The sequence below is a fragment of the Pedobacter sp. Leaf170 genome, from assembly GCF_920984665.1.
In the GTDB taxonomy this organism is placed as follows: Bacteria; Bacteroidota; Bacteroidia; order Sphingobacteriales; family Sphingobacteriaceae; genus Pedobacter.
In genome coordinates, this window is sequence record NZ_CAKLBP010000005.1 from 1 (window position 1) to 400,243 (window position 400,243).

Here is a 400,243-nt window from a genome sequence, read left to right on the forward strand (position 1 = left end):
AATCTGGGATTCCGTAAACTTGATTCTTTTCATATTGCCAATTAAAATTAATAGTTTTTCTAATAGCCTCGCTGCGCTCGGTCTAGAATTCTACTTTTAAATGGTCTGAATTTTGGGAAGTGCACAGGTGGAGCCGCAAATAGATCTGCACAAGCCGTTGAATTTGCTAGAAATATGACGTATACGGAATTTAGAAACGCTCCATATTTACCAAATGATGCCGCAGTAATTCAGTATTTTAAAATACAGCTTAATCTCTATACGATGACCCACATGGGGACTGCGGGAACGAACGGAACTGGAAGCCCTAATATAGTATTCCGAAATGAAGAAAGAAGTGATTGGACAAATCCGAATGATTGTTAAATTTAATTTTAAAAAAAGTTTTCTAACTTTTTTGCTACTATTACCCGTAACTATGTCATATAGCCAAATCGAATCAAAATATAATTTTAAGTTAGATAAATTAATTTTTCAAAAAGAAACTTTGCTTCAACTTATTCATAAACAATTTAATTATTACGAATTTAATTGGGAAGAAAGATTCGAGCTAAATAATGAATTCTCTATATATAAGATAAACCGTCGGGCAACTTCAACTATTGAAAATTATTCTTTGTTTGGTTATGCAGTAGAACATTTGTATGGATATACTAACGGTAATGCTAGTGAATTTGCTATTTATTTAATGGTCAAATTGGATGTATTTTTGCTTAACAAAATTGTTTCGGAATTAGGAAATCCTGAAGGAATTGAATCTAAAATTAATTCTTTAGATGACCATAACATTTTGTTCTGGAGTAAGGAACGTTTTCAGGTCTTAATGACTAAACGTGATTTTGGTAATAATAAAAATAAATGGGGAATTATCATCTCGAATTTGTCTTATAAAGCATTAATTAGGGATGAATTAGGAATAAGGTAGGTATTAATTAGGAAATTTTATTTGACATTTTAAGTTTAATCATGCTTACGTAATTCATTGAAAGGTAATAAATTAATGATTTTTAAATCGTTTGTTTCGTGTTTTATATTTACGTTTATAATCAAAGTAGGCTTTTCGCAAGAAAGGGCGAAGACCTGTATTTATATTTTATGGCAGATTCTTCAAAGAGGATTTATAAGAATGTGACTAAAGAACACGATATATTTACCTATTCATATATCTCCAGTGATGGAAAAAGAGAACTTATTTTCTACTTCTAATTGTAAATAAATTCTCATTATGAAAAATGTAATTCTAACTATATCCTTAAGCTTTTTAATTATCGCCTGCAAAACGCAAAAGCCTCTTGCCAAAATGGATGAGGGAAAAATTAATATATCCGGAGAAACTTATCTGATAAAAAAACCAGATCATAAACGTACTCAACTCGTAAATACATCAAATAAATTTTCCAAAGTAAGATTTTATGCTCCAAATTTACCCCAAGATATAAAAATAAACAGCTATATTAAATTTGATAAAAAGATAGTGACCCAAATATGTGCTAAATATATCCCACTTAGTATACTAGAACAGTTACCGAAAGGTTTTAATGATTTTTTATTTATTGGCTTTAAAATGAATGAAAATGGAAGTCCTATTGAGATAGAATTTCTGATGAAAAATACCTCGCTACTAACTCTAAGTCAATTAAAAGAAATAGAAGAAGAGTTAAAAGCTGGAAAATTTAAAGTTGTTATACAACCTGAGATAAAACAGTTTTTAAAAGGTATTAATTATTTCGAAGTAGATATTCCGGTTCTATACTCTGATATGCTTAAATCAAAACAAGAGAAATTTTAAGAGTAGAGGTAACTGCAATGATTTATAAATTAGTTTTGGCATTCTGTCTTCTTTATTTAAACTTAAATGCTCAAAAACGAGAAAAAAAAGATTTGTATCTCTATTTTAAAGTTGATTCTTCAAAAGTGATTTATAAGAAATATTTAAAAATCGGTGAAACTAAAAGATTAGATAAGAAAATAGATCGCTCAGAAACGAAGCATGACATTTACACTTATTCATATATTTCCAGTGATGTAAAAAGAGACCTTATTTATGACCTTTTTGCTAGTATAAATAAGAATAATTTTTGTATTACTGATAGTAGCATTCTTAAGAAGAAAAGAGTTTTACCCTATCAAAATTTAGAAAAAATTAAGGGGTTAATCAGTGACGAGTGGAATCAGAAAAATTTTAAATATAAACGTGTTTTTATTGTAGAAAAACTTGCAGAAAATCAGTTTAAATCTACTCAGGTTCAGCTATATTTTCCTTTTACCTCTCATGGCTTTAGAACCAGAGATGTTGGCTCAAAAGAAACAATAGTACAGCCATAAAATTATATTTTTTATTTAATCGTTTTTATCAGTTTCTGAATACTACTTAAATCATTCATTTCAAAATTTAAGGTATTAGGGGAGAATTTTTGATAGATGATTTGATTATCCCGACTGTCGTAAATGCTAATTATTTTATCACTACCACGTTGTGTATAAATCACATATTTGATTGGTGTGCTCTTATCTAAAATCAAAGTATCTAATTCTTTAGATGTGGCAAACTTTAATTTATATGTATATGGCTCTTGTATTGTATTTGCATCATAATTACTCACAGCGCCAGGAATTTTAATTGTGCTAAAAGCTTGTTTAATGTATTCCGGAACATAAAGTGTTTGATTTGCCAGTTGCGGTAATCTAACCTTATTGTAAAACTCTAATTCAAGTACTCTATTTGTGGGCGAATTTAATCCGTCATTTATTTGTTTTAAATAACCTGCCAATATTCCTGACGACCAATTATAAAAGTTAGATTGATTAAAAAGCTGACCTAATAATTTTGATTTCTTTGCCTTCTTCGAACCTGATTGCTCATCCATCGAGTTTACCTGCAAATTTGTATAAACATCTGCAAATAGGGTAACTGTGGCTAATACCGATTCTTCTTTCTCTTTTGCTTTTTTGCCAGGAGTAGCCAGCTTCAAAACATAAACTACATTAGCTTTACTTGTATTCTCAAATTCTTCGCTATAGGCATCAAAATAAAAAAAAGAATAATTTGCAAGCGTATCATATTTAGCTAAATCTTCTGGTTTTATGATTTTGTATGGGGTAATCGTCCAGCTTTTTTTTATAGCAGCATCAAATTTTTCTAGTTCCGTGTAGTCTTTGTATTGAAGTGTAAAAAGCGTTGTAGTTTTTTTAAATGCCTCAAATTTTTCTGGTGGGATTGATTCTTTTCCAAAGTAGGATACTTGCGCAGAGCTAATTCCGTAGCATAAAGTGAATAAAAAAAACAGCTGAATTTTTCTTAAGTGTAGCATAGGGTATTTTTTCATTTGTGTAGAATCAATTATAAGAATCTTTTGACAAATATTTTCAATTTTCCTATTGCATTAACAAAATACATTCATTAGCTTTGTTATGCAAGCATAATAAATTGAATAAATGAAACAACAGCAAACTATAGATTACCATGTTAAGTTTGCATGGCAAAACATGTTTAATAAGTATAACCAAATGGCATCAAGCTTTGGGATTACCCAGGCAATTGGCTACATGCTTATAAACATTAATGATGATGAAGGTACTGCTGTTTCAAACCTTGCCGGCTTGCTTGGGGTTAAAGCAACAAGCCTTTCTCGAATGCTGAATAACATGGAAGAAGCTAAGCTTATTTACCGCGAAACTTCAGTAGGAGATAAGCGTTCGGTAAAGGTTTTTTTAACTGATTTTGGAAAAGAAAAGAAACAACTGGCCAAAGGCGTTGTACGGAAATTTAACGAATATTTAGATGAGCACTTTACTAAAAAGGAAAAGGAAACGTTCATCAATCTATTAATAAAACTTAATGATATTACGGTAGCATATACTGTTGATTAAATATATTTTCTGATGAAAAGAAGCATAAATAAAGTTGCTGTTTTAGGTTCGGGTATTATGGGCTCACGCATTGCTTGCCACTTTGCTAACATTGGCGTAGAGGTTTTGCTTTTAGATATTGCCCCAAAAGATTTATTACCAGAAGAGGAAGCAAAAGGCTTAACGCTCGATAAACCAGCAGTAAAAAATCGGATTGTAAATACTGCTTTGCAAACCGCTGTAAAAACAAATCCATCTCCGGTTTATTCTAAAAAGGTTTTGAACAAAATTAAAACCGGAAATTTTGATGATGACATGTCTAAAATTGCAGGCTTTGATTGGGTTATCGAAGTGGTGGTTGAAAACCTTGACATTAAGAAAAAGGTTTTCGAGCAAGTTGAGCAATTCCGCAAACCAGGTACTTTAATCACATCTAATACTTCTGGTATTCCGATTCACTTGATGGCTGAAGGTAGAAGCGATGATTTTAAAGCGCATTTCTGTGGAACACATTTTTTTAATCCGCCCCGTTACTTAAAATTATTGGAGATTATTCCAACGCCTCATACCAAGCCAGAAATTGTTGATTTCTTAATGCATTACGGCGACAAGTTTTTAGGTAAAACTACTGTTTTATGTAAAGATACACCTGCATTTATTGCCAACCGTGTTGGGGTTTATTCTATAATGGCTTTGCTACATTTAGTAGAGAAACTGGATTTGACCGTTGAAGAGGTTGATAAATTTACGGGTCCGGCTTTAGGCAGACCAAAATCGGCTACCTTCCGTACTTCGGATGTGGTGGGTTTAGATACTATGATTAAGGTTGCGAAAGGACTTTATGATAATTGCCCTGACGATAAAGCACATGATTTATTCAAACTTCCAGCCTACGTGCAAAAAATGGAAGAAAATAAGTGGTTGGGCGATAAAACCAAGCAAGGTTTCTATAAAAAAACCAAAACGGCTGATGGCAAAACCGAAATTTTAGCCCTTGATTTAAAAACGCTTGAATATAAACCTCAGCAAAAGGTAAAATCGGCTACGCTAGAGATGACCAAGCCTGTAGAAAATCTTCGCGAACGCATGAAGATTTTTGCTAAGGGAAAAGATAAAGCCGGCGAATTATTCCGCCATTCTTCTTTCGGTTTATTTGAATACGTTTCGGATAGAATTCCTGAAATTTCTGATGAATTGTATCGCATTGATGATGCCATGCGAGCTGGTTTTGGTTGGGAATTAGGTCCGTTTGAACTTTGGGATGCGGTTGGCGTTAAAGAAGCGCTCGAAGGAATGGAGCAATATGGAAATAAAGCTGCGGCTTGGGTTCACGAAATGCTTGATGCCGGGCATACTTCATTCTACAAAGTGGAGGCAGGCGTTAAGAAGTATTACGATATTCCATCAAAATCTTATAAAGCCTTACCAGGAACTGATGAATTTATCATTTTAGATAACATCCGAGAAAATAAAACGCTTTGGAAAAACTCTGGCGTATCGATTATTGATTTAGGCGATGGCATTCTGAATGTAGAATTTCATACTAAAATGAATACCATCGGTGGCGATGTAATCTCCGGAATTAATAAAGCCATTGATATGGCAGAGAAAGATTATCGCGGTTTGGTGATAGGTAACGATGGCGCAAATTTTTCTGCCGGGGCAAATGTCGGGATGATTTTTATGATGGCGGTAGAGCAGGAATGGGATGAGTTGAATATGGCCATCAGAATGTTTCAAAATACATCTATGCGCATTCGTTACTCCTCAATTCCGGTTGTTGTAGCGCCTCATAATTTAACATTAGGTGGTGGCTGTGAGTTCAGTTTACATGCAGACCATGTTCAGTTATCGGCAGAAACATATATGGGTTTGGTAGAATTTGGCGTAGGTGTAATTCCTGGCGGCGGCGGAACAAAAGAATTTGCTTTACGTGCATCTGATGAATTTAAAGACGACCAGATTGTTCAAAATGCTTTGAAGGAACGTTTCTTAACCATTGGAATGGCTAAAGTTTCAACATCTGGTTACGAAGCTTATGAGTTAGGTTATCTGCAAAAAGATAAATTTTCTATCTCGATGAACCGCAACCGTTTATTAGCTGATGCAAAAGCTAAAGCGATTGAATTAGCCGATGCTGGTTATACAAAACCTGTTCAACGAACTGATATAAAAGTTTTGGGTAAACAAGGTTTAGGAATTGTATACGCCGGTGCAAATAGCATGTATGCTGGGCATTTTATTTCCGAGCATGATAAAAAAATCTCTGAAAAATTAGGCTACGTTATGTGTGGCGGCGATTTATCAGCCCCGACAGAAGTGAGCGAACAATATTTGCTGGATTTAGAAAGAGAAGCATTTTTATCTCTAGCAGGGGAAAGGAAGAGTTTGGAGCGAATTCAAAGCATCATTACAAAAGGAAAACCATTAAGGAATTAGATTGAGTATCGAGATATGAGTATCAAGTATCAAGATTGGAGTTTGTCTAGTCGTCTCGTCATTGCGAGGCACGAAGCAATCTTTAGGGATGGGCTTTTTAAAGAGTTAAAAATGCTGAGGGGTATCCTCCTTTGGAAGAAGCAGGGTAGGATTTTTGTTTAAACCAAACCTAAATTCTCTAAACCCGATAGAAGTGGAAATACTTTTTGGTAGTTATAGCAAAAAAGATTGCTACGTAGTTCCTCTTCGCCTACCTACTGCAGGCAGGCAATGACGAAAATGGGCAGAATGACAGAAGTTTACAAAAGATTGAAATGCTTAGCCTGCTTGCGGTAGGCAGGCGGGACTATCCTAACCAATGAAATGCAGGTTTTGCTTTTCTAATGATTAATAAATAAAAATAGAATACTGGCGATTTCAAATTTGAGCCCTGTCTTGATACTTGATACTCGCTATTTAATACTAATAAAAATGGAAGCATACATTATAGCCGGATATCGTACAGCAGTGGGCAAAGCGCCACGTGGCGTATTTCGTTTTACAAGAGCTGATGATTTGGCTGCAGAAGTGATAAGAGCTTTGGTGGCATCGGTTCCGAATTTAGATAAAGAACAGATTGACGATGTAATTGTAGGTAATGCAACTCCGGAGGCAGAGCAGGGTTTAAACATTGCCCGAATGATTTCGCTGATGGGACTGGATACGGATAAAGTTCCGGGCGTTACGGTAAACCGTTATTGTGCATCTGGTTTAGATACCATAGCAACTGCGGTTGCTAAAATTAAAGCTGGTATGGCCGATTGTATTATTGCGGGTGGGGTTGAGGTTATGAGTGGAATGCCTTTTGGTGGTTGGAAATTGGTTCCAAACGCAGAAGTTGCAAAAAACAATCCGGATTGGTATTGGGGCATGGGTTTAACTGCCGAAGCGGTTGCCAAAGAATATAATGTAAGTAGAGAAGACCAGGATGCTTTCTCGTTGAAATCTCACGAAAAGGCTATTCATGCCATAAAAAATGGCCATTTGAAAGATGGCGTTTTGCCAATTACCATTAACGAAAATTATTTAGATGAGAACCTGAAAAAGAAAACACGTTCTTACGTGGTAGATACAGATGAAGGCCCGCGGGCAGATACAACTTTAGAGAAACTGGCGAAGTTAAAACCTGTTTTTGATGCGGTTGGAAGTGTTACGGCTGGTAATTCATCGCAAACATCTGACGGAGCAGCATTCGTTTTGGTAGTTTCTGAAAAGAAAATGAAAGAACTAGATGCCGAACCTATTGCAAGATTAGTGAGTTATGGTGTTGCTGGTGTGCCACCAAGAATTATGGGTATTGGTCCGATTGAGGCGATTCCGAAAGCATTAAAACAAGCAGGTTTAAAGCAAGATGATATTGATTTAATAGAATTGAACGAAGCTTTTGCTTCACAATCTTTAGCCATTATCAGAACTTTGGATTTAAACCCTGATGTAATTAATGTAAATGGTGGAGCGATTGCTTTAGGTCACCCGCTGGGTTGTACCGGAGCCAAGCTTTCGGTGCAAATGCTAAATGAATTAAAGAGACAAAATAAAAAGTATGGAATGGTTACTATGTGCGTAGGTACAGGACAAGGTGCAGCAGGGATTTTTGAGATGTTTTAGACGATTTGGGGAATGAGTATTGCGTATTGAGAGAAATCATACAGTCAAATTCTTAACAAATGCATAATATTAAAGACTTAAAAATATGGAGTAGAGCAATTGATTTAGCTATACGAATTTATGGTGTTTCTGGTAAATTTCCTGCTGATGAACGATTTGGTTTAATATCTCAAATTCGACGGTGCGCAATTTCAATTCCTTCAAATATATCGGAAGGAGCAGGCAGAAATACAAAGGGAGAGTTTAAGCAATTCTTAGGAATTGCGAATGGCTCTTGTTACGAACTTCAAACGCAAATAGTAATTGCCCAAAAACTGGGGTTTATCAATGATGTAGATGGTAGTAATATTTTAGATGATATAGATACTCTTCAAAAAATGAATTATAAGCTTCAATCGGCACTAATACAGAAATAATTAACACTGCGAAATGTGATTGAAAAATCGACTCAATACGCATTACGCAATTCACAATACTAAACTATGAGCAACACAATTAAAGGCGGCGAATTCTTAATTAAAGAAACTGCTTACCAGGATGTATTCATTCCTGAAGAATTTGATGAAGAGCAACAAATGATTGCGCAAACTTGTCGCGATTTTTTAGCAGCTGAGGTTTATCCGAATTTAGATAAAATTGATAAACAGGAAGACCCTGATTTAATGCCTACACTATTAACCAAAGCTGGCGAATTGGGTATTCTTGGTGTTTCAGTGCCCGAAGAATACGGCGGTTTCGGTAAAAACTTTAACACTTCAATGCTGGTTGCCGATGTGGTTGGCGCCGGACACTCATTTGCAGTAGCACTTTCTGCTCATACCGGAATTGGTACTTTGCCAATTCTATACTATGGCAATGATGAGCAAAAGGCGAAATATATTCCAAAATTAGGCTCTGGTGAATGGAAAGCGGCTTATTGTTTAACTGAGCCAAATTCGGGTTCTGATGCAAATTCTGGAAAAACTAAAGCAAAATTGAGCGATGATGGTAAACATTACATCATCAACGGACAAAAAATGTGGATTACCAATGGTGGTTTTGCTGATATTTTTATTGTTTTCGCAAAAATTGATGATGATAAAAACTTAACCGCTTTTATTGTAGAGAAAGATTTTGGTGGCATTACCATGAATCCGGAAGAACATAAAATGGGTATCAAAGGCTCATCAACTCGTCAGGTTTTCTTTAACGATTGCCAGGTTCCTGTTGAGAATATGTTAAGCGATAGAGAAAATGGATTCAAAATCGCGGTAAACATTTTAAACATTGGTCGTATAAAATTATCTGCAGCAGCAATTGGTGCTTCAAAAGCTACGCTTAGCACAGCGATAAATTATTCAAATGAGCGGATTCAATTCGACAGACCAATTTCAAAATATGGTGCAATTCGTTTCAAAATTGCAGAAATGGCTTCGAAACTTTACGCTGTTGATGCTGCAAATTATCGTGCGGGTCAAAATATTGATGACACTTACGAACAATTGGTTGCCGGTGGAATGGAATCGGGCAAAGCCCGATTAAAATCGGTAGAACAATTCGCAGTTGAATGCGCCATTTTAAAAGTTTGGGGTTCTGAAGCTTTAGATTATACGGTTGATGAAGGTGTTCAGATTTATGGAGGAATGGGTTTCAGTGCAGATGCACCTATGGATAGAGCATACCGTGATGCCCGCATTAATAGAATTTTTGAAGGTACGAACGAAATCAATCGTCTGCTTACGGTAGATATGATGTTGAAACGTGCTATGAAAGGCGAACTGGATTTAATGACGCCTGCAACTGCTGTTGCGACTGAATTAATGAGCATTCCTGATTTTGGTGAAGAAGACACAACTTTATTTGCCGCAGAGAAAAAAGTTTTAGCCAATTTGAAAAAAGCTACCTTAATGGTTGCCGGTTCCGCGGTTCAAAAGTTGATGATGACGCTAAGTAAAGAGCAGGAAATTTTGATGAACATTGCAGATATGGCAAGTTATGTTTACGTATTAGAATCAGCTTTGCTAAGAACAGAAAAATTGGTTTCTATAAAAGGAGAAGATGCTTGCGCCGGACAGTTAGATTTGCTTAGAATTTACATGGTTGAGGCAGTTGACGGTATTGCCAAAGCCGGTAAAGAAGCACTTTGGGCTTTTGCCGAAGGCGATGAACAACGCATGATGTTGGTAGGTTTACGTCGTTTTACAAAAGTGGAACCATTTAACGTAAAAGAAGCTCGACAAAGAGTTGCTCAGCAGTTGATAGAAGCAAATAAATATATTTTTTAAAAGCTTAAAGCATTGTGCTGAAAGCCTAAAGCTGAGCTCCCGAGCATTCAGCTTTAGGCTTTTTGCTTATAGAGTGTTAAATTTGGTTAAAAATTGTCGCAACCATATTAAAAGCTTATTTTTGCGAACTATGCTTAAGCTAAAACATTTTTTCTTAATGGTTTGCATTGCAGGATGCTTTGCGGCCTGCAAAAAAACAGACGTGGGTGAAGTTTACGATCCACTTCCACAATTTAAAGCTGATACCACTGCAATTAGAGCATTTACCAAAACAAACAATATTGTGGTACAAAAGGATGAAAGTACAGGCGTGTTTTATCAGATTATTGCGGCGGGTACTGGTACCTATGTGTATACAACATCAAGTATTATAACTGTTGATTACACCGGGAAACTGCTTAACGGAACTGTTTTTGATAATTCTAATGGTACACCAAGAGAGTTTACATTAAGCCGCTTAATACCAGGATGGCAAATTGCTATACCAAAAATTCAGAAAGGTGGGCAGATTAGGTTTTTTGTTCCATCTTATTTTGGCTATGGAAATGTTGCGCAAGGCTCTATTCCTGCAAATTCTATACTTGATTTTACCGTTACCCTTAATAATGTAGCCAATTAATGAAGTATAAATTTTTAAAAATTACTGCATTCTGCTTTCTTTTTATTTCGGTTTTATTTACAGCTTGTAAAAAGGATGAAGATGCTGAAAAGCAGATGACTGAATTTATACAAAAGAATAAAATACAAGCAACTAAGCACCCTTCAGGATTATATTATCAAATTATAAAACCCGGAATAGGTTCTTCAACTTATCCATCAGGGACTAAAATAACCATCAAATACGAAGGCAGATTGTTAGATGGAACTGTGATAGATGATGGTGGAAAAATTGAAAATACTTTTGTGCTTGCGCAATTGATAGAGGGTTGGAGAATTGGAATACCTTTAATACAAAAGGGCGGAGAAATAAGATTAATAATACCCTCAGAACTTGCCTACGGCAGTGAGGCAACTGGTCCGGTACCGGCAAATTCGGTTTTGGATTTCACAATACAATTAATAAACGTACAATAAATTAATGAAGAACTTTACAAAAATCAACCTTATGCTAGTTCTACTTGCAGCTGTAATATTTACATCTTGCAAGAAAAATGAAGAATCAATTCAGGTTGTAGATGATGCTGCAATACAAACGTACATCAAACAGAATAATTTAACCATGACCAAGGATGTTACAGGATATTATTATAATATTACAGCACTCGGAAATGGTGTTGAGTTAAAAAATCCTGATTCTATTTTTTATTCCTATACATTCAAAACATTATCCGGAACAGTATTAAATCAATCAGACAAAATCGCTATTCCCGGTACATTTCTTGGTTATTCGGATAGGTTTGTTATTAATGGTAGCCCTTACACCTTAACACCAGTACGCGAAGTTTTATCTAAGCTAAAAAGAGGAGGTAAAGCAAATGTTATCATTCCTTCTAACCTTGCTTTTGGGAGAAATGGAATTGCGGCTTTAGGTATAGAATCTAATGAAAATATTTTAGTTGAACTTGGAATTTATACTCAAGCTAAAAGACACGAATTGGATGATTACCTAATAGATACTTTTTTAGCCGCAAATTCTTTAACTGCTATTAAAGATCCATCTAGAGTAAGATACATTGTTACTCAACAAGGTACAGGTACAGACCCAATATCAAATAATAGTACAATATCTGTAAATTATACAGGTAGATTTTTAAACGGAACCAGTTTTGATAAAACTGATGGCACTCCATTATCTTTTGAATTGTTAAGCACAATTGCAGGATGGCAAATTCTTAAGAATTTTAAAGCAGGAACGAAAGTTAGAATATTCGTTCCTTCGGATTTAGGTTATGGAACTTCAGGCAGTTCAACCGGAACTATTCCACCTAATACCAATTTAGATTTTGATATCGAAATCGTAAGCGTTAAGAATTAAGTGCTTCCTTAAAAACTTTAAGCACTCTATCTCGTGCAAATGTATGCTCAACCATTGGTTGGGCATATTTTTTTGTTCCATATTCTGGTACCCACTTCTTTACATATTCAAATTTTGGGTCGAATCTTTTGGCCTGTAATTCGGGGTTAAAAACCCTAAAATATGGTGCTGCATCATTTCCCGATCCTGCCGCCCATTGCCAGCCACCAACATTACTTGCCATTTCATAATCAAGTAATTTCTCAGCAAAATATGCTTCGCCCCAGCGCCAATCTATTAGTAAATGTTTCGAAAGAAAACTTGCAACAACCATTCTAACCCGGTTGTGCATCCATCCGGTTTCGTTCAATTGGCGCATTCCCGCATCTACTAATGGGTAACCAGTTTCACCCTTACACCAAATTTTAAATTCTTCTTCATTATTTCTCCATTTAATTTTATCGTATTGCTTTTTAAATGAATCGAAACCTGCATAAGGAAAATGCCACAAAATCATCATATAAAACTCCCGCCACGCCAATTCTGATAACCAAACATTGGATTTCGCTTCAATTGCATCAGCTACTGCTTTTCTAATGCTTAAAGTGCCGAAACGCAAATGCAAGCCTATGTGTGTTGTGCCTTCTATTGCAGGGAAGTCTCGATTTTTTGCGTAATTATCCAGTTTATCTTTAAAGCTTAATGGCGGGAATTTTAAATCACTTTTTTCAAAGCCCATTTCATTAAGTGTAGGTAGCGCAAAATGTGATGTTTGGTAAAGGTTTTTAAAGTATTTTTTTGTGGGATAACTTTTATAATAAAAATCTTCAAGCTTTGCCAGCCATTGTTTATAATAAGGAGTAAATACAGTGTATGGGGTTTTATCAGCTTTTAAAATCTCGCCTTTTTCAAAAATCACTTGGTCTTTATAGGTTTTAAAGGCGATTTCTTCGCTTGCAAAGAACTCCGCAATAGCATCATCTCGTTCTTTAGCATAAGGCTCGTAATCGTGGTTTGTGTAAACTTCCTTTACCTCAAATTCCTTTAAAACCTTTGGCCAGATTTTTTCGGGTTTACCATATTCTATTAAAATATCAGATTTGTTAGACTGAAGTTTACGCTTTATATCTTCTAATGTTTGAAAAATGAACGTTACCCTTGCATCATTTTTTGGAAGCTTATCTAAAATATTCTTATCAAATATGAAAAGTAAAAGTACCGGGTTTTTACTTTTTAAAGCATTATACAGGGCTGCATTATCTTCTAATCTCAAATCACGGCGTAACCAGCAAATGTTAACAGTTTTCTTCATCTTAATAAGTTGGATTTTTAATCGTCAAATTTAGCCTTTATAGATGTTTTTTAAAGCATCCTGTATTTGGGTAAATTTAAAAATATATCCCGCATCTAAAAGTTTTTGTGCAGATGTATTGTTGCTCATTAAAATGGCATCAGCTCTTTCGCCCATTATTATTTCTAAGGCTTTTTTTGGTACATTAATTGGCCAAACTGGTCTGCCGAGCTCTTTAGCAATTGCTTTAGTTAATCCTTTATTGGTTACGGGGAATGGTGCGCAAGCATTATAACTTCCTGCCATTTTAATGTTTTCTAGTGCCTCAAGATATATCCCAGTCATATCATCAATATGGAGCCAGGGTACCCATTGTTTTCCGGTTCCAATAGCTGCGCCAGCAAATAGTTTTACTGGCAAGGCAAGTGGCGGCAATGCTCCGCCATCTTTAGCAAGCACAATTCCGGTTCTAATTTTAACAACTCTTAAGCTATGTTTTTTTCCTTCATCAACAGAATTTTCCCATAATTGGCAACAATCTGCTAAAAATCCAAAACCATTCGGACTATCTTCTGTCAAAATTTCATCTCCGCAATCGCCATAATAACCAACTGCCGATGCAGAAATGAAAGTTTTAATTTGATGATTTTTATTTTCTGCAATCGCTTTGTAAAGTAGTGCTGTAGATTTTACTCTACTATCAATGATTTGCTGCTTCCGCTCTGCCGTCCATTTTTTGTCTACAACGCCCTCTCCAGCTAAGTGAATTATGGCATCAACGCCATCCAGGCAACGGCTGTCTATTTCTTGTTTATAAACATCCCACTGGTATGCATTTGCTTCTTTTTCAGGCTTGCGAGATAAAGTATTTACTTCGTAATTTTTACTCAAAAGTAGTTTCTTCAAAGAAGAACCTACCAGACCAGTTGCTCCGGTTATCAGAATTTTTTTTGCCATCTTTTAACAACACTAAAGATACAAAACGGTTTTTTAGATTACATCCACTTTTAGCTTATGGTAATTAGTTATTCATTTTCTCTCATTCGTCATTCCCGCGTATGCGGGAATCTTAAAGCTAAAGAAGGATAATCTAATACATTAAAATTTCCTATTAAATAGGGAATGACGTGTTGTTTGCAAATATTTTGATTATTAAATCTACAATCCAGCAATTACTTTATTTTTTGGTGATTTTACCGAATAACTCAATTTTATAATTTTAGTTTCGTTTGGTGCAAGTTTAAAATTCCAATTTAAAATTCCGGTATCTTTATTTACTTCAGCGCCGCTGTTTTCTAATAATTCTACTTCAACATCACTTTGTGTTGATAGCGGATATTGGTCTTTTAGTGATAGCTCAACAGATTCCTTTTTAGTGTTTCTAACCTTAATTAGATAGGTAAAAAGTTGTTTTTTATTACTTCCAATAAATTTTGTGCTGCTAAAATCTTCTTGCTTTTCTTTTGTGATGATGATTTTTTTGTCTTTACCCATACTTAAGCTTAGTGTATCTAAAATATTATTTGGGTTGATAAAAGACTTGCCGGTATATGTGCCTTCGAAAATGATATTTGCGTTGCCAGCTTGCAGATTCAATTTTTCCCAGTCGAGCACATCTGCTAGCAAATAAGCATCATTACTTATACGTGGGGCAGCATAATATTTATATTTTGCAGGTACATTATACTCTTTAAAAGAAACCGTATGTGGCTTATTGTCGCTATTTATATCATAAGGAATATCAATATCGAAAGTTACGCCAAGCTGGGTTTCATTTACTGATGTGTAATTGTTTATTGTTGAAACCGAAGCGGCTACATTTTGTCTTTTTTCTGCTTTACCATAGCCAATCATCAGGGTTTCATTAAGCTTGTTTTCATCTGCCAAAGGCGATGCCACACCTCTTATTTTTATACCTTGAACCTGACTAGCTAATGATTGTTGTTTTGGTAAAAAGGCTGAAACAAACCAAGGATTTAAAATTGGTGCAGTAATATTATAATTTGGGTTGCCTGTTGATAAAGAAAGCTTTACCTTTTTCCAATCTAAACCAGTGCTTTGAGTAATTGCACCTTTGTAAACTATAGCTAATGGGCTTGTTGTGTTGGTTGCCTTGATATCATAACTTGCTAACCAGGTTGCACTTGGGGTTACATAACTAACATTATAAATTGCATTAGTACTTTCCTTTGCCATTAATTGCAGAACCAATTGCCCCAATTGCTGGTTTGGATTATTCCTCAATTCAGCCAATTGTTGTTGCAAAGCGTTTAATTTTTTGGTTTGCCTTTCTTCTGTTGCTGATATTGATACAATCGCGTTGCGAACTTCTGCACTTTTTGTTCGATAATAATCTGCAAGTTTAATAAGTTCGGCAACATTTGTTCCGGTATTTGTACCGCCCGATTTTCTATTTTCATCCAATAAAATCAAAGTTTGTTCTTCAATGGTTTTAGCATTTTTTGTTTTCGATAATTCTGCATTAACGATTCTGATGCTATCATTCAATAGCTTTATTTCAGGATTAGCAGCATCGGTGTTTAAAAAATCGCGGTTAAACTGAACAGCTAAAATGGTTACCCCGGTTGATACCTCAACTTGAATGGAGTTTTCATTAACACGGCCCGAAATATTATTAATTACAATTTCGGATGTGCCTGCCGGAAGATTGATTTTTCCGGTATGCAAAAGTTGGGCGCCATTATTATAAACGGTTACCTGCTCTAACGATGCTTTACTTTTTATTTGTTGTTGTGCAAAAACACTTAGTGGGAATAATAGCGCAATTAAAATTCGTTTCATTTTGATTTGTGTTGGGTTAAAATTTTACAAATGATGCATTGAATGTTTATTTTCCACAAGGCAATTTAATTTTGTAGGTGATTTGTAAAGAATTCTTAAGGGTTTTGATGCGTAGAAAAAATAAGATAAATTTGTGGTTAAGCTCTTCATCACAACTTCTACAATAAGCATGTCTAAAAAAATTCTAGTCTGGTTTAGAAATGATCTTCGACTTCACGATAACGAGATGTTGGTAGAAGCAATTGCTAAATCTGATTCAATTTTACCTGTTTACATTTTCGATTCTCGTTCCTTTGGAGAAACCAAATACGGTACGCTAAAAACCGGAAGTATCAGAGCGCAATTTATTTTGGAAAGTGTTGCCGCATTAAGAAATTCACTTAAGCAAATAGGCGGCAACCTACTTGTAGCTCAAGGTAAACCTGAAGATATTATTCCTGCTTTGGTTCAGGAATATGAAATAAATGAAGTTTATCATCACCGTGAGGTGGCTGAAGAGGAAACAAAAATTTCGAGCGAATTAGAAAACGGATTGTGGAAACTCAGGATAAATTTGAAACATTTTATTGGGCATACGCTATACAATAAAGAAGATTTACCTTTTCCAATAAAGGATATTCCGGATGCATTTAATCAATTTAAAAAGAAAATTGAGAGAGATGCAATTATAAAGCCTTGTTTTGCGGCTCCAGATAGAGTTAATGTTGCCGAAGTTATTGATTGGGGTAATATTCCAACGATTACTGATTTTGATTTAAGTACGCCAAAGAAAGATACTCGGTCTGATTTTGAATATATTGGAGGTGAGGCTGAAGGAATTGCTAATTTGCAAAAGGTTACAATTGCGATGCAACAAGCCGCCACTTCAAAAAATTTGATATTGGCATCTAAACTTTCTGCCTGGTTGGCAATGGGTTGTTTATCACCAAGAAAAGTTTATTGGGAGATTAAAAAAATGGAAAGCATGCCTAATACTAAGGCAATGTTTAATCATATTTTACTGGGCTTATTGTGGAGAGATTACTTTCGCTTTATGTTTAAAAAGTATGGGAATAATTTTTTTAAACCTAATGGTTTCGGTAGTCAAGGTATTGTTGATGAGGTAAATACTGCTGAAAATCTTAATAATTGGAAAAACGGACAAACAGGTTTTGCCATTGTTGATGCAGTAATGACAGAGCTTAATCAAACAGGTTATATTTCAAATGTAGCCCGCCAAACTGCTGCACTTTATTTAATTAATAATTTAGAAGTTAGCTGGGTTTTAGGCGCTGCATATTTTGAAGAAAAACTGATAGATTATAATCCGGCAAGCAATTGGGGTAATTGGGCAAATATGGCTGGTGTTGGTAACGACCAAAAATCTAAAAGTGTTTTCGATTTCGATAAGAATCTTAAAAATTTAGATCCTAAAGGCAATTATGCGCTTACCTGGGCATCATAGGTAATAATAGATTTATTGATTTTTGACTGATTGAATATGCGATCATTACATTTGCAAATTCAAAAATCACTAATTTTTTAATTAAAAATCCATTCATTTATCCATAATGATTCTATTCTCTAATAAATCTCATTTTAATCGAGTTTTTTTCCAATAATGTTAGGTAAAATTCTAATTTTGTAATGCTTATAGTAAACATTTAATAATGGGTAGTTTATCATATCTTAGCGGCGAAAACGCCGAATATATAGATTCTTTATATCAGTCGTATCAGCAAGATCCTGAATCAGTTGAGTTTGGTTGGCAGAAATTTTTTGAAGGTTTTGATTTTGGAAGAGGTTCCGAAGCACCTTCCGTTACTGCCGAAACTCCAGAACATTTTTTAAAAGAGGTTAGTGTTTTAAATTTGATTGATGGTTACAGAAGCCGCGGTCACTTATTTACACACACAAACCCTGTTCGCGAAAGACGCAAACATCAGCCAACGCTAGACCTTTCTAACTTCGGACTTTCAGATGCAGATTTGGAAACCGTTTTTAACTCTGGTGTTGAAATTGGTATTGGCGCAGCAAAACTGAAAGATATTGTAGCTTTCTTAAAACAAACTTACACAAGCTCTATTGGAGCAGAGTTTAAGTTTTTACGTACACCAGAAGTTTTGAACTGGATTCAAGGCAAAATGGAAAGTGCTCGTAATACACCTAACTTTTCTATGGAGGAGAAAAAACGAATCCTTCGTAAATTAAATGAAGCGGTAAGTTTTGAAAATTTCTTAGGCACAAAATTTTTAGGTCAAAAACGTTTCTCTTTAGAAGGAGCGGAAGCTTTAATTCCGGCATTAGATTCAGTTATTGAAAAAGGTGCAGATTTAGGAATTGAAGAGTTTGTAATTGGTATGGCGCATCGCGGTCGTTTGAACGTGCTGGCCAATATTATGCAAAAAACCTACAAAGATATTTTTACCGAATTTGAAGGTAAAAGTTACAACCCTGATACACCTTTTGGTGGCGATGTAAAATATCACTTAGGTTATTCTACTGATGTAGCAACACTTTCAGGTAAAAGTGTTCACTTAAGTCTTTGCCCAAACCCTTCGCATTTAGAAACTGTTGATGGTGTGGTTGAAGGAATGAGCCGTTCGAAAATTGATTTTAAATATGGTGGCGATAACAGTCGTTTGGCTCCAATTTTAATTCATGGTGATGCTTCAGTTGCTGGTCAGGGCATTGTTTACGAAGTAATTCAAATGGCTGGTTTAGATGGTTACAAAACTGGTGGTACCATCCACTTGGTAATTAATAACCAAATTGGTTTTACAACAAATTATAAAGATGCTCGTACAAGTACTTATTGTACAGATATCGCTAAAGTAACTTTGTCGCCGGTTTTCCATGTTAATGGTGATGATCCTGAAGCTTTAGTTTATGCGATAAACTTGGCCATGGAATATCGTCAGAAATATAAAAACGACGTTTTCATTGATATTTTATGTTACCGTCGTTTCGGTCACAATGAGTCTGATGAACCTAAATTTACGCAGCCTTTATTGTACAAAACAATCGAAAAACACCCTAATCCACGGGAAATTTATATAGAGCAATTAACTAAAGAAGGTAAGTTAGAAGCTGGTTTGGCAAAAGAATTGGAAAAAGATTTCCGCGGAATTTTGCAAGAGCGTTTAAACGAGGCTAAAGAGTTTGTTGCAGGAGAAACTGAAGTAAAATTTGGTGGTGCATGGGCAGATTTGCGTATGGCTACGCCAAAAGATTTCGAAAAATCGCCAGTAACGGCTGTTAAAAAAGCTACTTTATTAGAAATTGGTAAGCGTATTACCACATTGCCATCAAACAAAAAGTTCTTCAAAAAAATTGAAAAATTATTTGCTGAACGTACAAAAATGGTTAACGAAACCAAAGTTTTTGATTGGGCAATGGGCGAACAATTGGCTTATGGTACTTTGTTATCAGAAGGCAAACGTGTTCGTTTAAGTGGCCAGGATGTTGAACGTGGTACATTCTCTCATCGCCATGCGGTATTAACTTTAGAAGATAGCGAGGAAGAATATGTACCATTAGCAAATATTTCAGACCAACAAGCTCCATTTGATATTTATAATTCACATTTATCAGAGTACGGTGTTTTAGGTTTTGAATATGGTTATGCAATGGCTAACCCAAATGCATTAACCATTTGGGAAGCGCAGTTTGGAGATTTCTTTAACGGAGCACAAATTGTAATCGACCAATATGTTGCCAGTGCAGAAACAAAATGGCAACGCGAAAACGGTTTGGTAATGTTATTGCCACATGGTTACGAAGGTCAGGGACCGGAGCATTCATCGGCTCGTATTGAGCGTTTTATGGAGCTTTGTGCAGATTACAATATGCAGGTAGTTAATTGTACTACGCCTGCAAACTTCTTCCACGTTTTACGTCGCCAGTTTAAACGCGATTTCCGTAAACCTTTGGTTGTGTTTTCTCCTAAAAGTTTATTGCGTCATCCGGCATGTGTTTCTAAATTAGATGAATTTACAGAGGGTGGCTTTAAAGAAGTGATAGACGATGTGAATGTTAAAGCTGCTGATGTTACCCGTGTAGTTTTCTGTAGCGGAAAAATTTACTACGAATTGTTTGAAAAACAACAGGCTGATAAGGTTAAACATGTTGCTGTTGTACGTGTTGAGCAATTATACCCAACACCGGTTGACCAAATGGAAGCAATTAAAGCAAAATATAAAAATGCAGACGAGATTTTCTGGGTACAGGAAGAACCAGAAAACATGGGCGCATGGCCATATTTATTCCGCAAATTATATAAAACTGGTTTAAAAGGTATTGATGTAATTTCTAGAAAAGAAAGCAGCAGCACAGCTACTGGTTTTGCTAAACAACATGCAAACCAGCAAGCTTATATTTTAGCTAAAGCTTTAGAACTTCCTGTTAAAAAAGAAGAAGTTAAAGAAGCCACTAAAAAGGCAAGTAAAAAAATGGCAGAAGCCGATTAAAAAATTCCAATAACCAAATTTCAATTCTCAAATTGCAATGTTTGATAATTGATTATGGAAATTGATGATTCAAAAATTGGTCATTATATAAAATTAGAGACATATATTAAACATTATGAGTTTAGAGATAAAAGTTCCACCAGTTGGTGAGTCGATAACTGAAGTTGTTTTATCACAGTGGTTAAAACAAGACGGCGACGTTGTTGAAATGGATGAAGTTATTGCTGAATTAGAATCAGATAAAGCGACATTCGAATTAACAGCTGAACAGGCTGGAACTTTAAGAACCATAGCTGCAGAAGGTGATACCCTGGCTATTGGCGCAGTAGTTTGTAAAATTGAAGATGGCGGTGCGGCTCCTGCTAAAGCTGATGCTCCAAAAGCAGAAGAAAAGGCAGTTGTTGCAGAAGATAAAACATCGGCTCCTGTTGCAGAAAAATCATCTGGCGAAAGCTATGCTGCCGGAACTCCATCACCTGCAGCTGGAAAAATTCTTGCTGAAAAAGGTATTGATGCTGGTGCTGTAAAAGGAACTGGTGTTGATGGTCGTATTACCAAGGATGATGCTGTTAAAGCGGAAGCTGGTAAAAAGGCAGAGGCGCCTAAAGTAAATGCAGCTCCTGCTGCTGCGGCTCCTGCTGGCGCACGTTCTGAGCGTCGTGAGAAAATGTCGCCATTACGTAAAACGGTTGCAAAACGTTTAGTTTCGGTAAAAAATGAAACGGCAATGTTAACTACATTTAATGAGGTTAACATGAAGCCGATTATGGATTTACGCGGAAAATATAAAGATTCTTTTAAAGAAAAATTTGGCGTTGGTTTAGGTTTTATGAGTTTCTTTACCAAAGCGGTAACAGAGGCTTTAAAAGATTTCCCTGCGGTAAATGCTCGTATAGATGGCGAAGAAATTGTTTACAATAACTTTGCTGATGTTTCTATCGCGGTTTCAGCGCCAAAAGGTTTAGTGGTTCCGGTTATTCGTAATGCAGAAAGCATGAGTTTGGCAGAAATTGAAAAATCTGTTATGGCTTTAGCTTTAAAAGCTCGTGATGGTAAATTAACTATAGAAGAGATGACTGGTGGAACTTTTACAATTACCAACGGTGGCGTATTTGGTTCGATGATGTCTACTCCGATTATTAACGCACCACAATCGGCTATTTTAGGTATGCACAATATTATTGAGCGTCCAATTGCTGAAAAAGGAGAAGTTGTAATTCGTCCGATGATGTACGTTGCATTATCGTATGACCATAGAATTATCGATGGACGTGAGTCGGTTGGTTTCTTGGTTCGCGTTAAACAGCTATTAGAAGACCCAGCAAGATTATTATTAGGCGTTTAGCTATTATCCTAAAGGGAACTTTACATATTTAAAGCCTCAACTTTTTAGTTGAGGCTTTTTTTTGTTTGTAAAAGGTAAATTCGTGCCTCGAGAGGACGGAATATTGGGCACAAAAAAAGCTTTGCAGTTATGCAAAGCTTTTTGTTTTATATAGATAGATGAATGTTGTTCTATATGATTACAAAATCAAAATCAATAATAAAATGATGATGATGATAGCACCAACTGAAAGATAAACACCACCAGAAACTGCACGTGCCTGACCTTTTAATTCTTTCAATTCGCTACGAAGTGCTTTACGTTCAGCTCTTGTTAAATTAGATTTATCCATGTCTCTAATTTCTTCAACACGGGTTTTAATTTTCTCTAATTGTAAAGCTTGTTCTGCCGTTAATTCAGTAGGGTTTTTTGCTCTTTTATCTGCGGCTTGAGCAGAATTAAAACTAATTGCCAAAGAAAAAACAAGGGCTAAGGTGTAAATGAATTTTTTCATAATTTATAAGTTTTTTAATGTTACAATGATACATAAACAAAAAACCTACCAAAATGTGTTGGTAGGTTATCAAAAAATAATAAAAAAAATTAAAAATCTTATTTTATTTCAAAAACTGCATTAACTGTAAAGTTTAATTTAATCTTTTTAAAGTCAATCTCCGGTGCACCACTTGCATCAGCCATTTCAGTTTTCATCATATAATTTCTGTAAACTGGTTGCATAACATTATCGCCACCATCTTGTATATCAATTACTGCACCTAATTTATCGCCAAGCGCCGCAACCATATAAGCTGCTTTTTCTCTTGCCGCTAAAAGCGCTTTAATTTTAAGGTCTTTTTTTAAGCTTTCAATTTTCGAATAATCATAGCTCTCTATGTTGGTGCTTGCAATACCTTTCGCATCTATAGCTTCAATAATCGAATTAAATTTATTTAAATCGCTAACTTTTAAACGGTATTGTTTGCTGGCTAAAAAATCAGGATTTTTCTTTTTTTCTGTTGCATAATTCCAACTGCTTAAATCACTTACCATTAAATTTTCTTTTGCAATTCCGGCTTTTTGTACCGCTGCATAAAGTTGTTTTTCCAATTCAGTAATTTCAACTTTTTTCTTTCCGTTTAAATATTCTTTTAGCGAAATACCAATGTAAATAATATCTGGAGTTACTTCTGTTTCTGCCGAACCGCTAACATTAATTTTTCTTCTTAAATCTGCTTGCTGCGCTTTAACTGTTGATAAACCTATCAATGTAACTAATGCAATTGCTATTAACTTTTTCATAATTCTGTTTTTTCTTTGTGTGTACTGTAATGATGTAAGCGCATAGCAAATTCCACACCGAGATTTAAATTTTTTTTTTGATTTTGGAAATGTACGGTTCTTTCTTTCATGGCAAATGTAGCCCTGCTATCGTTTCAAGCCGCACCCGAAAAAAATCGGGATGCGGGCTTTTACTCCTATCAGGTTTATTTACAGCAGATTGTATAGCTATGTAAAGCAATTTAACAAAAAGGTAAGTTACAGACCGTAGAGACATTATTATTTGTGCATTTTTTATTTGCAAATGAACTACAGTTTTTGAAAAATAAACCAGACAGAGCTAAATAGCCCGGAATGAAAGCGCAGCGAAATGAGGACTATAAGCGATGGCGGGACTGAAATAGCCAAAGCCAACAGGAACCTGCTTTTTTAAAATTTTAAAAAAAAGTTTTGATATCTCTTTAAAAGAAAAAAATGCGCCAGGTTTTATGCTTAAATAGACGGAATTATATATGTTTATAAAACCTTGCGCAGCAGAATTTTCTGCAGGTTGGAGATGGATTTACAATCTTAAAAATGTAAATCGAAAATTAAATTAAACTTTAGAAACTCTAACCGCAGTTGGACCTTTTTGACCCATTTCTACTTCAAAAGTAACTTTATCGCCCTCTTTAATTTGAGTTGTTAAACCATTAACGTGAACAAAAATACTGTCTTGAGTTTCTGTATTTTTGATGAAACCATAACCTTTACTATCGTTAAAGAATGTTACCGTACCTTTTTTAATCGGATTTTCATCAATAATATCTTCTTGTCTTGAAATACCAATCTGAATATCTTCAGTATTAATAACTTTCATTTTTTTAGGATCTGGTGGCGTAGAAGAAATGTTTCCATTTTCATCAACATAAGCCATCATATCTTCGAGCGCTAAACCTTTTTTTGCATTAGCCTGACGCTCTTCTTTTTTCTCTTGTTTGTCTTTTTGTTTTTTTAGTCGTTTTTTTTCGTTCTCTTTTTTACTATAAGTTGCCTGAGATTTAGCCATATTTTATTAATTATTTTGTTGTTAGAAAGGTGAGTGGAATGTAGAATTATACAAATATAGCATTACTTAAGCAGAAAAACTATTGTACAGGTACAGGGTTTTGTAATTATTGGGCAGATGACCACTCCGTTTTAGTAATTTCGTAAACGAAATTCCATTTTTTTGGTTCGCCATAATAAGCAACCTCTATTTCGCTAACTTTTTTAGCGCCAAGTTTCTCTGTAGCCTTCTGCGAACGGAAATTGGTTGCTCCAATATGTAAAATTATTTTATCTACAAATTTAAAGGCATGGTTAAACATTAAGGTTTTTAAAGCTCGATTGTGCTTTTTACCCCAAAAATCTCTACCAATGAAGGTATAACCAACCGCAACCGATTTATTGATTTCATCTAATTCATAAAACCTCGAACTGCCAACAACTTTGCCGCTTTGCTTTTCGTAAACGATAAAAGCACCACCAGATTCCATGGCGCCTTTAAAAAAGTTTTCAAAAACCGGGCGTTGGTAGCGGTTTTGATTCGGATGCTGCTCCCAAAGTAATGGGTCGTTTGCTACTTCGTAAAGTTTTTCAAAATCTGTGGCCCGCAAAGGCACAACGCTTAACAAGTCATCTTCTAAAATAGGTTGTAACTCAAAGTTCATAATTTAAGGAAATTAAAAACGGCTGGTTTATTCGCCAGCCGTTTAATATTTATAAGAGAAATTGTTTTAGATTTTTAATCTACTAAACCTTCAATTTTAACAACTTCGTTGGCATCTTTTTGATAATCAACTTTATCAACTTCAAAACCGAATAAGCTTAAGAAATCAGAACGGTAACCAGGTAAATCGCCAATTGCAGGTAAAGTTTCTGTTGTTGCTTCTTCCCAAAGTTTTGCAACTTTAGCCTGAACATCCTCACGCATTTCCCAATCATCAATTCTAATTCTTCCTTTTTCATCTACAGGAACTTCGCCACCTTTATACAATCTATCGGCAAATAAACGCTGAATTTGCTCAATGGTACCTTCATGTATGCCTTCCTCTTTCATTATTTTGTATAATAATGAAATGTAAAGTGGTATAACCGGAATAGCAGAACTTGCTTGCGTAACTAAAGCTTTGTTAACAGAAACGTATGCTTTTCCGTTAAGGTCTTTAAGTTTATCGCTGATTGTAAAAGCAGTTGCTTCTAAATCATCTTTAGCACGTCCAATGGTTCCTTTACGGTAAACTGGTTCGGTTAAAGCCGGGCCAATGTAAGAATAAGCCACTGTTGTTGCGCCTTCAGCCAATAGATTTTCTGCTTTTAAAGCATCAATCCACATGGCCCAATCTTCGCCACCCATAACGGCAACAGTATTTTCAATATCCTCATCAGTAGCAGGCTCGATAGAAATCTCGGTTACATTGCCTGTATGAAAGTCAACTGTTTTGTTTGTATATGTGCCACCGATTGGTTTTAACGTAGAACGATGCAGAACATCGGTGTTAGGGTTTTTTCTAACTGGCGAAGCCAAACTATAAATCACTAAATCTATCTGACCTAAATCAGCTTTGATTAAATCGATGGTTTTTTGCTTAATCTCATTTGAGAAAGCATCGCCATTAATACTTTTAGCATATAAACCAGCTGCATGCGCTTCTTTTTCGAAGGCTGCACTATTGTACCAACCTGGCGAAGCCGTTTTACCTTCAGATGGAGCTTTTTCGAAGAATACGCCAATTGTTGCTGCATTTGAGCCATAAGCCGCAGTAATTCTTGATGCTAAACCAAATCCGGTTGATGCACCGATTACCAAAACTTTGTTAGGACCGTTTACTTCGCCTTTTGATTTAACATATTCAATTTGGTTCTTTACGTTTTGTGCGCATCCATCTGGGTGAGCAGTTAAACAGATAAAGCCCCTCATTCTTGGTTCAATAATCATTGTTTTTTGATTTTATGTTTTTGTATTATTTTTCGGAAAATGATTACAATTGCCGAAATCTTTAACGAAGATAAATTTTTAATCGCTTAACGCTAAATGAAATTTAAATAAACCTAAATCTGTAAGCGATAAAATCTTGCTCCAATATTAAATTAAAGTTAAGTTTAGCGCTTAATATAAATTTTCTAATTTAGCGCAACACAGATAAAACCGTATACCTTTTATGAAAAAGCCACTATTGCTTGCCATAGTTTTGCTAATGGTTGTTGGCAAGCTTTCTGCCCAAACGCAAAACCAAAATACCGGTTGGTTCATGTTTGTAAACAATACAAAGTTTAATGAAAAATGGGGTTTGCAATTTGATTTTCAAGTTCGCTCTGCAGATAAATGGGATCATGTTAGAAACACGCTTGTTAGACCAGCGCTACAATATTTCATCAACAAAAACAGTAATGTTGCCTTAGGTTATTTATGGCAAACTACACAGATGTTTCCGGCAGGTAGCGATGCCGCAGTTTCATTAAATGAACACCGTATATTTGAGCAATACATTTACAATCACAAAATTAAATCTGTTTTTGCAAGCCATCGTGTAAGGTTGGAGCAGCGGTTTATTGGTAGAACTGGCAACGAAGAATTGTTTTCGCAACGCTTTAGATACTTTTTCAGGTTAATTCAGCCTCTGCAAAAAACAGAAGAAACTTTTACAAAAGGTGCGTTTGTGGCGTTGCAGAATGAGGTTTTCTTAAACCTTCAAAATAAGGATGAATTAAATGGGTACGTATTTGACCAAAACAGAACCTATTTAGCACTGGGCTACCGTTTCTCCAAAAAGTTTGATATTGAAGCGGGTTACATGAACCAGGCTTCAAAAGGTAGAATCAATAATACAGTAAATAACATTGTTCAACTGGCTTTATACACCAAGTTCTAATCTGATTTTAATGATTTAAAGTCATATTTTATATCCGAACTGTTACAATATGTTAAATCACTTGTAATATTTCGAGGTTTTTGCTCAATTTGCCGAGTGAAAAAGTTCTCCGTATTATTTTTAGCGCTCTTGTTTGGTAAGCGTATGCAGGCACAAGAGCTAAGGCCTTCATCTGTTAGCAATACACCAATTTCAAAAAGCCTGTTTAATCCGGAGCACAGAAGGAATTTTTCTCGCAAGGGCGATTTTTATTTTCATTGGGGCTACAACAGTTCCTGGTATGGCAAAAGCGATATCCGTTTTGAAGGGCCAAATTACGATTTTACGCTTAGCGATGTAACCGCCCGAGATAGGCAATCGAAATTAAGTTGGAGTTATTTAAATCCCAGTTTGATAACTGTTCCTCAATATAACATTAGAGCAGGGTATTTCATTAAAGATAATTACAGTATTTCCATTGGTTGGGACCACATGAAATACGTGGTTGATATTCCTCAAACGGTTGCCATAAATGGGTATATTGGTTCGAATATTTCGCATGATAATGCACCAACAGGTAGTTTGGCAGGTACTTATAATGGGCAAATTATAAACGTTAAAGAAAGTATGTTAACCTACGAACATACTGATGGCTTTAATTATGCAAATATAGAAGTAGAACGCTATGATGATATTTGGGTTGCCCCGAGTGGAAATACTTCTTTAACATTAGAAACCGGTTTAGGTGGCGGTTTATTGGTTCCACGTTCTGATGTTCGTTTATTCGGGCAAGGCCGAAATAACCACTTTAGCATTTCTGGCTACGGTGTTTCTGCAAAAATTGGATTAAAGTTTTACGTTTGGAAACACATTTATCTGCAGAACACAACGAAAGTTGGCGCTACAAATTTAACCAATGTACATACCACAGGGTGGGATGAATTAGATAAAGCAAGCCAAAAAATTAATTACCTGGAAAATATGTGGGTAATTGGTTTTCAGTTTTAAGCATTTTTTTTTTGTAAAAAAAACGCCCTGTTGTTTAATCAGAGCGTTTTGATATAATTTATAACTGGTTATATTTTTCTAACTCGGCCAGAACCTACAATGGTTTTATCTACGTGTGCATTACCCGAATAATTTACACTCCCCGAACCGCTAATTACGGCTCTAATGTTTTCTTCGGCATTAATATTAACTGTACCAGAACCACTAATTGTTGAAGTTAAATCATTTACAGAGAAGCTTTTGCCAGCGAAGCTACCAGAGCTGCTGATTACAATTTTAGCTCTGTCAGAACTTCCGGTAATATTCAAAGAGCCTGAGCCACTAATTACACCGTTATAATTATCTACATCGGCATTAGCTTTAATGCTACCAGAACCGCTCAAAGTTGTCGTTAATTCATTCGTAGAGATTTTTCCCTTAACTTCTAAACTTCCAGAACCGCTCATGGTTAAGCTCTTGATAGATTTTGCAGTAATATAAGCTGTAATTTTTTTATCCTCATATTTTTTAGACCAGCTTGTTACACTATTCTCTGGACGAATAATTAGAATATTGCCTTTAACTTCGGTAATGATGGTTGTAATGGCTTCAGCATCACCTTCAAAACGGCAGCTTTCTGTATTGCCTAAAGTTATAATCACATTTATTGGTCCGGCGGATGCAATTCCGCTAAAGTTTCTTACATCCCTATCATCAGATTTTTTAGATGTTGAAATGGTGATTTCAGTTTTTGCGAATGTGTTTAAACTAGTTGCTGTTATTAAGGCAGCAAATGCAAGGGCGAATATTTTTTTCATAATTGAGGTTTAAGTTTTTTATTCCATCGATTTAATGGATTTTCTTAATAAGACGATCCTTTTTGCTAAAAGTTGCACCAGCTTAAATCTTTTTGTTTATCTGGCTGATAAATTATTTATCCTTTTTTTGTTTTGATGTAAAAAAGCGGATCGTTTTTAAAATTATCAGCATTTACGCTACTATCAACTTTTATGGTTTTCCAATCGTTTGATGGCTTAATTAAAGTATAAATTCCATTTTTTAAAGTTACCCTAACAGGCATGTCAAATCCTTTAACATCTGTTATCCAACGGTAAGAAAGTACATTGTTGTTAATTTTATATTCTAAAACCGGAATATTAGTGTGGCGTAGGTATTGGTCAAAAATCTTTGCCAGCTTCAATCCACTTTGTTTAGAGATGTAATTTTCAATTTCAGCCGTTGTAACCGTTTTGTGGTAAAAAGTTTTATTCAATCCACGCAAAATTTGCCTGAATTTTTCATCGTTATTTATCAACTGGCGGATGGTGTGAATTAAATTTGCACCTTTTGGGTACATATCTCCAGAACCTTCTTTGTTAACACCATAAGAGCCAATAACCGGAACATCATTTTTGATTATTTTTTGTAAACCGATGGCATATTCATTTGCTGCGGTTTTATTTTCTGTACATTCTGTAAATAAAACCTCCGAATAATTTGTAAAACCCTCGTGTACCCACATATCAGCTATATCTTTTGAGGTAATGTTATTCCCAAACCATTCGTGTCCGCTTTCGTGGATGGTGATGAAATCCCACTTTAGTCCATGTCCGGTGCCGCTTAAATCTCTGCCTAAGTATCCTTTTTCAAATTGATTGCCGTAGGCAACTGCGCTTTGATGTTCCATACCTAAGTGCGGCGCCTGTACAAGTTTATAGCCGTCTTTATACCAGGGATAAGGTCCGAACCAATTCTCAAAGCATTTTAGCATTGGTTTTACATCTGCATCCCAATGTGGACGGGCTTTGGCGCTATCGGTTTTTAAAGCCCAGTAATCGATACTTAACTTTCCGTTTTCACCGTCAAAACTGTCCGTCCAATGTGAGTATTTGCCAATGTAAAAACTTACATCGTAGTTGTTAATTGGATTGCTTACCAGCCAATTGTATTGCTTGTAGCCATCTGGTTTATCTACGGTGTTTAATAATCTTCCGTTAGAAATTTCTTGTAAATCTTTTGGAACGCTGATGCTGATTTTCATGCTGTCCACTTCATCGCTTTGGTGATCTTTGTTGGGCCACCAAACACTTGCACCTAAGCCCTGGCAAGCTACAGATACAAATGGATTGCCGTCAGCATCTTTTTTAAAAATGAAGCCTCCATCCCAAGGAGCCTTTTTTGCTACACGAGGATTGCCTGAATAAAACACGGTAAATTTTTCTTTGCTGCCTTTTTTAATCGCCTTAGGAAAAGTTATAAATACAGCATTATATTCTCGTGTAAAACTCAGGTCTGTTCCGTTAAAAGCTACCCGCTCAACTTTTAAATTCGAGAATAAATCAAATTGAAGTTTAGTAAAATCCTGCGTAGCAGTAAATGCAAATTCATTACTACCCGAAACGGATTTTTGGTCGATATCTATTTTAACATCCAAATGGTAAAAATTAATATCATAACAAGTTCTAAGCGGTGTTAATGTGCCGCGTAAACTATCTGCTCTAGAATTTTCCTGGTTTTTGCCAAGCATTTGTGCTTTTACGCTGGATAGGCATAAAGCGAAGGCAATTATTGTGATTATTTTTTTCATTATGTTTATTCTACATCATGACGAGGCACGAAGCAATTTCGCAAACAAATTAAAACCCATTAAGATTGGATTGCTTCGTGCCTTGCAATGACGACCGTTTTAGTGATTAATTTGTACCTATATTCTATTTCAAAACCGATACCGAAATGTACGAGCTATTAGAAGTATCGTGAAAAATTTTATGTGTGGCTTTCTGGAAATCAGAAGGCTCAGCCTCGTAAATGTTCATAAATTTTTGTGGGTTTCTATCTGCCAAGGGGAACCATGAATTCTGAATTTGTATCATAATTTTATGTCCTTTTTTAAAAGTGTGTGCCACATCTGGTAAGGCGTAATTAACCTTTGTAATTTGGCCGGGTACAAAGGCTTCAGGTTTTTCAAAGCTATTGCGATATTTTCCCCTCAAAATTTCACCTCTAACCAACATTTCATAACCGCCCATCATAATGTTTTTTGGGTTAGGGATTGGATTTGGTTCATTTTCAGGATAAACATCAATTAACTTTACTACATAATCAGCATCTGTTCCGGTTGTAGAAACAACAAGATTTGCTAAAACCGGACCGGTTAGAGTAATGTCCTCATTTAAAGCATCGGTTTGATATACTTTTACATCTGGCCTGCGAGCTGCAAAACGCTGGTCATCAATCATATATTCTCTTGTGCGTTTTGCTTGTATGCCATCCTGATAAGGAACCGGATTATTAGGGTCGCTTACATATTCGTCCCAACTATCGGTTCTGCCTACTTTTTCAAAAGCCAGTTTTCCATTAGGGTGTAAATAAAGGTTTTTCGTTTCAACCTCTTGCGGTGGCCAGCTTGTAAATTGCTTCCACTCATTGCTTCCGGTAACAAAAATATTAGCTTCAGCTGCTTTAAAGTCACCTTCTCCTTTTAAGTAATGTTTAAAGAAAGGCAGTTCAAATTGTTGCTGGTAATCAATGCTTGTCTTCTTTTCGAATTTAATATCGCCAAAAGAAGAGCCATCACTACGTACCCAACCACCATGAAACCAAGGGCCTGCAACCAAAATATTATTTGTATTTGGATTTTGCTTTTCGATGGCTTTGTAAGTTGCAAAGGTTCCGTATGCGTCTTCGGCATCAAAGAAACCACCTACAACCATAACTGCAGGTTTTACATTTTTTAAATGAGGCAGAATATACCTTGCTTTCCAAAATGTATCCAGATTTGGATGCTTTACCAAGTCATTCCAGAACTTAATGCTATCTGCAAAATATTTATCTTTTAAATTTTTAACCGATCCTGCTTCCAAATAAAAACGGTAATTATCCTGGATAGGAAACTGAAAACTTTTTGGGCCTTTATCTGGTGTGATTGGTTTTGGGCGAGGAACCCCAAAGCTGCTCATAAAGCTAAAAGCATCCATTACAAACAAAGTTCCGCCGTGATGAAAATCATCTCCAATAAACCAATCGGTTACTGGTGCTTGTGGTGAAACGGCTTTTAGTGCCGGGTGTGCATTGGGTAAGGAGGTTGTAGAATAAAAACCTGGATAAGAAATGCCATAAATACCTGCATTTCCATTGTTGTTTTTGATGTTTTTTACCAGCCAGTCAATCGTATCGTAAGTATCGGTACTTTCATCAATATCTTTCTTGCCCTTTTTTAATGTCTGCGGACGAATATCCTCAAAAGTACCCTCGCTCATCCATTTTCCTCTTACATCCTGATAAACGAAGATAAAGCCTTCACGCATCATTGCAGGAAAATTTCCTAAACTCAGTTTATATTTATCTTCACCATAAGGTGCTACTGTGTAAGGCGTTCTGTTTATTAAAAAGGGATATTTTTTGGTTTGATTTTTGGGTATGTAAATCGAAGTAAAAAGCTTAACCCCATCACGCATAGGTATTTGTCGCTCTATTTTTGTGTAGTTCGCAATAACATAAGCAGAATCGCTCTGTTGAGCCATTATGGAATTAGAAAGCAGCAAGCAAACGATAAAAGATAAAATTTTTGTAAGGTTCATTTAACAGTTGATTTTTTAGGAATAATTTTTAAATATAGAGATTAGCCGAATAATTTGGAAAAAGCCATGGTAAAAGGTTTGTTAAATGCCCGCTGCTAAACCGTCATTCCATTATCAGAATTTAGTTAAATTAATTTAAGTCATAATCTTTTGTAGATTTTCATCGTCATATAAATAATTGAATAAAACACCATAAAATGAAAAGGTTATTAAGTAAAGGATTGGTTGCTTTTGCTGTAGCAGCAATTGTTGCAACTTTTAGTGTAGAAAGTGCTTCGGCCCAACGGCCAAGTAGGGGCGGGAGTGCAGGCGGAGGAGGTTTTTCCGGTGGAGGCCGTTCCGGTAGTGTAAGTCCATCAAGAGGTGGTGGCTTTTCCCGTCAACCATCTATGCAAGCGCCATCAAATAATAGAATTTCTCAGGCTCCAAATCGTGGTAATTATAGCTATGGTGGCAGGCCAGAGCGACCAGGTTATCGTTTAAACAATGGTTACAGAAATGGGTATAATTATCGCCCGGGCTATCGTTTTAGCCCCGGTTACCGCTTTTACGGTCGCCCAAATTATGGATATTACAATTTTTACAGGCCCTTCATCGGTTTCCGTTTAAATGTATTACCATTTGGTTATTACCCGTTTTTTTATGGTCAAAACCAATATTATTATTCTGGCGGATTATTTTATCGTCAATATGAAAATAATTATCAGGTAGTTACGCCACCAGTTGGTGCCGAAGTTCCAAACTTGCCTGAGGATGCTAATTTGGTAACGATTGATGGTGTTGATTATTACGAATTGAAAGGCGTTTACTACACTCAAAGCACTAATAAAGATGGTAAAACTGTGTATGTTGTAGCCGGTAAAGATGGCGTTCTAAATACAACCGATGGGCCGGTGGTTACACATCAAATTGGAGATATCATCTCGGTTTTACCAGATGGATGCAGAGAAGTTATTATTAAAAATGATAAATATTTTGTTTCTCCTGATGATGTTTATTACGAAGAGGTTATTGATGGTAATAAAACCAGCTACCGTGTAATTGGGAAGTTGGATTAATTAATGATGACGGTTTATAAGCTGTATCAGAATTGATTTTTATAGTTAAATGAATAATATTTCGATTGACGTCATGCTCAGCTTGACTGGGCATCGTAATGCATATTATATTGTACATTGTTGTGCTTTAAGATTCCCGCCTTCGCGGGAATGACGAAACTTCTAAAATTACTTCTTTAAAATCTATCAATTTCTGTTTTTGATACAGCTTCTTTTTATTTAGCTAAAAACTATATTTTTGCTTCAAAACAAAATCTTTTGAGAATATTATCAGCTAAAATCTCCCTCCTTTATATTATTTTAATCGGGCTTTTAACTTCTTGCTCAACTAATCGTTACGCAACCGAAAAGAATAAAGAAACTTCTATTTCAGCGCTTAAGTTTTTAGATGATTATGCTTTACCTGTTGATGCGCAATTTAAAGGAACTGCAGTTGGTGGTTTATCGGGCATAGACTATGATGCAAAAAATAACCGTTATTTCTTCATTAGTGATGATCCAAGTCAATTCAGCCCTGCCCGGATTTACACAGGCAATATCAAAATCCAGAATAATAAAATTGATACTGTAGAAATAAATGGAATTATTCCCATTCATCAGGAAGATGGGCAAGAATATCCAAAATATGGAACGGTAAAAAATCTTAAAGCAGATGGCGAATCGGTTCGTTTTAATCCTATTAATAATCAATTGATTTGGAGCAACGAAGGCGAAAGGTTATTTAAAAATGGAGACTCACTAATTATTCAGCCTGCTTTAACATTTATTTCTTCTGATGGAAAATTTTTAGATACCATTCCGTTGCCAAAAGGTTTTTATTTTACCAAAGGCGCAAATGGACCACGTAAAAATGCGCTTTTTGAAGGCTTAACTTTTGCCGATAATTACAAAACACTTTATGCAAGTTTAGAAGAACCATTGTATCAGGATGGGAAACCGGCTTCGTTTGGTTTTGGTGGCGCAATAACCCGAATTTTAAAGTTCGATACGAAAACAAAAAAGAATACGGCCCAATATGCTTACAATTTAGGCGAATTACCGATAGAGCCAACCGTTCAAAGTGATTGGAATGTGAATGGAATTTCCGAAATTCTGGCGGTAAATGACCATATTTTACTGGTAATGGAAAGGGCCTGGGCAAAAGGGCACGACGACCATACGTACATCAAGTTGTATCTGGTAGATTTGAATAGTGCAGAAAATGTGATAAAAAATGAATCGTTCGTAAAAAATCCACCCAAAATCTTAAAAAAGAAACTTCTATTTGATTTTGATACCATAGATAAACACATTGATAATTTTGAAGGTGTAACTTTTGGACCAAATTTACCGAACGGACATAAAACTTTAATTTTCTGCGTAGACAATAACTTTTCCAAAATTCAAACTCAGCAATTTTTCCTGTTTGAGGTGCTGCCTTAATGGCTATTGTTGCAGCTTAGTCTAATTATTTTTCCTCTCTTTTAAAATGCAGTATTCAGCTTTTTAATGTTATAGCTTTTGCTATTACTTGCCATGGGCAAACACATTATTGTAAACTTGCCGGTTTAGGCTAAAAACTCCATTCTCAAAACGCATAAGGCTTTGTGCTTGCGCCTTTTTTCCCTACCTTTGGGCAATCAAAATTTTAAAGAAATTATGCAATACGATGTCGTTGTTATCGGTTCAGGGCCGGGTGGTTATGTGGGTGCAATCCGTTGTGCTCAATTAGGTTTAAAAACTGCCGTTATTGAAAAATACAAAACTTTTGGAGGTACTTGCTTAAACGTAGGCTGTATCCCATCTAAAGCTTTGTTAGATTCTTCAGAGCATTACCATAACGCTGCTCATACTTTTACAACTCACGGTATCAACCTAAAAGATTTAAAAGTTGATATGAAACAAATGATCGCCCGTAAAGATGACGTTGTTTCTCAAAATACTGCTGGTATCACTTATTTATTCAAAAAAAATAAAATCGATACTTACGAAGGCTTAGGTTCTTTTGTTGATAAGAACACCGTTTTAATCACTAAAGAAGATGGTTCTACCGAAACCTTAACGGCTAAAAACGTAATTATTGCTACAGGTTCTAAACCTACAGCTTTACCGTTTTTACCAATCGATAAAAAACGCATCATTACTTCAACTGAAGCTTTAAACATCAAAGAGGTTCCAAAAACAATGGTTGTAATTGGTGGTGGGGTTATCGGTTTAGAGTTGGGTTCAGTTTATGCTCGTTTGGGCACTAAAGTTTCTGTTGTAGAGTTTTTACCATCTATCATTAGTACAATGGATGCGGGTTTAGGCAAAGAACTTCAACGTGTGTTAAAGAAATCTTTAGGCATGGAATTTTACATGGGACACAAAGTTACGGGCGCTACCACAAAAGGTAAAGTTGTTACAGTAACTGCCGAAACTCCAAAAGGCGAAAGCATTTCTTTAGAGGCAGATTATTGCATCGTTGCGGTTGGCCGTACTGCATATACAGAAGGTTTAGGTTTAGATAAAATCGGCATTACAATTGAAGAACGTGGCAAAAAAATCCCTGTAAATGAGCATTTAGAAACTTCAGTTAAAGGTGTTTATGCCATTGGCGATGTAATTACCGGTGCAATGTTGGCGCACAAGGCAGAAGATGAAGGAACTTATGTTGCAGAAACCATTGCCGGACAAAAACCTCACATTAATTACAACTTAATTCCGGGTGTTGTGTACACTTGGCCTGAGGTTGCTTCAGTTGGTTTAACAGAAGAACAGTTGAAAGAAAAAGGCACAAAATATAAAGCAGGTTCGTTCCCATTTAAAGCCAGCGGACGTGCAAAAGCGAGCATGGATACCGATGGTTTTATTAAAGTTTTAGCTGATGCTGCAACTGATGAAGTTTTAGGTGTACACATGATTGGTCCACGTGCTGCGGATATGATTGCTGAAGCAGTTATTGCAATGGAATTCCGTGCATCTGCCGAAGATATTGCCCGTACTTGCCATGCGCATCCAACTTATACAGAAGCATTAAAAGAAGCTGCCTTAGCTGCAACTGATAACAGAGCTATACATATTTAATAAAGTACTGATACGCCTTGGTTTGTGTTTTCGCAAGCCAAAAGTAATAGCCGATAAGAAATTATCGGCTTTTTTATTTTTGTTATTTAGAATTTAAACCACTCATTGCCCTCTGCTTTAGCAAATGGTTAAAAATATTCTGGGCATGCCCCAATCCCGAAGAAATATTGGGTAAGGGTTGGGCTCTCCGTTCCTATTCACGATAAATCTGGAGATTTCCACTGCTATCCCTTGTTCAAAACCCAAAGCCAAATTGTGCTTTTGCCTATCCTGTTTGTAATTTCATGCACTCTGCTTCAGCTTACGGTAAAAGTGTTTATCATTCCTTAACCAAAAGATAACATTGTAAGTCTATAAAACAGCAAGTTGCGAATTTATTTTTGCGGTTTAGATAAGTAAAATAAACCATGAACTGTAAAAAACTTTTTGTAGCCTTAATGCTGGCTGCAATGGCATTAACTGCCTGCAAAAAAACTTCAGACCCAATTGAAGAAAAAGAGCCAATTGTTGCCGAAGATATATCAAGCTTTAAAGAAACTGCCTCAATTGATTTAGGTGGAGAAACATCAGCAGAAATCTCTGCCTACGACCCATCTACCAAAAAACTATTTGTAGTAAGTAACGAAGGTGGTGCTAAAGTTGAAGTTGTAGACTTAACGAATTATCCAACGGTAGCTAAAACAAGAACTTTAACATTTGCCAGCAATGCCGGTATAAATAGTGTTGCTGTTAGCAATGGTTTATTGGCAATAGCTTTGGATGGTGCAGACAAGCAAGGTAATGGCGACATAGTGGTTTTAAAAACATCAGATTTATCAGAAATTAAAAAAATAACAGTTGGTGCAATGCCAGATATGGTTACATTTAGTCCGGATGGAAATTATATTTTATCTGCCAATGAAGGTGAGCCAAACGACGCTTACACAGTTGACCCGAATGGAAGCATTTCAATTATCAATATCAAAGATAACTACTCAGTTAAAACTTTAGATTTTTCTTCATTCGAATCGCAAAAGGCGGCTTTGGTGGCTGGTGGTTTCAGAATTTACGGACCAAAAGCAACGTTTGCTCAGGACATTGAACCCGAATATATTGCCATAAGTGCTGACTCTAAAAAAGCATACGTTACGCTACAGGAAAATAATGGAGTTGCAGAAGTTGATATTATATCCGGAACAATTACCAAGATTAATCCATTAGGTACAAGAGACATCAGCCTTGCTGAAAATGCTTTTGATGTAAGTGATTTAGATAATAAAATAGCACTGGGAACCTGGCCAATAAAGGCTTTTTATCTGCCAGATGCGATTTCATATTTTACTACAGAAGGAAACAACTATTTGGCTTTAGCGAATGAAGGTGATACCAGAGCCTGGAAAGGTTATGATGAGGAAGCAAGAGTGAAGAGTTTAAAGCTGGACCCGACAAAATTCCCAACCGCAGCAACGCTTCAGTTGGATGGGAATCTTGGCAGATTAACCGTTACAAAAGCTTATGGAGATACAGATGGTGATGGTGATTACGATGAGTTATATGCAACAGGTGGAAGAAGTATGAGTATAATAAATGCAAATACTGGTGCATTGATTGCAAATGTGGGTAAAGATTTAGAGCAACGTGTTATTGATGCAGGTAAATATGATGATACACGTTCTGATAATAAGGGTGTAGAAGTTGAAGGCGTAACTGTAGCACAGGTTAACGGCAAAACTTTAGCCTTTATTGGTTTGGAACGGGCAGATATGATTGCAGTTTATGATGTTACAACACCAACAGCACCAAAATTTGTACAATTATTTGCTTCTGGCGATGCACCCGAAGGTTTATTATTTGTTAAACCGAAAGATAGCCCGAATGGCAGGAGTTTATTAGTTGTAGCAAGTGAAGGCGATGGAACAGTAAAGTTTTTTCAGCCGAATAAAATATAAAATTTTCATAGTTAAACTAAAAACCCGCCGAGTAGCGGGTTTTTTAGTTTAATAATTATTTATAAATGTTAAAAACATCTTTCTATTACCGTTTGATTTAATGATCTTTGTCATCAAAATTACCCATCATTATTAATATCGAGTTTTGGAAGAGTTGAACTTAAATCAGGAAGTACATAATCAAACAGATAATAAACCTGTTCAGCAAAATACTCCAAATCGAATTCGCTTAGCAGTATCATTGTTTTATTTCGGACAGGGGATTGCTTTCGCTTCTTGGGCAAGCCGTATTCCTGATATTAAATACACTTTAAATTTATCAGATGGTGCTTTGGGTAGTATTTTATTGGCACTGCCGCTTGGTCAGCTGGTTACCATGCCAATTTCTGGCAGGTTAGTTACCAAATACGGAAGTAAAAAAATATTAACCATTAATGCACCGCTTTACGTTATTGCGCTGTCAAATTTGGGGCTTGCAACTGCACCATGGCATTTGGCGGTCTTCTTATTTCTATTTGGGGTAATTGGTAATATGTGCAATATTGCCGTTAATACACAAGGTTCAGAAGCAGAAAAATTATTCGGTCGCCCAATAATGACTTCATTTCACGGTGCCTGGAGTATTGCCGGCTTTACCGGAGCGTTGGTGGGCTTGTTGATGGTAAATTTACATATTGCGCCTTACCATCATTTTTGGATAATCACCATATTAATCTGGCTAAATATATTTTTAAATTATAAATATCTGGTTCCGGGTAAAGGCTCGAAAAGCGAGCGTAAGCCTAAATTATTTACCATGCCCGAAGGCTCACTATTGCAACTTGGAATTATAGGTTTTTGTAGTATGGCAACTGAAGGCGCTATGTTTGATTGGAGCGGCGTTTATTTTAAAGAAATTGTTAAGGCACCAACTTCGTTAGTGATTCTTGGCTATGCATCTTTTATGATTATGATGGCTACAGGACGTTTTGTTGGTGATAAAATTATCGAAAAACTTGGGCGAAAAAGAACAATACAAATCAGCGGGCTAATTATTTCTTCCGGGATGTTTTTATCGGTTTTTCTACCTTATGTTATCCCTGCAACTATTGGTTTTATGTTGGTTGGAATTGGCGTTTCAAGTATTGTTCCAACAGTTTATAGCGTTGCCGGGAAAAACGGAAAGGTTTCGCCGGGTATAGCAATTGCAATGGTTTCTAGCGTAAGTTATTTAGGTTTCTTGATGGGGCCACCATTAATTGGCTACATCTCGGCGCTTTCGAGTTTGCAATATTCTTATGCTGTAATTGGTATTTTCGGCTTATTGGTAAGTTTTATCGTAGGCAAAATCAGAGCGATGGTTTAATAGGCATTACTCTTTCTTCTTTATCATATTGTGTTCTTTTAAAGCGGCTATTGCGATTTCGATTAATCGCAGATTTTCCTCTATGTGGCCGTGTTGCACTTCAACATTTATGTACGGAATATTATTTAATTGGGCATAAACCGAAAGCGAGCCATCATTTTCTCCGTATTTAGATTGAAGGATAACATTTACGTTTGCCTTTTTCAAACTGTTAAACAATTTTAAATCGGTAACATAAAGTAAATCATCACCATCCATTTCTGCATTCAGATAAACTGAATCTGCGGTGCTTGATAAATCGTAACCCGGTAAATAAGATGAAATTCCGAAACCACCATCAGCATTATTGTGTAAGGTTAAAATATAACCGGTTTCTTTAGGATTATAAAAATCGAGGATTTTTTTACCAGCGTCGTTTAAAGCTTTTTCAACTTCGTTTGAACTAAAGGCATCTTTTTTTAATCTGGTATTTATGCCTCGTTCTGTATAGATGGCATTCGGATCTATACGATATTCATCATCCATGTAAATGAAATTATAATCTCTTACACCGCCGTATTGACTATCGATTAGTTCTCCGCCGTTCCACCTAATGTAATCAAATCCAGCTTTAACACCAGTATCTTCATTATCGTGCACCACCAAAAATTTAATTCCGTTCGGCTTGTAAGTATATTTTACCAGATCGATTTTTATGTCGTAAAGCTGAAACGATGAAGAATCCATTGTCATGGCTTCAAAAACTGGGGGATGTTGAGCGGAAACGAATATGGCGATATTTAATAGTATTGCGCTAAGGATGATTTTAAGCATAAGCTAATATACAAACTGAAATAATATTTTGTTTGGCGTTTGGCATTATTGCACTGCATTAGGTTATTAAACGGGATGCAAGCGATATCCTTTTAAAATTGCAAAAACGATGTCCGTCCAGGCAATTAGGGAAAGCATTTGTAACCAATTAAACGCCTGACTGCCGTAGGTAGAGATTTCTCGTTCCTCGGAATGACAGGTTTTTTAAAAGATTTAGCGTACAGCCCGACTATGCAAAGCAATGGAACACTAAAGTACCTTTCCAAAAAAAAGAGCTGCCCTTTGGGAAGGCAGCTCTGGGTGATTGTTAATCTGGATGTTTATTAGTGGTCTAAATCTGCATCGTATTCCAATACGTCTTTATGGTCGTATGGTTCTACAAGCAATTCATCAATAGTTTTTACTTTTTTGTTGAAACCGAATCTATCTAACATTCTGTCGAAAACCAGATAAACCACAGGTACAACAATTAAGGTTAAGAATAGCGAACTGGTTAAACCGCCAACGATAACCCAGGCTAAACCATTTTTCCATTCGGCACCGGCACCGCTTGCTAATGCAATTGGAAGCATACCAAAAATCATGGCGATGGTTGTCATCAAAATCGGACGTAAACGGGCGTGGTTAGCTAATATTAAGGCATCAATTGTTGATTTTCCTTCGGCTTTCATGTGGTTCGTAAAATCGACCAGGATAATCGCATTCTTCGCTACCAATCCCATCAACATAATAAAACCTAAAATGGTGAAAATACCTAATGAGTTGTTGGTTAAGGCTAAGGCCAATAAAGCACCAATTAAAGCCAATGGAAGCGAAAACATTACAACCAATGGATAGATAAAACTATCGTACAAGGCTACCATAATAAAGTAAACCAGGATGATTGAAGCCAATAATGCGATACCCAAAGTACCGAAACCTTCAGCCTGATTTTCTTCATCTCCAGCCCAAGTATAACTTACGCCAACTGGTGCTTTTAATTTACCATTTTCTTGTAACTCGATTAATTTAGCTTTAAAATCTGCTACGATTGTTCCTGTTGGGCGACCGATGGATTGTGCCTGAACAGATACTGATGTAGATTTATTTAAACGCTCTAACTGACTTGGGCCTGAACCTTCGGTAATGTTAGCAAATTGAGAGAGTTTAATTTGCGCACCTTTATCGTTTATAAAAATCAGGTTACGTACATCATCAATATCTTTTCTGTTAAAATCCTGATATTGAATATTGATATCGTATTCATACTCGCCTTTTCTATATTTACCATCTGTATTACCGGCAAAGGCTGTTTGCATGGTAGAACCAACTGTTGCAAGTGTTAAACCCACGGCCGACATTTTATCTCTATCAACCTGAACGTTAATTTCCGGTGTTCCTTTTTCTACAGAAAGTTTAATCTCAGTAGCACCCGGAATAGTTGCTAAAACACCTTTGGCACCTTCGGCATATTTTAAGGCACTATCTAAGTTTGAGCCCATTACCACTAAACTAATCGGTGCATTTTCTGCAATACCCAAAATACTGATTGGTACAGTTTTAACTTTCGCCCCAACCAATACTTTAGCTAAAGCACGACTCATCTTCGTAGCAAATACATCAGATGACATGCCTTCGCGTTCTTTACGCTCAACTAATTTTACGTTAATTTCCGATTTGTAAGCAGTTGCCTGTGTACCACCAAAGTCTCCACTGGCTTGACCAACAGTTGTAATTAACTGCGTAATTTCTGGCTGTTTATCTAAGTAAGCTTCTGCTTTTTGCGTGTAGAAGTTTGTTTGTTCTAAAGGTGCATCTTTTGGTAATTCAATTTGTACCAAAAATTCTCCTTTATCTGATTTAGGGAAAAACTCTGAACCAATAAAACCAGCACCTAATAAACCACATGAGCCTAAGAATAAAACAAAAACCATAATTAAGGTTAATGCTTTATGGCGTAACGACCAGTTTAGGATGTTTGTAATCCAAATTGTGAATTTTTTAAGTTGCTTTTCGAACCATAAAATGAAGCGGCCAAACATGTTTTTACCTTCAATATGTTCTAACTTACCATATCTAGAGAAAAGTAAAGGAACAATTGTGAATGAAGCCACCAATGATAGTAAAGTTGCTATGATTACAACCACACAAAACTGGCGCAAAATGTTCGAAACTAAACCAGAACTAATTGCGATAGGGAAGAACACAACTACAATTACCATGGTAATGGATACAACGGTAAAACCGATTTCTCTTGTCGCATCAGATGCCGCTCTAACCTTGTTTTTACCCATCTCCATGTGTCGCTGGATATTTTCCAATACCACAATTGCATCATCTACCAAAATACCCACCACAAGTGATAAACCAAGTAACGACATTAAGTTTAATGTATAACCAAAAAGGCTAATACCAATAAAGGTTGCAATTAACGATGCCGGAATGGAAACCATTACAATTAAGGCATTACGTAAACTGTGCAAGAAGAAAAGCATTACAAATGCTACCAATACAACGGCAAGCATTAAATCGTGAATTACAGCATCAGCAGATTCTAATGTAAAAATCGAACTATCGTTTACAATTTTGATATCAAGTTTATTGCCGGCATATTCTGTTTTAAGCTTAGCGATGATGGCATGTACACCCTCACTAACTTTTACCGCATTCGCATCACTTTGTTTAATAATTTGAATTGCAATTGATGATTGACGGTTGATACGAGCTAGTTTAACCGTTTCCTTTTTCGAATCCTGAACATCAGCAACATCGCCTAAACGAATCTGAGCGCCTTCTTTTGAAGTAGTGATAACTAAGTTTCTTAACTCATCAATACTTCTGTATTTACCAGATAAACGAATTAAAACGTCTTGATTAAGTGTTTTAACACTTCCGGTAGGGAAATCTAAATTTGAGCTTAAAATCATTTGCTGCACCTGAGGGACAGAAAGATTATAGCCTTGTAGTTTTGCTGCATCTAAAGAAACCTGAATTTCTCTTTCAGAACCACCAACTAAATTAACCTGTGCAATACCACTTACCCTCGAGATTACCGGGGCAATCCTTTGGTCGATTAAATCGTAAAAAGTAACATCATCCATATTAGCCGAAGCTGTCATGGTAATTACCGGTAAATCATCTAATGAAAACTTACTTAAAGACGGTGTTTTAACATCATCAGGTAAATTAGAAAGGATTGCATTTACTTTACGCTGTGCATCGTTTAAAGATATATCGATGTTTGCAGCATCAGTTAATGTAATGGTTACAACGGATAAACTTTCATAAGAAACTGCGTTAAGTTTCTTAATATTTTCCATTGATGATACGGCATCCTCAATTTTTTTGGTCACCGTGTTTTCAACCTCAGCCGGCGATGCACCAGGGTAAATGGTTGATATAGATACTACGTTGTTTGAGAATTTTGGAAGTAATTCATAACCCAACGAAAAGTAACTTAACAGCCCCAATAAAGTAAGTGCGGTGAACACCACAATTACCAGCGAGGGCCTTTTTATAGAAATGTCTGTTATCTTCATTTTGTTTTTTTAATGCCTTTTAGTAATACTTAAAGACTTATAACTTAAAACTTTCGACTTAATACTTACTTTACAATGCTTACAGCAGTGCCTTCAGCTAAGTTGATTTGTCCGCTGGTAATTACCGTTTCGCCTTCGGTTAATCCACTAATAACTTCTACGTTATCGCCTAAAATTCTACCAGTTACCACTTTTCTGATTTTTGAAGTATTTGTAGCTTTATCATAAATAAAAAGTTGGTTACTACTTACACTACCCACAAATGAGGTACGCGGTACAAGAATACTAGGCGCCTGTTTAGGGAAGTTGAATACAGCAGTTCCATACATACCCGCTCTTAAGCTATTTTTTGTGTTGTTTGATACTTCAATTTCAATCGGGAAGTTTAAAGTAGCATCGGCTTTTGGTGCGATAAAGGTAATTTTGCCACTAAATTTTTCATCCGGAAAAACTGTTGATTTGATATCGATATTATCGCCAATTTTTAAACTCGCAACCTGCGATTCGTTTACATTAACTTTTAATTTAAGTTTAGATACATCAACAATTTCGAACAATTGAGTTCCTTGTGCAGTTACAAAAGCACCAACTTCAATATAACGTTTGTTAATAATTCCGTTTATCGGCGATTTAATGTTTGCATCACTTAACTTTCTTTGAGAAGCTTGTAAACGCAATTTTGCATTTCTGGTTGCTAGTTTAGCCTGATCTAACTGTTGCTGTGTAACACCACCAGTTTCGTAAGAGCTTTGATATCTGGCTTCATCTCTTTTTGCATTATCATAAGATGCTTGTGCTGTTTCTCTATCCGTATTTATGATTTCTGCATCTATACGTGCTAAAACCTGTCCTTTACCAACTCTTGCACCTTCATCAACATAAATTGCAGATACCCGGCCAGCATTTTCTGATAAAAAGTTTAATTCTTGTTTTGGAACAAAGTTTCCGTTGGCTACAAAATCCAAATCAACCACTTTTTTCTCTACAGTAGCAACACGAACGGCAACAGCACCACCACCTTCGGCAATGAAAGCAGTTTTAGCTTCGTTCTTCTTTTTATTGTTGCTTAAAACATAAGCTATTGCACCTAAGGCGACAACAACTACGATTATTATGGTAATTATCCTTTTCATTTTTTCTATTGTACTAGCGATTTAATATTTCCGTTTGATTTTACTAATTGTATTTCGGCTACTTTATAATTTAATAGCGCTTGAGTATAACTGTTTTGTGCCTCTGTTAATGCGTTCTCTGTGTCGATTAAATCAGTTAGAGTAGCTAAACCGTTATTGTAGTTGTTTTGAGTGCTTTTGTAAATTTCCTGCGCTAAATTTGCATTTTTACGTTGCGAGTTAATTGTGTTCAGGTTATTACGTAATTGGATTTTCGCATTCTCATAAGCCAGGTTCAACGAGTTTGTAGATTCTTTTCTGTCTTCTTGTGCTTTTCTGATATTTACATCTGCCTGGCGAACTTTTGAACGTGTTAAAAAGCCATTAAAGATTGGCACTTTTAAGCTTAGGCCAACAGCCGATGAACCAAAACCAATTGCTGTAGCATTTGTGTTTAAGAAATCAAAACCATTGCTTTGACTTGAATAGGTATAATTTCCTGTTAATGATAAAGTAGGATAGTACTCTGCTACGTATGCTTTACGCTGTAGCGATAAAAGTTTATCCTGGTTATCTAGAAGCTTAACTTCAGTTCTGTTTGATAGGTCAACAGAATCAGTAAGTACTGGTAATTGTGTAACTTCGGTCAATTCTGTTGCTGGTAAGCTAATCGGATTTGATACAGGCATACCCATTGAGAATTTCAATTGATTTTCCAATTGAGTAATTCCATTGATAACCTGCTCACGTTGTGTATTCAAATTCGTTAGGTTTACGTTTATCCGATCAACATCAATCTTTCTTGCCAACCCGTTTTTGTATTGATTGCCAACAATTTTCTCTATAACCTTAACATTTTTAATGTTTGTGTCGATTACATTTAATTGCTGTCTGTTTACTAAAACCTGATAGTAATTATTTGCCACTAACTCAATAATTTGCTCTTCAGTTAATTGAGAGGTTAGTGCATAATACTCTTCGCTAGATTTTGCTGCTTGTAAACCAGTAAAAACCTGTTGATTGAATATTTGCTGCGACAATTGAACACCTGCACTCGAATTCCATTTCTGTCCAAATTTTAGGGTTTGTAATTGTCCGCCGAAATCGACAACCTGTTGGCCAATTATTGGGTTATAAGTTAAACCTGCAGTGCCTGAAACTGTAGGTAAAGCCTGTGCCCTAACTTCTTCCACTTTATATCTACCGCCTTCAATATCCAGTTTCGATTTACGAACTTTATTATTGTTCTGCAGCGCATAAGTTAGCGCATCTTTTAAGGTAATCCGTTGCTGTGCAGCCAACAGATTTGGTAAAGTAATGCCAAATACAAGCAGAAGCATTAATTTTACCATTTTTATTCTAAGCATAATATATTGATTTTTGTTTTTGGGTTCTGTTTATTATTTTTTGTTTATCTGTTTTTTAGTTATTTTTCAAAAGCTTTGCTTTTTATTTGTTTACTCACACCTTAATCCTCTGGTAAAAATAATTGAAAGATCTTTTTGCTTTTGAGTCATTTTGTTCAGTATTTTCTTATCCGGAACGATATCCTTACCGGTTTGAATCACGCACATGGTTGTTAATCCCATCAGGCTTTCTAAATAAAGCTCAGCTATGTGATTTGAATCTTCATGCTCTATTTCACCCTTTGCTTTAGCATGTGTAAATAGCTCAGCAAAAAAGTTTAATTCAATCTCTTTTAATGCATTAAGTTTTGATTTTATAGCTTCATCATTAAGCAAATCTGGCACACCTTCTGCAATTTTTAACATATAGTATTTTTGAAAAAAGGTGTTTCTAACGTCTATGGTATTCATCAGGTTGGCTTCTAAGCTTTGCTCAGCGCTCCGTTTCTTTTGCATAGCTTCAAAAAATTCGTTAAAAATCTTCTCAATTACACCAAGTATTAAATGCTTTTTATCTGGGAAATAATAATAAAGGGATGGTTTTGAAACCGCTAAATCGTCGGCAATATCATTCATCGTAGTTTTGTTGATGCCAAAATGGCTAAACCGCTTTATAGCACCCTCAATAATTTGTTCCCTTTTTTTATCGGCTACAATCATTTTACTTTTCTACTTTCTGACTTTTTTAATATAATGGTCAAAAGTATATCTAAAATTTCAATTCTTAATCAATCGATTAAAAAAGCTTCGATAAGCTTACATTTTTGTGACAATATTGAGCTTGGTTATTGGTTTATATTGCGTTGTAAATAATTTAATCTACTGATGCAGTTTTTGTTAAATATTCTAATTGTTTGTGCAACTGTTGTGTTTATGGAATGCTTTTCCTGGCTTTTGCATAAATATCTATTTCACGGACCGCTATGGTTTATGCATAAAAGCCATCACACACCTTCAAAATCTAACTTTGAATGGAATGACATATTTGCTTTAATTTTTGCATTTGCTTCACTCTATCTTATGTATGTAGATAGGCAAAACCTGGGTTATAAATTTGCGATTGGAGTAGGGATTAGTGTTTACGGGTTAATTTATTTCGTGGTTCACGATTGGTTTGTACACCAGCGAATTAAAGCTTTTAAATCAAAAAATGGCTATCTAACCAGAATCAGAAAAGCACATAAAATTCACCACAAAAATATGGGTAAAGAAAAAGGGAAAGCGTTTGGATTGCTGTATGTAAAGAAAAGTATTTTAACTAAAAACCCTGTAGATTAGCTTTAATCACCCACAGATTATAGTTCTATCTATTATTTCTTACTTTTGTCGGCATAACAAAATCGCTATGCTTCAAATACAACAAAACATTTCACTTAAACCTTATAATACTTTTGGTATAGATGTAAAGGCAGATTATTTTGCCGAGATATTTGAAGTGGCTGATTTAAAAACTCTTTTTGAAAACGATATAACCAGAACGCAAAAAATACTTGTTATTGGTGGAGGCAGTAATATGCTTTTCACGAAAGATTTTGAGGGTTTAATTATCAAAATAAGCATTATGGGTATCCAATCTACTACCAATAATGAACAGGTTTTTGTTACTGCCGGAGGTGGTGTAGTGTGGAACGATTTTGTTAATTATTGTGTGGCGCACAATTTTGCTGGCGTAGAAAATTTAAGTCTTATACCTGGTACAGTTGGTGCTTCACCCATACAAAATATTGGCGCTTACGGTGTAGAATTAAAAGATGTTTTTTATAGTTGTGAAGCATTTGAAATTAGTACAGGCAATATCAAAACCTTTAATTATAACGATTGCCATTTCGGTTATAGAGAAAGCATATTTAAAGGCGAATTAAAAGGCCGGTTCATCATCACATCAGTTACCTTTAAATTAAAAACTGAGGCTGCTGTAAATACATCTTACGGTGCAATAGAAGCTGAGCTAAAAAACAGAGGGATTGAAAATCCTGGCATAGCCGATGTTTCTGCTGCGGTATCGCATATTCGAGTAAGTAAACTGCCCGATCCTTCAACTATTGGTAATGCCGGTAGTTTCTTTAAAAATCCGGTGATAGAGAAGTACGAGTTTGCAGACATTGTTGCAAAAACACCCGATGTTGTTCATTACCCAACGGCTGATGGTAAAATAAAACTCGCCGCCGGCTGGCTTATTGAGCAATGCGGATGGAAAGGTAAAGTTGTCGGAGAAACTGGTACCTGGAAAAACCAAGCCCTTGTTTTAGTTAATCATGGAAAGGCCACAGGTGCAGAGGTGTATAGTTTCTCCGAACAAATAATAGACAGTGTAAAGTCTACTTTTGGAGTCACTTTAGAGCGTGAAGTAAATATACTGTGACGAAAACGTGCCTGGGCTTGTAAAATATAGATTGGCACCGTGCCAAAAAAAGTTGGTACTAAGTTTGTTTGGTTTAGGTAGAAAATAGAGAACAATTTTTTGTTTTTTTTTAATCGTACCTAAAGCTAAAAATCATGACAAAGTTTGAATTCAATCATCTAGTTAACCTCCATTCAGTATCCCTAAGATCTTACGCTTTAAACTTTACTAAAGATGCTGAAGACGCAAATGATTTAGTACAAGATACCATGCTAAAAGCAATAACTTATTACAACAAGTTTAAAGAAGGTACTAATTTAAAAGGATGGTTATTTACCATCATGAAAAATACATTTATCAATAACTACCGTCGTACGGTTAAAACAAATACTTTAATTACACAAAGTGAAGATATTTCTTCAGCAAATCTTTCTTACAGCGCAACTAAAAATCAAGCCGAAAGTAAATTTGTAATGAGCGATATTGATAAAGCGCTTGCTACGCTTCCACAAGAGTATTATGTGCCTTTTATCCGTTACTTCGAAGGGTTTAAATATCACGAAATTGCAGATATGTTAAATATTCCAATCGGAACCGTTAAAACACGTATCCATGTAGCAAGAGGAATTCTTAAGAAATACCTTAAAACATATTCAAAAGAAATAGCTATCGAAGAAATGGCTTAAAAATACATCCACTTTAAAACATGAAAGCTCAGATTTTATCTGGGCTTTTTTTATTAGTGTATTTTTTAAATAAATTATTTGAAGCGCAATTGCATTAGGTTTTCGGTTACATCAGTCCCGCTATCATTGCAAGTCCGCTCCCGATGAAAAAAATCGGGATGCGGGCTTTCCATCCTATCGGGGCTATTTAACTTAGCAATATGCATTTTGGTTAAATGTTGCCGTGCAAAAGAAAGCTATGTGTTACAAAACCTTTGTAAAAGCAAAAGGCCGGGAATAAATCCTGGCCTTTTTGCTTATCATATATTTGGTTAGTTGATTCTTATGTTTTATTTCAACAATTTGCCTTCTCTCTAATTTCGAAACAAATGCAAACCTTTATAACTTATGCGTTTTAAGATTGTTTAGCACTGTTTTTGTTTTGTGGTTATAAAGATAAGGGAAATTTTAAATTTGTCAAGCTTTTTTCAACTTTTTTATTATTTCTTTTGCAACAACCTCTCCCGAGATAATTGCAGGTGGCACACCAGGCCCTGGAACGGTTAATTGCCCGGTATATAATAAATTCGTTACATTACTCTTCATTTTTGGTTTTAAGAATGCTGTCTGTTTCAAAGTGTTAGCTAAACCATAAGCATTTCCTTTAAATGCGTGGTAATCATTTTCGAAATCTGTCATTGCGTAGCTCCTTTTAAATAAAACACTATCGCTAATATCATTTCCGGTTAAATCTTTAAACCGATTAACCAATAGATTAAAGTATTCTTCCCTTTTGGTTTCACTATCTTTCAAACCGGGTGCAATCGGAATCAAAAAGAAAAGATTCTCACAGCCATCCGGCGCAACGCTTAAGTCGGTAACAGATGGGCAACAGGCATAAAATAATGGTTTCGAAGGCCATTTAGCATCAGTGTAAATTTCTTCAGCATGCTCATCAAAATTTTCATCAAAAAATAAATTATGATGTAGAACATTGGTGAGCTTTTTATTTAAGCCAATGTAAAATAGCAGGCAGGAAGGTGCCATGGTCCTTTTATCCCAATAATTTTCGTTATATTTTCTGTATGGCTTATCTAATAAATGTTGTTCAATATGATTGTAATCGGCATTGCCAACAACAAAGTCGGTTTCTATACTACCTCTTTTGGTAATTATTCGGTCAACCTTATTATTCTTTACTTCAATCTTAGTTACCTCATTATCAAATTCAAATTTTACACCCTGCGCTACGGCAATTTGCTGCATAGCCTCTACAATTTTGTGCATGCCACCCAATGGGTACCAGGTGCCTAAAATTAAATCGGCATAGTTCATTAAACTATACAGTGCTGGTGTGTTTTGTGGTGTTGCACCTAAAAACAATACCGGAAATTCTAATAATTTTCTGAGCTTTTCATTTTTAAATAATTTGTGCACATGGCTTCTCATATTCCCAATTAATTGGAGTTTGATACCACTTACAGCCAGGCGTGGGTCGAAATATTCCATCACACTGTGGGATGGTTTATACACATATTCGGTCATGCCAACTTCGTATTTATATTTAGCCTGATTTAAGAAAGTGCTTAAATTTTTAGTGCTGCCTGGTTCTAATTCTTCAAAAAGTTCAAATAACTCTTTTTCAGTTGCTGGTACGTCTATAGTATCATTAGCGCCAAAATAAATTCGATAGGATGGGGCAAGGCGCTTTAAATCATAAAAATCAGAGGTAGTTTTGCCAAAAAGGCTATAAAAATTTTCAAAAACATCAGGCATCCAATACCAGCTTGGTCCCATGTCAAATAAAAAACCATCTTTGCTCCATGTTCTGGCTCTTCCACCAGCCATTTCGTTTTTTTCGATAACAGTAACATCACAACCATTTTTAGCCAATATTGCCGCTGCAGATAATCCTGCAAAACCGGCACCAATAACGGTTATTTTCGCTTTTTTATTCATGATGTAAATAAAGCAATTTTTAGGCAATTTGTTTTTTACGAAATTGCCAAAGGTTTTGCCTTAATTAATATTATCTCTTGTAGCTTTTATTACCTTTGCTTTACACATGAATAAATTTGGCTTCTTACTCTTTCTATTGTCTTTGTTTGCGCAAATCTCTAAAGCACAATTATCTAATAAAGAGATAGCTATATTAAAAGTTGATTTAGTTAAGGCTGTAGATAATACAAGTCTTACAGATTCTCTTTTAAAAAGATTAAATGCATTATCAAACAAAAATGCATTGTTAACTGGTTATACCGCTACGTTGGAAGCCTTAAAAGCTAAACATGCATGGAATCCATACAATAAAATTAAGTTTGTAAAGCGCTCATTATCAACTATGCAAAAAGCTATCAACATGGATAAAGAAAACATGGAAATTAGATTTATGCGCTTTTCTATCGAGCATTTTACACCTGGCTTTTTAGGTTTTAGTAAAGATTTAGATGAAGACAGGAAAGAGATTGTAAAGCATTATCAAAACAATAATTTCGGTTTGGCTGATGATCAACTCATAAAAAACGTGGCTAAATTTATGATTGAAAGCAAACGTTGCACGGCTGCGGAAATAAAGATTTTTAAAAAATACATTTAATGAAGTTTATATATCTGCTGATTAATATTGGTGTAATCTTATTTCCACTTTTACTTTCGTTTGATAAGAAAGTACACTTCTTTAGCAAATGGAAATTTGTTATTCCTGCTATTTTAATTACCGGAGTGGTTTTTTTAATATGGGATTTACTTTTTGTTAAGCTAAATGTTTGGTCATTTAATCCTGATTATATTGTTGGTATTAAATTTTTTGGATTGCCTTTAGAAGAAATTTTATTTTTTTTAACAGTGCCTTATGCCTGTATTTTTATTTATGAATGCCTAAATGTTTATTTCCCTAAAAATGATTTGCAGCGGTATAGTTTGGCACTCAGCAATTTATTTCTAGGTGTTTGTATTGCAATTTTATTTTTTGGTTACAGTAAATGGTACACGGTAATTAACTTCGGTTTTTTGTTTGTGGTGCTTTTTTATGTTGAGTACGTAAATGGAAAACTTCGGTTTATGTACAAATTTTACCGAGCTTACCTGGTTTCATTACTTCCGTTTTATATTGTTAATGGATTTTTAACGGCTATTCCGGTTGTAATTTATAACAACAATGAAACTTTAAATATGCGTGTTGGAACCATACCTTTCGAAGATCATTTCTATTTGATGAGTCTTTTGTTGATGAATGTATTTCTTTACGAGTTTTTTAAAAGTAAAGTAGTGCTTAAAAAAATCGATTAATTTTTTGAAAATGAAAAGACTGTGGTTCTTTGATTCTTTAGTCCTGCTTTACATTACTCCCGATGAAAAGTCTGCATTCATTTCAATTAGGTTTAAGAACAGTGGCTTGCGATTTGCAACCGAACAAATGGAATGCTGTTTTAACTAACTAACCCCGGTTGCAGCGATACCCCGCAGCGAGTTTTTTACGAGCGAAGCCTGCCTGCCGGACAGGCAGGCGTATAAGCGAAAAACGTGATCAAACTTTAATTTTTGTATAAATTTGCGCTTCAAAACATATATAAATGGAATTACCGGCTTACACAAAATCTCAATTAGCCTTACGTAATGGGCAAGATAAGCCAGAAATTTGGGTTGCCTACAAGGGTATTATTTATGATGTAACGGATAGCCGGTTGTGGCGTAATGGTAAGCATTACGAACATTGGGCGGGGCAAGATTTAACTGATGAATTGGCCGATGCACCACACACAGAAGCCGTTTTTGAAAAATTTACGCCTATTGCCAGAATGATTTAAAAGGTAGCCGCATATTCTAAGATTTTTAATTAGGTGGCTTTAAATTACAGGGCTTAAAGATTGGGCGAAAATAGAAAAGCCACAGATTAACAGATGAATAAAATCTGTTAATCCGTGGCCAGAAATAATAATTGAAGCTTTTATGCTTCTATTGAAAATGCGCTTAAGTTTACAAACTCTTGAATTCTAGCTGAAACATCTTCATCGGTTAGGTTTAACAATTTTTCTGTTCCGAATTTTTCTACACAGAATGAAGCCAAAGCAGAACCATAAATAATGGCATTTTTCATGTTATTGAAGTTAACGCTTCCAACTTTTGCCAAATAACCGATAAAACCACCGGCAAATGTATCGCCTGCGCCAGTTGGATCGAAAACTTCGGCAAGAGGTAAAGCAGGTGCAGAAAAAATCTGATCTTCGTGGAACAACAAGGCTCCATGCTCGCCTTTTTTAATAATTAAATATTTCGGACCCATTGCCAGAATTTTCTTCGCAGCTTTAACTAAAGAATATTCTCCAGATAGCTGACGAGCCTCAGCATCGTTAATGGTTAAAACATCCACTAGTTTAATGGTTTCCAATAAATCGTCCATCATAATGTCCATCCAGAAATTCATGGTATCCATTACAATAAGTTTTGGGCGATTTTTAAGGCGTTTGATAACGGTTTGTTGCACTTGTGGCGTTAGATTGCCTAACATCAAATATTCGCAGTCCTGGTAGCTTTCAGGGATAATTGGGTCGAAGTTTTCTAATACATTAAGTTCTGTAATTAATGTATCACGACTATTCATATCGTTATGGTACTTACCCGACCAAAAGAAGGATTTTTCGCCGGCTTTAATTTGTAAGCCTTCAGTATCAATTCCGTGTTTGGTAAAAGTTTCAATGTCTGATTTTGGGAAATCATCTCCAACAACAGCAACAATTTTTGCTTTATTGTAAAAGTAAGAAGCAGCTAAACTTGCGTAGGTTGCAGCTCCACCAACTATTTTATCTGTTTTTCCAAAAGGAGTTTCAATAGCATCAAAAGCTACAGTACCTATGATTATCAGGCTCATATATTTTAATTTGAATTTTTTTAAAAATTTTTCACTGCAAATATTGCATAAATAATTTAAAAGCCCTAATATTGCATTCCCAAAACGAACAAGGGTTTGCAAGCTACAAAGCATAACAAGCCCAGTTTTAGGAAAAAACCAGCACTCCTTCTTAGCTCAGCTGGTTAGAGCATCTGACTGTTAATCAGAGGGTCGCTGGTTCGAGCCCAGCAGAGGGAGCAAAATCCTCACAGTAATGTGGGGATTTTTTATGATAAAATTGTCAAATGATTTTGGCTAAAAAAATTTAAACCAGAATAATCTTCCTTCTTAGCTCAGCTGGTTAGAGCATCTGACTGTTAATCAGAGGGTCGCTGGTTCGAGCCCAGCAGAGGGAGCTTGATAAATCAAGCTAAACCCCACTCCGTCCGAGTGGGGTTTTTTGCTAAGCATATTTTTTCAAATACTTCAACTTTTTGCTTACTTGCTTTAGCCAGACTCTAGTCATTAGCTCATGCCCAGCAACCGTAGGATGGATTCCGTCCCAAATCCAATAGGCTGGAGGTACTGATTTTGGAGCATTTTTAAACGCAAGCTGAAAATCGACTAATATTGCATTGAATTCTATTGCAAGTTTTCTGATTATGGAACTTAATTTTTCAACAAGCGTTTCGTAGTCATTTAATCGCTTTTGTACCTTTCCTACGGCGGCAATAAACGGTAAACAAAGCACTAATATTAGGTTTGGATTTTGAGCAATGGATTGACTGATGATTTTTCTATATGTATCTTCAAACGCCTGAAAATCTTCGGGTTTGGTAACTGGTTCTGATAACATTTTAGCAACATCATTAATACCTACGAGTATGCTAAGCAAATCGGGTTTAAAGTTTAAGCAATCTGTTTCCCATCTGGCTTCTAATTGAGAAACCCGATTTCCACTAATACCTTTGTTGTAAAAAATTAAATCTGCCGAAGGAAAATCTGCACCCCAACGGCTGGCAATAGAAAATGCATAACCATGCCCCATAATGTGATTGGGGTCTGTATCCCTACCATGCTTTCCATCTGTTATAGAATCTCCCTGGAACAAAACTGTTAGCCCTTTAGGTTCTAAATATTGCTCTTCAGGTTTTATTTCTAAAGCCTGTAAACCTGCAGGCAATCCAGCGGCAATACCAGCCAATGCTGTAGAACGTAAAAATGAGCGGCGTGATCGTTTTTCAGTCATTTTTGATTTAAATTTTTCTAAATCGAATATAGTTTCAATTCTATCATTTAAATAATCTTTTATCAACAATCCGGTAAACCATTAATAGAAAAGCCAAGTGTAAACAAAAGAAATTAATACTAATAAATGTTTTTATTGCTCAGCATTCTGGGTTGCACATAAATACAATAATTTCAAATATTTGCGGAAAATTTTTCCATAAATTACCCGATTTTCTACAAGTTAATTAGATTATTATGTGTGATAAAATAAATATAAAATGTATTTTTAAAATTACAAATAGACATTTTATTGCATAAAATTAGCTGAAAGACGATTTTATAAGTGTGTGCATAAATATCTTCAATTGTAATAGCCTTTTGTTTAAATGATTGATTACTAATGGCTTTAAAATTGCAATTATTTGGTTGCTTGTGGATTGTTAATCAGCGAAAACAGATAATGCAAAAATTTAAAAATATTACTTTAACACTTATTATTGGTACGCTTTTCTTTTGTGCTTACGGTCAGAGTGGTATTGGTACAAAAGCGCCTGTTGCAAGTGCAATTCTAGAATTAAATTCTACAAATAAAGGTTTTAAAGGTCCTGGCATTGCCCTGCAAAGCCGGCTTGATCAAAGTTTGACTCCCGAAAGAGGATTGATCGTTTATAATACTGCAACAGCTGGCGTTAGTCCAGATAATGTTTATGGTAACAGATATTATTTTTGGAATGGTAGTGAATGGGTTTCTTTACCAGGATTAACAGCTGTAGAAGAACTCATCACACCCAGGGTTTTTTATGCAAAATCTGTTGTTACACAAACATTTGCTTTTACCAATGATACTCAAGTTTTACCGCTTAGCTTCGAAACTGTAGATTTAAATACTGCCAATATCATTACACCTAACCTTGCAGGTACAGCTTTTCGTATAAATAAAACGGGTTTGTATGAGCTCTCATCATTTATGAGTTATAATCCAAACGGTTCAAATGATAGAGCTTTGCAAAACTTAATTATTCAGAAAGGAACGAGCGCAACTGGTCCCTGGGTTGCAGTTGCGGGCTCACGTGGAAATTGGGGTCAAGGTTCGGTTTCAGATTTTAAAACAGTTATTATTCCTATCATGGCAGTCAGGTTAAATGATGGTGAATTCATCCGTGTAATAACGGCTTGTCCATATCCAACCGGTGGTTCTGCTCAAGGTTTAGGTACAATAAGTATTACAACCAACACGCCGGTAGCCAAATCTTTAAATGTTAGGTTAATTGATTTTACATTATAATATGAAGAAATTAAAATCCTTTCCAATTTATGTTTTTTCAATATTTTCTGCCATATATGGTCAGGAGTTAAAAGCACAGGGTACGGGAATAGGAACAAAAACACCGCATGCATCCACTATATTAGAAGTCAGTTCTTCATTAAAGAACGGTGGCGTTTTAGTGCCAAAAGTTAACCTTAAAGCAGGAGATGATATTTTAACCATTCCTAATCCGGCAATAGGTTTAATGGTTTATAATACTAATACTGCAGGCATAAAGCCTAATAATGTAGAAGCCGACCATCATTATTTTTGGAATGGAAGCAGTTGGATAGATATTGCCGACATTAATACAATAAAGAAATTATTATTGCCTCAGGTATTTTTTTGTCAGGAACCAGTAGAACAAGAATTAACAAGTGCAAATCTGACCGCTATAAATGGGGGTTCGGATGTTGTAGTAACCTTTAATAATATTTATGTTCTTACAAATAATGGTGGTAATGTAAGCTTAAATAATAATCGATTTACCATTAATAATACAGGTGAATACGAAATATCTGGTTACATTAATTACAATCCGCATATAAATAATAATGCAAACTCAAATACTAATTTACTGTATAAAATTCAACGCTCTACAAATGGTGGCACGAACTGGGTAACTGTGGCGCAAACCACCTTAGTTTGGGGTAAAGATACAGGTGGTTTTTCGAGAACATTAATTTCTCCACCATCAATTATCCACCTTGATAAAAATGATGTAATCCAACTGGTAATAAGTAAAACATTTGGTAGCAATCATCAATCACCTGCTACCATAAGTGTTCCCGGAGGATTAAATTTTTCAAAAAACATAAGAATATTTAAGCTTGACTAATATGAAACTTATGATGAAGAATTTTATGCTGATACTGCCAATGGTTATGTTCTGCTTAATAACAAAAAACCTTTCGGCGCAATCTACAGGTGTACAAACACGAACGCCAAAATCATCAGCTTTATTAGATATGGATGTTTCAAATTTAGCAGATGGTGCAAAGAAAGGATTTTTAATGAGCCGGGTTAGCCTTACCAGAACTAATTTGGCTGCTCCGGTTAATCTGCCGGTTAGCGGTTTATGGGTTTTTAATACCAATACTACAACAGGTTTAAACGCGGTGAAGGGTAATAATGTTTACATGTGGAACGGTAGCGCATGGGAACCATATTCTTCAACATTAGAGATACAAACAAGAATTTCTCCTGATGATTTTTTTATGAAATCTCCAACAGATTTTCTAATGTCGGGTGTAGCATTAACAGGCTTTAACACAGGGCTTTTGGTGCCAGTGCCTTGGGAAGCAGGTAGTGTGGCTATTTCTAATCCAACTTATGTAACATTAGATGCTAACCTGGAAAGTTTTACCATAAATACGTCAGGGTATTATGAGATTTCAGGATTTTTAAATTATAATCCAAAAATTAATGATAACAATAGTAAAACGGCCCTATGTTCGATATTACAAATTAACAAATTGGGTGTTTGGACAGATAGAATTGGAATAAACTCTACTTTTGAAGAAATGGCGACCAATACGGTGCAAACGATTACGATTCCGTTTGATATTATAAAACTGGATGCCGGAGACAAATTTAGAATTGTAATTACCAAACCCATAATTGGAGGAAATGTTAACCACACTTCTACGGCTGGAATAACATCAATAGTTGGAGATTTAAGGAAATCTTTCAGAATTACTTATATCAATCAATAATAATAGCGAGCACTGTTTTTTGTGAGAAGTAAGATAGGCGCAAATATTTAATTGCGCCTTTTCTTTTTAGAAGCTTACAAATTTTACGCCCAAGCTCAACCACCTTGATGGAAGTGGAATTGCACCAATTTCAGTATATGTGGTATCAAATATATTCTGAGCATCTAAGAAAACGGTAAATTTTTTAATCGACTGGCTTAACCGAATATCGTTTATCCAATAAGATGGTCCGGCCATTCTTTGATTAAATCTTGTAGCCAACAAAACAGCGAAATTTACATAGCGAAAATCAACTGTGTTTGTAACCTGGTGTTTTAAGGAAGATATTAAATATTTATATGCCAGTTGCGAATTAAGGTTTTTAAAATCTGAATCCAGATACGAATAACCTAAATTGATATTAACTTTTGATTTATCTGCGATAGCAAAATTGTAATTTGCTCTGAAGTTTAAACCTGAGGTCTGTAAATCGCCAATATTATTGCTCTGCCAAGGTTCGGTTGTTACGGTACGTGTCCAATCGATAAATTTATCTATAGTTCTGTAAAAGTAGTTAGCGTTGAAATTAAAATTTCCTTTGTCGATTTTTATGCCTAACTCTGCCTGTAAAGCATTTTCTGGAGTTAAATTTTCATTGCCAATATTTCCTGGGCGTTGGTTCAAATATAAATCGGTAAAAGATGGATTTCTTTGACTTGTACCAATGTTTGTTACTAATTTAATGCCGGTGGAGATTTCGTAACTTGCATCCAAGCCTGGATAAATTTGCCATTTATAATCAGAATTATAGTTGAGATAAGTACCGATATTCACATTTAGTTTTTCAAGTAATTGAGTTCTGTACTGCGCATAAACGCCTAAATTATCTCTATCACGCTTGCCAATGCTGGTAGAATTGATATCATCCTTTCTGGCTTCTGCCCCAAAACCAAATTCACCCGATGAAATTTTATAGGTTGTATTTAATTCAGCAGAAAATGAATTGCTAAAATGCCTGCTTCGACCAGAATTTAGGTTTGTAGGACCAAAATAACGATAATCATCAAAATTATATCGATAGCTTAAACGTGGCATTAGTGTCCATCTTTCTGAAAGCTTATGTTTTGATTGTAAGGATGCTAACGTAGTCTGAACTTGTTCATCAGAATTTTTATCACCCGGACTAGCATAAAATCCATTCGCTCCAAAACCACTTTTAACATATCCAAAAAGCGCATCAATGGTGTTGGATTCATCAATTTGGAAATTTCCTAGATAAAGCAATTTATTGTTTTCAAATCCCGTATTAAATCGATAGCCATTACCTTTATCATGCGAAGCAAAAAGCGAGTGCTGATGTTTCTCTTTGCTTAGCATCCCGCCAACCTGTACACCTCCACCAACAAAAGTTTTGCCGTTTCCTTCTGTATTCTTCTCGAAATTGGAGCCTGCGTAAGTAGAAAATAAAACGCCAGAAGTTGCAGGTTTTTTGGTGATGATATTGATTGCACCGGTTAAACTGTTAATGCCATAAATTCTCGCAGCAGGACCACGAATAATTTCTATACGCTCAATAGCCTCTACCGGTATAGGCAGGTTAAGCATGTTGTGTGCGGTTTGCATATCAATAATCTTCGTTCCGTTTAAAAGCAACACAGTTTGCTCAAAACTCCCTCCATCAATACTAATATCCGCTTGCCCGCCAAAAGCACCTCTTTGCCTGATATCTATTCCGTTGGCATATTGTAACACCTCCTGAATGGTTCTGGCCGGTAGTTTGGCAATAGTTGCATTGTCGATTATGTAAACGTTTCGGTTTTGTTTTGATATTGGCGTATTGAAACGATTTTCATTGATCACAACATCGTTCATATTTATTATACTGTCCTTTTTGCTTTGAGCAAATAAGTTGATGGCTAAAATGGTAAAAAGGAAAGTTAAGTATAGTTGCTTCATTTTCTAAATGTTTTTGCAAAAGTAGTATCTTGCCGTACCATTAAAGTATACCAGTTTTAATAAAATGGATAGTCCGGTTCAAATTCCTTTCAAAAGTTTTATTCAGCTTAAGCCGAATGATGATATTGCAGTGTATCTACAAATTGTTTTCGAGTTTATTAAGGCGATACAAACCGGTTTATTGCCCGAGGGCACCAAATTGCCGGGGACTCGTATACTTTGCAAACTTTTAGGTATTAACCGAAATACCTTGATTAAAGCCTTTACCGACTTACAATTACAAGGTTTTATAGAGATTTCTCCAAATAAGGGCACATTTATTTTATCGAACCAGAAGCAAAAAAATGATTTAAAACCGCATCAAAACGCGAATACAGAATCTAACTTTGATTTTAAACGGTCACTGATTTTAGAAGACCCAATAGAAACAAGTAATTTGCCTTACCAGCTAAATGATGGATTACCAGATTTAAGGTTAATGCAAACAGATGTTTTGGCAAGGCTGTATGTGTCAAAATTAAAGAAGAAAAAAAGTGCAACCGATTGGAAGCAGCTTCAATCTATATCTCATGATGAATTTAAAAATCACTTTGCAAATTTTTTAAATGTTACCCGAGGTTTAAGAATTTCGACTTCGAACATACTTACCACAAGCAGCCACGAAGTAAGCTTGTATTTGGTTAGCAAACTTTTAATATCCGAAGGTGATAACGTTATTATTGGTTCGCCAGGTTACTACGGCTCAAACATGACTTTATTAGATTTTGGTGCAAACATTATAACCATACCGGTTGATGATGAAGGGCTAAGCACCAAACATCTTAAGAAAGTTTGTGAAGAAAACAACATCAGGGCGTTATACCTAACATCAAACTACCATTATCCAACATCAAATTGTTTAAGCGCAAAGCGAAGACTTGAAATTTTAGAATTGGCTAAATTTTATAGTTTCGTAATTATTGAGGATGACTATGACTTTGATTTTCATTACGATAATAATCCGGTATTGCCTTTATCTGCATTTAATCCAAACGCAAATGTGGTATATATTGGCTCTTTTGCCAGAAGCCTGCCATCTGGTTTTGGCTATGGTTTTATTACTGCACCAACCGAATTTATTACAGAACTGGAAAAGCATCAAAGAATTTTGGAGCCTGGAATTGATGTGATTAAAGAACAGGTTTTAACGCATTTTATACAAGATGGAGAAGTTCATCGCCTTGCGAAAAAAAACAAAAAAATATACAAGGAGCGCAGAGATGACTTTGTTAATTTATTGAAAGAAGAACTTAGAGGCAAAATAAAATTCGCAATTCCTGCCCGAGGCTTAGCCATTTGGGTAGAATGGCTGGATGACTTCAGCCTGATTAAATTTAAAAATTTTTGCGCTTCAGAAGGTTTATTTCTACCCAAAACCATTCTGTATCAAAGCAAAAACCTTCGCGGCATGCGTTTAGGTTTTGGTCATTTAAATAAAGCTGAAATGCAATTGGTGGTAGAAATTTTAAGTAAATCGCTGCAAAAGGTTATGTTATAATAACAGATTCTTTGTCTTTCTGAAGAGCGTATTAATACTTATCTTTGATTAAACGCCAGATTTTTGGAGTTTATTAAAAACAACAAAATGAAAATACTAAAACAAATTAGCGTGCTTGCACTGTTCGTGTTAACAGTGGGCGCTGCAAATGCACAATCTGCAGCAGAAGATGTTGTAAAAGATTGGGAAAGAGCAAAAGCTTACACAAAAGAATATTTAGATGCAATGCCAGAAGCTTCTTACAGCTTAAAACCAACACCTCAAATGCGTTCTTTTGCAGAGCAGTTTCTTCACTTAGCTGATGCGAATTATGCTTTTGCTTCAACGGCAACTGGAGAAAAAAGCCCGGTGGCAATGGGAGCTTTAGAAAAAGGAACAGATAAATCGAAAGCAACGGTAACCAAAGATGTACTGGCAAGCTATGATTTTGTAATAGCCAGTGCTAAAAAATTAACTGCTGCCCAAATGAGCGAAATGATTAAGCTTTTTGGAAGATTTGATTTAACCAAAAAACAAGCATTAGATAAAGCCTTTGAGCACCAAACTCACCATAGAGGACAAGCTACAGTTTACATTAGATTGGCTCGTGCAACACCTCCACAAGAAAAATTATTTTAATAAATTTATCAAGATTTTAAATAAAAAGGGCATTCATAACCAAGGATGCCCTTTTATTGGAGTGGCAAACTGAAACCAACATTAGAGCCCTTTCCAACTACGCTATTTGCCCATATTTTTCCACCATGCCTTTGAATAATTTCGGCACTTAAATATAATCCAATTCCAAATCCCGAAATTGTACTGGTTTGTTTGCCTTCTACCCAGTAAAAGCGGTCGAAAAGATTTGGTAAGTTTTCTGGCTTAATGCCCATACCATAATCCTTTACCAAAACTTCTGCGTTATTGTTATTTATATTGCAAAAAACCTCAATATTTTTGTTATTCGGAGAGTACTTTATTGCATTTGAAAGGAGGTTTGTAATTACATTGCCTATTTTATCTCTATCTGCCTTCACTTTTACAGAAACAGATGTTTGCAACGCAATGTTATAGTTTGAAGAAGTTAATAAAAGTTCAGATATTATTTCCTCAACCAATAAATTCAATTCAAATTCATTCTTTTCTAAATGGATTTTTCCAGATTCTAAACGAGATAAATTTAGGAAACCATTAATCATGGTATTCATTTTTTTTATCTGCTGCCCGGCTTTATCCAAAGCATTTATGGTATGGCTCTCTGTATTATTAATATTTATTTTTTGAAGAAGTTGTATATATGCGCCTAATGATGTTAATGGCGTTTTCAACTCGTGGCTTACCATGCCAATAAAATCATTTTTTCGCTGTTCGTCTTTTTTCTGCTCGGTAATATCCATAATAATACCAGTAAAAGATGAACTTTCTGTATTCGCACCTTCAGTTAAATTACCTACAGTACGTAGCCACCTTATCTTTTGGTCGTTAAATGTTCTTATAGTGAATGATAAATCAAATTCTTCAGGATGAGTTAGGGCACTTTTTATTGCACTTTCTGCAGCTGGTTTAAAATCATCCGTAATCTGATGTAAACAATCGGCTAGCGTAACCTTATCCTGCGGATGAAATCCAAACAGTTCCTTAAATCGAGCGGAAGAAATAAGCACTCGTGAATGGACATCTATGCTCCAACTGCCAAAATTTGCAGCCTCAATCGCCATTCTAAGTATTTGTTCAGATTGTTCTAGCTGCTTCCGCGATAAAATGAGGTCTTCATTTATATCAGTAAGCATCTGATTGGTTGTAATTATCTGTTTATTCGTTACCGACAGCTCTTCGTTTGCAGTAGCAAGTTCATCATTCAATTTTCTAACTAGCTTGGCGGCCATTACCTGCTCGGTAACATCTACTGCAATATCAATAATCCCTGTTATTTTACCATTTTCTATCAATGGAGTGTAGGTAAAATTGTAAAAACCTGTTTGTATTTTGCCATTGCGTTTAAGTTGTAGGGCGGTTTCGTTCCCTGTCAGCGTTTTCCCGGTGGTATAAACTTGCCTTAATAGCTCGTAGGGTGGTTGTCCTGCTAATTCAGGAATAGCTTCCAACAAAGGTTTTCCTGCAATTTCAGCCTTTTTATCTAAGAGCTCCAACATTTTAGGATTTACCGCATCAATGGTTAAATCATTTCCCTTAAAAACAATAATGGCAACTGCAGCCTGCTCAACTAAGGTCTTTATTTTTCTTTCACTTTCTTCTATAATTGTATTAGCCTTAACCTGCTCTGTAATATCGTGTAGTACCAGCATCATTGAAGTAGCATTTTCTTCATTTTCTAAGGGATGGTAAGCCATTTCATAATAACCCTGAACCATCTGGCCTGCACGCTCAAAAAATATTTTTATTTCAGGGATATGCTTGCTCACCCGCTCCTCAAAAAATTCCTTTAATAATTGTGGTAGAACTTGCTTTTTAAGTTCTGGTATGGCTTCCATTATCGGTTTTCCAATAATTGAATCCTCTTTACCTAGCAAAGCCAACATTTTATTATTTACACTTTCCAGAACCATATCTTCCCCTTTGATTAGGGCAATTGCTACAGGGGCATCTTTTAATAAAGCCAGCGCTTTTTTCTCGCTTGTATCCAAACGGATATTTTCTCCAAGAAGGTTTGTATTAGAATAACCAAGCTGTTGGTTTTCTGTTGCAAGTTCAAAATTTGATATCGAAAGTTCTTGATTGGAGCTGGTTAATATTTTGTTATCAGAATTAAAACGTTCGTTTAGTTTATTAAGCTCCTCATTAGTTGATTGGTATTCTTCATTAATTGCAATTAGCTCATTGGTAAGTTCTTGTTCACGTACAGATTTTTCGTAAACTAACTGCTCCGCTATTAATCTTTCACTTACTTCGATTGCGGTATGTAATATGCCATAAATTTTACCCGTATTATCAAATAATGGTTTATATTCAAAATCAAAATAAAATAACTGGAGTTTTTCTGCAATGCGAAGTTCTGCAGGCATATCTCGATGTATAATCGTTTTACCGGTTTCCCACACATCTTTTAACATGGTACTAAAGGGTTGTCCTTTCAGTTCTGGTACAGCTTCATCTAATGTTAAACCGATAATACTTTTATCTTTTCCCCACAGATTTAACATTGCCTGATTTGCAAATTCGATTACAATCGAGCTTCCGGTGTATATGGCCGTCGCATACTTTGAATGAAATAGAATATTTTGAATATCCTCATTAGATAATCTGTTTTCAGCTGACATAAACCATCGATAATACTAACAAATATATTTAAAAGGCTTTTTGTTTTTTGTATTATCAATATTCTAGCTTAGCCGTTTTGGGAATAGTTAAGCGTTACATAGAAGGCAATGTTTTTGGTTGGCAAATTTACCTCAAAACATCAATCGCTATAATAATTTCTGATAGCAAAAAAATCTTAATCCCGGTCTTTTAGCCAGACTAATTTCACCACTAAAACTATAGCCTAATTTCGGAAATAAAGTGTTTGTAGCTTGGTTTTGGTTATTGGTATCTACCCGAAGAATTTTTATATTTTTTGTATTGGCAACTATTTCTGCTTGTTGCATTAAGGCTTTCGCAATACCTTTTCCATGAATATCCGGGTTAACCGCCAATCTATGGGTAACAATAGCTTGCTCTGTAATATCCCAACCCGCATCTGCATATTCGGGGTCTTGGTCTGTTGTTATAGCTGAAACGCCAGCAATCTTTTCATCTAAAACAGCAACCCAAAGCTGTCCAATTTCAATGTCTGCTTCGAAAACGGCTGGGTTTGGATAGTCATCATCCCATTGGAAATTACCTGTGGCTCGCATAAGCGGAACAACTTTTTTTACCAATTGCATAATTGCAGAAACATCTTCTTTGCGTGCTAACCTTATCTCCATATAGCAAAGATATAAGAATGGATTTTTTTACTGCCAATGAAACTTCAGAATTACTTCAAATTTGAATTATAGTTTTGAATAAAATCATCCGTATATGAAAAAGATTGCCTCGGCATTTTTAAGTTTATTTTTAATTCCTTTAGCCATATTTTCGCAGAATTTTAGTCCCGATACTGTTACAAGTAAATGGAGCAGTTCTGATATCGTACCTAAACAAAAATTTAAGGCAGTTTCTTTTATTGCTCCTGCAGTGCTTATAGGCTATGGTTTTGCTGCGGTTTATGATAATGGTGCGTTAAAACAGCTTGATGTAAGTACCAAAGGTGAACTTCAGGAAGACCATCCATTATTTGCAGCTCATGTAGATGATTATTTGCAGTTTGCGCCAATGCTTTCTGTTTATGCACTAAATTTATCGGGCGTAAAAGGTGAGCATAATCTTTTCGATGCTTCTATGTTGTACCTAACTTCTGCGGCAATTATGGGTGTATCAACACATTTTGTAAAACAAGGTGTTGGCAGAATGCGGCCAAATGATAACGGAAATAATTCCTTCCCTTCCGGACATACAGCTTCTGCATTTATGGCAGCAGAGTTTCTACATCAGGAGTATAAAAATAAAAACCCATGGATTAGTTATGCAGGTTATTTTGTAGCTGCAGCCACCGGAACCTTAAGAATGTATAACAATAAACATTGGTTTAGCGATGTAGTAGGGGGTGCAGGTTTTGGCATTGCAGCCACTAAAATATCTTATTTGGTTTACCCATACATTAAGCATGTTTTTTCTGCAAAGGGAGATAAAAATTTAGCCATATTGCCAATGTATGGTAGTGGGATTAAAGGTTTTGCATTAGTTAAAAGATTTTAAAATTGCTAAAGTGATGCTCTGTGGCGTGCGCCCCATTTTTCCAAATCTAAAATAATCGGTTTTAGTTCGTAACCAATTTCGGTAAGTTCATATTCTACTTTTGGAGGCACCTGAGCGTAAACCTTACGTGTGATAATTTTATTTTCTTCTAATTTTCTAAGCTGTAAGGTTAGCATTCTTTCGGTAATGTTGGGTAACAATTTTTTTAATTCTCCAAATCGAAGCTTACCATTCAATAACCAGGAGCAAATTACCAAAGCCCATTGTCCGCCGATTAAATTTATAGCATAAACTTCAGCACACTCTTCGCCTAAGGCTTGCTTATTTGCAAAGTTGGTAGAGGTTTCTTTGATTTCAGACATTACTTACATTTTTGATAGTACATTACAATTGGTTGCTAATATACAAATTCAATAGTGTTGCCCCTACATTTGGAAAAAATTAAGAAACATGAAAATTTTAGTAATTGTAACCCATCCAGATTTAGAAAAATCTTTAATAAATAAAAGATGGGTTGCTGAATTGGAAAAGCATCCAGAACGTTATACCATACATAATTTGCATCAACAATATCCTGATGGAGTAATTGATGTTTTAAGAGAGCAGGAACTAGTAGAAAAATATGGTAAAATTGTATTTCAGTTCCCGGTTTATTGGTTTAGTTGCCCCGCATTACTTAAAAAATGGTTTGATGAGGTTTTGATACACGGTTGGGCTTATGGAAGTAAAAGCGGTTATAAAGTATCTGGCAAGAAAATCGCTTTAGCAATGACGGTTGGCGTGGAAGAAATAGAATACAATGCTGGTGAAAAATATAAATATACGCTTGCAGAATTAACCCGGCCTTTTGAACTCTCTTTTGAATACGTTAAAGCAGATTATCAACCTTTTTTTGCTTATTACGGCATAGAATTAAATTCCTCCACAGAACACATTGAAAAAAGTGTGCAGCCATATCTGGCATTTTTAGACACTTTATAGAGGAATGGCAGAGCTAAATTTTGTTTAAAGAAATTTTACTTTTTTTGCATCATCATTAACGGATTTAATGCGATGGTGGTTATCCAGCAACATTAAATCCGTTTAGGTAAATCTTTCTTAAACAAATAACAACAGGCGTTTTTTGCTACATTGAAAACCTTGTGCTTTGATTAAATAGCTTCTTTCGGATCAAAATCTATCATCCATTCTATACCATATTTATCTCTAAACATTGCAAAATACGTTCCCCAAGGACTATCGCCTATTGGCATTTCAATATGTCCGCCGGCAGAAAGCCCATTAAACAATTTATCTGCTTCCTCTTTACTTTCTGTTTGGATAGTAATTTTACTCCTGTTTTCGTTTTCGTTGGTTTTGCCTAAAATTTCGGGAACATCATTGCCTAGCAACACACTACCTGTCCCTATTGGCAAAGCGATGTGCATAATTTTATTTTCTTCTTTTTCAGAAACCGGAAACTCATCGTTTGCCAAATCTTTAAAACGGATAACTTTCGAAAAATCTCCGCCGAAGGCTGATTTATAAAATGTAAATGCTTCTTCGGCATTGCCGTTAAAGTTGATGTGGGGATTAATTATTGCCATGTTGAATTAGTTTTTATTGTTTATGATTTACTGCTAAAATGCTATTAAGTGCTGTTTTTCTTTAGTGCCTTTTTTAGATAATTAACGTTAATTGAGCACCAAATAATAATTATTATAAAGGTTACTGAACGTGATAGTTGCAACCTGCCCGATGTGAAATAACCAATACAAATAAATATTATTGGTATGATGATAGATAAAATCAAAAGTGCAGCATAGATATTTAAACTAGATTTTAGTTGCTTATCTGTTTTGTTCTCGTATAATTTCTCCAGCATAATACTATTCAGCTTATTCGCCGTGGAAACTTAGTGATATCCATAAAGAAAATTTCCCAGGTATGGCCATCAAAATCTTCGATAGTTCTTTGTTGCATAAAACCATAATCCCTCATTTCATTAGGCTCAGTTCCGCCGGCAGTTAACCCAGCATCTACAATTTTACTTACTTCATCAAGGCTTGCAACAGATAGAGAAAAAAGTCCGGCCAAACCAGATTTTGTATCAGCAATAGGTTTTGTAGCGAAGCTTGAAAATTTTTCGTGGCTAAGCAGCATTACAAAAATGTTATCGCTCCACATCATACATTTACCCGAATCGTCAGAAAATTGAGGATTATTTGTAAAACCCAATGCGGTGTAAAAATCTAAAGATTTTTGAAGGTCTTTAACCGGAAAATTAATAAATATCTGGTTGTTCATTTTGGATAGATATGTTTAATTATTTTTTCTTCTTAAAGTTATAAATAATGAGCTGTATATAAAACATTGATTTTGTAGCCTTGCAATGTTTTGTTTTGGTTTAGCTTTTCAGTTTTAGTTTCATCATAATATCTGTTTGCTCATCATCACCGAGTTTAAATATATGCTTATCAAACTCAACAAAGCCATTCTTTTTATAAAAACTTATGGCCCTTTTATTTTCTTCCCACACACCTAACCAAACATAATCTGCTCTTTTATTTTTGGCGATTTCTATAGCCTTATCGTAAAGTATTTGTCCAACTTTTTTGCCATGAAATGCTTTCAAAACATAAATCCTTTCTATTTCAAGCGCTTTGTTGTCTTTTAATTCTGTTTGCGATTGGCCGAAGTTGAGTTTTAAATAACCAATAATTTTGCTCCCTATTTTTGCAAAAAAGAATTCAGCATTTTCATCATGTAACTCAGCATTTATCTTTTCAACAGAAAAACTACTTTCCAGGTAATTAGTCATATTTTCTTCAGAATTACTGTCTGAAAATGTTTCATAAAATGTTTGTCGGCCAATTTCTCTTAATTGGTCAATGTCATTCAAACTAGTTTTTTCGATAGTGATATTATCCATTTCTATGTTAGTATTTTCTTGCCTGATTTGGTCTGCAAGTTTTTTGGGTGCCACTTCACAATAAGCTGTTTTTAAGGCATCAACAAATAATTCTGATTTCACCTTATCCATTTCAATAATTGTCCAGCCTTGCTTTCCCCATTTGTTATTAACAGGGTAAATAATTGTTTTATCTGGTGAAGAAAAAACATCCTGGTCAATTTCTGATAACTTTATAGAAGCCCTTTTTTCTGATGAATCGTAAGTTGCGAAGATTTTATTTTTCACTCTAAAAGAAGTTTTATCAAAATGAGGTTCTTCTGTTGTTTCCGGGAAAGATAAAGCCAATTTTCTAAACGTATCAATTGAAACCATGTATTATACAAGTTTTAGTGATTCTTTTTATATAAAGATAGTGAAATCCATTCTCAGGGATTTTTGTCTATATGTCAGGTATTTAAGTCTACGCTTTTTGTAAAAATCTTATTTTTGTGATTTGTTCCCCAATCTTTTAAAGCATAAATAATTGGTGTTAAGGTATCGGCGTAAGGTTCTAGTTTATAACATATTTTTACAGGATAATCATCAATAACTATTCTTTTTATAAGTTGATGCTGCTCCAAATTTCTCAATTCTTTAGCTAAAACTTTTGGTGTTAAGCCTGCAATACTTTCTTGAATATCTGTGAATCTTTCATTGCCTACACCAACTGAAATAATTATTGGCAATTTCCATTTTCCATTAATCACATCAAGCGCATCTCTAACAGGCTTTACTGTGTCTAAACAACTGCAATGATTTTTACTTTTCGCCATAATAAATATTTTCTACTTTCTTTTGGGAAAGCGCTATACAAAGGAAAGTATATATAAGTAAATTTGCAAAGTAATTTATGATAAGTTAAGTTGGATGAAAATTGATAAACAAATGTTGATTGGTTTGCACCTTGGCAACGGTTATGGCTCTCAATCGGGAGCTTGGCGTTTTCCAGGTGTCGACCCTAAAAGTTACACTAGTTTCGATGCAAGGGTAAAACAGGCACAGGCAGCAGAACGAGGTAAGTTTCAGTTTCTATTTTTGCCCGATGGGCCTGGCGCTGTTATGGCAGATATTGATACAGATGCACCTGCATTTAACCTCGATGTTATGCTTACACTTGCGGCTGTGGCCCGAGAAACAAAGTATATTGGCTTGGTTGCTACTGGTTCTACTACTTTTAATGAGCCCTTCAACTTAGCCAGACAATTTAAAGCTCTCGACGTGATGAGCCATGGTCGTGCAGGTTGGAATGCAATAACCTCTAGCGGAGAAGATGTTGCAGCTAATTACGGGAGAAAAATTCCTTCGAGTGCAGACCGATATGGACGAGCTCATGAAGTGGTACAGCTCATTCAGGCGCTTTGGGGAAGTTGGGGAAAAGATGCTTGGGTACACAATCAGCAAAGTGGCCAATTTGCAAAAAAAGATCAGATTGCACCTATTAATTTACAGGGTAAATTTGTGAGTTCAAGCGGCCCGCTTTATATTCCACCATCTGAACAGGGGCAACCTATTATTTTTCACGCCGGAGGAAGCCCAAATGCACATCGATTAGCAGGGCGTTTTGCCAATGTAGTTATTGGTTCGGCATTTACAATTGAAGATGCAAAAGACCAGCGAAATACTTTTAAACGAGCTGCAGAAAGTTTTGGTCGTGACCCTGACGAAATTAAATACATTCCAGGTTTGATGACCACTATCGCGAAAGACAGACGTGCTGCACTCGACCGCCGTATTCGGTTAAGTGGAGATTTTTTGTTACAAAGAATTGGTTATTTGCAACAAATGTTGGGTGTTCCACTTAATGCCTTAAGGTTTAACGAACCAATTTCAAAATCTTTGTTGGATATTGCCCGACCTTCATATTACGACCCACGGTCTGCTAACGCTTTAAAAATTGCCAGAGAAGGTTGGAGTATTCGTGATATTTTGGCGCATGGTGTTATCGATTATCATCCCGTAATTGTAGGCCCGGGAATTGAAGCCGCAAACCATATGCAAGAGTGGTTTGAAACAGGTGCAGCCGATGGTTTTTGGATCTCGCCTGATGTTAATGCCGATGGAATTGGTGCTTTTGTGGACGAAGTTGTTCCCATTTTACAAGAACGTAAACTTTTTCACCAAGATTACGAAGGCAAAACTTTGCGAGAGCACCTTGGTGCACCCAATCAATACGGATTGACCCACGAGTTTAAAATTTAAAATAATAAAAATATATAATATGAAAATAGGAATAATTGGAACCGGTAATATCGGAAGTGCATTAGCAGGATATTTAATAAACTTAGGTCATGAAGTTACTATTGCAAATTCTAGAGGACCTGAAACACTTGTCGAAATTGCAGCAAAAACAGGTGCAACCCCAGTAACCGTTGAACTAGCCGCAAGTGCAAAAGACCTTGTTATTATTGCCATACCACAAAAAGCATTGGTTAAATTACCTATTACTATTCTATGTATTTCAGAAGCTATTATTGTAGATGCAGGAAATTACTATCCATCTCGTGATGGTGAAATAGCAGATATAAAAAACGGATTGACAGATAGTGAATGGACAGCCAAAGTAATTGGTCATCCTGTAATTAAGGCTTTTAATAATATTGTTGCTCCAAGTTTGTCTTCAAAAGCTGTTGCTGCCGGCAGTCCAAATAGAATTGCATTGTCGGTTGCCGGAGATAAGGAAGAGCACAAACAAGTTGTTAAAAATTTAATTAATGAAATTGGTTTTGATGCAATTGATGGTGGATTGCTATCTGATTCGTGGAGGCAACAGCCCGGTGAACCTGCATATTGTCAGGATTTAAATAAGGAACAATTAAAAACGACATTACAAAAAGCAGATATTACAACACATTCCGAAAACCTTGCTAAAGCAGATGAGATGGCACGTCCTTATTTTTAGATAATAGAGGTTTCAAATATGTGAAAGCAGAAGTTTGAAAAATTGTCTGCCTTCACATTGCCATTAAACAATTTTTAATGATTTAATCAAACCATTTTCAAATTCATAATGATAAGTTAATATAATCGGACTACCCGGAAATATTCCTGATACCTCGGATTTTAGCGTTTGTTGTGTTTCAGAATATTCAAGAGGTTTCATTGTTGCTTGATATTCTTTATTTGCTTTTGCTATCCAATTTTCTATTTCTTTCCGTCCGTTGTGCGTTTTACCTTCATCAAAAACTACGGCTGTTTCTGTAAAACACTTTGCATACGCAACGCTATCAAAGCTATTCTGCGTTTTTACTAATTCTGTTAATACTTTTGGTAAATTCATATCTGTTTAATTTTTGGTTATTAAATTGTTGGCACCGTGCCGCCATCTATTACAAAATTTGTCCCAGTTAAATAATTAGCTCTTGGTGAAACCAAAAAACCGACCAATTCTGCTACTTCTTCTGCTTCGGCAGGCCTGCCAAAAGGTATTCCGCCTAAAGCATCCATTACGCCTTGTTGTGCTTCTTCTATGCTGCTGTTTGCATTTCGTGCAATTTCACCCAACCAGGCTTTTGAGGCATTTGTATTAATCCATCCCGGCGAAACAGTTAGCACCCGAATACCTTTGGGGGTTACTTCGTTAGATAAACTTTTGCTATAATTTATTAAGGCTGCTTTTGAAGCAGCATAAGGAAGTGTAGAGTCGTATAACGGTAGTTTGCCTTGAATAGAGGCGATGTGGATAATTACTCCACTTTTTTGTTCAATCATTTGTGGCAAAAATCCTCTATCCAATCTAATGGGTGCTAGTAAATTAGCTTGTAGCATTGATTCCCAATCTTCATCGCTTAATGCAGCAAAGCCTCCGGCAGGAGTTACAGACGAACCCAGGTTATTAACCAAAATATCTAGCCTGTGGTAAGACGAAAGTATATCACTAATTACTTTTTGTGCATCGGTAGTCTTGCTCAAATCTGCAGGAATGAAATGCATGTTTCCGTCGTGTTTTTCTGGTGGGTTTCGGGCAGTAATAATAACCGTTGCGCCAGCTTGTAAAAGCCTCTCGGCAATTGCTCTACCTGCACCTTTTGTACCACCGGTTACCAAGGCAATTTTGCCCGACAACTCATTATTGAAATTAAAATGTTGTTCCATTGTATAATTGTTTAGGTCAAAATTCAGACTTATGTGTAGTTATTACAAGTACGGAATTACGATTCGGATAGGGATAAATTTTTCTCCTATTGCACATTTTGGAACATTGATTTAATTTTGCCTTATGTATGAAAGGAAAATTATACCGAACCTTAATTGTGGTTTAGATTTGATTGGTGAAGTGTTGTACGGAAAATGGAAAATCCGCTTATTATGGTTTATTAACCAAGGCCATCAACGTCCGAGTGAATTACAGCGGAAAATTCCAGATGCAACAAGGCGTGTATTGAATATTCAACTGAAAGAATTAGAAGACCATGAATTGATTACCAAGAAAATTTACCCGGTAGTACCGCCAAAGGTAGAATATAGTTTAACTGATTTTGGCAAAACACTGATTCCTGTAATTGCAGCAATAGGAGAGTGGGGAGATAAAAATGAGGCACATTTACGTACCGTTATACTAAAACGGTTGACAATCGAAAGTTAGTGGTGTGAGAGTTAGGTATTTCTTGTGGATGGTGATAATACCAAATAAAGGAGATATTCAAGTGAGTCTGTTTAATTATTGCTTTTGCTTAATTGGTCAATAAATTTCAAAATCACTTTAGTTTGTTTGTCTTCCGATTTTGTAGAAGCAATTTTCCCCAAAATTTCCTTTTGATCTTCATCATGCAATTTTTCAAAGGCTTTTAGAACTCCTGCTTCTTTGAAGGTTTCCAAAATTTCTTTTTCTGTTACTTTTTCTTGGTTTGAAAGTAGATAAAGCGTAACAGTAACAATGTCGCCACCTTTTTTATTGATTGCTTTTCGTATTTCGCCATTTATAGAAAGCATTTTGTCTTCGCCCTTTATTGGTGCAAGATTTCTTGCTTCAATTTTATAATTATCAACGAAACCTGAAACTTTTATGTCGCCCCATTTTCCATCAATATTTTTTGAATTTCGAATACGCAAATGGTATGTCCAAGCACCTTTTCCGTGTTCGTAGATTAGTTCAAGCTTTTCGTCTTTTATAATGTAGTCCATTTGTAATAGGGTTATCTTTTAGCCTTTCCGCTAACGTTTTGGGGCTTTGCGATGGTGGGGCAATCGAAGCACAAATCTTCAATTTTGTACTAAAGTTCAATCGAAGAAATACTGTTGAACTTTGCAGTTTCGCCCCACTATTGCAAAACCCTTGTTATCTGTAGTGCTTTATTAGGTTTTCAATATTCGTTATTCTTAATTCATAATACATACAATCATATTTTGCTTCTTTAAGCCAATTTTTGAAGGATTGCAAACTGTCAAAAGAGATTATTTTATCAGTCTTTTTTACCTTTAATTCGCAATTTGTATTTTTGAAAAAATTAATTATTGGTAATAATTTGCTATTTGCATAACCAACTGCAGAAGCACAGTTATATGACAAGGCATTTTCTATTTCTTCGATTTCATTAATTGTTAGAATTTTTTCAAAAACTTTTTCATCTCCATTCATAAGCAATTGAATTTACTATTTGGTTCACGGCTTTTTGGTCAAAATTGGTATTTTTTTTTAAAAATTGTCTTGAGTTTTCAGCTCCTTTTTTTAAATCAGTAAAATTCCATAATTCATATTGTGAAGCCTCTTTATATACTTTTGAAAAAAACTCTTTCTCAATTTCTGTAATATTTGAATTGTCCATAATAGATTTGTAAAATGTCCACGGTTTTTCCCAATCAGAAAAATTGTTAATTATTTGCGTTAGGTTCTTCATAGCATTACAGATAACTTCTAAATTTACGCATTGCGTTTATCCGAATTTAATAACATTCGTAAATCTAAAATAGAAAATACTATTTATTCGTGAAATTTTCTCTACTCAAACCATCTTAAATCGTGTTTTCCTTCAAACCAGCTATTTCGGCTTTGCGAATGTTTAAAGCTTAGAAAATTATAGCAGACCCATTGTTTCCGCTACTTTGCAGGCCTCGAAAGCATTGGTTACGTTTAGTTTGTTGAAAATATTTTGCCTGTGCCGGTTTATGGTATTAATGCTTAAAGAAAGTTTTTCGGCAATTTCCTTACTTCTATAACCGAGTTTAATCAGCTGTAAAATTCCCCTTTCTCTTTCTGTAATAATATATTTAATCTTTTGCTCATCATGTTCAATTACCTTCCCGGTAAGTGTATTAATTATAACAGCCTGCGGAATGGTGAATTCCAAATGTTCATTAATCAGGTTATACAAACAAAGTGCGAGCCATACGCTGCCATCATCATTGCTGCCTAAGTAAACCAAACGATGTTGTAGCAAAATGTATTTTCCCCCGGTATTTTTGATTCTCAATCGCGTAACAACCTGGTAATTTGTTCGTTCGTTAATATTGATTTCACTTAAAATTTTAAAAAACTGAAACTCCATCTGATATTTTTTCAAGAGGTCTTCAGGGTGAACCCGGTTTAAAAGTTCATCCTCCCAAATAGATTTAATTTCAGATTCTTTATTCGTTAGGCCAATATTATCTGCAATGCCGCTATAATATAGGTAACTGTTTCTTGCCTTTAAATCGCTGAGTACGCTAATGCAGTTTTCGAGCTTGCAATACATTTGCGCAATAGATTTCGCCGAGCTTAATTGCGCATCCGTAGTTAAATCATTCTGAAAAGTCTGCGAAAAAAGTTTGATATCAAGGTGCGCTCTCATCTTAGGTTTGTTGTGGTTATTTTTTACCATTGAATATTTTTTCGATGATGAATAACTTTGCGAACATACTAAAGTAGACTGTTGGTTTTAGTAATTCCAGCATCAAATATCAGATATGAAAAAAATATTTTTAGCATTGGGTTTAGTTTTTGGCTTATCAGAACTTAAAGCGCAAACGCTTGAAAAAATGCAATGGTTTAATGAACCTGCAAAATGGCAAATAAAAGATAACAGCCTGATTATGCAGGTAACTCCACAAAGTGATTACTGGCGTATTGCTCACTACGGTTTCACTGTAGATGATGCGCCATTTTATTTTGCAAACTATGGTGGCGAGTTTGAAGCCAAAGTAAAGTTAACAGGTGCTTACAAAGCCCGTTTCGACCAGATGGGTTTAATGATAAGAACCGACCATAAAAACTACATTAAAACAGGTGTAGAATTTGTTGACAGAAAGTTTAATGTAAGTACTGTGGTTACGCATGAAAAAAGCGATTGGAGTGTACTAACGCTCGATAAAGTGCCGGCATTTATTTGGATAAAAGTTGTACGCAGATTAGATGCGGTAGAAATTTTTTATTCGCTTGATGATAAAAATTACATCCTTACACGTAATGCGCCTTTGCAAGATAATGCACCTGTGCAAGTGGGTTTAATGGCTGCAAGTCCGGATGGTGCAGGCTTTGAAGCTAAATTTGAAAATTTTTCGGTTAAACATTTACCAGATCAACGCAGATTGGAATGGCTAAAAAATCATCAATAAAGCCTTATATTATTAGTTCTGTTGGTATGTTTACGGTTGATAATGAATAGCTGCGGGTGCGGTAAATTTTGAAACGCCAATAGTTAAATAGCTCAAATATTCTAACGAAAGTATTAAAGCGCCAGATAAATATGGCTCGTAATTTTTAGGTTTTACAATGTTTAATATGTTTCGTTTACTAAAAAAGTGTTCGTCGCAAAATAAGTTAAACAGGTGAAACCGTTTTTCTAAATCTTTACCCGCTAAAATAAAGGCAGCAGTTTCTCCAGTTGGTATAAAACCATCGTAATTCTTATCCTTTAAGCCACCAAACTCAGTATAGTTTTTGTCGTATAAAGAGTTTTTACTTAAAAATACATCAAAAATTTCTGGCCTGATGTGTGGTGCCAAAGCTAAGAGTAAAACAATTCTTTCCTGTACGCTAACATTATCCCTTTTAAGCACTTCAGCGTAGAAAGATTCTCCATCACTAATATCGGGCGGTTCAATATCGTAGATGCTTTCTATATTATGGTCTAAATCGAAAAAGGTTTTTATACTGATGTCTATAACTTGCTGAAGCCAGTTCAGTTCTTTTTCTAATGCCTCTGCATTTTTTTTGACCATTAATTTCATCGTACAAAAAATTATTGAAACGTTAAGATAACGTTTTTTTTATTACAATGAATATTATTTTTATAGTTAAATAGTTGGTTTATTGTTTGTTATTTGGCGCTGTGGAAAGACCTTAAATCCTAAAATTCAAATTCTAATTGATTATCTTTTTCTCCATCAACAATTAAATCATCGTAAAACCTCGAAACTGTAATGCCCAATAACCTTACTTTGGCAAATCCAATTTCAGCCTCATTTAATAAATTGATGGCTTCGCTGTAAATGATTTCTGCACTATAAACCGGGGCAGCAAAAGAGCGACTTCTTGTAATCTGTTTAAAATCTTCGAATTTGATTTTAAGAGTAATTGTTTTTCCTTTCAGTTGTTTTTGCTCTAATCTCCGGGCAACTGTACTGCTAATTTGATTTAAAAGACTATGCATAACAGATGCCTCGTTGGTATCATTTGCCAATGTATCTTCGGCACCAACAGATTTTGTTTCGCGGTGGGCTTGCACCGGCCGTTCATCTATACCCCGCACAATTTTGTAATAGAATTTTCCGGTTTTACCGAATTGTGCTACCATTTGCTGCTCCGTAAGTTTTTTTAAGTCGGCACCGGTATTTAGTTGCATGGCTTTCATGCGTGCTGCAGTAACCTTACCCACACCAAAAAATTTTTCTACGGGTAGCTTTTCCATAAAAGCTTTAATTTTTGATGGACCGATAAAAGTTAAACCGTCAGGTTTGTTCATATCTGATGCAATTTTGGCTACAAATTTATTTATCGAAACGCCAGCAGAGGCCGTAAGATTTAACTCGTTTTTGATGGCATCTTTTATAGATTGCGCAATATCAATGGCAGAGCCGATAGCCAATTTATCTTCAGTAACATCTAAATAAGCTTCATCTAAAGAAAGTGGCTCAATTATATCTGTATAACGGCTAAAAATTTCCCTTATACTTTTAGAAACGGCAACATAAGCATCAAACCTCGGATATACAAAAATCGCTGTCGGACAGAGTTGATAGGCCTTACTGCAAGACATGGCCGAGCGAATTCCAAACTGCCGGGCCTCGTAACTGGCCGTAGCTACAACGCCTCTGCTATCGGGCTTGCCGCCAACAACCAAAGGTTTGCCGCGGTATTCTGGAAAATCACGCTGTTCTACAGATGCATAAAATGCATCCATATCAACATGGATAATTTTTCTGAAATTTTGTTTGCTTTCCTCCGGCATTTACATGCTAAAATCGGGTTTTTAACTTTATAAATTGAGGAGATTATTTTTCTTTACAAAATATAGCAGTAGTTCATCGATATATGAAGTAACAAGTTACGATTAAGTTAAATGCTTTGAAGAACTTTATTTAATGATGATATGATATGAACGACTAATTGGCTATTCGCCCACACATTACAAATCGGTTGCTGTTTTTTGAATTTGAGAATGTTTTGAAATTGGACTATAGAAGATGTTTATAATTATCTATTAAGCATCAAATGAAGGATAAAGAATGTAAATCTAAGTCAATAGTAATCCTACTTTGTTTAATAGAGCATCCATTTCAAATGGTTTTTCCATGAAATCATTTGCGCCGGCATCCAATGCCGATTGCCTGATGTCGCGGCTTGCAGATATCATTAAAACCGGGATTTTGCTAAAAACTGGGTCGTTTTTAAGCTGCTTGCAAATATCCCTTCCATCGTGCCCACTCATCCATATATCTAAAAGAATTAAATCAGGTCCTTTTTTTACTAATTCTAAAACTGCGCCGCCGTCATAAGTGAAATCAACTTCATAGCCCATTACTTCTAATATCATTGATACTGCATCTACAATGCCCTCATCATCATCTGCAATAAGAATTTTTTTAGTTTCCATTAAATGTTTTCAAGTAAGCGTTCTGCTTGGTTTCAGCCAAAAGCCGATAATTTCTCACAGTATAAATACCTGATTTATATATTTTGTTTTAATTAATAAATATTTTTTTGCTATTGGCAAATTTCCTTCTCAAATGTATAAGTTGGATTACACTTTTAAAGCAAGTTGTGGTTTTTTTGATTTTATTAAATTAAGCGTATTAGTACGATAATATTTTATATTTACAGCATAATTTTACAATGATAAGGTTTGTAAACCAAAATGGATAGTATTAATATAAAGAAACTAGCTAAAGCATTAAATTTATCTACATCTACTATTTCGAGAGCATTTAGAGATAATAGCGATATTAATGCAACTACCAAAGCACTAATATTGGAAAAAGCTAAGGAATTAAACTATCAACCAAACCATTACGCCAGTAATCTTCGTGAGCAGAAAAGTAAAACCATTGCCGTAATTGTTCCCGAGCTGGCAAATAATTATTTCTCGCAAGCCATACATGGAATTGAACGTGTAGCCCGTGAAAATGGTTACCACATTTTAATTTACGTTACCGACGATGATTTTAAAAAGGAAGTAAATTTTATAATGCACCTGCACAACGGCAGGGCAGATGGAATTATTATGTCGGTTTCTGGTGAGGCTAACGACCATAACTATCTAAATAAATTTGGTGCGAAACGTTTGCCTTTGGTTTTTTTCGATAGGATTTATGAAGATATTGAAACGCCTCGGGTAATTACAAATGATTATAACAGTAGTTTTTTGGCTACCGAGCACTTAATAGAGCAAGGTTGTAAACGAATTGCTTACCTGGTTGTAAATAAGAGTTTATCAATTGGTAAAACCCGTATGCAAGGTTATATAGATGCGCTTTCTAAACACGATTTGAAGTTTGATGAGCAATTGATTGTGGATTGCAGCAACAGTTATGAAGAAAATAGCATCATCATCAAAAATGCTTTAACAGAGCTAAAGCCTGATGGCGTTTTTACATCTGTTGAGCGTTTGGCTTTTGCAAGTTATTACGCGTGTTATGATTTAAATATTTCGATACCCGATGATTTAAAAATAATCAGTTTTTCGAGTTTGGAAATCGCACCACTTTTAAATCCATCCTTAACAACAATTACACAACCTGCTACCGAAATTGGTATGGAAGCAGCCAAAATGCTGTTCAAAATTTTAGATAAAAACAGTAACGAAAACTGCTCATTAGAAGTGGTTTTAGAATCTAAAATAATCATGCGGAATTCTACCTCAAATTCGCCTCAAAAACACTAAAAAAACTACCTGTTTTTAGCCCTCATTTTTGATAAAAAAAATCTTCACTTAGTGTATTTTACGCAGAATTTCGCTTCATCATCGGGAACGTTCCCGATAAATATTCCGAATTGCGCTTGAAAAAGTCGGGAACGTTCCCGAAAAACAGGTAAAAAATCACTTAGTGTAAAAATTACACACAAAATTTATTTTTAACATTTTTAAATTATTGTAAATCAATGTTTTAATTTATTAATCATTTGATTTGAGTAAGATAAAAAAATGGAAAAGCTCAGGTTTTTTAGCCAGAAATTAATTTGAGAAGAGCTGCTCAAATATATTTTTTAAATAAATTTTGAATTATGATTTAGTGCTGTAAATTAGTCGGGTGTGTAAATCACAATAATATTTAACCAAATTTTTATACTTAAAAGAGCTTCGAATATGAAAGTATTTTACCTGTTAAAACAGGGGCTTTTGATGCTGTTAGTTTTATCAGCATTAATCGTAAAGGCACAAACCGGATCAATTTCTGGTAAGGTGCTTGATGAAACCGGACAACCATTGCCTGGTGCTTCTATTTTAGTTAAAGGAACTACAAGAAGTACATCAACAGATGCAGATGGTAATTTCAAACTGTCGGGTTTAACAGCAGGTTCCCTAACTTTATCTGTAAGTTTTGTAGGTTACCAAACTATGGATAAAGCTGTAAGTGCTGCAGCAAATACAACTGTTAGTTTTCAGTTGGTGCCCGATGCACAAAAATTAAATGAAGTAGTTGTTATTGGTTATGGTACTGCCGAAAAGAAAAATTTAACTGGGGCAATCACTTCAGTAAGTGCAAAAGATTTTCAGAAAGGTACTATTACAACACCAGAGCAATTAATTCAAGGAAAAGTTGCGGGTGTTAACATCACATCAAATGGCGGTGCCCCAGGTTCGGGTAGCGTAATCAGGATTCGTGGTGGTGCATCTTTAAATGCAAGTAACGATCCGTTGGTTGTTATCGATGGAGTTCCTTTTAGTGGTAATGGAATAGGTAATGCACCAAGTCCTTTATCATTGGTTAACCCTAATGATATTGAAAATATCACAACCCTGAAAGATGCAAATGCTACTGCAATTTACGGTTCAAGAGCATCAAATGGTGTGGTATTGATTACCACTAAAAAAGGTGGTTCTGGTGCGCCTGTTATTAACTTTAACACAAACAATTCAATCGGTACGGTGGCTAAAAAAGTAGATGTATTATCTGCAGATGAAGTTCGTGCTTATGTAAATGCAAATGGTAGTGCTGCTCAAAAAGCATTATTGGGTACTGCAAATACAGATTGGCAAGATGAAATTTACAGAACGGCATTTACAACTGATAATAACCTGAGTATTGCAGGCTCATTTAAAGGTGTTCCTTATCGTGTTTCTGCTGGTTATTTAGATCAAGAAGGTGTTGTTATCAAAAGTGATTTAAAAAGAGCAACCGGTGGTTTAACCATTTCGCCTAAATTCTTTACCGACCATTTAAAAATTGATTTAAGTTTAAAAGGTGCTTTAACAGAATCGCAGTTTCCAAATGATGCTGCTATTAGTAATGCAATTCAATTCGATCCAACTAAACCTGTTTATGCAGCAAATCAATTTGGTGGTTATTATGAATGGATTAACGGAGCAGTTCCAAATCCAAATGCGCCTCGCAACCCTTTGGCTTTAATCGAATTACAAGATAATCAAGGTAGAGCAGCCAGAAGTTTTGGTAATGCTAGGTTCGATTATTCGTTCCACTTTTTACCGGAGTTACACGCTAACTTAAACTTAGGTTATGATGTATCTAAAGGTTATGGATACACCAGAGTACCGATTTTTGCTGCTCAAAGTGCTTCGACACAAGGCTCTTATTCAAACAGAAAAAATATAGAGCGTAATACATTCTCAGAGTTTTACTTAAACTATTCGAAAAATGTAGAAAGCATTAAAAGTAAGTTTGATGTAACAGCAGGTTATGGCTATTACGATATTGCGCAAACAAACTTTAACTATAACTCTTACAGAGGTACTGGCGAGTTATTAACCACTCCTGTATTTCCTTTCTCAGTAGAGCAAAATAAATTGCTTTCTTATTATGGTCGTTTTAACTATACTTTTGATGATAAATATATCTTAAATGGTACCATGAGGGCAGATGCTTCTTCGAAATTCGCTGAAGATAATCGTTGGGGATATTTCCCATCGGTTGGTTTTACCTGGAGAATTATTGGTGAAGATTTCTTAAAAGATAGCAAAGTAGTTTCTGATATGAAACTAAGATTAAGTTATGGTCAAACTGGTAATAAAGATGGTATTGGTAATTATGAATATCTATCGAGATATTATGCTAACACCAATAATGGTCAATATCAGGTTGGAAATACCTTTTACAATTATTATAGCCCGGCTGGATATGATCCTGATTTGAAATGGGAATCTACAACAACATACAATGCAGGTTTGGATTATGGTTTCTTTAAAGGAAGAGTTTACGGTAGTTTAGATGCCTATTACAAAAAAACTAAAGATCTTTTAAGCGTTGTAAACATCCCGGTAGGTACAAACTTTACAAACTTATTAACTACAAATGTTGGTAATATGGAAGTTAAAGGTGCAGAGGCAAGTTTAAACATTATTGCTATTCAAAGCGATAACGTAACCTGGGATTTCGGCTTTAATGCTGCGTATAACAAAAGAAAAATCACCAACTTAACTTTAAATCCTGATCCGGGTTCTAAAGTTAGCGCAGGAGACATTACAGGTGGTACAGGTGTAACACTTAAATATCATGCAGTAAACCAAATGCCAGGTGCTTATTTTGTTTACAAACAAGTTTACAATGCTAACGGAGTTCCATTAGAAGGTGTTTACGCAGATTTAAACTCTGATGGTGTAATTAACACAAGCGATCAATATTTCTATAAATCACCAGATCCGAATTTTACTTTCGGTTTCAATACTTCGTTTACTTTTAAAAAATGGAGTTTCAATACAGTGCTAAGAGCAAACATCGGAAATTATATTTACGATAACGTTTCTTCTAACTTCGGTATCAGAAACAATGTTTTAAGTACACAAGGAATATTAAACAATTCTGGCAGAGATATTTACAATACAAATTTCCAAACCAGCCAATACTTAAGTGATTACTACATTAAAAACGCTTCGTTTTTGAAAATGGATAACGTTGGTTTATCATATAATTTCGGTAAACTTTCTCCTAATGGAAATACTACAATGCGTATCTCGGCAAACTGCCAGAATGTGTTTGTCGTATCTGAGTATAAAGGTATAGACCCAGAGTCGGTTTCAGGTATTGATTACAATTTATACCCTAGACCAAGAACATTCACTCTAGGTTTAAATGTTGGTTTTTAAATAAAAGATAAAGATGAAAAATTCATTTAAAATATTATTAGCATCGGGCGTTTTACTGCTTTCTTTAAATTCTTGTAAGAAAGATGCTTTAAATTTAAAGCCGACTAATGATGCAACTGCTGATGTTGTTTATGCAACGCCTGCAGGTTATAAAAATAGTTTGGTAAAATTATATGCTACATACTCGTTAACTAGTCCATCAGGTTCGGATGCTAGTGATGTAGGTGGTTTAAATGCTGGTTTCGCAGATTTTTTAAGGTTGTTCTGGACTTCGCAAGAGTTAACAACTGATGAAGCCATTTGCGCATGGGGCGATACAGGCATTCCTGAATTAGATTATTCTACACCAAGTGTTGATAATCAGTTTTTAAGAGGTTTGTATTCGAGAAGTATTTTACAAATTACATTTGTAAACGAGTTTCTTCGCGAAAGTACACCAGAGAAATTAGCGAGTCGCAACATTAGCGGTGCTGATGCTACAGCGATTGCTAAATACCGTTCAGAAGCACGTTTTTTACGGGCATATCAATATTGGGTATTAATGGATGCTTTTGGTAATCCACCTTTTGTTACTGAAAATGATGCAATTGGTAAAGTTGCGCCTCAGCAAATTCAAAGAGCTGCTTTATTTAATTATGTAGAGTCTGAGTTAAAAGCAATTGAAGCAGAATTACCTGAGCCACGCAGCGAATATGGTCGTGCTGACAAAGGTGCTGCCTGGGCATTGCTTGCGAGAATTTACTTAAATGCTCAAGTATATTCAGGAACAGCTAAATACACAGAAGCCATTACTTATGCTAGTAAAGTAATAAATGCAGGTTACAAGTTGAAACAAAATTACATGGATTTATTCAGAACGGATAATAATGTAAATAACTTAGAAACCATTTTAAGCATTAATTATGATGGGGTTAATGGTACCAACTACGGAGGTACAACTTTCTTAATTAACGCAGGTATTAACGGCGATATGAATCCAGCATCTTATGGTGTGCCAAATGGTGGTTGGGGTGGTAACAGAACCCGTGCTAATTTGCCTGCTTTATTCCCCGATGCTAATGGTACTTTAGATAAACGTGGTGCTTTCTTTGGTTCAAAAAATGGTATTGATGATATTGGCGTATTTACAGATGGTTTACGTGTTACTAAATTTAAAAACGTAAGTTCAACTGGTGTAACGCCTCCATCATTAAATGGAACATTCAGTTCGTTAGATTTTCCAATTTTCCGTTTAGCTGAGCAATATCTTATTTACGGCGAAGCGGTAATGCGTGGTGGTACCGGTGGTTCAACGGCACAGGCCTTAAATTATGTAAATGAATTACGTACCCGTGCTTATGGAAACGCTTCTGGAAATGTTACGGCATTATCTACAGATTTTTTCCTGGATGAACGTGGTCGTGAATTATACTGGGAAGGTCACCGCCGTACAGATTTAGTGCGTTACGGAAAATACACAGATGGAAGTTATTTATGGCAATTTAAAGGTGGCGTAAAAGCTGGTACAGCATTGCCTGCATATCGCAATTTATATCCGCTGCCAACAGCAGATTTAATTGCTAATCCAAATCTGAAACAAAATACTGGTTATTAATCTCAATCATTCAAAAGATATGAAATCAATTTTCTTAAAATCCTTAGCATTAAGCTTAATCGCTGTATCGCTATGGTCTTGTAAAAAGGATGAAACTAGAGCAGTTGCTACATCAGGTAATGGTGGTGCTTTGCAAGCTTCTGCTACCAATGTAGTATTAGATAAATCAAAACTAACTACAACAGTTGTAACATTTAGCTTAACTGAAGCGAATTTCGGTTATCCGGCAGCAGTTACCAATACCTTACAAATGGCTGCAAAGGGCACTAATTTTGCTGCTCCAAAAGAGGTGTTAATGGATGCAAAAGTTGCTTCTAAAGCTTACAACGGGTTAGATTTTAATAACCTATTACTTGCTTTAGGTATTCCTACCACAACAAATACAGATGTAGAATTCAGAATAAAATCTTCTATTTCTGCAACTGCGGCACCGGTTTACAGTAATGTTGTAACCATAAACACTAAACCTTTCCCATTAACTTCCTGGATTTATGTACCAGGTAATTATCAGGGATGGAATCCTGCAAGTGCAGATAGTTTGGTATCAGTTACCGGTAATGGCGTTTATTCTGGCGTAATTAAATTTGATGGACAGAACTTCAAAATAACACCTGCAAAAAAATGGGATGTTGCTTATGGAAATGCTGGCGGTGGTAAATTAAGTACTTCTGGAGGTGATATCAGTTCTGTTTCTGCAGGATTTAAATTACTTACCGTTGATTTAAACACTTTGGTTTACACTATTGCTGATGCAGATTACTGGTCGATTATTGGAAACGCCATTCCTGGAAGCAACTGGTCTGTAGATACAGATTTAAAAGCTACTAACGATGGTAACAATACATGGACAGCTACTGTAGCATTAACTGCTGGTGAGTTCAAATTCAGAAAAAATCACGATTGGGGAACAAGCATCGGTAACGGTGGTGGCAATATTGTTATTGCAGCTCCTGGTAACTACAAGCTTGTGCTAACGGTTAGTGCCGATGGTAAAGGCGGTACTTACACAGTAACAAAATTATAATTATCAATCCCCTGCAATTTAATTTGCAGGGGATTACTGTTAATTTCCTAAAGCATTTAATATGTTCAGTTCCATTTTACCTAAGGAAACTAATCTTGTTTCAAATTTAAATGCTCAATCTAATTTTCTGGTAACACTGCATCAATCAGTTTCATGCGTGTTCAACAATACTAGAATGAAAAACTCTTTAATATTATTGATAGTACTGTTTTTAAGCACAAATCTTTTTGCTCAAAAATTAGAACGCATTGAGCCGATGTTTTGGTTCTCGGGGATGAAAAACCCTAAATTACAATTGCTTGTTCATGGCGAAAATATCGCTGCAAGTAGCATAAGCCTATCTTATCCGGGTGTAAAACTGGTTAAGATTAACAAAGTTGAAAATCCTAATTACCTTTTTGTCGATTTAGAAGTTTCTGCATCAGCAAAACCGGGTAAATTTCCTATAAATTTTTCTGCCAAAGGCGAAAAACTATTTTCCTATACCTACGAATTAAAAAATCGTGATAAAAGTGCAAACCGCATTCAAGGCGTAACACAAAAAGATTTTATTTACTTATTGATGCCAGACCGTTTTTCGAATGGCGATAAAAGTAATGATGTTGTGCAAGGTTTAGCTGAAACTGCATTAAACCGCGATAGTATGTATTATCGCCATGGCGGCGATTTGCAAGGCGTAATTAATCATTTAGATTATTTAAAAGATTTAGGCATTACAACCGTGTGGATGACCCCCGAAATCGAAAATGATATGGAAAAAGCTTCGTATCATGGTTACGCTGCAACAGACCATTATAAAATAGATCCTCGCTACGGAACAAACGAATTATTTAAAAAGTACGTAGAAACTGCTCATGCCAAAGGCATGAAAGTTATTAAAGATATTGTGCACAATCATATTGGCACCGGACATTGGTTTTTCAAAGATTTACCGATGAAGAATTGGGTGCATCAATGGCCAAAATATACACAAACAAGCTATCGCGACCAAACCGTTATGGATACACATGCTTCTGAAGCAGACCGTAAAAGAATGTTAGATGGTTGGTTTGTACCATCAATGCCAGATTTAAATCAAAACAATCCTTACGTACAAAATTACCTGACGCAAAATCACATCTGGTGGATTGAATATGCAGGAATTGATGGATTGCGTTTAGATACTTATCCATATAACGACCCTGAGTACATGGCAGATTGGGCATTAAAACTAAAAGCTGAATTTCCAAACTTATCTGTATTTGGCGAAACTTTCGTTTCTGGTGTGGCTAATCAAGCATACTTTACTGGCGGCAATACAGTAAATCGTGGTTTTGATACACATTTGCCCGGTATTACCGATATGGCAGTGAAAGAAGGTATTTATGAAGCGCTTAATGGTAAAAACGGCTGGACTGATGGTATTAACCGTTTATATGATGTTGTTGCTCACGATTTCCTTTACAAAGACCCAACATTAAACTGTATTGCTTTGGATAATCATGATATGAGTAGATTTTACTCCGTGGTTAATGAAGATTTTGATAAATATAAAATGGGTATGGCACTTCTGCTAACCATGCGTGGCATCCCGCAAATGTATTACGGAACAGAAATTTTGATGAAAAATTTCTCTAATCCAGATGGTTTGGTGCGTTCTGATTTTCCTGGCGGATGGGAGGGTGATAAAAAGGATAAATTCATCTCCAATGGCAGAACCAATAAAGAAAATGAAGCCTTTAACTATGTTAAAACACTGGCTAACTATCGCAAAAATAGCATGGCTCTGCAAAGTGGTAAATTAATGCAATTTGTTCCGGAGGATGATATTTATGTATATTTTCGTTATAACAATACAGCGAAAGGGACTGTAATGGTTATCTCGAATAATACGGAAAAGGAAAAAACATTAGCTACTGAGAGATTTGCAGAACGTATATCAGGAATATCTACAGCTAAAAACATTATAACCAACCAATCTGTATCAATTAAAGAAATTAAAGTACCTGCAAAAACAACTTTGGTTTTAGAATTAAATTAGTCATTCATTGCCGTTGACTTCAGTCAACGGAATTTAAAAATTACAATGCAACAAACATCTCACATTTCACCTATTACATCACCCATCAAAGCCTGTCTATTCGATTTAGATGGCGTTTTGGTTGATACAGCAGTTTACCATTACAAAGCCTGGAAGCGCCTGGCAAATACCATGGGTTTTGATTTTACTGAAGAACAAAATGAGCAATTGAAAGGGGTAAGTCGCGTTGAAAGCTTAAACAAGATTTTGGCCTGGGGCAAGGTAGAAAAAAGCGATGCAGAGAAAGATGAACTGGCAACTTTAAAAAACAGTTGGTATGTTGATATGATTACCAAAATGACACCATCCGAGGTTTTGCCTGGAACTGTCGATTTTTTAACCGAAATTCATAAAGCAGGTTATAAATTAGCTCTAGGTTCGGCAAGTAAAAATTCAGGAATCATTTTAGAGAGAACAAATCTTGCACATTTCTTTGATGAAATTGTAGATGGTAACATGGTGACTAAATCAAAGCCCGACCCCGAAGTTTTTTTAAAAGGAGCCGAACTTTTAGGTTTCAAACCTGAGGAGTGTGTGGTTTTCGAAGATGCGGTTGCAGGTGTAGAAGCCGCAAAATGTGGCGGTATGAAAGCCATTGGTATTGGCGAAAAAAGTGTACTTACAGATGCAGATGTGGTGGTAAGTGGATTAGATAAATTAACGGTTAAAGATTTAGAAGAATTATAAAAGTATCAGGTATAAAGTAGCAAGTATCAAGTCAGGGTTAACTAAAAATATCCAGTCTCTTGCTTTCTGAAATACACTACTAAAGTTGATATTATAAAGATTATGAAATTAAGGTTTAGGTTAAGTCTTGCTACTTAATACTAACTACTTGATACTAGAATATGAAGAATTACATTAAGGCAGATGAGTGGAACATTATCGAAGAAGGCTTTGATCCACATTTAAATAAAATTTCGGAAAGTATTTTCAGTTTGGGTAATGGCCGAATGGGCCAGCGTGCCAATTTTGAAGAAACTTACACTGGCGAAACTTTGCCTGGAAACTACGTTGCAGGTGTTTACTATCCTGATAAAACCCGTGTTGGATGGTGGAAAAACGGTTATCCTGAATATTTTGCAAAAGTTTTAAATGCGGCAAACTGGGTAGGTATTGAAGTAAAATTAGATGATGAAATTCTGGATTTAGCTACTGCTGAAGTTAGTGATTTTAAACGTGTGCTAAATATGCATGCGGGTGTTTTAGAACGTACATTCACTGCAAAATTAAAAAGTGGCAAAACGGTAAAAGTTAAAGCTAGTCGTTTTTGCAGCATAGCTGATGATGAAGTTGGCGCCATCCGCTACAGCATCACAGCATTAGATTTTGATGGTAAACTAACTTTAACACCGTTTATTGATGGCGATGTTAAAAATCAGGATAGCAACTACGATGAAAAATTCTGGGATATGGTTTCTGATGAAATCACAGGAACAGAAGCTTACATTAAATTAAGAACAAAGAAAACAGAGTTTGAGGTTTGCACCGGAAGCAATATCGAATTGTTCAAAAATGCTGAGAAAGTTACTATCAATCCAGAAGCAGTTCGTAAAGAAAAATTTGTCGGACAAACTTTTTCTGTTGATGTGAAATCGAACGATGAAATTACTTTAGTTAAAATTGCAGCTAATTTATCTTCAGAAAATTACCCAAAAGAAGCACTGCTAAAAGAAGCTAAATCAGTTATCGCGAAAGCAACGGATAAAGGTTTTGATACCTTATTGCAAGAGCAAAGCCAGGCTTGGGCGAGCAAATGGGAAGAAAGTGATATCGTAATTGAAGGTGATGTTTCGGCTCAGCAAGCAATCCGTTTCAATATTTTTCAGTTATTTCAAACCTATACAGGTAAAGACGACAGACTGAATATTGGTCCGAAAGGTTTTACCGGCGAGAAATATGGTGGTTCTACATATTGGGATACCGAAGCATATTGTGTGCCTTTTTACTTAGCTACTGCTCCGCAGGAAGTAAGTAAAAACTTATTAATTTATCGCCACAAACAGCTTGGAAAAGCCATTGAAAACGCAGCTAAATTAGGCTTTTCAGATGGTGCTGCATTGTACCCAATGGTTACCATGAATGGCGAAGAATGCCACAATGAATGGGAAATTACCTTTGAGGAAATTCACCGCAATGGTGCTATTGCTTTTGCCATTTACAATTACATTCGTTATACTGGCGATGAAAGTTATTTATCAGAATATGGTTTGGAGGTTTTAATTGCCATAGCCCGTTTTTGGAAACAACGTGTAAACTGGAGCGGCGAAAAGCAAAAATATGTTATGTTGGGTGTAACTGGTCCGAATGAGTACGAAAACAACGTAAACAACAACTGGTACACCAATTTATTGGCAACATGGTGCATGAAATATGCAACTGAAGCGGCCGAAATTGTAAAAAATCAACAACCAGAAAAATATACAAGCTTGTTAAAAAGCTTAAATTTTGATGATAAAGAATTTGCTGATTGGGCAGATATCATCGAAAAAATGTACTACCCTGAAGATAAAGAACAAGGTATTTTCTTACAGCAAGATGGTTATTTGGATAAAGAGCAAACTTTGGTAAAAGATTTACCTGCAAGCCAAAGACCAATTAATCAGAAATGGAGTTGGGATAGAATTTTGCGTTCGCCATTTATTAAACAAGCAGATGTTTTACAGGGAATATACTTCTTTGAAGAAGATTATGATTTGGAAACCATCAGAAGGAACTTCGATTTTTATGAACCTCGCACTGTTCACGAAAGTTCTTTATCGCCTTGCGTACACAGTATTTTAGCCGCTAAATTAAGTGATGAAGCCCGTGCTTACGAATTTTACTTACGCACAGCCCGTTTGGATTTAGATGATTACAATAACGATACGGAAGATGGTTTGCACATCACCTCTATGGCTGGAACCTGGATGAGTGTTGTGGAAGGATTTGCCGGCATGCGTGTTCGCGATGGCAAATTACAGTTTAATCCTTTCTTGCCAAAACAATGGAAATCGTTCTCGTTTACCATTGGTTTCAGAGGTGCAACTTTAAAGGTTAACATTACAGAAAACGGTATCAACATTAAAAACAATAATGATGTTGAGTTGGAAATTGTAATTAAAAACCACAGTTATAAGTTATCCGGCAACGCCGAAATTGAAGTTAATAACACAGCGTTGGTATGATGAAGGTTGATGGTTTAGAGGTTGAGTGTATAAGGTTTAAACCTCAACCCTTAATAAGTGCAAAGCGTTTTTCGGTTCTAAGCTCATCTCCATTTGAATGGGCTTCGGGTAAGATTTTAGCGTTTTTCATTATCTTTACCATTCTATCTCAATCATCCTTTTCACAAAAAAAGAGTAGAAAAATGAACGATAAACAAATCGTTATATATCAATTGTTACCAAGATTATTCGGAAATAAAAATACTACAAACATCCCTTATGGTACTATAGAGCAAAACGGTTCTGGAAAATTTAATGATATTACCGATAAGGCATTGGATGGCATTAAAGAGTTGCATGCAAATTATGTTTGGTACACCGGTGTAATTGCTCATGCTAGCTTAACTGATTATTCAGCTTATGGAATTAAGGTTGATGATGCCGATGTTGTAAAAGGCAGAGCAGGTTCGCCTTATGCTATTCGCGATTATTATGATGTAAATCCTGATTTAGCGGTTGACGTTAAAAACCGAATGAATGAGTTTGAGGCCTTACTTAAAAGAACTCACGCTAAAAACTTAAAAGTAATTATCGATTTCGTTCCAAATCATGTTGCCAGAAGCTATCATTCTTATGCAAAGCCAAAAAATGTAATTGATTTTGGTGCAAAGGATGATGTTACTAAAGGTTTCAGCACGGCGAACGACTTTTATTATATTCCTGGTAAGCCTTTGGTAGTGCCAACCAACGGGCAAAAAACGCCATTAACTGTTTTGCAGGATGGTAAATTTGATGAAAACCCAGCAAAAGTTACCGGTAATGACGCTTTCACTGCATCGCCAAGATATGACGATTGGTATGAAACCATCAAATTGAATTATGGTGTAGATTATCAAAATGGCAGAAAAGAACACTTCGATCCCATTCCACCGGTGTGGAATAAAATGCGTGATATTTTAGTTTTTTGGGCTAAGAAAGGTGTTGATGGTTTCCGTTGTGATATGGCCGAAATGGTTCCGATTGCTTTTTGGAATTGGGTTATTCCGCAGGTTAAACAAATTAATTCAAACATCATTTTCTTAGGCGAAGCTTATAATCCGCAGGTTTACAAACAATATTTGGAGCAAGGTAAATTCGATTATTTGTATGATAAAGTTGGTTTGTACGATGGCTTGAAACGATTAATTAGAAACGAACCGAATGCAGATGTTGCCGCTATCCGTTATGTATGGCAGAAAGAAAGCGCTGGTTTTGGCAAAAATATGTTGCGCTTTTTAGAAAATCACGATGAAGAACGGATCGCATCAGCAGGATTTGCCGGCAAGGCCGAACTGGCTTTACCTGCAATGGTAGTTTCTGCAACTTTAGGTTCTGGTCCGGTTATGCTTTATTTCGGACAAGAAGTTGGCGAGCCCGGAAAAGGTGCTGAAGGTTTTGGTGGCGATGATAACCGTACTACAATATTTGATTATTGGGGCGTTCCAAATCATCAGAAATGGATGAATGGAGGCTTATTTGATGGTCACAAATTAAATGCTTCGCAACAAAAATTACGGGCATATTATCAACAGCTTTTAAAGGTTACCACACAAAGTGATGCTGTTTTAAATGGCGAAATTTATGATGTGTCTCAATCTGGTAATATGAACAACCGCATGTATGCATTTATTCGCTATTCGGGAAAGCAGCGTTTGTTGGTTGTGGTAAATTTTGATAGAAACCAAACTTTAGAAGCTAATATTGAAATTCCTGACTATGTTTTGAAAGTGAAACATTCATCTCCGGTTACGGATTTATTAACTGATAGAAAATTAAATATTCCGGCAGGAACGAGTATTCCGGTAAAGCTTGAGCCTGTATCGGCACAAGTGATAGAATTTTAAACCAAAAAGCCCAAAGAACGCAAAGATTTTCGCAAAGATTCAAAAGAACAAGCAAGCAGTTTTGCATTCTTCACATCTTTTCACTTTGCATCCTTTGCGGTTAAACAAAACCAGATATAATGAGCTTAAAAACAATATTCGAAAACCCGAAATTAACGCTTGCACAAATCATTAACATGAGTGTTGGTTTTTTCGGAATTCAGTTCGGTTGGGATTTGCAGCGTGCCAACATGGGTCGTATTTACGAAAACCTAGGCGCCAATCCAGACCAGGTACCTTTATTGTTTTTGGCAGCACCTTTAACCGGCCTGCTGGTTCAACCGGTTATAGGTTATTTAAGCGACAGAACCTGGCATCCAAAATGGGGTAGAAGAAGACCATATTTTATGATTGGAGCAATTGTAAGTAGTATTGCTTTAATTTTTATGCCACACAGTAGCGCCTTATGGATGGCTGCTGGTTTGCTTTGGATTTTAGATGTTTTTGGCAATATTGCCATGGAACCTTTCCGTGCTTTTGTTACCGATAAATTACCCGATAGTCAGGTTAATCGTGGTTTTATTATGCAAAGCATGATGATTGGTTTGGGCGGAAGTATTGCATCGGCCTTGCCCTGGTTAATGAATAATGTTTTCGATTTACAAAACACTGCAGAAAAAGGAAACATTCCTGATAATGTTAAATTCTCTTTTTACATCGGCGCATTTTTCTTTTTCGCAGCGGTACTTTGGACGGTTTTTACCACAAAAGAATATCCACCACGCGAAGAAGAACTTACAACGCATAACAATAAAGGCTTTGCAAATGGCGTAAATGAAATTTTTAGCGCTTTAAAAAATATGCCGAAACGCATGCAGGTGGTTTCGTTAGTGCAGTTTTTTACCTGGCCAGGATTATTTTTAATGTGGTTTTATTACACAACTGCTGTTGCCGTAAATGTTTTTGGCGGTAAAGATGCAGCCGACCCGATTTATGCGCAAGGAGCCGATTTCGGAAGTTTAACCTTAGCTTACTATAGCGTAATTACCTTCCTATTCGCTTTGGTTTTACCAAAAATTGCCGATGCTTTAGGCAGGAAAACAACCCATGCATTGTGCTTGCTTTGTGGCGCAATAGGCTTAATCAGCGTAGCCTGGGTACACGATAAAAATATGCTTTATGTATGTATGACAGGTGTGGGCATTGCATGGGCAAGTATTCTTTCTATGCCTTATGCCATGTTAAGCGGTTCATTGCCAAAAGATAAAATTGGAATTTACATGGGTATTTTCAACTTTTTTATCGTGTTACCAGAAATTATTGCATCATTAGGTTTTGGCTGGTTAATGCGTAATGTACTTAATAATGATAGACTTTTAGCCGTTCAGCTAGGTGGAGGATTAATGATTCTCGCTGCTGTGATTTGCTATGTGTTCATCAGAGAACCAAAAAAGACCGATGAAGCTTTAGCTGCAGAATTGGCAATTGAAGAAAATAGATCAGTATAAATAACATTTCGCCATTGCGAGGCACGAAGCAATCTATTTAGTCAGAGAGATTGCTTCGTGCCTCGCAATGACGACCTCCTCCATAAAATTCCCTAACCAAATGAAAAAAATAATCTACCTGCTGTTAATTGTAACGGCATTCAATACGTCCTGCAAAAAATCTTCAACAGATGGCGGCACGGAAACACAAACACCACAACAGCCTTCAACAGATTTACCTGCTGGCGCAAAAGATGGCGTTGCGTTTATCAATAATGGCACATCGGCTATCGTAACACTATTTGCACCGGGTAAAACTTCAGTTTCTTTAATTGGAGAATTTAATGATTGGTCTGCAACTGCTGCTGCAATGAAAAAAACTGCCGATGGCAATACCTGGTGGATTCAAATTGATAACCTAAATCCAAATACAGAATATGCCTATCAGTTTTTTATTGATGGAAAATTAAAAGTAGCCGACCCTTACAGCGAAAAAATACTCGACCCGGATAACGATAAATTTATTTCAGCAAGTGTTTATCCAAATTTAAAAAGTTACCCTACCGGAAAAACAACCGGTAATGTGAGTGTAATGCAAGCAAATCAACCTGTTTACAACTGGAAAAATAATAATTTCGCCCGTCCGGATAAAAACAATCTCGTTATTTATGAAATGCTGATTCGCGATTTCACCACCGAACATAGTTATGCCTCAACATTAAAAAAATTAGATTATCTGGTAAACATGGGGATTAATGCAATCGAATTGATGCCAGTAAATGAGTTTGAAGGAAATTTGAGTTGGGGCTACAATCCATCTTTTTATTTTGCAGCCGATAAATATTATGGTACCAAAACAGCTTTACAAAATTTTATTGATGAGTGTCATGGTAAAGGAATCGCAGTGATTTTGGATATGGTTTTAAACCATTCATTTGGTCAGTCGCCTATGGTGCAAATGTATTTTGATGGTGCTAAACCAACTGCAAATAACCCTTGGTTTAATGTTGACGCCAAACACCCTTTTAATGTTGGCTACGATTTTAATCATGAAAATGCGGCAACCAAAAAGTTTTCGAAAGATGTGATGAAATTTTGGATGCAGCAATATAAAATCGATGGTTTTCGCTTCGATTTATCCAAGGGTTTCACACAAACTCAATCTACTGATGATGCAGTTTTTAGAAAATATGATGCCGGGAGAGTGGCTACCTGGAAAGATTATAACAGTTACATTAAAAGTATCGACCCAAATAATTTTTATGTTATTTTAGAACATTTTGCAGAAGAATCTGAAGAAAAAGTATTAGCTGAGGATGGTATGATGCTTTGGAACAATTTGAACTATAACATGAATGAAGCCACAATGGGCTGGTTAGGAAGTTCTGATTTCTCTTATGGTTTTTACGCCAAACATGGTTTTAGCAAAGCTGATGGATTGATAACTTACATAGAAAGCCATGATGAAGAGCGATTGAACTTTAAAAATATCACTTACGGAAACGCATCAGGAAATTACACGATTAATGGAAATCTAGCAACATCACTAAAACGCCAGGAAATGGCTGCGGCATTTTTATTCGCCACACCCGGACCGAAAATGGTATGGCAGTTTGGAGAACTTGGCTATGATGTAAATATCGACTTTAACGGTAGGACCGGAGAAAAACCTATTAAATGGGAATATTTAAATGAGCCAAATCGTAAAGCTTTATATGATGTATATGCTAAATTAATCAAGCTAAAAAGAAATAACTCCATCTTCAATGCGACCAATTCAACTTATAATTTAACCAGTGGGATTAAATATATTAAATTAACTGATGCTTCAAATACAGTGATTGTTGTTGGTAACTTTGATGTTGTAAGCCAAAATGCAAACATAGATTTTGGCGCATCAGGAAACTGGATTGATGCTTTTGGTGGAAGCATAAATTTAACATCCAACACCTATAATGCAACTTTAGCGCCTGGCGAATACCACGTTTTTAGCAAAGTAGCCTTAAAATAGATATCAATATCAGAAAAGTTAAACAACTATATTTTAACGGTTCTGCCAAAAGCAGAACCGTTTTTTTATTGGTAACATTTTCAATGTTTCTTTGAATTGCAAAAGCTTAGTTTGATATTTATAAACCAAACCAAACTTTTAAATGAAATTCAAAATTATACTGTCAGTATGCTTGCTTAGCAGCTATTTTGCAGGTGCACAGCAAACGCCAAAAAGAACTCCGGCTAAAGAAACCACTACAACATCGCAGGTTACCATTAAAGAAGAGCCAAAACCTGTGGGTAATGAAAGAGCAATTAAAGTAGAAAGTACTGTGGTAACCAACCACAGTGTTACTATTGGCGGCAAATCTGTTCCGTACAAAGTAACCACAGGAACTTTACCCGTGTGGGATGAAGATGGAAAGGCAATTGCAGGTTTGTTTTATACATACTACGAAAGAAGTGATGTTCAAAACCGAGATAAAAGACCTTTAGTGATTTCATTTAATGGTGGTCCGGGTTCTGCTTCTGTTTGGATGCATATTGCTTATACTGGTCCGGTGGTTTTAAATATTGATGATGAAGGTTATCCGGTACAACCCTACGGTTATAAAGAAAATCCTTATTCTATTTTAGATGTGGCCGATATTGTTTACATCGACCCTGTAAATACCGGTTACTCAAGAGCGGTGAGCAAAGATATTCCGGGTAGTAAATTTTTTGGCGTAAGGGCTGATATTAAATATTTAGCCGAATGGATTAACACCTTTGTAACCAGAAATAACCGTTGGGCATCGCCTAAATTTTTAATTGGCGAAAGTTATGGTACTACACGTGTTTCCGGACTTGCTTTAGAACTTCAGAACAATCAATGGATGTATTTAAATGGCGTAGTTTTAGTTTCGCCGACCGAACTAGGCATTGAACGCGGCGGACCAGTTGAGGCGGCTCTGCGTTTGCCTTATTTTGCGGCTACTGCATGGTACCACAAAGCTTTGCCTGCAGATTTACAATCGAAAGATTTAACGGCAATGCTGCCCGAAGTAGAGCAGTTTACAATTAACGAAGTTATTCCGGCAATTTCTCAGGGTGCAATGTTAGGCGCCGAAAAGAAAAAATCAATAGCAGCTAAAATGGCTCGCTACTCAGGTATTTCTGAAAAGGTTTTTATCGATTATAATCTCGATGTGCCAACCAATTTCTTTTGGAAAGAACTTTTAAGAGATAAAGGTTTCACCGTTGGTCGTTTAGATTCTCGCTACAAAGGCGTTGATAAAATGGCTGCAGGCGATGGTCCGGATTATAATGCCGAACTAACTTCATGGTTACATTCGTTTACGCCTGCTATAAATATGTACCTCAGAAATGAGCTGAATTACAAAACCGATTTAAAGTATAATATGTTTGGCTCTGTGTACCCATGGGATAATTCTGGCGATAAAACCGGAGATAACTTACGCCAGGCAATGGCCCAGAATCCTTTTCTACATTTGTTGGTTCAATCGGGTTATTACGATGGCGCCTGCGATTATTTTAATGCAAAATATAGCATGTGGCAATTAGATGCTGCGGGCAAACTGCAAGATAGGATGAGCTGGGAAGGTTACCGTAGCGGGCACATGATGTACCTGCGAAAAGATGATTTAAAAACCTCAAACGAACATGTTCGCGAGTTTATAAAGAAGGCATTGCCAAAGGCAGGCGAGGCGGCTAAATTTTAGATCAGGATTTTTAAGGATTAATGGATTTTCAGGATCATATAGATTAAAATTAAATCTGCGAAAATCTGAGAGAAAATCTATTAAAATAATTTGAAGCGCAAAAACAGTACAACTATTAATCGTTCGTCCTGCTTTGCGCTTCAATCTTTTTGTCATTGTTACACTTAGTCTGTCCGCTACTGCACCAAAAAGTATTTCCGCTGCAATCAGGGCTATTTTACATAGGCTTTTGAAAGTAAAACCTCTCATAGTTGTAAAGACTTTTGTAATCTAAACCTGATTGTACGAATCCCGATTCTTCATCGGGAGCAGGGAAAGCAGGACAGAACCTAAGTATTTGGCAGTGCAATTGCTTTTCAAAAAATTATTTAAATTGAAGCGCTTTTGCTTCTTCTAAATAAATTATGAGTGTTAATAAAACACTAACTATCGCAAACTAAAAATAAATACTTATTTTTGCTGTCCAATTATGCAGCAAATAAAAACATCATTCGATTTTGAGAAACCTATTGCCGATTTAGTTCAGCAGATAGAAAAGGTTAAACAAGTTGCCGAAAAGACTAAGGTAGATATGTCTGCCACTTTAGATGAACTTGATGGCAAATTAGATGAAACCACAAATAATCTATATAAAAATTTAACCGGCTGGAATAAGGTTCAAATGAGCCGTCATCCGGATAGGCCTCAAACCCTGGATTATATCAATATGATTTGCGATGATTTTATCGAACTTCATGGCGATAGAACCGTTAAAGACGATAAAGCAATTATAGGTGGTTTTGCAACAATTAACGGACAAACCGTAATGGTTATTGGGCACCAAAAAGGTAAAAATACTAAAGAGCGCCAGTTTCGTAATTTTGGTATGGCCAACCCTGAAGGTTATCGCAAAGCTTTACGTTTAATGCGTTTGGCAGAAAAGTTTAACAAACCTGTTATTTCTTTTATCGATACGATGGGTGCTTACCCTGGTTTAGAGGCAGAAGAACGTGGTCAAGGTGAAGCCATAGCAAGAAACTTACTTGAAATGTCTATTTTAAGAGTGCCGATAATTTGCGTTGTAGTAGGCGAAGGTGCATCTGGTGGTGCTTTAGGTATTGGTATTGGCGATAAAGTTTACATGTTAGAGCATACCTGGTATTCGGTTATTTCTCCTGAATCTTGCTCATCTATTTTATGGAGAAGCTGGGATTTTAAAGAGAAAGCTGCCGAATGTCTTAAATTAACATCTGATGATATGTTTGGTAATAAACTTATCGATGGAATTATTCCTGAACCTTTGGGTGGTGCACATCAAGACCCTGAATTGATGGGACAAACGCTTAAAGATTATCTTTTAAAAGATTTAGCCGCTTTGGGAAAAATTAAAACAGATAAACTTATTGAACAAAGAATAAATAAGTTCTGCGAAATGGGACTTGTAAACGAATAAAATTTAATCTTCTTTAAATTAAACCTGCTTAAATTAAGTAGGTTTTTTTGTGGCTTAGACTTATGAAGTTTTTCGGGCGGTTTTTTCAAACCTCCTCGTCATGCTGAATTTTTCATTTTGGTTTATTGTTATTTGAATTGTATTCAAGAGGGCTTCTCCGTTTATTTCCATATCCTAGAGCGTTAAAGACTAAGTTAGACTTACCAAATTTATCTCTGCATTTGTTTATAAACTTCGTAACTCATGCATCGTAAAAGTAAGCTGTTTCAAAAGGGTTTGTTTTATATTATTATAGAACTCTTCCTTACATTATCGTCATTCCCGCGAAGGTGGGAATCTTAAAGCGTAATAATATATAATATGCATTACGATGCCTAGTCGAGCTGAGCATGACGAAAAAACAAAACAAATTTTATCACCTTTATCGATTTCTATCTGTTAGTGGGTCTCAACGAATCTTATAAAAACAAAAAGCAGTTACAAATTAATGCAACTGCTTTAAAATTTTTGAAATTTATAGAACCTTACTCGGTTGGTTGCTGACCGAAATATCTGCTAAATCTTCCTTCTAAAGCGGTAAACTGACGCTCTAATTGTGCGCTAACTTTAGTTTGCCCTAATGCTTTAGAAGTTTTAACCATCTTATCTAAATAATATAAGCCAGTTTGGATATTCTGCATACCGGTAAGGTTAGATTTTGAATCAGAAACATCGGCTAAATAAGTTAATTCTTTAGTGATGTAATCGCCCGATTTCATTAAAATATCGTTAGCCCTTACATTTTCGCCTAGCTTATATAAATTTTCGGCCATGTAATACTTTACCACAACAGTACGAATGCCGTAGAACTTATCTGGCATTACTTCAAAATATTTGTTTACTACTTTTTTAGCTTCATCAACTTTGCCTTCTTTAATTAAGCTTCCGGCTAAACTGCTGAAAACGTTTGTGAAAATGAAAGTATCATCAGATGATTGTGGATCTAAGTATTTGGCTGTTTTCATATTGCCCCACTTAAATTTTTCCATTACATTTTTGTAAAGTACCGGTGTATTTAATAGTTCTGCTCTTTCATCACCAGATGTAGTATCTGCTTTTAAAGGCAGTAATCTCAATGCTAAACCTTCATTGTACAAATATTTATCTAAGCCATTGTATTGCTCAGAAGGTACAGTTGAAGCAAAATAAATCGGGCGTTTCCAGTTGTTATGTGCTAAAATATCGAACATAGCTAAAGTGCCTTTGGTTACATAGCCTTTGTTAAACTTCCACTCCATAGCAGGCGTAATTTTATCTGCTTCGGCTGCAGGCACAGTTCCTGTGCTAATCACTTCCTGTGGGTTTATGGTTAATTTGAAATTCTTTGTTGGTAAGAAGTTTGATTTTGTTCCATCCTGCATGGCAACTTTATCATCAGCACTATCAGATAGCAATAAATCTACTACATTTTTAAGCTCAACACTACCAGCAATTTTGTAATCATCATAAGGCATCACATCGCGTTCGCCTTGTACAAACTGCGATTCTTTCATCGAAATTGGTAACGGCTCTGAATCGTTTTGCTTTTGTTTCATGCCGTTAATGTACCAATCGGTATCAAACAAGCTTAAATTTACAATACGCACATCCGGACGAACTTTCTCAACTTCCTGAATGTACCAAAGTGGATAAGTATCGTTATCACCATAGGTGAAAATAATGGCGTTTGGCGCACAAGACTGCAAATAATCGTAAGCAATATCGTGTGCAACAAGTTTAGTGGAACGATCGTGATCATCCCAACCTTGCTGAGCCATAATAATTGGCGCTGCAAATAAGCCGATAACTGTTGCTGCGATGGCTCCGGTTGCTGGTGTTAGCTTTTTGAAAAGCCATTCCTTTAAGGCGAGTACGCCCAAACCTATCCAAATGGCAAAGGCATAAAATGAGCCTACATAAGCATAATCACGCTCACGAGGTTCTAAAGGCTTTTGATTTAAGTACAAAACGATTGCAATACCCGTAAAGAAGAATAATAAACCAACTACACCTGCATCTTTTTGATTACGTTGGAAATGCCAAACGGCGCCTAATAAGCCAATTATCAATGGTAAAAAGAAAAATCTGTTGTAAGCTTTATTATCAACTGTTGATGGCGGCAAATTCGTTTGGTTACCATGCCAAATTGCATCAATAGGTTTTACGCCACTTAAAGAAGTGCCTTCAAAACCACTTCCCTGGCCTTGCTCATCATTCTGGCGGCCAATAAAATTCCAGCCAAAATAACGTAAGTACATATAGCCAATTTGATAGCTGAATAAGAAACCAACATTATCTATGGTATTTGGTTTTTTGTTTGGATCTAGATGCATCCATTCTTTGTAGAAATCAGCATGGCGTTGGTCATCACTGTACATTCGTGGTAAAAATGTATTATCGCTGTATTGATAATCAGTTTTTTGACCAGCAGATTCATATTTCTCAGCGCCTTTTCTGTAAATCGTTTTGCCTTGCTCTACACCAATACGTTCAGAGTTGTAGTTTGGTCCAAAAACCAATGGCCTGTCGCCGTATTGTTCACGGTTTAGGTAGCTTAAAAATGAGAAAGCATCTTTAGGAGCACTGTTATTTAAGTTCGGGTCTGCTTTTGCTCTGATAATAATCATTGCGAAAGAAGCATAACCAAATATGATTAAAACTGTAGAAATCAACCCTAGGTTTAAAAGCTTTTTTTGATGTTGAATAGAATATCTTATACCCCAAACCAATAAGCCAATAACAATTAATGCAAAAAATAATACACCGGTTCCAAAGCCTAAACCTAATGTATTTACAAAGAATAAATCAAAGTATGCACCGAAAGAAACTAAGTATTGGATAATACCGTATTGAATTATACCTAATATTAAAATCCCAACAAATAAAGTTTTTATAATGCCTGATGTAGTAACTTTTTCAGCTCTTTTGAAGTAATAAATAAATGCAATTGCAGGGACAGTTAATAAGTTTAATAAGTGGATACCTATTGATAAACCCATTATGTAAGCAATAAAAAGTAACCATCTGTCTGCTCTAGGCTCATCTGCATGAGACTCCCATTTTAAAATGCCCCAAAATACAATTGCGGTAAATAATGATGATTGCGCATAAACCTCAGATTCTACAGCTGAAAACCAGAAACTATCAGAAAAAGTATAAGCTAATGCACCCACAATACCGGCACCCATAATGCTATATAGGTTTGCCGTAGAAACTTCTTCGCCAGCTTTTACCAGCGTTTTCTTTGCTAAAGCTGTAATGGTCCAGAATAGAAATAGGATAGTTGCAGCACTTGCTATTGCTGAGCCAATATTCATCCAATAAGCTACCTTAGTTAAATCGCCGAAAGCAAAAACGCCAAAAAATCTTTGAATCATTAAAAATAATGGCGCACCTGGTTGGTGAACAACTTGCATTTTTAATGCCGAAGCGATAAACTCACCGCAATCCCAGAAACTAACAGAAGGCTCTAAGGTTAAAACGTAAGTTATTGTCGCAATTAAAAAGCAGATCCAGCCTACTATATTATTTACTTTTGAATAATTCATTGGTTTTTGATAATGGATAATTAAATGTTACTGTGCATAAAAATGCTGCCGAAATTAATTAATATAGTCGATAAATGAGGAAATTCTCTTATTGTTTTTACATATTTTAACGGTTTAACAATTTGTTTGGTTCTAAATTCGACTACGGCGGTAATTATAAACAACAAAACCCATCCGCTCTATTTAGGAAAAGATGGGTTTTATTTTGTTAACATCTTTTGCTTATCCAGTAAAATACGGTGCAAATCTGTTAACTAATTGGTTATATTGTTTTTCCAACTTATTGCTTAAATCTTCCTGATTATAGTTGTGCGCAAGTTTTACCATTTCACCAAGGTAAGTTAAATAGCTTTGAATCTCCCTTTGGTTAGTTAGTTTATTCTTACTTTCAGAAACATCTGCAAGGTAATTCAACTCCCTTGTCATGTAATCTGCAGATTTCTTAATAAAAGCATTCGCCCGGTTTAAATCATTTAGGCGATATAAATTTTGGGTAAAATAAAACGAACTCAATACATGGCGCATGCTGTAAAACTTAGCTGGCATCACCTCATAATATTTCTCTATAACTTTTTTGCTTTCAGTAATTTTGTTCTCTGTAATTAACTCGCCAATTATTCCATTAAACATATTTGTAAACATGGCTACATCATCGGCTGATTGTCTATCTAAATGGTTTGCATTTTTAATGTTGCCCCACTTATAAGTATTTAACATGTTATTTAAGTAAGGTTTTACATTTACCTGCTCATAAATTTCGGTTTTTGAAGTATCTGGATTTAACGGAAGCAATCTTAAATTTAATCCCTCGGTATATAAATACCTGTCTAAACCGATATACTGTTCATCGGGCATAGCATTAGTGAAATAAATTGGCCTTTTCCAATCGTTATGCGTTAAAATATCCAATAGCGCAAGGTTGCCTTTCGTAATATATTGGTCTTTGTAAGTCCATTCCATACTAGCTGCAATTTTACCGGCATCTTCCACAGGCACCGTTCCGGTATCTAAAACATCTTTTTTATTTACCGTAATTTTAAAGTTTTTAGTCGGAAGAATATTTGCTTTTGAACCATCCTGCAAGGTGACTTTATCTTCATCATTATCAGATAATAACACTTCTAATATTTGTTTTAGCTCGATGTTTTGAGCAATTTTAAAATCCTGATAGTACATCACTTCTCTTGTGCCTTCGGCATATTGTTCGGGCTTCATTGTAATTGGTAAAGCTGCAGATTCATTTTGCTTTTTGCGCAAGCCATCTATAGTCCAATCAAAATTTAACAAACTTAAATTTACAACTCTTACATCGGGGCGAATGTGCTCAACCTCTTGTGCATACCAAACCGGAAAGGTATCATTATCACCATAGGTGAATAAAATGGCATTTGGAGCGCAAGATTTTAAATAATTTGCCGAAATGTCTTTTGCCAGATAACTATCCGAACGGTTGTGGTCATCCCATCCTTGGCTCGCCATAATTACTGGTGCCGCTATTAAGCAAATTGCCGATGCGAATATCGCAGCTTTTCTTGGCTTAAGTTTCTTGAATATCCATTCCTTTAAGCCGATAACACTTAAACCAATCCAAATGGTAAAGGCATAAAATGAACCTACATAGGCATAATCTCGCTCGCGGGGCTCGATAGGAACAGAGTTTAGGTATAAAACAATGGCTACACCTGTAAAGAAAAATAGCAATCCAATAACGCCTGCATGCTTTTGATTTCGTTTAAAGTGCCAGGTTGCACCAATCAAGCCTAAAATCAATGGCAAAAAGAAAAACCTGTTATATGCCTTATTATCTACAATTGATGGAGGTAGATTTTTCTGATTACCTAAACGAATCGCATCAACTGGTTTAACGCCGCTTAGCCAACCGCCACCATTTTCACCAAGCTGGCCATCAATGTTATTTTGCCTTCCAACAAAATTCCACATAAAATACCTCATGTACATGTGCCCGGCCTGAAACGAGAACATGTACTTCAGGTTATCCATTAAGGTTGGTATATGTGTATCATCAAAACCCATCCAGTTTTTATAGAAATTAATGTGTTCAGCTTTGTCGCTGTACATTCTTGGTATTGGCGTAGTTTTTTCAAAAATGTATTTGGAGTTGCTACCAGCTGATTCATATTTGCCGTTATTTCCTTTTCGATAAAGTTTTTCGGTTTCCTTTAAATCGACTTTTTGTGTATTATAATTTTCTCCAAATAGCAATGGTCTGCCGCCGTATTGCGCTCTGTTTACATATTTAAGGAAGGAGAATGCATTATCGGGGTTAGTATTATTAAGGTTTGGTTTGGCCTGTGCTCTAATAATTAATAAGGAAAATGAGCTATATCCGAAAATTAAAAGAACTGTGGATATCAAAGCAAGATTTAAAACCTTTTTATTGTTTTTTATAGAATATCTGATGGCAGCAAGTAATCCACCAATTAATAAAAATGCAAAAAACAGAACTCCTGAGCCAAAACCTAATCCCATTTTATTTACAAAAAATAAATCAAAATTAGCTGCTGTTAAAACCATATATTGAATTATCCCATATTGAACAAAAGCTAGAATTAAAATGGAAACAGCAAAAGTTTTTAGAATCCCTTTAGTGTTTGGATTTGGGTTTTTACGGAAATAATAAACAAATATCACCGCAGGGATAACCAGTAAATTTAATAAATGTACACCGATTGATAAACCGATGATGTATGCAACAAATGCAAGCCATCTATCTGCCCGAGGTTCTTCGGCTTTAGCTTCCCACTTTAGGATGCCCCAGAGTGCCACAGCTGTACATAGCGAAGACATGGCGTAAACTTCTGCTTCTACTGCCGAAAACCAAAAACTATCAGAAAAAGTATAGGCTAATGCTCCGGTTAAACCTGCACCAACAATGGTTATGATTTCTGAAAAGCTTATAACCTTATTGTTCTTAATAAGTATTCGTTTCGCTAATGCCGTAATTGTCCAAAACAGAAACATAATAGTGGCAGCACTTGCAAGTGCCGATGCAACGTTCATAAAATAGGCAACCTTGCTATTATCACCAAAGGATAGGGTTGAAAATAACTTTTGAATCATAGAAACTAGTGGTGCTCCGGGTTGATGAACCACTTCTAAACGGAAGGCTGAAGCAATAAATTCGCCGCAATCCCAAAAACTTACTGAAGAATCTAGCGTTAAAATGTAGGTAGTTGCGGCAATAAAAAAGCACAGCCAGCCCATCAAGTTGTTAATTCTGGAATAATTCATAGTTGGATTATTGGTTGATATTAAATTAGTTATAGGTTTTTAACCTAAAAAGTCGGGTTTTAAATAAAAATGTTGCACGCACAGCGAATATTTTTTTGAAAAAATAAAAGATGAAGAAAAATGATTTTTTTTGAAAACACTCTTGCATAATTAAAATATGCTTCCTACATTTGCATTCCCAATCGGGGAGTTAAGTTCTCGATTAGTAGTTTGTCCGATAGTATAAGGGTAGTACGACAGTTTTTGGTACTGTTTGTCTTGGTTCGAATCCAGGTCGGACAACAAAATTTAGCATCGGATCGTGTAAATCAAAATACATGATCCGATTTTTTTTAACCGTAAACTACACGGATCATGCCATTGCAGTTTAACCCGGTAAAACTATTTTCCGGAACAGGTTCAAGAGGACTATCACTAAAAATTGCTGAAAGTTACGGCAAACCACTTGGTGAAGTAAGCATTCACAAATTCAGTGATGGCGAATTCCAACCTTCTTTCGATGAGTCAATCCGCGGTTGCGATGTGTTTTTAATCCAATCTACTTGTCAGCCAAGCGATAACTTAATGGAGCTTTTATTGATGGTTGATGCAGCTAAAAGAGCATCGGCGCATTATATAACTGCAGTTGTTCCATATTATGGTTTAGCTCGTCAGGATAGAAAGGATAAACCACGTGTAGCAATTGGTGCTAAATTGGTTGCAAATTTATTAAAGTCGGCAGGTATTCACCGCATCATGACGATGGATTTACATGCAGCACAGATACAGGGTTTCTTTGATATTCCGGTAGATCACTTAGATGGCTCGGTTATTTTCGTTCCTTATATCAAAAGCTTAAATCTGCCAAACTTAACCATTGCATCGCCAGATATGGGCGGTTCTTACAGGGCCCGTACTTTTGCAAAGTTTTTTAATGCTGAAGTAGTTATTTGCGATAAACGCCGTAAACGTGCCAATGAAATCGAATCAATGTCGATTATTGGTGATGTAACCGGACAAGATGTCGTATTAATTGATGATATCTGTGACACTGCAGGAACATTATCAAAAGCAGCAGCTTTGATTATGGAAAATGGCGCAGCAAGTGTGAGAGCAGTTTGTACGCATGCCGTTTTATCTGGTAAGGCTGTAGAAACAATAGAAAACTCAGTTTTAGCTGAGCTAATAGTAACAGATACCATTCCTTTAAGACAGGAAAGTGAAAAAATTAGAGTGCTGAGCACAGCTAGTTTATTTGCAAGGGCAATAGCTAATGTAAACGAGCATGGTTCAATCAGCGACTTATTTAAGGTGTAAATTGGGTTGAAGGTTAAAGGTATGGGGTTTTAGGCTTAAGGTCTTGTAACTTTTTACTGATGAACAAAAATATACACATAAGGTATAAGGTTTAGGGTCTTATAACTTTTTAACAAAGAACAAAATTATAAGTAGGAGGTGAAAGGTTATTACGAAGGTCTTAATACTTGATACTTAATACTTAAATACTAATAAATAAATATAATAAAAATGAAAACAATCGCTATTAGCGGTTCTCCAAGAGAGAACGTAGGGAAACGCGATGCTAAGGAACTTCGTTACGAAGGTAAGGTTCCTGCAGTATTGTATGGTGGTAAAGAGCAACAACACTTAGCAGTGGTAATTGCTGATTTAAAAAGTGTTATCTACACGCCAGAAGTAAATTTCGTTGAAATTGATGTTAACGGTACAAAAACTAAGGCTATCGTAAAAGATACTCAGTATCATCCATTAACTGACATTTTAATGCACATCGATTTTCTTCAATTATTTGATGATAAAGAAATCGTTATGGAAATTCCTGTTAAATTAACCGGTACTTCTCCAGGTGTTAAAATGGGTGGTAAGTTAATTCAGAAATTACGTAAACTTCGCGTTAAAGCTTTACCAGCTAACATGCCACAAAATGTTGAAGTTAGTTTAGAGAAATTAGAAGTTGGTAGTTTATTCCGTGTTCGCGATTTAAAAGGTCAAGATTACGCAATTACGAACACTCCTGAAGATACTATCGTGTCTGTTGCAATGTCTAGAGCATTAAAACAAGCAGAAACTGAAGCTGCAAAAGGTAAAAAATAATCACAATTTCTTGATTATGAAGAAGAGCCCGAATTTATTCGGGCTTTTTTGGCATCATGATTTTTAGAATTAAAGGATTTCAGGATGAAGGTTTTCAATTTTGCCAATCAACATCTCCATCATACCTCCTCCATCATCCATTTCACATTCTACATTTCCCATCCTCCATCTCTATTTTCCATCTTTCCTTTTCCATTAAAATCTTTGGTCTTTCCGTATTAAGATATAAATTTGCGGCATGAAATATCTTATTGTTGGCTTAGGTAATATTGGTCCGGAGTATGCACATACACGCCATAACATTGGTTTTGATATTGCCGATGAGCTTGTAAAAGGTTTGGGCGGAAGTTTTGACAACATTCGTTTAGCGTATTATGCCGAAGTTAGCTTTAAGGGTAAAAAACTGCACGTAATTAAGCCAACAACTTTCATGAATTTAAGCGGCAAGGCCGTTAATTATTGGATGAAAGAATTAAAAATAGCTCCAGAAAATGTACTGGTAATTGTTGATGATTTAGCAATTCCGTTAGGTAAACTACGGTTAAAATTGCAAGGTAGTAGCGCCGGACATAATGGTTTAAAAAGCATAGAGGAAGTTTGTGGCGGGCAGAACTATGCTCGTTTGCGATTTGGTATCGGAAGCGATTACCCAAAGGGTAGACAAGTAGATTTCGTTTTGGGTTTGTTTGATAAAGACGAGCAGTTGGAGCTACCAGCGCTTATTGATAAAAGTGTAGATTTAATTAAAAGCTTTGTAACCGTTGGGCCAGCACACACCATGACGGCTTTCAACAAATAACATTCAAAAAATTGCCTGCTCCATGGTTTGTGTCTTCACAGATTATTTAATGTTAAAGTTGATTATCCTATTTCTATCTGTGATGACACAGGCCGAAGGAAAGTTTTCTATCTTTTTTTGAAGCGCAAGGCTTTGTAATCCTTTGGTTATTTCAGTCCCGCTTTTGCTGCGCCGATGAAACCTGTGAAATAAGCAAGCATACTTTATAAATTGAAAAACAATGCCTAAATCGGCTTCGCGTCAATCGGGGCTATTTTATATTATTTTATGCTTTTGGGTTGGTTTTTTACAAAGCCATTGTTAATAAACCCGGGGGCAGCGATATACTTTTTGTTGCAAAAGCTTAAATTTTGCACAACGTTAACAAAAAGATAAAGCGAACAACGGGACTAATGTAGCACATCCGCTTACCTTTAATTTTCTAATTTTATTTATTGAGCGCATGAATACCTTTTGAGCTTTAAATAATTAAACAGCAACATTATTATTGCAATTTGCCGACACTCATTATAGGTTAAAATCGGCTACATTTGCGGTAACAACAATACAAAAATAATGAAGATAGGAATTGTTTGCTATCCCACTTTCGGTGGCAGCGGCGTGGTTGCAACAGAACTTGGTAAAGCACTTGCAAGTGAAGGACACCAGGTTCATTTTATTACTTACAGTCAGCCTGCAAGGCTGGATTTTTTCTCTTCAAATTTATTTTATCACGAAGTTTCGGTAAGAGATTATCCTCTGTTTGATTATGCGCCTTACGAATCTGCGTTGGCGAGTAAGCTGGTAGATGTTGTTCGTTTTGAACAGTTAGATGTTCTGCATGTTCATTATGCAATTCCGCATGCTTCTGCAGCGTTTATGGCGAAGCAAATTTTAGCGAGTTACGGCATCCATATTCCTGTTGTTACTACTTTACACGGTACAGATATTACTTTAGTGGGCAAAGACCCAACCTACAAACCTGTAGTTACTTTTTCTATAAACCAAAGTGATGGTGTTACCACGGTTTCTCAGGATTTGAAAGATGATACTTACAAGCATTTTGAGATTACGAAAGACATAAAAGTTATTCCGAATTTCATAGATTTTAGTCGTTTTAGTTTGCAGGCGAAAGACCATTTTAAGAAGGCGATTGCACCAAACAACGAGCGTATCTTAATTCATACCTCCAATTTCCGTAAGGTAAAGAGAACATCTGATGTAATACGGATTTTCGAAAAGGTTTTGGCAGTAATTCCATCTAAACTTTTAATGGTTGGCGATGGCCCGGAACGGGTTTACGACGAGCAACTTTGCCGTACTTTAAACATATCAGACCATGTTCGCTTTTTGGGTAAGCAAGATGCGGTTGAAGAAATTTTATCGGTATCTGATTTATTTTTAATGCCTTCTGAATCAGAAAGTTTTGGCTTGGCGGCTTTAGAGGCAATGGCTTGTAAAGTTCCGGCGATAACATCGAATGCTGGTGGTTTGCCTGAGCTAAATATTGATGACTTTTGTGGTTACATGTGCGATGTTGGCGATGTGGAAGATATGGCAAATAAGGCCATTACCATTTTAAGCAACGATGAAACCCTGAAATATTTTAAAGAAAACGCATACACAAGAGCTAAAGATTTCGATTTAAAGAAGATTTTACCCGAGTATATTGAATTTTACAAAGAGATTGTAGAAAATTCGCTTCAGGCAAATGGCAATTAGTTTTACGTATAATAGTGATGTAATTCAAAGCTTTGCTATCTCATCTTGTTATTTTTAACAATACTTAAGAAAAAAATAATTATCAAAACAAAACTTTCTCAAAATCAAATCATTATAAATCGTACCTTTGCGGCAAATGAAAAAAATAGTTGATTATAGAAAGCTTTTAAACGTGGATAAAACAGCTGAGCTAGCCTTGCTTAAAACTGTTTATCGTACCATGATGAAAGAGTGTCACCCTGATAAGTTTCAGGTAGAAGAAGAAAGACTGGCAGCCGAAGCCAGAAGTAAAGACATTATAGAAGCGTATCATTTTTTAGTGAGCATAGCTCCTGAAACTTGTGCGCAAAATATCGAAACGTATACCAATACAATTACCAACTCAAACATTTTAGATTTTGAGTACAAGCAGTCTGTATTAAATGTTCAGTTTTTTGATGGAAGTGTATATGAGTATTTTGATGTGCCAAGAGCAATTTACATCAAGCTTGTAAATGCCGATTCTCCTGGGCGTTTTGCTCGCCGCCATATTTGTAGTTCATATCCATATCGCAACGTTACAAAGGTTGCAGAACCAGCATAATAAAAAAGCTTCTTGAATTTAATCAAGAAGCTTTTTTTATAAAGTTCGGTGGTAAATTTTAAGTTTTCTGTAACTAAAAAGGTTTTCCTTACGTTTCTGAACTTTTAGTATACTCTTGCACCGAACTTCCATTCTTTAATTTACTCAAATACCAAACAAACAGGCGCACCAACTTCAATGCGCTTACCGCTATCTGTTAATTTTCCTGTGATGGTATTGCGTTTAAAGATTACAACATCGTTTGTATATTGATGTGCTACGAGTAAAAACTTCCCGCTTGGATCTATTGAAAAATTTCTTGGTCCTTTGCCCAAAGTGCTTACAGTTTCAACAGATCTTAATATGCCGGTAGGTAAAATAGAGAAAACAGAAATTGCATTTGCATCGCCGCGATTGGTTTGATAGAGAAATTTTCCATCGGCAGACACATGAATGTCGGCGCCATCAATTTTGCCGGTAAATGATTTATCGGTTGTGCCGATTTCCTGTATTTTTTTCAGACTCCCGTTGCTGTAAAAGTAGCCGGTAATACTTCCATTAAATTCATGCGCTAAATAGGCAAATTTTCCATTTGGCGTAAATGTAATATGTCGTGGTCCGGTGCCTGCATTTGTAGGTAAAACGCTTTTTAGAGATAAAACTGTATTCTTGTTGTTAGGGCTGTATGCGTATGTGTAAATTCTATCCTCACCTAAATCATTACAAATTAAAAATTTGCCATCTGGTGTAAACTTAACCATGTGTACATGCGCACTCTCTTGTCTGCCTTTAGGGTCGATGCTTTTTCCGGTATGTTTAATAACCTGAACAGCTTCAGTTATTGAGCCATCGGCTTTTCTTTTAAAAACGGCCAATGTACCGCCCGAATAATTGGCCACAATTACATTCTGTTTATTAACGGTAATGTAGCATGGATCGGCACCTTCACTGCTCACTTTGTTTATAAAAGTTAATTTTCCGGTAACTCCATTATATTTGAAAGCACTTACAGTACTTTTTTCACCGCTTTCATTAACCACATAAGCAAATTTTTTATCGGCTGAGAGGGCTAAATAACTTGGGTTAGCCACATCTTTAGTAATGGCCTTTAGTTTTGTATTTCCTGTTAGGGTATTAAAGTTATAGGTGTAAATGCCTTCACTTTTACCCGTATTGGTGTAAGTGCCTATAATTAGATTATGATTCGGTTTTTGCGCTAATGCTATGGTATTAATCAAAAGGGATAAAATTAATATGCTGTATATTTTCATGGGATTTCCTGTTTTGGATTATAACAAATATGAGAAAAAATAAACCTAACAAAAAAGGCAACCTTTCGATTGCCTTTTGTTTTATTTTATCAAGTGTTTAATTTGAATCAATTCATGCTCTTCTAAGTATCTCCATCTGCCTCTTGGTAAATCTTTTTTAGTCAAGTTGCCATAAACAACACGGTCTAATTTCTCTACCGAGTAACCTAAATGTTCAAAAATACGGCGAACAATTCGGTTTTTACCACTATGAATTTGTATACCAATTTCCTTTTTGGTTCCACCTGTAACGTAAGAGATATTGTCAGGTTTGATTAAACCATCTTCAAGCTCTAAACCAAAAGCAATTTTGTTTAAATCACCTTGTGATAAAGCTTTGTTTAACTCAACATTGTAAATTTTGGTAATGCCATTTTTAGGATGCGATAATTTATCAGCTAAATCACCATCGTTGGTCATTAAAATTAAGCCGGTAGTGTTGCGATCTAATCTTCCAACTGGGTAAATACGCTCGCGACTAGCTTTATCAACTAATTGCATAACGGTACGGCGTTCCTGCGGATCATCAGTTGTTGTGATGTAATCTTTAGGTTTGTTTAATAAAACGTAAACCTTTTTCTCACGTTTTAAAAGTTCTCCGTTGTAACGTACTAAATCTTTCGCTGGGTCTACTTTGTGACCTAACTCTGTAACCGCTTCGCCGTTAACGGTAATAATGCCTGCAGCAATTAATTCATCGGCTTTACGGCGAGAACAAATGCCTGCATTTGAAATATATCTGTTTAGGCGAATTAAGCCTTTATCTTCATTTGTTTTTCTGCCTTGTTGTATTACTGTTCTTTCTTCGCGATTGAATTCAGTATCTCTAGGCTTAAGCTCTTCGCGATCTCTAAAAGGTCTGCTATCTGCACCAGTTCTTGGTTTTACATCTCTAGAGCTTCCAGCACTTGGTTTGAAATCGTCGCCTTTTCCACCTCTTGATTTAAAATCTTTATATCCGCCTTCTCTAGGTTTGAAGTCTCTGTCGCCAGTTCTCGGTTTAAAATTTCTCGAATCTCCATCCTTAGATTTGAAATCGCGTTCTCCTTTAGGTTTGTAATCTCTTGCTCCATCTTTAGATTTGAAATCTCTGTCTCCGGTTCTTGGTTTGTAATCTCTTGAACTTCCTTCTCTTGGTTTAAAGCTACGTCCTTCTGGTTTGGCATCTTTAGATTTGAATTCGCGATCGCCAAATTTGAAACCTTTTGGTTCTTCGTCTCTCGATTTAAAGTCGCGATCGCTTCTTGGTTTGAAATCTCTTTTATCGCCAAATGATTTTGATTTGAAATCTTTGTTGCCAGCGCTTCTAGGTTTGAAGCCTTCTTTTGAATCGGATGATTTTTTGAATTTACTGTCTTTATCTTCAGTTCTTCTTCTGTCAGAGCTTCCTGTACTGCTTCTGCTTTCTGTTTTCCGGCTGCCCGTTTTGGACTTGTCATCCCGACTGTTCCTGTTGTTTTTATTTATCATGATACGCTATTAACCGCACCTAAAATGCGGGCTGCAAATTTAGGCAAAATTGGTGAACAATACAATTTTGAGCAGCGGAAAATTTTGATAAAAAAATAGCCTCTAAAATAGGAAAAATGCCCCAAAAATCAAAATTCAAAACCCACGTTTAAAGCACTTTAAAGCTCGATTTCGGAAGGTATTTCTGCAAGTGCTTGATAATCTGATCATTATTTTTTACCTTTGCCAACGTTTTTTATAAGTTCACCAAAAAAAGGAGGAAGATGTTAAAGAAACACATAGTACCATTTTTGATAGTGTCTGCACTATTTATTATGGCAAAAGTGTTCGCTTACCAAATGCCCTTAGCACAAAAAAGTCTTTTAAAAGAAGAAAAATTAAACACTACAATACCCCAAAAAGAGGAGCCAAAGAAAGTTAAGGCAGAGCCGAAATCTTTAATGGCCCGTTTAAATTTTGCCGATGAAACATTGCCTTTAGGCGATAAAAAAGTTGAGCGAAAAATGAAAAAAATCCTTGCGGCACATACATTCGATAATACACAAACACATCGATTACAACGCAAGGCAGCTGAATGGTTCCCAATTATAGAACCCATTTTGGCAGCTTACGGAATTCCTGAAGATTTTAAATACCTGGCACTGGTAGAATCAGGAATGCAAGCTGGCGTTTCGCCCAAAGGTGCTGCTGGTGTTTGGCAATTTATGCCAGGTACAGCCCGCAGTTATGGTTTAAAAGTTAATGGGAGCAAAGATGAGCGTTATAATTTACGCAAATCTACCGTTGCAGCCTGCAAATACATAAAAGAAATGTATAGAGGTTTAGAAAGCTGGACATTGGTTGCTGCGGCATATAATGTTGGCGATGGACGCCTACGCAGGCAGATCAATAATCAAAATCAAGACAATTACTACAAAATGAAACTGAACCGTGAAACCGGTGGTTACGTTTACAAAGTGATTTCGATGAAACAGATTATTGAACACCCGGCACGTTATGGTTACGAAAAACCTAAAGAATTATTGGCTTATAACGCCGATTAATAATAAAAGACAAGCATTTGGTAAACGTCCTGAATTTTTTCAGGACGTTTTTTTTTTAGGGAATTTATCGTATCAATTGTAATTGATAAGCTAAAGATGAATTTTTACTGTTTAAATAATCTGCTAATCTGTGGCTATATATTTGGTCAAATATTATCTTTGAAATCATAGCGATAATTAATGTATAAACTGCAAGTAGAAAAAATTGTGTCCCAACCCGGCGATAACATCACTATACAACTTAAACCAGTTGAAAATGATTATCCCAAATATCTGGCTGGGCAGTTTATATCTTTAATCTTCCAAGGTAAACATGGAGAAATCAGACGTTCGTATTCTTTTAATAGTTCGCCTGATGTTAATGAACCAATTGCCATCACTGTTAAGCGGGTAGAAAATGGAGAAATCTCAAGACTTTTACACCATAAAATCGGCGTTGGCGATACTTTGATTGCGCAAGAACCTCAAGGTTTATTCAGTTATGTAACTCAAAGCGAATTAGAACGTGATGTTTTTCTTTTCGCCGCTGGAGTAGGCATCACGCCATTATTCTCCATATTGAAAACGGCACTTGTAACTGAGCAGAAATCAAAAATCACACTTATTTACAGCAATCGTTCTTTAGAAGATACTTTATTTTACAATGAGATAAGCGAATGGCAGGCAAAGTATCCCGATAGGTTAAAGGTTATCTGGATTTTTAGCAACAGCAAAAATTTAATGACGGCCAGGCTAAATAAGTTTTATATTGATAAACTGCTGAAAGAAAATTTGATTTTCGATAAAGAAAGTGCACTTTTTTACACTTGCGGACCAATAATTTACATGGATTTATGCCGGATTACTTTGTTAGGGATGGGTTTTGATATTAGCCAGATAAAACGTGAAACTTTTGTTTTACCCGAAGATGAAGTTGATGAGGACGACAACAGTGAAAAAATTGTAGATAAGAATACTTATTCGGTTATTTTAAATTTTAAAGGTGCAGTGCATCATTTGGATATTCCCTGGCCAAAAAGAATTTTGGATGTAGCGCTTGAATATAAAATAAAACTTCCATATAGTTGCAGAGGTGGGGTTTGTAGCACTTGTGTTGCAAATTGTACAGCGGGGCATGTGCGTATGGATTACAACGAAGTTCTAACAGACGATGAATTGGAACGTGGTAGAGTTTTGGTATGCACCGGGCATCCAACCGAAAACGGAACAACAATTACCTGGGATTAAACAAGACCTGTTAGCATTCTATCTATTTATTAGTCAAATGGTTCTGTATTTTTGAGCCAATAAAGGCAAATAATAAGCCTATAAAAATAGCACACAGTAAAACTATTCCCGGTGCCAGTTCATCATTCGGCGATGTATTATTGAGGATTATTAATTTGAACATTGTTAAGAAGGTAATTGCACCTAGAATAAAACCCCCAATTTTGCCTATCAAATTTTTCATAACTAATTATTTTATATACAAATATAATAAAGTGCTTTGTAAAACAAAGTGAAATAATAATTTATTTTATCTTTGGCAATTTGCTGTTTAAGAATTGGTTTATTTTGTAATAACGACTATTATTCTGTTATGGTTCTGAAGGTAAGGTTAACCCTTGGTTTGGATATTTTTTTGGTTGGCGGCAACCTATGTAACCAATGGGTTTGTGTTGTACCTTTCATTACCAAAAGGCTTCCGTGTTCTAAAACCATTTCCACTTTTTCGCCGCTTTGTTTGTGTTTAAAGGCAAATTTTCTTTCTGCTCCAAAACTTAAAGAGGCTATGGCTCCGTTTTTCTTTAAATCTGTTTCGCCATCGCTGTGCCACGCCATGCCTTCATTACCATCATGGTATAAATTAAGTAAGCAAGAGTTATAGGTTTCGCCCGATTCTTTTTCAGCAAGCATTTTAAGTTCGAGTAATTCATCGGTCCAGGGTAAAGCGTGTTTTGTAGTGTTTGAGTAGGTATATTCGAAGGGTTTCTCGCCATACCATGCAACTTTTCTTTTGGTCATGATTTTCTTCCCGAAAATTACGGCCTCATCATTTTTCCATTCTATGTTATCTAAAAGTTTAGCGAGATAAACATCGGCTTCATTATCGCTTAATAATTTACCATAGTAATTAACTGTACCATCATTAGGAAGCCAGTTTTTTGAAGTGTTAATAATATCGGCGAAAAGTTTCATCAGCTCAAATGTACCTTATAAAACGAATCAATTAATAACCGCATTTATTTTTGCCCAAAGTTCGTTATCAAAACCTGAAACGGCAAAATTTGGATTGCTCGGATTTGATGCGTTACCCATTCTGATGATAACCATTTTTTTGCCTGGGATAACATAAATGCGTTGGTCGTTTGCCCCCATAGCCGCATACATATCTGCCGGAGCATTAGGCACTAATGAGCCATTAAAAACGGTTTGTTCACCCGGTATCATAAACTTAGCTTTGCCATTTAACCACCATAAATAACCATAAGATGGATTAATACTTTGTGAAGTGCTGATGCTTTGGTTGAAATAGTTTTCGTTGATGATTTGTTCATCCTTCCATTTGCCTTTATTTAAAGCCAAAAGCCCAAATCGAGCCATGCTTCTTGCGCTACTGTGGTAAATGGTGAATATTGTTCCGAAATTCCAAAAACCATCCATGCCGATTTTATTTTTCAGTTTTTCGTTAAAGTATATTTCAAAATCTTTATTGCTGGCTTTGGCAACCACATCGGTTAATTTCTGAAAAACATTACTATAAGCCCATCTTGTACCCGCATCTGCAACATAGGTTAGGTTGGGTTTTATCACAAACTGTTTGGTATCATCGTTACCGGTAGTCATAGTAAGCAAATTTCTTACGGTGATTAAATTTTCCTTATCAGATGGCATGATGGTCCATCCCGAGCCTAAATAATCTGAGGCCTTATTATTGATGTTTAAAAGATTTTCTTGCTGTGCGATGCCAGTAGTGGCAGATACTAACGTCTTACCTGCGCTATTCCATTCCCATTCGGTTGTGGCATTATGTCCATTAAAATATTCTTCCATCACAATTCTGCCGTTTACCAGTATCATAAACGATTTGGAATTTTTTTGAGCTAGAAAAGATTTTAAATCTGCGATAGCAGCCGAATTCCAGCCCAGTTGGGATGGGGTAGTGGTTTCCCAGGTAGTTGAAGAATTAGCAGGAAAATAAATGCCATTATCTGGATTGGTTGGTGTTGGCTCGCTGCTTTTTTTGCAGCTCACAGATAGTGTTGCTAATAAGAACAATAGGTGCAGACTTTTCATAACGTTGGTTTTAAACTTTGACTTGTTTTTTTATGAAAGTTTAATCACAGGAAATCTTTTAATATGTGTTGATGAATGATTAAATATTGCATTCTCCCTTATTATTCAAAGAACAAAACCGTTCCTTACTTAACAACGTTTATTGGTTAATGAACAAATCGTTACTGCTGCTTACAATTATCATCTTTCCTTCATTGCTTTTTGCACAGACCAATGCTAACGATTCTTTGCAACTTAAACGGGAATTGGCAAATAAATCTTTCGTGAATCTTTATAAAGAAAATGCCGATTTAGCTTACACTTCTCCAGGTGGAGAAATTGGAGCACCTAGCAAATATGTAATCAACGGAAGGTTAACAACAACCTATATGTTACTGGGCAGTTATAAATCGCCGATCGCTTTCTCCGTAATTCCAGATTTTACCGTTCGGGTGCGCAATGAATTTTCTGCTGCTGTTAGAACACCAAGTTACCGATTGGGTGGTGCTTTGTTTGCCCGCCTAAATTTACAGCCCGATAATTATAAGTACGTAGAACTGGCCTTTACGCATCATTCTAACGGACAAGACCAGGATGCAAGAAACCCGGATGGAAGTATAAATACCTTCAACGGAAATTTTAACGCTAATTATTTAACGTTTTCTTATCGGTTTGGGCATTTATTAAAATCTGCCGAAGGCGATGCCAAATATTACACGCTAAACCATAGAGTAGGTTTTCAAACTCACAAACTTTTTAGGTACGAGCCGGTTTTGGATGATGGCTTCGGTTTTACCAGATTGTTGTACAACTTTTCATTTAGAAGATATGATGAAATCGAACGAAAATCGCTAATGCAGAACAACAAAAACAGCGAAAAAGAATCCTGGAGATTAAACGCAGAACTTTCTTACGCGGTTAACAACATCCCAGGTAAAAATATTGCCAATATACAAAAGCGACTAAATGCAGAAATTAACTTCAACTATAGTTTTCCTTTTATGCATAATGTGTTTTTAATGGCTGCAGTTGGTTATTATGGCGAAGATAATTACAATATTTATTTTCAGGATAAGTATGCGTATATGCGTTTTGGGTTATCGTCGGGGTTTTTAAGAAATAGGGGAAGGGAGTAACTAATGATAATAAACAAGTTATATCGAAAATTTTAGATTACATTAAAGATAGTGGTATTAAACCATTTTTTTCTTCATAATAATCTGTAGCGCTACTGTACTTGTAATATTGAGCTTCGGTTACCAAACCTGCTTTAACCGGATTTTCATGTAAATAATTTAATCTATCCTCTATCATTTTATTGGAAGATAATTCTACCGGATGATTGTCTTGTTGCCAAAACTGATAAATTTTGTTGTTACTATTTTTTTCTCCGGCTCGTCTAAACATCCACAACATCCAGTTTTTTCTACTTTCCTCAACAGTATTTTCTATGCTTGCAATAATCATCTTACTTGTATATTTCTTCATATCTCTGGTAATGTTAACAAGCTCACAACCACCTTGGGCACTAGCAATTAAATGGATATGATTACTCATAATTACCCAAGCATGCAAATTCAATCCTTTTTCTGCCACACAGAATTTTAAACTTTCTACAACAATTTCTTTATAACATTCTCTGCTAAAAACATCAATCCAATTTATCACAGCGAATGTTATGAAATGAGGAATGCTACTATCTCCAAACTTATATCTTGTTCCCATTTTTCATTACTTAATTGTCTACCGCAGGTTTAAATTATAAAAAGCAGGCAATTCTAAAGATAGCTTTTATTCCTATAAGTTGTTTGGGTGATTTTTTTTTTTCGTTTATCGTTGAATTCTGGTTTATTGTTCCGGAGGGTCACTTAAATCTTTTATTAAAACTAGGTCTTTGACCGAAAGCATGCACTGCCTTTCTATTAGTGCTTTATTTACAGACAAAGTCTTTGGTTGTATTGTAAATTAAAGTGACCGCTCAAAAAGCGAACGCTTAAACTGGATGGGATCTATCGCTAAATTGCTGGTTTAAGTGTTCCGGAGGGTCACTTAAATCTTTTATAAAAACTAGGTCTTCGACCGAAAGCATGCACTGCCTTTCTGATAGTGCTATCTCCAGACAAACTCTTCGTTGTATTGTAAATTTAAGTGACCGCTGAAAAAGCCAACACTTAAATTAGTGGGGTTAACCAAACTTTTTTACCTTCTTAAATTCGCTTATTATAAGCTCTGCATCATGTGGCGCTAGAAATTTCGCTATGGTAGTTTTTAATTCTGGAAGGTGTTCTTTCATGTATATATCAAATTGTTCTCGCTGTTCATCAGTTAGTACTGATAAGAGTGCTTTAAAACGATATTCTTGATATGTTTGTTCTGCTTTCTTTGCTTCTTTTGGTGTCATAATTCTTTTTTTTAAATACTAAATAACCATAGAATTTTAATGGTTATTTCTGGTTTAAGTGTTCCGCAGGTTCACTCAAATATTTTACTAAACTAAGGTCTCCGACCGAAACTTAGCACTATCCATCCTATTTGTAACTGCTATATTTTCAGACAATTCTTCGTTTGCATATAAATTTAAGTGACCGCTGAAAAAGCGAACACTTAAACTAGAGTGAGGTACGTGACTCCTATATCTCTAATTCTGAGTTTTCTAATTCCTTAAATCTATTTTTGTCGGTAGGTTTAACGTCAATTGTTTTATAGTATTTTTCCTCAATAGAATTAAAGTCCACTAATGTCAAATATTCATCTATTGAATTTCTGTCAATCATTATTTTTCCGCTACCAGCCCAATGTCTGTCGGCACCATTCTTCTTAACTCCAGAAACCCAGTATGCCTCACCACTTTCAATGTCGTAGTGATTTCCACCTCCACTTGGTGTTCCCATTTTTTTTAAAGCTTTGTTGTCAAAATATACTGTCTTTCCAGATTTTGAAAATTCTACCATGCCAATCCAAGCAGGTCCATTGTCTTAATAACCTGTCTTTAATTCTATAAACATTATTTTAGATTTCATAGATTTGAATGTTGTCCGGAGTAATGATTAATAACTTGTATGTATCCACTCATCGCCACACAAAGCCACAAAAAAGCAGGATCAGCAAAAAGAGAGTGGCGTAAAATTTATTAATCTAAAACTAATAAATTTAAAATAAGCCTCAAACATTTAATCCGCTTCGCGAAACCAAAAACAAAAAAATACAAAACCCTTAGCGGTGCTTAATGTTTGTAGATAAAGCCTTTCAAAATGTCTGCATCGTTGTTAAAAAGCTTACAAATAATTATGACAATTAATCCTTAATACAGATTGGATTACACTTTCATTTTGATAAAATTTTTAGCAATTTTGCCGATTGGAATTTTGCCTTTTTTGAGGTCTTGATATTCCCAACTTTTTTAAAAAATATGAGCAATAAATCTATCGACCTTGGCGAGCAAAAAGATGTAGAAGTTTACGGAGCAAGGGTACATAATTTAAAAAATATCGATGTTAGTTTCCCTCGAAACCAGATGGTTGTGATTACCGGTTTGAGTGGCAGCGGTAAATCTTCTTTGGCTTTTGATACTATTTACGCCGAAGGACAACGCCGTTACATGGAAACTTTCAGTGCTTACAGTCGCCAGTTTATGGGCGGCATGGAACGCCCCGATGTGGATAAGGTTTCAGGCCTGAGTCCGGTTATTGCCATAGAACAAAAAACCACCAGTAAAAACCCACGCTCTACGGTGGGTACCATTACCGAGATTTACGATTTTATGCGTTTGCTTTATGCTCGTGTTGCAGATGCTTACTCGTACAATACCGGCGAGAAAATGGAGCGCATGAGCGAAGACCAGATTCTGCTAAATATTTATAAAAAGTTTGATGGTGTTGCGGTAAATATTCTGGCTCCTGTAGTTAAGGGTAGAAAAGGACATTACAGGGAGTTATTTGAGCAAATCCGTAAGCAGGGTTATACCAAAGTGCGTGTTGATGGCGAAATTAAAGACATTACAGCTAAAATGCAGGTGGATAGGTATAAAATCCACGATATTGAAGTTGTAATCGATAGGCTAATCATCGATGAAAAAGATAAAAAACGCTTATTAGATTCGCTTCAAATTGCCATGAAAATGGGTAAGGGCGTAATTAAAATCAGCGATAAGGATAATAATGTGGCGCATTTCAGTAAATTTTTAATGTGCCCAACCACCGGAATTTCTTATGATGAACCTCAACCTAACAGTTTTTCATTCAACTCACCTTATGGTGCGTGTGAGCGTTGCGATGGTTTAGGTTATATTTTCGTGGTGGATAAAGATTCGGTTATGCCGAACCCCAAATTGAGCATTTTGAATGGTGGTTTAGCACCTTTAGGCGAATACCGCGATACCTGGATGTTTCAGGTTTTAAAGGCCTTGTCTAAAAAGTATAATTTCTCTCTATCTACACCGATTGAAAAGTTGAGTGACGAGATTATAAATATCATTTTAAATGGTGCAAGCGATTTAATTAAGGTTGAAGTTGAGTACAACAAGTGGAACGTTCAAAATTATAACATCACTTTCGATGGGATAATTAAAATGCTCGAAGAGCAGAATGAAAAAAGGAGCGAGGCTGCAGTTGATGATATGGAAGCTTTTAGAAAACTTAAAACCTGCCCTGAATGTAATGGCGCAAGGTTAAAGAAAGAAAGTTTGCATTTTAAAGTTGATGGTAAGAATATTTTCGATTTATCATCAATGGATATAAGCAATTTGTTCAAGTGGTTCGAAAACGTAGATGAACGACTTTCAGAGCGTCAGAATATTATTGCTAAAGAAATTTTAAAGGAGATTAAAGCCCGTATCGGTTTCTTAACTGATGTTGGTTTAACTTATTTAACTTTAGATAGAACGGCTCGTACACTTTCGGGTGGCGAGGCACAGCGTATTCGTTTGGCTACGCAAATTGGTTCTCAACTGATGAATGTAATGTACATTCTGGATGAGCCAAGTATCGGTTTGCACCAAAGGGATAACGAACGTTTAATTAATGCCTTGAAAAATCTTCGTGATTTGGGTAATACCGTTCTTGTTGTGGAGCACGATAAGGATATGATTTTGGAAGCCGACTGGGTAATTGATGTTGGTCCGGGTGCGGGTATTCATGGCGGTACCGTTGTTGCAGAAGGTACAGCAAAGCAGATTTTAAAATCGAATACGCTTACGGCGCAATATTTAAACGGTAAGAAAAATATCGAAGTACCAAAGGTAAGGCGTAAAGGTAACGGACATAAACTATCCATTATTAAAGCGCATGGCCATAATTTAAAAGATGTTTCTGTTGATTTTCCGCTTGGGAAATTTATTGCTGTAACGGGTGTCTCGGGCAGTGGAAAATCAAGTTTAATAACCGAAACTTTATATCCGATTTTAAATCATCATTTCTTTAGGGCTAAAAAAACACCTTTGCCTTACGAGAAAATTACCGGTTTAAAGGAAATTGATAAAGTTATTGAAATAGATCAGGCTCCGATTGGCAGAACGCCACGTTCAAATCCATCAACTTACACTGGTGTTTTTTCTGATATCAGAAACTTGTTTGTTCAATTGCCAGAAGCTAAAATTCGGGGCTATAAACCTGGTCGTTTTTCTTTCAATGTAAAAGGTGGAAGATGCGAAACTTGTCAGGGTGGCGGTATGAAGGTTATTGAAATGAATTTCTTACCAGATGTTCAGGTGCCTTGCGAAGAATGTGGCGGTAAAAGGTATAATCGTGAAACTCTGGAAGTTCGCTACCGTGGAAAATCAATCAGCGATGTGTTGGATATGAGCATCGAAGATGCATGTATCTATTTTGAGCACATTCCAAACATCTACCGTAAGATAAAAACATTAAAGGATGTTGGACTGGGTTACATCACTTTGGGTCAATCTTCAGTTACTTTATCGGGTGGCGAAGCGCAAAGAGTGAAGCTGGCTACGGAATTATCAAAAAAGGATACTGGTAAAACCTTCTATATTTTGGATGAACCAACAACCGGTTTGCACTTTGAAGATATTAATGTGCTTTTAGGTGTATTACAAGAATTGGTAGAAAAAGGTAATACGATTCTAGTTATCGAGCACAATTTAGATGTGGTTAAAGTTGCCGATTGGGTAATTGATTTAGGGGAGGAAGGTGGCGCCGGGGGCGGTCGGATTTTATTTGAAGGTACACCTGAAGGCTTAATTCAAAATCCAATTAGTTTAACCGGAAAATTTCTTAAAAAGGAAATGGGACTTTAGTTGGATTTGTTCAATTGTTTAATTGAGAATTAACCAAATTCCCGTCCTTGCGAAATCGATTTTTCATCGATTGAAGCAATCTCCCTCTTGATATTTTTTTAGAGATTGCTTCGTGCCTCGCAAAGACGAACTCAATAATTTTTTGGAATACTAACTTTCGGTCTAGAACTACGCTCAGACTAACAGCTGAAAATGAAATTTGATAGTTGATGAATTGGCTATTGAGCTTTGGTTAATTGGTTATTGCTAAATTGTTTAATTGAGAATTAACCAAATTCCCGTCCTTGCGAAATCGGTTTTTCATCGATTGAAGCAATCTCCCTCTTGATATTTTTTTTAGATATTGCTTCGTGCCTTGCAAAGACGAACTCAATAATTTTTTGGAATACTAACTTTCGGTCTAGAACTACACCCAGACTGACAACCGAAAAATTAAATCTGATAGTTGATGAGTTTCCGTCATTGCGAAATCGGTTTTTCATCGATTGAAGCAATCTCCCTCTTGATATTTTTTTTAGAGATTGCTTCGTGCCTCGCAAAGACGAACTCAATAATTTTTTGGAATACTAACTTTCGGTCTTGAACTACGCCCAGACTAGCAACTGAAAATGAAATCTGATAGTAGATGAGTTTCCGTCATTGCGAAATCGGTTTTTCATCGATTGAAGCAACCTCCCTCTTGATAATTTTTTTAGAGATTGCTTCGTGCCTCGCAAAGACGAACTCAATAAGTTTTTTGGAATAATGACTTTCGGTCTAGAACTACGCTCAGACTAACAGCTGAAAATTAAATCTGATAGTTGATGAGTTTCCGTCATTGCGAAATCGGTTTTTCATCGATTGAAGCAATCTCCCTCTTGATAATTTTTTTAGAGATTGCTTCGTGCCTCGCAAAGACGAACTCAATAATTTTTTGGAATACTAACTTTCGGTCTAGAACTACGCTCAGACTAACAGCTGAAAATGAAATTTGATAGTTGATGAGTTTCCGTCATTGCGAGGAGGCACGACGAAGCAATCTCTTAAACGATAAACTTCTTATTTTTTAATCGATCCCAACACACCCAATACAAATCCAATTATCCCTGATAAAAAAAGATAAGAAACGGGAACCATTATCGCCCTGAAGATGGCCGCTTTTTTAGAATTTCCATAACCAGAAAAAAACTGGCTGTAAAACCAAACGGTATAAATCATTCCGCCTAAGCCAACAAAGATGTAGTAGATGTAGAATAAAGTTGTTGGATTGGCATAAAATATAGTCAGGATTGAAAACATCAAGCCGATAATTAATTCGCCAGCAGTTTTGTAAGAGTTTAAAACTAAATGCTCACTGTAATTTAACTTCGCTTTTCTGAACCAAAAGGAGGTAAATAACGAATAAAGCGGTATTAAAATTAGTATAACAACTTTAGGATACTTAGTAGAGAACTTGTCAATCGTGTTCATGGTATCTTTAATATTCTGCGGCATTATATCAACCAAACGAAGTTGTTGGTAGGGTGCTAAAAGGCCGGCAATAGCCAAAATCAAAACAATTAAGGTTACAAAATTAAATAACCTGGCTCGCTTACCCTGAATAAATTCCCTCACACTGTTTCCAGGTCTGGTAAAAAGCTCCTTAATGGTATACAATACGCCTTTATCAACATGCCAAACACCATGTACAAAATCATGTTCAACAAAGTGTTTTAAAGAATACCGGTGCGTGCTTATTTTTTGTCCGCAGTTAGCACAGTAATTTTTAATTACCTCGCTATCGCAATTTAAGCAGTTGTGATGATGGGTTGGAGCGGTAGAGTTCACTAGTTAATTTGTCTTGATTTTATTTCAGTTTTTATTTGGCTAAACCTGAGCATGATTGGTAATAAGGTAATCATGCTTGCAGGTAAAACGGCAATCAGACCGAAATTCTTTTTTTGGATGGCTACGTATAAAACCACGGTAAAAGCCAAAAGTAAAACCAACCCAAAGCCAATGGCCACGCCTTTTAATAAATTTCTTTGTTTAATTAGCGATTCGAGGCTTAATTCTGATAGATTACTTTTCATGAATAGGTTTGGTTTAATAGCCCTAATTTAATAAAATTCGATAATATTCCTATCTAATCTAAAAAATGATAAGCAAAATTCCTTTTTGGGAATTTAAACAGGCACAAAAAAAGCGCAACCTTTTACAATTGCGCTTTCAAATAATATTAAGCTTGCGGTTCCAGATATTGCGCATAGCAATAACCTTCTTCGCCATCTTTAGTGCGTACTAACCACCATAAATCGTTGCTACGATTAACCAAAGTGATGATTTCATCATGCGCAGCTTTACCAACAATTGGCTGATCGGTACCTGGTCCTTTACGGATGTTAAGGTTACTGCTTTGAGTAATTACTTTTGCATGTGTTACGGCTACATCAATAGCTACATTTACGTTTAAAACTAAATCGCCAGATGCAAAATTTGGGTCGATTTGATTATAAATTTCCCATAGATTGTCTTTTGTTGCTCCATCCGGTGCAGTACCATCAACATACAAAATTCCATCTTGTTCGCGTACTGCTAAATCCGAAATTCCGGCAGCAGTTGCTGCATCAGTTAATGCTTTATATTTTTCTTGTAAGGCCATGATTCGGATTATTTAACGGTTAATTTATTGTCGATTTTTTTAGGTTTTAATGCACTTAAATGTTGCATTAATGTAATTAGAGATGCTTTTTTAATCTCTCCTGTTAAAAGAACAACGCCATCTTTAACCTCGGCTTTAACCGTTGGAAAATCTTTTGTAGCATCAGCAACGTTCTTAATTAAAACGGTATCTTCTGCAATAACAACAGGCGCTACAGTTTTAATTGTTAGGTTGTTAATAACCGATTTAACGCCTTCTTCTGCTTTAGCAATTTCTTCTGCTTTGGCTTTCTCTGCCTCATCAGCAACTTCGCCCGTAAGCGTAACATCGCCTTTTGCTACCGCAACAGTAATTCCTGCAGCTTCTTTAGCTTGCACTGCAGACTGAATATCTGCGTCTTTTGGTTTACACCCAGCGAAAAATAGCGTAACCGCTAAAACCGCACTCAATAAAAATTTAGTTGTTTTCATGCTTCTGTATAATTGTTTAAAAATTTTAAATGTAAAATCAGTTTATTTTGGGATAACTGATTTCAAGCTTAAACAGGAATGATTTGAATTAACGAATATATGAAATGAGTTTAAAAGCCAATAAAAGCTGAAAGATTTATTTATTCACAAAAGTTAAATACATCAACCTGAACTCTATTTTTAAATACAGCATTTAAATTAAATTGTTTGGGATGGCTTGAAGAAATATATTTTGGGCATATTTGCCAACCTTTTTGTAATCTAGGTTATGCCCAATCTTTAAATGGGTGTTTTGTTAAGTTAGAGTTGTAATATTTTTTATCATGAGTAACTTCTTCGGCTACCCATTCAGGAATTTCAAATTGTTCATCTTCCGATAAAAGCTCAATTTCTGCAACGACTAATCCGTTGTTGTCGCCTGCAAAAACATCAATTTCCCAAAGTTTTCCTTTGTAAGTAATTTCATATCTGATCTTTTCTAACTCAGCTTCTGAAAAGTTATCTAGTAATTCTTTGGCTTCTGCTAACGGAATTTCATATTCATACTCTAGTCTTGATGCTCCAACAGAAATTCCTTTTATGGTTAACCAACCCGTATGGTCTGCTATTCTTACTCGAATGGTTTTGTTCGGATCAGTTAAAATATAGCCTTGCCGTAGTAATTTTCCAACAGGTTTTTGTATCGCTAACCAGGCTGAAGCGTTTATCAGAAATTTTCTCTCGATTTCTTTACCCATTATCTGGCTCTTTTCTGCAAATCTGTAATTGGTAAACTAATTAATCTTCCAACAACTTGTTTGCCTTTGTAAGAAATGATACGTAGCATGCTAGCATCTTTTGGAGGCGTAATAGCCGCTGTATATTTTGGATAAAAGCGATCGGGTGTAGAGTTATCGAAACTATAATAAATATCAAGGCCATCAATCTCTGGCGTTAGCTCTATCATTAATTGCTTATCAGGCGTTCTTCTTACGGTAATCGATGGATCGTAAATTGCTGCAGAATATTTGGTTTCTGCTAAATCCAAACGCTCAAAATGTTGCTCGGTTCTATCAACAAAATTTGTCCAGTTTTTCTTTTCAATTGGGCTCCAAACAGATTCTGAAATGGCAAATGCTCTTGGCCAAATCATATATTGAACCTGGCGGAAGTTGAAAATTTGCTCCGTCCATAAGTTGGCTTGTGCACCAATAATGTATTTCGGGTCGGCACTTGCCGGAATTGGGTTAAACTGGTAAGTTTTGTTTAAACGTAAAGATGCATATACCTTTGGTTCGGTAATCACATCGGCCTGCATATAATCGAGGTAAGCAAAATCTGTCGGACTCATAACCACATTATGTTTGTTTTTAGAAGCTTCTATACCGTATTTTAATCCTCTCCAACTCATAACTGAAGCAGTAGGCGATACACCACCTTCTAAAATTTCATCCCAACCCATAAATTTTTTGCCTTTTGAGACTACGATTTGTTCAACACGTTTTTCAAAATAAGCCTGCACCTGTGGAATGGTCTTTAAGCCTTCGCGTTGCATAAGTTGCTTAACCTGGTCGTTTTTCTCCCAGAAATTATGCGGAGCTTCATCTCCACCCATGTGAATGTATTCGAAAGGGAAAAGTTTTGCTACCTGCGTAATCACGGTATCTAAAAAAACGTATACTTTTTCATTTGCAGGGCAAAGCGTATTATCTACCAAAGCCAAAGGCGGTGCGCCACGACTCCAGTCCATAATTTTTTCACCAGAACGTACTTTGTAATTTACAGCATCTGCTGTGCAGGATAATTCCGGATACGATGCAATGGCTGCTAAACTATGTCCGGGAACATCAATTTCGGGCAAAATATTTACAAAGCGTTCTTGAGCATATTGTACAATTTCTTTAATGTCTTCCTGCGTATAAAAACCACCGTAGGAACGAGGCTCATCAGCCGTTGGCGGCGTAAAATCGCCAAAAGTTCCAACTTTTTTTACACTCCATGCGCCAACTTCTGTTAGTTTTGGTAAGCCTTTAATTTCTATTCTCCAGCCTTCATCATCGGTTAAATGTAGGTGCAGCAAATTAAATTTGTAGCGAACCATATCATCAACAAAGCGTTTTACCTCATCTTTAGTAAAGAAATGGCGGGCAACATCAAACATTAAACCTCGCCAGCCAAGTTTAGGATAATCGATAACATCAACACATGGTGCCTGCCATTTTATATTCTTTACCACTTCTTTACTTTCAATCTCAGCCGGAAATAATTGAACCAACGATTGAACGCCCCAGAAAATCCCGGCAGGTTTATTTGCAGTAATTACAATTTGAGTTGGATTAACATTCAATTTGTAACCCTCATTTCCGAGTTGTGTATCATCTTGTGTATTCAGAATTAATTTAATGGTTGGATGCGCTGCACTGTTCGCTGTGCTAACAAATTTGCCCGTTGCGGTTGTTATTCTATCCGACAGAAAAGCTATGGATTGTTTTAAATCGCCGCTTTTTTGCGCCTGAATTACAATATTTTCGGGTAAAGTAAATGTTCCTGATTTCTTCATCAATGAAACCGGTTGAGGGATTATTGCAATTGGTGTTTGCATTGCAACAGCTTCTCCATCGCCACTTTCGGTTTCATTTATAATGGATTGTGCATAAACACCTATCGTGGAAATGCAAAAGGAAACAATCAGAAACAGCTTTCTCATTAAATATATTATTGTTGATTAATTGAAAATTATTAATCGGCAATTTAATAAAAAAAGATTTAGAACTGGTTTTGAATTAAGCTACTATCACGCAGATTGTTTTTACAAAAAATGCATATAAATATTAGTTCAACCGCAAAGAACACAAAGTCTTTCGCAAAGAAAAAGAAGATTTAGTCGTTAAACATATAACTTTGTCTTTTTTTTCTAAGTTTTGCGTGTAAATCAAACCTGTTTCACTATCGCATTAATAAAAGCATTGTGTAAATTTTTGCTAAAAGGACTTTGCTTATCTTTCAACCTTTCAGGATGCCATTGTACAAAAAGTAAGAATGATTTTCCTTCGGGATGTAAACGTTCCATTGCTTCTGCAACGCCATCAATAGTTATGGCACTTACAACAAAATCTTTGGCTATTCTATCGGTGCTTTGGTGGTGGTTACTGTTTACTAAACCTTTATCGGTATTCACAATCTGGCTTAACCAGGAAGATGGATTTACAATAATTTCGTGGTATCTGTCGCTTTTATCAGGCATTTTAGCATGGTCAAATTTCCCCCACGTAGCGATATCAGGGATTAAGTTGCCACCGAAAAATACATTGCCAACCTGCATGCCTCTGCAAATGCCTAAAACCGGAATTGAATTTTCTTCTGTATAAGCTAAAACTTTAAATTCAAATTCGTCGCGTTGCTCATCAATATCATCTTCATGGCAATAAGGATAATATTCAGGCTGATTATAATATCGTGGATGAACATCTTCGCCTCCGGTTAATACAATGCCATCGCATTTTTTTATATCATCAAAGTTATTAAGTTTATAGCCAAGCTGAATAACTTCAACGCGTTCATCATAACTTAAAACCCAATCGCGATAGATTTCGAATTTACTGCAATCTGTAACACCTATAACAATTTTATCGGGCATAAAACTTATTTTAATGATAATAACAATGACCTAAAATAAAGGTAATCTTACTGAATGGCAATTAATCATTTGTAAGCTCGCCACGTAACGATTTTTCCATCAGCCTTTTGCTTTCTTCAATTGGCAAACCTAAGCCCATTACAAACATTAGCTTGGTAACGGTAGCTTCAAAAGTTAAATCGAAGCCACTTAAAATACCCATTTGCTGTAAATCTCTGCTGGTTTCGTAGCGGCCCAATTGTACAGAGCCCTTTTTACATTGAGAGATGTCGATAATAATTTTTCCGCTATCAATAGCATGCTTCAAGCTATCTAAAAACCATTTTGCGGTTGTTGTATTGCCAGAACCAAAGGTTTCTAAAATAATGGCATCAACTTTCGATTCGGTTATAGCCTGCACGGCCTGAATGGTAATGCCAGGATAAAGTTTTAAAACCCCAATATTTGAATTAAAATTAGTTCGAAGATTTAAAGGCCCTTCTGGTGCTTTCAAAATGTAATTGGTGTGGAATTGTAGATGTACCCCTGCTTCTGCTAAGAGTGAATAATTTGGAGAACGGAATGCCTCAAATTTCTCAATATTATATTTTATGGAGCGGTTTCCTCTGAAAAGTTGTGCATCAAAATAAATGCAAACTTCGGGCACCAGTGCTTTACCATCTTCTTTTGTTGCTGCAATTTCTAAAGCGGTTATTAAATTTTCTTTTGCATCGGTACGGATTTGCCCAATTGGAAGTTGAGAACCGGTTAAAACCACGGGTTTACCCAAATTTTCTAACATGAAACTTAAAGCTGAGGCCGTAAAAGCCATCGTATCAGATCCATGGAGAATTACAAAACCATCGTAATTATCGTAATTGCTGTAAACAAGTTCTGCAAGTGTTTTCCAGATTTCAGGGTCCATGTTGGATGAATCCAAAACCGGATCAAATGAGTGTACATCTAATTGATAATTTAAACGATTAAGTTCCGGAACGTTATTTTTAATCTGTTCAAAATCGAATGGAATTAACATTCCGTTAACCGGATCATTCACCATACCAATGGTTCCACCGGTATAGATTATCAAAATTTTTGTCATTTGGTTTGTATTGGTTGCTCCCCGCAAAAGAACGCAAAAGATTTGTATTTCGCAGATTAGTTTTGAATCAATTAATAAATAAAGGCTGCTGTACTAATCAACTGTATACTACTCAAAATACAGGCTTTCTCCATCATGCTGTCTTCTTTAAAAGGGCAGGGGAATGGTTTCTTCTTTCTATTGCTAGAGTTCTACACACCAAAAATTTTTTTAGAATTTTCTGTGGTGATACTTGCTATTTCCGCTACAGATACATTGTAAATATCTGCAAGTTTCTGCGCCACATATATTAAATAACTGCTTTCGTTCGGTTTGCCTCTAAACGGAACCGGAGCCAGGTAAGGTGAATCGGTTTCGAGCACTAAATTATCTAAAGGAACATTTGCCAAAACCACATCTAAACCCGCTTTTTTATACGTTACCACACCGCCAATTCCTAAGTAAAAATTTAGATTAATCGCTTGCTTAGCTTGCTCCTCACTTCCAGTAAAGCAATGGAAAATCCCTCTCAATTTGTCATCTTTTTCGGCTTCTAAAACTTCAAAAACCTCATCAAAAGCTTCTCTACAATGTATTACAATTGGTAAACCTAAGTTTTTTGCCCAATTAATTTGTTTGCGAAAGGCGTCTTGCTGAATACTTAGAGTGGTTTTGTCCCAATATAAATCTATACCGATTTCGCCAATTGCATAAATTTTTCTGCCCTCAATGCTATTGTAAATCTCTGTAAGCTGCGCTTCGTAATCATCCTTCACATCGCAGGGGTGCAGGCCTGCCATTGCAAAACAATTTTCAGGGTATTTTTCTACCAAATCATCAATCATTTTAATCGAAGCCACATCTACATTTGGCAAAAACAATCGGTTAACATTGTTCTCAAAGCAACGCTCCATTAACTGGGCTTGTTTTTCAGTGTCTTGTTCGTAATATAAATGGGTATGTGTATCGGTAAAAATCATACGGCAAAGGTAATGATTTAACGAATGGGCTAGCTTTTTGAATGGTGTTATTTTTTAGAAAATGAGTGCTTCGGCGCTTTTGGCGGCTTGCAGCCCTGCTTTCCGTTGCTCCTGATGAAAAATCGGGATTCACTGCAATCAGGTTTAAGAACAGCGGTTTTTGCAAGAATAGCAGATTCTCAATACAAAATTTGCTATAGTTTTTTGTTGATACTTATTGCCGTTGGTTTCAACCAACGGTTAAAAGAATGCCGCAAATCAACCCCAAACCTTCTTTAAACAAGAAGGGAAGTTTCCATCAAAGGTATAACCGTTGGATGTCAGTCTGAGCTTGTCGAAGACCTGTGCAATATTTGAAACAACAAAGCGTCCTTCGACAGGCTCAGGATGACAACTCACTATATTTGCATTACGTCAACTTACATTTTTCTTAACCCCGACATACGCGGAAATACTTTTGTCCTTTTAACTTACAAAGTCTTCGCTCGAAGATGCTTGTTAGACTTTGTAAGTTTTGCAAAAGATTGCCTGCCTGCGGTAGGCATGAAGCATTGGCGGGACAGGTTTTGCCAGAAACGAATAACTGTTGCGCTTCAAAAAAACAAAGCTCAAAAATTTAAATCCTGCTAATCTGTTAACGCAAGAAGTCTGTATTTGAAGATATTTATTAGACTATGTAAGTTTTGCAAAAAATAAAAGCCTCAGAATCATAAATCCTGAGGCTTAAAAAATATTTTGTTTTACTTATTGTGCCGGAGCAGCTTGCGGTTGTGCAGCAACTGGTGCACCAGCCACGCCTTTTTTAATGCCTTTAATTTCGATATCAAAAACTAATGGCGTAAATGGGTTGATTGGACCACCACCATTTTCACCATAACCTAATTTAGAAGGAATGATGATTTTGATTTTACCACCAACACCAATTAATTGAACACCTTCTACAAAACCTGGTGCCAATTGGTTTAATACCAACGGACGAGCAGTATATTGTGCCATTGGAGAATGGATTCCAGCTTCTTTTGCAATTTTTTCGTTTGATGTATCGAAAACGTTTATTTTACCATCACCTTTTTTGTTAGTGAATTGACCGGTATAATCAACAATAGCTGTATCTGTTAAGCCAGCTCTTTCAGCATTACCTGGTTTTTCGATGATGTATTTTAAACCTGATGCTGTAGTTTTAACATCTAATTTATTCTCATCAATGTATTTTTTGATTTTAGCATCTTCGTTAGTTTTATTTTTCTCGATTAATGCTTTGTATTCCGTTTCAAAAAAGTCTCTTTTCTTTTTCTCGAAAGTAGAATCTGCTTCGTTAGCCGCTTTATGTAAAACCTTTTCTATTTTAACTGTAAAAGTTGCATAGTTTGATTTTAATCCAGCTGGTTTTGGTTGGCCAGAATATTTAGCCATCGAATCTAAGTTTAATTTGAAAGATGCGCTATCGCCTTCGCCTAACATTTTTAAAGCCGAAACTAAATCGCCTTTAAACATAGATTTGTTTATCGGGAAAAATGCCGGACGCTCGTTATCGTAAGTGTTTACTAAAGTAGAATCTGCATTTGTACTACTTTCAACGGTTTGAATACCATTTAATTTAACAAAATCGCCTTCTTTGATTTTCTCTTTGCCTTCATCTTTTAAGATTTTGTATTGCAAATCGCCTTCGCCTTTTTTGTAATTGTTACATGCAGCTAAACCCATTGTTGCTGCAATTAGAATAATAATTCCTTTTTTCATTATTTTATTGAATTGTTTTTGGTCATGAAATTAGCTTTGTAATTTCATTATTATTTATATTTCTGTTTTAAATTTAAGCGATTAACTGACTTTTATATTCTGGTAAAATTGATTTAAATTCATCAATAACCTCAGCCAGTGATTTATCTGATGCGCCTCCGGCAGCATTTCTATGCCCGCCACCGTTAAAGTATTTTTTACATATTTCGTTTGCAGGAAAATCGCCGGTAGAACGTAAAGATAGTTTTACTTTATCTGTTCTTTCTACGATTAATGCTGCCAAACGGATTCCGTTGATGGATAATGCATAATTTACCACACCTTCTGTATCGCCTGTTGTGCTATGATATTGTGCAAGTTCTTCTTTCGTAACTGTGATAATTGCCGTGTTAAATTCGTGAAAAACCTCCAGTTTGTTTGATAAGCAGTAACCTAAAAATCTTAAACGGTCTTCGCTTGCATTATCATATACCAATTGGTGTATTTTATAATGTTCGGCACCCAAATCAATTAAATTAGCACCAATGCGGTAAACATTTGAAGTGGCTAAAGGAAAGCGGAACGATGCAGAATCTGTCATTATACCCGTGTATAAACAGGTTGCAACATCTTTATTAATGCCATCGCTATCGTTAAGCTGGTTTGCAATAAAATCATAAACCAATTGTGCTGCTGCACAGGCGTTAATATCCCAATGGCGATAATCATCAAAATCTTCAGGCTCAAGGTGATGGTCAATCATCACTTTTTTAGCTTCCGAAGCTCTAACTAATTCGCCAAGTTCGTTTATTCTGCTTAAGGTGTTAAAATCAAGGCAGAAAATTAAAGCAGCTTCTTCAACCAGTTTTGCTGCCTTTTCACGGTCATCTGTAAAAATTAAAACTTCTGCATTATTAGGCATCCAATGTAAAAACGTTGGGTAATCTGTAGGAGTAATCACTGTTACATGATGTCCTTTTTGAATAAGATAGCCATATAAACCTAGCGATGAGCCCATTGCATCACCATCAGGTTTATGATGTGTAGTGATAACAATTTTCTTTGGCGAAGCCAGAATGGATTTTAATTCTGTTAATGTAAGCATAATTTTTGCGCTGCAAAGCTAATTAAATTTAGTATTAGTTAAGCTGTTATTTAACGGTTTATTGCTTATTGTTTGTTACATCATCAGAAATTTTAAGAACATTGAGCAAACTGATTTGTTAAATTGTTTGTTTATTTGCCGAAAGAGATGGTAATAAGGCTTTTTCTTTCGTCAATAATAACGTACTTTTGCACAAAATTGATAACAAAGCACAATGAGCACTAACAGAACTTTTACAATGATTAAGCCAGATGCAGTTGCAAATGGCCATATCGGATCTATTTTAAACGACATTACAAATGCTGGTTTTAAAATCATTGCATTAAAATATACTAAATTAACTGATGAAACTGCTGGTCAGTTTTATGCTGTGCATGCAGAGCGTCCTTTTTATAAGGATTTAGTAAGCTTCATGTCTTCAGGTCCTATTGTTGCCGCTATTTTAGAAAAGGATAACGCAATTGAAGATTTCAGAAAATTAATCGGTGCTACTAACCCGGCAGAAGCTGCAGAAGGTACTATCCGCCAGAAATATGCTAAATCAATTGATGCTAATGCAGTTCACGGTTCAGATTCTGACGAGAATGCAGAAATTGAAGGCAACTTCTTCTTCAAGGCAGACGAGCGTTTCTAAGCAGATTACTTTTAAGATAAAACATAAAAACCCCGAAATTTTTCGGGGTTTTTATGTTTTTAAGTTTTGTATCTTTCGCCGTTAAAACATTATTAAATAGATAAGTCTATCATGATTTGCACAAAACACTTCAGGAGCTCATGATTACTGAGTGATAAGAACTAATGGAACCGAACAATCATAGAAGATTGACTAAATTATGCTAGTTTCATCACCTTCAAAAAACAAATTATATACAGATGAAAAAAATTTTCTTAACGGTACTTATATCAGGTATCGCTATCACATCATTTGCGCAAACTAAAAAACCAGTAGCTAAAAAACCGGCTACGGCAACTAAAACTAACGCAAGTGCAAAACCATCGGTTGGTATGGTATCTTTAAAATCATCATTAGATTCTACAAGTTATGCTTTCGGTACATCAATCGGTGCCAGTTTAAAAACAACGGGTTTATCTACCTTAAATTACGATGTTTTACTAAAAGGTTTAAAAGATGCTTTTACGGATGGTAAAGTTATTTTAGATCAGCAACAAGCTCAACAAGCAATCTCAAATGCTTTAAATAACGCCAACAAAGGAAAGTTTGCCGGTAAAATATCAGAAGGAAAAGCTTTTTTAGAACAAAATAAAAAACGTACTGGTGTGCAAACAACCGCGAGCGGTTTGCAATACGAAGTTTTAAGAGCTGGAAACGGTATAAAACCTTCGGCCACTGATTCTGTGTTGGTAAATTATAAAGGAACTCTTTTAGATGGAAAACAATTCGACAGTTCTTATGATAGAGGCGAGCCAATTACCTTTACTTTAAACCAGGTAATTAAAGGCTGGACTGAAGGTTTACAGTTAATGCCGGCAGGTTCAAAGTTTAAATTCTTTGTTCCATACAACTTAGCTTATGGCGAACGTGGTTATGGCCCTGATATACCACCATACAGCACCTTAATTTTCGAAATAGAATTATTAAAAATTAACGGTAAATAGGCTTTAAATAAAACATTCTTTCTTGTTTTATGTTAAATAAATCAAATTAACATTGACATGAAAAGAACATTGCCTTTAGTACTCATTGCATTTTTATGCACCACCTTAGCTAGTTGCGAATTGGCTCAAGGTGTATTCAAAGCCGGCGTTTGGTCGGGAATTATTATTGTTGTAATTGTCGTTGCGCTTATTATCTGGATTCTTTCGAAAGTTTTTGGTGGTAGGGGATAAGGCAATAAAAAATACGGTGCAAGGTTAGTAGCCTTGCATCTTTTTTTTACAAAAAAACCATCTCTGTAATAACCTGGCTGCCTGCATGGGCATTTAGTTTTTGAATAATTCCATCTCTAACCAAAACCAATTCATTTTTTATAACAGATGATTCTATCCTGATGAATAATTTTTTATCGTGGATGTAAATTTGTTTAGTTCTGTTAGCTATGGCTGTTCCCATAATCTCCGGCCAGATGGCAAGAATAGAAGTTTCATCAAATTTACGGCGTAAACGATATACGTCAAGCATTTTGCTTACCGCATCTTTCATGGTTATATCATTCGGTTTACGCATTTTTAATCTGTCCGTTATCTACTTCAAACAAAGTTACATCAACTTCTATCTTTTTAAAAATAGATTTTACTCTTTCTATCCCGGTATCGGTAATAAAAATTTGACCGAAATCCTGATGTGAAACCATTTGCATTAATTTCTGCACACGGTTGTCATCAAGTTTATCAAAAATATCATCTAATAAAAGTAAGGGCTTAAAGCCTTTTTTTTCTGCCAGATAAGCATACTGTGCAAGCTTTAAAGCAATTAAAAATGATTTTTGCTGACCTTGAGAACCAAATTTTTTGAGCGGCATTTCATGTATGCTAAACACTAGTTCATCCTTATGTATGCCAGTCGTTGTTCTCTCTAAAACCCTGTCTTTTTCAACAGATTTTTTCAGTAATTCTTCAAAAGGTGTTTCCTTTAATTGAGATTGATAATTTAAATCAACCAATTCATTATTATCCGTTAGGTAAATATAGTATTGATTAAAAAGCGGAATAAAACCATCCATAAATGCTTTACGCGTGGCGAAGATTTTATTTCCGGCCAAAACCAATTGCTCATCCATAATTTCGAGCAAAGTTGGGTCGTAGCGCTTCGTTATGGCAATTTGTTTAAGCATCGCATTGCGATTTGCCAAAATTCTATTATATGCAATCAGTTGGTCGAGATAATGTGAGTCTGTTTGCGAGATAACATTATCAATAAATTTCCGGCGCTCTTCGCTGCCTTCCATAATCAGGTTTACATCATAAGGCGAAACCATTACCACCGGAAATAAGCCAATATGATCTGCAAGTTTATCGTATTCTTTTTTATTTCTTTTAAACTGCTTTTTCTGACTTCTTTTTACGCCACAGCTAATTTTTTCATTTCTTTCTTTTCGGTCAAAGTCGCCCTGAATCATAAAAATATCAGCTCCTGTTTTAATTTGTTGTCCATCAATTGGATTAAAATAGCTTTTACACAAACAGAGGTAGTGGATAGCATCGAGCATATTTGTTTTGCCAGAGCCATTATTGCCGGTAAACACGTTAACCGTTTCAGAAAAACTGATTCCGGCATCGCTGTAATTTTTAAAATTAAGAAGGGTAATGTTCTTTAACCACATAAATATGGCGCAATTTACCTAATTTTTAACCTGTAAATGTTAATATTAAAAATAAAGCTTACATTCATCCGAAGGAAATTATTATGATAGCTATAAAAATGTTAGAAGGAAATGTTCTCTGGTCATACGATTACGAACTAAATGATAAAAAAAGGTTTGGTTGGTTAAAAAAAATCGTTGGATTGTTTTCCTTTATAAAGCCAATGCACACACATGAGGGTAACATTTTATTAGCGTCAAATGGCCTTTTTATTTCTGGTGATGAACGTTTGGAGCTTCAGCTCTCTCAAATCGAAGAAATTTATATGGGGTTCGATGATGTGTTTCCAGCATCAGCAGTAAAAAACTTCGGGGCATTTTGGCAACCTATTCGCATCAAATCTTACCTGAGCTATTCAGAAAGCCAAACCATTTATCTGGTTATTAATTACAATGGCATTTCTACTGATAATAAAACCTGGTTTAATACATTAATAGCGATGCTACAACGATAAAAATCTAATATCCACAAATTCAGTGTACCTAAATAACTACATTTTAATCAAATACTTATAAATAAAGGTTGTTACTTTGATTGAAAAACGTATTTTTGCAATCTTAAATTTTTTAAACAAACATGTCTACAACAGATAATCAGACAACTCAACCTATTAGAAAGGGTTCTTTTTTACAGGAAAACAATAAAAGCTTGCTATTTATAGCTGGCGCTGTAGTGGTTTTAATCGGTGTGTATTTTTGGTACCAAAACGTTTACTTAAAAGATCGTGCTGAAGAAGCTGCAAGTAAAATGTTTAAAGCAGAGCAATTAATCGGTGTTGATTCTTTATCAAACAGAGCGATTAAAGGTGAAGGCGGTTATCCTGGTTTAGAACAAGTTGCTAAAGATTACGATAATACAAAATCAGCTAACTTAGCTAACTTATATTTAGGCGGTATTTATTTGCGCAAAGGCGAATACAAACAAGCTATTGATGCATTGAGTAAATATAGCGCTACTGGTAGTCCGGTTGCAGATCCACTTGCTTTAGGTTTATTAGGTGATGCTTACAGCGAACTAAAAGACTACAAACAAGCTTCTACTTATTATAAAAAAGCTGCAGATAAAGCAAGTAAATTTACTTCACCAATGTTTTTAAAGAAATTAGGTTTGGTAAACGAAAACTTAAAAGATTTTAAAGCTGCTGCCGAAGCTTACAATAAAATTAAAACACAATATCCTGAAAGTCAAGAAGCTCAATTGATTGATGCATACATTGCCAGAGCTGAAGAGCAGGTTAAATAGACATCAAAAAAATATTTTGAAAAGATCATCGAAAGATGGTCTTTTTTTTTGCTTTAACATTTGGTCTATCCAATCGCATTAAAGTAAAACTTGTGCAATTATGATGGACATCACTTTGGTTATAATTAATTAGCGTTATTTTTGTTTCATCAGAATTGATGCGCTTTATATTTGGCTCGTACATTCAAACACTAATTTTTTAGTGTAATTGCAGAAAAACATGAAGATAGAACAGATTTACACAGGTTGTTTAGCAGAAGCCGCATATTATATCGAGAGTAATGGTGAGGCGGCAATAATTGATCCTTTGAGAGAAGTTTCAACATATTTAAAGAAGGCTGAAAAAGCTGGCGCAACCATCAAATATATCTTTGAAACTCATTTTCATGCAGATTTTGTTTCTGGTCACGTAGATTTAGCAGAGAAATCTGGTGCGGAGATTATTTATGGCCCTACGGCAAAAACCGAATTTAAATCACACATTGCCAAAGATGGCGAGCAGTTTAAAATTGGCAATATAACGATTACAGCCTTACACACGCCCGGGCATACACTCGAATCTACAACTTATCTCTTAACTGATGAGAAGGGAAAAGACCATTGTATTTTTACTGGTGATACACTTTTTATAGGTGATGTTGGTCGCCCGGATTTAGCACAAAAAGGTAATTTAACGATGGAAGATTTGGCAGGCATGCTTTACGATTCCTTAAATGATAAAATTAAGCCTTTGGCGGATGATGTAATCGTTTATCCGGCTCATGGTGCAGGTTCTGCCTGTGGTAAAAGCATGAGTAAAGAAACTTTTGATAGTTTAGGTCATCAAAAGGAAGTAAATTATGCTTTGAAGGCACAAACGAAAGATCAGTTTATACAAGAAGTTACAGATGGTATTATGCCGCCACCACAATACTTCGCTAAAAATGCTGCCATAAATAAAGGTTCTGTAGAAAGTATTGATGATGTTTTTGAGAAAGGTCTTAATCCTTTAACGCCGCAGGCTTTTGAAGATCTGGCAAATCAAACCGGCGCTTTAATTTTAGATACCCGCGACCCGCAGGTTTTTGCGAAAGGATTTATTCCGAATTCGATAAATATTGGTTTGAACGGACAGTTTGCGCCTTGGGTTGGTGCCTTAATTACCGATTTACAACAACCAATTTTATTGGTTACCGATGAAGGAAAAGAAGAAGAAACGATTACCCGTTTAACCCGTGTAGGTTACGATAATACAATAGGTTACCTTGAAAATGGATTCGAAAACTGGATTTCTACCGGTAAGGAAATAGATAACATTGAAACGATTTCTGCTGATGCTTTTGAGGAAGCTGTAAATCAAAAAGAAATTACAGCTTTAGATGTACGTAAGCCGGGCGAGTATGAATCAGAGCATTTGGAGTTTACATTAAGCAGGCCATTAGATTTTATTGATGATTGGATGGGCGAAATTGATTCAAAATCTACTTATTATATCCATTGTGCTGGTGGTTACCGTTCTATAATTGCCGCGTCAATTTTAAAATCTCGTGGTGTAGAAAATGTAATTGATATTGCCGGAGGTTATGGTGCGATTAAGAATACCGGGTTAAAAAGAACAGATTTTGCTTGCCCAAGTAAGGCAATGAAAGTTTGATTAATTTGAACCATCTAAGACACCTAAGAAAATCTAAGTCTAAAAGTCTTATTTGGTCAATAATATTTATTAGGGCAATGAAAGTTTAATGCTATCGCCATTGCGAGGCACGAAGCAATCTCACTAGTCGATAAAACTTAAATGAAGAACCAATCTCTTTACGATATCATCATCATTGGTGCCGGACCAATCGGTATGGCTTGCGCAATTGAAGCGCAAAAAGCAAATTTATCTTATCTGATTGTAGAAAAAGGTGCATTGGTGAATAGCTTGTTCAACTATCCGGTTTTTATGACATTCTTTTCCACCTCTCAAAAACTGGAAATTGGTGGTGTTCCTTTTGTAACGATAAGCCCTAAGCCAAATAGAAATGAAGCGGTAGAGTATTACCGTCGCGTAGCCGAAAAATTCAACCTGAACATAAATTTATTTGAAAGGGTAAATCAGGTTAAAAAAGAGGCTGATGGCATTTTTACAATCAATACTTCAAAAACAAGTTACACGGCTAAAAATGTAGTTGTTGCAACCGGGTTTTACGATGTTCCATTGCTTTTAAATGTTCCCGGCGAGGATTTACCAAAAGTTACACATTATTATAAAGACCCGCATTTGTATTCATTTCAGAACGTAGTTGTTGTTGGAGCAAATAATTCTGGCGTTGATGCAGCACTTGAAACTTACCGAAAAGGCGCAAAAGTAACGGTTATTATTAGAGGTAATGAACTTGGTCCGCATGTAAAATATTGGGTTCGCCCTGATATCGAGAACAGAATTAAAGAAGGGGAAATAACAGCGATTTTTAATTCAGAATTACTCGAGATTAGAGAAGGAGAAGTTGATATTAAAACTTCAGAAGGCATTAAAACCATTCCAAATGATTTTGTTATCGCCATGACGGGTTATCAGCCTGATTTTTCAATGTTAAGAAAATTTGGAATCGATTTACCTGAAAGTTTATGCCCGGCTTACAATGAACAAACGATGGAAACCAATGTTAAAGGGCTTTATTTAGCTGGTGTAGTTTGCGGAGGTATGGATACGCACAAGCTATTTATCGAAAATTCTCGTATTCATGCGGAGATGATTGTCAAGAATATTGTAAGGTAGGTTTACCTTTTTCATCATTGCGAGTCACGAAGCAATCTCGTATAATGATGTTTTGTCAAAAATAGATTGCTTCATGCCTAGCAATGACGATTTTTTCAATGTCACTGCACTTTCAAAACATCCTTTGTAAAACCATCAATTGCTGCTTCTACTGCTGGTAAATCTTTTGAAGTTAAGTAACTTCCTAAGACATGATTGCCAGCGTTTGGAATAGCTACTTTACGTTTAAGTGAAGCTGCTGTTCCAAGTTCATCAAACATTTTTAGCATTGCATCTACCCGAACGACTGGATCTTGTTCCAAATCATTTTTGTAATAATAAACCATTAAAACAGGCTGTTTTACCTTTTCGAAAACCTTTTTAAGCATGGTTGTTTCTACAAACTCTTGCAATTCTACCAAAGATTCTATTCTATAATTGGTGTACCAATATTTTTTATATTCTGCCGTTCTTCCATCAACTACACGCTCATCGCTGCCTAAAACACGCCTTGCAATTTGTAAACCCCATGGGTCGTTTAGCATCTAGGCGTTTCTGTCATTAATGGCAACATTCGGCGAAAGCAAAATCAGGCTGTTAATTTCAGGGTAGGTTGCTGCAAGTTTTAATGCTGCAGTACCGCCAGTTGAGGTGCCAATTAATATTACTTTTTTACCCAATTTATTACCAATGGCGAGTGCTTCTTTGCTGGTGTTCCATAAACCTTCTGCTGTAAAATGTTGTAATGGTGCAATGGTATCAATTCCATGGTCGGCTAACCGAGATAGATAAAGGTTTGCTTTTAATTTTTTAGCCAGGTTTAAATGCACCGGATTTCCTTCTATTTTGGATGCTGAAAAACCGTGTAAATACACAATCGCATATTCAGTTTGATTATGACTGCTATCTGCCCAGATAATTTCTGCTTGGTTACCTGGCTTTATTTTGTGTTTGCCTTCGCCGGTAGCTACATAATTTTCAAGCTCGTTTAGTTCCGGAACTTTTATGGGGCTTGCTGAATATATAGGTTTTTTAGGCTTTGGTCCTGCGAAATATGCCACAACCAAAATTGCCGATAAGCTTAACAAAATTTTATAGCGCTTTTTCATTCAGATGATATTTGCTTTTTAAAATTTAGATTTAACTACAGCTGCGGTAACCATTAACTGCCCAACGTGGCGCATGGTATGTTCTGCAGCATGAAATAGCAAACCAATAACGGTTGATGGCAAACTTGCTCTTCCAATTCCACGATAATCGCCTAAAGTTTTTTCGTCTGTATCCTTTAACTGTTTCAAAGCCAAATCAACTTGAGTATTAAATCTGGTATCCAAATCATTTACTTTATAGCCTACGGCTGAATCTTTGCCTTCTTCATACAATTGTTCAAATTGAAAATCGGTTAGCTTTTCTGCTCTTGCATAAGTAAAAAACCTATCAAGCGCGCCACTTAAATGTTGAAGATGAAAACCTACGGAAGCCATGTTTGCTGGTCGCTGCCATAGTAATTCTACAGGAAATTGATGCATATACTCATTAATTTCTTCTCTGGCTTGCAGCAATGCATGTGCTATTGGCTGCAATACGGTTATATATTCTGGTGATGGACCTCTTTGCCAAACTTCGAGCTGTTGCGACATTTTATTAAATTAGTATCTATTTAAAGGTAAAATATTTAATGAATATGTTAAGCAGCTACTTGGTTTTTATGGCATCTTTATGAGGAAACTTTGTGCCTAAACCTGACAATAGCGGCAGCCCCGAGTTTTTTTTACGAGGGCTACAGCGAATGGCAGGGCTGATGTTTACGAAGAATTACCGGAACGTTCATTTTCAATAAACCTTTTAAATTTAAGCTAATATTTAATTTTAAATCTTTAAAGATGTTCTATTTATACAATTTTGCTATTTTTGCGCTCCCGATAAGGTTTTAATACTTGTTGGAACATTTTAATAAATAAAATTGATATGAGTAGAGCAATAATAAAAACCGAAAAAGGTGATATGACTGTTGAGTTCTTTGAAAAAGATGCTCCGAAAGCAGTAGAAAACTTTAAGAAATTAGCAAAAGAAGGTTTTTACGATGGAGTAACTTTTCACCGTGTAATTCCTAATTTTATGGTACAAACAGGTTGCCCAAATTCTAAAGATGGTGCAACAGGAATGCCGGGTACAGGTGGCCCGGGTTATAAAATTGACTGTGAATTAGATGGTGAAAACCAATATCACGACCGTGGTGTATTATCTATGGCGCATGCAGGTAGAAATACAGGTGGTTCGCAATTTTTTATCTGCCATAGCAGAGCAAATACTGCACACCTAGACCGTAACCACACGGTGTTTGGTAAAGCTGTTGAAAATGTTGATCTTGTTGATGATATCCGTCAGGGTGATAAAATTTTAACTGTAGAAATAATTGAAGATTAAATCGCGTTATGCGTTTGGCGATAAGCGATTACCGCAAAACCCCAACCGCTAAGCGCTAAACAAATATATTATGAACTTAAGAGGAATAGTTGCCGTTTCGGGCAGACCAGGTTTGTACAAATTAGTTGGACAAAATAAAGTTGGTTATATTTTAGAAAGCCTTGATGAACAAAAATTAAAGGTTGTTGCAAATATTACAAATACAAAACTTGCTTCGCTTGAAGATATTACCGTTTACGGTGAAGAACAAGAAATTAAGCTTGTAGATGTTTTTGCGAAAATCAGCGAAAAAGGAACAACACCTGATACAAAATCGGATACGAAAGTGTTACGTGCGTATTTTAACGAGGTTGCGCCAGGACATGATGAAGAAAAGGTTTATGCTTCAGACATGAAGAAAATCATCGGTTGGTATAACTTATTAAAAGATATGCCTTTATTTACTGAAGACGCTCCAGAAACGCCAGGTACGCCAGCGGAGGTAAAACTATCGGAAGAAAAGGCTGCTGCAGATAAAAAACAAAAGGCTACAGGTGCAAAAGCTTCGAATGCGAAAGCAACAACTAAAACATCTGCTCCGGCTAAAAAAGCTAACATGACAAGTAAAAAAGGAGTATAATCTGCTTTTACTTATCTTTTTTAAACACAGAAGCCATTGCAATTTGCAATGGCTTCTGTGTTTAATAGATTTTTAGAAAAAGTACCATAAAATAGCAACTATCACTGCAGAGATAGCCAGACTAATCCATAAAACTTTATCGCTTCCTGATTGCCTGCTTTTAAATTTATATTGTCTTTTATATTTATCCAGTAACATAATCTCTTTTATTTAAATGATGTGTTTATTGTTATGATTCCACAAGCTAAGGTTAAATTTTTTAATTATTAAGCATGATGATAAGGCTCTCCTTTTAAAATGCTAAATCCCCTGTAAAGTTGCTCAACAAAGAATAAACGAATCATTTGATGAGAAAAAGTCATATCGGATAAGGAGATTAATCCATTTGCTCTTTTGTAAATACTATCATCAAAACCATAAGGTCCGCCGATTATAAATATTAAATGCTGAACGCTTCCAACCATCTGTTTATTTAAATATGCAGAAAACTGTACAGAAGAATACTTTTTACCAGTTTCATCCAACAAAATAACAACATCGCCATTGCTAATTTGTTTGTGTAGCAGTTCTGCCTCCTTTGTTTTTTGTTGTGCTTCTGAAAGGTTTTTTACATTCTTAACATCGGGTATGGCAACAAAATTAAAATTAATGTAGTGCTTTAAACGATTGATGTATTTATCAATGCCTTCGATTAAATATTTATCTTCAGTTTTGCCAATTGCTAAAAGCGTAATCTTCATTTAATAATTTTCTATCTTTAGAATTTTTGGAGATTCAAATATAATGTTAAAAACGCAAGCACAGATAATTTTTGGTTACAGCCAGCATATAGAACTGGTTACCGCTACGATAGAAAACACAAAAAAGCGGATAGAAAACTTTTCGTATTTAAGAATTGCTTTATTTTTTATTGAGGTTGCACTATTCGTTTTGCTGTTAAATTCTGCTGATGATATTGGGCGAACAATAATTCAAATTGGATTGGTAATACCGATTGCGGTTTTTGCTTTTGTTGTAAAAAAACAAAGCAAGCTGGATAATGAAATTTCTTATCAGAAACAACTGCTATGGGTGTATCAGAATGAGTGGAATCTGTTAAACGGTATAAAAAATGGTTATGATGACGGCGCCGAATACGAATCAGAAATTCATCCTTACACCTCTGATTTAGATATTTTTGGAAAAGCATCTTTATACGCATTAATCAACAGGTGTTATACCAAAAAGGGGAAGGCGCTGCTGGCGAAAAATCTTAAAGAAAGTGTACAAGCATCTTTTATTATATCCAGACAAGAAGCTGTAAAAGAGGTTTTAACTTGTATTGATGATACCTTTGATTTTAGGGCAAATCTGCATGGTTTCGATGCCGAAAAAATTGAGCGTATAAAAGCACAACTCGATAAGGAACTGGCAGCGCAACTCGAATTTATCAGAAATGGAGCATTAAAGATCTACGTAAAAATAGCTCCTTTTATATCCTTCGGGATACTTGCTGTTGCAATATTTTTTGGTGGAATTTTTTGGAATTTGTTAACGGTTTATTTATTGGCGAACATTGCTTTTGTCGTTTCAAAAGGCTCGAAAATAAACAAGGTGTATTATAGTTTTAGCGGTGGTTCAAATCTTTTAAATGGTTATGCAAAAGCCATAAGCTGGACAGAAAAACATAGTTGGAACACTATTTACATTCAATCTTTATTTGCTATTGATAAACCAGTAAGCGAAGAAATTAAGAAGCTTTCGAAAATTATTCAGGAATTTGATGCAAGGCTGAATATTGTAGTGAGCACAGCGCTTAATGCTTTTTTGCTGTGGGATTTAAAATGTTGTATTAAACTTAATGAGTGGCATCAAAATTCATCAAAAGATGTTGTGGCTGCATTAAACCAATTAGGTGATTTTGAAGAGCTGATAGCTCTGGCAACCCTTGCATACAATCAACCTGAATGGGTTTTCCCTAAAATAAAAAATGATTTTACTTTACAAGCTGAAGAAATCGGACATCCGCTGATTCCTGAAAACATCAGGGTACGTAATAATTATAATATAGAAAGCACTCCCACGGTTGATGTTGTAACTGGCTCGAACATGGCTGGAAAAAGTACATTTTTAAGAACAGTAGGTATTAATGCAGTATTGGCTTATACGGGTGCGCCAGTGTGTGCCAAAGAAATGAACCTTTCGGTTTTTAAGTTGAATACTTTTATGCGAATTAAAGATTCGTTAAATGAAAGTACATCAACTTTTAAGGCCGAGTTAAATCGTTTGAAAATGATTTTGGATAATGTATCAAAATCAAGAGATACTTTTGTTTTAATTGATGAGATGTTGCGTGGAACCAATAGTCGCGATAAATATTTAGGCTCAAAGGTTTTTATTGAAAAGTTGATTGCCGAACAAACACCGGCATTATTTGCCACTCATGATTTGCAACTGGCTGATATGATAAACGAACATCCAGAAACATTAAGAAATTTCCACTTCGACATTCAAATACAAGATGGCGAGATGAAATTTGATTATAAATTAAAGCAAGGGCCATGCTCTACTTTTAATGCAGCAATTTTACTAAAAGAAATAGGCTTGAGTTTGGAATAATTACCGCAATAGCATTACTGAACCCGAATATTTTACGTTTTCATTTTTTAGCGTAGTGCCAAGAATCAGATAATAATAAATTCCAACAGGCAAATCATTGCCTTTAAAAACGCCTTTCCAATTGTCGTAAATGTTCTCGCTTAAAAAAACAACGCTCCCGTATCTGTTAAATATCTGAAGTTTATATCGCTTCAGGTTGGTTATCCCAACTATGAATTCATCATTAATTCCATCGCCATTTGGGGTAAAAGAATTTGGTGTAAAAATCGAACTCTCTTTTTTCACTAATAAATCGCCTAAAATAATACTGTTAAAGCAACCATTTTTAGAGAAAGCAGTAAGCTTTATTTTAAACAATCCATCGGTTTTAAATGTATGTAAAGGATTGGTTTCTGTTGATGTAAAGCCATCGCCAAATTCCCATTCATAAAAATCTGCATCTGTAGATTTATTAACAAAATTTATTGGTGCAGGAACAGAATATTTGCCATTAAAACCGGGTTCAGTATAAAAATTGGCAACTGGTATTTTTGCAATAGGTGGAATAACAATACTCGCAATAGTCGGAATACAACTGCCTGATGTAAGCGAAACGCTATATGTACCTGCCTGATTTAAATTTGTAATGGGTATTTCAATAGCATTTGTAGTGGCTTTAAAATTATCAGGGCCAGTCCATTCGTAAACAATGCCGGTTAAAATAGGAACAGATAGTTTTATAACATCGCCTATGCAAAACAATGGTTGATTAATGGCTATTACCGGTGTTTCAGGTTTTACCTCAACCGTTAAATCAACACTTTTCGTTGCTATACAGCCGTTCGGCGTTTCTATTGTTAAAGTTATCGTTCTTAAGCCAGGCGTTAGGTAGGTTATGATTTTTCCATCATTCAGGGTGTTTGTATTGCTCCCAACTCCATTCCCGAAATCCCAACTTACTTTAGTATAATTTTTTGAAGCATTTACGAGTGTAAAACTCTGGTTTGCTTCGCATTTATTATTGGTAACAATAGAAAAATCTGCCTCAGGTTTTAAATCTACTGATAAAATTTCTAAACTATTTTCAGGACTAACGCAGTCGCCCACTTGTATAAGTAGTTTGTATGTTCCTATCACTTCAGGTCCGGTTACCGGTATGGTTGGGTTTCTTTCTGGAGATGAAAAGTTATTAGGGCCAGACCAATGGTACGTTGCTAACTTTACAGCCGGGGTAGAAAGCTGAAGCACTTCGCCCTGGCATAGATTTACACTTGAAGCTGTTGCTAATGGTTTATCAGGCGTTTTAGCTACGATGAAGCTTTGGGTTGTTATCACATTACAACCGTTGGAGCCCATAGCTTCTAATACAACAACCTTTTCACCAGGTGTGCTGTAACTTATTTTAAAAGGACCTTTTTCTGTAGAGGATGTCATACTTGCGCCTTCGCCAAACGACCATTTTAAGGAAGTATAATTTTCAGACTTACTTTCAAAAACATATGCTTGAGCATCGGTGCAAGGACTCAATTTTTCGAATAGTATTTCTGAAGTAGGGCCAGCGAAATCTGCCGTGCCATCAAATTCTATGGTAAATCCATTATTCCCGCTCGAGAAATTATCGATTAAAAGTGCATAAGTATTGCCTTCAACTAAATCAACATATTTAACAAAACCATTTTGGGATGTATTTGGGCAACCAGAGCTTTCTGTTAAGTCCGTTTCCGTCATGCTTAACCCGGTTTTATAGTAACTTGGCGTACAAGTTACGCCACTCCCCGCGGCACATCGGATAGCATTAAGTAAATTAATTTTGCTGCAATCGCCATCAATGCCCAAATCATAAAAAACCCAGTCAATATCATTCGTAGTTACAGATGGTGTGATTACAAAAGTTAAAGTTCCAGCTTTTGAAGCTTTAAATAAATACCAGGAAGAATTGGATTCTCTACCTAAACAAGTTCCTTCAGATTCTGTGTTATTTTTGCCGGCACCTGTAACATTTAATTGAGTAAACGATTCTTTTGAACATAATATTGATGCCGATATACAATCCTGCCCTGCTTTTATCGGTGGAAAATAATTATCTACACATAATTTAAATGTCCCGGTATTATCATTTACAGCGCTCACTCTGATGTAATATTCCTGCCCAATTGTTAATGAACCTTTGTAAAGAGAAGTAACATTGTTTGAGCTAAAACTCGTTCCTATCATTTCAGATATTGAAGTGCTATTGGCTTCAAATGTGTAAAGCGCTACAAGTGGAGCTACCATGGTATTGGTACTTGCGGCATTAACTTTACCCGTAACGGATATGTTTACATCGTATTTTGATGCTGTAAATTTAAACCAAACGTCTTTACCTGTGGCAAGCCAACCCATAGGCTTTGCATAAGTGGTGGTTTGGGTGGCCTCTAAATTATTATATGTTGCATCGTCTGTGCAAAACGCTGATGTATTCGTAATTTTTATAGCATCTGCAATTTCATCATTTGCAGGTGGTGCAAGTTTTGCCCATGTTTGATATGAACAAAGCAACATAAATAAAGAGAGAAGTAGAAAGCGCATAAAGTAAATCTATAAAAAAATCCTTTTAGGTAATTAAGATAGTTAATGATTTATTAATATTAAACTTTCATCTTTATAGAAGCGATTTAGAAATGATAAGAGCTTCTGATTTTGGTAACGACTTTTTATGGGGCGTGGCAACTGCTGCAGCACAAATAGAAGGTACATCTGATATGTATGGCAAAGGTGCTTCGATTTGGGATACCTTTTCTGCAAAGAATGGTAAAATTAAAAATGGACATAAAATAAATGTAACCTGCGATTTTTACCACCGTTTTAGAGAAGACATTGCACTTGTTAAAATTTTAGGCTTCAAAGTTTTTAGGTTCTCCATCGCGTGGTCCAGAATTTTGCCTTTAGGCAGGGGAGATATAAATCAGGAAGGCATTAGGTTTTATCATAATGTAATTGATGAATGTTTGGAAAACGACATAATACCATACATTACTTTATACCATTGGGATTTACCGCAAGCGCTGGAAGACGAAGGCGGCTGGACCAGCTTTAGCATTAATGCTGCCTTTAATACTTTTATAAGTATTTGCGCAGTTGAATATGGCGATAAAGTTAAAAACTGGCTGGTTATAAACGAGCCATTCGGTTTTACATCACTTGGCTATATGTTGGGTATACATGCGCCAGGTAAAACTGGTCTGGGCAATTTCTTTTCTGCCGTTCATCATACAGCTTTGGCGCAAGCCGATGGTGGTAAAATACTACGAGCTGAGGTAAATAAAGCCCATATTGGTACCACATTTTCTTGCTCAGAAATTTTACCATTTACGCAAAGCGATAACGACAATCTGGCTGCCAATAGAATAGACTCTTTAATGAACAGATTATTTCTTGAGCCCATTTTGGGTTTGGGCTTTCCGACTGCAAATTGGGATGTTTTAGAGAAGTTTCAAATTGAATATGGAACCTGGCGACATACAGACAGGTATAAATTCGACTTTGATTATATTGGCTTACAAAACTATTTTCCGTTAACGGTGAAATATAATGCTTTTATTCCGGTTATACAGGCATGGGAAGTTAAAGCCAAGAGCAGAAAAAAACCTCATACGGCAATGGGCTGGGAAATTAACGCTGACAGTTTTTATAATATTATTATGAAGTTTGCAGCTTACCCGGGTGTAAAAAATATAATGATTACCGAAAATGGTGCGGCGTACCATGATAAAATTATTGATGGCAAAGTTATCGATAATGAACGCATCGAATATTTTAAATTATACCTTAATGCTTTGCTAAAAGCTAAGAATGATGGTGCTCCAATTTCTGGTTATATGGCCTGGACCTTAATGGATAACTTTGAATGGGCTGAAGGTTTTAACGCAAGATTTGGCCTGATATATAATGATTTTAAAACGCAGGAACGAACGATTAAAGAATCTGGTTATTGGTGGCAGGAGTTTTTAAGATTGTAAAGGTGTCTTTTGATTGCTAAACCCGGTAGCAGCGGTAATACTTTTTGTTGCAGATTTTTAACAAGCTCGAACTGACATTCGCAAAAAGATTTTAGCGGATAACGGGAGTATCGGAACCTAAGCAGTACTGAAAATGCTTTTAAAATAAAAAATCCCATTTCGATTTTACTCAAAATGGGATTTAACTATTCTAAACTTATAAATTCGGTTTCCCGGGTGTAGCGATTAGTTACCTGCTTTTGCAGCAGCTTCGGCTCTGATAATGTTTAATGCACCACCGGCTTTAAACCAATCAATTTGTTGCGCATTGTAACTATGGTTAACCGGAAATTGTTCCTGCGTGCCATCTAAATGATGTAAAACCAATGTTAGTGGTTTGTCTGGCGTAAATTCTGTTAAGCCTAAAATATCAATGGTATCACCTTCTAAAATTTTGTCGTAATCATCTTTATCGGCAAAGGTTAACCCAAGCATGCCTTGTTTTTTCAGATTGGTTTCGTGGATACGGGCAAAAGATTTTACCAATACCGCACGTACACCCAAATGACGAGGCTCCATAGCGGCATGTTCACGAGATGAACCTTCGCCATAGTTTTCATCGCCAACCACGATAGAACCTAAACCAGCCGCTTTATAATCACGTTGGGTTGCCGGAACCGGACCATATTCGCCGGTTAAGTCATTTTTAACGTTATCAGTTTTATCGTTGAAGTAATTTACCGCACCAATTAACATGTTGTTTGAAATATTATCTAAGTGACCACGGAATTTTAACCACGGACCAGCCATAGAAATATGATCGGTTGTACATTTACCTTTAGCTTTGATTAAAAGTTTTAAGCCTTTTAAGTCTGTACCTTCCCAAGGCGTAAAAGGATCTAATAACTGTAAACGATGAGAGGTTGGAGAAACCAAAACCTCAACTTTAGAGCCATCAGCCGCTGGTGCCTGAAAACCTGCATCTTCTACCGCAAAACCTTTTGTAGGCAATTCTAATCCGGTAGGAGGGTCGAGTTTTACTTGTTCGCCTTTATCGTTTGTTAAAGTATCTGTTAATGGATTGAAACCTAAATTACCGGAAATTGCAATGGCAGCAACCATTTCTGGCGAAGCTACGAATGCGTAGGTGTTTGGATTTCCGTCGGCACGTTTAGCAAAGTTTCTGTTAAACGAGTGTACAATTGTATTTTTTTCTGCTTTTTCTGCACCAGTTCTATCCCACATGCCAATACATGGTCCGCAGGCATTGGTAAAAATTGTAGCATTTAAATCTTCGAAAGTTTTTAAGTAGCCATCTCTATCTGCAGTGTAACGCACTTGCTCTGAACCCGGATTTATACCAAACTCTGCTTTAGTTGCCAAGCCTTTTGAAATTGCCTGGTTTGCAATTGATGCTGCTCTTGATAAATCTTCGTAAGAAGAATTGGTACAAGAACCAATTAAGCCCCATTCTACTTTTAAAGGCCAGCCATTTTTCTCTGCTTCTGTTTTCATTTGAGAAACCGGAGTAGCTAAATCTGGTGTAAACGGACCGTTTAAATATGGTTCTAATGTATCTAAATCAATTTCGATAACCTGATCGAAATAACGTTCCGGGTCAGCATAAACCTCAGCGTCGCCGGTTAAATATTCTGCAATTTTGTTTGCTTCATCAGCAACATCATTTCTGTTTGTAGCACGTAAATAGCGTTCCATGCTCTCATCATAACCAAAAGTTGATGTAGTTGCGCCGATTTCAGCACCCATATTACAAATGGTTCCTTTACCGGTGCAGCTCATAGAGGTAGCGCCATCGCCAAAATATTCTACAATTGCACCTGTACCACCTTTTACTGTTAAAATACCTGCAACTTTAAGAATAACATCTTTAGCAGCTGTCCAACCGTTTAATTTTCCGGTTAACTTAACACCAATAAGTTTAGGGAATTTTAGTTCCCAAGGTAGGCCAGCCATAACATCGCAAGCATCAGCACCACCCACACCAATTGCAACCATACCCAAACCGCCGGCATTTACCGTGTGTGAGTCGGTACCAATCATCATCCCACCCGGGAATGCGTAATTTTCTAAAACAACCTGGTGAATGATACCAGCGCCGGGTTTCCAGAAACCAATACCATATTTGTTTGAAACAGATGATAGGAAATCAAAAACTTCAGCACTCTCTGTTTTAGCATGCGGTAAATCTATAGAAGCACCTTCTTTAGCGGTAATTAAGTGATCGCAATGAACTGTAGAAGGCACGGCAACTTTTGGTCTGCCTGCCTGCATAAACTGCAGTAAAGCCATCTGAGCGGTTGCGTCTTGCATCGCTACACGGTCTGGAGCGAAATCAACATAATCAGATCCGCGAGAAAATGCTTTTTTAGGTTCTTCGGCCCAAAGGTGAGCATATAATATCTTTTCTGATAATGTTAAAGGTCTGCCGACAACTTTACGGGCTGCTTCTACGCGGCCAGGAAAGTTTGCATAAACCTTTTTAATCATGTCTATATCAAAAGCCATATTTTATTTTTTTAAATGATGTTGAATAAGGTTACTTTCTAAAGTAAACAATTTTAAATAGACTTATTTTTGAAATTTGTCATAATTCGCTATTTAAAATCATTCTATGAAAATATTTATAAATGAAAAGGCTATCTGATACCTCGGATAGCCTTTTCAATTGATTAACAAATGATATGTTTTTTTGTTCTTATTGTTTTGTAGAAATTGGGGTAAACTTGGTTAAGTTGATGCCTTCTACAGCCATTTTATATTCTTCTATACTTGGAATACGACCCAAAATAGCAGATAAAACAACAACAGGCGTTGAAGCCAGTAACGATTCTCCTTTTTTGCCATCTCTATCTTCTACTACACGCCCTTGAAACAAACGTGTTGATGTAGCCATTACAGTATCACCTTTGGCTGCTTTTTCCTGGTTACCCATACACAGGTTACAACCAGGGCGCTCTAAGTACATAATGTTTTCGTATTCGGTACGGGCAGCACTTTTTGGTAAAGCATCGCTAAATTCAAAACCCGAATATTTTTGTAAATATTCCCAATCGCCTTCGGCTTTTAGTTCATCAATAATGTTATAAGTAGGAGCGGCCACAACAAGCGGTGCTTTAAATGATACACTACCGGTTTGGTTTTCAACGTTTTTCAACATTTGAGAAACAATTTTCAGGTCGTCTTTGTGTACCATACAAGAACCAACAAAACCTAAATCAACTTTTTTATCGCCATCGTAAAAAGTTAAATCTCTGATGGTATCGTGTGTGTAGCGTTTAGAAACATCCGCATTATTTACATCCGGATCTGCAATCATTGGCTCGTTAATGATGTCTAAATCGATAACTACTTCAGCATAATATTTTGCGTTATCATCAGGCATTAAAGCTGGTTTAATGCCAGTTTTAATTTCTTCGATACGTTTGTTTGCTTTATTGATTAAACCTTGAAGAACCTGGTTATGGTTGTCCATACCTTTATCAATCATTATCTGAATGCGGTTTTTCGCAATTTCTAACGACTGAATTAATGTATCATCCTGAGAAATACAGATAGAGGCTTTTGCCTTCATCTCTGCGGTCCAATCTGTAAATGTAAATGCCTGGTCGGCTAATAAAGTGCCAATATGTACTTCAATAATGCGGCCCTGGAATACGTTCTCACCATCAAACTGCTGTAACATTTGCAGTTGTGTAGCATGAACAACATCACGAAAATCCATGTGTGCTTGCATTTCGCCCTTGAAAGTAACTTTTACAGATTCAGGAATTGGCATGGAAGCTTCGCCTGTGGCTAATGCTAAAGCCACAGTTCCAGAATCTGCTCCGAAAGCTACACCTTTAGACATACGCGTGTGCGAGTCACCACCAATGATGATTGCCCATTCATCAATCGTAATATCATTAAGCACTTTGTGGATTACATCCGTCATTGCATGATATTCGCCTTTCGGGTCGCGAGCGGTAATTACACCAAACTCGTTCATAAATTTCATTAATTTAGGGATATTGGCCTGTGCTTTTTTATCCCAAACTGAAGCAGTGTGGCAACCAGATTGATATGCACCATCCACAATTGGAGAGATAACTGTGGCTGCCATGGCCTCTAACTCCTGGGCAGTCATTAAACCGGTAGTATCCTGAGAGCCTACAATGTTTACTTCAACACGAACGTCTGAACCGGCATGTAACACTTTACCTTGCGTTAAACCAACAGCATTTCTATTAAAGATTTTTTCTACAGCGGTTAAACCCTGGCCTTCGATAGACACTTCTTTTGCAGGAGCATAAACTAAAGGCGCTTCAACACCTAAAACTCTGGCAGCAAAAGTTTGGATTTTTTTACCAAACACGATGGCATAAGATCCACCAGCTTTTATAAATTCCAATTTTTGTGGAGTTAAAGCCTTTGAAATATCAATAAGCTCCTGCTCGCCATTGTATAATTTTTTTGTTCTCGTGTTAATGGTCAGAACCGTACCGGTTTCAACTGAATAAACTTCTTCTAAAATAGGTTCGTTATTTTCATTACGGATAACGTTTCCGTTCTCATCCGTTTTCTTAACCCAATTTTTAAGGTCGATACCAATACCGCCAGTAACATCAACAGTTGTTAAAAAAATTGGCGAAATACCATTTGTACCACCAACAATTGGCGCAATATTTACAAATGGAACATAAGGGCTTGAGCGTTTTCCTGTCCAAAGTGCAACGTTATTTACACCCGACATACGAGAAGAACCAACACCCATTGTACCTTTTTCTGCTACAAGCATCACACTTTTATCTGGATGCTGAGCTTGTAAAGCCTTAATTTGTGCCTGAGCTTCTGGTGTAATCATACATTTACCATGTAACTCGCGGTCAGAACGGGAGTGCGCCTGATTACCAGGAGATAATAAATCGGTAGAAATATCGCCAATACCGGCAATAAAGGTTACCACTTTAATTTCCTCAGCAATTTCTGGAAGCTTGGTGAAAAATTCGGCTTTCGCATAACTTTCTAATATTTCTTTCGCAATTTCATTACCATTAGTGTATGCTTCCTTCAAACGGTCGGTATCTGCATCGTATAGGTAAACCTGTGTCTTTAACACTTCTGCAGCTTTTTTAGCCTTATCGCCATTATCTGCTAAAGCGATATCCAATAAAACTTTGATAGACGGACCGCCTTTCATGTGCGATAGCAATTCGAAAGCGAAATCAGGCGTGATTTCCGGAACAACAGCTCCACCTAAAATAATTTCTTTTAAAAATTCGGCTTTTACGCCAGCTGCACCAGTTGTACCCGGCAAGGTATTGTATATGAAAAAATTAACAGCATCTGCTCTGTTAAAGTTGTTTACATTTTTGATTTGGTCAATTATTTCACTTAATAATTCGGCACTATCAATTGGTTTAGGGTGAAGACCTTGGGTTTTTCTATCTTCAATCTCCTGGATATAATCGTTATAAATACTCATCTTATATATTTTATTCCTTTCGCTTTAAGCGATGCAAAAAATGCAAACAGCCCTAGCTTAGAATTATTTTTTTGTGAATTAATTTGTGTTGGTTAGCCAAAAAATACTGTTTTTGGAATTAGAGCAAAAATAGCAAAAACAACCTTTAAACGCAAATAAGGCAGGCGATTAAATAATGAAAATTGTATAATATGATATCACTTTAACGAAGAAGGTTTAACGATAATTTTGCTTTAAAAAAATCATGGTTCTAAATAACTGAAATTAATGCGTTGCCATTTTTTCTAAGCGGAGAGCTGTTCATTTACGAACAGTTATGTTTAATTATGAACGTATGGAATTCAGGTTTATCTTTAAAATTCCATCTACAATCCAATAATGAGGCATTGCCACAAATGGCACAGCAATGGCTAAAAACTACAACGTTGAAAAAGTGAAACCTCTATCAGCGAAATAACTTAAAACCTTGGGTAATGCATATTCTAATCTGTCAAAAGCTTTTAAACTATCGTGAAATACAATTATAGATCCGTTTTGAGTATGTTTAATTACATTTTGATAGCATTTTTCTGGGGGAAGTTTGATGTCAAAATCGCCACTTAAAACATCCCACATCACAATTTCAAGATTTGCGATTTGCGATTTGAGATTTGCGATTTGACTTTTCTTAATCCTCCCGTAAGGTGGGCGAAAAAGATTTGTTTGCGTTAAAGTCTGGCATTTTAAGGCATTTTGAATGTAGGTTTCATCGTTGGTAATCCATCCTTTTAGGTGATTAAAAGTGTGGTTTCCGATAGCATGGCCATCGTTTTTTACACGTTGAAAAACTTCGGGATGCTTTGAAATATTATCACCAATACAAAAGAATGTCGCTTTTGCATTAAATGCTTTTAAAGTTTTTAATACAAAATCTGTAACATTGGGTATAGGTCCATCGTCAAAGGTTAAATAAATAACTTTTTCCTTTCGGGATTTATTCCATAATAATGATGGATAATACCATTTAAGCAGAAGCGGCGATTTCACAAGGTACATTGCTTTCAAAGGTAATAATTGCCTTGATAGATTGAAATTATTAAAGTTGTTTATATAGATTTGAAAAACTAATTATGAAGATGTTTACCACAAATAAATTAATTACCGGTTCTGCATTATTGTTAGCCTTAAGTTTCAGCCAGGCAGTTAAAGCTCAAGAAGTTATTACAATAGAACAAGCTGTTGACAGGACGCTGAAAAATAACCTGAATATTAAACAAGCTGCCTTTAGCGCTTCTATTAGCGAAGAAAATTTAACTCAATCAAAAAATGCATTGTTGCCAACTGTAAATGGAAGTGTTAACCAATCGTTGCAGTGGGGTAGGAGTCAGCAGGTTTCGGGTTTATTTGAAAATACACAAAACTACAACCTAAATCCTAATATCAATGCAAATGTTTCGCTTTTTGGTGGTGGTACAAAAATCAATCAGATAAAACAGAATAAATTTTTATTAGATGCCAGTAAAACTAATGTAGATAAGGTTAAAAATGATTTGATTTTGCAGGTTGTTACGGCGTATCTTCAGGTTTTAAATAACCAAGACCAGGTTAAAGCCACACAACAACAATTAGAGGTTGCAAATGCTACATTAAAACGCGAACAGATTTTATTAGATGCTGGCAGCAAAACAATTGCAGATATTTCTTTGGCTAAATCTCAAGCGGCCACTGCAGAATTAAATTTAACTAATGCAGAAAATCAATTGGCGGTGTCGTATTTAACATTGGGCCAGTTAATGGAAATTCAGCCACCAATGACTTTTAAGGTTCAGCCTCCGTTGGTTAACGAGGTGGATAATGTAAAAACATCTTACGTACCTGATGATATTTACAAACAGGCAATGGAAAGTTTTCCTGATATTAAATTGGCTATTGATTATAAAAAGGCTGCAGAAAAAGCCATTGATGTTGCAAAAGGCAGCTATTTTCCTCAAATTACTTTCGGTGGAGGTTTAGGCTCTGCATATTATTATCAGTTTAACGCCAGTCAGTTCCGTTCAAATTCGGGCTTAACAGATCAGTTGGCAGATAACTTTGGTAAGTTTATAAATATGGGTATTCAAGTTCCTATTTTTAATGGCTTTTCAACTCGTTCAAATGTTCGTAGAGCAAAAATTACTTTAATGCAGCGCCAAACTGATGAGGCTTTAGCAAAAAATAATTTAATTAAAGTAATTAACCAGGCTGTTGTAGATTTAACGGCTGCAAAAAGCAGATATGCATCTACTCAAAATGCTTTTCTTGCTCAAAAAGATGCATTTTATGCCGTTGATTTACGCTATGAACAAGGTTTAGTAAATTCTTTAGATTACAGTACTGCTCAAACGAACAGAAATAGAGCCGAAATTGATTTTATTTTAGCTAAATATGATTTAATTTTTAGAGCTAAAGTAATTGATTATTATTTAGGCAAGCAAATCACGTTTTAACGCATAAACACTACAATTTTAAATACAAACAAACGAAATACAATAAATTATTATGAAACTTAAACACATTCTAATTACCATTGGCGTTATCCTGGTTGTTTTAATCGGATTAAAGCTTGCTGGCGTTATTGGCGGCAGTAAGGCCGAGAAAATAACTACAGATAAAGCGGCAGAAAGAACGGTTGTAGAAACCGTAACAGCGAGCGGTAAAATTCAACCTGAAACCGAAGTTAAGCTGAGTTCGGAAGTTTCTGGTGAGGTTGTAGAGCTAAAGGTTAAGGAAGGTGATATTGTTAAAGCCGGCCAGTTACTTTGTAAAGTACGTCCGGATGTTTTACAATCGGGTTATGAAAGAACTGTAGCTTCCTTCAATGCTCAAAAAGCGAGTGTAGCAGCGGCACAACAACAGCTTATTCAAAACCAGGCAAATTTTGCCAATGCAGAGGCTACTTATAAACGTAATGTAGAATTGTTTAATAAGAAAGTAATTTCTGCTTCTGAGTTTGATGCAGCAAAAGCTGCTTATTTAACAGCAAAAGCAAACTTAGCAAGTGCCAAAGAAAATGTTGTTGGTGCTAAATTTACATTAGAACAAACCGGTGCAAATGTTAAAGAAGCTGGTGCAAACCTTGCTAAAACTACAATTTACGCACCTGTAGATGGTGTGGTTTCTAAACTTTCAATAGAGCTTGGCGACCGTATTTTAGGAACATCGCAAATGGCAGGTACAGAAATTATGCGTATTTCTAATTTATCATCAATGGAAGTAAATGTTGATGTAAACGAAAATGATATTACCCGTGTAAAAGTTGGCGATAAAGCATCGATTGAAGTAGATGCCTTCTCTGATAAAAAATTTAGAGGTGAGGTTACTGAAATTGCAAGTTCTTCAACCGCAGTTGGAACAACAACTTCTACTTCTGTAGATCAGGTAACTAACTTCTCTGTAAAAATCAGAATTACTGAAGAATTATCTGGCAAACAACAATCAATTTTCCGTCCGGGTATGTCTGCTACGGTTGATATTGAAAGCGAATCATTAAAAGGTTTATCAGTGCCAATTCAGGCTGTATTTACCGATAATAAAAATAAATCTGGCGATAGCGGAGATGCAAATAATCAGGAGAATAGCGATAAACAAAAATCTAAACTGACGGATAAAACCGTTAAGCAATTCGTTTATGTTTACGATGCAGCCAGCAAAAAAGTTAAACAAACAGAAGTTACTACAGGTATTCAAAACGACCAGTTTATCATTGTTAAATCAGGTGTAAAAAATGGTCAGGAGATTGTTACCGGTCCTTATTCTGCTATTCAGGGTAAACTAAAAGACGGAATGGTTGTAGAAAAGACATCTAAAGACCAACTATTTAACAAAGAAGGTAAAAAATAGATTTTTTAGTTTGAAAGGTTTAAGGCCTAAGGTTTAGATTGCGTACATGCATCTACACCTTAGGCCTTTTATTTTTTTTTGCCTTAATATTTGCCATTAATAGTAACTTGCAGCCTTAAGGTGTAAGATTTAGGATTTAAAGCATTTGCTTTTAAACTAAGCCTTACACCTTTTACCTTTAATTTTTTTTAAACAGATGTTACCAAAAATAGCCATGATAGGTGGTGGAAGCTGGGCTACCGCCATAGTAAAAATGCTTTCAGATAATTTAACCGAAAAAGAAATTTTTTGGTGGATGCGTAATAATGATGCTATTGATAACATTAAAAAATTTAAACACAATCCGCATTACCTAAGTTCGGTGGAGATTAAGCTACCCGCCGATAACATTTCATCAGATATTAAGTGCATAGTTAAGGCCGCTGATTTTATTATTTTAAACGTGCCGGCTGCATTTTTAAAAGATTCTTTGGTAGATATTACCGCTGATGATTTAAAAGGCAAAAAAATTGTTTCGGCAATTAAAGGTATTGTGCCCGAAGATAACCTGATTATTGGTGAATTTTTGCATCAGAAATACAACGTTTCTTACGATGATATTTTAGTGGTAAGCGGCCCATGCCATGCAGAAGAAGTTGCTTTTGAAAAACTTTCTTACCTTACAATTGCCTGTACAGATATTGATAACGCCTTAACTTTTGCTTCATTTTTAAATACACGCTACATAAAAACCAACGTGTCCGACGATATTTTCGGGACCGAATATGCTGCGGTTTTAAAAAATATTTACGCCGTAGCCAGTGGTATTTGCCACGGAATTGGCTATGGAGATAACTTTCAGGCGGTTTTAATTAGTAACGCTATTCGAGAAATTAAGCGTTTTGTAGATGCCGTTCATCCTATCGACCGCGATATAAAAGAATCGGCCTATTTGGGCGATTTATTGGTTACCGCTTACTCGCAGTTTAGCCGAAACAGAACTTTTGGTAACATGGTTGGTAAAGGCTACACTGTTAAATCTGCACAGTTGGAAATGAATATGATTGCCGAAGGCTATTACGCTGCAAAATGTATGCACATCAAAAACAACGATTACAATGTAGATATGCCAATTTGTAAAGCCGTACACAGCATTTTGTACGAGAACCGTTCGCCTGCCGTAGAAATGAAACTATTGGCAGAAAAGCTTAATTAACCTTTCGTTTTTTGCAGAGATTTTGTTTTTAGCCCCGGGCAAAGCGGCATCCCTGTAGCGCAGCGAAAGGATATAGCAAAGCACGGGAAGATACGCTGAAAAGAATTACAGGTTTTGCGCTTCAAATATTTGTAAAGCAATTTCAAGGCTTATGGGTTACTGTTGTCCTACTTTCCGCTAATATCTATTTCATGAATGTCAGCTTTTATCCTGGCGTTTGTACTTCGAAATAGGATAACGCTGCAATTAGGTTTATTTAACGTACAACTCTGCTGTATGGCAAAACAAAACCACCAATCGCTTGTTATAATATCCAAATAAAATTAAATGGTTATGAAAAAGAAATTAGCAATAGGATTATTTACGCTTGCATTATTTGGAGGTTTAACCTTTAGTGCGCAGGCACAAGAGAAAAAAACTGAGGTTGGTAAAGCTTTAGACAAAACTGGTAAAGCAATTGGTAAAGGCGCAAAATCTGTAGGCAATAAAACTGCTGAGGTAGCTGTAAAAAGCGAAGCAAAAGTAACAGATAAAACCTGGAAAGGCAGAATGGCTCCAGATGGTTCGAATGTTTACATTAACTCGAAAAACGAAAAATACTACGTTAACGCTAAAGGTGCAAAAATTTGGTTAAAACCTAGCCAGATTAAAATCAGACCATAATACAGCTAAAAGAAAACAAAAAAAACCGATATTAATTATCGGTTTTTTTGTTTTAGCTATTTAAAAGGTTATTAAACAATCGTTCCGTATAAATCGAAATCTTCAGCTCTATCTATTTTAACATTCACAAAGCTGCCGTTTGCAGCGTAACCTGTGCTTGCATCAATTAACACTTCGTTATCAACTTCAGGCGAATCAAATTCTGTTCTGCCTACAAAGAAATCGCCTTCTTTTTTATCAATTAATACCTTAAAAGTTTGGCCAACTTTTTCCTGATTTATTTCGAAGGAAATGCCTTGCTGAATTTCCATAATGTCATCAACACGTTGTTGTTTTACTTCATCCGGAACATCATCAATTAAGGTGTGTGCATGTGTTTTTTCTTCGTGAGAATAAGTAAAACAGCCTAAACGGTCAAATTTAGTTTCTTCTACCCAAGCAGCCATTTCTTCAAAATCGTACTGAGTTTCGCCAGGATAACCACATATTAAAGTGGTACGCATGGCAATATTTGGAACCTTATCTCTTATTTGGTTTACTAAATCGATGGTTTTTTGTTTTGTAGTGCCTCTGCGCATCGATTTTAGCATATTATCAGTAATGTGCTGCAATGGCATATCAAGATACTTGCAAATGTTATCACGCTCATTCATGGCATCTAAAATCTCCATAGGGAAACCAGATGGATAAGCGTATTGCAAACGAATCCATTCTATACCCTGAACATCAGATAAACGACGCATTAATTCATCGAGCTTACGAACGCCGTATAAGTCTAAGCCGTAATAGGTTAAATCCTGAGCAATCAGAATTAGTTCTTTGGTGCCGTTTTTAGCTAAAATTTTCGCTTCGTTAACCAATTCTTCCATTGGTTTACTCATGTGCTTACCACGCATAAGCGGTATAGCGCAGAATGAGCACGGACGGTTACAGCCTTCTGCAATTTTAAAATATGCATAGTGAGAAGGTGTAGTTAATAAGCGTTCGCCAATTAGCTCGTGCTTGTAATTGGCACCAAGCTCATGTAAAATGTTTTGTAAATCGTTTGTGCCAAAGAAAGCATCAACATTCGTAATTTCTGATTCTAACTCTGGTTTATAGCGTTCTGATAAGCAACCTGTAACTACAACTTTCCCAATTTTGCCGGCTTCTTTAAGTTCACTAAACTGCAAAATCGTGTCGATAGATTCTTGTTTTGCGTTATCGATAAACCCACAAGTGTTGATAACAACGATATCATCTTTGCCCATCTTATCAGATTCGTGCATAACATTTAGGTTATTGCCACGTAACTGTCCCATCAATACTTCTGAATCGTAAATATTTTTAGAACAACCCAACGTAATCACATTGATTTTAGGTTGTTTAACTGCGGGTTTACTTTTTGCTAATTTGGTATTCATCTTTTACACTTAATCTTTACTAATTATGTTCGCTACTCGTCATTGCGAGGCACGAAGCAATCTTTTAAATACTCTACGAGATTGCTTCGTGCCTCGAAATAACGGATGTATTATTACTTGAACAAGCTATTCACAAATTCTTTCTTATCAAAGAGCTGTAAATCGCCAATTTTTTCGCCTACACCAATGTATTTAACAGGTATTTTAAACTGATCGGAAATACCAATTACAACACCACCTTTAGCTGTACCATCTAATTTTGTTATGGCTAAAGCATTAACATCAGTTGCTTCGGTAAATTGTTTACATTGTTCAAATGCATTCTGACCAGTAGAAGCATCTAAAACCAATAAAATTTCATGCGGAGCATTTGGCACAACTTTTTGCATTACCTGCTTAATTTTACCCAGCTCATTCATTAAGCCAATTTTATTATGTAAACGGCCAGCGGTATCTATAATTACAACATCTTCATTATTGGCAACTGCAGATTGCAGTGTATCGAAAGCTACAGAAGCCGGGTCAGAACCCATGGCTTGCGCTACAACACGCACACCAACTCTTTCGCCCCAAAGTTTAATCTGATCTACTGCAGCAGCTCGAAATGTATCTGCAGCACCTAAAACAACTTTTAAATTAGCTTCTTTCAACTTATGTGCAAGTTTGCCGATGGTAGTCGTTTTACCCACACCATTAACGCCTACAACCATAATTACATAAGGCTTATGGTCGCCATATTCAAACTGACGAAAATCGTTACTATTGTTTTCTGATAACAATAATTGAATTTCATCGCGAAGTAAATAATTAAGCTCAGATGTAGAAAGGTACTTATCGCGGGCAACGCGTTCTTCAATTCTACCAATAATCTTTAAGGTGGTTTTAACGCCAACATCAGACGTTACTAAAACTTCCTCTAGATTATCGAGCACTTCATCATCAACAGAAGATTTACCTGCAACAGCTTTAGTTATTTTATTGAAAAAACCATCTTTGGTTTTTTCTAAACCTTTGTCTAAAGCTTCCTGAGCTTCAGGTGCAGTTTCTTTCTTTTTGAAAAAATCGAATAAACCCATATTAAAATTTTATATAACAAAAAAAGCCCTTCCGGTTAAAACGGAACGGCCTTTAATATTTTTATCAATATTAAAAAATATTAACCTTATTTAGATGCAATAGCATCTTTTACGTGTTCGTTGTGTACGATAAGTTCTTTGAATGAATAAGCACCAGTTTTTGGTGATTTAACCATTGTAATAACTTTCGAATATTCTTTACCTGTACCTGTTTTAAGGGTTGCAACTACTTTCTTTGCCATGTTCTTATAATTTTAATTATTGAGTTAGAGAATGCTTAAATGAAAGAATAAAAAATTCAGTCAATCAATCAATCTTTCAATCAATTATTTTATCTCTTTATGTACGGTTACTTTTCTCAATACCGGGTTGAATTTTTTCAATTCTAAACGCTCAGTAGTGTTTTTACGGTTTTTGGTAGAAATATATCTAGACATACCCGGCATGCCACTTTCTTTATGCTCAGTACATTCTAAAATAACCTGAACTCTGTTACCTTTTTTTGCCATTTTAATATAAATTGTAAACTGTTAATCTCAACAGTTAATGTTTTTTACAAAAATCCTTTTTTAACGAAACGGTTAATTGCTTCGTTGATACCCACTTTGTTGATGGTTTTAATCGCTGAAGTAGAAACTTTCAACGTAATCCAACGGTCTTCTTCAGGGATATAAAATTTCTGAAGTTTCAAATTAGGATAAAATTTGCGCTTAGTTTTAACGTTTGAGTGTGAAACGTTATTACCTACCATTGCCTTTTTTCCTGTTAAATCACAAACTCTTGACATGACTTGTAAATATAGTTGTTAAATATCGTCCGCTTAATTTTTTTAAGAGTGTGCAAATATCTGAATAATAATTGAAAACAGCAAGAGAGTGGCTAAAATTTTTCATATATTTTTTTAATCCATCCAAGCAATCTATTTTGATACGATTTCGGCATTTATCGTTATTATAAATTCAGTAAATTAGCCGATACTAACAAATATATAAACAGCGGCATGCAAATTACATCCTTTAAACAATACGAAGAAGATTATAAAAAGAGCGTAGAAAACCCCGAACAATTTTGGGGCGAAGTTGCACAAAATTTTCAATGGCGAAAACCCTGGTATAAAGTGCTTTCGTGGAATTTTCAGGAACCGAATATTAAATGGTTTGAAGGCGCAAAATTAAATATCACGGAAAATTGTTTAGATAGGCACTTAGCAACCAATGGTGATAAACCTGCTATAATTTGGGAACCAAATAATCCCGAAGAAGAATCTGTAACCTATACCTATAAAATGTTGCACGAACGCGTATGCCGTTTTGCGAATGTTTTAAAAAGAAACGGTGCCAAAAAAGGCGACCGAATTTGTATTTATATGCCAATGGTACCTGAGTTGGCTATTGCTGTTTTGGCTTGTGCCAGAATTGGTGCGGTACACTCCGTAATTTTTGGTGGCTTTTCTGCTAAATCTATCGCCGATAGAATTAATGATTCGCAATGTAAGCTGGTAATTACCGCCGATGGCGCTTATAGAGGGAATAAGCAGATTCCGCTTAAAGATGTTATTGATGATGCTTTAATCGGCTGTCCAACGGTAGAAAAATGTATCGTTTTAACGCATGTGCGTACACCGGTTTCTATGCTTAAAGGTAGAGATGTTTGGTGGGAAGATGAGGTTAAACACGTAAATGATGTTTGCGAGGCAGAAGAAATGGATGCTGAAGATATGTTGTTCATACTTTATACATCAGGTTCTACCGGTAAGCCTAAAGGTGTAGTGCATACTTGCGGCGGATATATGGTTTACGCCGGATACACATTTACCAACGTTTTTAATTACCAGCCAAATGAAGTTTATTTTTGCACCGCTGATATTGGTTGGATTACAGGCCATTCTTACATTGTTTATGGTCCGCTATCTCAAGGCGCAACCTCTGTTTTGTTCGAAGGCATACCAACCTATCCAAGTCCATCTCGCTTTTGGGATATTGTAGAAAAACACAAAGTGAATACATTATATACCGCTCCAACCGCTATTCGCTCATTAATGAGTTTTGGTGAAGAGCCTTTGAATGGAAAAGATTTAAGCTCAATAAGAGTTTTAGGTTCGGTTGGTGAGCCAATTAATGAAGAAGCCTGGCATTGGTTTGATGAAAAAATAGGAAAAAGCAAAGCGCCAATTGTTGATACCTGGTGGCAAACGGAAACCGGTGGAATTATGATTTCACCTATTGCAACCGTTACGCCAACCAAACCAAGTTATGCAACTTTACCTTTGCCAGGGATTCAGCCGATTCTTGTTGATGAAAATGGAAAGGAAATTGAAGGTAATGATGTAAGCGGAAATCTCTGTATTAAATTTCCTTGGCCGGGAATGCTCAGAACTACCTATGGCGACCATGAGCGTTGCAAGCAAACCTATTTTTCTACTTACGAGAATCTTTATTTTACTGGTGATGGCTGTTTACGTGATAAGGATGGTTATTATAGAATAACGGGTAGGGTAGATGATGTTTTAAACGTATCAGGACATAGAATAGGAACAGCCGAAGTTGAAAATGCAATTAATATGCATGCTGGTGTTGTAGAAAGCGCTGTTGTTGGCTATCCACATGATGTAAAAGGTCAGGGTATTTATGCTTTTGTTATCAACCCTGAAATGCATGGAGAAGCAGAATTAACTAAAAAAGATATTCTGCAAACCGTAACTCGTGTTATTGGTGCTATTGCCAAACCTGATAAAATATTGTTCGTTTCAGGTTTACCTAAAACACGTTCAGGAAAAATTATGCGACGTATATTACGTAAAATAGCCGAAGGCGATACTTCAAATTTAGGCGATACCTCAACGCTTTTAGATCCGGCTGTTGTAGAGGAAATTATCGAAGCTTCAAAGAATTTGAAATAGATTTGAGTTTTTGTTTTTACTCTTTTTTGCTATACTTAACTTGTTGATCATAAGGTATCTTACTCAAAAATAAATTAGCAACTAAATCAAAAACTATGAAAGCAAACAAAATTAAAAATCTATTTTATTTCTTAATGCTATTAGTAATTATCTCATGTAAAAAGGATAATAATAACATAGAAGTGATTGATGAAAATAAGGATGTACTGATGTACATAAAAAGTTTAGGTTATTCTGAGTCGTCAATTAATGATGTTGGAAATGAGTATGTTGTGCAGGGTGATATATCGTTTCCAAAAACATGAAAATACCCGAAAATAAAAGCTTAAAAGTAGAAGCCCCAATAATTTTACAAGATAAGTTAATGAGTACTGGCCCAAATGCTGGTAGTTCAAAAATTAGTCAATCGTATACAGGATACTTGGTTAGTTCAACTAATCGTTTGAATTTTAGGATTTCAATAGATCCATCAATAGCCGCGTTTACAAATGAAATAAATGATGCAATATCTATTTGGAATGGTGTTCCAGAATCTGGTATATCTTTTAGCATTGTTAGTAGCGGGACATTCGATATTGTAATTGTAAATCAAGCAATTAATGGTTATGGCTTGGCACGCATACCTCTTAATGGAAATGCTGGTAATTTAGTTAGGATTAACACGCAAAACATAATAAATGATGGCTTGAATCCTAATCAAATGTCAACAGTAATCGCTCATGAATTAGGACATTCAATTGGTTTTAGGCATACAGACTGGGAGGGAGTGGAATCATTTAGTGGGACAGATGATGTTGGCAAGCCAGGCGATGCTCTAGATGTACCTAATGCAGCTGGCACAGATGTGGGCTCTATCATGAATATGGGTGCAAATAATATTCTTCCAAATGGGTTATCGACTAAAGATATTCTTGCACTAGTAAATCTTTATCCATTAGGAACTCCGAAGATAAATGGAACAGGAATCTTAAGAGCGAATAAAACCTATACCTTTACTACCACATATGTTTGGCCAAATTCTGTAATTGATTGGAGTATAAATGGTAAACCTGCTAGCATTTCATTCGCCAATGGTCAAGGTACAGGAACTTTAACAGTAAATGTTAATAATAATGTTGGTGAATATTCTGAAGATTTAGAGCTACTTGCTAAAATGACTAGTAATAATAGAAACTATATAATTTTGTCAAAATATATTATATTACAAGGAAGTAAGTGTAAATAATTTTATAGATAAAAAACACAAATGCCAAGCGTTTAGATTGGCATTTTTTGTTTTAATTGGATTTATTGATATCCAGGGTTTTGAACTAAATTTTTATTAGAATCCATACTTGTTGCAGTAACCTTTGTTGCAGCACTTCCTAATTTTATATAGGAATCACTTGGAAAATCCTGACCTTCTATATTACTGTACTTAGCTGTAGATTTTTGATAACTCGTACTTAAAACAGCATCAAACTTACTTCTCTCCCCAAAATTTGTAGCATAAGTAAGGTAGTTATTCGTGTTGGTATTGATTACAAAAGTAGAAATATTCTGGCCATCACCATTTGCTGTTCCTGTATTTCTGAAAGTTAATGAACCATAATAATTTTCTTCGTTTTGATTTAAATTATCAATTGAGAAATCAGTACTGAATTTTAAACCCTTTATAATGTTAACATTTGCAAATGCCTTACCAATTGTGCGATAAACGGTTGACTTGTAAAAGGCACTGTCAATACCAATAAACGGATTGTAATAAACTGGATAATTTGATGCTGCACCAGGTAAAGTACCACTTACTAATCCTGAACGGGGGGTCTATAAATGGAGTAATTGTTGATAAAGCAACTGCTTGTTAAGGACTAGAAAAAGCGTTATCGTTAGAAAGTAAAATGTTTAGTCTGCAATTAATATTGGCATTTTTATAAATTTTTAAACAAAGCTTTAATTAGTTGGTTATTAAGATAAGTACATTATTTAATAACCTATAAATATTTAAAGAAATGGATAAGTTAGAATTAAAAGGAAAGTGGAACGAGATAAAAGGCAAAGTAAAACAAGCTTATGCCGAATTAACAGATGATGATTTGAAGCATGAAGAAGGGCAAGATGATGAATTGTTAGGTAAGCTTCAACAAAAAACCGGCAAAGGAAGAGACGAACTTGTAAAGTGGATTAATTCTTTGTAGAATTAAGCTCAAATTTATTAAGCAGGCAACTAAAATTAGTTGCCTGTTTTTGTTTAGTGTTATGAGTAGTTAATATTTTCTTTAAATTTATTGCGCATCCTTTAAAATTTCTCCAACAATAAATTTTAGCTTTTATGAGTAAGGTGTGGCGTAGGCTCTTTATAATTTTCTTTTTTAGTGCATGCTCCTTTATTTATGTTAATGGTAATCCACCAGGCATACCTTTTTATTATCAGCAATTAGATAATCGTAATGGATTATCTAACAGTTCTATTAACAGTATTTTTGAAGATAAAGACCAACTAATATGGATCGGTACCTGGGATGGTTTGAACAGATACGATGGAACAAAGTTTACTGTTTATAACCATAACATCGGCAGGGCCGAGAATAGCATTGGCAGTAATGTTATTCAGTCTATTAATGAAGATAACCAAAAAAATATCTGGATAAACACCATAGGAGGTATTTCTCGCTACAACAAACTTAATGGCAAATTTTACAGATACTTTTACAAGAATACGGTTAACCAAAAGGTTAGAGAAAATGAATATCAGTTAATTATTAATCATCAAGGTGCTGTTTTTTGTTATGCTGCTAATGGTGATTTAAGCCTGTACAACGCTAATACTGATAAGTTCGAACTTTATCACCATTTTTCTTCTGGTGATGGTATTGTTAAAATGGCTTTCGCTAATCAAAAATTATACTATATCAATAAAAAAGGCGAACTAATTGTTGGCAAATTAAATTCTGATAGGCTTAGTGTTACACAAAAGTTCAGTTTAAAAGGTGGTATTAATAATTTTTTTCTTGTCGATAATCAACTTATTTATTCAACTAATAAAGACGAACATTTTTTGGTTAGAGGCGATGGTGTTAAACATCAATTAAACATCGCACCTAAAAAAATCAAGGCAATAGCAAGTTATCAAAATAATTACGTTGTGGCTTGGGAGAACCAGGGTTTATCCATTTATGATAAAGAATTTAAAACATCCACTTTTCTTAAGAAAGAGTCTAATCAATTAGAAAACCTAAAAATTACGGCAATAAAAGTTAGTCAGGGCAAAACTTTATGGCTTGGTACCGATGGAAATGGATTGATTCAAATTTATCCAAAAGAAAATTTATTTGGCATAGTTAGTAAGTTAAATGACAACGCTGTAAATAAACCTATCAGAGCTTTTGAAGAGATAAATGGCGATTTGTGGGTAGGAACGAAAGGTAATGGTGTATTAATTTTTAAAGATTTTTGGGACAACAGAAAGGATCTTGTTTCAAAAAAAATTGACGTAAATAATGGTCTAGAAAATAATTCTGTTTTTGCAATTAAGCGTGGTGCCGATAAGCTTATATACATGGGTACTGATGGTGTAGGCGTATCCGTTTATGACGAACAATTGAAAACCATACTTAGATGGAAAGACATAAAAGGTTCATCAAAACTTCCGGATTTTAAATCGGTTTACACGATAATTCAAGATAAAGATAGTTCGGTATGGATAGGTACAAGTGGTTATGGTTTAATTCATCTAAAGCTGCAAAGAAATATTGATGGAGCTCTTTCAGTTTCTAAATTCAAGCAGTATGCCTCGTCTGGAGTAGAGAAAAATGGCCCTGTAAATGATATTATTTATGCCCTTGCACAAGGCAAAAATAACCAGCTTTGGATAGCCTGCAGATATGGTGGTTTAAGTGTACTTGATAAAAAAACTGGTCTTTTTAAAACTTACAAAGCCCTTGGTTATGAAGGAAGTTTATCGCATAGCGATGTATTATCTTTATTTTATGACAGCAAAAATACTTTATGGATTGGTACCAGTTACGGCTTAAATTACTTAAGCCAATCAGAATCGGGAAGGGAAAAGCCCAAATTTGTAAAAATAACCACCGAAACGGGTTTACCCAATAATACAATACATGCCATTCAGGAAGATAATGTTGGCAACATTTGGTTAAGCACAAGTAAAGGATTGGCTAAATTAAATCCGCTAAACAAAAGCATTGCTAATTATCAGCATAGCGATGGTTTACAAAGCAACGAATTTAGTGATGGAGCAGTTTTTAAATCGAATACAGGGAATTTGTTATTTGGAGGCATTTATGGTTTCAATTACTTTATTCCACGAAATATTGTAGAAAATAAAAAGCAGCCGAATCTAGTAATTTCAGATTTGCAGATGGGCGGCGTTAAATTCGAAAACAATCAATATGTTATTATTAAAGCCAGAGCCGAAAGCCCTAAAACATTCACATTAGATAGAAAGAATAATTTCTTTCAGTTTTCATTTAATGCGCTAAACTACTTTAATGCATCAAAAAATGAATTCGCCTACAAACTTGAAGGACTAGACCAAACCTGGCGATATACGGGTACAAATGGAGAAATAGCTTATTATAATATTCCGGCAGGTAATTATAAGTTAATGGTGCGTTGGAGTAATGGTGAAGGCATTTGGACACAAGATATTATTGCCTTAAACATTGAAGTGAAACAATATTTTTGGCTTACACTTCCGGCGTATGCAGCTTATTTATTGCTTTTAATTATTGGTGGTTATGCCTTTCATCTTTACAGAAAAAATAAATTAGAGATGAAGTTTAAACTGGAGAGAGCATCCTTATTCAGGCAAAAGGATGAGGAAGTTCATCGCCAAAGGATTAACTTTTTTACAAATATTGCCCATGAAATACAAACGCCCTTAACCTTAATAATGGGTTCGGTAGAGCATGTTATGCAAAAACAAAATGAAGTAGAGAAACCTAAGGATAAAAACTTCTTTTTGTCCCTCGTTCATCAGCACACAGCAAGGCTAACGTATTTGGTGCAGCAATTATTAGAATTTAGAAGGGCAGAAGCTGGCTATCTGAAAAGTAACGAAGATTATTTTGACATCACAAAATTATTAAACGGTTTATCGCAATTGTTTATTCCAATCGCTGAAAAAAATAAGCAAGAATTTACCAGAGAAATTCAACAATCAATAGCAGGTTTTATTGATAAAGATAAATTTGAGAAAGTGCTTTTTAACCTGCTATCTAATGCCTTTAAACATGCCGGTATAAATGAAACCATAATATTTAATGCTAACTATGATGAAAAAGCAAATGAGCTGGAAATAACTGTGGCAAACTCTGGCTGTAAACTTAAAGAAAGCGATTTGCAAAGTATTTTTGAGGAATTTAAAGTTGGCGAAGAGGCGCAGTTTGAGAAGTTTAATTCTGGTATTGGTTTGGCTTTTACTAAAGAGCTAATTTCTATAATGGATGGTAGTATTGATGTCTCTTTAAAACAAAATTGGATTACATTTAGCTTCAAACTGAAGTTAAAGCAGGTTATTGGTGGAAAGGAAAATGAAGTTGTGGCATCGGCTCCATCCTATCTTTTCGAATCTATTTTAAAACCTTATGGCGATGAAATTACATCAACAGTAGAACAAAATAATAAAGCAGCATTAATTGACAATTTGAAGCAAAAGGCTGAACATACCGTTTTGGTTGTGGAAGACGATACGGCTTTGAGGTTTCTGATAAAAAACATTTTAAGCGAACATTACATCGTTTACGAAGCCGAAAATGGATTAAAGGCATTAGAGTTTCTTAAAAAAAACTCACCAGACTTAATAGTAAGTGATGTTATGATGCCAGAAATGGACGGTTTAGAACTTTGTAAGTTTGTGAAAACCGCACCTGCAACCTGCCACATTCCATTTATAATACTATCTGCCAAAGGCACTGAAGAACATAAAACTGAAGGTTATGAAACAGGCGCCGATGCCTATATTCCGAAACCATTTCATGTTAATTATTTACAGATGCGGGTTCGCAAATTATTAGATTACCGTGAGCGCATGAACAATTTGATTAAAGATGGCAACATCAATAATCAGTTTGTAGATGTTGATTTAGAGCAAAGCGATAAGGAGTTTTTAAATGCACTTGTTAAAGCTGTTGAAGATAACCTGGCAGAATCTGATTTGGATGCTGCAAAACTTGAAGCTGCTTTGTGCATTAGTAAAATGCAACTTTACCGCAAGCTGAAAACCTTAGCCGGGATGACACCATCTGAATTTATAAAAAGAATACGCCTGAAACATGCTGCGGTATTGCTCCAAAATTCATCGCTAAACGTATCCGAAATATTTTATAAAACGGGTTTCAATAATAAATCTTATTTCTTTAGAGAGTTTAAAAAGATATACCATTTTGCTCCTAATGATTATCGCCAAAAACAGCACGAAGGAATTTTAGATAAAGAAGCATTATAAGCAAAAAAGGACCTTTTTTACACTTGTTTGCAACAATAGTGAACTAAAATGTTATTATAGTGTACTACTGTTGCATAGCTGCTGAGCTATATTTGTGTACTAATCAAATATAAATCAGATGAAAAAAAACAGACGTATTTATGCATTGTTGGCTTTCTTGTTTTTAGTTGTAACGGGTTTTTCAAGCTATGCTCAAACTAAAGTAACAGGAAAAGTTACCGATGAATCTAATCAGCCTTTACCGGGTGTTGTAGTGGCTCAAACCAATACTCAAAACAAAACCACAACAAACGAAGATGGCGTATATGTGCTCACGCTACAGGCGGGTGGCTCACAAACCTTAACATTTAATTACATAGGTTATAATGCTGTTACGCTAAATGCAGCCGGAGGTAATTTAAGCGTTTCGTTAAAGCCATCTGCTCAATCTTTAGATGATGTGGTGGTTGTAGGTTATACCTCTCAAAAGAAAGCTTCAATTACTGGTGCTGTTGCTACAGTTAATATGAGTGATTTGCAAAAAACCAGGATACCTGATGTTGCTCAAGCATTGCAAGGTCAAGTGGCTGGTGTTTTTGTTGCTGCAAACACAGGTGCACCCGGCGATGGTATTAAACTGAGAATTAGAGGTGAAGGAACCTTAGGCAATAATGACGTTTTATATGTTATTGATGGTGTGCCTACGCGGGATATTTCTTTTCTAAATCAAAGCGATGTAAAATCGATGACGGTTCTGAAAGATGCTGCAGCCGGTGCAATTTACGGTTCAAGAGCTGCTAACGGCGTTGTAATTATTACCACCATAAGTGGCACAAAGGGTAAAGCAAATCTTAATATAGAGTATTTTAATGGCTTTTATCAGGCAACCAATTTGCCGAAAATGTTAAATGCCGACCAATACTTAACAATTAAAGATAGAGCCTGGCATAATACATTAGGTAATGCCGCAAACGCAGTTAGTCCGTACCAGGCAGCAAGAAGCAGAACTGATCTGGCCGATACAGACTGGCTGGGCGAATTATTCGAAACGGGTAAATCTACTAATTTGCAAGCCGCTGTTAACGGAGGTTCTGAAAATGTACAGTATTTAATTTCAACAGGTTATTTTAAACAGGATGGTATTGTGGTGCAAAATCATGATGGCTATGAGCGTTTTAACTTCAGGTCGAACGTAAATGCTAACGTAACCGACAGATTTAAAGTTGGCACAAATCTTCAGTTAAGTTTTGCCAAGCAAGATAAATTATCATCAAGCGGCGATGTTCCCGGCGTAATTCGTCATGCACTATTGCGTCCGCCGGTTTTAGGTGTTTATAAAAACGTAAACGATCCAACCTACTCTGCGGCTAATCCTTTTACTGATTTGCCTTTTTACACGGGTAATAATAACGGTTGGGATAAGAATTTTGAGTTCAGTTCTAATCCAATTGCCATTGTAAATTTTACAAATGATAAAAGAAAAACGTTTCAAACATTTGGAAACCTTTATGGTGAATACGCCTTTTTAAGTGATAAATCTTTAACCTTCCGTTCAAGTGTAGGTGTTGATATCAGTTTTTCTCACAATAAAAATTTCGCTCAAAATTATGGTGATGATAATGATAATAACCCTGATGAACTTTATCCTGGAAAGGGCAGAAATAATAAGCCAAACAATTTGGATGAAAACAGGGGAGAAGTAATGAATTTTACCTTCACCAACACCTTAAATTATGTAAAAACCTTTGCCGAAAAACATAGTGTAAACTTTTTACTTGGTGCCGAAAGTATTTCAAGTAAATCATCGGCAATTGGTGGCAGCAGGCAAAACTTCAATAAAAGCACATCAGGATTTCAATATTTAGATTATGGAAGCCTAAGCAATATCTATAATTCAGGTTCTGCAAGCCAGTTTAACCTGGTTTCATTTTTCAGTAGTGCTTCTTATAACTATGATGGAAAATATTTTGCAACGGCAACCTTAAGGGCAGATGGTTCATCTCGTTTTGGTCCTAGTAATAAATGGGGTTATTTTCCATCAGTTTCTGCCGGCTGGATGCTTTCTCAGGAAAATTTCTTAAAAGATGTTCAATGGATTTCAGAATTTAAACTGAGAGGAAGTTGGGGGCAAGCAGGTAACCAGGAAATCCCTAATAACACCTATCAAACTTTAGTTTCAGAATCGGGTGGTATTGTAAACGTTGTACGTTATGGTAACCCAGATGTAAAATGGGAAACTACAACACAAACCAACTTTGGAATTGATTTCGGTATCTTAAAGAACAAGCTATCTTTCACAGCTGATTATTTCAACAAAAAAACAGATGATATTCTGTTAACCGTGGGTTTGCCGGCAGTATCGGTTGGAGTAATTGATAGAACCTATGTAAATGCAGGTGAGGTTACAAATAAAGGTTTTGAGTTTGGTTTAAACTTCCAAAACCGCGACAAAGCTTTTAAATACAATATCAATGCAAATGTTGCAACTTTAACTAATCGCGTAAATAAATTGCAAGAGTTTGTTAAAAATATTATCGACGACCAAACGCATACAAAAACTGAAGTTGGCCAGCCAATTAGCTCATATTTTGGTTTAGCCTTTGATGGAATTTACCAAACACCGGCAGAAGTAAGTAGTCATTTATTTTCGAATGCAAATGGCGCCTTGCCAGGCGATATTAAATTTAAAGATTTAAATGGCGATGGACAAATCAATGCTGATGACAGAACATTTATTGGCAACCCAATACCAAAAGTTACTTACGGATTTGCCTTTTCTTCGTCATTTAAAAAATTCGATTTTTCATTCTTGCTTCAAGGTGTTCAAGGTGTAGATCGTTATAACGACTTAAAGCAGATTATAAACTTTGATAGCAGACCTTTTAACTCCATGACTTCGGTTTTAGATAGCTGGAATGGTCCGGGAACAAGTAATACTTTGCCTCGTGTAACCTTTAATAATAATGGTGGTGGTAATGTATCAAGTGTTTTTGTTGAAGATGCTTCATATTTAAGACTAAAAAATATAGAAATAGGCTACACTTTTGATATTAAAAACATTGGTGTTAAAAATGTTCGCTTTTATGCATCTGGTCAGAATTTGTTCACCATTACCGATTATACAGGTTTAGATCCAGAGTCGACCTCGTTAATAGATAAAGGAACTTATCCTCAATCAAAAGCATTTATCCTTGGTTTAAAAATTAATTTGTAAACCTTTTATTAAAAATATCATGAAAAAAATATTATATATAAGTGCAGTAATAGGTTTAGCTACATTTACAAGCTGTAAAAAACAACTTACTACAGAAGCTGTGGGCTTAACTACACTAGAGCAGGTTAATGCTACGCCAACTTTGGGTACAGTAGAAAACTCTGTAAATTCTTCATATCAACTGTTATCAAACCGATTAAACATTTTAGCGCAATGGGATTGGGCAAACGGTTTGGTTTTTCAAAACGATTTGGTATTACAGGATATCGCATCAGATGATTTGGAGAAAAAATGGAATCCAGATGGCGACCAACCCTGGATGGATGACATAAACAATTTTACATTTACATCTACAAATGGTGGTCCGAATGGTTTATGGAAATATGATTATGAAGGCATTAAGCGCCTTAATATCGCAATTGAATTGTTAACTAAACCAGATATCGAGGCAATTACAGGCATCACGGCAGCCCGCAAAAATCAATTATTAGGCGAAGCTTATTTCTTACGTTCATATTATTATTTCTCGCTGGTTACAAATTTTGGCGATGTACCATTAATTCTAAAACCTGTAAGCACTTATCAAGAGGCTTTTGAAGTAGCTGTTAAAGCCGATAAAAATGCGGTATGGGATAAGATTAAATCAGATTTAACGCTGGCGAAAGGTTTGTTGCCAAATGCCAAATACAGTTCTGCAACCGAAAGGTGGAGAGCAAATAAAGGTTCGGCAATAGCTTTGCTGGCTAAAAGTGCCTTGTATACAGAAAAATGGGCTGATGTTGTGACAAATGTAAACGAGCTTCAAGCCTTGGGTTTTTATAGTTTGAATGCCAATTATTTTGACAGTTTTAACCAAACGAAAGAATTTGCAGAGAACGAAGTTATTTTTTGTTATGACCATCAAAGCAACCAGAATCCTTTAAAAGGAAATGGTATTTGTGCGCCTTTAGGTTGGGGTTTCTTTGCGCCAAGTACTGATTTCTTAAATGCTTTTGAAGCAAATGATCCAAGAAAACTTTATACGGTTGATGCTCCAAATCAAAATGTAAATAAGTTATTAGGTAGTACAAATGGCTCAAACAAAGGCAATGATGATGCGGCAAATAATAAAATTTACATCCGCTACGCTGATGTTTTATTATGGAAAGCTGAGGCACAAAATGAATTAGGGCAATATGCCGATGCAGTATCAATCATCAATCAGATTAGAACCAGAGCAAGAACAAGCGCCAGCGCAGCGGGAGTGTTGCCTCCAGCGGGTACTTTACCAAATCGTTCTGCATCAACCAATAAAGAAGAAATTAAAAACTGGTTGATTTCTGAGCGCAGGGTAGAACTTGGTTTCGAATCGCAACGAATGTTAGATTTAAAACGCTGGAAAATCGCTAAAACTGTTATGACATCCAAAGGCAAAAATTTTCAGGATAAACATTATCTATACCCAATTCCACAAGGAGAAGTTGATGCTTCTGCAGGAACATTAAAACAAAATCCTGGTTATTAATAGAAACTGGCAGTAATTAAATTTACTGCCAGTTAACTTCCAAATTGTTCTAATAGCCATTTCGGCTAAAATTTATCCAAAACATATATGACAGATGCTGCTGAGAGATTTTCTCAAAACCCAATATTATCTCCAAAAGATTTAACTCCAAGCGTAGAAGGGTTAGAAATTGCATGTTTATTAAATCCGGGTGTATTTACTTTTCAAAACAAAACCTGGTTATTAATTAGAGTTGCCGAAAGACCCAAGCAAAAACCCGGTGTAATTTCATTTCCGGTTTTAAAAGAAGGTGGAATCGAAATTATAGAAATTTTGGAAAGCGACCCTGAATTAATTGCTACTGACCCTCGGGTTATCAATTATAAAGGTGCCGATTATTTAACAACTTTATCGCATTTAAGATTGGTTTGCAGTGATGATGGCATAAATTTTTATCAACCTGAAGGTTATCCATTGTTACATGGCGAAGGTGCTGCTGAATCTTTCGGTATAGAGGATTGCAGGGTTGCAGAAATCGAAGGGACTTATTACCTCACCTTTACTTCAGTTTCTGAAAATGGTGTTGGTGTGGGTATGCGTACTACTAAAGATTGGAAAACATTTGAGAGGCATGGCATGATTATCCCACCACACAATAAAGATTGCGCCATTTTTGAGGAGAAAATTAACGGCAAATTTTATGCTTTACATCGCCCAAGCAGTGTAGATTTAGGCGGTAATTATATTTGGATTGCCGAATCGCCAGATGGTATTCATTGGGGGAATCACAAATGCATCATCAAAACCCGAAAACACCATTGGGATAGTAAACGTGTTGGTGCTGGTGCTGCGCCAATAAAAACCGACAAAGGTTGGTTGGAAATTTATCATGGGGCAAATGCCGAGCATCAGTATTGTTTAGGTGCATTTTTAATGGATTTGAATGATCCTTCAAAAGTAATCGCCCAAACTGAAGAGCCAATTATGAAGCCGATTGCTGAGTATGAATTATCTGGCTTTTTTGGTCAGGTGGTTTTTACAAATGGCCACACTGTTAACGGCGATGAATTAACCATTTACTATGGCGCAGCCGATGAATTTGTTTGTGGTGCGAAATTCTCTATTCAAAACATTTTAGCTCAATTAAAATCATGCGATCAGAAATAGCTCATTTTAAAAGTCAATCCTATAATTTTAAGGTACTAACTCTAACCAATTTAATTTATAGCATTGTATTGCCTGTTATAGATATTTTTGTAGCAGCCTACGTTATGCGTAGTTCAAACGATCCGGTAAAAGTGGTTGTTTATCAATTAACCATTTACACGGGTATTCCAATTACGTTTTTAATAAACGGTTACTTATTACGTACTTTTTCTATCAAAACTTTATATTCTTTAGGGATGATGCTAAGTGGAATTTCTATGATGGTTATGATGTCTTTAACCACTTTAGATACCGTTGGAATTGGTGTTGCCGGATTAATTATGGGCATGTCTTTCGGGTTTTATTGGGCAAATAGGGATTTTTTAGCTTTGGCCATGACCAATGATGAGAATAGAAATTACTATTATGGCTTAGAAACATTCTTCTACACCATTATTGCAATCATAATACCTTTTTCTATTGGCGCATTCATAGAGTATCAATCTGCAATAAGTGGTAACGCACAATTAGCCTATCGCATTGTTACAGGCTTTGTGGTATTTATCACAATTTTGGCTTCGATAATGTGTTTCAGAGGTAATTTTACAAATCCAACTGAAAAAAAGTTCGTCTATTTTAAGTTTGACCCTTATTGGTACAAGTTGTTAAGATTAGCCAGTTTAAAAGGTTTAGTACAAGGGTTTTTAGTAACCGCACCAGCAATGTTAATTATGTTATTAGTGGGTAAAGAAGGTGCCTTGGGCACAGCTCAATCTGTGGGCGCCATTATTGCAGCATTTGTAATGTATATAATTGGTCGAAAAACTGCCCCAAAACACCGGGTTTATGTATTTGGAGCTGGATTGCTAATATTTGCTATTGCAGCAATCATTAACGGCATTTTATACAACAGTACAGGAGTTATCATATTTATGCTTTTACTTTTGCTGGCAAAACCTTTGTTAGATATTGCTTATTACCCGATTCAATATAGTGTTATTGATATTTTAACCAAGAAAGAAAAACGCAGCGAATTTGCCTACATATTAAATCACGAAGCTGGATTGTATATTGGCCGTTTGGTTGGCGCCGGAACATTTTTAGTATTGGCTTATAGTTTTTCTGTAGAAATTGCCCTTCGTTATGCCATTGTAATTGTTGCTGTTTTGCAACTGGCCTCGTTTTGGGTAGCCAAGGATATCATTAAGCAGGGCAAAATAGAAAATATAGATGACGCTCCAATTTTGAGTAACGAAGAGCCAACGCTTGTTGCTCCTATCACTCACTAGTAAAGAATTTTTTTATGAGGATTACAAAAATACTTTTAGCTCTATTAATATTAGCTGTTTCGAATATTGTTTATGCCCAGGTTAAGCAGGTATCGCTAAATCGGGTTGATGAAATGGCCGATGTTCCACAGCCTTTAAAAATTATTGACTGGAGGCTGATGGCGCAAAATTTTGATAAAACCATTTATGATTTCAACGCTAAGGGCGAATATTGGCCTATGGTTTGGATGGATAGTACCAACAAAAATTTTGAACAGCCGGTTATGGGTATTTACACTGCCGTAGGCGATGTTCGCCAGGGTAAGCAGAATAATAAAGGTATGTTTCATGAAGCTTTGGCTAACATGGGAGCGGTAATGGGCGCCACTTTAATCGGAATAGATAAAAGCAAGCAGAACAATATGAATTATGTTGCCATGCTGAAAAACTATTTTAATCGTGATACCAAATGGAATATTATGATGAACAATACTGCTCCCGAGGTTGCACTTTTAGGAGGAGGTTATGGCAGAGACTGGTGGTATGATGTTTATCCGAATGTTTTATTTTATGCCATTTGCGAGCAATATCCAAAGCAAAAGGATTTTGATTGGATTGCAAAAAGTATAGCAGAAAAATTTTTTAAAGCCGATTCAATTTTAAAGGGAGATTATAATTATTCGTATTTTGATTATGCCCAAATGAAGCCGATGAAAAACCAGATTTGCGCACAGCAAGATGCAGCTGCCGGGCATGCATGGGTTCTATATTCTGCTTATAAAAAATTTGGCGATAAACGTTATTTAAAAGGTGCCATAAGCGCTATGACGGCTCTTGAAAATAATAAAATAAATCCCACTTACGAATTGTTAATGCCTTTTGGAGCTTATTTAGCTGCAAGAATGAATGTAGAGCAAGGAACAAAATTTGATGTTCAAAAATTAATGAACTGGACATTTGACGGAACTGCAGTATGCCGCGAAGGTTGGGGTGTTTTAACTGGAAACTGGAATGGTTACGATATTTCTGGCGTTGTTGGTAGTACTGTAGACCACGGTGGTTATGGTTTTTTAATGAATACATTTGATGCCGCCTGGCCGCTGGTGCCAACAGTACGTTATAATACAGCTTACGCAAATGCAATTGGTAAATGGATGTTAAACGCGGTTAATGCTTCAAGGTTTTTTTACCCTCAATATATGCCGGCAGATAGACAAACCATACCTCAGTTTGAATCGGTTACCAAAGGAGTTATTGCTTACGAAGGTTTTGCCAAAGTTTCTACTTTTGATACACTTTACACAGATAAAAAAGGTCCGGTTGCACAGGGTGATGGACCGAAATGGGTACCAGGAAAAAATCCTGAAGTATCGCAATTTAGTGTTTATGGCAGCGGGCATGTTGGTATTTTCGGCGCCATTGTAGAGAAAACCAATGTTGACGGAATTTTGAAATTAGATGTGCTTGCCACCGATTTTTATAAAAACAAAGCTTATCCATCTTATTTGATTTATAACCCTTACAAAGACGGCAAAGCGATAAACTATAAAACGAAAGGCAAAACAAAGGTTGATTTATATGATGCGGTAAACCAAAAATTTATTGCTAAAAATGTACTGTCTTCTAATCAATTAAAGCTAAATGGTATGCGTTCTGTTTTGATTGTTGAAGTACCAACGGGTAGCAAAATTACAAAAGCGAAAAATCATTTATTGGCTAATGGTGTTGTTATCGATTATCAGAAAAAATAGCTTTAAAGCAATTTAGCTTTATGTTTTTGAAAGATGAACTTTTGTTTGTAAACACGACAGCAGCGGCAGCCCCGAGTTTTCACGAGGGCTATAGCGAATGGCGGGGCTAAGGTTTCCGATAGATTACTGCACACTCATTTTCTAATTATAGTTTGTAGTAAAAATCATAAAGAATATTTACAAAAAAAGCGTTCCGAAATTAATCGGAACGCTTTTTTTAGTTTAAATATTGCAAATCTAATATCCAAAAATCTGTTCTAATGTTAAGGTTGTAACCTTGCCAAATTTCTGCATATCCTCAAGTTTCACTTTTTTATCAGATGCAACAATTAAATAGCTGTAAGGCTTATTTGCTATTTTTTGGTCGTGGAAACCTTTAATATCTGCAAAGGTTATTGGTTTCAAACCTTTGTATAAATCAATTCTTGAATCGTAATCGTAGCCTAATTTTTTGTCGGCAAAATAGTAGGCAAAAATACCATCTTTAGTTATTCTTGTGGTTTCGAGCGAAGAAAGCACGTTTGATTTTGCACCATCGAACGATTTATCACTTTGTGGCAAAACATTTAATAATTCATTCATTCCGTTAACGGCATCCGTCATTTTATCGGCCTGGCTACCAACATAAGCAATCATGCTATATTGTCTGTCGGCTTTATCTGGCATTTGGTAAAGCGCATAAGTAGAATATGCCAATGCTTTCGATTCTCTGATGGTTTGGAATACGATAGAACCCATTCCGCCACCAAAATAATTGTTAAAAACCTCAATATTTGGGCGGTCAGTTTTATTGTAAACTCCAGTGTTTCTTAACCAGCGAATTTCTGATTGTACCATATCATAGTTAGCAAAATAGACTTTGTTGCTATCCTGAACGGTATAATTATAAACCTTTGCAGGTGCAGCCGGCGTAAATTCTTTAGCTAAAAGATGTTCTTTTTTAATATCGGCAGTAATTGCATTAACGTCTTTTGGACCGTAATACGTAATAACATGCTCATAATTGGTTAAGTTTTTCAGCAAATAAATTAAATCTTCGGCTTTCATGTTTTTAACATCATCGTTAGAGAGCACGTTATTATATGGATTTACCGCACCATATTGTGCATAAGAAGTTAAACCAACCATTATCTGGCCTTTATTTAATTTATTATTTTCGCGATTTTTAAGAATGGTATTTTTTAAATCTGCTAAAGCTTTTTCATCAGGTTTTACATTTGCAAGAATGTGTTCAACAAGGCTTACTGCTTTATCAAAATTTTCTTGTAAGCCACTAATGTTTAGGGTTGTATTTTCGGTACCAACGTTTAAGCTGTAGGTGCAAGCAATATCATAAAAAGCCTTACTAATTTCTTCTGCAGTATATTTATCAGTTCCTAAAAACGGTAAATAGCTTGCAGCATAAGGTAATAACTTATAATTGTTAGAGCCGTGGTTAAATCTGTAAGTCATTCTGAAAATAGAATTATCGGTATTTTTAGTTGTTAAAACCTCTGCAATACCTACTTTGCCGGCAACAATATCTTTTTTATAATCTAAAAACTTTGGCTCTAATGGCTTAACCGGAGATTCGATTACGCTTTTAACAAATGGAGATGTTAAATTGCCATTTGCATTAATTGGCGTAATGGTTGGCTTTTCTACTTTAACTATGTTTTTCTCTTCACCTTTATGTTTGAAACCGATAACATAATTATCTTTAAAGTAAGTGTTGGCAAAAGCAACCACCTGCGCTTTAGTAATTTTAGCAGTTTCTTCTATGTCTGCTAAGCTTTTATCCCATTTTGTGCCTCTGTTTAAAATAAACTCGTTTGATAGATATTCGGCTCTGCTATTATTGCTATCAAAAGCTTGTAAGAAGCTAAATTTCTGGTTTGCAACTATCGCTTTAATCAAGCCATCATCAAACTTGCCTTGTTTTAAAAGCTCAATTTGCTCTAATAATAATTTCGAAGCTTGCTCTAAACTTTGGCCCTGACGCGGTTGTGCAGATAAATTGAACACACCGTAATCTTTCATTTGCTGATAGCTTGCACTCGCTCTTTGTGTTTTTTGTTGCTTGTTTAGGTTGATATCTATTAAACCTGCTTTGCCATTAAATAAAATGCTTTTTATTAAATTAAGCATTAAGCTGTTTTGTGTGTTTTCGGCGTAGCCGCGATAATAAATTTCAGCCATCTCTGCACTCGGACCATAAACATCAACTTTCTGTATTTTTGTTAAAGGTTTTTCAGGAGCCGGATTGTATAAGGTTACAGGTTTGGAAACCATGTAGCTAAATGCCTTATCCACTTTTTTAATCATTTCATCTGGGTTGAAATCACCGGTGAAAATGGCAGCCATATTATTCGGCACATAATATTTGTTGTAGTAATTTCTTATTTCTACTAACGATGGGTTTTTTAAATGCTCAATAGTACCAATTGTAGTTTGCTGACCATAGTTATGCGTAGGGAAAAGCAATTCCATCATCGCTTCATCAAGCTTGTTTGGGTCGCTATCTAAACCACGGTTTTTTTCCTCGTAAACCGCTTCAAGCTCTGTATGGAAAATACGGAAAATTGGTTTGCGGAAACGCTCACTTTGAATGGCCAAAAATTTATCAACTGCGTTTGATGGAAAATCTTCGTTATAAACGGTTTCCTCGTACCAGGTATGGGCATTTGATGAGTTACCACCAATACCAGAAATCATTTTATCGTATTCATTCGCGATAGAAAAATTTGATGCTTCGCCAGAAGTTTTATCAATTTCTTTATAAATTTCTTTACGTTGAGCTGGGTCTGTAGTTTTGTTATACTTTTCGTACAGCGCATCAATTTTATCCAACAAAGGCTTTTCTTTAGCCCAGTTGTTTGTGCCAAATTTATCAGTTCCTTTAAACAAAAGGTGCTCTAAATAATGCGCTAAACCTGTTGCGTTTTTCGGGTCGGTGTTGCTACCCGCCCTAACGCTCATTCTCCATTGAATATTTGGTTCTTTATTATTGGGAGAAAGAATTACGGTTAAACCATTTTTAAGGGTGTAAAATCTCGAATTCGATGGGTCGTTGGTTACATATTTATACGTGTAACCGCCTCCAGTTGCTGTTTTCCACAGATAAGTTTGTGCTTTTACAAACGAACCTGTTACTAAAAAGCAAGCAAGCGTAAATAGTTTGAATTTCATTTATTTGATTTTGGTTTATGATAACGATTTTCGCAATTCTATTGCTCTAATGGATGATTAAAATTCTAAATCGTAGGGTTAATAAGTTACTTTACCAAATATAAATGGATTATTGTATCGAATGAAATGCTTTTGAAATAATTAAAAGAAAAGGTCAAATAACTCATCAATATAATAATCAGCTTTACTACTGCTTAAATTTATAATCTGTATTTTTACAGCATGACAAAGCAAAACACTAAACCCAATATTTTAGTTGTAAATGATGATGGCATTACCGCTTTAGGCATTAAAAACCTAATGGAAGTGATGCAGGAATTAGGAAACGTAGTTGTTGTAGCGCCTGATAGTCCGCAGAGTGGAATGGGCCACGCCATTACAATTGGCAAACCCATTCGTTTTGATAAAGTAGAACTTTACCCGGGCGTAGAAATGTACAAGTGCAGCGGTACACCGGTAGATTGTGTAAAGCTTGCCGTTAATAAAATTTTTAAAGGTAAAAAACCAGATTTGTGTGTTTCTGGAATCAATCATGGCTTAAACAATTCCATAAACGTTCTTTACTCAGGCACAATGTCTGCCGCGGTAGAAGGTGCCATCGAAAAAATTCCTTCAATTGGTTTTTCTTTAGATAATTTTGCAGCCGATGCCGATTTTAGTTTCACAAAAAAGTATATCAAAAACATTTGCGAGCAGGTTTTGGCAAATGGTTTACCCGAAGGCATATTGCTAAATGTTAATTTCCCTAAAGGTGATGGCTTAAAAGGCATTAAAATTTGCCGCCAGGCAAATGCAAAATGGATGGAAGAGTTTGATGAGCGGAAAGACCCTTACAACAGACCATATTATTGGTTAACGGGGGTTTTCGAGAATTTTGATAAAGGCGAAGATACCGATGTTTGGGCATTGGAAAACGGTTACGTTTCAGTTGTTCCGGTTCAATTTGATTTAACTGCTCACCATGCCATACAAATGCTTAACAGCTGGAATTTTAGTGCTAAAACCCAAACATATTCTAACGAAAAGGCGAGTAAAGTTTCTGCACCCGATGGAATTAATTTAGGCTAAATAATGAACAGTAGCTTAGCAAAAATTAAAAATTCTGTTTGGATAGGGTTAGGAATTGGCTTGCTTTCGCCGGCGATATTGTGCGCATTTGCCTGGTTTATCATTAACCATGTTGCATATTTAAGCAAGGCCGATTTATTGTACATCGGCGCAATTGCCTTTAACGCATATTTAATGCAATATTTTTTTAAGTACAATAAAGAAAACATTGGCAGAGGCATACTTGCAGCAACTTTTGTATGTGCATTTATTTTCTTTGCTTACAAAGTAGCTTAGTGAAAGATAAATAATTTGAAAATAAACGTTAGTAGTTTTTAGCTTTAAGCAGTCCCACTTTTCCTGCCCGTCCGGCAGGCGGGCGCTTTAATCTTTTTGTTTTCGTTACTGCCTTTAATAGCTGTCATCCTATGCTTGTAGAAGGACAATATCTAAGGCGCTTCTACAAGTTCCGCGTGACAGAGCAACAAAAAGTATTTCCGCTGCAATCGGGTTTAAAAACAAAAGCTTGCTCTGGCAAAATGTGAGCGCTGCATTTTTTAGGTTTGGGTTTTGTGCACAAACTGTTGTACCCAAACCCGATAGAAAAAATAGCCCGCAATCCCGATTCTTCATCGGGAGCGGCTATAAGTGATAGCGGGACTAAACTGAACGATGAAAACTGTACCAATCGTTTTCAAAAAAAGGCTTTAAAATAAAAAAAAAACGCACAACTTAAAAATAAATGAAATACTACTTAGTTGCTGGAGAAGCATCGGGCGATTTACACGGAGCCAACTTAATGAAAGCTTTAAAGGCCGAAGATAAGGAAGCTGTTTTTAGGTATTTTGGCGGCGATAAAATGCAGGCAGAAGGCGGTGAATTAATAAAACATTATGCCGAAATGGCTTTTATGGGCTTTACAGAGGTTTTACTAAATCTGCAAACTATTTTTAAAAACTTAAAAAATTGTAAAAATGATATATCTGCATGGAAGCCCGATGTTTTAATCTTAATTGATTTTCCGGGCTTTAACCTTAAAATTGCTGAGTTTGCTAAAAAACAAGGCATTAAAGTTTGTTACTACATTTCGCCTAAAATTTGGGCGTGGAACCAAAAACGGGTATTAAAAATTAAACGAGATGTAGACCACATGTTCTGTATTTTGCCTTTCGAAGTAGATTTTTACAAGGAATGGGGCATGGATGTAGATTATGTTGGCAACCCGCTTTTGGATGAGAAAGCGCAGTTTAAGGCAGACCCAACCTTTAGCGCAAATTATAATTTCGGTGATGATAAAATTATTGCATTGCTGCCCGGAAGCAGAAAGCAGGAAATAGAACGTTTATTGCCAGAAATGCTAAGTGTTACCAGTCAATTTCCTAACTATGCGTTTGCCATTGCTGCAGCGCCTACTTTTACCGAAGATTATTACCAACAGTTTATCGCCGGCAAAAATGTAAAACTTATTTTTAATAATACTTATAATTTGCTGTTTCATGCGCATGCAGCCTTAGTTGCATCGGGTACGGCAACTTTAGAAACTGCTTTGTTTAAAGTGCCACAAGTTGTGGTTTATAAAGGCGGTGCCATATCAATTGCTATTGCCCGTATGCTGGTAAAAATTAAATTTATCTCTCTGGTTAATTTAATTGTTAACAAAAAGATAGTTACAGAACTTATTCAGGAAGATTGCAATACAGCAAAAATTAGTGAGGAACTGAATTTAATCATTTCGGGAGAAGGGCGTAAAACAATGCTGAATGAATATGAACAGCTGCTTAATTTAATGGGTACACCGGGCGCTTCAGAAAAAACGGCTGCATTAATTGTTAGATATTCAAAGCTTTAGTATAAAAACCAATTGGTTTATGAGCCTGGTTTTTCACTGTTTTTGGTGCCATTATAACGATTTAGCAAAACTCATGTTTTTTATTTAGTTTTGAGCCACCATCAACTATTTACGATTCGAGAATGAAAGCCCTTTCTATAAAAGACATTGCTGTAAAAGCCAATGTATCTATAACAACAGTTTCCTTTATTATTAACGGAAAGGCAAAAGAAAAATCTATTAGTGAAGCTGTAATCGAAAAGGTTGAAAAAATTATAGAAGAAAGTGGTTATAAACCAAATCAAATTGCCAGAAGCCTAAGAACCGGTAATTCAAACATTATAGGTTTAATTGTTGAAGACATTTCGAACTCGTTTTTTGCTAAAATTGCTCGCCTGATAGAAGATAAGGCATATAAAAGAGGTTACAAAATTATATACTCCAGCACAGAAAATAACATTGGTAAAGCGCAAGAGTTAATTAATTTGTTTAAAACCCGAAAAGTTGATGCTTACATCATTTCGCCAATTAAGGGCTTAGAAGAAGACGTTCAGGCTTTGCTCAATGAAGATAAACCGGTAATATTTTTCGATAGAAATTTACCCGAGTTAAAAACAAATTATGTTGGTGCCGATCATTTTAACGCTTCTTACCAATCGGTAGAAAGTTTTATTAAAGAAGGCCGAAAAAATATTGCACTCGTTACAACCGATATTGATGTGCAACAAATTACCGAACGTTTTGAGGGTTACAAGAAAGCGTTAGTAGATAACAAATTTGATTATAAAGAAGAGCTAGTTGTAAAAATTCATTTTAATCAGGATGAAGAAGCAACTATAAAAGAAATAAAGACCCTGCTAGAAAACCAAACTTTGGATGCCGTTTTATTTGCAACCAATTATTTAGCCATAAGTGGATTGAAGGCATTGAAGCAATTAAATAAAAAGATTGGTGCTGATTTATCGGTTATTGCATATGATGACCATGAAGCATTTGAGTTGCACACTCCAGGCATCTCAACCGTACAACAGCCCTTAGAGGAAATTGCAGAAACAGTTATAAAGCTGATTTTAAGTCAGCTTTCTTCAAAATCAAAATTACCTGAAGAACAAATTATTCTGCCCACCAAGCTTATCATTCGAGATTAAATTCAAACTCTTCATTTGGTTTTAGTGTAACGTTTATTTTACAACTAAATCGTTTTATTATTTAGAAAAAAATTTCTACTATTGATGTAGTAAAACGATTTACCATAACCAAGTATTTATGAGACTTTCGCAGAACCCTAACTGTATGTCAAATATTCTTTTTTTTTACTGGACGGACTTTTCTAATGGAGCCAATACTATATATGCTGTAACGGAACATATAATCTAAAACAAACGCTCTACAATAAAATATCAGATAGATTAAAGTTTGCTATTGTGTATGGTAGTGCACAACGGATGTAAACAATAATAACAGAAAACATAACTAATCAATTTAAAATTTAACAAAACCGCTAATGAAAATTAATTTACTCAAAATTACGGGGCTATCTGCAGCAATTGTATTGCTTAATAGTCCTGCGTTTTCAATGAATTCGGAGTGGGGAGGTGCGAGAGGATTCTTGAATACGAACTTGCTCAGCAATTCTGTGCTAAAGCAAAACGTTATTACCGGAACGGTAGTAGACGACAAGGGACAGCCTGTACCCGGTGTTGGTGTAAGAAACCAAACAACAGGCAAAACTGCTGTTACAGATGCAAATGGTAAATTTGTTATCGAAGCTTCAACTGGTCAGGTGGTTCGTATATCGTACATTGGTTACGATACTCAAAACATTACCGTTGGTTCTTCATCAACAGTTAGCGTAAAATTAGTTCCTGCTACCGATACATTAGATGATGTAACTGTAGTTGGTATTGGTTATGGTACATTGCCTCAAAAAGAAGTTTCTTCTGCTATTACTCACGTAACCGCTGATGAGTTTAGGCAAAGTGGTTCTAGAAATGCTTTAGACTTAATTCAAGGTAAAGTTGCAGGTTTAAGCTTAACACGTACAAGTGGATCTAACCCAAACAGTGGTGTTAGTGTGCAATTGCGTGGTGTGGTATCTGTAACTGGTAGTCAATCGCCATTATTCGTTATTGATGGTATTCCTGGTGGTAACCCTGATTTATTGCAACAAGATGATATCGAATCAATTGATGTATTAAAAGATGGTTCTGCTGCTGCAATTTATGGCTCTACTGCAAATGCTGGTGTTATCTTAATCACAACGAAAAAAGGTAAATCTGGTCCGCCGCAGTTTAACTACAATGGCTATGCAAGGGTTGAGGTTTATAATCCATGGTTAGAATTTTTAACACCTGCAGAATATAAAGCTAAAGTTGCATCTGGAGAAATTAAACAACAAAACTTTGGTAGCGAAACTGATTTTGTTGGGGATTTGATCAACAAAAAAAATATCTCTAATAACCATAACTTTAACATGAGTGGCGGTACAGATAAAACGAGCTATAGAGCAAGTTTTAACTACCGTGATTTACAAGGTATTGCTAAACAAAATAGCAGAGAAGAATATACCTTAAGATTTAACATTAATCAAACAGGTTTAAATGATCGTTTAAGAGTTTCTGCAAACTTGGTAACTAACTTTAACAAAGCCAATTTATTAGGTGGCGGTGGTTGGGAAAGTGAGCAAACTAAAAACCCTACATTATCAAACTTTAATCCTGATGGAAGCTACCGTTTTGATTTAACAAGTACTAATGAATATGCTCGCCTATTCCAGGAAACTTCTTATCGTAAACAACAAACATCATCTGCTGATGTTAAAGTTGATTTAGATATTATCGATGGATTAAAAGCTTCTGTGTTTGGTTCGGTACAAAGAGATAACGGTTTTGACGGCGCTTATCGTGCAAGAACCAGTGAAAACTCGGTAGAAAATACAGATTTTCCAGGTGGTGGTTATGCAGGTAAGTCTGACTTCCTAAATCAAAGCTGGGCATTTGAACCAACATTAAACTACAATAAAGTTATTGCTTCTAAACATAGTATTAGTGCATTATTAGGTTACAGTTATCGTTATGGCATGAGTGAAGGCTTATCAGCTAGTAACCGTGGTTTCATCAATGATTTATTTCACGAAGATAACTTAGGCCAAGGATCGGCTTTAGGTCTTGGTAAAGCATCAGTAGGTAGTAGTAAAAGTGATAATACTTTAATTGCGTTTTTTGGTCGTTTAAACTATGTATTTGATGGTAAATACATCTTAACTGGTACTTTAAGAAGAGAGGGTTCATCACGTTTCGGAGATAACAACAAATGGGGTAATTTCCCGGCAGTTTCCGGAGCATGGAATATTTCTCAGGAAAATTTCATGAAAGATGTTACCTGGGTTAATAACTTAAAATTAAGAGTTGGTTATGGTGAAACTGGTAACAGTGGTTTCTCTAACAATGCCTCGAGGGTAACCTTAGGCGGTGGTGGCCGTTACTTGTATCCAGATGGTCAGTATTTAGAAACTTATGGTCCAAGTCGTAACCCAAATCCAAATTTGAAATGGGAAACCAAAATTGAAACCAACATTGGTATCGATTTCAGCTTACTAAAAAATCGTTTAACTGGTCAAATCGATTTATTTAATCGTAAAACGAAAGATTTGTTAGATACTTATACTTCTCCTCAACCTCCATTTATTCAAAGTTCTATCTATACAAACGTAGGTACAATTTCATCTAAAGGTATTGAGATTGCATTAAGCTATGCTGCGGTTGCTCAAAAGGATTTCAGCTGGGATATTGATGCAACAGCTAGTACATTAAGAAATAATTTGGATGCATACTCAAACGATGAGTACAAAATCACATTTAAAACTTTCGGTGGTATTGGTGGGGCAGGCGCTTTAGGTGATGCAATTGTAACTTATGAAGGCGGTCGTTTAGGTGAATTCTGGGGTAAAAAGTTTGCAGGCTTCACTCCTGATGGCAAATGGTTGTTTTACAATAGAAACGGTCAGGCCGTTCCAAACGCTCAAATCAACAATTCTAGAGATAAAAACGTAACTGATTTGCAATTGATTGGTAACGCAATACCTAAATACTATGCTTCATTAAATAACAATTTTAGATACAAACAATTTGATTTACGCGTATTCTTAAGAGGTAAATTCGATTATGATATCTTAAATAGAAATGCGCTTTCTTACGCAAATAAAACTTGGTCTGGTAACTTGTTAACAAGCACTTTTGATAAATACAGCCAAATTAACGATACCTACATGTATTCTGATTATTATTTAGAAAGAGGTAGCTACGTTAAATTGGATGAGGTAACATTAGGATATAACTTCAAGTTTAAGACTAAGCTTATCAGAAACATGCGTATTTATGCAACAGGTCAAAACTTAGCAACAATTACTGGTTATACAGGTAGTGATCCTGATTTTATTAATGACAATGGCTTAGGTCCAAGTGTTGATAATAGTGGCTCTTACCCAAGTACACGTTCGTTCCTTTTCGGATTAAATGTTGGATTTTAAAGATTAAAATAAAATGAAAAATAAATCAATCATATATAGCGTACTTGCCGGGGTATTATGCCTCACAAATGCATGTACTAAATTAGATGAAAATGCATACAATGAGTTGTTAACAGATAATTTCTATAACAACAGAACTGAGGTTTTATCAGCAGTTTTACGTCCATATACACATGCTAATGCATGGGTTACACCATCTGGTCAAGATAGCTGGTGGCGTATGGCAGAGCTTTCAGGAGATCAATTAGCATGGCCAACCAAAGGTCGCCATGGTGAAGATGGAGGTAAATGGAAAAGATTTCATTACCATACCTGGACTACTGACGAAGGTGGATTTAACAGTGCATGGTCTTTAATGTTCTGGGGTATGGGCTTATGTAACGACCCAATCGAGAACATCGAGAAACGCGATATCGCAGCTATGGGTATTTCTCAGGCAGAAAAAGATGCATTTGTTGCAGAATTAAAAATGCTTAGAGCATTCCATTATCTTAAATTGATGGATTTGTTCGGAAATATTCCAATCGTAACTCAGGTTGGTATACCTGCTAAACCTGAAACCAAGTCTCGTAAAGAAGTTTTTAACTTTATTGAGTCTGAGATTAAAGCTAACATCGATAAAACTCCAAAATTATCGCGTAGCCAATTGGGTCGTATTTCTCAGGCAGCTGGCTATGCTATGCTTGTAGAATTATATTTAAACGCTGAAGTTTGGACGGGAACAGCTCGTTGGGATGATTGTATTGCTGCAGCTAATAAATTAATTGCTGGCGATGGTGGTGCTCAAAATGGTACTATGGCTTTAGATCCCAACATTACAGATCCGTTTAAAACAACTAATGATTTATCCAAAGAGGTTATTTTCTCTATTGCATATAACTACAGTGTTGCAAACTTCCAGCCATCATGGCCGTCAGAATTTTATCATTTCAAACAGCAACAAATTTATGGTGGCGGTAGAAATGGTAATGATGGTATCGTTGTTATTCCGGGTGTTTTCACAACTTACGAAGATGCGGATTTAAGAAAACGTGAATGGTTATTAGAAGGTACAATGTATCAGTTTACAAATCCTACAGCTCCGGTTTTAGCTTCAGAAGAATATAATGGTTTACCATTAGTTTTTGTAGATAACATCCGTAAAAATAAATCGAACTCTACAGTTTCGAATATGAGTGAAGGTGAAGAAAACTCTGGCGTACGTTTCAATAAATATAAATTAGGAAACCAATTTGCCGGCCCAGGTGGAATACCTGCAATTGATGCTAACTATAACAACGGTGACTGGAATATCTATCGTTTAACCATGATTTATTTTGCTAAAGCAGAAGCAATTATGCGTAAAAATGGTGGGGTTGCAAATGCAGAAGCGGTACAGTTAATTAACGACTGTAAAAAGCGTGCTTATACGGCTGCTAATTGGGCTACCAGAGCTTACACGCCTGCAACATTAACTATGGATGAACTTTTAGCTGAAAGAGGTAGAGAATTTATCTTCGAAGGTATGAGAAGAGATGATTTAATCCGTTTCGGTAAATTTACCACTAATGCTTGGTGGGATCATACGCCAACAGCGGCTACTAAGGCATTATATCCAATCCCTCAAAGACAGAGAGAATTAAACACAAATTTAACTCAAAACCCAGGCTATTAATAGTCTACCTAAGAAAAGGTGCTCACGTTTGAGCACCTTTTTTTTGTCAAAAATTTAACCAAACATTTTGTAACTCATATATTACAGCTGTATATTAAAATATTAACCATTTTTTGTTAATATTGAAACTACTAAAACGTTTTACTTTATTGTCAAATAATTACATTTAAGCCAAGAAAATTATAGTCTAAAAGACCTATAAATGTATAATCTATCAATTATTTTACCTATTTAATTCATTTGAACTAGCCAAATTCTATCATGCATAAATCCTGTAATATTTTTCGATGCGTATGTGGTTGTTCTATTGATTCAACAATAAGCAAATAAGCGCAAATAAATTACCATCACATGAAATTTAGGTTTTTCATATTTGTATTTGTATGTCTGTATGCTAGTCAGCTCTTGGCCCAGAAGAAAGATTTGGTGCAATATGTTAATACCCTTCAAGGCACAAACTCTAAACACGAATTAACTCGTGGCAATACATATCCAACCACGGCTTTACCATTTGGTATGCATACCTGGACACCCCAAACCGGTAAAAATGGTGATGGCTGGAAATATCAATATTTTAAAGAAGCAATAAGAGGTTTTCAGCAAGCTCACCAGTGTAGTTCATGGACACGCGATTATGCTGTTTTTTCCCTAATGCCAATGATTGACAATTTGGTTGTGGATGAAAATAAGCGTGAAGCTAAATTTAGCCACAATAACGAAATCGCGAAGCCAAATTATTATAAAGTTAAATTCGATAACCAGATTACTACAGAAATTTCACCATCCGAGCGTGGTGCACACCTTCGTTTTTCTTATCCCAAAGGGAAAAAAAGTTTTCTGGTTTTAGATGGATATATCCGTACCAGCGGTGTAAAAATTTATCCTAAAGAAAATAAAATAACCGGGTACGTAAGTAATGGGCAGGGTTTTAATAAAGATTGGAAAAGTTACTTTGTAATACAGTTTGATAAAAAAATTAAAAATTTTGGCACCTGGGATAATAAGAAAAATACAATTAATACTGATTCTACTTCTTCAGAAGGATCTGGTAAAGGTGCATACGTAGAATTCGAAGCCGGAGCAATTGTTCAGGTAAAAACGGCTTCATCATACATCAGTTTGGCTCAGGCAGAACTTAATCTTAAAAGAGAATTATCTGTTGATAAAACTTTGGAAGCAACCAAAGCAAATGCTGCAGCTGTGTGGAATAAATCATTAGGCAAAATTTTAGTCGAAGGTGGTTCTAAGGCAGATATGGAGACTTTTTATTCATGTTTCTTTAGGGCAAGTTTATTTTCTAGAAAATTTTATGAAATAAATGAAGCTGGAAAACCTTATTATTTTAGTCCATATGATGGTAAAGTTCATGATGGCTACATGTTTACCGATACCGGTTTTTGGGATACCTTCAGGGCACAATTTCCGTTAAATACTTTGATACAACCAGAAATGAATGGCCAATACATGCAAGCTATGATTGATGCTTATAAACAATGTGGTTGGTTACCTTCGTGGTCTTTCCCTAGTGAGGCCGGAAGTATGATTGGCAACCATGCTATTTCGCTCTTTGCTGATGCCTGGGCCAAAGGAATCAGAACTTTTAATCCGGAAGAAGCATTAAAAGCATATCTGCACGAGGCTACAAATAAGGGGCCGTGGGGGCCGGCAAATGGCCGCGATGGATGGAAAGAATATTATGAACTTGGCTACGTTCCTTATCCAAAATACAGAGAAGCAACTGCAAAAACCTTGGAGTATGCCTACGACGATTATTGTGCTTACCAACTGGCCAAAATGATAGGCAATAAGTTTTACATGGATATTTTTGAGCGACAAATGTTTAATTATAAAAATGTTTACGACCCAGCCACCCGGTTTATGAGAGGTAAAGATGCTTCTGGTAAATGGTCGCCAAACTTTGATCCTATTGAATGGGGAGGGCCTTTTACCGAAGGTAATGCATGGCATTGGCAATGGTCTGTTTTTCAGGATACTAAAGGCTTAATTAACCTGATGGGTGGCAATAAAAACTTTGTTGCTAAACTTGATTCTGTTTTTTCAGAACCTAATAAAGTTAAAGTTGGTACTTATGGCGGTATGATTCATGAAATGACAGAGATGGTTATGGCTAATTTGGGTCAGTACGCCCATGGCAACCAACCCATTCAGCACATGGTTTATTTGTATAATTATGCAAACGAACCCTGGAAAGCACAATACCATGCCCGAAATGTAATGGCAAAGCTTTACGATGCTACAGAAAATGGTTATCCTGGTGATGAAGATCAAGGTCAAACCTCATCGTGGTATGTATTAAGCGCAATGGGTCTTTATAGCGTAACACCTGGTTCAGCAGAATATGTTATCGGAAGCCCTATGTTTAAAAAAATTACTATTAATTTAGGCAACTCAAAAAAGTTCATCATCGAAGCTCCGGCTAACGATAATAAAAACATTTATATTCAATCTGCAACCTTAAACGGAAATAGTTACACCCGAAATTTTTTATCACACAGTGATATTACAAAAGGTGGTGTTTTTAAACTCGAAATGGGCAACAAACCGAATTTAAATAGAGGATTAAACGAAGAAGATAAACCTTTTTCGTTAAGTAAATAAATAAAATGCTATTGAAAGCAAAGCATTTTTACAGGGTGTAAATTTTTAAGAAAGATAAAGACAGAATGGAAAAACCTGTTGCATTAGGTGTAGATATAGGCGGCTCGCACATTACAGCGGCATTAGTAGATTTAGAAACCAGGACAATTATTCGTGATTCCATTCATAGAAGTGCGGTTGATTCTCAGGAAAGCAAAGAAATAATATTAACAGCCTGGTGTGATGTTATCACCAAAGCGTTTAAAAAAATAACAGTACAAAATAAACTTGTAGGTATAGCCATGCCGGGTCCTTTTGATTATGAAAACGGTATATCCTTAATTAAGGATCAGGATAAATTTAAGGCACTTTATGGGGTAAACATTAAGCAAGAACTTTCTGCAAGATTAAATATTTTACCAGAAAACATTCATTTTATAAACGATGCAGCAGGCTTTTTGCAGGGTGAGGTATTCGGTGGTGCCGCTCGTGGAAATGCAAATGTTATTGGTTTAACTTTAGGTACAGGTTTGGGCTCTTCTTATGCCGTAGGTGGCTTTGCTCAGGATGCTGATTTATGGAATTCACCATTTTTAAACGGAATTGCCGAAGATTATCTTTCTACCCGATGGTTTGTAAAACGATACAACCAGTTAAGTAATAATACTGTTGCAGGTGTTAAAGAACTGGTTAAATTAACAGCCACAGACCATGCTGCAACTCGTGTATTTATGGAGTTTGGATACAATTTGGCGCAATTTTTAGTGCCGGTAATAAAAAAATATAAATCTGATATGGTAATTATCGGAGGCAATATCTCCGGTGCATTTAGTTCCTTTTCTCCAGAATTAATCGCAACTTTAAATGGTAATGATGTGCATGCAACAATTAAGGTTACGAAACTAAAAGAAAACGCAGCTTTAATAGGTGCAGCAAGTTGTTGCGATGTTAATTTTCATAATGAAATGGTTGAGGTAATAGAACACAAAAAAATTCATCATTAAAAGCTCAGGCTTTTTTTTATTAAAAGTAGTAAAACCATTTAGTAATAATAAAAATGATTATAAGAGCTTTCATTAGCCTCAATTCTTGCAAACATTTCAATGCTTTAAATATTAAATTATTGACCTTTTTTATTGTCGTTTTTTTTGCAGATGTGCAAAATACGATAGCTCAAAAAACAGCCAATAATATTTTTTATGTTGATGCTAAAATTGGTAGTGTTGGTTTAATTTTAGAGCCAACCAGACCAGCCATTCATTTACCAAACAGTATGTTAAGAACCTTCCCGGTTCGTGCTGATCAAATTGATGACCAGATAGCTTATTTTCCGCTAACAATTTCATCACACAGGCAAAACTGGCTTTTCGGCTTGATGCCTTTTACTGGTAAAGTAGATGCGCAAAGCTGGAATCAAAAATTTACTTACGACAACGAAAAAATAACGCCCGATTTTTACAGTGCTGTTTTAGAAGACAACGGAACAACCATAAATTTTGCTCCTTCTGCAAAAGCTGGTTTTTTCAAATTTAATTTTGCCGGTAAAACCGATAATTACCTTCGCCTTAATATTCTGAATTCTGGTGAAATTAATCTCGATGGTAAAACAAAAATTAGTGGTGTAGAGGAATTTCAAGGTATGAAAGCTTATTTCTATGCCGAAACGAATGCACCTGTCGAAATTATTTATCAGGATGGTCAGGCGAAAAAGAGAAGTTTACTGAAAGTGTTGAATGGTGTTCAAAATGTTTCTTTTAAGTATGGTATTTCTTTTATCAGTATAGAGCAGGCAAAAGAAAACTTATCTAAAGAAATTTCTGATTGGGATATTCTTAAACTTCGCTCAAAGGCCACAAACGTTTGGAACAAAGTACTTAACCAAATCAATGTTGATGGTGGTACTGATGCTCAAAAACGTGTTTTCTATACTTCATTATATCGCTCTTACGAAAGAATGGTTGATATTAATGAATACGGAAAATATTATAGCGCTTACGATAAGAAAATACATATATCTGATAAGCCTTTCTTTGTAGATAACTGGCTTTGGGATACCTATATTGCTTTAGAGCCGCTGCAAACGATTTTAAATCCTAAAATTGAAGGTGAAAAAATTCAATCTTATGTTCAAATGTATGAGCAAAGTGGATGGATGCCTTCTTTTGCATTGGTTTTTGGCGATAATCCTTGCATGACAGGAAACCATGCTGCAGCATGGTTTTTAGATTCTTACAATAAGGGTGTCAAGAACTTCGATTTAGAAAAAGCTTACGAAGGCATCAGAAAGAACTCTCTCGAAGCGACATTGCTTCCATGGCGTAATGGTCCGGCAACCTCATTAGATAGTTTTTACAGCCGAAAAGGTTATATGCCTGCGCTTAAAACCGGCGAAAAGGAATTTGTAAAAGAGGTACATGGCTTCGAAAAAAGACAGAGTGTTTCGGTAACCTTAGAAAATAGTTTTGATGACTGGTGTATAGCGCAGTTTGCAAAAGATATGGGTAAAACCAACGACTATAAATTATTTTTAAAAAGGGCCGAAAACTATAAAAATGTTTACAGGGCAGATAAAGGTTTTGTTTGGCCAAAGGATGCCGATGGTAATTGGATAGAACCATTTGATCCTAAATTTTCTGGTGGACAAGGCGGAAGAGAGTATTTTACAGAAAATAATGCTTACACATATAATTGGGATGTTAAACATGATTTAAGTGGCCTATTTACCTTAATGGGTGGCCCTGCTAAAGCAGAGCAGAAACTAGATGATTTGTTTAGAGCAAGTTTAGGTCGTAGTAAATACAATTTATGGTTTACTTTTCCTGATGCTACGGGTTTAGTTGGCCAGTTTGTAATGGGTAACGAGCCAAGCTTCCACATTCCTTACATCTACAATTACACTGGTTCGCCTTGGAAAACCCAAAAAAGAATCAGAATGCTTATGGATACCTGGTATACCGATAATTTATTCGGCATTCCGGGCGATGAAGATGGTGGTGGCATGACGGCTTTTGTTGTATTTTCTATGATGGGATTTTTTCCGGTTACGCCTGGAGTTCCGGTATATAGTATTGGTAGCCCTGTTTTTAATAACATCACCATTAAGTTGGATAATGGTAAAACTTTTACGCTAAATGCTAAAAATAATTCGGCGGAGAACAAATACATTCAAAGCGCTACATTAAATGGTAAAGCTTTAAACCGGTCGTGGTTTACACATGATGAATTAGCAACTGGCGGAACGCTAAGTTTGGTAATGGGAAATATGCCAAACAAAACATGGGGAACTAAGGATTTGCCTCAATCATCATTAAAATTATAATTTTTACGATCCATGAAATACCAATATAAAGGCTTCCTGTTAATCATTATTGCCCTGCTTAGCTTTAATATATCAAACGCTCAGGATGTTAATCTGATTAAACGTCAGCAAGATTTTGTCGATTTGCGCTTTGGTATGTTCATCCATTACAATATTCCAACTTATATGGATCAGGATTGGGCAGATCCCGAGGCATCACCTTCTATTTTCAATCCTAAAAAATTAAATTCCGACCAATGGGCAAAAGCAGCAAAATCTGCCAATATGAGCTATGGCTGTTTAACAACCAAACACCATAGTGGTTTTGCTATTTGGGACACCAAAACAACTGATTACAGCGTAATGAGCAGCCCATACAAAAAGGATGTTGTAAAATCTTATACAGAATCTTTCCGCAAAGCGGGATTAAAAGTAATGCTCTATTATTCTATTTTAGATACACATCATAAAATCAGACCAGGGCTAATTACACCTGAAAAGATTGATTTTATCAAAGCTCAGATCCGCGAACTGCTCACAAATTATGGTAAAATAGATGCTTTAATAATTGATGGCTGGGATGCACCTTGGTCTAGAATATCTTATGATGATATACCTTTCGAAGAAATTTACACTTTAATTAAATCTATCCAGCCAGAATGTTTAGTTATGGATTTAAACGCTGCAAAATATCCGGCAGAAGCCTTATACTACACAGACATTAAATCTTATGAACAAGGCGCTGGTCAGCATATTCAAAAAGAAAGCAATAAGCTGCCTGCATTGTCTTGCCTGCCAATAAATACAGCATGGTTCTGGAAAACAGATTTCCCGAAGGTTGGTACTAAAACTGCTGATGTTTTGGTAGAAAATATGATAAAGCCATTAAACGCTGCATATTGCAATTTTATACTTAATGTGGCGCCAAATCGTGATGGTTTGATTGATGATAATGCTTTATCAACATTAAAGGAAATTGGAAGCAAGTGGAAAAACGAAGGGCCTTTACCTCCGCTTCCAAAAAACGAATATCCAATAATTTCATCCAATTTAGCTAAAAAGCAAGCATCAAACTCCAGCTGGAGCGATGACATGAATATTATGGATTTCGCCAACGATGATAGCTTCTCTACCACGTGGGTGTCTAACCCAACGGTAAAAGCTCCATGGTATGAAATTACCTTTGATAGAGATAAATCTTTTAATACCATCGTAATCGCCGAGAAAAAACCCAATATAAAAGCATATAGATTAGAGTATAATGAAAACGGTATCTGGAAACTTTTGCTTTCAGGCTCAGATGTTTCAAGAATAAAAATTCATCGCTTTAATAGGGTTTGGGGTAAAAAAGTTAGAATGCTGATTGATAAATTTGATAAGCAAGTAGAACTTGCAGAGTTTCAGGTTTACAACGAAAGAAGATAAGAAAACACATAAACTGAATAATAAAAATGAAAAAATTATTTATCGCCTTATTAAGCTTTGCAGCTACTGGAAGTTTCGCACAGCAGGTAGGCAAAATTAGCGATCCGGTTGAGTGGATAAACCCATTGATGGGTTCTCAATCTAAACCTAGTTTATCAAATGGTAATACGTATCCTGCGGTAGGTGTGCCTTGGGGCATGAATATGTGGACACCACAAACCGGTAAAATGGGCGATGGTTGGGCATATACCTATGATGCAGATAAAATTCGCGGATTTAAACAAACACATCAGCCTTCTCCATGGATGAATGATTACGGTGCTTTTTCAATTATGCCTGTTACAGGAAAATTAAAATTTAGCGATGATGAACGTGCAAGTTGGTTTAGCCATAAAGCGGAGGTTGCAAAACCATACTACTATAGCGTTTATTTAGCAGATGCTGATGTTACCACCGAAATTACACCTACAGAAAGAGCAGCTCAATTCAGATTTACTTTCCCTAAAACGGATAGTTCTTTTGTAGTAGTTGATGCGCAAAACAAAGGTTCTTACATCAAAATTTTTCCTAAAGAGCGTAAAATTATCGGTTATACAAGCAAGTATGCCCGTGGTCCGCTGCCTAAAAACTTTAAAAACTATTTTGTAATTTATTTTGATAAAGATTTCAGCATAGCTAAAACCTGGAGTGGGAAGCAATTAAATAACGATTTGGAGCTAACAAGCGACCATACTGGCGCTGTTATAGGTTTTAAAACAGCTAAAGGCGAAAAAGTTAATGCGAAAACAGCATCTTCTTTCATCAGCTTTGAGCAGGCAGAACTTAACCTTAAAAGAGAGCTAGCCAGCGATAATTTCGATGCAACGAAAAATAAAGCCAAAGCAACCTGGAATAAAACCTTAAGTAAAATTGCAGTTGAAGGTGGAACTATCGACCAAATGCGTACTTTTTACTCGTGTTTGTATCGTACGCTATTCTTCCCGAATAAATTATATGAATTGGATGCTCAAAACAAAATTGTACACTGGAGCCCATACACAGGTGAAACCAAACCAGGCTACATGTTCGCTGGAACAGGCTTTTGGGATACTTTCAGAGCTTTATATCCATTCCTAAATCTTGTTTATCCATCAATAAATAAAGAAATGCAGGAAGGTTTGATAAACGATTACAAAGAAGGTGGCTGGTTGCCGGAATGGAGCAGTCCTGGTTACGCAAATATCATGGTAGGTAATAATTCTGCTTCTGTGGTGTCTGATGCTTATATAAAAGGTTTACGTGGTTACGATATCCAAACGTTATGGGAAGCTGTAAAACATGGTGCTAATAACGAAGGCCCAATGGAAGCAGTTGGCCGTGATGGGGTTAAATATTATAACGAATTAGGCTACGTTCCATTTGATGTGAAGAAGAATGAAAATGCTGCCAAAACTTTAGAATATTCTTATGATGATTTTACAATCTATCAATTAGGCAGAGCTTTAAATAAACCTGCATCGGAGATTGAAATCTATAAGAAAAGAGCAATGAATTACAAAAATCTTTTCGATCCGGCTTCCGGTTTAATGCGTGGAAAAAATCAGGATGGTACTTTTCAAACACCATTTAGCCCGTTTAAATGGGGTGGTGCTTTTACCGAAGGTAACAGCTGGCATTATACCTGGTCTGTTTTTCAAGATATTGATGGTTTAGCAAAGCTGATGGGTGGGCATGATAAGTTTGTAACAAAATTAGATTCTGTTTTCTCTATGCCGCCGGTTTTTGATGAAAGTGCTTACGGCGGTGTAATACACGAAATCCGTGAAATGCAAATTGCAAATATGGGCCAATATGCACATGGTAATCAGCCAATTCAACACATGATTTACCTTTACAACTATGGTGGCGCACCTTATAAAACACAATATTGGGTTCGCGAAACAATGGATAGAATGTATAAAGCTACACCAGATGGTTATTGTGGCGATGAAGACAACGGCCAAACATCTGCCTGGTATGTATTCTCTGCAATGGGTTTTTATCCGGTAACACCGGCAACAGATCAGTATGTTTTAGGAGCACCTTTATTTAAAAAGATAACTTTAACATTAGAGAACGGAAAAACTGTTGTTATAAATGCACCGGCAAATAGTGCCGATAACCGTTATGTACAATCTTTACAGATGAATGGTAAACCATATTCTAAGAACTGGATTAGCCATAGCGGACTACAGAATGGAGCAGTGTTAAATTTTGGTATGTCTGCAACGCCAAACAAAACCAGAGGTTCAAATCCTGTAGATTTTCCTTATTCATTATCAACAGAAAAATAATAAAAAGTGGTTAATAAACTAGTGATATAAAACCTAACTAGTTTCTAAATTGCGATAAATTAAAATTTAACTAATAATTAACTAATAAACACACATTATGAAGATTAGCGTCTTAAAAGCAGGATCGACAGCATTATTTTTGCTGGTTGGTACATGCCTGGCGTTTGGCCAGCAGCCAAATATTCCGCTTACAGATCTTTCAGCATTTAAAGAACCGGGTAACTCCTGGTCTCTGGTTAGTGATGTAACTGTAGACATGAATGTTGAAAATGCCATAAAAGGTACAAAAGGTACTGGCATATTATTAAATACATCATTGCCAAAAAAGCCTGGTTTCGATTTAAAAACCATTAAGGAATATGGCAGTATGATTTTGGAATTAGATTATCTATTGGCTAAAGGTGCTAATTCTGGCATTTATATTCAAGATAATTATGAGATACAATTAGAAGATTCGTGGACAGTTAAAAATCCACTTTCATCAAATAACGGTGGTCTTTATGAGCGTTGGGATAATGATAAGCCAGAAGGTGAAAAGGGTTTCGGAGGTATTGCACCACGCCAAAATGCAAGTAAAGCACCAGGTTTGTGGCAACATATAAAAATCGTTTTTCAGGCACCAAAATTTGATGCAGCTGGAAAGAAAACTGAAAATGCAAGGTTATTAAGTGTTGATTTAAACGGAGTAACCATTCATGAAAATGTTGAACTTAATGGCGCAACAAGAGGCGGTTTTGGTACAGAAAGAACAATGGGACCAATTCGTTTTCAAGGCGACCATGGTTCTGTAGCTTTCCGTAATATTACAGTTTCAGATTTGCCAGCTATGGCTACACAAAATGCTCGCCGTGGTGGCGGTGGTGGCGACCCGATTTATGTTGATGCGCCAACAAATACAATGATTCGTAGTTTTGTTGATGTATTACCGGGTGTTCGTTCGGTACATGCAATTTCAGTTGGTGGCCCACAACAAACAGCTTACAGCTACGATTTGGATAATGGAACATTGTTGCATGGATGGCATGGTGGTTTCTTAGATGCAACCCCAATGTGGGATGGTCGTGGAAATGGAACCTCTCGTCCTTTAGGCAGCGTAACGCGTTTTACATCAAAACCAGTTTTGGCCATTTCAAAATTAGCAACACCAGAAAGCGCCTGGACAACCGATACCGCAGGTACCGGATTTCGTACTAAAGGTTATGTTATGGATAATCAGGAACGCCCTGAATTTAAGTACAATATATACGAAAATAAAGTTACAGATGCTATAAAAGTTATGGAAAACGGCCAAGGTTTAAGCCGTGAGGTAACGTTAGAGCAGCCATCAAAAGATCTTTATCTCCTTTTAGGTGAGGTAAAAGATATTAACGAAGTTTCTAAAGGTTTATATCTGGTTGATGATAAAGCTTACTATTTGCAATTTCCAAATGGCGAAAAACCAATTGTTAGAGATGCGAACGGCAAAAAACAACTGATTATTCCTATCGGAAGCAAATTAAATTATTCTATATTATTTTAATCTGAAAAACGATGAGATATACATTTAAAACACTTGCAACATTAGCTTTGGGCTTAAGTTTCTCAACGCTGTTTGCTCAGGAAACACCAAAGGAAGAAGATTTTTTCAGAATAAATAAAGTAAGAGTGCCCGAAGGGCCAATTTTAGAAGTTGGTGGTTTGGTTACTTTGCCAAATGGCGATTTAGGAATTTCTACCCGTAGAGGTGAAGTTTATATTGTTGAAAATCCAACCAGTACGAAACCATATTTCCGCAAATTTGCCAGCGGCTTACACGAAATATTAGGTTTAGCTTACAAAAATGGAGCGCTTTATGTTGCTCAACGTGGCGAATTAACCAAATTGGTTGATAAGAACATGGATGGCAAAGCCGATGTTTACGAAACGGTTTACGCATGGCCTTTAAGTGGTCACTACCACGAATATAGCTTTGGTCCGAAAATAGCTCAGGATGGAACATTTTTAGTTACTGCAAACGTAGCTTTTGGCGATGAAGAATGGTGGAGAGGCGAAAGCCGGGTACCAATGCGTGGTTGGGCAATGAATATTACCGAAGATGGTAAAATGACACCTTATGCAGCGGGCTTCCGTTCGCCGGCAGGTATTGGTATGATAGATAATCAATTCTATTATACTGAAAACCAAGGCGATTGGGTTGGTTCTGGTGGTTTGTGGAAGGTAAATAAAGGCGATTTTATGGGGCATCCTGCAAGTTTAAGATGGGCAGGCAGATCTGATTCACCAGTTAAATTAACTTCAGAATTTTTTTATTCTAGTATTGATGAGCGTAGAATTAAAAATGAGCAAGGACGATACATCAAGCCAGAAAATCGTGTAAATGAAACTTTTAAAACGCTTTTCGATATGAAGAAGGTTTTTCCGGAGTTAAAGTTACCTTCGGTTTGGTTGCCTTACGGAATTTTAGGTATTTCATCGGCTGAGCCAGTAAAAATCCCTGAAAATACTTTCGGACCTTTTGCCGGTCAAATTTTGGTGGGCGATCAAGGCATGAGTATCATCTCGAGAATTTTCCTTGAAACCGTTAAAGGCGAAGAACAAGGTGCTGCTTTCTTATTCAGAAAAGGCTTCCGTTCTGGCGTTTTAAGGTTAGCTTGGGGAACTGATGGTTCATTGTTTGTTGGTGAAACAAATCGTGGATGGGGTTCTGCTGGTGATGCAAACGAAGGCTTAGAGCGTTTGGTTTACAACAATAAAGTGCCTTTCGAAATGAAGGCTGTACGTTCGATGCCCGATGGTTTTGAAGTAGAATTTACTAAACCAGTTGATCGTAAATCAGCAGAAGATTTAGCATCTTATGCAGCAGAAAGCTTTATTTATAAATATCATCCGGTTTATGGTTCGCCTCCGGTAAATACCGAAACATTAAAAATAAACGGCGTTAAGGTATCAGAAGATGGTATGAAAGTTAGATTAATCATTCCAAACCTTCGCCAATATTATATCCATACTTTAACGTTAGATGGTGTTCGTGATAAAGAAGGTTTTTATTCGTTGGTACATCCGGTGGCTTATTATACTTTAAACCAAATTGCTGATGGTGAAAAACTATCAATGACCGGGGTAAGTACAAAAAACTCTGAAAATGGTCCAAAAGCATCGGCTACGCCGGTGAAAAAAGCAGCTAGCCCTAAAGCGGGTACGGGTGCTAAACCAGAAGCTAAAGGTGCAACCAGCACAACACCGTTAACTACGGCTGCGGTAAAGGCGCCAACTTTTAAAGAAGTTGAAGGCTTATTAACCAGAAGAACTTGTACAGCATGCCATAACACAACCAAAAGACAAATCGGTCCGGCGTTTGTGGAAATTGCAAAACGTAAATATTCTCCAGAAAAAATTGTTCAGTTAATTCACAATCCACAACCGCAAAACTGGCCGGGTTACTCAACAGAGATGCCGCCAATGCCTCAGGTTACCAAAGCCGAAGGTTTAAAAATTGCAGCCTGGATTAATTCTTTGGATAAATAAGATAGTTAGTTAAGTTTGGTAAACGGTTGGTGGAAACGCCAGCCGTTTTTTGGTTTAAGAGCTATTAGTAAATTTTAGCTCGTTAAAATTAATGTGTTACCAAAGCCAGCAAATCGATTTTAATTTTTGTAATGGACCGAAAAAAGAAATGGAGATTCCGCTTATGCAGAATCCCCATCATCTAAATTAACGCTCTCATATACATTAACGCTGTAATTAGATTTTATTGCATCAGGTTTTATTTTTTTTTCACATAGTGATGTCGGATAATTCTTCTTTAGCGGTTCTATAGATTTGCATATAATAAATTGATTAATTTTACGACATGAATCCGATTAATAAAGAACTGCAAAACGCCGAAAAACTAGCTGCTGCGATTGAAGCAGTTAAATTTATTAAGGATGGGGACATTGTTGGCTTAGGTACGGGCAGCACTGCAACCTTTGCAATTAACGAGTTGGCTAAGCGGATTAAAGGTGGCTTAAAGATAAAAGCTGCAGCAAGCTCCCTCGCAACAGAAGAGTTGGCGGTTAAAGCTGGTATCGAAATTTTAAAATTGGAAACGCTGGGCGTTATCGATATCAGCATTGATGGTGCAGATGAATTTACAGAATCACTAGATTTAATTAAGGGCGGCGGCGGAGCATTATTTCGCGAAAAGATTATCGCATCTTTAAGTAAAAATGCCATCATTATTACCGATTCATCTAAAAAAGTTGCCAAACTTGGTGCTTTTACCGTTCCTGTTGAAGTAGTTCCTTTAGCCTATAAATATGTTGTAAATAAAATTGAACAAATGGGTGGTAGAGCTTTAATCAGACTAAAAGGAGATAAAAACTTTATTACCGATAACGGGAACTACATAATTGATGCTGATTTCGGCTTGATTAACGAACCTGAAACACTTGCTTTTCAACTAAATCAGATTGACGGTGTATTAGCCCATGGCATATTTATAGGTTTAACGGCTAAAGTGATTATGGCAAAGAGAAACGAAATCATAACCTATTCCTAAATACATTTTCACCGAGGTTTTTCAAATCTAAAACCTTATCAAAAATTTTTACCGACTAATTTATTTCACTCACCGACTATTCCTGTTTACTCGTAGAAAAGCCATTTCTCTGCATCAGTTTTCGAGCTACTTTTGATATATAAAAACAAAGGTCATGGAAAATTTAACCAACAAAAATCACTCAGATAAACAATTAGGATTTGGTGTTTTAATTATCGTAATAGGTGCTGTACTTCTTTTAAGAAATAGCGGCATAGATGTTCCACATTGGGTTTTAAGTTGGCACACCATTATGCTTGGTGCTGGTTTATGGATTGGATACCGCAAAAATTTTCAAGGTAGTGGCTGGTTGGCGTTTACCTTAATCGGAGGTTTCTTTACACTACGTGACATTACTTTTTTCGATTTTGAAATGTCAAAAATTTCAATCGCATTAGTTTTAATTGGTCTTGGGCTGTGGGTTATTTTAAAACCCAAACAATACAAACCTTTAAATAATTTTCAAAATTCTGCAGAGCAGCAAAATTTTAAAAACTAAAATTCTTAACTCCATCATATATAAAAGAAGGAACACCATATAAAAGTGTTCCTTTTTCTTTTTGTAAGAATTTATGGTGATGTGATATTTTGATTTAAAAAAGAAACGGGGATACCACCTAAGCAGTATCCCCGTCATCTAAATTAACGCTCTCGGTAATATAAACGCTCAAATATTTATTTATTGTGTAATAATTAATTTTTTTTAAAAATTATTTTGTAAAGCTGCTGATGGCTAACAAAAAACTAATCAATTAGTTGTTTAATAGTAAAATACACTTCAAATATTATTAACTTAGGCTGTTTAAATTTTAACCAAACAGAACACCCTTATATTATTCATGAAAAAAAGTATTTTATTAATGTTTGTTATGTTGATGTTTACAACTGCATCTTTTTCTCAAAATGTAGTTGCGCTTTTCAACAATGCAAATAATTTCTTTCAATTAATGGAAGAACAAAAGTTTACAGATGCCTATAGTCTTTTTGATGATACGGTAAAAACGAAAATTTCGGAAGAGAATTTAAAAAAACTTTGGACGGATTTGCATACTTCTTTAGGTAAATCAGAATCAATTGATGCAGTTCAAAGTAAAGTTCAAGGTCAGTTTTTTGCTGTAACCGTAGAAGGCAAATTTGAAAGAGGCACGCAAGATTTTATATTGGGTTTTAATAAAGCTCAAAAAATTGTCGGCTTTTTTCTGGTTCCAAAAGTAAATTCTCCTAAATACCTGTCGCCTGCATACGCCGATACTACTTTATATACAGAGAAAACTGCTTATATTACTACTCCCGGGCATCAGCTTGCTGCAGTAATTACTGTTCCAAAAAATGCAAAGAATTTCCCACTTGTTGTATTTGTTCATGGTTCAGGTTCTTATGATATGGATGAAACCGTAGGCCCTAATAAGCCCTTTAAAGATTTGGCAGCCGGTTTTGCAGCGCAAGGAATTGCATCCATCAGATATGTTAAAAGAACATTAATATATGCCAACGAATTTCAGAAAGCTTTTACTGTAAAAGAAGAAGTTTTGGATGATGCAAACCAAGCGTTGTTAATGGCGAAAACTGTTCCTGGTGTAGATTTAAAAGGCATATATTTATTTGGACACAGTTTAGGCGGAATGCTTGCCCCTAGAATTGCTGCTTCTTTTCCAGATTTAAGTGGCGTTATTATGGCTGCTGCACCTGCACGTAAGCTTACCGATTTAATTATCGACCAGAACAAGTATTTGTTTAGTAAAATGAATGATACCACTCAAAAATCAAAAGAACAGTTTGATAAGTTGATTGCAGAGTTTTCTAAAAGTAAAATAACACAGGCCGGCACCATGAAACCCGATTCTGTTATTTTAGGTTTACCTGTTTCTTACTGGGTAGATTTGAATAATTATGACCAGGTTGCAGCGGCAAAAAACATTACCAAACCACGTATTTTAGTATTGCAGGGCGGTAACGATTATCAGGTTACAGAAGAGGATTTTAATCTTTGGAAAACGAATTTGGCAGGAAAACAAAATGTAGAATTTAAGTTTTATCCCGGTATTAATCACTTGTTAAGTCAGCAGCTTGAAAAAGGTACGGGAACACAATACCAAACTTTTTCGAGTGTTTCGGCAACGCTGATTAATGATATTATAGCCTGGATAAAGATTAAGTAAGGTTTTAAGATATTTAAAGTAAATGCTCAATCGGAATAAGATTGAGCATTTTTTTTTAGCAATTATTTTTGAGCGTAATTGCAAATGCCATCTTATCAATTGCAGAAAACAATATCTTAATTTTTCGGGTTGTTAATAAAGATATATTTAGCCGATACATGGAAAAAAAGAAGATAACATTAAAAGGTATTTGGGGCGTACTTAAAGCATCATTCACCGGGTTTGGAGATCATAAGGTTACAAAGTTAAGCGGTTCACTTGCCTACTATACTGTGTTTTCTATGGCACCGCTTTTGGTGGTTATCATTTCACTTTGTGGTATCTTTTTAGGCAGAGAGGCTGCAGAAGGACAAATTTATCGCCAATTGGATGATTTTTTAGGAAAAGATACCGCCTATCAATTGCAGCAAATTGTTAAAACAGCCTACTTAAATGGAAAAAGCACCATTGCATTTACTGTTGGTTTAGCCACTTTATTAGTTGGTGCAACAACGGTTTTTGGCGATATACAGGATTCTATCAATACCATCTGGGGTTTAAAGCCAAAACCTAAAAGAGGCTGGTTGAAATTATTGCAAAATAGATTTTTATCTTTTTCTGTAATTATAAGTCTGGGCTTTGTTTTGTTGGTATCTTTAGCGGTAACATCTGTATTAGATGCTTTTAGTAGTCGTTTACAAGCTCGTTTTGAAGATATTTCTGTTGTTGTATTTTACATTCTTAATCAGATAATTACACTTTCCGTTATTTCATTAATCTTTGGAGTAATTTTTAAAGTGCTTCCTGATGCTGTAATTAAATGGCGTGATGTTATTTTAGGGTCTATTGTTACTGCAATACTGTTTATGATAGGTAAATTTGCCATTTCAGTTTATATAGGTAAAAGTAATGTTGGCAGTACTTACGGTGCTGCAGGCTCATTAGTTATTCTCCTGTTATGGACATACTATTCGTCCATCATTTTATACTTTGGTGCTGAGTTTACCAAAGCCTATGCTATTGCTTATGGTTCAGAAATTCATCCATCGCATTATGCAGTAACTACTAAAGAAATTGAGGTAGAAACCGAAGGTAATTCAATTCAGGATAATCATCCGGAATTGAAAAAACAGATTACAGAAGAATAAGGATTTATTCGCCCCAGGCAGTAATTATCAATTTTCTGGCACCACCATAATTTCTGTGTTCACCAAGATATATCCCTTGCCATGTACCAAGGGCAAGCCTTCCGTTTCTAATTGGAATGGTTACTGATGTGCCCAGCATAGCCGCTTTTAAGTGTGCAGGCATATCGTCAGAACCTTCGTAATCATGCTTGTAGTTTGGATCGTTTTCTGGAGCAGTTTTATTAAAGAACATCTCAAAATCTACTCTAACAGTTGGATCTGCATTTTCATTTATCGTTAACGATGCAGAGGTATGTTGGATAAAAACCTGACAGATTCCTATATTGATTTGATTGATTTGAGCTAAGGCCGCAACCACTTCTTCGGTTATGATGTGAAAACCACGTCTCCTTTCTCTTAATGTTAATGCCTCCTGAAAAATTTTCATCTTTATTTTTTTATCCAACCAATTTGTTCATCATCATGGCTTATTAAATGATAGTTTTCAAAGTTACCTAATACATTAACAAGCGTAGATTCTTTTAAAATTAATTTTACAAGTGCCGAGCTATCTGGCTTATCGTAAACTGTAGTTTGAAAAGCTTTTAATTTTATTTTCAGTAAAGGCTTTTCAACTTTAGCAATAGCATTATACTCAATAAATCCCGTACCGCCATCTGCCAGTTCTGCTTTTACCCATTTAGCGTTTGCCGCACTAACTGTTAAAATTGTACCACTTTGCAGTTTTGCGTAGCTTTCGTCTTTTTTTTCTGTTGAATGATGCAAGAATACATTTTGGGCTGTTCTAAAGGTTTTATTGAGATTTACGAGCGGGCTGGCAATATTATCAGGTTGCTGAATATACGGGTTAATAAATGGTAAAGGATTTATCGCGCCACCGCGTGTGTAAAACCCAAAATGCAGGTGAGGCGCTGTAGTTTTTGCATTTCCGGTATTGCCCATTAACCCTAAAGTATCGCCCTTTTTTACTTGTTGTCCTGCATTTACGAGTTGCTCATCAAGATGGGCGTAATATAAAGTGTAATCTTTATTTGCGGGCCTGAACCAAACCACCCTGCCACCTAAATTATTTTCATTTACACGTTCAACCGTTCCATCATTAGTAGCAATAACCGGGCTTCTAAACTTCCCGAAAATATCTACACCTTCATGTTTTCTGGTATTTGCATCTCTACCATCGCCAAAAAAACTTTTTACACTATTTAATCCGCTATGCGTTGGGAAACCTTGCGATGGTCCGGAAGTTATCTCCAAACGGTATTCTACACTTTGCAGCAGCTCTGGCTGTAATCGGATTAAGAAAGTTCCTTCATCTTCAACATCAAACAAAATATTGCTATTTAGCGTATCTGCAGAAGCCACCAACTTCATATTTTCTGTATTCATCTGCCATACATCTAAATAAATTGATGCGCCTGTAGCGGGTTTTTTAATAATTGATATGGTTAATTTCTGTCCTTTAAGGGCTTTAAATTTATAGGCTGCGGCATTTGCCTTTTCTGCAGAAAAATATCCTGCCTCTTTAAAAGGGATGGTAATGTTTAATGCTTTATCTAAACTTAAAGTTGCGGAGGTAAGCCACAAAGCACCCATGGCAGTCTTATCTAAGCCTGCAGAAATTAATTTTCGCTGGTATTGCTCGTGTGCTGAGGCAGGTTTGAAAATGCTAACGGAGCCAGATTTACATGCGTTTAAAAAGCTCGCTAAACAAAAGCTGCAAATAAGTATGGTTAAACGTAAAGGATGATTCATGTTGGGTGTTTAAAAAGATAACAACGCTAAGCAGGTAGGGTTTGCTTTACACCATATTATAATGAAAAATGTGCTACGAAAAAGATAATCGTTATGGCGACAGTAATTTTTTTCCAATAATTTTACGATTAATTCCATTAATCCCTTTGGGTTAAATATATTTGTGGAGGTAGGGCAATAAGCCTATTAGCTAATCAAATTATAAAATCGATAAAATGAATAAATTCGAAAGCCGTTACGCTCAGAGTCCAAATGAAGTTAAACAAATGGATACTATCGCTTTGCGGGAAAATTTTTTAATTGAAAATGTTTTTGAGCCAAACCAGGTAAATCTTACTTTATCTCATTTCGACCGATATATTGTTGGTGGCGCAATGCCTGTTGATAAAACAATAGATTTACCAAATCCAGACGATTTAAAAGCGAATTATTTTTTAGAACGTAGAGAAATTGGTATGATAAACGTTGGTGGAAAGGCTATCGTAACAGCCGATGGTGTACAGTTTGAATTAGCATACAAGGAAGCACTATACATTAGTAAAGGCACAAAAGAAGTTAGTTTTGCATCAGCAAATGCTGCAGAGCCAGCCAAATTATACATCAATTCTGCACCGGCACATCATGCTTATCCAACAAAAAAAATAAGCAAAGCTGATGCTGAAATTGTAGAATTAGGTACGCCTGAAACTGCAAATCACAGAATTATAAATAAACTTTTGGTAAATAGTGTATTGCAAACTTGCCAATTGCAAATGGGTATGACCGAGCTGAAATCGGGCAGTGTATGGAACACAATGCCTGCACATACACACGATAGAAGGATGGAAGCTTATTTCTATTTTGAAGTACCACAAGGGCAAAGTGTTTGTCATTTTATGGGGCAGCCACAAGAAACACGTCATATCTGGATGCAAAACGACCAGGCTGTAATTTCTCCAAATTGGTCTATTCACTCTGGTGCAGGAACCAGCAACTATACTTTTATTTGGGGCATGGCTGGCGAAAATTTAGATTACGGCGATATGGACCATTGTGCAATAAACGATTTAAAATAATTCGAAACGCTAAAAAATAAATAAAAATGGTATCAAACCTATTTAATTTAACAGGTAAAACTGCACTGGTAACAGGCTGCAAACGCGGTATTGGAAAAGCCATGGCGCTGGCCTTGGCCGAAGCTGGAGCAGATATTATTGGCGTTTCTGCTAATCTTGAAAATTCTGGAAGCGCTATTGAACGAGAAGTTACGGCCTTAGGCAGAAAATTTTTTGCTTACCAATGTGATTTCAGTAAAAGAGAAGCTACTTTAAGTTTTGCTGCAAAAGTTAAGTCAGAACATCCAGTTATCGATATTTTAGTCAATAATGCGGGTACAATATTACGTAAACCAATTGCCGAACATCCGGATGAATATTGGGATGAAGTAATTGCTGTAAACCAAACTGCACCATTTATTTTAACAAGAGAAATTGGTCGGGATATGGTTGCACGTGGTAGCGGTAAAGTAATTTTTACTGCATCATTATTATCTTTTCAAGGTGGCATTACCGTTCCGGGCTATGCAGCAAGTAAAGGCGCAATCGCATCTTTAACCAAAGCATTTTCTAATGAATGGGCAAATAAAGGGGTAAATGTAAATGCTATTGCACCAGGTTATATAGCAACAGATAATACATCAGCTTTAAGAGAAGATGAAGATAGAAGCACGTCTATTCTATCCCGAATCCCAGCTGCAAGATGGGGAACACCAGACGATTTTAAAGGCCCAACCTTGTTCCTTGCATCAAATGCAAGTGATTATGTTCATGGGACTATCTTGACGGTTGATGGCGGCTGGATGGGTAGATAGTATTGAGATTTGGGTATTGGGTACTGCGATTTGGGTATTGAGTATTGAGTATTGCGATTTGGGTATTGAGTATTGAGTATTGAGTATTGCGATTTGGGTATTGCGATTTGGGTATTGAGTATTGAGTATTGCGATTTGAGAATTGAGTATTGAGATTTTAATATTGCGATTTGCTTATTGAGCATAAAAAAGTCCGAAGTTTTTTACACTTCGGACTTTTTTGTATGCTAAATCTTCTGACTTTGGTCTATAGACTTATAAAAACCTATGAATACAAATTGTAAATCTCTTTAATATCCTTCAAAATCGCATCAAAATCAATTTTTAAATCAATTAATCGACCTGTGTGGATATCGAAAACCCAACCTTGTACGGTTAATCCTCTTAACGTTATTGCTTCTTGTACAGCAGCCGTTTTTAGCAAATTAACGCATTGTTCTTGTACATTAAGCTCAACTAATCTGTTGTATCTAACGCCTTCGTCTTCAATTTTATTTAACTCATCCCTGTGGGTACGGTATACATCGCGGATATTACGTAACCAAGGGTTCAAAATACCCATGTCTGCTGGCTGCATTGCCGCTTTTACACCACCACAATTGTAGTGCCCACAAACAACAATGTGTTTCACTTTTAAATGGCGAACAGCATAATTTAATACTGTCATCACGCTCAAATCCACATTATTAACCAAGTTGGCAATATTTCTATGGATGAAGGCTTGACCAGGCTGTATGCCCATCAAATCTTCTGCGGTAACTCTACTATCAGAGCAGCCGATATATAAAAACTCAGGCGTCTGTCCTTTGGCTAATTCAGTAAAATAATCAGGGTTATTTGCTAATTTACGGCCAATCCACTCTTCGTTATTTTTAAAAACTTCTTCTACTTTCATTCTTCTAATATTTTTTATGATACAATATGTTAGTAAGGATGTTATTTTTTATAAAACTATAAAAAGATTTTTTCTTTTCGGTTAACTCTCCCCACTATATTTTCATTCTATTTTTTTAAACAAGGCTGATGCTTAAATGTTGAGATAATTTTATTTAAATTAATTTCTCTAATAGTGTTTTAATCTCAGTTGTGTTTAAAGTAGCATTAATCTTAATTTGCTTTAATGTTCGGTTTAGGCTCCTCACCGAAATACCCAGATAAGCTGCCATATCTTCCTTAGAAATTTCTAAATCGGCCTCCGTTTGTAGTTTTAAAAGCTTAGCTAATCCATATTCTAAAGTATATAATTGCTGAAAAGATGCCCGGCTACTTGTTTGCATAATGCGGGTTGAAAGCGCTTGTAACAGTATTTTCGTAAAGTTAACATTGGTATCTATTAACGATAAAAAATAATGATGAGGAATAACAAATGCGGATATTTTGCTAATGGTTTCTACATTACACAGGCAATCTATTTTTTTTAAAGCTTCAAGTTCGCCAACAACTTCACCTTTTCCTAAAAACTCAATAATGAAATCCTTGCCGTTTTCTTCGGTAATAAAACATTTGGTAATGCCATCTTTAATAATGTAAATATTATTGATTTTATCGCCTTGCACAATTAATTTATATCCGGCAGGAAAATCTTTTAACATGATGTTTTTTTGTGTTTCTGCTGTATTTAATAGCGATTCGGCAAATGATAAAAATGTAGGATTGGTTCGTAGCATATTTCCATCAGGACAAATGTCCTTTATTTTATTGGTGCGTTGGTTTAAATTTGAGCAACTAATTTAAGCATAACCATGAATAATAATATTACTGTAATTGCTTTTGACGCGGATGATACGCTTTGGGTAAATGAGCCCTATTTCCGTGAAGCGGAATCACAATTTGCCAGTTTGCTCGAAGATTTTTTACCTCACCATAGCATAGTTGCAGAATTATATAAAACCGAAATAGCAAATTTACCCCTTTATGGATATGGTATTAAAGGCTTTATGCTGAGTATGATTGAAACCATATTGCGGATTACAGAAGGTAATGTTAACCCTGAAGTTATTCGCAGAGCGATACAACTAGGGCAGCAGATGCTGAATAAACCTGTAGAATTATTAGATGGTGTTGAGGAAGTTTTAAAGGCTTTGCATGGTAAATATAAATTGGTAGTAGCCACAAAAGGCGATTTGCTGGATCAGCAGAGAAAACTCACCAAATCAGGCCTCGATCACTACTTTCATCATATCGAGATTATGAGCGATAAGCAGTCAAAGGATTATCAAAAGCTTTTGAAGCATTTAGATTGCAAACCCGAAGAATTTTTAATGCTCGGAAACTCTTTAAAATCGGATGTATTGCCTGTTTTAGAAATTGGAGGAAGCGCCGTTCACATTCCTTATCACACCACCTGGGTACACGAGCATATAGAACACACAATAGAACATGATAATTTTTACGAGATGGAAAGCCTATCTGATGTTTTAAAGAAATTAATGTATGAAAGAGAAAATTGACATAAGAAGCTGGATTAGAAAAGATCATTTCAGTTTTTTTAACCGTTTTGAAGAACCATTTTTTGGAGTAACCGTAGATGTAGATTGTACGGAAACCTACCATGAAGCAAAAAATATGGAGGTATCTTTCTTTCTGTTATACTTGCACAAATCTTTAGTTGCAGCAAACCGCGTAGAAAATTTTAGATACAGAATTAACGGAGATGAGGTTTGGAAGTATGATGAAATCTTTGCATCCGCCACCATAAACCGCCCAAATGGGACTTTTGGCTTTGGGTATATAAATTTCCATGCAGATTTTTACAAATTCCATGACGGCGCTATTAAAGAAATTGAAAAAGTTGAAAATACAACAGGACTCATTCCTTCATCAGCTGGAGATAATGTAATTCACTTTTCTGCATTACCCTGGTTAAATTTTAAATCACTATCTCATGCCCGTAGTTTTTCTCATCAGGATAGCTGTCCGAAAATTTCTTTTGGAAAGGTGAGGGATGAAAGCGGAAGGAAAATAATGCCAGTTTCTATCCATGTTCACCATGCTTTGGTAGATGGTTTCCACGTATCTCAGTTTGTTGATATTTACCAAAGCCTGTTAAATACAGTTGAGTTAACGCCAGATTAATTTTTATTTAATATGTAGCAACTAATTTAGTTGCATGTTCTCGTTTGTTGTTATTGTTCCAATTTATATCCTCGCCATTATTGCAATGTGTTTTATGGATTCTGTATTTAAAGCTTTGATGTTTTTAGTCATGCTTTTAATACTTACTTTTTTAATGTTTTTATTCATTAATCACCCACTACCTTCGGCGCTTTTTGTATGTTGCATTATTGCATTGTTCGCTTTCCGGTTTAAAGATTAAATTTCGTTTGCTTTAGAGAAACTAATTGTTATTTTTGCTCACCTGATTTATACAACGGGGGATTAGCTCATTTGGCTAGAGCGCTTCGCTGGCAGTGAAGAGGTGATCGGTTCGAATCCGATATTCTCCACCAAAACGCATAACGATTTAATTTTAAATGGTTATGCGTTTTTCTTGTTCCATTACTTGCCAAAATTGGACTCATGAATAGCGAATAATGAAATTAACATGGTTTCATAATTTCAAAAAAAATTGCTAGTTCAGCTAAACGCAGTCTAAGAGGTGTACTGGTTATACAAATTTCTGCAAACAGCCATTCTCCAAAATAAATTTAAAAATTATACAATTTTGCTGTAAGGTTTGCTAAAATCTTCCGACTAAGTGAAGATAATATCTTAAATTGAATGACATGAACACTGCAACCCAGCTACTTGCGCCAAACCTCTGGGTTAAAAATTATTCTGATTATCTATATGGTTTTGCCTTATCCAGGATTAATGACCACCAACAAGCCATGGACCTTGTACAGGATACATTTTTGGCTGCCTTGCAAAAAGTGGATGGATTTGAGGGTAAGAGTACCGAAAAAACATGGCTTACCGCCATCTTAAAATATAAGATTATTGATGTGTACCGTAAAAAGTCTGCTGGTTTAAGAAAGGTTGAGCAGATTAACGAAATAGAACAGCTTAATTTTTTTGACAGCAATGATGGACACTGGAATAATGCTCATCGTCCTGCAGATTTCATTAATAGCACAGATCCACTTGCTGAAAAGGAATTTGAGAAAATTATGGGTCAGTGTCTTAAAAAACTGCCCACATTATGGTTCGCTGTATTTACCCTAAAACACGTAGAGGACGAGCTAACCGAAAAGATTTGTAGTGGATTGGACATTACACCAGCAAATTTTTGGGTGGTAATGCATTGAGCAAAACTAAATTTGAGAAGTTGTTTACAAAAAAACTGGTTGTAATAATTATAGAGATGAATAAACTAAAAGCGATAGCCTACAACTGCAAACAAGCCACATTCTTGATTGAGAAGAAACAGCTGATGCCCCTTTCTTTGAGAGAGAAAATGGAGCTGAAAATCCATCTTACAGGATGCGTTGTGTGCAAACTTTATGAGCAACAAAGTATTTTTATTACAAAGCTGACAAGGCATATTTTTATCAACAGTGATAATACAGATTATAAACTATCTGATGATTTTAAAAAACAACTGCAAAAAACAATAGAAAGAGAGCTTGATAAAAAATAATTTTAAAAATTTCAGCATACGTTGTAAGGTATTGGCATTCTAACCTACCAAAGAGGAAAAACTTGTATAGTTTAACTCAATTACATCGAAATGAACAAAGTCATTTTATTATTACTGGCACTTTCAGTGAGTACCATTCATGCAACATTTGCGCAAAACGCTAGCGAGCGTAAAAAGGAATTTAATATTGATAAGTCTACTTTAGCTATTGATGGCTATGATCCCGTAGCTTATTTTTCTTCAGGAACCGCTATTGAAGGTAAAAAAGAACTAACGTTAGCTCACAATGGCGTCACCTATCGGTTTTCTACCATTCAGAACAAAGATTTTTTTAAGGCAAATCCTGCCAAATACGAACCACAATATGGCGGATGGTGTGCCTTCGCTATGGGCGAAACCGGAGAAAAGGTTGAAATAGATCCCGAAACATTCAAAATTCTTGATGGAAAGCTCTATCTGTTTTACAACAAATTCTTTAACAATACCAAAAAGAGTTGGAACAAGAATGAAAGGAGCCTTAAGGCAAAAGCAGACGCAAACTGGGCCAAATTCTTAAAATAAATAAATTCCTATTTAAAAATTCTCATTATGAAACGTACTTTATTTGTCGCCGCATTTGCTTTATTAACATTTTTCAATGCTAATGCGCAAAAATCAGAAATATTCGCCCCAGCTGGTAAAGCCATTAAGGGTTATGATCCTGTAGCATTTTTTACCCAATCAAAAGCCATTAAGGGTGCTGATTCACTCTCCTATCAGTGGAAGGAGGCAATCTGGCTTTTTTCAAGTATGGAAAACCAAAATGCCATTAAGGCAAATCCAGAAAAGTATGCTCCTCAATATGGTGGATACTGTGCGTATGGTTGTTCAGAAGACCATAAGGCGCCAACACAAACGGATACCTGGACTATAGTAAACGACAAACTTTATTTCAATTACAATGGCAAGGTAAAGGAGATGTGGATGAAAGATCAGAAGCAGCGGATCGAATCTGCAGACGAGAAATGGCCGGCAATCAAAAATAAAAACTAATGAGAAAACTGATTTTTGCCCTTTTATTGTTATCGGGTGATGTGCTATTTGCACAGGATACTACCAAAATTGCCGTAACAACTGGTGTAGGCTTGATTAGCATGCCTGGTTCATTATCAAAAGTGCTAAAGCCTTCAATTACTTTTAATTCGGGTATTGAGCTGAAGTTAAAAAAGAACTGGTTTTTGCAGGGAGATGTGAGCCTAAATTCTATCGGTTACAATCAAATTATTCGTGATAATGCTAATAACTATCTGTTTGAAGACGCTAACAGTTCCTTATTTCAGATTGGTGTTAGCGGCGGTTATTCCATTAAATTTTTGCCTTCTAAATTTAGCTTGGACTTATATGCGGGGCCTGGATTTCAACGCTTTGGTGAACCAAGGGTAACCAACAATACATCTGCTTTGGTAACCAGGCAAAATATTGTTTTTAATAACACTGTTTTTGGAAAAGTTGGGAGTAGGCTGTCTTACATGACAAAGTCGTCACTGCTGCAAACTATTTATGTTGAGGCTACCTATTTTACTTCACCGCTACATGTACAAACATACCGTTTGCAAGGATTTACCTATTGTGTAGGCACCAGGTTTAGTTTAATGTAATCTAATTTATTTTATGAAAACTAAAAAAATAATATTTTGGATTCTTCGCCTTTTTGTTGCAGTAATCCTCTTACAAACCCTTTATTTCAAATTTACAGCCTCGGCAGAATCTGTATTCATTTTCAGTAAACTCGGTATAGAACATTGGGGAAGAATTGGGACGGGAATAATCGAATTGATTGCCTCCATCTTAATTCTAATTCCCAGAAAAACTATTTATGGTGCATGCCTGGCAATGGGCACAATGGGTGGCGCTATCTTTTCGCACTTTACCAAACTTGGTATTGTAGTAGCGAATGATGGTGGAGAGCTGTTCATTTTAGCATGTGCGGTATTTCTTGTCAGTACCTTTTTGGTATATGTTAACAGAAACCAGTTATCTAACTCATTTGTACGATTATGAAGTTACAGCAGTCAATAGAAAGCCTTTTTGCACAGCTTGGAAAAGTATTGGAAGAACTAAGTACAGAGGAGTTTACCTGTGCCATTGATGTGCTTTCCAATTCGAGTATCGGTCAGCATACCCGTCATATAATAGAGTTTTTTATCGAATTGAATAATGGCTACGATAAGGGAATTGTTGATTACGACCAGCGTAAAAGGAGCCATAGCATCGAATCAGATAATAATTATGCGCTTGAGCAGTTACACTTTATTGCTTCAAATCTGTCTAAGCCTAATAAAAATTTAATATTGAAAGCAGATTTCGAGTGTTCAGATTGTTTGATAGAAGAAATTTCGGATACTGACATTGCCACAAATTACTTTCGTGAACTAATGTACAATCTGGAGCATACCGTACATCACATGGCACTTATCAGGATTGGAATAAAGGAAGTTTCAACTATAGAACTACCAGCACAGTTTGGCGTCGCTTTTTCTACTTTAAAATTTAAGGCAATATGTGCACAGTAAGCTATATTCCAACAGCTGACGGATTTTTTCTTACTTCAAACAGGGACGAAAAGAAAACAAGGTCAAAGGCAATTTATCCGGCTGCTTACGATAATGGAAATTATAAAGTTATCTATCCGAAAGATCCAGATGGAAAAGGAACATGGATAGCAATCAACACAAATGGAGTTGCTGCGGTGCTACTGAACGGCGCCTTCATTAAGCATAAAAGTGAGCCTGTATACCAAAAAAGCAGAGGACTGGTACTGATGGATGTGATTAATACAGAGCATACCACCGCCGCATTGACGGATATGAATTTAGAAGGAATTGAACCTTTTACGCTCATTGTCTGCAGCCGCCAATCATTAACGGAGCTTCGATGGGATGGCGTGATAAAGCATGTTAAAAGCCTTAACCCGCAAATGGCAGCTATATGGTCTTCAGTTACGCTTTATGAACAAGATATTTCAAGAAAAAAGACAGTTTGGTTCGAAGAATGGCGATCAACGAAGCCATTTCCACTACAAAATGAAATTATTGATTTTCATCATTTTTCAGGAAAAGAGAGCAGTGAAGGGCTGATTATAAACCGGGAAATGGTAAAAACAGTTAGTATAACCTGCTTAGCATTAACTAAAGAAAAATTGTCGATGACCTATAACGATTTGCAAAGTGAAACAACTCATAATATTACGGAAGTTTTATATTAAGCTCACGAATTGGGAGTACTGGCCTATGGAGGTGATTTACCTTCCCATTTTTGGCTATTGGATTTATTTGGGTATTAAGGCGAAATCATTGTTCTTTTTTAGTGCTTCCAATCCAAAAATCGAAAATGCGGGTTTTGCCATGGAACGTAAAAGTTTGATCTATCAAACCCTGCCCAAAGGCAGCTATCCAAGTACCGTATTTGCTAAAGTTGGTACAAGCGAAGATGAATTAATGGAATTGATGAAAAATGGGGAACTTCAATTTCCTGTTATCGCGAAGCCAGATGTTGGACAGAGAGGAATACAGGTTAAGCTAATTACTAACAAAGAAGAATTGGCTACCTATTCCAACCAGATATTTACAGATTTCCTTCTGCAAGAATACATTAACTATCCAAATGAAGCCGGTATTTTTTACTACCGAATACCAGGAGAAAAAACAGGAAAAATTTCTGGTGTAGTTGGTAAAGAATTTATGGAAGTTATTGGTGATGGTGTATCTACCATCCGCGATCTTGTTATTAAAATCGACCGTTACCTGTTTCAACTTAATGAATTAACAGATGTAATGGGAGAGTCTATTCATCATATACTTAAAGTTGGAGAAAGCCGAGTGCTTAATCCTTATGGCAACCATTGCAGGGGAGCTTTATTTTTGGATTTAAGCCACCGCATAAATACCAAGTTAATGATGGCCATTGACAAATTTTGTATGCAAATTCCAGAATTTTATTTCGGTCGTTTGGATATCAAATACAACACATGGGAAGAGCTTTGCGAAGGAAAGAATTTTGTGGTTATCGAACTGAATGGTGCAGGCAGTGAACCAACGCATATATATGACCCCAAACACTCGATCTGGTTTGCATGGAAAGAACTCATCAGGCATTGGAACATTCTTTACCAAATTAGTATGGTAAACAAAAAAAATAACAAACTTACACTAATGGGGTATGCAGAAGGAATGGAGTTGATTAGGAAAAACAGTGAGTATGTTAAATTAATTGCATAGTTGTGAAATACCTAAAAATATTTTCCGCCGGTTTGTTCATTAGTCTTATAGGGTCTATCCCGGTAGGAACGCTAAACTTAAGCGTTGTTGGATTAATTTTGAAACATCGTGTTGCAGATGCAATTGCTTTTGGAATAGGGGCAATAGTAATGGAAATGTTAATAGTATGGTTTGCCATCCTCATTTTAGATAAACTGGGCAAACTTAAAAAAGTGCTGACTTTTCTTAACCTAGTTATGTGTGTTGTGCTGTTTGTTCTGGCAATTTCAAGTTTCATTGCAGCATTTCAAATGGAGAAACTGAAAGATGTTATCCCATTCAGCAGCCATTATCCATTTTGGGCTGGAATCTTATTGAGTTTTTTAAACCCACTGCATCTTCCTTTTTGGATGGGCTGGACAGCTGTGCTGAGAAACAAAAATGTATTTGTTAAAAGTAGATTCGGTTATTGTGTATATATCTTTTCTATTGCTTTAGGAACAAGCACTTCATTTGCGCTTTATGGCTTTACGGGTAACCTGTTCATAGATTTCTTTGAAGCCAATCAATATATTCTTAATTGGATTGTTGGCTTTACGCTAATACTTACCGCCTCAATCCAAACTTACAAGTTGTTTAAGCAAGTTTTTACGCCTAAAAAAACAATCACCATAATTTAAAAGAGTATGAAAAATTCGATTTTTTTATTGATAATTTTATTGCTGTTTTGCGGCTGTAAAAAAGAAAATACGCCAACTGAGGTTTTGGATGAAAAGGTAAGCGCTGCAGCTTTTGTTAAGGCAGGTGGAAACTTTACAAACGGACCTTACGGTATGGTTACTGGGTTGGCCAAAGTATACATGGAAGCAGAAGTGCTAAAGTTGGCTTTTGAAGATTTCTCTAGCACTAATGGTCCAGATTTGAAAGTGTATTTAAGTAAGGATATCAACCCTGTTGATTTTATTTATCTTGGCGATCTTAAATCAGTAAGCGGAAATCAACTTTACACAATACCTGCTGGTACAATTGCCAAAGACTATAAATATGCTTTGGTTTATTGTCAACGTTATAAACATCTATTTGGGTCGGCCGAACTGAAATTTTAATTTTCTACACAAGGATAAAATGAACTGATAACATAATGATCATAGATAAATATTTTAAATAGGCTATTCTTGTTTAAATGCTATTTTTTGATTATTATTTTTAAAAAAAAATGCCTCCATATTGTGTATAACTTTTTGGAGGCAGTGCATTCCTTTGGAATGGCCTTTTGCTATGCATTTAACTTAATGATGGCAAATTTTTACCATGTACAGCTAGTCTCAACTATTTCAAGGTTACATCCAGATAAACCGAATGCCTGCCATAAGTATTGTAAAAGGGTTTAAAAACCACATCGTCGATGGTAAAATTTAGTTCTTTTGGGTTGCCTTTTATGCTTTTACCTATATCGTTTGCGTTAAAAGTTATTTTGCGCCAATCTTTTCTGGCTTCGGGCTCCTGAGCTGCAAGCAAAATGGGACCATAAAATAAACTTGCAATATTTTGCTGGTCCATCACCGGGTCTAAATGAAAGGTAAACGGCATTTTTAATTCAATGGTATCTCCATCTTTCCAACTGCGGTTAAGTGCGAGGTAAGAACCAGGTGTTACATTTACCTTTTGTGCAACTCCGTTTATTTTTACCAGAAAACCTTTGGTAGCCCATCCCGGTACACGAACATGAATTTCAAATTTTCCATTGCCTCTTACTGTTAATTTCGTTTGGTCTTCTTTTGGAAAATCTGTCGTTTGCTCAATGCGTACTTTTTGCTCAGTCCAATCCAACACGGATGGGATGTAGAGGTTTACATAAAGTGCTTTGTTATCTTTGCTTTTAAAGTAAATTGAATTTTGGAGTTTTGTGCTACTCTCAATAGCGGTACCGTTACAACACGTAAAACCGGTCATGTCTTCATTTCCAAACTGTTTTACAGAACCTGGTCTTAGTGGTACATGGTAGGTATTTGCAGGACTATTTTCTGCTACAGATGCCAAAATGTGATTATATAAACCACGTTCGTAATAGTCCATTAATTCGGTTCGCTGGTCGTACATAAATAAATCACTTGTTAACTTAAGCATATTATAAGTGGCGCAAGTTTCATTTTGTCCGCCTTCAGAAAAACCATTTTCATAAAGTGTTGAGGGTTGGGCTACAAAGCACTCGGCATTGGCCGGATTGCGTGCACCCGCTACACCACCAATGCTATACATGTAATCGCTAATCATTTTATGCCAAAAATTATCAGCTATGTTATAATATTCAGGATTTTTAGAAGCCTGATACATCTCTATACTCCCAACAATTTGAGGGATGTGCTGGTTAGCATGAAGGCCGCGGAAAAGATCAACATTTTTTGCCAGGCCATGTGTATGGGATGCATCACCATAAAAAACTTTGATATTATCGAACAGTTGTGCAGTTTTTAAATATTCTGTCTTCTTGGTGATTTTATAAAGTCTGGCCATTGATTCATTCATACCTCCATATTCGCCGGCTATGTAAGTATTCCACATTTTAATAAGCGTTTCCTGAGGCAGGTTATTTAATCTTGCAAATACCCAATCGCCCATGTTTGTGGCAATTGCCAATGCTTTTTTATTTCCACTTACTTCGTAAACATCTATTAAGCCTGCCAAAATTTTGTGTAATGTGTAATAGGGGGCCCATACCTGATTTTTCTGACCGCCGTATTTAGCACCTTTTTCCAGCATAATAAATTGGTCTGGCGGATAAGCACTAATAAAACCGGTTCCCCAATTCCAATAATCGTTGCGTATACTTCCGGTAGCTAAATCAGAATCAAAATCAGCTTTGCCGGCTCCAACCGGTACTTTTGTTGGGTCGGCGTTAAAAGTTCCGCCTGCTTTTTGAGGCTTTCCGGAGCGCTGCGATAAATCGTATAGAGTATTCACCATATAGTTCATTTTATCAGCAAAATTTTGATGTAATGTCTTATCATATCCTGTCCCGGCATAAGCCTGAGCAATTGCAGAAAGGTAATGTCCGGTAGCATGACCTCGTAACTTAGTATCTTCTGTATCCCAAACGCCTAAGGGCTTTGTTCCCGAAGGTTGCTTTTGTCCAAAGGCATGTCTAAACATATATAAAAACGAGTTTGGATCAGTTTTAGAAAGCCTTTTAATAAATTTATCTCTGTTTTCTATAAATTTTGTTTGATTGCCATCAGCATCTGTTTTTAACGAAACCTGATTAAGTTTAAAACCAGATAGTTTCTGCTCAGGAGCGATTTTTGATGAGGACGGTTCAATAATTACTGTGGCTTTTGGTTTGAAACTGGTGCCAGGGATATCGCCTGTTACACTATAAGTTCCTGGTTTTAAAACTGAAGAATTATCTGTTGGTGCTGGCCAGATAACCCTCACTTTTGGTCCGATAGTATTGTTTTTATAAACTGCATCAATAAAGGCTGGTAACCGTGGTAACGAGCCAACGGCAGTTTTTATGGTAATATCAGGCACACTTACTAAAGATCCATTGTAAAATTGAGGAAGATTGGCTGCAAATTTCGGGAGATCGTCTTCAGGCTTGGTATTGGTATTTACCAGACCATTGCCACCTCTATCTGCGTTTTTAAAAATGCCTGCAACTTGTTTGCTGTTTAAAGCTACCCGGTAAATTCTAAAGTCATGTAAATTGGCATTAAGGTGTGGATTTCCTTGAACAAAAGATTTGCCGATATAAAGTCTGTTTTTATCTTTCGATTGTGGCGAGGCAAATATTTCAGATAAATCTGATATTGCATGAGCCACTTCCCCTGATGGCTTTCCGTTTATGTAAGTAATTAAAGTTTTTGAAGGAATATCAATCACCACGGCTAAATGAACCCACTTATTCAGCTCTATTGGAGATGATATAGCATTTATTTGATTCTTGGCAGAAACAATGGTTGCGGTTAAACCTTCAGGCTGGTTGCTTCGGGCGTTAAGCATGTAAAAGTGCTTGCTGTTATTCACACCAAAGTCAAACACAGCTTGATTTGCCTGATTTGAACGTAGAAAAACCCATCCCGATAGGCTTATCGACTCCATCTCCTTTAAAACAGCATCTGGTAAATTAATAAAAGAATTAGCTTCACCAGAAAGTGAAAGCACTTTTCCAAAACGCGTATCGTTAACAAATTTTACCTCGTTAGATAGCGATGTTCCATGTAGATTATTTCTCGACCAATCTTTTAAATTGCCATCAAAAATGTATCGGGCGCTTAATCCGGTTTCTCCAATACCATCTAATATTTGGTCGCCACTTTGCGCAAAGGCAGTATTAAAAAACGAAAAAAGTGCAAATACAAAAGTTGCTAACCAATGTATTCTGCTTCTGATTTTTGATGTTGCTATTTTGCTCATTTTTTTATTAATTGATAGATATCTAAGTAGTTTTAAAACGAAGAAATTTACAGATATGCTGTATGGAAAATTTTATGCCATTCGTTTAGAAAGATAAAGCTATAAAGAACATTGAGCTCAACATGCATCCTTTTTAGCTGATAACCGCAAGATATTAACAAATTACATTTGTTGATTACAGGGATTATGTAAAAGTTATCAGCCTGAATTTAACTGCTTTTAGTAGATTAAATTTTAAATAACTTACATCTGGCAAATGGTTTACTGATGATTTTTTAAAATGAAATAATTCAAGTTTCAGATTTAAATTTAACCGTATCCCGTAATTACCATTTTAAACTGACCATAATTAAGCAGATTATTTACTGATTTTGCCTAAATCTGCTTCTCATGTCAACCTTCGTTTATTATAATATATTTTTGGTTATATAAAATTGAATATTGGTTATCCAAAAATAATGATGAATATACATACCGGTGTGCCAAAGGCATATTTACTTACCTTTTTAATAATCGTATCAGTTTTTGCTTCCATGGCGCAATCTCCGTGGGTTAATCTTTCAAAAAAACCATCAACATTAAATTTATCTGATGGTTTTGTAGAATTTGATGCTGGCGCCTTTAATTTAAGATTGGTAAAATCATCACAAACTGTTGCCGGCTTAAAGCCAAAAAATGTAAAAGATTTCGATTTTGTTCCAAGTGATAGTTTAAAAGTTAGAAGTTCTGATGGCCTTTACCATTTGGGCGATATCAATTTAAGAATTCGCAATGTTGGTACTGAATCGTGGAAAAGCTATAGTACAGCAACCAGGCGAATGCCTGTTAATGCCATTGCGGTTAAAGGAAAGGTTTTAGCTGCCGCAGATTTATCATCAACGCTGCCCTCAGATATTCCTTTACAGATTATCCGCTCTTGGGAAATGGTTAACGGGAAACTTTCGCTAAAGTTTACGCTAAAAAATAAAACCAATACCAATATCGAAATTGGAGCATTGGGTATTCCGATGATTTTTGATAACATTTTAGAAGGAAGAACATTAGAACAAACGCATGCTAAAAATGTATTTTACGATCCATACATTGGTAACGATGCCGGCTATTTGCAGGTAACCCGATTAAGCGGTCAAGCACCATCGTTAATTGTTGCGCCATTGGGCAAAGCTCCTTTCGAGGCTTACAACCCTTTAAATGATGATAAAACACCAAGAGGAATTGCTTTTGAAGGATTTTACGAGTGGATGATACACAGCAAAGCTTATGCAGAAAACGAATGGAAAACAGCTGAACCATGGAACAACCCTACTTCAATAATCATTAAGCCGGGCGAAGTTAAAACTTACGCCTTACAGTTTATTTTATCCGGCAAAGCCGAAGAAACAGAAAACACCTTAATTGAAAATAAAAAACCTGTAGCGATATCGGTTCCGGGTTATGTGCTAGCCCAAAATGTTGATTCAAAATTATTCATCAATTACCCTAAAAAAATTAAATCAATTAATTGTTACCCCGAAGGCGCTTTAACTTTTAATGCCTTGCCATTAACAAAGGGTGGTTGGAAAAATTATGAAGTAAAAGGTAAAATTTGGGGTAGGGCAAAATTGACTGTAACCTATGATGATGGTTTGGAACAAACGATTAATTATAAAATTATTGCACCAGAAAGTGAAGTTATTGCCAGTTATGGGAATTTCCTGACCACAAAACAGTGGTTTAATCAGCCTGATAATATTTTTCATCGTTCTCCATCGGTTATAACTTATGATTACGAAAAGCAGCAACAAGTGGCGCAAGATAACCGGGCCTGGATTGCAGGCTTAAGTGATGAAGGTGGGGCAGGTTCATGGCTTGGCGCCATTATGAAGCAATTGGTGCAGCCGGAGAAGACGGAGATAGACAAGCTTCAAAAATTTGTAGATACGGTAATGTTTGGCAGAATACAAATAAAGGACGGACCAAATAAGTATGGTGTTAGAAAGAGTCTTTTTTACTATGCGCCAGATTCATTGCCAAAAAATACTTATGCTAAGGATATTAATTTTAAAACCTGGTCGGCTTGGCCTAAAAAAGAAGCAGATAACCTGGGTAGATCATACAACTACCCACATGTTGCTGCGGCACACTGGATGTTGTATCGCCTGGCTAGAAATTATAAAGGTTTGGTAGCACAATCTACCTGGAAACAACACTTAATTGATGCGGCACAAACGGGTATGGCGATGGTAACTATTGCGCCTTATTATGCGCAGTTTGGGCAAATGGAAGGAACCGTTTTTTATCTGATTTTGAGAGATTTAAAAAATGAAGGTCTGTCGCAACAGGCAACCGAACTTGAAACCGCAATGCGAAACCGTGCTAACCATTGGCGTACTTTACAATATCCTTTTGGTAGCGAAATGCCTTGGGATTCTACCGGGCAGGAAGAAGTTTATGTGTGGTCTAATTATTTTGGTTATGATGATAAAGCAAAAGTTACACTAGATGCGATTTTGGCTTATATGCCTGTTTTACCTCATTGGGCTTACAATGGAAATGCCCGCCGCTATTGGGATTTCCTCTATGGCGGGAAATTACAACGTGTAGAACGTATGATTCATCATTACGGATCGGCATTGAATGCGATTCCGGTGTTGATGGATTACAGAAAAACCCCCGATAATTTCTACTTACTTCGCACCGGTTACGGTGGTTTGATGGGTTCCATTTCTAACATTACCAAAGATGGATTTGCACCTGCAGCTTTTCATGCTTATCCTTCTACATTAAAAAATGATGGTATTACAGGCGATTATGGGTCAGGATTTTTTGGGTACGCAGTTAATACTTCATCTTATATATTAAAACACAAAGAATTTGGCTGGCTGGCTTTCGGCGGTAATTTACAAACCAAAGGTGATGTGGTAAACGTAACATTAACTACTGCCGCAAAATCTGCAGTCTACCTTGCACCAATAGGCTTGTGGGTAACTTTAGATGCTGGTAAAATAGAATCGGTAACGTTCAATATTTCCAATGGTGATGTTTTGTTAAAACTGCAAAAAGCAGATGATTTTACGCCCGAGGCTGTACTCAGAATTGATCAACCAGCCAAACCAACAGGAACTGGCGTTTACCAAATAAAAACATCGGGTAAACCAGATCGTGGCGCTTTGGTAATTCAGCTTTCGCCAAATGGTACTACAGATGTGATAATTAAGAAATAGGATAGTATAAACTTTTTAGAAGCCTCGCACACTAAAATGCCCCCAACAAGTTAAACACTTATTTGGGGGCATTTTTGTGAATGGAGAAACCAAGTTTAGTGTAAGTTATGCAAAAAATAATCAGCTGCTAAATCCTTATTTTATAAGTAGTTAACTTAAAAACGAATGGTGTTAGCTAATTGTAAATATTCTGTTAATATTCGGTTACAAGTAGCTAAGATCATCTTAAGGCATTCATTTAATGGAAGTTAAATTTGAATTGAACAAACAAACTAATTAAGATGATTACTAAATTAAAATCTGCTTTAACCGTTATTGTTGTTTTTTGTTTGATGTTGGCTTCGGCCTCTGCACAAACAGAAATGTTAAACGGTAAAGTAAATGATCAATCGGGTATGGCTATACCTGGTATTTCGGTTAAAATTAAAGGTAGCAACAGCGGAACTTCCACCAATAGCGAAGGAAGGTTTACGCTGAAAACATCGAATCCGGCCACCTTTATTTTTAGTGGTATTGGCTATCAAACTAAAGAGGTAGCCTACACAGGTCAAAATAATATTACTGTTGTTTTGATGGATGACCAAAAAGACCTGAACGAGATTGTGGTTACGGCCTTAGGCGTAAAACGTGAAAAACGAAATTTAACTTATAGTTCTCAGGAAGTTAAAGGCGACCAGCTTACGCAAACCAAAGAACCCAATTTGGTAAATGCTTTAGCAGGTAAAGTTTCGGGGGTGCAAATTACCAGTTCATCTGGTACACCTGGTAGCTCATCAAGAATTGTGATTCGGGGTGCCAATTCGCTTTATGGAAATAATGAAGCTTTAATGGTTGTTGATGGTATTCCGGTAAATAATGATGAAACCGGTAACTTAAATTCTGGGCCTGGTACCAATCGTATTGCCGATTTAGATCCGAATATTATTGAAAGCATTAACGTTTTAAAAGGTGGTGCAGCAACCGCATTATATGGTTCTGATGGTGCAAAAGGTGTAATTATCATCACCACAAAAGCCGGCGCATTAAATAAAAAACCAAGCATAAATTTAACCTCTTCCTTTTCTTTTGAAAATCCGCTGATTCCTGAAATTCAAAATAAATATTCTTTGGGCTCTAACGGGGTATATTTTGATGGTGAAACCAGAAAAACAAGTACTTCGTGGGGCGCCAGAATGGATACCTTAAAAATTAACGGACAGCCTGCACAAGTTTATGATCAATCTGATTTGTTCTTTAAAACAGGTAAAACCTACACCAACTCGATTGCTTTAAACGGCGGCGGAACGTATAGTTCTTATTATTTATCGTACACAAACCTTACACAAGAGGGAACAGTTCCATCAACTTCATTTGATAGAAATACCGTTTTTGGAAAATTTTCTACACAGGTTGTAAAAGATTTAAATATTACTTTCTCTTTAAATTATGCCAACACTAAAAATAACAGGCAACCAGAAGGTTATGCTTTAGAGAGCCCGGTATGGACTATCTTTTCTGCACCGGTGTCTTATGATTTGCGTCCATCTACCAACCCTGATGGCACTCAGCGCCTTTATCGTTTCTCGAGAAATAATCCATATTGGGTTTTGGATAACATCAAAAACACTTCGATTGTGAACCGATTTTTACCAACTTTTAATGCGGAATACAAGGTATTGCCTTGGCTAACAGTTATAGAGCGTTTTGGTGCTGATGTTTATGTAGAACAAGGTAAGTATATAGAATCTTTAGGTTCTGTTTCTAACCCAAACGGTAGAATTGTTAATAATAATACCAACTTCAGACAGTACAATAATGATTTAATTGTGAGTGCCTCTAAAACAGTTGGCGATTTTAATTTAGATGCTATTTTAGGAAATAACCTTATCTCTACCTACAGTCAAAATTCTTATGCAAATGGTTTGGGGATTACCGTTCCCGATTTCAATAATATCAGTAGTGCTTCTACAGTTAAATTTAGCGAAAATAGCTACCTCACCAGAAAGATAGGCTTCTACCTTCAATCTAATATCGATTATAAAAGGTTTATTATTTTATCCTTAACAGGAAGATACGATGGTACTTCGGTATTAGCCAAAGGGAATAGTTTTTATCCTTATGGTTCGGCTGCTACAAGTTTCATCTTTTCTAATTTCTTTTCTAAAGGATTATCTGATGTAATGAATTTCGGTAAATTAAGATTATCGTACAGTACAGTTGGAAATGCTAGTATTGGTCCATACAGTTTACTTACACCTTACGAATCGCAAACCATCAGAAATATTGCTTTTCCTTTTCAAGGGCAATCTGGTTTCTTAATTAGCGGTACATTAAGCGACCCAACTTTGAAAAATGAAAGAATTAATGAGTTTGAGGTAGGTTTAGAAACAGGTTTTTTCAAAAATCGTTTAAGCCTTGAAGTAACTTATTTCGATAAGAAAACTACAAGCGGCATTATTCCATTTGTTGCGCTGGCACCATCTACGGGTTATAACTCTACCAGCGTTAACTCTGCATCTATGCGCAATAGGGGTATAGAAGTATTATTAAATGCTAACCCGGTTAAAACAGAAAATTTTAACTGGGATTTAACATTCAACTTTAGCAGAATCAGAAACAAAGTATTATCCATTTACAAAGATTTAAATCAGGTAGGCAACGGTTTCACCTTTATCTTTTTAAATCAGCCGTATGGCGTTATTTATGGAACAAAATATGCCCGAAATGCTGAAGGAAAATTATTAATTGGTGATGATGGTTTGCCATTTCAGGCAGATGAGCAAGGGATTATTGGTAATATCAATCCAGATTTTATGGCTGGAATTGTCAATAATTTTAAGTACAAACAGTTTAGCTTCAGCTTTGCTTTTGATATGAAGAAAGGCGGCGACATTCAAAACAACGTAGATGGATATGGCTATTTTTACGGAACGCCAAAAGTTACTGAAGACCGCGATCCAAGAGTTGTAGAAGGGGTAAATGTAAATACAGGACAGCCGAATAACGTATCAGTTACCGGCCAGGCTTACTATCAGCGTGCCAATAGTGTTTTAGAATCTGTTATCCAGGATGGTACTTATGTAAAATTACGTAATGCAAGTATTGGTTATAGTTTTAAGCCAGATTGGATTAAAAAAACTGGTTTTAAAAACATATCACTAAATGTTACGGGTAGAAATTTATGGATCTATGCTCCACATTTTACCGGAGGCGACCCAGAGGTAAGTTCATTTGGTTCTTCAAATGGTTCACAGGGAATTTATTCTTTCTCTACACCAACTTCCAGATCCATCGATTTTACATTGAAGTTAACATTATAATCAATTATCAATTAGAAAGAAAAATTATGAAAAAGATATATTTTGTTATCGCAGTTTTATACATGGTATCACTTACCTCGTGTAAAAAATATATTGATGTAAATACAGATCCAAACAGGCCGATAGATGTAAAGGAATCTTTGATTTTGCCACCTGTTCAAATGCTGATATCTCAGAATATCAATGCTTCAGGAGACGCCAGCCTTAGTATTATTCTGCAACAATACCTTCAGGTTATTGCCTTAAATCAGGTTGCACCAAATCAGGGTACATACCTCATGTACAATGTAGATATGGATGGCGACTGGAACAATGTTTACGTTAGAACTTTAAATAATCTAATCTTATTAAACAAAAAAGCATCGGCAAATGGCAACACTAAATATGGCGCTATTGCTAAAATACTTACCGCTTATTGTTTGGGTTATGCTACAGATGCATGGGGCGATATTCCTTACAGCCAGGCTTTCAAAGGCACAGAAAATACTACGCCGGTTTATGATACACAACAGCAAATTTATGCTCAAATACAGCAGTTATTGGATCAGGGTATTGAAGATGCCAATAAAAACGCTGGTTTAAGCCCTGGTGCTGATGATTTTATGTATGCTGGTGATATGGCTAAATGGAAAAAGCTGGCTTATACGCTAAAAGCGAGATATTACATGCATTTAAGCAAAGCGCCTGGTTCAACAGCTGCTGCGCAAGCTCAATTGGTGTTAACGGCATTAAATAATGGTATGCAAAGTAATGCAGATGATTGTAAAGTTGCTTTTAGTGGTGCTGCTGGTGCAGAAAACCCTTGGCAACAGAACTTTTTACCGGCCAGTACATTGGTGCTTGCCAATACATTTGTAGAAGGATTTAAAACGAGAAACGATCCACGTTTGAGCAAAATGATTGCTCCAGCTGTTCAAACCGGCTTATATACCGGACGCGAAATTGGTTTAGATGAAATTGGAAGTCTGCAATCTTACTCCATTCCTGCTTCTTTTTATGCCGGCGCAAATGCAAATAATTATTTGGTAAATTATACAGAAGCATTATTTTTAAAAGCAGAAGCTACAAATATTATTTCTGGAGCTGCAGCAGCACAACCCATTTATCAAGATGCTGTTAGAAAACACATGGAAAAACTTGGGGTAGCAACTGCAGAAGTTAATACCTATTTGACGGCTAGAGGAACTTTGAGTAGCTCTAATGCATTAAGATTAATTATGGAAGAGAAAGCAATTTCAAACTTTTTAAATGCAGAAAATTTTACCGATTGGCGTCGTACAGGCTTTCCGGTGATTACAAAAGTTAAAAATGCAATAAGTGAAATCCCGAGAAGGGTTTTGTATCCTAACTCTGAGATTACGGCTAACCCGCAACCTCAGCAGAGAGCCAAAACTACCGACCGCTTATGGTGGGATGCTAATTAATTTTAAAAATTAAATGTAAAAGCTTTTATATAATCCTTCAGAGTATTATGATTCGTTTAATCCTTTTTTCCTGTCTTGCCCTTTTGAATATCAGTTTATATGCTCAAGAAACGAATAAATATACATTGGCAGATACATTAAGAGGCAGTTTAGCGCCTGAACGTACCTGGTGGGATGTTCAGCGCTATGAACTGGCTTTTACACCCGATTTTAATGGTAAAAGCATAGCTGGTAATAACGAAATTGTTTATAAAGTTGTAAAAGAAAATGATGGTAAACTGCGTATGCAGATTGATTTGCAGGAACCGCTTTTAATCGACAGTATTTTATACAATAACAAAGTTAAGCTTCAATTTGAACATTCAGGCTCCGTGTGGTATGCAAGAGTTCCTGCACAAAAAACAGCAGCAATAAACCGGGTAAAAATTTATTACCACGGCTTGGTACATCAGGCTAAACGGGCGCCATGGGATGGTGGCTTTATTTTTACAACCGATTCGCTTTCCAGGCCTTGGATGACGGTTGCTTGCCAGGGATTGGGTGCTTCAGTTTGGTATCCCAATAAAGATCATCAAAGTGATGAACCGGATTTAGGCGCATCTTTAACAATGACCATACCCGATACACTTGTTGGTATTGGTAATGGAAGATTGGTTTTTAAAAAGGACAACAACAACGGTACGGTAACCTACAAGTATAATGTGGTTAATCCGATTAGTAATTACTGCCTTATTCCTTACATTGGTAAATATGTCAACTTTAAAGAAACTTATTCGGGCGAAAAAGGCAAGCTTGATTTGAATTATTGGGTGCTGGATTATAACCTTAAGAAAGCAAAAACCTATATGCCAGATCAGGTACACAAAATGTTAAAAAGCTTTGAGTATTGGTTTGGGCCTTATCCATTTTACGAAGATGGATACCAGTTAATCGACGCATCGCATACCGGTATGGAACATCAATCAGCGGTATCTTACGGAAATAAATACAAATTTGGCTATTTAGGGCGAGATGTTTCTGGCAACGGTTGGGGACTAAAATATGATTTTATCATTATACATGAGAGTGGGCACGAATGGTTTGGAAATAATATTACAACCAAAGATTTGGCCGACATGTGGGTACACGAAGGCTTTACCAATTACAGCGAAACCTTATTTATTGATTATAATTTTGGTATCCAGGCTGGGAATGAGTACAACTACGGAATAAGAAAAGGGATTAGAAATGATAAACCGATTATTCCAGTTTATGGCGTAAATGCCCAAGGCAGTGGAGATATGTATCCAAAAGGTGGAAATATGCTGCATGCCATCAGGCATAGCCTTAATAACGATGATTTGTTCAGGTCTATCCTGCGGGGATTAAATAAAAATTTTTATCATAAAACTGTTACCAGCGCACAGGTAGAGTTATACATTTCCAAGCTTGCAGGCTATTCTTATGCTAAAGTTTTTGACCAGTATTTAAGAACCACTCAAATTCCTGTTTTTGAGTATTCTATTAAAAATGGTGTGGTTAAATATCGTTACACCAACTGTGTAGAAGGGTTTAATTTACCTCTGGTACTTAAAAAAGATGGCGTTCAACCCTTAAAAATTATACCGGGCAAAAATTGGAAACAAACTAAACTTGGTTTAAAGCAATCGGCTTTATTTGAAAAATCAGCAATCGAATTTATGTATTATCTGCAGGCAAAAGCACAATAAAAACCTACAAACTTAAAAAGGTATATTTACAGTTGGTATCGGTTAAAATAAAATAATTGTGCGCTGTGCCTATAGCATAACTTTGAAACAATCTTGAGATAGATGAGAAACATCTTTAACAAATCGGGATCAAAAAATCAATCAAAAAGAAAATTATTATTAATAAAAGAATTAAAAAATGGCAATAAATTGGACAGGGGTTTTTCCGGCGGTAACAACCAAATTTACAGCAAACGATGAATTAGATTTTGCAGCATTTGATTTAAATATCGAAGCGCAACTGGAAGCAGGTGCTAAGGGGATTATCCTGGGTGGTTCTCTTGGAGAGGCTAGCGTATTAACGGATGAGGAGAAATTTGGCCTGCTATCACATACTTTAGAAGTTGTAAATGGTCGCGTGCCGGTGTTATTAAACATTGCAGAGTCAACTACTAAAAAAGCAATCGAGGCTGCTAAAAAGGCAGAATCTCTTGGGGCGCAAGGTTTAATGTTATTGCCGCCAATGCGCTATTATGCATCGGCAGATGAAACTTTAGCTTTCTTTGGTGCCATTGCAGAATCAACAGATTTACCAATTATGATTTACAATAATCCGGTAGATTACAAAATTGAGGTTACTTTAGATATGTTTGAAGCATTAGCGAAATATCCAAACGTTCAGGCGATAAAAGAATCTACCAGAGATGTTTCAAACGTAACACGATTGATAAACAGATTTGGTGATCGATTTAAGATATTTACAGGCGTAGATCCGCTTGCAATGGAAAGTATTGTAATGGGTGCACATGGATGGGTTGCAGGTTTGGTAGATGCTTTTCCAAGAGAAACGGTAGCTATTTTCAATCTGATAAAAGAAAACCGAATCAGCGAAGCGTTAACAATTTATCGTTGGTTTTTACCTGTATTAGAGTTAGATATTCACCCAAAATTAGTTCAGTACATTAAATTAGCCGAGGTTGCAACAGGTTTAGGCACCGAAGCGGTAAGAGCACCCCGCTTAGCACTTGTAGGCGAAGAAAGAACTAAAGTATTGAAAATTATCAATGATGCCTTAGCTGTTCGTCCGGAACTTCCTGCTGGCAGCTGGGGTAAATAAAACTAAATATGATTGGAAAAAATATTGTTGCGAGCGCATACAAAGATAGTCACGAAACTCCGCTCCAAGCGATAAATCCTGCAACAGGCTTATCGCTTGAGGGCGATTTTTTTAAGGCAAACCAAACAGATGTTGAAGATGCTTTAGTAGCCGCTACAGCCGCATTTGAAACTTTTAGAAACATCCATAAGGATAAAAAGGCAGCTTTTTTAAATGCTATTGCTGATGAAATTTCTGCTATTGCTGAGGTTTTAGTGCCTCGTGCATCTGCAGAAAGTGGTTTGCCAATTGCCAGATTGCAAGGCGAACTGGGCAGAACAACCGGTCAGTTAAAACTTTTTGCCAACTTAGTTGCAGAAGGTTCCTGGGTTGATGCGGTGATTGATACCGCCATGCCCGAAAGGCAACCTTTGCCTCGCCCGGATATTCGTAAAATGCTTGTGCCTATTGGTCCGGTTGTTGTTTTTGGCGCCAGTAATTTTCCATTAGCGTTTTCTGTAGCTGGTGGCGATACGGCTTCAGCCTTAGCGTCTGGTTGCCCTGTAATTGTAAAAGCTCATCCTGCTCATTACGGCACTAGCGCACTTGTTGGTGCAGCCATTATTAAAGCCATAGAGAAAACAGGCATGCCAAAAGGATTATTCTCACTGCTTTTTGATGATGGTTATGCTATTGGTTCTGCGCTTGTATTGCATCCTTTAACTAAGGCCGTAACTTTTACTGGCTCTTACAATGGAGGCATGGCATTGGTTAAATTGGCTCAGGAACGTAAAGAACCTATCCCGCTCTTCGCTGAAATGGGTAGTATAAATCCAATTGTTTTATTACCGGAGGCGATAAATACACAAGCTGAAGAATTGGCGAAGAAATATGCTGCATCTATTACTTTAGGTGCTGGTCAGTTTTGTACTAATCCAGGTTTAATGCTGGCCATATCATCGCCAGAATTAGAAAATTTTAAGCAGGTATTGGCTGCAGAAATATCTAAAGTTCCTTCTGCTACCATGTTAACTCCTGGTATTGCTAACAATTACATTAAACTTTCAACAGCAGTGCATGCAGAAGATGGCGTCGAACTTCTTTCTGCATCAACGGTAAAAAATGCAGAATTGCAAAACCAGTCTGAAGCGAAAGTAGCACAAGTATCTGCCGCGAAGTTTATCGAAAATCCAAAGCTCCACGAAGAAATTTTTGGCCCTTACTCGCTTTTGGTTGTAGCAAATAATGTTGCAGAGCTAGAACAGGTTATTGCGGTATTAAATGGACAATTAACAGTTACCATCATGGCGGCGGCTGATGAAATTCGCCAATACCAATCACTTATTCATCTGTTAACAAATAAAACCGGGCGTATTATTTTAAACGGTGTGCCAACAGGTGTAGAGGTTTGTGCTGCTATGCAACACGGTGGGCCATTTCCTGCCACCAACGACAGTAGGTTTACTTCGGTAGGTTCATCCGCAATTCATCGTTTTGTGCGGCCGCTTGCTTATCAGGATTGGCAACAGGAATTTCTGCCAGAAGAATTGAAAGACAGTAATCCCCTTGAGATATTTAGAATGGTAAACCAGCAATTAACAAAGTAATATGAATAAAACCTTCTTTTGTGTAGATGCGCATACATGCGGTAACCCGGTAAGATTAGTGGCCGGCGGTGGGCCACAATTATTAGGGGCTAATATGAGTGAAAAGCGTCAGCACTTTTTAAAGGAATATGATTGGATTAGAACTGGTTTAATGTTCGAGCCGCGTGGTCACGATATGATGTCAGGAAGTATTTTGTATCCACCACACGATCCGGCAAATGATGTTGCTGTTCTGTTTATCGAAACCAGCGGTTGTTTGCCCATGTGTGGTCATGGCACCATTGGTACCATCACTATTGCCGTAGAAGAAGGCTTAATTCAACCAAAGGTTCCGGGTGTAATTCGTATGGAAGCGCCTGCAGGACTTGTAGAAATTTCTTACAAGCAGGAAGGAAAAAAAGTAAAATCTGTAAAGCTAAAAAATGTGGCTTCTTATCTTGCTGCTGAGGGATTGGAAATTGACTGCCCTGATTTAGGAACATTAACTTTTGATGTAGCTTATGGTGGAAATTTCTATGCGATTATTGATCCGCAAAGCAATTTCCCCGGTTTGGAAAATTATACTGCATCTCAATTAATAACCTGGAGCCAAACCATACGTAAGCGTATCAATGAGCAATATACTTTTGTTCACCCGCAAGACGAAACGATTAATGGCTGTAGCCATGTTTTATGGACTGGTAAAACTTTAGACCCGAACTCTACCGCTAGAAATGCAGTTTTTTATGGTGATAAAGCCATTGACAGGTCGCCTTGTGGTACCGGAACATCTGCCCGTATGGCACAATGGTATGCAAAAGGTAAGCTTAAAGTTGGTGAAGATTTTATACATGAAAGTTTTATCGGGAGCAAATTTACGGGTAAAGTAGAAGCTGAAGTTGAATTAAATGGTTTTAAGGCTATTATTCCAAGTGTAGAGGGATGGGCAAAGGTTTATGGATATAACACGATTAAAATAGATACGGAAGATGATCCTTATGCTTATGGATTTCAGGTCATCTAATCAGATCTTAAAATAAAGAAATAAATGTCGAAAGTAGTGATAATAGGAGGAGGAATTGTTGGACTAAGTTCGGCATACTATCTCCAGAAGAAAGGATTTAAGGTTACAGTTTTAGATAAGGGAGATATTACTGATAATTGCTCATTTGGAAATGCCGGAATGATTGTACCCAGTCACTTTATTCCTTTGGCGGCTCCCGGTATGATCAGTCAGGGTATCCGCTGGATGTTCAATAGTAAAAGTCCGTTTTATGTACGTCCATCGCTAAACCCAAATCTTATCGGCTGGGGATTAAAGTTTATGAAACATGCCAATGAAAAGCATTTGGCTTATTCGGCAGAACCTTTGAGAGATTTATCACTATTGAGCAAGAAACTATATGAGGATTTATCAAATGAGCCCGGTTTTGATTTCGAATTAAAAAATAACGGAATTTTAGCTTTCTATAAAACTGAAAAAGCAGCAGAAGAGGAGGCGCATTTAGCTGATAAGGCAAAAACACTTGGTTTGGATATGGCTATTCTATCTGCAGCAGAATGTAAAGCATTACAACCAGATTTAAACTTGGATGTGTTAGGTGCGGTGCATTATCGCTGCGATGCACATCTTTATCCCGGAAAGTTAATGAATGGGTTGTTGCAATACCTTAAAGCTAATGGTGTAGATATTGTATACGGAAAAGAAGTTGATAAGATTGAAACCGAAGGCGATAAAATTACAAAGGTTTTTGCAGGCAATAACGAATGGGCTGCTGATCAGTTTGTGTTAGCAACAGGCTCTTGGTCGCCGGCTGTGGCTAAAATGGCCGACTTAAAAATTTCGCTTATGCCCGGCAAAGGTTATTCTTTTATGGAAAATGAGCCGCTAAACCGGATGACTATTCCAGCTTTACTGTGTGAGGCAAGAGTGGCTATTACCCCAATGAATGGAAAGATTCGTTATGGGGGTACAATGGAATTGGATAAGATTAACGAAAGGATAAATATGCAGCGTGTTAAGGGAATTGTAGAATCTATACCCAAATATTTTCCTGATTTAAAACCTGCTATCCCCGAAGCGAAAAATATTTGGTATGGTTTCAGGCCATCTTCTCCTGATGGTTTACCTTACATTGGTCGCAGTGAAAAAAGAAAGAATTTGATAATCGCTACCGGACATGGTATGATGGGCTTAAGCTTGGGTCCGGCAACCGGTTTATTGGTTAGTCAAATTGCTGCGGAGGAAAAAACTGAGATGAATACGCTCGCTTTCCAGGCAGAGCGGAATTAAATGCCGCGAAAACTATTAGTGTAGTAAATATTTCTTAAATAATATTCCTGTCTCTATTATATAAACCCGTAATCTTAATTGATTTGCGGGTTTTTTTGCTATTTAAATTGTTTTGGACATTTTTTTTAATTGTTTTGAGAGTTTTTTTTGTCGCAAGTTTCTGTAAATAACTTATTTTTCTGTCATTTAGCTCCATCAAGGTTATATCCACGGTGCATCAAAGCAAAAAGCCGCATTTTTCTTTAAAGAATTACCCTTGTTTAATGGGCAGCTAAAACTGAATATTGTCGAATACCAGCAGGATTTTAACCGTATTTGTGTTTTATTGTGTTTTTTGAGTTAATATCCTTATTTTCAGTCTGTGGATCAACTAACCACCAAACAAGATGAAAGTATTACCATTTACAATGCTTGTCCCAGATGACAAGAGTGTGATTTCGGAGCATATTCAGCTCCCGCATTTTTATCAATACCTTCACAGGCATGATGAATGGCAGATTACCTACATCGAAAAAGGTGAGGGAACGCTTATTGCAGGTAATGATATGCACAGTTTCAGAGCGGGAGATGTATTTGTAATTGGTGCTAAATTGCCTCATTTGTTTAAAAGCAATCCTGAATATTTTGCCGGTCAGGAAAAGTCTGTTTCAGCATGCTCTATTTATTTTAATCCTTCCGGAATTCTGGCTTGCTTATTTGCACTGCCAGAAATGAAATTAGCCAGCACTTATCTATCAAAAAATAAACACGGATTTAAAATTGCAGCCGGCTATACTCGTCAAATTTCAGCGAAGATGTTTGATGTTCACGAATCTTCAGGTCAGGATACACTTTTTGCATTCTTAAGTTTACTTACCGGTTTACAACAGCTGGGTGATAATATAGAGCCACTTTGCTCGGATTTATATTCTTCTAATTTTTCTGAGAATGAAGGTATGCGCTTAAGTAAAATCATCAGTTTCATTACCGAAAATTACAATAATCACATTACACTTGAGGATGTTGCAAATGCAGCATTTATGACACCTCAGGCATTTTGCAGATACTTTAAAAAGCATACAGGGCATACCTTCGTAACTTTTTTAAACGAAGTAAGAATTAACGATGCTTGCAAAAGTCTTCTTTCCGGTGATAAGGCCGATTGTATATCAGGCGTAGCCTATAAAGTAGGGTTTAACAGTATTACTAATTTCAATCGTGTTTTTAAAAGCATTATTGGCCAATCACCAAGAGCATATATTGATACCTACAATAGTGTAAGCAGGGTAACTTATGTAAGTGCATAGAATTTAAATAACAATAAATTTCACCTTAAAATGCCGAAGCTATCTTATTGATGGAGGCATTTGCTATTCCTTTTTTTTCACAATCATGTTAAAAAAAAATATAAAAAATACCCTGTTTGCATGCTGCATTTTGCTTGTTTCGGTTCAGGTAAAAGCCCAAACATCTAACTCAGAACTTTTTGAGCAAACCAGTGAAATGGGCACTATGATTCGGGGATATCAAAGCGATATTGATGCATTAAATGATTATTATAATCCATATTCGCAGGGTGGCTACTATAATTGGCCAATCCGTTCTTTTAACAGTCCCGATCAACGCAAACGCCTTACCGAGATTAATAACGACTACCTGAAAAAACTCAGTGCAGCAAAATTTGAATCATTTAGTATTCATGGAAAAGTTGATTACGTTTTGCTAAAGCGTGAAATTGAAAGTGCGCTTTTTAAACTTAATGCAGAGCAAAAAGATTATAAATCCGTAATAAAATATTTCCCTTTTGCCGATACGATTTATGGGCTTGAAAAGCTGAGAAAACGTGGCGTTTATCTGGAAGGCTCGGTTTTGGCTGCTCAGATTAATATACTTGCCAAGCAAATTGATACAGCTTGCATCTCTATAAAAAAAGCGAGCTTAAACTCAAGCGATTTAAAAACCGCAGCTGATGTTGCTACTGGTTTGAAATCACGGCTAACAAGTTTTTATCAGTTTTATAATAATTACGAGCCGGGTTTTAGCTGGTGGGTGCCTAAACCTTATCACGAGGCTGATTCTGCTTTAACGAAATATGCGGCGGTATTTACAAATAGCCTGGATTCGATTGCCAATTTAAAGGTTGATAAATTAAATATTAAAGGCACGCCAATTGGCCGGGCAGAATTAATCAGGCAGTTAAAGGAAGAATTTATTCCATACACACCAGAACAACTTATAGAGCTTGCCGAGAAAGAATTTGCCTACTGCGATGAAGAACTTTTAAAAGCTTCTGCAGCAATGGGTTTTGGTAAAAACTGGAAAGCTGCACAAGAGAAAATCAAAAATAGCTATGTGCCCTTAGGCAGGCAGGCAGAATTGATTGTGAAGTTGCAGGATGATGCCCTGCGCTTTATTAAGGCTAATGATTTAATCGATATTCCGCCACTTGCCGAAGAGACCTGGGGAATGGTTATGATGTCGGAAGAAAGGCAATTGGTTAATCCATTTTTTACAGGCGGCAGAGAAATTAGTATCAGTTATCCAACGGCTAGTATGCAAGAGGATGATAAACTAATGAGTATGCGAGGCAATAATCCTTATTTCTCCCGCGGAACCGTTCAGCATGAACTATTGCCTGGTCATCATTACCAATATTACATGAATAGCCGTTATAAAGGTTATCGCGATATGTTTAAAACGCCTTTTAGTGTAGAAGGCTGGCCACTGTATTGGGAGCTTTTGCTGTACGAAAAAGGCTTTGCCAAAACACCTGAAGAAAAAATGGGCATGCTTTTTTGGAGAATGCATCGTTGTGCCCGCATTTTATTTTCACTCAACTTCCACCTCGGGAAATGGAATCCGAAGCAATGTGTAGATTTTTTGGTAGATAGAGTTGGCCATGAAAAGGCAAATGCAGAAGGCGAAGTTAGGCGTTCTTTTAAAGGAGATTACAGTCCATTATACCAAGTGGCCTATCTTACAGGCGGTTTGCAACTATATGCTTTAAAAAAGGAGTTGGTAGATGGTAGAAAAATGTCTTTCAAAGAATTTCATGATAAAATTATTAAGCAAAACCTCATCCCGATCGAACTAATTAGAGCAACGCTGATTAATCAACCCATAACCAGAGATTTTACAACCAGCTGGAAATTTTACCAGCCTGCCCGCTAATTATTTTATTCTTTCTCAACTGAAAACTAAACCATCAATGAAACAAGAAACCACAGAATTTAAGCCTACCTTAAAATTAATGGATGCCACCATGCTGGTTGCAGGTAGTATGATTGGCTCAGGAATTTTTATTGTAAGTGCCGATATTACCCGAAATGTAGGCAGTTCGGGATGGTTATTGGTGGTTTGGTTAATTACCGGCTTTATGACATTAACGGCCGCATTAAGTTACGGGGAACTGAGCGCTATGTTTCCAAAAGCCGGCGGACAATACATTTATTTGAAAGAGGCCTACAATCCTTTAGTAAGCTTTCTGTATGGCTGGAGCTTTTTTACAGTGATACAAACCGCTACCATTGCAGCGGTGGGTGTGGCTTTTGCGAAGTTTACCGCCTACCTCGTGCCCGCACTAAGCGAAGATTTAGTTGCAGTAGATTTAGGATTTCTCACCATATCACCGGCGCAGCTGCTTGCCATAGGCGTAATTGTATTGCTTACCTACGTAAATAGCAGGGGCGTAAGCGCAGGTAAAACCATACAAACCACTTTTACCGTAGCTAAGTTATTAAGCTTGTTTGGGTTAATTGTTTTTGGTTTGTTTTTTCTTGATCAGGATATATGGAAAGCCAACTGGAATAATATGTGGACGCTCGGTTCGCTTTCGGCAGATGGAAACATTACAACCTATACTACATTTGCAGCATTTGGCGCAATTGCGGCTGCGATGGTAGGCTCTATTTTTAGCAGTGATTCATGGCACAATGTAACTTTTATTGCCGGAGAAATCAAAAATCCGGCTCGTAATATCGGCTTGAGTTTAGCCCTTGGCACCATCATCGTTACCGTACTCTATATTCTTACTAACGTGATGTACACGGGTGTACTAAGCCTGCATGATATAGCTTATGCAGATAAAGATCGTGTAGCAGTTGCAGCAGCAAATGGCATTTTTGGCACCGTTGGTACCATTACTATTGCAGTGATGATCATGGTATCTACCTTCGGATGCAATAACGGATTAATTATGGCCGGAGCCAGAGTATATTATTCTATGGGTAAAGATGGACTGTTCTTTAAAAAAGTAACCGAACTTAATAAAAATGCTGTGCCAGGGTTTGGTTTATGGATTCAGTGCATTTTTGCTAGTCTTTGGTGCTTAAGTGGTAAATATGGAGACTTGCTGGATATGATCTCTTTTGTTGTGGTTGGTTTTTACATGTTAACCATATTCGGGATTTTCATTCTCCGCAAAAAAAGACCAAACGCAGAACGACCATACAAGGCATTTGGTTATCCGGTATTACCCATTATTTACATACTTATGGGTTTATCTTTCTGCATTTTACTTATCATATTTAAGCCAAAATTTACATGGCCGGGTCTCATTATCACTTTAGCTGGTATTCCAGTTTATTATTTAATCAGGCGATTTAATCCTGATAAGTAAAATCAGCAGGTTAAGGCATTGATATTATCCTCTTTTATATTCACAGCTTAATACAGCTACAATGAAATTTAAACTCCGGTTTCAAAAATTGATTACCATAACGCTTCTACATTTTTGCTGTGCAACTGTTTATGCCCAGTTGCAGTATGCACCCACAGCTAAAGATATTGCCGAGGCTTACAGCAGAGCCAATAAATTGGATACGCTTTTGCGCAACATTCCTACTAATAACGAAATTGTTCCGGTGTGGTTAAAAAATGGGACGGCTTTTTGGTACAAGAAAAATCTGCCTAACAAAAACTGGGAATATTTTTATGTTGATGCGGAGACCGGAAAAAGAACATCGGCTTTTGATGCCGAAAGGTTAGCCCAAAATATCGAAAAAACTACCGAAAGAAAAACATCCGCTTTGCGTTTACCTGATTTATATTTTGCGGATGCAAACCAATTAAAACTTAAAATAAAAAACCAATGGTATGTAATCAATTTAACCGATTACAGTGTAAACACTACTGCCGATTCGACTGTATTTCGCTATAATGCTAAAACCCCACTGCAGCAAAAGCATTCTCGCTGGGAGTGGAATCCATCAATAAGTAAATCGCCAGATGGCAAAAACGAAATCGAAATTCGCGGCGGTAATGTGGTGCTTATTAATTTAGCTTCAAAACAAGAAACCGTTTTAAGTACCGATGGAACAGCAGATAAACCTTTTGGTAATTTTGAATGGTCGCCTGATGGAAAATCAATCATCGCTTACAAAATCAATCCGAAGGAAACTAAAAAAGTCTACTATGTATTAAGCTCTGTACCAGGAACCACACGAGGAGAATTAAAATCCAGAGAATATGCACAGCCCGGAGATGATTTTACATCGTACCAGCCTTATGTTTTTAATGTTGCCAGCAAAAAAGCAACAAAAGTTGATGTGGAACCAATCGATTTTTTCGGTCCGCAGCCGTTACATTGGCGCAATAACAGCAACCGCTATTACACTTATGAAAAGGCCGACCGCGGCCACCAGCGTTTTCGGGTAATTGAGGTTGATGTAGAAACCGGAAAAACCAGAAACATCATTGACGAAAAAACCAAAACATTTATTTACGAAAGCAGAATTTACACGCGTTACTTGCCTAAAACTAATGAAATCATCTGGACAAGCGAACAAGATGGTTGGCGTCATTTGTATTTGGTAAACGGGATAACAGGCAAACAACAACTTATTACTAAAGGCAATTGGGTTGTGCGTGATATTGACAGCGTTGATGTAGTGAAAAGGCAGGTTTGGTTCCGAGCAAGTGGAATAAATGCTGATGAAGACCCATATTTTATCCATTATTATAGAATTGGTTTTGATGGGAAAGGTTTGATAAACTTAACGCCCGAGAAAGGCAACCACAGCCTTACTTTTTCTCCAGATAGAAAATATTATGTTGATACTTATTCGCAGGTAAACATTGCACCGATAAGCAAATTAAAGTTAACCATTAATGGGAAACAAATACAAGAACTGGAGCATGGCGAATTAGCACCTTTTCTAAAAACCGGCGTTAAGTTGCCCGAAGTTTTTGTGGCAAAAGGCAGAGATGCTAAAACGGATATTTGGGGCGTAATTTGTTTTCCATCAAATATAGACCCAGCAAAGAAATATCCCATTATAGAAAATATTTATGCCGGACCACAAGATAGTTTTGTGCCCAAAAATTTTCTGCCCGCAAGCGAAATGCAAAGTATGGCAGAGCTGGGTTTTATTGTAGTGCAAATTGATGGCATGGGCACAGCCAATCGGTCAAAAGCTTTTCATGATGTTTGTTGGCACAATTTAGCCGATGCAGGTTTTGAAGACCGAATTTTGTGGATGAAGGCGATGGCTGCTAAATATCCTAATGCAGATATTAACAAAATTGGAGTTTACGGTACATCCGCTGGCGGACAAAACTCTACAGGCGCTTTACTGTTTCATCCCGAATTTTATAAAGCTGCAGTTTCTGCATGTGGTTGTCATGATAATCGAATTGATAAACAATGGTGGAATGAGCAATGGATGGGCTATCCGGTTGGGCCGCATTATGCCGAACAATCAAACATTACCAATGCTTCAAAACTTCAGGGCGATTTATTTTTGATTGTCGGCGAAGCCGATGAGAATGTTCCGCCAGAATCTACTTATCGTTTAGCTGATGCCTTGATTAAATCAAACAAGGATTTTGATATTCTGAGCATTCCAGGTATGGGGCATAGCGATGGTGGCGTGTACGGCAGGCGACGCAAAAGAGACTTCTTTATCAAACACTTGCTAAATGCAGAAACACCAAAAGTAAATTTAGTGGCACCAGTAAAGTAATTTACAATACGATTTTTTTAGCAAAACTTTCTGATTTTGTAAATCGGAATCATTGCCAATCAACATGGAAAAGATTTACAACAGCTTACTCATTTTTTTTCTTTTGGGATTATCTGGTTCAGCCTTAAGGGCACAAACCTCGTACTTAGCTAAAGGAAATGGTAACCCTATTATTCCAGGTTACTTTGCTGATCCTACGGTAAAGAAATTTGGAGATACCTATTATATATATGCCACAACAGATGGTAATGGAGGCGGTTTTGGGCCATCACAAGTATGGACTTCAAAAGACTTTGTAAATTGGACTTTGCAAGATATGAACTGGCCAACTACGCATCATTACTGGGCACCTGATGCTACTTTGGGTCCGGATGGGAAATACTACCTCTACTACTGTCAGCCCGTAGAAATATTTGGTGCATCATCAAAAACACCGGTTGGGCCATGGACACCACTCTTGGCCCCGGGTAAACCAATTGTTCCAAATTTTTTAGTGCCCAATGTAATTACTTTAGATGGGCAGACTTTTAAAGATGACGATGGAAAATATTATATGTATTGGGGTACGTGGGGTATTTATCCCAACCATGGCTGCGGTGTTGGTTTACTAAATAACGACATGAAATCATTTTCAAAATTAGCGCAGATTCCAAATACTGATGCTAAAGATTTTTTTGAAGCACCATTTGTTTTTAAGCGAAAAGGCATATACTACTTAACTTATTCTTCAGGTTATTGTGAGGATAGTACTTACAGGGTACAATACGCTACCGCTACCAATTCGATGGGGCCTTTTAAATACGCTTTAGATAATCCAATTTTAGCAACAAATAGCGATGGAACAGTTCATGGTCCTGGGCATCAATCGGTTTTACAGCAGGGCGATGATTTTTATTTGATTTATCACCGGCACAATAATCCGCATAATGATGGTGGTTACCATAGGCAAGTTGCCGCTGATAAAATCATTTTTGATGAAAAAGGCAATATTTTGAGACTGATACCAACACATGCAGGTATTGGTTATCTGGCTAAAAATGAAAATCCCCACCCAAACTTAGCTTTAGGGAAAAAAGCTTCTGCATCTTCATTTTACGATAAAGATTTTAAGGTAGATTTTGCCTTTGATAACAATAATGGCACCTTATGGAAAGCTAAAAATAATGTCGGTTCTGCATGGATTCAAGTCGATTTGGGCAAAACTCAACAGGTTAAAAGTGTACACACCCAATTTGAATATGCTACATGGTACTATCAATATAAAATAGAATACTCGCTTGGTGGTAAAATCTGGAAACTATACGCAGATAAGAGCAAAAATACCCAACATGGTAGTCCGATGATTGATTTTGGAAATGTTAAAGCCCGATACCTTCGCACCACTATTTTACATACAGAATACCCGGGTTTAAACAAGGGAATATGGAACATACAGGTTTTTGATAATCCGGCTTATAAACCGATGATGAATACCAAAATTAAACCTTGGAAATCTTTAAAAGGATTCGACTCGAAAGGATTGCTTATTGATTTAACATTAAGCCAGTTGAGGGTAGGTACAACAGCATCGACTGTTCTTAATAAAGGCAAATTAGCTGGTAAATTTTCTGCCGAAGGCGTAAATAAACCTATTGCTGCAATGATAGCCGGAAAGAAAGCCTTAGTTTTTTCAGGTAGAGAACGAATGACTTCATCGGTTACAGCACCTTTATCTCTACTTGGAAACAGTAGTTACAGCGTAAGTATGTGGGTGCTCAATCCTGACATAGAAAAAGAGGAAACTATTGTAACCTGGACACCAAAAGGTGGAGACAACTTAACCAATGTGGCGATAGGTTATGGCAATGGAAAAAATACTGGTGCTGCCATTCATTCCGGTTGGGCTGATTTGGGGTATAAACAATTGCCAAAATCGAAGCAGTGGCACTTGGTTACCATGGTTTTTGATGGAACAATGGAGCATATTTATGTAGATGGAAAATTAGATAGGGCAGAAAGAAGAATGCTTTTTATCAATAAACTAACCAGGTTTTTGATTGGCGGCAACGCCGATGGAACGGCAGGTTTCTCTGGTGCACTGGCCTCACTAAAAATTTACGACCGGCCGCTAACCGAAGAGGAGATATCTGCCAGTTTTACTAAAGGTTTAAGTAATAATACAACAGTTTATGCAACTGCGAAAAACCTCGATTATGGAAAGGCAGATACCTGGGAAAATGACGGCGCTGCCTTAGGTAAATTAGAAATAAAAGGAAAGGCAGAAGTTGCTGATGTTGCCGGGAAAATAGCACTTGTTTTAGAGAACAATTCCAAACTGATTCTTGGAAAAGAAATTGGCCGGGCGCTTAATTTTTCAAAACCATTTACAGCCATCTTCTCTATTTTAGCTTCAAAAGGAACAATAAATAATTTTTATTTTGGGGATGGAAATAAGGCTGTACAAATAGCTGGAGATGGAAAATGGCAGCAAGTAATTTGCAGTTATGTTTCTGGTAAATTAAATGTTTACGTCAATGGCAAGCTGTCGGGCAATCCGTTCGTGGTAAATCGACAAAAAAATCCCTCTGTTTTACTTGAATCTTTTGGTGGCAACCCTGTTCATCTAACTGCAATTTCATCGATTGTTATTTATAATGATGCCTTTAACCAGGATGCATGTTTAAAAGAATTCGATTTTTGGAAAAAAACTTTGAATACCACTGATTTAAATGCTGTGTTTGCTTTAAAGCCATCGGCAGTTACGCCAAATATGGTTTATATGGAAGCGCAAAAATCTCTATTGCCAGGAGCTGTATTAGAATATCTTTTTAATGATGAAAAAGATAAAAAGCAGAAGCAATGGCAACAATCGGCAACCTATATTGATTTTACTGCCTTGCCACAGCAAACCTATAGCTACACGGTTAAAGCAAGAGATAATTTTGGGAATGTAACTAAAAGTTCCTTGCCCTACACTGTAACAACAGATTCTTCACGGTTTCTGGTTAAAAAACAATTTGGAACAGCTCAATCCATTCCTGCTGCAAATGATGTTTTGAAAGGAACATCATGGGATGGCTTTATGGGCAATGCGGATACATTAACGCAGCAAAACGGCATCTTAAAAATGATCTCAAAGAACACATTTTGGGATGGATCTGCAAGATTAGGTCCTTTCGTTTATCACAATGTGAAAGGAGATTTTGTTGCAGAGGTAACCTTGGCTGATATGCTGGGATGGACGCAAAAAAAAGCTTACGGCGCAAACGAAGCCGGAATTATGGTTAAAGCTACCGGAAGCAATACACAACTGCTTCAAAATGGCATAATGCCGGGTTGGGGTGTGGGTAATATCGTTACCGATTTAAATTCAAGCGGACGCAAGCAAACCAATAACCTTTCGGGTTGGACTTTTTTTAAAAAACTTCAAATTCAAAAGATAGGAAATACGTTTTATCTGCGTGGTAGCAACGATGGTAAAGACTGGAAAAACCTTCCGGGTAGTCCGGTGAGAAGAGATGATTTGACCAATATAGATTTACAGGTCGGGGTTTATCACGCTACTTATGGCGAAAATTTTGGCTATGGTGCTTTTAGCAATTTTCAAATTATTCAGCAGAAGTAAATACGATAAAATATCTCTTTTAGGTTTAATTACGGCTTTTTAATCTTCATTAGAAATAACTGGTAATTTAATAATGAAAACACTGTTTACAATTGTTCGCCCCGCCAGTGCAGCATTTTATCCTTTTACATTTTTACTTTTAAACGCAGAAGTTTTTTGTGCTGTTTCACTACTTTTGATCCATAATTTTTCATCATCTATATAAAAATACCATATCAATGTTCGATAAAAATATATATGCCGCGAGGAGAAAAGCTTTAGCTCAAGAATTAAAATCTGGTCTGCTTCTTTTTTTAGGAAACGAAGAAAGCCCATTTAATTATACCGACAATACCTATAGTTTTAGGCAGGATAGTACATTTCTCTATTTTTTTGGAATAGCTCAGGCTGGATTGGCTGCCATTATCGATATCGATGAGAACCGGACAATCATTTTTGGAAATGAAATGAGTATTGATGATTTGGTATGGATGGGAAGGCAGCAAACGCTTCAGGATAAAGCATATAATATTGGTGTGGAGCATGTTTTTCCAGCTAATCAATTGGCAGATTACATAAAAAATGCTCTTCATAAAAATAGAGCCGTTCACTTCCTGCCGCCATACCGGGCAGAGAATAAAATCAAGCTTGCAGATTTATTTAACATCGGAGTTGCGAATTTAAAACAAGCAGCATCTATTCCCTTCATCAAAGCGGTTGCTGCACAACGGTCGGTTAAATCAGTAGAAGAAATTATTGAAATTGAAAAGGCGGTAAACCACACCATTGATATGCATTTATTGGCTATGCGTAGTGCCAAACCGGGGATGATAGAGGAAGAAATTGCAGCAATCATTCATGGTGAAGCACTTAAAACGGGTGGCAATATTGCCTATCCAATAATTTTAAGTGTACATGGAGAAATTCTGCACAATCATTATCATGGTAATACTATGATGGAAGGGCAAATGGTGTTAAATGATTCGGGTATGGAAACGGCTTTTGGATACTGCGGAGATTTAACCAGAACTTTTCCGGTAGGGAAAAAATTTGATAACAGGCAGCGGGAAGTTTATGAGATAGTGCAGCAGGCACTACAAAATGCAGAAGCTGTTTTAGCACCAGGTAAAAATTTTATTGATGTACATTTTGAAGCCTGCAGAACCCTTGCACAAGGAATGAAAGATTTGGGACTGATGAAAGGTGATGTAAATGAAGTGGTTGCTGCGGGCGCACATGCGCTTTTTTTTCAATGCGGTACCGGGCACATGATGGGCTTAGATGTGCATGATATGGAAGACCTGGGTGAGGAATATATAGGCTATGATGAAACATTGAAAAAGGAAAAAACGCTTTTTGGATTAAAATCATTGAGACTAGGAAAGGCGCTTGAGCCGGGTTACGTACTTACTGTTGAGCCAGGGATTTACATGATTCCGGATTTAATTGATTTATGGAAATCTGAGAAAAGATTTGAATCCTTTATCAATTATGATGCGGTAGAGAAATTTAAAGATTTTAGCGGCATCAGATTAGAAAATAATTACAGCATTACAACAGATGGTTATCAATTGCTGGGTAAACCTTTAGCTATTGATGCTGATGAGGTTGAAGCAATAAGAGGCCAGGCTTATTAAATTTTTATGACTTACCAGGATAAATTAATGGCCATTAGGGCAGAAATGCTGAAAAATGGTATTGATGCTTACATTATTCCATCATCCGATTCGCACATGAGTGAATATGTGCCTGATTATTATAGATGCATTTATTTTGCTTCTGGTTTTACCGGATCTGCCGGAACATTAGTGATTACGGCAAATTTTGCAGGCTTATGGGCAGATTTTCGTTACTTTGAACAAGCCAACCAGCAATTAGAGGGTAGTGGGTATGAGCTGGTAAAATTAAAAATTCAACATACACCTGAATATATTGACTGGCTTTGTTCGAGGCTACCTTTAAATTCAACAGTTGCATTCGATTATCAATTAATGTCGATGGCGCTGGGAGCGGAGATTAAAACTTCTTTAGGTGCAAGGCAAATTCAGATAAAGGATGCTGACCTGCTTTTAAATATTTGGCAGAGTAGGCCGCCACTGCCAACAGACCAAGCATATCTATTGCCTGAAAAAGATTGCGGGCAGACTTTTGAAAGCAAAATTATGAATTTGCGGATTGAAATGCAGAAAAACAGAGCCGAAGTTCACGTCATATCGAGCTTGGATGATTTGGCATGGCTTTTCAATATCCGTGGTAAAGATGTAAGCTTTAATCCGGTTGTACTTTGTTATGCAATGGTTTCACTGAAAGAGGTCACGCTTTATATCCAAAAGGAGAAACTGACTGATAAAGACACAATACTGCTAACCAAACGCCATATTACAATCAAAGCCTATGAGCAAATTGCTGCCGATGTTTCGCAACTGAAAAACTGTTCGATATTATTAGATGGCAAACGAACCTGTTATCAGTTTATCAATTTGTTGTCGCCCTCCCTGCAAATTATTCAAGAAATAAATCCTGCGGTGTTTTTAAAATCAATTAAAAACGAGGTTGAAATTGAAAATACAAGATTGGCCATTATTCAGGATGGGATAGCATTAACCCGTTTTTTTAAATGGCTGGAAGAGAATATCGGGATAAACCGGATTACAGAAATATCAGCATCCGAAAAAATTAAATCTTTTCGCGAAGGCGGAAAAAGCTTTGCAGGTTTAAGTTTTGCCACTATTGCAGGCTATGGCCCTCATGCAGCCTTGCCTCATTATTGTCCTGATGAAGAGCGTGATAGTGAACTCAAGCCGGAAGGTCTTTTTCTATTGGATTCGGGCGGGCATTATTTTTACGGTACAACCGATGTTACCCGCACGGTGCCACTCGGCATTACCACTGATGAAGAAAAAAGAGATTATACCTTAGTGCTTTCTGCCATGATATTGGGCTCGGCTGCTAAATTTCCACAGGGTACAAGAGGTTATCAAATCGATGGGATTGTTCGTCAGCAAATGTGGCAAAAGGGAATTAATTATGGTCATGGTACCGGTCACGGTGTTGGTTATTATTTAAATGTTCACGAAGGACCGCAAAATATCGGGCCATCAAATGCTGCTATAGCTGTAGATTTAGGTATGATTACGTCTATCGAACCCGGTATTTACCGACCAGGTAAACATGGTGTCAGGATAGAAAATCTGGTGTTAACCGTAGCACATCAGAATACTTTTTTTGGTTCATTTTTGCAATTTGAAACACTTACGCTAGCCTATATCGATACTTCAATAGTTATTTCCGAACTATTAACGGCTGAACAGATTAGTTGGCTAAACACATACAATGCGATGGTTTACGAAAAATTGAAAGCTGAATTAAGTGAAGATGAACGGTTATGGCTAGCAAAGAAATGTAAGCCAATTTAAAAGCCAGTTTTGGTTAAGCGGTCATCTTCTAAGGGAATAGAGCAAACTTTGCGCTGGCTTAGATGGCTATTGGATTTCATGCTTTCTATAATCTTTTAATTTTTTTTGTCGAATAGATTTGTTGATGCAAAAAAGGATGACCAAATTAGCCTCAAACAAATCAAAGCCCTAATATATGATGCGTCTTTACAAAAGTAGTTTGGTAACATTGGCGCATGCCAAAATTGTTTTATCTATCTTTTTGCTAATAATATTTTGTAGCGATGCATTTGCGCAGAATACGGGTTTCAAAGTTATTCCTAAAGAAATCAGCGAGATATCTGGTTTGTATGTTGCAAACAGCAATCTCATTTACGTGCATAATGATAGTGGCGATACATCACGATTCTTCGCTATGGATGCTAAAGGCAATTTAATATCTACAATATATTTTAAAGGAGATGTTTCAAATAAACATTTAGGTGTAACGGATTGCGAAGACATAGCCGCTGGTCCCGGGCCTGTAAAGAATCAAAACTACATTTACCTTGGAGATATTGGCGATAATAGCAGTAACCGTCCTTACATTACCGTTTACCGATTTTTAGAGCCAGGCAAGCTTTCAAACAAGCGGCAAATTAAAAGTGAAGCTGTTCATCTTAAGTATCCCAATGGTGCTCAAGATGCCGAAACTTTAATGATTGACCCGATTTCGAAAGAATTAATAATTGTTTCTAAGCGTCAAGATACAGTTGGAATGTTCTCCGCATCAATTGCTTTTAAAGACGGAGATACCATTACTATGAAAAAAGAAGGAAACCTTTTTCTACCTGGCAAAGGGATGTGGAAGTACGTTGTTTCTGGCGATATATCTCGTGATGGGCGACAGATTATCTTAAAAACTTATACAAATGTTTACTATTGGTTGAGAAATGGCCGTGAATCTATCTCTCAAACTTTGCATAGGCCGCCAACAAAACTTCCCTATATCCTGGAGCCTCAAGGTGAAGCAGTCGGATTTACACCAGATGGAAAATTTTATTATTCTATAAGTGAAGGAAAAAATGCAGCTATCTATCGATATAATATCCCAGTTATCCCCGCTAAAACCTTAAAATAAGCGTTGCTACACATCGTTTTATTAAATTTTACAACGATTTCTAATCCTTAAGAAATGATTTGAATGGATGATTTTTAAAAAAATTAAGCGGTATGCTTTTCTTTTCCGACAATACCCAGATGTGTAAAATTAAAACCGCTATTAAATTTTAATCCATAGCCCATAACACGGTCCAGGCTACTGTGTCCAAGCATTACAAGGCCTGCTAATTCCATGTAAGGTATTTTAAAAATCATACCTGAAAATGCCACAACAATTGCCACAAGTTGATGATGGAACAAGTTGTAGGTAAAAGCCCCTATCTTATTATTTAAAAGGTATCCTAACATACCCAAGTCTGGGATTAAGAAGATAGGAATCCAAACCCACCATGCAAAATGTATTGGTAAATTATTGATTAGTAGAACTGAAATTAAAAATGGAACGATGGCTTCTGCCTGAAGGAGTTTTTTCATTGTCTTTTGATTAATAATCAAATTTCATGAATTTTAAACCACCCAAACGTTAACAAAAGATAATAAAATTTAGCGCTCTTTTTTGCTGATTATTCTTGCCCGGATGCGGCTAAGGCTTACCGGAGTTATACCTAAATAATTTGCGATGAGGTGTTGCGGTATGCGTTCAATTATTTTCATTTTATTTCCATGTAATAGTTGCAAATAACGCTCCTCGGGTGAATGTATTAGAAGTGAAGTCATACGCTCCTCTAACCCTAAAACAAGGTATTCAGCCAGCACTCTGCCAAACCTTTCCCACAACTGAGATTTATCGTAGAGCGAAAGGAGTACGCTATACGGGAAAGTGATAAGGCTACAATCGGTTAGTGCTTCAATTGTTAATCGAGAAGGTTGGCCGGTTAGTGCGCTAAAGTATGAGCCAACCAAGTGATTTTCGAAGTAAAAATAGGTTGTTTTTTCTTCACCATCATGAGTATAATAATGCCTCATATTACCATTGAGGATAAAACCGATTTGTTGTTCTCTTTTACCTTCGGTTATCCAAAATCCGCCTTTATCTAGGTGTCGGTAGCTTAAATGCGGAACTAAGAGTTCCCAATCCTTATCGGAGAGTTTTACAAATAGATTAATGGCATTTCTGAGCATTGCCACATGTTTTGCATCCATTACACTAATTTAAATATTATGTTGAGAAAAGCATCCCACCAAAAACATTTTCTGAAGGTGCTGCGATAAATGAAATCAGGCTTGACCGACTATGATTTTAATTGTAAATACGATATTACATTAGAACATTGCATTACATAAAATTAATACCTAAGTTTATGCAACCGTTTGCATAAATTAGATAAATTTAAAATAATGTATTTATTAGGCATAGATATTGGCACATCATCAGTTAAAGTTTCCGTAGTTGATGTTGCAAGTCAACAAACTATTGCATCAGTATCTTACCCAGAAACTGAAGCGGCTATTCATTCGCTGAAGCCTGGCTGGGCCGAACAATCTCCATCAGATTGGTGGACATTTACTCAAAAGGCGATTTTATTGCTAAGTGAGTCTGAAAAAATCGATACAAAGAAGATTGATGCTATAGGTATAGCTTACCAAATGCATGGTTTGGTGATAGTTGATAAAAATCAAAATGTGCTTAGAGATAGTATCATCTGGTGTGATAGTCGGGCTGTTGATATTGGGAATGATGCATTTGTTCATTTAGGAGAAACCCTGTGTTTAGAAAATTTGCTGAATTCTCCAGGAAATTTTACTGCTTCAAAACTGGCCTGGGTTAAAGCAAATGAACCAGAAATTTATGCTCAGATTGATAAGGTAATGCTGCCGGGAGATTATATTGCCATGCAGCTAACAGGAGAAATTACAACCAGTATCTCGGCACTGTCTGAAGGAATTTTTTGGGATTTTAAGCAAAATAATTTGTCGCAAGATCTTCTAAATTATTATGGAATTGATGAGCAATTAATTGCTGAACAGCGACCATTGTTCTCTATCCACGGTTATCTGAAAGAAAATATAGCCAGCCATTTGGGTTTAAAACACGGCATTCCTGTTAGTTATAAGGCAGGCGACCAGCCAAATAATGCACTCTCCTTAAATGTTTTAAAGCCGGGTGAAGTTGCTGCAACCGCTGGTACATCGGGTGTTATATATGGTGTGAGTAGTGATTTAACCTATGATAGAAAATCTCGGGTAAACACTTTTGCGCATGTTACCTACACTCCCGAAAATCCTAATACCGGTGTTTTGCTTTGCATAAATGGAACGGGTAGCATGTATCGTTGGGCCAAATACAATTTTGCACCGCATTTAAGCTACCCTGAAATAAATGAGCTTTCTGCTAAAGCACCAATTGGTAGTAACGGATTAAAAGTTTTACCCTTTGGCAATGGTGCAGAACGGATGCTGGGTAATAAATATACTGGGGGGCAGTTAATCGGAATCGACTTAAACAAACATACACTGGCAGATATTTTCAGGGCTGTTCAGGAAGGTATTGCATTCGCATTTCGCTATGGATTAGATATTATGCGGGAAAATGGAATGCAACCAAAAGTAATCAGGGCCGGCCGGGCAAATTTATTCTTAAGCGATGTATTTGCTCAAACCTTTGTAGATGTAACCGGTATTCGGCTGGAGCTCTACGAAAATGATGGAAGTGTAGGGGCAGCAATTGGAGCAGGCATTGGTGCGGGCATATTCAAATCCCCAGAAGAAGCATTTTCTCAACATAAAATGATTGGTCATCTTGAGCCTAAAAATAGCCTTGATTACGAGGGCATTTATAAAGAGTGGAAACAAGTATTGATTAATCAACTAAATAATCTCAAATAATAAAAACAAAGCGATGAATAAAGTAGTAACAGGCGAAAACGAATTTTTTAAAGGAATTAACCAAATCCAATTCGAGGGTTTGGAAAGTAATAATCCATTGGCGTTTAGATGGTATAATGCCGACAGCGTTGTGGGTGGTAAAACCATGAAAGAACATTTCAAATTTGCCTGCTCGTATTGGCACTCTTTTAATGGAAACGGAGCTGATCCATTTGGTGGGGCAACTCATATTTTCCCATGGGATGAAAAAAAAGACGCCATAGAAAGAGCTAAAGATAAGATGGATGCAGCATTTGAATTTATTACAAAAATGCAATTACCATATTATTGTTTTCATGATGTAGATGTTGTAGACTACGTGAATGACGTGGCAGAAAACGAACGCAGACTACAAACGCTGGTTGAATATGCTAAGCAAAAGCAATCTGAAAGTGGTGTAAAATTACTTTGGGGCACGGCTAATCTATTCAGTCATAGGCGCTACATGAATGGCGCTTCTACCAACCCTGATTTTCATGTTTTGGCTCATGGCGCTGCTCAGGTAAAATTCGCTCTCGATGCTACCATCGCTTTGGGCGGAGAAAATTACGTTTTTTGGGGCGGCCGTGAAGGTTACATGAGTTTGCTTAACACAAATATGAAACGAGAGCAGGAGCATTTAGCAAAATTTCTGCATACCGCTAAAGATTATGCCCGCAAACAAGGTTTCAATGGAACGTTTTTTATAGAACCAAAGCCTTGCGAACCATCAAAACACCAGTATGATTATGATGCTGCTACAGTAAAAGGTTTTCTGCAGCAGTACGATTTATTAAACGACTTTAAATTAAACCTGGAAGTTAACCACGCAACTTTAGCAGGGCATACTTTTCAGCACGAATTACAAGTTGCGGTTGACAGCGGCTTATTAGGCTCAATTGATGCCAATCGTGGCGATTATCAGAACGGTTGGGATACAGATCAATTTCCTAATGACATTAATGAATTAACAGAGGCCATGTTAATTATTTTAGAAGGCGGTGGCCTGCAAGGCGGCGGTGTAAACTTCGATGCTAAAATCAGAAGGAATTCTACAGACCTAGCCGATTTGTTTTATGCACACGTTGGCGGTATGGATATTTTTGCTCGTGCTCTGCTAACGGCTGATGCCATTCTTCAAAAGTCAGACTACAAAAAAATCAGGGCCGAACGTTACGCTTCTTTTGATAATGGAAAAGGTGCTGAGTTTGAAAATGGCAAACTCACATTAGAAGATTTAACAAAATATGCAGCTGAAAATGGAGAACCTGAAGTACGCAGCGGCAAGCAGGAATATCTGGAAAATCTAATCAATAGATATATTTAGGCTGAAAATTCAATAATTGTAGAAAAGCCCCTGCAAATATATGCTGTTGGCAGGGGTGTCTATTTAATTTATTTTATAATTGTTGCAGCTTATGGTTTTTCTTTTATTTGTAAACTCATCCTCCTAAATAGTGAAAAAAACAACAATATATGATATCGCTCAGGCGCTTAATGTAACAGTCTCAACCGTTTCAAGGGCTTTAAGTGGTTCTACATTAATTAGCAAGGCAACAACTGATGCAGTTTTGAAAGCAGCCAAGCAAATGAATTATACGCCGAATAAGCTTGCTTCTGCACTTAAATCAGGAAAAACATTCATTGTCGGAATAATTGTTCCATCGGTAGAAGCACACTATTTTGCCTCTATCATACATAGTATTGAGGAAGTACTAAAGGAGGACGGCTATCGAATTATCTTGTTTCAAACCAAAGAATCTGTCGAGAATGAAATAAAAGGCGTTAAAACATTACTCGAAGCTCAGGTTGATGGTATTATGGCGTCAATGTCGCTGGAGACAGATGATGTAAGCCATTTTCACGAAATTATAAACCAAAATAAACCTTTGGTGCTTTTTGATCGAATAAATAAACCGATAGAGGTTCCAACGATTTCTTTAGATGATTTTCAGGCGGGTTATCTCGCAACGGTGCATTTGATAAAAAACGGCTACAACAAAATAGCCTTTATAACAACTTCACGCCAGATAAGAATTTTTAGTGAGCGTTTACGTGGCTACACAGCAGCCATGAATGAAAACAGTTTATCAATTATGGAGGATTACATAATCTTTGGTGGCCTCTCTGTAGAAGATGGACGCCTGGGCGCTGAAAAACTGATGAAATGTGAAGAAATTCCCGATGCTGTTATTGCAGCCGACGACTTCACAGCATTGGGTGTAATTAAAGAACTGAAAAGAATCGGTAAAACTCCGCCACAAATTGGGGTAATCGGGTTTGCTGATGAAGGATTTTCTGAACACATAACGCCTGGTCTTTCAAGCATCGATCAACATCCCTCAAAAATGGGATTGCTCTGTGCAGAAATGTTTTTAAAGATGGTCAAACAAAAAAATGTCTATCAAAATGTTAGACATATCGTAATGGAACCAACTGTTATAGAGCGCACATCAACTAATCGTAAATATTAATCAGCTGTTGATTAGAGAGTATTAGCGTGCCTATTTAAAAATAGTAAATTAAGAATTATCCGTTCAAATACCCATTTTAATATTGTTTGATATAATCATTACATTTACAAATAGCCCAAAGTAATTCTACAAGGCAGCAAAAAAAAAATAACCAAATAAAGCACAATTCCAAGTATCGGATATGGCCCGCATTTTTAATTTCTTCCTTTCATCTATACTTCTTTTCCTGTTGTCTTTTCAGGCTACAGCCCAATTGAATTTTAAAAGTGAATTTTATTCAACAGAAAACGGCCTTTCACATGATGCGGTAACAAATATCATAAAGGATCGTGAAGGCTTTATCTGGGTTGGTACCTGGAATGGGATCAATCGTTTTGATGGACATAATTTTCGTTCATTCAAATCTTTTCCGGGTGATCTCTCACATTTAAAAAACGACCGTATTGATCAAATTGTTGAAGACTTAGGAACAAATTTGTGGATCAAAGCCTACGACAACCAGATTTATCGCTTTGATAAAATCAAAGAACAATTCAGCCCTTTCAAAATGCATCATGGTATAAAAGTGCTTTTTAACCGGATAAAAGTTGGTAATGAGGGAGAAATATTTTTAATTACCAAAAATGATGGTTTAGTTATCATTCCAGATCCAAAAATCCCCGAAATATATAATCATTTCTCTGCTCATACTTCTTCTGCAATTAGATTGCCATCTGGTAAAATAAATTTCGTTTTGGAGGATGCACAGAAAAAAGTCTGGATAGCCACCGATAAAGGAATTGTTTGTTTAAGGAAACAAAATAAACGTTTTGTTCAGATTAAACTGGATGCCAGCATTTTCATTGCAGAAAATTTCGGGTCGTTTGCAGAAAGCAGGTTCAGTCTATTTTTCGGTTCTGACAAGGGGAAACTCATTACGGTCAACAAATCTAACGCTTCCTCAAGGTTGGAGCGTATATCAGCATACAAAATCAATAATCTTTTAGCATCAAAATTCGAGGAAAAAATCTACGCTTCAACATCAGCAGGAGAAATCATCACCTTATTTGTAAATCCATTTAGAAGTGCCACAATAACCCACGCTGGCGAAAATCTGACATGGATGTTTGAAGATAATGCCGGGATGGTTTGGATTGAGCCAGAACATAATGGTGTGATTTCCTATAATCCAAAAACCAAGGTTTTAAAGAAAATTAGCGCAATAAGCGATGATGGATATTCCTACAATGGAACTTATTTCAGCGCTTTTGAGGATAATAAAGGTAGAGTTTGGGTAAATATGAAAAATGCCGGTTTTGGGTATTTTGAAGGCGATAAAACGGAATTTAAAATATTTAACAGTGGTAAAAGTTCATCCTTCGATAACCTTCCAAATGCCATTACTGCCTTGTTTTATGAAGGCGAAGGGGTTATTTGGTTTAGTAGTGTGGATAGAGGAGTGAATAAATTAGTATTGCAGGAAGGTTATTTTAAACAACGTTTTCCAGTGGAGAAAACCATACAGAAATCAGACAATGATGTGCGAGGGATATGGGTGGACAAGAAAAACCGGCTTTGGCTTGGCCAGAAAAGTAAAAACATTTATGTTTTTAAAGATGGGAAGCGCGTTTCCATTAAATTTACTAACCAAGAAAAAGCCAGCTTAGGTGCGGTATACTGTATTTTAGAAGATAGTAAAAACAATATTTGGCTCGGTACAAAAGCTAATGGCTTATTTTTGGCAAAGCCCGTAAATAAGGACAGAACCAGCTATTCGCTTACTCATTTTAAAAAAGAACAGATGTTGCCGTTTTCATTAAACAGTAATGAAATCTATTCGCTTTTGGAAGATAAATTTGGTAAAATTTGGATTGGCACTTTTGATGAGGGTTTAAATGTGGCGAATGTTAGTGGGAGCAAGGTTAAGTTTTGGAATAAACATAATGGTTTAAAAGGTTATCCAGGTGAAGGTTTTCAAAAAATTAGAACATTAGCATTGGATAGCGCTGGCAACGTATGGATTGGAACAACGGATGGCTTACTGATTAAGGATGCAGGTTCTCTGAATTTGCCAGGTAGAAGGTTTTCAACCTATGCTAAAAGGCCGGGTGTAAAAAACAGCCTTGGCAATAATGATATTCAGTTTATATTCCGTGACCATAGAAATAAAATGTGGTTAAGTACTTCAGGCGGTGGTTTGGATAAAGCACTCATAAATGACCCTTTTAAAAAGGTAAACTTTAAAAATTATACCACACAGAACGGTCTCCCAAATGATTACGTGCTCAGTTGTACAGAAGATCATCATGGTTATATATGGGCAGCCACTCAAAATGGATTGTCGAAATTTGATCCATTAAAAGAAGAATTTACCAACTATGGCACCCATAATGGATTACCAAAAGTAACATTCTCCGAATCCTCTAGTCAGCATTTTGCTGATGAATCTATTGTATTTGGTACCAATCGAGGCTACATTTATTTCCATCCTGATAGTGTTTTAACCAGGAAAACTTCTGCCAAAATGGTGTTTACCAACCTGCAGGTAAACAATGTCGATCAATTTCCAGATTCAAACGGAATAATCGAGGCCAATGTTAACTATTTGAAGAAGCTCAAACTTAATCATGATCAAAATATTTTAAGTATTGATTACGCCGTCTTAGACTCAAAGAATGGCGCAAAGCAATCATATGCATATCGTCTTCGAGGCTTTGAAACAAGTTGGAACATTAACAGAGAAAGACGGAGAGCCACATACACCAATTTACCTCCGGGGAATTACATATTTGAGGTTAAAAGTTTGGATAAGGAAAGTTTCATTAATCCGCCTTATAAACAGCTTGAAATAAGCATTTTGCCACCTCCATGGAAAACATGGTGGGCCTATTTAATTTATGCATTAATAACCTTGGCCTTGATTGAAGGTGCAAGAAGGATAGTTCTTACCATGATCAATCTTCGCAATAAAATAACCATCGAGCAGAAAATGGCAGAATTAAAAACAAACTTTTTTACCAATATTTCTCATGAACTACGAACCCCACTTACATTAATCTTAAACCCCATTGAAGAAATACAAAGGAATGAGGTACTCAGTCAGCAAGGTGCTGATCAGATTGAGATTGTAAAAAAGAATTCGAACCGAATGATTCGCTTTATCAATCAGCTTTTAGACCTGAGAAAGTTGGAAAGTGGCAAGGCAAATCTTCAAATTGCAAATTTTGATTTAACTATACTAATTAAGGAAGTTTCGTCCTATTTTCATGAAACTGCATTGAAAAGGAACATTACCCTTTCACTTATTCCAGATAACATTGCATTGTACATCTGGGGCGATAGGGAAAAATTAGATGTGGTAATATACAATCTCCTTTCAAATGCTTTTAAGTTTAGTGCGGATAACTCTAACATTCTGATAAAGGTTGATAACGACTCTGCCAATGAATGTTTAAGCATTTTGGTTCAAGATCAGGGTATTGGTGTTTCAGCAAATAAACTGGAAGAAATATTCAATCTCTATTATCAGGGAAACAATCCTGATGATATCAATCAGAAGGGATCAGGAATTGGCCTGGCGCTTTCCAAAGAAATAATTGAATTACATGGTGGCCAGATATCTGCACATCAAAATAGCGGTCAGGGTCTGAGTATTAAAGTAACTCTTATAAACAATAAAACTCATTTTGTGGGAGATAATATCGAATTTGTTGCGAATGATAAGGGTTTAGCCCTGAACAGTACAACAAAGGCAGATGCTAGACCTGAGCGGATTGATCCTGATGTTCAACAAGAAATAAGGTTGCTACTGGTGGAGGATAATGATGATTTGCGGAACTTCCTTAGCACACAACTTAGCAGATTTTATCAAGTTGAAACAGCTGCTGATGGGGCTGAAGGCTTATTGAAAGCTCAAAAATCTATGCCCGATCTAATTGTAAGCGATGTGATGATGCCTGTTATGAGCGGTATTGATATGCTCGACAGGCTAAAGAGCGACCTTGCAACGAGTCATATTCCTGTGGTCTTGCTATCGGCAAAATTTTCTATCGAAGACCAGATTAAAGGATTACAATATGGAGCAGATTATTATATCACAAAACCATTTAATAATGAGTTTCTGATAGCCGCGATTGCAGGATTAATTAAACAGCGACGAAGGGCCTTCGTTTATTTGGTAGAGAAAAAACAACTACCCCCTCTGCAACCCTCTGATATTGTGATTACCGATAAAGACAAACTGTTCATGGAAAAGGTAATCGAAATTGTTGAACAAAACATGGAAAACACTGATTTTAACATAGATTCTGTTGCCGAAGCAATTGGCATGGGAAGATCTACATTTTACCGTAAATTTAAAAGTTTAACAGATTTTGCGCCAGTTGAATTTGTTAGGGATATGCGTTTGCAACGAGCAAAACAGTTTCTTGATGGTGGTGAGAAAAGTATTTCTGTAATTGCATATACCGTTGGCTTTACTAATGCAAAGTATTTTAGCACTTGCTTTAAAGAAAAATATAAATTTTCTCCTTCAGAATACTTGAAATCAAAAGGTGAGTAATTGATTTTGACTAATACTTAAACCCATTTGCACATTTTTTAACCAGCCCTTTGTGCTTCTGATTATATTTTTGTCTTATTACTAACCAAATAGCAGATTGTTTAGTGCGTTCAGCAGTTATCAATCTGAAACGGATATGAAAGATATGAGAAGTATAAAATGCAAGGTTATTTTTGGTAAAATCTTTTGTGGTCTATTCCTGACTATAATACTTACAGTAAGCACCTCTAGTGTAATTGCTCAGCAACACCTTAAATTGCATTATGATAAGCCAGCACAAAATTGGAACGAAGCACTACCACTTGGTAATGGCCAGTTAGGTCTTATGGCTTTCGGAAATCCTTCAAAGGAACATTTGCAGTTGAACGAGGAAACTGTATGGGCAGGTGAGCCCGGCAATAATGTACCATCAAATACAGCCAGTCAAATAAACGAAATTAGGAGTTTACTATTTCAAGGTAAAAACCAGGAAGCCCAGAACCTTTCTAATCAAACCTTTCCACGCCAGTCACCCGCCAATCTCAATTATGGTATGCCCTATCAAACAGTTGGTGATTTATGGCTAACCTTTCCTGGTCACCAAGTTTATAATAGTTATTACCGCGAACTGGATATCAGTAACGCAATATCAACAGTAAGCTATAAGGTGGATAACATCACATTTAAAAGAAAAGTCTTCGCATCGCTTACAGATGATGTTATCATTATGAAAATTACTGCAGATAAGCCCAAAAGTGTCAGTTTTACTTTGGGATTATCCAGTACGCAAAAAGACCATCAGGTTAAACAGGTTAGAGGTTATCTGCAACTCTCTGGTAACGGAGGCAGTGTAGATAATAAGCTAGGAAAAGTAAAATTCGAGGCGCTGGTAATGCCAATTGTGAAGGGTGGATTGATTGAAAGAACTGATTCATCATTAACGGTTAGCAAAGCTGATGAAGTTATAGTTTATATTTCCATTGGTACAAATTTTATAAATTACAAGGATTTGTCTGCCGAGCCACTTATAAAAGCAAAATCGATTTTAAACAGCGCAATTGCTAAAAAATATGACCAGGCTTTCGCCGCTCATCAAAAGAAATATAAGTTATTTTTCGATCGGGTAACATTAAATTTGGGAGATTCCAATCAGTCTAAAAAAACAACCGATGTAAGGATTAAAGAATTTGCAAATCATGCAGATCCGCAACTTGTAGCCCTCTATTTTCAATTTGGAAGATACCTTTTAATCTCAAGTTCACAGCCAGGAGGTCAGCCCGCAAATCTTCAGGGTATTTGGAACGATAAAAATTCTCCCCCTTGGGATAGTAAATATACCGTGAACATCAACACGGAAATGAACTATTGGCCCGCTGAAATTACCAATTTATCTGAAATGCACCAACCATTATTTTCCATGTTAAAAGATTTGGCAATAACAGGTAAGCAAAGTGCAAGTAAAATGTATAACGCCAGAGGCTGGAACATGCACCACAATACCGATATATGGCGAATTACCGGCATTGTTGATGGTGGCTTTTATGGGATGTGGCCAATGGGTGGTGCCTGGCTCACCCAGCATTTGTGGCAGCATTATCTTTTTACAGGTGATACAAAATTATTAAAAGAAAATTATCCAATTTTAAAAGGTGCAGCTATGTTTTATCTTGATGTGTTGAAACAAGAGCCTAAAACCAAATGGCTGGTAATGGCGCCTTCAATGTCGCCAGAAAATACATACGAGAAAAACGTAGGCGTAACTGCCGGAGCGACAATGGATAACCAACTGATTTTCGACACGTTTAATAACCTGATAAATGCAGCAAAAGTTTTAAAAACAGATCAGTCCTTTTCTGATTCGATTGCAACTGCACTCGCAATGATGCCCCCAATGCAGATTGGCAAACACAATCAATTGCAAGAGTGGCTGCAGGATTTAGACAGACCTGATGACAAACATCGGCATATTTCTCATCTTTATGGCTTGTACCCCTCCGGGCAAATTTCTCCATTTCGCAATCCCCAACTGCTGGAAGCTGCCAAAAACGCTCTTATTTACCGCGGAGATAAATCAACAGGATGGTCTATGGGCTGGAAGGTAAATTGGTGGGCACGAATGCTGGATGGTAATAAAGCTTACAAACTTATTTCAGATCAGCTCACTCCGGCCCCAATGGAAACCAAAGGCCAATCTGGAGGTACTTATCCAAACCTGCTGGATGCGCATCCACCATTTCAAATAGATGGTAATTTTGGCTGTACTGCGGGTATAGCAGAAATGCTGCTGCAAAGTTATGATGGCAATATTTACATATTACCAGCCTTACCCGATGCCCTTAATGAAGGCAGAATTGCTGGGCTAAAGGCCCGGGGAGGTTTCGTATTGGATATTGAATGGAAGAATGGCAAGTTAACTAAACTCTCCATCCAGTCAACGCTGGGAGGAAACTGCCGGTTAAGACTTTCAGACAAGGTAAGCTTAACCGGGAATGCTAAGCTAATAAAATCCGCAGGAGAAAATTCAAATCATTTCTATCAGGTTAATACCATAAAAGATCCACGGTTATCCAAAGAAGCAAATTTGAAAGGGATTAAGATTCCTCAAACTAATCTTTTCGATTTCAATACAGTTGCTGGCAAAACGTATATTTTTACTGCGCTTTAGTTCATTACTAAGCATAAAATAGCCGCTAGGTGCTTTAAGCGTTTATTTTGCACGGAAAATAGACTCTTTTGGTCAATTTTTTTACCCCTTTAGTTTCGGCGGTATATAAATTTGTTTATCAAGATGGAGTAAAGGTTAACTTTATTTCATTTTTTTACTAACCAAATTGTCAAATTGTATGAGCGTTTAAGAAGTTCTTCTTTAGTTAACAGCGTAAATCATTCAGCATTTTTTTTAAATTTTTAACATTGCCAGATTCGTAACCAATTATAAACTTCAGTTGTGCAACCGTTTGCACTAGAATTAATAACTAACTAAATAACCTTGGATTTTATTAGTAAAACCCAATCTAACCAATCAAATTATGAGGAAAAATTACAGCATTAATCTTAAAAAAAGGGCGTTTCAAAACATCAGATTATTGAAAAGTCCAAACGATCATAGTGAAGTCAACCTCCAGCAAAAAACATTTTTTTGTTCACCATTCAACTGATCGATTATGAAATATATATACATTTTTATAGCCTTATTTCTATGTTCTGCACAATCAGCTTGGTCGCAGAACCGTATAATCAAAGGTCAGGTAATAGATGAAAAAGGCGTATCGATTGTAGGTGCAACTATATCAATTAAAGGAACAAATAGAGGTATCAATACAGACAACGATGGTAAATTTTCAATCACAGTTCCACCGGGTGTAGCAACCTTGGTGGTTCAATTTATAGGCTATGTAAAAAAAGAGGTAAATATTGCGGCCAACATTACGAGTTCAAAAATTACACTTCAAGAGGATATTAATGTCCTTCAGGAAGTTACTGTAGTTAATGTTGGATATGGTACAGTTTCCCGCGAAGCCCTTACCGGTTCCGTTTCATCCCTTCGTGCTGATCAGATAAAGGATATTCCGATTAATTCTGCAGAGCAAGCTTTGGCAGGTCGACTGGCCGGGGTTCAGGTAACTGCTACAGATGGTGCACCAGGTACTAACGTGCAGATTAGAATTAGGGGCGGAAGTTCCATCACTCAAGATAATTCTCCACTATATATTGTTGATGGGGTACAGGTGGAAAATGCGTTAAGGGCATTATCACCTCAGGATATAGAATCTATCGACGTATTAAAGGATGCAGCATCTACTGCAATTTATGGCGCCAGAGGTGCAAATGGTGTTGTATTAATCACCACCAAAACGGGTAAGCGTGGCAAAATGACAGTGAGCTATAACGGTTTTGTAGGTGCAAGCAAAATTTTAGGAAAATTAGATGTGCTGGACGCAACCGATTATCTTAAATATCAATACGAACGCAGTAGGGGAAATGTTATTGATAGTACCTCATTCGTAACTAACTATGGGCCATTTGATACATTGGAGGTTTATCGCGATAAAGGTCGCGATTGGCAAAATGAGGTTTTTGGAAAGGTTGCATTGCAACAAACCCATAACCTGAGTTTAAATGGAGGCGATGAGAAAATCAATTACAATTTAAGTTTAACAACAAACGGTCAGGAAGGGGTGATGATTAATTCAGATTTCGACCGGAAGCTATTGGGTTTTAAAATGGAGTTGAGACCTAACCAAAAATTTAGAGCAGGATTCAACGTAAGGTATACTGATGAACGAATTAATGGAGCCGGAGTATCGAGCCCCGGACTGGCAAGGGACAACTTCCTGAAAAATACACTTTCTTACAGGCCAATAGACAGCAAAAATCCAACTGACATAGATTTTTATGATGCGCAATATCTGGCTGTGTCCGATTTAAGAAATCCTGTTATTAATGCAACTGCAGTTTACAGGAAAACATTTGGAAAACGATACAATTTATCGGGATATCTTAGTTATGCAATAACCCCAGAAATAACGGCAAGGGTTACGGCCGGGTATGATAACAACAATTCCAGAACAAACAACTTCTACTCAGAAATTACCGGTCAGGCGTCGCTTTATTCTGCAATGCCAATTGCCTCAATTTTAACAGGTACCGTAAATTCCTTAAATAATTCTAATACTATCACTTATAGTAAAAAGAATATTGCAAAACATCATGATATTGATGTATTACTTGGTCAGGAATCTTACCAAACCAGAAATGAACAATTTAATGCCGAAACGAGATACTTTCCTTTAGGAATTAGTCCTGAAAAGGCATTATCAAATATGAACTTGGGGAATCCACCTGCAGGTCAGGCTCAGCCACGCCCCACTACCAATAATATTATGGCCAGAACCTTTTCATTTTTTGGCCGGGTTAATTATGGTTTAAATAAAAAATATTTGTTAACGCTTACGGCCAGGGCAGATGGAAGCTCTAAATTTATGGCTGGACAGCGTTGGGGCTTTTTTCCATCCGGCGCTTTTGCATGGAGAATTTCTGATGAAAAATTTGCAGAATCTATTAAGCCAATAGTTTCTGACGCTAAGCTGAGATTAAGTTATGGTTCTACAGGTAATAATAGAATCAATGATTTTAGTTATTTGCCTCTATATTCTTCCAATACCTATTATGGATTAAATGATCAGCTTGTACCAGGTGTGGTACCTACACAGTTAGCCAATCCAAATGTGAAATGGGAAACAACAGTATCAAGAAACTTAGGCCTGGATTTAAGTTTCTTCAAAAACAGGGTTCAGTTTACAACCGACATTTATTACAACAGTACTAAAGATTTATTATTGCAGAACCCTATACCACAAACTTCTGGCTACACACAACAAACGCAGAATATTGCGGCAACATCAAATCGCGGTATCGAATTTCAGTTGTCTGGATTGATTCTGCAAACCAAAGATTTTAGTTATTCTGCAAGCTACAATATGTCTTTCAATAGAAACAGAGTAGAGAAACTAAATGATGGCATCACCAGTAAAGGATATGCTTCGGGCTGGGATACCAATACAGGTAACGACTTTCTTGTTGAAGTTGGAAAGCCTTTGGGCCAAATGTATGGCTACCGCTCTGATGGGTATTACAAGGTAAGTGATTTTAACTTTAATGCTATTACAGGTGTTTATACCTTAAAACCAGATGTAGCTTCCTTTTTTGGTGTAACCAGGAGCACTATTCAGCCAGGAACAATGAAACTTCTGGATTTGGGCGGCTCAATAAAGAATCCTGACGGCAGTCCTGCTATTCATACGGATGAAGACAGAACGGTTATTGGAAATGCTGCACCAAAATTTATAGGAGGCTTAAATCAGCAATTTTCTTACAAGAACTGGGATATGAGCATTTTTGTGAACTTTAGTGTGGGAAATGATATTTATAATGCCAATAAAATTGAGTTAACGAATGCCAGATTACGTGGTGTAAACTTACTTGAATCTGTTAATGGAAGATTTTCAACTATCGACCAAAACGGAAAATCAATCTATAATGATCCAGCTAAGTTAGAAGCTTATAATGCAAACGCAACCACCTGGCGACCGTATGAAAACAGCAACCTATTTACCGACTGGGCTGTAGAGGACGGCTCTTTTTTAAGAATTAATAACATTACGCTGGGTTACACCCTTCCAAAAGATTTTGCAAAAAAAATCAAACTCTCAAGCCTTCGTTTTTATGCAACAGTAAACAATCTGGCCACCATAACCGGTTATTCAGGTTTCGACCCGGAAGTAAATACCCGTACCAATGGCGGATTAACTCCTGGTGTGGATTATTCTGCTTATCCAAGATCGAGAACAATACTCTTTGGACTTAATTTAACATTTTAAAAACTAAAATTTCAGATTATGAAATTCAACAACATAAAAATATTAGCCTGCAGTACGATAATGGCTACAGCTCTATTTGGCTTAGGCTCATGTAAAAAGTATTTGGAAATAAAACCAGAATCTGCGTTTTCCCCTGCAGATATTTTTAGCAATGTTTCAAGTGCGAATTCAGCCATAATGGGCGTATATCAACTTTTAGCCGGAGATGATGGTTACGGGCAGCGGCAATCACTCGTTTTTGTTAACGATACCGATGAGTTTTCCAGAAGTGGTGATGTAGATGCAGGCGCCCGCGGACTTGCACGTTACAGCGCTGATGCAGGAAATGGCGAACTTGCTGCAACCTTTACAAGAGGATTTCAAGCTATAGAACGTGCCAATTTATGTATTAAATATATCCCACAGATGGTAGCATACAATAGTGGTTCTGCATCTGACCAGAAAGAATTGAGAAGACTTTACGCAGAAGCGCTCGTACTTAGGGCAATATATTATTTTGACCTGGTTAAAAATTGGGGCGATGTTCCCTTGCAATTGGAACCTTCAGTTTCGGGAATGGATTTTAATCTTAGTAAAACCAACAGTGATGTGATTTATGATCGCATTTTGGGTGACATCGCAAGTGCTGAACGCATGTTGCCATGGCGCAAGGAAACAACCATAGATGAACGCATAACCCAGGGTGCTGCACGTGGCATGAGGGCTCGAATTGCTTTATTTAGAGGAGGATACCAATTGCGTAGAACATCTAAAGTAATGGAAAGATTACCAGATTACCTAAAATATTACACTATAGCAAGAGATGAGTGCGATACGATTATGAAATCTAACCAGCACGCACTTAACCCAAGTTTTTATGACGTATTTAAGAAAGCTAACGAACTTACTTTAGATAATGTTTATGGTGAACGAATGCTTGAAGTTGCGCAGGCTGGCGGAAATGCCAATTATGATAGTAAATTAGGAAGGGCTAGCGGTACCCGTATTGCCGATGGTTCACGCTATGGCCCAGGTGGCGGAGCCTTAAATCCTACAGCAAGTTATTTTTATTCTTTCGACGTGTCTGATCCGAGAAAAGAAGTTACCATTGCCCACTACAATATAGATGCTAACAATTTAAAAAGTCCGGCTCGGATGACTGAAATGAATGATGGTAAGTACCGTAGAGACTGGAGACCAATTATCGCCGGAGCTACTCAAACATTAGGAATCAACTGGATTATGTTGCGCTATTCTGATGTATTATTGATGTACGCAGAAGCGGTTAACGAAATAAATGGCGCACCGGATGCATCGGCGATAAAGGCATTTGAAGATGTACGAAGAAGAGCATTTTCGGCAAATTTAAGTAAAGTTGGTACAACACCCACCTCAAAAGCAGCATTTTTTAATGCGATTGTACAAGAAAGAAGCTGGGAGTTAGGTGGAGAAGGCATAAGAAAATATGATTTAGTACGCTGGAATTTATTAGGCGCTAAACTAATTCAAGCCAGAACAGAAATGACAGCCATTGTTAATACACCTGCAAAATATCCTCGCTATTTATATTATAGAAATGTGGGCGAAGAATTTGAATTTTTGCCAGGTACTGGATATTATTTGCCAGATCCTGCTGTAGCGCCAGCTCCATTGTATAATGCTACTACAAATCCAACAGGTTACATCAGGGTAGACTGGAGACAAAATTTAACAACTACCGCTGGAGGCGCAATAGAAAAATTGGGACGCACTTTTCAATCTAATCACTCTGAAGTGCTGCCTATCCATAGGAGTATTTTAGATCTTAATCCTAATCTAAAACAAGATTTTGGATATTGATATCGACTCACCGCCTTATCAATAAAATATATGCTTGGCCTGAAGGTTTGAAAACCGGAAGGCCTTGCTTATCAAAGTCTAATTCAGCTCATAAATTTTACGATAATGTTATTCGGAACAAAATTTAAATAAATCAATAGAAATAATGTCGATTTCAGAGTTAGTGCGAAACGCTATATTAAAAGGCTATACAATGCCTCCGGCTAATGCTTTGGCAGCTGTAAAACCAATAGGGTTAAAGAATTCAGTCGACCATTTTATTGCACAGCTGCAAGACTCAGGCGCTAAAGTTTTTTTGAATAGCTATTACTTTTCTAATGCATTCGGTCCCGTTTCAGCCCGGCTTTTAGGGAAAACAAGGCGGCAAATAAGGAAATCGCTCGCCTTTTTGCGTGTGCGGAAATTTGTGAATTGTAATTTCAGGGCCAAGTTGGGCGTAGCTGCATGTGGCGCTATTTTTATTTCAAAACAGGATATGATCCTACTTCAGTTAACAAACGAATGTAGATTCGCTTCACTATACATCGATGCGAATGACGTCTTATCAGATTTATGCCAAGCAAACGTGCTCATTGAGCAATATCAGCAATCTGATGGATATTATGTTTCAGGGCCAAACCGTTTGGCGCATAGCCCCTTAAATGAGTTAAGGAACATACCGAGGCTTGTGGTTTATATTTCCAAAAAGCAGAAACGAGGTCCGGTTTTTAGCGCCTAATCTAAGGTTCTGTATCGCACTTAACCGCCAGTTAATTTTTTAAAATACTCAAACTAACTGGTGCTCAATACTTTGCAAATGCTAAAGCTTAACCATATTAACATGAAATTAAGATTATTCAACCTGTTTTTATTATTGACTATTGTATTTACTTACTCCTTTGCGCAGCAAACTCCTATAAAGTTTACGGTATCGCACAATGGTAATGGTGATTACAGAACTATTCAGGAAGCTATCAATGCTGTACGTGATCACATGCAATCAAAGGTTACAATTTTAATAAAATCGGGAATCTATCACGAAAAAGTTGTTATTCCAGCTTGGAAGAAAAACATCATGATTATTGGCGAAGACCAGAAAACAACAATTATAACAAATGGGGATTATTCGGGTAAACTTTTTGCTAACAAAGATTTTACAGGTAATAATAAGTATAGCACATACACCTCATATACCCTATTGGTGCAAGGCAACGACTGCAGCCTGGAAAATATTACAGTAGAAAATTCGGCTGGACCAGTTGGACAGGCAGTAGCCTTAACCGTTGAGGCCGACCGCTTCGGGGCAAAAAATTGTGCATTTTTAGGCCACCAGGATACGCTATACACCTCAAAAGATGGTCGATGTTATTTTGAGAATTGCCTTATTACCGGCACCACTGATTTTATTTTTGGAGAGGCAACAGCAATATTCAACAGGTGTACCATCAAAAGTCTTACGGATTCGTACATCACCGCTGCCTCCACAACCCGCGAGCAGGTTTTTGGCTATGTATTTATGAATTGTGAACTAACTGCACTTCCAACCGTTAAAAAGGTTTTTTTAGGTAGGCCATGGCGGCCTTTTGCAAAAACAGTTTTCCTGAATTCCAGTTTTGGCGGGCATATTGTTGCAGAGGGTTGGCATGCCTGGCCAGGCGATCCCTTGTTTGCAAATAAGGAAAAAACAGTATTCTATGCAGAGTATGGGAACACCGGACCGGGCGCAGGTACCGCGGAAAGAGTACCATGGGCAAAGCAACTTTCTAAAAAAGAAGCTGCTCATTACACCATTAAAAATATCCTTGGCGGCTGGATTCCAGCCTTTTCAACAATTTAGCGTAGGCCTTCAATAAGAAACATAATTATTGTGTTGGGATGTTGCTGAGGCATATCCAATGCTGAGGAAATTCGATAGATTAATTGGCATGCAGCTATAATATTTTGGATTAGTTAGGCCGATTATTAAGCCTTGCTGCTTAAATAAGCCAATAAGTTTGCTATGTGAAGACAAAATATTAAATAAAAAGCTTGCGTTGTAAGTTAAAACAGAAAAGCAAATTATGAGAGCATAATTTAGTAAACCAGAACAAATCATCAAAGAAAGAGCAACTTTGGATATTTACGAAGTTAAAAACTTATTCAGCTATCTATTTAAGCCTGCTCAATCTACTTTTAATAACAATCTTAAGCAATCAGCGCTTTAGCCATTGGCGATCCGTGGCTTTACAATGAGTATACTAATGGCAGGTTACCAAAAACTTTTGAAAACGATAAGTCAGCGAACGATTTAAGTATGTTTATCCTAAATTTGATAAAACTTAAGAACTTTAGAATGACAGGGAAATAAGTTTTAGCTTACATGATTTACCTGGTCTAAATTCTGCAAAAATTTGATACCTGAATATGAGAAAAATTGATGTGATATGCTGTATTTTATTGGGAATCAGCTTTTTTTCTTGTTCGGATGCGGGGCAAAAAGCTGCGAACGAAAGTAAGCAGGATTCGGTAGCTTCATGCAGCCAAAATCTACCTAAGCGCTTCGGTGTAGAAAATGATACAGCTACTTTTGTTGCCAATAAAGCTAGCCATAAGGGTATGGTTTTTATTCAGGGTGGTGAATATTTAATGGGGGCGGTTGATAAAGATGGGCGGGAAGATGAATATCCGCAACATAAGGTTAGGCTCTCTTCATTTTGGATGGATATTAATGAAGTAACAAATGCTGAATTTAAAAAATTTGTAAAGGCAACAGGATACGTAACTACTGCAGAAAGAAAACCGATATGGGAAGAAATGAAAAAACAACTTCCCGAAGGAACGCCTAAGCCACCAGACAGTGTTTTTAGTGCAGCCTCATTGGTGTTTTATCAACCTAAATACATTAATGGTTTTAATAATGTTGCCCAATGGTGGCATTGGGTAAAAGGGGCGAGTTGGAAACATCCACAAGGACCAGAAACTAACATCATAGGAAAAGATAATTATCCGGTTATTCATATTTCCTGGGAGGATGCTATGTCTTACTGCAAATGGGCTGGAAAACGTTTGCCTACGGAGGCAGAGTGGGAATATGCAGCAAGAGGAGGTTTGAAAGATAGTTTATACCCCTGGGGAAATGAAGATATTGAAAAAGGCATCCCTAAAGCAAATACATGGCAAGGAAGCTTTCCGGTTAAAAACACAAACTGGGATAAATTTGGAGGTTTAGCACCTGTGAAACAATTTGAGCCAAATAATTACGGATTATTTGATATGGCTGGAAATGTTTGGGAATGGTGCAGCGACTGGTATCGTTCAGATTATTATCAAACGGCTAATACAATATCCACTAACCCCACCGGCCCTTCAGACAGCTACGACCCAATGGAGCCGCTTGTACAGAAAAAAGTGGTGCGTGGCGGTTCTTTTATGTGTAATTCTGCTTACTGTAAAGGGTATCGGGTTACTTCAAGGATGAAAACTTCTACTGATACCGGACTTGAACATACAGGGTTCAGGTGCGTTAGTTCTGATTAGCTAACCTCCAACGGCTTTTAAGAAAAAACTTTTGTCTGCTCAATATCTTTGCGGAAGCATATTTATTTAGCAAAATTGCCTCGCTTTATTTATACAAAATTCAGGTCTTTACCTCATTCACATATCTTTAACAAATGTATTAAATGTAATGGCTAACCAGTTACATCGAAATAAGAAACGAAACAATAAGTATCTTAATCCTTATAGCTTATAAGTTCTTTAAAGCTATATTATTAGCTTTTCATTGTTAATTAAGCGTACGTAAATTTTTGAAAGCTATCAAAATACTTATCCGTATGTTCATTGGATTTATTGGCATAAAAAAAGGAAACAACAAAAACATGTTGCTTCCTTAAGTAGAGTCAACCATACGTAAATCTAACTTCCATACTGATTTTGAAGACACGATTCACAGAATAGAGGCTTATTATAAAAAATATGGAGATGAAAATTTGTATCCGTAGCCCTATAGGTGGATAAACCAGAGTGGATTGACCCCATGCAACCGGAAATATTGTTATTATCAATTCTTGATTGCTAGTATGTTAGTGAATTAGCGATAGGTTTAATCATGTCGGTTTATTCACGTTATATCCAACGTGTTATAAATGCTCCGCTAGTTGCAATTTCTGCAATACCATCCGATAAGGAAATGACTGTCATAAACCAATTAGATGCTCTTAGTGAAGTTATGTTTTGTAGCAGATGATTATTTCCGTCCTTAACCCCTAACCAACTTTTGAACGCTAATGCTCTATATATCATCAAGCTTAGGAAATCTTTTTAAGCATTTCATGTACTCCAAACGCCGACAAACTATGCTTTTGCTGAGGTTAGCAAAGTGTTAGAAAATGATCATTATCATCCTATGCATGCGCTAATAATTCTCGAATCAATGCTGTTAAGCTAACGGAAGCGCATGCGATGCATTCATCAGCGGCGCCATAATAGATGTAAAGACGGTCTCCAAACGTTGCCGTCCCCGATGGAAAGCAGACATTATTGACTTTGCCGGATTTTTCCCACTCCTCCCCAGGACTAAAAAGGGGGTAGGGTAATCGGGAAATTTCCTTTCCTGGATTTTCCAGATCAAAAAGTGCGGCACAGGCACAGTAAACATAACCACCCGGAGTATCATGCACACCGTGATAAATTATAATCCACCCTTTTTCCGTTTCAATAGGAGGGCACCCACCACCTACATAACTTACCTCATGGTCCAACTTTGGTGACAACATAATATGCCTTTCAAAATTTTGGAGATAATTTTCCCAAAATGATGCATTCAGCTCGGAAAGGCTCTCCACCGATGCAATCTGGATATCAGGCTTGATCCGGTGGAGAAAATAAAACTTGCCGTTGATTTTTCGGGGAAAGAAAATGAGGTCTTTATCCCAAACCAGAAGCCGGGTTTCGTTAATGACTTCTAACTTATCATGGGCAAACCTGGAATATTTTTCATTAATTCTTCCCGAACATTCTGCAAGTTTTCGAAATTCAGAAAATGATAGTTGAGGAACAATTATTCCATCTCTTTTAAAAACTTTTAGGTCATTAGAGGTCGCTAATGCACCCAATGCATTGTAACCGTCGTATGCAGTATATGTCAAAAAATATTGGCCTTCTATCTGAACAATTCTCGGATCTTCAATCCCTTTGTCTTCAGTTACTCCAAGAGGGCTGAGCAATGGAATTTGAGATCTCCACACAACCCTTTTAGGACCCTTGAGCTTGCAGAACCCGATAGTAGAAATATTGTCTTCACCAAAGGCCCTGTAGAACATATACACCTCTTCCCCTAATCTGATCGTCGCGGGATTAAGAACTCCCTTGTTTTCAAACTGGCAATCCGTCTTTTCAAGGATAATACCTTCTTTATCTACTTCAATCACAATCTTCGGTTACTTAATTGGCTACGACTATACTTCAAAATATCTTATTGGTAATTAATTCATTTCTTTGGGCCATGATCATTAATTATATGATGATTTCTTAACTACCGCTGCTGACCTGAAAGTTTCTCTTCTTTTTTCTTTTGTCGTTCCTGAGCTTTAAAAAATCCCCTGAAAAAAAAGTTATGTTTCAAAGCTTCCATATTTTGGTTAAAACCATCGGTTCCTTTTTGCAGGTTGTCCATGGTCTGTCTTACATTCCTTGCCATCACTGAATCTTTGAGTATAGTATTCACCGTATTATCACCATGATTCAGGTCATAATTCATGGATTTGACTATCGCATTGAGCTCGAGGCTCATAGCATTGGCATTTGTTGTCGCCATTTTGGTCTGCTGAACAGCATTTTTAAGATCAGCAGAAATACTGGTGTCGGTTAGCAGAAAACCTGCAGCTCCTTTACCATTTCGGATATCCTTGACAACGTGGTTAAGATCTAGACTAAGGTCCTGGGCATATTTGGTCGTCGTGTAAATATTAAGCAAAGATGCCTTTAAGCTCTCACCGATGGTTTCATCGTCTATTAGTTTCAATATCGCGCTGCTATGCACCTTCATTACCGTCCCTTTCAGCACTTCTGAAATGGTGGCTACGTTGTTATTGGTTTGGGAGAGCTTATCTATAATTTCATCCATATTGGCCATATTCTTTGCCTGAAGAACATCGCCCTCTTCCACCTTTGTGCTCTTGCCTGTCATTGGACTGATATTAATCACTTTATTTCCCATCAGCCCTTCGGTTCCGATGCTCGCTAGCGCATTCTTACCAATAAAGTCCTTTACCTTATCGTTAATTTGCATGGTGACCTCAATCGTGCTGTCATTTAAAAGCGCAATATCTTTAACGGTTCCCGCCTGGAAACCGGAGAACAAGACATTGTTTCCAGTGGTCAAGCCATTTAAATTTGAGAATTTCGCTTTGAGCTGGAATTCATTGCCGAAAAGATTTTTGTTCTTACCGATGATGAAAAGTGCCAGGATCATTAAGATTAAACCTGCCAGCACGAATGCTCCAAGCTTAACGCTGTTTATTTTTTCATTTGCCATGTCCTTTTTTATTTAATCAAAAAACTGTTTAATATTTTTATCTGTTGAATTTGACAGTTCCTCATAACTGCCCTCTGCATAATTTTTCCCCTCAAGTAATAATACTATCACATCAGCAGTGTTTTTTACGCAGTTCATATCATGAGAAATAATGATGGAGGAAGTATGATTTTTTGCCTGCAGTTTCAAAATCAGGTTTTCGATCTCTCTTGAGGTCACCGGGTCAAGACCAGTCGTTGGCTCATCATATAAAATTACCTCCGGCCGCAAAATCATTGTTCTGGCCAAAGCAACCCTTTTGAGCATACCGCCGGAAAGTTCTGAAGGCATCATATCCAAAGTATGCAGGAGATCCACATTTTCCAGCCCTTCCAAAACCAGTCTGTCTACTTCCTCGCGGGTGATGTCAACCCAGTGCCTGAGCAGGGGAAACTCTAGATTTTCTTTTATCGTCATTGAATCGTATAAAGCATTGCTTTGAAATAAGAAGCCAATTTTAGTTCGCGTCTCATCCAATTCATCTTCAGATAAAGAAGTAATGTTGGCTTCATTGACGAAGATACTTCCACTTTCCGGCTTCAGCAGCCCGATAATGCACTTGATCAATACAGATTTGCCAGAACCGGATTTTCCAAGGATAACCACATTCGTTCCACGCTTGACCGATAAATTAAACCCATCTAAGATCACTTTTTCACCAAAAGACTTACTGAGGTCTTTAATCTTTATAACGACGCTATTGCTTGTTGAATCCATATCTCTTAGTTTAATCCCAATAACTCAGTGATCTGCACTGCAAGTAAATCAATAGCGAATATCATCACTGAGGACAGCACTACAGCTGAGTTGGCTGAAATGCCCACACCCTGGGTGCCCTTGGTTGAACTGAATCCCTTATAGCATCCTACGATACCAACGGCAAAACCAAAAAATAAAGTTTTAACAATTGCAGGCAGCACATCACTAAAATCCAGGCTATTGAATACCTGAAGAAAGAACAGGTCGATACTGGTTACTGATCTGATATTTACACCAAGGTAGGCGCCAAATAAGGATATGCCGTCACCAAGTATCGTGAGCAGGGGAAGCATCAATGTTGTGGCTAGCACCCTCGTCGCTACAAGATATTTGTAGGGCTTGATACCACTCACAGTCATTGCATCAATTTGCTCAGTGACCTTCATCGATCCCAATTCCGCCCCAATACTGCTACCAATTTTTCCAGCGAAAATCAATGCTGTGATCACTGGGCCAATTTCACGTACAATTGCAAGTCCTACCATTACCGGAAGCTGAGATTCTACGCCATAATCCACCAAAGAAGGGCGAAGTTGCATGGTGAGAACCAGCCCCATGATAAACGAGGTCAAACCAACCAGCGGAAATGACAGGTAGCCTATCTTATAGCACTGATTGATGAGTTCACGGTTTTCATAACGCGGCCGCATGCCGACAGAAAAGAACCGACCGGTAAAGCTGGCGACTTCTCCGGTTTCATGCAGGAAACTTTTAAAACGAAGGAATAACTTCATAACCGCAAAGCTAACGGCCCCCAAGCAACCAGACCATGATCCGAGGCTTTGAAGCGGTGATTTACATCAAATACTTGAGTGATGCTTGTCATGTAAATTCGTTCAGCACTCGCTTTATTCGGTGTAGCTTAAGTTCACGCACGATGATGGACTATGCTTAGTTTAGGTTGATTTTTTACTGAAATCGTAAATCCAGCATCATGGATTGTATTGATTGTCGTCATGGGATATGCATCTGCTTTTTTCAAACTTTGTCCTAAATAACTGATATCATGAAAACATTACTTGTAGCAACAGATTTCTCGGAGAACGCCAATCAGGCAGCGGATTATGCCTGCAAATTTGCCGGACAATTGGGATCCAATGTGCAGCTTATTCATGCATCATCTATAGATACTGATTCACCTTTACAGGTCATATGGCCAATTGAAGATCAGGATACAATAATTGGCCGGAATGATGCACTGTTGGAAACCTTTTCCGCGAAATTGCAGAATAGTGTGGCCACGTCCAGCGGACCAGATGGTTATATTCCTTCAATCCGGGTCCGATCGGCCGCCGGAGAGGTTGGTGACTTGATCCGAGAAACCGTTCAACTGGAAGACATAGCAATGGTCATCCTCGGACTATCCGGAAACGGGGACTTGAAAAGATTGATACAGGGCAGCTGTAGCCGAGACAGCATCGATTTTGCAGAATACCCGCTGCTCCTGATTCCACAGAATGCCAAATTTGTGCCGGTGAAAAAAATCGCCTTCGCAACGGATTTAAGCATAAGTGATATGGAAATCATCCAATTGCTCGCATTACTGGCGGCCAGGTTAAACGCCGAACTATTAATCGTTCATGTGATCGGCGATCGGGAAGACACACAATTGACTCACCACATTAATGAGTTTATGAAAGAATTAAAATCCAGGGTAAACTATAACCAAATGTATTATGAGAATGTATACCAGTCTAAATTGGAGGACGGTTTAAATTGGCTAGCCGATCACGGCGGCACGAATATAATAGCAGTTGTGCACCGTAAACACAGTTCAACATCAAATATACTGCACAATAGCCACGCACAAAAAATGGCCAGGCATACCAATCTTCCCTTGATAGTCATCCCGGAAGGGTATAAGGGAATGCTATTTTAGTACGACCAGAATTCAAACAGATAATATAGGCAATGATGATATCTGTCTGAATTTAAACTTTGGCTTGGATTTTAGTTTTTCATCTTTAGGAGCCCTTCACGGTTCAGCAGGGTAATCTTCGTCCCATCCCGCTCAATGAGCTGTTCATCTTTGAAATCAGATAGCGTACGGCTTACCGTTTCGGTGGCCATACAGGCCATTGCGGCAAGATCTTCTCTGGAAATGTTAATCAGGTTATCGTCTGCCTTAACCTGTCCGTAGAGCCTGAGCAATGTGCCTGCCATTTTTTTTCTGACTGAGTAGTAGGCCAGTTCCAAAAGTTGATCTTCCTTAGCTCTGTTATCTCTGGAAAGTAAATGAATAAACTTTCTTGCCACCTCAGGATATAAGTTGAGTACGGTCTCCATCTGCTCTAATGGTATTAAACAGATTTTGCTATCCTCCAAAGCCGTGGCCGTATCCGCATAAGCACTGTCACTCAATACCGAATTGATGCCTAGATAGTCTCCCTCAATGTAGATTCCGGTCATCAGTTCCCTACCGTCTTTTGCCAGCTTGATGGTTTTGACCTTCCCTTGCGTGACCAGATATAGGCCCTTTCCATGATCATCTTCATAGTAGATAACCTGGTTCTTTTTAAAATCCCGGCTCTTTTTTTCTTCTATGATTTTGTTGAATTCTGCCAGTCCATCTGTTTTTTCGACAAGAACTTTAAAAGCTTCTGTTTTAGTATGGTGAGATTGATCGCTTAATGCTTTTTTTCTTAATCGGATATCAATGGCATTCAACAATTCCATATCATCAAAAGGTTTGACTAGATAATCATCTGCCCCCAACTCCATGCCTTTCCTCAAATCTGCATGTTCAGCTTTGGCGGTTAAAAAAATAAAGGGGATGCCGGTGGTCTGTTCATGCCTGTTAAGCATGTATAGCACTCCATAACCGTCCAGTTCAGGCATCATGATATCACAAAGAATGATATCCGGCGTATGGCTAATGGCCAGGTCAACACCCAGCTTACCGTTTTCAGCCTGAATTACCGTATACCGCGCCATCTCCAGAATTTCAACCAGATTCGCACGGATCTCATCGTGGTCTTCAATTACTAATACTTTTTTACTCATGGTTATTTTTTTTGTGGGAAGGTTAGTGTGAATAGCGTACCCCTGTTAACTCTGCTTTTAAAACTGACATGACCATTCATTAGTCCGGTATATCTTGACAAAATGCTCAAGCCAAGTCCGTTTCCTGAAATATTGCCGGTATTGTGCGCCCTAAAGAATGCCTCGAATAAATGTTTGTGGTCGCTCTCCGGTATTCCGATTCCATTATCGCAAACCCTAATGGTGCAATTGTGTTCATTTATTTTAGTGTAGAATTGTATTTCACTTTCCTCACCGGAATACTTGATGGCATTGTCTATCAGGATGATGATACAGTTTTTCAAAAGGTTCTGATCGAGCGTGATCTTCTGGATTGTCCCCCTGTGTTTGAAAACAATCTGTTGTTTGCCACGCAGGACAACCTGCATCTCCCCGGTGATTTCCTCAGCCATTTCAGCAAGATTAAAGTGGCTTAAACTTGGTTTGACCATGCCACTATCCAATTTCTCCAGGGATAAAAAGTCATTTAAGATTGCTGTGATGTTCAGCACTGCATCTTTGATCTTGACTACATGCTTTCCTATATTCTTTTGGTCGAGTGATTCGGCATAACGTTCAATCAGGGATGCTGATAGATGGACCAGACTCAACGGTGTCCTGAATTCATGAGAGGCAATAGAAACAAAACGGCTTTTAAGCTGGCCAAATTCCTTTTCCTTACTGAGTGACTGGTTGAGCTCGATTTGGGTCTTTTGAAGGTCGCTTACACTGGTTCTCAAGGAGTGCGTGCGTTCCTCAACCTGAACTTCCAGTTGTGCCGCATAATCCTGTAGCTTCCCTTCGGCTTCTTTTTCCCGCGTCAGGTCGTGAATGAACCCTGCGTAAATCACGCGGCCAGAATATTTAACTTCGCTTACACCCAGACGAAATGGGAAAAAACTACCGTTTTTTTTCATGCCGATAAGCTCCCTGCCAATCCCAATAATATTCGCTTTTCCTGTTTTGCGGTAATCGAAAAGGTAACGGTCATGGTAAGACCGATCGGGTTGGGGCATCAGCTTTGATATATTCTGGCCAATTACCTCCTCAGGCGCAAAATCAAAGAGCTTGCAAGCCGCCGGATTGATGGATTCTACGATACCCCGTTCATCAATAGTGATCAGTCCGTCTATTGCATTGTCAATAATTGCCTTCAGCAATACGGCGTTTTCCATAAATAATTGATTAACAGCTAAATGTTCTATCTGTATTAATAGAACCCTCTCGTGGTGGGAATGTTTCGATTTAATTCTTTTCAGGAATATTACGAAATGCCAAGGTAGTCATTCAAGAATGAAATTTACGTTGCGAATGATGATAAGCATCACCAAATCCGGCCGGGGCCATCATTTCATAGCACCCGGGTTCAGGGTACTTTTGCTTAAAGTAACATCATGCCAATGATGGCAATGATTTTAATATAAGAATATGAATGATAGCTTAGCCGCCAATAACTCATCCGTTCCCGTTCTAACCCTGGCAGACCTGTTCAATAAGTTTGAGACAGATGGTCTGCAAGGCATTAGTGAAACGGAAGCTTCGTCGCGTTCTGACCGGTATGGGCTCAACATCAATGCCAGCCAGAAAGTCAAAAGCGTTTGGCAAATGTTTTTTGAACAGTTCACAAGCCCTATCGTTTACCTTCTGTTTGTCGCCGGATTTGCTTCCCTATACTTTAAAAACACGCTCGAGGCGATTGCGATTTTTGTTGTTATTATCATCAATGCCTTGATCGGTTTTTTTATGGAACTCCAGGCCAGAAGCTCCATGCGGGCATTAAAAGAAATGGATTCAAGTGTTTCTAGAGTTGTCAGAGGCGGAAAGACGATGGAAATACTTTCCGAAAATTTAACCGCCGGAGATTTACTATTACTAGAATCCGGAGACATGGTCTCGGGCGATGGCAGGGTCGTGGAGTCAAATGGACTCCAGATAGATGAATCCGCATTGACGGGGGAATCTTTTCCAATTTTTAAAACCAGCGATAGTCAGACCACCGATGTTGACCCTTCCGCTTCGGTCAATATGGTATACAAAGGTACCGCGGTAATGAATGGAAATGGCAAAGTGATAATCACTGGCATTGCTGCCAATACCGAAATTGGTAAAATCAGTGAAATGGTCGGCCGTTCAATAGCCACCAAATCTCCATTGGATATTAAAATCGCAAACCTGACAAAAAAGCTAATCTATATTACCCTTTTCATGACCATGTTTTTTGCATTTACAGCATTTATTGAGGGTAAGCCCTGGCTGCAGATTTTGGAAACCTCCATCGCATTAGCGGTTGCGGCCTTCCCTGAAGGACTACCAATTGTTGCCACCGTAGCACTTGCTTTTGGTATGCTGCGTATGGCAAAAAGAGACGCCATTGTCAAAAGGCTTTCATCAGTAGAAACGCTCGGCGGAGTGAACGTTATCCTGACAGATAAAACCGGAACCCTTACCGAAAATAAGATTTTCGTCAAAGTACTTTCATTTCCTGGCGAAGAGGTCAAGGTTTCTATAGAAAAAGGGCATCTGGTTTTTGATGACCGGGGCATTAATAATAGTGAAAAGAATTTTGAGCTGCTAGTTAAAATTGGAGCCCTGTGCAACAATGCGCCTGAGCCAAAAAACGAAAAATCGAAGATTTCAGGTGACCCGCTGGAAATTGCCTTGCTAAAACTAAAAACAGCTACGGGATTTGAAATTATGGCTAATCAGCGGATCGCGGAAATTCCATTCAGTGCAGAAACCAAACTCATGGGTACGGCTGATCATGATAAAGAAAATTGTTTCATATCCGTAAAGGGCGCTGTTGAAAATTTAATCCTGAAGTGTAGCGATATTCAGCTTGGTAATGAGGTAGAAAAAATGACGCAGGCCAACCGTCAAGAGATCCTGTCCAGCGCAGAAAAGCTTTCATCAAATGGTTTGAGGGTGCTGGCCTTTGCATCTAAAACCATTAATAATCTACCGGAAGGTGATTTCATTACTGAACTGACGTATGTCGGAATGGTCGGGTTTTTGGATCCCCCCCGAAGCGACATTAAAGGGGCTATAGCCACCTGCCGCAATGCAGGGATAAAAGTTGTGATGATAACCGGTGACCACCCGCTCACAGCGCTAAGTATTGCTAAGCAGGTTGGCATTACTCAGGAAGACGATAACCAGGTTATATTAGGAAATGCGCTTCCCCAGGAAGAACTTCTGGATCAGCAGTGGAAAGATAAGATTCTCTCTACAACTGTATTTGCAAGGACCTCGCCTAAACAAAAACTCGGGATTGTGGACACTTACCAAAAAGCAGGATTTCTGGTTGCGATGACCGGCGATGGGGTCAACGATGCTCCTGCTATCAAAAAAGCAGACGTCGGGATAGCTATGGGGCTTCGAGGGACGCAGGTGGCCAAAGAGACTGCCAATATCGTGCTTAAAGATGATTCTTTTGTCTCGATCTCCAAGGCTGTTGCCAATGGACGGGAGATTTTTCAAAATATCCAGCGCTTTGTAATCTACCTGATTTCCTGTAATCTGAGCGAAATTATTATCGTGACATTACTGGGCTTTTTCGCCAGTGGAGCCATTCTTTTTCCGCTTCAAATCTTGTTTCTAAATATGGTGACCGATGTCTTTCCTGCCTTGGCACTTGGTCTGGGCAAAGGCGACAAATCCATTATGTTAAAGTCGCCCAGAAATCCCGGTCTGGAAATTATATCCAATCGAAATTGGCTTGTCATATTGGTTTATGCCCTACTGATGACCCTTTCGGTTATGCTGGCCATTTTTATCTGCATGAGGTTTATTACCGATCAGGCCGACATCATTAGCAATGTAGCGTTTATTACCCTGGCCGCTGCCCAGCTCTTCCACGTATTTAATATGTCTTCCCTGCGGTCAGGTATGATAAAAAATGAAGTAACAAAGAATAAATTCATATGGATGGCCATTACATTTTGCTTTGCCCTTGTCGCCTTTGTATATGCCGTGCCCCAGATTCGGAAAGTTCTTCACCTCAGCATCCTACCAATAGCGGTTTGGCTGGTTGCACTGCTTGCAGCGATGTTGCCTCTGGTACTGGTTCAAACATATAAACTGATTTTTGGAAAAAATAATACAAAATGACGGGCTTAAGGTGGATTGTTCTAAGATAAATATTAATAACAAATAAAGATTATGGAAAATATACTGCTATTGACGGATTTTTCTGCAAATGCCAACAGCGTTGCAGAATATACCTACGATTTTGCTAAAAAAATACATGCTGATATTACCCTTTGTAATGCTATGACTATTCCCTCTGAACTGCCTAATGCAGGACTGGTCGTTTGGCCAATGGAGTCACATGAAGTGATTAAGGATAGGAGCGGCTCAAAACTCAATAAGCTAAGAACACACCTGCAGCATCGGGATCATTCTCATTCGAAGAAGCCTGTACTCACGCTTTTAAACCAGGCGGGTAGTCTGCAGGATGTCGTCACTGAAATTGCTTCGGAAGGAACAATTCATTTTCTTGCCATGGGTGCTCATGATCAAAGCATGGATAGCTTTCTAAAGCAGGATCATACCAGAGGTATTATTGATTCCTCACCGGTACCGGCGCTATTGATTCCTTTAACTTTAAAGTTCGAACCCATTCGAAACATCTATTTTGCGTCCGATCTCAAGGATCTCGCATCAGATCGCATATTTCTAACCAGGCTGACCGCTCTGGCCAGGATGTTTATGTCCGAGATTTTTATTATCCATATTTCATCCTCCAAATCGGCTGCAACTGTTAAAGAAAAAATTTATGATATGTTGAATGATTTAAGGGAAGGCTTGGGATACCCGGGTATACATTTCAGGGAAATCATCGCGGAGAATGACACTTCATCTCTTGAAAAAATAATGTTGGAAAAACGAGTTGATATGATTGCTGTGGTCCACCGGGAGCACAGTTTTTTTAGCAGATTGTTTAAAGGAAGTGTTGCTAAGAAGCTTGCCGGACAGCTTACCATGCCGATGCTCATCTATCAGGAGTCCAATAAATAAGCTCACATGATGCACACAGGATTAACATCTACCCGAACCATGATCGTGGTCATTCCCGGGCCCGATAAAGAAAAGGATATTTGAGTTCAATTTTGTACAAGTGCAGGGCAAAGCATAAATGGAAGATTCCGGTTTTTAATAAATTACCTGGTTCAACTGAGAATGCTAAGCTATTTAAATTACTTTCCATCAAGCAAATGACCGCAATAGTCATAGCGATTAAATTAAATTACCATGCAAGAAATATCAGAGGTTATCATAGATAAAATACACCGATACTGGCAAGCCGTTAATTACCTTTCAGCTGGTCAAATCTATTTACAGGCAAATCCATTGTTGCGTCAACCGCTCACAGCCGAAGACATCAAACCCAGATTACTTGGCCATTGGGGTACTTCCCCGGGCTTAAATCTGATATATGTCCATCTGAATAGGTTGATAAAAGATACGGATGCGGATATTCTATATGTTTGCGGACCTGGGCATGGCGCTCCTGCAGTTGTGGCACATACTTATCTGGAAGGCACCTATACCGAATGCTTTCCGGAAGTAACCAGGGATGAGAAAGGAATGCTTAAGCTGTTCCGGCAGTTTTCTACACCAGGAGGAATACCAAGCCATGTAAGTGCCCATACCCCGGGATCAATCAATGAAGGGGGTGAGCTTGGCTATTCCTTAATGCATGCCTTTGGTGCGGTTTATGATAATCCAAATCTAATTGCCGCCTGCGTGATCGGCGACGGCGAGGCAGAAACAGGTCCCCTGGCAGCGAGCTGGAATTCAGTTGCTTTTCTGAATCCGGCAAGGGATGGCGCAGTATTGCCCATACTTCACTTAAACGGATACAAAATTGCCAGCCCCACCATCTTTTCCAGAATGGATGATGCTGCATTAAGCGAACTTTTTAAAGGTTATGGATATGAGGCATTTTTTGTTGAAGGAGAACATACACATAATGTGCACAGACAGATGTCTTCGACGCTGGATATCGTTTATGATAAAATCAGAAAGATACAGTATAATGCAAGGGCGGAGGGCATGATTCATCAACGAAAATGGCCACTCATCATTTTAAGAACACCTAAAGGATGGACCGGACCTAAATCCTGGAACAACCTGCCTATTGAGGGCTCATTTCGTTCCCACCAGGTGCCGCTAGCCGGGGTTAAAGAAAATCCCGAAAAGTTACAAGCCCTGGAAGCCTGGATGCGGAGTTATGAGCCGGACACGCTTTTTGATGAGGATGGTGCATTATTAGCTGAATTGCAGGAGATCGCTCCATCAGGTGAGAAGAGAATGAGCGCAATTCCCTTCTCGAACGGTGGACTTTTGTTAAAAGAACTCATCTTACCAAACTTTAAATACTATGGTATAAAAGTCGAACACCCCGGAACTGTTTTAGCGGAAAGCACCAGAAATTTAGGAAAGTTTCTGCGTGAAATATTTTCGATGAATGCGGAGAATAAAAATTTCAGGTTATTCTGCCCCGATGAAACGAATTCAAATAGACTCGAAGCAGTCTTCCAGGTTACAGACCGATGTTTCATGGAAAAAATAATTGACTCAGATGATAAGTTATCCCCCGATGGCCGGGTAATGGAAGTGTTGAGTGAACACCTATGTGAGGGATGGCTTGAAGGCTACCTGCTGACCGGGAGACATGGACTTTTCCCTTGCTACGAGGCTTTTGTTACCATCATTGATTCGATGGTAAGCCAGCACGCCAAATGGCTAAAGACCACTCAGGAAGTGCCGTGGCGAAAACCTATAGCCTCATTGAACTACCTTTTGACTTCACATGTCTGGAGGCAGGATAATAATGGCTATAGTCATCAGGGGCCAGGATTTATCGATACCGTCGTCAATAAAAAAAGCAGCGTGATCAGGATTTATTTGCCACCTGATGCCAACACCCTTTTATCAGTAATGGATCACTGCCTGCGAAGTAAAAACTATGTAAATGTAGTTATCGCTGGCAAACAGCCGGAGCTTCAATGGCTCGGTATGGATGAGGCTATAGCACACTGTGAAAAGGGAGCATCGGTATGGCATTGGGCCGGAAATGAATCCGGAATCGCTGAAGTTATCCTGGCCTGCGCAGGGGATGTACCTACCCAGGAAACGATCGCTGCATCAGAACTTCTTCGCGAACACTTCCCCGAGCTTCAGCTAAGGGTAGTGAACGTGGTTGATTTGATGTCCCTATCGCCAAAGGCTTACCATACCCACGGGCTCAGCGAAGAATATTTCAATGACTTATTCACCAGCGCTGCCCCGGTAATCTTTGCCTTTCATGGGTATGTCCGGATTATCCATGATTTGGTTCATGGAAGACCTGATCCCTCGCGTTTCCATGTTAGAGGATTTATGGAAGAAGGTACGACCACTACACCATTTGATATGGTGGTGCTCAATGAAATGAGTAGGTATCATTTGGCTATGGAAGCAGTCAAACACGTACCCAGGTTTCAGCAACAGGCTGATGAATTTATTCTTTTCTGTGAAGAAAGGTTGATGAAACATAAAGAATACATAAAACTTTACCTTGATGATTTGCCTGAGATCAGAAACTGGAAGTTTAAGGGCGTCAGAAAATCTATTTCGGTCTAGACATTTAAGAAGAAAGATATGATGAATAGGAAAAGATTTAGCCCATTTATAATGGAAATCATTGCAAAAAACAAAGATAAAAAGTTGGAAGATGAAATCAGATCGGCAATCCTTGCTGATCCCTTGATCGATACCGACAAGTTAGATATTTCGATAGCGGATGGCGTGGTAACCCTTTACGGGACGGTCGATACCTATGCCGAGAAACGGGCTGCGGAGCATGCCATTAAATCGATCAAGGGGGTTAAAGATTTAATCCAAAAAGTCGAGGTCCGGTTTTCGTTTAATACCAATCTGGCCATTTACATGGGTAATAACCTTGTGCTGGACGGCAAGCATTCCTATACCAATGATGTTGATCACCTGCTCGGACGAAAAGGAAATAATTATCCGAAATTTCATTTTTCAGCCAGCAGTAATGAAATCTGGTGAAAGCGGACGTACTAAAAACCAAAGCCATAACAGGTTCATTCTATGGTATCTGCGGTTTATACGGACGTTGGTTCAATGGGTGTCCAGCCGCTATTTGTTTTTGGAGCTTTCCAGGCAAATGACCCTATGGCCCTATCTGCCCATTGGTAATTTTATCAAAAATATTTTTTCCAATAGACGGAAGGCATAGCGAGGAGAATTAGCGAGGCACCACGCTATGCGTGAAATAATTCGTATATTGAGATGGATGTAGCTTGCCAATAACTCATTTATTGGCTTCTGCATAGCATATAAAAAACCTCATGACCAGAACTGAAATTTTTGGGTATACCCCAGACACGGCATACCAGACAAGCGTGGCCTACTACTCTATGGAATTTGCCGTTGATCAATCCCTAAAGATTTATAGTGGGGGCTTAGGATTTCTTTCCGGATCCCATCTTCGAAGTGCATTTGAATTGAAACAAAATCTTTTAGGCATTGGTATGCTGTGGAAATATGGTTATTATGACCAGGTACGGGACCGCGATAGCCACATGATTCCTACATTCGTCCAGAAAGATTATTCGTTCCTTATCGATACAGGAATTGTTTTTTCGGTGCCCGTTCACAGTGCGGAGGTAAAGGTCAAAGCTTTTCTTTTGCCACCCGAAACTTTTGGTACAGCGCCCTTATTTTTGTTGAGTACCGATCTTGCAGAGAACGATGAAATAAGCAGAAGCATTACCCACCGCCTGTATGATCCAAACGAAACCACCAGAATTGCGCAATCGATCATTTTGGGTATTGGTGGAGGAATGCTTCTCGATCACCTTAATCTGCAACCTGACTATTATCATATGAATGAAGGCCATGCTGTAGCATTGAACTTTTACCTTTATTCAAAATACCAAAGCCTGGCAGAAATTAAAAAACGCATGGTCTTTACCACCCATACCCCGGAGCTTGCAGGTAATGAAGAACATGACTTCTCACTTTTAAAAGAGATGTCTTTCTTTTACCATTTACAGGATCATGAGGTAAAATTTTTGCTTGGACTTGAAGGAGATAAATTCAACTATACACTCGCTGCATTGAAGTTTTCAGGTAAAGCAAACGGGGTATCCAAACTACATGGAATCGTTGCCCGCGAAATGTGGGGAGGCTATGATGGAATTTGTGAAATCATTTCCATTACAAATGCCCAGAACCAAAAATACTGGCAGGATGAAATCTTGGCCCAAAGCCTAACCCAACATCAGCAGCAGGAGTTCTTCGCCAGGAAAAAGGAACTTAAATCAAACCTTTTTAAAGAGGTAGCGGACCAGACCGGAAAACTGTTTAATCGAGATGTGATGACGCTGGTCTGGGCACGGCGCTTCGCCGGATATAAAAGAGCGGATCTGATTATGCGTGACTGGAAACGCTTTGAGAACCTGCTGACCCATTCCAAATACCCAATACAAATTATTTGGGCAGGAAAACCTTATCCCGAAGATGCAGGAGCCAATCAAATATTCAATTCCATTATAGACCGAACCAGGTCGTTACCGAATTGCGCCATATTGGTGGGATATGAACTCGGTCTGTCTTCACTTTTAAAAAATGGGGCCGATGTCTGGCTGAATAACCCAAAGATGTACCGCGAAGCTTCCGGCACAAGCGGGATGACAGCCGCAATGAACGGGACAATCAATCTTTCTATACCAGATGGCTGGATCCCTGAGTTTGCCAAAGACGGCGAAAACTGTTTTCTTATTCAGCCTGCTGATCATTTATTATCCGATGATCAGAAAGATGAGATCGAGAATTCAAACTTGTTGGAGGTGCTTGAGGGAAAAGTATTACCTGCTTATTACGATGATTCATCAAAGTGGTTTGAAATTGTCAAAAAGGGTTTTGAGGATGTGATTCCTGATTTCGAATCATCACGTATGGCAAAAACATACTATAAAGAGCTGTATAGCTGAAACAATTTTTTAGTGGTGAAATAATGATCTAAGCATAATATATTGGTGGTCATGATAGTAATAATCTTATGTCATGACCAACCGCACCGGTTAGGGTGACTGCCGTCATTTCGTTTGATTTGTCCTATGCCGACCTTTAGGGTCTACATAGTGCTTAAATCCAAAACAAATGAAATCCATTGTCATCATTAATGATCAAAGTCCGGAATCTGAACATGCCGCCGTATTTGCCCTGGTTATGGCACAGCGTTTAGGGGTTAACATGATTCTGGCAAACCTACCGCTACTGAAATTAACCACAGCGGAGTATGGATGGACCAATACGATCACAGAGGTTGATCAATCAACAGCAGTCGATTCGAAACTAATGAAGAACCTTCTGGAAAGAAAAATGTTGCATCCCGGATTCAAACCTTTGATCCAGGAAAAGAATTTTTCATGCGAGACCGATGACCTGCTCAAATTGACAAGTGAGAACGAAATCATAATGGTCATTAAGGGCCTGGATGAATTTCTGCCACATGCGCTGCTCAATGTAAATCTTGCCATTAATAATCTTCTTCACAAACTTCATGTACCTCTTCTCATTATCCCATCCTCATGGTCTGAGAATGAAATTCAGCGTATGGTTTACCTTACCGACTTACGTTTTTGTGGCATTCCAACGATGAAATTTCTCGCGCATCTCGCTACCTGTTGGGATGCTAATCTGGTGATCGCACACTCTTCAGCCAGTGGTATGCCTGAAATGGAAAGCCATCAGGCAGAGGAAGTATTTAACGAGGAGATCAGTTTGAACATATGCTATAAAAAGCTATACCTAAATATCATGGATCAAAGCAAATCCATTGATACGCTAGAAGTCGTAGTCGGCGAGATGAATGCCGACCTTCTGGTAATGGTAGATCAGCATTTCCATTTCAACTTTTTAACCCAGCAGTATTTCAAAGACAAATGTTCCCTGTATAATCCTGTTCCAATATTAATCTTCCCTTCATAATTTATTATCGCAAAAGACATGAATACTACAAACACAATTGACCCCGCTTATATCCAGTATCACGCTGTTGCCAGACATTGGGCTTCGGATATCGATTTTTTTAAAATAGAAATTGTTTTCCTTCATCATTTGCTTGATGATCATTTCATGCTGCTCTCCGGTCCGGACTATATTGATGGCTTAAAAGGTATTGGAAAAAAGTTCCTGCAAATTGAAAAAGATAAATACCAGGCCGATACAAATTTGATGGACTATATCAAAATACTGGAGGGCCAGACGGAAAATCTGGTGGATGGTCATGGAGAACTTCTGGCCATTAAACATAAGCAGATGGAACATACGATGGTTCACTTGAACGCCACTTACAGGACGCTTAAAAAAGAACTCTTTGCGCTCGTTATTGCATTGATTCAGGATAGGAAACGCCAGGGTTTACCGGCAGCTTAAGCTGATGATAAAGGTCAGCCAATCAGCCGACCTTTATCATTTTGCGGCCCATGAATTAAGATGACTTTTGATACCAATAGTTTTGAAATAATAATTCTTCACCGGAATAAGGTAATTCAGAATCCACACCATAAGCAACCCATTAACATGAAAAATCAATCAATGGTTCAGACCCAGATAAAATGGCCGAAACTTATATTTATCTTTTGGCTGTTTTGCCTATTCTTGCATGCATCGATTAATGCATTTGGCCAGAATCCAGTTATCTCTTTTACAAAAGAAGGAGAGAAGACTCATGAAATGATGTCGCAAGAAACCAAAAGGCAACTTCTGGAATGTAAGAACATGCTGAATTTTCCAGAATCGGTTGAGCGTTTTTATGCCGGCAAATCCTACCAGTTAGCCTGGGTAGCCAAATCAAATCATAACAGGCAGCTGGCGCCCGCGATGTTGATCCTGGATTGTGTAAAGCAATATGGATTGACCAGAGATAACTTTCACGGCAACAATCTGCTTTACAAGCAGATCGAGATATTTGCCCAGGAGCCTGAAATGCTTAGTGGCTCGCAACGCGCCATTTTCGATGTCTTAATGACTGATGCCATGCTGACTTTCATGAATTATCTCCACTACGGACAATTCAATGCTAGCCTTACTCCCTTAGTTGTTGATCAGGGTAAGTTAGGAGACTTCAATGCTGTGGATAAACTCTACACATTAATGGAAAGCAAGGACTTTTACAATGATATTGCCAGCGTGCAACCCTTGTCAAAAGAATATGATGAATTGCAAAAATATATGCACCTGGTTCGCGGCCAATATTTAGAGGATAGCTATGAGTTTCCCGAGAAAAGTGTTCGCAAAATGACCATAAATATGGAACGCTTACGCTGGAGTGACGCAAAACCCGGGCCAGCATTGAGTATTAACATCCCGGCGCAAACGGCTAAACTTCATATATTACACTCAGTGAAGGAATTTAAGGTAATTGTGGGTAAGCCATCCTCTCCAACACCAACATTAATAAGCAGAATTACCCATTTTACTACCGCCCCTGAATGGAAAGTGCCTTATAATATATTTGTTAATGAATTATTACCCAAAGCAATCCGGGACAGAGACTATCTCGAAAATAATCACTTTGCTATCTATGATGCTAAAGGGAACTACATCAACATCAACCAGAAGAAATTGGCCTATATCAAAGCCCATCCGAAAAGTTATTCGGCGAGACAAGCTTCGGGATGTGAAAATGCCATGGGCAGACTGGTATTCCGGTTCCAGAATCCATATCAGGTATTCCTGCATGATACCCCGCAACCCAAATTGTTCCTTTCTAAAAATAGGGCATTGAGCCACGGGTGTATTAGGGTAGAAAATATTGAAACCCTCGCTGCAATGATTCTAACGGCAGATGATAGCAGGAGTAAAATACCAATGATGCGCAAAGCCATTGCCGGCTATCAAAAGAAAAATTTTGTCCTCATAACACCTTTACCCATATCAGTTGACTACATCACTTGTGTCATGAGTGATAGCCAATTGGTCATCTTTGAAGATATATATGCGCAAGACCGGGCGCTGGAAATGGCCATGTATGGTTATGAACGCCTGCTTGCTTCTGATCTAAAGATTTCTTTAAAAGCAGTCAGTATTTTACCCTAATTAGATTGCGCCTTCATCAGCTGACCATTCTGAGCTAAAACTCCCCAGGCGTTGATGGTACATTTCATCTCCGCTATGCTGGGTGAATTCGATATTCAGTTGTCCTGTTTCCAGCCCCAGAACTTCATTGCACATCTCAATAAGCGCCCTTGATAGTACGGTTCGCACATGCGCATCACGACCCTGGCGGATATCGCACATCAGGATTGCCGCAGGCATCGGCTCATGATTACCGCATCTCCAGATTCCACCTTCACCCAGTTCACGGATGCTCACTGTAATCCTGTTCGCGTCAGCCTTCATAATTTTAGCATAGGTTTCGCCTATCCGCTTCGCTAGGAGTTTCTTTGTGGCGTACGGATAAGTCCTAATCACTTCAAGTTGCAAATAAGGCATAGTTATAATGTTTATAATGATTAAACCTGCATTGGTTAGATCATTACAAAGTAGGGTGATAGGTAGCGTTTTCTTGCTGATGGACATCACCATCAAGCTTGATTGACATCATGGTATGCGGCGGAAAAGCTAAGCATCTTTACATCAATCCTAATTCAATCAGATATGCAAAACTACTCCGATACAATAGTTGAAGAAAATTTCAAATCAAGAACCGAACATGATAGCATGGGAGAGATTCAGGTTCCCCTGGCCCGTTATTGGGGCGCTCAGACAGAGCGATCAAGAAATAATTTTAAAATCGGTCCGCATGCCTCGATGCCAGCAGAAATTATTGAAGCTTTTGGCTTTCTTAAAAAAGCTGCAGCGTTTGCGAACTATGACCTTAACGTATTATCTGAAGATAAGCGGGATCTGATCTCGCAGGCTTGTGATGAAATCATTTCAGGAGCGCTTTCGGATGAATTCCCACTGGTCATCTGGCAGACCGGCTCTGGAACGCAATCCAATATGAATGCAAATGAAGTTATTGCCAATAGGGTTCATGTACTTCAGGGAAATTCGCTGGGCACAGGTAAGTTATATGTTCATCCGAATGATGATGTCAATAAATCGCAATCATCAAATGATACCTTTCCCACCGCCATGCATATTGCTGCATATAAAATTTTGGTAGATGTAACGATTCCCGGAATTCAAAAATTAAGGGATACGCTGAAAGCGAAGTCTGACGATTTCATGGACGTCATTAAAATTGGTCGTACCCACCTAATGGATGCAACGCCGTTAACCCTTGGTCAGGAAATTTCGGGTTATGTTTCTCAACTTGATCATGGGCTCCAGGCGTTAAGACACACTTTAGACCATTTATCAGAACTTGCTTTAGGCGGAACTGCTGTTGGAACAGGAATGAACACGCCTAAAGGCTATGATGTTGTGGTCGCCAAATATATCGCAGACTTTACCGGTTTGCCGTTTCGCACGGCGGACAATAAATACGAGGCACTATCCGCACACGATGCAATAGTAGAAAGTCATGGTGCCTTAAAACAGATGGCGGTATCCCTGATGCATATTGCGTCCAACATACGCATGCTCGCCTCAGGCCCCAGATGCGGAATCGGAGAGCTGCATCTGCCGGAAAACGAACCGGGATCATCCATCATGCCCGGAAAGGTTAATCCAACACAGAATGAAGCGGCAACCATGGTTGCCGCCCAGGTGATGGGCAACGATGTTGCCATTACCATAGCAGGTTCCAATGGACAGTTTCAGCTAAATGTATTTAAGCCTGTTATGGCGGCCAATTTCCTGCAGTCTGCAAGATTGATAGGAGATGCCTGCCAGTCTTTCAATGAGCACTGCGCTGTAGGAATAGAACCTAATTATGAAGGGATCAAAAAACATCTGGAAACTTCCCTCATGCTGGTAACAGCCCTTAACCCACACATTGGATACGACAATTCCGCCAAAGTTGCTAAATCTGCAATGGCTGAACATTTTACTTTGCGGGAAGCAGCTGTCAGACTTGGCCTGTTAACCGATGCGCAGTTTGATGAGTGGGTACGCCCGGAGGATATGATTGGTACAATTAAGTCATGAAATATAAATCTATAATGAAGCAAACTGCCTCAATGCCCGTTCTGAAATCGCAAGGATTCATATTCATTGTTTTCTTTCTATTCAGTAGCGTTGCTTTTGCCCAACAAAAAGACCAGACCCGATTGAGCGATACGCTAAAGAACTATTCCGCTTATAAACGGAAGTTGACATTTGCAGGCGTATTGCAAACAAGGTATGTCCTTGCGCTGGATAAGAATATTGATATCAATGGTAAAAACTTTGATCCTGAAGCTTCCAAAGCGGTCACGAACTCTTTTTTGGTCAAACGTGCGAGAATAATGGTCAAAGGTGACATCAATGACCACTTTTCAGCAAATATTCTGGCAAACCTTGCCGAATTCAACAGCGATCCAGCAAATAAGGTGCTTGAAAATGCCTATATCAAATATTCATTGAACCAGTATTTTCACATTCAAGCTGGTCAGTTTCGCCCGTTTTTTGGCATCGAAGATATAATGGCAGTTGACATTATCCGTACGCTGGACTTCTCTAACCAATATTATGCCTTTGGTAAAAATGGCTGGCAAAGTTTTCAGACCGGGCTATCTGTTTTAGGCAACGTAATCCCCGGAGGGAAAATCAGATATTTCGCAGGGGCTTACAATGGCAACAATAAAAATCAATCATCAGATGATAACAATACCAAGAATTTATATGCCAGAGTAGAAACGGATTTGCTCAAAGACTTTACCCTTGGGCTGAATGGTGGTACAGGTAGTCTAGCTGCAAGTGGTCCGGGTAAAGCTTATGGCGCAGATGCAACAGCGAAGATTCCCTTATCACAAAAATTTGATCTGCTTTTAATGGCAGAATATAAAAAGGGCGCAAATTTTCTTGCCTATAATGCGGACAAACAAGCGCAGCGACCTGATATTAATCAATACCAGATGCAGGGCTTTTATTTCTTTCCGACCCTTCGCTATAACCATCAGAGCCGTAGGCTTCGGGCCTTAGAGTTCTCCTGCCGGTATGAATACTTTGATGAAAACTACAAGCTCGCCAGTAATCTCAGGCAAACACTCATCCCTAATGTGTCATTGATTTTTGCAGATGATTTCTACGCCGCACTCCAGGTTGGGGTCGCAATCGACCGCTTCAAAAACCAGGTGCCTTTAACGACAGCTTATAACCGTAACCTGGGTTACGTTCAGCTACAAATACGCTTTTAACCTAAACAATCATGAAAGAAATTAATCTAAAATCGCTGATCATCACGGTCCTTGTCGGTGTCGCAATCTGGCTGGTGCCAGTGCCTGAAGGCGTGAAGCCAAACGCATGGCATTTATTGGCCATTTTTGTAGCCACCATTGTCGGCATCATTTCAAAAGCCGCATCAATGGGTACCATGGCCATTATTGGCATTACCCTATGTGCCACTACGCAGGTGCTTGCACCCGGCGATCCTGGTAAATCCATCTTAAACGCATTAAGCGGATTCGGAAATTCCACAATCTGGTTGATTGGCCTAGCTTTTTTTATCGCAAGGGGTTTTATCAAAACCGGCCTGGGTACAAGAATAGCCTACAGCTTTATTAAAATATTTGGCAAAAGCCCCTTGGGCTTGGCTTATGGCCTGAATACCGCCGACCTGATCTTGGCGCCTGCCATTCCCAGTAATACCGCAAGGGCAGGGGGGGTAATTTTCCCGATCATGAAATCCATCGCGGTAAATATGGGCTCCATACCCGAAAAAGCAGAAACACACCGTAAAATAGGTGCCTTTTTGACTTTAAGCAGCTATAATGCCAACATGATTACTTCAGTGATGTTCCTGACTGCTACGGCAAGTAATCCCATGGCACAAAAGTTTGCAAGGGATCTGGGCGTTACCATCACTTGGGGTAGCTGGGCAATTGCCGCCCTGGTTCCGGGACTGGTTTGTTTCATCCTGGTACCCTTGTTTTTATATAAGGTTTTTCCCCCTGAATTAAAGGAAACCGAGGAAGCACCGGCGATTGCCGCAAAGCAATTGAAGGAAATGGGCCCGATGACGATTAAAGAATGGCTGATGGTTGCCACCTTTATTATTCTTTTGGTACTCTGGATATTCGGAAATCTGTTTGCGATTGACGCGACCACAGGCGCCTTAATAGGTCTTTGCATCCTGCTATTGTGTGGCGTACTGACCTGGGAAGATGTTAAATCTGAAAAAGGTGCCTGGGATACCATCGTGTGGTTTTCCTCTCTGGTCATGATGGGATCGTTCCTGAATTCCCTGGGTTTTATCGGATGGTTCGGCGAGCTTGTAGGAGGGCAAATGAAAAACTTAAGCTGGCAGCTTGCTTTTCCGGTGATCATTCTGGTCTACTCTTATTGCCACTATATGTTTGCCAGCGCAACCGCGCAGGTCGCGGCCATGTATTCGGTATTTCTGGCCGTAGGAATCGCGGTTGGCGTACCGGGAACAATGCTTGCTATTTTTCTTGGTGCCTGTGCATCGCTCATGGGATCGCTTACCCATTACGGCCATGGTCCGGCACCGATATTTTTCGGAAGTACTTACGTTGATTTGAAGGACTGGTGGAAGCAGGGCTTTTTTATGAGCGTACTCTTCCTGCTGGTTTGGTTTATCGTAGGCGGGATGTGGTGGAAAGTTATCGGTCTTTGGTAGCTAATCAGCATCATTTTAAAAATTGAAACATTCAACTATGAAACAAACAACATTAATTTATAAGCTGATCATGGCGCTCACGGGGCTCTTCCTCTGCTTCTTTCTGATCATCCACTTATTGGGGAATCTCCAGCTGCTTTCACCACCTGAGCTGGCGAGGGAACAATTCAACTGGTATTCTCATCTGCTATCCGGAAACATAGTCATCAAGATCATATCATATGTGCTTTATCTTTCCATTATCGCACATGCGGTTTATGCATTGATTATCACAAGAGTGAATGCAAAAGCGAAGGGCAGTAAATACGTCTACGATAATCGCAGCGAGGTAAGTTCATGGAACAGCCGAAACATGGGGATATTGGGTACCATTATATTGATCTTTTTGATCATCCATTTTAAGGATTATTGGTACATCTATAAATTTGGAAACCTTCCGCTAGATGCTGATGGAAATAAAAATCTATACACCATCGTCATCACTTCCTTTCAGCAAGCCTGGTATGTCATCCTCTATGAACTATCATTCATTGCTTTAGGATTCCACCTGCTTCATGGGTTTTTTAGTGCGGCCAGAACATTGGGACTATATCACCGTAGATATGCGCAGGCCATTCGCATTGTCGGATGGATTTATTCCCTGGCGATAACCCTGGGCTTTATGCTTATACCCATTTACATTTATTTTAATCTAAATTCCTAATGATAGACGCTAAAATTCCGGCAGGTAATCTTGCTGATAAATGGAGCAATTACAAAGACCGCTCTAAGCTGATCAATCCGGCCAACAGAAAAAAACTGGATATCATTGTTGTTGGAACCGGCCTGGCTGGTTCCTCATGTGCTGCAAGCCTTGCTGAACAGGGATACAACGTCAAAACCTTTTGTTTTCAGGATTCAGCCCGCAGAGCTCACTCCGTTGCAGCACAAGGCGGGGTAAATGCTGCAAAAAACTATAAAAATGATGGAGACAGCGTTTATCGCATGTTTTATGACACAATAAAAGGCGGCGACTTTCGATCAAGGGAAGCAAATGTCTACCGGTTAGCAGAATGTTCATTGGCATTAATCGACCAGGCAGTTGCCCAGGGCGTACCTTTCGCAAGAGAATATGCAGGCTATTTGAGCAACCGTTCATTTGGTGGGGTTCAGGTATCCAGAACATTTTATGCCCGGGGTCAGACCGGACAACAGTTATTGATCGGCGCCTACCAGGCATTGATGCGGCAGGAATCATTGGGTAAGGTAAAAACCTATACCCGGCATGAAATGCTTGATCTGGTATTAGTCGATGGTAAGGCAAAGGGCATTATTGCCCGTAACCTGGAAACCGGCGAAATTGAACGTCATGCCGCCAATGCGGTGGTGCTGGCAACTGGAGGCTACGGAAAAGTTTACTATTTGTCAACCCTTGCCATGGGCTGCAATACCTCGGCAATCTGGAGGGCACACAAAAAAGGTGCATTAATGTCAGGGGTAAGCTGGATTCAGTTTCATCCAACCTGTCTGCCACAAATTGGTGAAACACAGTCTAAGTTGACCTTGATGTCTGAATCGCTTCGTAATGATGGCAGGATCTGGGTGCCTAAAAAAGCAGGTGATGAGCGTGTGCCAAATGAAATACCAGAGGAGGAAAGAGATTACTACCTGGAAAGGCGTTATCCTACTTTTGGCAATCTTTCTCCAAGGGACATTTCCTCAAGGGCGGCCAAAGAGCGTATTGATGCCGGATGTGGTCTGGGACCAATGAAAAATGCGGTTTGCCTGGACTTTTCAAAAGCCTTAAAAGAACAGGGGAGGGACAAGATTGAGGAGAAATATGGCAACCTGTTTCGGATGTACGAAAAGATAAATGGTATTGATGCATATAAAGAACCCATGCTGATTTCACCTGCTGCCCATTTCACTATGGGTGGTCTTTGGGTGGACTATGAGCTGATGACTTCGATTCCAGGGCTATTTGCATTGGGTGAAGCTAATTTTTCTGATCATGGAGCCAACCGCCTTGGTGCAAATTCACTCCTGCAATCCTGCGTGGACGGTTATTTCATTGCACCCTATACCATTCCAAATTATCTTTCAGCAGAATTAAAAGCAGAAAAAGTAACCATAGACCATCCTGCATTTTCTGAATCAGAGCAAATGATCAGAGAACAACTTGATAGGTTCATGAATGTGCAGGGGCACCTGTCAGCGGATCATTTCCATAAGACCCTGGGTAAACTGCTTTATGATAAATGCGGGCTGTCCAGAACCAGGGAAAGCCTGGAGCAGGCCATCATTGAAATCAAGGCATTAAAGAAATCCTTTGATCATGAACTGAAAATTACCGGCGATCAACAGGTGAATTCCGAGCTTGAAAAGGCAGGGCGTGTGGCTGACTTTTTGGAACTGGGGATATTGATGTGTTACGATGCCCTTCAGCGTGAGGAATCCTGCGGAGCACATTTTAGGGAAGAATTTCAGACCGCAGATGGTGAGGCTGTTCGTAATGACGAAGATTTCTGTTACGTCTCCGCCTGGGAATGGAAAGGTGAAGATCAGCCGCCGGAGTTGCATAAAGAACCGCTTGTTTTTGAAACCGTTGAACTGACCGTCAGAAGCTATAAATAAAAACTAAAACGAATTACATTATGAAATTAAAGTTGAAAATCTGGCGTCAGGAAAACCGTGAAGCAAAAGGAAATATAATAAGCTACGACGTTGAAGGGATTTCCGAGCACATGTCCTTTTTGGAAATGCTCGACCTTTTGAATGAGCGGTTGATTAAGCAAGGGGAAAGGGTGATTGAATTCGATCACGACTGCAGGGAAGGAATCTGCGGCGCCTGCGGGATGATGATTAATGGTAGGGCACACGGGCCATTAAGCGGAACTACAACTTGTCAGCTGCACATGCGAAGTTTTAAGGACGGGGAAACGGTCTACATCGAGCCGTTTAGGGCAGCCGCTTTTCCCGTTTTAAGAGACCTGAAAATTGACCGGTCCGCCTTTGATCACATCATTCAATCCGGGGGATATGTATCGGCGTCGACGGGACAAGCGCCGGAATCCAATAGCATACTCATCCCTCACAATATCACCGAAGCAGCATTTGATGCAGCGGCATGCATTGGCTGCGGCGCATGTGTCGCAACCTGTAAAAATTCGAGTGCCGCCCTTTTTACCTCAGCAAAAATTTCTCATTTGGTATTATTGCCACAGGGAAAGACCGAATCGGCTGACCGCGTGATTCAGATGGTGAACCAAATGGACGAAGAAGGTTTTGGTCATTGTTCAAATACCGATGCCTGTGAAGTAGAATGCCCTCAGGAAATTTCTACCCTTCACATTGGCCGGATGAATTATGAGTACAATAAAGCATTGCTGCTAAGAAAATAGAAAAATGACTACTGTTATTTACCTGATAGTTGCCTTTCTAGTATCTTATATGATATTGGTCATCTTGTTGGAAAAACCAGCGTAGATTGACCCCCTCTCACCGAAAATAAAATTGTTGTTAAGTTTTGCTTGCCTGACTTTTAGTAAATTGGCGGGTAGGGATCAAATCGATTGGTTTTTCCAGTCTACATTAGTTACATCTAAATTAACAAGCTCTAGTAAGCTTTTATCGGATGTTTTATTTTCTTTAGATACACCCAACACATCATGATTGCGTTCAACTAGTTCATTTACAATATTACTGCCTACAAAACCCGTGGCGCCGATAACTACTATTCTCATATCTTCTTATCTTTTTAAACCTATACAAATGTAGGGGAAGCCTAATTACCAAATGTTATGTATTACCTTTTGGTAACTAATTACTGCGAGGTAACTATATTTGTATATACCTTGCTAAAATGAAGAAGAACACGGTTGAAATATCAGATCATTGTAAGATGTCTATTGTTGGAATCCGAGATGTACAAGACATAATGAGTGGAAAATGGAAGTATATGATCGTGACAGCATTACACTTCTCGGGTAAAATGAGGTTTATGGATTTAAAACGACTGATGGATAAAATCGCACCTAAGGTTTTATCCAAGGAGTTAAAAGATCTGGAGCTGAGTAATCTTCTTACAAGAACAATATGTGATACTAAACCCGTTACAGTAGAATACGAGCTTACAGACTTAGGTAACAACCTGAACGTTATCATAAAAGCAATGGGAGATTGGGGTCAAAGGTATCGGCAATCTATATCCAGGAAATGAAATTAAGTTTGCGCTTGCCAAGTAAAGGTGCAACACAAGTCTATCATTATTCCCTACTTTCCTGATAATAGATTGTGACCAAATGCCGATGCCTTTAACCAAAGTAACCGTTCCACATAAGCATTAAATATCTCTTTTTCTTTTTGCTGATTATCATAAACCCATTCCATTATTCAAATCAGAATTTTAGTTTTTGATGATGAGTTTTTGATAATTTGGATTACAAAAAAACGAAGGTATATGTGTAAGGCGGCATTATCATTATTTCACCGTTTTTTGATAATTTGAAGAAGGAGAAATATGTAACGGCAATATTTTTCTTGCTCTGTCGTGTAATAGAAACCCTAGTTGAATTATCAAAGATAGCTTAAACCTTGGTTTTGCAGCTTTGCGTCGGTGCTTGCTCCACAAAGGTTTTAAATATCAAATTGAATTGTTCGGAAAAATCCGAAAAGGCGTACCAGTTGATGCAATAACGTGACCTCAAATTTGAGGTATTCCCCTTTATAAGACCAACAATTTCCAGTGCTTTAAGATGTTTTGCAACTGAAGATTCTTCAATTGGCAAATCATTTATTATACCTTCAGTACAACCTTCCTGCCTGGCAAGCCGGATCATTATAGCGATTCGGGCTGGGTGTGCCAATGCCCGCATGAACTTTGCAAGTTGCTTTTCTACTGGCTCATAGTCACTAGTTTTAACATCCATTTGCTTTAGTAATTTATTTGGCTATTCGCAATGCATCTGCAAATTCACCTGGCAACAGACTATTCTCAATCATTTTTGCTGAGGATTCTACATTATAATCAAACCTTCTAAATTCTACCTGTATGCTGTTTTTATCTGATATGGAGCTGTCCGGAGCAATGGTAATTATTACATAGCAGCCTCTTGGATCTCCGTCTTTAGGCTTTCCTACCGACCCGAGGTTAACTACATGATTGAACTTATTATCATTACCCTTTAAAATACGATGGTAAGGCTTATGAGAATGGCCAACAAAGAGCATGTCTGCACCTGCTTCCTGCATCATATCTAAAACATATTTTTCATCCGTATCTGTAAAAATATATTCATCTATACTTCTAGTGCTGCCGTGCGCAAAAACAAGATTAAGTGTTTCGGATTGTAGCTTGTATTCTAGTTTTATGTGCGCAGGCAGTGTCTTCAAGTAGTTTCTGTTATCCTGGCTAATTAAATGATAAGCGTAATTTTTACCTGGCTCCTGGAGACTATTGGGGGTTGTAATTAATTTTTCAACCTTTTGATCATGATTGCCTTTTAAAGTTCCGATTCCACGTCTACGGATCTCCTGGATAACTTCGTTTGGATAAATGTGGTATCCCACCAAATCACCGAGACAATAAGCAGCATCGCGTTTTTGTTCATCCATATCGTCTAGCATTGCTTTAAATGCCGGTAGATTGGCGTGGATATCTGAAAATAGCGCTATTCTCATACCTTATCCTTTACGTAACATGTCTGCATATTCATTCGGAAGTGGACTGTCTTCTACGGCTTTAGCTGCCTTTTCAATGTCATACTCAAAGCGAATAAATTCAACTTCAATGCTTTCTTTATCTGTTACTGTACTATCAGGGTTGATAGTTAAAATAACATAACCACCCCTTGGGTCGCTGTCTTTTGGTTTACCCACTGAGCCGATATTAATGGCATGCCTGAAATGATCTTCACCTTCATTCCCTGAGTTTAAAATTCTATGATAAGGCTTATGGGTATGGCCAAAACACATAATATCTGCATCTGCCTGTTCCATGATCCGGAGCATGCTTTTTTCATCACGATCTTCAAAAAGGTATTCATTTACCTTGCGGGGGCTGCCATGTACAAACAGAACATTGCGCTTATCATTTAACTGGTATTCCAGTCTAATGTGAGCAGGAAGGGTTCTTAGATAAGCACGTTGCTCATCCTTTACAACTTCATTGGTATAGGAGATAGAAACCTTACCTAATGCTTTTTCTTCGTCTGTTTTATAGGCACAACCGCAATCATCGCTAGACCTGCCAATGCCCCAGTCATAATTTCCTGCGATAGTTGGTATGCCTCGCCTGCGGATTTCATCGATTACCTCGTTTGGCCAGATGTTATATCCAACTAAATCTCCAAGGCAATAAATTGCGTCCGTATTTCTGGTTTCAACGTCTTTAAAAAAGGCTTCCAGGGCAGGAAGATTTGCATGGATATCTGAAAAAAGTGCAATTCTCATTATTGTATGGTGTTTAAGGTTTTTGTTGGATAGTATTTTTTGCGGAAGTAAAAAGCGAGGTTGACCAGAGCGATCAGTGCCGGGACTTCAACCAAAGGGCCAATAACGCCAGCGAATGCCTGTCCCGAATTGATTCCAAAAACACCAATAGCAACTGCTATGGCCAGTTCAAAATTGTTTCCCGTGGCCGTAAAAGCAATTGATGTACTTCTTGAATAGTCTGCTCCGAAGTAACGGCCAGCAAAAAAGCTGATCACAAACATGATCGAGAAATAAATAACAAGGGGTATAGCAATTCTCACAACATCCATAGGAATCTGTACAATCAGCTCGCCCTTCAGGCTAAACATAATTACAATTGTAAATAGTAAAGCGATAAGCGTAATCGGAGAAATTAAAGGGATAAACTTGTTTTGAAACCAGTCTTCACCTTTCAGCTTTATAAGTCCGTACCGACTGATTATACCCATTGCAAAAGGAAGTCCCAAATAGATCCCTACGCTTTTAGCAATCTCAGAAATGGTAATGTTTACTTCAAGACTTTCAAGCCCAAAGAAAGGTGGCAAAACGGTAATAAAGATATAGGCAAACACACTGTAGAGCAATACCTGAAAAATGCTGTTCAGCGCAATCAAACCTGCTGCATATTCCCTATTACCCTCTGCAAGCTCGTTCCAAACCACCACCATAGCAATACACCTGGCCAGGCCAATAAGGATCAGCCCAACCATATATTCCGGATAATCTCTTAAAAAAGTAATTGCTAAAAAAAACATTAGAAGTGGGCCAATTACCCAATTCAGAACCAGGGATACGCTTAAGACTTTAGTGTCTTTAAACACTTCTCCCATCTTTTCATATTTCACCTTGGCTAGTGGGGGGTACATCATTAAGATCAGTCCGATCGCTAAGGGGATGTTTGTGGTTCCGCTGGAAAACGAATTGATGAATCCGGAAGAAGATGGAAGAAAATAACCGGTAGCTACACCGATACCCATCGCCAGAAAAATCCATAGTGTAAGGTACCGGTCTAAAAAGCTTAATTTTCTTCTTTCGGCAGCAGGTGCACAGTTGTTTGCAGACATGGTTATGATTTATTTAGCAGCAACCGCCACCTGGTGTACACGTGGATCCGGAAGCGGCAAGATTCTGCAATTGTACTTTTTGTTTTACTTCAGGGACACCACATAGTTCCGGCGCAAGGCATGCTGTTGTCTTAGCAATTAGTAAGAAGTTTTTACCATCGTAACCAAGGTCGTATTTACCAATTGTCTGAGCCTGGTATTCTACTTCAATTTCTAGATCTTCCATCCCTAATACTTTTTCAGAAAGTGATATGATGTTTAGCAGCTTGCCTGCTTTCAAACGATGCTCAAAATCGTTGGCATCCCAAAGTTGAAAGTTGGCCACTTTTTCATGACGTACTGTACCCCCACAATCAATAAAGTCTTTTGTAACAACACCAACTTCGGTTACATGGAAATGTTCAGGAACTGGTGTACCGTTTTCTAATTGAAAGTTTACGCTTTCAGCTTGCGCCAAGTGGGCTTTTATTTCTGATAGTTTCATAATTAAAGATTTAAGTATTATTATATTGCAATTAAACGATTGACTTGGTTAAAAAAAAGCTAGCAGCAGCTAGCTTCTAGCTTATATGATCCAAGGAAAGCACCTATTTGGGTTTCCAGCAATTTCCATGTTTCCGGATTTATGCAATAGCAAACGCTAACCCCTTCGATGGTACCCTGGATAATTCCGACAGACTTTAATTCCCTTAAATGCTGAGATATTGTAGCCTGGGCAAGACCCAGCTCTTCTACAAGATCTCCACAAATACAAGTATTGGAAACTAGTATTCTTTGCAGAATAGCAATACGTGCAGGGTGAGCCATTGCCTTTAATAGCTGAGCAAGCTGGTTCTGCTCGGAGGTAAACATTTCGGTTTTTGTAAGTCCCATAATATATTGCAATATTACGATTAGTTTAGTGAAATAACAAATTTATGGAACATTCATAATCTCAATTACTTACGATCTTTGTCTTGTAGTGAATGCTTTCAAAATTTACAGCTAAAAGAAAAAAAGTGCTCCGATTGATTCTCATTTACTATATATCACTTATGTTCCCTTTGTCGGAAACCTTAATATGTAATAAAAGTTGCTAAAATATTTTTTAGCGTGAACAATAAATCAAAAGTTTAAACGCTATAGTATTTGAGAGCGTTAATTTAGATAAGAGGGACTATGATCACAGATCACGGTCCCTTTTTTCTTTACATCATTATAGTATGCCGGCTCATTAGTATCCTAATCAGAACCTTCGGTTCTGAGACAGACATTTCTGTTTATAGGAAATATGAGTTATCATTATATCACCAATTTTTAATAAACTGCGAAAAACTTAAATTGCTTGCAAATACTTAGGTATATAATAAAATACGCTCTTTCGTCACTTCGAGCTATCTTTTCACCAGGTGAAAATTATATAACATTTTATGGAGATAATGTAAGTTATGAAACATAAGGTTAGCTATCTTTGTAGTTACTACGGTATTAAAATAAATTCTACTTTCATATAAATGAAAATTAGTTCATCCATACAGTTTAAAGCAGCCTTTTTAAATTTTGTATTCTTATTGAATACCTTAGTTGGCTTTGCCTGTGCGGTAGGGGTGGATATGGGCTTTAATACAAAGCACCATGAAGACCAAAAAGTTGTAAGTTCCGGCAAGCATACTCACAAAAACGGCAAAGATCATGATCATGCAAAACATAGTCATGATCAAAACCCTGGTGATCATCATGCCTCCAAAAGTCAAAAAGATAACTGCTGCAAAGAACAAGTAGACAAAATAACAAAAGCCGATAAGCTGACCCAACCTGGGTTTAATTATAGTCTGTTATCCTCTTCGTTTTTTCTTTTGCCTTCGACAGTTTATCGAATTGGCCAGGCGGTTACTTTTCCAGTAAACGTTCCCAACACCTATTTTGTCCGGCATTGCCGTCCGCCAATTCCTGACGTACGTATTGCCATACAAAGTTTCCAAATTTGATTTTATAGTTTGATCATTTCTGAATGGTATTAATCATTCCAGCTAAGTAATTATTCTATTAAAATCAAAAAAATGAAAAAGATATTTCTAATGGTTGCTATTATTGCAACCTCCTTTGTGCAATATGGATTTGCACAAACTGATCATGCTAATCATCAAACGCAACCCGTTGCGCTCCTTCCTTTATATTATAATATTAAAGATGCCTTAGTAAGTGGCGATGCAAAACTTGCAGCCTCAAAATCCCAGGAATTTGTTAAAGCAGTAAACAGCACTGATGCGAAAGTAATTGGTGAAACTAGTAAGAAAGGCTTATTGGAACATGCTGGTAAACTTGCCAAAAGCAAAGATCTTAAAAGTGAGCGTGAACATTTCGCAGGTCTTTCAACCAGCATGATCGCCCTGGCCAAAGCATCAAAATTATCGGCTGAACCTGTTTACCAAATGTACTGCCCAATGAAAAAAAACAATTGGCTAAGCAGCGAAAAAGCAGTTAAGAATCCATATTACGGCAGCGCCATGCTGACCTGCGGAAATGTAGTTGAGACTATAAAATAACTATTGTCTATTGCCCCAAGCTATTTGCTTGGGGCTTTCTTACTATTTAAAAAATATGAAAACAGCAATATTAGGTATGGCACTCGTCATGCTATTATTTTCCGCTTGTAATAGTGGAATTAAAGATACTGGTGATACTGGTAAAGCAATTGATACCGGACAAACAGGATCTACCACAAAAACAGTCCAAGCAGTCAGCCCTACAAAAAGAATTGTAACAGAATATCTAAGCTTGAAAAATGCATTAACCAAAGACGACGATAAGACTGCTGCGCAGGCCGGTAAAAGCCTGGTTGAGGCCATGGCAACAGTAGACAAATCTTCGCTAAGTGCAGAACAATCAAAAGTCTTCACTGATATCGCCGATGATGCAAAAGAACATGCTGAACATATCGGAGCGAATGCAGGGAACATCAAACATCAGCGGGAACACTTTGAAACCTTAACCCAGGAAATTTATGATCTGGTTAAAGCAGGTGGTAGCGCAGGACAAAAGCTTTATTATGATAATTGCCCAATGTACAATAATGGAAAGGGCGGTAACTGGCTCAGTGAGACCAAAGACATCCAAAACCCATACCTGGGCAAAGAAATGCCAACCTGTGGAAGCGTTAAGGAAGAACTAAATTAATCATGGGCAGGGTAACAAAAGGTTTTTTGTTTTTATCGGGGGTGCTGGTACTTATCCAGTTCATTCAGCCTGCAGGGAATATCAGCACTCAGGCTTACCCTGCCGATATCAGCCGGATTTACCCGATGGAAGGAAAGATACAAGGGATCTTAAGAACCTCCTGTTACGACTGCCACAGCAACAATACCCGTTATCCCTGGTATGCTCAGATACAGCCAGGGGGATGGTGGCTTGCCTCGCATATTAGAGAAGGAAAACAAGAGCTCAATTTCAACGAGTTTGGCATGTACTCCTTACGCAGACAGCAAAGCAAGCTAAAAGCAATCGGTAACAGTATAAAAGACGGCACGATGCCCATCAGTTCCTATACACTGGTACACAGAAATGCCCTACTTACACAAGCTGAACAGGACTTGATCCTGGACTGGATAGAAAAAACGAAAGACAGTCTTTCAAAAAATTAATAAAGATGAAAAAACTAATAGTATATATTTTGCTGATGGGTTTGTACGGGTTCGCCTCCGCGCACGAAGGACACACCATCTCATTGCAGCAAAAACAACAGCCGGTAGTCTATACCTGCCCCATGCATCCAGAAATCCATGCTTCTAAACATAGCAATTGCCCTAAATGTGGAATGAAGCTGGTCGCTGAAAAGAAAAAAACCGTACCAGCCAAAAAAAGTCAGTCTGCAAAGATGGGTGATATAGGGGACATGAAAATGCCTACTCCAAAGAAGGCTACTGATAAGCCTGTACAGACAGTTTCCTATACCTGCCCGATGCATCCTGAGATCCATGCTTCTAAACCGGGCAATTGCCCTAAATGTGGAATGAAGCTGGTGAAGGAAAGTCCTAAAACAACGCCAATGAAGCATGATGGAATGGATATGCCCATGAAAGAGGAAGCTAAAAAGCCGGACAATATGGAAAATATGAAAGGTATGCAGATGGGAGATGAAGATGCCACTATGGCCAATATCAGAAAGGCAAAAGCAAATTTAGGCCCGATAAAAACCATTACCAGCAGTACGCCGCCCCGCACAGTTCGTTACGATCTATATGTCGCAGATACTACGGTAACCTATGGGAAAAAATCAAAGCGGGCAATTGCGGTAAATGGCCAGATTCCTATGCCCACCTTGACATTTACCGAGGGCGACACCGCACTGATTTATGTGCACAATAACCTGGACGAAGAAACCTCCCTTCACTGGCATGGGCTTTTTTTGCCTAACAAAATGGATGGGGTGCCTTTTTTAACGCAGATGCCGATTATGCCCCACACTACTTATGTCTACAAGTTCCCGATCGTTCAGCATGGCACCCACTGGTACCATAGCCATAGCATGTTTCAGGAACAGATTGGCATGTACGGGGCTTTCATTATGAATAAAAGAAAGGAATGGGACATTCCAACCATCCCAATCACTTTAAGTGAGTGGACGGATATGAAACCTGAGGAAGTACATCGCAGCTTGAAAAATGCGACCGACTGGTTTGCCATACAAAAGGGGGCAACACAAAACTATGGGGAGGCTATAAAAAGCGGAAATTTCAAGACCAAGGTAAACAATGAATGGAAACGCATGACGGCCATGGATGTCAGTGATGTATACTATGATAACTTTTTGATCAACGGCAAGAACCAAAATGAACAGCCCCAGTTTAAAGCTGGTGATAAAGTCAGGCTGCGCATTGCAAATGGAGGGGCATCTGATTATTTCTGGCTAAAATATGCAGGAGGCAAGATTACGGTAGTGGCCACAGACGGAAATGATGTGGAACCGGTAGAAGTGGACAGGCTGATCATTGCCGTTTCTGAAACCTATGATGTGGTAGTGACTATTCCTGAAAACAAGAGTTACGAATTTTTAGTCACCCCGGAAGACCGTACCAAATCAGCATCCTTGTGGCTAGGCAGCGGGGAGAAAGTGTCGGCGGTAAAATTGAAGCGACCTAAATACTTTGCCGGTATGAAAATGATGAACGACATGATGGACATGCAGGGAAATATGATTGAAATGGATGGCATGAAGATGCAGAACCAGATCATGGACATGAATACGGTGATGTACCCCGAAATTACAGGTGAAGAAAATCCAAAGTCAGAAAGCAAAAAAGCTGATGCACCGGGGATGAAAATGCCGATGGATAAAAGCATGGCTGGTATGGCTATGGATGCTGAAAGCCCGGATATGGTAACCTTGAACTATAATATGCTTCGGGATCCGAAAAGGACAACGCTACCAAAAGGGCCATGGAAAGAACTTAAATTCGATCTGACCGGGAATATGAATCGTTATGTCTGGACGCTGGATAATAAAACCGTTTCAGAAACTGATAAGATCCTGATCAAGAAAGGCGAAAATGTACGCATAATCATGTATAACAATAGTATGATGCGCCATCCCATGCACCTGCATGGCCATGACTTCAGGGTGCTGAACGGGCAGGGTGAAAATGCGCCAATGAAAAATGTCCTTGACATCATGCCAATGGAAAGAGATACTATAGAGTTTGCGGCCAGTGAAAATGGAGGCGACTGGTTTTTTCACTGCCATATCCTTTATCATATGATGAGTGGTATGGGCAGGGTCTTTAGTTATGAAAATTCACCGCCCAACCCTGAACTGCCGGACACCAAGCTAGCCTGGAGAAAACTATCTGCTGATGACAGGAAATATCACCCAATGGCCAGTATTGGCCTTGAAAGTAATGGTAGTGATGGAGAGCTGATGTTTGCCAATACCCGTTACCGCTTATCTACAGAATGGAGAGTTGGACTTAAATCAGAACATGGGATTGAAAGCGAAACTTACTTCGGGCGCTATATTGGCAGGATGCAGTGGCTGATGCCGTTCGTTGGTTTTGACTATCATTATAACCGGATGAACAATGAAAGGGAAAATAATCTATTTGGGCAACTCAGCAATCAAAAGAACAGAAAAGCAGCTGTAATAGGTGCGCAGTATATTCTACCAATGCTGGTCACTGCTGAGGCAAGACTAGACAGTAAAGGAAAATTACGTTTCCAGCTGATGCGTGAAGATATTCCTCTAACCAGTAGGTTACGCTTGAACTTTATGGCCAATACCGACAGGGAATATATGGGTGGTTTTAGATATATCGTTACTAAATATTTTTCTCTATCTACCCACTATGACAGCGATATGGGTTATGGAGCTGGACTTACCGTCACTTATTAATTTATAAGCATTATGAAGCATACCTATCAAATAAGTGGAATGAGCTGCCAGGGCTGCAGCAAAAAAGCTGAGCTTGCCTTAAATGGAATTAGTGGAATTTCTGCAGTGGTTACTCTAGTCCCCCCGGTAGCAGTGATTACTATGGAACAGCATGTGCCAGTAGAAATATTACAGGATGCTTTATCCAAGGCGGGTGATTATAAAATCTTAATGCCAGGGAATCACCAGATCGATAAGACACATGATCATAACGCAGCCTCTATTAAAGTTGATCTTGCAGCAGCTGATCAAAAAGGGAAAGCAGCAAAATTAGGGTCAGGAAAATATTACTGCCCCATGCATTGCCAGGGAGAGAAAACTTATGATAAACCTGGTGATTGCCCAGTCTGCGGAATGGATTTGGTGCAGCAGCCGGCCTTAAAACAAGCTGTGCAATACTCTTGTCCTATGCACCCGGCAATCATTCGTGACCAGCCGGGCGCTTGTCCGATCTGCGGAATGGATCTGGTGCAAATTGCAGGTAATGAATCAAGTTCGGAAGATGATCAGACTTATGAGCGGTTACTGCGAAAATTTAAGATAGCAGCCTTTTTTACCGTTCCCATCTTTTTAATTTCCATGTCAGAGATGATCCCTGGTAATCCCTTATTTAAAATAATGGAACTCAGGTATTGGAACTGGGTGCAATTTGCTTTATCAATTCCAGTCGTCTTTTATGCAACCTGGATGTTTTTTGAAAGGGCATGGCGGTCAGTGGTGACCTGGAACCTGAATATGTTTACCTTAATAGGAATCGGGGCGGGGGTAGCCTGGCTATTTAGTTTACTAGCCTTATTATCCCCAGGCATTTTTCCAGATCAGTTCAAGACCCATTCCGGCACCGTGTATGTATATTTTGAAGCGGCAGCAGTCATTTTAACGCTGGTATTACTAGGCCAGCTTTTAGAGGCACGGGCACATGGCAAGACAAACAGTGCAATCAGGGAACTTTTAAAATTGGCACCAAACCAGGCCACCCGGATCATAGGCGACAAAGAAGAAACGGTGACCATTGATGATATTCAAAAAGGAGATCTGCTTCGGGTAAAGCCAGGCGAAAAGGTGCCGGTTGACGGAAGCATCAAAATGGGAGAAGTCACCATTGATGAATCCATGATTTCCGGGGAGCCTATTCCTGTAGATAAAAAGCGAGGTGATCAGGTAAGTGCAGGGACGATCAACGGAAATAAAACCTTTACCATGCTTGCTGAAAAAGTGGGATCAGAAACCCTGCTTTCCCAGATCATTGAGATGGTAAATTCTGCAAGCCGTTCGAAAGCGCCCATTCAAAAGCTGGCCGATAAGATTTCAGGGTACTTTGTCCCGGTTGTTGTTTTTATTGCAGTGGCGACTTTTATTGTTTGGGCAATTTACGGACCGGAACCTTCTTATGTCTATGCATTTGTAAATGCAATCGCGGTACTGATCATTGCCTGTCCATGTGCGCTTGGCCTCGCTACCCCAATGTCGGTGATGGTAGGCGTTGGAAAAGGTGCAAAGTCAGGCGTACTGATTAAAAATGCCGAGTCCCTGGAAAAACTGAATGCCATTGATATTGTGGTGATCGATAAGACCGGTACTGTTACCGAAGGTAAACCTTCAGTTGAAAAGGTGGTTAGTGCAGACCCTAAGTTTACTGAAGCGGATATTCTTCAGAAAATTATATCCTTAAACAGCAGCAGCGAACATCCACTTGCTCAGGCCACTTTAAAATATGGGCAGCAAATGAATGTTGCTAAACTTCCAGTCGTAAATTTTGAAGCAGTTACCGGAAAAGGGGTTATTGGTACTATTGAAGAAGAAAACCTATCTCTTGGAAATGAAAAGTTAATGGAACAGGTAAAGGCAACTATTAGTCCTGCATTGCTTAAGCAGGTTAAGGCAGAGCAACAACAAGGTAAAACGGTATCTTATCTGGCAGTTGGTGATCATGCAGCCGGGTTTGTGGTTATTTATGATAAGATCAAAGAATCAAGCAAGGAAGCAATTAGTAAACTGCAAAAGGAAGGGTTAAAGGTATTCATGTTTACCGGAGACAATGAAGATACGGCAAAAGCAGTGAGCGAAACTTTAAGTCTTGACGGTTACAAAGCGCAGATGCTGCCTGAGGATAAATTAAACGAAATTAAACGGTTGCAGGCAGAAGGAAAGAAGGTAGCAATGGCTGGTGATGGTATCAATGATGCCCCTGCATTGTCGCAGGCAGATATTGGAATCGCTATGGGTACCGGAACTGATGTGGCTATTGAAAGCGCTGCAATCACACTGGTAAAAGGTGATCTAAACGGGATTGCTAAAGCACGACTTTTGAGCGATAGAGTCATGGGAAATATTAAGGGAAACCTATTCTTTGCCCTGGGGTATAATGTACTGGGAATCCCCATTGCAGCAGGTGTTTTGTATCCGTTTTTTGGTATTTTACTTTCACCAATGATTGCGGCCCTGGCCATGAGTTTTAGTTCAGTATCCGTTATTCTGAATTCTCTAAGACTAAGAAATATAAGGCTTGATTAATTCAATCAAGCCTTAAAAACTTCAAATTAAGATCTGCTATAAAAACCGGAAGTGTTGTAAGCTGAGAAATATTGCGTTATCATTATTCCCTTCTTTTCTGATAATCAATTGTGAGCAAATGCCGATGCCTTTAAGCAAAGTAAACCGTTCCAGAAAAGCATTAAATATCTCTTTTTCTTTTTGCCGATTATCATAAACTCATTCCATTATTCAAATCAGAATTTTAGTTTTTGATGATGAGTTTTTGATAATTTGGATTACAAAAAAACGAAGGTTTATGTGTAATCTGCCAAATATCATTCATAATTATTTTTAGATACGCTGAGTGTATTACAATAAACAGTTACACAAAATGTATTACATTAAACCACTTGGTGTATGAGGTTTTTCTGTAATTTCTAGTCGCACCATAGACAGAGAGAGTTCAGCCTTCGCTTGCTTCCTTTAGGCAGATGGTAAACACAACCGTTACAGGCATAATCTATTAAGTTGTTCTTGGATTGTAGGTTGGTTTCAAATCATAAAAAGCATTGCACAAAATTTGCACTGAAAATTCCGCCCTTTCCTTAGAGTCAATCCGCGGAAGTTCGAACTTTTATGAGCATTGCGAAGCGATAGTAAACTTTGAAAAAGTGGTGAAGAATAAAATTGAGGGGCAGTATAGGAAAAAGAAATTATTGTAAGTGTTTTTCTGTATCTGTTGATGACAAGCTAAGGCAGGATGAGACATCTTTCAGGTTCAGGTTTTACCTGTTCAGAACAATATGGATTATATACACCTAATTGTAGGCTATTTCTGTTTCCATTTGGCAGACACCTAAACTTTGTAGCTTATTTTTCTATCGTCCTAAATTGAAATATTTATCTAAATCATTCTTTATAGATCATTATAAAAAGAACAATTGTGGTTTTGGCCATACTATTATTTACAGCTACCGCCTTTGTCCAAATACATATAAGCCATCATTAAATACGCCAATATAAATCAGGTACTTCCCGGAGCTACATTAAAGACACTCAACCAATTTCCTCATAAAATGTAATAAGGTTTCCGTGAAGATCAAGTATCGAGAAATCCCTATGCCCCCAATGCTGTTCTTCGATGTCTGAATGTTCATTGTGGAGCACTCCCTGTGTTTTATACTCTTGATGTAGTTCATCGATTCCCTCTACCTCTATCCTGCAGCTCGCTGTCCCTGCTAGAAATGTTTCTGCGCCGCTCCAGATTGGCTTTAGAAAAAGCATTATGCTTCTATATTTCCAGCTCCGGTCACAAGATGCCCATAGGTGAATTTCGATTCCACCCCGTACAACTATTGCGAATGTTTCCTCTTTGTGACGCGTAGTGAAACCCATCCTGTTCTCATAAAATTCTACAGCCTTCGCTATACTTACAACCGGCAGTGCCGGAATGCTTTTTTTAAATCCTATCATAAAAATTTATCTATTTTCCAGCATTCGATAAGCGCTTTTTTTTTGCTGTTCTAAAAGAATTATTTGGCAGAACAGCAGGTTCTGTTTTCCTGTATCGGTGGACACTTTACTGTTCCGTAACTACAGAAGACACAGCAGTCACCCTGTAATGGTTTTAAGCGCTCGTGACAGTTTTCACATTCGTAAAAATACTGGCAGGCATCCGTAGGCATTGACTCTTCCTTTTGATGCTGGCAAAGTGGGCAGGTGATTATTGATTGCAGGAATATTGTTTTAGTTGACATCTTTTTTTTTGCTTTTTACTTTATAACCGGTTTCATGTTCGATGGAAGAGACTAACTGCACAATTGATATCTGGGTACTGTCGAACTTTACAAAGGATTCACCTTTTAAATATGAAGTTCTGACTTCCAGCACACCCTTTCTTTCCCGCAAGGCATGATTTACATGACCTTCACAAGAAGAACAGCTCATTCCCTGAATTTGAATAACAGTCTGTTGAACATTGGAGTTAATGCTAATTTCTTGTTTTGGCAATTTCTTTTGGAGGAACTTTGCATAATACGGAAAAGAAGCCAGCACGATTGAAAGTGCTGTTACTATCCATAAGAAGCCTTTGGATTGCAGCCAGTTTTTCCTTTCCGGGCAACCACATCCATCTTTTGGAGTGGGTTTATATGCCCTGTAAAAGGCAAAACCTAAAATCAGGGCAGTTGCCATTAACAGGTATGGCCTTAAGGGAGCGATCCAACTGAACATGGATAAGGTACTTCCCGTGGTACCCAGCAGTGCCAATAATGGAACAATACAGCAAAGGGAAGAACTGAGTGCCAAAAGTATTCCCGAACCTATGAGTTTGTTGTTATGTTTTACTTTGCTCATACTGTTTCAATTAAAGCATTGGCTTGATTAATCATAGTAAAGAAAGGCTGCATCAGTCTTAGGTGTTCATTCCGAAGGGAATAGAATATTGTCTGACCGTCTTTTCTGAATCCTATAATATTGCCATCTTTCATCTTACGCAGATGTTGAGAAACTGCCGGGATGCTCATGCCAAGGATATCACTTAGATCACAGGGACACAACTCCTTTTCCTGTTGCAACAGATAAAGTATTTTCAGGCGGACTTCATTTCCAGCTAAGGATAATATACCCGACAATTGGGAAAAAGAGTATGCGTTTTCCTTGATCTTGTTTCTGCATCCATTAATCTGCATCGGGTTTGCTTTTTCCCGGATACAGTTACTCAGATTGTCCGTGTTTTTTATCATCAAGGGCTAAAGGTATGGGTATATAATTATTTAAGCAAATGCTTAAATACTGTCTTTTTGATTTTTTTTATACGGAAAGTATATGATTTGTTTTGACGGATACTTTGAACCTGACCGACTGCAATCATAATCTTATAACATTTTCCGGAAATTATATAAACCTGTAATCTGATTTCAGGTTAACTTTACTTAGTTCATCTAAAATATTCTTATATTAGAATTGTGAAACGTACAGCAGTCATAATAATAACAGTGATCTACATGCTATCCTCTTTAGGGATGGCTGTAAACCGTTTTTATTGCTGTGGAAGACTGGCTTCAGTAAAACTTATCCTTGCTTTACCAGACCAGAACGATGTTAAGGCCAAAACAAAGGATAACTGCTGTAAGAACGAAAGGAAAAGCCTTAAAATTAAGGACACCCATTTCAGTGCTGATGTGGTGACCTTGGATGTTCCTATGCCAGCGGTCCTTCCCGAACCTATACGGTTTTCACAGGTAAATCTCTTTACTGATCGCGCCGACGTTCAGCCTTATCAGGCCAATGCCCCGCCCAGGCAGCCCGAGACACCGATCTATATCCTCAACTGCACTTACCGGATTTAATCCTCTTTTCTGCCTTTTCCTCTCTGGAAAAGATTGCGGAGCATTCCGTTTTTAATCAATTTTCTTAATTATAAATCACGCGTAGGCCATTGTTTGGCTCTATGCCATTATTCAATTCCTAAAATTCCAACACATGAAAAAATTAGTTTTTGTGGCATTTGCCATGCTGTTTTCTGGTATCTCCCTATTTGCGCAGACACCCGCCAAGCCCACCAAACAGGCTACCGTAAAAACAAAAAAGGCTGTTGTGCCCAAAGTGCAGTACACCTGCACGATGCACCCGGAAGTTTTAAGCGATAAGCCCGGGAAATGTCCCAAATGCGGCATGACGCTCGTAAAAAGGGAAGCGCCTAAAAAGCAAACAGGTAAAATGAAAATGTAAGTTCATCATGCCCGGAACGGCGTGTTCCGGGCCAATTATAATTAAGATGATCAATCAACTTATTTCCCTGTCCTTAAAGAACAGGTATATTGTCCTGCTGGTCGCAATAGCCTTATTTGCATGGGGCAGTTATGCCATCCGCGAAAACCCAATCGATGCCATACCCGATCTTTCGGAAAACCAGGTAATCGTTTTTACCGAATGGCAGGGCCGGAGTCCCCAGATCATGGAAGACCAGGTGACCTATCCCTTGGTGAGCAACCTTCAGGGCATTCCCAGGGTCAAGGCGGTCCGTGCTACATCCATGTTCGGGATGAGCTTTGTTTATATTGTTTTTGATGATAAGGTAGATGTCTACTGGGCACGGAGCCGTGTGCTTGAACGGCTAAACTATGCACAACGTTTATTGCCTGAAGGTATTACGCCAACACTTGGCCCTGATGGAACTGGGGTTGGGCATGTGCTTTGGTATACCCTTGATGCGAGGGGCATAGATCTTGGCGAGCAGCGCGCACTCCAGGACTGGTATATCAAGCTCGGCCTGCAGACGGTTCCCGGCGTAAGTGAAATCGCTTCCTTCGGAGGGTTTGAAAAACAGTACCAGATCAATATTGACCCACATAAACTCAATTACTATAACATTCCTTTATCCCAGGTACTTAAGGCCGTCAAGAGCAACAACAACGATGTCGGTGGCCGCAAGTTTGAAATGAACGGAACCGGCTACATTGTCCGTGGCCTCGGTTATATCAAAAGCCTGAAGGATGTTGAGGATATCTCGATCGGCACGATAAAAAGTGTTCCTGTCAGGGTACGCGATATTGCCACCGTTCAGATGGGCGGAGACCTGCGCCTGGGCATCTTTGATGAGAACGGCACAGGTGAGGCCGTTGGGGGGATCGTGGTGATGCGTTATGGCGAAAACGCAGACCAGGTTATCCACGCGGTCAAGGACAAGATGAAGGAGATCGAGCGCGGACTGCCTTCAGGTGTAAAGTTTAAGATTGCTTACGACAGGAGTGAACTGATCGAAAGCGCCATCAGCTCGGTAAAGCATACACTGATCGAGGAGATGATCACCGTATCCATTATTGTCATCCTGTTTCTGTTCAGTTGGAGAAGTGCCCTGAGCATCATCATCCAGATACCCATTACCATCGCAGCAAGCTTTATCCTACTCAATGCATTTGGCATCAGCTCCAACATTATGTCCCTGACCGGTATTGCACTTGCCATAGGCGTTATTGTAGACAACGGCATTGTCATGGTCGAAAATTCACACCGCAACCTATCCATTGCACAAGAAGAAGAAACGTTATGACCACATCCGAAAGAATCAAAATTATAGAAGCCTCCTGCAAACAGGTTGGCCGGGGTGTCTTTTTCTCAACCCTGATCATTGTCGCTTCTTTTCTGCCGGTATTTTTGCTCGAAGGGCAGGAAGGCAAGCTGTTTGGCCCGCTGGCATGGACAAAGACATTTATACTGGCCATAGATGCTGTTCTGGCAGTAACACTGGCACCCGTGCTGATCTCGTTTTTTCTAAAGGGAAAGCTAAGGACTGACGCGCATAACCCATTGAACCGAACCCTTGAAAAAATCTATCAGCCCATCCTCAGCTGGTGCATGAAATGGAGGAAGACAACAATCGGGATCAATATCATTGCACTTCTGATCAGTGTCCCATTGCTGCTCAGTCTGGGCAGTGAATTTATGCCCCCGCTTGACGAAGGATCGATCCTGTTTATGCCGGTAACCCTGCCCGATATTTCCAATTCGCAGGCCAAACAGTTATTGCAGGTACAGGACAGGATCATTAAAAGTGTACCCGAAGTCAAAAATGTACTGGGCAAAGCCGGCAGGGCAAATACAGCCACGGATAATTCTCCAATCAGTATGGTAGAAACGATTGTTCTTCTAAAGCCCAGGAGCGAATGGCGCAAGGGCATTAAAAAAGAAGACATCATAAATGAACTCAATGCGAAGCTTCAGATCCCCGGGGTGGTAAACGGATGGACCCAACCGATCATCAACCGCATCAATATGCTCTCTACCGGTATCCGTACCGACGTAGGTTTAAAAGTTTATGGGCAGAACCTGGATACCCTCTACGCTTTATCCGGCAGGATGAAGCAGGCACTACAGGGACTGAACGGGGTCAAGGATCTTTATGTGGATCCGATTACCGGCGGGCGCTACTTGGATATACAGGTTGATAAGGAAGCAATAGGAAGATATGGACTCAGTGTAGACGATGTAAACCAGGTGGTAGAAAGTGCCCTGGGCGGCATGAACGTTACGCCAACCATTGAGGGCCGGAGGCGCTTCAGCGTAAACCTAAGGCTGGCACAGGATTATCGGAGCAGCCTGGATGAGATCAGGCGCACACTGGTGCAGACCCCATCATTCGGGCCTGTCCCGCTATCTTCGGTTGCCCATATTACCATCAGTGACGGGCCGGCGATGATCCAGTCAGAAAACGCACTGCTGCGCGGAACGGTACTCTTTAATGTACGTGGCCGTGATCTGGGCAGTACAGTCAAAGAAGCGCAGGATAAACTGAACGGTATGGCGAAAACCCTGCCCAAGGGATATTTTATAGAATGGAGCGGACAGTACGAGAACCTGATCCGTGCCGAACGTACGTTGAAGCTCGTTATGCCCATTGTGCTGCTGATCATTTTCGCCTGCCTGTATTTTGCTTTTCATTCGATAAGGGAAGCCTTCTTCAGTCTTATCTCTATCCCCTTTGCCCTGATCGGCGGGGCATATATGGTTTATTTTTTTGGTGTGCATTTATCTGTTGCTGTTGCAGTAGGTTTTATTGCCCTGTTCGGTATTGCCGTTGAAACGGGGATCGTGATGGTCATATACCTCAATGATGCCATGCAGCGGCTGGTCGCGGAGAAAGGTAATTCCAGCGAAACAATCAGTAAAGAAGACCTGCGGACCTATGTGATGAACGGCGCGGTAAAGCGGCTGCGCCCAAAACTGATGACTGTCTGCGTCGCCCTATTTGGTCTGGTTCCGGTATTATGGGCTACAGGGACAGGAAGTGACGTGATGCTGCCGATCGTGCTTCCCATGATTGGCGGTGTATTAACCTCTTCAACGCATATACTCCTTGTTACCCCACTCATTTTTCTAATGGTCAAAGAGCACGAACTCAGGAAGTATGGCAAACTGGAAGTGCTGGACGTAAAAGAATAAAGCCATGAAAATAAATCATCGAATAATATACGGCCTATTGTTGTGTACCCTTAGCTTAACGGTTAAGGCACAGCAGGAATACCTATCATTGGACAGCGTGCTGGCAAGGGTTGCGGCCAACCCCTTATTGCGGACTTACGACGCGCAGATCAATGCGCAGAATGCCTACGCGGGCTCTGCCAGAAGCCTGGATGCCCCAAAGCTGAGCGCAGGACAGTACCAGACGCCTTATCAGCTTAAGCCCGATGGCGGTTCCTTTATGGTTACTGCCGATCAGATGTTCACCAACCCGGCCAAGCTCCGTGCAAAGGAAAACTACATGAAAAGCATATCCAGGGTTACCGCCGAAGAAAAGAAATACATGAACAACCAGTTGAACGCACAGGCCAAACAATATTATTTTGAGCGGGCAATCCTGGAAAAGAAACTGGCAGTTTTGGATAACACCAGTGGCTTACTGGAATACATGTTAAAGGCTTCCAATATCCGGCTTACCTATGGAAAGGAAAAACTGGATAATATCTATAAGACCAAAGCTGAACTGTTTCAACTGGACAATAGCCGGGAAGAAATTAAAAGTGAAATCAAACAGAAAAATATCCTGCTCAATACACTGATGAACCGGGACAAGGGGCAGGATTTTATGGTAGACACGAGTCTTGTGGTCAGGGATTATGCGGCTACAGTGACCGATACGGCTACACTTGCATCGGTACGGAGCGATATCAGGGGGATTGATCGCAGTATAGAACTGCAACAGCTTAATGCCAAAGTAGAATACAGTAAACGTAAACCCGACTTCGGGCTGCAGGCGGGACATATGTTCAGTTATGGCGGGATGCCCAACCAGTACATTTTAATGGGTTCAATCACCATCCCAATTGCACCCTGGTCTTCCAAGAGCTATAAAGCAAACCTGAAGGGCAATCAATACGAAATAGATCAGCAGCGCGAACGCAAGATCTCGCTCCTCAACCAGGCAGAAGGAGAGCTGGCTGGACTGAAGGCTGCATGGACAGGTAAATCCAGGCAGTTGAAAAACTACCGGCAGAACATTATTCCCGCCCTACAGAACAGTTATAAAACATCGCTCCTCGTCTATGAACAGAATACCGGTGAACTGCTGCCAGTACTGGAAAGCATAAAAAGTCTGCAGACAGCAAGGATAGATGCTTTAGAACGGTTAGGGGAAATATTATTAATACAGGTAGCTTATGAAAAAGAAAATGAAATGCATTAAGATCATATTACCGGTCATTCTTTTTGGTATGTTGCTGATCGCCGCCTGTTCCAATCCTAACCAGGCACCGGTCGGGTCTCAATCCAAAACCGCTGTACAATATACCTGCCCGATGCATCCACAGGTACTGGAGGATCATCCTGGTAATTGTCCGATCTGTGGGATGACACTGGTAAAAAAAGCAGGTCAGGCAAGCGAGGGTTCGTGCATCAGCTTAAAAACAGTTTTGGAGCCTGTTAACAGTACGGTGATCTCCTCGGTGGCTTTTGCCTTGCCCCAAGAAAAAGAAGTGGCCACGCAGGTCTCCGCAGAAGGTTATCTGGATTTTGATACCCGGACATTTAACAATATCGCCTCGCGTTTTTCCGGACGCATCGAAAAGGTGTACATCAAATTTGCCTTTCAGAAGATCCATCCGGGACAGCGCATCTTTGATATATACAGTGCAGATATGGTAACCGCTCAACAGGACCTGATCTATATCGCAAAGAATTCTTCAGGCGAAACCGAGTTGCTCAGGGCTGCTAAGCAAAAACTATTGCTGCTTGGAATGACAGCTGTCCAGGTTGAGCAGGTAGTCAGAACGGGCAAAGCATTTTATAGCTTACCAGTATACAGTGCCTACGAAGGGCATGTCCATGATGCTGCACATAGCCAGATGGCTGGGGCAGTGGGTTCAGACCAAGGCCCTGATTTCAGTCGTAACATGCCCCTTGCTATAAAAGAGGGGATATATGTAGAAAAAGGACAGACTTTGTTCAATGTTGTTGACCCCCATAGGCTGTGGGCCATTATCAAGATTGACAGAAATTCACTGGCCAGCTTACAGTTAAATCAACCGGTTAAGATTACACTACCCGATCTGCCAGGTAAAACGCTATATGGGAAAGTAGATTTTATTGAACCTACCCTTCAGCAAGGTGACAAAACAGTTAGCGTCAGGGTTTATCTGGACAATATGGAACATCAGCTGAAGGTAAACAGTTTAATCAATGCCTCGATAGGGACGGGAAAATCCAAAGGGCTTTGGATACCGAGGTCTGCTCTGCAGGATCTTGGGCAGACAAAAATAATCTGGTTAAAAAAAGGCGGCTCATACTATGCACATAGCGTAAATATTGGGACTTTCAATGGGAACGAAATACAGATAACAAGAGGCCTTTCCGCAACCGATACGCTGGCAGTAGATGCAGGGTATTTAACAGACAGCGAGAGTTTCATCAAAACAAAGGGTCATGAATAATATAAAAAGAATTAACCTGAAAAGGATCTGTGTCTTGCTGTTTGTGGTGCTTTCAGTAAGTATATTCAACAGCTGTAAACAAAAAGTACAGCCGGTGGTAAAAGTAAAAAGCAAATTTTACTATACCTGTTCGATGCATCCACAGATACATGAAGACCATCCGGGCAACTGTCCGATCTGTGGTATGAAGCTGATCAAAGTTGAGCTTACTGGTTCAGGGAATTCAGCCACGGAAAAAATAACATTAACCGCAAGTCAGATCCAGTTAGCCGGAATAATGGTTGATACAGTAAGGAAAGAAAATACAGGGGGTGAAAAACTGCTGACCGGAACTGTTGTTACAGATGAAAGTAGGGCAGAAGAGATCAGTGCAAGAATAGCCGGACGGATACAGCGTTTATTTGTTAGGTCTGTAGGAGAGAAAATAACAATTGGTCAGGCAGTGTATTCCATTTATAGTGAAGACCTCTTATCGGCCGAAAAAGAATACCTTTTGGCAAGACAGCAACAGAAAGTTTTAAATAATCCCGATGTAGATTATGAGGCCCTGATCAAGACAGTAGAGCACAAATTATTATTGTGGGGGCTGAACACCGCCCAGATCAAAAGCCTTTCTTCTTTATCCAAAGCATCGGCAACAGCTACCATATACAGTAAGGTCAATGGAACGGTAAGTGATATAGCGGTCCATGAAGGTGACTATGTAACCGAAGGGATGGCTATATTAAAAACCCAAGGGTTGAACAGTCTATGGATAGAGGCGCAGTTATATGCCAGCGAAAGCGGAAACTATAAGGAAAATGACATGGTGAATGTCTCTTTTCCAGACCTGAACGGACAGGTTATTAAAGGTAAGGTCGGATTTTTAAATCCTGAACTATCAGATGAATCTAAGGTTGTGCTCATCCGGATCGCAGTTCCAAATACGCAAGGGCTGATCAGGCCGGGGATGTTGGCATACATTTCCATTGATAATGGAAAACAGAATGCTGTTGCTGTGCCCAGATCTTCAATACTCGCAGGAGGTAAAGGCAATAAGGTATGGATCAAAAATAGTGATGGAAGTTTTTCTGGAAGAAAGGTCAGTACCGGAGCAGGGAACGAGGGTTATGTGCAGGTATTGTCCGGCATTTCACCAGGTGAAATAGTGGTCACAACTGGAGCCTACCTGTTGGAGAGTGAATCGATATTTAAAAATGGAGGGTAAGGTTATGATTTGGTGCGTCATATGTTATGGATAAATACCCATGGTAAGTAAAATTTGGCATAGTATGTAACTTGATTGCGCTAAATACTGTCTGGACTTTGTAGAAAAGCAAATCCAGCATTTGACAGGTCGGAGTCGGCGAAACGAAATTACTTTTCGAGGGGCCGAAAAATATTGAAACAAGTTCAATGTCAGAAATTTGAGGTGATTTTCTAATATAATTATATAAAAGATATGGAAAATTATATAAATTTAATTTCGCATCTTTATATAGATTTGTAGTCTGATGAAAACCAAAGCCATCTTTCTTTTAGTGATTTTTCTGCTCAACACTGTTGTTGGCTTTGCCTGTGCAGTTGGAATGGAAAGAGATAATCATGGAGAAAGTGATGTACATGTTTCCTCTAAAAAGAATAATCACAAACATGATCATCAGCATAAAGGGGCACATGTGCATAAACACAGCGCTTCAAATGGACCGAATCTTTCAAAAGAAGAACCCTGTTGCAAGACTCTGGTCAACGACCTTGTGGTTCAGGGGAAGCTTGTTCCCCAAAGCGTTAAAAACCAGGTTATCCTACCTGTTCTATTGCTTCCAGATTATCATTACAATTTTTTAATTCCTTCTGTCAAACTGGTTCTCAAAAAGAGTGTTTACGCCGGACAGCGGGAGCGGCCACCCAATAGGGACATCCGGATAACCATCAATAGCTTTCAGATATAAGATTTCACCACGAATTACCAATAGAGCCCGTGTTACATTGACATGGTGCCTGACTTTCGCGCGGACAAAACTCCTGCGGAAATAGCGTAAACATTTAATCTTAAAATCATGAAAAAAATATTTCTTCTGGTTGTCCTATTGGCAATCGTTTTCACTGGCCGCGTCATTGCGCAAAATAGCCAGACACAGTCACTTTTAACTTCTTATTACGATATCAAAAATGCATTGATAAATGCAGATGCGACAGTCGCCGCCTCAAAAGCCGCTGAGTTTTCCAAAGAGTTGGTCAATATGGACATGAAATCAATGGCAGAAGCCGATATGAATATATTTATGGGTTTGAAGGATAAGCTTGCCTTTGATGCCAAACACATATTGGAGAGTAAGGATATTGCCCATCAGAGAGAACATTTCGCAACTTTTTCTGCCAATCTTTTTAAACTGGCGAAAGCGGTTAAACTCACCAAAGCGCCTGTTTATTATGCCTACTGTCCGATGAAAAAGAGCTATTGGCTTTCTGATAACGCTGGCATCAAAAACCCTTATTTCGGTAAGCAGATGCTGACCTGTGGTGCAGTAAAAGAGACTATCAAATAATTCATATTGTTATTGAACGGACATTTAGCATTGAGATGTTTTGGTCCGTTCAATATAGCTGTGCATATATTCTACATACAGCTCGAAATAATTTATTCAAAATATATCAATAACAATGAAAACATTAATATATAGCCTTCTGGGCCCACTATTTTTCCTTGCCGCCTGTACAAATGGCAAAAATGAAAAGCAAGATTCTGCTGTAGCGGATTCCACGACCAAAAATGTTTCTAGGGAAACCAATAAGGTAAAAAAAAACCAAACGGCTGCGCTTTTATCCGGCTATCTGAAACTGAAAAATGCCCTTACCACGGACGATGATAAACAAGCTGCTGCCGCAGGCAGTGAAATAGTCGCAGGGTTCGCCAGTTTTGATGAAAAATCATTGACCTCGGAGCAGGCCAGGGCATATAGCGATATTCGGGATGATGCCAAGGAGCACGCAGAGCATATCGGTTCCAATGCAGGCAATATTGCCCATCAACGTGAGCATTTCGATATGCTGAGCAAAGACATGTACGACATGATCAAGCTCCTTGGCACTGACAAGCCCCTGTATGTTGACCGTTGTCCCATGTACAACAACAACAAGGGTGCGATGTGGGTGAGTGAGGTAAAGGAGATCAAAAACCCTTACCTTGGAAAAACGATGCCGACCTGTGGTACTGTTAAGGAAGAACTGAAATAGCACAAAAATGACGGGCATAAAGAAAATCTTTCTTGGGCTATTAGTTATCTTCCTGCTTATGCAGATCTTACAGCCTGCACGCAATAAAAGCGCGCAGGTTATGCCTCAGGATATATCCACACTTGTTCCTGTGCCTGATGATGTACAGGGGATACTTAAAAAATCATGTTATGACTGTCATAGCAACAACACAGAATATCCATGGTATGCCTATGTTCAGCCGCTTCACTGGTACCTTAACAGTCACATACGATCGGGAAAAGAGGAGCTAAACTTTAATGAATTCGCCGGCTATACCTTGCGAAGGCGTCAGAACAAACTTCGGGCCATAGAAAATAGCTTAAAAGATGGTACAATGCCGCTTTCTTCTTATATCATGATCCACAGAAATGCAATATTAGATCCGAGGGAAAAGTCGATACTCATAAAGTGGGTACAGGATTCAAGGGATAGTTTGACCAGAAAGAATCTCACTGCTCTTTAAATTAACAAAGAAATGAAAAATATATTAACAGTCTTTTTATTGATACTCTATTCTGTGGTTTCCGCCCAGGATATGAAGGGAATGAAAACGGACAAGAACGGCAGTGCTGGTCAGTCCAGGGTGATCTATACCTGTGTGATGCACCCGGAAATACAATCGGAAAAACCCGGGAACTGTCCAAAGTGCGGAATGAAGCTTATCCTGCAGAAAGGTAAAGCGGATAAGGCAAAGACAGCTGATCTACTCAATAAGAAACAGGAAGCAAAAAAGGGGGCTATGGAAGTCATGAAAATGCCGGCAGAAAAATTGGAAAGTAAGCCGAAACCAGAATCAGTAACCTATACCTGCCCAATGCACCCCGAGATCCATGATTCCAAACCTGGCAACTGTCCCAAATGTGGGATGAAGCTTGTTAAGGAAAAGCCCAAGGCTAACCCTGAGAAGAATGGGGAAATAAAGGAAAGTTCCAAAAAGAGTGAGGATGTGGGTGATATGGCGGGCATGGCAATGGATGATAACGGTTCTGACATGGAAAATATCAAAACTGCAAAGGCTAATTTGGGCCCGATTAGAACCGTTTCGAATAAATTTCCGCCACGCACCGTGCGTTATGATCTTTACATAGCCGATACAACGGTAACTTATGGAAAAAAATCAAAGCGGGCAATTGCGGTAAACGGACAGATTCCTATGCCGACACTGACCTTTACGCAAGGCGATACCGCACTGATCTACGTGCATAATAATCTTGACGAGGAAACCGCACTGCACTGGCACGGACTTTTTCTTCCGAACAAGATGGACGGTGTTCCTTTTCTGACCCAAATGCCGATCAAACCGCACGCTACTTACATCTATAAGTTCCCCATCGTCCAGCATGGAACGCACTGGTACCACAGCCATAGCGGCCTTCAGGAACAGATAGGTATGTATGGGGCATTTATAATGAACAAACGTACGGAGTGGGATATTCCAACCCTTCCAGTAGTCATTAGCGAATGGACAGATATGAAGCCCGAGGAGGTTCATAGAAGCCTGAAAAATGCCAACGACTGGTTTGCAATCAAAAAAGGGACTACCCAGAGTTATGCAGAAGCGATCAGGACCGGACATTTTAAAACAAAGGTAGCCAATGAATGGAAGCGCATGAATGCCATGGATGTGAGCGATGTGTATTATGAAGCCTTTCTCATCAATGGGAAAAATCAGAACGAACAGCCGCAGTTCAAGGCTGGGGACAAGGTAAGGCTGCGTATTGCAAATGGGGGTGCCTCAGATTATTTCTGGCTTAAATATGCAGGGGGCAAGATTACCGTTGTGGCGACTGATGGAAATGATGTGGAGCCTGTAGAGGTCGACAGGCTGATTATAGCGGTTTCCGAAACCTATGATGTAGTGGTCACGATTCCGGAAAATAAGAGCTATGAATTTTTGGTCACTCCTGAAGACCGTACGGGATCAGCATCGCTATGGCTGGGCAAGGGAGAAAAGGTGCATGCAGAGAAAATGCCCAAACTGAAATATTTTGCCGGAATGAAGATGATGAACGATATGATGGATATGAGCGGCAATATGGTACAGATGGAAGGCATGAAGATGCAGAACCAGCTTATGGATATGAATACGGTGATGTACCCGGAGGTAACCGGCGAAGAAAATCCGAAAACAGAGAAAAAAATGAAAGGGATGCCGGGTATGCAGATGTCTGTTGACAAGACCATGGCAGGGATGAATATGGAGGCAGAAACCGCCGATATCGTTACTCTGAACTATAATATGCTTCGAGATCCAAAGAAAACAACCCTGCCAAAAGGCCCATGGAAGGAACTCAAGTTTGACCTTACGGGAAATATGAACCGTTACGTCTGGACGCTGGATAACAAAACTGTTTCTGAAAGCGATAAGATACTGATAAAAAAGGGCGAAAATGTTAGGATAATCCTTTACAACAACAGTATGATGCGCCATCCTATGCACCTTCACGGCCATGACTTCAGGGTAATTAACCGGCAGGGAGAATATGCCCCAATGAAGAACATTATCGACATCATGCCCATGGAGCGGGATACCCTTGAATTTGCAGCAACAGAGCCAGGAGGCGACTGGTTCTTCCACTGCCATATTCTCTACCATATGATGAGCGGTATGGGAAGGGTATTCAGTTATGAGAATTCTCCGCCTAATCCCGAAATTCCGGACCCCAAGCTGGCACAGCGAAAACTTTTCAGTGATGACAGGGCATTTCATCCAATGGCACGGGTTGGGATTGAAACAAACGGAAGTGATGGTGAGTTTATGCTCGCCAATACCCGTTACCGCTTTACCACTGAATGGCGGATTGGGTTTGACAAGGAAATGGGCTATGAAAGTGAAAGTCATTTTGGAAGATATATCGGGCGAAACCAATGGCTATTGCCCTATGTCGGATGGGATTTTAGAAAAAGAACGGTTGATCCCTTGGACAAGAATGTTTTCGGGCAATCACTTTCGCCGGGAAACAATCTTTTCGGGCAGGGAAATACCAAAAATTTCAGGCAGGTATTTCATTTGGGAGTTCAATATACCCTACCGCTGTTGATCGTTGCAGATGCTTCCCTCGATCACAAGGGGAATGTCAGGTTTCAGCTGATGAGGGAAGATATCCCTGTTTCCAAAAGACTGCGCTTCCAGTTTATGGTCAATACCGATAAGGAATATATGGCCGGATTCAGGTACATCGTTACGAAGTACTTTGGGCTTTCAACACATTACGACAGTGATATGGGCTATGGCGCCGGATTGACATTAAGCTACTAACAAATCAAAAACATGGAACACACCTATAAAATAACCGGAATGAGCTGTCAGGGCTGTCGGAGCAAAGTTGAAAATGTGCTGAATGCGATTGATGGCGTTTCTGCACAGGTAACCCTTGAACCTGCTGAAGCCGTCATAACTATGCAAGAACATATCCCCATAGAAAAGCTGCAGGAGGCTCTTTCTGCCGCCGGACATTATGGTATTGAAATGGCAGTTCAGGGAAAACATGTTCTAAATTCGTCAGAACATCATAATCAGGATCATTCAGCCAATGAGCAAAGTCCCGCGGCTCAAAATGATGATAAAAATGAAGAGGGAGGCCTGTTTTATTGTCCTATGCACTGTGAAAGTCAGAAGACTTATGATAAGCCAGGTCACTGCCCTGTATGCGGGATGGACCTGGTAAAACAGCCTGCCAAGAAACAGGCATCTCAATTTACCTGCCCCATGCATCCCGAGATTATCAGGGACAAATCAGGATCATGTCCGCTCTGCGGAATGGACCTGGTGCCTACTGGGACAAACCTTGAAGAAGAAGATAAAACTTATGAAACCCTGCTCAAAAAGTTCAAGATAGCAGCAGGTTTTACCATACCCATTTTTGTTATAGCCATGACTGAAATGATTCCAAATAATCCATTGTTTGATCTATTGGAACTTAAATACTGGAATTGGGTTCAGTTTTTTCTTTCTATTCCGGTGGTCTTTTATGCAACCTGGATGTTCTTTCAGCGGGCATGGCAATCTATAATAACCTGGAAACTGAACATGTTTACACTGATTGGGATTGGTGCCGGGGTTGCCTGGGGCTTCAGTATTGTTGCCCTTCTATTCCCCGGAGTTTTTCCTGATCAGTTTAAAACACATCATGGCACCGTTTTCGTTTATTTTGAGGCGGCAACCGTGATTCTTACGCTGGTACTGCTCGGTCAGCTTTTGGAAGCCCGGGCGCATGGCAAAACCAACAGCGCCATTAAGGAGCTGTTGAAGCTGGCCCCTAATTCAGCAACAAAAGTGGTTGGGGACAAGGAAATATCAGTATCTATTGATGATATTCAGAAAGGAGATCTGCTGAGGGTCAAGCCTGGTGACAAAATTGCGGTGGATGGTAGTATTAAGACCGGGGAAGCTATAATTGATGAATCAATGATCACAGGAGAACCCGTTCCTGTTGAGAAAAAAATAGGCGACAAGGTAAGTTCAGGCACCATCAACGGCAATAAGACTTTTGTGATGCTTGCCGAAAAAGTGGGCTCAGAAACACTGCTGTCACAGATCATCGAAATGGTCAATTCCGCCAGCCGCTCAAAAGCGCCCATCCAAAAGATGGCGGATAAAATCTCAGGTTATTTCGTGCCTGTTGTGGTATTGATTTCCATCGCAACGTTCGTGGTGTGGGCAGTATACGGCCCCGATCCAGCCTACGTTTATGCTTTTGTAAATGCAATCGCGGTATTGATTATTGCATGTCCATGTGCGCTGGGCCTGGCTACCCCAATGTCCGTAATGGTGGGAGTAGGGAAGGGCGCCCAGTCTGGGATACTGATCAAAAATGCGGAATCCCTTGAGAAAATGAATGCGATTGATGTAGCGGTCATCGACAAGACGGGTACGGTTACAGAAGGTAAACCTTCGGTAGAAAAGGTGGTCAGTGTAAATCCAGATTTTTCTCAGAAGAATATACTCGAAAAAATTGTGGCTTTGAACAGCAGCAGCGAACATCCATTGGCTCAGGCAACTTTGCGTTATGGGGAGGAAAACGAAATATCCGTTAAGGCTATATCTGACTTTGAGGCCGTTACCGGGAAGGGAGTAACAGGCAGTCTGAATGGGGAAAGACTGGCTTTGGGGAACCAAAAACTGATGGAGCATGTTAAAGCGGTGATTGATCCAAGTCTGGCCGAGCAGGTTAGTGCCGCTCAAAGGCAGGGTAAAACAGTTTCTTATTTGGCGGTTGAAAATCAGGCAGTGGGGTTTGTCGTGATTTCGGATAAGATCAAGCCTTCCAGCGCAGCTGCGATTCTAAAGCTCCAGCAGGAAGGCATCAAGGTGATTATGTTTACCGGAGACAATGAGGATACAGCGAGGGTAGTAAGCTCAACTTTAAATCTGGATGGTTTCAAAGCTCAGATGTTACCGGAAGATAAGCTGAATGAAATAAAAAAACTACAGGCCCAAGGCAAAAAGGTAGCCATGGCAGGTGACGGCATCAATGATGCCCCTGCACTTTCCCAGGCTGATATCGGGATTGCGATGGGCACGGGAACGGATGTAGCGATCCAGAGCGCCGCGATTACATTGGTGAAGGGAGATTTAAACGGGATCGCAAAAGCAAGGTTGTTAAGCCATAACGTTATGGCAAATATCAAAGGAAACCTGTTTTTTGCCCTGGGATACAATATATTGGGCATTCCGATAGCGGCAGGTATTTTATATCCGTTTTTTGGAATTTTACTTTCTCCAATGATCGCTGCACTCGCGATGAGCTTTAGCTCGGTTTCAGTTATATTAAATTCCCTGAGATTGAGAAATGCCAAAATCGACTGATATTTTTTAATTAAGAAATAAGGTAGATGCTGTTACCGATGGACGTTATTGAAGTACCTAATAGATCGCAGGCTTTGGTTTTTTCAAGCGGATGAAAACGTAAAATGCAGCTTTTTGATTTTCTAGTCAGCACAAATAAAAATCAAATTAATTTTGGGTTATTGATTTTATATCGTAATATTGCGATATAAAATTATGGGACTTACAAGATCAGAAATATTCACCGACGAGCAGAACCAGCTTTCCACACTGCTGAAAGCAATTGCGCATCCTGCCCGCATCGCCGTCCTGCAAAGGATCCTTATATCCAATACCTGTATCTGCGGGGATCTGGTAGAGGAATTGGGCTTAGCACAGGCAACCATTTCGCAACACCTTAAAGAACTTAAAACAGCCGGGATCATTCAGGGAACGATCGAAGGCGTGAGTGTCTGCTATTGTATCAACCCTAAAACCTGGAAATTATTGGAAGAACAGTTGGGTACATTCTTTGGCTCGTACAAAGGCGAAACCAGCTGCTGCTAACCTTTTTTTATTTATATCAATCGTTAAATTGCAATATTATGAACAATGCAGAATTGACTAACTGGCAAACATTCAAAGCCACATTAGAACAACATCCAGAACTGATCCTTCAATTCCAGTATGCGGAAGGTAAGTGGGTAGACGCTTCATACCATATTACCGAAATCAAACAGGCACCGATCGTATCTGTGGATTGCGGAGGAAAAATGAATACCTGGACAGAAATTATCGTACAGCTTTGGGAGCCATCCGTACAGGAAAGCGAAAGGGCCATGCAGGTTAGCAAAGCGTTGTCGATTGTAAGTCTGGTAGAAAAATCTTTACCACTTAACCCCCTGGGAACCGTTAAGATAGAGTTTGGAAACTCACAGTTTGATACCAGACAGATGTATCCCGGCGAATTTTTGATCGATGGCGATAACCTGATCGTTAACCTGATCCCTGATTTTACGCAGTGCAAAGCAATCGGACGTGGGGGAAGTTGTGGAACAACAGAAACAGGGGAAGAATGCTGTGCACCAGCGGTGAAAGAAGAAAAACCAAAATTACAGATGGTAAACCTTGCTGGGGCGGGACAGACCTGTGAACCCGGTTCGGGCTGCTGCTAATCAGCGTATGGAAATTATAGAATTACTCCCCTTGCACTGGGAAGAGGTTAGAATTATTTATCTACAATGTATCGCCACTAAGCAGGCTACCTTTCAGACCGATGCCCCGGCATGGGAAGAATGGGACAAAGGCCACCTGGCTGGTCTCCGCTATGTTGCTATCATTGATGGTAACGTGGCAGGCTGGGCAGCTTTAACCCCTGTTTCAGGCAGATGTGTCTATGCAGGGGTAACAGAAGTGAGCGTTTATATACATGAAGGCTATCGAGGTAAAGGGATAGGTGGGGCGCTATTGCAAAAGCTGGTTACCGAAAGTGAGGCCAGTAACATCTGGACGCTGCAATCAGGCATCTTTCCTGAAAATACGGGTAGTATCGCCCTGCACGAAAAGCTTGGTTTTAGAGAAATCGGTTATCGCGAAAAGATCGGCAAGATGGACGGGGTATGGCGGGATACAGTGCTGATGGAACGAAGAAGTAAAATAATAGGACAAGAATAAAAACATGAAAAAAATATTAGTACTCTGCACAGGAAACAGCTGTAGAAGCCAGTTGGCAGAAGGTTATTTAAGGCATTTTGCCGGAGATCAGGTGGAAATATACAGCGCAGGGATTGAAACACATGGCGTAAATCCAAAAGCTATCGCAGTCATGGCAGAAGATCATATCGATATTTCGGGACATACCTCGAACCATGTAGATGAATATGGCGGAATTGATTTTGATGCAGTAATCACTGTTTGCGATAATGCCAATGAAGCCTGTCCTTTCTTTCCGGGAAAAGTAGACCGTTTCCACAAGAATTTCCCTGACCCTGCAAAGGCTACAGGAACGCCAGAGGAAATGATGGACGAATTCAGAAGGGTACGTGAGCTGATCAAAGCCTATTCAGCAGATTTTGTAAACCAGTATATAAACAGATAAACCATGAGTGCAAACAATTGTGCCCCCGTTGAAGAACGAAAAAAACTGGGATTCCTTGACCGTTACCTGACCCTATGGATCTTTATCGCGATGGCGATAGGGGTTGGCATCGGCTATTTTATCCCATCATCTTCCGGTTTTATCAATTCCTTTTCCAGCGGTACAACCAACATCCCACTGGCCATCGGCCTGATCCTGATGATGTACCCGCCACTTGCCAAGGTAAAATATGAAAATATGGGCGAAGTGTTTAAGGATACCAAAGTGTTGAGCGTTTCCCTGGTGCTGAACTGGGTGGTCGGTCCGCTGTTGATGTTCTTTCTGGCCATTACTTTTTTAAGGGACTATCCTGAATATATGGTTGGCCTGATCCTGATCGGGCTAGCACGTTGTATCGCCATGGTGGTGGTATGGAACGAGCTGGCAGAAGGTAACCGCGAATATGCCGCTGGCCTGATCGCATTGAACAGCATCTTCCAGGTATTGTTATACAGCGTGTTTGCCTATATATTCATTACCGTATTGCCACCTTTCTTTGGCCTGAAAAGCCTTGAGGTAAATATAACCATTGGTGAGATCGCAAAAAGCGTGGGCATTTATTTAGGATTGCCATTTGCAATGGGTGTTATCAGCAGATATGCACTGATCAAACTCAAAGGTGAAGACTGGTTCCAGAACAGGTTTATCCCATTTATATCTCCTATAACCCTGATCGCTTTGCTGTTTACCATTGTCATTATGTTCAGCCTGAAAGGTAACCTGATCGTACAGATACCAATGGACGTGGTTCGTATTGCCATACCGCTGGTGATCTATTTCTCTATCATGTTCATCGTCAGCTTTTTTGCAGGCAGGTATTTCGGGGCAGATTATTCTAGAAGTACTTCCATTGCCTTTACTGCCACTGGTAACAATTTTGAACTGGCGATCGCCGTGGCCATTGGTGTGTTTGGAATCAATTCGGGACAGGCATTTGCCGGAGTAATCGGACCTTTGGTGGAAGTACCCGCATTGATTGCCTTGGTTAATCTGGCCTTCTGGTTCAGGAAAAAATATTATACCACAACAGAGGCTACTAACTAACAAACAATTCTAAACACCTTTTCAGATATGAGAATTGCATTATTTTCTGACGTCCATGCCAATTTCCCCGCTTTTGAAGCCATGCTGCAAGATATGGACAGCCAAAAGCCCGATGCCGTATATTGTCTGGGGGATCTTGTAGGCTACCATATCTATCCCAATGAAGTCATTGATGAAATCCGCAGAAGAGGGATTGCAACCTTAAAAGGCAACCATGACGAAAAAGTTGAAAATATCATTACCACTCCTGAAAGTTTAAATGAACCGGAAAAAAAATATGCTTATCACCTGATTCGTGAGGATAACAGGGAATATCTGACAACGCTTCCGGCACATATCAGGTTAGAATATAAACTGAACGGTGAAAAACTAAACCTTGTTTTTGCGCACGGCAGTACCAGGAGCATAGATGAATATATCCTGATAGACACAGATGCAGACTATGTTTTGGAAATGCTTAAAGAAGCTGAGGCAGATCTGCTTTTTGTCGGGCACTCCCATAAACCGTATCACCGAATCTTAGAGACACGAGATGGACGGCTTAAACATTTGATCAACCTGGGATCCGTCGGAAAGCCTAAAGACGGGGACCTAAAGGGATGTTACGTTATAGTTCACTTAAATGCAGGCAGTTCCACAACCGATAAAAATAGTATCGAAATTGAATTCAGACGTGTTGAGTACGATGTGGAAGCATCCGCCATAGCTATCATAAACAGCCCCCTCCCCGATGAGTTCGCTGATGCCTTGAGGCTTGCAAAATAGGCATAAGGGATATACCGAACCTTATTTTTGCAAAAATTAGAAGACATTGGCAAATTCTTGGTAAACGGATGTATTAAGCCTTACCCCAAAATTTGTTTTGAGCTATAAATTAGACCAGGACATGCTCTTATATGGAAGCTATGCACGAGGTTTCCGTGCCGGGGGATTGAATACAAATGCTACCGATCCGGCTCAGGTTCCTTATGCACCGGAGAATTCAGACAACTTTGAGATCGGTTGGAAGAATATGTTCTTTGATCACAAGCTAAAGCTTAACCTGACTGCATTTTATCTAGAACAGCACAATCAGCAGATTAGTACTGCAATGGATGGCATCAACGCACTCATCTTAAATGTGGGTGAGATGCGAAATAAGGGTCTGGAACTGGAACTTACTGCGTTGCCTGTTAAAGGCTTGCAGATCGACTGGAATGCAAGCTTTTCCCGCGCACGTTATTCCTCGCTGTTACTTTATAGTGCAGATCAAAATGCAGTGGTTAACTTCAAGGGAAACCAGCCAATTAATACTCCACCCCTTAGTTCTATGCTTGCTGCACAATATACCTACAATTTTGCCAGAAGTAAACCAGGGCTATCTGTTTTTGGCAGGGGAGAGTATCGATACTTGGGCAGGTTTTATTTTGATTTTATTAACGGCCTGAGCCAGCCAGGATACACTCTTTTTAACTTCAAGACAGGTATTACGACTAGGAGATTTGAGCTTAGTGGCTGGATGAGAAACGCATCCAACGCGAAGTATGTAGCCTACGGCTCATTCAGATCCTTCATGCTTGGAAGCCCTAAAACTTATGGAACAACATTTACCGCAAAATTTTAATTCTATCCAAATGAAGAAAGTAATTTTAGCTGCATTGCTGACAATTATTATGGCAGCTTGCACAGATAAAAAAAAGGAAACAAAACAAGACGGTAAAGGTGCAGAAAAGCAAAGGATTGATTTTCCTGCACCTAAGTCAAAGATAAAAACTGTGGGTATTCTGCTGTATGATAATTACGCGTTGCTGGATGCAATGGGTCCATATAATATATTTAGTGAACTGATGGGAGCAAAGGTGTTCTTCGTCGGCCGTCATAAGGGAATGATCTATACTTCCGGTATGAGCGTGCAATGCGATAGTTCCATTAATGAGGTCAAGCAACTTGATATTCTGGTCATCCCGGGGGGCTTAACAGATCCTATTCATTGACAAAGGATACTACCTTGCTGACTTGGATCAGGAACATCGACAAACGCTCGAAATACACAACCAGCGTATGTACCGGTGCATGGTTACTTGCCGCAACAGGACTATTAAAGAACCAACAGGCTACAACACACTGGTACGGGAAATCATTGTTAAAAGATGAGTTCGGGATTAGTTCTCAAAATAAGCGTTACGTAAAAAGTGGTAAGTACTGGACCAGCGCAGGTGTTTCTGCCGGAATCGACATGAGCCTTGCAGTGATAAAGGATATCATGGGCGAAAAATATACGCAGATGGTTATGCTAGATCTGGAATATGATCCCCAGCCACCAGTTAAAGGTGGAAGAACGGATAATACTGACCCCTTCGTTGTAAAGGACATGAAGGAAATGTACGATGGGGGAATGGAAGCTGTACTGCATCCTCAATCAATGAAAACTGGCTATGCTATTGATAATAAGGCCGACCCAGTTTGTCAGATGGCCGTGGCTTCTAGTGTTAGAGATACAGTCCATTATAAGGGTAATATCTACGGCTTTTGCTCGGGCAGCTTCCAGGTTTAAGCAACATCCAGCAGCTTACAACCAGTAATAAATTTAGCTTTTGACCTGCAAATTGTAATCACGCTCTATATCTATTAGGTCTTAAGGCATAAATTAACAAAAAACAATTATAGATTTTCACCTCTCGACTTAGAGAGGTGGAAAATTGCTTTATTCGTTTTCCGTCTTAAATCCTAAAATAAGTGAAATAAAAAGTACATTATTCACTTGCCTTTTCAAGCCAATCCGCAGCCCATCAATGCAAATGATAGACCAGCTTAAATGTGAGCGGAACCTCGCAATGAAAATACTGATGCGCATAAATTATTTAATTTTTTTTGCACAGATCGCATAATACACCTATAGGTAAAGGGGCTGGATATTTGATGTTTTATCGGGTCCTATTGCAAAAGTTAATCGTGTAGCTTAAAAAGCGACCTTCGTTACTAACGCAATCTGATATTTTATATTTAACGCTATATTTATTAACTTTTATTGTCCGAAAATTTTTTTTACTTCTTTCCATCTCAAAAAACTCACAAGTTGGTTATTTTCACTATTATCTTCAATAAACTGATAGTTATCAGTTTTTCTTCAGTTCAATTTTTTGAGAAAATGTTTTGATTTAGGTGGTTGATAAAGAGATAAAGCGTGTTATTTGCCTCCATAGATAGCCCGCAGTAATTAAATTATTAAATATTTAAATTCCTTTTGGGTGCATCCCGACACAGCACATTAATTTTCTATCTCGTTTTTTAACATAAAATTTGTATTTGCAAATAAATGCATATATTTGCTTAAATTTTTCAGAATGAAAAAATATATTCTGTTTTTATCCTTCATTATCGTATCTATGAGCTGCATGCCTTGCAGTGACATATTTGCTATGGGTAAAATGTCGAATATTCCTTCTACTGAAAAGAGTGTATCCACACATTCTAAAAGTGATCAAACCAGCGATTTATGCTCTCCATTCTGTGTTTGTTCTTGTTGTAATACAACATCTGAAGTTTTACTTATCAATAGTCTTGTCATCATTTCTACATCTGTGAGCACTGAATTTGATGAGGCTTACAAGGGAGAGGTTATCTCATTGCCTTTATCTGTTTGGCAACCGCCAAAATTAAGTTAAAAATCGATTTTCATTTCGATGCTGATTTTTGCCTGCATAATTGTTTGCTGGGCAATCTCTTGCGTTGATCTGTTTTTTTTATTTTTTACTTAATTAAACAAATAATGCTGAAAAAAATTATTCAGTTTTCCATAGCGAACAAGCTAGTTGTAGCACTGTTTACATTGGGCCTGATCGCATGGGGAATTTATTCCCTAAGACAACTTCCTATTGATGCTGTACCCGATATTACCAATAATCAGGTTCAGGTCATTACCCTTAGCCCATCACTAGCTACCCAGGAGGTAGAAAGACTCATTTCCTATCCGGTAGAACAGACCATGTCCACCATACCTGAGATCGAACAGGTACGTTCCATTTCTAGATTCGGACTCTCTGTAGTTACCATCGTTTTCCATGATGATGTTGACATTTATTGGGCCCGTCAGCAAGTAAACGAAAAGTTAGCTGAAGCCAAAAATAATATTCCCTCAGGACTTGGCAATCCTGAAATCTCACCGATATCAACAGGACTCGGGGAGATTTACCAATATGTAATCCATGCCAAGCCTGGTTTCGAAAAGAAATTCAATGCCCGTGAACTCCGAAGCATACAGGACTGGATTGTAAGGAGACAGCTTCTGGGAACTCCGGGCATTGCCGAGGTCAACAGTTTCGGAGGCCTTCTAAAACAGTATGAAATTGCCCTAGATCCCGATAAACTAAGAAGTTTAAACCTGAGCATCAGTGATGTTTTTGCTGCGCTTGAACAAAATAACCAGAATACCGGGGGGGCTTATATAGACAAAAAACCTAATGCTTATTTTATCAGGAGTGAGGGCTTGGTCGGTAATCTCGATGACATTAACAAGATCGTTGTCAAAAACAATGCAAATGGTATACCCGTGCTCATACATGATATTGCCACCGTGCAGATCGGAAGTTCTATCCGCTATGGCGCTCTGACCCGGGCGACTAAACAAGGTGAAGGAGAAGCTGTCGGAGGCATTGTGATGATGCTGAAAGGTGCAAATGCAAACAATGTTGTTAAACAGGTAAAGGAAAAAATTGCTCGTATCGGCAAAACCCTCCCTCAGGGCGTAACCATTGAACCTTTCTTGGACAGAAGTGCACTTGTTGACCGGGCCATGGGCACGGTTGCCAAAAACCTGATCGAAGGAGCGTTAATTGTAATTTTCGTTCTGGTCTTGTTCCTTGGGAATTTCAGAGCCGGACTGGTGGTTGCATCGGTCATCCCGCTTGCCATGCTATTTGCGATTTCTATGATGAACCTTTTTGGGGTCTCGGGTAATCTGATGAGCCTTGGTGCGATTGATTTCGGACTCATTGTGGATGGCGCGGTAATTATCGTGGAAGCTACCATGCACATACTTTCGGAAAACAAATTGGGCAGGGCATATACCCAAACCGAGATGAATGAGCAGGTTGAAAAATCTGCCGTAAGGATGATGAGCGCTGCTGCATTTGGACAGATCATTATTCTGATCGTTTATCTTCCTATTCTTGCCCTGGTAGGTATTGAAGGTAAGATGTTCGGACCGATGGCACAAACGGTATCATTCGCCATCATGGGTGCCTTTATATTATCACTTACCTATGTGCCGATGGTGTCTTCTATTTTCTTGAGTAAGAAGGGCGCACATAAAAGGAATTTTTCAGACCGTATGATGGATTTTTTCCAGCGTAAGTATTCTCCGATGATCAAGGGTGCGCTGAACAGACGTTTTCTAGTCGTTGCATTCTCTGTTGTGCTGTTGGCCATCAGTGTTTTCATATTTACGAAAATGGGAGGAGAGTTTATTCCCACTTTAGAAGAAGGCGATTTCGCGGTAGAGACCCGGTTATTGACCGGTAGTTCGCTATCACAGACCATTGACAAAGTAAATCAGGCGTCCAAGATCCTGGTTGAAAAATTTCCTGAGGTTAAAGAAGTGATCGGAAAGGTTGGTGCAGCAGAAATTCCCACAGATCCCATGCCCATGGAAGCCTGCGATCTGACGATTGTATTAAAGGATAAAAAAGATTGGACAACAACCCACGATAGGGAGGAACTGGCAGAGATGATGAGCAAGGCACTTGAAGAAGTTCCCGGCGTTAGCTTTGGTTTCTCTCAGCCGATCCAGCTCCGATCAAATGAACTGATCTCCGGGGTAAGACAGGATATCGGGATAAAGGTCTTTGGCGATGACCTTGAAGCACTAACCAGCATTTCCCAAAAGATAGGTAAGATCGTTTCAGGTGTGGAAGGAGCAAAGGATCTGTACCTTGAACAGGCAACCGGTCTTCCGCAGATCGTCGTAAAAATCAACCGTGATCGCATCGCCCAATATGGGCTGAGTGTAGGCACGGTCAACCAAGCTCTTAACACGGCATTCGCAGGTCAGTCCGCCGGGCTAGTCTATGAAGGTGAACAGCGTTATGATATCGTTGTGCGTCTTTCCCAGCAAAATCGTCAAGGGATAGATGATGTTAAAAACGTATACGTAACCGCACCGAATGGCAACCAGGTACCACTGGATCAGCTGGCACAAATCGAATTCAAGATCGGTCCAAACCAGATTCAGCGGGAAGATACCAAGCGAAGGATTATCGTAGGCCTTAACGTCCGCGGTCGGGATATCCAGAGTGTGGTTACGGAGATTGAATCCAAGATCAATCAGCAGATCAAGCTTCCGGCAGGATACTATATCACTTATGGCGGCCAGTTTGAAAACCTGAAGGAAGCAACCTCAAGACTCTCTGTCGCAGTACCTGTAGCGCTTTTACTGATCCTACTGTTGCTATATTTCTCTTTCGGGTCTGTGAAACAATCCATACTCATCTTCTCGGCTATTCCCATGGCGGCAATTGGTGGTATACTTGGCCTTCTTTTAAGGGGAATGCCTTTTAGTATCTCAGCAGGCGTAGGTTTCATTGCGCTCTTTGGGGTGGCGGTACTAAACGGAATTGTTCTGATTACGGAATTCAACAGGCTCAAGAAAATGAATAAATACAGTATCCGCGATATTGTACTCGAGGGAACTTCCATACGTTTGCGACCAGTGTTGATGACTGCAACAGTTGCCTCTCTTGGATTTCTTCCCATGGCGATATCAAGCGCAGCAGGTGCGGAGGTGCAAAAGCCGCTGGCTACCGTCGTGATCGGTGGATTGATTACCTCAACAATATTAACCCTAATCGTACTTCCCGTGCTTTATACTTATTTTGAAGGTTGGAAAAGCAAGAAAACTGCCCTTCCAACAACTGTAGTTGCCATTGCAATGTTCATCGGACTGCTTTCAATGTCTCCTCAGACGCAAGCGCAGACCATTCCCAATCAGGGCATGAGCCTCGAACAGGCTCTGAACACCGCTTTGAACAATAATCAGGCTGTCAAGTCCTCTACCCTGCAGATTGGCCGTCAACAGGCACTCCGCGGATCTTCAACGGATCTGGGGAAAACGACTGTCGAACTACAGTACGGACAGATCAATACCATTAAACGTGACAATAACTTCTCAGCATCCCAGAACATTCCCTACCCTGGGCTATTTAAAAGCCAGCGTAATCTGTATGATGCGCAAATCAGGGGAGCGGAGATCAGCCTGCAGGTGACCCAGAGGGAACTGTCCTACCAGGTAAAAACTGTATACGCCCAGCTGGAGTATTTTATTGCCCTTCGAAAACTTTACAACAGTCAGGACAGTGTATATAGCAATTTCCTGAAAGCGGCCTCACTAAGGTTTCAGGCAGGGGAAACCAATCTGCTGGAAAAAACTACAGCTGAAACCCAATACAATGAGGTACGCAACCAGATGAGCAAAAACGAAGCTGATATTTTAGCTTACACAGCTGAACTTAAGCGTTTACTTAATACCCGGGAACAAATCAGCATTATGAATGCTGAATTTACTCAGGTATCCTGGAACATCAATCCAACCGATACCGTAACCGCTGAAAATCCAATTCTTGCACTTCAGGCCCAGCAGATTCAAATTGCCGATAAAGCCATCAGGCTGGAACGTTCACGTTCAGGTCCCGATTTCAGTGTTGGTTATTTCAATCAATCCATTATTGGTGCCCAGAACGTTGGCGGCCAGGACCTTTATTTCAATGGTGGCAAGCGTTTTCAGGGTGTTTCAGCTGGAATATCCATTCCACTTTTCTTTAAACCCTTTGCCTCCAGGATAAAGGCGGCAAAGATTGATAAACAAGTAGCAGAAAGTGATTTTGTCCTCTCCCAAACTGACCTGCGCGGGCGGTATGAGCAGGCTTTTCAGGACCTCCAAAAGAATTCCAGAAGTATAGCCTATTATAAGAATAGTGCCCTTCCAAATGCCAACTTGATTTTAAAACAATCTCAAATTGCCTTCCAGGCAGGGGAGATCGGTTATGTGGAATATCTTCAGGCCCTTAGAACTTACTCAGATATCCGTTTCAACTATCTGGAAGCCATCAACCAATACAATCAATCCGTATACACATTACAGTACCTAAAAGGTCAATAACAATATTAAAATGAAAAAATTATTTAAAATCCTAAGCCGATTATCTTATGTAGCCGCACTAGCGGTGCTTCTCTCTTCCTGCGGTAGCAAGGAAAAAGATGGCGCTGGAACGGAAGGCGCTGCGGATAGTACGGCAACTGAAGAAAGCAATTCTGTAGAGCTCAGCCAGTCACAGTTCAAGACTGTGGGTGTAGAACTTGGAAGTCCCGAACTCCGCGCACTCAGCGGTATGCTCAAAGTCAACGGATTTATAGACGTTCCCCCGCAAAATCTGGTTAGCATAACGACCCAGATGGGCGGCATCGTAAAATCAACTCCATTATTACAGGGAACAAAGGTAAGTAAGGGCCAGGTGATCGCTATACTTCAAAACCAGGAATTTGTTCAGATGCAGCAGGACTACCTTGAAAGTAAGAGCCAACTGGAGCTGTCAGATTCAGAATACAAAAGACAGCAGACTCTTGCTCAGCAGAACGTTAATGCACAAAAGACCCTGCAGCAGGCAAAAGCAGCTTATCAAGGGAATCTTGCCAGGGAAAATGCGTTGAGACAACGCCTCCAGCTTATCAACATCAGCCCCTCTACGCTCACCGCCAATAACATCCGCAGTCAGGTGAATATCTATTCCCCAATCAGCGGATATGTAACCAAGGTAAACGTGAATACCGGAAAATTTGTAGCACCCAACGATGTAATGTTTGAGATCGTCAACAGTTCAAACCTTCACGTCGAGCTAAATGTGTTTGAGAAGGATGCACAGATGGTCAAAAAAGGTCAAAAGGTACTTTTTACACTGACCAATGATTCAACCCAACGGACTGCAACCGTGCAACTGGTGGGCGGTGAGATCAATACCGATAAAACAGTGACCGTTCACGCGATTGCCCAGGGAAGTACGGGATTTATACCTGGTACTTACCTGAAGGCTTTAATCGAGACCGGTACCATGCAGGTTACCGCCTTGCCTTCTGCAGCGGTTGTAGACTTTGAGGGTAAAAAATACATTTTCGTCAAAAATACAGCAGATAAAAAAGCAAATGAACCTGCGAAAGCGGAGAACGGGGCTACAACGGCAAGCAGTGGAACAGTGCACCATTTCGAAATGGTGGAAGTGACAACAGGAATATCCGATGGTGGTTATATTGAAGTAACCATGCCCGCTGGAAGAGATTTCGCGGGTAAGGTCGTATTAAAGGGAACTTACGATCTCCTGTCCAAAATGAAGAACAGCGAGGAAGAGTAGCTTCCCGGACAGATATTTTTCAGTACACACAGTTGAATAAGGTGCCTCGTTAGGGAGGCATCTTTTTAAAGAAAAATATGATCCCAAAAAGGCGATAAGTATACCTCAAGTTCTTGCACTGAATATCCAATTAAATCAATCTACCCCGACATGGAAAACAAGAATAAAAAATCTGAAACTAAATCAACTGGCAAAAAGCCCGTAATCCGGGAAAAAGGTCCGGATGCCAAAGAAGTTAAAAAGGAGGAGACTCAGCAAGACAGTAAAACTGCAAAACGCATCACTCCGGAAACGCAACCTAATAGAAAAAAAGAAACGACTAAGAAAAAGGATTCAAATAAAGACCATACTAATGAAGAAGGCGAAGATCATGAACATGGCGGGATTTTCGGTAAAAACACCGAAATGATCTTTGCCATCATCTGTGGGGTGGCCTTAGGGACAGGATTTGGGATTTCCTTCATCGAAGGTGTGCCAGAATGGGCAAGCCTGGTGCTCTACATAACGGCCTATTTCTTTGGTGGTTTCTTTACGGCCAAGGAAGCTGTGGAGACCATACTGAAAGGTGGGTTTGAAATTGATTTTTTAATGCTGGTTGCAGCAATAGGCGCGGCTATTTTGGGTTCATGGGCTGAAGGTGCACTGCTGCTGTTTTTATTTAGCTTGGGACATGCCCTGGAGCATTATGCTATGGGCAAGGCCAGGAAAAGTATCGAAGCTTTGACCAGCCTCGCACCACCTACAGCTCTGGTAGTCAGAGGTGGTAAAGAATCCGAAGTGAGAATCGAGGAACTCGAGCTCGGGGATGTCATTATCATTAAACCAAACAGCAAGATCCCGGCAGATGGGGTTGTTGTGAAGGGGGAAGGTAGCGTTAACCAGGCGCCAATCACAGGGGAAAGTGTTCCTGTAGATAAATCTCCCGTTCCTGACCCCGATACCGACTACACCACCGATAAGAAGATTAAGCCGCAATTCCGCGTTTTTGCAGGAACCATAAACGGCGCTTCGGTTCTTGAAGTAAAAGTCATTCGCGAGGCTAAGGACTCCACCATTTCCCGTTTGGTGAAAATGGTCAACGAGGCGGAAAAACAAAAATCACCTACCCAGCTTTTTACCGATAAGTTCGAAAAATATTTTGTTCCAACAGTATTGGTGCTGGTAGCACTACTATGTTTTGCCTTTTTGGTGATCGATGAACCGTTTAGCAAAAGCTTTTACAGGGCAATGTCGGTATTGGTGGCCGCAAGCCCATGTGCATTGGCAATCTCTACGCCTAGTGCGGTGCTCAGTGGCGTCGCCCGGGCAGCACGTGGTGGCGTTCTGATAAAAGGCGGCAGACCTCTCGAGGATCTGGGTGCACTTAATGCCATTGCATTTGACAAAACCGGCACACTTACCGAAGGAAAACCCCAGCTCACAAACGTCATTCCGCTCAACGGTGTTGATGAGCAGGATTTAATGGCTATCTCCATAGCCGTAGAGAAACTAAGCGATCACCCGCTCGCCGAAGCTATTGTTAAGGGGGCAGGTGAGCGAATGAAGAAAAAAACGCTTCCCCAGGCCCATAACGTGAAAGGGATCACGGGTAGGGGCGTTCAGGCAGAGGTGGACGGCAAAAAGGTATTCATTGGGAACAAAGCGCTCTTTGAAAAAGATGGCATTCCGGACGATATCAGAAAGCAGGTTGAAGATCTGGAAAAGGGTGGACATACTTCGATGCTGGTCAGAGTGGAAAAGAATTTCATTGGTATACTTTCTCTCATGGACGTTCCCAGGGATGAAGCCAAGAATGTGCTTAAAGAGCTTTCCGAGCTAGGGATCAAAAAGATGATCATGCTTACCGGTGATAATCAACAGGTTGCCGAGGCGGTAGCCAAGCAGATTGGGGTAACCGAGGCCTGGGGGAACCTGATGCCCGAGGATAAAGTGAAGGCGGTACAGAAGCTTGCCAAATCAGAAAAGATGGTCGCCATGGTGGGGGATGGCGTGAACGATGCTCCAGCCATGGCCAAAAGCACAGTTGGGATCGCTATGGGTGCTGCAGGATCTGATGTAGCACTGGAAACGGCCGATATCGCCCTGATGGGCGACAAGCTGGAAAGCCTTCCCTTTGCTATCGGACTCAGTCGCAAAGCTAAAGGTATCATTAAGCAGAACCTATGGATTTCCCTTGGCGTTGTTGGTGCTTTGATTCCCTTGACTATTGCAGGGATCGCCACAATCGGTCCTGCGGTGATTGCCCACGAGGGTTCAACCCTTGTTGTTGTATTCAATGCGCTAAGGCTTCTCGCTTATAATAATAGCTATAATAAGAAAACTCCAAAAGGGAAGAAAAAATAAAGCATGTTTAAAAAGGTTAAAAAATTCCTGAAGGCCCTTGGGCCGGGCATCGTTACCGGTGCGAGTGACGATGACCCATCAGGTATTGCCACCTATTCGCAGGCTGGAGCGAAATATGGCCTTGCAACACTTTGGACAGTGATCATCACATTTCCCCTGATGGCAGCAATTCAGGAGATCTGTGCTCGGATCGGGCTGATCACAACGGTCGGCCTGACCACTACGCTTAAAAACCACTATCCCAAATGGGTACTGTACCTGATGATTATATTCAGTGTTCCCGCTATTGTGCTAAACATAGGCGCTGATATCGCTGGAATGGGCGCAGTGGCACATCTTATATTTCCTGGTATCCATGCCATAATTTTCAGTGTGCTGTTTACCGGGATTCTGCTATTTTTTATCATCTACCTGCCTTATTCAACATTCGTCTCGGTGTTAAAGTATCTGTGCCTGACACTAATGCTTTATATTATCGTTCCCTTTTTTACCAAGCCCGATTGGGCAGCCGTGATGAAGGCTACCTTTATTCCAACTATCAAATGGAACAAGGAGTTTATTGGCATGTTGGTAGCGATTCTGGGAACGACCATATCACCATATCTTTTTTTCTGGCAGACTGCAATGGAAGCTGAGGATGTAAAGTCTGTAAAAAGGCAGATGATGGTCAATAAAAGACTGGTCAGTATCAATGGGGAAAAACTCACAGGCGAGGAACATAAGAAAAAAGAAAACAAACTCCTCGGACTACTCATCAGCAAGATGTCGCTGGACGTGAACCTGGGTATGTTGCTTTCCAACATGATTATGTTTTTTACCATCCTGGCTACCGGAACTGCTTTGTATAACCAGGGTATTCGTCAGATCGATACCGTGGAGCAGGCTGCCAAAGCACTTGAACCCGTTGCAGGGAAAGCATCTTACCTTCTTTTTGCCCTCGGGGTGATCGGAACAGGGTTTCTTGCAATCCCCGTACTCAGCGGAAGCTTGTCCTATATCATCTCTGAGACATTCGGATGGAAAGGCAACCTGGACAGGAAGTTCAATCAGGCAAAGCCATTCTACGCAGTTATTATTGTATCGGTAATTCTGGGCTTACTAATGAACTATATTGGAATCAGCCCCGTGGATGCACTGCTCTACACGGCTATACTTTATGGTGTGACCTCGCCGGTGATCATTGCCATATTGTTGCACATTTCCAATAACCGAAAGGTTATGGGAGAATTTACCAACGGCAGAATTTCCAATATCCTTGGCCTGGCAACATTTCTGCTGATGGCAGTATCGGCAATATTCCTGATCTACCTCCAATTTACCTCATAAATAACAGGCAGCCACAACCTTCGATAAAAACATGAAAGATAAGATTCCATTTCCGGTTCTAATTACAGGCTTAGTTTTTTTAGGTCTGATGGCTATGTTTACGTTTGCCGATACCCATATTTTAAGCTATCTTAAAAACCAAGATGAGCTTCTGCTTTTTCTGGCCAATGAAAAGCATTCTCGTTTCTGGGACCTGGTATTAAAGGAGTCAGCTAGCTTTTGGTTCTGGATACCCTTTTATTGTTTCCTCTTACTAATGCTACTCGCTTATGACCGGGTCAGATTCTTAAGAAAAGTCATTTTTATTCTTATTTATTTATTGGTTTCAATAGGAAGCCTGACGGCTTTAAATAGGATTTTTGGTCATCTGAGGCCCCTATACGACCAATCTTTCAAAACCGAACTTAAAATCAGTATCAATGGTGCGGGTGAGCTTTACGGTTGTCTTCCGATTCCTTCTATTGCAGCAGGTCTCGCGATTCTCATGGTCCTGTTCTTTGGCAGGCGCCATTTGATTCTAAATGGGGTGATTGGACTTTGGGCTTTGCTTTACATGTATAGCAGGGCCTATAATAGCTGGAACTATCCCAGCGAAATTATTTTCGGTGCAGGCTTTAGCCTCGCCCTTGGATATCTTTCCTTTTATGCCTATAACCTTTATTTAAAAAAGAGCTATGCAGGTTAATCAACTGATATCAGTTAATATACTGCTGTTTGCAGTCGTTCCGGTTATTCTGCTATTGATCGGAGGCATGATTGTTACCTGGAAAAAGCCAACAGTCGCGCTGCAGAGTACGATCCTTCACTTCGCCGCGGGAGTGGTCTTTTCTGTGGTTGCAGTGGAACTTTTGCCTGATATGATCAGGATCCATGATACCACCGCAATCATAATAGGCTTTACCCTGGGTATTTCGGCCATGCTAGTCATCAAATGGTATACCGCCAGGCTTGAACTTAAAATGGGCGGATCAAATGATGGAAAGCTTTTGCCATGGGGAATGCTAATTGCAGTAGGCATTGACCTGTTGCTGGATGGGCTTCTCCTCGGGATCGGATTTGCAGCAGGATCAAAAGAAGGAACCCTGCTTGCACTGGCGCTTGCCATGGAATGCCTTTCGCTTGGCCTTGCGGTAGGAACCAGGCTGACCAAACTTGGAAGTTCCAAAAGCAGGCTGATGCGCATCCTTTTGATTTTTGGACTCGTTTTTTTATTGGGAACCGCAGGTGGTTTTTTCATGCTGCATTTTACAGGAGAAAAAGTGTTAGAGCTCGTGCTCTCCTTTGGCAGCGCAGCCTTATTGTTTTTAGTTACTGAGGAACTGCTGGTGGAAGCCCATGAAGAAAAGGACTCCCCATTTTTCACAGCCGCCTTTTTCGCCGGATTTCTATTATTTATGGTTCTGGGACTCATCATTTAATCAATGCCAATGCAAAACGTAAAAAAAATCAGCCAACTCGATGCCCATCATAAGCTTTACATCTCGCTTGGTGTTGCCATTACTGCCCTCGGAATATGCTATGCTGTGGAACTGGAGAATTCGCTCAGGTGGATGATTGCATGGCTTAGTTATGCGCTCACGAGCATCATCCTTGTCTGGATAACGATTCGTTCCGCTCATCCCAGTCAGATCAAACACGATGCCCATGCCCAGGATTCAAGCAGAACATTTATTTTTTTATTTGCCGTTGCCGCTGCTTTCGCCAGTCTTTTTTCCATTATCATGCTGCTGCGGGAGAATTCTGATAAGACTGATCAGAGCATGTTGACGGAGATCATCGTTCCCCTGCTTTGCGTGGTCAGCTCGTGGTGGCTTGTCCATACCGTCTTTACGATGCGATATGCACATTTTTATTACTGTGACATCGACCATGAGAAGAAAGGGAAAGTAGAAAAGCCGGGCGGACTCATCTTTCCTGGCGGGCAAGATCCGGATTACATGGACTTTGTTTACTTCGCCTTCGTGGTTGGAATGACCTTTCAGGTATCCGATGTAGAAATTTCCGCCAAACGTATCCGCAGACTTGCCTGGATGCATGGGGTACTTTCTTTTGCTTTCAATACGGTCATTGTGGCCCTAACAATTAATGTGCTCTCGGGCATGGTTCAAAAATAATTTAAACAACAAAAAATATATAAAATGGCCTGGACAGAACAGAATTTTCCGATGGAAATGAAAGACCTCGACCCAAGGGTGAGAGAGAAAGCACTAGAGATTGCCAATGAACTTAAAAATACAAGAGAAGTAAGCGAACTACATATAGTGGAAGTCGCCATCAACAGGGCTCAGCAATGGTTCATGAACCTTGAGGGGTAATAATAACCGATCAAATACAATATGATTTAAAAAGTGGTCAGGAGTTCAGAAATCTTCGGGCCATTCAAAAGAATTTAATCAAATGCAGAACAAAAGAAACATAAAGGCCCGGCCCGCTGCTGCCGGGACTGGCGGAAACGCCGCAAGGAAGAAAAAGTTGAAAACCCCAAGGACTTCCATATATCGAATGGTTTTTTATTGGATAATGACACTGCTCCTTATGCTTGGCGTTTATTCGAAAGCTAGGCATTTTTTCAGGATCCACTGGAACAAAGATAAAAAGCCAATAACCCAATCAGCCTCCCCCAATCAAAAAACCGAAAAATGATAAGATCTATTTTCATCAAAAGTCGCTACAGCCTCCTGCATTATTTTATGCTAAGTTTTCTTGTCGTCTCCAGTTTCTTCAGGATCATTTTAATCGCGATGTCCTTCAGCAAGGGAGGGCTCAAAACCATAGACATATTTACTGCACTTGCAAAGGGCGTGGTTTTCGATCTGGGGGTGAGTATCTATTTTTGCTTATTTTATGCCGTTTATCTGCTTTGCCTTCCCCAAAAATGGAACGGGTCAGCTTTTGACCGCACCTTTACCAGGATATTATTGTTTCTAATGGTACTGATATCGGTATTCTCTTTCTTTGCTGAATTTACCTTCTGGCTGGAATTTGAAAGCCGCTTCAATTTCATAGCAGTAGATTATTTGATCTACACTTACGAGGTACTGCACAACATCAATGAGTCTTACCCACTCCCGCTTTTAATTGCAGGCGTTGTACTCATTTCCCTGCTATGGAACTATCTCATGCGTGCAGCCTTCAGGATCAGTTTCCGTTCAGTTACCCCTGTTCTCCACAGGTTTTTATTTACCCTACTGATTGTTTTGATGGCAATATTTTATGGCCAGAAGGTGGACAATTCCTGGGCCGAGCGTAGCAGTAACCGATATGTAAGCGAAATTTCCAAAGCGGGGATATATTCATTCATTGCAGCGTTCCGCTCAAATGAGCTGAACTATGACCAGTTTTATCCCATGACATCAGAGATGGTCGCATTTAATACCACAAGAAAAGAGCTGTCATCTCCATTGGCAAGATTTATGCCAGGGGAAGGTTCGATTCGCCGAATCGTTTCCAATGGCAATGGCCAAAGCAGATCGAACGTGATCATGGTGGTAATGGAAAGTTTTAGTGCGGATTATATGGGAACCTTTGGTAATGCACAGGGACTTACGCCAACACTTGATACCCTCGCAAAACAAAGCGTTTTATTTAAGCGGATGTATGCCACTGGCACACGAACGGTACGCGGTATGGAAGCGCTTTCCCTAGCCCTTCCGCCAACCCCTGGAAACAGCATTGTCAGAAGAGAAAATAATGCAAATCTAACCACCATTGGAAGTATATTTTCTAAACGCGGGTATTCAACTTCTTTTTTTTATGGTGGGGATGGCTACTTCGACAATATGAATCAGTTCTTTGGTAACAATGGATACGAGATAACCGATAGGGGCCGAAAACTAACAGTGGGAGATACCTATAAGGTAAAACGAACGATCCTAAAGGATGATCAGGTTGCCTTTGAAAATGCCTGGGGCATTTCTGACGGGGACCTGCTTTCTGCAGTGATCCGTGATGCGGACAAACGTTTCCAGACAAAAAAGCCGTTCTACGATTTTGTGATGACCACATCCAACCATCGTCCTTTTACCTATCCCGGAGGAAAAATTGATATCGCCCCGGGAACGGGGAGGGAGGGGGCCGTGAAGTACACTGACTTTGCCATCGGTGAATTTTTAGAAAAAGCCCGGAAAAAACCTTGGTTCGACAATACGATATTTATATTCATTGCTGATCACTGCGCTGAAAGTGCAGGGAAAAATGAAATCGATATCTCCCGGTACCATATTCCCGCTATGATCTATAATCTTAAAGGACAGGTCCCTTTGACAATTTCAGCCCTCTGTTCTCAGATCGACCTCTACCCAACCTTGTTTGGATTGCTCAAATGGGATTTCCAGGGCAATAACTATGGAATGGATGTACGCTCAGTAGCCTATCGCCCAAGGATCATGCTGGGGACCTATCAAAAACTTGGCTATCTCCGCAATGACACGCTTGTGGTACTCAGCCCACGAAAAGCCCCCCAGAGTTATAGGTACGATTTCACTACAAACGTACAAACGCCCGTAAAGACGCCAAAAAAGATAAGTCTGGAAGCCATCTCGCTATACCAGAGCGCCTATCATCTTTTTAAAAATGGTGGATTAAAACAATAACAATCATATGAACAATTATTTTTTATTGCTAATTGGTTTGTTTTTAGGGATACTGGCGCTCTTAATAGGAAACTATTTTTTCAAGTTAAGAAGGAAAAATGTATTTGATCTGCTTTTGGAGGAGACCGAGGCTTACGTTAGTCAACTCTTTCAACAGCACTGGCATACCGATCTGGTATACCATGACCTCGAACACACAAAGCTTGTAGTTAGCCGAACACGCGAAATTGCTTCGAACTACCGCCTGGACAAGCTCCGTGAGTTTGTACTCTTCGCCGCAGCTTGGTTTCACGACACCGGGCAGCTTTTGGGCAGCCCCGCTGGTCATGAAGAGAGAAGCGTGATTTTAATGCGAGAGTTTATGCTCGATAGAGGAATTGAACTAGATGTTATTTTCGATATAGCGGCTTGCATTCGGGCAACTACAATACCTCATGATCCCAGGAATACGATCCAGGAGATCATCTGTGATGCGGACACCTATAACCTTGGAAACGAGGAATTCCTGATAACTGATGAGAAGGTGGCAAGAGAGGTCAATAAAAGAAGCGGAATGGATTTGACAGAATGGGATAATAAAACACTCAACTTCTTAACTGCACATCGTTTTTTTACTCCATACTGCAGGTCTTTACTGGCAACAGGAAAACAAGCAAATATTGAAACGGTCAAAGCGCGGATAAAGAAAAAACAACACTAAAAAATGGAAATGGAAAACGAATGGGATATAATCCTAAGGCTTCTTGTAGCTTTCATTCTTGGATGCATCATCGGTCTTGACCGTGAAAAACATGGCAGGAGTGCCGGAATACGTACTTATGCCGCGGTGTGTCTCGGCGCCGCACTCTTCACCGCCATTGGCGAGCATATGGGGGACACAGCGGCAGCCTCTAGAATCATTGCCAACGTTCTGGTGGGCATTGGTTTTTTGGGTGCAGGAATCATTTACAAGAATGATCAAACCAACACTTCACAAGGCCTCACTACCGCAGCTACCCTGTGGTGTACCGCGGGAATCGGTGTGGCCGTAGGACTTAACATGTTCCTCATCGCAGTAGCTGCTGCCCTGGGAATCTATTTCTTGCTGAGTCTTCATCACCAGAAATGGTACGTAAAATGGAAAAAGAAATTTAAACATGAGAATGACTCGCATACCGCTGATGATTAAAATATATATAAGATGAGTTTTTTTAGAATATTATTTTGGTTGCTGTTCACATTCCTGCATCCCTTTGCATCCTTTTCACAAAAACCAGGGGATACGTTGCTGATGAAAAAACAGACCCTTGCGGACGGCATAACAGAACACGGCGACTTTAAGATTCGGATGTCACCAATAGTGGGAGCTGCAGCCTCAGCAAGTATAGTTTACGGATTTGTAAAGCTGGGAAGCCACGAACTCACAGACCTTGATATTGCCGCCAGGCAGGAGTTTGCACTTGAGCATCCGCACAATAAGTTTAGGATAGATGACTATCTGCAGTTCGCCCCCGGGGTATTGGCGCTAGGCCTGAGCACGGCTGGCATACAAGGAAGAAATAAAACCATTGACCAGGCCGGGGTCTATCTGCTGAGCAATATCATACTTACCGCCACCTGCCAATCCCTTAAAAGGATCACCCAGGTGACCAGGCCGGACGGATCCAGCAACGCATTTCCTTCAGGGCATACCGCAGAGGCATTCGCATCGGCAGAACTGCTCAGTCAGGAATATAAGGAAAGATCAGTTATTTACCCCATTTCAGGCTATGCTGCCGCAGTGGCAACCGCATATTACCGGATGTATAATAATAAGCACTGGCTCAGTGATGTTGTAGCAGGAGCAGGGATAGGTTTTCTTTCCACGCGGGCATCTTACTGGCTATATCCAAAGATTAAAAAAATCTTTACACAAAAGGAAATCGGGCGTTCAGTAGTAATGCCCAGCTACAGTCACGGAGCAATTGGAGCCGGTATATTCAGTTACTTTTAAAAACAGTGCGGTTAGAATATAATTTCGTTACCGCTGCAATTTCAAAATAGGTTGCACCGCTGCGCGTAAAGTCAAGCGTAGAATCGCAATAATGCACAGGATGCTGAAAACATCAAGCAATAAACAAAATAAATTAAAAGTAGGACATCTTCTTATAGTACTTGTTAGGCTATAAAGTTACCAAAAAAAGGTGATAAGCACAGGAGATTTCCAGTAAAAATAGATTAAGGAATTCATGAGAAAAAATAAAAAGAACCCATATACCCAAGCAGTCCCTCTCCATGTCTCTGGCCGAAGAAAAATGCTACTCAGGGTGTTGATTATAGCGGCAGTGACACTCTTTACAATACTTTTATGGTTCATGGCCTTGATATCCCCTAAAGGACATGGGCATAAGGGTCGTATTGAAAGTAAGTCAGTTCCAGGTTCAAATCGATCGCGGTTGAAAGCAATGTAAATAAATTCATTATGAACTTCCGCCTGGTCTACACCGTTCTTTTACTTGCATTCAGTTTCCTGCTGGATCAGTGCCTCGTGCTCGAGAATCCACACAATAAAATTTCACAGTATAATCAGCGTGCTAAACACGGTGCCGGGGAGTTTGAAACTGTCCTGCATGCCATCATTTTATCTTCAAGCCATCAGGAAGTTAATCAGGAAAAAGATAAATTTAGTTTCGACACTTTCAGAACACTCAACCATCCGTATTTTTTTCTGACCTCCCACCTGTTGCAGGCGAAACCGGTTCTCCAAAATTCCTCAATACGTACTTATTTTCTTAAATCTCCCTGTTTTCGAGGACCACCGAAATCCGTTTATAATACTTTGGCCGGCCTCTCTGACTTGCAAAGCATGTCTTAAGGAGAACTTTCAAACCCCTTGCCGCGGCGTTACTGGCCAATATTACTTTTTACATAACTGTTTACCCGAACAGCAGGCCTAATGTTGCCTGCCGTCTAAATCTTTTTTACATGTCATGCGAAAAAACCTAACTGCCGGCCTATCTCCAGCTGTTTTTTATATGCTATGTGCTATCCTGGTCATTCGTGTTATTGCTGTGTTTTCAATGGGACCAATGCCGCAGGATGCGTATTACTTTTTTTATGCCAGCCACCCCAGTCTTTCCTATTTTGACCACCCTCCGGCCATTTCCTGGTTAATCAGGATTTTTACAGAAATTTTTGGCAAAAATCCAACTGCCATTAAGCTCGGGGATTCGGTACTCACCGTTCTTACCTCCATTGCCGTTTTCAATCTGTCACTTCGGTTCTATCCTTCAGGTCAGTCAAAAAAAGTAATTGTGCTATTTTTATCCACCTTAATGGTAAGCATCCTTTCCTTGATTTCCACCCCGGATACCCCGCTGCTTTTCTTCTGGGCACTTGCCCTTTGCAAAATCCATGATGCAGTGTTCAGAAAAAGAAAAATAGACTGGATTTATGCCGGTATACTTATGGGACTCGCTTTTGATAGCAAATATACAGCCGTCTTCCTTCCTGCAGGAATGTTCATTTTCTTATTGTTTTCCTCCTCAAACAGGAAACAACTTCTGACCATATGGCCCTGGCTATCAGTGTTGCTGATGATAATGGTTTCTTCACCGGTGATTATATGGAACTGGAATAACAACTTTGCATCTTTCGCTTTTCAGGGTACAAAACGCATGAATTCTGTTTCTGAACTTCAGTTTAGCCCAAGGTTTATCTTTGGTCTCTTTGGCCATCAACTCGCGCTGCTTATCCCTGTCGCTTTTGCCTTTTTGTTTCGCGCTACTTATCTGATGTTCAGCCTGAAAGAAAAAGGTAGATTCAAGCTTTCTGCAGGGCAGATCTTTTTGCTCGCTTTCTTTCTGCCCATTTTCATGATTTTTCTCTCGCTCTCGCCTTTTTACTGGGTAAAGATTAACTGGATGATGCCGGCTTATATCACAGGCATTATTCTGGTAGGTGGGATAATCCCGGACCGTTGGATAAAGATTCAGCTTATCATTTCACTGATTATCCATGCAGGGCTTTTCGTGGAGATAGTATTCTATCCCGTACCGGTTCGTTCAGATGATACATGGGTAGGATGGGAAGAACTCCATAGGAAATCACAAATCCTTAAAACACAATATAAAGCCGACTTCATCTTTTCTGCTGACAGTTATAAAACATCAGCTGAACTCAATCTCTTAAGCCGGGAATTTATATATGGGCAAAACGTGATCGGCGAGCACGCACTACATTTCAGCTACATTGGAACGGATCTTTCCAAGCTAAAAGGTAAAAACGCAATATTTCTGGATTCAGAGCCATCGTTTAAAAACCTGGCAAGGAAAGCTGGAGATCCACCTGCAATAAATGGCCATTTTACAAGTGTCAGGCAGCTCCGGCCAATTGTAATTTTCAGAAACGGAAGACCGGTAAGAAAATTTCTGGTCTATTTCTGCCAGAATTATATCCCTTGAAGAGTCGGCTAAATCAAATGCCAAACACCAATTAAAATTCTTTTTGCAAAACGAAACAACCATAAAATGAATTTGCAAAGTGAAAGCGGAAACTATATATTTATTTGGATAATAACAAAATATCAATCACTGCACAACGTGCATTTCATGCTAAATAGACAAAATAAGAACATGCTTATAAATAAAAAAATATCAGTGCTATACTTCATTAGGTTAATAAAATGGGATATCATAACAATTGGAATATATGCCATAGTTGCTGGAACGCTCGATCATTATGGTTTCTTCGAACAAATTAAAATCCCTTTGGCGCTTTCTGCCTTTGTGGGTACGACCCTTTCGCTCTTGCTTGCTTTCAGGACCTCGCAGTCTTATGAACGCTGGTGGGAAGCAAGAGTGGTTTGGGGCGCAATAGTGAACGATAGCAGGACACTGATAAGGCAATTGACCCTATTCCTTCCAAAACACAAGGATAGAGCTGATTTACTTGAATCATTTGCGACTCGTCAGGTGATCTGGTGTTTTGCGCTCTCAGAGTCGCTGAGGAAGACTGCTCCTTCTACAAAAGTGAAGAATTATTTTATCAAGCATAATCTCAACAGTGAAAACCAAGCAAATTTATTACTCATCCGCCACAGCTCAGCGCTGGCCTCGGCCAGTGAACGTGGTCAGATGGATCCCAACAAAGTTGTACAAATCGATTCCACCATTGCCCGCCTGTGCGATTCAATGGGAAAATGCGAACGAATTAAAAACACGATCTTTCCACGCTCATATAGTGTACTCATTCATTTTCTGATCTATGTCCTAATGACTATTATGCCTTTTGGACTGGAAGATGAAACACCAGTTGTAGAAATAATGTTGATATTTCTCGTTCCGATTCTCTTTATTATGATCGAAAAAACAGCAATCATTATGCAGGATCCATTCGAAAATGTTCCCACCGATACGCCGATGACAGCAATCTGCATGACCATAGAGCGGAATCTGATGGAGATGATAGAACACCCACCGATGGCGCAGCCAAAAGCTGATAACACATACTTTATTATGTAATGGCAATATCAGGAATTTTCTACAGATATTAGATGGTTTATTTTATTGGATACAAAACTGCCAAGGCCCCTATTCAGACAGGGATACTGATAATAGATGAGGTTGATCTTTACAAACCTATTACTTTGATAGTTAATAAGTGGAAAGGAATATCGGCTCGCACATTCCTTTCCAAACTGCCATAATTAACTTTTTTTTGTGTTCTTATGTTCATCATCGTTATGGTGTTCAGCCTCAGAATGGTGTTCTTTCTCTTTGTGATGTTCCATTTCATTCGCATGCTCAGGCCCTTCATGATGCTCTTTGTGGGGGTGATGCTCCTGATGTTCATGGTGTTCCGGATGCTTTTGACTCTCTTTTTTTGAATTTTCTGTGTTCATGACTTTAAATTTTAGTGATTAAAAATTATTTACCAGAGCGCTTGATTTTAGAGGTGTTTTTGAGAAAAAAAGTGTCAGCAAATGCTTTCATCACCCTATCTAACTGGATGGTAGGAAAGTGATGGCTTTTTGTTGATAAGTTTATTGCGTTGAGCTTACGTATACCTTTATTTATTGGTAATTCTAACCTCCATCGGCCAGCCACGAAGACTTTGTTTGTTGGATGACCGTCATCATCGAATAAAGAAAACCCTTTCCAGCTTTTTAATTTTTGAATTGTGTTTGCCAGTAGTACATCAGAGGCCGAAAGCCCGGTTTCCAGGGCTATAGCCAAATTAATATTATCCCTGTAGCAAAATCGTATAGTATGAAGGTATAGGGCAGCCGGAATAACAGTTTCCACATTTTTCATTATAAACTGATGTTTTGTTATTATAAAAACAACAGTGAAGCGAATTAGTTTAAAAAATGTTGATGTATTTTCGTACGAATGGGAAGACTGCTGCTGACCCTTGGTACTTAATCTATAACCAAAATAGTGCAACGAAAAAGTGTGTCTTCCAATCTGTGAGGCATTGTTACTCACGTTTTATCATGACTTATATAGGAGCGCCGGCAGCTATTTATGTATGGTGAGCGTCAAGTTTGATAATATCGGTATAGCTGTAAAGACTTTCTGTTAATATTGATTATTATTCTCCGGCCTTTTATTTTATTTTTGTGTGAATGTTTCTTTTATCAGTATTTTGAAACCTATGTTCGAAAGTTATTTTGATTTTTGTCTGGTTACACTAAAGTTATTCCGGGCAGGGTAAAAGATAGAAGTAAAATAAAAAACTCCGATAAAATAGATCGCCACAGACTTACATTTTCAATTCCTGGAATGAAGTAAGCCATTGTAGGCCAAAGACGCTGTTTGACAATACCTCTGCCGTACGCTTCTCAGCACCAAGGCTTCGAATCGGATAGGTTGAAACTGAAGATAGACAATGCACAGCACCTTGTTATCAGAGTAATATTTGGCATGATACATGGAGAGGTTTATCACTGAAAAAGTACAATAAAAAATCATATTATGAAGGACTGTTGCGAAAACGATGATATTAAGGCAGAAGCACCGAAAAATAATATTCGGCAAACTGCTCCAGCTTATAAGGCGGAAGCCGGCGCGCTTCATATTAACGAAGATAGCGTTGCGGATCATGATCGCAAAACGGGTGCCGGTGATAAGCCACAATGGCAACAGCATCTTGGACTGCTATCGGGCCTGGCGATATTGATATGCGTTCTGGTGATGGACTATGGATTTAATATTAAACTTTCTAGATGGGTTTCATTAGCCGTCAACAGTATCGCCTATCTTCTCGCTGGATGGGGAGTACTTGTTTTAGCTTTTAGAAAAGCGATAAGGGGGGATATCTTCAATGAGTTTGTGCTGATGAGTGTGGCAACCTTAGGCGCATTCTTTATAGGGGAATATTCCGAAGGTGTTGCTGTAATGGTCTTTTACTCAATTGGTGAATGGTTCCAGGATGCAGCAGTGGACCGTGCGAAAGCAAGCATAAAAGCCCTGCTGGACATAAGGCCCGATAAGGTTACCGTAATCAGAGATGGGAAAGCTGAGCTCGCTGGCTCTGCTGATGTAGAGCTCGGAGATACCATACAGGTGAAAGCTGGTGAAAAAGTTGGATTGGACGGCGAGCTACTCTCAGAAAAAGGATCCTTTAATACCGCTGCATTAACTGGAGAGAGTCGTCCTGACAGTAAATATAAAGGTGAAACCGTGCTGGCAGGAATGATCAATATAAACACCGTCTCAGAGATCAAGGTAACTGCACTGTTCAGGGACAGTAAGCTTAGCAGGATTCTGGAAATGGTACAGGATGCATCCTCAAGAAAGTCGCAGACGCAGCTTTTTATTTCAAAATTTGCAAAGATATATACGCCCATAGTTTTCTTTTTGGCCTTAGCGCTAGCGCTGGTTCCGTATCTGTTTGTTGAAAATTATGTCTTTAATGACTGGCTTTATCGCGCGCTGGTATTTCTGGTGATCAGCTGCCCATGCGCACTTGTCGTATCTATTCCTTTAGGATATTTTGGCGGGATTGGCCTGGCTTCGAAAAATGGGATTCTATTCAAGGGAGGTAACTTTTTGGACGTAATGACCAAGATAGATACCATAGTAATGGATAAGACGGGAACATTGACCAAAGGGGTTTTCAAAGTTCAAAAAATAGTGCCCTCAGGGCTTGCCGAAAAAGATTTAATCAGACTGGCAGCAATTCTGGAAAAGAATTCAACCCATCCCGTTGGACAGGCAATTATTGAATATGCAGGAAAGGACGCAAGCGAGGGCACTGCAACTTCAATTGAAGAAATATCCGGACACGGACTTAAAGGAGTAGTAGATGGAAAGCATGTGCTCGCAGGGAACCTTAAGCTACTAAAAAAATATAAGGTGGATTTTCCAAAGGATGTTGAGGAGATCTTAGATACCATTGTTGTGATCGCGGTGGATGAAAAATATGCCGGTTATATTACTATAGCAGATGAAATAAAAGAAGATGCGGGAGAAGGTGTTAAGCAGATGCAGGCCTTAAATATAAGGACTGTTATGTTGTCCGGCGACAAAAAAGCTGTAGTAGATCAGGTTGCAAACAGACTTAATATTGACTATGCTTTTGGCGATCTTTTGCCTGAAGGAAAAGTAGAAAAGATGGAGGCTTTGATAAAGGAGGGACGCCATATTGCTTTTGTGGGCGACGGGGTAAATGATGCCCCTGTAATTGCCCTGGCCGATGCGGGTATTGCCATGGGTGGGCTTGGAAGTGATGCAGCCATTGAAACGGCTGATATCGTAATACAAAATGACCAGATAACAAAGATTGTTTTAGCTTTGAAGATAGGCAAGCTGACCCGTAACATCGTCTGGCAGAACATTATTTTGGCAATGGCAGTGAAGATCGCCGTGCTCTCTCTTGGGGCCTTCGGTGTTGCGAATCTCTGGGAGGCTGTAATTGCAGATGTGGGTGTAGCTTTCTTAGCTATTCTCAATGCAGTAAGAATACAGCGTAAAGAGATTGGGCAGTAAAAACCTGTAACGCATACGATGTAGAGCAGCTCATGCGGCACTTATTACCATGCAGAGTCCTATTGTGAATCCAAACAGAGCATCGATAACATTATTTTGGCGCCTGATTGAGAGTACCGCCAATGCATACCAAACAGTACGCGACTGATTTTACAGTCCAGAAAATTTGTGTCGATCTAAAAGTTTCCCAAAGTGCGGGTCAAAGGAAACAAATTGCCAGGTCAGTCACCTCCAGAAATGGAATCCGTAGATAGGCTTCTTTGGCACCTTCTAACAAATGGTGGGCAGGGTCAAGAAATATAGCTCTAATTGGGGCATTCCCAATACTCAAATTACTTTATTGCATCCTCATTGGCATCCATTTATTCGTTTAGGTTAAAAATTCCTAGGAAGATAAGAAAAGTTCGCAGTCGGTTTGTTAGCCTGTCTCTGGGTACTCGGCAGCGGTTGCACCCGCTATTGACGCAGGATGGTTTTTCAGTTTTGCTACTCATCCACGAAATCGTGTTTTTGGGACACAAACCGTCCATTCCCTGGGGTTTGTTGATAAATGCTGCCTGCTGTGGCCTCTCAGATATACATCGGGAAATCCTCTTTAGATTCCGGCTAAAATAGATGACAGAATTAAAAATAGGTTGATACACCTAACTGGAATGCTCCGGTTCTGGCAGCCGGGTTTCCAAGAATATCCTTCTGCCACTGTTTTCGGTAGGAAAACCTCAGTACAGTCTGTTGCCTCGGCCTGAAACTGATGCCGGGCATTACGCTGAAAAGCTCATCACCAATATTCCCACCGGTCTCCCTGAATTTCCCTACATTCCAGTCCACATACTCTACCCTGCAGGCTAAACTTACAACAGAATGCTGCCAGCCCAGAATCGTTTTTTTGATCACAGGTTGAACTATATCCATATATCCCCCCATCTGACGGCTCCCGAACTGCTGGGAATAGGTATCGGGAACATCTACCCTGATCCATGCCCACTCAGCGGTGATGAAGGTCTTAAGTTTGGGAAGTGTCGTGTTAAAGTCTATGGCAAAAACATTTAGCCTGCGTTTGTCATCGATAACAATCCCGTCCGACCGCCATTTATTGTAAACACCCCCCATATAGGATAGGCCGAGTTCGCCTATATTGTTCCTGCGTACCGCAACTTTTCCCGTTAGAAGCGGCTGCCCGCTTGCAATTTCTTCAAACCTTTCCGGATTCCTTTTTGAGGCAGCCAGAGAGGTTCTGTTTTCAGGGTTTGCAATAATGGAATCGTCAAAGCTGCTTGTGGCATATAACTCGTAGCCCAGCATCCAGTCACCGCTATAGTTCTTGCCATAAATCCCGAATCCTGCACTGCTCCAGGTTGCAGGCAGCATCTGTGTCATGGCGATCGGACGGTCGGTGAATTCCCATTTAGGACCGTCATGGTTCTGGTTGAATGCACCAATGGGATTCAATATCATTCCACCCCTTAAATTAAGCAAGGGGTGCAATTCCAGATCCAGCGCAGCAAATTCAACCGCTATCTCTTTTTCAGCAGGTTCAAATTCGATCTCGGAAAGGAACTTGATGCGCTTGGAAATGGTTGAGGCTACAAATAGCGTCATTCTTCTGAACTGGAACTGCTGTCCTTCAGAGATCCCCTCTGTACCCTGATACTGCCAGTTGGCCTCCATATATCCGCCCACCGACACCGGAAGTTTTCCCACGGCAATAAAAGGCCGTTCATAAACTGCATCCATGTTGAGTGAGTTTTTTGCGGTATCACTGGGTTTGGCCCTTAAAAGTTTCGGGTCGATCTGGGCAAAAGCCATCTGACCGATACCAATAGATATGATAAGCGTAAAGAGTTTTTTCATACTGCCTTCAGTGAAATTTTGATCCTGGTTTTTTCTATGGTAATGGGGAAAGTTCTTAAGTTTGCTTCTGCCGGACCATTTGTCATTCTGCCCTTATTGTCAAATTCACTTCCATGGGCCGGACATTGAAGCCTGTCTCCGAAAGCCTGGAGCTCGGTTCCCTGGTGGGTGCACTGCATCCATAGTGCAGAATAATTCAGTTCATCATGCCGGTAGATACAGATGGGATATCGGAGCAGGTCATTGCTGACTACAATGTATCTTTTGAACTGGACATTTTTTCCCTGTCTGAGTTCAAAGTCCTTCATTTCTACGACCAGGTTATCCCCTGCAATCTCGCCCGTCGCCGGCACCAGGCTGCTGCATCCACTGATCAACGTGGTGATCCCAAGGCCTCCAAGGCAGGCCATTCCACAGCCTTTTATAAAATCTTTTCTTTTCATTTCTATAGTGATTCTAAAAATCTCAGCATGGCATTTTTTTCTGCCCCAGACAGCTGGTTGAACCTGTTGCGGCTTGCAGATGCCTCTCCTCCATGAAGGGTTACCGCCTCTTCGATGCTTTTTGCCCTTCCGTCATGCAGCAGATGATAAGATCCCCCCTGCGAGTTCATCGAAAGTCCCAGTCCCCATAGCGGCGGGGTTCTCCATTCGGAGGTTTTTGCCGATCCTTCCGTATAACCATCGTCCAGCCCAGGCCCCATATCATGGAGCAACAGGTCGGTATAGGGATGGAATTCTTTGTTGGACAGAGCGGCCACCGGAGAAAAACCTGTTTTTAGGGTAGGCTTGTGACAGCCTGAACAGTTAATCTTTTCGAACAGTTTCCTGCCAGTTTCAACTTCCGCATTCCCCGCATCGCGCTGCATGGGTGCTTTTAGCGTCTGTAGATAAAACACCACGTTATTCACTGTAAGTGTGGGGATTTCAGGGTCAATCACCATCCGCGTATAGGCATCCTCAGGATCAAAGCTTGAAGTGATCCCGATATCCTGGTTGTAGGCATTCACAGTCTGGTGGAGCAGGTTATATGCTGCCGCCTTTTTTCCAAAACGATGGATATATTTTCCCTTCAGTACAATAGCATTGTTAATCGCCTGAACATATGTGGGAAGTATTGCGTAATTCGGGATACCAGAAATGCCGTCATTATCCAGATCCTGGGGGTCAGCCATAGCTAGTATATCTGCATCAGCTACCAGTTCGAGAAAGCCAAGGCCGGTATTAGCAGGCGGTGTAAATTTTGAAAAGGTGGCCCCTGATGGGATTTGCTCAGGTTTGTATCCGGGAATAGCCCTGTTCTGCAGTTGTGGGCCTCCCTGGTCCAAAAATTTATTGCCTGTTTCATCGGTCTGCCCGAAACGGACCAGCGTAGTAAAAGGATGGCCTTTGCCGTCACCCGCATGGCAGCTTCCACAGCTGGTTGCAACAAAGCCTGGCCCAAGGCCGTTCTCAGGACTAAATATCTCATTGTTGAAGGCCGCGTCTCCCAAAGCGAACCGTCTGAGCTGTTCATAGCTGAGTCCTTCTACCGGGCCATCAAGAATTTCATCCTCTTTTGGAGAAGAAGGGATTATCTTCTCACAGGACACCATTATAGCAACCAGGCTCATAAGTGAAAGCAGGACAATGGGTAATCTTTTCTGCATGTTATCTGATTTTTTGTAAATCTAATAATAAAAATAGAAAAGACTAAAAATAAATTTAGATTTATCTAAATTTATTTTTAGATTGATTTTAACGGTGTCGGAATTATAATGCACGGCTCCCAAAGTGACCTACTTTTTAACATGAGCACGGAATGCAATATTATAAATCGAAACAATAAATCATCTATCACTTTCAAATCAGGAACTTGACCGGATAGGGTATTTTGTTGGCGGATGCTACGGTTTATCCTTTGTAAATAGACGTAATAAGGCAAGGCAATCGTGCCGAGATTCGGAATTTTAAAATTCTTTTTGAATTTTGGTTGAAAAGTTTGGTTTTAGGGCTGGAATACGGTTATCCTAGATAAAAAACAATACTCGGGATATTTGGCCCTTAAAAAAAATAGAAGAGTAAATACCTAAAACCTCGAGGTTATGCCCTTTATCTTTTGGATGAAGCCAAAAAATTAAAACCAAAATTGCTTTTTTAAATTGTGCCCATGGCTTAAAATATATACTAGTCTAAAATATTGATGTTAGAATATCGGATTAGTTATCTTTATTTGGACAAAAAAGTGGCTCCCATCTCCTGGATCCTATTCAATTTTGAATCTGTAAGGGTAGTTATATTCAAGTCTTGTTAAAATATTGACTAATCCTCCATGAAAACCTTGGGGTAACTCTCCATCTTTCTGAAGGTTATAGGTAGAAATAGTAAGTGTGAAACCATTCATGGCAATATCTATCTTCGCTGGGTCTTGCTTTTTGTGGATGTTTCCATGCTTGAAAAGGTTTTTCGCTAGGGTAAGTAACATCAATGGTATGAGTCTGTATTCTCGGGCAGCTTTAGAGTGAGTGAATTCTACTAAAACCCTCTCCTTAAATCTTAATTTATAAATCCTGATAAGGGATTCTAATTGCAATATTTCCTCAATACGAAATGGCTGTTGATTGATGTGACTTGAATTAACCGCAAATCGGATTAGTCCAGAAAGATCAATTACCGCCCGAGCTGCACTAGCTGGGCATTTCGGCAAAAATGGCCAGCCGTTCCGCGTTCAAACTGTCACCCCATTTCGCTTTAAATTCACTACTGAATTGGTTGGTCAAAGCTACCGAAATCTCTAGATATAGCCTATAGTTCAAAATTTTCAAAAAATGAATATTCTTGGCTTTTGATCGTTAAATACACATACATAAATCTTGAATGTTATGAAATCAGCTTATCTATATGTTCGTGTAAGTACTGACGAACAAAAAAGAAGAGGCTACTCACTCCCAGAACAGGAAGATCGATTGATAAAATACTGCGAATCGAACAACATCTATGTAAAGGGAATCTGTAGGGAGGACTACTCTGCAAAAGACTTCAATAGACCAGAATGGAAAAAGCTAGTTTCCGAATTGAGAAAAGGCAGGGGAAAAGAAGAAAATAATATCATTTTCATCAAATGGGATAGGTTCAGCCGTAATATCCAGTATGCCTACGAGATGCTGGGCATTCTCAGAAAGCTCAATGTGTCGGCAATGGCCATAGATCAGCAAATAGACCTATCCGTTCCAGAGAGTTCTGTAATGTTGGCCATCTACCTCTCAGTCCCAGAGGCGGAAAACACGAGACGTGCGATGAATACCTTAAATGGTATTAGAAAGGCTAAGGAAATGGGCAGGTATCCTAATAAAGCTCCCGTGGGATATGTGAACATGTCATCATTGGACGGTCGTAAGATTATAGTTCCCAAACAGCCGGAAGATAGCATCATACGATGGGTTTTTAAGCAACTCGCAAAAAATATCTATAAAATAGGTTATTTAAGTGAAATGGCACTGAACAAAGGCTTGAGAAGTACGACTTCAAATTTTTCCAAACTTATCCGTAACCCAGTTTATTGTGGCCTGATTCCGCTTAAGCTAGGAAATGGGGAGATTGTTATGATAAAAGGAATACATGAGCCACTGATACCCGAAGCCCTTTTTTACGAGGTGCAGGATGTCATCAATACCAAAAGAAAGGTTAGTACGATAAGGACCGATTTCAGATCCACTTTTTTTCTTACGGGTTTTCTGATCTGTCCGCTATGCGGCAAGAGGCTTACGGGAAGTTTTTCCCAAGGCAATACTCGAAAATATGCCTATTATCATTGCCGCCAAGGGTGTAGGGCAAGGGTAAGGGCGGATAAGCTAAATGACAGCTATAGGAACCAGCTCCAGAAATTACAGTTATCGGAAATGGTAGGTGATCTATTCGTCGCTATTCTTGCAGACTGGAATGTTGATACGCAAAAGACAGGATTTCTTTACGAAAGACAAGCACTTCGGCGTCAGTTAGTCGAGCAGGAGACAATGCTATCCAGAGCGAGGAAACTGTTTGTAGAGAACATATTGAAATACGACGACTATAGCGAAATGAAAAATGAATTTCGAAGGATTACTGGGGTTATAAAGAAAGAGCTGTCTGACGTTGCCATCAAACTAAAGACAATCGAAGAGCAACGGCGGCTTGGCTTCCGGACTTCGATAGATGTATTTCGGGGCTTTGATAATCTCGATACAGCGGATAAAAAGCAATTGGTCAGCTTATTTCCTCCAGTTGGAATAGACTTGAATAAAAGCGAGGTGTCTTTAGGCCATGATGTTGCGCTTTCGAAGGTAGTGGTTTATAAATAGCATAATGGGGAAATCAGATGGATTTTATAGACAGAAAGGTTTCGGGAAGTAATGCCATTGCGTTGCTTGCCAAAAATGGAATAGAGGTTGATGATGAAGAGGCTGCGGTAATACTGAGTTTTTTATACCTCATTGCCAAGATCCATAACAGAAAATTGGTACTGGAGGATGTTGAGATCGGTAAGGAAAAGTCGAACACGTCAAATAGTTACCTGGCGTAGCCTTAATACGTTTTTTTAGGCCCAAATTTGTTTTGGTATAGGTTAGCTGGTTGGAAAATGTCGAACCGGTAATGGGAGGGGTACAACTAATTGTTGTATAGTGGTTTATGGGTATAAAAAAAGGAAACAACGTAGATATGCTGTTTCCTTAAGGTAGTCAATCCGCGGAAGTTCGAACTTTTATGAGCATTGCGAAGCGATAGTTGATTTTGAGAATTTGTTAAACAATAAGGTGGAAGGGCAGTATCGTAAAAAGAAATTACTATAAGTTTTACCAAGGAATTTATCATTTTGAAATCTATTCCAATAGCCTCTTCAATGAATTGTTTCGCCCATTTTTGTATTATCAAGAAATGACCGTTTTTTGATAGAAATTGAGATGAGTATTTGATAAACAGGTGTAGAATTATTATGTCTTTTCTAGCAGGCCAGCGATGAAGTAAAGTCTACACTTGTTTCCTTTCAACCATCAAGAAAATGGAAGAATACAAGTTATCCTAGGAATTTTTGGCTATATTGTAATCACCTACATTTATTGAGATGAAAAACGACAAAACACCACAGAACTACACGTTAAACAGACGTAATTTTGTTGCTGGAATTATCCCGGTGATAGCTGGCGCTACAATACCATCCTGGGCTTCGGCGAAGGAGATTCAACAAACCAGTGAAGACAATGAATTTCCAGGACTTATTACGCGAGAGAAAAAGCCATTAAATATGGAGTTTCCATTTCCTACGTTAAAAAACAGGATTACTCCAAATAACCAGTTCTTCATCAGGAGTCATTTTAACATCCCCAATATTGATGCTGCAAATTGGGAATTAGAGATTGGCGGCAACACCAATCAGGTCATAAAGATCAATCTGAGCGAACTTAAAAAGCTTCCTGCAAAAAAGGTAATGGCTACTATAGAATGTGCCGGAAACGGACGTGCTAACCTCGCCCCAAAAGTGAAGGGTTTAGGATGGGAACAAGGTGGGATCAGCAATGCTGAATGGACAGGAGTACCTTTATCCGTTTTGTTAAAAAAGGCTGGGATAAAGGTGGGTACGGTAGACATTATTTTGGAAGGGAATGATGAGGGGATGATTACAGAAGAGCCGAAATCACCAGGAAAAATCAAATTCGCCCGGAGCATTCCGTTAAAAACAGCAATGCAGGATCACATCATCATCGCCTATGAAATGAATGGAAAACCATTGAGTGCTGAACATGGTTTCCCGGCAAGGGCAATTATTCCAGGATGGTATGGTATGGCATCTGTAAAATGGCTGATGAAAATTACTGCATCTGAAAAGCCGTTTGATGGCTATTGGCAGACGATTGAATATGCTTACTGGAAGCGTGTTGAAGGACTACCTACCTTGACGCCCGTAACCACTACATTGGTTAAGTCTGAAATATCAAGGCCGGTATTGTTTGAAGCGGTGCCGGCTGGAAAACCTTATCAAGTAAGGGGTGCAGGATGGTCAGGTGATAGTAACCTATCGAAAGTAGAAATAAGCACGGATAAAGGAAATTCATGGCAACCAGCAAAATTAATTGGTCCTGCTATCCCTTTCGCCTGGCAGCTATTTGAATTTGAATGGGTGGTTCCTGCTAAGACTGGAAGATATAGTTTAATGGCTAGAGCGACAGATCAAAATGGCAAAACGCAACCCATGGAGCATGATTTAGACAGAAGAACTTACATGGTTAATTTTATCTCGCCAATTGATGTAGATGTAATATAGCTCAATAAGAACAAATTTCAGGATCTTGCGGTTATCGCAGAAGGCTTGTCTGGCATAAACAGTTTATCACATTTAATACTCTACATCAAACCATGATCAGATTCACGTCTATACTTTTACTATTTGCTAGTTTCTCTGCACGAGCACAACATGAACACATGCAAATGGCAACTAAAAAAAATGTCTTCCTTGGGCAAATGGCCCATATGATGATGAAGATGGATGAAATATCAGCTACCACATCTGCAGACAGAGATTTCATACAAATGATGATCCCACATCACCAGGGTGCTATTGATATGGCAGAAGAAGAGATTAAGACCGGAAAAAATAAAGAAATGATTCAGCTAGCTAAAAGTATCAAAGCTGAGCAACAAACCCAGATTCAGCAAATGCAACTCCTGCTCAGCCATCCTGAAGGATTTATCGCTACAGGCAACCAACATCAAAACGCCAACCAGAAGATGATGAAAGTGATGATGGAACAAATGCCTGAAGAAAAACAATTGTCGGATACTGATCTGTCCTTTGCAAGGATAATGCTTCCTCACCATCAGGCTGCCATCGACATGGCTAAAGTTGAGTTGCGGTATGGAAAAAATAAAAATGTAAAAAGACTGGCCGAGAATATTATCTCAGATGAACAGATAGAAATCCAACAAATGAAGACATTTACAAACTCCCATTAACATATGAAAAAGATATCCTTGTTTACGCTATTTATATCCAGTTTTGCCCTACAATCAAAAGCACAATCAATCTATGCCCAAGACAGGGTTTATACAGGCAATCAGATATCTAATACGGTTTCTGTCTTAGATCCCTCAACACAAACGCTATTAGGAAATATTGTTCTTGGTAAACCCCAACCTGATATCTTAAGTCCTCTATATAAGGGACAGGCCCTGGTTCATGGCCTGGGTTATTCCCCTAAAAGGCAATTACTAGCAGCGGTTTCCATTGGATCAAATTCAGTAACCTTTATTTCAACAGCAAAAAATAAAGTTTTAAAAACTGTTTATATCGGACGTTCACCGCATGAGGCAACCTTTAACCCTTCAGGATCACAGGCATGGATATCGGTAAGAGGAGAATCGTATATCAGCGTAATTGATGCAAATAAACTGATTGAAATCAAGCAAATTCCAGTAGCCGACGGCCCGGGAATGGTTGCTTTTACTCCAGATGGAAAATGGGCTTATATTTGTTCCAGCTTTACTGCAGAAGTGGATGTAGTGAATGCAACTTCTTATGCTATTGTAAAGCGTATTCCAGTAGTTAGTCCATTTTCTCCAAATATATTCTGTAGTCCTGATGGGAAATGGATTGCATTGACACATAAGGATGTAGGGAAGATCACTGTCATCAGCACGGAGACAAATACGATACATACAGTACTAAATACAGGTCCAATTACCAACCATGTCACTTTTACTTTAGTTAATGATTCACCTGTGATGCTGGCAACCATTGGCGGAGAAAACAGCTTAAAAGTATTTAGTGTTTCACAAGATTTCAAGCTTACTGATAGCGTTGCGACAGGATCATTGCCACATGGCGTCTGGACTTCGGCAGATGGTAAATTTGCATATGTCGGATTAGAAAATGATGACCAGGTACAAGTGGTTGATCTGGTAAAAATGGCCGTTGTAAAAACCATTGCTATTGGACAATGTCCGCAAGCATTGTTGTACGCCGCTAATGCCAGCCCTGCAAATGCCTCAAAAGAAAATTTAACCCCGCTTAATCTTGCAGACAAAAGTCAGGTGATTAAATTGATGAATAAGGATAATTCAATGTCATCAGGCATGCTAAACGTAAGAAGCGTAGGCTTGACTGATCTTGTCCAACAGGACTTTAAAAAACTCGAGCCAAATACTTCGTATACTTTAGCGTTAACCAACTCCTCAAATGATACGTTTAACGCAGATTATGTCATCAATTCTTTTAAGACCGATGAAAAAGGAGCTTTTAGCGGTCAATCCTCGGGGATAATTAAGAGTGTAGGAACAGGTAGCGCCGATTATAAACATGTGGTTCTTATTGATGATCTTTCAAAAAAGCTGGTGATGATCAGTAACTAATGTATTTTAAACCAAAGATATAACTGCCCATAATGCAGCACTTGAAATTACTATCCATAAAATTACGCCTTGTAACAGTGGCATTATCCCCACTGCTTTCAAGATAGTAAATGAGAGTCCGCTTCCTATCAGGAACAAGGTTAAAGTTAAGCCTGCTTTTGCTAATGCTACAAAGTAGGGCGCAAAAGGCTTAATAAAAGGTAAGTAGGTGCTGGCGATCATTGCCAGGATAAATAGCCCTATAAAATAGGGTATACTAACTTTGCTATTGTTGCTTTTGAACAGGAAAGATGTACCAAACGCTACGGGAACAATCCATAGTGCTCTGGCTAACTTAACAGTTGTGGCTATCTGTAGTGCTTGTTCACCATATTTACTGGCTGCCCCAACAACAGAACTGGTATCGTGAATAGCAATGGCACACCACATACCAAATTGTGACTGTGACAAGTTAAGCGCATGTCCGATAGCGGGGAAAAGAAATAAGGCCACCGAGTTGAGTATAAAAACAGTACCCATTGCAACGGAGATCTGTTTTTCTTCTGCGTTCATTACAGGCGACAATGCAGCAATAGCACTTCCACCACAGATCGCCGTTCCAGCTGATATCAAAAAAGATGTTTTACGTTCTATTTTAAATACTTTTCCCAGGATAAAACCAATGATAAGCACTCCGAAAATAGAAACTACGGTAAACAGTACGCCTTCTTTTCCTGCTTTCATTGCACTGAATACATTCATTCCAAATCCTAGCCCGACAACAGAAATTTTTAGCAGCAGGTTTGTGGCCTTGTGATTTAAATGCAGATAGGGATGTTCCATTAGTTGCGCCAATACTAATCCTAGCAATAAGGCTAAAGGAGGCGACATAAATGGAAAGAGGCACAGCAAAACTGCCAGGATGAAGATAATTTTACGGGTGTTTAAATTTAAGTTTAGCAGGTTACCCGCCTTTATTTTAGAAGAATTTGAATTGTCTTTGATTTGTGTCATAATTTTGATTGTCTTTATTTTCTAATTCAAAGATCCATAACTAATAAACCCCGATCAAATCATTAAAACTTATCTTCCATAACTTCATGTTATAGAAGATAAGTTTTTAGACATTATTTATTCCCAACCCCATTTTTTGAAAATGAGATGTCCTTTATCGGATTGCATAAACTTGATAAAATCCTCAGTTTCCGACTTATGCGTACCAGTGCTACCCCTCACTACAGGTGTACCTCTATAGACTGTTTGTGTAACAGGAATCCTAACCATTGAGGTGAGGTCTGGTAAACGGTTATGCCAGGAGCCAAATGTTATCCAGGCATCATATTGAGGATCATTTTTCCATGCAGCAATACCCAATGCCGAATTTGCAAATGTACCTGCTATACGCTGCTGTATGTTTGCAATCAGATCTTGTCGACCTGCCAAATCTTCCCAAAGCCCCATTTGCCCAGCCCCATTCACATCAAGAATTTTCACACCTGGTTTACAGAGATCGCCCAGATTTTTGATGTTTTTAGGATTGCCGGGCCGTACCAGGATCGCTGCCGCACGTTTATATAACTCTGTCCGAGAGTTCGCCACTATCATGTTTGGGTGGTCAGACATGAATTTTGAAAGCATGTATTCTGCTCCTCCAAAGAACAGATCTGCATGTTTCATTGCATCCGGCATCCATTCATTATCTGGCCCGGCAGTGACTTTAATTACGATATCATGCTGCTTTCCAAAAACCTTCGCACATTCATTGATCGGTCCGAGCGGCCCACCGGGACCATAGACATATAAAGTATCGTTTGGGATTTGTGCATTCCCAATGGTCACTACAGCAACGACTGACAATATGGTTAAAAATATATTTTTCATTGTGTTTATGTTTAAGGTAAATCAAAACCAAACTTTTTGTAGATGGCAGCAGCCTGCGGACTGATCAAAAAATCCATAAAATCTTTTGCAGCGGCCGGATGTGGCGCATCTTTTAACTGTCCCGCTATATATTGCGCATGGATATTCTCTTTTTCAGGAATTTCAATGAGCTCAACAGGATGGCCAATCATTTTCTGATAGTAGGCCTCAGTATACCATACTGGAGCGGCGTCACTTTCGTTGTATAGGATCCTCATTGGTGATTGGCGATGATGGATCATGGTAAGATAAGTAGTCTTATCTTTAACTTTATCTTCCATGATGGTAGATTTTAATGTTTCCCCTCCAGCTTTCACATAGGCTTCTTCAATACGTTTACCGATCCCTTCATTCTCTGGATTGGGCATACTGATCCTCAGCTCTTTATTTGCTAAATCTTTGAGTGACTTCAATGCCTTCGGATTTCCCTTTTGGACCATGATTGCCAACCTGTTTCTAGCATATAAAGTCGTTTTGCTAAACCATTCAGGGGTCATGTCTATCCGGTTCTTACCAGCTGTATAAACATCCGGCTTTAAGGTAATTCTCATGTTGCCCACCACAATGCTACCGGTTTTTATTTGTTGGGCTAAAATGCCTGGGGGAAGCGTTTCGGCAAATACCCGCTGATAATGTGGATATGACTTTTTAAAGGCTGCAATTAATTCGTCAATGCACATAAACTGGTTACCGGCAAAGAAAACCACCAGTTGGGGATCATTAATGTCTCCAAAAAGATCAGGCACATTGTCTACTCCAGGTACTGTGAACTGAACTTTACTTTCAGGTGGAGTATTCCAGGGCGGATCAAAGCGATGATCCTGGGCCTTAACATTTCCACAAAGCAATAAAAATGCAACTGTGGCTAAAAAGGTGTGATTTATATATTTCATGATTTTCTAATTATTTGGTTTAAGGATGTACAACTGCCCATCCCTGATATTGACGGATGATGATTTCACCATTGCCGCTGGGTACATAACTGATAAAATCAAATAAGGTATTTTTTTCGATTTTCCTTTCTCTGACGGTATTTTCACATTGTGCAAGAATTACTCCTCTGGATTGCAGTTCTAACAATGTTTTTTCAAAAGATCCGTTCTTCTGGTAAACAGCTACGCCATCTCCAAAGGCAATAAGTTCTGCATTGATTTTCCCTTTTAACCTGGGATCGTCGAGTGCATTTTTTAGGTTTCGAAGTGTTCCTGCAATCTTTTTCTCATCACCGTTATTGATTACATACAGTGCCTTATAATTTTTCAGGGTGGCTTTTGCCCCTGTAAAATTAGCAGGTGTAGCTTGGGCAAAAGTGGCCGAGGTTGCTGCGATCAGCAAAAATAATGTACAGATTAAGGTTATTTTTTTCATGATTTTAGATTTTGATGATTTATTTAGTTGTTAGTTTTACTTGTTTTTCGGAGGTTACAATTGGTGCAAATGGACCATACTTATGTTGATTTTCAGAAAATTTGTCGGCATATGGTCCGTATGGCGCATCAAAAGGTTTTTTTAACAAATCAGGGTAATCTTTTCCCTGATCTTTATGTGGTCTTGGCTGTGAGTTCACAAAAGCAGCGAGATCCCAGGCCTCCTCATCACTTAACTGCGCATCTCCATATCTGGCACCATATGGCATATTGTTCTTTACGAACCCCGCAAAGTTACTGAGTCTATACATCCCTGCGCCATCATTGTAGCTGTGTTTGCCCCATAATGGCGGATAAACATAAGTTAGTTTGTCTTCATCGAGTATTCCCTCACCATTTGCACCATGACAACTTTGACATTTACTGGTATATAAAATCGCTCCATGTTTGACATTCGCTGCCCTATCCAGGAATTTTAATTTTTCGGTTCCCGTTCCAAACACTTTCTCCCCTTTTTTTACACCTGTTCCAAGCCATTTCATATAAGCCAGCATTGCCTGTATCTCTTTACTAGATTCGTCTGGTACTTTGCCTGCAAGACTTCGATTGAAGCACTCTGCAATACGTGCCGATGCAGGTTCAACCTTTCCTGATCTGCCACTCATTTTAGGAAAACTGGAAATAAAACCAGCATAATTATTTCCGAACAGTTTGGTTCCACCCTCGAGGTGACAATTCTGACAATTCATACCATTTGTAATACGGGCTATGGATCCATTTGGCCCAAAATATTTGCTCGTATGTGCTATTAATTCTTTGCCATACCTGATCATCTGGCCGTACTTGGTGTCCGCCGGAATCGTATTTTCATCAGGCGCTTTCCAGGCATCAGCAGGTACAACCTGGCTTTTGACGTTAACAGCAGCTATACCGGTTTCCACATCCTGTTTGGTTTTTGCTGTCACTACATCTGGCTGCCCATTAAAAAATAAAGTGCAGATGAAAATGGTTCCACAAGCAACAAATAGAAACGCAATGATAGCCGTTGTCCTGGCTGTATATATAAGTGCTTGTCTGATTTCTTTTTCTGTTGATTCCTTATTCATAACCAATATTTTTCTGTTACAAATGTGCATTTATTCTACTCATCAGAAAAAGCATAAAAAGTTATTGATGATAACGTAAGGTTATGATGTCAGTACCCGTTGAAACAAATTGTTTGTATCTTAGGTTATCTACTAAAACCGTGTATGATAGATTTCCGTTTGCAAGTATTTTATGCTGTCGCTAAAAGGCTGAATTTTACAAAGGCCTCGGCAGAGTTATTTATCAGTCAGCCTGCTGTAACCAAACACATTAAAGAATTAGAGCAGGAGTTCAAAATGTCATTATTTGAACGCAGTGGAAACAAAAAAATCAGCCTCACCCCAGCCGGCGAATTATTGTTGCATTACGCAGAACAGATTTTTGGAACTTACCGGGAACTGGAATATGATATGAATCTACTTACTAAACAGCATAAAGGAATATTGAGGATTGGTGCCAGCAGTACTGTGGCACAATATATCATTCCACCTGTATTGGCACAGTTTCACAATAAGTTTAAGGATATACAAATTCAACTGGTTACCGGAAACACAGAAGATGTAGAGCAGCGTTTGATTGCTAAGGAAATAGATTTTGGAATCATTGAAGGCATCTCCCGGAACCCACAGATTAAATACGAACAATATCTAAAAGACGAGCTGGTGCTGGTGTGTTCTGGTCACAATTATGCCATGAAAAAGGAAATGATCAAACCGAATGAGTTGAAGGATTATGATTTATTACTTCGTGAACCTGGTTCTGGTACACTAGATGTTATTGCATATGCTTTAAAAGCACACCAGATAAAGGTGGGGGACTTAAATATAGAAATGCAGTTAGGTAGTACCGAAAGCATTAAATCCTATTTGATTCACAGCAAATGCCTGGCTTTTTTATCTATCCACTCCATATTGAAAGAGCTCAAGAATAATGAATGCCGCATCATAGATATCAAGGATATGGTTATCGAAAGGCCGTTTCATTTCATTCAGCTTCATGGTCAGCAGGACGCTCTGGCGGAACTATTTATGCGCTTCGCTAAAAGCTACAACTATAATGTATAGTGTTACCGAAATTTCGAGGCAATATCAGCCAGCTAAAGTGCTGCTGCTCTTTGTTTCTGAAGCTCCTGGAGGTGACGATAAACATTTTTACCTGGGAAATACTAATCTGTTTCGAACAATTTATCTTGCATTTAGTGAGGTATTTGGCGATTTTAAATCTGTAGAAGATTTTTTGCAGTTCTTTAAAGGCACGGGATGCTTTTTGGAACATCTAACTTGTACACCTATTGATAAATCGTCAGTTAAAATCAGAAAAAACCAGAGGCAGGGGGGAATAGAGCAATTAGCTCATAAAATCAGAACATATCAACCCCGATTAATCATGATCCTAATGAAAAGCATTGAACAAGAGGTTAAAGAATCTATTGACCTATCAGGCTTATCGTTTATCGAAGAAATTGCAGTTACCTGCTATCCTGCCGGCACTGAATCAAACAGGCTTACTTGCATCCGGGATACCAGGGTTATCATCTCCAAACTGGCATCGATATTGACATAACATGCAAATATATTGCTGTAATATACCGATACAGAACAAGATGAAAATTCAAGATCAGGAAAACACCAAACAGCATGCAGGAGACCATTTGGCTAATGAAAGAACATTTTTGGCCTGGATCAGAACCAGTATTGGTATCATGGGATTTGGCTTCGTGGTGATGAAATTCTCGCTATTTATCAAGCAGATCAGTGCCGCACTGGGGAGTAAAGTGCCCCTGCACCAAACCGGAGATTCCCGCATTATCGGGATTTTTCTAGTTGCCCTGGGAGCAATTACTATCATTTGTTCTTACTTAAGATATAATTCAACGAAAGAACAATTGAATCAGGGGGTGTATTACCATTCAACACTTTTTGTTAAAGTTTTAACCGCTTTAGTTTTCATAGCTAGTATACTTTTACTGCTCTACCTTATTAAAACAACATAGGCAGTTAAATCATCTGTACTTGATGCTTTAGAAAAGAGAGGAAGGAAAGCGGTCGATATAGCGTTGTTTTTTGATATAAATTGCTGATTGCATTGGTCAAGGATCTTATAAAAATTTCACCTCTTTATGATAATCCACAGGAACAGGATAAGTCAATATTTTATGTTCCCGTAAATATTTTGGGTACCGCAATACGCTGTGAAGAATATATACCTGAATGGCCACTGAAAAAATAGGCTGTAAAACAGGCTACCGCAAAAAACATGGTGTATTCACTACCAAAAAGTTCTATACCCATAATCGTACAGGCAAGGGGTGTATTCGTTGCACCAGCAAAAACAGCAATAAATCCAAGGGCAGCAAACAAACTAACTGGAGCATTTAATAAGGTCGAAAGTGCATTGCCTAATGTTGCGCCAATATAAAACAAAGGCGTTACCTCACCACCTTTAAATCCAGTTCCTAATGTTAAAGTTGTGTAAATGGTCTTCCATAACCAGCTCCAAGTATCTGCTCCACCAGGCTGAAAAGCAGAGGGAATTGTAACGGCTCCTTGGTATTCGCTATCCACGCCCAAACTTAAGTAATCCGGTTTCCCGATGGCGTAAGTCAAGCCTATAATAATCAGACCACCGATAACAGGAATAAGCCACTGGATCTTACATACTTTAGAAAAAAAGGCCTTGATCTCATGCACCATTACAGCAAACAGGTAGCTGGCCAGACCAAACAATGTGGATGCTAGAATAACCTTACTAAGCAGGAGTAGGTTTACCGGCAGGTATTCAGATAGAAAGTAGGCACTTTTCTCTATGAGATCGATGTGATAAGCGGTATGATGGATGCCCCAGGCAGAGACAGTAAGATCACCAAGCACGCTGGCAATTAATGCGGGAAGTAAAGCCTTGTACTCTATTCTTCCAATGGCCAGAACTTCCATTGCAAATATGGCACCGGTGAGCGGTGTTCCGAACACCGCCCCAAACCCGGCTGCAATTCCCGCGGTAAGGAGCATCTTGGTGTCTACCTCATTTAGCTTAAACCAGCGGCTAAACATTCCTGCGATGCTTCCTCCGATTTGTACCGCGGTTCCCTCTCTTCCAGCCGATCCGCCAAACAAATGGGTAATCACTGTAGTTATTAAGATTACTGGCGCCATCTGCCTGGGCACTCCACCACCCGGCCTATGGATTTCATCCATGATCAGGTTATTTCCTTTTTCTGAGGACCTACCAACTGACTGATAAATCAGGTGGATCACAATACCTGCTAAAGGTAGCAGAAAAATGAGACAGGTATGCTGAAAGCGAAAGTGAATGGCCCAGCCTAGCAGCCAAAGGAACAAGGCAACCATACTTCCTATTGCAATGGCAACAGGAAGTATAAGCAGCGTCCATCGAACCGCATATTTAAAAACCGAAAGGTGTTCAAATAAAAATTTATTATGTTTCATTGTAGGTTAGCGGCTGATTTATAATTTTTTATAAAAAGTATTGATTCCTGCAAATGATGCCCTATCACCAAGTTCTTCTTCTATCCGAAGCAACTGGTTAAATTTAGATACCCTTTCAGAGCGGCAGCCACTTCCTGTTTTGATGTGCCCCGCACCGGTAGCGACAACCAGATCCGCAATTGTCGTGTCTTCAGTTTCACCACTGCGGTGAGAAATAAAGCAATTGTAACCGTTTTTTTGGGCTAGTTCTACGGCCTTTAGCGTTTCGGAAACTGTACCGATCTGGTTCAATTTAATCAGTACGCTGTTTGCAATGCCCTGGTCGATTCCCTGCTGGATAATACTCGGGTTGGTGCAGAATATATCATCTCCAACCAATTCCACTTTGTCTCCCAAAAGGCTGGTCAGCTTTTTCCATCCCTCCCAATCGTTTTCGCCCAACCCGTCTTCCAACAGGATAATTGGGTACTCTTTTAACCATCCTTCCCAAAAGCCAATCATTTCATCTGTTGTGATCCGTTCTTTAGAACTTTTATAAAATTCATATTTTCCATTATTCCACATTTCGCTGGTCGCTGGGTCAAGACAAAGGGAAATATCCTTGCCTGGAGCAAAACCGGCAATATGTATCGCTTCCATGATGATTTGGACGGCTTCCTCATTAGAACTCAGATTTGGCGCAAACCCACCTTCGTCACCAACTCCGGTATAATAGCCTTTCGCTTTTAGCAGACTTCTCAGGGAATGAAAAACAGCTTCGCCCATACGGATACTTTCCTTAAACGAGGGGGCGTTATGAGGGGCAATCATAAATTCCTGAAAATCGATGTTGTTATCAGAATGCCTTCCCCCATTAATGACATTCATGCACGGTACGGGCATTACGTAACCTTCCCTTTCCACTAGCTGCCTATACAAGGGAATCCCTTTTGCAACGGCCGAAGCCCGGGCGAAGGCGATTGAGGCCGCAAGCATCGCATTTGCGCCGAGCCTTGATTTATTCTCGGTTCCATCCAGACCAATTATATGATCATCGAAGGCCTGCTGACCCTCAAAGGATAAGCCGGTGACTGATTTGCCGACTTCGACGTTAATCCCTTTTACTGCTTTTTCCACGCCTTTACCATTATAGCGCTCTGGATCACCATCTCTAAGCTCTACGGCTTCTTTTTCACCCGTACTTGCCCCGGATGGAGAAATACCCCTTGCTGTTGTTCCGTTAAGAGTGACTTCTACTTCTACTGTCGGATTGCCCCTGGAATCCAAAATTTCACGGGCATGAATTTTAGTTAATTTCATAGTTTTTTGTTTTATATTGATTTTTAGTATTTCGGTTGCTTACAAATAATTGAGTTTCTCAAAAGATCAAAACCAGTGTTCCCCCAATGATCAGCAGGGCACCAAAGAATACTTTCAGGGTAAGAGCTTCTTTCAGGAACACCATTGCAAGTATAATAGTTAGGGCAACACTCAACTTATCAACAGGGGCGACCTGGGACACTTTCCCGATCTGCAAAGCCTTGTAGTAGAATATCCAGGACAAGCCGGTGGCAAGGCCAGATAAAAAAAGAAATAGCAGGTTATGCTTTGACAGTTCCGTAATTCCTTTAAGTTCGCCTCTGGCCATTACGATCCCCCAGGCTACAATCAGTATTACCACCGTTCGTATGGCAGTAGCCAAATCAGAATTGACATTGGTTACGCCGACTTTTGCAAAGATGGCCGTAAGGGAAGCAAAGAAAGCTGATAATAGCGCGTAGATCCACCACATAGTTTTATGTTAATTTTCCGTTATTGAATAATTCCAAAGTAAATGAGTACAAGAACCGTTGCTCCGGCAATGATCCGGTAAATGCCGAACCAGCGGAAAGAATGCTTTTGAAGATAGGTGATGAAAGAGCGGATGGCCATCCATACATCCCACCCGCACCTGCTTTACTTAAATGAATGATCGTAGTTAGATTCGGTTCATGGGAAGGGCGTAGACGCTTAACGGTGTTTTTAATCAGTCCTGAAGCAATCTGATCTGCACTAGCAACTAGTAGCGCAATGGTAATAAGAACCTGCCAAATTTTTTTGCAGAAATTCTGGAAGAGGCAATAAATAATGAAGGCATAAAAAGGAAGCCAAAAACGCTTATCACTGGCCCAGTACATGATCGTATCCCAGAATGCATTATGGTGCTGATTTATCCACAAGAACCATTCAGTTTCAACCGGCAGGACCATTGCTAACACTGATCTCACTTTGGCAGACAGACAAAGTAAGACAAGCGCAATTAAGATAGCTGCCAGCAATAAGAGTTGAGAATTTATTTTTAATTTTTTCACCTACAATACTTTGACCGGCAGATTTTATTACCTGCTGGAATTTCTATTGTAGGCGCCATCAGCTTTTGAAAAAAGCGGTTGAATCGGAAGGACACCATTTCCGTATTGCAAATATAATACTAATAAAATGATGTGCAAAATCTTAAAGTAGGTGTTGAGAATTTAATTTATCACTATTCCTCCTTATTTGAATACGAGAACCAGTTTCTTATTCTTCTACCGTTTAAACAAGCATCATATCACGGGATTAAAGCTTTTCTTAAACAAAATGAAACCGCCTGGAAATAACCATGTTATCTATATAGGAATTTTTTTTATAACCCTAAAAAATTAAAGTTATGGGATACCATGAATGGAAAAACTGTATTGATGCATGCTTAAAGTGTGCTTCAATTTGCAATCATTGTGCAAGTTCATGCACTCAGGAAGAAGACGTGAAAATGATGGCGCGGTGTATTGAGCTTGATATGCAATGTGCAGCCATCTGCTACTCTGCCGCTCAATTGATGAGTATGGGTAGCTCTTTTGCTCAAGACATTTGCCGTATTTGCGCAGATATTTGCCAGCAATGCGGAGATGAGTGTAGTAATCATCATACCCAGCATTGTCAGGAATGTGCAGATGCTTGTAAGGCTTGTGCGGAAGAATGCAGAAGAATGACAGGAGTAGCTGCTTAAGATGCCAATCACCGTGAGCATTAATTGATTAAGGGCAGCATTCTAGTTGCCCTTTCATTTTTATAAATAGGCAAATTTATTCCATTCATTTTATTTTCATTATTCCCTACTTTCCTGATAATAGATTGTGACCAAATGCCGATGCCTTTAACCAAAGTAACCGTTCCACATAAGCATTAAATATCTCTTTTTCTTTTTGCTGATTATCATAAACCCATTCCATTATTCAAATCAGAATTTTAGTTTTTGATGATGAGTTTTTGATAATTTGGATTACAAAAAAACGAAGGTATTCGTGTAAGCCATTATAGTTATTCCACTATTTCTTAATAGTGGTTAAACCAACTTTAAATCCTTATCAATAAAATTTTTTATGGGATACAAATGCAGATTGGGGAATTGAAGTCATTATTTAATACTTTGATTTATGTTACTGTTTAGAATCAATTCCTTTGCGAAACTTAGTAAAATAAGTTTCCAGACTCATTGGCTCCCTACCTGTAATATGTTCAACGGGCTGTGCTTATCGGAGAAACTTCTCCTGCAGCGATGGCCAGGTAAGATCCTATCCAAGTTTCCACCTCCCATGCGGGAGCACCAAGTTCATTACGCCATCGCGTTCTTTATATACCTTAACTCCTGAAATCTAAGCTTCATTTCTAAGACTTAAAGATAAATCTAAAAAGCCTATTTTGACATTACCTAGAATTACAACGCCTTGATGGGATTTAGGCGAAAACCTTCGGACTTCCAAGGCATGTAGTAAACAAATTTTATTGCTCTGTTAAAATATTTTTTATTAAATATTTTGTACTGTCAGGAATATTATTTACTTTTGTATCATAGTTCTTTGAAACGCTTTTAAAGCTAATGTAATTTATTCAAATCGTAAAGTGTAGCAATACACAACCTTTTAAGGTAGTTAGGTGATCATGACTTTTCACAACCTCAACAGAACACGAATCAGCCCCAGGCTGTAACGAGTGACTTGACAAGTGAATGTTCAAACTTATTCCAATCAATACAATGTAGTAGTACTGGGTATAATCAAATCATCACTGTTTTCTTTTTTTTGGGAAGCAGGATTCCGTAGGGGTGCAGCAGTGAACAACGTTTATGAATTTAATTACAGCATGATTGTAGAAGAGGGAAGGCAATTTCGCCCCAATTAAATTCAAAACAGTTATGCAAAACCATAGCAATAAAAGCACCGATGACTTAATACAAGGTATTAAGGACATCCTTTCAAAAAGCCGTTGTTCATTCTCAAGTGAAGAACAAGTACTCCTAGAAGGCTGTATAGAAAAGTTAAAAGCTTTAAAGTCGGAACCTAACGTTCAGAACAAAGCAAAAGATTTTATATCGATACTAGGAATGATCTCAAGAGTATTTACTATTGTTGATCATTTTAAGGACTTATTTTAATTTGACACTCCTACTTTAATCTATTTTTACCATGGATATAGGAAAAACAATAAAAGAAACTAGGATAAGCAAAGGCTTTAAACAAAATGATTTTGCTCAAAAATGTGATCTCACTCAAGCTTATTTATCTAAAATAGAAAGTAATCAAAAAGAACCGGCCCTTTCTGTACTAAAGACAATTGCTCAAAATTTAGGTGTACCATTACCAGTTTTGTTTTTTTTGTCTTTAACTACTGATGATATTGATCCAAAAAAACAGGATTCTTTTGATATGCTTTTACCATCTATTAAAGGCTTAATTAGTAACTTTTTTTAAGATGGCCCTGGATGTCATTAAGCTTTGTAAAATCTTATGTGTTTCTCCTGCTAATCTCGATCTAGTATTAAAAGAGATAGATAAATATTACTATTTAATAAGTAATCCTAAAATCAATAAGAAAACCGGGTTACAGTTTATAGACAAATTAGGAAAACCTAGGACTAGAGATCTTTACCCAAGTAAAGGAATATTAAAAGACATACAAGTAAAGCTATACCATAGAATTTTAAAGCCTATAAAATTACCATCTTATGCCTTTGGTGGAATTGAAAAAAGAGATAATATATTAAATGCAAAAACCCACCAGGGAAACAAATTCTTCTTTAATACTGATCTTAGAAACTATTATCCCTCAATTGATCATAAGCAGGTTTTTTCAATGCTGGTTAGCAGGGGATTTACAACTTCGATTGCAAGTACAATAACAAAGCTTACAACATTTAAAGGACAACTTCCGCAAGGAACATCAACTTCACCCTATATAGCTAATCTGGTATTTGTAAATACCGGCAATCAATTAAAAAAATTAGCTGATAAATACAACTTAACTTTTACAACTTTTGTTGATGATATAACATTATCATCTAAGACTGATTTTCAAGAGATAGTTCCAGAGATAATTGAGATTATAACATCTAATGGCTTTTTAATAAGCCACGATAAAACATTTTATCAAACTTCTATGCCTAAAGTTACTAATGTAATAGTAATGAACAACGGGATATATTTAAGCAAAACGTATAAAGAAAAGATTGATGGATTTGAGGATAAAACAATCCCTACTGCTAAAGGAACTATTAATTATTACAAAAGAGTTCAAAAAATCAGCAATACGAAATCTTCTCAAATCAAAAAAAAGCTACTAGGGTAGCTTCCAGATCATCAAAATTAACTTGTAAATTTTTATAATCTTAAAACCAAATAGTATGAATGAAAACCGATTTGAAGAAGAGGACTTAAATGACTTCTTGATTGAACTAGTTCAATTAAATTGCCTGGATAATCCTGCTCTAGGAATAACTAAGCTTGTAATATCAAAAGGATATAAGGAGTTATCGCCAAAGCAACAGTATGTATTTAAGGAAGGTATTGATTACCATTATACAGACAAATGTGTAAGATGTGATAATGATATTCCCTGGTCTGAAATGTCAGCTGCAGAAGATCATGAAATGTGCAGCTGGTGCGCTAAACTAAGTGAAAACGATTAATTAATTAATACCTTAAGAATGAATAATACAGAAGTATTTGAAGAGGCAAAAAAACGTATAGATATAGCTTGTGAGGCAAAAGATTTCAATCTATTAGACTTATCTGATTTAGGATTTGAAAAAGAAGATATCAAAGACGGCCGGTTAATACATTACTTATTTAGTCTTGACGTAGACACTGAAAATAAGATAGAAATAGATTTCAGATGTTATGATCAATCTGGCCCTTTTCAAAATGCTTCAGATATGAATAAATTTGTAGTACAATTAAAAGGTAAAGATAAGATTATAGAAAGTTATCAAAATTCATATGAAGACTAGACTTTTTTCGTAAATCCAGAATCAGTCGAAGGTGATAAGCCACTAGTGAGGGCGGGATTTTCTTTAAGTTCAATGACCCTTAAATTAATCCCTCCATCTAGCCATGGCGCCACATGAGCAGACGACCATATCATACTGGCCATTGCTAGTTAGTAAATTTCCACATTTAAATATACAGCCTGATTTAATTTTAATCAGGCTTATCGACTAAGATATCTTAGCGATAGTAAAAAAGTGAGGGGGCGAATGAAAATACGCACTGCATTGTAGCAAGAACAGTTCTAGAAATTCGCTATTGCGTCTATTTAATTTATTATTCATATTATGTGATCTAATTTTCTAAAGTACAAATGTCTTAAAATCTGCAGCTAAAAGAAAAGATCGCACGTCCAGTTATTACTGACCTAATGATTACAATAAAAGAAGATATTAATGTAATTCATTAACTTACACCATAAAAAATATATGAGCTGTTATATCTGTGGGCAACCTGCAACATCACAAGAACACGCACCTGCTAGATGCTTTTTTCCTAAAGGCGAAGTAAAAGGCAAATTGACTAAGGTTGACTCTTGCACTGAACACAACGAGGAAACTTCTAAAGATGATGAATATGTGAGAAATATTATTGCAATGACAATTGGTAATAATGGAATTGCACTATCTCATTTCCTACAAAGTTGTTTAAAGTCATTTATAAAAAGCCCAAAACTTTTATCTGTTACTACTAAAGTTAGAAAGCAAGTTTACGTTCAGGAAAAAGATCAAAAGGAAATTAAACCAACATACGCATTCCAAATTGACAGACAAAGAATTGACTTAGTGATGCGAAAAATTGCCTATGCAACATATTTTAAAAAATATGGCACCAGTTGGAATAGAGAGTTGGCTATTGGAACAGAATACCTTCTCAACAAAGAAATGACACCAGATGACTTTGGCTTACTTATTAAAAGCGCCAAATCCGAATTAGAATCACCGACATTTGAAGGAACAAATCAGGAAGTTTTTAAATTTTCATTTCAGCAAGCAGAATCAGACGATACAAACGATCAAGTTTTGATAATGAAATTTTATGAAGGTTTTGAAGTTTGGGTTTTTGCACAAGCTGACACCACTGGACCTAAATTATAAAATAGTATGGACGATTATCAAGCACAAATTGAAAGACTTAAAAACTTAATGACAAGTGCCGCAACAGACTTAGCTATTGACGAACAAAATGAAAGTGAATACAAGCAATTAAGACAATCATTACTTCGACAAGATAAATTCAAAAAATTAGCTCCAAGATTTATAACAACTTGCGGAACGCTCAAAGAATTTAAAAGAGACATGCAAACCGTTTCGCAACAATATGCAGGAAGGAGGACCCATATTGCAAATGCTTTTTATGCCCTTATTAACTCGCTATATGGAACTGAAACAATGGCGGACGCAATTGCAGATATTGTTCAACAGGTAGACTTTGGCCAACTAAACCTTTTACCTCAAGACATTCAAGATAAGGGTCGAGAAATGTCTGATGTATATTTATACTTATACTGCATTGAAAACTCATTACGAATTTTTATTGGTGAAATAATGAAAAAAGAAACTGTTACAGTTCCAACAAAGGTTCAAGAAACAATCAATAAAATGAAACAAAGTGAACAGGAAAGTAAATACCTGCCTGTTCGAGGTGAAAGTGATTTGTTTTATTGTGACTTTATTCAACTTGGGAAAATAATCATTGCAAACTGGAATATTTTCGGTAAATATTTTCCGAATAAGAATGAACACTGGTTGAATGTAATGATTGACGAACTCTATAAAATTAGGTGTTTGGTGGCACATAATAGTTTTGTAGGCGAACACGAAAGACAAAGCCTTAAGGTATATTACAAGAATATAACATTGCAACTAAAACTATAACAAAAAGAAATTGACTTTAAATGGATTGATATAAAAGAAACGCCAAAGGACTTTATAAATGAACGTTTACTAAAAGATTGAGTATATAATTGTTATTTCCATGCAGGATTGTTCTTCCAGTCAGCAGGAAAGCCCATATCAGCTACATCGATTCCTGGATATAAATTTATAAGTGCTTCTACTTTTAAGATTAAAGTATGTTGTGGATTTATTGCACTAAGTAATCTGGCTATAACTGATATAATACCATATACTGTTGTAAGCTCCCCTGTTTTTCAGACCATTCAAAAGTATAATTTTGTCCTCAAATTTCCTGCAATAAATCTACAGGAGATTTGAAGTTTAATGCCTGGTGTGGTCGATGGTAATTGTAGTCCACCATCC

The 400,243-nt window shown here is 38.0% G+C and carries 328 protein-coding genes, 3 tRNA genes, 2 pseudogenes and 1 riboswitch; of the genes and pseudogenes, 220 read left to right on the forward strand and 113 right to left on the reverse strand.

The genetic code is table 11. The features are described from left to right. The first annotated feature begins 174 nt into the window (after positions 1-174). From LUA90_RS12670 to LUA90_RS12685, 4 genes are all read left to right on the forward strand, one after another. Positions 175-366, forward strand: a complete 192-nt coding sequence (locus LUA90_RS12670; protein ID WP_231491198.1) for a hypothetical protein — start codon at positions 175-177, stop codon at positions 364-366. Beyond that, positions 326-925: a hypothetical protein gene (locus LUA90_RS12675; protein WP_231464479.1), complete on the forward strand. Its 600-nt coding sequence runs from the start codon at positions 326-328 to the stop codon at positions 923-925. Before LUA90_RS12670 ends, LUA90_RS12675 begins: the two co-directional genes overlap by 41 nt. A gap of 300 nt (positions 926-1,225) precedes the next feature. Then, positions 1,226-1,789, forward strand: coding sequence for a hypothetical protein (locus tag LUA90_RS12680; protein ID WP_231464477.1), 564 nt, complete (start codon positions 1,226-1,228; stop codon positions 1,787-1,789). A gap of 17 nt (positions 1,790-1,806) precedes the next feature. Continuing rightward, entirely contained in the window at positions 1,807-2,325 is a 519-nt protein-coding gene (locus LUA90_RS12685) for a hypothetical protein (protein WP_231464476.1), read from the forward strand. Between the two features lie 11 nt (positions 2,326-2,336). Here the strand turns inward: LUA90_RS12685 and LUA90_RS12690 are convergent, their stop codons facing one another. Then, positions 2,337-3,326, reverse strand: a complete 990-nt coding sequence (locus tag LUA90_RS12690) for a hypothetical protein (protein WP_231464474.1) — start codon at positions 3,324-3,326, stop codon at positions 2,337-2,339. Between the two features lie 109 nt (positions 3,327-3,435). On the opposite strand from LUA90_RS12690, the gene LUA90_RS12695 reads away from it, so the two are divergent. The 8 genes from LUA90_RS12695 to LUA90_RS12730 all read left to right on the forward strand — a co-directional run bounded on the left by LUA90_RS12695 (position 3,436) and on the right by LUA90_RS12730 (position 12,174). After that, a complete protein-coding gene (locus LUA90_RS12695) occupies positions 3,436-3,870 on the forward strand; it encodes a MarR family winged helix-turn-helix transcriptional regulator (RefSeq protein WP_231464473.1) in 435 nt (144 codons plus the stop codon). 12 nt (positions 3,871-3,882) lie between these two features. Next, a complete protein-coding gene (locus LUA90_RS12700) occupies positions 3,883-6,288 on the forward strand; it encodes a 3-hydroxyacyl-CoA dehydrogenase/enoyl-CoA hydratase family protein (protein ID WP_231464470.1) in 2,406 nt (801 codons plus the stop codon). Between the two features lie 471 nt (positions 6,289-6,759). Then, positions 6,760-7,935, forward strand: coding sequence for an acetyl-CoA C-acyltransferase (locus LUA90_RS12705; protein WP_231464467.1), 1,176 nt, complete (start codon positions 6,760-6,762; stop codon positions 7,933-7,935). Positions 7,936-7,994: 59 nt separating this feature from the next. After that, entirely contained in the window at positions 7,995-8,351 is a 357-nt protein-coding gene (locus LUA90_RS12710; protein WP_231464464.1) for a four helix bundle protein, read from the forward strand. Between the two features lie 66 nt (positions 8,352-8,417). Continuing rightward, a complete protein-coding gene (locus tag LUA90_RS12715; protein ID WP_231464461.1) occupies positions 8,418-10,199 on the forward strand; it encodes an acyl-CoA dehydrogenase family protein in 1,782 nt (593 codons plus the stop codon). A 130-nt stretch (positions 10,200-10,329) separates the two neighbouring features. Continuing rightward, positions 10,330-10,818, forward strand: coding sequence for an FKBP-type peptidyl-prolyl cis-trans isomerase (locus LUA90_RS12720; protein ID WP_231464458.1), 489 nt, complete (start codon positions 10,330-10,332; stop codon positions 10,816-10,818). Next, positions 10,818-11,273 (forward strand): FKBP-type peptidyl-prolyl cis-trans isomerase, encoded by a 456-nt coding sequence (locus LUA90_RS12725; protein WP_231464455.1) that lies wholly within the window; start codon positions 10,818-10,820, stop codon positions 11,271-11,273. Before LUA90_RS12720 ends, LUA90_RS12725 begins: the two co-directional genes overlap by 1 nt. Before the next feature lie 31 nt (positions 11,274-11,304). Then, positions 11,305-12,174: an FKBP-type peptidyl-prolyl cis-trans isomerase gene (locus tag LUA90_RS12730; RefSeq protein ID WP_231464452.1), complete on the forward strand. Its 870-nt coding sequence runs from the start codon at positions 11,305-11,307 to the stop codon at positions 12,172-12,174. Here the strand turns inward: LUA90_RS12730 and LUA90_RS12735 are convergent. The 3 genes from LUA90_RS12735 to LUA90_RS12745 form a co-directional block, all read right to left on the reverse strand. Further along, complete coding sequence (locus tag LUA90_RS12735; RefSeq protein ID WP_231464449.1) at positions 12,164-13,465, reverse strand: deoxyribodipyrimidine photo-lyase; 1,302 nt, start codon at positions 13,463-13,465, stop codon at positions 12,164-12,166. The genes LUA90_RS12730 and LUA90_RS12735 overlap by 11 nt on opposite strands. Positions 13,466-13,495: 30 nt before the next feature. Then, the gene (locus LUA90_RS12740; RefSeq protein ID WP_231464446.1) at positions 13,496-14,401 is read right to left on the reverse strand and encodes a TIGR01777 family oxidoreductase; all 906 of its coding nucleotides are present in this window, start codon (positions 14,399-14,401) and stop codon (positions 13,496-13,498) included. Between the two features lie 201 nt (positions 14,402-14,602). Further along, positions 14,603-16,246, reverse strand: coding sequence for a DUF4139 domain-containing protein (locus tag LUA90_RS12745; protein ID WP_231491199.1), 1,644 nt, complete (start codon positions 16,244-16,246; stop codon positions 14,603-14,605). Between the two features lie 169 nt (positions 16,247-16,415). Here LUA90_RS12745 and LUA90_RS12750 point away from each other — a divergent pair, with 169 nt between their 5' ends. The 3 genes from LUA90_RS12750 (at position 16,416) to odhB (ending at position 22,039) form a co-directional block, all read left to right on the forward strand. Next, positions 16,416-17,690: a DASH family cryptochrome gene (locus tag LUA90_RS12750; RefSeq protein ID WP_231464440.1), complete on the forward strand. Its 1,275-nt coding sequence runs from the start codon at positions 16,416-16,418 to the stop codon at positions 17,688-17,690. A 205-nt stretch (positions 17,691-17,895) separates the two neighbouring features. Then, positions 17,896-20,694 carry a 2-oxoglutarate dehydrogenase E1 component gene (locus LUA90_RS12755; RefSeq protein ID WP_231491200.1) on the forward strand — a complete coding sequence of 933 codons (2,799 nt, stop codon included), beginning with the start codon at positions 17,896-17,898 and terminating at the stop codon, positions 20,692-20,694. Positions 20,695-20,809: 115 nt separating this feature from the next. Then, entirely contained in the window at positions 20,810-22,039 is a 1,230-nt protein-coding gene (gene odhB / locus LUA90_RS12760; RefSeq protein WP_231464434.1) for a 2-oxoglutarate dehydrogenase complex dihydrolipoyllysine-residue succinyltransferase, read from the forward strand. 178 nt (positions 22,040-22,217) lie between these two features. Here the strand turns inward: odhB and LUA90_RS12765 are convergent, their stop codons facing one another. From LUA90_RS12765 to fabV, 5 genes are all read right to left on the reverse strand, one after another. Then, positions 22,218-22,532: a hypothetical protein gene (locus LUA90_RS12765; protein WP_231464432.1), complete on the reverse strand. Its 315-nt coding sequence runs from the start codon at positions 22,530-22,532 to the stop codon at positions 22,218-22,220. A gap of 98 nt (positions 22,533-22,630) precedes the next feature. After that, positions 22,631-23,317: an SIMPL domain-containing protein gene (locus tag LUA90_RS12770; protein ID WP_231464429.1), complete on the reverse strand. Its 687-nt coding sequence runs from the start codon at positions 23,315-23,317 to the stop codon at positions 22,631-22,633. A 574-nt stretch (positions 23,318-23,891) separates the two neighbouring features. Then, a complete protein-coding gene (locus tag LUA90_RS12775; protein ID WP_231464426.1) occupies positions 23,892-24,344 on the reverse strand; it encodes a cold-shock protein in 453 nt (150 codons plus the stop codon). 106 nt (positions 24,345-24,450) lie between these two features. Beyond that, a complete protein-coding gene (locus LUA90_RS12780; RefSeq protein WP_231464424.1) occupies positions 24,451-24,987 on the reverse strand; it encodes a GNAT family N-acetyltransferase in 537 nt (178 codons plus the stop codon). 74 nt (positions 24,988-25,061) lie between these two features. Next, positions 25,062-26,255 carry an enoyl-ACP reductase FabV gene (gene fabV / locus LUA90_RS12785; protein ID WP_231491201.1) on the reverse strand — a complete coding sequence of 398 codons (1,194 nt, stop codon included), beginning with the start codon at positions 26,253-26,255 and terminating at the stop codon, positions 25,062-25,064. 223 nt (positions 26,256-26,478) lie between these two features. Here fabV and LUA90_RS12790 point away from each other — a divergent pair, with 223 nt between their 5' ends. Together LUA90_RS12790 and LUA90_RS12795 are read left to right on the forward strand one after the other, a co-directional pair. Continuing rightward, complete coding sequence (locus tag LUA90_RS12790) at positions 26,479-27,189, forward strand: DUF2490 domain-containing protein (RefSeq protein WP_231464419.1); 711 nt, start codon at positions 26,479-26,481, stop codon at positions 27,187-27,189. Positions 27,190-27,285: 96 nt separating this feature from the next. Beyond that, positions 27,286-28,176: a hypothetical protein gene (locus LUA90_RS12795; protein WP_231464416.1), complete on the forward strand. Its 891-nt coding sequence runs from the start codon at positions 27,286-27,288 to the stop codon at positions 28,174-28,176. Between the two features lie 68 nt (positions 28,177-28,244). Here LUA90_RS12795 and LUA90_RS12800 read toward each other — a convergent pair whose 3' ends face one another. The 3 genes from LUA90_RS12800 to LUA90_RS12810 all read right to left on the reverse strand — a co-directional run bounded on the left by LUA90_RS12800 (position 28,245) and on the right by LUA90_RS12810 (position 32,735). After that, complete coding sequence (locus LUA90_RS12800; protein WP_231464414.1) at positions 28,245-28,973, reverse strand: head GIN domain-containing protein; 729 nt, start codon at positions 28,971-28,973, stop codon at positions 28,245-28,247. Positions 28,974-29,089: 116 nt separating this feature from the next. Then, positions 29,090-30,742: a M1 family metallopeptidase gene (locus LUA90_RS12805; protein WP_231464412.1), complete on the reverse strand. Its 1,653-nt coding sequence runs from the start codon at positions 30,740-30,742 to the stop codon at positions 29,090-29,092. A 124-nt stretch (positions 30,743-30,866) separates the two neighbouring features. Beyond that, positions 30,867-32,735, reverse strand: coding sequence for a CocE/NonD family hydrolase (locus LUA90_RS12810; RefSeq protein WP_231464409.1), 1,869 nt, complete (start codon positions 32,733-32,735; stop codon positions 30,867-30,869). A gap of 197 nt (positions 32,736-32,932) precedes the next feature. Here LUA90_RS12810 and LUA90_RS12815 point away from each other — a divergent pair, with 197 nt between their 5' ends. The 5 genes from LUA90_RS12815 (at position 32,933) to LUA90_RS12835 (ending at position 40,111) form a co-directional block, all read left to right on the forward strand. Next, positions 32,933-33,793 (forward strand): DUF6515 family protein, encoded by an 861-nt coding sequence (locus tag LUA90_RS12815; RefSeq protein WP_231464407.1) that lies wholly within the window; start codon positions 32,933-32,935, stop codon positions 33,791-33,793. 258 nt (positions 33,794-34,051) lie between these two features. Beyond that, on the forward strand, positions 34,052-35,215 hold the full coding sequence (locus LUA90_RS12820) for an esterase-like activity of phytase family protein (RefSeq protein ID WP_231464406.1): 1,164 nt from the start codon (positions 34,052-34,054) through the stop codon (positions 35,213-35,215). A 216-nt stretch (positions 35,216-35,431) separates the two neighbouring features. Further along, positions 35,432-36,838 (forward strand): dihydrolipoyl dehydrogenase, encoded by a 1,407-nt coding sequence (gene lpdA, locus LUA90_RS12825; RefSeq protein ID WP_231464404.1) that lies wholly within the window; start codon positions 35,432-35,434, stop codon positions 36,836-36,838. A gap of 407 nt (positions 36,839-37,245) precedes the next feature. Further along, on the forward strand, positions 37,246-38,766 hold the full coding sequence (locus tag LUA90_RS12830) for a choice-of-anchor I family protein (RefSeq protein WP_231491202.1): 1,521 nt from the start codon (positions 37,246-37,248) through the stop codon (positions 38,764-38,766). Between the two features lie 145 nt (positions 38,767-38,911). Next, on the forward strand, positions 38,912-40,111 hold the full coding sequence (locus LUA90_RS12835) for an MFS transporter (protein WP_231464400.1): 1,200 nt from the start codon (positions 38,912-38,914) through the stop codon (positions 40,109-40,111). Between the two features lie 6 nt (positions 40,112-40,117). Here LUA90_RS12835 and LUA90_RS12840 read toward each other — a convergent pair whose 3' ends face one another. The 5 genes from LUA90_RS12840 to LUA90_RS12860 all read right to left on the reverse strand — a co-directional run bounded on the left by LUA90_RS12840 (position 40,118) and on the right by LUA90_RS12860 (position 47,620). Then, positions 40,118-40,924, reverse strand: a complete 807-nt coding sequence (locus LUA90_RS12840) for a hypothetical protein (RefSeq protein ID WP_231464398.1) — start codon at positions 40,922-40,924, stop codon at positions 40,118-40,120. Between the two features lie 323 nt (positions 40,925-41,247). Further along, entirely contained in the window at positions 41,248-44,442 is a 3,195-nt protein-coding gene (locus LUA90_RS12845) for an efflux RND transporter permease subunit (RefSeq protein WP_231464396.1), read from the reverse strand. Positions 44,443-44,507: 65 nt separating this feature from the next. Continuing rightward, positions 44,508-45,575: an efflux RND transporter periplasmic adaptor subunit gene (locus LUA90_RS12850; RefSeq protein WP_231464395.1), complete on the reverse strand. Its 1,068-nt coding sequence runs from the start codon at positions 45,573-45,575 to the stop codon at positions 44,508-44,510. 5 nt (positions 45,576-45,580) lie between these two features. Beyond that, positions 45,581-46,921 (reverse strand): TolC family protein, encoded by a 1,341-nt coding sequence (locus tag LUA90_RS12855; protein ID WP_231464393.1) that lies wholly within the window; start codon positions 46,919-46,921, stop codon positions 45,581-45,583. 90 nt (positions 46,922-47,011) lie between these two features. Then, on the reverse strand, positions 47,012-47,620 hold the full coding sequence (locus LUA90_RS12860) for a TetR/AcrR family transcriptional regulator (protein WP_231464391.1): 609 nt from the start codon (positions 47,618-47,620) through the stop codon (positions 47,012-47,014). Positions 47,621-47,785: 165 nt separating this feature from the next. Between LUA90_RS12860 and LUA90_RS12865 the strand changes: the two genes are divergently transcribed. The 3 genes from LUA90_RS12865 to LUA90_RS12875 all read left to right on the forward strand — a co-directional run bounded on the left by LUA90_RS12865 (position 47,786) and on the right by LUA90_RS12875 (position 49,987). Next, complete coding sequence (locus tag LUA90_RS12865) at positions 47,786-48,238, forward strand: sterol desaturase family protein (protein WP_255713482.1); 453 nt, start codon at positions 47,786-47,788, stop codon at positions 48,236-48,238. A 67-nt stretch (positions 48,239-48,305) separates the two neighbouring features. Beyond that, a complete protein-coding gene (gene murB, locus LUA90_RS12870) occupies positions 48,306-49,322 on the forward strand; it encodes a UDP-N-acetylmuramate dehydrogenase (protein ID WP_231464387.1) in 1,017 nt (338 codons plus the stop codon). A gap of 134 nt (positions 49,323-49,456) precedes the next feature. Beyond that, positions 49,457-49,987, forward strand: coding sequence for an RNA polymerase sigma factor (locus LUA90_RS12875; RefSeq protein WP_231464385.1), 531 nt, complete (start codon positions 49,457-49,459; stop codon positions 49,985-49,987). 456 nt (positions 49,988-50,443) lie between these two features. Here LUA90_RS12875 and LUA90_RS12880 read toward each other — a convergent pair whose 3' ends face one another. Further along, positions 50,444-51,925, reverse strand: coding sequence for an NAD(P)/FAD-dependent oxidoreductase (locus tag LUA90_RS12880; RefSeq protein ID WP_231464383.1), 1,482 nt, complete (start codon positions 51,923-51,925; stop codon positions 50,444-50,446). A gap of 106 nt (positions 51,926-52,031) precedes the next feature. Between LUA90_RS12880 and LUA90_RS12885 the strand changes: the two genes are divergently transcribed. From LUA90_RS12885 to LUA90_RS12895, 3 genes are all read left to right on the forward strand, one after another. Continuing rightward, positions 52,032-52,562 carry a hypothetical protein gene (locus tag LUA90_RS12885; RefSeq protein ID WP_231464381.1) on the forward strand — a complete coding sequence of 177 codons (531 nt, stop codon included), beginning with the start codon at positions 52,032-52,034 and terminating at the stop codon, positions 52,560-52,562. Beyond that, a complete protein-coding gene (locus LUA90_RS12890) occupies positions 52,562-53,254 on the forward strand; it encodes a lycopene cyclase domain-containing protein (RefSeq protein ID WP_231464379.1) in 693 nt (230 codons plus the stop codon). Before LUA90_RS12885 ends, LUA90_RS12890 begins: the two co-directional genes overlap by 1 nt. Positions 53,255-53,538: 284 nt before the next feature. Beyond that, entirely contained in the window at positions 53,539-53,772 is a 234-nt protein-coding gene (locus LUA90_RS12895; protein WP_231464377.1) for a cytochrome b5 domain-containing protein, read from the forward strand. Positions 53,773-53,912: 140 nt separating this feature from the next. Here LUA90_RS12895 and LUA90_RS12900 read toward each other — a convergent pair whose 3' ends face one another. Next, a complete protein-coding gene (locus tag LUA90_RS12900; protein ID WP_231464376.1) occupies positions 53,913-54,833 on the reverse strand; it encodes a PfkB family carbohydrate kinase in 921 nt (306 codons plus the stop codon). 145 nt (positions 54,834-54,978) lie between these two features. On the opposite strand from LUA90_RS12900, the gene LUA90_RS12905 reads away from it, so the two are divergent. Continuing rightward, positions 54,979-55,052, forward strand: a tRNA-Asn gene (locus LUA90_RS12905). An 84-nt stretch (positions 55,053-55,136) separates the two neighbouring features. Then, positions 55,137-55,210 (forward strand) — tRNA-Asn (locus LUA90_RS12910). 47 nt (positions 55,211-55,257) lie between these two features. On the opposite strand, the gene LUA90_RS12915 is transcribed toward LUA90_RS12910, so the two are convergent. Then, a complete protein-coding gene (locus LUA90_RS12915; RefSeq protein ID WP_231464374.1) occupies positions 55,258-56,043 on the reverse strand; it encodes a GDSL-type esterase/lipase family protein in 786 nt (261 codons plus the stop codon). 441 nt (positions 56,044-56,484) lie between these two features. Between LUA90_RS12915 and LUA90_RS12920 the strand changes: the two genes are divergently transcribed. From LUA90_RS12920 to LUA90_RS12930, 3 genes are read left to right on the forward strand one after another with little or no spacing between them, the layout of a single operon-like run. Beyond that, positions 56,485-57,309 (forward strand): hypothetical protein, encoded by an 825-nt coding sequence (locus LUA90_RS12920; RefSeq protein ID WP_231464372.1) that lies wholly within the window; start codon positions 56,485-56,487, stop codon positions 57,307-57,309. A gap of 1 nt (position 57,310) precedes the next feature. Then, positions 57,311-58,168, forward strand: coding sequence for a hypothetical protein (locus LUA90_RS12925; RefSeq protein WP_231464370.1), 858 nt, complete (start codon positions 57,311-57,313; stop codon positions 58,166-58,168). 10 nt (positions 58,169-58,178) lie between these two features. After that, on the forward strand, positions 58,179-59,045 hold the full coding sequence (locus tag LUA90_RS12930) for a hypothetical protein (RefSeq protein ID WP_231464368.1): 867 nt from the start codon (positions 58,179-58,181) through the stop codon (positions 59,043-59,045). Between the two features lie 66 nt (positions 59,046-59,111). Here LUA90_RS12930 and LUA90_RS12935 read toward each other — a convergent pair whose 3' ends face one another. Continuing rightward, positions 59,112-60,980, reverse strand: coding sequence for a TonB-dependent siderophore receptor (locus LUA90_RS12935; protein WP_231464366.1), 1,869 nt, complete (start codon positions 60,978-60,980; stop codon positions 59,112-59,114). 64 nt (positions 60,981-61,044) lie between these two features. Between LUA90_RS12935 and LUA90_RS12940 the strand changes: the two genes are divergently transcribed. Together LUA90_RS12940 and LUA90_RS12945 are read left to right on the forward strand one after the other, a co-directional pair. After that, positions 61,045-62,517 carry a PLP-dependent aminotransferase family protein gene (locus LUA90_RS12940; protein ID WP_231491203.1) on the forward strand — a complete coding sequence of 491 codons (1,473 nt, stop codon included), beginning with the start codon at positions 61,045-61,047 and terminating at the stop codon, positions 62,515-62,517. Between the two features lie 87 nt (positions 62,518-62,604). Continuing rightward, a complete protein-coding gene (locus LUA90_RS12945) occupies positions 62,605-63,135 on the forward strand; it encodes a DinB family protein (RefSeq protein WP_231491204.1) in 531 nt (176 codons plus the stop codon). A 53-nt stretch (positions 63,136-63,188) separates the two neighbouring features. On the opposite strand, the gene LUA90_RS12950 is transcribed toward LUA90_RS12945, so the two are convergent. Both LUA90_RS12950 and LUA90_RS12955 read right to left on the reverse strand, forming a co-directional pair. Next, the gene (locus LUA90_RS12950; protein WP_231491205.1) at positions 63,189-65,774 is read right to left on the reverse strand and encodes a PAS domain-containing protein; all 2,586 of its coding nucleotides are present in this window, start codon (positions 65,772-65,774) and stop codon (positions 63,189-63,191) included. 147 nt (positions 65,775-65,921) lie between these two features. Beyond that, a complete protein-coding gene (locus tag LUA90_RS12955; protein ID WP_231491206.1) occupies positions 65,922-66,422 on the reverse strand; it encodes a GNAT family N-acetyltransferase in 501 nt (166 codons plus the stop codon). A 94-nt stretch (positions 66,423-66,516) separates the two neighbouring features. Here LUA90_RS12955 and LUA90_RS12960 point away from each other — a divergent pair, with 94 nt between their 5' ends. Further along, positions 66,517-67,293, forward strand: coding sequence for a phosphatase PAP2 family protein (locus LUA90_RS12960; RefSeq protein WP_231464357.1), 777 nt, complete (start codon positions 66,517-66,519; stop codon positions 67,291-67,293). 5 nt (positions 67,294-67,298) lie between these two features. Here the strand turns inward: LUA90_RS12960 and LUA90_RS12965 are convergent, their stop codons facing one another. Next, positions 67,299-67,655: a helix-turn-helix domain-containing protein gene (locus tag LUA90_RS12965; protein ID WP_231464355.1), complete on the reverse strand. Its 357-nt coding sequence runs from the start codon at positions 67,653-67,655 to the stop codon at positions 67,299-67,301. Between the two features lie 88 nt (positions 67,656-67,743). Between LUA90_RS12965 and LUA90_RS12970 the strand changes: the two genes are divergently transcribed. Beyond that, positions 67,744-68,274, forward strand: coding sequence for an NAD(P)H-dependent oxidoreductase (locus LUA90_RS12970; RefSeq protein WP_231464353.1), 531 nt, complete (start codon positions 67,744-67,746; stop codon positions 68,272-68,274). Positions 68,275-68,444: 170 nt separating this feature from the next. On the opposite strand, the gene LUA90_RS12975 is transcribed toward LUA90_RS12970, so the two are convergent. The 4 genes from LUA90_RS12975 to LUA90_RS12990 all read right to left on the reverse strand — a co-directional run bounded on the left by LUA90_RS12975 (position 68,445) and on the right by LUA90_RS12990 (position 70,998). Further along, complete coding sequence (locus LUA90_RS12975; RefSeq protein WP_231464351.1) at positions 68,445-68,879, reverse strand: VOC family protein; 435 nt, start codon at positions 68,877-68,879, stop codon at positions 68,445-68,447. 286 nt (positions 68,880-69,165) lie between these two features. Further along, positions 69,166-69,579: a VOC family protein gene (locus tag LUA90_RS12980; RefSeq protein ID WP_231464349.1), complete on the reverse strand. Its 414-nt coding sequence runs from the start codon at positions 69,577-69,579 to the stop codon at positions 69,166-69,168. A gap of 100 nt (positions 69,580-69,679) precedes the next feature. Next, complete coding sequence (locus LUA90_RS12985; protein ID WP_231464348.1) at positions 69,680-70,558, reverse strand: GNAT family N-acetyltransferase; 879 nt, start codon at positions 70,556-70,558, stop codon at positions 69,680-69,682. Positions 70,559-70,632: 74 nt separating this feature from the next. Further along, entirely contained in the window at positions 70,633-70,998 is a 366-nt protein-coding gene (locus tag LUA90_RS12990; protein WP_231464346.1) for a helix-turn-helix domain-containing protein, read from the reverse strand. Positions 70,999-71,092: 94 nt separating this feature from the next. Between LUA90_RS12990 and LUA90_RS12995 the strand changes: the two genes are divergently transcribed. Both LUA90_RS12995 and LUA90_RS13000 read left to right on the forward strand, forming a co-directional pair. Then, positions 71,093-72,424 (forward strand): NtaA/DmoA family FMN-dependent monooxygenase, encoded by a 1,332-nt coding sequence (locus LUA90_RS12995; RefSeq protein WP_231491207.1) that lies wholly within the window; start codon positions 71,093-71,095, stop codon positions 72,422-72,424. A gap of 19 nt (positions 72,425-72,443) precedes the next feature. Beyond that, complete coding sequence (locus LUA90_RS13000; protein WP_231491208.1) at positions 72,444-73,124, forward strand: NADPH-dependent F420 reductase; 681 nt, start codon at positions 72,444-72,446, stop codon at positions 73,122-73,124. Positions 73,125-73,187: 63 nt separating this feature from the next. Here the strand turns inward: LUA90_RS13000 and LUA90_RS13005 are convergent, their stop codons facing one another. Together LUA90_RS13005 and LUA90_RS13010 are read right to left on the reverse strand one after the other, a co-directional pair. Then, entirely contained in the window at positions 73,188-73,502 is a 315-nt protein-coding gene (locus tag LUA90_RS13005) for a nuclear transport factor 2 family protein (RefSeq protein WP_231464340.1), read from the reverse strand. Between the two features lie 20 nt (positions 73,503-73,522). After that, positions 73,523-74,317 (reverse strand): SDR family oxidoreductase, encoded by a 795-nt coding sequence (locus LUA90_RS13010; protein ID WP_231491209.1) that lies wholly within the window; start codon positions 74,315-74,317, stop codon positions 73,523-73,525. Positions 74,318-74,441: 124 nt separating this feature from the next. Between LUA90_RS13010 and LUA90_RS13015 the strand changes: the two genes are divergently transcribed. After that, on the forward strand, positions 74,442-74,807 hold the full coding sequence (locus tag LUA90_RS13015) for a helix-turn-helix domain-containing protein (RefSeq protein WP_231464338.1): 366 nt from the start codon (positions 74,442-74,444) through the stop codon (positions 74,805-74,807). A gap of 71 nt (positions 74,808-74,878) precedes the next feature. On the opposite strand, the gene LUA90_RS13020 is transcribed toward LUA90_RS13015, so the two are convergent. From LUA90_RS13020 to LUA90_RS13035, 4 genes are all read right to left on the reverse strand, one after another. Further along, a complete protein-coding gene (locus LUA90_RS13020) occupies positions 74,879-75,346 on the reverse strand; it encodes a DUF1905 domain-containing protein (RefSeq protein ID WP_231464336.1) in 468 nt (155 codons plus the stop codon). A gap of 154 nt (positions 75,347-75,500) precedes the next feature. Next, positions 75,501-75,800, reverse strand: a complete 300-nt coding sequence (locus LUA90_RS13025; protein ID WP_231464334.1) for a hypothetical protein — start codon at positions 75,798-75,800, stop codon at positions 75,501-75,503. Then, entirely contained in the window at positions 75,787-76,059 is a 273-nt protein-coding gene (locus LUA90_RS13030; protein ID WP_231464332.1) for a hypothetical protein, read from the reverse strand. Before LUA90_RS13030 ends, LUA90_RS13025 begins: the two co-directional genes overlap by 14 nt. Before the next feature lie 177 nt (positions 76,060-76,236). After that, positions 76,237-76,989, reverse strand: coding sequence for a response regulator transcription factor (locus LUA90_RS13035; RefSeq protein ID WP_231464330.1), 753 nt, complete (start codon positions 76,987-76,989; stop codon positions 76,237-76,239). A gap of 115 nt (positions 76,990-77,104) precedes the next feature. On the opposite strand from LUA90_RS13035, the gene LUA90_RS13040 reads away from it, so the two are divergent. Beyond that, a complete protein-coding gene (locus LUA90_RS13040; RefSeq protein ID WP_231464328.1) occupies positions 77,105-77,752 on the forward strand; it encodes a DUF1349 domain-containing protein in 648 nt (215 codons plus the stop codon). 30 nt (positions 77,753-77,782) lie between these two features. Here the strand turns inward: LUA90_RS13040 and LUA90_RS13045 are convergent, their stop codons facing one another. From LUA90_RS13045 to LUA90_RS13055, 3 genes are all read right to left on the reverse strand, one after another. Beyond that, positions 77,783-78,367 (reverse strand): hypothetical protein, encoded by a 585-nt coding sequence (locus LUA90_RS13045; protein ID WP_231464326.1) that lies wholly within the window; start codon positions 78,365-78,367, stop codon positions 77,783-77,785. 119 nt (positions 78,368-78,486) lie between these two features. Continuing rightward, positions 78,487-79,587: a DNA polymerase IV gene (dinB, locus tag LUA90_RS13050; protein WP_231464324.1), complete on the reverse strand. Its 1,101-nt coding sequence runs from the start codon at positions 79,585-79,587 to the stop codon at positions 78,487-78,489. Positions 79,588-79,872: 285 nt separating this feature from the next. Next, on the reverse strand, positions 79,873-80,232 hold the full coding sequence (locus LUA90_RS13055; RefSeq protein WP_231464322.1) for a PleD family two-component system response regulator: 360 nt from the start codon (positions 80,230-80,232) through the stop codon (positions 79,873-79,875). 261 nt (positions 80,233-80,493) lie between these two features. Here LUA90_RS13055 and LUA90_RS13060 point away from each other — a divergent pair, with 261 nt between their 5' ends. The 12 genes from LUA90_RS13060 to LUA90_RS13115 all read left to right on the forward strand — a co-directional run bounded on the left by LUA90_RS13060 (position 80,494) and on the right by LUA90_RS13115 (position 101,214). Next, the gene (locus LUA90_RS13060; RefSeq protein WP_231464320.1) at positions 80,494-81,519 is read left to right on the forward strand and encodes a LacI family DNA-binding transcriptional regulator; all 1,026 of its coding nucleotides are present in this window, start codon (positions 80,494-80,496) and stop codon (positions 81,517-81,519) included. Between the two features lie 423 nt (positions 81,520-81,942). Next, positions 81,943-84,897 carry a TonB-dependent receptor gene (locus LUA90_RS13065; RefSeq protein WP_231464318.1) on the forward strand — a complete coding sequence of 985 codons (2,955 nt, stop codon included), beginning with the start codon at positions 81,943-81,945 and terminating at the stop codon, positions 84,895-84,897. 13 nt (positions 84,898-84,910) lie between these two features. Continuing rightward, on the forward strand, positions 84,911-86,491 hold the full coding sequence (locus LUA90_RS13070) for a RagB/SusD family nutrient uptake outer membrane protein (protein ID WP_231464317.1): 1,581 nt from the start codon (positions 84,911-84,913) through the stop codon (positions 86,489-86,491). A gap of 19 nt (positions 86,492-86,510) precedes the next feature. Next, on the forward strand, positions 86,511-87,515 hold the full coding sequence (locus LUA90_RS13075; RefSeq protein WP_231464314.1) for a SusE domain-containing protein: 1,005 nt from the start codon (positions 86,511-86,513) through the stop codon (positions 87,513-87,515). Positions 87,516-87,690: 175 nt separating this feature from the next. Further along, the gene (locus LUA90_RS13080) at positions 87,691-89,535 is read left to right on the forward strand and encodes a glycoside hydrolase family 13 protein (protein WP_231464312.1); all 1,845 of its coding nucleotides are present in this window, start codon (positions 87,691-87,693) and stop codon (positions 89,533-89,535) included. Between the two features lie 45 nt (positions 89,536-89,580). Further along, positions 89,581-90,261, forward strand: a complete 681-nt coding sequence (gene pgmB / locus LUA90_RS13085; RefSeq protein ID WP_231464310.1) for a beta-phosphoglucomutase — start codon at positions 89,581-89,583, stop codon at positions 90,259-90,261. Positions 90,262-90,422: 161 nt separating this feature from the next. Beyond that, entirely contained in the window at positions 90,423-92,741 is a 2,319-nt protein-coding gene (locus LUA90_RS13090; protein ID WP_231464306.1) for a glycoside hydrolase family 65 protein, read from the forward strand. Then, the gene (locus LUA90_RS13095; protein WP_231491211.1) at positions 92,738-94,603 is read left to right on the forward strand and encodes an alpha-amylase family glycosyl hydrolase; all 1,866 of its coding nucleotides are present in this window, start codon (positions 92,738-92,740) and stop codon (positions 94,601-94,603) included. Before LUA90_RS13090 ends, LUA90_RS13095 begins: the two co-directional genes overlap by 4 nt. Positions 94,604-94,722: 119 nt before the next feature. Next, on the forward strand, positions 94,723-96,090 hold the full coding sequence (locus LUA90_RS13100; protein WP_231464303.1) for an MFS transporter: 1,368 nt from the start codon (positions 94,723-94,725) through the stop codon (positions 96,088-96,090). Positions 96,091-96,190: 100 nt separating this feature from the next. Further along, complete coding sequence (locus tag LUA90_RS13105; RefSeq protein WP_231491212.1) at positions 96,191-98,080, forward strand: alpha-amylase family glycosyl hydrolase; 1,890 nt, start codon at positions 96,191-96,193, stop codon at positions 98,078-98,080. 142 nt (positions 98,081-98,222) lie between these two features. Further along, positions 98,223-99,782, forward strand: coding sequence for a S10 family peptidase (locus tag LUA90_RS13110; RefSeq protein WP_231491213.1), 1,560 nt, complete (start codon positions 98,223-98,225; stop codon positions 99,780-99,782). A 469-nt stretch (positions 99,783-100,251) separates the two neighbouring features. Beyond that, a complete protein-coding gene (locus LUA90_RS13115) occupies positions 100,252-101,214 on the forward strand; it encodes an acetyl-CoA carboxylase carboxyltransferase subunit alpha (protein WP_231464297.1) in 963 nt (320 codons plus the stop codon). A gap of 524 nt (positions 101,215-101,738) precedes the next feature. Here LUA90_RS13115 and LUA90_RS13120 read toward each other — a convergent pair. Both LUA90_RS13120 and LUA90_RS13125 read right to left on the reverse strand, forming a co-directional pair. After that, the gene (locus LUA90_RS13120; protein ID WP_231464295.1) at positions 101,739-104,780 is read right to left on the reverse strand and encodes a DUF2723 domain-containing protein; all 3,042 of its coding nucleotides are present in this window, start codon (positions 104,778-104,780) and stop codon (positions 101,739-101,741) included. A gap of 222 nt (positions 104,781-105,002) precedes the next feature. Then, complete coding sequence (locus LUA90_RS13125) at positions 105,003-108,032, reverse strand: DUF2723 domain-containing protein (RefSeq protein ID WP_231464293.1); 3,030 nt, start codon at positions 108,030-108,032, stop codon at positions 105,003-105,005. A 354-nt stretch (positions 108,033-108,386) separates the two neighbouring features. On the opposite strand from LUA90_RS13125, the gene LUA90_RS13130 reads away from it, so the two are divergent. The 5 genes from LUA90_RS13130 to LUA90_RS13150 all read left to right on the forward strand — a co-directional run bounded on the left by LUA90_RS13130 (position 108,387) and on the right by LUA90_RS13150 (position 113,206). Beyond that, positions 108,387-109,328 carry a ribose-phosphate pyrophosphokinase gene (locus tag LUA90_RS13130; RefSeq protein WP_231464292.1) on the forward strand — a complete coding sequence of 314 codons (942 nt, stop codon included), beginning with the start codon at positions 108,387-108,389 and terminating at the stop codon, positions 109,326-109,328. Between the two features lie 210 nt (positions 109,329-109,538). After that, positions 109,539-110,123: a 50S ribosomal protein L25/general stress protein Ctc gene (locus LUA90_RS13135; protein WP_231464290.1), complete on the forward strand. Its 585-nt coding sequence runs from the start codon at positions 109,539-109,541 to the stop codon at positions 110,121-110,123. Between the two features lie 238 nt (positions 110,124-110,361). Then, positions 110,362-110,922 carry an aminoacyl-tRNA hydrolase gene (gene pth, locus LUA90_RS13140; RefSeq protein ID WP_231464288.1) on the forward strand — a complete coding sequence of 187 codons (561 nt, stop codon included), beginning with the start codon at positions 110,362-110,364 and terminating at the stop codon, positions 110,920-110,922. A gap of 555 nt (positions 110,923-111,477) precedes the next feature. Beyond that, on the forward strand, positions 111,478-112,623 hold the full coding sequence (bshA, locus tag LUA90_RS13145; protein WP_231464286.1) for an N-acetyl-alpha-D-glucosaminyl L-malate synthase BshA: 1,146 nt from the start codon (positions 111,478-111,480) through the stop codon (positions 112,621-112,623). 136 nt (positions 112,624-112,759) lie between these two features. Continuing rightward, complete coding sequence (locus LUA90_RS13150; protein WP_231464284.1) at positions 112,760-113,206, forward strand: KTSC domain-containing protein; 447 nt, start codon at positions 112,760-112,762, stop codon at positions 113,204-113,206. Between the two features lie 140 nt (positions 113,207-113,346). Here LUA90_RS13150 and LUA90_RS13155 read toward each other — a convergent pair whose 3' ends face one another. Further along, a complete protein-coding gene (locus LUA90_RS13155; RefSeq protein ID WP_231464282.1) occupies positions 113,347-114,456 on the reverse strand; it encodes a lactonase family protein in 1,110 nt (369 codons plus the stop codon). An 81-nt stretch (positions 114,457-114,537) separates the two neighbouring features. After that, positions 114,538-115,965 carry a pseudouridine synthase gene (locus LUA90_RS13160; protein ID WP_231491214.1) on the reverse strand — a complete coding sequence of 476 codons (1,428 nt, stop codon included), beginning with the start codon at positions 115,963-115,965 and terminating at the stop codon, positions 114,538-114,540. 263 nt (positions 115,966-116,228) lie between these two features. On the opposite strand from LUA90_RS13160, the gene LUA90_RS13165 reads away from it, so the two are divergent. Continuing rightward, a complete protein-coding gene (locus tag LUA90_RS13165; RefSeq protein ID WP_231464278.1) occupies positions 116,229-117,008 on the forward strand; it encodes a lytic transglycosylase domain-containing protein in 780 nt (259 codons plus the stop codon). A gap of 180 nt (positions 117,009-117,188) precedes the next feature. Then, positions 117,189-118,235 (forward strand): 2Fe-2S iron-sulfur cluster-binding protein, encoded by a 1,047-nt coding sequence (locus LUA90_RS13170; protein ID WP_231491215.1) that lies wholly within the window; start codon positions 117,189-117,191, stop codon positions 118,233-118,235. A gap of 342 nt (positions 118,236-118,577) precedes the next feature. Here LUA90_RS13170 and LUA90_RS13175 read toward each other — a convergent pair whose 3' ends face one another. Beyond that, on the reverse strand, positions 118,578-119,186 hold the full coding sequence (locus tag LUA90_RS13175; protein WP_231464274.1) for an alpha-ketoglutarate-dependent dioxygenase AlkB: 609 nt from the start codon (positions 119,184-119,186) through the stop codon (positions 118,578-118,580). Positions 119,187-119,213: 27 nt separating this feature from the next. Further along, positions 119,214-120,284: a serine hydrolase gene (locus tag LUA90_RS13180; RefSeq protein ID WP_231464272.1), complete on the reverse strand. Its 1,071-nt coding sequence runs from the start codon at positions 120,282-120,284 to the stop codon at positions 119,214-119,216. 149 nt (positions 120,285-120,433) lie between these two features. Here LUA90_RS13180 and LUA90_RS13185 point away from each other — a divergent pair, with 149 nt between their 5' ends. Then, complete coding sequence (locus LUA90_RS13185; RefSeq protein WP_231464270.1) at positions 120,434-121,399, forward strand: hypothetical protein; 966 nt, start codon at positions 120,434-120,436, stop codon at positions 121,397-121,399. 37 nt (positions 121,400-121,436) lie between these two features. On the opposite strand, the gene LUA90_RS13190 is transcribed toward LUA90_RS13185, so the two are convergent. The 3 genes from LUA90_RS13190 to LUA90_RS13200 form a co-directional block, all read right to left on the reverse strand. Beyond that, positions 121,437-121,988, reverse strand: coding sequence for a transposase (locus LUA90_RS13190; RefSeq protein ID WP_231464269.1), 552 nt, complete (start codon positions 121,986-121,988; stop codon positions 121,437-121,439). A gap of 460 nt (positions 121,989-122,448) precedes the next feature. After that, on the reverse strand, positions 122,449-122,664 hold the full coding sequence (locus LUA90_RS13195) for a hypothetical protein (protein WP_231464267.1): 216 nt from the start codon (positions 122,662-122,664) through the stop codon (positions 122,449-122,451). Between the two features lie 229 nt (positions 122,665-122,893). Next, positions 122,894-123,214, reverse strand: coding sequence for a hypothetical protein (locus LUA90_RS13200; RefSeq protein ID WP_231464265.1), 321 nt, complete (start codon positions 123,212-123,214; stop codon positions 122,894-122,896). Positions 123,215-123,672: 458 nt separating this feature from the next. Here LUA90_RS13200 and uvrA point away from each other — a divergent pair, with 458 nt between their 5' ends. Next, a complete protein-coding gene (gene uvrA, locus LUA90_RS13205) occupies positions 123,673-126,516 on the forward strand; it encodes an excinuclease ABC subunit UvrA (protein ID WP_231491216.1) in 2,844 nt (947 codons plus the stop codon). Between the two features lie 1,038 nt (positions 126,517-127,554). Here the strand turns inward: uvrA and LUA90_RS13210 are convergent. The 11 genes from LUA90_RS13210 to LUA90_RS13260 all read right to left on the reverse strand — a co-directional run bounded on the left by LUA90_RS13210 (position 127,555) and on the right by LUA90_RS13260 (position 138,086). After that, positions 127,555-128,322, reverse strand: a complete 768-nt coding sequence (locus tag LUA90_RS13210; protein WP_231464261.1) for a DUF3667 domain-containing protein — start codon at positions 128,320-128,322, stop codon at positions 127,555-127,557. After that, positions 128,322-128,567 (reverse strand): hypothetical protein, encoded by a 246-nt coding sequence (locus LUA90_RS13215; RefSeq protein ID WP_231464259.1) that lies wholly within the window; start codon positions 128,565-128,567, stop codon positions 128,322-128,324. The genes LUA90_RS13210 and LUA90_RS13215 overlap by 1 nt, the downstream gene beginning before the upstream one ends. A gap of 146 nt (positions 128,568-128,713) precedes the next feature. Beyond that, a complete protein-coding gene (locus LUA90_RS13220) occupies positions 128,714-129,136 on the reverse strand; it encodes an SH3 domain-containing protein (protein ID WP_231464257.1) in 423 nt (140 codons plus the stop codon). A gap of 8 nt (positions 129,137-129,144) precedes the next feature. Next, on the reverse strand, positions 129,145-129,606 hold the full coding sequence (locus LUA90_RS13225; protein WP_231491217.1) for a BON domain-containing protein: 462 nt from the start codon (positions 129,604-129,606) through the stop codon (positions 129,145-129,147). A gap of 266 nt (positions 129,607-129,872) precedes the next feature. Beyond that, on the reverse strand, positions 129,873-130,343 hold the full coding sequence (locus tag LUA90_RS13230) for a CYTH domain-containing protein (RefSeq protein WP_231491218.1): 471 nt from the start codon (positions 130,341-130,343) through the stop codon (positions 129,873-129,875). Beyond that, positions 130,343-132,292: a beta-N-acetylhexosaminidase gene (locus LUA90_RS13235; RefSeq protein ID WP_231491219.1), complete on the reverse strand. Its 1,950-nt coding sequence runs from the start codon at positions 132,290-132,292 to the stop codon at positions 130,343-130,345. The genes LUA90_RS13230 and LUA90_RS13235 overlap by 1 nt, the downstream gene beginning before the upstream one ends. Before the next feature lie 225 nt (positions 132,293-132,517). Then, entirely contained in the window at positions 132,518-133,222 is a 705-nt protein-coding gene (locus tag LUA90_RS13240) for a gamma-glutamyl-gamma-aminobutyrate hydrolase family protein (protein WP_231491220.1), read from the reverse strand. A gap of 61 nt (positions 133,223-133,283) precedes the next feature. Further along, the gene (locus LUA90_RS13245; RefSeq protein WP_231464247.1) at positions 133,284-134,303 is read right to left on the reverse strand and encodes an asparaginase; all 1,020 of its coding nucleotides are present in this window, start codon (positions 134,301-134,303) and stop codon (positions 133,284-133,286) included. 191 nt (positions 134,304-134,494) lie between these two features. Next, complete coding sequence (locus tag LUA90_RS13250) at positions 134,495-135,262, reverse strand: TatD family hydrolase (protein WP_231491221.1); 768 nt, start codon at positions 135,260-135,262, stop codon at positions 134,495-134,497. A gap of 744 nt (positions 135,263-136,006) precedes the next feature. Further along, positions 136,007-137,002: an FKBP-type peptidyl-prolyl cis-trans isomerase gene (locus LUA90_RS13255; protein WP_231464244.1), complete on the reverse strand. Its 996-nt coding sequence runs from the start codon at positions 137,000-137,002 to the stop codon at positions 136,007-136,009. 73 nt (positions 137,003-137,075) lie between these two features. After that, on the reverse strand, positions 137,076-138,086 hold the full coding sequence (locus LUA90_RS13260; protein WP_231491222.1) for a bifunctional oligoribonuclease/PAP phosphatase NrnA: 1,011 nt from the start codon (positions 138,084-138,086) through the stop codon (positions 137,076-137,078). Between the two features lie 214 nt (positions 138,087-138,300). Between LUA90_RS13260 and LUA90_RS13265 the strand changes: the two genes are divergently transcribed. The 3 genes from LUA90_RS13265 (at position 138,301) to LUA90_RS13275 (ending at position 139,934) form a co-directional block, all read left to right on the forward strand. Beyond that, positions 138,301-138,720 (forward strand): nucleoside-diphosphate kinase, encoded by a 420-nt coding sequence (locus LUA90_RS13265; protein WP_056088170.1) that lies wholly within the window; start codon positions 138,301-138,303, stop codon positions 138,718-138,720. Between the two features lie 239 nt (positions 138,721-138,959). After that, the gene (locus LUA90_RS13270) at positions 138,960-139,703 is read left to right on the forward strand and encodes an FKBP-type peptidyl-prolyl cis-trans isomerase (RefSeq protein ID WP_231464240.1); all 744 of its coding nucleotides are present in this window, start codon (positions 138,960-138,962) and stop codon (positions 139,701-139,703) included. 57 nt (positions 139,704-139,760) lie between these two features. After that, on the forward strand, positions 139,761-139,934 hold the full coding sequence (locus tag LUA90_RS13275; RefSeq protein ID WP_231464238.1) for a hypothetical protein: 174 nt from the start codon (positions 139,761-139,763) through the stop codon (positions 139,932-139,934). A gap of 46 nt (positions 139,935-139,980) precedes the next feature. Here the strand turns inward: LUA90_RS13275 and LUA90_RS13280 are convergent, their stop codons facing one another. Both LUA90_RS13280 and LUA90_RS13285 read right to left on the reverse strand, forming a co-directional pair. Beyond that, positions 139,981-140,271 (reverse strand): DUF721 domain-containing protein, encoded by a 291-nt coding sequence (locus LUA90_RS13280; RefSeq protein WP_231491223.1) that lies wholly within the window; start codon positions 140,269-140,271, stop codon positions 139,981-139,983. Continuing rightward, positions 140,264-141,367 (reverse strand): DNA replication/repair protein RecF, encoded by a 1,104-nt coding sequence (locus LUA90_RS13285; protein WP_231491224.1) that lies wholly within the window; start codon positions 141,365-141,367, stop codon positions 140,264-140,266. The genes LUA90_RS13280 and LUA90_RS13285 overlap by 8 nt, the downstream gene beginning before the upstream one ends. Before the next feature lie 83 nt (positions 141,368-141,450). Here LUA90_RS13285 and LUA90_RS13290 point away from each other — a divergent pair, with 83 nt between their 5' ends. The 4 genes from LUA90_RS13290 to LUA90_RS13305 all read left to right on the forward strand — a co-directional run bounded on the left by LUA90_RS13290 (position 141,451) and on the right by LUA90_RS13305 (position 145,389). After that, the gene (locus LUA90_RS13290) at positions 141,451-141,861 is read left to right on the forward strand and encodes a hypothetical protein (RefSeq protein WP_231491225.1); all 411 of its coding nucleotides are present in this window, start codon (positions 141,451-141,453) and stop codon (positions 141,859-141,861) included. Positions 141,862-141,983: 122 nt separating this feature from the next. After that, a complete protein-coding gene (locus tag LUA90_RS13295; RefSeq protein ID WP_231464230.1) occupies positions 141,984-142,649 on the forward strand; it encodes a tetratricopeptide repeat protein in 666 nt (221 codons plus the stop codon). Between the two features lie 220 nt (positions 142,650-142,869). Continuing rightward, positions 142,870-144,282 (forward strand): rhodanese-like domain-containing protein, encoded by a 1,413-nt coding sequence (locus LUA90_RS13300; protein WP_231491226.1) that lies wholly within the window; start codon positions 142,870-142,872, stop codon positions 144,280-144,282. Between the two features lie 141 nt (positions 144,283-144,423). Beyond that, positions 144,424-145,389 (forward strand): YpdA family putative bacillithiol disulfide reductase, encoded by a 966-nt coding sequence (locus LUA90_RS13305; RefSeq protein ID WP_231491227.1) that lies wholly within the window; start codon positions 144,424-144,426, stop codon positions 145,387-145,389. A gap of 101 nt (positions 145,390-145,490) precedes the next feature. Here LUA90_RS13305 and LUA90_RS13310 read toward each other — a convergent pair whose 3' ends face one another. From LUA90_RS13310 to LUA90_RS13320, 3 genes are read right to left on the reverse strand one after another with little or no spacing between them, the layout of a single operon-like run. Continuing rightward, positions 145,491-145,913: a hypothetical protein gene (locus tag LUA90_RS13310; protein ID WP_231491228.1), complete on the reverse strand. Its 423-nt coding sequence runs from the start codon at positions 145,911-145,913 to the stop codon at positions 145,491-145,493. Then, positions 145,914-146,477, reverse strand: a complete 564-nt coding sequence (locus LUA90_RS13315; RefSeq protein ID WP_231491229.1) for a carboxylesterase — start codon at positions 146,475-146,477, stop codon at positions 145,914-145,916. A gap of 18 nt (positions 146,478-146,495) precedes the next feature. Then, entirely contained in the window at positions 146,496-147,008 is a 513-nt protein-coding gene (locus LUA90_RS13320; RefSeq protein WP_231491230.1) for a DinB family protein, read from the reverse strand. Positions 147,009-147,336: 328 nt separating this feature from the next. Here LUA90_RS13320 and LUA90_RS13325 point away from each other — a divergent pair, with 328 nt between their 5' ends. Together LUA90_RS13325 and LUA90_RS13330 are read left to right on the forward strand one after the other, a co-directional pair. Then, complete coding sequence (locus LUA90_RS13325) at positions 147,337-147,795, forward strand: peptidylprolyl isomerase (RefSeq protein WP_231464222.1); 459 nt, start codon at positions 147,337-147,339, stop codon at positions 147,793-147,795. A gap of 70 nt (positions 147,796-147,865) precedes the next feature. After that, complete coding sequence (locus LUA90_RS13330; protein ID WP_231464220.1) at positions 147,866-148,414, forward strand: DUF5606 domain-containing protein; 549 nt, start codon at positions 147,866-147,868, stop codon at positions 148,412-148,414. A gap of 266 nt (positions 148,415-148,680) precedes the next feature. On the opposite strand, the gene rlmH is transcribed toward LUA90_RS13330, so the two are convergent. Beyond that, on the reverse strand, positions 148,681-149,154 hold the full coding sequence (gene rlmH, locus LUA90_RS13335) for a 23S rRNA (pseudouridine(1915)-N(3))-methyltransferase RlmH (protein ID WP_231464219.1): 474 nt from the start codon (positions 149,152-149,154) through the stop codon (positions 148,681-148,683). A gap of 43 nt (positions 149,155-149,197) precedes the next feature. On the opposite strand from rlmH, the gene LUA90_RS13340 reads away from it, so the two are divergent. Then, positions 149,198-151,012 (forward strand): DNA mismatch repair protein MutS, encoded by a 1,815-nt coding sequence (locus LUA90_RS13340; protein ID WP_231491231.1) that lies wholly within the window; start codon positions 149,198-149,200, stop codon positions 151,010-151,012. On the opposite strand, the gene LUA90_RS13345 is transcribed toward LUA90_RS13340, so the two are convergent. Beyond that, positions 151,013-153,559: a PKD domain-containing protein gene (locus LUA90_RS13345; RefSeq protein ID WP_231491232.1), complete on the reverse strand. Its 2,547-nt coding sequence runs from the start codon at positions 153,557-153,559 to the stop codon at positions 151,013-151,015. It abuts the gene before it with no gap. Positions 153,560-153,651: 92 nt separating this feature from the next. On the opposite strand from LUA90_RS13345, the gene LUA90_RS13350 reads away from it, so the two are divergent. After that, positions 153,652-154,989 (forward strand): GH1 family beta-glucosidase, encoded by a 1,338-nt coding sequence (locus LUA90_RS13350; RefSeq protein WP_231464213.1) that lies wholly within the window; start codon positions 153,652-153,654, stop codon positions 154,987-154,989. Between the two features lie 225 nt (positions 154,990-155,214). Here LUA90_RS13350 and LUA90_RS13355 read toward each other — a convergent pair whose 3' ends face one another. From LUA90_RS13355 to LUA90_RS13365, 3 genes are all read right to left on the reverse strand, one after another. Beyond that, positions 155,215-157,494 (reverse strand): aconitate hydratase, encoded by a 2,280-nt coding sequence (locus LUA90_RS13355; RefSeq protein ID WP_231464212.1) that lies wholly within the window; start codon positions 157,492-157,494, stop codon positions 155,215-155,217. 190 nt (positions 157,495-157,684) lie between these two features. Continuing rightward, the gene (locus LUA90_RS13360; protein ID WP_231491233.1) at positions 157,685-160,450 is read right to left on the reverse strand and encodes a bifunctional aconitate hydratase 2/2-methylisocitrate dehydratase; all 2,766 of its coding nucleotides are present in this window, start codon (positions 160,448-160,450) and stop codon (positions 157,685-157,687) included. A gap of 417 nt (positions 160,451-160,867) precedes the next feature. After that, positions 160,868-161,485, reverse strand: coding sequence for a polysaccharide deacetylase family protein (locus LUA90_RS13365; RefSeq protein ID WP_231491234.1), 618 nt, complete (start codon positions 161,483-161,485; stop codon positions 160,868-160,870). Between the two features lie 74 nt (positions 161,486-161,559). On the opposite strand from LUA90_RS13365, the gene LUA90_RS13370 reads away from it, so the two are divergent. The 4 genes from LUA90_RS13370 (at position 161,560) to LUA90_RS13385 (ending at position 166,166) form a co-directional block, all read left to right on the forward strand. Further along, on the forward strand, positions 161,560-162,915 hold the full coding sequence (locus tag LUA90_RS13370) for a TolC family protein (RefSeq protein WP_231464207.1): 1,356 nt from the start codon (positions 161,560-161,562) through the stop codon (positions 162,913-162,915). Positions 162,916-162,967: 52 nt separating this feature from the next. After that, positions 162,968-164,308: an efflux RND transporter periplasmic adaptor subunit gene (locus LUA90_RS13375; protein ID WP_231464205.1), complete on the forward strand. Its 1,341-nt coding sequence runs from the start codon at positions 162,968-162,970 to the stop codon at positions 164,306-164,308. 196 nt (positions 164,309-164,504) lie between these two features. Beyond that, positions 164,505-165,503, forward strand: a complete 999-nt coding sequence (locus LUA90_RS13380) for an NAD(P)H-dependent glycerol-3-phosphate dehydrogenase (RefSeq protein WP_231491235.1) — start codon at positions 164,505-164,507, stop codon at positions 165,501-165,503. Positions 165,504-165,836: 333 nt separating this feature from the next. Continuing rightward, entirely contained in the window at positions 165,837-166,166 is a 330-nt protein-coding gene (locus LUA90_RS13385) for a hypothetical protein (protein WP_231464201.1), read from the forward strand. A 71-nt stretch (positions 166,167-166,237) separates the two neighbouring features. Here LUA90_RS13385 and rimO read toward each other — a convergent pair whose 3' ends face one another. The 5 genes from rimO to rpmB all read right to left on the reverse strand — a co-directional run bounded on the left by rimO (position 166,238) and on the right by rpmB (position 169,432). Next, positions 166,238-167,569: a 30S ribosomal protein S12 methylthiotransferase RimO gene (gene rimO / locus LUA90_RS13390; RefSeq protein ID WP_231491236.1), complete on the reverse strand. Its 1,332-nt coding sequence runs from the start codon at positions 167,567-167,569 to the stop codon at positions 166,238-166,240. 113 nt (positions 167,570-167,682) lie between these two features. After that, a complete protein-coding gene (ftsY, locus tag LUA90_RS13395; RefSeq protein ID WP_231491237.1) occupies positions 167,683-168,645 on the reverse strand; it encodes a signal recognition particle-docking protein FtsY in 963 nt (320 codons plus the stop codon). Between the two features lie 86 nt (positions 168,646-168,731). Beyond that, positions 168,732-168,887, reverse strand: coding sequence for a DUF4295 domain-containing protein (locus tag LUA90_RS13400; protein WP_231464195.1), 156 nt, complete (start codon positions 168,885-168,887; stop codon positions 168,732-168,734). Between the two features lie 84 nt (positions 168,888-168,971). Continuing rightward, entirely contained in the window at positions 168,972-169,154 is a 183-nt protein-coding gene (rpmG, locus tag LUA90_RS13405) for a 50S ribosomal protein L33 (protein WP_010599807.1), read from the reverse strand. Between the two features lie 44 nt (positions 169,155-169,198). Next, positions 169,199-169,432 carry a 50S ribosomal protein L28 gene (rpmB, locus tag LUA90_RS13410; protein WP_231464193.1) on the reverse strand — a complete coding sequence of 78 codons (234 nt, stop codon included), beginning with the start codon at positions 169,430-169,432 and terminating at the stop codon, positions 169,199-169,201. Positions 169,433-169,633: 201 nt separating this feature from the next. Here rpmB and acs point away from each other — a divergent pair, with 201 nt between their 5' ends. The 10 genes from acs to LUA90_RS13460 all read left to right on the forward strand — a co-directional run bounded on the left by acs (position 169,634) and on the right by LUA90_RS13460 (position 186,833). Then, positions 169,634-171,544 carry an acetate--CoA ligase gene (acs, locus tag LUA90_RS13415; RefSeq protein WP_255713484.1) on the forward strand — a complete coding sequence of 637 codons (1,911 nt, stop codon included), beginning with the start codon at positions 169,634-169,636 and terminating at the stop codon, positions 171,542-171,544. Between the two features lie 134 nt (positions 171,545-171,678). After that, positions 171,679-171,849 carry a hypothetical protein gene (locus tag LUA90_RS13420; protein WP_231491238.1) on the forward strand — a complete coding sequence of 57 codons (171 nt, stop codon included), beginning with the start codon at positions 171,679-171,681 and terminating at the stop codon, positions 171,847-171,849. Further along, a complete protein-coding gene (locus tag LUA90_RS13425) occupies positions 171,846-172,769 on the forward strand; it encodes a M57 family metalloprotease (RefSeq protein ID WP_231491239.1) in 924 nt (307 codons plus the stop codon). The genes LUA90_RS13420 and LUA90_RS13425 overlap by 4 nt, the downstream gene beginning before the upstream one ends. Positions 172,770-173,535: 766 nt before the next feature. After that, on the forward strand, positions 173,536-173,721 hold the full coding sequence (locus tag LUA90_RS13430; RefSeq protein WP_109926271.1) for a CsbD family protein: 186 nt from the start codon (positions 173,536-173,538) through the stop codon (positions 173,719-173,721). 134 nt (positions 173,722-173,855) lie between these two features. Then, the gene (locus LUA90_RS13435; protein WP_231491240.1) at positions 173,856-177,992 is read left to right on the forward strand and encodes a hybrid sensor histidine kinase/response regulator transcription factor; all 4,137 of its coding nucleotides are present in this window, start codon (positions 173,856-173,858) and stop codon (positions 177,990-177,992) included. A 118-nt stretch (positions 177,993-178,110) separates the two neighbouring features. Beyond that, positions 178,111-181,185: a TonB-dependent receptor gene (locus tag LUA90_RS13440; protein ID WP_231491241.1), complete on the forward strand. Its 3,075-nt coding sequence runs from the start codon at positions 178,111-178,113 to the stop codon at positions 181,183-181,185. Between the two features lie 19 nt (positions 181,186-181,204). Beyond that, complete coding sequence (locus LUA90_RS13445) at positions 181,205-182,689, forward strand: RagB/SusD family nutrient uptake outer membrane protein (protein WP_231491242.1); 1,485 nt, start codon at positions 181,205-181,207, stop codon at positions 182,687-182,689. Between the two features lie 87 nt (positions 182,690-182,776). Continuing rightward, positions 182,777-183,835 carry a glycoside hydrolase family 130 protein gene (locus LUA90_RS13450; RefSeq protein ID WP_231491243.1) on the forward strand — a complete coding sequence of 353 codons (1,059 nt, stop codon included), beginning with the start codon at positions 182,777-182,779 and terminating at the stop codon, positions 183,833-183,835. Next, on the forward strand, positions 183,820-185,103 hold the full coding sequence (locus LUA90_RS13455) for an MFS transporter (RefSeq protein ID WP_231491244.1): 1,284 nt from the start codon (positions 183,820-183,822) through the stop codon (positions 185,101-185,103). Before LUA90_RS13450 ends, LUA90_RS13455 begins: the two co-directional genes overlap by 16 nt. A gap of 14 nt (positions 185,104-185,117) precedes the next feature. Continuing rightward, complete coding sequence (locus tag LUA90_RS13460; protein WP_231491245.1) at positions 185,118-186,833, forward strand: hypothetical protein; 1,716 nt, start codon at positions 185,118-185,120, stop codon at positions 186,831-186,833. A gap of 237 nt (positions 186,834-187,070) precedes the next feature. Here the strand turns inward: LUA90_RS13460 and LUA90_RS13465 are convergent, their stop codons facing one another. Then, a complete protein-coding gene (locus LUA90_RS13465; RefSeq protein WP_231491246.1) occupies positions 187,071-190,001 on the reverse strand; it encodes a pitrilysin family protein in 2,931 nt (976 codons plus the stop codon). Positions 190,002-190,223: 222 nt separating this feature from the next. On the opposite strand from LUA90_RS13465, the gene surE reads away from it, so the two are divergent. The 17 genes from surE (at position 190,224) to LUA90_RS13550 (ending at position 216,535) form a co-directional block, all read left to right on the forward strand. Beyond that, positions 190,224-191,069, forward strand: a complete 846-nt coding sequence (surE, locus tag LUA90_RS13470; RefSeq protein ID WP_231491247.1) for a 5'/3'-nucleotidase SurE — start codon at positions 190,224-190,226, stop codon at positions 191,067-191,069. 3 nt (positions 191,070-191,072) lie between these two features. Then, entirely contained in the window at positions 191,073-191,345 is a 273-nt protein-coding gene (locus LUA90_RS13475; RefSeq protein WP_231464575.1) for a stationary phase survival protein SurE, read from the forward strand. 445 nt (positions 191,346-191,790) lie between these two features. Next, positions 191,791-192,897: a lipid-A-disaccharide synthase gene (lpxB, locus tag LUA90_RS13480; protein WP_231464578.1), complete on the forward strand. Its 1,107-nt coding sequence runs from the start codon at positions 191,791-191,793 to the stop codon at positions 192,895-192,897. A 122-nt stretch (positions 192,898-193,019) separates the two neighbouring features. Beyond that, on the forward strand, positions 193,020-194,024 hold the full coding sequence (locus LUA90_RS13485) for a LacI family DNA-binding transcriptional regulator (RefSeq protein ID WP_231464581.1): 1,005 nt from the start codon (positions 193,020-193,022) through the stop codon (positions 194,022-194,024). Between the two features lie 356 nt (positions 194,025-194,380). Further along, positions 194,381-197,404, forward strand: a complete 3,024-nt coding sequence (locus LUA90_RS13490) for a SusC/RagA family TonB-linked outer membrane protein (protein WP_231464584.1) — start codon at positions 194,381-194,383, stop codon at positions 197,402-197,404. 13 nt (positions 197,405-197,417) lie between these two features. After that, entirely contained in the window at positions 197,418-199,058 is a 1,641-nt protein-coding gene (locus LUA90_RS13495) for a RagB/SusD family nutrient uptake outer membrane protein (RefSeq protein WP_231464587.1), read from the forward strand. Between the two features lie 351 nt (positions 199,059-199,409). Then, complete coding sequence (locus tag LUA90_RS13500) at positions 199,410-201,677, forward strand: GH92 family glycosyl hydrolase (protein ID WP_231464589.1); 2,268 nt, start codon at positions 199,410-199,412, stop codon at positions 201,675-201,677. A 65-nt stretch (positions 201,678-201,742) separates the two neighbouring features. Further along, the gene (locus tag LUA90_RS13505; RefSeq protein ID WP_231464591.1) at positions 201,743-202,660 is read left to right on the forward strand and encodes an ROK family protein; all 918 of its coding nucleotides are present in this window, start codon (positions 201,743-201,745) and stop codon (positions 202,658-202,660) included. A gap of 119 nt (positions 202,661-202,779) precedes the next feature. Next, positions 202,780-204,975, forward strand: a complete 2,196-nt coding sequence (locus tag LUA90_RS13510) for a GH92 family glycosyl hydrolase (RefSeq protein ID WP_231464594.1) — start codon at positions 202,780-202,782, stop codon at positions 204,973-204,975. A gap of 12 nt (positions 204,976-204,987) precedes the next feature. Further along, the gene (locus LUA90_RS13515; protein ID WP_231464596.1) at positions 204,988-206,379 is read left to right on the forward strand and encodes an alpha-L-fucosidase; all 1,392 of its coding nucleotides are present in this window, start codon (positions 204,988-204,990) and stop codon (positions 206,377-206,379) included. Between the two features lie 26 nt (positions 206,380-206,405). Beyond that, complete coding sequence (locus LUA90_RS13520; protein WP_231491248.1) at positions 206,406-208,691, forward strand: GH92 family glycosyl hydrolase; 2,286 nt, start codon at positions 206,406-206,408, stop codon at positions 208,689-208,691. A gap of 97 nt (positions 208,692-208,788) precedes the next feature. Further along, complete coding sequence (locus LUA90_RS13525; RefSeq protein WP_231464602.1) at positions 208,789-210,210, forward strand: DUF1080 domain-containing protein; 1,422 nt, start codon at positions 208,789-208,791, stop codon at positions 210,208-210,210. Between the two features lie 11 nt (positions 210,211-210,221). Further along, positions 210,222-212,195 (forward strand): hypothetical protein, encoded by a 1,974-nt coding sequence (locus LUA90_RS13530; protein WP_231464605.1) that lies wholly within the window; start codon positions 210,222-210,224, stop codon positions 212,193-212,195. Between the two features lie 325 nt (positions 212,196-212,520). Then, the gene (rpiA, locus tag LUA90_RS13535) at positions 212,521-213,210 is read left to right on the forward strand and encodes a ribose-5-phosphate isomerase RpiA (protein WP_231464608.1); all 690 of its coding nucleotides are present in this window, start codon (positions 212,521-212,523) and stop codon (positions 213,208-213,210) included. Between the two features lie 154 nt (positions 213,211-213,364). Continuing rightward, positions 213,365-213,748: a hypothetical protein gene (locus LUA90_RS13540; RefSeq protein ID WP_231491249.1), complete on the forward strand. Its 384-nt coding sequence runs from the start codon at positions 213,365-213,367 to the stop codon at positions 213,746-213,748. 340 nt (positions 213,749-214,088) lie between these two features. Beyond that, on the forward strand, positions 214,089-215,408 hold the full coding sequence (locus LUA90_RS13545) for a DUF3887 domain-containing protein (RefSeq protein ID WP_231491250.1): 1,320 nt from the start codon (positions 214,089-214,091) through the stop codon (positions 215,406-215,408). 158 nt (positions 215,409-215,566) lie between these two features. Beyond that, complete coding sequence (locus LUA90_RS13550; RefSeq protein WP_231491251.1) at positions 215,567-216,535, forward strand: YihY/virulence factor BrkB family protein; 969 nt, start codon at positions 215,567-215,569, stop codon at positions 216,533-216,535. A 4-nt stretch (positions 216,536-216,539) separates the two neighbouring features. Here the strand turns inward: LUA90_RS13550 and LUA90_RS13555 are convergent, their stop codons facing one another. Then, positions 216,540-216,962 carry a secondary thiamine-phosphate synthase enzyme YjbQ gene (locus LUA90_RS13555; RefSeq protein ID WP_231464620.1) on the reverse strand — a complete coding sequence of 141 codons (423 nt, stop codon included), beginning with the start codon at positions 216,960-216,962 and terminating at the stop codon, positions 216,540-216,542. A 2-nt stretch (positions 216,963-216,964) separates the two neighbouring features. Beyond that, positions 216,965-218,287 carry a M23 family metallopeptidase gene (locus LUA90_RS13560; protein WP_231491252.1) on the reverse strand — a complete coding sequence of 441 codons (1,323 nt, stop codon included), beginning with the start codon at positions 218,285-218,287 and terminating at the stop codon, positions 216,965-216,967. Positions 218,288-218,502: 215 nt separating this feature from the next. Between LUA90_RS13560 and kduI the strand changes: the two genes are divergently transcribed. Beyond that, positions 218,503-219,342, forward strand: a complete 840-nt coding sequence (gene kduI / locus LUA90_RS13565; protein WP_231464625.1) for a 5-dehydro-4-deoxy-D-glucuronate isomerase — start codon at positions 218,503-218,505, stop codon at positions 219,340-219,342. Between the two features lie 26 nt (positions 219,343-219,368). After that, the gene (locus tag LUA90_RS13570) at positions 219,369-220,136 is read left to right on the forward strand and encodes an SDR family NAD(P)-dependent oxidoreductase (RefSeq protein ID WP_231464627.1); all 768 of its coding nucleotides are present in this window, start codon (positions 219,369-219,371) and stop codon (positions 220,134-220,136) included. Positions 220,137-220,401: 265 nt separating this feature from the next. On the opposite strand, the gene LUA90_RS13575 is transcribed toward LUA90_RS13570, so the two are convergent. Together LUA90_RS13575 and LUA90_RS13580 are read right to left on the reverse strand one after the other, a co-directional pair. Continuing rightward, complete coding sequence (locus LUA90_RS13575) at positions 220,402-221,031, reverse strand: carbonic anhydrase (RefSeq protein WP_231464629.1); 630 nt, start codon at positions 221,029-221,031, stop codon at positions 220,402-220,404. A 154-nt stretch (positions 221,032-221,185) separates the two neighbouring features. Continuing rightward, positions 221,186-221,803 carry a Crp/Fnr family transcriptional regulator gene (locus LUA90_RS13580; protein WP_231464632.1) on the reverse strand — a complete coding sequence of 206 codons (618 nt, stop codon included), beginning with the start codon at positions 221,801-221,803 and terminating at the stop codon, positions 221,186-221,188. Between the two features lie 75 nt (positions 221,804-221,878). Here LUA90_RS13580 and LUA90_RS13585 point away from each other — a divergent pair, with 75 nt between their 5' ends. From LUA90_RS13585 to LUA90_RS13650, 14 genes are all read left to right on the forward strand, one after another. Continuing rightward, positions 221,879-222,586 (forward strand): HAD family hydrolase, encoded by a 708-nt coding sequence (locus LUA90_RS13585; protein WP_231464634.1) that lies wholly within the window; start codon positions 221,879-221,881, stop codon positions 222,584-222,586. Beyond that, positions 222,570-223,211: a chloramphenicol acetyltransferase gene (locus LUA90_RS13590; protein ID WP_231464637.1), complete on the forward strand. Its 642-nt coding sequence runs from the start codon at positions 222,570-222,572 to the stop codon at positions 223,209-223,211. Before LUA90_RS13585 ends, LUA90_RS13590 begins: the two co-directional genes overlap by 17 nt. A 297-nt stretch (positions 223,212-223,508) precedes the next feature. Then, positions 223,509-223,585 (forward strand) — tRNA-Ala (locus LUA90_RS13595). A gap of 276 nt (positions 223,586-223,861) precedes the next feature. After that, complete coding sequence (locus LUA90_RS13600) at positions 223,862-224,383, forward strand: sigma-70 family RNA polymerase sigma factor (RefSeq protein WP_231491253.1); 522 nt, start codon at positions 223,862-223,864, stop codon at positions 224,381-224,383. A gap of 56 nt (positions 224,384-224,439) precedes the next feature. Continuing rightward, a complete protein-coding gene (locus LUA90_RS13605; protein WP_231465424.1) occupies positions 224,440-224,715 on the forward strand; it encodes a hypothetical protein in 276 nt (91 codons plus the stop codon). Positions 224,716-224,805: 90 nt separating this feature from the next. After that, a complete protein-coding gene (locus LUA90_RS13610) occupies positions 224,806-225,276 on the forward strand; it encodes a YHS domain-containing (seleno)protein (RefSeq protein WP_231491254.1) in 471 nt (156 codons plus the stop codon). 27 nt (positions 225,277-225,303) lie between these two features. Then, positions 225,304-225,747 (forward strand): YHS domain-containing (seleno)protein, encoded by a 444-nt coding sequence (locus LUA90_RS13615; RefSeq protein WP_231465420.1) that lies wholly within the window; start codon positions 225,304-225,306, stop codon positions 225,745-225,747. Then, a complete protein-coding gene (locus LUA90_RS13620; RefSeq protein ID WP_231491255.1) occupies positions 225,747-226,352 on the forward strand; it encodes a hypothetical protein in 606 nt (201 codons plus the stop codon). The genes LUA90_RS13615 and LUA90_RS13620 overlap by 1 nt, the downstream gene beginning before the upstream one ends. Before the next feature lie 13 nt (positions 226,353-226,365). Next, positions 226,366-226,755, forward strand: a complete 390-nt coding sequence (locus LUA90_RS13625) for a DoxX family protein (RefSeq protein ID WP_231491256.1) — start codon at positions 226,366-226,368, stop codon at positions 226,753-226,755. Further along, positions 226,752-227,267: a hypothetical protein gene (locus tag LUA90_RS13630; RefSeq protein ID WP_231465414.1), complete on the forward strand. Its 516-nt coding sequence runs from the start codon at positions 226,752-226,754 to the stop codon at positions 227,265-227,267. Before LUA90_RS13625 ends, LUA90_RS13630 begins: the two co-directional genes overlap by 4 nt. Then, positions 227,255-227,959 (forward strand): NRDE family protein, encoded by a 705-nt coding sequence (locus LUA90_RS13635; protein WP_231465412.1) that lies wholly within the window; start codon positions 227,255-227,257, stop codon positions 227,957-227,959. Before LUA90_RS13630 ends, LUA90_RS13635 begins: the two co-directional genes overlap by 13 nt. 25 nt (positions 227,960-227,984) lie before the next feature. Then, positions 227,985-228,971: a hypothetical protein gene (locus LUA90_RS13640; protein ID WP_231491257.1), complete on the forward strand. Its 987-nt coding sequence runs from the start codon at positions 227,985-227,987 to the stop codon at positions 228,969-228,971. Positions 228,972-228,973: 2 nt separating this feature from the next. After that, positions 228,974-229,630, forward strand: coding sequence for a LysE family transporter (locus tag LUA90_RS13645; RefSeq protein ID WP_231465408.1), 657 nt, complete (start codon positions 228,974-228,976; stop codon positions 229,628-229,630). A gap of 6 nt (positions 229,631-229,636) precedes the next feature. Next, complete coding sequence (locus tag LUA90_RS13650; protein WP_231465406.1) at positions 229,637-230,056, forward strand: DM13 domain-containing protein; 420 nt, start codon at positions 229,637-229,639, stop codon at positions 230,054-230,056. 223 nt (positions 230,057-230,279) lie between these two features. Here the strand turns inward: LUA90_RS13650 and LUA90_RS13655 are convergent, their stop codons facing one another. Next, positions 230,280-233,363 (reverse strand): beta-L-arabinofuranosidase domain-containing protein, encoded by a 3,084-nt coding sequence (locus tag LUA90_RS13655; protein ID WP_231491258.1) that lies wholly within the window; start codon positions 233,361-233,363, stop codon positions 230,280-230,282. A 458-nt stretch (positions 233,364-233,821) separates the two neighbouring features. Between LUA90_RS13655 and LUA90_RS13660 the strand changes: the two genes are divergently transcribed. From LUA90_RS13660 to LUA90_RS13735, 16 genes are all read left to right on the forward strand, one after another. Beyond that, positions 233,822-236,566 (forward strand): DUF5695 domain-containing protein, encoded by a 2,745-nt coding sequence (locus LUA90_RS13660; RefSeq protein ID WP_231491259.1) that lies wholly within the window; start codon positions 233,822-233,824, stop codon positions 236,564-236,566. A gap of 281 nt (positions 236,567-236,847) precedes the next feature. Then, entirely contained in the window at positions 236,848-239,865 is a 3,018-nt protein-coding gene (locus LUA90_RS13665; RefSeq protein WP_231491260.1) for a SusC/RagA family TonB-linked outer membrane protein, read from the forward strand. Positions 239,866-239,891: 26 nt separating this feature from the next. Continuing rightward, on the forward strand, positions 239,892-241,289 hold the full coding sequence (locus tag LUA90_RS13670) for a SusD/RagB family nutrient-binding outer membrane lipoprotein (RefSeq protein WP_231491261.1): 1,398 nt from the start codon (positions 239,892-239,894) through the stop codon (positions 241,287-241,289). An 83-nt stretch (positions 241,290-241,372) separates the two neighbouring features. Continuing rightward, positions 241,373-242,998, forward strand: coding sequence for a M1 family metallopeptidase (locus LUA90_RS13675; protein WP_231465396.1), 1,626 nt, complete (start codon positions 241,373-241,375; stop codon positions 242,996-242,998). Positions 242,999-243,176: 178 nt separating this feature from the next. Next, entirely contained in the window at positions 243,177-244,094 is a 918-nt protein-coding gene (locus LUA90_RS13680) for a dihydrodipicolinate synthase family protein (RefSeq protein WP_231465395.1), read from the forward strand. A gap of 8 nt (positions 244,095-244,102) precedes the next feature. Then, positions 244,103-245,680: an aldehyde dehydrogenase (NADP(+)) gene (locus LUA90_RS13685; RefSeq protein WP_231491262.1), complete on the forward strand. Its 1,578-nt coding sequence runs from the start codon at positions 244,103-244,105 to the stop codon at positions 245,678-245,680. Position 245,681: 1 nt separating this feature from the next. Next, positions 245,682-246,683 carry a 4-hydroxyproline epimerase gene (locus tag LUA90_RS13690; RefSeq protein ID WP_231465390.1) on the forward strand — a complete coding sequence of 334 codons (1,002 nt, stop codon included), beginning with the start codon at positions 245,682-245,684 and terminating at the stop codon, positions 246,681-246,683. Positions 246,684-246,707: 24 nt separating this feature from the next. Next, positions 246,708-247,952 (forward strand): FAD-binding oxidoreductase, encoded by a 1,245-nt coding sequence (locus LUA90_RS13695; RefSeq protein WP_231465388.1) that lies wholly within the window; start codon positions 246,708-246,710, stop codon positions 247,950-247,952. Positions 247,953-248,338: 386 nt separating this feature from the next. Then, a complete protein-coding gene (locus LUA90_RS13700) occupies positions 248,339-249,238 on the forward strand; it encodes an AraC family transcriptional regulator (RefSeq protein ID WP_231465386.1) in 900 nt (299 codons plus the stop codon). An 85-nt stretch (positions 249,239-249,323) separates the two neighbouring features. Further along, positions 249,324-251,102, forward strand: a complete 1,779-nt coding sequence (locus tag LUA90_RS13705; RefSeq protein ID WP_231465384.1) for a DUF885 family protein — start codon at positions 249,324-249,326, stop codon at positions 251,100-251,102. Between the two features lie 37 nt (positions 251,103-251,139). Then, positions 251,140-252,549, forward strand: coding sequence for an APC family permease (locus LUA90_RS13710; protein ID WP_231491263.1), 1,410 nt, complete (start codon positions 251,140-251,142; stop codon positions 252,547-252,549). Between the two features lie 61 nt (positions 252,550-252,610). Beyond that, positions 252,611-254,893, forward strand: a complete 2,283-nt coding sequence (locus tag LUA90_RS13715; protein WP_231491264.1) for a S9 family peptidase — start codon at positions 252,611-252,613, stop codon at positions 254,891-254,893. Positions 254,894-254,957: 64 nt separating this feature from the next. Beyond that, positions 254,958-258,497: a family 43 glycosylhydrolase gene (locus LUA90_RS13720; RefSeq protein WP_231491265.1), complete on the forward strand. Its 3,540-nt coding sequence runs from the start codon at positions 254,958-254,960 to the stop codon at positions 258,495-258,497. 218 nt (positions 258,498-258,715) lie between these two features. Then, on the forward strand, positions 258,716-260,113 hold the full coding sequence (locus tag LUA90_RS13725) for an aminopeptidase P family protein (RefSeq protein WP_231491266.1): 1,398 nt from the start codon (positions 258,716-258,718) through the stop codon (positions 260,111-260,113). A 6-nt stretch (positions 260,114-260,119) separates the two neighbouring features. After that, complete coding sequence (locus LUA90_RS13730) at positions 260,120-261,892, forward strand: aminopeptidase P family protein (protein ID WP_231491267.1); 1,773 nt, start codon at positions 260,120-260,122, stop codon at positions 261,890-261,892. A 175-nt stretch (positions 261,893-262,067) separates the two neighbouring features. Continuing rightward, positions 262,068-262,991 (forward strand): hypothetical protein, encoded by a 924-nt coding sequence (locus LUA90_RS13735; protein ID WP_231491268.1) that lies wholly within the window; start codon positions 262,068-262,070, stop codon positions 262,989-262,991. Between the two features lie 83 nt (positions 262,992-263,074). On the opposite strand, the gene LUA90_RS13740 is transcribed toward LUA90_RS13735, so the two are convergent. Both LUA90_RS13740 and LUA90_RS13745 read right to left on the reverse strand, forming a co-directional pair. Beyond that, complete coding sequence (locus LUA90_RS13740) at positions 263,075-263,446, reverse strand: DUF4260 domain-containing protein (protein ID WP_231491269.1); 372 nt, start codon at positions 263,444-263,446, stop codon at positions 263,075-263,077. Between the two features lie 69 nt (positions 263,447-263,515). Continuing rightward, positions 263,516-264,115, reverse strand: a complete 600-nt coding sequence (locus tag LUA90_RS13745) for a Crp/Fnr family transcriptional regulator (RefSeq protein ID WP_231465369.1) — start codon at positions 264,113-264,115, stop codon at positions 263,516-263,518. A 195-nt stretch (positions 264,116-264,310) separates the two neighbouring features. Between LUA90_RS13745 and LUA90_RS13750 the strand changes: the two genes are divergently transcribed. The 10 genes from LUA90_RS13750 (at position 264,311) to LUA90_RS13795 (ending at position 284,502) form a co-directional block, all read left to right on the forward strand. After that, entirely contained in the window at positions 264,311-265,798 is a 1,488-nt protein-coding gene (locus tag LUA90_RS13750) for a xylulokinase (protein WP_231465367.1), read from the forward strand. 13 nt (positions 265,799-265,811) lie between these two features. After that, positions 265,812-267,143, forward strand: coding sequence for a xylose isomerase (xylA, locus tag LUA90_RS13755; RefSeq protein WP_231491270.1), 1,332 nt, complete (start codon positions 265,812-265,814; stop codon positions 267,141-267,143). Positions 267,144-267,273: 130 nt separating this feature from the next. Beyond that, positions 267,274-268,290 (forward strand): LacI family DNA-binding transcriptional regulator, encoded by a 1,017-nt coding sequence (locus tag LUA90_RS13760; RefSeq protein WP_231491271.1) that lies wholly within the window; start codon positions 267,274-267,276, stop codon positions 268,288-268,290. A 181-nt stretch (positions 268,291-268,471) separates the two neighbouring features. Beyond that, positions 268,472-272,830: a hybrid sensor histidine kinase/response regulator transcription factor gene (locus LUA90_RS13765; RefSeq protein WP_231491272.1), complete on the forward strand. Its 4,359-nt coding sequence runs from the start codon at positions 268,472-268,474 to the stop codon at positions 272,828-272,830. A 145-nt stretch (positions 272,831-272,975) separates the two neighbouring features. Beyond that, on the forward strand, positions 272,976-275,474 hold the full coding sequence (locus tag LUA90_RS13770; RefSeq protein ID WP_231491273.1) for a glycoside hydrolase N-terminal domain-containing protein: 2,499 nt from the start codon (positions 272,976-272,978) through the stop codon (positions 275,472-275,474). A 499-nt stretch (positions 275,475-275,973) separates the two neighbouring features. Beyond that, on the forward strand, positions 275,974-279,189 hold the full coding sequence (locus tag LUA90_RS13775; protein WP_231465357.1) for a TonB-dependent receptor: 3,216 nt from the start codon (positions 275,974-275,976) through the stop codon (positions 279,187-279,189). An 18-nt stretch (positions 279,190-279,207) separates the two neighbouring features. Then, entirely contained in the window at positions 279,208-281,007 is a 1,800-nt protein-coding gene (locus LUA90_RS13780; RefSeq protein WP_231465354.1) for a RagB/SusD family nutrient uptake outer membrane protein, read from the forward strand. A 145-nt stretch (positions 281,008-281,152) separates the two neighbouring features. Then, the gene (locus LUA90_RS13785; RefSeq protein ID WP_231465352.1) at positions 281,153-281,725 is read left to right on the forward strand and encodes a hypothetical protein; all 573 of its coding nucleotides are present in this window, start codon (positions 281,153-281,155) and stop codon (positions 281,723-281,725) included. A 102-nt stretch (positions 281,726-281,827) separates the two neighbouring features. Then, a complete protein-coding gene (locus LUA90_RS13790; protein ID WP_231465349.1) occupies positions 281,828-282,823 on the forward strand; it encodes a pectinesterase family protein in 996 nt (331 codons plus the stop codon). Between the two features lie 566 nt (positions 282,824-283,389). Further along, complete coding sequence (locus LUA90_RS13795) at positions 283,390-284,502, forward strand: formylglycine-generating enzyme family protein (protein WP_231465347.1); 1,113 nt, start codon at positions 283,390-283,392, stop codon at positions 284,500-284,502. Between the two features lie 866 nt (positions 284,503-285,368). Here LUA90_RS13795 and LUA90_RS13800 read toward each other — a convergent pair. From LUA90_RS13800 to LUA90_RS13815, 4 genes are all read right to left on the reverse strand, one after another. Next, entirely contained in the window at positions 285,369-286,394 is a 1,026-nt protein-coding gene (locus LUA90_RS13800; protein WP_231491274.1) for a hypothetical protein, read from the reverse strand. Between the two features lie 104 nt (positions 286,395-286,498). Further along, positions 286,499-287,500 carry an MlaD family protein gene (locus LUA90_RS13805; protein WP_231491275.1) on the reverse strand — a complete coding sequence of 334 codons (1,002 nt, stop codon included), beginning with the start codon at positions 287,498-287,500 and terminating at the stop codon, positions 286,499-286,501. Between the two features lie 12 nt (positions 287,501-287,512). Continuing rightward, positions 287,513-288,256: an ABC transporter ATP-binding protein gene (locus LUA90_RS13810; RefSeq protein ID WP_231491276.1), complete on the reverse strand. Its 744-nt coding sequence runs from the start codon at positions 288,254-288,256 to the stop codon at positions 287,513-287,515. Between the two features lie 5 nt (positions 288,257-288,261). Continuing rightward, complete coding sequence (locus LUA90_RS13815) at positions 288,262-289,032, reverse strand: ABC transporter permease (RefSeq protein ID WP_231491277.1); 771 nt, start codon at positions 289,030-289,032, stop codon at positions 288,262-288,264. A gap of 272 nt (positions 289,033-289,304) precedes the next feature. Between LUA90_RS13815 and LUA90_RS13820 the strand changes: the two genes are divergently transcribed. Next, positions 289,305-290,177 carry a universal stress protein gene (locus tag LUA90_RS13820; protein WP_231491278.1) on the forward strand — a complete coding sequence of 291 codons (873 nt, stop codon included), beginning with the start codon at positions 289,305-289,307 and terminating at the stop codon, positions 290,175-290,177. A gap of 71 nt (positions 290,178-290,248) precedes the next feature. Here the strand turns inward: LUA90_RS13820 and LUA90_RS13825 are convergent, their stop codons facing one another. Continuing rightward, positions 290,249-291,301 carry a response regulator gene (locus tag LUA90_RS13825; protein ID WP_231491279.1) on the reverse strand — a complete coding sequence of 351 codons (1,053 nt, stop codon included), beginning with the start codon at positions 291,299-291,301 and terminating at the stop codon, positions 290,249-290,251. A 2-nt stretch (positions 291,302-291,303) separates the two neighbouring features. Next, positions 291,304-292,494 (reverse strand): PAS domain-containing sensor histidine kinase, encoded by a 1,191-nt coding sequence (locus LUA90_RS13830; RefSeq protein WP_231491280.1) that lies wholly within the window; start codon positions 292,492-292,494, stop codon positions 291,304-291,306. Positions 292,495-292,747: 253 nt separating this feature from the next. On the opposite strand from LUA90_RS13830, the gene LUA90_RS13835 reads away from it, so the two are divergent. The 8 genes from LUA90_RS13835 to LUA90_RS13870 all read left to right on the forward strand — a co-directional run bounded on the left by LUA90_RS13835 (position 292,748) and on the right by LUA90_RS13870 (position 304,438). Beyond that, positions 292,748-295,426, forward strand: coding sequence for a cation-transporting P-type ATPase (locus LUA90_RS13835; RefSeq protein WP_231491281.1), 2,679 nt, complete (start codon positions 292,748-292,750; stop codon positions 295,424-295,426). 51 nt (positions 295,427-295,477) lie between these two features. Then, on the forward strand, positions 295,478-296,335 hold the full coding sequence (locus tag LUA90_RS13840; protein WP_231491282.1) for a universal stress protein: 858 nt from the start codon (positions 295,478-295,480) through the stop codon (positions 296,333-296,335). A 234-nt stretch (positions 296,336-296,569) separates the two neighbouring features. Next, positions 296,570-298,945, forward strand: coding sequence for a phosphoketolase (locus tag LUA90_RS13845; protein ID WP_231491283.1), 2,376 nt, complete (start codon positions 296,570-296,572; stop codon positions 298,943-298,945). Between the two features lie 51 nt (positions 298,946-298,996). Continuing rightward, positions 298,997-299,377: a BON domain-containing protein gene (locus tag LUA90_RS13850; RefSeq protein WP_231491284.1), complete on the forward strand. Its 381-nt coding sequence runs from the start codon at positions 298,997-298,999 to the stop codon at positions 299,375-299,377. Between the two features lie 302 nt (positions 299,378-299,679). Further along, entirely contained in the window at positions 299,680-301,326 is a 1,647-nt protein-coding gene (glgP, locus tag LUA90_RS13855; RefSeq protein ID WP_231491285.1) for an alpha-glucan family phosphorylase, read from the forward strand. 169 nt (positions 301,327-301,495) lie between these two features. Continuing rightward, complete coding sequence (locus LUA90_RS13860; RefSeq protein ID WP_231491286.1) at positions 301,496-302,326, forward strand: hypothetical protein; 831 nt, start codon at positions 301,496-301,498, stop codon at positions 302,324-302,326. A gap of 18 nt (positions 302,327-302,344) precedes the next feature. Continuing rightward, entirely contained in the window at positions 302,345-302,773 is a 429-nt protein-coding gene (locus LUA90_RS13865) for a hypothetical protein (protein WP_231491287.1), read from the forward strand. A 147-nt stretch (positions 302,774-302,920) separates the two neighbouring features. After that, entirely contained in the window at positions 302,921-304,438 is a 1,518-nt protein-coding gene (locus tag LUA90_RS13870; RefSeq protein WP_231491288.1) for a L,D-transpeptidase family protein, read from the forward strand. On the opposite strand, the gene LUA90_RS13875 is transcribed toward LUA90_RS13870, so the two are convergent. Then, positions 304,439-304,921: a hypothetical protein gene (locus LUA90_RS13875; protein WP_231491289.1), complete on the reverse strand. Its 483-nt coding sequence runs from the start codon at positions 304,919-304,921 to the stop codon at positions 304,439-304,441. It lies immediately after the preceding gene. 78 nt (positions 304,922-304,999) lie between these two features. On the opposite strand from LUA90_RS13875, the gene fumC reads away from it, so the two are divergent. Genes fumC through LUA90_RS13905 form a run of 6 tightly spaced genes read left to right on the forward strand, consistent with a single transcriptional unit; the run spans position 305,000 to position 312,448 of the window. Then, the gene (gene fumC / locus LUA90_RS13880) at positions 305,000-306,436 is read left to right on the forward strand and encodes a class II fumarate hydratase (RefSeq protein WP_231491290.1); all 1,437 of its coding nucleotides are present in this window, start codon (positions 305,000-305,002) and stop codon (positions 306,434-306,436) included. Between the two features lie 14 nt (positions 306,437-306,450). Next, complete coding sequence (locus tag LUA90_RS13885; RefSeq protein ID WP_231491291.1) at positions 306,451-307,626, forward strand: porin; 1,176 nt, start codon at positions 306,451-306,453, stop codon at positions 307,624-307,626. An 11-nt stretch (positions 307,627-307,637) separates the two neighbouring features. Next, positions 307,638-309,068 carry an anion permease gene (locus LUA90_RS13890; protein WP_231491292.1) on the forward strand — a complete coding sequence of 477 codons (1,431 nt, stop codon included), beginning with the start codon at positions 307,638-307,640 and terminating at the stop codon, positions 309,066-309,068. Positions 309,069-309,105: 37 nt separating this feature from the next. Next, positions 309,106-309,771 carry a succinate dehydrogenase cytochrome b subunit gene (locus LUA90_RS13895; RefSeq protein ID WP_231491293.1) on the forward strand — a complete coding sequence of 222 codons (666 nt, stop codon included), beginning with the start codon at positions 309,106-309,108 and terminating at the stop codon, positions 309,769-309,771. After that, positions 309,771-311,681: a fumarate reductase/succinate dehydrogenase flavoprotein subunit gene (locus LUA90_RS13900; RefSeq protein ID WP_231491294.1), complete on the forward strand. Its 1,911-nt coding sequence runs from the start codon at positions 309,771-309,773 to the stop codon at positions 311,679-311,681. Before LUA90_RS13895 ends, LUA90_RS13900 begins: the two co-directional genes overlap by 1 nt. A 20-nt stretch (positions 311,682-311,701) precedes the next feature. After that, entirely contained in the window at positions 311,702-312,448 is a 747-nt protein-coding gene (locus tag LUA90_RS13905) for a succinate dehydrogenase/fumarate reductase iron-sulfur subunit (protein ID WP_231491295.1), read from the forward strand. 162 nt (positions 312,449-312,610) lie between these two features. Here the strand turns inward: LUA90_RS13905 and LUA90_RS13910 are convergent, their stop codons facing one another. Then, positions 312,611-312,790 (reverse strand): NAD-dependent epimerase/dehydratase family protein, encoded by a 180-nt coding sequence (locus LUA90_RS13910; RefSeq protein WP_231491296.1) that lies wholly within the window; start codon positions 312,788-312,790, stop codon positions 312,611-312,613. 194 nt (positions 312,791-312,984) lie between these two features. Between LUA90_RS13910 and LUA90_RS13915 the strand changes: the two genes are divergently transcribed. After that, the gene (locus LUA90_RS13915; RefSeq protein ID WP_255717718.1) at positions 312,985-313,266 is read left to right on the forward strand and encodes a helix-turn-helix domain-containing protein; all 282 of its coding nucleotides are present in this window, start codon (positions 312,985-312,987) and stop codon (positions 313,264-313,266) included. 367 nt (positions 313,267-313,633) lie between these two features. Here LUA90_RS13915 and LUA90_RS13920 read toward each other — a convergent pair whose 3' ends face one another. From LUA90_RS13920 to LUA90_RS13945, 6 genes are read right to left on the reverse strand one after another with little or no spacing between them, the layout of a single operon-like run. Continuing rightward, positions 313,634-313,975, reverse strand: a complete 342-nt coding sequence (locus LUA90_RS13920) for a helix-turn-helix transcriptional regulator (RefSeq protein WP_231491298.1) — start codon at positions 313,973-313,975, stop codon at positions 313,634-313,636. A 13-nt stretch (positions 313,976-313,988) separates the two neighbouring features. After that, complete coding sequence (locus LUA90_RS13925; protein WP_231491299.1) at positions 313,989-314,726, reverse strand: metallophosphoesterase; 738 nt, start codon at positions 314,724-314,726, stop codon at positions 313,989-313,991. A 3-nt stretch (positions 314,727-314,729) separates the two neighbouring features. Beyond that, a complete protein-coding gene (locus LUA90_RS13930; protein ID WP_231491300.1) occupies positions 314,730-315,497 on the reverse strand; it encodes a metallophosphoesterase in 768 nt (255 codons plus the stop codon). Then, positions 315,497-316,582: an ACR3 family arsenite efflux transporter gene (arsB, locus tag LUA90_RS13935; protein WP_231491301.1), complete on the reverse strand. Its 1,086-nt coding sequence runs from the start codon at positions 316,580-316,582 to the stop codon at positions 315,497-315,499. Before arsB (LUA90_RS13935) ends, LUA90_RS13930 begins: the two co-directional genes overlap by 1 nt. A 13-nt stretch (positions 316,583-316,595) precedes the next feature. Continuing rightward, on the reverse strand, positions 316,596-317,066 hold the full coding sequence (locus LUA90_RS13940) for a DUF6428 family protein (protein ID WP_056870689.1): 471 nt from the start codon (positions 317,064-317,066) through the stop codon (positions 316,596-316,598). 59 nt (positions 317,067-317,125) lie between these two features. After that, complete coding sequence (locus LUA90_RS13945; protein WP_056870688.1) at positions 317,126-317,455, reverse strand: helix-turn-helix transcriptional regulator; 330 nt, start codon at positions 317,453-317,455, stop codon at positions 317,126-317,128. Positions 317,456-318,075: 620 nt separating this feature from the next. On the opposite strand from LUA90_RS13945, the gene LUA90_RS13950 reads away from it, so the two are divergent. From LUA90_RS13950 to LUA90_RS13975, 6 genes are all read left to right on the forward strand, one after another. Then, entirely contained in the window at positions 318,076-318,549 is a 474-nt protein-coding gene (locus LUA90_RS13950) for a hypothetical protein (RefSeq protein WP_231491302.1), read from the forward strand. A 72-nt stretch (positions 318,550-318,621) separates the two neighbouring features. Then, complete coding sequence (locus LUA90_RS13955; RefSeq protein WP_231491303.1) at positions 318,622-319,107, forward strand: DUF3347 domain-containing protein; 486 nt, start codon at positions 318,622-318,624, stop codon at positions 319,105-319,107. A gap of 55 nt (positions 319,108-319,162) precedes the next feature. After that, the gene (locus LUA90_RS13960) at positions 319,163-319,738 is read left to right on the forward strand and encodes a DUF3347 domain-containing protein (RefSeq protein ID WP_231491304.1); all 576 of its coding nucleotides are present in this window, start codon (positions 319,163-319,165) and stop codon (positions 319,736-319,738) included. 2 nt (positions 319,739-319,740) lie between these two features. After that, positions 319,741-320,202, forward strand: coding sequence for a heme-binding domain-containing protein (locus LUA90_RS13965; protein WP_231491305.1), 462 nt, complete (start codon positions 319,741-319,743; stop codon positions 320,200-320,202). 5 nt (positions 320,203-320,207) lie between these two features. Further along, positions 320,208-322,946 (forward strand): multicopper oxidase domain-containing protein, encoded by a 2,739-nt coding sequence (locus LUA90_RS13970; protein ID WP_231491306.1) that lies wholly within the window; start codon positions 320,208-320,210, stop codon positions 322,944-322,946. 12 nt (positions 322,947-322,958) lie between these two features. Then, positions 322,959-325,499: a heavy metal translocating P-type ATPase gene (locus LUA90_RS13975; RefSeq protein ID WP_231491307.1), complete on the forward strand. Its 2,541-nt coding sequence runs from the start codon at positions 322,959-322,961 to the stop codon at positions 325,497-325,499. A 1,017-nt stretch (positions 325,500-326,516) separates the two neighbouring features. Here LUA90_RS13975 and LUA90_RS13980 read toward each other — a convergent pair. From LUA90_RS13980 to LUA90_RS13990, 4 genes are read right to left on the reverse strand one after another with little or no spacing between them, the layout of a single operon-like run. Beyond that, the gene (locus LUA90_RS13980; RefSeq protein ID WP_231491308.1) at positions 326,517-326,933 is read right to left on the reverse strand and encodes a VOC family protein; all 417 of its coding nucleotides are present in this window, start codon (positions 326,931-326,933) and stop codon (positions 326,517-326,519) included. A gap of 59 nt (positions 326,934-326,992) precedes the next feature. Next, positions 326,993-327,217 (reverse strand): GDCCVxC domain-containing (seleno)protein, encoded by a 225-nt coding sequence (locus LUA90_RS19510; RefSeq protein WP_082018558.1) that lies wholly within the window; start codon positions 327,215-327,217, stop codon positions 326,993-326,995. Next, positions 327,207-327,815 carry a mercuric transport protein MerTP gene (merTP, locus tag LUA90_RS13985; protein WP_231491309.1) on the reverse strand — a complete coding sequence of 203 codons (609 nt, stop codon included), beginning with the start codon at positions 327,813-327,815 and terminating at the stop codon, positions 327,207-327,209. The genes LUA90_RS19510 and merTP overlap by 11 nt, the downstream gene beginning before the upstream one ends. Beyond that, positions 327,812-328,204, reverse strand: coding sequence for a metalloregulator ArsR/SmtB family transcription factor (locus tag LUA90_RS13990; protein ID WP_039474454.1), 393 nt, complete (start codon positions 328,202-328,204; stop codon positions 327,812-327,814). Before LUA90_RS13990 ends, merTP begins: the two co-directional genes overlap by 4 nt. A 739-nt stretch (positions 328,205-328,943) precedes the next feature. Between LUA90_RS13990 and LUA90_RS13995 the strand changes: the two genes are divergently transcribed. The 36 genes and pseudogenes from LUA90_RS13995 (at position 328,944) to LUA90_RS14165 (ending at position 370,185) form a co-directional block, all read left to right on the forward strand. Beyond that, positions 328,944-329,192 carry a heavy metal-binding domain-containing protein gene (locus LUA90_RS13995; protein WP_039474446.1) on the forward strand — a complete coding sequence of 83 codons (249 nt, stop codon included), beginning with the start codon at positions 328,944-328,946 and terminating at the stop codon, positions 329,190-329,192. A gap of 46 nt (positions 329,193-329,238) precedes the next feature. Further along, the gene (locus LUA90_RS19480; RefSeq protein WP_039474443.1) at positions 329,239-330,513 is read left to right on the forward strand and encodes an efflux RND transporter permease subunit; all 1,275 of its coding nucleotides are present in this window, start codon (positions 329,239-329,241) and stop codon (positions 330,511-330,513) included. Then, entirely contained in the window at positions 330,510-332,402 is a 1,893-nt protein-coding gene (locus LUA90_RS19485; protein ID WP_039474440.1) for an efflux RND transporter permease subunit, read from the forward strand. Before LUA90_RS19480 ends, LUA90_RS19485 begins: the two co-directional genes overlap by 4 nt. 4 nt (positions 332,403-332,406) lie before the next feature. Continuing rightward, complete coding sequence (locus LUA90_RS14005; protein WP_082018557.1) at positions 332,407-333,642, forward strand: TolC family protein; 1,236 nt, start codon at positions 332,407-332,409, stop codon at positions 333,640-333,642. Further along, positions 333,617-334,885 carry an efflux RND transporter periplasmic adaptor subunit gene (locus LUA90_RS14010; RefSeq protein ID WP_231491310.1) on the forward strand — a complete coding sequence of 423 codons (1,269 nt, stop codon included), beginning with the start codon at positions 333,617-333,619 and terminating at the stop codon, positions 334,883-334,885. The genes LUA90_RS14005 and LUA90_RS14010 overlap by 26 nt, the downstream gene beginning before the upstream one ends. Then, complete coding sequence (locus tag LUA90_RS14015) at positions 334,878-336,092, forward strand: efflux RND transporter periplasmic adaptor subunit (RefSeq protein WP_052266075.1); 1,215 nt, start codon at positions 334,878-334,880, stop codon at positions 336,090-336,092. The genes LUA90_RS14010 and LUA90_RS14015 overlap by 8 nt, the downstream gene beginning before the upstream one ends. A 286-nt stretch (positions 336,093-336,378) precedes the next feature. Then, on the forward strand, positions 336,379-336,816 hold the full coding sequence (locus tag LUA90_RS14020; protein ID WP_131538574.1) for a hypothetical protein: 438 nt from the start codon (positions 336,379-336,381) through the stop codon (positions 336,814-336,816). A 108-nt stretch (positions 336,817-336,924) separates the two neighbouring features. Next, the gene (locus tag LUA90_RS14025; protein WP_039474432.1) at positions 336,925-337,413 is read left to right on the forward strand and encodes a DUF3347 domain-containing protein; all 489 of its coding nucleotides are present in this window, start codon (positions 336,925-336,927) and stop codon (positions 337,411-337,413) included. Between the two features lie 115 nt (positions 337,414-337,528). Continuing rightward, positions 337,529-338,101, forward strand: coding sequence for a DUF3347 domain-containing protein (locus tag LUA90_RS14030; RefSeq protein ID WP_231491311.1), 573 nt, complete (start codon positions 337,529-337,531; stop codon positions 338,099-338,101). A gap of 7 nt (positions 338,102-338,108) precedes the next feature. Continuing rightward, complete coding sequence (locus tag LUA90_RS14035; RefSeq protein WP_039474427.1) at positions 338,109-338,585, forward strand: heme-binding domain-containing protein; 477 nt, start codon at positions 338,109-338,111, stop codon at positions 338,583-338,585. A 12-nt stretch (positions 338,586-338,597) separates the two neighbouring features. Further along, complete coding sequence (locus LUA90_RS14040; protein WP_231491312.1) at positions 338,598-341,381, forward strand: multicopper oxidase domain-containing protein; 2,784 nt, start codon at positions 338,598-338,600, stop codon at positions 341,379-341,381. Between the two features lie 12 nt (positions 341,382-341,393). Next, positions 341,394-343,931, forward strand: a complete 2,538-nt coding sequence (locus tag LUA90_RS14045) for a heavy metal translocating P-type ATPase (RefSeq protein ID WP_231491313.1) — start codon at positions 341,394-341,396, stop codon at positions 343,929-343,931. 195 nt (positions 343,932-344,126) lie between these two features. Further along, the gene (locus tag LUA90_RS14050; RefSeq protein ID WP_231491314.1) at positions 344,127-344,456 is read left to right on the forward strand and encodes a helix-turn-helix transcriptional regulator; all 330 of its coding nucleotides are present in this window, start codon (positions 344,127-344,129) and stop codon (positions 344,454-344,456) included. Positions 344,457-344,494: 38 nt separating this feature from the next. Next, positions 344,495-345,064 (forward strand): DUF6428 family protein, encoded by a 570-nt coding sequence (locus tag LUA90_RS14055; RefSeq protein WP_039474418.1) that lies wholly within the window; start codon positions 344,495-344,497, stop codon positions 345,062-345,064. A 7-nt stretch (positions 345,065-345,071) separates the two neighbouring features. After that, a complete protein-coding gene (locus LUA90_RS14060; protein ID WP_231491315.1) occupies positions 345,072-345,563 on the forward strand; it encodes a GNAT family N-acetyltransferase in 492 nt (163 codons plus the stop codon). A 4-nt stretch (positions 345,564-345,567) separates the two neighbouring features. Further along, positions 345,568-345,987: an arsenate reductase ArsC gene (locus LUA90_RS14065; RefSeq protein WP_039474411.1), complete on the forward strand. Its 420-nt coding sequence runs from the start codon at positions 345,568-345,570 to the stop codon at positions 345,985-345,987. A 3-nt stretch (positions 345,988-345,990) separates the two neighbouring features. Beyond that, positions 345,991-347,070, forward strand: coding sequence for an ACR3 family arsenite efflux transporter (arsB, locus tag LUA90_RS14070; protein WP_131538571.1), 1,080 nt, complete (start codon positions 345,991-345,993; stop codon positions 347,068-347,070). A gap of 27 nt (positions 347,071-347,097) precedes the next feature. Then, entirely contained in the window at positions 347,098-347,835 is a 738-nt protein-coding gene (locus LUA90_RS14075; RefSeq protein WP_039474405.1) for a metallophosphoesterase, read from the forward strand. A gap of 91 nt (positions 347,836-347,926) precedes the next feature. Next, positions 347,927-348,673, forward strand: a pseudogene (locus tag LUA90_RS14080) (TonB-dependent receptor domain-containing protein); the annotation flags it as partial. Positions 348,674-348,866: 193 nt separating this feature from the next. Continuing rightward, positions 348,867-349,603 (forward strand): annotated as a pseudogene (locus LUA90_RS14085) (DJ-1/PfpI family protein). 790 nt (positions 349,604-350,393) lie between these two features. Beyond that, complete coding sequence (locus LUA90_RS14090; protein WP_131538569.1) at positions 350,394-350,714, forward strand: DUF6660 family protein; 321 nt, start codon at positions 350,394-350,396, stop codon at positions 350,712-350,714. A gap of 104 nt (positions 350,715-350,818) precedes the next feature. Further along, positions 350,819-355,201, forward strand: coding sequence for a CusA/CzcA family heavy metal efflux RND transporter (locus tag LUA90_RS14095; RefSeq protein ID WP_039474400.1), 4,383 nt, complete (start codon positions 350,819-350,821; stop codon positions 355,199-355,201). 10 nt (positions 355,202-355,211) lie between these two features. Next, complete coding sequence (locus LUA90_RS14100; protein ID WP_039474397.1) at positions 355,212-356,444, forward strand: efflux RND transporter periplasmic adaptor subunit; 1,233 nt, start codon at positions 355,212-355,214, stop codon at positions 356,442-356,444. Between the two features lie 150 nt (positions 356,445-356,594). Continuing rightward, positions 356,595-358,787 carry a heavy metal translocating P-type ATPase gene (locus tag LUA90_RS14105; protein WP_052266072.1) on the forward strand — a complete coding sequence of 731 codons (2,193 nt, stop codon included), beginning with the start codon at positions 356,595-356,597 and terminating at the stop codon, positions 358,785-358,787. A 3-nt stretch (positions 358,788-358,790) separates the two neighbouring features. After that, the gene (locus LUA90_RS14110; protein ID WP_039474395.1) at positions 358,791-360,113 is read left to right on the forward strand and encodes an NRAMP family divalent metal transporter; all 1,323 of its coding nucleotides are present in this window, start codon (positions 358,791-358,793) and stop codon (positions 360,111-360,113) included. Between the two features lie 31 nt (positions 360,114-360,144). Then, positions 360,145-360,798, forward strand: a complete 654-nt coding sequence (locus tag LUA90_RS14115) for a hypothetical protein (RefSeq protein WP_039474392.1) — start codon at positions 360,145-360,147, stop codon at positions 360,796-360,798. Beyond that, on the forward strand, positions 360,788-361,531 hold the full coding sequence (locus tag LUA90_RS14120; protein ID WP_039474389.1) for a ZIP family metal transporter: 744 nt from the start codon (positions 360,788-360,790) through the stop codon (positions 361,529-361,531). The genes LUA90_RS14115 and LUA90_RS14120 overlap by 11 nt, the downstream gene beginning before the upstream one ends. 9 nt (positions 361,532-361,540) lie before the next feature. Next, complete coding sequence (locus LUA90_RS14125; RefSeq protein ID WP_052266086.1) at positions 361,541-362,227, forward strand: DUF1345 domain-containing protein; 687 nt, start codon at positions 361,541-361,543, stop codon at positions 362,225-362,227. A 24-nt stretch (positions 362,228-362,251) separates the two neighbouring features. Next, positions 362,252-362,428, forward strand: coding sequence for a hypothetical protein (locus LUA90_RS14130; protein ID WP_167335378.1), 177 nt, complete (start codon positions 362,252-362,254; stop codon positions 362,426-362,428). A 324-nt stretch (positions 362,429-362,752) separates the two neighbouring features. Then, positions 362,753-364,705, forward strand: a complete 1,953-nt coding sequence (locus LUA90_RS14135; RefSeq protein ID WP_039474382.1) for an LTA synthase family protein — start codon at positions 362,753-362,755, stop codon at positions 364,703-364,705. A gap of 7 nt (positions 364,706-364,712) precedes the next feature. Next, entirely contained in the window at positions 364,713-365,405 is a 693-nt protein-coding gene (locus LUA90_RS14140; protein ID WP_052266071.1) for an HD domain-containing protein, read from the forward strand. A 9-nt stretch (positions 365,406-365,414) separates the two neighbouring features. Then, the gene (locus tag LUA90_RS14145) at positions 365,415-365,873 is read left to right on the forward strand and encodes an MgtC/SapB family protein (protein ID WP_231491317.1); all 459 of its coding nucleotides are present in this window, start codon (positions 365,415-365,417) and stop codon (positions 365,871-365,873) included. 12 nt (positions 365,874-365,885) lie between these two features. Next, a complete protein-coding gene (locus tag LUA90_RS14150; protein ID WP_231491318.1) occupies positions 365,886-366,677 on the forward strand; it encodes a phosphatase PAP2 family protein in 792 nt (263 codons plus the stop codon). 468 nt (positions 366,678-367,145) lie between these two features. Then, a complete protein-coding gene (locus tag LUA90_RS14155; protein WP_156131433.1) occupies positions 367,146-367,538 on the forward strand; it encodes a hypothetical protein in 393 nt (130 codons plus the stop codon). A gap of 115 nt (positions 367,539-367,653) precedes the next feature. Next, positions 367,654-369,126, forward strand: a complete 1,473-nt coding sequence (locus LUA90_RS14160) for a glycosyltransferase family 39 protein (protein WP_039474376.1) — start codon at positions 367,654-367,656, stop codon at positions 369,124-369,126. Positions 369,127-369,192: 66 nt separating this feature from the next. After that, complete coding sequence (locus tag LUA90_RS14165; protein ID WP_231491319.1) at positions 369,193-370,185, forward strand: bestrophin family protein; 993 nt, start codon at positions 369,193-369,195, stop codon at positions 370,183-370,185. 185 nt (positions 370,186-370,370) lie between these two features. Here LUA90_RS14165 and LUA90_RS14170 read toward each other — a convergent pair whose 3' ends face one another. Then, positions 370,371-370,565 (reverse strand): hypothetical protein, encoded by a 195-nt coding sequence (locus tag LUA90_RS14170; RefSeq protein WP_039474374.1) that lies wholly within the window; start codon positions 370,563-370,565, stop codon positions 370,371-370,373. Between the two features lie 25 nt (positions 370,566-370,590). Beyond that, entirely contained in the window at positions 370,591-370,977 is a 387-nt protein-coding gene (locus tag LUA90_RS14175) for a hypothetical protein (protein ID WP_039474370.1), read from the reverse strand. 663 nt (positions 370,978-371,640) lie between these two features. Between LUA90_RS14175 and LUA90_RS14180 the strand changes: the two genes are divergently transcribed. Then, positions 371,641-373,656, forward strand: coding sequence for a heavy metal translocating P-type ATPase (locus LUA90_RS14180; protein ID WP_082018553.1), 2,016 nt, complete (start codon positions 371,641-371,643; stop codon positions 373,654-373,656). 624 nt (positions 373,657-374,280) lie between these two features. Here the strand turns inward: LUA90_RS14180 and LUA90_RS14185 are convergent. From LUA90_RS14185 to LUA90_RS14200, 4 genes are all read right to left on the reverse strand, one after another. Then, entirely contained in the window at positions 374,281-375,507 is a 1,227-nt protein-coding gene (locus LUA90_RS14185; RefSeq protein ID WP_231491320.1) for a hypothetical protein, read from the reverse strand. Continuing rightward, positions 375,504-375,950: a ubiquinol-cytochrome c reductase iron-sulfur subunit gene (locus LUA90_RS14190; protein WP_090985871.1), complete on the reverse strand. Its 447-nt coding sequence runs from the start codon at positions 375,948-375,950 to the stop codon at positions 375,504-375,506. The genes LUA90_RS14185 and LUA90_RS14190 overlap by 4 nt, the downstream gene beginning before the upstream one ends. Before the next feature lie 2 nt (positions 375,951-375,952). After that, positions 375,953-377,155, reverse strand: coding sequence for a di-heme oxidoredictase family protein (locus tag LUA90_RS14195; protein WP_231491321.1), 1,203 nt, complete (start codon positions 377,153-377,155; stop codon positions 375,953-375,955). 596 nt (positions 377,156-377,751) lie between these two features. Next, on the reverse strand, positions 377,752-377,970 hold the full coding sequence (locus LUA90_RS14200; protein WP_231491322.1) for a hypothetical protein: 219 nt from the start codon (positions 377,968-377,970) through the stop codon (positions 377,752-377,754). A 397-nt stretch (positions 377,971-378,367) separates the two neighbouring features. On the opposite strand from LUA90_RS14200, the gene LUA90_RS14205 reads away from it, so the two are divergent. The 5 genes from LUA90_RS14205 (at position 378,368) to LUA90_RS14225 (ending at position 383,864) form a co-directional block, all read left to right on the forward strand. Then, the gene (locus LUA90_RS14205) at positions 378,368-379,822 is read left to right on the forward strand and encodes a recombinase family protein (RefSeq protein ID WP_231491323.1); all 1,455 of its coding nucleotides are present in this window, start codon (positions 378,368-378,370) and stop codon (positions 379,820-379,822) included. A 17-nt stretch (positions 379,823-379,839) separates the two neighbouring features. Continuing rightward, on the forward strand, positions 379,840-380,043 hold the full coding sequence (locus tag LUA90_RS14210; RefSeq protein ID WP_231491324.1) for a hypothetical protein: 204 nt from the start codon (positions 379,840-379,842) through the stop codon (positions 380,041-380,043). A gap of 540 nt (positions 380,044-380,583) precedes the next feature. Continuing rightward, entirely contained in the window at positions 380,584-381,780 is a 1,197-nt protein-coding gene (locus tag LUA90_RS14215) for a sulfite oxidase (RefSeq protein WP_055910867.1), read from the forward strand. A gap of 92 nt (positions 381,781-381,872) precedes the next feature. Continuing rightward, entirely contained in the window at positions 381,873-382,469 is a 597-nt protein-coding gene (locus LUA90_RS14220) for a DUF305 domain-containing protein (RefSeq protein WP_082458795.1), read from the forward strand. 3 nt (positions 382,470-382,472) lie between these two features. Further along, the gene (locus LUA90_RS14225) at positions 382,473-383,864 is read left to right on the forward strand and encodes a beta-propeller fold lactonase family protein (RefSeq protein ID WP_231491325.1); all 1,392 of its coding nucleotides are present in this window, start codon (positions 382,473-382,475) and stop codon (positions 383,862-383,864) included. Between the two features lie 6 nt (positions 383,865-383,870). Here the strand turns inward: LUA90_RS14225 and LUA90_RS14230 are convergent, their stop codons facing one another. From LUA90_RS14230 to LUA90_RS14250, 5 genes are all read right to left on the reverse strand, one after another. Beyond that, a complete protein-coding gene (locus tag LUA90_RS14230; protein ID WP_231491326.1) occupies positions 383,871-384,857 on the reverse strand; it encodes a YeiH family protein in 987 nt (328 codons plus the stop codon). 117 nt (positions 384,858-384,974) lie between these two features. After that, positions 384,975-385,724: a substrate-binding domain-containing protein gene (locus tag LUA90_RS14235; protein ID WP_008245473.1), complete on the reverse strand. Its 750-nt coding sequence runs from the start codon at positions 385,722-385,724 to the stop codon at positions 384,975-384,977. 11 nt (positions 385,725-385,735) lie between these two features. Next, positions 385,736-386,656, reverse strand: a complete 921-nt coding sequence (locus LUA90_RS14240) for a substrate-binding domain-containing protein (protein ID WP_056870676.1) — start codon at positions 386,654-386,656, stop codon at positions 385,736-385,738. A 19-nt stretch (positions 386,657-386,675) separates the two neighbouring features. Continuing rightward, positions 386,676-387,131: a DsrE family protein gene (locus LUA90_RS14245; protein ID WP_008245470.1), complete on the reverse strand. Its 456-nt coding sequence runs from the start codon at positions 387,129-387,131 to the stop codon at positions 386,676-386,678. Positions 387,132-387,150: 19 nt separating this feature from the next. Then, positions 387,151-388,236: a c-type cytochrome gene (locus LUA90_RS14250; protein WP_082491480.1), complete on the reverse strand. Its 1,086-nt coding sequence runs from the start codon at positions 388,234-388,236 to the stop codon at positions 387,151-387,153. 144 nt (positions 388,237-388,380) lie between these two features. Here LUA90_RS14250 and LUA90_RS14255 point away from each other — a divergent pair, with 144 nt between their 5' ends. From LUA90_RS14255 to LUA90_RS14265, 3 genes are read left to right on the forward strand one after another with little or no spacing between them, the layout of a single operon-like run. After that, positions 388,381-389,280 carry a LysR family transcriptional regulator gene (locus LUA90_RS14255; RefSeq protein WP_056095397.1) on the forward strand — a complete coding sequence of 300 codons (900 nt, stop codon included), beginning with the start codon at positions 388,381-388,383 and terminating at the stop codon, positions 389,278-389,280. Further along, entirely contained in the window at positions 389,273-389,779 is a 507-nt protein-coding gene (locus LUA90_RS14260; RefSeq protein WP_056095394.1) for a hypothetical protein, read from the forward strand. The genes LUA90_RS14255 and LUA90_RS14260 overlap by 8 nt, the downstream gene beginning before the upstream one ends. A 40-nt stretch (positions 389,780-389,819) precedes the next feature. Further along, positions 389,820-390,209 (forward strand): YidH family protein, encoded by a 390-nt coding sequence (locus tag LUA90_RS14265; protein WP_008245456.1) that lies wholly within the window; start codon positions 389,820-389,822, stop codon positions 390,207-390,209. 160 nt (positions 390,210-390,369) lie between these two features. Here LUA90_RS14265 and LUA90_RS14270 read toward each other — a convergent pair whose 3' ends face one another. The 4 genes from LUA90_RS14270 to LUA90_RS14285 are packed head-to-tail and all read right to left on the reverse strand — an operon-like array spanning position 390,370 to position 393,992. Further along, positions 390,370-391,662 carry a voltage-gated chloride channel family protein gene (locus LUA90_RS14270; RefSeq protein WP_008245455.1) on the reverse strand — a complete coding sequence of 431 codons (1,293 nt, stop codon included), beginning with the start codon at positions 391,660-391,662 and terminating at the stop codon, positions 390,370-390,372. A gap of 18 nt (positions 391,663-391,680) precedes the next feature. Further along, entirely contained in the window at positions 391,681-392,961 is a 1,281-nt protein-coding gene (eno, locus tag LUA90_RS14275) for a phosphopyruvate hydratase (RefSeq protein ID WP_008245454.1), read from the reverse strand. Positions 392,962-393,019: 58 nt separating this feature from the next. Continuing rightward, positions 393,020-393,433: an EamA family transporter gene (locus tag LUA90_RS14280; RefSeq protein ID WP_008245453.1), complete on the reverse strand. Its 414-nt coding sequence runs from the start codon at positions 393,431-393,433 to the stop codon at positions 393,020-393,022. 4 nt (positions 393,434-393,437) lie between these two features. Beyond that, on the reverse strand, positions 393,438-393,992 hold the full coding sequence (locus LUA90_RS14285; RefSeq protein ID WP_124910972.1) for a hypothetical protein: 555 nt from the start codon (positions 393,990-393,992) through the stop codon (positions 393,438-393,440). A 42-nt stretch (positions 393,993-394,034) separates the two neighbouring features. After that, positions 394,035-394,103, reverse strand: a riboswitch (Fluoride riboswitch). 329 nt (positions 394,104-394,432) lie between these two features. Between LUA90_RS14285 and LUA90_RS14290 the strand changes: the two genes are divergently transcribed. The 7 genes from LUA90_RS14290 to LUA90_RS14320 all read left to right on the forward strand — a co-directional run bounded on the left by LUA90_RS14290 (position 394,433) and on the right by LUA90_RS14320 (position 399,859). Beyond that, entirely contained in the window at positions 394,433-394,669 is a 237-nt protein-coding gene (locus tag LUA90_RS14290; RefSeq protein WP_231459955.1) for a four-helix bundle copper-binding protein, read from the forward strand. 1,456 nt (positions 394,670-396,125) lie between these two features. Then, a complete protein-coding gene (locus LUA90_RS14295; RefSeq protein WP_231491327.1) occupies positions 396,126-396,410 on the forward strand; it encodes a helix-turn-helix domain-containing protein in 285 nt (94 codons plus the stop codon). Between the two features lies 1 nt (position 396,411). After that, positions 396,412-397,284, forward strand: a complete 873-nt coding sequence (locus LUA90_RS14300) for a reverse transcriptase family protein (RefSeq protein WP_231491328.1) — start codon at positions 396,412-396,414, stop codon at positions 397,282-397,284. 55 nt (positions 397,285-397,339) lie between these two features. Further along, positions 397,340-397,624 (forward strand): hypothetical protein, encoded by a 285-nt coding sequence (locus tag LUA90_RS14305; protein ID WP_231491329.1) that lies wholly within the window; start codon positions 397,340-397,342, stop codon positions 397,622-397,624. Between the two features lie 18 nt (positions 397,625-397,642). Continuing rightward, positions 397,643-397,945: a hypothetical protein gene (locus LUA90_RS14310; RefSeq protein WP_231491330.1), complete on the forward strand. Its 303-nt coding sequence runs from the start codon at positions 397,643-397,645 to the stop codon at positions 397,943-397,945. 465 nt (positions 397,946-398,410) lie between these two features. Beyond that, positions 398,411-399,079 carry a hypothetical protein gene (locus LUA90_RS14315; RefSeq protein ID WP_231491331.1) on the forward strand — a complete coding sequence of 223 codons (669 nt, stop codon included), beginning with the start codon at positions 398,411-398,413 and terminating at the stop codon, positions 399,077-399,079. A 6-nt stretch (positions 399,080-399,085) separates the two neighbouring features. Beyond that, positions 399,086-399,859 (forward strand): Swt1 family HEPN domain-containing protein, encoded by a 774-nt coding sequence (locus LUA90_RS14320; RefSeq protein WP_231491332.1) that lies wholly within the window; start codon positions 399,086-399,088, stop codon positions 399,857-399,859. The last annotated feature ends 384 nt before the right edge of the window (positions 399,860-400,243 follow it).

Bases quoted from the DNA above. Each gene is read 5' to 3' on its own strand.
- LUA90_RS12670 (WP_231491198.1), top strand. From the start codon at position 175: ATGACGTATACGGAATTTAGAAACGCTCCATATTTACCAAATGATGCC.
- LUA90_RS12675 (WP_231464479.1), top strand. From the start codon at position 326: ATGAAGAAAGAAGTGATTGGACAAATCCGAATGATTGTTAAATTTAAT.
- LUA90_RS12680 (WP_231464477.1), top strand. From the start codon at position 1,226: ATGAAAAATGTAATTCTAACTATATCCTTAAGCTTTTTAATTATCGCC.
- LUA90_RS12685 (WP_231464476.1), top strand. From the start codon at position 1,807: ATGATTTATAAATTAGTTTTGGCATTCTGTCTTCTTTATTTAAACTTA.
- LUA90_RS12690 (WP_231464474.1), bottom strand. From the start codon at position 3,326: ATGAAAAAATACCCTATGCTACACTTAAGAAAAATTCAGCTGTTTTTT.
- LUA90_RS12695 (WP_231464473.1), top strand. From the start codon at position 3,436: ATGAAACAACAGCAAACTATAGATTACCATGTTAAGTTTGCATGGCAA.
- LUA90_RS12700 (WP_231464470.1), top strand. From the start codon at position 3,883: ATGAAAAGAAGCATAAATAAAGTTGCTGTTTTAGGTTCGGGTATTATG.
- LUA90_RS12705 (WP_231464467.1), top strand. From the start codon at position 6,760: ATGGAAGCATACATTATAGCCGGATATCGTACAGCAGTGGGCAAAGCG.
- LUA90_RS12710 (WP_231464464.1), top strand. From the start codon at position 7,995: ATGCATAATATTAAAGACTTAAAAATATGGAGTAGAGCAATTGATTTA.
- LUA90_RS12715 (WP_231464461.1), top strand. From the start codon at position 8,418: ATGAGCAACACAATTAAAGGCGGCGAATTCTTAATTAAAGAAACTGCT.
- LUA90_RS12720 (WP_231464458.1), top strand. From the start codon at position 10,330: ATGCTTAAGCTAAAACATTTTTTCTTAATGGTTTGCATTGCAGGATGC.
- LUA90_RS12725 (WP_231464455.1), top strand. From the start codon at position 10,818: ATGAAGTATAAATTTTTAAAAATTACTGCATTCTGCTTTCTTTTTATT.
- LUA90_RS12730 (WP_231464452.1), top strand. From the start codon at position 11,305: ATGCTAGTTCTACTTGCAGCTGTAATATTTACATCTTGCAAGAAAAAT.
- LUA90_RS12735 (WP_231464449.1), bottom strand. From the start codon at position 13,465: ATGAAGAAAACTGTTAACATTTGCTGGTTACGCCGTGATTTGAGATTA.
- LUA90_RS12740 (WP_231464446.1), bottom strand. From the start codon at position 14,401: ATGGCAAAAAAAATTCTGATAACCGGAGCAACTGGTCTGGTAGGTTCT.
- LUA90_RS12745 (WP_231491199.1), bottom strand. From the start codon at position 16,246: ATGAAACGAATTTTAATTGCGCTATTATTCCCACTAAGTGTTTTTGCA.
- LUA90_RS12750 (WP_231464440.1), top strand. From the start codon at position 16,416: ATGTCTAAAAAAATTCTAGTCTGGTTTAGAAATGATCTTCGACTTCAC.
- LUA90_RS12755 (WP_231491200.1), top strand. From the start codon at position 17,896: ATGGGTAGTTTATCATATCTTAGCGGCGAAAACGCCGAATATATAGAT.
- odhB (WP_231464434.1), top strand. From the start codon at position 20,810: ATGAGTTTAGAGATAAAAGTTCCACCAGTTGGTGAGTCGATAACTGAA.
- LUA90_RS12765 (WP_231464432.1), bottom strand. From the start codon at position 22,532: ATGAAAAAATTCATTTACACCTTAGCCCTTGTTTTTTCTTTGGCAATT.
- LUA90_RS12770 (WP_231464429.1), bottom strand. From the start codon at position 23,317: ATGAAAAAGTTAATAGCAATTGCATTAGTTACATTGATAGGTTTATCA.
- LUA90_RS12775 (WP_231464426.1), bottom strand. From the start codon at position 24,344: ATGGCTAAATCTCAGGCAACTTATAGTAAAAAAGAGAACGAAAAAAAA.
- LUA90_RS12780 (WP_231464424.1), bottom strand. From the start codon at position 24,987: ATGAACTTTGAGTTACAACCTATTTTAGAAGATGACTTGTTAAGCGTT.
- fabV (WP_231491201.1), bottom strand. From the start codon at position 26,255: ATGATTATTGAACCAAGAATGAGGGGCTTTATCTGTTTAACTGCTCAC.
- LUA90_RS12790 (WP_231464419.1), top strand. From the start codon at position 26,479: ATGAAAAAGCCACTATTGCTTGCCATAGTTTTGCTAATGGTTGTTGGC.
- LUA90_RS12800 (WP_231464414.1), bottom strand. From the start codon at position 28,973: ATGAAAAAAATATTCGCCCTTGCATTTGCTGCCTTAATAACAGCAACT.
- LUA90_RS12805 (WP_231464412.1), bottom strand. From the start codon at position 30,742: ATGAAAAAAATAATCACAATAATTGCCTTCGCTTTATGCCTATCCAGC.
- LUA90_RS12810 (WP_231464409.1), bottom strand. From the start codon at position 32,735: ATGAACCTTACAAAAATTTTATCTTTTATCGTTTGCTTGCTGCTTTCT.
- LUA90_RS12815 (WP_231464407.1), top strand. From the start codon at position 32,933: ATGAAAAGGTTATTAAGTAAAGGATTGGTTGCTTTTGCTGTAGCAGCA.
- lpdA (WP_231464404.1), top strand. From the start codon at position 35,432: ATGCAATACGATGTCGTTGTTATCGGTTCAGGGCCGGGTGGTTATGTG.
- LUA90_RS12830 (WP_231491202.1), top strand. From the start codon at position 37,246: ATGAACTGTAAAAAACTTTTTGTAGCCTTAATGCTGGCTGCAATGGCA.
- LUA90_RS12840 (WP_231464398.1), bottom strand. From the start codon at position 40,924: ATGCTTAAAATCATCCTTAGCGCAATACTATTAAATATCGCCATATTC.
- LUA90_RS12845 (WP_231464396.1), bottom strand. From the start codon at position 44,442: ATGAAGATAACAGACATTTCTATAAAAAGGCCCTCGCTGGTAATTGTG.
- LUA90_RS12850 (WP_231464395.1), bottom strand. From the start codon at position 45,575: ATGAAAAGGATAATTACCATAATAATCGTAGTTGTTGTCGCCTTAGGT.
- LUA90_RS12855 (WP_231464393.1), bottom strand. From the start codon at position 46,921: ATGCTTAGAATAAAAATGGTAAAATTAATGCTTCTGCTTGTATTTGGC.
- LUA90_RS12860 (WP_231464391.1), bottom strand. From the start codon at position 47,620: ATGATTGTAGCCGATAAAAAAAGGGAACAAATTATTGAGGGTGCTATA.
- LUA90_RS12865 (WP_255713482.1), top strand. From the start codon at position 47,786: ATGCAGTTTTTGTTAAATATTCTAATTGTTTGTGCAACTGTTGTGTTT.
- murB (WP_231464387.1), top strand. From the start codon at position 48,306: ATGCTTCAAATACAACAAAACATTTCACTTAAACCTTATAATACTTTT.
- LUA90_RS12875 (WP_231464385.1), top strand. From the start codon at position 49,457: ATGACAAAGTTTGAATTCAATCATCTAGTTAACCTCCATTCAGTATCC.
- LUA90_RS12880 (WP_231464383.1), bottom strand. From the start codon at position 51,925: ATGAATAAAAAAGCGAAAATAACCGTTATTGGTGCCGGTTTTGCAGGA.
- LUA90_RS12885 (WP_231464381.1), top strand. From the start codon at position 52,032: ATGAATAAATTTGGCTTCTTACTCTTTCTATTGTCTTTGTTTGCGCAA.
- LUA90_RS12890 (WP_231464379.1), top strand. From the start codon at position 52,562: ATGAAGTTTATATATCTGCTGATTAATATTGGTGTAATCTTATTTCCA.
- LUA90_RS12895 (WP_231464377.1), top strand. From the start codon at position 53,539: ATGGAATTACCGGCTTACACAAAATCTCAATTAGCCTTACGTAATGGG.
- LUA90_RS12900 (WP_231464376.1), bottom strand. From the start codon at position 54,833: ATGAGCCTGATAATCATAGGTACTGTAGCTTTTGATGCTATTGAAACT.
- LUA90_RS12915 (WP_231464374.1), bottom strand. From the start codon at position 56,043: ATGACTGAAAAACGATCACGCCGCTCATTTTTACGTTCTACAGCATTG.
- LUA90_RS12920 (WP_231464372.1), top strand. From the start codon at position 56,485: ATGCAAAAATTTAAAAATATTACTTTAACACTTATTATTGGTACGCTT.
- LUA90_RS12925 (WP_231464370.1), top strand. From the start codon at position 57,311: ATGAAGAAATTAAAATCCTTTCCAATTTATGTTTTTTCAATATTTTCT.
- LUA90_RS12930 (WP_231464368.1), top strand. From the start codon at position 58,179: ATGATGAAGAATTTTATGCTGATACTGCCAATGGTTATGTTCTGCTTA.
- LUA90_RS12935 (WP_231464366.1), bottom strand. From the start codon at position 60,980: ATGAAGCAACTATACTTAACTTTCCTTTTTACCATTTTAGCCATCAAC.
- LUA90_RS12940 (WP_231491203.1), top strand. From the start codon at position 61,045: ATGGATAGTCCGGTTCAAATTCCTTTCAAAAGTTTTATTCAGCTTAAG.
- LUA90_RS12945 (WP_231491204.1), top strand. From the start codon at position 62,605: ATGAAAATACTAAAACAAATTAGCGTGCTTGCACTGTTCGTGTTAACA.
- LUA90_RS12950 (WP_231491205.1), bottom strand. From the start codon at position 65,774: ATGTCAGCTGAAAACAGATTATCTAATGAGGATATTCAAAATATTCTA.
- LUA90_RS12955 (WP_231491206.1), bottom strand. From the start codon at position 66,422: ATGGAGATAAGGTTAGCACGCAAAGAAGATGTTTCTGCAATTATGCAA.
- LUA90_RS12960 (WP_231464357.1), top strand. From the start codon at position 66,517: ATGAAAAAGATTGCCTCGGCATTTTTAAGTTTATTTTTAATTCCTTTA.
- LUA90_RS12965 (WP_231464355.1), bottom strand. From the start codon at position 67,655: ATGTCTGAAATCAAAGAAACCTCTACCAACTTTGCAAATAAGCAAGCC.
- LUA90_RS12970 (WP_231464353.1), top strand. From the start codon at position 67,744: ATGAAAATTTTAGTAATTGTAACCCATCCAGATTTAGAAAAATCTTTA.
- LUA90_RS12975 (WP_231464351.1), bottom strand. From the start codon at position 68,879: ATGGCAATAATTAATCCCCACATCAACTTTAACGGCAATGCCGAAGAA.
- LUA90_RS12980 (WP_231464349.1), bottom strand. From the start codon at position 69,579: ATGAACAACCAGATATTTATTAATTTTCCGGTTAAAGACCTTCAAAAA.
- LUA90_RS12985 (WP_231464348.1), bottom strand. From the start codon at position 70,558: ATGGTTTCAATTGATACGTTTAGAAAATTGGCTTTATCTTTCCCGGAA.
- LUA90_RS12990 (WP_231464346.1), bottom strand. From the start codon at position 70,998: ATGGCGAAAAGTAAAAATCATTGCAGTTGTTTAGACACAGTAAAGCCT.
- LUA90_RS12995 (WP_231491207.1), top strand. From the start codon at position 71,093: ATGAAAATTGATAAACAAATGTTGATTGGTTTGCACCTTGGCAACGGT.
- LUA90_RS13000 (WP_231491208.1), top strand. From the start codon at position 72,444: ATGAAAATAGGAATAATTGGAACCGGTAATATCGGAAGTGCATTAGCA.
- LUA90_RS13005 (WP_231464340.1), bottom strand. From the start codon at position 73,502: ATGAATTTACCAAAAGTATTAACAGAATTAGTAAAAACGCAGAATAGC.
- LUA90_RS13010 (WP_231491209.1), bottom strand. From the start codon at position 74,317: ATGGAACAACATTTTAATTTCAATAATGAGTTGTCGGGCAAAATTGCC.
- LUA90_RS13015 (WP_231464338.1), top strand. From the start codon at position 74,442: ATGTATGAAAGGAAAATTATACCGAACCTTAATTGTGGTTTAGATTTG.
- LUA90_RS13020 (WP_231464336.1), bottom strand. From the start codon at position 75,346: ATGGACTACATTATAAAAGACGAAAAGCTTGAACTAATCTACGAACAC.
- LUA90_RS13025 (WP_231464334.1), bottom strand. From the start codon at position 75,800: ATGAATGGAGATGAAAAAGTTTTTGAAAAAATTCTAACAATTAATGAA.
- LUA90_RS13030 (WP_231464332.1), bottom strand. From the start codon at position 76,059: ATGAAGAACCTAACGCAAATAATTAACAATTTTTCTGATTGGGAAAAA.
- LUA90_RS13035 (WP_231464330.1), bottom strand. From the start codon at position 76,989: ATGAGAGCGCACCTTGATATCAAACTTTTTTCGCAGACTTTTCAGAAT.
- LUA90_RS13040 (WP_231464328.1), top strand. From the start codon at position 77,105: ATGAAAAAAATATTTTTAGCATTGGGTTTAGTTTTTGGCTTATCAGAA.
- LUA90_RS13045 (WP_231464326.1), bottom strand. From the start codon at position 78,367: ATGAAATTAATGGTCAAAAAAAATGCAGAGGCATTAGAAAAAGAACTG.
- dinB (WP_231464324.1), bottom strand. From the start codon at position 79,587: ATGCCGGAGGAAAGCAAACAAAATTTCAGAAAAATTATCCATGTTGAT.
- LUA90_RS13055 (WP_231464322.1), bottom strand. From the start codon at position 80,232: ATGGAAACTAAAAAAATTCTTATTGCAGATGATGATGAGGGCATTGTA.
- LUA90_RS13060 (WP_231464320.1), top strand. From the start codon at position 80,494: ATGGATAGTATTAATATAAAGAAACTAGCTAAAGCATTAAATTTATCT.
- LUA90_RS13065 (WP_231464318.1), top strand. From the start codon at position 81,943: ATGAAAGTATTTTACCTGTTAAAACAGGGGCTTTTGATGCTGTTAGTT.
- LUA90_RS13070 (WP_231464317.1), top strand. From the start codon at position 84,911: ATGAAAAATTCATTTAAAATATTATTAGCATCGGGCGTTTTACTGCTT.
- LUA90_RS13075 (WP_231464314.1), top strand. From the start codon at position 86,511: ATGAAATCAATTTTCTTAAAATCCTTAGCATTAAGCTTAATCGCTGTA.
- LUA90_RS13080 (WP_231464312.1), top strand. From the start codon at position 87,691: ATGAAAAACTCTTTAATATTATTGATAGTACTGTTTTTAAGCACAAAT.
- pgmB (WP_231464310.1), top strand. From the start codon at position 89,581: ATGCAACAAACATCTCACATTTCACCTATTACATCACCCATCAAAGCC.
- LUA90_RS13090 (WP_231464306.1), top strand. From the start codon at position 90,423: ATGAAGAATTACATTAAGGCAGATGAGTGGAACATTATCGAAGAAGGC.
- LUA90_RS13095 (WP_231491211.1), top strand. From the start codon at position 92,738: ATGATGAAGGTTGATGGTTTAGAGGTTGAGTGTATAAGGTTTAAACCT.
- LUA90_RS13100 (WP_231464303.1), top strand. From the start codon at position 94,723: ATGAGCTTAAAAACAATATTCGAAAACCCGAAATTAACGCTTGCACAA.
- LUA90_RS13105 (WP_231491212.1), top strand. From the start codon at position 96,191: ATGAAAAAAATAATCTACCTGCTGTTAATTGTAACGGCATTCAATACG.
- LUA90_RS13110 (WP_231491213.1), top strand. From the start codon at position 98,223: ATGAAATTCAAAATTATACTGTCAGTATGCTTGCTTAGCAGCTATTTT.
- LUA90_RS13115 (WP_231464297.1), top strand. From the start codon at position 100,252: ATGCAGCAAATAAAAACATCATTCGATTTTGAGAAACCTATTGCCGAT.
- LUA90_RS13120 (WP_231464295.1), bottom strand. From the start codon at position 104,780: ATGAATTATTCAAAAGTAAATAATATAGTAGGCTGGATCTGCTTTTTA.
- LUA90_RS13125 (WP_231464293.1), bottom strand. From the start codon at position 108,032: ATGAATTATTCCAGAATTAACAACTTGATGGGCTGGCTGTGCTTTTTT.
- LUA90_RS13130 (WP_231464292.1), top strand. From the start codon at position 108,387: ATGCCATTGCAGTTTAACCCGGTAAAACTATTTTCCGGAACAGGTTCA.
- LUA90_RS13135 (WP_231464290.1), top strand. From the start codon at position 109,539: ATGAAAACAATCGCTATTAGCGGTTCTCCAAGAGAGAACGTAGGGAAA.
- pth (WP_231464288.1), top strand. From the start codon at position 110,362: ATGAAATATCTTATTGTTGGCTTAGGTAATATTGGTCCGGAGTATGCA.
- bshA (WP_231464286.1), top strand. From the start codon at position 111,478: ATGAAGATAGGAATTGTTTGCTATCCCACTTTCGGTGGCAGCGGCGTG.
- LUA90_RS13150 (WP_231464284.1), top strand. From the start codon at position 112,760: ATGAAAAAAATAGTTGATTATAGAAAGCTTTTAAACGTGGATAAAACA.
- LUA90_RS13155 (WP_231464282.1), bottom strand. From the start codon at position 114,456: ATGAAAATATACAGCATATTAATTTTATCCCTTTTGATTAATACCATA.
- LUA90_RS13160 (WP_231491214.1), bottom strand. From the start codon at position 115,965: ATGATAAATAAAAACAACAGGAACAGTCGGGATGACAAGTCCAAAACG.
- LUA90_RS13165 (WP_231464278.1), top strand. From the start codon at position 116,229: ATGTTAAAGAAACACATAGTACCATTTTTGATAGTGTCTGCACTATTT.
- LUA90_RS13170 (WP_231491215.1), top strand. From the start codon at position 117,189: ATGTATAAACTGCAAGTAGAAAAAATTGTGTCCCAACCCGGCGATAAC.
- LUA90_RS13175 (WP_231464274.1), bottom strand. From the start codon at position 119,186: ATGAAACTTTTCGCCGATATTATTAACACTTCAAAAAACTGGCTTCCT.
- LUA90_RS13180 (WP_231464272.1), bottom strand. From the start codon at position 120,284: ATGAAAAGTCTGCACCTATTGTTCTTATTAGCAACACTATCTGTGAGC.
- LUA90_RS13185 (WP_231464270.1), top strand. From the start codon at position 120,434: ATGAACAAATCGTTACTGCTGCTTACAATTATCATCTTTCCTTCATTG.
- LUA90_RS13190 (WP_231464269.1), bottom strand. From the start codon at position 121,988: ATGGGAACAAGATATAAGTTTGGAGATAGTAGCATTCCTCATTTCATA.
- LUA90_RS13195 (WP_231464267.1), bottom strand. From the start codon at position 122,664: ATGACACCAAAAGAAGCAAAGAAAGCAGAACAAACATATCAAGAATAT.
- LUA90_RS13200 (WP_231464265.1), bottom strand. From the start codon at position 123,214: ATGGTAGAATTTTCAAAATCTGGAAAGACAGTATATTTTGACAACAAA.
- uvrA (WP_231491216.1), top strand. From the start codon at position 123,673: ATGAGCAATAAATCTATCGACCTTGGCGAGCAAAAAGATGTAGAAGTT.
- LUA90_RS13215 (WP_231464259.1), bottom strand. From the start codon at position 128,567: ATGAAAAGTAATCTATCAGAATTAAGCCTCGAATCGCTAATTAAACAA.
- LUA90_RS13220 (WP_231464257.1), bottom strand. From the start codon at position 129,136: ATGGCCTTACAAGAAAAATATAAAGCATTAACTGATGCAGCAACTGCT.
- LUA90_RS13225 (WP_231491217.1), bottom strand. From the start codon at position 129,606: ATGAAAACAACTAAATTTTTATTGAGTGCGGTTTTAGCGGTTACGCTA.
- LUA90_RS13230 (WP_231491218.1), bottom strand. From the start codon at position 130,343: ATGGGTAAAGAAATCGAGAGAAAATTTCTGATAAACGCTTCAGCCTGG.
- LUA90_RS13235 (WP_231491219.1), bottom strand. From the start codon at position 132,292: ATGAGAAAGCTGTTTCTGATTGTTTCCTTTTGCATTTCCACGATAGGT.
- LUA90_RS13240 (WP_231491220.1), bottom strand. From the start codon at position 133,222: ATGCCCGATAAAATTGTTATAGGTGTTACAGATTGCAGTAAATTCGAA.
- LUA90_RS13245 (WP_231464247.1), bottom strand. From the start codon at position 134,303: ATGACAAAAATTTTGATAATCTATACCGGTGGAACCATTGGTATGGTG.
- LUA90_RS13250 (WP_231491221.1), bottom strand. From the start codon at position 135,262: ATGATTTTTACCGATACACATACCCATTTATATTACGAACAAGACACT.
- LUA90_RS13255 (WP_231464244.1), bottom strand. From the start codon at position 137,002: ATGAAAAAAGGAATTATTATTCTAATTGCAGCAACAATGGGTTTAGCT.
- LUA90_RS13260 (WP_231491222.1), bottom strand. From the start codon at position 138,086: ATGCTTACATTAACAGAATTAAAATCCATTCTGGCTTCGCCAAAGAAA.
- LUA90_RS13265 (WP_056088170.1), top strand. From the start codon at position 138,301: ATGAGCACTAACAGAACTTTTACAATGATTAAGCCAGATGCAGTTGCA.
- LUA90_RS13270 (WP_231464240.1), top strand. From the start codon at position 138,960: ATGAAAAAAATTTTCTTAACGGTACTTATATCAGGTATCGCTATCACA.
- LUA90_RS13275 (WP_231464238.1), top strand. From the start codon at position 139,761: ATGAAAAGAACATTGCCTTTAGTACTCATTGCATTTTTATGCACCACC.
- LUA90_RS13280 (WP_231491223.1), bottom strand. From the start codon at position 140,271: ATGCGTAAACCGAATGATATAACCATGAAAGATGCGGTAAGCAAAATG.
- LUA90_RS13285 (WP_231491224.1), bottom strand. From the start codon at position 141,367: ATGTGGTTAAAGAACATTACCCTTCTTAATTTTAAAAATTACAGCGAT.
- LUA90_RS13290 (WP_231491225.1), top strand. From the start codon at position 141,451: ATGATAGCTATAAAAATGTTAGAAGGAAATGTTCTCTGGTCATACGAT.
- LUA90_RS13295 (WP_231464230.1), top strand. From the start codon at position 141,984: ATGTCTACAACAGATAATCAGACAACTCAACCTATTAGAAAGGGTTCT.
- LUA90_RS13300 (WP_231491226.1), top strand. From the start codon at position 142,870: ATGAAGATAGAACAGATTTACACAGGTTGTTTAGCAGAAGCCGCATAT.
- LUA90_RS13305 (WP_231491227.1), top strand. From the start codon at position 144,424: ATGAAGAACCAATCTCTTTACGATATCATCATCATTGGTGCCGGACCA.
- LUA90_RS13310 (WP_231491228.1), bottom strand. From the start codon at position 145,913: ATGCTAAACGACCCATGGGGTTTACAAATTGCAAGGCGTGTTTTAGGC.
- LUA90_RS13315 (WP_231491229.1), bottom strand. From the start codon at position 146,477: ATGAAAAAGCGCTATAAAATTTTGTTAAGCTTATCGGCAATTTTGGTT.
- LUA90_RS13320 (WP_231491230.1), bottom strand. From the start codon at position 147,008: ATGTCGCAACAGCTCGAAGTTTGGCAAAGAGGTCCATCACCAGAATAT.
- LUA90_RS13325 (WP_231464222.1), top strand. From the start codon at position 147,337: ATGAGTAGAGCAATAATAAAAACCGAAAAAGGTGATATGACTGTTGAG.
- LUA90_RS13330 (WP_231464220.1), top strand. From the start codon at position 147,866: ATGAACTTAAGAGGAATAGTTGCCGTTTCGGGCAGACCAGGTTTGTAC.
- rlmH (WP_231464219.1), bottom strand. From the start codon at position 149,154: ATGAAGATTACGCTTTTAGCAATTGGCAAAACTGAAGATAAATATTTA.
- LUA90_RS13340 (WP_231491231.1), top strand. From the start codon at position 149,198: ATGTTAAAAACGCAAGCACAGATAATTTTTGGTTACAGCCAGCATATA.
- LUA90_RS13345 (WP_231491232.1), bottom strand. From the start codon at position 153,559: ATGCGCTTTCTACTTCTCTCTTTATTTATGTTGCTTTGTTCATATCAA.
- LUA90_RS13350 (WP_231464213.1), top strand. From the start codon at position 153,652: ATGATAAGAGCTTCTGATTTTGGTAACGACTTTTTATGGGGCGTGGCA.
- LUA90_RS13355 (WP_231464212.1), bottom strand. From the start codon at position 157,494: ATGGCTTTTGATATAGACATGATTAAAAAGGTTTATGCAAACTTTCCT.
- LUA90_RS13360 (WP_231491233.1), bottom strand. From the start codon at position 160,450: ATGAGTATTTATAACGATTATATCCAGGAGATTGAAGATAGAAAAACC.
- LUA90_RS13365 (WP_231491234.1), bottom strand. From the start codon at position 161,485: ATGTACCTTGTGAAATCGCCGCTTCTGCTTAAATGGTATTATCCATCA.
- LUA90_RS13370 (WP_231464207.1), top strand. From the start codon at position 161,560: ATGAAGATGTTTACCACAAATAAATTAATTACCGGTTCTGCATTATTG.
- LUA90_RS13375 (WP_231464205.1), top strand. From the start codon at position 162,968: ATGAAACTTAAACACATTCTAATTACCATTGGCGTTATCCTGGTTGTT.
- LUA90_RS13380 (WP_231491235.1), top strand. From the start codon at position 164,505: ATGTTACCAAAAATAGCCATGATAGGTGGTGGAAGCTGGGCTACCGCC.
- LUA90_RS13385 (WP_231464201.1), top strand. From the start codon at position 165,837: ATGAAAAAGAAATTAGCAATAGGATTATTTACGCTTGCATTATTTGGA.
- rimO (WP_231491236.1), bottom strand. From the start codon at position 167,569: ATGAATACCAAATTAGCAAAAAGTAAACCCGCAGTTAAACAACCTAAA.
- ftsY (WP_231491237.1), bottom strand. From the start codon at position 168,645: ATGGGTTTATTCGATTTTTTCAAAAAGAAAGAAACTGCACCTGAAGCT.
- LUA90_RS13400 (WP_231464195.1), bottom strand. From the start codon at position 168,887: ATGGCAAAGAAAGTAGTTGCAACCCTTAAAACAGGTACAGGTAAAGAA.
- rpmG (WP_010599807.1), bottom strand. From the start codon at position 169,154: ATGGCAAAAAAAGGTAACAGAGTTCAGGTTATTTTAGAATGTACTGAG.
- rpmB (WP_231464193.1), bottom strand. From the start codon at position 169,432: ATGTCAAGAGTTTGTGATTTAACAGGAAAAAAGGCAATGGTAGGTAAT.
- LUA90_RS13420 (WP_231491238.1), top strand. From the start codon at position 171,679: ATGCTATTAGTAATTATCTCATGTAAAAAGGATAATAATAACATAGAA.
- LUA90_RS13425 (WP_231491239.1), top strand. From the start codon at position 171,846: ATGAAAATACCCGAAAATAAAAGCTTAAAAGTAGAAGCCCCAATAATT.
- LUA90_RS13430 (WP_109926271.1), top strand. From the start codon at position 173,536: ATGGATAAGTTAGAATTAAAAGGAAAGTGGAACGAGATAAAAGGCAAA.
- LUA90_RS13435 (WP_231491240.1), top strand. From the start codon at position 173,856: ATGAGTAAGGTGTGGCGTAGGCTCTTTATAATTTTCTTTTTTAGTGCA.
- LUA90_RS13440 (WP_231491241.1), top strand. From the start codon at position 178,111: ATGAAAAAAAACAGACGTATTTATGCATTGTTGGCTTTCTTGTTTTTA.
- LUA90_RS13445 (WP_231491242.1), top strand. From the start codon at position 181,205: ATGAAAAAAATATTATATATAAGTGCAGTAATAGGTTTAGCTACATTT.
- LUA90_RS13450 (WP_231491243.1), top strand. From the start codon at position 182,777: ATGACAGATGCTGCTGAGAGATTTTCTCAAAACCCAATATTATCTCCA.
- LUA90_RS13455 (WP_231491244.1), top strand. From the start codon at position 183,820: ATGCGATCAGAAATAGCTCATTTTAAAAGTCAATCCTATAATTTTAAG.
- LUA90_RS13460 (WP_231491245.1), top strand. From the start codon at position 185,118: ATGAGGATTACAAAAATACTTTTAGCTCTATTAATATTAGCTGTTTCG.
- LUA90_RS13465 (WP_231491246.1), bottom strand. From the start codon at position 190,001: ATGAAATTCAAACTATTTACGCTTGCTTGCTTTTTAGTAACAGGTTCG.
- surE (WP_231491247.1), top strand. From the start codon at position 190,224: ATGACAAAGCAAAACACTAAACCCAATATTTTAGTTGTAAATGATGAT.
- LUA90_RS13475 (WP_231464575.1), top strand. From the start codon at position 191,073: ATGAACAGTAGCTTAGCAAAAATTAAAAATTCTGTTTGGATAGGGTTA.
- lpxB (WP_231464578.1), top strand. From the start codon at position 191,791: ATGAAATACTACTTAGTTGCTGGAGAAGCATCGGGCGATTTACACGGA.
- LUA90_RS13485 (WP_231464581.1), top strand. From the start codon at position 193,020: ATGAAAGCCCTTTCTATAAAAGACATTGCTGTAAAAGCCAATGTATCT.
- LUA90_RS13490 (WP_231464584.1), top strand. From the start codon at position 194,381: ATGAAAATTAATTTACTCAAAATTACGGGGCTATCTGCAGCAATTGTA.
- LUA90_RS13495 (WP_231464587.1), top strand. From the start codon at position 197,418: ATGAAAAATAAATCAATCATATATAGCGTACTTGCCGGGGTATTATGC.
- LUA90_RS13500 (WP_231464589.1), top strand. From the start codon at position 199,410: ATGAAATTTAGGTTTTTCATATTTGTATTTGTATGTCTGTATGCTAGT.
- LUA90_RS13505 (WP_231464591.1), top strand. From the start codon at position 201,743: ATGGAAAAACCTGTTGCATTAGGTGTAGATATAGGCGGCTCGCACATT.
- LUA90_RS13515 (WP_231464596.1), top strand. From the start codon at position 204,988: ATGAAATACCAATATAAAGGCTTCCTGTTAATCATTATTGCCCTGCTT.
- LUA90_RS13520 (WP_231491248.1), top strand. From the start codon at position 206,406: ATGAAAAAATTATTTATCGCCTTATTAAGCTTTGCAGCTACTGGAAGT.
- LUA90_RS13525 (WP_231464602.1), top strand. From the start codon at position 208,789: ATGAAGATTAGCGTCTTAAAAGCAGGATCGACAGCATTATTTTTGCTG.
- LUA90_RS13530 (WP_231464605.1), top strand. From the start codon at position 210,222: ATGAGATATACATTTAAAACACTTGCAACATTAGCTTTGGGCTTAAGT.
- rpiA (WP_231464608.1), top strand. From the start codon at position 212,521: ATGAATCCGATTAATAAAGAACTGCAAAACGCCGAAAAACTAGCTGCT.
- LUA90_RS13540 (WP_231491249.1), top strand. From the start codon at position 213,365: ATGGAAAATTTAACCAACAAAAATCACTCAGATAAACAATTAGGATTT.
- LUA90_RS13545 (WP_231491250.1), top strand. From the start codon at position 214,089: ATGAAAAAAAGTATTTTATTAATGTTTGTTATGTTGATGTTTACAACT.
- LUA90_RS13550 (WP_231491251.1), top strand. From the start codon at position 215,567: ATGGAAAAAAAGAAGATAACATTAAAAGGTATTTGGGGCGTACTTAAA.
- LUA90_RS13555 (WP_231464620.1), bottom strand. From the start codon at position 216,962: ATGAAAATTTTTCAGGAGGCATTAACATTAAGAGAAAGGAGACGTGGT.
- LUA90_RS13560 (WP_231491252.1), bottom strand. From the start codon at position 218,287: ATGAATCATCCTTTACGTTTAACCATACTTATTTGCAGCTTTTGTTTA.
- kduI (WP_231464625.1), top strand. From the start codon at position 218,503: ATGAATAAATTCGAAAGCCGTTACGCTCAGAGTCCAAATGAAGTTAAA.
- LUA90_RS13570 (WP_231464627.1), top strand. From the start codon at position 219,369: ATGGTATCAAACCTATTTAATTTAACAGGTAAAACTGCACTGGTAACA.
- LUA90_RS13575 (WP_231464629.1), bottom strand. From the start codon at position 221,031: ATGAAAGTAGAAGAAGTTTTTAAAAATAACGAAGAGTGGATTGGCCGT.
- LUA90_RS13580 (WP_231464632.1), bottom strand. From the start codon at position 221,803: ATGCTACGAACCAATCCTACATTTTTATCATTTGCCGAATCGCTATTA.
- LUA90_RS13585 (WP_231464634.1), top strand. From the start codon at position 221,879: ATGAATAATAATATTACTGTAATTGCTTTTGACGCGGATGATACGCTT.
- LUA90_RS13590 (WP_231464637.1), top strand. From the start codon at position 222,570: ATGAAAGAGAAAATTGACATAAGAAGCTGGATTAGAAAAGATCATTTC.
- LUA90_RS13600 (WP_231491253.1), top strand. From the start codon at position 223,862: ATGAACACTGCAACCCAGCTACTTGCGCCAAACCTCTGGGTTAAAAAT.
- LUA90_RS13605 (WP_231465424.1), top strand. From the start codon at position 224,440: ATGAATAAACTAAAAGCGATAGCCTACAACTGCAAACAAGCCACATTC.
- LUA90_RS13610 (WP_231491254.1), top strand. From the start codon at position 224,806: ATGAACAAAGTCATTTTATTATTACTGGCACTTTCAGTGAGTACCATT.
- LUA90_RS13615 (WP_231465420.1), top strand. From the start codon at position 225,304: ATGAAACGTACTTTATTTGTCGCCGCATTTGCTTTATTAACATTTTTC.
- LUA90_RS13620 (WP_231491255.1), top strand. From the start codon at position 225,747: ATGAGAAAACTGATTTTTGCCCTTTTATTGTTATCGGGTGATGTGCTA.
- LUA90_RS13625 (WP_231491256.1), top strand. From the start codon at position 226,366: ATGAAAACTAAAAAAATAATATTTTGGATTCTTCGCCTTTTTGTTGCA.
- LUA90_RS13630 (WP_231465414.1), top strand. From the start codon at position 226,752: ATGAAGTTACAGCAGTCAATAGAAAGCCTTTTTGCACAGCTTGGAAAA.
- LUA90_RS13635 (WP_231465412.1), top strand. From the start codon at position 227,255: ATGTGCACAGTAAGCTATATTCCAACAGCTGACGGATTTTTTCTTACT.
- LUA90_RS13640 (WP_231491257.1), top strand. From the start codon at position 227,985: ATGGAGGTGATTTACCTTCCCATTTTTGGCTATTGGATTTATTTGGGT.
- LUA90_RS13650 (WP_231465406.1), top strand. From the start codon at position 229,637: ATGAAAAATTCGATTTTTTTATTGATAATTTTATTGCTGTTTTGCGGC.
- LUA90_RS13655 (WP_231491258.1), bottom strand. From the start codon at position 233,363: ATGAGCAAAATAGCAACATCAAAAATCAGAAGCAGAATACATTGGTTA.
- LUA90_RS13660 (WP_231491259.1), top strand. From the start codon at position 233,822: ATGATGAATATACATACCGGTGTGCCAAAGGCATATTTACTTACCTTT.
- LUA90_RS13665 (WP_231491260.1), top strand. From the start codon at position 236,848: ATGATTACTAAATTAAAATCTGCTTTAACCGTTATTGTTGTTTTTTGT.
- LUA90_RS13670 (WP_231491261.1), top strand. From the start codon at position 239,892: ATGAAAAAGATATATTTTGTTATCGCAGTTTTATACATGGTATCACTT.
- LUA90_RS13680 (WP_231465395.1), top strand. From the start codon at position 243,177: ATGGCAATAAATTGGACAGGGGTTTTTCCGGCGGTAACAACCAAATTT.
- LUA90_RS13685 (WP_231491262.1), top strand. From the start codon at position 244,103: ATGATTGGAAAAAATATTGTTGCGAGCGCATACAAAGATAGTCACGAA.
- LUA90_RS13690 (WP_231465390.1), top strand. From the start codon at position 245,682: ATGAATAAAACCTTCTTTTGTGTAGATGCGCATACATGCGGTAACCCG.
- LUA90_RS13695 (WP_231465388.1), top strand. From the start codon at position 246,708: ATGTCGAAAGTAGTGATAATAGGAGGAGGAATTGTTGGACTAAGTTCG.
- LUA90_RS13700 (WP_231465386.1), top strand. From the start codon at position 248,339: ATGAAAGTATTACCATTTACAATGCTTGTCCCAGATGACAAGAGTGTG.
- LUA90_RS13705 (WP_231465384.1), top strand. From the start codon at position 249,324: ATGTTAAAAAAAAATATAAAAAATACCCTGTTTGCATGCTGCATTTTG.
- LUA90_RS13710 (WP_231491263.1), top strand. From the start codon at position 251,140: ATGAAACAAGAAACCACAGAATTTAAGCCTACCTTAAAATTAATGGAT.
- LUA90_RS13715 (WP_231491264.1), top strand. From the start codon at position 252,611: ATGAAATTTAAACTCCGGTTTCAAAAATTGATTACCATAACGCTTCTA.
- LUA90_RS13720 (WP_231491265.1), top strand. From the start codon at position 254,958: ATGGAAAAGATTTACAACAGCTTACTCATTTTTTTTCTTTTGGGATTA.
- LUA90_RS13725 (WP_231491266.1), top strand. From the start codon at position 258,716: ATGTTCGATAAAAATATATATGCCGCGAGGAGAAAAGCTTTAGCTCAA.
- LUA90_RS13730 (WP_231491267.1), top strand. From the start codon at position 260,120: ATGACTTACCAGGATAAATTAATGGCCATTAGGGCAGAAATGCTGAAA.
- LUA90_RS13735 (WP_231491268.1), top strand. From the start codon at position 262,068: ATGATGCGTCTTTACAAAAGTAGTTTGGTAACATTGGCGCATGCCAAA.
- LUA90_RS13740 (WP_231491269.1), bottom strand. From the start codon at position 263,446: ATGAAAAAACTCCTTCAGGCAGAAGCCATCGTTCCATTTTTAATTTCA.
- LUA90_RS13745 (WP_231465369.1), bottom strand. From the start codon at position 264,115: ATGGATGCAAAACATGTGGCAATGCTCAGAAATGCCATTAATCTATTT.
- LUA90_RS13750 (WP_231465367.1), top strand. From the start codon at position 264,311: ATGTATTTATTAGGCATAGATATTGGCACATCATCAGTTAAAGTTTCC.
- xylA (WP_231491270.1), top strand. From the start codon at position 265,812: ATGAATAAAGTAGTAACAGGCGAAAACGAATTTTTTAAAGGAATTAAC.
- LUA90_RS13765 (WP_231491272.1), top strand. From the start codon at position 268,472: ATGGCCCGCATTTTTAATTTCTTCCTTTCATCTATACTTCTTTTCCTG.
- LUA90_RS13770 (WP_231491273.1), top strand. From the start codon at position 272,976: ATGAGAAGTATAAAATGCAAGGTTATTTTTGGTAAAATCTTTTGTGGT.
- LUA90_RS13775 (WP_231465357.1), top strand. From the start codon at position 275,974: ATGAAATATATATACATTTTTATAGCCTTATTTCTATGTTCTGCACAA.
- LUA90_RS13780 (WP_231465354.1), top strand. From the start codon at position 279,208: ATGAAATTCAACAACATAAAAATATTAGCCTGCAGTACGATAATGGCT.
- LUA90_RS13785 (WP_231465352.1), top strand. From the start codon at position 281,153: ATGTCGATTTCAGAGTTAGTGCGAAACGCTATATTAAAAGGCTATACA.
- LUA90_RS13790 (WP_231465349.1), top strand. From the start codon at position 281,828: ATGAAATTAAGATTATTCAACCTGTTTTTATTATTGACTATTGTATTT.
- LUA90_RS13795 (WP_231465347.1), top strand. From the start codon at position 283,390: ATGAGAAAAATTGATGTGATATGCTGTATTTTATTGGGAATCAGCTTT.
- LUA90_RS13805 (WP_231491275.1), bottom strand. From the start codon at position 287,500: ATGGCAAATGAAAAAATAAACAGCGTTAAGCTTGGAGCATTCGTGCTG.
- LUA90_RS13810 (WP_231491276.1), bottom strand. From the start codon at position 288,256: ATGGATTCAACAAGCAATAGCGTCGTTATAAAGATTAAAGACCTCAGT.
- LUA90_RS13815 (WP_231491277.1), bottom strand. From the start codon at position 289,032: ATGAAGTTATTCCTTCGTTTTAAAAGTTTCCTGCATGAAACCGGAGAA.
- LUA90_RS13820 (WP_231491278.1), top strand. From the start codon at position 289,305: ATGAAAACATTACTTGTAGCAACAGATTTCTCGGAGAACGCCAATCAG.
- LUA90_RS13825 (WP_231491279.1), bottom strand. From the start codon at position 291,301: ATGAGTAAAAAAGTATTAGTAATTGAAGACCACGATGAGATCCGTGCG.
- LUA90_RS13830 (WP_231491280.1), bottom strand. From the start codon at position 292,494: ATGGAAAACGCCGTATTGCTGAAGGCAATTATTGACAATGCAATAGAC.
- LUA90_RS13835 (WP_231491281.1), top strand. From the start codon at position 292,748: ATGAATGATAGCTTAGCCGCCAATAACTCATCCGTTCCCGTTCTAACC.
- LUA90_RS13840 (WP_231491282.1), top strand. From the start codon at position 295,478: ATGGAAAATATACTGCTATTGACGGATTTTTCTGCAAATGCCAACAGC.
- LUA90_RS13845 (WP_231491283.1), top strand. From the start codon at position 296,570: ATGCAAGAAATATCAGAGGTTATCATAGATAAAATACACCGATACTGG.
- LUA90_RS13850 (WP_231491284.1), top strand. From the start codon at position 298,997: ATGGAAATCATTGCAAAAAACAAAGATAAAAAGTTGGAAGATGAAATC.
- glgP (WP_231491285.1), top strand. From the start codon at position 299,680: ATGACCAGAACTGAAATTTTTGGGTATACCCCAGACACGGCATACCAG.
- LUA90_RS13860 (WP_231491286.1), top strand. From the start codon at position 301,496: ATGAAATCCATTGTCATCATTAATGATCAAAGTCCGGAATCTGAACAT.
- LUA90_RS13865 (WP_231491287.1), top strand. From the start codon at position 302,345: ATGAATACTACAAACACAATTGACCCCGCTTATATCCAGTATCACGCT.
- LUA90_RS13870 (WP_231491288.1), top strand. From the start codon at position 302,921: ATGAAAAATCAATCAATGGTTCAGACCCAGATAAAATGGCCGAAACTT.
- LUA90_RS13875 (WP_231491289.1), bottom strand. From the start codon at position 304,921: ATGTCCATCAGCAAGAAAACGCTACCTATCACCCTACTTTGTAATGAT.
- fumC (WP_231491290.1), top strand. From the start codon at position 305,000: ATGCAAAACTACTCCGATACAATAGTTGAAGAAAATTTCAAATCAAGA.
- LUA90_RS13885 (WP_231491291.1), top strand. From the start codon at position 306,451: ATGAAGCAAACTGCCTCAATGCCCGTTCTGAAATCGCAAGGATTCATA.
- LUA90_RS13890 (WP_231491292.1), top strand. From the start codon at position 307,638: ATGAAAGAAATTAATCTAAAATCGCTGATCATCACGGTCCTTGTCGGT.
- LUA90_RS13895 (WP_231491293.1), top strand. From the start codon at position 309,106: ATGAAACAAACAACATTAATTTATAAGCTGATCATGGCGCTCACGGGG.
- LUA90_RS13900 (WP_231491294.1), top strand. From the start codon at position 309,771: ATGATAGACGCTAAAATTCCGGCAGGTAATCTTGCTGATAAATGGAGC.
- LUA90_RS13905 (WP_231491295.1), top strand. From the start codon at position 311,702: ATGAAATTAAAGTTGAAAATCTGGCGTCAGGAAAACCGTGAAGCAAAA.
- LUA90_RS13910 (WP_231491296.1), bottom strand. From the start codon at position 312,790: ATGAGAATAGTAGTTATCGGCGCCACGGGTTTTGTAGGCAGTAATATT.
- LUA90_RS13915 (WP_255717718.1), top strand. From the start codon at position 312,985: ATGAGTGGAAAATGGAAGTATATGATCGTGACAGCATTACACTTCTCG.
- LUA90_RS13920 (WP_231491298.1), bottom strand. From the start codon at position 313,975: ATGGATGTTAAAACTAGTGACTATGAGCCAGTAGAAAAGCAACTTGCA.
- LUA90_RS13925 (WP_231491299.1), bottom strand. From the start codon at position 314,726: ATGAGAATAGCGCTATTTTCAGATATCCACGCCAATCTACCGGCATTT.
- LUA90_RS13930 (WP_231491300.1), bottom strand. From the start codon at position 315,497: ATGAGAATTGCACTTTTTTCAGATATCCATGCAAATCTTCCTGCCCTG.
- arsB (WP_231491301.1), bottom strand. From the start codon at position 316,582: ATGTCTGCAAACAACTGTGCACCTGCTGCCGAAAGAAGAAAATTAAGC.
- LUA90_RS13940 (WP_056870689.1), bottom strand. From the start codon at position 317,066: ATGAAACTATCAGAAATAAAAGCCCACTTGGCGCAAGCTGAAAGCGTA.
- LUA90_RS13945 (WP_056870688.1), bottom strand. From the start codon at position 317,455: ATGGGACTTACAAAAACCGAAATGTTTACCTCCGAGCAGAACCAGCTT.
- LUA90_RS13950 (WP_231491302.1), top strand. From the start codon at position 318,076: ATGAAAATTAGTTCATCCATACAGTTTAAAGCAGCCTTTTTAAATTTT.
- LUA90_RS13955 (WP_231491303.1), top strand. From the start codon at position 318,622: ATGAAAAAGATATTTCTAATGGTTGCTATTATTGCAACCTCCTTTGTG.
- LUA90_RS13960 (WP_231491304.1), top strand. From the start codon at position 319,163: ATGAAAACAGCAATATTAGGTATGGCACTCGTCATGCTATTATTTTCC.
- LUA90_RS13965 (WP_231491305.1), top strand. From the start codon at position 319,741: ATGGGCAGGGTAACAAAAGGTTTTTTGTTTTTATCGGGGGTGCTGGTA.
- LUA90_RS13970 (WP_231491306.1), top strand. From the start codon at position 320,208: ATGAAAAAACTAATAGTATATATTTTGCTGATGGGTTTGTACGGGTTC.
- LUA90_RS13975 (WP_231491307.1), top strand. From the start codon at position 322,959: ATGAAGCATACCTATCAAATAAGTGGAATGAGCTGCCAGGGCTGCAGC.
- LUA90_RS13980 (WP_231491308.1), bottom strand. From the start codon at position 326,933: ATGATAGGATTTAAAAAAAGCATTCCGGCACTGCCGGTTGTAAGTATA.
- LUA90_RS19510 (WP_082018558.1), bottom strand. From the start codon at position 327,217: ATGTCAACTAAAACAATATTCCTGCAATCAATAATCACCTGCCCACTT.
- merTP (WP_231491309.1), bottom strand. From the start codon at position 327,815: ATGAGCAAAGTAAAACATAACAACAAACTCATAGGTTCGGGAATACTT.
- LUA90_RS13990 (WP_039474454.1), bottom strand. From the start codon at position 328,204: ATGATAAAAAACACGGACAATCTGAGTAACTGTATCCGGGAAAAAGCA.
- LUA90_RS13995 (WP_039474446.1), top strand. From the start codon at position 328,944: ATGAAAAAATTAGTTTTTGTGGCATTTGCCATGCTGTTTTCTGGTATC.
- LUA90_RS19480 (WP_039474443.1), top strand. From the start codon at position 329,239: ATGATCAATCAACTTATTTCCCTGTCCTTAAAGAACAGGTATATTGTC.
- LUA90_RS19485 (WP_039474440.1), top strand. From the start codon at position 330,510: ATGACCACATCCGAAAGAATCAAAATTATAGAAGCCTCCTGCAAACAG.
- LUA90_RS14005 (WP_082018557.1), top strand. From the start codon at position 332,407: ATGAAAATAAATCATCGAATAATATACGGCCTATTGTTGTGTACCCTT.
- LUA90_RS14010 (WP_231491310.1), top strand. From the start codon at position 333,617: ATGAAAAAGAAAATGAAATGCATTAAGATCATATTACCGGTCATTCTT.
- LUA90_RS14015 (WP_052266075.1), top strand. From the start codon at position 334,878: ATGAATAATATAAAAAGAATTAACCTGAAAAGGATCTGTGTCTTGCTG.
- LUA90_RS14020 (WP_131538574.1), top strand. From the start codon at position 336,379: ATGAAAACCAAAGCCATCTTTCTTTTAGTGATTTTTCTGCTCAACACT.
- LUA90_RS14025 (WP_039474432.1), top strand. From the start codon at position 336,925: ATGAAAAAAATATTTCTTCTGGTTGTCCTATTGGCAATCGTTTTCACT.
- LUA90_RS14030 (WP_231491311.1), top strand. From the start codon at position 337,529: ATGAAAACATTAATATATAGCCTTCTGGGCCCACTATTTTTCCTTGCC.
- LUA90_RS14035 (WP_039474427.1), top strand. From the start codon at position 338,109: ATGACGGGCATAAAGAAAATCTTTCTTGGGCTATTAGTTATCTTCCTG.
- LUA90_RS14040 (WP_231491312.1), top strand. From the start codon at position 338,598: ATGAAAAATATATTAACAGTCTTTTTATTGATACTCTATTCTGTGGTT.
- LUA90_RS14045 (WP_231491313.1), top strand. From the start codon at position 341,394: ATGGAACACACCTATAAAATAACCGGAATGAGCTGTCAGGGCTGTCGG.
- LUA90_RS14050 (WP_231491314.1), top strand. From the start codon at position 344,127: ATGGGACTTACAAGATCAGAAATATTCACCGACGAGCAGAACCAGCTT.
- LUA90_RS14055 (WP_039474418.1), top strand. From the start codon at position 344,495: ATGAACAATGCAGAATTGACTAACTGGCAAACATTCAAAGCCACATTA.
- LUA90_RS14060 (WP_231491315.1), top strand. From the start codon at position 345,072: ATGGAAATTATAGAATTACTCCCCTTGCACTGGGAAGAGGTTAGAATT.
- LUA90_RS14065 (WP_039474411.1), top strand. From the start codon at position 345,568: ATGAAAAAAATATTAGTACTCTGCACAGGAAACAGCTGTAGAAGCCAG.
- arsB (WP_131538571.1), top strand. From the start codon at position 345,991: ATGAGTGCAAACAATTGTGCCCCCGTTGAAGAACGAAAAAAACTGGGA.
- LUA90_RS14075 (WP_039474405.1), top strand. From the start codon at position 347,098: ATGAGAATTGCATTATTTTCTGACGTCCATGCCAATTTCCCCGCTTTT.
- LUA90_RS14090 (WP_131538569.1), top strand. From the start codon at position 350,394: ATGAAAAAATATATTCTGTTTTTATCCTTCATTATCGTATCTATGAGC.
- LUA90_RS14095 (WP_039474400.1), top strand. From the start codon at position 350,819: ATGCTGAAAAAAATTATTCAGTTTTCCATAGCGAACAAGCTAGTTGTA.
- LUA90_RS14100 (WP_039474397.1), top strand. From the start codon at position 355,212: ATGAAAAAATTATTTAAAATCCTAAGCCGATTATCTTATGTAGCCGCA.
- LUA90_RS14105 (WP_052266072.1), top strand. From the start codon at position 356,595: ATGGAAAACAAGAATAAAAAATCTGAAACTAAATCAACTGGCAAAAAG.
- LUA90_RS14110 (WP_039474395.1), top strand. From the start codon at position 358,791: ATGTTTAAAAAGGTTAAAAAATTCCTGAAGGCCCTTGGGCCGGGCATC.
- LUA90_RS14115 (WP_039474392.1), top strand. From the start codon at position 360,145: ATGAAAGATAAGATTCCATTTCCGGTTCTAATTACAGGCTTAGTTTTT.
- LUA90_RS14120 (WP_039474389.1), top strand. From the start codon at position 360,788: ATGCAGGTTAATCAACTGATATCAGTTAATATACTGCTGTTTGCAGTC.
- LUA90_RS14125 (WP_052266086.1), top strand. From the start codon at position 361,541: ATGCAAAACGTAAAAAAAATCAGCCAACTCGATGCCCATCATAAGCTT.
- LUA90_RS14130 (WP_167335378.1), top strand. From the start codon at position 362,252: ATGGCCTGGACAGAACAGAATTTTCCGATGGAAATGAAAGACCTCGAC.
- LUA90_RS14135 (WP_039474382.1), top strand. From the start codon at position 362,753: ATGATAAGATCTATTTTCATCAAAAGTCGCTACAGCCTCCTGCATTAT.
- LUA90_RS14140 (WP_052266071.1), top strand. From the start codon at position 364,713: ATGAACAATTATTTTTTATTGCTAATTGGTTTGTTTTTAGGGATACTG.
- LUA90_RS14145 (WP_231491317.1), top strand. From the start codon at position 365,415: ATGGAAAACGAATGGGATATAATCCTAAGGCTTCTTGTAGCTTTCATT.
- LUA90_RS14150 (WP_231491318.1), top strand. From the start codon at position 365,886: ATGAGTTTTTTTAGAATATTATTTTGGTTGCTGTTCACATTCCTGCAT.
- LUA90_RS14155 (WP_156131433.1), top strand. From the start codon at position 367,146: ATGAACTTCCGCCTGGTCTACACCGTTCTTTTACTTGCATTCAGTTTC.
- LUA90_RS14160 (WP_039474376.1), top strand. From the start codon at position 367,654: ATGCGAAAAAACCTAACTGCCGGCCTATCTCCAGCTGTTTTTTATATG.
- LUA90_RS14165 (WP_231491319.1), top strand. From the start codon at position 369,193: ATGAATTTGCAAAGTGAAAGCGGAAACTATATATTTATTTGGATAATA.
- LUA90_RS14170 (WP_039474374.1), bottom strand. From the start codon at position 370,565: ATGAACACAGAAAATTCAAAAAAAGAGAGTCAAAAGCATCCGGAACAC.
- LUA90_RS14175 (WP_039474370.1), bottom strand. From the start codon at position 370,977: ATGAAAAATGTGGAAACTGTTATTCCGGCTGCCCTATACCTTCATACT.
- LUA90_RS14180 (WP_082018553.1), top strand. From the start codon at position 371,641: ATGAAGGACTGTTGCGAAAACGATGATATTAAGGCAGAAGCACCGAAA.
- LUA90_RS14185 (WP_231491320.1), bottom strand. From the start codon at position 375,507: ATGAAAAAACTCTTTACGCTTATCATATCTATTGGTATCGGTCAGATG.
- LUA90_RS14190 (WP_090985871.1), bottom strand. From the start codon at position 375,950: ATGAAAAGAAAAGATTTTATAAAAGGCTGTGGAATGGCCTGCCTTGGA.
- LUA90_RS14195 (WP_231491321.1), bottom strand. From the start codon at position 377,155: ATGCAGAAAAGATTACCCATTGTCCTGCTTTCACTTATGAGCCTGGTT.
- LUA90_RS14200 (WP_231491322.1), bottom strand. From the start codon at position 377,970: ATGTTACTTACCCTAGCGAAAAACCTTTTCAAGCATGGAAACATCCAC.
- LUA90_RS14205 (WP_231491323.1), top strand. From the start codon at position 378,368: ATGAAATCAGCTTATCTATATGTTCGTGTAAGTACTGACGAACAAAAA.
- LUA90_RS14210 (WP_231491324.1), top strand. From the start codon at position 379,840: ATGGATTTTATAGACAGAAAGGTTTCGGGAAGTAATGCCATTGCGTTG.
- LUA90_RS14215 (WP_055910867.1), top strand. From the start codon at position 380,584: ATGAAAAACGACAAAACACCACAGAACTACACGTTAAACAGACGTAAT.
- LUA90_RS14220 (WP_082458795.1), top strand. From the start codon at position 381,873: ATGATCAGATTCACGTCTATACTTTTACTATTTGCTAGTTTCTCTGCA.
- LUA90_RS14225 (WP_231491325.1), top strand. From the start codon at position 382,473: ATGAAAAAGATATCCTTGTTTACGCTATTTATATCCAGTTTTGCCCTA.
- LUA90_RS14230 (WP_231491326.1), bottom strand. From the start codon at position 384,857: ATGACACAAATCAAAGACAATTCAAATTCTTCTAAAATAAAGGCGGGT.
- LUA90_RS14235 (WP_008245473.1), bottom strand. From the start codon at position 385,724: ATGAAAAATATATTTTTAACCATATTGTCAGTCGTTGCTGTAGTGACC.
- LUA90_RS14240 (WP_056870676.1), bottom strand. From the start codon at position 386,656: ATGAAATATATAAATCACACCTTTTTAGCCACAGTTGCATTTTTATTG.
- LUA90_RS14245 (WP_008245470.1), bottom strand. From the start codon at position 387,131: ATGAAAAAAATAACCTTAATCTGTACATTATTTTTGCTGATCGCAGCA.
- LUA90_RS14250 (WP_082491480.1), bottom strand. From the start codon at position 388,236: ATGAATAAGGAATCAACAGAAAAAGAAATCAGACAAGCACTTATATAT.
- LUA90_RS14255 (WP_056095397.1), top strand. From the start codon at position 388,381: ATGATAGATTTCCGTTTGCAAGTATTTTATGCTGTCGCTAAAAGGCTG.
- LUA90_RS14260 (WP_056095394.1), top strand. From the start codon at position 389,273: ATGTATAGTGTTACCGAAATTTCGAGGCAATATCAGCCAGCTAAAGTG.
- LUA90_RS14265 (WP_008245456.1), top strand. From the start codon at position 389,820: ATGAAAATTCAAGATCAGGAAAACACCAAACAGCATGCAGGAGACCAT.
- LUA90_RS14270 (WP_008245455.1), bottom strand. From the start codon at position 391,662: ATGAAACATAATAAATTTTTATTTGAACACCTTTCGGTTTTTAAATAT.
- eno (WP_008245454.1), bottom strand. From the start codon at position 392,961: ATGAAATTAACTAAAATTCATGCCCGTGAAATTTTGGATTCCAGGGGC.
- LUA90_RS14280 (WP_008245453.1), bottom strand. From the start codon at position 393,433: ATGTGGTGGATCTACGCGCTATTATCAGCTTTCTTTGCTTCCCTTACG.
- LUA90_RS14290 (WP_231459955.1), top strand. From the start codon at position 394,433: ATGATGGCGCGGTGTATTGAGCTTGATATGCAATGTGCAGCCATCTGC.
- LUA90_RS14295 (WP_231491327.1), top strand. From the start codon at position 396,126: ATGGATATAGGAAAAACAATAAAAGAAACTAGGATAAGCAAAGGCTTT.
- LUA90_RS14300 (WP_231491328.1), top strand. From the start codon at position 396,412: ATGGCCCTGGATGTCATTAAGCTTTGTAAAATCTTATGTGTTTCTCCT.
- LUA90_RS14305 (WP_231491329.1), top strand. From the start codon at position 397,340: ATGAATGAAAACCGATTTGAAGAAGAGGACTTAAATGACTTCTTGATT.
- LUA90_RS14310 (WP_231491330.1), top strand. From the start codon at position 397,643: ATGAATAATACAGAAGTATTTGAAGAGGCAAAAAAACGTATAGATATA.
- LUA90_RS14315 (WP_231491331.1), top strand. From the start codon at position 398,411: ATGAGCTGTTATATCTGTGGGCAACCTGCAACATCACAAGAACACGCA.
- LUA90_RS14320 (WP_231491332.1), top strand. From the start codon at position 399,086: ATGGACGATTATCAAGCACAAATTGAAAGACTTAAAAACTTAATGACA.